The following is a 405,502-nucleotide window of genomic DNA, read 5'->3' on the forward strand; positions in this document are numbered from 1 at the left end:
ATAGATGAACAGCCGCTAATACTTGCCAACAACAACCCGCAGAACATTATTTTGGTCATAAACCTTTTGCCCCTTATTATCGATTAAGTTCCGCCCTTCGCCTTCTGTACCACCATTTAATTCAAATGTGCCATCGGCTCTCATAATGGTGCCGGTTTTACCCTCAACGTAATTTGATGATCGAAGCTCGCCAATTTTTGCCAGTGTTATTTGTCCATACTGGATAAACGCATCACTAATGAATACCTGCCCATTAATTACCGCAAACGGTGAATATTGAGCATCATCAGCGCCGCTCATCAGAACAAACTGGTTCGCATTGAATCCGATACGGGTGACAACCGGCTTACCGTTTTCAGCCAGTACCGCTATGCTCATCCCAGCGCTGTAGTACACGCCATTAATCCTGATCCCCGCTTTTAGGGTATGAATAGCGGTCGCACCATCGGCGTCAACGGTCGCCGTCAGCTTATCTTCCAGCGTGGCCGTTACATCTTCGATTTGCGCCTGAACGGTGGTAGACAATTCGGCCATCGCCTTATCAACGTCAGCGATCGTTGTTTTAACGATCAGAATATCCGCCCGGACAGTCCCATACTGCGCCCACTGGTGATCGATGGTGGCATTTACACCCAGAGCGGCCTGTAGAATCCCCTCTATGTTCTGATCAATCTGGCTGTTGAGCGCATCACCGTCTTTTGATGTCAGGAAATCGCCGGCGATATCGCCCAAGTAATCATCGGCGTTATCGTTCGACATGCCGCGCACCCAATCCGTCCAGCCCGATTCATTCCCGGTTTTATCGACCAGCTGCGCGCGATACCAGAATTCCTGCCCCGCCTTTAATCCTAACTGAATGTATTCAGAGGACGGATAAGGCACATCACTCAGTAAGAGCGGATCGGACTGGTCGCTGTTGGCCGTGTACTGAATTTCGGTTTTCAGCGTATCGGCAGTATTCGCCGGGAATCCCCAGTTAAGCTGAATACCCCAGTTGATACCCGTTGCAGCAAATCCCACCGGCTTCGGCGGGTTGCCCACTTTGCCGGTCAGCGTTGCTTCTTGCGAATATCCCCACCCGGAAGAAATTTCCGCCGCATTGATTGCGCGGACGCGGACCAGATAGCGCCCGGCATAAATGGATTCAACCTCAAAACTCGTGGTGGAGCTCCGCGGCACATTCACCCAGTTACCGTCGTTGCGGCGCCACTGCGCCTCATAGGCAATCGCATTGTCGACTGCCGACCAGGTTGCGCGCATGGTTTCCACGCTGAGCCCCTGCTGCACCACGGAATAGCTATCAATGGCGATATCTCCGGGCGCTGACTGATTGCCCGGCGGTATCACACTGACGGGCCGCTGGTCGATGATGGCGCCAGTGTCGATTCTGGCGTATTTATCCGGGTCGTGAGCCGCGCCGGAGATCGTAAACGTGCCGTCGTTATTATCGGCGACACTGACCACCCGGTATTGCTGGGCGTACAACGTATCCGACTCAACCACCCACACACATTCCGGCTCCGGCGTCTCACTGTAAGCCGTTGTAACGGTGATCTTGTTACCGTTTACCGCCTGAATCGTCCTGCTTTGCGCCGCGCCGGATGGCAGGTTAAGTATCAGACGGTCGCCGGCGACTGCATCAGCCACACGGTCCAGCTCGATAACCCGACCATTCACCGACCGAATACGGCCGCCGGTGACCTTCCCGGAAAGCAACTCGTCCGCAACTGCGATGATGTAACCGGGTTGCGGGATATTGCCGTCCAATCCGACAGAGAACGTCACCACCCTGTCTTTGTTATTGGTAAGAATGCCCCAGCGCCCCTTGCGGTTGGCTTCTGATTGCCGGGTACAGCCGATTGCTGTCATTTCCAGCTGGTTGAAACCGTAGCGGGCAACAAGCTGCTGCTCAAACACAGGCTCCATCGCATCAGCGTACGCATTATCCGGATCGGACCACGAAACCAGCGCGGTGGTGTAGCGCGTTTTGGTGGTGCTGCTGGCGTAAGTAAACAGGCCGTCGATGACGTTTGCGCGCGTGTAGGAGAAATCAATGTCGCGCGGCATGTCGGCCAGCGCCACAATCTGATCACCGCCCCAGTAGGTCATCCCCCGGAAGATAGCGGCAAAGTCTCGCAGCACGGTGTAAGCATCGTTCCGGTCCTGCACATACACATTGCAGGTATAGCGTGGCTCTGTCCCGCTGCCGCCTTTTCCATCGGGCACCATCTGGTCGCAATACTGCGCCACTTCATAGAGTGACCATTTATCGATGTTGGCAGCCGTCAGGCGATTACCCAGCCCGAAACGGTCGCTCAGCACCAGATCGTAAAACACCCACGCAGGGTTATCCGTCCAGGCCCATTTAAACGCACCGGCCCAGGTGCCGAGATAGCTCCTGGTTTCCGGGTCGTAATTATCCGGCACGCGGATCACCCGCCCACTAGGCTTACATGAAATCTGCGGAATAGAGCCGTTAAACTGACTCGAATCAAACTCAATATATAGCAGCGCGGTATTTGGATAACGCAATTTGGCGTCGATCACTTCCGTATAGCTCTGCAGCGTCATGGTGTCGCCTATTTTGGCACTGTGCGCATCAGCTGTAGTTTTACGGAGGCGCAAAGTCCATGTGCTGCCAGCCTGCGGTAAATCAATGCGGTGGCTTCGTTCATAGCCTGTGGTTGTTTTGCCCGATACCCGAGTATCGAGAACGGTTCTCCATGAGCCGCCGTCGGTCTGCAGATCGATGGCGTAATTGATGGTGTATCCCACCAAATCACCATCATCCTCTTGCTTGTAAATTGAGGGCCACTTAATGCGCAGGCGCACAGCAGAAAGCAGCGTATTAGTGAAAGTACGCGTCCAGGCGGTAGCACTGGATATCTCAACCCCCATGCTGATTTCGTTCTCTGAGCCTGGAATCCCCTGGATGTATTGTTGAGCCTGATTCCCCGGGCGAAAGTCCCAGACCACACCGCCAAAGTTTGTCGAACCGTCGGCGTTCTCCAGTGGGGTCCCGTCGAGGTAGATATCTTTTCCGGTCAAACCACCAGCAAACTCACCTTCACCCAGCGCCACCAACAATTTCGCCTTTGCGACAGACTGGAGATCATCCGGTTGCTCCGTCGGCGTTCGGCTTTTAGAACCACCACCTTTTTGCCCTGTGATTTTTTTCGGTGCCATATTTCACCCATAAAAAAACCACCCGAAGGTGGTTATTAGAAATGATGTTTGCTACTGCTTATCTTCGACGTAAATGCCCGCAGAAATGATTGCGCCACCTATAAGCCGTCGGCCATACAGAAGAGGAACAGGATTGCCCTGGGCTGCGGTGTTCGTCACACCACCAAAGGCGTAGGAAGCCTGGTTATCGGCATCCTGCTTACTGGCGAGCCCGGCAGGTTGAGGGGATAGCATCTGCACAATACCGCCCAGCATCATAGCCGCGCCTATTTTCATGGCTGCAGGCCCCCAAGCGGCCCCGCCCCATGCCTGTCCTAGTGTTGCACCCAGCGCCCCAGCAACAACAAGAACGGCCCCCAGAATTGTTTGCAGTAAACCTGCTTTTTTACTTCCGATCACCACCGGAACAATTCGAATCACCTCTCCAGTAACGGGGAAACCTAAATCATCCATCCCAAGGTTTTTTTTACCTTTAAATACCGCATACGTTAACCCGCGCATTTTACTTGTATTAAGGTATTTTTCAAAACCGGGAATTGTTTTTGATAAGGCATTTATTGATTCGGCAGTAGTTCTAATTAGCCGGTTATGTATTTTCCCAAATGATTTGCCTAGCTCTCCACCTAATTCAATTCTTGTCATGACTTCTTGCATATAAACCCCAATAAAAAAAGCCACATAAAGTGGCTTTAGCGATTAGAAATTTGCTTTAGAGGCAAGAGCGAGCAGCTTTACTCCATGGATCGCCAATGCCCCTACTGGCTGCATACACTTTCACATCAGAGCCGCCTTTGTCGTCTCCTTGTATAATCGCCATTGATAAAACCCCGAATAAATCATCGGCAGCCGATATCCTATACCCAGCTTCCGTTTCTATGCTTGTTGCTTGCGGGTGTAAGTCCTGCCATTTAGGTGACAAGCATTTATTAAATTGCGCTGCACTCTTTGAAGAATGGCCAGTATAAATCGGTTCTCCTTCCTGCAAAGAAGAAGCGCTGCACCCGAACAACCCCAACAACGAAACAAATAATATGGCCTTTTTCATTTCCCTATCACCTTTGATCAATTTGCCAAAAGAGTAGCAGGGATCGGGGTAACGAAGAAACCCGCAGTTAAGCGGGTTGGGATAGCATAAACATTTTAACTGCTTTGGAATTTATGCCACATCAGCACCATGAATCAGGTGGCGCAAAGCATCAATCCCGTTAGTGTTGTACCGGAATGCTTCAACCTGTTTGCTTGAGTAGGCCGACTTGTCCAGAAAGAACTTGCCGTGCGCATCTGTCTTCAGCTTGTGTGCGTTAGCAACGCGCCCAATTTTCTGAGCAGAAACCCCCAGCATCTCCCCCACTTCACCCGCCGTGTGGTAATGCTCCTCGATCACAGGCAACGGGATAGCGTCATAACCAATAAGAGGATTAATCAACGATGCCGTGAGCACCTGATGCGCCATCGGATCCAGTCGAGGAAGCAGACTAATGATCTCCCGCGCGCTCGCGATATTCTTCTCCAATGCCTGGGCTTTCAACTGTTCTGCCTTAGCCAATCGGTACTCAGTGATACCCGTGTTGCTTTTTGGCATCGCTGGTAATACCTGCATATCTTCCAGCTTATCGACAAGAGAACGGCGCACGGCTTTCGATTCTCGAGCAGCTACGCGGAGCGCCTGTTTAATCGACATTTCGATGACCTCAACCGGACGTCCACCATTAGTGCCGGAGGGTTTTACACTTTTTGTGTAAAACTCACCGTCAAGTTCATCCTCTACTTTTTCAATGAACTTGTTATTGCGAACGCCAGGTTCACCGCACTGGTTACGCGCTTGGTTTACCATTTTCAACAGGGACTGGCTGTCAATGGTTTTCTCGGTGACAACGCTACCCTTTGATGCTAAATTTAATGAAGTCATTAAGTGGTCCTTATGACGGTTTCATGGATAGCCGATAGCTCGAACTATCGGCTTTTCTATTTGCGGCCTCGCAAATTCAATAAATTCTCGGTCTTTCTCCTTCCTGAAGTTGAAGCTCAGCATGCGTCTTGATCATGTTCATAAACGCAGCGCCGTCGTTAAAATGATCATGCAAGCGACCAGCAAGCGGAGACTCTATTGCTCTTAACGCTGGCTCTATCTGGTTAAACCATGCTTCACACATGACTTCGAAATAACCAAACATCGCATTTGCATTATGCGCATGAATTTCTCGATCGCTTATCCTGGCCTTCATCGCGGTGTTTATCACTATCTCACGATCTAAAATATCTAAAACCCAGCGACGGAATTCTTTAGCTACTGGCGTCCTTGCGAACATAGCAAGCATATGAGCGCCTCGCAGAGAGAACACTCGTGTTTCCTGCTTTCCACTAGGGGTGGTCAACTTGACCACCATTGACATTTTTTCTGTGAATTCATCAGCGTGACGAGTAAAAATTCGCTGAACAGCCTTATCGTCTGCATATTGAAGTGCATAACCAATCTGATTGGCGGTGAGCCAGATGCCATCAATGTCAGAAGCCGGCTGTAGAGAAATGCCATGGAAGTTAAGCCCTTCTTTCGTTACACTATTCATGTCGATATTTCCTGCCAAGGATTTCTTCGATAAGAAGCCCAGGGTGTTCGCGCACTTCTGGGCTTCACTGTTTTTATGCTTGTTCACTCTTCTCCCCTTCTAATCCGTACGCTTTCCTCAACTGATAGATAAGCTCAGTATTGAACTGACGGCACTCATCTTCCCCATTTCTCTCTATCGCCAACCGAACATCCTCAGGAAATCGAACCTTTCGCTGGTACATATCTTTTGCTTTTTCCATAACCCCTCCAATTATGCCCCACCGTGGGACATTAAAAGTGTCACACCGTGCGTCATTGCTGTCAACCCCACCGTGGGGCATAATTTACATAATGTGAACTTTTTGAGTGAGGCCACCAAATGAGCAGAGAAGATCCTCAACTAAGAATAAGATTACCGATTGAATTAAAAGACAAAATTGAAGATGCAGCAAAATCCAATAACCGCTCTATGAATGCTGAAATAGTTCAACGTCTCGACAATAGTTTCCTTAACGAATTACGTGAAGATGAAGTAATTTCTGCTCAAGATGCAATTCAACTTGTTGAAAAAGCGAGGGATGAACTCTCTGAAATAATATTCAAAAGGACTTTTTCAGAGATCAACAAAAAGGTACGGATTGGTCATTCTACATTCCATATTCTTCTCAGCGATCTTGAGTTGGACGGACTTAGTGACGATGATTTCAACACTGTTTTCGAAAAAACTTTTAGTCACCTAAAAGAGTTAGGTTACGAAGTCTGGGAAAAAACTTGGGATGTAAATGGTTTTGGAGTGGAAATTCCAAGTAAACAGCCCACCTGAGTGGGCTATAACAGCGTTTTATATCTGACGATCTTCATCGTTCGTTCCTGCCAATAGCCGCCATACGGAACGCGCTGGCTCAAATGCCCATACAGATGATGCAATAGCATATTGTTTTCCAGCAGGATCCCGGCATGGTTCCACTTATTGGCCTGCACCTGCATTATCACCATGTCACCAGCGCGCGGCGGCCCGCTAAACTCGCGGAATCCGCATTCATGCCAGCAATCACGGTAAAAGTTCTCCGGATACTGGTCCTCCCACCAGGGATAATCCACGCGGTAATCGGTCAGCTCAATGCCATGCGTCTGCCTGAAATAGCTCATCACCAGCCCCCAGCAATCGAAATGCCCGAGCACAAACGGGCGCTCCAGCAGCGGTAACTCGCCGCGCGGCTGAATGGTGCGGATATCCCCTTCCGGCCAGCTGGCGATATGCCAGGGCAGCAGTGTAGCGTCACACTGTGCCTTATCCAGTTCGCTCGGCTGCGTTGTGGCGTCCGGATGACTGTGAACGATGGCGACAACCGTCCCCAGATCTTCGGCAGCGGCATAATCCTCCGGTGACAGGTGGAAATGTTCGATCGGGTCCGTTGCCAGATTACGGCAGGGGATGTAACGCTGCACCCGGCTTTTCTGCACCACCACGCCACAGCACTCCCGCGGGTATTCTGCGGCGGCATGCGTCATGATGGCGTCGATAATCTTCTGTCGCATATCAGCTCCTGAGAAGGGAAGTACCCGGAAAACCGCCAAACGGCAGCTCGTTACTTTCGCCGTGACGCAGTTTGCACGCCGTCAGCGTGCCGGGGCATTCATCCTGCGAAGGGTCATCAACCGGGTTGTTGTGCTTATCGAAATAGCGGGTCCCTGCATAGTCGCAACCATCACCCGATCGATACTTGTTACGGATGCACCAGGTACAAAGTGAATGCAGCTGGCGGGTGGGGATCATTAGCCCCTGCAGATCCATCGGGCTGGAGAGTTTAAACGCCACCACTTCATGCGTTTCGCTGTCCTTTGCATCGATATAAAACACCTTCAGCTTTTCCTGCTGCGGATCCGCCGCCGGGTTTCCCTCCGGATAATTGACCGCATCCAGATACTGCGCCAGCGTGTCATGGATAGTGACTTTCGCCTGCAGCAGGTCATCGTAAGCAAGACACAGCGCGGTAATGGAACTATCAAGGTTAGCGACCGACAGCGTCGGCTGTGCGCTGGTTCCGTCGGTAGCCGTCTCTATCCCTTCTATCTCGCAGGGCCAGGCTTTATATTCCAGCCCCTGCCACCAGATAGATTTTGCAGGTAGCTTGTCCTCATCCCCGCCGGCGGCGGCGATTTCCTCCGGCGTATGCGCAATATTATGTGCATGAAAACGGAGGACATCACTGACGCCAAAACCGGTGCCATCGACATCAAAAAGCCGGACGACATTGCCCGGCTCGAGTTTCTGATAATCACTGTTTAAGCTCATGGTGCAAACGCCTGTTCAAACGTGGCCGAAACGGTTTCCACCGCTTTACTTTTGGTGACGCGCTGCAGGCTGTCTGGTTCGACACGCCACAACGTGAGCTCACCGCCGGGAGGGGTAAACGAAAACGATTTTGTTTTGTGGCGCCGCAGGAAAGCATGAATTTCCCGGACCGTTTCCGGCTGCCCGGTGAATGAATACTCATAGCTGAGGGTTTCATCATTGAGCCCGGCGCCTGTCACCTGTTTATAACCATCGCCAAACTGCGCCGTGCGGACGCTATCCTTGCTCTTCAGCGTTGGCTGGCTGGATGCTTTGATCCGCCATCCAAAATGTTCAATCGCCATCGCTTACCTCTGTTTATTGGCATTCCAGATCATGCCGCCCGGCTGTATAGCTTTCGCAATCCCCGCGCGGACGGAGCTATCAATGACCTGCTGATAGGCTTTTCCGACTGCATCGCCGCTCCCTTTCTGCTGACCAGATTCCCCCTGTCCCGTGGTGACAGAAACAGGTGCATAGACGCTGACACCAAAAGGAGAAGCAACTCCGCCACCATCCCCACCAACCAGACCTCCCGTCGCGTAACCGCGCATCATGCGGTACAGATTGCCAACGCCGATCCGGTTTGTGGCCTCCTGGGTAAAGACAAACTCCCCGCGGTGAACCACACCCGCCGGCTCATACTTACCGCCAGAGCCGGTGTATCCCCCTGTGGCATAGCCGAGCCAGGAGGTTGCCGAATCAACAAGCCCAACCATGGCCTGTTTCATCAGGATTTGCGTCAGCATCGACAGCGTCGAACGGGTAAAATCAGCCCAGTTCCCTTTGCCGGTTGTCAGCATATCGGCCATGTTCTGACTGATGCCGTCGAACGTAGCGGCAGCGGCAGACTTCATTGAACCATACGCGTCATTGGCAGAATCGGCATAGTCAGCCCAGGCTGATTTTGCCCCCGCTTTCCAGTCGTCCCGCAGCTCATCCTGCGCGGCGTAGTATTCCTTGAGCGCGCCCAGCTCATTCTGATAGCCCTGATCCGCATCCGTGCCACCGGCATTCATCCAGCCCTGCCGAAGCTGAGCCTCTTCATTCTGCCGCTGCGCACCGCGGCTGCTCAAGCTGCCGCCCGCCACCAGCGCTTTGGTTTTCTCACCAATCTGGGTAACGTATTTCTGCGAACTATCCTGCAGGCGGTTCAACCGTTCCTGGGCAACAATCTGATCGCCAAGCCGGGCATTCACCTCCGCCCGCGCCAGCACCTCATCTTTGTTCGCCAGCACCGATTTTTCATCAGCGGTCAGTGCGCGCTTTTTAGCGGCCTCTTCCAGTACAGAAAAGCGGGATTGCTGTTTCCACAGCTCCTGCCGCTGCTGGCTGATGGTGTCCGTGATGCTCTTATGCTCTTCCAGCGTGCGTAGCTGCGCTTCCAGTTCCAGTGTCTGCGCGCTGGCTGTATCGATACTTTTCACGCCTGCCGGCGTTTTCACTGCTGACGGCTTTTTAGGCTTCTTCAGTGAGTCGTCGTATTCTTTTTTGGCGGCTTCAAGGTTGATGTTGTAGTCCGCCTGGAGGATCCGCCCATCCTTCAGCGCCTTATTCAGTTCGTTCTGGCGAGCGGTGTATTTCTCCAGCGCACTTTGCGTCTTCGCATAGTTTGACTGGGCCTGCGCGGCATACTTCTGGCGATCGGATTCCACCACCGCCTCTCTCGCGGCGTTGTCCTCGGTCGCTTTCGCCACATTGGCTTGCTGCTGGGCCATTTCCAGCGCCAGCCGCGCCGACTCGCGATCGTTCCAGTAACTGGCTCGCGCATCATCATTCACATAGCGGTCGCCTTTGCGGAGATTCCAGACTTCATCCGCGCGCTTAAACGCTGCCTCGGCTTTAGAGACGATTTCCTGCGCCGTGTCCGGCCGCCCGATATCCAGCGCTGCATCCCACATGGATTTAAACGCACGCTTCAGGCTATCCGCTGCCGACTCAATCGAGCCCATGTTGTCACGCAGACTCTTTGTCTGATCGCGAAAACCATTCGTTGCCGCATCGTTAGCCGCCTGCAGCGCTGCCGCTTCATCCCCGGATCGTTGCAGCTGCGCCACATAGGCAATCTGTTCAGCGGTGACGTTGTGAAATTGCTGCGCCATGGCAATCAGGCCAGATGTCGGGTCATTCGTCAGTTTCCCGAACGCGGCCGCCACCTTATCGACAGGCACACCCGACGCCTCTGTGAACTTAGCCACCGCCTGGCTCATATCATCGAACCGGGCACCGGCGCGCACGCCAGCGTTAACCAGCTCAGTGAGTGCGCTGCTGGTCTGGTTAAACGTCAGCCCCGCCTGCTCGCCTGACCTCGCCAGCACCAGCATACGGTTTGAGGTCAGCCCGGCACTGTTACCGGAAAGGACCAGCGTTTTATTGAAGTCGGACAACGTGGCCGAGCCCTGATACCAGGCATAAACCATTGCCCCGGTAGCGGTTGCCAGCGCACCAACACCCACCATGACCGGCGATATTGAGCCCAGCAGCGCGCGGAAGGTCGGAATAATACCGCCGAACGAGTCTTTCACCTGACCGCCCTGCTGCAGCAGAATCAGCCAGGGGCTCTGGCCACCGGCCAGCTGCGTGGCAATATCCGTAAACTGCGCGGGCAACATACGCATCGCGGCGTTGTACTGCCCCACCGAAATACCGGCCTTTTTCGCCGCGCTCTCCTGGCGGGTAAACGACTGCTGCACCTTCAGCGCGGAATCATTCGCCGCATCGCCGGTCTGCTTAAACTGCCGTTTAACGTATTCCATCTGTTCGTTGAACTTCGACGAGTTAACGTCAAGGTTAACGACCAGGTCACCCACTGCCGTCTGGGCCATAGCGAACGCCTCCTGAAATGCCCTCGGCCTTTGCCATCAGCACATCATCACCGGGTTCATCGTCGGTAATATCCTCCGCTGAAGGTGACAGCAGGCTGAAGCTGGCAGGGGTTGATGTGGTTTTGGGGTCAAGTGCGGTGATGACGATATGCATCAGCGAGGAAAAATGCGCATCCATCTGCACATCATTAAAAAAGTTGTCCTGGTAGAACGTTCGCCAGTCGGCGTATTCCGTTGACGACATACCAGCAAGCATGGCGCGCCAGTCCGGCCGGCGAAATTCACGCGCCAGTTTCAGGACGAAGGTCAGCTCACTGGCGAGGACTTTTCCAGACTGACCGGCTCGGTCACTGCATCATCCTGTGACGGTTTCGCTTCCGGTGGCGGCACCATGCCGGACAGCAGTTTCACGCGGTATTCCGCGTCGGCAATAATCTCCAGCGGCCAGGTCATCATCACCTCCTTCTGGATCTGCTCAACATCTTCTTTTGGTGTGTTGCGCGTTCCTTTCAGGGGATGCGCATGCCATAACGACATGGCCACCAGCAGCGCGCCGGAGGTAATCGTCATATTCAGCGCCGCCTGCATGTCTGCATCGGTGACTGTTTCCAGCGTTTTCAGGTGTTCAAGATGCTCAATACGCTGCAACGCCGACAGTTCATAGAGCGTGACGGTCACGCCGTTGCGCTCGAACGGTTCTGTTTTTAAAAACATGGGATACTCCAGGTGGCGGGGCCGAAGCCCCGATTATCAGGAAACGGTGACGCTGCAGGTCGCAACAAATAGCCCGTCGTTGGTCATCACAATAATGTCAGCCGAACCGGCTGCAATGCCGGTGACCGTCAGCACCGCATCGGCCACAGATACCGTCACGATCCCGGCATCCGTGGTGGTGGCCCGGAACGATTTATCGCTGGCGCTGGCTGGCGCCACGGTGACATTCAGCGTAGTGGTGGCAGCAACGGCAACGGTGGCGGTCGATTTATCCAGGGTTACGCCAGTGACATTAATCACCGCCGCGGCGCTTTCTTCAGCGAGTCCCGGCTTACCGTTGTTGCTGATTTTGACCGAGCGGGTGATGGTGTCTTTTGCCGTGACGGTTTTACCAAGGCTGCTTACCCAGCCACGGAACACATCGACAGCGCCATTCGGGTATTTGATTTTGTATGCCAGCACGGTACCGTCGTCGAACCAGCGAACCAGATCCTGCTGACCGCTTTCCGCCGGTTTCCAGGCCAGCGTAAAACTGGCCTCACCCGCCGATTTCTGGCCCTGAGCGGTCGCCGTCCAGTCTGCATCTTCATCGTCCAGGTAGGTATCGTCATTTGATTCGGCGGTCAGTTCGCCAGGCTGCAGGTCTTTAATCTTCGCCAGGCGCGTCCAGTCGGTATCCGATACCGGGTTGGCAAACGGGTTACCCGTTCCGGAATAAATCCAGAGCGTGGTGGTGGCGCCCTTTACCGGCGCCAGTGGGTTTGGTGTAGTCATTACGTCCTCACATTTCGTAAGTAATGGAATATTTCAAATCAGCCGAACTCCACAGCCCAAGATCGTCATCGCGCTGGTAGTCATAACCCTGCTGCACGATGTTGGTGATAAGCCCGGCAAGCCCTGGCACATCGCTCATCACCGGATAAATTCGGGACTCCATCCAGTTATCCAGATCTGAATCCGGCACCTGCGCCGGTAAAAAGATTTCGATATGCAGCGTGGCCTGCCAGGTATCCGTATCTAGCTCTTCACCGGTGTATTCGGCATCCGTCAGATAGATCGCGATAGCGGGAAAGTCGCCCTCCTCGAGTACCGCCGGACGCCCATCAAAATAGAGAGCCTCTTCACCAATCTGGATTTCCAGCGCGTTAATGATGGCCCTTCGGATATCACTGTGTTTCATCGTTTCAGAATCAGCCTGAGTTGGTTTTTAAGGGATGCCCGCAGTTCTTTGGGCATATCCGATTCCATGAGCTTCGGCAGCGCATCTCTAAACGCATTCGTCAGCGGTGTAGCCAGGGGAATGCTGACCACTTCAATCGGGTAGCGGGGTTTGGAAGTTCGTCGCATGACATGCCAGCGACCGTTCTTTAACTGCTGAATAAAACCACCCGGGAAACGAAAAGGGCCAATTCGCAATTCGCTATTGGCCCCTTTTTTATCCCGTTTTCGGCGTGATAATCGCACGCTGGCGGTCCCTAGTTTTATCGCCGGCAGATTGCCCCGGTTAACCCGGATGAGCGCTCTAGGCTTTTTCGTCGTGGCACGCCTTATCCTGGCGCGTTGCTTCACCAGCTTTCTGGGAACACGGGTATCTTTCGACACCACCGCAACGCTTCGGCTAACAGCCCGGGTGGCCACACGGTTGACCGCCTGCGCCGAAGCGCGAGGAACTGCCGTGCTACTGATGCTGTTCAGGTTCGCCATAGCCTGTTCAAGCCCTTTTATCGACATCACATCTCCTTAACGGCGACGGGTTGATGCGGGAGGAGAACCCGTCCCTAGCCAGATATGACAGGAGCCGCAATCATCCGGGCCAATACGTTCAACCCAGAAAGACTTTCCGTTAATATCCAGCGTGTCCAGCCGCGCCAGCTGCTCTATCGCTGCTGATTTCACAAACAGCGACGGGCTGGTCCCCTCGACACGGACGCCGGGGGTGGCGTAACCGATATTTTCCGGATCATCGAAAACACCACTCAACGTAGCGCCAGAAATCGCGCCGGACGTTACCGTTGCCGAAGTCCCCATAACCTGCCGAATAGTGTCATCGGCCTGTGTTATTGCAGCATCAAAAAGGTTATCGAAATCAGCCACACCGCCCCCTGTTAGTGTTCGCGGACCAGTCCGAGCGCAACCAGGCTATCCGCATCCGTTGCTGTCACGCGGATCACCGTTCCCGCCTCCACAATAGAGACCGGTTCATCGCGGGTCGCGTGCAGCGCCTCAATGTGCAGCGTGACCAGCGTTTCGACAGCCACCAGCGCGTCATCAGTCCTGCCGGTTAACACCGTATTCGCTGGCGCCACAGGTTCTTCGGTGCCGGGTGATGTCGCTCCGTCACTCACGCCACCATTTTCAACGCCATCGGTATCCGTGCCGCCATCCAGTTCTTCCTCCAGCTCCGCAATGCGCATTGAGAGCTCCTGAATGGTGCCACCGGTATTCACTTCCCGACCGAGCTGCACGCCAAGCTCATTAAGGCGTGCGATCAACTTTTCTTTTTCTGTCATGAGAACAGCTCCGAAACAGGGCCCCGAAGGGCCACAGAATGGAAATCAGGCGAGTTTGACTGACACAAACGCATCCGGATCAGCCAGCAGCATCAGCGGTGCGGACTGGATCATGGTGAACTCACGCGCCGGGTCACCGGTTTGCACCCAGTTTTTCGGGTAACGCGCGGAGGCGTTAATACCTTCACGCTGGGCATCCACATCCTGAATGCAGCCGTAAGTACGCAGCCCGCGCGCCTGGGTATTACCCAGTACCATGCTCAAATCCGGCAGGTAGTTCTTTTTGGTGTCGTCTTCAATGTACTGCCCGGAGTAAACGACAATGGCCACGTCGCCATACATCCCCTTATAGGAGACGGCTTCGCCCAGATCCTTCAGCGCCGTTTCCAGTTCAGAGTTAGAGCCACGACGGGTGTCGAGCTTCTCTTTTACCGCCTTGAACGAACGGAACAATGCCCAGCCTTTGGGATCAAAGACGATGATATTGACCACACCGCTGGCGTTCAGCGCGTAGGCTTCGATATCGTCTGTAGGGTCATAGGTTTCTTTGTCGCGACCGCTCCAGGCCGCGGCGCCAGCCTGAATAATGTTGTTTCCGGTACTGCGCCCCATATCCACCTCAACCGGTTCAAACGCTTCGCCGGTCATGGTGTATTTACCGTTAAGGACGGCAGCAACGGCCTGCTTCTCCTCAACCTGGGCAATTGCCAGTTCTTCATCCTTCATGTTCTGCAGGATAATGCGACGGCGACGGTAGGCCGGGTCAGCCAGGTTTTGCGGATCTTCATCTGGCAGGCGACGCAGCGTCATCTGCGGGTTTACTTCATGCTTCGGCTTGACGTAACCCGGCGTAAACTCAGACGTTGCACCGCCGCGGGAACGGATGACCTTGCCGGAAACAACAGGCGAAACGTACAGCGCCATGTTGACCATGCCCGGGATCTGCGACAGATAGACCTTCTCAGTGCTGAAGGGGTAGCTTTCACGGAAGAAGATGCGCAGGAAAAGCGGGTCAAACTTGAATTTCTTCTCATTGACCGCCAGAAGTTGGGCTGTAGTGTAAATTGACATAGATTTTTCCCGTAAAAAAAGCCGCGATAGCGGCTTCTATGGATGATGGTTGCAGTTCAGAAAAGGGTCAGACGATGCTGATGGCTGTACCCGCAAATGCGTTGCGCTTGATGTTTTCATCCGTCACAGCATCCGGCCAGAGCACATCTTCAATGCGGAATGAGCCGGACTTATAGAATGCCAGCTCGGTGTTGCTCTGATCGGCAGTCACCGCCAGCACGCCGCAGGCGGCCCCCGCATGCTGACCATCCCAGACCGTCAGTTTGCCGGAAGTGGCATCCAGCATCAGTGGCGTCATCGCCGGTGTTGCCGCCGTCAGTTCGCCAGGGGCATAACCGGTATGCGCCGGATCACTGTTCCCGAGGGGCTGGCTGTGTGTAAATTGTTCAGTGTTAGACATGTTGACCTCTTAAACAGGCGTATTTAACAAATCGTCACCCGCATCAGCAGAGTAACTCCCTGCCGCTACGGTGCCGGGTGCGGTTTCCATCAGACGATCCAGCGCGGTATCCGTGCGGGCCTGAGCACTCTGAGGCGCGGCGGCAAGAATGCGCTGCGCACTTTCCACCGTCATGCCCGGAGTTTCAGCCAGTGCGCGCGCCTGTGATTCGCGCCCTTTTGCCTCATCACAGTTCAGGATCCCCATAATGCGACCATTTTCAGCAGCGACCGCCGCCGCGACCTGGCTGCTCACATCAACAGATGCGGTGGTTGCAGGGTCAACGACCACAGCGGATGTGTCAGTGGTGGCCACGGGCTGGTTAGCAGCAGCGGTTGCTGCTGGTTGAGTGGTATCTGCGGATGCAGTAGTACCTTTCATGCTTCCTCCTCGGGAAATCATCGTTCGTTTGTTAATTGCATCGCGCATAACGTTCAGCGCATCCATGTTGTTGACCAGCTGCTCCGCCAGCCCGTTGTCTACTGATTCCTGGCCTGAAAACACAGCCGCTTCAGTATCCAGAACGGCCTGGACCGACATGCCGGTATAACCCGCCACCTTTTCAGCGAACATCTGCCGGGTAGCGTCAATGCGCGCCTGAAAATCTGCGCGAACCTCTTTGGGTAATTTCTCGTAGGGGTTCCCGTCCACCTTATGTTCGCCGCTGTAAATCAGCGTGACCTCGACACCGCTGGTTTTCAGGGCAGCGCCGTAATTGCTATGGGCCATCATGACCCCGATGGATCCCGTTCTGGCCGTCTGTGTAACAAGCCGGCGCGAGGCCGCACTGGCAATCAGCTGGCCTGCGCTGCAGTTCATATCGTTGGCCAGCGCCCAGATGGGTTTGATATCACGCATACGGGCAATAATGTCCGCACAGTCAAAAGCCCCCGCCACCATTCCGCCGGGGGTGTCCATATCCAGAAGGATGCCGTCAACACCCGGATCACTGATGGCCTGCTGAAGACGGGCGATAATGCCGTTGTAACCCGTCATCCCCGAATATGGCTGGAGAGAGCGGGTTTTACTGACCAGAGTCCCGGATACCGGCAGCACCGCGATCCCGTTAGTGACCTGATAGCTTCGTGCCGGTTTTGGCCCCATGTCTTCATCATCACCAAAGAGTGCCAGCGGTTCAGCCATCTGCTCTGCACCAAGCGTCACGCCAGACACGGTGTCGGTCAGGCGGGTAATACCCAGCTGGCCAGCAAGCGCGCAAAAGAAAACCCGCGCATAGGCGGGTTCAAGTAATAGCGGCTCATTGAAAGCCATACTGGCGATGTGCGGGAGATTACGCAGCTCGGGCGTCATCGTTCGCCTCCTCATTTGATTTCTTCAGTCCAGACTCAAAGGCAGAAGCCGCCCAGGCTGGAGGTTTTAGACCAGCAGCGCGACGTTCCATCGTTTCACGTACCTGCTGCGAAAATATTTCCTGATAGTCGTCTCCGCGCCTGGCACACTCCTTCTCATAAGTGCTCAGGCCGGCCTCAATGAGCATGACGGCCTCCTGCACTTCCTTCAGCCCATCGATCGCCATACGGCCTGAGCCTATCCAGTTGGCATTGCCCCAGGCTGTTCTCGCCTCCTGAAAACTGAATCGTGCTCTGGATGGCAACGTCACCACCCGGCGGACAATGGCCTCCTCCAGCCAGCACACAAACATCTGACAGGCCTGTCGGGCTGCCACGAACTTGCGGCGGCCCATAAAGAACGCCCAGGACTCGTTAGCGCTGGCGCGTGCAGTGGAGTAGCTCATCTGCGAATAGTTGCGCGAAAGCTGCTCATAAGACACACCCAGTCCAGCAGAGATATAACGCAGCAGTGATTGCTCGAACGTCGAAAAACCGTTGTCCGTATCCTGCGCTGACTGAAGATTCAGGGAATCACCAGGCATGAGGTGAGGAACCTTCGCACCACCAAGGCGAACCGGCGCCGCGGTATAATACGAGGCCATTTCACCCAGCCAGCCCGTCATCTTGCTCTGCTGATCTTTGCTGTCAGAGCCGAGAATAAAGTCCATCGCGGTTTGCGTATCCAGCTCACTTTCAATCGTCGCCGCGTACATCGCCTTAACGATAGCGCTCTGGAGCTGCGTATTTTGTAGCGTATCGAGCATTTTCATTTGCTCCATGACGCTGTAAAACGCGTTGGCTCCGCGCGTCTGTCCATCTTCCAGCGGTTCAAATACATGGATAAAGGACGGACGGCCGCCGGGCAGCTCGCGCGGAATATAGGACCATTTCTGCGCCATCCATCCCGGATATCCGTCCTCGCTGACGTAATAGCCCAATGCGGCGCCACCGTCGTTGGTTCTGACACCAGCCCGACAGTTTCGCGTGTCTCCGGCATTATTGGGGTTGCTGATGCGTTTCGGGCTGACCATCTTGAACTGTGTCCGGAAGAGCCGCGTTGAATCACTGTCCCAGGTGGGCTGGACACACAGCTCGCCGTTAAATGCATGAGTCGCGACACCTTCGCGGATCATCATCGTAAACGTCCGCTTGCGCTCAGCATCGATCCCGCAAAAATCATCTTCAGCATACTCATACCAGGCGGCCTCCACCTCCCTGGCAAATGCGCGGCTTTCTTCTTCTTTGATACCGAGATAACGCCAGCTCGGGCAGTAACTCAGTCGGAAGAAGGAACCGACAATGTGATCCTGATGAAGCTGCACGGCGTTTGCCGCATAACCATTATTTCGAACCAGATCGTCTGCTCGCGCATTACCACGGGATAAATTAGGCAATAACGCAGCATCCGCGCTTTCGCTCGGTGGGTTCCAGGCGCGTAACTGACCGCCAAAGCCACCAGCACCACCGTGATACCCGGCGTAGTCCCGCAATGCGGTTTTACCGTCCGGCCCTAACAAAGCAGGTGTTTTCATGCGTAAAATCCTGCCGGTCCCCGGCGTCGTTGAGTAATGCCAATCTGTGATTCAAGTTCGGCAATGTATTTTTTCAGGTCGGTTACGGAGGTGGCGGTGAACTCAACCCGCCGGCCGTCCTTTTGCACCGTTGCCACCCGCTTTCCCATCATGAGGTCATGCAACGCAGCGCGGGCGGCATCCAGATCGGTCTGTGTCGCCATTATTCGTCTCCAGATAATGCCCGGGCATAATCCGCCAGGGTCTTGTTGTGGGTTCGCCCCCCTTCTTCCTCCAGCAAACTAGCCAGAAGAGAATCGAGATTTAACTGCCAGCGCGAAATACTGATCCGAAGCGCAGCCAGCGCATAAACGAAGCAGTCCAGCGCCTCGTTTCGCCGCTTTTTGCTGTCCCAGAGGATCTTCTTCTTACCGTCCACCCATTTTTCAACCTGCTCCTCAGCGGTCAGCTGCTGTGCTTCAGCCAGGTCGTAAACGTCGGGGTTGTTTGGGAAATGCACAGCACCGGCGAGGGGTTCATCACCTTCGGGCTGCAGGGTAAAGCGGTTGTAGATCTGCTCTTTCGCTGTGTCCGTCCCGACTTCCGTCAGATACACACCGTTCTTGTTCCGTTTGCGCGGCATGCTGGCCACCGGCTTGCCATAAACAGAGGCTCCTTTGATGGGGATAAGACGAAACAGGCCGTGCTTTTTCGAGCGGTTGTATACGATGGTTGGATCGATACCGCCGATATCCCAGCAAATACGGGATATCGACATTTCAACGCCATTTTTCCGGGTGTATGCCCTGTTTATGGCCTCATCCACCCTGATGAGGGTGGCTTCATCATCATGTCGTCCCATGATGATCTGCCGGTCAATCAGCCAGCTTTCTTCACCCGGCCCCCATCCCCAGACGCGCATCTCATAGCGGTCAAGCTGTGAGTCAATGCCAGCGGTCAGGTAGGCTACCCGGTCAGGTACTGAGGCAGAAAAGTGTTCTTTCCTTTCCGCCATCACGTCCGCATCCGGGCGTTCGCCAATTTTCGGCTCCCATGTCTCACCCAGCGTGGTATTCACGAAGGTTTTACGCTTACCGGTATCCCCCTTCGTCTTGATCCAGTCTTTTACTATCTGCACCCAGGTGGTAAACGGGCTGTATGCCGTCCAGATGTGGAAAGTGACGCTGTCTGGCGGTTCAATGTCGGTACCAGAGGATGCAAACCAGTTCAGGCCATCGCGTGTCCAGATCCCCGTCTCATCGCAGATGTAGCGCGCCTGCGAGAAATCCAGCTCCTGCTGCTTAATGACGCAGGCGTTATGCTCGCAGAGGTAAAAAACGCTGGCCGGTTCGCCAGGCATCCACTTAAACCCGAATGGTGTTTCCTTATCGCCAAACTTCAGATATTGCTCTTCCCCACAATGAGGGCAGGCAACGTGAAAACGCATAAAATGCCCTGACTCACTCGCGGCACGCTCAATCTGGCAGGTTCCCTTTAGCTTTGGCGTGGAGCCACGGATTGACTTAGGCCAGACAGAGCCCTCAATACGTTTATCACCGAGGAAGGTGGGCGAGCCCTCTTTCTCAATATCTTCATCAAATGCTGCCAGCTCATCGTAGCCGGCGACATCGACCGATTTCTCACGGTAGTTTTTCGCCGCCTTACCGCCCAGACACCAGAAGCCGCGACCGTTGGAAAAGCGCTTCATACTGAGCGTATTGTCGCGGTTCTTTTTGCCGTACCACGGCGCGAGCGACAAAAGCGAGGGGATATCACGGATTGTAGGCTCGACATGAGACTTCATGAAGTTCTCAGCATCGCCATCGGTTGGCAGCCAGATCAGCGAATTGCGCTGCTTGTGTTCGATGAAGTACGCATACACACCGAGCAGCATTTTCGAGTAGCCAACGCGGGCTGATTTAACGACATTCACCTCTCGGATATAGTCGTTGCCCATCGCATTCATAATCGCTACCTGGAAAGGAAGCGTGACCCAGCGCCCTTCCTGATACGCTGACTCTTTAGGGAGATAATAATGTGCATCTGCCCATTCAACAGCGGTCAGCGGTTCTGGCCGGTACAGCGTTCGAAGCCCCGATCGAGTAGAGCACCGAACCCCTTTAATCTGACTGTTCGATATATTCACTCAGCAACTCCGGTATTATTTCATCCAGCGCAGCTGCCTTGTTCATGGCTTTAATGATGTCCTTTTTCAGGAAATCAATGTGCCGGTTTTCCAGTTCGGGGAAACGCCGCTGAACTGATAGAGGAACGCCATCGAGGATACTGGCTATTTCTCCGGCCACCCGCGATAACACGAACGTGCAGAATGCGGTTTCCACCACCTCAGCGGTGTCTTTTGCATTTTTCAATTCCTGCGTGTCGGCCTGCGCCCTGATGAGTCGGTGGCGCTCATAATCTATCGTGCCGGGTTGAAGATCCGACTCCGAAGCGATTCGCAGATCTTCGACTTCTTTCCGCAATTTCTCATTTTCAATTGCGGCATCACGGGCGGAATACCACTCAATAACCGCCGCGGAATCATAGAGCACCTCATTACCTTTTCCGCCACCACGGGCAACTGGCATCCCCTGATCCTGCCAGTTCTGAATGGTGCGAACACTGACGCCAAAAATCTCAGAGAGGCGTTTTTTGTTTACCTCCATGGCTCACTCCATGCGCAAAACAGAGAAAGGAAACGACATCGAGTAATTTGCCTGTTATCGGACTCTGCCGCTTCCTTTCTTTTCAGGGGGTGTTTTCAGTAAAAACAGGCAATTAGCTAGAAGAAGAACGGAAACGACTAAAACCGAAAAAATCTCATAAATAGCGAGAATCTGCGCGGACGCCGCCCCGTAGCGCACCGATATGCCGGAAAGGACCCTCAAACGATAATGATTATCAATTAACGGCAATTACTAATGGCTGTCGAATTTCTGAGCAGGCTGCTGGACTGGACGGCTTTTCGAATGGCTTTACAGCCGACTTCGGATAAACCCATTACAGAATGCTATTGAATTAAAAAAATAATTATTTCCAAATAGAAATCTGTAATTCGACTTTTCTTATCGCTATATCAATTACATGTCCATACGGCGTGTGTTTTGAATGATGTTCAGTTTGCAACATGTTCAACAACTCAGAGAATCCTTCCGATGGGTGACAATCTCCAACAAAACAGAAAGCCTCAGTTGCCCCCCGAATAGCGCTACTGATTTCTTCTCCGGCTATATGAAGGTTTTTCCCTCTTTCTGTTTCTTTTGCTATTTGTTGTATCCGCTTTAGATACCTATCTACGAGCTGTGTGGTCGTCATCGTCTGGCCTCATTGGGAAAGTTCATATAGATAACCACACATCACAAAAACATTCAACACGCTGTTTTTAAAGGGATTTTGACGAGCCCGTCAACTTTCAACAGTCATGCAGTGAATGCACGCTGTTATAGGTATCTTACAAACTCAACAAATCAGGCTGAGTGACCTGCATGATGTGCTCATGCTCTACTGCCAGAACGCGCTTCTCTTTCTTTCGCTCGTTCATCAGTCGGCTTCCGATCGTCCCTTTCAGCTTTGACCTAGTTTCTTTGATGGCGTAGCGGTGCTGCATTTCTTCACCCATTGCCAGGCGACGACTTAGCTGCTCAGCCATCCAGTTGAATGCATTGATATAGCATTCTTTTACCGCGGCTGCTGTCTTGCCTGTAAACCCCATAACCAGCATCATGCAGCCATCACGGGTTATGTTATACATCGGCTGGATATCACCGTTTTTATCAATGAAATCAATGGGCGCATAATTGCGCCGGGTGAAATCTTCCGAGCATTTTAGATTTCGGATGGCTCGCAAAACATCTTTATGCCGCTTCCCAAAATAGTCAGCCACCTTCAGTGAAGTGGTGATCACCTTGTTATCAATGGTTATCACCATATTTCGGAAGTCGAAGGCCGGAATAATTGACGGATTATTCATAACGTTTTCCTACTCTTTGAGATGAACCTTTGCCGCATAGGAAATCAGCCCGTCGAGGCTCGCCAGCACTAACTGACTCCTCAAAGGCTCATTCCAAAGGGTTTGGTTCGACGTGGTTATAGTGCGCTGCGGTGCGCAGTGAAATGCGGATACAAAAAAGCCCCGGCATTAAACCGAGGCCTATAATTATTTCTCTTTTTCAGAGAGTGCAGATTAAAGAACGTATTGCATTGCTGGTTTCTTCACAGCCTGCCTGCGTTTTACATCTTTCAATTCGCGTTTTCAATTTATTTTTTTTGTTTTTCTACAGTTTGCCTCCCATGTCTTGTTATGCGTCAGGACATCTCGCTTCGTTTGCTTATCCATAACAGCAATATCCTGTTCAGTTAGGTAGATGGGCTTCACCCAATCACAGGCGGTATCAACGACTGCCGGGGCGCTTCCACGACTCCCGCAACTCGCGATCAACATCGTCATCAGGCAACTGGCTAACAGTCTGCTGTACATTACTGGCCTCTTTCGTTACTTCCACTCGTCGCTCGGCAACCGCTTCGGTAGCTGCTGCATGCTCTTCAGTGCGCTGCTGATCAGCTTTTGCTTCCGCTTTACTGGTGCCACGGATGTGACCAAAACCGAAAGCACCAGCGATAGCGGCTATGACAGCAACCACCAAACCAATTATTGATTCGATACCCATAGCTTCCTCACGCGATAGCTGCTCTAGCTTGCTCAAAGCGAGCACGGCGATCAGTGATGCCGTTCTGCCCGCCGTTAATAATCTGCGTTACTCGCACCAAATCACCGGTGTAGTTAAGGCAACCATTCGTGGCAAAGAACCACGCAGCTGAGCGAGCAGCATTAACATCTTCTTCCAGTTGCACCGGGCTGCCGACCAAATCAAGTTTCAGTGCAGTGCCGCATTTAGCGTAATTTTCACGCCCGGTAATCTGAATCAATCCACGCCCACGGAACGCCCAACCATCACCAGGTTCTTTGTTACCCATGCGACCGCCATAGACCAGATTGGCAATCTGTGGCTGGTGGGCCACCTGCTGACCATCAACACGCCCCAACATCTCGCATTGGTAGGCTGATAGTCGTTTGCCAAACGTCACTTTTAGCGCCGCAACGGAGTAATTGAAGCTCTCAAGTACACGGGTAAAACCTGCCGATTCATGCCCTGTTTGAGCAATAAACATCGCCTGATCTTCTGGCTTAGTGATACCGAACTCTTTCATTGCAGCATCAATATGCGGAAACCAGCGCGCAGCTAACCCGGCGCCAATACCAGCCGCCTTTTGAAATTGTGATTGGTTCATTAGTTCCTCAGATGATCGACCAGACGCGCAACGTTGCCTCTGACGGCAGCCAGCACGGAAAGAAACAGAATGTTAGCCCCGATGGTGGCCCACGATGAATGTGGATAGATACCGCACAGGTAAGCCAACGGGACAGCGCTGTAGAGGACTGTGATAAGCCATGCCAGCCGCGAAACCCAGGGACGATGGCGCGAATCACCGCGACGGTAAAACATCAGGGTAATTACAACCCCGGCGCAAAGCAGCGCGTTTAATGTTGCTGTTGGGTCATTTAGTACCACCAGAACCTCCCCGGCGCGTTATCAGCGCCACCAGCGAGCCGAAATCCTGATTATTCAGGAAGGTCAGGATTTTGACGGCTAATGCGGAAATGATTACGGCACCAATGGCATCCAGAGGTTTATCGCTGTAGCCGGTCACGGCAGCCAGTTTTGAACCCACCAGCCCAGAACAAAGGATCCCGGCTATATACGAAACGACAAAATACGCCAGACGGCGGGTTGCGCTCAGATCTGATGCTGTGGCTATGTAGAAAACAGCACCAGCAAATGCACCAAACACCACGCCGTAATCAGTTCCGGTCAGTAGTCCATAAACACTGGCCCCCGTCAGGACTCCACCAGCTAACCCAGTGCCGGAAATCGGATCGGACATTTAGCCCCCTCTTAATGCTGTGAATCCTCTCAGAAAAAGAAATGAGGGGAATAGGGATCAGGCTCGCGGGCTGTTATGTCAAAGGGTAAGTTATGAGTGATTCCCGGAGCCTGAATTCGATGGCCACCACAGCAACGAGGCCATGGTGTCCGTTATGGTTTACTGAGATTTTCTATTTCACTGACCGTTTGCATGAAGCGATCAGCTTCGAGCTCAACGCCGATACCGCAGCGGCCTAACTCCATTGCAGCTTTCACAGTGGAACCAGACCCCATAAAGAAATCGGCAACAATATCGCCCGGCCTGCTGCTGGCGCTGATGATTTGCTTCAGCATGTCGGCTGGCTTTTCGCATGGATGTTTACCCGGATAGAACTGAACGGGCTTATGTGTCCATACGTCGGTATACGGAACGGCAGCAGATACAGAGAAGCAACGCCGGAGCGTTTTGTACTCTTCCAGCAATTCCGAGTATTTGCGATTCAATGACTGGTAGGTAGCCACCAGCTGGTGGTGAGGATGTTCCAGCTTTTGCTGCAGGTGTTTCTCGATGGCGATCCGGGTAAACAATTCCTGCAGTTTCCGGTAATCCACCTCGTTCGGCAACGACCACTGACTCACCCCAAACCAGTGGGAAGCCATGTTTTTCTTACATGTTGCCTCGGCTATCTCTTTCGTACTCACACCCAATGACTCTCGGGCGTTGCGGAAATAGCCGATAAGCGGCGTCATGATATGCTGCTTTAGCTCTGCGCTTTTGCTCTCGTAGGCATCTTCTTTCCCTGTATACGGCCCCAGATAATGTTCAGCGAACAGGATCCGTTCCGTTGCCGGGAAGTAAGCGCGCAGGCTTTCTTTGTTGCATCCATTCCAGCGGCCCGACGGTTTAGCCCAGATGATATGGTTCAGGACGTTGAACCGTTCCCGCATCATGATCTCAATATCTGAGGCCAGCCGGTGACCACAAAACAGATAAATGCTGCCGGCAGGTTTTAGGACTCGGGCATACTCAGCTAAACAGCTATCAAGCCAGCGTAAGTAGTCCTCATCCCCTTTCCACTGATTATCCCAGCCGTTCGGCTTCACTTTGAAGTAAGGCGGGTCTGTAACAATCAGGTCAATGGAGTTATCCGGGAGGGTGGCAATGTAATGCAGACTATCAGCGTTGATTAACTCAACACTGTGTATTTTTACAGTATTTTTCATAGATCAGTAAGCGTAACTCTGATAACCTCACTTTGCTTTTGCGCTAAAGCAGTGGGCCTTGGTTAGCTTGTGACCTGAAAGCATGAGCTGATGGCTGGCCGGGTGCTACAACACCCACCAGCCGCCCATTTCCACAGCAAATTCCTCCAAATTGAAGGAGTGTAGGTATAAAAAAAACCCGACGATGAGGCCAGGTTTTTTATAAGAAGAACTAAATTTTAAGGATTCCTAGGAGGGACGTGCCAAACTCTACGACCATCCTCATGGTTCTCAATAATCTTAGCCGCAGTACTGCCACCAAAGGTATGCATAAAACTATGGTGTATCGTCAAAACAATATCTTGTAATGCCTGGTCATCTTCCATAGGTGTAATTTTCAAACCGATTTGGCTAGCTTTATCACTGTGAATATGACGAGCATGAGCAAAAGTTGAGCTATGGTTATTCAAGCTCGAACAAATCGCACTGGCTTTTTGTTGGGCATCAACCTCTCCTTCGAACATACCAGTTATCAACCAATCGCTCACAATTGTTGAAGCCCACTGGATGGCCTTTTCACATTCACCAATGAATGTAGGATTGAGTTTTGACATTGTGAATTGCCAATACGCGGCAGTCGCAGGGTTCTGGACTATGTCTTGCATAGCCTTCTGCGCTTCTTCGATCACACCATGTGCTGGAACGCCACCGACTTGTGGATCAAAGGGACCAATATTTGATTGTTTCCCCATGACTATTTCTTTTGCACAACAGGCCAGCATAGTACCTGCAGACATCGATATCATAGGTACGAAAGCTCGAATATCGTTACCGAACTTAGCTCTCAGGTAATAGCCTATCGATTCTAAAGCGGCAATATCCCCACCAGGAGTATGCAAAATGAGATCAAGTCCTTTCGATGCATCTAGCCCATGTATCGCTGTCATAAATCCATTTTTATCGTCATCTGACATAGCGCACAAATGAGAGCTATTCTGCAGAAAACCTGAATAATACGCGATGACATTACGCCCAGTCATCGTGGACATCTCTTTGATATACTTACTTCTTACTGTGTCCAGAGGGCTTTTTTGGGCGAGAACAGCCATCTCGCCCATAACATGATTCCAATTAGGCATTGTTCATCTTATTGTTAGTATGAATACAGTTGGTATGATGCACTTCCTTGTTGATTTATATCAACATTTTCCAGCTGGGAACCTGTTGAATAAATTACACCTTCTTGGCCTGAACCAACTGATGATGTACTCATGACTCTTCGACCAAACTCAGCTACTGTTTCGTTCGGCATAAATTGTGCGGGAGTGATTCCAAAATCTTCATAAAGTTGATTTATGTTCATGGCTGCGCCTCTCCAATAACTACATGTAGTGGGAAAATAAAAACGAAATACCACATGTAGGATTTACTAGCGTATAGATACGAAAAAACCTCCATTTAGGAGGTCATGATTGCTTTAGTTATGTGCTAAATATGTGCTGAACAAAGCGATTATGCAACCATTTTTGCACAGATTATTGGCATTTATCGGAGATTTCTTGGCTATTGAGATCATATCAAGGTCTTACAATCCCTATTACGGATCTTTTTAAAAGCATAAACATTAAGGCGCAACGTTACAGATTGGATTAACTTTACCATTGTCAAAAAACCCGCTCAAAGGCGGGTTTATAAAACTTTGGCAACATATCAAATATGCTTCAAATATGGCTTGTTTTGTTGCATTTTGCAAGCGAGATTGACGGAGATAGTGAAATTTACTTCACATTTCTACCACTTTAAGCACTTCTTCATCTTCAAAGTGATCTAGCGCCAGGCTCAGGGCGTGCTCATCCAGATCCGCAAAGGCCGCTTTCAACGCTGCCCAATGGCCCGAATACACACGCAGCCAGGTCGAACGGTCAACGCTAACCATCCGCGCCAGCGCTGCACCAGCATAGTCTTTATAGGTTTCATTACTTCTCATGGCGGCGACTTCCTGCCCTGCCAGCCATACCAGGCCGATCAGCTTTTTAATGACGCGGGATTGTAACGGGTTATCCACCTGGCATTTCTGATAGTTATTCCAGACGTGCTCGCACATCATCACCTGATGCTTATAGCTGAGGTCGAATCCGTAGCAATATCGCAGCCAGGCCTGCTGGTATTCATTCAGGGAATTAACAGCGCGGCGCCACGGTGCTGATTCAAACTCCATATCTTTAATTGGCGGCATTGGTCGGCGGCGGCTGCGAGTCTCCAGCACATACAAGGGTGCACTCAGCGAGTTAACAAAGCGGGTCCCCGACTCGCCCTCCAGCTCAACGAGGTTAACACAACGGCGCGGCGTGGCATTCTTATCCGCTAGTGGATTCTCACTAAATGCCTCGAGCTGCCCTTTAGTCCCGCCGGACAGGTCCAGCAGTGCCCGGCGAAGTTCATTCCTAACGTAATTCAGATTCTGTTCATTCATGCGGTTTAGCGCTCCATACACTTAAGCTTTCGCAATAACGCCGATCGCCAGCGCCCGATCCAGAAAACGCAGCAGCAACTCCAGCTGCGTGCCGTGCTTCTGTTCGAATGCCGATACACCGGCGTGTAGTTCGTCGTGACACTCTCTGCACAGAGGGATCACGAACAGGTCGTGGGCTTTTGTTGCTGTACCGCCCATACCGTGCCCAACGATATGATGCGGGTCATCTGCTGGCCGCCGGCAACCTTCGCAGGGCTGTGTTTTAACCCACCGGGTATATTGATCATTCACCCAACGGCGGCGCTTAGGCCGCAACAAGAAGGATTCTGGCGACTCCGGGTCAATTGATAACGTCAGAACGGGCTTCATGGCCTCAGCCGGTTGCGTGGCTTGCTTTTGCAAAATGCTGGTGGCCGATACCGCCGGAACAATCTCGCTCTCCCGCATTACTGACTGATGTTTTTCTTCTGGAAGCCTTAGCGCTCTCCTGGCGACTTCCTCGGGGATAACATCAACCAGCCCTTTGGTCACAAGCCACCAGCAGAACTCTGGTACAGTCAAAACATGCTCAGGCGGGAAAAGTAAATCCCTGCCAGCAGCAACTAAAATCCAGGATACCAGGTTCCCGCGAGCAATGCCTGCAAGACGCTCTGTTGACTGCTGACGCAGGAAGTTATCGCAATGCCAGCACAACCGGATAACGCCCGGCGTATGCCGCAAAGTGGTGAAATTTTTACTGTGGTATGAGCTGTGCGGCCACTGACAGACATAATCCTTTTCCAGCCAACTCTCTAGCGCCGCTAACCCACCGGCAGCGCTCAACACCCGCTCGTTATCAAAGACAGCCTGCATTTCCGTCGCGGTAGCCAGAGGCTGTGAAACCGCTGGCAATTCCCCGGTCGCAAAGTGCGAATACATTTCTGTCTCAGATTCCAGTAGAACCCGCCCCTGCTTAAACAGTGCCATAAGCTCCGGGCCGGGCCTGAAAAGTACGATCCCCATCTTCGGGGCAATTTCAGGCGTTAATAGAGCTCTCACGCAGCATTCCCCGTTGCAATGTGTTCTGCCCAAAGTCCCCCAACCCAGCGGATCCCTTTCGGTGTGAATCGCGCCTGGCTGAAAGCGTGGTTATTAGTGACCGAGGTACCCGTTTTAACTTCAAACCGCCCAGCAGCAATATGTGGAGCCATAGGTGTAAGCGCTCCGCCGAGGCGATAAAGGATGTTGTGTTCGATAAGGAAAAGACGGAACTCCGTCTCCTTGGCGTTAAGCAGCTTAGCAACCTGACGGAATGACATTGAGCCCTTCGCCGAACAATAGCGATCGACAAATTCAACCTTTGGCGCCGCGGCAGCCAGTTGGATCGTTAATTGCTCTTTCTGCTCGGCTAAATCAGCGGCCAGGCGCAACGCTTCCGGCAATGAACGTGGAACGTTAACCCCTTGCCCTTCCTCCAGCTCCTGCCAGCGGTCAACGACTGCTGCGGTAAATTCCGGCGATAAACGGGCCACCACCACCAGCGAATCACGCTTGTTGAACCGATATTCCTGATAAACGTTCCCGTTATGCTCAAAATCAAACTGCGCCAATGGCGCGGTTAAAATACCAGCGGCAACAAGTCGCTCGGCTGAACGTTTTACATCACCATGTTTGCTATGGACCAGATCCGCAATTTCGCGGCTGGACATTGTTACTGCACCACTCACAATTAACTGATTCATGCTTTTCTCCATATCAGGCGGCTGCACCCGCCGGTTCATACTTACGAATCGTTATTTCTACTCGCCCTTTCGGCACTATTGGCCCCCACTCCACCAGCATGCGTTTCACCTGGCTGTCGTCCTCCCAAACGCCTGCATGCGTCAGCGCGTCAAACAGCGCTTTGTTGTAGTTGTCCAGATCACGGCGGCGCGCGTCCGGCGGGTAAAGGATGATTTCTACTGCAGCCTGCTCCGTTGACGGCTTAGGCAGTCGGCGAAGCTGCTCAATGATTGCCGCACAGGCCGCACTCTGGAATTTGCGACCGTCAGCGCTAATTAGGTGGCGACCGGCCAGCGGCCCCTTGTTAGGGGCGCGCCAGTAGGTGTTAACGCTCGGCGGGAATGGAAGGACAAGCGTCATACCCTCCGCGCCGGTATTCTTAGGCTTCAGTTGGGTAATGGAGATCCCGCGGGAGACACCGCGGGTGATACTGATAGCCCCTTTTTTCTCAAGCGCACGCAGGTGATCCGCTGCCGCATTTGGTGAGCTGCAACCCAGCAGCCCGGCCAGTTCAAAGTTGGTAGGCGGGAAACCATGTTCACGCTGGTAAGCGATCAGGAGATCCAGAACGTGCTGCTGACGTGTTGTTAAAGTCGTCATGCGGCGCTTACCTCCATCATGCTGCGCGCGACAGCAATAATTTCAGGTGTGGGCATACGCTCCAGCCAGAGCTGGTTGATGTGGGCTTTTAGTTTGTTCTGCTGCGACATATCCAGTACGTCAGCGCCATCTACCTGGTTAAACACAATGCCTACCTCAAGTGGCCAGATGCGTGATTCTGTTCCCGGTAATACATGCGGCACCGCGGCTTGTTCTTCCTTCTGAACTGGCTGCACGGCTGGTGGCTGAACTCTACCGGCGGCAAAGGTGGCCAGCGCCATAGACGCACGTCCTTTTTCTTCCAGCTCGCCGCGGCTGATGTAGCTGAAACGCTCTCCACGCCATGACTTATCGAATACCGCAATCGCAGCACTAAACCCTGCTGACGATTCGGACGGCTGCCCTTCCTCTGGTCGGTACCACACAGGCAGATCGAAACTGATACGCCCACGGATAAACGCGATATGATCTGCTTCTTCCGGCCACCAGACTTCACCCGTTGCCGCTTTGATTAAAAAGACGTAGCGCCCGCCCTGTTCTCTCATTGCCAATGTGTGTGAAATGATGTGGCGCATGCCGGTGATTGCCTGTTTTTCGTGATACTGCGACCGGCTGTATGGCGGGTTGCCATAACCAGCGCCGCCGAGCTCCAGCAAACGGGATGACCAGTCCTGCGTTAAAGCGTTATCTTCAGCGGTGTACCATGCTGGGCACTTCGCGTTATCGTCATCAGCAAACAGGTCGAGAACCAACGGGCCAAACATCGCATTGATGCCCCAGAAAAGCAGATCAGGAGTACGCCACTGATCGCCGACTTCCTTCAACTTGTGCGAGCTTTTGCTGCGCATTTCCGCCAGCGCCTGGCAGTATTGATTTTTAATCATCCTCTGAACCCCGCTGGAATAGTGTCGTTAGGTTGACTGATGGCGTTTATGTCGCGTTCGCGGGTTTTATCCCAGGTATCACGAGTGGGACGGCCTTTTTTATCCCAGCGGGCAGCGCTGGACAGGTAACCTTCAAACTTCTTTGGCCCGAACAACGTTTCCGGTCGCATGTACTGGTACTGTTCGTCGTTCCCGTTCCAGTGCTCATGCTTCAGGTCAACCACCAGCTGCAGGTCGGCAACGCTGTAACCCTCACGCAAACGGGCACGGATGTTTTCCAGCGAGGTTTTTGATTTCTGGTACCGGGATCCGCTGACCTGGTTCAGGTGAGTTAAAACAACAATCGCCTGGTCAGTAATCACAATTTCAGGGTCTGGTTGCGCCGCAACCGGACAAGGGGTTTTAGTAGTTACTTGTGGTTCTGGTTTTGAATTTACTGACGGATCCCCGCCAGATTCTGACGGGTCAAAACCGCCGTTTTTGCCGGATTTCGACGGGTCAGATTTTGATGCGTCAGATTTTGATGTGTCAGATTCTGGCAGTTGAGAAAATGCCGCCGTTCGCAGTTTTGCTACATTCAGGCGGTACACGTTCGAGGCATTACGGTTGCCGTTACGGCGCTGGGTACGGGTAAGCCAGCCCTCTTTTTCAAGCTTCGCGATTGCCGTTCTGATTGTGCTCGGTCCAGCGCCGAGCTGGCGAGCGATAGTCTCAATCGACGGCCAGCACACGCCCTCGTCACTGCTGAAATCTGCCAGGCGAGCCATAATCGCAACACTCGACAACTTCATGCCCGACGCCGCGCAGCCATCCCATACGTAGCCGGTTAATTTAGTGCTCATGATCGTCCGTTATCTCCCTGAACTTTTTACGAAACAGTTCGAGTGGGCTGAAACACTCGTGTGGGTAGCTGTCGCGCAAGTAGATAACGCGCTGTGTTTCTGGCTCCCAACGGATAACACGGACTGGCACGCCGCGGTGGTCCCGGTACCGCCGGTTAAGTTCGCCCATAAGCGTTTTGCCCTCCGGTAGTAGACCCCCACAATTAAGACGGCCCGACTGTGGTTACATGGCACCCAGCGGTTTGATATTCTGCGTTCATACCGAAACAACGGAGAACCCGGCACCGGGATCATCCTGAGTTGCGGTAAACGGTTAAAAGCCGTTAAACTGGTCATGCGGATTTTTTCTCCATACACGTAGAGTTATTCGCCAGGACGCCCGGAGCTGCACACTCGCGGGCGTCACCTTCCCCAAATAACATTTCTGTCACTACCATGATTTCTGCCACCAGCGACTGCACCCGGTAGCCTTTTGCCTTCATCTTTTTGTTTTCCTCGTTGTCCAACACACCGTCCGCTGTTGACTCATTGTGGAATTGAGCAAAACGCCCCAACGCCGCCAGCAGCTCATTGAATTTCGTCAGCAGTTCCTCGTTTCCCATCTGCTCAATGTCCGGGAGCTTTACGAATACACCGTTGGTGTGGTGCGCAACGGCATCAGCAATGTGGCTTGAACCACCAGCACGCTGTAACACCATCGCCCAGCCAAGCGGGAAAATTTGATCGCCTTCGGTACGCAGGCGGTTAAACAACGAGTTTTCGGTCGTTCCTAACCATTCCGCTGCTTCAACATATCCACCAGGCAGATCGGTAATCGTCTTTTTAAGTGCGGCCACCAGCCAGGCTGGCTGACGTTCGACTTTCCACATAGGTTCGTTACCCACGGCTTACCTCTTATCTCTGTGGTTACGTTTACGCAGCCGAAGGGCTACGCTTTTCATAAAGGGATTGGTCAACTTTCAAATCACCTTTAGTTAGTGCCTGAATTTCGAATGCTCGGCCCTTGGGAATAACCTCATCCCACCCGGACACGGATGCATGAGAAATATTCAGAGCTTTAGCGGTTTTCCCCACGCCGCCGAAGTAAGAGATAACGTCATTTTTTTTCATTTTTTCCTCTGGAGTTAGATAATGCAGTGCGTAGATAGTAGGATATCTTACATTAAATGGTCAAGCACTCCTACATCATAAAATGGTAGGATTGCCTACATGAAAATGAATGATCGAATCCGTAGCAGACGCAAAGAGCTGAAGATGACGCAATCTGTCCTGGCAAAGCTTGTCGGGGTTAACCGCGTCACCATCACCGGCTGGGAATCTGGTGACTATAAACCTGGTGGTGAAAACCTTCAGGCGCTGGCGGCTGCTCTAGAGAAAACGCCGCAGTGGCTGTTGGAAGGTAAAGATGATGGAAGCCAACAACCACCGACTATGAACCCGGAACAAAGATTCGGGATCAGGTCCGTACCAGTGTTGACCTGGGTACAGGCTGGAGAATGGACTGCAAACAGCGGAGCCATTACGGAAAGAGATATTCAAGACTGGGTTTACACCTCAGCGGCCGTTTCTGAGAGTGCGTTTGCTCTTATAGTTCGCGGTGATTCGATGACGAACCCTACCGGAGCGCCGAGCATCCCAGAAGGTTCTATCGTCGTTGTTGAGCCTGATTTTGGTGACGCAAGCCAGGCTAATGGCAAGATTGTTATTGCTCAGCTGATGGGTAGTGATGAAGCCACTATTAAGAAGTTCGTCATTGATGGACCGCTTAAATACCTAGTACCACTTAACCCCAATTACCGAATGCTTGAGGTAAACGGAAACTGTCGCTTGGTTGGGTTGGTAAGACAGGTAATAATGGATTTATAGGAAAACCGGGTTATCCCGGTTTTTTTTTCGCCCCCGCATGTAAGTTATCCAACATTTCCACTTGACCTCTCATTGTAAGTTATCCTACATTAATCACACCAGCAGCACGCTACCGGAAGCAACGGTGAAAGGCACCAGTGTTGTTGGGAATAAATGCCTTGCGTCTACATTCTGGCGGCCCGTGTTTTCCCTTATGTCCACGGTCACCGCCAGCTTTTTCAAGGCGCACAACATGAAAGCGCACTCCTTCTCTACCAGTTGTGGATGACAGGTGTGAAACATAAACCGGAGTGCGCTTCCAGTTGTGGTAATTGCGGCTATGCGCACGTGACGAGGCCACCAGCTTATTCAACTTTAAAAATGAATATGTGTCTTGATTAGTGTACGTCGCCAGTCCTGGCCGGGCTGGCAGGTGGAGGCACCACCGCCACAACTACATGTATGGATGAAACCTTGTGCAGAGGAATGAAAATTGAAAACTCCGTTTTTTAAAAATCTGTTGGTATATCGCCTAAGCCGCGATGTCACCATCAATACTGAAGAGCTTGAGAAGCAACTTGAGGCGCAACGCTTTACGCCATGCGGTAGCCAGGACATGGCAAAAACAGGCTGGGCACCACCAATGGGCGCGTTATCCGAGTCTTTGCATTACGTTGGCAATAATCAGATCTTGCTCGTCATTCGTCGGGAAGAAAAAATACTGCCTAGCTCCGTTGTTTCTGAAGAGCTGAATAAACGTATCGTGAGGTTAGAAGCTGACCAAGCTCGTCGCCTCAAAAAAACCGAGAGAGACTCTTTACGAGATGAGGTACTACATTCCCTCTTACCACGAGCTTTCACAAGAAACTCTATTGTCCACCTGTGGATAAATGAGCCTGACGGCCTGATCATTGTAGATGCCGCCAGCGCACGCCGCGCCGAGGATTCACTGGCGTTATTACGAAAAACTATCGGCTCCCTCCCCGTTGTGCCACTCACAATGGAAACCCCTATCGAGTTAACCATGACTGAATGGGTTAGATCTGGAAATGCTCCCGCTGGCCTTGCGCTCGGTGATGAGGCTGATTTGAAAGCCCTGCTGGAAGATGGCGGGATCGGGCGATTCAAAAAACAAGATCTGGTCAGTGATGAGATCCAAAACCACCTTGAAGCCGGAAAAATAGTTACGAAATTATCTCTCGACTGGCAGAACCGCATTCAATTTATTCTTTGTGACGATGGCAGCATCAAACGCCTTAAGTTTTCTGATGAGCTTATTGAGCAAAATAATGATATTGACCGCGAAGATATGGCCCAGCGCTTTGATGCCGATTTTATTCTGATGACCGGTGAACTTAATTCCCTCATTACTGGGCTAACAACCTCTCTCGGCGGCGAAGCTAAGCGATAAATACCACGCAGTAATAACCCATGAGAATGGGTTGGGTTGCTGCACGCTAAATTCAGCAATTCATTAATTTAATGGCGCGGTGCAGCGCGCCAAATGGAGAAAAAAATGAGCCGTCTGAAAGTAAAAGAATTAATCGCGAAAGCGCATGCCTGCGTTGGTGATCTACCACCAGCGCAGCGCCAAATAATGACTGAGGTCATTACCCGGCTGGATACCGTATACGTCGCCCTTACTGAATCCATCGAGCTTCGGGCGGCGGTGGTAGCGGAAAACGCACAAATGTTGCGCCTGTTGACAGACATTAGCGAAAACCACGAAGAGTACGTGAACGCAGACGAATACCTGTATGCCGGTGTTCCGATGGATTACGTTTCTGAAATCAACGCATATATATCTCGCGATGTTGAAGCTGAGAATCCATTCAAGGCAACAGACACGTATCTGGCTGACGTCCGAGCGAAAGGAGCCGAGCAGGCTGGCGAATACCTTAAACAATACGCCCAAGGGTTGCATGAAGATGCGCGCTTGGTCTTGCAGGAGCCGGTGAGCTCTGCAATGGATTCGCCTCACAGCTACGCCAAGGAGTCGCTCATGAGTAACCGCACCGATAAAAACGAAATCATTGTCGCACCAATTGATGATCCTCGGTTAAAGCCCGGAATGAATCGCATGCGAAATGGTAGCACCCAGGAATTTGGTGATGACTGGCATCATCCTGAAATTAAACTCACGCCCCCAGAGAAACACCTGTATGCGCTTGAGGTAAATGGCGTTTGGATGTGGATAAACGGCTGTGCCCATTGCAATAAGAACGGCGACAAAATGCCATACGTTGTCTGCGAAGAGCACGATCGTTGCCAGTGTTGTGGGCTCACCCGCAAAGAAGCCACGCCAATACCTCCGCGCAATGAGCATGACAACGGCGGCGGCATGTGGGGTTCTTGTGATGAAAATGGCGTGTGGGGGTGGACTTGTCATCCATGCAGGGAAGCCGAAGAAGCAAAAATCCGCTCTGATGCATTAGCCAGGATTGAAGAAAATGCAGATTACAACGAGTGGGATTATTTCAATGAAGATCAGGCTAAATGCCCTTGGTGCAACGCTAACGTCAGCACCGAGGAAAGTTATGAGGCCGACGAGGACGAAATGACCTGCAGTGAATGCGGGCACTCATTCACCCTGACGGCTGAACACAGCGTGTCGTGGACGACTAGACGCAAGGAATCTGCACAATGAGCAAATCACTTAATGCACGCTGCATCCGTCGTTGGACTGTCGAATTTAAAGGCCGCTGTGACTCGAAATACAGTCCGTACTGGCATAAGCGCGACTTGCGCGGCTACATCCGTGAGTGTGCCTTAACGACCGCTCATTGCATGGTTGAGCGTATGGCAGAGGATAACGCCAGATTTGACTATGACGGCACAACGATTGGTTGGTCGCCAGAGTTTTCAGCTTGGTACAACGAACGTCGGGAAAAGTATCTCAAAGAGGCGCGCGACTATCTCAACGAAGACGCCACCAACGACGAAATCGACGAAGAGATCCAGAACGAACTGGAGGCGTGGAATGACTGATATCACCGCACTGGCGCAGACTGAAATTAATGATGCGCTGGCTCAGTTGAAACAACTCAGCGAATACCCAACTCCGTCCACTCAATACGCCCGAGTGCTGCGTAAATACATCACCTCCCTGGAAGAGGCGCGGGGAGCCAGGGATAAGCAGATTGCGTTTCTGAAAGAGCAGCTAGCGCAACTGGCAAACTTCAATCCCGATTGGGATAGGCTCGAAGCAGCGACAGACAGCCTTCGCGAGCATATGGCTGAGCTTAATTTCGCGCGGGCACGCATTGCAGAACTGGAGCGTATGGAATCGGCACTTCGCCCGGTGGGCGTGATGAGCCAGGCAGCGTATCACCGACTTGAAAATAGAGAATCACGATTTATTGCATTATGGCCCCGCCCTGAGATCTATTTACCGCGCAAGCGTCCTGATGATGGCGTAATTGTCTATGCGCGTACGGCTGGCATCCAGGTTATCGAAGGAGAGCAGAAGAATGGCTAAATCAACAGACGTACATGACCTGTTAACTGCTTACCAGCAACAGGCTCGAAAAATACCAGCGAAGGGTGTTTACGCTTCAAGACACCGCCAGGTTGAGGTTAATGCGGCTCACGTTCGCAAGATAATGCGCAAGCGTCGGCGCTCAGCAGGCAAGTCAAATAAGCTCGGCTATCGATTTACTGCGGAAATGCGAGTCGCACTGATTTGCGATATGAACTTTTGGGCGCTGGTATGTCGCTCTAACCGCCAGAACTCCAATTTGACTAATGGAATCGTCGTCGCTGCGGGAATTCCGGTTATCGAAGGAGAAGGACAATGAGCGAGGCATCAATTCTGGACATGTGCTGTGGCTCCCGCATGTTCTGGTTCGATAAGCAGGACGAGCGCGCCGTTTTCACTGATATCCGTGCTGAAGAGCATGAACTGTGTGACGGTCGCCGCCTGGTCATAAGCCCTGACCTGATAGCAGACTTCCGGGCGCTGCCGTTCGCCGATGCCTCGTTCCCGGTGGTGGTGTTTGATCCACCGCATCTGGAACGAGTTGGTGAAAATGCCTGGATAGGCAAAAAGTATGGGCGCCTGAACAAAGATACATGGCGTGACGACTTGCGTGCCGGGTTCAAAGAGGCTTTTCGCGTGCTGTGGCCACAGGGCGTTTTGATTTTCAAATGGAACGAAACGCAGATACCGGTTAGCCAGATTTTAGCTCTCACCGACGTAAAGCCAATTATCGGGCAGCGTACCGGTAAGAGCGATAAAACTCACTGGATTATTTTTGTTAAAGGCGGTGTGGCATGACAATCAACTTAACAGACCCAGCTAACCACCCGTCAAACGGACCACTGACAGATGAGCGGCTTATCCGAGTCCGTGACGCGCTACAGCGCACGCTCACGTACAAAAACGGCAGCACCCAGGACTATGTCACTGCTGACGCAATAAAAGCGTTAGACGAGCTCCTAGAGCGGCGGAAGGATGCAACCGAACCGGTGGCTGACGTAGTGGCGTGGTCATCACCTAATGAAGTGCGCACCTGTGATATCCGCTGGCGTCGATTTGATGTTGCTCCTGGACCACTATTCAGAGCACCGCCGGATCCAGAAGTTCTGGACTCAACAACCACCAGCAAACACTAAATATTTCACCGGGTGCAGCCGGTTTATTTGGAGAAAAAATCATGACTAATGTTATCCAACTCGCCCCGAATGAGTGGGTTTGCGAAAGCGTTCTTATCGCTGTCACCGGGCTCAAGCCTGGAACTATCCTCCGGGCCAGAAAAGAATGCTGGCTCGTTGGCCGGGAATATATCCACATGTCGCCTGACGGCAGCCCGAAGCCGTCCAGCGAATGCATGTACAACAGACACGCAGTTGATTCATGGGTCGCGTCACTGAGAAACAAGCAACCAGGGTGATTTAACACCATGAAAAAGGTAAGCTCACATCGCTCTTGGGCGTCTGGAGGAATCAATGGATAAAGTCTCATATCCAACAGGCGTCGAAAACCACGGTGGCACATTACGCATCTGGTTTAGATACAAAGGTAAGCGTGTCAGGGAGAGCCTCGGTGTCCCTGACACCGCTAAGAACAGGAAGATCGCCGGGGAACTACGTACATCGGTATGCTTTGCCGTCCGCACCGGAAACTTTGACTATGCAGCGCAGTTTCCTGACTCACCTAACCTTAAAGTTTTTGGGGTGGGTTCGAAAGAAATCACAGTGAAAGAGCTTGAAAAAAAGTGGCTGGATCTGAAGGAAATGGAAATCAGCGCTAACGCGCACAAACGGTACGAGTCGGTCGTGGCAGTTGTTGTGCCGTTGATCGGAGCCAAACGGCTGGTGACGGCAATTGAGAAAGAAGAGTTGCTGTACATCCGGAAAGAGCTTCTGACGGGTTATCAGTGCACTGTGAAGGGCAGGCCTCCCGTTAAGGGGCGTAGCGCGGTCACCGTCAACTACTACATGACGACTATAGCCGGAATGTTCCAGTTCGCTGCCGATAATGGGTACATAAAGGCAAATCCCTTTGCAGGGATAAAGCCATTAAAAAGAGCCAGGGTAGAGCCAGACCCGCTCAGCCGTGATGAATTCATCCGTCTGATAGATGCATGCCGGCATCAGCAGACAAAAAACATGTGGTCACTGGCAGTGTACACAGGTGTTCGTCACGGGGAGCTGGTTTCCCTGGCATGGGAAGATATAGACCTTGAAGCGGGTACAATAACAATTCGCCGTAATTATACAAAGCTGAGTGAGTTCACACTACCGAAAACTGACGCCAGTACGGATAGAGTGATTCACCTCATCCAGCCAGCCATCGATGTTTTGAGGAACCAGATGGAAATGACTAGGCTCGGGCAACAGCATCACATCAGCGTGCAATTGCGTGAGTATGGACGAACGGCGCAACACAACTGTACATTTGTCTTTAACCCTAAGCTGGTAAGACGAAGTAAGGATGTGGGGATTATCTATAAAGTGGATTCATTTGGTGACTCGTGGGACGCGGGGTTAAAAAAGGCGGGGATCACGCATCGAAAAGCTTACCAGTCACGCCACACTTACGCGTGCTGGTCACTGTCCGCGGGAGCCAACCCAAGCTTTATAGCCAGCCAGATGGGTCATGCTAGCGCGCAAATGGTTTTCAACGTGTACGGCGCGTGGATGGCGGACAATAACGCAGAGCAGATCGCTATGCTAAATCAGAAGCTGGCCGATTTTGCCCCATTGATGCCCCATAGCCCACAAACCAGCAGTAGAGGACTATTAAAATCAGTCAGTTAAGCTACCATGCCCGACATGTTAACTGCGTGGAGGGCAATACCACGTTGTATGCGCTGCCGAAAGCAGAAATCGTCTCCCGCTGGCTGGCGCAGACCGATGATCGCTTTCGCTTCTGTTTTAAATTTCCAGCGACCATCTCGCATCAGGCCGCGCTGCGCCAGTGCGACGCGCTGACGCTGGAGTTTTTCCAGCGCATGTCGCCGCTTGATGAGCGAATCGGACAATATTGGCTACAGCTTCCAGCGACCTTTGGCCCGCGCGATCTCCCGGCGCTCTGGGCGTTTCTCGATGGCTTGCCGAAGGCGTTTCATTACGGCGTTGAAGTGCGTCATCCGCAGTTTTTTGCCAAAGGTGATGATGAACGTCAGCTTAATCGAGGCCTGCATGAGCGCGGCGTTAACCGCGTGATTCTGGATAGCCGCCCGGTTCACGCGGCCATTGCGCGCAATGACCCGGTGATTGACGCCCAGCGTAAAAAACCGAAAGTACCGGTGCACGCCGTCGTCACCGCAGGACAGCCAATGGTGCGGTTTATCGGTAGCGACGAGATGGCGCAAAATCAGGCGATGTTCGCCCCCTGGCTCGAGAAACTGGCAAAGTGGCAGCAGACCACCACCCCCTACCTGTTTTTGCATACCCCGGATATCGCGCAGGCACCAGAGCTGGTGCATTCGCTGTGGCAAGCGCTGCAAACCGCCCTTCCCGGACTAGGCGCCGCACCTTCTATTCCACAACAATCTTCTCTTTTCTGACATTCATACCTATGATAATGGGTGCCATCTGCCAACGGAAAGGGAGTTTGTATGGTTAGCGCGCTGTATGCCGTGCTGGCGGCATTGTTGCTGATAAAGTTTTCTTTTGATGTGGTCCGTTTACGTATGCTCTACCGCGTGGCCTACGGCGACGGCGGGTTTAGCGAGCTACAAAGCGCTATCCGTATTCATGGGAATGCGGTCGAGTACATTCCTATTGGCGTTGTCCTGCTGCTGTTTATGGAGATGAACGGAGCAGAAACCTGGATGGTCCATCTTTGCGGCCTGCTGCTGCTTGCTGGGCGCCTGATGCACTATTACGGTTTTCATCACCGTCTGTTCCGCTGGCGGCGCTCTGGCATGAGCGCAACCTACATTTCATTGTTGCTGATGGTGCTCGCCAATCTGTGGTATATGCCGTGGGAGTTGGTTTTCTCGCTGCGTTAGCGCACAATACGCCGTTTTTATTTTTCCGGATTCCCCTTATGTCTGACCGCGACACGCTATTTTCTGCCCCTATCGCCCGCCTCGGCGACTGGACCTTCGACGAACGGGTAGCTGAAGTTTTCCCGGATATGATCCAGCGCTCCGTGCCCGGCTACTCAAATATTATCTCCATGATTGGCATGCTGGCCGAGCGTTTCGTCCAGCCCGCGACGCAGGTTTACGACCTCGGTTGTTCACTGGGCGCAGCCACGCTGTCGATCCGCCGCAATATCGCCCACAGCGACTGCCGCATCATTGCCGTTGATAACTCTCCGGCCATGATCGAGCGCTGCCGCCGCCATATCGATGCCTATAAAGCGCCGACGCCGGTTGACGTCATCGAAGGGGATATTCGCGAAATCGAGATCGAAAACGCCTCCATGGTAGTACTGAACTTTACGGTTCAGTTCCTCGAACCTGCAGAACGTCAGGCATTGTTGAATAAAATCTATAAAGGATTAAATCCAGGCGGCGCACTGGTGCTGTCAGAAAAATTCAGCTTTGAAGATGCCACCGTCGGCGAACTGCTATTTAACATGCACCACGATTTCAAGCGTGCTAACGGCTACAGCGAACTGGAAATCAGCCAGAAGCGCAGCATGTTGGAAAACGTGATGCTGACCGACTCCGTTGAAGTGCATAAGGCTCGTCTGCATGAAGCAGGCTTTGAACACAGTGAACTATGGTTCCAGTGCTTTAACTTCGGCTCCCTGGTGGCGCTCAAGGAAGGGATCCCGGCATGATCGAGTTCGGCAATTTTTATCAGCAAATCGCGAAAAGCCCTCTCTCTCACTGGCTGGAAACGCTACCGGCGCAAATTGCCACGTGGCAGCGTGACCAACACGGCCTGTTCAAGCAGTGGTCAAATGCGGTCGAATTCCTGCCGGAAATCCAGCCGTGGAAGCTGGATCTTCTGCATAGCGTCACCGCTGAAAGCGAAGAGCCGCTGAGCGACGGTCAGGTGAAACGCATTGATACGCTGATGCGTCATCTGATGCCGTGGCGCAAAGGACCATTTTCGCTGTACGGCGTGAATATCGACACCGAATGGCGCTCCGACTGGAAATGGGATCGCGTTCTGCCGCACCTGTCTGACCTCACCGGGCGTACGATCCTTGATGTCGGCTGCGGCAGCGGGTATCACATGTGGCGCATGATTGGCGCGGGTGCGCATCTGGCGGTGGGCATTGACCCAACCCAGCTATTCCTGTGCCAGTTTGAAGCGGTCCGTAAGCTTTTGGGTAACGACCAGCGCGCGCATCTGCTGCCGCTTGGCATAGAACAGCTTCCGGCGCTGAAAGCCTTTGATACCGTGTTTTCCATGGGCGTGTTATACCACCGCCGCTCGCCGCTGGAGCATCTGTGGCAGTTGAAAGATCAGCTGGTGAATGACGGTGAGCTGGTGTTGGAAACGCTGGTCGTGGAAGGTGACGAAAATACGGTGCTGGTGCCGGGCGATCGCTACGCGCAAATGCGCAACGTCTACTTTATTCCCTCCGCGCCAGCGCTGAAAAACTGGCTGGAGAAATGCGGTTTTGTGGATGTGCGTATCGTCGATATGAACGTCACATCAACCGAAGAGCAGCGTCGCACCGAGTGGATGGTCACCGAGTCGCTGGCTGACTTCCTCGACCCGAACGACCCGACCAAAACCATTGAAGGGTATCCGGCTCCGCTGCGCGCAGTACTGATTGCGCGTAAGCCGTAACACCTCTTCCGGCAGCGTACGCCGCCGTGCCGGTTGAAAATATGACGGATAAAAAAAGGCCCCTGTTTAATGGGCAGGGGCCTGGTACAAGCAAGCATCATATTGGGCGAATATGACACGCGGTAAAAACTTTTAGCTACACATGACGCTCAATGATTTCTCTCATCGCGGCAACCGCCTCACCATCGACAGCATAACGCGAATACTCATCAGCTTCAGGATCCGTTGACATTGACAGTCCGGGATTGCGGTATCGCATATCGGAGGGCAACCATTGCCCGGCTGAACTGTGCACTTCTTTGACACCGGCGTTCAGGAACAGCGAAAGGTTACTCGCTCTCACCCCCGCACCCGCCATAATGGTTGGAGTATCACCCCGGTCAATAAGTTCCCGAATTAATAAAATACCTTTTTCGGCTGACGGCTGTTGACCTGAGGTTAGCACCCTTGCCACGCCTAACTCTGCAAGCTGTTCAATGGCTTGCCGCGGATCGGCGCACATATCAAACGCGCGGTGGAATGTCACCGCCAGTGGCCCTGCGGCGACCATAATCTGCCGCATTCTCGCCATATCGACCTGCCCATCGGGATCCAGTACGCCAATGACTAAACCGGGATAGCCCAGCGAGCGAACCTGACGCACATCTTCCAGCATGGCGGCAAATTCACCGTCGGTATAACAAAAGTCACCGCCGCGCGGGCGGATAATCGGATGTACGGGAATGGATACCCGTTGACGTGTTGCTTTGAGCACGCCATATGATGGCGTCAGCCCTCCCTCCAGCGGCGCGGCGCATAATTCAATGCGGTCGGCCCCGTTCTGCTGCGCGATAACCGCGCACTCCGTGCTGTAACAGCAGATTTCAAGCAATGCCATTTTTCTCTCCGTTTCAATCCAGCGACAAATCATGCCACTGATCCCGTACGTAGACTTCGCGTGACTTCACATTGTTACACTGCCTGTTCGCTGGCAACAATTTCTTCAATGGTCCACGGGTGGAACTTCACGGTGACTTTACCGTCCGTCACTGCCATCGTTGGGTTTGGCAACCGCTCGCGCTCCCCTTTCGGTGAGCTGGTTTTGACCGAAATCCCCGGTTGACTCAGGCCGTCGTCAGACAACAGCGCCAGCGCGCGCGCGTTCAGCGTTTCCGGCGCCCCCGGTAGTACAATCTCGATGTGTTCCCAGCCCTCGTGCGGGTAGCGCTTTTCACCCGGCCACGGCAGTTCAATCACCGTAAAGCGCCAGTGGGCAACGCACACCGGGTCTTCAAGCTTGAACAGACAGATGGGGCGGCCATTAATGATATTTTCCGAAAGCAGCGTGCCGCACTGCTCGAACCCACGGCGCCAGCGTTGTGCGGTCGTGTTCTGGTGACAGCGTAGGGAAATGTGGTCGGCATTCAGCGGGGTGATATCCAACCCCAGACGCTGGGAAAGCGCCGCCAATGCGTCAGTGAAGCGCGGAAGATCCGCAGCAATATCCTGCAATTCTTCGATAGTCTGCCAGTTTGCCATTTCAGCCCTACTCTTATTACATGAAAAGGCTAATCTACCTTGTTGTCCGCTGCGAACCAACCTTAGCGGTTGTCGAGCGATTAATCCCTGCTCAGGCAGCGTTTTTCGCCCATGATGAGGCGGGGCCGATGCTGACGGCATCAGGCAAATGCAGTATACTCCCGCCTTAATTTATCCACACCCGGCGCTGGACCATAACGGTGACAGCGTCTAAAACGTAAGGTATTCCGGTGAATATTCAGGCTCTTCTCTCAGAAAAAGTCAGTCAGGCCATGATTGCGGCAGGCGCGCCTGTCGATTGCGAACCGCAGGTTCGTCAGTCAGCAAAAGTACAGTTCGGTGACTATCAGGCCAACGGCATGATGGCAGTCGCCAAAAAACTGGGCATGGCGCCGCGACAACTGGCAGAGCAGGTCCTGTCTCATCTCGACCTTAACGGCATCGCCAACAAAGTTGAAATCGCCGGCCCGGGCTTTATAAATATTTTCCTCGACCCTGCGTTTTTGGCCGAGCACGTGTCTCAAGCGCTGAAAAGCGAACGTCTGGGTATTGCACAGCCGCAGCCGCAAACCGTGGTGGTGGATTACTCTGCACCAAACGTCGCCAAAGAGATGCACGTCGGTCACCTGCGTTCCACCATTATCGGTGATGCGGCGGTACGTACGCTGGAACTGATGGGCCATAAAGTTATCCGTGCGAACCATGTCGGTGACTGGGGTACCCAGTTTGGTATGCTGATTGCCTGGCTGGAAAAACAGCAGCAGGACAACGCCGGTGAAATGGCGCTGGCCGATCTCGAAGGTTTCTACCGCGATGCGAAAAAGCACTATGACGAAGATGAAATCTTTGCCGAGCGCGCGCGCAGCTACGTGGTCAAACTACAGGGCGGCGATGAGTATTTCCGTAAAATGTGGCGTCAGTTAGTCGACATCACCATGTCGCAGAACCAACTGACCTATGACCGCCTGAACGTCACCCTGACCCGCGACGACGTCATGGGTGAAAGCCTGTACAACCCAATGCTGCCAGGCATCGTGGCAGACCTGAAAGAAAAAGGTCTGGCGGTAGAAAGCGAAGGCGCGACCGTGGTATTCCTCGACGAATACAAGAATAAAGAAGGTGAGCCTATGGGCGTCATCATCCAGAAAAAGGATGGCGGCTACCTGTACACCACCACCGATATTGCCTGTGCGAAATATCGTTATGAAACGCTGCACGCTGACCGCGTGCTGTACTACATCGACTCCCGTCAGCACCAGCACCTGATGCAGGCGTGGACCATCGTGCGTAAAGCGGGCTATGTGCCTGATTCCGTACCGCTGGAACACCACATGTTTGGTATGATGCTGGGTAAAGACGGCAAGCCGTTCAAAACCCGCGCCGGTGGCACCGTGAAGCTGGCAGACCTGCTGGATGAAGCGCTGGAACGCGCACGTCGTCTGGTGGCGGAGAAGAACCCGGATATGTCAGCAGACGAGCTGGAAAAACTGGCAAACGTCGTGGGGATTGGCGCGGTGAAATATGCCGACCTGTCCAAAAACCGTACCACCGACTACGTTTTCGATTGGGATAATATGCTGGCCTTCGAGGGCAACACCGCACCGTATATGCAATATGCCTATACCCGCGTACTGTCCGTATTCCGTAAAGCGGAGCTGGAAGAAAGTGCCATCATCAATGCGGCCGTCACCCTTACCGAAGACCGTGAAGCCCAGTTGGCCGCGCGTCTGCTGCAGTTTGAAGAGACGCTGAACGTGGTTGCCCGTGACGGCACGCCGCACGTGATGTGTTCTTATCTGTATGATCTGGCGGGTCTGTTCTCTGGTTTCTACGAACACTGCCCGATTCTGTCTGCCGACAGCGAAGCGGTACGCAACAGCCGCCTGAAGCTGGCGCTGCTGACGGCGAAAACCCTGAAAATGGGTCTCGATACCCTGGGTATCGAGACCGTAGAACGTATGTAATTAGCGATTTGTCGCTTAAAGCCCGCGCTCTGTCGCGGGCTTTTTTTCGCAATCCCTTTCCCTCACCCAACAGCTATCTCATTGATTTGTTACAAATCACAAGGAATGACACATTTCCCTAAGAGATGGTACATTTTTTGTCTGTCATGCCCGTGACCGCTCCATATGATTAGGCGGCTTAAACACTGGGTGCCTTAATGACTTTTAGAGATTATGAAGCGGAGAGAAAACTCTTCGTCCGTCGCGTGCTGGTGGCCTTCGGCCTGGTCATCGCCTGCTTTGGCGTTTTGACCCTCAACCTCTATCACTTGCAGGTCGAGGAACACAGCTACTACACGACGCGTTCCGATGCCAACGATATCAAAATGCTGCCCGTCGCCCCTACGCGCGGTATCATTTACGATCGCAACGGTATCCCCCTGGTTAAAAACGTCACCTGGTACGATATCACCGTGACCCCGTATAAAATCAGCGATATGAACGCTCTGCTGCGTCAGCTTACGCCGCTGGTTGACCTGACGCCGGATGATATCGACCAGTTCCACAAGGCCCTGAAATCAACCAGCCGCTACCGCCCAGTAGTGCTGAAGAACGCCCTTTCCGATGTGGAGATCGCCCGCTTTTCTGTCAATCAATTCCGTTTTAGCGGTGTCACCATCGACAGCTATGAAGATCGCCAATATCCCTACGGAGCAGAGCTGGCGCACGTGCTCGGCTATGTGTCGAAAATTAACGACAGCGATCTGAAAGCCCTCGATAAGAATGGATTATTAGAAAACTACGCCGCCGACCATAACATTGGTAAACAGGGGATTGAGCGCTACTACGAAAACGATTTGCACGGTAAAACCGGTTACCAGGAAGTCGAGGTCGACAACCATGGGCGTATCGTGCGCCTGCTAAAAGATGTGCCACCGGTCGCCGGCAAAGATATTCATTTGACGCTGGATCTGCACCTTCAGGAGTATATCGAGAGCCTGTTGGTTGGCCAACGCGCGGCGGTACTGGTTGAAGATCCGCACGACGGTTCGGTGCTGGCGATGGTATCGAACCCTAGCTACGACCCAAACCCGTTTGTGAAAGGCATTAGCTACCAGGACTACAAAACCTTATTGCAGGACAAAGATCTGCCGCTGATTAACCGCGTCACCCAAGGCCTCTATCCCACCGCCTCCACGGTCAAACCCTATATGGCGATGTCGGCCCTGTTAAACGGCGTGATCACCCCGCAGACCAGTTTCTTTGGCGCGCCGACGTGGACGCTGCCCGGTACTCAGCGCCACTATCGCGACTGGAAAAAAAGCGGCCACGGTATGCTGAACGTTACCAAGGCCATTGAAGAGTCGGCGGACACCTTCTTTTATCAAGTCGCCTATATGATGGGTATTGACCGTATTCACACCATGCTGAGCCAGTTCGGCTACGGAAAGCCCTCCGGGATCGATCTCGATGAAGAGTACAATGGCCTGCTGCCAAGCCGCGACTGGAAGCAACGAGTGCATAAAAAAGGCTGGTATCAGGGGGATACGATATCCGTGGGTATTGGTCAGGGTTACTGGATTGCGACGCCGATTCAAATGGTCAAAGCGATGGTGGCGTTGCTCAATAACGGGCGAGTCATTCCTCCCCACCTGCTGAAAGATGAAGAGTCCGGCAAAACGCTGATCCCGTATCGCCAGCCCGCGCACGAGACACAAATTGCTGACGCCGCGTCGCCATACTGGGCGCTGGTGCGTCAGGCGATGTTTGGCATGGCAAACGCCGAAAACGGTACTGGCTACAAGTTCTTCCACACCGCCGCATATGGTATTGCCGCGAAGAGCGGCACCTCGCAAGTGTTTAGTCTTAAAGAAAACCAGACCTATAACGCGAAAATGATCCCGACGCGTCTGCGCGACCACATCTTCTATACCGCGTTTGCACCGTATAAAAATCCGAAGGTTGCGGTGGCGTTGGTGCTGGAGAATGGAGGAAGCGATGGCGTGGTCGCCGCGCCAGTTATGCGCAAAATCCTCGACCACCTCTTTGCCCCTGAGGACAACCAGCTACCGCTGCCGCCTCAGGGACAGTGAAGGGATTCCACGGGTGCTTAGCGCCCGGCGGATACCGCTTCAACAACAGCCGGCGTTTGCTCATTTTTGAACAGCGGGCTATTACCCCAGCACTCTTCATAACGGTGACCGACCAGATCTTCCACCACTACGCGGACTTCCGGAGCGATATCTTCCAGCTTGCCGCCGGCTTTGATACGCGCCACTTCCTGCAGGACAATTAAGTGGGTTTTGCGATCGAGCTTCATCTGTTTACTGAAGACGATAGCCGCCAGCGCCAGCAGCGCAACCCCGGCACAGAACACCACCGCAATAGCATTGACTGCGCTTTCCGGCTGAACGTGGGCTTTTGACTGGAATCCGTAATAGCTCAGTACCGCCCCCATCACGAACACAATAATGGAGCGCAGGATCTTACCGGAGAAGGTCATCGCACCGGCGTAAATGCCTTCGCGACGACGACCGGTGTAGATTTCATCCACATCGGCGAGGAAGGTATAAACCGTCCACGGAATGTAGTACACACCGCCGGTCCCCAAACCAAACAGCACCGTAATACCAAACATCAGGATGGTCGCCAGATGCGCCGGCAGGTGGAAGAACCACAGCGAGGTGTAAAGGAATACGGCGAAAATCACCACGCTCAGCGCCATGATATACGGCTTGCTAAAGCCTTTTTTCACGCACAGACCGATGAACAGCGCGGTGGAAACCAGCTGTAAAATGGAGTTCAGGCTGTTTAAGCCCGCCACCATCGCCGGATCGTGCTGCAGAACGAAAATCACAAAGTAGGTAAAGATTGAGGCAAACAGCCACTCGGCGCCGAAGCCGCACAGGTACATGCCGAGATGCTTACGGAATACGCGCAGATAAAAAGTCGAGCGCATATCTTTCGCCAGTGAGATTAGCGTATTCAGCAGGCTACTTTTGCTCTGTACCTCAGGTTCTTCTTCCCGCGGACGCTCCCAGCTGTTGTACCACAGGCAGGCCACGGCGCAGATGAGAATAGCGCCGTAGGTCAGGCCGGTCAGGAAGAACGGCGTGGCCGACTCTTTGCCGTACAGGAGGATAAACTGTCCCGGAATAAAAGCGGCGAGGAAGTTGGCGAGTTTGCCGAAGATGGCTTTATAACCGGTCAGTTTTGAACGCAGCGCAAAATCATCGGTCATTTCTGTCGCCAGCGTTTCGTATGGCACCATCACCGAGGTATAGATAATTTCAAACACCACATAGGTGCAGAGGTAGTACCAGAAACTTAGCCCTTCGACCCACAGCAGCGGATAGAACATCATCAGTGGGATGCCGATCAGCAGGAAGAAGCGGCGACGGCCAAAGCGTTTACCGAGGCGAGTTTTGCCGAAGTTATCGGTCAGGTAACCCATTAATGGATTACTGATGGCGTCAATGACGCTAGCAACGGAGAAAATAAATGCGGCCTCGATCAGCGTCAGCCCGCAGAATGTGGTATAGAAGTAAAGTAGCCATGCACCGCTGATCGCCAGCGCGCCGCTTCCCAAGAGGTTTCCCCCTCCGTATGCCAGTTGATGGCGCAGATTGACAGGTCTTCCCTGCAGCCCGTTAGGGGCTGAAGCCGCATTTCTTGCCATAAAAATAAACCTCATGTTTTATAATTTTGAAACAGTGTTTTTATATTCTTATGGGCACGATTGAAATGTGAGCTAAATCACTATTGTTGCTACGGCTATTAGTAATACGCAGGAATGCGATCGAGTTAAAAATTTTTTATAACCAAAATTAAAAAATTAAACTTTTTTTGATTGAAATGGCAATAAAAAACCCGACTGTCACGACAGCCGGGTTTTCAAACAGGCAATATTTAGAAGAACTTACGCAAATACTCGGTCAAACACAAAATCGCCATCGCCTGGCCATATGGCATGGAGGTCAGCGGGATTTCGCGATAGAAATCGAGGTTTGATCCCATCCCGGTGCCAAACGAGGTCTGCATCAACTCCCCTTCCGGAGAAACGTGTTTGACGATCCCCTTTATCGCCTTCTCTGCCACTTCCGCATACTCTGCGCCCACGTAGCGTTTACGTACCGCTTTCAGAATACCGTAGGCAAAACCGGCGGTCGCTGAGGCTTCCAGGTAGGAGTTCGGATCGTCTAGCAGAGTATGCCACAGACCGCTCTCATCCTGGCATTTTGCCAGCGCTGCAATTTGCGCATTCAGCACCTGCACCAGATAACGACGCACCGCGTTGTTCTCCGGCAGGTCCACCAGCTCGAGGAAATCAGGGATCACGATGGTCAGCCAACTGTTGCCGCGCGCCCAGCGGGCGTTGGCAAAGTTATGGTTGCCTTCGTAGCTCCAGCCGTGGAACCACAGACCGGTTTCCCGGTCCATCAGATTCTGCACGTGCAGCATGAACTGATACACCGCTTTTTCTACATACTCCGGACGGTTAAGCAGCTTGCCAATTTTCGCCAGCGGTAGCACGGTCATCATCAGCGTGTCATCCCACATCTGCTGATGGTTCTCTTCCGCCAGAGTAATGTGCTGCATGCCGCCATACTCGGTGCGCGGCATGTCATGCATCGCCCACTCCGCCCAGCTATCGAGCCACGGCAGGTACGCCGGATTGCCCGTCTCTTCGTAGCGATAGGCCAACGTCAGGAACGGCGCCATGGTATTGACGTTCTTGGTGGTAGCGCCTTCCGCGAAGCGGTCGGCAAACCAATTATCAATAATATCGCGCATCGCGACATCGCCGGTCTGCTGATAGTACTGGTAAATCCCGTACAGACCGACGCCGTGGGTCCACTCCCAGCCGGCCCACCCTTTGGTGTCAATCACGCGGCCATCGTCGAGACGCAGCAGAAATTGGCCTGTCTCATCCTTGATATTCACCAGATTGTTCGTCACCGTCTGAATCAAGGCTTTCAGCTCTTCCCGGGAGATAAAATGCTCCGGTTGACGTAATAATGGGCTATGTTTGACGGGCCAAACTTTCATATCTTTAACCTCTGTTGTAAGTCGAATTCAATGTTGCAGCCTGCTTCAGCGAAGGTGCAGCAGGTTTATTACGATTCAGATAGCCGATGTTGTTATTACCCCACAGGCATTCGTAAGGCATCCCCGCCAGCATTTCGACGGTGGCACGCGCCTGCGGTGTGACGGACTCAGGCATCACATGACCGGATGTACGCATTTTGGCAGTCTCTTCGCGCAGCACGCTGTGCGTTTTCAGGTTCAGCTTAAAGCGCAGGGAGACCAGGAAGCCGCAGGCCAAAACCGCAATGGTGCCCATGCTGAGGATCATCAGGATGGTATGGCTCACTTCCGGTGGCTGCACTTTCTGGCCTGAAACGAAGCCAGACATCTGCATGATGATACCCACCAGCATCACGGCACCCGCCTGAGACGCTTTACGGGTCAGGGTCATAATCCCTGCGAAGATCCCTTCACGGCGCTGACCGGTAATGACTTCATCAACATCAGCAATATAGGTATAGGTGTTCCATGGAACATAGTTGATCCCCCCGCGGCCCAGACCGGCAATGGCGGAGATCAGCAGCAGCAGCGCGTAGATATCGCTCATGCCCGCATAGTACAGCGCGGCGTAGGAGAAAGAGCCCAGACCGAACAGCACCACCACCATGCGGTACGACGGAGCCGGCCCGAAACGGATACACAGCGGGATCATGGCGATAACGGCGATGAACTGGAAGATAGCCATGGTACCGAGCAGGTTGGAGGCCATTGAGGCTTCCTGCATCAGGACAAACACCACGTAGTAGGTGAAAACAGCATTGAACACGTCCTGCGCGATATAGCCCCCCAGGTACATCCCCAGGTGCTGGCGGAAAATCTTAATCCGCAGCGTGGAGCTCAGCTCGGTGAACAGACGGCTCATACTCTGCGCGAAGGTCAGGTGTTTCTTCTCTTCTTCCGCTTTCAGCGCTGCTTCCGTCCACTCATCGCGCGGACGTTCCCAGGTGAAGAACCAGACAAGAGTCAACATGATGGCGCACAGCACGGAGAATACCAGGCTTGCGTAGAAGAAAGAGACGGCGTTGTCTTTGCCAAAGTAACTTAACAAGATACCCGGCAGGAAGGAGGCCAGAATTGCCGACATCTGCGCCATACCGATACGCGCGCCGGAGAATTTGGTTTTCTGTTTGAAATCGTCGGTCATTTCCGGCACCAGCGTTTCATATGGCACCAGGATCATGGTGTAAACCACGTCAAAAATCAGATAGGTGACGAGGTAATACCAGAAACCCATGTCCCCTACCCACATAAAGGAGTAGCTGAACACGCAAGGAATACCTAACAGAATAAAGAATTTACGCCGACCAAAGCGTTTACCAAACCAGGTCGATCCAAAGTTATCGGTTAAAAAGCCCATCAGCGGACTTACCACCGCATCCAGAACCCTGGCGGTGGCAAAGATAAAGGTCGCTTCGATAGGGGATAAACCACAAAAGGTCGTGTAGAAATAGAGAAGCCATGCTGCGGTTAGCGCGGTCGTTCCTGCACCGAGGAAATCGCCCGAACCGTAGGCGAGGTAGTTCGCCAATCCAATTTTTCGCGTTCTATTCATTAGCCGTCAATCCTGTGTCTTTTATTATGAAACTCCTCCAGCCGATTAAGGCTTCACCCAAAGGAGTACTGACACGGCTACAGTAGAAGTATGTGTAAAGGGATACCTTCCTATTTCTGCCAGTACAGACGCGTGGCTGGCAAAAATGCAAAGAGTCGTGGCACAAGTGTCACTGATTTATAAAACAACGTTTCTTTACTTTCAAAAGCGAGGGTCAAAAATGCGAAGTCGCCACCGAAATCCGATGGCGATTGGTGAAAAGTGCGGCAACTAGCGGTAATTAACGATGATTTGAATGCTTTTCACCCTAAGTGCAGGGATTAATCTCCCGCCACCGGGAACTTCCCAGATAAAGCGGAACGGTTCTGCCGGCGAAACCTGACTAAACGCCATGGTACTGCCGCTGAGTCCATCCAGTTCGATGCAGCGAGTCAACGAGCACAACCGGGTAGAAAGCCCAGCGGGAATCGGACCGTTAAGCTGGATATTCCAGGCTACCCGCGTGGTTGCTCCCTGAACCGGCTGTGAGGAAACCAGCGGCGCGGAAGAGGCCGCCTCGCCGCGATGGTTAAGCGTGATCCCCATCGCGCTGGCCTGCCACGCGCCCTCACCTGCCGCCTGCGCCACCAGTGGCAGGCATAGCAACAACAGCAATTTGCGCATTACTTGCCTCCAATGGTCGCCGTCATGCGGATATTGCGATTGTCGGACAGCTCCAGATTTGACAACACCACCAACTGCGGCAGGCTGCGGCGCAAGAAGCGCGACAACAGCGGACGCAGCGCGTGGTTAACCAACAGCACCGGCGGTGCACCAAGCATTTCCTGACGCGCCAGCGCCTCCTGCGACTGGGCGAGCAAACGGTCGGCCAGTCCCGGCTCCAGACCACCGCCGCCCTGCAGCGCCTGCAGCAACAAACGCTCCAGCGGCGTATCCAGGCCGATAACCTGCACCTCATCATTCCCTGGGAACCAGCGCTGGGTAATCGCCCGCCCCAGCGCCACGCGCACCACTGACGTCAGCTCGCCCGGATCGGTCTGAATCGGCGCGTGCTCCGCCAACGTCTCCAGAATGGTACGCATATCGCGAATCGGCACTTTTTCATCCAGCAGATTTTGCAGCACCTTATGCAGCGTGGTCAGCGTCACCACGCCCGGCACCAGATCCTCGGTCAGCTTCGGCATGTCCTGAGTCACGCGGTCCAGAAGCTGCTGCGCTTCCTGGCGGCCGAACAGTTCCGATGAATGCTGACTAATCAGATGATTGAGATGGGTCGCCACCACAGTACTGGCTTCCACCACCGTAAAGCCCTGGATCTGCGCCTGCTCTTTCAGGGCACTTTCAATCCAGATAGCGGCCAAACCAAACGCCGGATCGGTGGTGACTTCACCCGGCAAGGTCCCTGCCGCTGTCCCCGGGTTAATCGCTAACCAGCGTCCCGGATAGGCTTCACCGCTGCCAATTTCCACCCCTTTGAGCAGAATGCGATAGCGGGCCGGCGGGAGATCCATATTGTCGCGAATATGCACCACCGGCGGCAGGAAGCCCATCTCCTGGGCAAACTTCTTCCGGATACTGCGAATACGGCCTAATAGCTCGCCGTCCTGCTGGAAGTCCACCATCGGAATTAATCGATAGCCTACCTCCATGCCCAGCGTATCCTCGAGTTGAACATCGCTCCAGGTGGCTTCGACGGCCTGGGTGTTACTTTCCGGAGCTTTTACCGGCTGCGGCTGGTCCGGGGCCTTCATTTCACGGCCGCGGATCCACCATGCCAAACCGAGCAGCGCAGCGGTGAAGAGTAAGAACACCAGGTTTGGCATGCCTGGCACCATCCCCAGCAGCCCGAGAACCCCGGCGCTCAGCATCATGACGCGCGGGTTACTGAACAACTGGCCGACCATCTGCTCACCAACGTCCTGATCGGTGCTCACGCGGGTCACGATAACACCCGCGGCGGTAGAGATAACCAGGGCGGGGATCTGGGCGACCAGACCATCGCCGATAGTCAGCAGCGTATACGATTCCGCCGCTTTGCCCAGCTCCAGCCCGTGCTGCAATACGCCTACCAGCAGACCGCCGATGACGTTAATGACCATGATGAGGATCCCGGCGATGGCGTCACCGCGAACAAATTTACTGGCACCGTCCATCGAGCCATAAAAATCGGCTTCCTGGGTCACTTCAGCACGACGTTTTTTCGCTTCATCCTCGCCGATAATCCCGGCGTTAAGGTCAGCATCGATCGCCATCTGTTTACCCGGCATCCCGTCCAGCACAAAGCGCGCACCGACTTCGGCGATACGCCCCGCACCTTTGGTGATAACCATAAAGTTGATGATGACCAGAATAATAAACACCACAATACCGATGGCAAAGTTACCGCCGACCAGGAAGTGGCCAAAAGCTTCAACCACCTTTCCCGCAGCCGCAGCACCAGTATGACCGTCCATCAAAATAATACGCGTGGAGGCCACGTTCAGCGCCAGGCGCAGCAGCGTGGTAAACAGCAAAATGGTTGGGAAGGCGGCAAATTCAAGCGTGCGCTGGGTAAACATCGCCACCAGCAGCACCATAATAGAAAGCGCAATATTAAAGGTGAACAACAGATCGAGGACGAACGCTGGAAGCGGCAGCACCATCATCGACAGAATCAGCAGGATCAGCACCGGGCCGGCAAGCACCTGCCACTGGGTTGATTTCAGGTTGCTGGGAAGACGCAACATTGCGACAAGATTAGCCATCAGAGTCCTTCTCGTTCAAAAAATCCAGTGCCTCAGGCACCGGTATGTTATCCGGTTGTTTCGGCTGCACGCCGCCCGCCAGTTTCCAGCGTTTCAGTTGCCACACCCAGGCCAATACTTCCGCAACGGCGGCGTACAGCGAGCCGGGGATCTGCTGGCCAATATCGGCATGGCGGTACAGTGCACGCGCCAGCGGTGGAGCTTCCAGCATTGGAATCCGATTCTCTTCACCAATTTCACGAATGCGCAGTGCCACAAGCCCCGCCCCTTTGGCAACGACTTTCGGGGCACTCATTTTGTTTTCGTCATACTGAAGCGCTACGGAATAGTGCGTTGGGTTGTTGACGATTACGTCAGCCTTTGGAACATCTGCCATCATCCGTCGCCGCGCCGCCGAACGCTGCATCTGGCGAATACGGCCCTTAACGTGCGGATCGCCTTCACTTTGTTTGAATTCATCACGAATGTCCTGGCGCGACATGCGGAGTTTTTTCAGATGGCTATGGATTTGCCAGAAAACGTCAAACCCCACCATCGGAATGATCCCCAGCGCCACCAGCAGCGCGCACAGCCCCACCATATTGAGGGCATTCCCCATTGCTGAAAGTGGTGATTCACTCACCAGGCGCATCATTTGCGGCCAGTGGAACCACATAAAAAAGCCCGCCACGCTGCCCATCAGCACGGCTTTCATAATCGCTTTGGTTAACTCCGCCGCCGTTTGCGCGGAGAACATCCGTTTGATACCGGGTAACGGGTTAAGCTTATCGAACTTAAACGCTATCGATTTTCCGCTGAAAACCAGGCCACCAAGCATCATTGGCGCCACCAGCGCCACCACCATCACGCCAACAATCAGCGGCATCAGCGCCAGCATGGCTTCTTTTAACAGCAGAATAATTTGCCCGAGGATAAGATTGGGATCGCTAACAATGCTGTGATCAAAGCGCAGGCCTCCTGACAGCAAATTGGCCAGACGACGGGCAAGGGACTCCCCGCCCAACCAAAGCACGCAAACGCCCACCAGCAGCATCAGCACCGATGTGAGCTCGCGGGAACGCGGGATCTGCCCCTCCTCGCGAGCCTTTTCAAGTCGCTGGGGTGTGGGGTCTTCCGTTTTGTCTTCGTTGTCGCTTTCGTCCGCCACGGCCTACATCTGCGATGATTGATGATAAGGCTCATTTTGCCTTCTCACGCGCGGGGCAATGGGGGGAACAAGGGGGTGATTCCCCTCTTTTTGGGCGCTTTAGTGCGGTTAAATGTAATTTCAGAATTTATTCAGGCTGTTTTTGGCGCTCACCTTTCCTCTGCATTTCATTAACCCCAGCGCTAGAATGCCCCTCTAAAATAGACAATATTAATAGTCCATACAGAGATGCAACGTCATATGCCATATTCCGCAATCAATTAAATAACAATCAACTCAATGGTTCAATATTATATCAACTCAATAAATTCACTTGGCAAATGTAATAATTAAATCAAGCGCCATACAATAAAGCATTATCTAAGACAATAAATACCTGAAGTTTTTCAAACGTAAATAAAGCGATAGCATATCGATACGCACAGTATCTTCAGAATATTGAGGTGGCTAATCCATTCATCGAATCAGCTTGCTTCGATTGACGTTCTGATAGGCGTTTGGATGTGGGTTTAACTGTCAAGAAATCGCTAATTATCATGGAGACTACGATGTACTGGAAAACAACATTATTAGCGTTATCACTATTTACTCTTGGTTCATCACCCTCCTGGGCTGATGAAACTAACGCAGGTGAAATTCACTTCACAGGTGAAATCATCTCCCCAAGTTGTGAAATATCCGGAGATTCAGGGAAAAATATCAATGTTTACCTGGGCTCTCCAGCGCCTAGCTATTTTACTGAAAATAGCGGCAAATCGGATGATGTCGCTGTTCCGATTGCGCTGACCAAGTGTCCTGTGGCGACGGCTGGATTATCACAGGTTCAGCTCACGTTTACCGGTACGCCGGTCTCAGGAAAAACGGATATGCTCGAGCTGGATCCGGGCGGTGCTGAAGGGGTAGGCATTACGCTTAGCAGCGAAGAGGACCGTAGCACCTACCTCGATATCACCGGTGCCGAGCATCAAATCTATGTTCCATTACCGTCAACCGCAGATGGCGTTGTCATGACAACGCTCGAAGCTCGCTATGTCTCCCTTAGTGGCACCAGCGAAGGCGTAACCCCAGGCGCGGCAAACGCCAAAGTCACCATCGGTATTCTGTATCGCTAATTGAAGAAGTTTTTATTGAACCACCATAACCTGCTCTGTTGCAGGTTATGGTTTCTGCCTGAAGGATAAAAATGAAAACTCCGCGATTAATCACGCTTTTCACCTTAGCCCTGATTGCTTCTTCTACTGCAGCAAACGCAGAGGGTATTCAACTCGGACGAACGCGAGTGATTTATGATGCCAATAAGAAAGAGGCATCACTTCCCTTGATTAACTCGGAGAAAGAGCTCCCCTGGCTTATTCAGTCATGGGTGATGAATGCCGATAATAAAACCCGCGCACCGTTTATTATCACGCCGCCGTTGTTTCGTCTGGACCCAAAATCTGAGCAAACGCTGAGAATTATGAAAAGTGAAAATATCACCCAGACTAACGTTGAATCACTTTATTATCTTATTGTTCGGATGATTCCAGCCAGCGATCGACAGAATCAGCAAAGCAACGTTCTCAATATCATCTACAAAACGCAGATAAAACTCTTTTACCGGCCCAAAGGATTAGAAGGAAGCGCAGACGATGCCTGTAAAAATCTGCATTTCAGCCAATCAGGCAAACAACTGACAATAGAGAATACCAGCCATTTTTATACTGTCTTCTCGAACCTCACCCTAGGAAGCAGCAAAGTGCAGGCCGATATGGTTGCCCCGCAAAGCAGCGTCACGCTGCCACTCAACGCGCCCATCGCAACCTCATCCGCGTCATGGCACTGCATCAATGATTATGGCGGCGAAACGGTCGCTTATACCGCAGCCCTGTCTTCGTGAAACTCGCCATGATGCAGAAACAACGCTTTCATCCGCTGAATACCCTGCACGCGCTATATGGTGTCGGTGGGCTGCTTCTGCTTAGCGCCCATACGCTGTATGCGCGCGACTTCTATTTTCAACCACAATCGCTTGAAGGCGGCGAAAACGCGCCGCAAGCGGCGGACCTGACCGTTTTTGACAATCCAAAAGCGCAGCTTGCCGGCAGCTATCCGTCTCATATTCTGATCAATAACCAGAAAATTGAGGATCGCACGCTCCGCTATGTCAACGCTGAAGACGGTGCCCTGGTACCGTTATTGACCCCAACCCTACTGCGCAACTGGGGTGTCAAAGTTGACGATTACCCGGATCTGCTTGCCGAGCCCGCAGATAGCACGCTAAAGCAGGAATTGGGGCACTATATCCCTTTGGCCAGCGCTCAGTTTGATTTCCGCAAGCAGAACTTAACGCTCAGCATCCCGCAGGCAGCGCTCGTCCATACGGGAAATGGCTATATCGCCCCTTCTCGCTGGGATGCCGGTGTCCCGGTTGCCTTTGCCGACTACTCATTTAGCGGGCAACAAAATGAAACCTCAGGGAAAAATCACCAGAACAGCCAATACCTTAATTTGCGCAGCGGCGCCAATCTCGGTGGCTGGAGGCTAAGAAATTACGGGACCTGGTCCGGTAGCGATGGCGGTGAAGGGTGGCAAAATATTGCCACCTGGGTACAGCACGACATCCAGGCACTCAAAGCCCAGTTTCTAGCCGGCGAATCCAGCACGCGGGGAGAGGTCTTCGACAGCATCCAATTCAGCGGTGTTAACGTTGCCTCTGATGACGATATGCTCCCCGGCAGCGAACGCGGATTCGCCCCGGTGGTTCGCGGCACCGCCTATACCAATGCCGTGGTTACCGTCAAACAAAATGGCTACACCCTGTATCAGCAAAACGTGGCGCCGGGAGCATTTGAAATTGATGACCTGACGGTATCCACCAACAGCGACGATCTGGAAGTCAGCGTGCAGGAAGCGGATGGCACCGTCCACACCACGACCCAAGCCTTTTCCAGCATCGCTTTGATGCAGCGCCCTTCCCACTTGCGTTTTGAAGCTACGGCTGGCCGCTACCGCGCCGCAACCGGTAGCGGCGATAGAGAACCTGAATTTGCTCAGGGCAGCGCTATCTACGGCATTAATAACCAGCTGACGGCCTTCGGCGGTTTGACGGTGGCGGAAAACTACAGCGCCATCGTCTCTGGTATTGGCATCGGTCTCGGTGCCTGGGGGGCTATTTCCACGGATGTGACCTTCGCAAACAGCGAACTCGATTCGGGTGAACACGATATGGGGCAATCCTGGCGAGTGCTTTACTCCACCGATATCCCGCTAACGAATACCCATATGTCACTTTCTGGATATCGCTATTCCAGTAAAGGCTTCTATAGCTTTGCAGAAGCCAACCAGCGCATTACCGATGACGACGACGAGGATCGCACGGACCACAAACGTGACAGGCTTCAGCTAAACCTCAGTCAGCAATTTGGTGATGGCAACCTCTATCTGAACGGCTACCAACAAAACTACTGGGACAACGATCGCCACGACAGTTCCCTGTCGGCAGGTATGAACTACAGCATGCTGGGGATCAGCTATAACTTCTCGCTCACGTGGAGCGATACCCGTAGCGGAGATGACGATCGTTCAATCTACGTCGGCGTCACTATTCCGTTAAGCCGCTGGCTGCCCAGTAGTTGGGCAAGCTATAGCCTCAATAACAGCCAGCACGGCGCCACCACTCAAAACGTCGGCCTCAATGGCTCATTGCTGGCGGACAACAGCCTGAGCTACTCGCTCCAGCAAAGTCATAGCACCCAGGCCCCCAAAAACAGCAGCAGCCTCTACGGTACCTGGTATGCCCAATACGGCAGACTGAATGCGGGTTATTACAGCGCAACCGACGGCACCCGGCAGATAAGCTATGGTGCGACAGGTGCGGTAGTCGCCCATCCTCATGGCGTGACGCTGTCTCAGCCATTGGGTAATCAGTTCGCCATTGTAGATGCTGACGGCGCGCCGGGCATCGGCTTTGAGAATCAGCGCGGGATCCGCACCGACTGGTTTGGCAACGCGATTATTCCTTCGCTTTCCGCCTACCGTGAAAACCGCATCGGCGTCGTGACTGACCAGCTTCCGGATGATGTCGACAGCGACAATACGGCCACCACGGTGGTGCCAACGCGTAACGCCGCCGTCGTCGCGCATTTCAATGCGCATCGCGGCTATAGAGCATTGATAACCTTAACCCAGCCGAGCGGGAAATCCGTACCTTTTGGCGCTATCGTCACCTCATCTGATGGGCTAAACAGCGGTATCGTCGATGACCAGAGTACCGTCTATCTTGCCGGACTTGGCGAGTCGGTGACGCTTCGCGTCAAATGGGGAAACCGACCGCAACAGAGATGCACTGCAGCTGTTGTCGCCGAGGGTGACAATAACCTTAAAGACGATGCCGCAGGGATTAAACGCATCCGCACCGTGTGCAACCAGGGAGGATAATCACGTGTCGCACAACCCTATCTTTCGCTTTACGGTTAAACGCCGTTTTAAAATCATTCTGCTACTGGCAACGCTGGCTTTCACCCTACACGTCAATGCCGCAGCAACCTTCTTAACCGGCTGCTTCCCGGTTAAGGGGGACGTTAAAGTGACGCTGAATGATGAACTCAGCTCAGCGATGAACTATGCCGGTAATACCATTTCGCCGCTGAATAATTACATGATCCCGGCAGAGCCGCTGCCGGCCCAATGCAGCAGTTGCCCAGGCTTAAGGAGCACGGACAAGGAGAACATGTACTCCTACCGCGCGACGCCGCTCATGGCAGGCTCAACCCCGGGCTACGGTAAACTCACCGACAAGCTGGATATCCAGTTAACCCTATTTACCGACACCGTGGCCGGAGGAGGAACGCTGACTAAGCTGACGACTTACCCCATAACCGCGCCGCCGACGAGCACCTTCGAAGGCACGAATGATGAATCTACGCAGAGTCTATGCGCCAAAAGCCCTGCCGCAGGCGTTCCCCAGCGAACATTCAACTGGAATAAGCTGACCGCCTCGATCCATATTGTCCAACCCATTTTTGGTACGGAACTCATCCCAACTCAAACGCTGGCGGAAACCAGCCTGTGTATATTTTACGGCACCGGTTCCTGTTCTTTTGCCAACGCACAGTTAGCCTCCCGAATGACTATTTCAGGATCTTTAAGTGCCCCTTTGAGTTGTACTATCAACGCCGGTAGCATCATTAACGTCGACTTCAACTCTGTCGCCAGCTCTAACTTTGTCGCTCAAGGCCAGCCACCGGTTGGCTTCGCTCTACGCGATGTGGATATCAATTTCCACTGTGATAACCCAGCGTCGGACAACACAGACAAAATCAAACTGACGCTCACCTCTGATCAAGGGGTTAGCGATACGGGAACGGGTTATATTGCCAAAATGATGGGACGGGATGATATTGGCGTACGCATGTACGACAGCAACAATCTTAACGTCGCACTTGATGGCAGCATGGAATTCCCGATCAAGCTCGACGGCAACGGGGATGGCCATATTCTGATGTCTGCGGCCCCGGTAGCCACCACCAGCGCGCAGCCGGCTCCCGGTAAGTTTGAAGGCAATGTAACGGTAAGAATGGATATAAAGTAACCTATCCGGAAAGCAAAATGGCCCGCTAGCGGGCCATTTGACTATCAGAATCCCAGGCTATCGAGCAGATCGTCCACCTGGTCCTGGCTTGCCACCACGCCCGCTTTTGAAGTATCCACCTGCGGGCCATTGAGCAGACTGTCATTTTCACGCTTCTGGCGTGCGCCCTGCTCAGGCATATTTTCCAGCAGCACCATTAACAACTGGCGCTCAATTTCCTGGATAACATCCATCATGCGCTTAATCACCTGACCGGTCAGGTCCTGGAAATCCTGCGCCATCATAATTTCAAGCAGTTGGGCGTTAGTGAAGCTGGTGTGCCCCGGCACCTCACCAAGGTATTTCCGCGTATCGCTCACCAGTTCGCGGGCATCGGCCAGCTCAATCGGGTTTTCAAACCACGCATCCCAGCGCGTGCTGAGGGCTTTCGCCCCTTTTTCCATTTCGTCCTGGTGTGGCTGAGACGCTTCCACGCTGTTGAGCGCACGCTCAGCAGCCTGCGCGGTCATCTGCACCACATAATCCAACCTGTCGCGCGCATCCGGGATCGCTTCTGCCGCCTCGGCAATGGCCTGATCCAACCCTAACTCACGCAGGCTGTCGCGCAGCATACGGGTCAGATTGCCAATACGGCTAATGATATCCGCGGCCGAATGTTCTTCGCCGGGCTTAATGAAAGATTGCATCATGGTCGTCACCTTACATGCCCAGTTTCTCGAAGATTTTGTTCAGTTTTTCTTCCAGAGTCGCCGCGGTAAACGGCTTAACCACATATCCGCTGGCCCCCGCTTGCGCAGCGGCGATAATGTTTTCTTTCTTCGCTTCCGCCGTGACCATCAGCACCGGCATGGCCGCCATCGCGCCGTTGGCACGAATGGTTTTCAGCAGCTCCAGTCCGTCCATATTTGGCATGTTCCAGTCGGAGATGACAAAACCAAACCCGCCCGCATTCAGTTTGTTCAACGCATCAACGCCGTCCTCGGCTTCTTCCACGTTGTTGAACCCCAGCTCTTTCAGCAGGTTACGCACGATGCGACGCATGGTGGAAAAGTCATCCACAACCAAAAACTTAAGCTCTTTATCCGCCATAAAATAATTCTCCTGATTCAAATACGTATTGCCTGTCCGGCACTGATTTTCGCCAGCATTTGCTGGCTTACCTGGCTAAGATCGACCACTTCGCTGACACCACCGGAATTGATGGCTTCACGCGGCATGCCGAACACCACACAACTGGCTTCATTCTGCGCAATGGTCCAGGCGCCGGCCTGATGCATCGCCAACATTCCGGCCGCGCCGTCGTTGCCCATGCCCGTCAGGATCACCCCTACCGCATTGCGCCCGGCATTTTTCGCCACCGAATGAAACAGCACATCCACCGACGGGCGATGCCGGTTAACCGGCGGCCCATCATGAATTTTGATTTGATAGTTCGCCCCACTGCGCGCCAGCTCCATATGTTTGTCGCCCGGCGCAATATAAGCGTGTCCCGGCAACACGCGTTCACCATCCTCGGCCTCTTTCACCGTTATCTGGCACAGCTTGTTCAACCGCTCCGCAAATGACCGCGTAAAGCCCGGCGGCATGTGCTGTGTGATAAGAATCGCTGGGCTGGTCAACGGCAGCGGCTGCAAGACGTGGCGAATGGCTTCCGTTCCGCCCGTGGACGCGCCAATCACCAGCAATTTTTCCGAGCTCAGCATCGGACCGGCCTTTAGCGCCTTCGGCGCGCCCAGAGATTTGTGCGCGCTAATCTGCGCCCGCGCTGCCGCCCGGACTTTATCGGCAATCATTTCGCTGTACGCCAGCATTCCCTCGCGAATGCCGATCTGCGGTTTGGTGACGAAATCTATTGCGCCCAACTCCAGCGCGCGTAGTGTCACTTCCGATCCTTTCCCCGTGAGCGAAGAAACCATCACCACCGGCATGGGGCGCAGGCGCATCAGTTTTTCCAGAAAATCGAGACCGTCCATGCGCGGCATTTCGACATCCAGCGTCAGCACATCCGGATTGTATTTCTTGATAAGATCGCGGGCGACCAACGGATCGGGAGCCGTCGCCACCATCTCCATGTCGTCATGTTCATTGATAATCTCAGTCATGATTTGCCGCATCAGCGCCGAATCATCGACCGACAAGACCCTGATTTTACTCATGCTCTTCCCTTACTTAGCGCATAGACCGTTTGTCCGCGCAGGCTGAATTCACGCGCGATATGGCTGAAGTTCTCCGAATGTCCGGCAAACAGCAGTCCATCCGGTTTTAGCAGCGGCACGAAACGTTTTAAAATCTCCTGCTGGGTCGCCTTATCGAAGTAGATCATGACGTTTCGACAGAAGATCGCATCGAACGGCCCCGAAATCGCGTAATGAGAGCTCAGCAAGTTCAACGCGCTGAAATCCACGTAGTTCGCCAGCTCTGAACGTACGCGCACCAGACCATCGTGTGGACCGGTGCCGCGCATGAAATAGCGCTGAAGCTGTTGCTGGGAGAGCGTCTTTAACTCTTCCAGGCGATAAATTCCGCTCTGCGCTTTTTCAAGTACTTCGGTGTCGATATCACTGGCTACCACCCGCCAGCGCCCCGGCGCCGTTCCCAGCGTGTCGGCAAGCGTAATGGCAATGGAATAAGGCTCCTCGCCGGTTGATGCCGCCGCGCTCCACACCCGATACTCACCCTGCCGCCGCGCGGCATGTTCAGCCAGCGTCGGGAAATGATGCGCCTCGCGGAAGAACGCCGTCAGATTGGTGGTCAGCGAATTAATAAACGCCTGCCACTCCGCGCTGTCGCTATTGGCTTCCAGCAGGCTGAGATAATGACCAAAATCCTCCAGATTCAGCGTCCGCAGACGCCGAACGAGGCGGTTGTAAACCATGTCACGTTTATGATCCGCCAGCACGATGCCCGCGCGCTGGTAGATCAATTGACAGATCCGACGAAACTGCGCGTCGGTGAGCGTCAGGCGCTGCGTCAGCTGGCTCAGTAGTTGCGATTGCCCATTTGGCAGAGATACAGTCATAGCGCCTTCTTACATCACATCACTTCATGAAACTGCGGGTATCGCAGACAGCACAACGCTTTCGCGCGGCGCTTCTGCCTTCACTTCGTCAAGCTCAAATACAGAAACAACGGTGGTTAAATGATCGGCCTGGCTTGCCAACTGTTCCGTCGCAGCGGCGCCCTGTTCAACCAACGCGGCGTTTTGCTGCGTCACCTGATCCATCTGGCTTACCGCCTGCGCAACCTGCTCAATTCCGCGACGCTGCTCGTCGGACGCCGAGGCGATTTCGCCCATAATGTCGTTGACCCGGGTCACCGACTGGACGATTTCCGTCATCGTATTCGCCGAGGTTTCCACCAGCGCCGAACCTTCCTGCACGCGAGCCACCGACTCTTCGATCAGACCTTTAATCTCTTTGGCTGCCTGAGCGCTGCGGCTGGCGAGGTTACGCACTTCTCCGGCAACCACCGCGAAGCCGCGGCCCTGCTCTCCGGCGCGCGCGGCTTCCACCGCCGCGTTGAGGGCCAGAATATTGGTCTGGAAGGCGATACCATCGATAACGCTGATAATGTCGCTGATTTTCTTCGAACTGGTGGCGATGTTGTGCATTGTCTGCGCAACGTGGCTGGCCTGTTCGCCGCCGCGCTTGGCGGTATCAGCAGCCCCATGGGCCAGATTCGATGCCTGACGAGCGTTGTCGGCGTTTTGGCTGACCGTGGCGGTCAGTTGTTCCATGCTGGCCGCGGTTTCGGCCAGCGAAGCCGCCTGCTGTTCGGTACGTGCAGAAAGATCGTTATTGCCGGCGGCAATTTCCGAAATGCCGGTATGCATGGCATTGCTGCCCTCACGCACGTGCCCTACGGTTTCACGCAGGGAATGCTGCATGGTTTTCAGACCGGCAAAGATAGCGCTGATTTCATTTTTACCGTACACCGATACCGGGCGCGCCAGGTTGCCTTTGGCAATCCCCTCAAAGTGGCTGCTAATGATGGCGAGTGGTTTAACAATCATATGCCGCACCCACCACAGCGCGCCGACGGTCAGCAGTACGGAAATAAGCACCATGGCGACAAAGGTAATCGTCGAACGGTGGTAGTCGCTCTGGCTTTCTCGCTCGGCGGCCGCCACGTAGTTCTCGATATTTTTACGCCAGCTCTCATAGTCATTGTCGAACTGGTCCTGGGTTTTTTGCACCGGCGCCGCGACAAATTCCGCCAGCTGGTTGTTCTCAAGCCAGGCGGTCTGATGCGCCAACATTTCATGCCACGCGGTGAAGGTTTTTTCCGTCTGACTTTGCAACGCTTTGTCGTGGGCGCTCATCAACGGCAGAGCCATAAATCCTTTAAACAAAGCATCTGCCTCGGAAAGCTCCTGCTTAACGTCATCGATCATGCTGCGCACTTCCGTTGGCGGATAGCTCAGCGCCGTCAGGGTGCCGGCTTTGTTCAACATTGTGCTCGCCTGCAGCATCGCCGCACGAGACTCGGTTAAGGTATTTAGCTGCTGGCTGCTCTGGTCAACCTGGTAAATGTTGTTTTGCCCATCGCGAAAAGCCCAAAAGGAGAGTCCATTACTGCCAATCTGCAAAATCCCGCAGATAATCAAAATCAGAAATAACGTGGTAGAGATTCGAATACGATAAAGCATCACCACACTCCTAAAAGCGGCAAGTGCCGCGGGTAAAATTAAAAGGTTTCCCAGTTGTTATCCGTTCGGCTGCCGGCGCTCGCCGCAAGCCGCACGGGTGCCGCCTGCGCAGATACCGCAGTTTGTGTATTCCGGTTCACCGCCGTGGCGTTAAGGCGAAATGCCGCAACGGCCTGATTCAAACGCTCAGCCTGATCTTCAAGTGCCGCCGCCGCAGAAGCCGACTCTTCCACCAGCGAGGCGTTTTGCTGCGTCACGCTGTCCATCTCCGCCACCGCAATAGCCACCTGGTCGATACCCCGACTCTGTTCATCGGAGGCCGAGGCAATTTCACCCATGATGTCGGTTACGCGGGTCACCGCATTGACGATATCAGTCATGGTTTCACCGGCGCTTTCGACCAGCACCGATCCGGTATCGACACGAGAGACAGAATCTTCAATTAATGCTTTGATCTCTTTTGCCGCCTGCGCACTGCGGCTGGCAAGATTACGCACTTCGCCAGCCACCACCGCAAAGCCGCGCCCTTGTTCCCCAGCGCGAGCCGCTTCGACGGCGGCATTAAGCGCCAGAATATTAGTCTGGAAGGCAATGCCGTCGATAACCCCGGTAATATCGGATATTTTCTGTGAACTGGCAGCGATCTCATGCATGGTGTTCACCACGCCGTTGACCACGTTGCCACCGCGCTGGGCAGTTTCGGACGCGCTTAATGCAAGATGAGAAGCCTGACGGGCATTTTCGGCGTTCTGTTTCACCGTTGCCGTGAGCTGTTCCATGCTGGCGGCGGTCTCCTCCAGCGACGCAGACTGTTGTTCCGTCCGCGCAGACAGATCGTTATTACCGGCGGCGATCTCACTGGTTCCATGATAGATAGCTTCCGCCCCTTCGCGGACGTGCGTCACGGTATCGATCAGCGAATTCTGCATATGGGTGACGGTATCACCCAGCTCGGTAATTTCATTTCGGCCGCGCAGCGTCAGACTCTGAGTCAGATCACCCGCCGCAATATGGCGAATGTGCCCCATGACCGCCGCCAGCGGTTTCAGCAAGATGGCGCGAATACCGAACCATGCCCCGACCATGACCAATACCAGCACCACGGCCAGCACTGCCAGTTGCCAACGCGCAATCTGATAATCACGGCTGCTGGTGGTAAAGGCGCGTTGATAGAGTTGCTCACTTTGCGTGGAATACTGGTTCATGGCTTCGCCGAGCGCGTTCTGCATTCCTTGCGTGGGCTGGGCAAAGTAGGCGTCCATATTGCCGCTCTCAAGGAAACCCACCAGCTCCTGTAGCGCAGCAAAATAGCTGTTATAGGTTTTCGTCACCTGCGCACTGATTTCGTTCATCGCAGGCTGGGGAGGAAGTTGGCTAAAGCGTTCGAAGTGGCCAGCCGCCTGAGTCAGCGTGGTTCTGGCATTTTTCAGCAGTTCGTTTTTGGCACTGCTCTGCTGGTTATTGGTGTCCATCATCATCCGCGCCGACGAGCGGCTGAGGTTGATACGGGTTTGCAGCATCAGACCCCACGCCTTGGTGAGTTCCGTTTGTTGCGTGCGCAGCGAATTGGAGAGCGCAAAGCTCTGTTGGTTTTGGTGCAACGAGGAAAAAAGAAAGCTCCCCGAAAGTAACTGCAGAAGTGCGAAGACGACCAGCACCAACATCAGCAGTGTGACAACGCGGATACGGTTTAACATACAACACCTTCTCTATATTCAGTTACCGCTGTTATCGGCATCCTAAATAGAAACTTTACGAGCGCTCAGAGTAAAAATCGCAGGCAGGAGAAGGGGTCAGACCAGGGGGAGACGCGAGTCACTGAATCACAACGCTTTTTATAAAATATAAAAAAAAGTTGTAAATGCCCCCACTTTCATACAATTTATGTAATGAATGAATTGATGGCATTACATAATAAAAAAACATTTCTTCATCGCGGGGCAATTTCGTAATCTGACGGGGTATTTTTTGTGGCAAACGCAAACAAACTCACGATTTTTATCGTGATTTTCATGCTGGCGGGGATTCTCACCGGCGCAATGATCCATTCCTATGCATCAGCAACCACCATCGAAGTCTGGTCTGGCAACATCACGCTGTTCACCGACATCTTCCTGCGTCTAATCAAAATGGTCATTGCGCCATTAGTGTTTAGTACGTTGACCGTGGGCATTATGAAGCTCGGCGAAACCTCCACCATTGGTCGCGTGGGTGGGAAAGCGATGGTCTGGTTTATCAGCTCTTCGGTGCTGTCTATTCTGGTCGGCCTGTTTATCGTGACGCTGCAACAACCCGGTAGCGGCCTGAACTTAGCGATTCCTAAAGACACGGTCGATACCGGTCTGGCGGTGAGCGGGATGAGCCTGAAAGGCTTCCTGTCACACACTATTCCGACCAGCATCGTCGGCGCGATGGCCGATAACGAAATTCTGCAGATTGTGGTCTTCTCGATGTTCTTTGGCATCGGCGGCGCCTCGCTCGGCCAGAAGTTCAACGCACCGCTGGTTGCCGCGCTGGACGTGGTTTCGCACATTATGCTCAAGGTCACAGGCTACGTGATGTACGTTGCGCCGCTGGCGATTTTTGCCGCCATTTCGTCGGTCATTGCCACCGAAGGGCTGGGCATTTTGCTCAACTACGCCTCGTTTATCGGCGGCTATTATGTCGCGATTGTACTGACCTGCTGCGTGCTGGTCGCTATCGGGTATATGGTGCTGAAAAAGGATGTTTTCCGTCTGCTCAGCATGCTTAAGGATCCGGTACTGGTAGCGTTCACCACCAGCAGCTCCGAAGCGGCTTATCCAAAAACCCTGGAACAGCTGACCAAATTTGGCTGTTCGCGCAATATCGTCTCCTTCGTGCTACCGATTGGCTATTCCTTTAACCTCGTCGGTTCGATGGTGTATTGCTCTTTCGCCTCGATGTTTATTGCCCAGGCCTACAACATTCATCTGAGCTTCTCTGAGATTGCCGTGCTGATGCTGACGCTGATGCTGGCTTCCAAAGGGATTGCCGGGGTGCCGCGCTCTGCGCTGGTGGTGCTGGCAGCAACCATCCCAAGCTTCAATATTCCAGTCGCCGGGATTTTACTGCTGATGGGCATTGACCACTTCCTCGATATGGGTCGTTCAGCGATCAACGTGTTGGGTAACGGCGTGGCCACGGCGATGCTGTCGCAAAACGAAGGCCAACTGGCGCAAGAAGAGCCGGAAATGGCGCAGCAGAATATGTAAGCCTGCTGTTTTCTTCCCGGGTGATCATGTCACCATACCGCCGGGAAGAATGATCTCACCGTAGCCAGACCGCCCGGTCTGGCTAAATCAATGGTCCTACTTCTCCTGCCGACATCTCCTGACAACGCCCCTACTCTACCGCCGCGGCATTCTCGCCAAAGCCGATGCAGATCCGTTTTATGGCAAAGAACACGATGTTGGAGATCAGCGACAAAGCGTTGCGATCGGCAGCCAGGGCGGAGGGTGAGAAAGAGGAGTGCGCCGTTGTTGGAACAAGGGTTCATCGTTGTGCGACGATGAACCCTTTCGTTATCAGGCGGCGTGGCTGGCGGCGCTGTCGAGCAGAGCCATCTCTTCGCTATTGAGCAGTTTCTCAATATTAACCAGAATCAGCATCCGGTCGCCCAGTGCACCAAGACCGGTCAGATACTCGGTCGACAGCGTCACCGCAAATTCCGGTGCCGGACGAATTTGTTCTGACGCCAGCGACAGCACGTCGGATACGCCATCAACCACAATACCGACCACGCGCTGGCCAAGATTAAGCACAATCACCACGGTATTATCGTTGTACTCGACGTCTTCCTGGCTGAATTTCACCCGCAGATCGACAATCGGCACAATCACACCGCGCAGGTTGGTGACGCCTTTAATAAACGCCGGCGTGTTGGCAATGCGCGTCACCTGATCGTAGCCGCGGATCTCCTGTACCTTCAGGATATCAATGCCGTACTCTTCATTGCCCAGCGTAAATACCAAAAATTCTTGCCCTGTCGGTTCACCCGCCAGCTTTGTTACATTCGTCATACCGGTCATGTTTTTACCTTTTCTCTGCGTTTCAGGCGGCTGTGTTCGCCAGACGTTTTTCACGATTCAATCCCTGCAGGGCGGAGACATCGACAATCAGCGCGACGCTGCCGTCGCCAAGGATGGTTGCCGCCGAAATACCCGGCACCTTGCGGTAGTTGCTCTCCAGGTTCTTCACCACGACCTGATGCTGACCAATCAGTTGATCGACCAGCAGCGCATAGCGGCGGCCGGCGCTTTGCAGGATCACGACAATCCCCTGCGTCGCCTCGGTTTTCGCCCCCTGCACGTCGAATGCTTTCCACAGTTCGACCAGCGGCAGGTATTCTCCGCGCACTTCCAGAACGCGCTCGCCGCCCGCCAGAGGATGTAAATCCTCTTCACGCGGCTGAAGGGATTCCATCACCGCATTCAGCGGCAGGATAAAGACCTCTTCGCTCACCTTCACCGACATACCATCCAGAATGGCCAGCGTCAGCGGCAGCAGAATGCGGATGGTCGTACCCGCCCCCTGTTTGGATTTGATTTCAACGTGGCCGCCCATCTCCTGGATATTACGCTTCACCACATCCATGCCCACGCCGCGTCCGGAGACATCGGTCACCTGTTCGGCGGTGGAGAATCCCGGAGCGAAAATCAGCATCCCGACCTCTTCATCGGTCATACTTTCACTCACCGACATTCCCTGCGACATCGCCTTCGCCAGAATGCGTTCACGGTTAAGCCCGGCGCCGTCATCGGTGACTTCAATACAGATATTGCCGCCCTGATGTTCAGCGGAAAGGATCAAATTCCCCACCGCCGATTTGCCCGCCGCCAGACGCGCTTCCGGTGATTCAATACCGTGATCGAGACTGTTACGCACCAGGTGCGTTAACGGGTCGATAATGCGTTCGATGAGGCTCTTGTCGAGTTCCGTTGAGCTACCAATTTGCGTCAACTCAACCTGTTTACCCAACTTGCTGGCCAGATCGCGGACCAGACGAGGGAAGCGACTGAAGACGTATTCCATCGGCATCATCCGGATGGACATCACCGACTCCTGAAGGTCACGGGCATTGCGCTGAAGCTGGCCCATGCTGGTTATCAGGTCGCCGTGGGAAACCGGGTCGAGCGCATTTGAGCGCTGCGCCAGCATCGACTGGGTGATCACCAGTTCGCCTACCAGGTTAATCAACTGATCTACCTTCTCAACCGCGACGCGAATACTGGTGGATTCGTTGCTGCGCGCCGCCGGTTTTTCGCGCTCAACGCGCGGCGATGGTGCCGGGCCATTGACCGCAATCGGCAGGTCGATAGGCGCTGCAATCACTTCCTCTTCCACGATCGGCTCAGCTTGGGCCACTGCCGTAACGGTGGAGAACTCAATCTGGTCGGCCTCAATGACAAAACACAGCACGGCAACGATGTCGTCCTGGTTTACGTCACCCTCGAGGATCGCCGTCAGAGAATCGGCCGTTTTACTGACCTGGCTTAAGGTCGCCAGGTTCCCCAGCTCCTCTTCCAGCATTTCGGGTTCACCGGATTTCAGACGAGACAGCGTAATCTGCGTTTTACCGCCCTCCGCCGTGGCCTGCACCTCATCCGCGTCATCCTGCGGGCTATTCGCCACCACGCTCAGTCGGGCGTTGCCAGCGACAGAGGGGACGCTTTCGCCTTTTGCCTCGAGCGCCAGTTGGCGTAGGGCATTGCAGATATATTCGAAGCTGGCAGCATCCGGTTCGCTGGAGCTTTTATAGGCGTCGAGCTGTTCCTGCATAATATCTTTGGTTTCCAAAAACAGGTTGATAATATCGGTGTTGAGCTGCATTTCACCACGCCGGGCTTCATCCAGCAGGTTCTCCATCAGGTGAGTGGTTTCCTGCAAAATCGTGAAGCCAAACGTGCCAGCCCCGCCCTTAATCGAGTGCGCCGCGCGGAAAATCGCGTTCAGCTGTTCAGCGTCAGGGTCATCCACCACCAGGTTCAGCAGATGCTGTTCCATATCGGCCAGCAGTTCGTCGGCCTCATCAAAAAATGTCTGATAAAAATCGCTGATATCCATGCTCACGCTATCACCTCGAGTCGGGTTGGGGCGGCGTAGTACCTGCCGCTGCTGGTGAGGCATTCGGCGACTGTAGTACGCTTAAAGGTTCATTCTGGCTCTCGGCATTCTCGTGGAGAATGGCCTGTTCAGCCTGGTTATTCAGCACCAGCAGGCTGATACGACGGTTGATCGCATCGCCGCCACCGCGTGCTGATAGGCGCATTGAGTTTGACATCCCAATGACGCGTAAAACTTTGCCATCGTCCAGCCCACCCGCCACCAGCTCGCGGCGCGAAGCATTGGCGCGATCCGCCGACAGCTCCCAGTTGCTGTAACCGCGTTCCCCGGTCGCATAGGGGTAATCATCAGTATGGCCGGAAAGACTAATTTTGTTCGGGATCTCGTTAAGCACTGGGGCAATACCGCGCAGAATATCGCGCATATACGGCTCTACCTCGGCGCTACCGGTTTTAAACATCGGCCGATTCTGGCTATCGATAATCTGGATACGCAGGCCTTCCTGCACCAAATCGATTTTCAGGTGCGGGCGCAGCGCACGGAGTTTGGGATCGGCTTCAATAAGCTGGTCGAGCTCGCCACGAATACGCTTCAGGCGGTTCACTTCCATCCTTTTTTTCAGCTCATCAATATTCGGCTGCTTATTCACTTCACCCTGCTGCTGGGTCACATCATCGCCGCCGCCGGGAATGGGACTGTCGCTGTTCGCCATCCGCGGACCACCGGTAATTGCGGTAGCCAGCGGGGTACGAAAGTATTCCGCAATCTGGATAAGCTCTTTCGGGCTGGAGATCGAGATAAGCCACATCACCAGAAAGAAGGCCATCATGGCGGTCATAAAATCGGCATAGGCGATTTTCCACGACCCATGCGCGCTGCCGTGTGATTTATGCTTACGCCGTTTGACGACGACGATGGGATGCGATTGGTTTTTCATGCGTCCTCGGTGGTCGTTTGCTGCTGGCCTGCCGGGTTACGTACCGCGCGAACGTGTTCTTCCAGTTCGATGAACGAAGGACGTTCACTGCTGTAGAGAGTTTTACGCCCAAATTCAACGGCAATCGGCGGCGCGTAGCCATTGAGGTTGGATAACAGCGTAATCTTGACGCACTGCATCATCTTGGTGGTTTCGGCACTTTTCTGGCGCAGCACGCTCGCCAGCGGCGATACGAAACCGTATGCCAGCAGAATGCCGAGGAAGGTCCCCACCATGGCATGAGCAATCAGCGCCCCCAGCTCCGCCGCCGGACGATCCGCCGACCCCAGCGCGTGCACCACCCCCATAACCGCAGCAACGATACCGAATGCCGGCAGCGAATCGCCGACCAGCGCAAGGCTGTTAGCCGGTACTTCACTTTCGCTTTCATGGGTTTCGATCTCTTCATCCATCAGCGCTTCAATTTCGAAGGTGTTCATGTTGCCGCTGATAATCAGGCGCAGGTAATCGACGATAAATTCGAGCATGACCGCATCCGCCAGAATGCGCGGATAGCTGGCAAAAATTTCGCTCTCCTTCGGGTTTTCGATATCCCGCTCCAGCGAAAACATCCCTTGCTGACGGGATTTGGCCATCAGGCGATAGAGCAGCGCCAGCAGGTCCATGTACATACTTTTGGTGTATTTCGAGCGACGGAACAGTAAAGGCAGCGCCTTCATCGTCCCCTTGATGGCCTTACCGTTGTTACCCACGATAAATGCGCCGACCCCCGCCCCGCCGATAATGATCAGCTCAGCCGGTTGATACAGTGCTCCAAGGTGTCCGCCGGTCATCATGTAACCGCCGAAAACTGTCCCCAAAACAACCAGGTAACCTATTAAGATAAGCACGCTATCATCCTTCCACTGTTGACTAAGAGAGGAGACAGATGAGTCATTTCACCCCGCATGGGGTAAAAAAAAGCAGCGGCCCGAAGACCGCTGCTGGAGTGTTTAATCCACGTGACGTGGGGTTAAACAGCTTGCCCTATCTGTTCATCCAGCAGTTGTGGATTACTATCGGCAAGATCGCTGGAAAGTTTACGTCTTTTTACTGCGCGTGATGGAGGCTGGCACAGGCTACAGACAAAGCTTCCCGCAGGCTGGTGTGCGTGAGTCACAAAATTGCCGCCGCAAGAATGGCAGCTCGAAAGTTCAAGTAATCCGCTTTCAACGAAACGGACTAAAGTCCATGCGCGAGTCAGGGCTAACAGCGGCCCTTCATCCTGCTGTGGACACTGTTCAAGATAGAGACGGTAGGCTTTGATCACGGCATCAACGCCAGAGCATTGACCGCTTTTGAGTAAGAACTGCCAGGCATTGCAGAACATGGATGAGTGGATATTCTGTTCCCATGTCATAAACCAGTCCGTTGAAAACGGCAGCATTCCCTTCGGCGGCGGGCTACCCCGCAGCTCTTTGTAGAGCTTAATCAGCCGACCACGGCTGAGCTGAGTTTCACTTTCCAGCATCTGCAAACGAGCACCCAGCGTGATCAGCTCCATCGCAAGCTGAATATCGCGGGCTTCCTGAACAATGCTTTTTTCGCTCATCTTCAAGCCCTTTTCTTACGGGCAGGTTCGCCTGAGTGACTGGCTTCATTCAGCAATCTGGTGGAGAGCAGAATACCGGTGTGAATCTGCTGAAGGTCGTCAACGCGAGACTCTTGCGTCAGACGGGTTATGGTTTGGGCGTTATCAAAGCGGAACTGACAAACCAATTGGTTAGTTTCCGCTAATTTCACCATCTGCGGGAGCGTCAGTTCCCCGAGGACTTTTGCCATATCCTCGTTGATACCGAGGCGGAACATAGCAGAAGCCTTATCCTGACCAATCAAACGCTGTGCAAGAAGCAGATAAGACAAATTAATGTCGTAAATGTGCTTTAGCAACTCGGATGTATGCATTTTCCCCATCCCGAATAACCAATTAGTACTTTATGCGGTCAAACCGCATACCCCGTGATGTCGTCGGGCAAGGCCCGATAAAAAAATGAATCGGTCGAAATGCATGGCCAATCAGGCAAATCTTTCTGTGTCATTATCGGGCAACGATTTCACTTATGACCCGACAAATCTAAACATTTCTTACAATTTACTAAGATTTTTCCTAATTCGACGCAACTTTACTCGCCAGATGTGACACATACAATGTTACTTCGCTGTTAATTTGAAATTTATGTGATCTTCGTCACAAAATCAAATCGTATTTCTGACGTCGATCTATCAGTCACCTTTGTATTTTGACCAATAAACGAGCAGCTAAAGCGGCGTTTTATTCCACCCTAACGGATATTCATTCACTGAAATTATTAAACGGCGATTCAGAATGTGCGACTTTACGTGAGCCATTTACGAAAAATTTATCACAGATCATGCTTTCATCTAATAAACAAAATTCATCGTAAATTCAATAAATTGAAACATTAGAACATTGATCACAAATTGATTCGCAAGTTATTTACTTTTGGTTAACATCAATTCATCAAAAATTAAATGTTCATAAGACATGTTTATTACATCATATATTCAGTCATGCTTATGCAAGTTGGCTTAATTTCGCACAACTATTCGCATAAAATTTGCTTATGTATTAGGTTAAGTTATAAGCAGCGATATTCCGTCTAATGCTTGCGGGCGTGACGGAAAAAGAGTAAGAGATGGGTGATAGAGTGCGTATTATTCAAGCAAGGAGGTCTGATGCCTTACTCACATCTTTTAGTGGCCGTCGCGCCGACGCCGGAAAGCCATGCATTGCTGAAAAAAGCCGTCGCCATTGCGCGGCCGGAAAATGCGCGCCTCAGCCTGATTACCCTCTCTACCGATCCCGAAATGTATAACCAACTTGCTGCGCCAATGATGGAGAGCCTGCGGGAATTGATGCAGGAAGAGACGCGGCAGTTTCTGCAAAGCCTGGCCGACGCCGCCGACTACCCTATCTGGAAAAGCCAAATTGCCTCCGGTGAACTGTGCGATCACGTGAAAGCCTTTTGCCAAAACCATCAGGTTGACCTGGTTATCTGCGGCAACCATAACCAAAGCTTCTTTTCACGAGCGACCTGCTCGGCAAAAAATATTGTCGGGAATAGCGGTGTGGATGTGTTATTAGTGACACTGTAACAAAGCAGAAAGTCTTATGATTCCAGGGCGCCAGCGCCTCACTTCGCTGGCGTTTTCATCTGTCATGAACGTGCTTCGGAAACTCACCACCGAAATCATCGCTTGCGGCGATAAGCCGGACAAAACCGACACCGTCACTCGCCGGCGTCGGTTAACGACTTTATGCGCTTTGTTTGGCTTTCTGTTTGTAGCGGTCAAAAATCACCGCTGCCAGCAGAATCAAGCCTCGCACCACATACTGGGAGAATGGCGAAATATTTAGCAGGTTCATCGCATTTTCTACCGTGCCGAGGATTAAGATCCCGGCCACCACGTAGGAAATTTTGCCAATACCGCCTTTCAACGACACGCCGCCAAGTACGCAGGCTGAGATGACAATAAGCTCATAGCCAATTGACGTCATCGGCTGTCCGCTGGTCATACGCGAGGCCAGAATAATCCCTGCTGCAGCAGAGACCAGCCCCGAGAGAACAAAGATAATGATCTTCGTCCGCACCACCGGAACCCCGGCCAGTCGCGCCGCTTCTTCATTGCCGCCAATGGCCAGAGTGTTGCGGCCAAAAGTGGTTTTGTTCAGCAGTAGCCCAAAGATAATCAGGCATCCCACCGTCAGCCAGATTGGCGCCGGCAGACCTAGCCAGTTGGCGTAACCGAGCGTAAAGAAACGCTCGTCTTCAATCCCAACCGCTTTACCATCGGAGATGATGTAGGCAAGGCCGCGCACGATCTGCATCGTGGCAAGCGTGGTGATCAGCGCATTAATTTTGAGTCTGGCAATCACGAATCCATTGATAAATCCACTCACTGCCCCCAGCAGTAAACCGGCAAAGACGCCAATCCACAGGCTTTCGGTGGCATTAATCACCACCGCCGTGGTGACCCCCGCGCAGGCGATAACCGAGGCGACCGACAGATCGAAATCGCCTGATGCGAGGCAAAACAGCATCCCGCAGGCGACCATCCCTGACATCGAAATCGCCAGGCCCAGGCCTTTCATATTAATAAATGACGCAAAGTTCGGCACAAACAGGGCGCAGCAGATAAACAGAACGGCAAACACGACCAGCATGCCGTACTGATCCCAGATACGGCTAAAGCTCAGTGATGAGCCGCGAGCGCCAGGTGTAGTAACAGATGACATCATAATCTCCTTACTCAGGCGACGGCCTGACTGACTTTTGGCATGGCGAGGCTTAGGGCCTGCTGTTCATTGGCGCTTTCGTGCTGCAGCTCACCAGATATTTCCCCCTCACGCATCACTACGATGCGATCTGCAACGCCCAGGACTTCAGGCAGATCGCTTGAGGCAAACAGCACCGCAACCCCGGAGGCTGCCAGCGCATATATCACGTTATAGATCTCGTGCTTCGCCCCTACGTCGATCCCACGCGTCGGCTCATCGAGTAAAATGACTTTCATCTCTTCCGACAGCCAGCGCCCCAAAATCGCCTTCTGCTGATTTCCGCCAGACAGGTTCATAATCAGCTGCTGCGCGCCCGGCGTTTTGATGTTTAGGGATTGGATGTGATGGTCAGCGTTACTGGCTTCCCAAGCGTTATTGATAAGGCACCCGGCGTGAATATGCTTACGTCGGGCGCTGATATTGATGTTGTCGCGTACCGAATGTACCGGGATAATTCCTTCGGCCTTGCGGTCTTCCGGGCAGAGCATCATTCCCGCACGGATCGCCTGCGCTGGCTTATCAATGGTCACCCGCTGACCGTCGATAAAGATTTCGCCGCCGGTTATCTTTGTGCCACCAAAAATTCCTTTCATCAGTTCGCTTCGCCCGGCGCCCACCAGCCCAAACAGGCCAACGATTTCACCGCTGCGCACCGACAACGAAATGGGCGTCCTCACGCCCAGCGCTTTTACCTCCGCCAGACGAAGACGCTCCTCGCCGTATTCTCGGGGCTGCCAGCCGTAGATATCACCGATATTACGCCCCACCATCGCCTGAACCAGACGGTCATGGCTCACCTCATTCATATCATCAAAGGTGCAGACGTAGCGGCCGTCTTTGAATACCGTAATGGCATCGCTAATCGCAAAGATCTCTTCCATACGGTGGGAAACATAGATGATCACCCGCCCCTCTTTTCTCAGTTCGCGGATCACGCGAAAAAGGTTATCGATCTCGCGGGCAGAGAGTGAGCTGGTGGGTTCATCAAAGGCAATCACCTTGGCGTTACGCGCTAGCGCTTTGGCAATCTCCACCATCTGCCATTGGCCGATGGAGAGGTATTTCAGCGGCGTATCGGGATCGATATCCAGACCCAGATGTTCAAGCTGAAGACGCGCTTCATAGTTCAGTAATGACCGGTTGACGATCCCGCCGCGGCTGGGTAATTGCCCAAGATAGATATTTTCAGCGACTGTCATCTCCGGGATGAGATGCAGTTCCTGGTAAATAATGGCGACACCGGCGTTTAACGCCGCGGTGGTGTCAGCAAACGAAATCTCTTCTCCACGCAGAGCCAGCGTGCCCGCAGTGGGTGAATAATTACCGCTGAGTATTTTCAACAGCGTCGACTTACCGGCACCGTTTTCCCCCATCAACGCATGTACCTGGCCGCTATAGCAATCGAAGCTAATATCGGACAGTGCTTTGACGCCGGGAAACGTTTTGCAAATACCATGGAAAGAGAGATAAGGGGCAGACTGTTGCATGGCAACCTCCACAATCAGCTATCCTTCTCCCCCCGCAAGCGGGAGGAGAACCATCAGGAATCAGAGGCCTTTTTTCGCCAGCTCTTCTTTGAAGTTGTCACGGGTGATCAGTACGACGTCAGTCACCGCGGTGAATTTCGGGGGTTCGACACCCTTCTCTACCCAGTTGTAGAGCAGTTCGCTGGTTTTATAACCGTGAATATCCGGGCTTGGCAGCAGTGAACCGAAGAAGCCGGTCGCCTGCGCTTTTGACAGCTCATTAACCGCGTCCACACCGTTAATACCGATACCAATGACGTTTGCCGCTTTAAAGCCCTGACCTTCCGTTGCACGAACGCCGCCCAGCACGGTGTTATCGTTCATGCCAATAATCAGCCATTGCTTCACTTCCGGGTGTTGAACCAGCAGTGAGTTACCGGCGTCGAATGCGCCAGGGATATCGTTTGATTTGGTTGGGATCTGGTAAATCTGTTTTTCCGGGAAGCCCGCGGCTTTTATCGCATCCATCGAACCCGTTGTGCGGCGGCGCGCGGTATCCAGTTCATTGGCGGTAATCGCCATTACGCCGGTGGTTTTCACATCCCAGCCGCGCTTTTGCATCTCTTTATACAGTTCCTGCCCCTGGCGCGCGCCAATTTCACTGGCGGCCATCATCACCAGCGGCACGGTATCCATCGGTTTGCCTTTCGCATTCACGAACTGGTCGTCGACGGTAATAACCTTCATGTCATAGCTGCGCGCTTTCGCCACAATGGCTGGCCCCAGTTTTGGGTCCGGCGTACAAATAACAAAGCCTTTTGCGCCGCTGGCCGCCAGACTATCAATAGCATTTAGCGTTTTTTCACCATCGGGAACGGCTATTTTAATCACATCAAAGCCGAGATCTTTTCCCGCCTTATCAGCAAATTTCCATTCGGTCTGGAACCAGGGTTCTTCTGGCTGTTTAACTAAAAAGCCGAGTTTCAAATTTTCAGCCATAGCCGATTGTGACATAACCGCTGCCAGCCCGATGGCGGCCAACGCTTGCGTAAATTTGTGCATGGTTAACTCCAGCCTTAATGTTCTTTTATGTAGGGAAAAATCAGAGAGCCGATTTAAATTAGACATAAAACAAAGTATTAGCTGTTCTACTTACAGCGTTAACGTTGTTGAAACATTAATAGCCCGGAATTCGTTTTGTATAAGAGAGCAGCATCACACCGCAGAATTACAGTAAAGTGATGCATAGATTCAGCAGATAATTACATATTAAGACGCGCGAATTGTCGGACAATTCGCGCAAAATCAGCCATAACGGCGCAGGGGGAATGAACTACCAGCGGTAATAGATATGATCGGCGTGGTCGCGTACCGGCGCTTCATCTCCTAACAGACGGGCAGCAACGGTGAAAGCAAAATCAAACACGTGACCAAACCCTTTTCCGCTGATCAAATTACCGTCTTCCACTACCGGTGCATCAACGTATTCGCCATTTTTAACATCCTGCCATAAATCACCGGAGCACACGTAACGACGCCCTTTAAGCAAGTCATTACCGGCCAACACGCGGGCGGCGGCAGAACAAATAGGGCAAATCAGTTTATTCGCTGCGTCATGGGCGGCCACAAATTTGATGACGTCGGGATCGGCGGCCAGATTGACGCTTCCCTGCGGCCCACCCGGCAATACCACCGCGTCGTACAGGGTATCCAGACGTTCTGCCAGCGTCGCATCCGCCACCATCGGAATATCGTGATAGCTCACCACCGCACGGGATTCAGCGCACGACACCAGTTCAACACCGATATGCAGACGGCGCAAAATATCGATAGTGACAATCGCTTCCCCTTCTTCAAATCCAGGGGCCAGCAGTACTGCAACCTGTTTCATTTTAACTCCTGTAAATTCATATCAAAATTGTCCTCCCTGACGATAAAAAGGGGTGGACTCTGCACACGCTAAAATACTGTGAACATAATCCACTTGCCTGCTGCTATCAAATTTGATCTAAAACAAAATTAATGCCGTTGAGATATTTATCAACGCCGCAGGAAAGTCGTATATATAAGTATGAATGATAATAGCGTGCGCTTATTCATAACAAATAATGCTGATAACGACTACCAGACATCAATAGATGATGAATATATTAGATGTAGGTCACGTTTTTAATGTACGCAATGAAACAGATTTCCCATATGTTAACAAACTCTTATAAGGATGTACTTAAAGTCACAATCACTATTAATCATGTCATTACGAAAATTTAATTTTGGATATTAAGTTGATTCTAATATGTGTTGTAACGAAACGTAAAAAGCGGCTTATAAGAGTTTTCTTGTATCGATTCTAAGAGTATTCTTTTTTACGACCGGAGAAGTATTATATTTCAGGTCATGCATGAGGACTACAAATAATATGTAGTCGAATTCAACGTGTAAATAGCGCATGGTTAGCGGCTATTATGAACTATGCGGTGTAACGCGTATCGTTCCTACCCAGCAATAAGGATATTCGTATGGCAGTATCGGGAATGGTTCAAAAGCTTAATGCTCAGATGAATCTTGAATTTTATGCATCTAATCATTATTTGCGTTTGAGCGAGTGGTGCTCAGAACATCGTCTGAATGGCACCGCGACGTTTCTACGTTCGCAGGCACAGTCCAGCGTAACGCAAATGATGCGGGTGTTCGATTTCATGAAGAAAGCGGGTGCATATCCGGTCGTCAAGGCCTTTGAGGCCGATGAAGATAAATGCGCAACGCTCGAAGATCTTTTCGTCAAAACGATTAAAGACCACGAACAGCGGACGTCAACGCTGTCTGAACTGACCCTGGAAGCAAAAGTGCTTCAAGACGATAACACCCTTAATTTCCTGAACACACTGGAAGAAGAGCAGGAACAGGATGGTATCTTGCTGAAGACGATTCTGGATGAAGTGCGCAGTGCGCGTAAAGCTGGCCTGTGCATTCAACAAACCGACCAGCATCTGCTGAATATCATGGCCCACCAACAGCATTAATTTTATCGGCAAGGGCGGCCAACGCCCTTGCCTTTCAGGCTTCAGAGATGACAACCCCGTTGTCTGAGTACCGATTAATGCGCGGTTTCTTGCGGCGTAAACTTCAGCTCAATTAAGGCAATAGCCTTTTGAATGGCCCGCTGCGTGACCGGATCGGCACCCGCCGGATGCGTGGTAAAATCAATAGATTTAAGCTGGGAAGCCATCTTGTCACGCACTTCAACCGGAGCGATAACGTCAATAACATCGAGGATCTGTTTGATAACGAGCTGACAGGCAACCACATCGGAAACCAGTTCATCGTCAGGGGTAAGCTTCTGAGACATTTTTTTGCTCCTATTTTGCGGAGCGTAATAGTAACCTACTTTTGCAGAAGACAAAAAAAACCTGCCGCGGCAGGTTTTTTTTATCAGAACATAGCGCCTGGCGGTACGTCTTTGAAGGTCTTGCAGTAGTTTTCAAACATGCTTTTGAGGATTTTACGCATACGCTGTTTCATGGTGATGTTCCCGTTTTTTTGTTATGCAGGTGTTATTGTCTACGGGCTTATAATATGACTCACGTCACAAAAATCAACCATTCTGCGATGCAAATCACACCACTTTCATTCTTTGCGTTAAATTTATAAAAATTTTGTTATAGAAATCTACCACTTACAACATCTACAAAATTTGTAAATATTACGAGATCTTTTGATAGGGTAAAAAAAGATGAGTGAGCCTCTCCAGGCCCAGGCGACGCGTGGGGTATCCCCTGCTGCGCTGCTTGTGGCCGGTGCATTCTTTATGGAGTTCCTTGATGGGACGGTGATTGCCACCGCCTTGCCAGATATGGCGAAAACCTTCGGCGTTGAAGCGGTCGATTTGAATATCGGCATCAGCGCTTACCTGATAACCCTCGCCGTACTGATTCCAGCCAGCGGCTGGATAGCAGACCGCTTTGGCGCCCGCACCATCTTCAGTATCGCACTGGCTATCTTTACCGTCTCCTCGGTCTTCTGCGGTCTTGCGACCAGTGCCCATAGCTTTGTGGCTATGCGCATCCTACAGGGCGTGGGCGGCGCGCTAATGGTTCCGGTTGGTCGGCTCGCCGTGCTGCGAACCACACCTAAACATCTGCTCATTACCGCGATTGCTACGCTGACCTGGCCGGCGCTCATCGCCCCGATAATTGGGCCACCTCTGGGCGGATTCATTACCAGCGTTGCGGACTGGCGCTGGATCTTCTTTATTAATGTCCCGCTCGGCATTATTGCCATCATTCTAGCGCTGCGGATCATCCCGAATATTCGCGATGATGAACGCCGCCCTTTCGATCTGCCCGGTTTTCTGGCGACCTCAATTTCGATGGTCAGTTTGGTTTATGCCATGGAGTTACTGGGCGCTGAGAAAATGCAGGGCGGGCTGGTTGCCGCACTGCTATTGCTTGGCGGCGTGACGTTTTATTATGCGCTACGGCACTTCCGCCGCAGCCCGGCACCAATGATCCGTATGGATGCGCTACAGGTTCCCACTTTCCGGGTCACCATGTACGGCGGCTCACTCTTCCGCGCGTCGATAAGCGCCGTCCCGTTTCTGCTGCCGCTGCTTTTTCAGGTCGGTTTCGGTATGGATCCCTTCCACTCGGGGCTCTTAGTTCTGGCGGTCTTCGTGGGTAACCTGACCATTAAGCCGGCCACCACGCCGCTGATACGCTGGCTTGGCTTCCGTCGTCTGCTTTTGCTTAACGGCGCGCTCAACGTGCTGGCGCTGGTTGCCTGTGCCTTCCTGACGCCACAAACGCCGGTTTGGGTCATTATGCTGATCTTGTATCTGGGAGGCGTGTTCCGCTCTATTCAGTTTACCGGCGTCAGTACCCTGGCCTTCGCCGACGTTCCCTCTGCACAAATGAGCTACGCTAACACCTTGTTTAGCACCGCCAGCCAGTTGGCTATTGGGTTGGGGATTACGCTCGGGGCCATTGGCATTCGTATTGGCGAGAAGCTCAGCGCACTGCTGGATTTAACTGCCATGCCGGGCATCAGCTTCCGTCTGGCTTTTCTCTTTATCGCGCTGATATGTCTTGTTGGCATGATTGACACTCTGCATCTGACTCGCGATGCGGGCAGTTCCGTGTCGAAGAAAGTAAAAGCCTAGCCCTGAAAAACAAAAACCCACGCAGTGCGTGGGTTTTTTATTGCGCTGTTGGCGGTCGGGCTTATGCCAGGATCTCGCGAACAAAAGCTTCGATTTCTTTGTTCTGGCAGTTTTCGAAGAAGCACTGCTGGAAACGCTGACCAGAAACGGCGGTTTTCACCAGTTCAGGATCAATCGCGCGCAGGGTATCCAGATAGTTTTCTTTTACCACTGCCGCTTTCACCTGATTCAGAATACCCGCGTTACGCACCTGAGGTTCTTTACGCTCTGGTGGGTAACCCTCGCCATTACGGCCGGTGAAGGCTTTTTCAAACATGTAGCGTACGTTCAGCTCAGCGCCCCAGCCGTAGCCTTTCGCAAAGGCCAGAGACAGTGCATTACCGTTGTTGATCTGTGCAAACAGGAAGGCATCCGCTGGATCCAGGCAGTAACCGCAGACGACGCCTGGGTGAATGTTCAGAGACATCAGTGCGCCCTGACCGGTACCGCAGCCGGTCACCACGAAATCTACCGCCTTCGAGTTCAGCAGGATGCTGGCCATGATGCCCAGGTGGATGTAGGTCAGGTGATGATCGTTTTCATCAGACATGCCCACGTTATAAACCGGGAAGCCTTTTTCATCGGCCACGGCTTTTAACTCATGATGAATAGTCGCGTTTTTGCTGGCCTGGCTATTTTCCATCATCAGTGCAATTTTCATTCTTTCCTCTCCTGAAAGCTACGCGGGCTCGCCCGCAGTCGGTCGATTACATTAGGGTAACCTTACTACCAGACAAACACACTTTCAAATTTTATGAAAAAACGTTTTGATTTTTACCAATGCGGTCACACTTTTGTTCTTTAGCCGATTGATAAAACCTTACATAAACCGTTAATTATTTACTGTGTACTGGCGTAAGGCTCGACTAGACTAAGTTAGGGACAGAAAGTCCCTGCTTTTTATACGCTTTTAAATGGATTTAAATAGTCACTGCAAAGGAACTGACTTGTGACACAGCACTGCCGATTTTTTCGACACGGACTGGGTCTCCTTGTTCTACTGACCCTGTTTTTCGTTTGCATTCCCCGCGTGTATGCGGTTCCCCCGCAGAAAGTAAAGCCTGCTGCACCTGTCCCCGTGTGGGTGCTGGATGCTGACAGCTTTGAATTCTGGCGCGACAGCCACGGGGAATATCACGGCTTTTACGCCGAGCTTCTTCACGCCATTAATTCGCGCTACGGGTATAACCTAACGCTACGTCCTATCGATAGCACCACCTTCGAACAGCGTTTTCATCACCATGACTACGGGCTGTATGCCAGCGTGCTGCAAACTAAAGCGCATCTGCACAACAACATTTTGTCAGCGCGCCTGTTTGAAAACACGATTGTCGCCGCCAGTATTACGCGCCAGGCAAAATCGATCGGTGATCTACAAAACACCCGCGTTATCTTCCGCCGCCGCGATCACACGCAGCAGTTGGTGAAGGAAGCATTTCCGGGATTAAGGTTTCAGCAAATTATCGAAGTCGACAGCAGCAAAGAGGCGCTGCAGATCCTCCGCAGTGGCGGCGCCGACTTCTACATTAATGAAGACCGTGAGATAGGTAGCCCACAGTATTACTACACTATTTCACGGCCGTTCAATTCGCTGCGCATCACCGCTTCTTTTGGTCTCAGCCCAGAGTTGATTTATATGCGCAGCAATATCGATCAGCTGATCAATGAGTGGCAGCAAAGCGGTAAACTCCAGGCGCTGGAGGAACAAAGCCAGCTTGAATATCTCCGTCACCATTTGACGATAACCGACGATGAGCGCACCTGGCTCCAGGAAAACCGTCTCACGCTTTGGCTGCCGAAAAACGAAAGTTTTGCTCCTATTATCTGGAAGGACGATCGGGGCTATCGCGGCAGCGCCATCAGCATGGTCAACGATCTTCGCGATCTGTTGAATATCAACGTTGACGTGCTGTTCGTCGATAACTACATGATTCGAATGCAGAATGAGAACTGGCCGGTTCATCTTGCCGACATTATTGATGTGCGCAACGGTGCACAAATGGAAGGGTTGGTCGGGCCGCTGTCGAATTGGTATAACGCGTACTACAACAAAATCGGGCAGCCTTTTATTGTTGATGAAGAGCAGGTTCGCCACCAGCGAATTGGGGTGATCCGCGGCTCATTTGCCGCCTATTATCTGCGCCAACGCTTTGGCACCGATGTGACGCTAATCGCCCGAGCATCCATTGATGAACTTCTGGATGCTATTGATAACAACTACATTGATTATATCCTTGGCGATTTATCCTCCCTTGAGCAGGCGCTACGCGGCAGCGACCTTTTCCGAGGCTCGCTAAAAGTGGCCGGGCTGACCCATTCCAGCTACCAGATCGGTACCTGGGTCAACGTCGATCATCCGCTGCACGCACTTTTGGCTCAGGTACACCTCATTTCCAGCTATCGTCATCAGCTCATGACTCCGCTCCCCCCCAACACGCCATTTTCGCTGAGTAAAAACGCCTGGCAGATAATCAGTCTTGGGCTTTTGGTTTTGCTGGTCTTTATTCTCAGCATGATGCTGATGATGTGGCGGCATATGAATAAAAACCGCGCCATCAACCGCAGCATTGTTGAAGCCATGGAGACCATAAACCACGTTCACGATGATGAAACCGGCTGCCACATTCGCCGGGTTGCGGCCTACTGCGGCCTGCTGGCACGCAATCTCAAGTTGCCGCCCAAAACCGTTCGCGCGATTGAAACCTATGCCTCGCTTCACGATATTGGCAAGATAGCCGTACCTGAACATATTCTGCGCAAAAAAGGCCGACTCACTGAAGATGAGTTTAAGCAAATTCAGAAGCATACGGTTAAAGGCTGGCGTATTGTTCAGGGGTTGGCGTTGGGTTCCGTGGCTGAAAATCTGATTCATTATCACCATGAAAAATGGGATGGTTCGGGCTATCCGCAGGGGCTTGCTGGCGAGAACATTCCGCTGGAAGCTCGCATTCTGGCAATTGCCGACGTTTACGATGCCTTACGCCAAAAGCGGGTCTATAAACCCAGCTTCTCCCACGAGGGTGCCTGTGAAATTATCATTAGCAATGCGGGCACCCATTTCGACCCGCAGCTGATAAAGCTCTTCTCCCAGCTGCATCTGCAGTTTCAGGCGGTTTATGATTCACAGATGGATTAGCCTACGGATATAGCGACTATTCAAGGGATTGCCAACAGTAAGTGGAACTACAATGAGGTTACGACAGATTGCGCAGAGCGAATTGATGAAAAGCCTCATTCTTATCCCCTTCCTGCTGGCCCTTTCCGCCTGCTCGGTTCCCCGTGCGGCAAGCGTGAGTGAAGTTGATGCCAATAGCGGTATCGTGCGCCTGACCTACGGCCAGGCCATTTTGCAAAATGCCAGAACCGACGATTACATCGCCCGCTCCGAGGCCAATAAGGCTTGCCAGCAGATGGGTTATGCCACCGCATTTGCCTATGGTCAGCCAATTACCACTTGTACAACCACCAGCGGTTCACTGTGCCTCAACCAACATGTGACACTGCAGTATCAATGCCGGGGGATTGCTAACGTACCGGTTTCCACCGCCTATTATTAATATTCCGCCGGTTAATTCCGGCGTTATTTATTTCACCCCTTAATTTATCGCTATATTTATGCCAATGAGTTTTATTCCCATTCGTATTATTAACTAAATAATTTTTAATTTACCTTTTGCAAATAAATTAATAACAAATTATAGTTTCGCGGTAATTAACTTGTAACCTATTTTTCAGGAGCGAAACCATGCTTAAAGCGCCCATGATCGAGAAATTAAACGAACAGATGAATCTCGAACTTTATTCTTCGCTGCTGTATCAACAGATGAGCGCCTGGTGCAGCTTCAACAGCTTTGAAGGCGCAGCGGCCTTTTTACGTCGCCATGCGCAGGAAGAAATGACGCACATGCAGCGCCTGTTCGATTATCTGACCGATACCGGCAGCCTGCCACGCATCAACACCGTACAGAGCCCGGTTGCTGAATACGCATCGCTGGATGAATTATTCCGCGTCACCTATGAACACGAACAGTTGATCACCAGTAAAATCAATGAACTGGCTCATGCTGCGATGACCAACCAGGACTATCCGACCTTTAACTTCCTGCAATGGTATGTGGCTGAACAGCATGAAGAAGAGAAACTGTTTAAATCCGTCATTGATAAGCTGACGTTGGCGGGTAAAAGCGGTGAAGGTCTGTACTTTATCGATAAAGAACTGGCGACTCTCGACACACAGAATTAATCATTGGGCAGCGGCGTACAACGCCGCTGCCAATTAATGACGGCAAATTTTATTTTCAGCGGTATTAAAACCAGATTCCTGCGCAATAAACTTACCTTTCTTTTGCAGAAATGCAATCAGCTCACCAGCGCTCATATTCTCTGCCGAACAGGTATGAAAACGCGCCTGCTCGCCAAATCGCGCGTGAATGTCCGCTTCCAGACTTTCAATACTGTATCGCTCACCTGACGCCAGCATCATGTTCAGCACTTCATGGCCGTGAATAGAGTCCATTGTTCCTCCTGTCATAAAAGACCAACATAACCTGCATTTGTTTTATATGTTTTGCGCTAGCGCAGTTTTCCCATCACCGAGATGAAATGTAAACTAATCAATACACTCGCTGTAATTCAGATTTGACGAAAACACCACTTTCACATACTCTGCGCGACATCTTTCGTTGTGATGACGTTCTGAAGTAGAGGAAAGCGTGAGAAATCGTACCCTGGGGAGTATTTTAATCGTCGCCGGCACCACTATCGGCGCAGGAATGCTGGCGATGCCGCTAGCTTCTGCGGGCGTTGGCTTTGGTGTAACGCTGGTGCTGTTAGTCGGGCTGTGGGCTTTAATGTGTTATACCGCCCTGCTGCTGCTGGAAGTTTATCAACACGTTCCGGCCGACACCGGCCTCGGTTCACTGGCGCTGCGCTACCTGGGGCGCTACGGACAGTGGGTCACCGGCTTTAGTATGATGTTCCTGATGTACGCGCTGACCGCCGCCTATATCAGCGGCGCGGGTGAACTGCTAGCTTCAAGCCTCAGCCAATGGCTGAGCATCGATATGCCACCAGCCCTCGGCGTTCTGCTGTTCACCGCCGTAGGTGGCCTGGTTATCTGTATTGGCACTTCGCTGGTCGATCTCTTCAACCGCTTCCTGTTCAGCGCCAAAATTATCTTTCTCATTGTGATGCTGGTACTGCTGCTGCCGCACATTCACAAAATTAACCTGCTGACGCTTCCGCTGGAGCAAGGGCTTGCGCTCTCCGCTATCCCGGTTATTTTTACCTCCTTTGGTTTCCACGGCAGCGTACCGAGTATCGTCAGCTACATGAACGGCGACGTGCGCAAACTGCGCCGGGTCTTTGTCATCGGTAGCGCCATTCCGTTGGTTGCCTATCTGTTCTGGCAACTGGCAACGCTGGGCAGCATCGATGCCCCGGTGTTCGGCGCGCTGATGGCGCAGCACACCGGCTTAAACGGCCTACTGATGGCGATCCGCGAAGTCGTCGCCTCACCGCACGTGGAGCTGGCTGTACACCTGTTTGCCGATCTGGCGCTGGCGACCTCATTCCTTGGCGTTGCGCTGGGGCTGTTTGATTACCTGGCCGATCTGTTCCAGCGTAAAAATAGCGTTCGCGGTCGACTGCAAACTGGCGCAATTACCTTCCTGCCGCCGTTAGCCTTCGCGCTATTTTACCCGCGCGGTTTCGTCATGGCGCTGGGCTATGCCGGCGTAGCGCTGGCGGTGCTAGCACTGATTATCCCGTCGCTGCTGACCCTACAAAGTCGTAAGCACCACCCAGAAGGCGGCTACCGCGTGGCCGGTGGCAAACCAATGCTGTGGCTGGTGTTTGCCTGCGGTATCGCGGTCATTATTATTCAGGCGGGGATCGCCACCGGGCTGCTGCCATCCGTTGGCTAGTGCCGCCCACTGAAGGGTAAAATCGCCCAGAAACATCATCTCCTGGCGTTGATAATGTTTCTGGGTTGTTTCTCATTTTTTGAGGTGCATCATAATTACGGAAAATTAACGCATTAGGTTTTTATTCACCTTTGATGCATACGCCAAATAACGGTTACATGCCGTTATTTTATTGCCATCTCTGGATCCTGATTCTGTATTCATTTTTGCCTCTCCCTTTGCCGCGTTTTGCCTGCCCCTGATGACTAAACAAGGCGCTACGTCTGTGCCTGCACACTCACGCCCCAGCACTTCGCCATTAACTTCAGCGTTAGCTCAGCAAATGAATGCTCTCCATACGTTACCGCACATCGCTTTCATTATTATAATTTCCGGTTGGGCGTGATTTTTCGCTACAAAAAGCCGCGTCTTTTGCGTATCAATCGCCCCTCTGCCGAGGCCATCGAGTTTGACTCATCGCCGCTTCGCAATCCGGAGCGCCGGGGCCACTCTCGCTTCGCAGTAGATAATTATTCATTGCCGCACAAAAAACGCTGTCCCCCTCTTGCCTCTTTTAGTGCAATCCGGATGCTAAATTTTAAATAAATGTTAAATTTAAGCCATGCAGTCAGTAACTCTGCATACCACGGCTAACTAAGAACATATTACTTACAAGATTAAGGTTTATCATGGATAAGTTATCTTATGCTTCCGATAGCAAGACATCTGCCTGGAACACCTACCTGCAACAAATCGAACGTGTCGCGCCTTATCTCGGTGAGTTATCCCGCTGGATCGATACCCTGCGCCATCCCAAACGCGCGCTGATTGTCGATATTCCCGTACAGATGGACGATGGCTCGATCCGCCATTTTGAAGGCTACCGCGTGCAGCACAACCTTTCCCGTGGACCAGGCAAAGGCGGTGTGCGCTATCACCCTGACGTCGATCTTAATGAAGTCATGGCGCTGTCTGCGTGGATGACCATCAAGTGCGCCGCCCTGAACCTGCCGTATGGCGGTGCGAAAGGCGGCGTCCGCGTGAACCCATTCGAACTGTCCGAAGGTGAGCTTGAACGCCTGACGCGTCGCTACACCAGCGAAATTGGCATTATTATTGGGCCACAGAAAGATATCCCAGCGCCGGACGTTGGTACCAACGGGAAAGTGATGGCATGGATGATGGATACCTACTCCATGAACCACGGCACCACCATTACCGGCGTGGTCACCGGCAAACCTATCCACCTTGGCGGCTCCCTGGGACGTGAGAAAGCCACCGGTCGCGGCGTATATATCAGCGGGCGTGAAGTGGCTCGGCGCGCCAATATCGAAGTAGAAGGCGCTCGCGTCGCAGTGCAAGGCTTCGGTAACGTCGGGAGCGAGGCCGCTCGCCTCTTTGCCGCCGCCGGCGCGCGCGTGGTGGCGATTCAGGACCACACCGCCACGCTGTTTAATGCTACCGGTATTGATATGGATGCGTTGACGAGCTGGCAGGTTGAGCACAAGCAGATCGCCGGTTTCCCTGGCGCCGACACCATTGCCAGCGAAGCGTTCTGGGACGTTGACATGGATATTCTGATCCCGGCCGCGCTGGAAGGCCAGATCACCCGCCAACGCGCCGAAATTCTGAAGTGCAAACTGGTGCTGGAAGGCGCAAACGGCCCGACTTACCCGGATGCCGATGATGTACTGGCTAGCCGCGGCATCGTCGTCGTTCCAGACGTTGTCTGTAACGCCGGTGGGGTTACGGTCAGCTACTTCGAGTGGGTTCAGGATATGGCGAGCTTCTTCTGGAGTGAGGAAGAGATCAACGCCCGCATGGACAGAATTATGACCGACGCCATGGTACACGTCTGGGAGAAAGCCGCAGAGAAAACCTGTTCTCTGCGTACCGCGGCCTACATCGTGGCCTGCGAGCGCATTCTGCTCGCTCGTAAAGATCGTGGGATCTATCCAGGCTAATACCTGAATACGGTGAGCGGCTTCGGCGGCTCACCGCCTTTCTTCAGCCAATTCGCCCGCACTGAGCTATGCTGTAAGCCGTTAATGACTGCCAAAGGAGTCAGGCATGGCTGACTGGAATCCCTCGTTGTATTTGCAATTTGCCTCCGAACGAACCCGCCCGGCCGCAGAGTTGCTGGCCCGTATTGCTAAACCAACCGCGAAACACATAGCCGATCTCGGCTGTGGGCCGGGCAACAGTACCGAACTGCTGCACGATGTCTGGCCGGATGCGGTCATTACTGGCGTGGACAATTCGCCAGCGATGCTGGAAAAGGCTCAGCAAGCGCTGCCTGACTGTCAGTTTGTCAATGCCAATATCAGCGAGTGGCAGCCGGAACAGCCGCTGGATGTGCTCTATGCTAACGCATCGCTACAATGGGTGGCCGATCATCAGATACTGTTCCCCCGCCTTGCCTCACTGCTGGCAGCGGACGGCGTGCTGGCGGTGCAGATGCCGGACAACTGGCAGGAACCTTCGCACGCATCAATGCGTCAGGTCGCCCATGAATTGGGCCACCCACCGCGGGCGAGAACGCCATTACCGAGCGTACAGATTTATTATGATTTACTGACCCAATGCGGCTGTGATGTGGATATCTGGCGAACCACCTATTTCCATCCGCTGGCGTCACATCAAGCCATTATTGAGTGGTTAAGTGCAACCGGGCTGCGCCCGTATTTGCAGGATCTGGATAGCATCAATCAGCAGGCCTTCCTGCGTCGCTACCTGCAGTTATTGGAAGAGCATTACCCGCGGCAGAAAAATGGCCAGGTTCTGTTGGCGTTTCCGCGTTTGTTTATTGTCGCCCGACGGGCGAATCAGAGATAGCCATGACGGCTGAAGAAAGTCGTGTTTGTCAGTTCAGGGCGATGTTCCGTTCACTTTATGTCTGCAGAAAATGAAACAACAGCATCAGTGAAGGGGTAAAGGGGCGGCGGTGATTAGCCGCCCCTTGTGCACACCCGGCGCCATTCTGGTTATGTGGCATGATATGAACAAGGTGCGCAATCGGCTGGGAAACTGAACGTCATACCGCATGACTAATCAGTATTAAGCCTGACACCAGCGACAGTGTTGCTTATTTCGCTAAGCAGCACTGCTTATATTTTTTACCACTGCCGCACGGGCAAGGATCGTTACGCCCAACTTTCTGCGCATTGACAATCGGCTGCTTAACCGGCGCTTCCTTCGGGTTATCCATCCAATAGTCATACAGCGCCAGCGCCGCTGGACGAATTTGGTCGATACTGTCGACGTACGCTTCGGCGGTAAATTTACCCAACTCAGCGGTTTTCTCTTCGTCGCCGTGCAGAGCAATATTATCCAGTGCCGTCTGCAGCGCTTCCGGCAGGCCGGACCAATCGCTCATGCCCACACCACGCAGATAGCCGTAACACCACTCTTCAACGATGGTCAGCTCCTGATCTTCTTCTTCGCGGGTGCCATACAGCGGTTCAAACTGATCGGGGTAATCATTCAGACGATCGGCGATGTCGCTCATGTGTTGCAGCGTCAGATTCACAAAACGATCGCGCTCGCGGTCAGTCGCCCAGTGCGGCACGTGCTCGGCCCCACCCCATACGGCGAACATCCACTCGGCGGGTTCAATTTCCAGCGGCGATGAAAGCACGGCGGTCAGCATACCATCCAGTTCGGAGACGTCGATAATTGACGCATCGGTGGCATATTTGGCAATCGTCTCGTCCAGCCATTCCAGTTCGCTTTCGGTTAATGGTCCCGTTTTCATACTTATCTCTACCGTTGTTGATGACGTGTATCTCTTATTCAGGCGGCAATGATGCAGGAGTTTGCCACCGAACTCCAGCATCATTGCCCCATCACGCTATACGCCGCCCAGATAGGCCTTACGAACATCCTCGTTGCCCAGCAGTTCCTCACCGCTCCCGCTTAGACGAATTTGCCCGTTGACCATCACATAGCCACGATCCGAGAGCTTAAGCGCATGATGGGCGTTCTGCTCCACCAGAAATATAGTCATGCCGTTGCTGGCCAACTCACGAAGCGTCTGGAAGATCTGTTTTACCACGATAGGCGCCAGCCCCAGACTCGGTTCATCCAGCAGCAACAGCTTAGGGCGGCTCATCAGTGCGCGAGCTATCGCCAGCATCTGCTGTTCACCACCGGACATCGTCATCGCCCGCTGTTTGCGTCGCTCCTTTAACCGAGGGAACAGATCAAACATGCTTTGCAGATCCTCAGCCGCATACTTATTGCCAATAGGGATGGTCCCCATCAGCAAGTTTTCTTCGACGGTCATATCAGGAAAGATACGCCGCCCCTCCGGCGCCTGCGCTATCCCCGCCGAGGCGACGAAATGGGTCGATTTATGACTGATATCCTCACCGCCAAACAGGATCTGCCCGCTTCGCACCCGCGGCTGGCCAAAAATGGACATCAGCAGCGTCGACTTTCCTGCGCCGTTAGCGCCAATCAGCGATACGGTTTCGCCCTTATTCACCTGCAATGACACCTGTTTAAGCGCCTGGATCACGCCATAGAACACATCCACTTCACGAAACTCCAGCATCGGTTCGCTCATAGATGAACCTCATCTTCGCTGGCACCCAGATAGGCAGCAATGACCTTTTCATCATGCTGGATTTGCTCCGCTTTGCCCCGCGCAATGACATCGCCGTGATCGAGCACGATAATATCGTCCGAAATCTCCATCACCATTCCCATATCATGTTCAATCAATAAGACGGTTATCGCGTGGTGTTCCCGCAGGAAGCGGATGATTTTGCTTAACGCCAGCGTTTCCACCGGGTTGAGGCCGGCAGCCGGCTCGTCAAGACAGAGGATTTCCGGCCCGGTACACATCGCACGCGCAATCTCCAGCCGCCGCTGCTGGCCGTAGGACATCTCACCGGCCAGCCGGTTAGCGCAATCGACAAGATCCACCACCTCCAGCCAATAAAACGCACGATCCAACGCCTCGCTTTCCGCCCGGCGGTAGGCTGGCGTATTCAATACGCCAGCGATCAGATTACGGTTAACCTGCATGTGCTGCGCAACCAACAGGTTTTCCACCACCGACATTTCGCGAAACAAACGGATATTCTGAAACGTGCGCGCCAGCCCCGCCCGATTAACCAGGTGCGTGCCGCCAAACATTTTGTAGAAGACTCGCGAACCAAGTTGCGCCGGATTCAGCCAATCGCCCGGCTGGAATTTTTGCCCGAGGATCTGAATGACGTTGGTGGTTTTGCCCCGCGCATTAAACAAAATATGGCCGCCGGAGGCTTTGTAGAAACCGGTCAAACAGTTAAATACCGTGGTTTTTCCCGCACCGTTTGGCCCGATAAGCGCCGTAATCGACCCGCGTTCTACTTCGAGGTTCACGTCGTTTAGCGCTTTAATCCCACCGAAATGCATCATCAGATGCTCAACGCTTAAAATCACATCGCGGCTCATGGTGCGACTCCTTTACGCACGGCATAGCCGCTGCGATTAATACGAATCAGGCCGCGCGGCCGCCAGATCATCATCACCACCATCAGCACGCCGAACAACAGCACACGGTATTCTGCAAAGCTGCGGAGTAATTCCGGAGTGACGGTCAGCACAAAGGCCGCCAGCACCACGCCCACGGTCGACCCCATCCCTCCTAACACCACGATGGCGAGGATCAACGCCGATTCAAAAAAGGTAAATGAAGTCGGGTTCACAAAGCCTTGATAGGTCGCGAAGAACACCCCGGCAATCCCCGCCGTTGAGGCGCCGAGGGTAAAGGCTGAAAGTTTTACCAGCACATGGTTCAGGCCCATCGAGCGGCAGGCTATTTCATCTTCCCTCAGCGCTTCCCACGCGCGGCCAATGGGCATTCGCGTCAGGCGATGCTTGATATACAGCACCAGCAGCACGACCAGCACCAGGACGGCGTAGATAAAAATAAACTTCATGTTGGGGTTGTAGCTCAAATGGAAAAACTCGTGGAACGGCACGCCCCCCTCTTTGGCCCGCCGGCCAAACTCAAGCCCAAAGAAGGTCGGCGGCGGTGCGGAGATCCCATTTGGGCCGCCGGTGAAGCTCAACCAGTTATTGAGGATCAGGCGGATAATCTCGCCGAACCCCAGGGTGACAATCGCCAGATAATCGCCGTGCATACGCAATACCGGGAAACCGAGCAGCGCCCCAGCCGCGGCGGCCATCAGTGCGGCGATAGGCAGCATTGACCAGAAACCCAGCCCCAAATACTGATAGCCCAGCGCGAGGCCATAGGCGCCAATGGCGTAGAAGGCCACGTACCCCAGATCCAACAGTCCGGCCAAACCGACGACAATGTTCAGCCCTAAACCCAACAGAACATAAATCAGACCGAGGATCGCCACGGTCAGCACATATTTAGTGGCGACAAACGGGAAGCAAATCGCCAGTGCCAGCACCAGCGGGATTATCCAGCGCATCCGGCTTTTATAACCCGCTGGGCGCACGTAAACCCCAGCGCTATCGCCTTCAAAGCGTGCCGCAAAGCGGCGGCCCGTTTGGGTCATCAGAAACGCACTGAGCAGAAATCGTCCCGCCATCACTGCCGCGATGATCCACACCAGCCGCTGCCCTTCAAAGTTAAAGCTATAGCCGTCCAGCACGACGCCAACAATGGGGCCAAAAAGAATCAACGCCACCAGTCCTGAGAAAATGGTGTCCAGCACGCAGCGTTTGAATGAAAAGCCATTCTGAGAAGCCGTTAAGGTTGTCATGTTCCGCTCCTACACTTTGGCCACAATCGGGCGACCGAGCAGGCCCTGCGGACGGAAAATAAGGATCACCACCAGCAGACCAAACGAGAACACGTCTTTGTAATCCGAGTTCACCATCCCGGAGAACTGCGCCTCTGCCACCCCCAGCAGCAGCCCACCGAGCATGGCCCCCGGCAGCGAGCCGATTCCGCCCAGCACCGCGGCGGTGAACGCTTTGATGCCGATAATAAATCCGGCATAGAAATCAAAGGTGCCATAGTTCATGGTAATCAGTACCCCGGCAAGTCCCGCCATCGCCGCGCCAATCATAAACACCAACGAGATAACCCGATCGGTATTAATACCCAGAATGGACGCCATTTTGCGATCCTGCTGTACCGCACGACACATCCGCCCTAAGCGAGTGTGGCCGATAATCCAGGTCAGCAGCAGCATCCCGGCAAACGAGGCCACCAGAATAAAGATTTTGGTATAGGTGATTTGTACAAACCCTTCACCGAGGTGCAGACGCAGCACGCCGTCGAGCATCGTCGGCACGCCCTGCTGGCGCGGCCCCTGGCTGATTTGGGCGTAGTTTTGCAGAATCAATGACATCCCAATGGCGGAGATCAACGGTGCTAAACGCGTTGAGTTACGCAGCGGCTTATAGGCGATGCGCTCAATCGTCCAGCCATACACGCCGGTCACCACGATGGTAAACACCAGCGTACCGAGAATAAGCAAGGGGAAAGAATGCAGACCGAAGAAGGAAAGCAGCGCCAGACCGATGGCGCAGAGGTAAGCCGAGATCATATACACTTCGCCGTGGGCGAAGTTAATCATGCCAATAATGCCGTACACCATGGTGTAACCAATGGCTATCAATCCGTAAACTGAACCGAGCGTCAAGCCATTGACTAACTGCTGCAGAAAGAATGTCTCCATCATCGTGCGCTCTTGTTATAGGCCTATTATTGAGCGCCGGCATGTCGCCACGCCGGCGCTGAGCGTTACTCGACTTCTTTATATTTGCCTTTGTCATCCCACTGGTAAACGACGTAGTCCGAGACTTTCAGGTCCCCCTTGTTGTCCCAGGCTTTTTTGCCCATCACCGTTTCCACCGGGTTAGCTTTCAGCCAGGCGCTGGCTTTGGTTGAATCAGTACCGCCGGTTGCCTTAAACGCCGCGGCAATGGCCTGGATGGAGGCATAGGAGTAGAGGGTGTAGCCTTCTGGTTCAAACTTGTTGGCGCGGAATTTCTCAATAACCGCTTTGCCGTCTGGGATCAAACGCGGATCTTTGCCGAAGGTCATATAGATGCCTTTGGTATATTGCGGACCGCCGGCGGCAGTCACCATCTCTTCGTTGACAATACAGTCGCCGGAGAAGAATGCCGCCTGAACGCCCTGCTCACGCATCTGGCGCACCAGCGGGCCCGCTTCCGGGTGACAGCCGCCGAAGAACACCACATCCGGTTTCTGGGCACCAATTTTGGTCACCAGCGCGTTAAAGTCTTTTTCACCGCGCGACAGCCCTTCATACATCACGTCCTTCACGCCGCGCTTGGCCAGCGCCGCGCGGGTGGCATCCGCCAGCCCCTGCCCATAGGTATCTTTGTCATGAATAATCACTACCCGCTTGGCTTTCAGCTTATCGATAATGAAATCGCTGGCGACGCCACCTTGTTGGTCATCACGACCGCACATGCGGAACATGTCATTCATGCCACGCTCGGTGATCTGCGGGTTGGTGGATCCTGGCGTGATCGCGATAATCCCGGCATCGCTGTAAACTTCAGATGCCGGCATAGTAGAAGAAGAGCAGAAATGGCCAACGACGGCCTGGACCTTATCCTGATCGACCAGTCGGTTCGCTACCGACACGGCCTGTTTGGGTTCGCAGGCATCATCGCCCTGCACCAGCTTAATTTTTTCGCCGTTGATCCCCCCAGCGGCGTTAATGTCCTCTGCGGCCTGAGTCGCACCGTGCCAGTACTGATCGCCGTAAGTCGCGTTCGGCCCGGTAAACGGCCCTGCAACGCCAATCACGATATCAGCCTGGGCGGAAAACGCCGTCACCAGACAACCTGCCAACACAATAGAAAGCGGACTTCTAATCAATTTCAGCGACATTATTATCTACCTTAGCAAAGAGGTTTATGCATAGCGGTGTGAAGCCGAACGACTGGCACGTTCACCAAACAAACGACATCCTGACAATATCCTGCTGATAACGGCGAGGTTTCCTTACGCTTTTCAGGCCAAATCATTAAGCAAAATGGCTGCCAACTTTGCGCGCCATTGCCTGGAATTCGACAATTTTGAGTATAGAGCGCCGTTTTGGGGCTTCCGGCGGATTGAGATGAAATTACGGTAGTGATCACATCTGGTTAACAATAAAGTACATAAATAATGCAATAGTCACGCTTTGCGCATTTTTGCTGCAAAATGTACGGGTTATGTTAGCTGATGGTGCAAACGGGAGGATTTTTCGGTGCAACGAACGAGCGGCCTGAGACAACAACAAAAAAAACCATATTCTGAATAACTGGCCTGAAGAGACCACGGTACCTGCAGTCCTGTCGGCCAAAATGTAACAAACAGTGCGTTTGAAGAGCGCCAGATGTGGTACATTTTCCGCGCGCCGATGACCACCACACACAACAGGTATGCAGAACATTACTACCCGATTCCACTGGATGCTGTTTGTTATCCCGTTATTCAGCGGCTGCGGCACGCTCTCACAAATGTCCTCCCCGGCAGGTACTCAGGAACTCCTCACTCATCAATCGCTGGATGGCGACGTTGATAGCGTGGTACGCCGCTATATGAGGCAAAAAAAAGTCTCCGGGATGAGCGTCGCGGTGATCCACAATTACGGCGAGCCGCAATTTTATAGCTGGGGCGTGACCGATGCGGCCCATCGCTATCCCGTCAGGTCAGATACCCTGTTTGCCCTCGGCTCCCTCAGCAAAGGGGTAACGGCAGAAGTGGTGGCATACCTGGTGAATGAAGGACAACTCAGTTGGGATGATAAGCTCGCGACACTGTTACCGTCAGGTACACCGCTCAGCGCAGATGCGCAAAACATTACTTTGCTCGAGCTGGTCACTCACACCTCCGGACTGCCGCGCCAGAATATGGATTTTCGAATGCTGAAAAAATTCATCGGCTATTTAGGTAGTGGTGAAAATTTTTATGGCGAGCTGGATAGCGATAATGTGCTGCATTATTTAGCCGACTGGCGTGCGCCACAAAGTAAAACGCCGGAATACTCCAATCTCGGCTATGCACTTATCGGTTACATCCTGAAATATAAAACGGGCAAAGATATACAGGCTTTAGCGTCGCACTTTATTTTTCGACCATTAAAAATGGTTCACAGTAGCTTCATTCCCCAGGAGTTAAAAGGATTCCCACAGCGTGCGCTTGGTCACGCAGGCGATCAGCCGAAATTCATCCCACGTGGGCAGTTAACCCCCGATTGGCATTTCACCAATAATATGGTGGCGGCGGCGAGTTTATACAGTAACGCCGAAGATTTGATCGCCTATGCCCGCTATCACGTATCAAAAACCGACGACAACGTGCTCGATGTGGTTTTTTCCGAGGTCAGTCATGCCTATTTTCAACGCTCCGATGGTTCACAGGACCTTGCCTGGGTAACCGACTTTATCGGTCGGGAGAAAATTACTTATCAAGTAGGCTATATTGGCGGCTACTCCAGCTTTATCGGTTTTGATAAAGAAAAGGGCAATGCGGTCGTGGTGCTGCAAAATGCCTTTAACTGGAGCAACTATATTGGCATGACGCTTTTGATAGATATGGCGAAAAACGATCGCCCTATCTCTGGCAACCGTTTCGAGAAAAATTAGACTGATTGACCACCTACTCCCGTGCACTGGTTACCAGGAGATAGATACCGTGATTATTTCATGTATGCGTATTTACCTGAACCGCGACGGGGTAAACCTATCCTCTCGCTGATGGTTCTGCAGAAACAGCAGTGCCAGACCTTTGCCCTGATGGCGAAAGCGAATCACGAGCTAAAGGGACAAAAACAAAAAAACCACCCGTAGGTGGTTTCACGACACTGCTTATTGCTTTGATTATTCTTTGCTTTCCCATGGTACCCGGAGTGGGACTTGAACCCACACAGCGCGAACGCCGAGGGATTTTAAATCCCTTGTGTCTACCGATTCCACCATCCGGGCTCGGGAAGAAAGTGGAGGCGCGTTCCGGAGTCGAACCGGACTAGACGGATTTGCAATCCGCTACATAACCGCTTTGCTAACGCGCCTTTGAAGCTTTACTCACACCCGCAACTGCCGATGCGTTTAATTTGGAGCGGGAAACGAGACTCGAACTCGCGACCCCGACCTTGGCAAGGTCGTGCTCTACCAACTGAGCTATTCCCGCATTATCAAGTTGATTTGCTAACCACTTGATTTTGCTATCGTCTGGCAATCAGTGCTGCCGTTCGATGCGTTGCATTCTACTTATCTGACGCGATGAGTCAACGGTATTTTTCGCAACTTTGTGTCGTTTGCTGAAAATAACGGCGAAACGATCACTCTTGAAGCAAATCACCGCGCGCAGCGTTCAAATATTGCAGCATTGACCACAGTGTCAGTACCGCAGCAACCAGGAATAATGCGATACCGGCCCATTCAACCCAGATATTTGGACGCCACAGCATCCAAACCAGCGCAGTCATCTGCGCGGTGGTTTTTACTTTACCCACCCAGGAAACGGCAACGCTGCTGCGTTTACCCAGTTCAGCCATCCATTCGCGCAGCGCAGAGATAATGATCTCACGAGCAATCATGGTGGCGGCTGGCAGCGTTACCCACCAGGTGTGGTAGTGTTCAGCCACCAGCACCATTGCAATCGCCACCATCACTTTATCCGCAACCGGATCAAGGAAGGCGCCGAAGCGGGTGCTTTGGTTCCAGCGACGGGCAAGATAGCCATCAAACCAGTCGGTTATCGCTGCGATAAAGAAGATCAGCGCGCAGGCAAACGGCGCCCAGACAACGGGAAGGTAGAACGCCAGCACGAAAAACGGAATCAGGATGACGCGGAACAACGTAAGCAATGTAGGGATATTATATTGCATGGCGTGGTAACTATCTGTTGTTAGTAAATATTAGCCCTATGTTGCTACAGAGCCCCTAATGTTTCAACGAGTAGAAGATCTTTTCTGCTAACCCAAGCGATATTCCGGGTACTTTCGCGATGTCATCGATGGTTGCCTGCTGCAAACCCTGCAAACCGCCCATATATTTGAGCAGCATCTGGCGCCGTTTTGGCCCCACGCCTTCAATCGTCTCCAGCGTGCTGGTACTCTTCACCTTCGCCCGTTTCTTACGATGGCCAGAAATAGCGTGGTCGTGTGATTCATCGCGAATGTGCTGGATCACGTGCAGCGCAGGTGAATCCGGCGGTAGACTAAATCCCTCACCTTCCGGTTCGAAAAATAGGGTCTCCAGCCCGGCTTTACGGTCGCTGCCTTTGGCAACACCAAGCAGCAAAGGATGGTGCTTATCCCACGGCACATCCAGCTCGGCAAAAACCGTCTTCGCCTGTCCCAACTGCCCTTTCCCGCCGTCGATCAAAATCACATCGGGAATTTTACTCTCATCAATCGCTTTACCGTAGCGACGGCGTAAAACCTGATTCATTGCGGCGTAGTCATCGCCCGGGGTAATGCCGGTAATATTATAGCGGCGATACTCCGCCCGCAGCGGCCCATTAGCATCAAATACCACGCAGGAAGCGACGGTCTGTTCGCCCATGGTGTGGCTGATATCAAAGCACTCCATCCGCTTAATCGCCGGTAGCTTAAGCTCCACGGCCAGCGCCTGCAGGCGTTGATGAACAGTAGACTGCTGCGACAGCTTGGTTGACAGCGCCGTGACCGCATTGGTGCGCGCCAGTTTTAAATAGCGTGCCCGATCGCCACGCGGCTTGGTCTGCACCTGGATGCGCCTACCGGCCATCTCGGATAAAGAATCCGCCAGCAGCGTTTTGTCTTTCAACATGAAATCGAGCAGGATCTCGCCGGGCAGCGTGCGCACCTGGCTCCCCTGGAAATAGAACTGGCCGACAAAAGTCTCCACCACTTCTCCCAGCTCGGTATCGTTCGGCACTTTCGGGAAGTAGCTGCGGCTACCCAGAACTTTGCCCTGACGAATAAACAGGACGTGCACGCAGGCCATGCCGGCTTCAAATGCCACGCCGATAACATCAAGATCGTCACCGTTATTCGAGACAAACTGCTTCTCAGTCACCCGACGCACGGCTTGAATCTGATCGCGAATACGCGCCGCTTCTTCAAAAGCCAACGTCTCGCTGGCTTTTTCCATCCGCTCAATAAGCTGCGTAAGCACCTGATCGTCTTTACCCGAAAGGAATAGCCGCACGTACTCTACCTGCTGCGCATACTCCTCTTCGCTCACCAGCCCCTTCACGCAGGGGCCAAGACAGCGACCGATTTGGTACTGCAGACAGGGGCGCGACCGGTTACGGTAGACGCTGTTTTCGCATTGACGAATCGGGAAAACCTTTTGCAACAGCGCCAGCGTTTCACGTACCGCGTAGCCATTGGGGAATGGCCCAAAATACTCACCCTTCGCATGCTTTGCGCCGCGATGGGTCGCCAGGCGTGGGTGAGTATCGGCACTCAGAAAGATGAAAGGATAAGATTTGTCATCCCGCAGCAGAACGTTGTAGCGCGGCTGATACAGCTTGATGTAATTATGCTCAAGCAGCAGCGCTTCCGTCTCAGTGTGGGTAACGGTGACATCAATCTGGGCGATTTGGGCGACCAGCGCTTCCGTTTTGCGGGAAGCTACGTTGGTACGAAAATAGCTGGCAAGGCGCTTTTTGAGATCTTTGGCTTTGCCAACATAAATAACCGTGCCGCCGGCGTCATACATACGATAAACGCCGGGCTGGCTGGTCACGGTTTTCAGAAAGGCTTTTGAATCAAAAACATCACTCACTGACTTGCTAACGACTCCGCATTGCACAGGCCATGGCGAATTGCCAGGTGGGTCAGTTCAACGTCACCGTGAATATTCAGCTTACTGAACATACGATAGCGATAACTGTTTACCGTTTTAGGACTCAGACTAAGCTGCTCCGAGATCTCATTCACCTTCTGACCTTTAGTGATCATCAGCATAATCTGCAATTCACGTTCAGACAAACTGGCAAACGGGGATTCCGTTTTTTCAGGTTCAATCTGACTCAATGCCATTTGCTGAGCAATATCCGAGGCTATATAACGCTGCCCGGAGAACACAGAGCGAATTGCATTGACCACCTCTTGCGGGGCGGCACCTTTACTGAGGTATCCCGCAGCACCGGCCTGCATGACTTTCGCCGGCAGTGGGTTTTCCGTGTGAACGGTTAACATAATGACTTTGGTATCGACCGCGGAACGCGCAATTTTACGCGTTGCCTCAAGGCCGCCAATCCCCGGCATGTTCATATCCATAAGCACAACATCAACCGGATTAGCACGGCACCACTTCACCGCATCTTCCCCACAGTTGGCTTCGCCAGTGACTCTAATACCTTTTATATCTTCGAGAATGCGTCGTATCCCTGCGCGCACCAGTTCGTGGTCATCAACAAGAAGGACGTTGATCAAAGGAATAATCTCCAGAATAGGGATAACGCTACTACTGCTTAATTCCCCCATAGTACCGGGTTTTATATCAACTGTGAAAGTCTAAAAATGCCAGAGCATCGATTTCGATCTCGTTTTTGGAAATAATCATGTACATCTTCTGGAAAGTTCTAAAAAACAACAAGATGCCGGCATTGACGCTAAGTACATTTACGGGCATAAGCCGCGGAAACAGATGCTTTGTCGTATATTTGATAAATACGCCTTATAATATGTAACAATAATTAACGGCGCATGAACCATAATTAAACAATTCAATGCTAACTTGCTGTCTATGCTCTGTTAAATAATAATTAATATCAGATCTGAGCAGCGCGCAAAAAACAGTCACTCCTGTTTTTCTGCAGGCTTGTGGTATACTGCGCCGCTTTCATAATCCGCATCGCGCATATTGCGCAGAAATTGTACGAGGCAATAAATGAGCACACCTGATTTTTCCACCGCTGAAAATAATCAAAATCTGGCGCAGGAAGTTTCCTGCCTGAAGTCGTTGCTGACCCTGATGTTACAGGCTATGGGCCAGGCAGACGCAGGCCGCGTGATTATTAAGATGGAAAAGCAAATTGCGCAGTTAGAAGATGACGCTCAGGCTGCCGTATTTTCCAGCACTGTTAAGCAAATTAAACAAGCTTACCGTCAGTAATAATAAACCGGCTGTCAGCATCATTGCTCACAGCCGGTTTGCGGTCTGGCACGCAGAACCCCGACACAGCTCAGATCACGCCAATCGCCGCAGCATAGCAGGCAATCTGCGTTTTATTCGGCGCATTAAATTTCTTCTGCATGTTCTTCTGGTGAAAATTCACCGTATTTTCCGAAATAGCCAGAATCATCGAGATTTCGGCCGACGTTTTACCTTCCGCCGTCCATTTCAGAATTTCTAATTCACGCTTACTGAATTTCATTTCCCGCGGCATCACCATCTCATCTTCCAGACGTAATAATGCCAGCAGACTCAATTCCAGCAGAATCTGTAAATGCAGCGCGATTTCATCATCCGCATGCGTATTACGCGAGGTTCGGGTTCTCGATACCGATAAGAAACCATGCGCATGGTTTGGCAACATCAAACACTGGGTGGCGCCGGTCAGCAGGCCATGATCGCGCGCGGCGTCCCACAGCTCCTGAGCATCACAGAACAACTCGTCATTCCAGCGCAGATGGCCCATTGAAAAGTTGCCGGGTTTGAGTACCGGATCGATAGCCATGTAGTTTGCCGACTTATACTGCGACATCCAGGCATCGGGATAAGTGCTATACGCCGAAATTTTTGGTCGCGTGAATGGCACGGGATGCCGAACGCACAGGGCAAAGAAATCGTACTCCAGAAGTTCCGTTTGCTGCTGGAGCAGCTGGTAGATCTGGTCGCTTGCCGAAGCTGCCTGGAAAAGATGCAGCATTTCCCGCCGCCAACTGAAAAAATCATCGTCTCTCATCACTAACGAGAAACCCCCTGATTAGGAATCATTATTATGAATACAGAAAACTAACACATAAATCTTATTTATATGTATAAAATATCATGCATCAACAAAATAAACCGAATTCCCCCTATTTTTGTAACTCACTGCGCGATATTCCCGCAATCAGACGCTTTTACCGATCCTCAGACGACATAATAACTACCTATTGATTAGGCATACTTAAGTAAAATTTTTAATGAAAAGTACGATGTCAGCGCTAACCCATCATTTGCGATGGAAAATAAGTCATTAACTCGCGCCCCGGCTCATCGCGCAGGGCGCGAAACGGCGCTACTGCATGAGGAATTTCTCAAGGAACTGGCGGGTACGCGCCTGCTGTGGATGGGCAAACAACGCTTTGGCCTCACCTTGTTCCACAATTCGCCCCTGATCCATAAAGATAGCTCTGTCAGCCACATCGCGGGCAAAGCTCATTTCATGAGTCACAATCACCATTGTGCGTTTTTCCTGCGCCAGCGCGCGGATAGCGTTAAGCACTTCCCCCACCAACTCAGGATCCAACGCAGAGGTCGGCTCATCAAACAAAATGACGTCCGGACGCATGGCCAGCGCACGAGCGATCGCAACGCGCTGCTGCTGTCCACCGGACAAACGGCGTGGATAGCTCTCCTCTTTCCCCACCAGCCCGACTTTGGCCAGCAGTTCGCGGGCTCGGGCAATCGCTCCCGGCTTATCTTCACCTTTGACGATCACCGGTCCTTCAATAATATTCTCCAGCACCGTACGATGCGGGAACAAATTGAAGCTCTGGAACACAAAACCCACATGCTGACGTAAGCGGCGAATCAGCCCTTTCTGCTGGCTGATAGGTTTCGCCGTATCGATGGTGATCTCTCCCACGCGGATGGTGCCGCTCTCCGGCTGTTCGAGTAGGTTAATACTGCGCAGCAGCGTGGTTTTACCGGAACCGCTCGGCCCAATAATGGCCACCACTTCCCCCTCTTCCACCTCGAGGTTGATTCCGTGAAGCACCGTTTGCCCATGGAATTTCTTCACCAGGTTTTTGACTTCTATTGCACTCATTTCGGGTCTCGCTCCTGGCGGTTAAGCTGATTTTCAAAGTAGTTCTGCAGCGCCGACAGCACCGTTGCCATTACCCAGTAAATCAACGAGGCGGCAAGATACATAGTGAACACTTCCAGCGTACGTGAGGTGATCAACTGCGCCTGACGGAACAATTCAGGCACCTGAATAGTCGCGGCCAGCGAAGTATCCTTCACGAGGCTAATAAAGCTGTTGGACAGCGGCGGCAGCGCCACCCGCGCGGCCTGTGGCAAAATGGCCCGGCGCAGCGTTTGCCACGGCGTCATGCCGATACTGGCGGCGGCTTCCCACTGCCCTTTATCAATTGACGAAATCGCCGCACGCAGCGTTTCGGCGGCGTAGGCCGCGGTGTTGAGCGACAGGCCAATCATCGCCGACGGGATAGGATCCAGCTCAATACCAAACTGCGGCAGGCCGTAGTAGATCATAAACAGCTGCGCGATAAGCGGGGTGCCACGAAAAATCGAAATATAGCAGCGCGCCAGCCAGCGCACCGGTGCAATGGACGACATGCGCATTAGCGCGAGAATAAACCCCAGCAGCAGGCCGAAGAACATTCCGCCAATACTGAGCTGCAGCGTGAAAACGGCGCCTTTAAGCAAATACGGCGCGGAATCGATAATTAATTGAATACTTTCTTGCATGGGCGCGTTCTATTTAAATGTGAGGATGATAAGCGAACAGCGCAGGCGCGCCGCCGGTATGAACAAACAGAATAGACCCTTCATCCTTAAAGCGTTTCTGACTGATGCCGTCGATAAGACCCGCCATGGCTTTGCCGGTATATACCGGATCAAGCAAAATACCTTCCAGACGAGCCAACAGCTTGACGGCTTCCATACCTTCATCATTAGGAATGCCATAGGCCGGGGCAAAATAGTCATCCCACAGGGTGATACCGGCATGTGCCGTCAGCTCAAGGCTGCGGGCAATCTCCTGCTGTAAGGTCACCACTTTCGGTAGCTGGTCGGCAACTTTACGCGAAACGGTCACGCCAATCAGCTCTGCGTCAGGCATCACCTGCTCAAGCCCCACCGCCAGGCCCGCATGGGTTCCCGCACTGCCAGAAGCTACCACCACGGACGAGATCGATACCGCGCCTTCGCACTGCTGCGCAATTTCCAGCGCGCTTTCCACATAGCCCAGCGCCCCCAGCGCATTCGAGCCGCCAACCGGAATCACATACGGGCGAAAACCCTGCGCTTCAATGCGCGTCGCCAGTTCGGCTAGCTGGGCATTCGGATCGGTCAACGCATCGCACATTTCCACCTGGGTGTTAAAAAGATCGAGCAGCAGACGGTTGCCGTTGCTGAGGTAGTTCTCTGCGTTGGTCCCCATCGGGTTTTCCAGCAGCGCCACGCAATGAAGCCCAAGCTTTGCCGCCACGGCGGCCGTCTGGCGCACGTGGTTAGACTGAATTGCCCCAGCGGTAACCAGCGTATCGGCCCCTTCTCGGAGCGCGTCGGCGGCTAAAAATTCCAGCTTACGCAGCTTATTGCCGCCCATCGCCAGCGGCGTGACGTCATCGCGCTTAATGAAAATATCGCGGCCGATATAGTCAGAAAAACGCGGCAGGTATTCCAGCGGCGTGGGTGCGCCAATAAATTCCAGACGCGGAAAACGGGTTAAATTTTGCAGTGACATACAATCTCCTTGGTCTCGTTTTTATTATGCGCTTAAATAAAAAAAGGCGCTCTATCAGCGCCTTTTTTAAATCAGTACGGTTACTGCGTAACGTCAGCACCAAACCATTTTTCAGACAGCGCCTTCAGGCTACCGTCTTTGTGCATAGCGTCAATGGCACCGTCTACCGCTTTCAGCAGGTCTTCGTTACCTTTACGCAGCGCGACGCCGGATTCCTGACGAGAGAACGCATCACCGGCTACGGCCAGCGTATTGTTGGTTTTCTTCACCAGATCCAGCGCTGCCAGACGATCCACCAGAATGGCGTTGATACGGCCTACGCGCAGATCCTGGTATTTGGTCGGGTCATCATCGTAGGTGCGGATATCGACACCCTGCACGTTCTTACGCAGCCACTCTTCGTAGTTGGTACCCAAACCGACGCCGACTTTTTTCCCTTTCAGGTCAGCCGCCGTTTTGATGGTATCTTCACTGCCTTTTTTCACCAGCGCCTGAATACCGGAAATGGTATACGGAGTGGAGAAGTCATATTTCTTCTGGCGTTCCGGCGAAATGGTGACCTGGTTGATGACCACGTCGATACGCTTGGAATCCAGCGAAGCCAACATCCCGTCCCATTTGGTCGGTTTCAGATCGGCCTTCACGCCGAGGTGTTCTGCCAGCTCATTGGCGAACTCGACTTCAAAACCGGTCAACTTGCCATCTTCGCCCTGGAAACTGAACGGAGGATAGGTGCCTTCCAGCCCAACGCGCAGCGTACCGCGCTCTTTCACCTGGTTTAATAAATTCTCAGCAGCAAACGCTTGAACGCTTGCTCCCGCTACCAGCGCAGCGGCCATTACGCCCATCAGCGCCTGACGACCTAGAAACTTCAGCTTCATTATGCCCCCGAAAAGCTTCACTTTTTTGCTAGTGTAAACCGTTCGCCATCAATGACAAACACCCATGAGATACATCTTATTCCAATTTAATATATATCAGAGGTTTCACAGTCCGCGAAGTTTTGCTCGTCGCTCGGCGCTATCTGGCGATGAAAACGCAGGTATTTACGCAGCGCAATACGATAATTATTGGTGCTAACCGTCGGAAGCCACTGCTCAAGCTGTTCTTCAGCGTGGCGCTCGCGCAGCAACGTACGCGGAACCTGATGCTCATTGAGATGGTTTCCCAACCGCCGCAGCCGCACCACATATTCACGCACCGTACCGGCGCTCATGTCCGTCTGTTCGAGGAGATATTGTTTAAAGCCGATGATATTGAAGTATGCGCTTTGTTCTTTACAGTGCAGGTCACCGCAGAAACGGCACAAGGCGGACCATGCGCTACGTTCCTGCTGCCACGCGATTTCATCCATGAGGGTATCCAGGCGAGAGATAGCGATTTTATTGACTATCTCCCCCTCACGGACCAGCGTGATGCGATCCAGCAGCTTATGACAATGTGCGCAATGCGTTTGGCTGTGTTTGAAGTCTTTCAGATAGCGGCTTAATGGCCGTCTTTTTACCTGCATCATTATGATAACTCCGGGTTTTCATTTCATAATGCGGCATTTTTGGTCCAACGTGATGTTATTCCAAACTACAACTTACCCAGCTTGATGCGCAGACGCTTGATCGCCTGGCTATGCAGCTGACTGACGCGCGACTCCCCCACTTCCAGTACGGCGCCAATCTCTTTGAGATTGAGCTCTTCCTGATAGTAGAGGGTGAGCACCAACTTTTCGCGCTCCGGCAAGGCTTCAATCGCCTCCATGACGCGCTGGCGTAAGGAACCTTCCAGCAGTTGATGCAATGGGTTTTCGTGTTGATTCTCTTCCGTCACCAGCTCGATACTGTCGCCGTACTCTTCTCGCCACTCATCGTAGGAGAACAGTTGGCTATTATTCGTATCCAGCAGCACCTGACGGTACTCTTCAATCGCGATCCCCAATCGCTGCGCGACTTCGGTTTCCGTCGCGTTTCGTCCCAGCTCTTGTTCAAGTTGACCCAGCGTTTGCGCAACTTCACGCGCGTTCCGCCGGACGCTACGCGGCACCCAATCGCGGCTGCGTAGTTCGTCCAGCATCGCCCCACGGATGCGTTGCACTGCGTAAGTGGTAAATGCCGTTCCTTGCAGAGCGTCATAGCGTTCAACAGCATTCAATAAGCCGATACCGCCCGCCTGGAGCAGATCGTCCAGTTCCACGCTCGCCGGCAAACGCACCTGAAGGCGCAGCGCTTCGTGACGCACCAGCGGCACATAGCGTTGCCATAGCGAGTGTTTATCCATTACACCTTCAGCGGTATACATTGAATTCACGATAAACAGCCCTGCATTAATATGAGTTATCGGCACGATTATCCGTTTCTACAGGCGTTTTAATCGATGGAACAGTGGGGAAAAGAGGGGTTTATTTGCGGAGTAAGTGAAATTCCATTAACAAAAAAAACCCCGCCGAAGCGGGGTTGGATTATCAGGTTGCGGGAGATTAACCCTGCAGCAGAGACAGAACCTGCTGTGGAACCTGGTTCGCTTTGGACAGCACGGAGTTACCGGCCTGCTGAATGATCTGCGCTTTAGACATGTTCGACACTTCGGTCGCATAGTCGGCGTCCTGAATACGGGACTGCGCTTCAGACAGGTTGGTGGTGGTGTTGTTCAGGTTGGTTACGGCGGAATCCAGACGGTTCTGGACGGCCCCTAGGGAAGAACGGAATTTATCTACTTTGGCAATAGCATCATCCAATAAAGCCAGAGGATTGTTAGTGGCTGTGCCTGTAATTGTTTTAGTTGCTGCAGTATTGACCGTACCATCAGCATTAAGTTTATCGCTGATCTGTAGAGTAACTTTGTTGGTTGTTGCGGCTGTTGTCTGATCAGCAGCAACGGAGCTTCCTGAATCTGTTAAGGACGCGGCTTTTGCTGCATAATTTTTGCCTTGGAAAGTGACAAATGCAGTAGCTGCACCAGCGCTATCTGCCGATACTTTTACAAATTGCGCAGCTTGAGTTGCAGCGGTGCCAAGACCATTCGCAGGGTCTGTATATTCAACATCAGCTTTATTAAGAACAACCTTCCCATTCGCACGATCAATGGATGCTGCGTAGTAATCATTTCCTGATTTCACTACGTAGTTGGCTGTGGCTTTCCCATCTTTGTCAAGAACATTACTCAGGGTTAGCGATTTTGCATCAACACCTAAATCAGTCGCGACACCGCTAAGATCAACATCAACAGGCTTGCTACCAGCTGCGCCATTAACTTGTGTAACCGGCTCACTAACATTCAATGAGTTTTTAGAAACGGATAAGCTATTGAGCCCCAAAGTTGAGGAATCAATTTTCTGCAAATCGATAGAAATTGTCTGTCCATCATTCGCGCCAACCTGAATTTTCATGGTGCCGTCTTTTGCCAGCACATTCACGCCGTTGAACTGAGTCTGGCCGGATACTCGGTCAATTTCATCCAGACGGGATTTAATTTCGTCCTGGATAGAAGACAGGTCAGAATCGGAGTTAGTCCCGGTAGTCGCCTGAACGGTCAGTTCACGTACACGCTGCAAGTTGTTGTTGATTTCGGACAGCGCGCCTTCGGTGGTCTGCGCCAGGGAGATACCGTCGTTGGCGTTACGAGCTGCCTGAGTCAGGCCTTTAATGTTGGAAGTGAAACGGTTAGCAATCGCTTGACCCGCTGCGTCATCCTTCGCGCTGTTGATACGCAAGCCAGAAGACAGACGCTCGATAGAACTGGACAGAGCAGACTGGTTCTTGTTGATGTTGTTCTGAGTGATCAGCGAGAGGCTGTTGGTATTAATGACTTGTGCCATGATTCGTTATCCTATATTTCAAGTCGTTGATTACGTATTGGGTTTTCACCTGTCGGCTCAATCGCCGTCAAACTTGTTATCGTCTGCCGCAAAACAACCTTTAGAATTTTTTTTCGAATTCCCGATTTTTTTAGCCGCCGAATTACTCTTTTCTCTGCCCTTTATTCCTGCCATTAAAAAAAAAGGATTAAGGGTAAACTTTGTCGTATTCAGGCCGATAACCCAATTATTCATTTTACGTGTCGACATATTAAGGATTAAAAATGGCAAGCATTTCTTCATTGGGGATCGGATCGGGCCTGAAGCTTGGCGACATTCTGGATAGCCTGACCGCAGCAGAAAAAGCTACACTGACCCCCATTACAAAGCAGCAGTCATCCTATACCTCAAAACTCAGCGCTTACGGCACCATGAAGAGTGCACTGGAAGCATTCCAGACGGCCAATACCGCGCTGGGAAAAGCCGACCTGTTTACGGCCACCACCACCACCAGCAGCAGCACCGCGTTTAGCGCCACTACTACCGGTAATGCCATTGCTGGTAAATACACCATTAAAATTACTCAGTTGGCGCAGGCGCAAACCCTGACGTCGACATCAACGCAAAAAGACAGTAAAGCAGCCATCGCCACCAGCGACAGCGTACTGACCATTCAACAAGGTGGTGGCAAGAAGCCGGTCACCATTGATATCAGCGCCGCAAACTCTTCGTTAAACGGCATCCGTGATGCAATCAACAACGCCAAAGCGGGCGTCAGCGCCAGCGTAATTAACGTTGGCAACGGTGAGTATCGTCTGTCCATTACCTCCAATGACACTGGTAAAGACAACGGTATGACCCTGAGCGTCAGCGGCGACAGCGCCCTGCAAACCTTTATGGGCTTCGACGGTACAAGTGGCGGCATGAAAGAGAGCGTCACCGCACAAAACGCCGAACTCACCGTCAACAACGTGGCGATTGAAAACAGCAGCAACACCATCAGCGATGCGCTGGAAGATATCACCCTGAACCTGAATGATGTCACTACCGGCAACCAAACGCTGACCATCACCCAGGACAACACCAAAGCGCAGACCGCCATCAAAGACTGGGTGACCGCCTATAACGCGCTGCAGGACACCTTCAGCAGCCTGACCAAATACACTGCCGTTGACCCAGGCTCTGATGCGCAGAGTACAAGCAATGGCGCGCTGATCGGCGACTCTACCCTGCGCACTATCCAGACCCAGCTGAAGAGTGCGTTGAGCAACACCGCGAGCGCTTCCGCCTTTAAAACGCTGGCGCAGATTGGTATCACCTCCGATCCAAGTACCGGCCAGCTTAAAATCGATGACACCAAACTGACCGCGGCGCTGAAAAAAGATTCCGCCGACGTCGGCCAGCTTATCGTCGGCGACGGTAAAAAGACCGGTATTACCACCAATATTGGCAGCAACCTGACCAGTTGGCTTTCCAGCACCGGGATCATTCAGGCCGCCAAAGACGGCGTCAGCAAAACGCTGAATAAATTAACCAAAGACTACAACACCGCCAGCGATCTTATCGATCAGAAAGTGGCGCGTTATAAAGAACAGTTTACCCAGTTGGACGTATTAATGAGCTCTTTAAATAACACCAGCAGCTATTTAACCCAGCAGTTCGAATCCACCAGCAGCTCTAAATAATCATCACTATCAGGAGAGACGTCATGTACGGGGCAAAAGGTACGCAGGCCTACGCACAGATTGGAGTAGAAAGCGCGGTTATGAGCGCCAGCCAGCAGCAGCTTGTCACCATGCTGTTCGATGGCGCGCTCAGCGCGCTAATTCGTGCCCGCCTGTTTATGCAGGATGGCAATCTCGAGGGGAAAGGTCTTTCCCTGTCGAAAGCCATTAATATCATCGAGAACGGTTTAAAGATTGGCCTTGAGGAAGAGAGCAAAGATGAGCTAACGCAGAATATGTTGGCGCTCTACGCCTACATGGTTCGCCGTCTGCTGCAGGCCAATTTACGCAATGATAGCGGCGCGGTTGAAGAGGTCGAAGGCCTTATGCGCAATATCGCTGATGCCTGGAAGGAATCCTTACTTACGCCTAATTTAATTCAGGACGCCGTCTAATGAGCCACGCACCGCAGCTTTATCTCTCGTACCAGCAGTTGGTTGAAAAAAGCAACAGGATGCTGCGACTTGCCACGGAAGGACTGTGGGATGAACTGATTGCCAGTGAAATGGAATACGTTAATGCGGTGCAGAAAATTGCTCAATTAACCGAGGACAGTCAGCCCAACGATCCGCTTCAGGAACAGCTTCGTCCGCTTCTGCGCACCGTGCTGGATAATGAAAGCACCGTGAAGCGTTTGCTGCAGGCGCGAATGGACGAACTCTCCAGGCTGGTCGGCCAATCATCGATACAAAAAACGGTGATGAATACCTATGGCAACCAGGGCGGCTTCGTGCTGGTCCCGCAGGATAATGTCGATCTGAACCATTAATTGGGTTCGCTCCGGCTATCGCGACGCCGGAGCGACATCGGCCTTAAGGCAGTGCCGAAGCCAACGGCGTTTTGGCTAATGCTGCCGCACACTCTACCGTTGGGCGTTCGACGCGATGCAGCGTCATGCCATCATATGTCAGCGTACTGCCTTCACGTTCCACCGCGTAAACATCAAGCTTATTGGTAACGTTATACACCTCGTTATCGCGCAGGGTCAGCTTGCCCGGTAGCGCAATCACTCGCTGCCACTGGCGACAATCCAGCGTATCACCCGCCCGCGTAATCACCAGGCTGCCCATTGCCTCTGGGCTGACCAGCGCGCGCTGTGGCCCCGTGGTCTGCCAGTAACCTGCCAGCCCTTCCGGCGCCGGTGTTTTGACAACCGTGGAGTAATCCTCGATCTGCGCACAGCCCACCAGCGTCAGCAGCGCCGCTACAATGGCTAATTTTTTCATTATCCGTCCTGTTTCGGGAGAAAAATACAGCAACATTATAGCGTTAAACCCCCAGCCGTTTCACGGTAATTGACGATATGAGCGTGGCTTATGATGATGAGAAAGCAATGAGGAGGATAATTGATTTGAACAACATGAAGACCGTCCGACTAAGACGGGCGAACACATGGGACGAGGGAACTCGCACCTGAACATAGCGGTGGCGACCATCTCGCCACCCACGCCGATTTTACACCTGCATGCCCATCACTTCCTGATACGCGCTCACCAGCTTATTGCGCACCTGAATGCCCATCTGCAATGACACCGATGCTTTTTGCAGGTCGGTCATCACATCGTTCAACGCAATGCCAGGCTCACCCAGCGAGAACTTCTCTGCCTGCGTTCTGGCACTGGTTTGGATCTCGCTCACGCGATCCAATGCCGCATGCAGTTGGCCGGCAAAGCTAATGGTTGGCTGCGTATCCACGCTTTGATTACGCGCCATCGATGCCGTCGCCTGCATCTGCGACAGAACGCCCTCAATACCCTGAATCGCCATCTTGACTCCCAGATTGATTTTAACCTGTGAACGAGCTTAGCAGTTTGTCAATAAGATAAAGGCGCTAAATAGCGCTATAAAAACGGGTTATTTGGGCCATCGAAATTCACAAAGCGTCAAATAATGGCATAGCTGTCTTTATGTGTTCTGACCTGGGAGTCTGCTTTGTTTTCGTTCACGTTTAACGCCATTGATCAGGATCGACGAGGTGCGCAATGAGCGCGAGTGCTACGGCCACACAAAATAAAACCCTTGAATGGGTCAACCGCCTGCGCGCCAACCCAAAAATTCCACTGATGGTAGCGAGCGCTGCCGCGGTGGCCATCCTCGTGGCGATGGTGCTTTGGGCTAAATCCCCGGACTATCGTACGCTGTTTAGTAACCTGTCCGACCAGGACGGCGGTGCTATTGTTACCCAGCTCACCCAGATGAACGTCCCCTACCGTTTCGCGGATAACGGCGGCGCGCTGGAAGTTCCTGCGGATAAAGTCCATGAACTGCGCCTGCGCCTGGCGCAACTGGGCTTACCAAAAGGCGGTACCGTTGGGTTTGAGCTGCTGGATCAGGAAAAATTCGGCATCAGCCAGTTTAGCGAACAGGTGAACTATCAGCGCGCGCTGGAAGGTGAACTGTCCCGCACTATCGAAACCCTCGGCCCGGTAAAAAGCGCGCGCGTGCATTTAGCGATGCCAAAACCGTCGCTGTTCGTGCGCGAGCAAAAAGCGCCGTCGGCCTCAATCACCGTAAACCTCGAACCGGGCCGCGCGCTTGATGAAGGGCAAATTTCTGCCGTTGTGCATTTGGTTTCCAGCGCTGTCGCAGGCTTGCCGCCGGGCAACGTCACGCTGGTCGATCAGGGCGGGCACCTGCTGACCCAATCCAATACCAGCGCTCGTGATCTTAATGACGCGCAATTGAAATATACCGCTGACGTTGAAGCTCGCGTACAGCGCCGCATCGAAGCCATTCTTGGGCCTATCGTCGGGAACGGCAACGTTCATGCGCAGGTCACCGCACAGGTTAACTTCGATAATAAAGAGCAGACCGACGAGCAGTATCGTCCCAACGGTGACGCGAGCCAGGCCGCTATCCGTTCCCGCCAGGTAAGCGAGAGCGATCAAAGCGGTAGCCCGTATCCGGGCGGCGTACCGGGAGCACTGTCCAATACGCCGGCACCGGCACCGTCAGCACCGATTGCCACGCAGCCGGCCAACCAAAATGCCAACCAGGCCGCCAATGGCCAGAATAACGCCACGCGTAACGCGGCCACCACCGGCCCGCGAAACAGTCAGCGGAGCGAAACCAGCAACTACGAAGTTGACCGCACCATCATGCACACCAAAAAGAACGTCGGCGATGTCCAGCGTCTTTCGGTGGCCGTGGTGGTCAACTATCGCAATTTGCCGGACGGTAAACCGCTGCCGTTGACCAGCGATCAGATGAAACAGATTGAAGATCTGACCCGCGAAGCGATGGGCTTCTCCACCACTCGTGGTGACACCCTTAACGTGGTCAACTCACCGTTCAACGATAGCGATGAAAGCGGCGGCGAGCTGCCGTTCTGGAAACAGCAAGCGTTTATCGATCAGCTGATGTCTGCTGGCCGTTGGCTGCTGATCCTCATCGTTGCGTGGCTGCTGTGGCGTAAAGCGATTAAACCGCAGCTAGTGCGCCGCGAACAGCTGGCGCAGGCCGCCGTCGAGCAGAACAAAGCCCAACAAGAAATTCAGGAATCCGTTGAGGTACGCCTGAGTAAAGATGAACAGACACAGCAACGCCGTGCCAACCAGCGTCTGGGCGCTGAAGTCATGAGCCAGCGTATTCGTGAGATGTCTGATAACGATCCGCGCGTCGTGGCGCTGGTCATTCGCCAATGGATGAATAACGATCATGAGTAATCTTTCCGGAATCGACAAAAGCGTCATTTTGCTGATGACGATTGGCGAAGATCGTGCGGCGGAGGTGTTCAAGCACCTCAGCACTCGCGAAGTGCAGCAGCTCAGTACCGCGATGGCCAACGTCAAGCAGATCTCCAATAAACAACTGACCGACGTGCTGGCTGAGTTTGAGCAGGAAGCGGAACAGTTCGCGGCACTCAGCGTCAACGCCAACGAATACCTGCGTTCGGTGCTGGTGAAAGCACTGGGCGAAGAGCGTGCCTCCAGCCTGCTGGAAGATATTCTCGAAACCCGCGAGACCACCAGCGGCATCGAAACGCTCAACTTTATGGAGCCGCAGAGCGCGGCCGATATTATCCGCGACGAGCATCCGCAGATTATCGCCACCATTCTTGTGCATCTTAAACGCGGCCAGGCCGCCGATATTCTGGCGCTGTTCGATGAACGCCTGCGCCACGATGTGATGCTGCGTATTGCCACCTTCGGCGGCGTACAGCCTGCCGCGCTGGCAGAGCTGACAGAAGTGCTGAACAACCTGCTCGACGGCCAAAACCTCAAGCGCAGCAAAATGGGCGGCGTGAGAACGGCGGCGGAAATCATCAACCTGATGAAAACGCAGCAGGAAGAAGCGGTTATCTCCGCCGTGCGCGAGTTCGACGGCGATCTGGCGCAGAAAATTATCGACGAAATGTTCCTGTTCGAGAACCTGGTGGAGGTCGACGATCGCAGTATCCAGCGCCTGCTGCAGGAAGTGGATTCCGAATCGCTGCTTATCGCCCTCAAAGGCTCCGAGCCGCCGCTGCGCGAGAAATTCCTGCGCAATATGTCCCAGCGTGCTGCCGACATTCTGCGCGACGACCTGGCCAACCGCGGCCCGGTTCGCCTGTCTCAGGTGGAGAACGAACAGAAGGCGATTCTGCTTATCGTCCGTCGACTGGCGGAAACCGGCGAGATGGTGATTGGCAGCGGAGACGACACCTATGTCTGATACCACGCCATGGAAAGTCTGGCAGCCTGACGATCTCGCGCCACCATCGGTGGCCGAGTTTACCCCGCTCTCTGTCGATGAACCCGACGGCGAGCCGCAGGAGGAGATTTCAGCCGAACAACTGCAGCAGCAGCAGTTGGCCCAGCTACAAATTCAGGCCCATGAACAGGGTTATCAGGCCGGGCTGCGTGAAGGCCATGCCGCCGGGCAGCAGCAAGGCTATCAGGAAGGGCTGGCACAGGGGCGCGAGCAAGGCCTGGAACAAGCAAAACAGGAACAGGCACCTATTCACGCGCGGATGCAGCAGTTGGCCAGCGAGTTTCAGCACACGCTGGATACATTGGACAGTGTCATTGCTTCACGCCTGATGCAAATGGCGCTCGAAGCGGCGCGGCAAATCGTCGGCCAGGTGCCGGTGGTGGATAACACGGCGCTGATTAAACAGATTCAGTCTCTGCTGCAACAAGAGCCACTGTTCACCGGTAAACCGCAGCTTCGCGTGAGCCCGGAGGATTTACCGCGCGTCGAGGAGATGCTCGGGGCGACCCTGGATCTGCACGGCTGGCGGCTGCGCGGCGACCCGACCCTGCATCCCGGCGGCTGTAAAGTCTCTGCCGATGAAGGCGATCTCGACGCCAGCGTAGCCACTCGCTGGCAGGAACTGTGCCGCTTAGCGGCACCGGGAGCCTGCTGATGACCGTGCGCCTGACCCGCTGGCTCACAACGCTGGACAACTTTGAGGCGCGCATCGCGCAGCTTCCCGCCGTACGCCGCTACGGACGGTTGGTCCGCGCCACAGGCCTGGTGCTGGAAGCCACCGGTCTACAGTTGCCGCTGGGGGCGACCTGCATTATCGAACGCCAACAGGGTGTCGAGACCCAGGAAGTCGAGAGCGAAGTGGTGGGTTTCAATGGCCAACGCCTGTTTTTAATGCCGCTGGAAGAGGTCGAAGGGATCTTGCCCGGCGCTCGCGTTTACGCCCGCAACATCGCGGGTGAAGGCTTACAAAGCGGCAAACAGCTACCGCTCGGCCCGGCTCTGCTTGGGCGCGTACTGGACGGCAGCGGCAAACCGCTGGACGGACTCCCAGCGCCGGACACCACCGAAACCGGCGCGCTGATCACTCAGCCGTTTAACCCGTTGCAACGAACGCCGATCGAACACGTCCTGGATACCGGCGTACGACCGATCAACGCCCTACTCACCGTTGGCCGCGGCCAGCGTATGGGGCTGTTTGCCGGCTCCGGCGTCGGTAAGAGCGTGCTGCTGGGGATGATGGCGCGCTATACCCGCGCCGACGTGATTGTTGTCGGGCTCATCGGCGAACGCGGACGCGAAGTCAAAGATTTTATCGAGAACATCCTCGGCACCGAGGGACGAGCCCGTTCGGTGGTGATCGCCGCACCTGCTGATGTCTCGCCATTGCTGCGTATGCAGGGCGCAGCTTACGCCACCCGCGTCGCAGAAGATTTCCGCGACCGCGGCCAGCACGTGCTGCTGATCATGGACTCCCTCACCCGCTACGCGATGGCGCAGCGTGAAATCGCCCTGGCTATCGGTGAGCCGCCGGCAACCAAGGGCTATCCGCCATCGGTCTTTGCCAAGCTGCCGGCATTGGTTGAACGCGCCGGTAACGGTATCAGCGGCGGTGGCTCCATCACCGCGTTCTATACGGTGCTGACCGAAGGTGATGACCAGCAGGACCCGATTGCCGACTCCGCGCGCGCCATTCTTGACGGCCATATTGTACTGTCGCGGCGGCTGGCGGAAGCCGGCCACTATCCGGCGATTGATATTGAAGCGTCGATTAGCCGCGCCATGACCGCGTTAATTAGCGAAGAGCACTACGCGCGGGTACGGCACTTTAAACAGCTGCTTTCCAGCTTCCAGCGTAACCGCGATTTGATAAGCGTCGGCGCCTATGCCAAAGGCAGCGACCCGATGCTGGATAAAGCTATTACGCTCTGGCCGCAGCTCGAGGCATTTTTACAGCAAGGCATTCTTGAAAAAGCAGACTGGGAATCGTCAATTCTGAACCTGGAAATGATTTTCCCAACGTCATAGTGAAGCAAGAGGATCACAAACATGGCGCAGCATGGTGCATTAGCAACGCTTAAAGAACTGGCAGAGACCGATGTCGACAACGCCGCCCTGGTATTGGGCGAAATGCGACGCGGCTGCCAGCAGGCGGAAGAACAACTGAAAATGTTGATGGACTACCAGCTTGAATACCAGAACAACCTGAACAACGACATGAGTCAGGGGATAGCCAGCCTTCGCTGGCAAAACTATCAGCAGTTTATACAGACGCTTGAGAAAGCCATTGACCAACACCGCCAGCAGTTAATCCAGTGGAATAACAAGGTGGAACAGGCGTTGACTTTCTGGCGAGAGAAAAAACAGCGTTTGCAGGCATGGCAAACGCTACAAGATAGGCAGGCCTCCGCAGAGCTGTTGGCGGAAAACCGCCTTGACCAGAAGAAGATGGATGAGTTTGCCCAACGCGCTACCTTGAGGAAACCTGAATGATCACTCTGCCTAACCTTGCCGTCAGCGATGCCAACCTGACTGGCGCTGAAACTGCGGCAAAAACCACAGGGAGCCCTGAGGATTTTCTGGCGCTGCTGGCGGGCGCGCTCACCCAGCTTCCCGGTACGGGCGGTGAGAAAATCGCGCAGCTAGCGAATGAAGAGGTCGATACCACCCACTCTCTCAAAACGCCTGCCCAGTCACTCACCCAGTGGTTGATGCAGCAGGATGCCGCCAGCACCACCAGCGATGTGGATCTGACGACGGCCGGGGATGCGCAAACGCTACTCAGCTCATTGGCTGCCCATTTAAAAGGCGAACTGAAGGCCGGCAAAGAGAGTGCAAAAGCCAGCGACAGCGATGACAAAACGGCGGAGAGTAAACTCAGTGATGACGAGCTGAAAAGCCTCAACGCCTTAATGGCTATGCTGCCAGTGACGCCGCAAATTCAACCGGCCACCAGCACGGCCGTACCAACGCAGGCCAGTGACGCGCTCAATACGTTGACCGCATCGCTGGGCCGCAGCGGTGGTAAGGCAGAAGGCTTTGTCGATGTGAAAGGGACACCGGCCTCGCAGGTGCAGACTGATGCCCGCGCCCTGCCCGCAGATTCCGCGTTTGTGATCCCAGCGCAAAAGGCAGAAGCCGAAAGCGCGCCCAGTCCGGCCGCGCCAACCTCTACGCTGACTCCGGTGACCGCACAAACCGTCACCCCTGCCGCCGCCTCAGCGGCAGCCGCCACGGCGAATATTCATGCGCAGTTGGGAACGCCAGACTGGCAGCAAAACGTCAGCCAGCACATCACCCTGTTCACCCGTCAGGGCCAGCAGACCGCCGAACTGCGTCTGCATCCTGAGTCACTGGGCCAGGTGCATATCACGCTCAAGGTGGAAGATAACCTTGCGCAAATTCAGATGGCCTCACCACACAGCCACGTGCGGGCCGCGCTGGAAGCCGCATTGCCGGTGTTACGCAGCCAGCTTGAGGATAACGGTATTCAGCTGGGGCAAAGCAACATCAGCAGCGATGGTTTTGCCGGACAGCAGCAGCAATCCTCATCGCAGCACGCTTTCGCCTCACGGGGGGAGTCGGGGGCGGCTGACGGCCAGGATGAAGGCGATGTTTTAGCCGTTCCTGCCGCTCTGCAATCGGCGGCTCGCGGCGACAACGCAGTAGACATCTTTGCTTAAACGCCCGAGGTAACATGATTATTCCCGTCTTTTCCACGCTTTGACCCGCGCGGGAGGCGGGATAATCATCTGATAAGCAGTACTAAAAGGAAGACCGTTTCAGATGACTGACACCACTATCACCAAAAAGAGCAAACGCTCTATCTGGATACCGCTACTGGTGCTGGTAACGCTCGCAGCCTGCGCCACCGCAGGCTACAGCTACTGGCGCTTTGAGAATAAGACCGCGGAAGCCGCGCCGAAAGAAGCACCACCGCCTGCCGCACCGGTCTTTTTCCCGCTGGATACCTTTACGGTTAACCTGGGCGATGCCGATCGCGTGCTGTATGTGGGTGTGACGCTGCGAATGAAGGGTGAAGCTGACCGTGCGCGCTTGAACGACTATCTGCCGGAAGTGCGTAGCCGCATGCTTCTGCTGCTGTCGCGTCAGGATGCCACCAAACTCGCCACCGATGAGGGTAAAAAACAGCTCGCCGCCGATATCAAAGCGACCCTGAGCGCGCCGCTTATCGCCGGACAGCCTAAACAGGATATTACCGACGTCCTGTACACCGCTTTTATTCTGCGATAGCGCTATGGGCGACAGTATTCTTTCTCAGGCCGAAATTGATGCGCTGCTCAATGGAGACAGCGACAATGCCAGCGAGCCTCTGGCGCGTGCAGCGGGCGAAGATGATATTCGCCCCTACGACCCCAATACCCAGCGTCGCGTCGTTCGTGAGCGTTTGCAGGCGCTGGAGATCATTAACGAGCGTTTTGCGCGCCACTTCCGTATGGGGCTGTTTAACCTGCTGCGCCGTAGCCCGGACATTACCGTAGGGGCGATTCGCATTCAGCCGTACCACGAGTTTGCCCGTAACCTGCCGGTGCCGACCAACCTCAACCTGATTCATTTAAAACCGCTGCGCGGGACCGGTCTGGTAGTCTTTTCACCCAGTCTGGTGTTTATCGCCGTCGATAACCTGTTCGGCGGTGATGGTCGTTTCCCAACGAAAGTGGAAGGCCGCGAATTCACCCACACCGAACAGCGCGTCATCAACCGTATGCTGAAGCTGGCGCTGGAAGGCTATAGCGACGCATGGAAAGCGATTAACCCGCTGGAAGTGGAGTACGTGCGTTCAGAGATGCAGGTGAAATTCACCAATATCACCACCTCGCCGAATGACATCGTGGTCAACACACCGTTCCACGTGGAAATCGGCAACCTGACCGGCGAGTTCAATATCTGCCTGCCGTTCAGCATGATTGAACCGCTGCGTGAGCTTCTGGTGAATCCACCGTTGGAAAACTCGCGTCATGAAGATCAGAACTGGCGCGAAAACCTGGTCCGTCAGGTCCAGCACTCTGAGCTGGAACTGGTGGCGAACTTCGCCGATATCTCTTTACGGTTATCACAAATACTCAAACTAAAACCCGGCGACGTCCTGCCGATTGACAAGCCCGATCGCATTATTGCCCACGTTGACGGCGTGCCCGTACTCACCAGCCAGTACGGTACCGTTAACGGTCAGTATGCGCTGCGCGTAGAACATTTGATCAACCCGATTTTGAATTCGCTGAACGAGGAACAGCCCAAATGAGTGATATGAATACTCCACCCGATGACAACAGCGGATCCGTGGACGATCTGTGGGCTGAAGCGCTAAACGAGCAACAATCTACCAGCGGGAAAAGCGCCGCCGACGCGGTGTTCCAGCAGCTTGGCGGTGGCGATGTCAGCGGTACGCTACAGGATATCGATCTGATTATGGATATCCCGGTCAAGCTGACCGTGGAGCTGGGCCGCACCCGAATGACCATCAAAGAGCTGCTGCGCCTGACCCAGGGTTCAGTTGTGGCGCTGGACGGTCTGGCGGGTGAACCGCTGGATATTCTGATTAACGGTTATTTGATTGCCCAGGGTGAAGTGGTGGTGGTCGCCGATAAATACGGCGTGCGTATCACCGATATCATTACCCCATCAGAACGTATGCGCCGTCTGAGCCGTTAATATGAAATCCCAGCCCGGCACGACTCATCCAATAAGCAGCACGGCAACCGCGCACACCAGTGAATCGGTGGCCGTGACGCATGCCAACGAACCCATGACGTCGCCGTTAATTCAGGTTAGCGGTGCGCTGCTGGGCATTATTGTGCTGATCCTTGCCGCCGCATGGGTGGTTAAACGCGTGATGCCGGGCGCGGTAAAAGGCCGCACCGTGAACGGCCTTTCGGTTAGCGCCAGCGCCTCGCTGGGGAATCGTGAACGGGTGGTGATTGTTAACGTCGAAGATGCGCGGCTGGTGCTCGGCGTTACCGCTCAGCAGGTCACCCTGTTACATACCCTTCCGCCGGCTCCGGTGGATCCACAGCCGCCAGCGGCGGCAGTGCCAGAATTTGCTTCACTGATGAAAACTATGCTTAAGCGTCCTGGGAGATCCTGATGCGTCGTTTATTTTCCCTTACGCTGGGTGGGCTGCTGCTGCTCTCCCCTTCGGCCTTCGCTGAGCTGCCGGGCCTAATTAGCCAGCCGCTGGCCAACGGCGGCCAAAGCTGGTCGTTGCCGATTCAGACGCTGGTGTTTATCACCTCGTTGACGTTTATCCCGGCTATTTTGCTGATGATGACCAGTTTTACCCGCATCATCATCGTTTTTGGTCTGTTGCGCAGCGCGTTGGGTACCCCATCCGCTCCGCCAAACCAGGTTTTACTCGGGCTGGCGCTGTTTTTAACCTTTTTTATCATGTCGCCGGTTATCGATAAAATCTACACCGAGGCCTACCAGCCGTTTAGTGAAGACAAAATCTCCATGCAGGAAGCGCTCGATAAAGGTGCCCAACCGCTGAGAGAGTTCATGCTGCGCCAGACGCGCGAGGCCGATCTTGCCTTGTTTGCAAGGCTTGCCAACAGTGCGCCGATTCAGGGACCGGAAGCCGTGCCCATGCGTATTCTGCTGCCGGCGTACGTCACCAGCGAGCTGAAAACGGCCTTCCAGATTGGCTTCACGATATTTATTCCCTTCCTGATTATCGATCTGGTGATCGCCAGCGTGCTGATGGCCCTCGGGATGATGATGGTTCCGCCCGCCACTATCGCGCTACCGTTCAAGCTGATGCTGTTTGTTCTGGTCGATGGTTGGCAACTGCTGGTTGGGTCGCTGGCGCAAAGTTTTTACAGTTAAGGAGTAACCATGACCCCTGAATCCGTCATGATGATGGGCACCGAAGCGATGAAAGTGGCGCTGGCCCTGGCTGCCCCGCTGCTGCTGGTATCGCTGGTGACCGGTCTGATTATCAGTATCCTGCAGGCGGCAACGCAGATTAACGAAATGACGCTGTCGTTTATTCCCAAAATTATTGCCGTTTTTATCGCTATCATTGTCGCCGGGCCATGGATGCTCAACCTGCTTTTAGACTATGTGCGCACGTTATTTAACAACCTCCCCTACATCATCGGTTAAGCCCCATGATGCACGTCACCAGCGACCAGTGGATTTCCTGGATAAGCCTCTACTTTTGGCCGCTTCTGCGCGTGCTGGCGCTGGTCTCAACCGCGCCGATTTTAAGCGAAAAGTCAGTGCCCAAGCGGGTGAAACTCGGCCTCGGCTTCCTTATCACCATCGTGATTGCGCCGTCACTGCCGGTGGTCGAGGTACCGTTGTTTTCCGCTCAGGCGCTATGGCTGGCGTTACAGCAAATTCTTATCGGTATTGCGCTGGGGTTTACCATGCAGTTTGCTTTTGCCGCGATAAGGACGAGCGGTGAGATTATCGGCCTGCAAATGGGGCTCTCTTTCGCCACCTTTGTCGACCCCGGCAGCAACCTCAACATGCCGGTTCTGGCGCGTATTATGGATATGCTGGCACTGCTGCTATTTCTCGTATTTAACGGGCATTTATGGTTAATTTCGCTGCTAGTCGATACATTTCACACTCTTCCCATCGGCGGCGAACCGATCAACAGCAATGCATTTTTGGCACTCACCCGCGCCGGTGGTATGATCTTCCTCAACGGGCTAATGTTGGCACTGCCGATTATCACCCTACTTCTCACGGTTAACCTCGCGTTGGGTATGCTTAACCGTATGACCCCACAGCTGTCCATATTCGTGATTGGTTTTCCTATCACTCTGACCATCGGCATTTTACTGATGGCAGCATTAATGCCATTGATCGCGCCATTCTGTGAACACTTATTTGGTGAAATATTCGATCTATTAGCAGATATTATCAGTGAGTTACCACGCATAAATTCTCCATAATGCCACCCGGTTATTATAAGGAAATTCCTAAAATAAAAACGATAAAACATCTACCAGCATATCGCTGGCGCGGGTTATTTGTTTTTAGATTATTCACATAACATAACATTTACTTTACTTTGGGAAGATTCCTGGCAAATTATACGTAACTTTACGGGATAGTTGATGCCGCCTGATCGTCTTCATTCTCATTTTTTATTTTTTAACAGGTTCGTTAGGACGATGAAGTTCGAGGGGTAATGGGTTAATTATCGTTACGCATTGAGTGAGGGTATGCCATGTCAACGATTATTATGGATATATGCAGTTACACGCGGCTAGGGTTAACCGGCTACCTGGCCAGTCGTGGAGTGAAAAAAAGAGATATTGACAATGTAGACAGCGTAGACGGGCTTGCGGAAATCTGTTCTGCCCGACAACCCTCTGTCGTGTTCATTAATGAGGACTGTTTTATTCACGATGTGCAAAGCAGTCTGCATATCAAGCAGATCATTAATCAACACCCCAGAACTTTGTTCATTGTTTTTATGGCAATTGCCAATATTCATTTTGACGAATATTTGATGGTTCGGAGTAATCTGCTAATTAGCTCCAAATCGATAAAGCCTGAAACGCTAGATATTATTCTGGGGAATTATCTGAAAAAAGAAACAGCGGACGTAAAGCAAACTAGCGTATCGACATTGTCATTAAGTCGTACGGAATCCAGCATGCTTAAAATGTGGATGTCAGGACAAGGGACGATACAAATTTCCGATCAGATGAATATTAAAGCCAAAACGGTATCGTCACATAAGGGTAATATTAAAAGAAAAATTAAAACGCACAATAAACAGGTGATCTACCACGTGGTACGCCTGGCAGAGAACGTCACTTCAGGCATCTTTGTGAATATGCGCTAGGACTCGCGGGACAGGGAAACTGGCGGTATGTCTACCGCCAGGTGTCAAAAGCCTATTCGGCCCCTTCCACGAAGATGCCATCAGGATGCCCGACTTCATTGAAGAACCAGATCCCGAGCGGATAATCCTCCAGCGCCACCAGATACATCGTCCCTTCATTGAACTGCTCGATGGCCAAAACAACACCGGAGCGACGTGGCCCCCCATCGGTCTTGACCGTCACACGATCGTTAACTTGCATAAACGTCATCTCCTGATTGGTTTAGCCCAGTGTAGAACAAATTTGACGTTCTGGCAGCGCATTGCTGCATAACCGTCTACTAATCCGTCACTTACCATTAATAGCTCAAAAAATGAGCAGTTTTATGCGACCGATGTATACTTATACAGGGAGTGAAAAAAAAGGTACCGGTGATGAAAGCGAATATTGACCCTCGGGGGGTAAACGTTGATGCGCTGCTGGCAGCCATCAATGAAATTAGCGAAAGTGAAATCCACCGTACGGCTGACGATCCGCATCATGTCAGCGTAGACGGTCGTGAATATCATACCTGGCATGAGCTGGCGGAAGCGTTTGAGCTGGATATACATGATTTCAGCGTCACGGAAGTCACGCGCTAGACGGGTAAAAAAATCCCGACACCTACGCGTCGGGATCAACCTTGCCGAGGCAAGAAGCATTGAAATATTCGTTACATCAGGAAATCTGACGTGGATGAAACATTATCTTCGTTTATTTCGAATGACAAGAATTATTCACCTAATAAATAAGTATCACTTAACACCCTTCTCGCCATCCACTTTCGGCAAAGACTTTAAAAATCAATAAGTTGTTAATTCCTCGTCCGAAAACTCGCCCTCCGGGCTTTGAGATTATTCTTAACCATTTATTTACCCATAAGTAAAATTTATGTGCTATGTCACCAAATACGCATGCCGCGCTTAATCTTCGGTACAAACCCGGTTCCGCCCGCTCTTTTTCGCCTGATACAGACGGCTATCGGCGATCGATTGCAGGTGCTCAAAGTCATAACGCAGAAGCTCTTCGCTACAGCACACGCCCAGCGACGCACTGACCCGGATGGTCTGTTTTTTACCAATCAGAATTTCGCGGCTGTTGATACTCTCTCGAATACGCTCGGCGACGATGCGCGCCTCCTCCAGGCTGGTATCCGGCAGGACAATACAGAACTCTTCCCCGCCAACGCGGCCAGCAATATCGTGCTTACGCAGTTTATTCATCAGTACCCGGCCGATATAGACCAGCACCCTATCGCCCGCCTGATGACCATACTTGTCGTTGATTCCTTTAAAATGATCGAGATCGAGCTGGATCACCGCCATTGGCTGGTCATTGTGCTGGCACTTCTCCAGCGCTTTGCCTGCTCGTTCAAACAGCGCTGCACGGTTGTAGAGGCGCGTCAGCATGTCATGCCAGGCCCGCCATTCCAGTGAATCCTGGAGCGACGACATATTGCGTACCATACGGCGGATCACCGCCCACGAAATCAGCAGCATTGAGCTAAACAGCAGCCATAACAGCGTTAAGGCAATACTGATGCTGCCAAATTCGCCGCGGATACCATCATCAAGGCTATGAATGCGCAACAGCACGCCATCAAAGTTTCGCAACTTTTCCCAGCTGATGAAACGCGATACCTGGCGGACGCTACCTTCATTATCGTTCTCATAGGCATGCGCAAGCTGCGCCTGAATTTCCTGCGATAGCTGGGTGCGCCGTGACGGTAGTTGCTCTGAAGAAGCAATCAGATTCATACGTCGATCGTAGAGCTGATATTCACCGTCATCCTCGCCTTCGACTGACTGAATAAGGAATTGTGTCACTTCGTTGACCGACAGTTGAATCGCCAGCACGCCAAACCAGTATTGTTGAAAATCCAACGGCACAGCGGCAATCACCATTTCTGCCGCCGGCGGTTTTTCCGTGTTGAAGGTGGTCAGCCATTTCACGCCGCGATCCGGGTTACTACGCTGCGATTGCGCGGTAAACCATGGGCTTGTCGCCAGCTTGTAGAAGTACTCGGTAATACTTCCACGCTCTTCGTGCTCGGTGCTGAGGTAAAAACCAGCGCGAGAGACGTAAATCATATGCGTTTCGAAACGGGACAGGTGCTGGCGAGTTAACGATGACAAACGCAGCAAATAGCCAAGCTCGATGCTGGCCATAAATTCGTTACTCAGCAGCGGGTTATCACGCGACAGCAGGTGCGTGTGTTCGACAAATGCGTCTGAAACACCGTTGAGCGGCAGAGTACGGTTGTTATTCAGGGAAATATGCCAGTCCGGCAGCGTGCGCTGACGCTCGAACTCTTGTTCCGCGGTGCGCAGAATTTCGAAAGCCAGCGGGATCTGTAGCGCCGATTGCATACCGTTACGGAAAAAAAGCAGCCTATCAGTATTGAACTGAAGCTGCGCATCCATGTCATTGGCAACGTTTTTCAGGTTATTACGTTGACTGGAGATGTAGGCCTCTTCCAGCACAATGATTTCACGCCAGGTCAACAGTGTTGAAAATAACACCACCACCAGAAAGCAGATGTTCACCACTCGTTCTGGTCGAATGCGCCGTGTCAGCCTCGCCCACATTCCAGGTGGTGAGGCGGTGGTCTTTACCGTCAAGGGATGCACTTTGGCCCCCTGTATCTTTCGCTAACTGCCACAACGCTCAGGTTTTTCAAACTTGTCTGCTGCTGATAATCCATGATGCTCCACTACTTCACGCGACGACAAAGACTTAAAAATATTCAGTTATCTACTCAAAATAACTCGCATTGCCGGGAGGTGCTTAGTGGATGAACCCGATGAACCGACTCAAAGACGTGATTCGGGTGATGAATGCCACCAACGCACAGGCAACCTTGCAGTATGACGAGTATAAAGCGCCCGGCATACGCCGGGCGTAGACGCGGTCATTACGCCTTTTCTTGTTTATGTATATCGCCGGGTATCAGCTCATCTTCACGGAATGCTTCCCGTTTGACGCCGAATCCATCATACCAGCGGCACTCAACCATCCCGCTGGCATAACCCGTTACGACCATACGCGGCCCGCCATTTTTGGGCCGGACTTCATCACTGACCAAAAAGACCATTATTGCCTCCGGTATCAGGGTGAAACTGTTTCACCTTAGCCGATTCCTGACCGATTTGCGTACCGGGGCAGCATTTTTTATCCGTGGCGTTGACGAAGACGTGCAACCCCGTTAACCACGGCTAGCACAACGGCACCGAGGATAAAGCCCAGCACCAGATTTGCCAGCGTAGGAAGCAGCATCGCTATCCACGACGCCTGCTGAACGGCAAAGCCTTCAATGGCATGATGCAGCGGCCCAACTCCGTGAACCACGATGCCGCCGCCGACTAAAAACATGGCCAACGTACCGACCACCGAGAGGATCTTCATCAGCCACGGCGCCACCACCAGCAGGCCTTTGCCCACCGCCTGCGCCAGCGCACTGCTTTTTTCGACCAGCCAGTAGCCCATATCATCCAGCTTCACAATCACGCCAACGAGGCCGTAGACCCCAACCGTCACCAGTACCGCAATACCGGATAAAATCAGCACCTGATTGAGTAATGGCGCATCGGCGACAATCCCCAGCGTAATCGCAACGATTTCCGCCGATAGGATAAAGTCCGTGCGGATAGCGCCCTTCACTTTGTCCCGCTCGTAGCTGCCGGGATCCTGCTGCGCTATCGCCTCCAGCCGCTGCTGGCGAGCCGTATCATCGCCCTTATGCTTACGCTCATGCAGCGTATGCACCACTTTTTCGACGCCTTCGAAACAGAGATAGGCACCACCAATCATCAGCAATGGCGTCACGGCCCAGGGGATAAAGGCGCTAATCAGCAGCGCCAGCGGCACGAGGATGACCTTATTGAGCATCGACCCTTTTGCTACGCTCCATACCACCGGCAGCTCGCGATTAGCCCGCACGCCCGAGACTTGCTGCGCATTCAACGATAAATCATCGCCCAGTACGCCTGCGGTTTTCTTTGCCGCCAGCTTGCCCATCATCGAGATATCATCCAACAAGGTGGCGATATCATCTAACAAGGTTAATAAGCTACTTCCTGCCACAAGTGACATCCTTCATTTTTGTATTGATAACAAAGTATGAAGCAAAAAAGCGTCAGGAGTAAGTGATACATATTTATAACATAAACACAACATTCAACCCCTGAATTAAAGCACTCGCCAGAGAGGTAGTTTTGGCGTTTACTATCTGCCTGCTTGCTATTTTGCCGTGAGGAAGTATGCGTTTTAAACATCTGTTACCGCTGGTGGGTGCGCTTTTCGCGCTGTACATCATCTGGGGCTCAACTTATTTTGCCATCAGCATTGGCGTCGCCAGCTGGCCACCGTTAATGATGGCGGGCGTGCGTTTTCTCTCGGCCGGTATCGTCCTGATGATTTTCCTGCTGGCAACGGGCCACCGTTTACCTGCACCCAAACCGCTGCTCAACGCGGCGCTGATTGGCGTTTTGCTGCTGGCGGTAGGTAACGGCATGGTTACCGTCGCTGAGCATCAGCACGTGCCTTCTGGTATTGCCGCAGTGATGGTGGCTACCGTGCCATTATTTACGCTGTGCTTTAGCCGCTTTTTTGGTATCGCGACGCGTAAGCTTGAGTGGATGGGTATTGCTATTGGTCTTGCCGGCATTGTACTGCTCAATAGCGGCGGTAACCTTAGCGGAAATCCGTGGGGCGCGTTGATGATTTTAATTGGTTCCCTGAGTTGGGCATTTGGTTCCGTATACGGTTCGCGAATCACGCTGCCGACCGGCATGATGGCCGGTGCCGTTGAGATGCTGGCCGCCGGCATTGTCCTGATGATCGCGTCACTGCTCAGCGGCGAACGCCTGACGACCATGCCAGATTTACGCGGCTTCCTCGCCGTGGGTTATCTGGCGGTATTTGGTTCTATCATCGCGATTAACGCATACATGTATCTTATTCGCAACGTCACCCCTGCCGTAGCGACCAGCTATGCCTACGTCAACCCGGTGGTCGCCGTCCTATTAGGCACCGGCTTTAACGGGGAAAGTTTATCGGCAATTGAGTGGCTGGCGCTGGCGATTATTATTGCGGCAGTTGTGCTGGTTACGCTGGGGAAATATCTGTTTCCAGCGAAAAGCACGCCTATTGCCTGCGAGGTGCAGAAGTAAGGTCCAGGCAAGAAATGCCCTGCGTGTCGATCTGCGCGCTGCCATCGCCGCCGCAGATCCACTCTTCCAGCCGTTCAGACAGTTCGGCGTCGCTGAGCTTTTTACGCCCCCGGAGCGCGCATTCCCACACCACCAGCACACGCCAGCCCTGCTCGCTTAATCGCATCATATCGCGGGCGTCGCGCTGAACATTGCCGTGAATCTTGTGCAACCAGAACTCGGTTCGGGTCGCGGGAACGTTGAATAGATAACAATCGTGATGATGCCAGAAACAGCCGTGGGTGAAGATGGCGCAGCGATACTCGCTCAACGTGAAGTCGGGACGCCCCGGCAGGCTGCTGTCCTGCGCCTGCCAGCGCAGCTCCAGTGAATCAAGCAAGAATGCCATTCTTTTTTCAATCGCCGTATTCTGCGCGCCGATGGCGCGCATATTTTTACGGCGAGTGGCTTTATTGTGGACGTCGACCATTTTTCGTTTCCGCATCCCGCCGCGCCACGGCCTGCAAAATGCGCGGTTCCAGCAGTCGCGCCACGGCGGCGAATACCGGCACAATGACTGAATTACCAAACTGCCGGTAGGCCTGGGTGTCGGATACCGGAATGCGAAAACGGTATCCTTGCGGTGATTCAAATCCCATCAGACGCGCGCATTCGCGCGGTGTCAGACGGCGCGGGCGATGCAGCTGATTATGCGCATCGTCAAAGTCTTTTTCACCCAAGGCCCGATCCCATCCCCTGTCAATGAGGATCTCGGCACCGTCCTTGTAGTATCGCGCCGAAAGCGTGCGCGCTACGCTGCTTGCGCGAGTCGGATCGACCAAACCAAAACCAAAACCGTTGCCCTTCTCCTGATGCTTTTGCGCATAACGGTAGAGATATTTCCACAGCACCGGCGTCAGTATAAATTTCGGATTGACCGTGGGCTCAAGCAGTTCACCAAAGGTGGGGCGTCGTTCGGGGTAAAGTGCGGGTATATCGCGTAACGTAAAGCCGTTATGCAGCCCTAAATCCCGGCGAAATCCTACCAGCACAATACGTTCACGGTGCTGAGGCAGAAAGTGTTGGCCGTCGATAATCTTGGGGTCATCAGCCCCCATCGCCGCCGCATCTGCCACTTCATAACCCAATTCATCAAGGGTCTGCATGATGATGCGAAAGGTTTTACCGTTATCGTGGCTCTTGAGATTTTTGACATTTTCCAACACGAAAATAGGCGGACGACGGGTATCAATAATGCGTACCACGTCGAAAAATAATGTCCCTTGCGTATCGCAGGCGAAACCGTGCGCCCGTCCCATGGCATTTTTTTTCGACACCCCCGCCAGCGAGAACGGCTGACAGGGAAAGCCCGCCAGCAGAACATCATGCTGGGGGATAGCATTGAGGATGTGGGCTCTCGCCTCGCTGTCGCTGATTTCCGGGCGATGGCTCAGCGTCACATCGCGAATATCGGCATTAAACTGATGCTCCTGCGGATCGCAATACCAATTGGCTTTATAGGTACGTACCGCGTGCTTATTCCACTCGCTGGTAAAAACGCACTGACCACCAATCGCTTCAAACCCACTGCGGATCCCACCAATTCCAGCAAAGAGATCCACAAAACGGAACGCATAATGCGGATGATGCGCCGGCGGCTTTGGCAGCATCGCCGCCAGGTGGGCACACTCATTTTCACTTAAGCGCGTGTTGGCGCGGGATAAGGCCACAACGCGCTTCACAATTGCCGGGCTCCAGTGCTGTTCCCCCACAGCAGCCAGCTCGGCGACAACGGTCTTAAGATCGTAAATCTCCAGAATATGCTGGAGCAGCGCTTGAGCATCCGGCTCAGAATTTGCTGCTACCTCGTTTGATAAGACTCGCTGTTGCATAAAATTGACCAGATACAGAAAAAGGAAAATAACCCTGAGATTATCATAATTTGCACAGGTCTTGCGCCGCGAATCGTCTGAGTACCTCGGCATCTAGCGCGTTGGGGTCACCGGATAGCTCCGCGCTCAGCTTGGCCATAAAGTGTACGAGGAAATCAGCATTGTGCTGCGCCATCTCGCGTCCTTTTGCCGTTTGCATGGTCTCCGGCAGGCGCAGCAATTTGGTTTGGAAATGATCGAGGGCATAAGCTTTATCATCTAATGCACGATGTTCGGCAAAGGGGTCGTCAGCATCAAAGAGTGCGGCATTCATCGCGCCGGAAACGGCAAATACGCGAGCCAGTCCAATAGCGCCCAGCGCTTCCAGGCGATCGGCATCCTGCACAATCTTTGCCTCCAGCGTTTGCGGCGCGATTCGGGCGCTGAAGCTATGGGCCTCGATGGCGTGAGCAACGGCAGCGTGCCGTTCTGAAGGAAATAACGGAAAATCGCGGGCTAAAATTTGCCGTGTACGCTCAGCGGATAACACAGAGGAACGCGCGCGGTCAGGATGATTTTTCGGCAGGCTGACCAGATCGTGAAAATAGCTGGCGAAGAGAACAACGGACAGATCAACTGATTGGCCGCTGGCTATCTGTTGGGCGGAATGCCATACCCGGCGGAAATGAGCAACATCATGCGAAGCATCTCCGCCGTTGTAATGCTTATCGAACCACAATTCAATTTGCTGCTGCCACGTCGTGAGATCCATTCCATTGATACCTGAATGTATTAACCGACCCTCAGCATAGCAATATTATGACCGCTCTTCATTCTCAGGCGGACGAGGACGAGTATACCAGGCGATTCCCCCGAGTAGCGCCCCCACAATACTCAGCAACAGGAAACCCAGGATTGCCCCTAACCATTTACCGCTGGTGGAACCAATCTCACCGTCAATTGTTGCGCCAGGAATGGTCTCCACCGCGCTGATGACCCATACATAGCGCACCATCGCCCAGACAAAGTAACCACAAAACGCGTAGAAAACCCATAACGCCAGTCTTCCGCCTGGGCCACGATTCATCCTTTCTTCCATAGAAACTCTCATCACACTAATCATACCAACAGCGATACCACCACAACAAAATGTGACGATAATCACATTATAACGATTTAAGTGCCGCAAGGTAGTCTCTGATCTCCCCACGACGCAACGAAGTGCCACTCCCTTGATCTTCGGCAATTTTGCCCTGACAACCTCGCGAGTCGTCGGAAAAGGCCCGTAATGGTCTTGGTAAGCTTAAAATGACCTGAATTATTTACTTCGTAGGCAAATCTTGTGGTGTGAAATATAACGGTGATTGTTTTTAATTTATCACCCATTCTTAATGTCAATAAATAATATCTATCAATGATAGTCACACTGCTTCAATAAATAAACATTAAGCCGCACATTTAGTTATTACTAAAACCCATGCCCTGTCTCCCCTGAACATCATATCGATGAAATCATATATCCACCTTATATTTATTCATACATAATGAAATAAAATCAATCTTCGCAACCACATAATAAAAACCTTATAAAACAGCATTTTATATATAACATAATGATTGATATCGGTTTCACATATTTAATTGATTATAAATAAAACATTTTGAAATATTTTATATATTTTAATTACATTTATATCGTAAAACAAAATGAACCTCCAATATAGTATGCAGGTCAGTAACGCCGGATGACGTTACCTTATTCACATGCGTAATAATGCAAAGGAAAATATAATGAAAATTAAAGCACTGGCACTGTTGGTTCCTGCTCTTCTGATGGCCGGAGCCGTAAATGCTGCGGAGATATATAATAAAGACGGCAATAAACTTGATCTTTACGGCAATCTTGATGCCCGTCACACCTTCTCTGATAACGCAGGCGATGATGGCGACGAAACCTACGTGCAGCTTGGTTTTAAAGGCGAAACGCAAATCAACAGCGAGCTGACTGGCTATGCTCAGTGGGAGTACAAAACCTACGCTAACGACACCGAGAATGCAGGCGATAACTCCTTCAACCGCCTTGCCTTTGCGGGGCTGAAGTATGCTAACTACGGTTCCTTCGATTACGGTCGTAACTACGGTACGATCTACGACATTGAAAGCTGGACCGATATGCTGCCAGTGTTTGGTGGCGATTCCTACACCTGGTCCGATAACTTTATGGTGGGTCGTACCAACGGCGTTGCTACCTACCGTAACACCGACTTCTTTGGCGAAGTCGAAGGCTGGAACTTCGCGCTGCAGTACCAGGGCAATAACGAAGATGGCTCAAATCATCAGGAAGGGACTAAAAACGGTCACAATGACGTTCGTTTCCAGAACGGCGATGGCTACAGTATGTCTACCACCTATGAATTCGGCGAAGCCTTCCCTGTGCTGCAGGGCCTGAGCGTCGGTGCAGCATACGGTGCTTCTGACCGTACCAACGACCAGGTTAATTCCCGCGGGACATACAATAACTACGGTAATGGCAAAAATGGCAGCGTTCGCGCTGGCGGCGATACGGCTGAAGTTTGGACTCTGGGCGCGAAATACGATATCAACAACATCTATTTGGCGATGATGTATGCTGAAACCCGTAACATGACACCGTTTGGTGACGATGGTATCGCTAACAAAACGCAAAACTTTGAAGTCACCGCACAGTACCAATTCGACTTTGGCCTGCGCCCATCTCTGGCCTGGGTCTATTCCCGCGGTTATGATGTCGGTGTCCACCACAATGACAGCGGTTCCTATCTGACCGACCAGGATCTGGTAAACTACGTTGATGTTGCTGCGTCCTACTACTTCAACAAAAACATGTCCACTTATGTTGATTTCAAGGTTAACCTGCTGGATAGCTCATCCAACTTCTACCATGCTAACGGTATCTCTACCGATAACGTCCTCGGCATGGGTCTGAACTACCAGTTCTAACCCGGCGATGAAAAAAGCCCGCATTATGCGGGCTTTTTTTATATTATCCTTCCTGCTATGGCGCTTCTTGTAACGCGACACGTACAAACCCGTTATTTTGCGCCAGCAGCTCATGTGCTTTCCATGCGTCCATTCCGGTTAACACCATCAAGATAGCTGTCTTACAGTGGTGATCGCAGCTTTCCAGCGCCGCTTTTGCCGCCGCGCGGGAGCAGTTCCCCGCCGCCATGACGATAGCAATCTGGCGTTCTACCATATGCAGAGTCGTACCGCGGATATCAACGCGCATATTGCTGTAAACCCGCCCGCTGCGAATGGCCAGCGCAGTCGTCAGCATCGACAGTACCATTTTCTGCGCCGCAATCGCCTTCGGATTTCCGTAGCCAGCCACCGCTTCAGGCCCAGTTTGCGCAGCGATAACGATATCCGCCAGTTCTGTCGCTTCACTTTGGGCAAAACGGGTGATCACCGCGCGCGGTGCCCCCAGCGACCAGGCATGACGCAGCGCGCCCCACAGCCAAGGGGTTTTGCCCCCCACCGTCAGCGCCACCAGCATATCTTTTTGTGTGAACCCGATGGCCTGCAGATCGAGAATACCGCGATCATAATCCTGCGCGGCCTCCTCCATGCTGTGCAGCATTGCCAGCGCCCCGCCGGCAATCAATCCAATCAGCGGATGCTTTTCATCCGGTGCATATTCATTAGCCGTAATAATCGCATTTCGGCCCGAGGCACCGGCGCCAGCCAGTACTACACGGCCGCCATGACTTAGCGTCGCCACCGCAGTATCAACCAACCGCGTGATTTCATCAAGACAAGGGGTAATGGCGTCGGCGATATATTTATCCTCTTGATTTATAACGCCTAACATATCGCGGGTTGATAATCTATCAATTTCAGCCGTCGTCGAGCTACGTCGTTCCATGACTGAACCTGCAAGCTTAGTGCTCATAAACGGTCTCCTTATTATGGGTTCTGCAGCAATACTAAAGTGTTTTGTATGAATAGCTCTGCGAGTACGGTCACAAAGAGGCGTGAGTTTTTGTAAGGACGTGACCACTTTATGTATTGAGTAACATCGGCGATAATGCGTTTTTGCTATTGATAAATGAAGGTTTTAATGCGCAGCAAGCAGCAGCCTCAGCCCCACCCGAAGCGCCCTATGAAGCTAAGCACGCTGGTCACGCTGATGGTTTGTAGCGTCATTTTCTCCGTCTTACTGGTGGTTTACGCCTTCTATTTTATTCAAATCACCAAAGCCACCCGTGCCGGCGTGGAAGATACGGCCTTTGCGATTGCACGAACGCTGGCAGATTCTCCTGAAATCAAGCGTGGCTTAAGCTTCCCGCCGGAACAGAATATTATTGAACCCATTGCCACCGCCGTACAGCAGCGCAACGGCCTGCTTTATGCCGTCGTCACCAACATGGATGCCGTCCGTTATTCTCATCCGAATACCCAGCTTATCGGCCAGCATTTCATTGGGGCCGATCTGCAGCCGGCATTGAAAGGACAGGAAAATCTGTCGATTAACCACGGCGTTCTCGCCGAGGCTCTGCGCGTCTTTACGCCGATCTATAACGACAGCAAACAACAAATTGGCGTGGTTATTGTCGGTATTTCGCTCCAAAAGGTCGACGAACAGCTGAGCCGAGCGCGCTGGAATGCCATCTGGTTTGTCCTTTTTAGCGCCATCGTGGGTACGCTCGGCATCTGGGGGCTAGTGCGGGTATTGAAAAATATTCTTTTCGGCCTCGAGCCCCATGAAATTTCCAGCCTGTTTGAACAACGCCAGGCCATGCTGCAATCGCTGCGTGAAGGGGTGATTGCGGTGGATAATAAAGGGCGAGTAACGCTGATTAATCAGGCTGCGCGTGAGTTTCTCTTTTCCGCCAACAGCACTGCACTTGGCGAAGCTCAGCACGCCCCGCTGCTGGCCAACCTGAAGGACGTCCTCGCCAGTGGTAATGCTATTGAAGATCGAGAGATTGGCTGTAACGGTCGTTTGCTGCTGTGCAATACCGTACCGGTACTGAACAATAAACGCGTCATTGGTGCCATCAGCACCTTCCGTGATAAAACCGAAATCAGTCAGTTGATGCAGCGCATGGACGGCCTGGTGAATTACGTTGATGCCCTGCGCAGCCATTCTCACGAGTTTATGAATAAACTTCATGTGATCCTTGGGTTACTGCACATGAAGCGCTACGACAAGCTCGAAGAGTACATTCTGCAAACCGCCCAAAACTACCAGACGGATATTGGCACGCTACAGCATAAAATTAAGTCACCGATTATCGCCGGTTTCCTGCTGGGCAAAATCAACCGAGCGGGCGATCTCGGCATTACCCTGACGCTGGCCGAGGAAAGTCTTATTCCCGATAACCCAAACGAAGTGCAGGTTGCGGTTCTGGTCACGGTGCTCGGCAACTTGATTGAGAATGCGTTGGACGCCATGGCTGCTCAGGGAGAAGGTGAAATCGGACTGTTGCTGCACTACCAGAACGGCTGGTTAAGCGGCGAGGTCAGCGATGATGGCCCGGGTATCGAGGCGGAGAAAATAGACGCTATCTTTAATAAAGGTTTTTCAACGAAAGGCGAAAATCGTGGCGTAGGCCTGTTCCTGGCCCGCCAGCAAACGGAAAATCTTGGCGGTACCCTTTCCGTCGAGTCAGAGCCTGGCGTATTCACACAATTTTTTGTCCATATTCCCTGGGATTCGAGAGGAACGACGCGTGATTAATGTTTTGATTGTCGATGATGATGCCATGGTGGCCGACCTGAACCGTTGCTACATCGAGCGGGTTGACGGCTTCGTCTGCATCGGGATCGCCTCAACGCTACAACAGGCTAAAGACAAAGTTCTCGATCGCGCCCAGCCTATCGACCTGATCCTGTTGGATGTGTATATGCAGCAGGATAGCGGTCTGGACCTGCTCCCCGAGGTACGCAACTCGGGCCGCGCCATCGACGTTATCATGATCTCTTCCGCCTCTGATGCCGCCACCGTGCAAACCTCCATGCGCTACGGCGTCGTCGATTATCTGATAAAGCCGTTCCAATTTCCGCGATTTGAAGAAGCGCTGTTGAGCTGGCGGGAGAAAAAACAGCTGATGGGTAGCCACGCTTATTACGAGCAGGCCGACGTTGATCGACTGCTGCACGGCGGTACCCCTGAGTTGGCCGACACGAAACGCCTGCCGAAGGGCTTAACGCCGCAGACGCTACGTACGCTGTGCCAATGGATAGATGCGCACCCAGAGACGGAATTCTCCACCGATGACCTCGCGCAGGCGGTGAATATTTCCCGCGTCTCATGCCGCAAGTATCTGATTTGGCTGGCGCAGGTCAATATTCTGTTCACCAGCATTCACTATGGCGCCACCGGCCGACCGGTTTATCGCTACCGCTTGCAGCCGGAACAAAACGCGCTGCTTAAACAGTACTGCCAGTAAGGCGATAATCGTTATCCAACAACGTAAAGCGATAGTGGTGGCTAGACGACAGCACCACTTCTTTCGCTTTGGTGACAAAAATCGCCTCAATATCCGGCCGCGCGCGCAGCGCGGCGCAGCCCTTTTCAACGCCCATGCCGTACATCAGCGTGGTCCAGATATCACCATCAATGGAATTTTCGCTGACGATCGTCACGCTATCCAACTCGTTATTCAGCGGGTAGCCGGTACGCGGGTCGAGGATATGGTGGTAAATCTGCCCGTTGTGCTCAAAAAAACGCTCATAAACCCCGGACGTAACCACCGATTTATGCGCAATTTCCAGCGTGCCGATCATTGAGCCAGAGGTAGAAAACGGTTTCTTCAGGCCGATTGACCATCCCCCTTCTGGCGTTCCGAGTGTCTGCACGTTACCGCCGAGATTAATCAGCCCCTGAACAACCCCTTCTTTGCGCAGGTAATCACGCACGCGATCGGCAATATAACCTTTGGCGATCGCCCCGAGATCGATCTCCATTCCGGCTTGCGTGAGATAAACGCTCTGCTCGTCATCGTTCAGCACGACCTGTTTCGGATCGGTCAGTGCCAGTAAACGGACAATATCTTCAGCCGGCGGGACGGTGTCGCCACGAAAGCCAATACGCCAGCGCTTCACCAGTGGGCCAATCGCGAGATTGAAGGCACTGTCCGGCAGCATGCTCGCCGCTTTGGCACATTTGATGAGACTGTAAACCGGGCTGCTGACCGTCACGGCGCGTTTGCCGGCAGCATGGTTGATATCCATCACCTGCGACTGCGCGCGGTTGACGGTGAGTAGATCTTCATACTGTTTGATAAGGCGGAATACGCGGGAAGCGAGCGCTTCGTCGTGGGCAAAAAGCTTAAGCAGGATGGGAGAGCCCATCAGGACGGCGGAATAACTGTAAACCCTTGTGGTGTCTGACATTCATTTCCCCCTTTGCTGGATGATAATAGCCCGGCATCACGAATGAAACCGGGCTACGGGGCTTAATTACGCTGATTCAAGCATCGCCCACGGTACCTGCTGTGCACGCATTGCAGCCTGATGGCCGGCAAGCGTACCAAAGATAATAATATCCGCCACGGCATTCCCGCCAATACGGTTGCCACCGTGAATCCCACCAACCACTTCCCCGGCGGCATAGGCCCCTGGGATCGCCTGTTTTTGTGCATTCAGCACATTGGTGTCGGTATTGATCGTTACGCCCCCCATCGTGTGGTGAACGCCCGGCGCAATCTGAATGGCGTGGTACGGCCCTTCGTTAAGCGGTGCACGCAGCGCCGTTTTACGACCAAACTCCTCGTCATCCTGTTTTTCCACCGCCGCATTATAGCGGTCAAGCGTCGCCAGGAACGCGGATTCATCCAGGCCCAGTTTCGCTGCCAGTTCGCTCGGCGTGCTGGCGCTGGTCACCAGACCTTTGGCGATGTATTCATCCGCCGCTTTGTTTTTCGACCGAACATGTTCATCAAACACGATGTAAGCATAGTGTTCTGGCAGAGCAATGATGGCCGCCGAGACTTTATCGCGAGTATCCATTTCATTGAAGAAACGGTTACCGCTCTGGTTCACCAGGATAGCGCCGCCGCCGCGGATAGATTCGGAAACCAGATAAGAGGTTTTCTGTTCAACCGTTGGGTGAATCTGAATTTCGCCCATATCGACCGTTCCCGCACCAATACGTTCCAGCAGAGCGATACCGCCGCCAGTCGCGCCTTTGTGGTTAGTGGTAACAAAGCCTGCGAGATCCGGACGGTATTTCACCACCATCTCGCTGTTAGCGCTAAAGCCGCCGGTAGCCACAATGATGCTGCGCGTCTGAATGGTCAGGTTCTCTTTCTCATCGGTCAGCAGGCGCACTGCGGAAACTTCGCCGCCTTCCATCACAATATCGACCACAGAAGTGTCGAGCATGACGTCAATCTGACGTTTTGTGACGTTGCGCACAAGGCCGCTAATCAGATATCCGCCGACGGCGGAACCATCTTTTGGACGGTGCGTACGGTCAATGCTCATCCCACCGGTGGTGGTGATATCGTTAAGCATGATGCCGCGATCCGCCAGCCATTCGATAGCCTGCGGTGCGGTTTCAACGAAGCGACGCAGCAGCGCGGGGTTATTTTTGTTGTGACCCCCTTTGAGCGTTTCGGCATAAAACAGCTCTTTGCTGTCCTGAATACCTTTAACCCGCTGGAAGCGCGTTTCGGCCGCATTCATCCCGGCAGACGCTTTAATGGTGTTACCGCCAATCGTTGGCATTTTTTCAACAATCAGTACTCGGGCACCGTCGTCATGCGCCTGAATTGCTGCCGCCAGACCGGCACCGCCGCTGCCAACCACAACCACGTCATAAGCCTGTGGCGTGGATGCTTCGCCCCCCTCTTCCGCCTGCAGCGCTTTGCTGGATTTCACCATCGCTTTCGACACGGCTTTTTTAACCGCTTCACTCTGGCTGGTCGCGCCGGAAATCGCATCAACGTGCGGCGTATTGGCATCGAGGATACGCGAGCGAATCTCTTCAAAGCTGGTGACAAACTCGACGTCCTGATCGACGCCGCCGGTCAGTTCAATATCCGCAATACGGTCGGTTTCGAGGCTGACGTTGATAACCAACTCACCGGCCTCATCCTGGACCTTCTCAATAAACACGCCCGGCTTAAATTTCGAGACGGTCATGCTCATATCGCGGATCATCGCTTCCACCAGCGAGAAGCGCCACAGCGGCTCTGGGATGTTCAGCGCTTCGCGCTGGGTGCTGTCAATATACAGATCCAGCATCTGCGCATCGGCGATGCGGTCCGCCCAATCAGGGTAAGCAATACAGGCGCGGCCTACGGCAACCAGATCATAGCCGTGCGCCATCGCGCTATCCACATCGCTTTCATTGACTACGCCGCCCACGCCCATCACCGGCACCTGCGCCAATGTCTCTGAACGCATGGCCACATATTTTTCAATCAGTGGTGTGGGATCGGTGGTGTCAACAATAGACGGACGCAGAGTGGCGCCAACGGAGAAGTGCAGGTAGTCCAGACCGCGAGCTGCCAGCTTTTCCATCAGGTATAGCGTGTCGTCAAAGCGGATACCCGGGACTTCCATCTCTTCAGGTGAGAAACGATAGCCGATAATAAACGCATCGTCGGCGTACTGACGCACCATTTTATGGGTGATATCCAGCACCGCTAATGGGAACTTCGCACGGTTGTCGCGGCTGCCGCCCCATTCGTCGTCGCGCTGGTTTGAGTTCGGCGAGTAGAACTGCTGGATCAGGTAGGTGTTTGCGCCGTGGATTTCCACGCCGTCAAAGCCCGCTTGAATTGCGCGACGAACGGCATCGCCAAACTTGCCTACCATTCCTTCCACTTCTTCGGTAGTCAGCGCGACAGGCGTTGCTGCTCCATCACGCGGTGCGGCAACTGCGCTTGGTCCCACCGGAGTCCGGCCGCCGATAAGCTTAGGATCCACCATCCGGCCGCCGTGATAAATCTGCAGCAGCGCTTTTGAACCTTTGGATTTAATGGCATCGGCGATTTTGGCAAGACCGGCGATTTTTTCGTCGCTGTCGATACCTAACGCCCCTGGGAAGGCGAGGCCTAAATCGTCAACAAAACAACATTCCACGATGATGGTACCGATGCTCCCGGCGCGCGCACGGTAGTACTCCACCAGTTCGCTGCTAACGGAACCGTCGTAATAGCCCGCGCATGTAGTCATCGGTGCCATAAACAAACGGTTTTTAAGCTCAGTGCCATTGGGTAATGTGAAGGAGCTGAATACGCGATGATCACTTTTCATAATAGATACTCCAAACTTTAAAAATTAAATTCAAGAATTCGGGATCGGACTGTATTTGAGTTATTTGTTTTGCCGATATCATGCTATTAATATAGCGATAATTTTAGTTACTAAAGTCATTACGTTAGTTAAAAAACTATTTAATCCCATTAATAACACCAATACCTCTATAGCGTTATTTATTATCTTATTTTTATTCACAAATATTTAATAAATAGCAATCTATTTGTAACCGTATCTCAAGTGGTAAAACCAGTTCACGATGAAAGATAAAAACCACATAATCAATAAGTTAAATATATGAATCGCAGCGAAAAACGCCGTTAAATAAGATGATTAATAGATTCTGTGATTATAATAACCCCATAATCACATAGGGTTAATCAATCGCGTTTAAAAATAACACCACTTCTGAGTTTTTTTGATCGCGATCAATTGCAATAGCATCCAAAAGCGCATTATATGAATATAAGATTTTTTTAAATTAGCGCTAAATAAAATAGCGCCAACAGCTTTTACAAAAAATTGCCAGTCGCGCTTTTGAAACCTAATAAAAGTAAAATAACTAAAAAAAGCACAGCGGCGATTTTAGCAAACCTTATTATTAACTACTTATAGAAGCGTAATATGAACGAGAAATCTGCGACATCGCACTCACCGGCTCCGGTGAGCAAACCGAAGGACGGTAAGAAAAACCGCCTTCTAATGATGGCTCTGCCTATTATCGTGGCCGTGCTGCTCCTTTTTGTCCCAGTACCTGATGGGCTCCCTCCTTACGCATGGCACTACTTCGCCATCTTTGTTGGCGTGATAGTCGGCCTGATCTTCGAGCCTCTGCCGGGTGCCGTTATTGGCCTAACCGGGGTGGTCGCCATCGCCCTGTGCAGCCAATGGGTGCTGTTCAGTCCGGAGCAACTGGCGGACGAGAAATTCAAACTGGCCGGCGCCTCCTTTAAGTGGGCGGTAAGCGGTTTTGGCAACTCTACCGTTTGGCTCATCTTCGGCGCCTTCATGTTCGCCGCTGGGTATGACAAAACTCGCTTCGGCCGTCGCCTGGCGCTGATTCTGGTGAAATATCTGGGGCGTCGCAGCCTGACGCTGGGTTACGCCATTACCCTGGCTGATCTGCTGTTGGCTCCCTTTACACCATCCAACACCGCGCGAAGCGGTGGGACTATCTACCCAATCATTGCCAACCTGCCACCGCTGTACGGGTCAAAACCTAACGATCCTAGCGCGCGTAAAATCGGCTCTTATCTGATGTGGGTTGCAATCACCGCCGCCTGTATTACCAGCTCCATGTTCCTTTCTGCCCTCGCCCCTAACCTGTTGGCGCTGGCATTGGTTAAAAGCATCGTTGGTATCAACATTTCCTGGGGCACCTGGTTTATCGCCTTCCTGCCGCTGGGCGTGCTGCTGATCCTCACCATGCCGCTGCTGGCCTACTGGTTCTACCCGCCGGAAGTAAAAGTGAACGATGAGGTGCCGCTGTGGGCCAAACGTGAACTGGAAAAACTGGGCAAACTGTCACGTAACGAAATTCTGCTGCTGGTCTTCGTCTGCTGCGCCCTGATGATGTGGATCTTTGCCGCCGCGTGGATAGAGCCGGCAATGGCCGCGCTGCTGATCATCGGCCTGATGCTGTGGACCGGCGTGCTGGAGTGGAACGACATCACCGGCAACAAAGCGGCATGGAACACTTTCGTGTGGTTCGCCACGCTGGTTGCGCTGGCCGATGGCCTCTCTTCTACCGGCTTTATCGGCTGGCTGGGGAAAGAAGGCGGCATGCTGATGAGCGGTATCTCTCCGGGCGTAGCAACCATCGTATTGCTGCTGGCGTTCTACCTGCTGCACTACCTGTTTGCCAGCACCACCGCGCACACCACCGCGCTGCTGCCAGCGATGCTGACCATCGCTTCAACCATCCCGGGCATGAACATGAACGTCTTCGTGCTGCTGATGGTGACCTCGCTGGGTATCATGGGGATCATCACCCCCTACGGCACCGGCCCAAGCCCGATTTACTACGGCAGTGGCTATCTGCCAACCAAAGACTACTGGCGCCTCGGTACTATCTTTGGCGGCATCTTCCTGGCGGCCCTGCTACTCATCGGCTACCCGTGGATGTCCATGATGTTCTGATTCATAACCGTCGGAGGGTAACTTCCGGCGGTTTTATTTTTATGGAGTGAAGAGCTATGTCGAACAAACCGTTTTTCTACCAGAATCCCTTCCCACTGGCCCATGACGATACCGAATATTATCTGCTGAGCCGCGAGCACGTTAGCGTCGCCCAGTTTGATGGCCAGGATGTGTTAAAAGTCGAGCCAGAAGCCTTAACCCTGCTTGCTCAGCAGGCGTTCCATGATGCGGCCTTTATGCTGCGCCCTTCCCATCAAAAGCAGGTTGCCGCAATCCTCACCGACCCGGACGCCAGCGAAAATGATAAATACGTTGCGCTGCAGTTCCTGCGTAACTCAGAAATCGCTGCTAAGGGCATTCTGCCAACCTGTCAGGATACCGGCACCGCGATTATTATGGGTAAAAAAGGCCAGCGCGTCTGGACCGGCGGCGGCGATGAAGCTGCTCTGTCTCAAGGGGTCTACAACACCTATATTTCCGACAACCTGCGCTATTCACAAAACGCCGCGCTGGATATGTACAAAGAGGTCAACACCGGCACCAACCTGCCAGCACAGATCGATCTGTATAGCGTTGACGGCGATGAGTACAAATTCCTGTGCATCGCGAAAGGCGGCGGTTCCGCAAATAAAACCTATCTGTATCAGGAAACCAAAGCGCTGATCACGCCAGCGAAGCTGAAAAACTACCTGGTCGAGAAAATGCGCACCCTCGGCACCGCAGCCTGCCCGCCTTACCACATCGCCTTTGTTATCGGTGGTACCTCTGCGGAAGTGACGCTGAAAACGGTGAAACTGGCCTCTACCCGTTACTACGACGGCCTGCCAACCGAAGGTAACGAGCACGGCCAGGCGTTCCGTGACGTTCAGTTGGAACAGGAACTGATGACCGAGGCGCAAAATCTTGGTCTTGGCGCACAGTTTGGCGGTAAGTATTTTGCTCACGATATCCGCGTAATTCGCCTGCCGCGCCACGGCGCATCCTGCCCAATCGGTATGGGCGTCTCCTGCTCTGCTGACCGTAATATCAAAGCCAAAATTAACCGTGACGGGATTTGGATTGAGAAGCTGGAGCATAATCCGGCGCAGTACATTCCAGAAGAGCTGCGCCAGCAGGGCGAAGGCAACGCGGTCAGCATTAACCTGAATCAGCCAATGAGTGAAATTTTAGCGCAGCTTTCCGCTCACCCGGTATCTACGCGCCTTTCCCTGAACGGGACCATTATCGTGGCGCGCGATATCGCTCACGCTAAGCTCAAAGAGCTCATTGATAACGGTGAAGCGCTGCCGCAGTACGTGAAAGATCATCCGATCTACTACGCCGGTCCGGCCAAAACCCCGGAAGGCTACGCGTCAGGCTCCTTAGGCCCAACCACCGCAGGCCGTATGGATTCCTATGTCGATCTGCTCCAGTCGCACGGCGCCAGCATGGTAATGCTGGCCAAAGGCAACCGCAGCCAGCAGGTTACCGATGCCTGCCATAAACACGGCGGATTCTACCTCGGCAGCATTGGCGGCCCGGCAGCGGTGCTGGCGCAAACCAGTATTAAGAGCCTCGAATGCGTGGCCTATCCGGAACTGGGTATGGAAGCTATCTGGAAAATTGAAGTCGAAAACTTCCCTGCATTCGTGCTGGTAGACGATAAAGGTAACGATTTTTTCCAGCAGATCCAGAACACACAGTGCGCGGGATGTACTAAACGCTAAACCACGCATCGCCGGTAACCTGGCGACGCGTTTCTTTATTAGCCAGCATTGACGCAATGCTGGCTTTTTTTATCCTGAAAATCCCCCGTCTTCATCCCACATTAAAACAATTTAAGCGTTCACTCTTAGCGTCAAATTCCGTAATCGAATTATCCAAAAAGCACAATTCATAAGATTATTCTTAGCTAAAATCTGTCGCTTAACAATATTCACTCATCTCTCCCATAAATTCAGGTAGTTCATCGCATATGACAAGCTCGATATACTTGCTGGCGCAGTTCTCTGGTCGCAACAACTCTAACAATATGATTTAAAAGGTTATTAAAAGTGAAAAAACTCTCTCTGGCAGTTTTGGTTATTTCAGGATTAACGAGTGGAATGGCGTTTGCAGATAACCAAAGCGTTTCGATTGGTTATGCCCAAAGTGATGTTCAGGATTTTAAAAATATCCGTGGTGTGAACCTGCAATATCGCTATGAATTTGACTCCCCGTTTAGCGTTGTCGGTTCATTTACTTATATGAGCGGTAGTGAAGACCGTCATTATTATGTTGATTCTGATGCGGTCAATACCAATATTGATGTGAAATACTATTCATTGCTGGTCGGCCCTGCGTACCGTATTAACGATTATGTTTCGCTGTATGCTCTGGGCGGTGCCGCCCGCACCAAAGCCGACGCCGACGTGAAATGGCTGAACGCCGGCAGTAACGATATCATGCGCGCAAGTGAGTCCTACAAATCAACCTCATTCGCATACGGCGCAGGGGTCATCATTAACCCCATCGAGAACCTCACCGTCAACGTCGGTTATGAAGGAACTACCGCCGACCTGGATGACAACTACAGCATAAACGGCTTTAACATTGGTATCGGCTACCGCTTCTAGTCCCTTCCTTTAACGGTTTCTCGCGCATGTGCAGAAACCGTTATTCATTTACTAAACATATCCCACCGTTATTAAACCGATAAATCAGCATTTATTGAGTCTTTACTCACATAAATCGATTTATTCAATTTTGTCTAGTAAACAAAATCCCTAGACTGCCTTCCATCATGAAACCGTAAGCCGGGAGGCAATCATGCAATTAGGGCTTGATATTGGCGGTACTAAAATAGAAGCCGTCGTACTCGATGAGAATGGTGAAACTGTTTATCGCCAGCGCTATACCACGCCAAAGCAGCGCTATGATCTTTTCTTTCAAGCCGTTATCAATGCAATTACCGACGCACGTAACGCAACGCGCGCCGATCTCACCATTGGCCTTGGCATTCCGGGGGCCGCTGGCCGCGATGGCCTGATCAAAAATTCAAATATTCTGGTGCTCAATCATCAGCCCTTCGTCCAACAGCTTGAGCAACATTTTGCTATGCCCATTGCAGTAACCAATGATGGCAACTGCTTTGCCCTCTCGGAGGCTATCGATGGAGCAGGTAAAGGTTATGGCGTGGTGTTTGGCGTTATTCTCGGCACCGGGTGTGGTGGCGGCCTATGCGTCGACAAGCGTCTGATTACGGGACCCAACGCTTGCGCCGGCGAGTGGGGACACAATGCGCTCCCTCATTACCGCATGGATAAAGACGGTGAATCCGCAGAGTGTTACTGCGGGCAGCTAAACTGTAATGAGAGCTTTATTTCCGGCAGCGGGATGGAACGGCAGTATTTTCAGAAATTTAGTAAAAATGTTAGGGTACCGGACATTATGGCTCGGCTAAATGCCGGTGAACAACACGCCGCCCTGATCTGGGATCTTTATCGGGATCAGCTGGCGCGTGCGCTAGCGGGCGTGGTGAACATGCTTGACCCCGATGTCATCGTATTAGGTGGAGGCGTATCAAACATTGCGCAGCTGTACCCTGGCTTGCAGGAACGTATCGCGCAGTATGTGTTTGGTAAGAAGTGCTTCACCCCTGTCGTACAGGCACGCCACGGCGATAGCAGCGGCGTGCGCGGTGCGGCCTGGTTGGGCGCCCAGCGCAAACTATAGATATGAGAAATCAATGGCAAAAGCAGTAAGAATCCGGGATATCGCCGCTGCCTGCGGCGTATCCCCCGGCGCAGTGTCTCGCGCCCTTAAGGGCCAGCCGGGGCTACGGGAAGAAACCCGTCTACGTATCATTGCCGCCGCCGAGCAGCAAGGATATGACTTCGGCCGTTTGCGCAGCGACAAAATTAAACGAGTGCTCTTCTTACTTCATCGCCAGCATAATATCCGCCGCGCGATGCCATTCTACTCGCCGCTGTTCTTAGGCATCGAATCCTCATGCCGTGATCGGGGTATCGCACTGAGTTTTTTATCCATAGGGCCCGGTGATGCCGTCGCCGACCAGGTGATGTTACATCAGCCAGATGCCCTGATCTGTGCCGGCTTCTTTGAACCCGAGCTGCTGGCGTTGCTGGAGCAGCTTAAGCTCCCCATGGTGCTGACTGACCTTTTGGCCCCCGCTTTGCCATGCGTTAACCCGGACAATTTGCAGGGCGGCTATCTGGCCACGCGCCATTTAATCGAACAGGGACGTTCACGTATTGCTTTTCTTGCCAGCACGCTTGCCCATTACAGCATTCATCAGCGCGAAAAAGGCTATCGGAAAGCGCTTTATGAGGCCAAATTGCTTATGCCCCCGGAGTATGAGGCAATCGCCCTGCCTCAACTCGACACGGAGCATTCGCTACTGCAGGCGCTTAACGAATTATTCACGCTGCCGGAGCCCCCGGATGCCATATTTGCTTATAACGATGCCACTGCTTTGCTGGTGCTTCAGTGCTGTGCCCAGCGAGGGCTTCGGGTTCCAGAGGATGTTGCGGTTGTCGGTTTTGACGATATTGAGACCGCGGCCTGGTCACAGCCGCCGTTAACCACCGTGGCGGTGGACAAAGAGAGACTGGGATGCGAGGCGTTAAATCTGCTGCTGAGCAATGAGCCACCGTCGATGCGCTTGCTGCCGGTAGAGCTGGTGATTCGCGAGAGTTCGGCCTGTCGCTAATGATCCTTTTTCCGGCACTTTAGGCCATTCATCAAGTGCCGGCGGTGGGTGATGCCGGCATTTTCTACAATATCGGTCTGCGGTTATGCCATTCACCGAGTTCAAAACCCATCGTTTATTTTTAAATTAATTAATGCTCGCTGAGCCTGTGCCCAACGGGATAATAATCATCGTCGTTATTATCTTCATCAGGGAATTTCATGCACAAGCTACTTTTTGCGGCACTGGTTATATCCATGCTCACCGCCTGCAGCTCATCACCACCAGAAGAGCTGGTTAAAATAAACGCATTACACATTCCTGTGGTGCAGAATACAAAATCCCCTGCCGCGCCGGAAGAACTGGCTACGTTGCATCAGGAAAATAAGCAGATTATCGACAACCTGACGTTAGGTTTAAAAACCGACTATTTGTTAGACGTTAAAACGGCCGATATCTTTGACGATCATAGCCAGGTACATCAGGTTTATCTTTCGCTTTCACGGCTTGATCAAATAAGAATGATGAACAACTATTACTTCAAAGAACAGAATTTCCATGGTCTCCAGCAGGTAAATACCTCACTCGCACCGCTGCTCCGTGGATAACAAAAAACCCCGCATTACCATGCGGGGGTTGCGATCAATGGCGGAGTTATTGCCCAAATCGATAGCTGATGCCGGCCATCACCGAACTGATATCGCTGCTGGCACCAATTTGATTTTCATTCCCTACATTGCTGACCCACTGATATTCCAGACGACCCGCCCAGTTGCGATTAAAGGCATATTCGGTACCGACCGCCAGCACCGGACGAATACCAGTATCGAAGTTGTTATGCCCTTTAATATCAGACTCTGCGCGGTAGCCCATCACTCCCGCACGGCCATATAAATCCCAATCACTATTCAGGCCGTAGCTGGCTTTCAAGGAGGCCTGAAGGCCCTGGCTTTTCATTTGCGAACCGGAGACACCATGATGCCCATTAACGCCCATGTTACCTAAATAATCGTAACCTCCTTCTACCGCCAGCCAGGTGTTAATTTGGTAACCGGCGAAAATACCGCCACCGACATTATCACTATCGAAGTCGACATCATGCGAAGAATTCGTGTCGTTATAATGTGACCAACCAAATTTTGAACCGGCATACCAGTTCCCGGCATCGGCTGCGGCAAATGCGCTTGTTGCCGTCAAGGCATTCGCGATAATGAGCGTAATCAGTGTCTTCTTCATAATAGTCCTATTGTCAAGCCGTGCTCTGTACGTGAAAATGATACAAATAAAGTGGCTTTACAATAAGATAGAAAAGCGTAACTGATAATCGCTTTATTATTTAATTCTGGACAAGCGCCGAGCGCTAAAAACGCTCGGGAAGTTTATTTAAATTAACCAGATAGCCGCCGCGCTTAAATTCAATATAATTACCATTTTTTAACGCTGACAGTACATTTAATACGCTACTGCGTGATAAATGGGTACGTTCCTGAATATAGTCAAGGATTGAGATGCGCATTCGGGTCTCTTCCGGTAGCTGGCTCATTTCCTGTAGATGATCGCGAATCACCGAATAGGTTTTTTGTTGCACCAATAAGGCATCACGATAGAAAAGATAGGCCGTATGGTAGGACAGTAATGCGACAGCATCTTCCCACACACCGTGCTGACGAAAAATATCCATCGCCGTTTTGGCATCAACGCGCAGGATGGTCGACTCCGTCTCCGCACGTAGCATATGCCCTCGCACCGGCTGGATCATTTCGGCAATACCAAACAAATGCGGGTCATAAACCGTCACAATCAGCAGACCATCCGAGGCGCGGAGGATAGAAAGTTCCCCCTCTAAAAAGAGATACAGCTGCGGCTGGTTTTTATGCGTCCACGTCATACGCTTGCGCGGTATGACTTTGACTCTCTCGGCAATCGGCTCAAGCAGCGCCGTTAAACGCTGGATACTCTGCTCTGGTCGGATGGGGGGTGAAATATGCATAACTGCACCTGGTCATTAGCAATCAACACAATTATAGAGGGCAACGTGGCCTGCGCAAAAAATACGCAAACCAGTATTTACGCATACCATCCAAACTTAAAAAATCGCAATCTCGTTTAAAAATAAACAAAATATCGACACGGACGTGCTGATTTGCAGCCCCCATTTAGCCTACCTGTGGACGAGTGGGACAAGGGGAACGAAGAAGCATGCGCATGAACGGGGCCGGGGGGTCGAGATAACATTGTTCGCAAAACAGCCGCAGCGTCATCTTTTCTTCTCAGACAGGCGAATGATTACGCTGGCGCAACACGACTTAGCTCACAAAATGAATGACATAGTTGCAAAGCGCTATCGGCTCTGGTTGGCTAAGTGATAGTTTGTCGAAAGAAAGGAAGTTCAACGGAAACCGAACTGTTCTAAAATAAGCCAAAGATAAATGACACTCCGGTTGGCATGCTGAAAAATAAGAATACAATTTAAATTTTTATGATTCAGGGGGATAGGTGATTTGATTGGCGGAGAGAGGGGGATTTGAACCCCCGGTAGAGTTGCCCCTACTCTAGTTTTCGAGACTAGTCCGTTCAGCCGCTCCGGCATCTCTCCGTTTTGATGGTTGCCATCATGCCAGGTTATTTGGCATTTTAACAGACCCAGTCTCTTCAATTGCGTTCAAGTGACGAGTTTGCGAGCAAAATGATGATTAAATGGCCCTGGAAAGCAAGCGATACCGCCGATAAAACAGATTTGCCCTGGGAACAAGCCCTGGCAATACCGCTGTTAGCCACGTTGTCCCACGACGAACAGGCTAAGCTGGTTCAGCTTGCTGAACGTTTTTTACAACATAAGCGGTTGGTATTCTTGCAGGGATTGGTCGCAGAACCCGTCACCGAAGCGCGCATTGCGCTGCTCTTTTGCCTGCCCGTATTGGAGCTCGGTCTCGAATGGCTTGACGGATTCCATGAAATATTGATCTACCCTGCTCCTTTTGTCGTCGACGATGAGTGGGAAGACGATATTGGTCTCGTTCACAATCAGCGCGTGGTACAGTCCGGACAAAGCTGGCAGCAGGGCCCTATCGTACTGAACTGGCTGGATATTCAGGACTCATTCGATGCATCCGGCTTTAACCTGATCGTCCACGAAGTGGCGCATAAACTGGATACCCGCAACGGCGATCGTGCCAGCGGCGTGCCGTTTATTCCGCTACGCGACGTCGCAGGATGGGAGCACGACCTGCACGCTGCGATGAACAATATTCAGGATGAGATTGATTTAGTTGGCGAAAATGCGGCCAGCATCGATGCGTATGCCGCAACCGATCCGGCAGAATGTTTTGCGGTGCTCTCTGAGTATTTTTTCAGCGCCCCCGAACTATTCGCTCCGCGCTTCCCGGCTCTTTGGCAACGTTTCTGCGGCTTCTATCGCCAGGATCCACTCCAGAGGTTGCGTGATAATAGCCAACAGGATGAAAATTCATCGACAGTACACTAAAATAACATCCTGAGTTAAATTCAGCCAATTGAATCAGCAAGTTAATTTTAGTGTTGACACAAATATCGAGGAACAGTAGTATGCGCCTCGTTCACACGATTCCTCTGTAGTTCAGTCGGTAGAACGGCGGACTGTTAATCCGTATGTCACTGGTTCGAGTCCAGTCAGAGGAGCCAAATTTGAAAAGCCTGCTTTTAAGCAGGCTTTTTGCTTTTTATCTTCCGTACTGCTCAAACTCAATCACTTCACGCACCGTTAATAGCGCATCCCTCAACGCAGTCATCGAAACCGACCCCAGCGCAATGCGTATCGCCTGTGGCACAGTAGCCGAAACGCAAAATGGTTCTGCCGTTGAGACCGAAATCTGCTTCGCCATTAACATGCTCGCCACCCGGTCGGCCCGGGATTCATCGGCCAGCGGCAGCCAAACAAAGTAGGACTCAGGATGCCCGATATACGGTAGCCCGCGCAGGCATTCGCGCGCCAAAGCCTGGCGCAGATGCGCATCTTGTCGTTTCAGCTTTTCAAAGCGCGAAATTGTACCGTCTGTAATCCAACCGCATACCAGCGCGCTGACCAATGAAGGGGTATTCCAGGTTGTCACCCTGATGGCCCTCTCAACGGCCGCTCTCAGCGCATCAGGACACACCACTACGCCAACTCGTAGCCCGGTTGCCACATTTTTTGAAAAGCCCGTGATATAGACCGTCCTTTCCGGCGCAGATTCCGCCAGCGGAGGTGGCGACGGGCGAACCAGATAGGCATAAGCCGCATCTTCAATAATCAACAGGTCGTGCTGGCGGGCAATAGCAACCAACCGCTGACGCTGCGCGGAGCTTAACACCCAGCCTAACGGATTATGCAACGTCGGCATGCTGTATACCGCGCGCACATCACGCTGCGCACAAAGCGTGGCAAAAGCATCCAGGTCGGGGCCGTCCTGTCGACAGGGAATAGCAATGAGCTCAAGGCGATACATTTCTGCCAACGCTTTAAAGCCCGAATAGGTTAGCGCATCGACGGCGACGACATCCCCCGGCCTGAGTAGCCCCATCACCGTCACCGCCAGGCCATGCTGCGCGCCGTTCACGAGCAGCACATCTTCGGCTCTGGGCGAAAGCCCCGCACCGGACAGATACTCCGCCATAATTTCGCGCTCGCTAAACCTTCCGGCGTGAGGCTGATAACGCAGATGTGATTCAATATCCCCCACGGCGGAAAGCGTTCGTAGCGCTTCGCGCAGTGCATCCCCCTGCCCGGCAAGCGTCGGATAATTAAAATTAAGATCGCAAACGTCGGCAGCGACCGCCTGCTGATCCACCCCGTGTCCGGCGGGCAGCGCGGTTTCTCTGACAAATGTCCCACGCCCGGTTTCACCGCTCACAAGCCCCATCGCCTCCAGCTCCGCATAGACGCGGGTCGCCGTCGCCAGAGAGAGATGCTCATCCGCCGCTAAACGCCGATGCGTAGGCAATCGATGTCCAGCCGGAAGCCCCCCGCTTCGAATGGCGCGGGCAAAACTATCGACGATTGTTTTATAACGAGTCTTCACCACATGTATCCATGACAATTTTTTGATTGTACTAGTCATCTCAACTTAGCATCGCTTGAATAATGGCTCAACGATGAGGTTAACGTGGTGAATTCAGCAGTAGATAAGACAGGCTCCGCCGCCTACCGTGGATGGTTCAACGGCCTGCTGGGCGTGGTGATTTTTAGCGGTTCCCTGCCGGCTACCCGCCTTGCGGTGTTGGAGATGAGCCCTTTTTTCCTCACCTTTCTGCGCGCCGCGATTGCCGGTATTCTGGCCCTCTTGCTGCTGGCCAGTTTTCGCCAACCGCGTCCTCACCCCGCGCAGTACCGTTCGTTAATCGTGGTATCGCTGGGTGTGGTTATCGGTTTTCCGCTGCTGACCGCCATGGCCTTACAGCACGTCACCTCGGCTCACTCGATTGTGTTCCTTGGCCTGCTGCCGCTTTCGACGGCAATTTTTGGCGTTCTCCGACACGGCGAGCGTCCGCGGCCTGCGTTCTGGGTATTTTCCGTACTCGGTAGTCTTCTGGTCGCGGGCTTTGCCCTGACGCAGAATGCCTCCGCCTCGCTGATGGGTGATTTACTGATGCTTGCCGCCGTCATACTCTGCGGCTTAGGTTATGCCGAAGGGGCCAGCCTAACGCGCACGCTTGGCGGTTGGCAGGTGATCAGTTGGGCGCTGATACTTTCACTTCCCCTGATGCTGGTCGCCGCTTTCGTCGCGCGGCCGCCAACCTTAAGCACCCTCTCCACTTCGGCCTGGCTGGCGGTAGGTTACGTTTCGCTGTTCAGTATGCTGATTGGCTTTATTTTTTGGTATAAGGGGCTTGCCGCCGGCGGCATTGCGGCCGTCGGTCAACTGCAACTGCTACAGCCATTTTTCGGTTTAGCGCTATCCGCTACGCTGCTGCACGAAAGCGTGAGCCCGATGATGCTGGTGGTCACTTTAGGCGTAATTCTTTGCGTCGCGGGATCGCGAAAATTCAGCCGCAGGGCATAATGGTTTGGCTTTTCATGTGCAGAACCCAGCGCTCGTGGTGCTGGGTTCATTGACGTACATCGTTGGTCGCCACTGAAACGCGGCGGCGCGAACTAAATCTGGTAATCCAACACGTTCTCTTCCAGTTCCATCGCCTGGCGTTTAATCTCCTCCAGAGAAAGCCCGGCGTTACACAGTTCAATAAAGCGCCATACGTAATTTCGCTGGAGCTGCCCGCGCTTTAACCCCAGCCAGACGGTATTTGCGTCAAACAGGTGATGGGTATCCAGCCGCACGAGGCTTCCGGACTCCTGCGCATCGCTTGATTGCTCTGCCACCAGACCAATTCCTAACCCCAGCTCAACGTAGGTTTTGATAACATCAGAATCCTGTGCGCTCAGCACAATATCTGGCGTTAACCCCTTACGGTTAAAGGCTTCATCAATACGTGAACGGCCGGTTATCCCCTGACGATAGGTGATAAGCGGCCAGCGAGCGATGGCCTCAAGCGTGAGCGGCGTGGTCTGCGTGAGGGGATGATCTTTGGGTACCAGCAGGCTGTGGTGCCAGCGGAACCATGGGAAAGCCACCAGCGTGGCGTCGTTACTTAGACGCTCACTGGCGATCCCGATATCTGCGCCCCCGCTGTGTAGCAGCGCATCAATCTCCTGCGGCGTCCCCTGAATCAGCTCCAGGCGGACATCCTCAAATATCTCGCGGAACGCCTTAATCACCGGCGGCAGGCTATAGCGCGCCTGAGTGTGCGTGGTGGCGATGGTCAGTACGCCCGACGCATCATTGGTAAACAGATCGGCCAGACGGCGCACGTTGCTGGCCTCATTGAGAATACGCTCGGCAATGACCAGCAGCGCTTTACCCGGTTCGGTCATCCCTAATAAGCGCTTTCCGCGTCGAATGAAGATCTCAATCCCCAGCTCTTCTTCGAGTTCACGGATATGCCGGCTCACGCCGGACTGCGATGTGTAAAGCATATTGGCTACTTCGGTCAGGTTGTAATCCTGCCGCACCGCTTCACGAATTATTTTCAGTTGCTGGAAGTTCACGCTTCCCTCCGGGTCAATCAGACATTGCACTATTGTTAAAGTCTGTTGCCTTCGCGAACAAATAATAAAAACCAGCAACTTATATCTGAATGGAATATAAGCTTAGCTAACCAACAGTAATTCCCGGTTATCAAGCATTGGCCGGCTCACCAGCGACATCAGGATTTCCTTTACCGCCTGCGCCTGTGGCGTCAGCTTGCCGTGCGCTGAAACGTTGAGTGACAGTGGCAAACTCATTGACGGCGTCGTGATTCGCGCCATCCAGCCGTTGGCGGCATGACACAAAGAGCGTGCTGCCGATTCTGGCAGAACCGTCACGCCCATACCGCTGGCAATGGCGGCGGTTAAAGTCGAGATCGACTCAATTTCACCGATAATTTTCGCCGTCAGGCGACGCAGTGAAAAAGCTTCATCCACACGAGCGCGCACGGCGCTGTAGTCGCGCGGTAAAAAGAGGTTCATTTCGGCCACCGCGGTAAGGTCAACGCTCTGCCCCGGACAATTGCTGGTGCCCACCAGATAGAGATCTTCTTTCAGCAGCGGTTGGCTGACAATGCCGGACTGCGGCGCACGGTCATACAACACCGCCATATCCAACTGGTTATTGAGCAGTTTATCGTTCAGCACGGTGCCGCTATTTTCGTGCAGATAGACCAGCACGTCCGGCAGTTCGTTACGGACGGCCTGTAGCAGCGGCATAGTAATCGAAGAGGCCGCCGTCCCCGGCGCAAGGCCGATAGACACGCTACCGCTCAGCGTTTGCCCAACGTTGTTCACCGCCAGCTGCGCCTGTTCACACTGACGCAAAATCGTACGCGCGTGGGTATACAGCACCTTACCCGCTTCCGTCGGCGTGACCCCACGCTTGGTACGGATCAACAGCTGCTGATCGAGTTCCCCTTCCAGAGTCGCCACCTGCTGGCTCAGCGCAGGCTGCGCGATATGCAATACTTCTGCGGCTTGGGTCAGGCTGCCGATATCGACGATTTTCACAAAGTATTTCAGGCGTCTGAAGTTCATTTTTGCCTCCGATTGGGATTCTTCGCCACGCTGGCGTTAAGTAATCGGAGGAGTTGCAAGATGCTTGCCAGTTTTCGAAATAGCGCTAAAACCGCGTAAACCTATCGCTAAAGCGCTTTTCTGACCCAGTCAGAAGATTGCGATCTGCCCCATAAGGGGTAAATCTGCACTTTCACGGTGCAAATAAGCCAAAAAATCGGCAACCGGCGGGAAATTGCTGAAATTATCAGCAAACGAACTTATTAGCGCTTTTCACCCTTTGACAAGCCAGGGTGACATCGTTAATATGCGCCTCGTTCACACGATTCCTCTGTAGTTCAGTCGGTAGAACGGCGGACTGTTAATCCGTATGTCACTGGTTCGAGTCCAGTCAGAGGAGCCAAATTTGAAAAGCCTGCTTTTTTAAGCAGGCTTTTTGCTTTTCTGCATTCGACTCTTTTTCTACCGGGCCATCGAGGCCGAAAGAAATACGGCAACGGTATGCGTTGCCTAAATGAGTTATCATCCCTCTTCCTTCGTCTGCCAGGCCGCCTGATGTCTACGATTATCGATACTTTTATTGCCCCGCCGTGCCATGACCAAATCGAAATCCTCTATCAGGACGAACACCTGCTGCTGGTCAATAAACCCAGCGGGCTACTGAGCCTCTCGGGTAAAAACCCGCAGAATCTCGACTCGGTACATTATCGGCTGGTACAGCAATTTCCCGGCTGCACGCTGGTGCATCGTCTCGATTTCGGCACCTCCGGGTTATTGGTGATTGCCCGCAATAAAGCGATAAATGCCGCACTGTGTCAGCAGTTCAGCCAGCGAACGGTCACAAAAGTCTATAGCGCACTGCTTTGCGGACATCTGGAAAAGGATGAAGGGATCATTGACGCAGCGATTGCCAAAGATCCGGCGTTATTCCCACGGATGGCGATCTGCGCCGTCAGCGGCAAACCCGCTCGCTCTCGTTATCAGGTAACTGAACGCTTTTATCAACCGCGTGAAGACGGCAATGCATTACCGTTAACACGCGTTCAGTTAGCCCCCGAAACCGGACGCACGCACCAGCTCCGCATCCACTGCCAGCATTTGGGGCATCCGATCCTGGGCTGCGATCTCTACGGCGGCCTCTTGCCGCCGGGCACCGAGCAAACGCCACGGCTCATGCTGCATGCCAGTGAACTAAACTTCAGGCATCCTGTAAGCGGTGAACCCATCGCTGCCCGCAGCGCCAGCCCGTTTTGAGAGCAGACGGCCTGCACGCGGGCAGGCTCTTTGCATTTTGCTTTTACATCATCACAGCGCGGCGCGAATCATATCCAACACCTGCATATTGCGAACGGTCTCATCCAGCGGAATGATTTTTGACGGCTGGTTCAGAATCGCGCTAGAGAAATGGCGGATCTCCGCCTGGTAGCGATCGGACTCACTAACCGGCAGTTCGCGGATCCCTTCTGGCGTATGCAGATACAGCGTTCCTGCATCATCAAGAAACGGCTTATCAATGCACAACATGCCCTTCGTGCCAATAATCTCCGCATAGTTGCGGCCAAAGGCATTAAAGCCACAGTGAATATTGGCAATCAGGCCATCATCATATTGCAGCAGGGCCGAAAGGTTGGTATCGACGCCATCCTGCGTTTCGCACAGCGCTTTACATTGTACCGGCAGACGCCCGGTGACCAGGCCGACAAAGTTGACCGGATAACAGCCAACGTCATACAGCGCCCCGCCGCCCAGCGCAGGCTGCATTTTAATGGTGTTCGGCCGGTCGAGCAGAAAACGGAACGAAACGTTGATATGCCGAATAGCGCCCAGATCGCCGCTATCGATGACCTCTTTTATCACCCGCACACGGTCGGTGTACTGGTACATAAAGGCTTCCATCAGTAAACGGTCGTGCCGGGCGGCAACCTTCTGCATTTCCCGGGCTTCGGCAGCCGTTAAGCCAATTGGCTTCTCGCACAGCACGTGTTTACCCGCTTCCAGTGCACGAATCACCCACTCTTTATGCAATGAGTTAGGCAACGGGATATAGACCGCCTGAATAGCATCATCGGCCAGCAGCGCCGCGTAATCGTCATAACTTTGCGGCCATTCCCCTGCTGGCAGCTCCGCTTTGTTCCGCGAAGCCACGCCGTACACCCGCGCATTGTCGGCGCGGTCGATGGCTGGAATAATCGAGTTTTTCGCGATACGCGCGTACCCCAGAATCCCCCAGTTCACCACTTCACTCATCTCACTCTCCTTTATCACAACTGCAGCACTGACGCTCAGACGTTCGCCATAACAAAAAGCCCGCATCAGGCGGGCTTTTTACTGCGTACTGTCACAAGCTTACAAGGCGTTATGCGACGTGCTGATATTGACCGGCATACCGGAGCGTCGCTCCAGCGTAGCGTTAGCACGATTCACATCGACCCCTGCCCCTTGGGTAAAACTACGCAGTGCGGGAGTAATAGGCAATGGAACTTTGTTATCAGATTCATATTCTGCGCGGTTGCGCGACAACGGTTCATGTACCTCAACCCAGCGGCTACCGTCGGGTTCCGTGGTGTACTTCACCGACTGGTCAATAATCTGCACTCGTGTACCGACCGGAACATTATCAAACAGATACTTGATATCGTCATTGCGCAGACGAATACAGCCCTGGCTGACGCGCAGCCCGATACCAAAGTTGGCATTCGTCCCATGAATAGCATACAGACGCCCAATGTAGATAGCGTAAAGCCCCATCGGGTTATCAGGCCCCGCTGGAACAAAGGCTGGCAGGCTTTCACCGCGTTTGGCGTACTCGCGTCGCGTGTTCGCGGTTGGCGTCCAGCTTGGCGCCTCTTGCTTGCGCTCCACGGTGGTCACCCAGTTACGTGGCGTTTCGCGTCCGGCCTGGCCGATACCAATTGGCAGCACCTCCACGGTACCGCTTCCCGGCGGATAGTAATAAAGCCGCATTTCCGCCACGTTCACCACAATCCCCTGGCGGACCGTATTCGGCAGAATCAGCTGCTGTGGGATCACCAGCGTCGAGCCCGACTTCGGCAGAAAGACATCCACGCCAGGGTTCGCCTCCAGCATATTGCTCAACCCCTGCCCATACTGGGCCGCAAAGGCCTCCAGCGGCAGATGGTTATCTTTCGGCACCGTGATATTTAGCGTGCTGCCCACCAAACGACTTCCCTCTGGGGGAAGTGGATACGTCACGGCCAGCGCACTCTGGCAGCCCAACGCCACAGCGAGCGCACACAATAGTTTTACACGAGGTCCCATGTCCCTTTCCTCATTCACGGCAGATATCGGTTAATTATAGCTTTTTTCACCTGCAATGCTGCTTTTACCTGCATTATTAATAAGACGGTTAAAGGTTAATCAGTTGTTATACGGGAACCGGCTAACGCTTTTGTTTCATCATCCGCTGGCATACTATCGGGAAAAGCTGCAGTTCTGACACAAGGAGCGAACGATGAGTAATACGGGCGTGAGTTTGACCCCAGAGCAGGCACTGGACCAACTCCAGGCGCTATACGATCAATCGGTACGTGCATTACGCGATGCTATTCGCCTGTTTATTGACGATCGTTCCCTGCCCAGCGCCGAGGCGCGGGCCGGCGGATTGTTTGTCTATCCCCAGCTTTCCGTCTCCTGGAGCGGTAGCGCCCATAAAGCCCAAAAGACGCGGGCGTTTGGCCGTTTTACGCATTCCGGTTGCTACACCACGACGATCACTCAGCCGGGGCTGTTTCGCAGTTATCTGCTGGAACAGCTCACGCTGCTGCATGAAGACTATGACGCGCATATTGAAGTTGGCGCTTCACAACATGAAATCCCGTTTCCGTATGTCATTGACGGCCTGAATCTGGATCGCTCCATGAGCGCCGATCTCACCCGTTTTTTCCCCACCACCGAGCTGTCGCAAATTGGCGATGAAACGGCGGACGGTCTGACTCATCCAACGGAATTTTATCCGCTATCGCATTTTGACGCTCGCCGCGTTGATTTTTCGCTGGCGCGTTTACGCCACTACACCGGCACCCCGGTAGAACACTTCCAGCCGTTCGTATTGTTCACCAACTACACCCGCTACGTGGATGAGTTTGTACGTTGGGGCTGCAGCCAGATTCTCGACCCGGATAGCCCGTATGTCTCTCTCTCCTGCGCGGGCGGGATTTGGATCACGGCCGACACCGAAGCTCCGGAAGAAGCCATTTCCGACCTGGCATGGAAAAAGCACCAGATGCCGGCCTGGCACCTGATTACCAAAGACGGCCAGGGGATTACGCTTATCAATATTGGCGTTGGCCCATCGAATGCCAAAAATATCTGCGACCACCTGGCGGTATTGCGCCCGGATGTTTGGCTGATGATTGGCCACTGCGGCGGACTACGTGAGAGCCAGTCGATCGGCGATTACGTGCTGGCGCACGCCTACCTGCGCGATGACCACGTGCTTAATGCCGTACTGCCGCCAGATATTCCCATTCCAAGCATCGCGGAAGTCCAGCGTGCGCTGTATGACGCGACAAAACAGGTCAGCGGGATGCCGGGAGAGGAAGTGAAACAGCGACTGCGCACCGGGACGGTGGTAACGACCGACGATCGTAACTGGGAATTGCGCTACTCCGCCTCATCACTGCGCTTTAACTTAAGCCGCGCGGTGGCCATTGACATGGAAAGCGCCACTATCGCCGCACAGGGTTATCGCTTCCGCGTCCCGTACGGCACGCTGCTTTGCGTGTCGGATAAACCGCTGCACGGTGAGATAAAGCTGCCAGGACAAGCGAACCGTTTCTATGAAGGCGCGATTTCCGAGCACTTACAGATAGGCATCCGCGCGATTGACCTGCTGCGTGCCGAAGGCGACCGCCTGCATTCGCGTAAGCTGCGTACCTTCAACGAACCACCGTTCCGCTAACGAGATAAGATCCAGCCGGGCAAGTTCCCGGCTTTTTTATATAGGCCCTGTCAGGCCGCGTACTCAAACGCAGAAAAGCAAAAAGCCTGCTCTAAACGGGGAAAAAACAGCTGATGGTAACGGGCCATTGTCATGGCGTTCTTAAATACCGACTAAGAGAAAAGCATCAGTACGAGCAGAGTCCCGGATACAACAATAATCAGAGAAACAGTGTTATGCCGACCTTTAGTGACGCCACAAAACATCATCAGCGCCCCGCCCAGCAAAAGCATCCCAGCCGATATGTACAGTACATTACCAGTATGACTCCAGCCCCGAAGACACAGTAAACCCGGCGCAAGCATAGACCAACCGGTTCTGCACCAGGATAGATGTGTACGCTCCGGTTGTAGGCCCGGATCTCTATTCATTATGATCTTCCCTGCCACAGTAACGTTCCCAGCAATATTGCGAGTAAAATCATGAGCGCAGCCAGAATGACCAGAGCGCAGGTGTAGGGTAAATTGCTATCAAGACGCATGGCATATTCATTCTGCCGCCAGCGTCGCCATGCCATAAACCCCATGACCGATGCCGCTAGCAGGAGTAGCGTTGAGATACCCGTACGCAGTTCGGCAGAGGATAACTGGGGGGAAAACTGCTCGATACCAACAGCACCCGCCATCAATGCCAGAGCAGTGCGGATCCAGGCCAGAAATGTGCGCTCATTGGCGAGCGTAAAACGGTAATCCGGGGTTTTCCCCGCAAGCCACCACTTTCCCCTTGGGTGTGTTGACTGAGTGTTATCCTGTAGATTCACGTTTAATCCTTTCTTTTATCAGCAATTCTTTAATCGAAAGTCCAGTCGATGAGCTGTCGCGCAGGTTGTGGCGGGTGATTTCCGTGCATAAAAACTCGATCATAAACAGCTGTGACATACGGGTGGCGATTGAGTCGCCCTGGTAGGGGCCCGCACAGCCGCTGGTCAGCAGCCAGGTGTCTGCCAGCTCGGTCAGCGGTGACTGTGGACTGTGAGTAATGGCCAGACAATGCGCGTCCGCTTTTTTGGCCATGCGGAAGGCATTGACCACTTCCGGTGTTTCACCGGAGTGTGAAAATGCCACCACCAGATCTTTGGGCTTAAGGTTAGCGAGTTTCAACGTCATGGTGAAACGGTCGGTGTAGGCTTCAGAGTCGATGCCCTGACGATTCATCTTGTCACGAGCTTCCATTGCCGAAAGACCAGAAGCGCCAAACCCGACAAACAGGACGCGGTTGGCCGTCAAAAACCTCTCGACCACCGGATTGACCACTTTCATGTCCAGCAGGCCGATAGTCTCATTCAGGGTAGTTTCCACCGTCATGGCAATCTTCTGCGCCACATCATTGCGGGTATCATCCAGGAAGATATCCGGTGACGTTGGCAGCAGTTGTTCGCGCTCGTCCAACAGTTCACGTTTAAGGGCCGCTTTCAGCTCAAGCAGTCCGGTATAACCAATTTTTTTGCAAAAGCGTACAATCGTCGCTTCGCTGACTGACATCGCTTCCGCCAGTTTACGTACCGGCGTCTGCGCAACTGTCGCAGGTTGCTCCAGAATAAATCGGGCAATATGCTGGTCAGTTTCTCCGAGCCCACCCAGTACATTACTGATATATATCCGCACATTCTCGCGATTCACGCTCATTGCTGCACCTGACCCTTTTGCATGAAAAATAACGGGTATTCTGTCAATCCCCCGCTCATGCGTCTACCGCAAAGCGTAGTCTTACGTTGAATCCCTGACTCTGGCCCGGAGCAAGCTGGTGTATTCCGCGTTTATTCTCTGCATGACCATCAAAATCAGGCGCATCGGTCGTCCCGGCAAGCGGCTCGATACAGAGCAGGTCAACGCCTGGAATACTCCAGAGCGCCAGCCAATCATGTTCAACCATTTCAAGCGTCATGACGGTTTTTCCAATAGGTGAGCAGACTCTGATTTGTTGCTGCCGGCAGTTACCGAAGTAAATGGCACCATCCCGGAATGATGCATCTGTCAGTGGAAAAAAAGTCGTTGTCTTAGTCTGACCTTCCGTAACCAGCGTTCGGTTATGGGTTGGAAATGGCCCTTTGACGGCATTATTACCAAACCGTAAATGCCAGCCTGACTCGCAGGCAACAGGCAATGCAAACCCGGGATGCCAACCGATGGAATACCAGAATGGCTGGCGGTCATCATTGAAGACACGCTGTGACACACTGAGCCCGTCTTCATGCAGCATGAGCCGTAGCTGAACCCGCCAGCACCATGGCCACACACTCAGGGTGTCAGGTTTAGCTCGCGCCTCCAGCAGCAACAGGCTTTCTCCCTGCTCAATACAATCAAATGTCTGTTGGCGTAGGAAGCCGTGTGCCGGTAGCGGCAGGAACTGACCGTCCACACAAATCCCTTGATGAACAAGCACGCCGACGACAGGAAACAATTGGGTGGCTGAGTTGTTCCAGATACCAGGAACGGGTTGCCACAGCCATTCACGACCACTGAGTTTATCCCGAATTCTGGATAATTCACCGCCAACTGCTTTCACCGTGACCCGATAGCGATCGTTTTCAAGTTGCCAATCGTTCATGGTTACTCTGTCCTCAGCAACAACCGGGTCTGATAAACCAGCGCTTTATGCTTGTCTCCGTTAAAGCAGGCGTCAATCAGTGTGAAGATATCCATTGCTGTCAGTAAATGGCTAGCAGGAAAATGCTTCAGGAGTTCGTCCTGAGATAAACCCAGCTCCTTAGCTGCACTGATGACAAAACGTAACGCTTCATTCACACCATGATGCTCGCAGCGATACTCTTTCCCGCCGCACATCGCCTGTCTGGTCCATCGCTCTGCGAAGTCCAACTCCCGCTCGGGTGACAGGGGATCCAATTCGAAGCGGGCATACAGTTCCGGTGGTGCATCATGCAACTGCATCATTCCGATTATCGCCTGAGCATACTGAAACGCCCGCTCGCTGTCGTGAAGTGGACGCATCTGTTGCGGATCGGTTTTGAGGTCGAAGAGTTTATCCCCGAACCGCCATGGATTCAGGTAGCTGAAGGTGACGGGGATTTGCATGATCTGAGCGCCCTGAGTGAAATCAAAGCCAGGATGGATACTTATGTTCTGCAGCTCACTCACTTTGAACATGCTGTCAATTCGAGTCGGCATCAGAGTGTATTCATACAGATTTTCCTTCCCTTCCTGCCGCGGACAACGCATATAGACATAGCTGCCGTCGGTGATATTGATATGGCCGCCAAAGTAACCAAACATTGCATAGTCCCGTACCGAGGTATTATTTTCTACCGCCGGGCGTAGCGGTTTACCGGTCATGGAGGGCGGGAGTGGCACATTGAAATACTCCAGCAACGTCGCCGGAATATCGACTGTCTGTGCCAGCGCACTACGGCGAACGCCTTCGGCTTTACAACGTGGATCGCGGATAAAGAACGGCGTATTCGCGATTTCGTTGTACACCGGCATGATGTTCTTGCCCCACCACTGGTGCTCACCGAGCAGGAAACCATGGTCGGTACAGACGATGAATAACGTGTCTTCCCACAGACACAGCGCTTTCAGCTTGTCCATTACCTGACCAAGGTAGTCATCGCACATGGTAATCAACGCCTGGTAGAATTTGCGGACTTTTTCATCATCACTGCCACCAGGGGCACCGCAGTAATATGGTACCCATCCGTCAAATTCATCAGGCATGCAGCCATACTGCGCAAGGTACTTCTCAGGAACAAAGAATGGCTCATGGGGATCGAAACATTCGATCTGTAGGAACCAGTTATCCTGATCTTTGTTGGTTTCCAGAAAGTCGAGACCGGCACTGATGGTACGGTGAGTAAAGTGCTCTTCCTGAGTCGGCATCGCTGCCCGGTTGATCAGATCTTGGGTCATACGCCCGTTGCGACGACGGAGGGTTTCTTCATCTTCCATGCCCTGCCATTTGATCGCAGGTTTCTCAACCTGACCTTTCCAGCAATCACCTTCCTGACCGCGGATAAACTCAAAAGTAGAGTAACGGGTATGATAGGTTGCACCACCATCACGCCAGTAGTGTTTATGGTCAGTCACCATGTGAGCGTGAATACCAGCCTGATTCAGTGCCTGGAACGTGGAGAAATCGAACGGCTCCATTGGCCCCCAGCTGCGGTGCAGAAAATTGTAACGACCGGTATGCAGTTCACGCCGGGCCGGCATACAGGGCATGCTGCCGACATAGAAGTTATCAAACTGTGCAGACTCGCGGGCCAGCCGGGTAAAGTTCGGGGTGATAGCATCGCCCCCATAAGGGGCGAGATGGTTACGCGTCAGCGTATCAAACATCAGCATTACAGCTTTCATAAGACGTCTCTTCTTTATGAACCGATAAATTCTTCGACTTCGTTTTTAATCAGAGTCACGTGCGGCCCATAGACCACTTGAACCCCCTCTCCACGGACAAATGCCCCACGGCTGCCGAGTTGTTTAAAGGCCTCCACGACTACATTTTGCGGGTTTTTAACTGTGATACGAAGGCGGGTAGCACAGCAATCCACATCCACAATATTTTCCCGTCCGCCCAGCGCCTGCACGATCCCCGCAGCACGTTCATTACCACTGATAGATACAACCGGAGTTTCATCGTCAACTTCATCTTCACGGCCCGGTGTTTTCAGCTGACGCCATTTGATAAGGAAGCGGAAGGAGAAGTAGTACAGGCAAAACATCACAGCACCGAGTGGCAGCATCAGCAGCCAGTTGGTTTTGGCATTGCCCTGAAGAACACCAAACAGCAGGAAGTCGATAAGCCCGCCGGAGAAAGTTTGTCCGACTGTGATTTGCAGGATGTGGGTGAACATAAATGCCACCCCGGTCAGTACAATGTGCACGCCATACAGCAACGGTGCACAGAACATGAAGGCAAATTCCAGCGGTTCCGTGATACCGGTGACAAACGCAGTCAACGCAGCAGAAAGCATCAGGCTGGCTACTTTTTTCTTGTTCTCAAGACGGGCTGAATGGTAGATGGCCAATGCAGCCCCCGGCAGACCAAACATGAAGTCTGCGAAGCGTCCGGCCATGAAGCGGGATACCCCAATGTAGTACTGAGTCACGGAGGGATCGGCTAGTTGAGCAAAGAAGATCTTCTGCGTGCCCTGTACCAGATGTCCATCAACCATTTGTTCACCGCCGACGCTGGTCAGCCAGAAAGGTAAATAAAACAGATGATGGAGGCCAAGAGGAATAAGGCATTTGAGGATCATGCCGTAGAACAGAGTTCCGATATAACCGGTCTTCTCAACCAGACCACCCAGATGGGTAATGCCAGTCTGGATAGGAGGCCAAACCCAGAACAACGCCACACCAAGGAAGATAGCAAAGAAGGAACTGACGATAGGCACAAAACGGGAGCCGCTAAAAAATGCCAACAGGTTTGGCAACTCCGTTTTACCGAACCTTTTCTGGACCCAAAAGGCCAGAAGGCCGCTCATTATCCCACCCATTACACCCGTTTGAAGGGTGGTTACCCCCATCACACTCGCCTGCCCGACTGCGGCCAGATTATCTGTTGCCAGCGTTCCGGACAACAGAAGTGACGCATTAATGGCTTTGTTCATCACGATATAGCACAGAACTGCCGCAAGACCTGCCGTACCTTTATCACTACGGGCCATACCAACGGCAATACCTACAGCAAACAGCAGTGAAAGGTTATCAAAGACCACGCTACCGCACAGCTTCATGACGGTAAAAATAGCCTGAATTACTTCACTGTTGAGGGCTGGATAGGTCGAGAGAGTAACCGGATTGGTGAACACGCCACCGAATCCCAGTAGCAGGCCTGCCGCAGGTAGGACAGCTATCGGCAACATAAAGGACTTACCTAGGTTTTGTGCTCCGGCAAACAGGTTGCTCATAAAGACCTCTGATGTTTATTTTGCGAAATTTATATTTCATAGTATTATTGTTTTAATGAAATCTATATTTCGATCATTCAACGCCAATGTCAAAACGCATTGATAAAAGAGTGAGCAATGTCACTAAACATCATGTGTGATTAATTCAGGAGCAACCATGAGCAAACCTTTCCATTTAATGGCCAAGCCCGTCAGTTATCAGTGCAATATTGCCTGTGACTACTGTTTCTATCTGGAAAAAGAACAGGGGACGTTGAAACCTCGTAAGCCCGCTCGTCATATGGATGATGTCACCCTTGAAGCCTATGTTCGGCAGTACATTGAAGCCAACCCCGGTCTGGAAGTGGAATTCACCTGGCAAGGAGGCGAACCCACGCTTGCTGGTATTGCGTTTTATGAAAAAGCGCTACAGCTGCAGAGCAAATATGCAGGGAAAAAACGTATCACTAACAGCATACAGACCAACGGTGTACTGATTGATGAAGCATGGGCTGAATTTCTGGCGAAGAATAAGTTTCTAGTCGGGCTCTCTATTGATGGGCCAGCCTGGCTGCATAACCGCTACAGGAAAACCCGAAGTGGGCAGTCTGTTTTCAACAAAGTACTGCGAGCCATGAATTTGCTGAAGAAACACTATGTTGATGTGAATATTCTGACCGTAGTCAACAATGTCACCGCTGAACACCCACAGGAAATTTACGAGTATCTGACCCATGAGCTGAAGGCTGAATTTGTTCAGTTTATCCCAGCGGTCGAACAGCGTCCGGTTAACGAGAAATACGGCGAATTGCTCTATCCGCAGACACTTGTCGGCTCCGTCACAGAGTGGTCAGTCTCCGGGGAACAGTGGGGACGATTTATGACAGGAGTTTTTGACCAGTGGGTGCAAAGAGATGTGGGTCGGGTGTATGTGCAGATGTTTGACAGCGCGCTGGCGGCCTGGTTGGGTGAAAAACCATCGCTGTGTGTAATGCAGCCTTCCTGTGGTTTTGGCCTGGTGGTAGAGCAGGACGGTGACGTCTACAGCTGCGACCATTACGTCTATCCTGAACACCGCCTGGGAAATCTGCGGCGTGAAAGCCTGGCAAAAATGGCTGCCAGCAAACAGCAACGTAAATTTGGGCTTGCCAAAACAGAGGTGAGCGCAGAGTGCAAGCGTTGTGAGTGGCGGTTCACTTGCCATGGGGGATGCCCCAAGCACCGGATACACAGAATGGGTGAGCGCTGGCATAACCACCTGTGTACAGGTTATAAAGCGATATTCAGTCATCTCAACCCATACATGAGTTATATGGCCGAACAAATAAAAAATCAGCGCCCACCGGCTAACGTTATGCAGGTAGCAGCGTCTATTGCAGCCCGGAACAATCCTGCTCCGGGCTCAGTGGCATGTAATCAACCATAAATGGCTGACGGATACATCGTGGCTCTGATGGCCTTGAAGTTATAGAAAATGAAGTACGGGTAATCCTGCCAGGAGAATTCCATGGCCCAGATGACTTCGCGTGTTTCCTTCAGCACTTCATAGACGCAGACCGTCGGATTGATGGTGGCAACCGTGCCATCATTGTCCGGATCTCCCCAATGCGTTCCCACATTGATGCCAGCATCATCCAGACAGATTCCTCCGTGATTGACGAGATAAGTTGTGTCGTAATCACGAACGCTCCCGACATAAGAGCCATAACGCAGGCTTCCCATCTCATGACCAAATGTCCATGTACGTTGAATCGTCATTGCATTGGTATCAATGCGATAGCGCGAACATTCTGAGTAGTTTTCTGCAGCCGGTACCTGTAGAGCCGCAGCATAACTACGATAGTTACCATTATTAAAAATGATAATATCCGTCAGACCTGCTTCGGCAGGTTGATCAACTGGCAGTGTGACTGAGTGCTGACCCCAGTTCCAGAAATCAAGGTTTGCAGCCTTATCGCTGATGATGGATCCCTCGCTATCAAGCGGTGTCAGCAACTTCGACTGGTAAGTGTCTGCCCAGTTATCATGTGGCCCCATGATCCAGTTAATATCATCAATTGCCAATTTATGATCAAGGGCACCAGCGCTAGAGACGACTGAGAGAATGGTATCTTGGTGGCGGCCAGAAATAATCACGCTGTCCGTTGACGGATCGTAAATCGATCGATTGTTATGGAACCAGTCCTTTTCGTCAGTTGCTCCCTGAGCATTAACGTTAGGAACAGCCAGACGCGACACATCGAGAACTTCACGGAGGCGAAACTCACTGACATTTTCGGCTGATTCAGGATAGTTGATTACTGCGGTGACATCCATCACATAGTTATTCGGATGTTCGGGATCTTCTGTCGTGATCAATAACTGGCCATTATCAAGCTCGTACCAATCATGGTGCATTCTGGAATTCAACATAGTTTGTCGTACACAGCAACCTAGAATATCAACTTCACGTAATTCGAAGAAACCAAAGCTGAGCAGAAAATTACCATTTGATAGACGTTCAATATCTGACCATTCTGTATTGACATAATCTCCGGTTAGCAACCAGCGAATATTGCTCGATGAATCAATCCCCACAGGATAAGCCGATTGTGGGGCAATAAAAGTAAATCCGTCAGCCATTGCTGAGATATTTTTTTGATAATTGAACTGATTCGGCTCATGTAGAGTAGGAAGAAGAACAGAAGAAACAGGAAGTGGTGATGTTGTAACAGTATACTCTAGCGTCTGAGTTGTCTGGTCAGAAAAATTAAATGTAACTGTGACTATATTATCCATATCCGCATGTAATCCTGCTACAGGAATAAAGAGATTCTGTGCAAAACCATCCTTCGGATACATGAAACTGATATCACTTATGCCATCGGACCCAGCTATATCAACCTTAACTTGAGCCGCAACCTCGGTACGAATACATATCAACGCAGCAAGCGGATTACAGCGATAAGGATCAAGAATGATGAGCGGATTAGAGGCGTCAGGTAGTGTGTTGTTAAAATTATCCTGAATAGTCTGAGTTGTTACGTCGTGTTCAATTTTCAAATTACGAATAAGAATACCGGGTGCAGTTGCACTAACCATAATACACTCCTTGTTTACATTATCTGAAATATACACTCACACCAGAACGCCATCGTTCGGTATGATTTAATAACTCAACTTAACTTTTGCTGTATCAGGCCTGATAGGAACACCGTAGTTCAACCCAGGATTATAAATTTAACAATTAGTGCCTAGCGCATAGATGTTCTAATAAAAACAAATAACACTACTTCAATGGGGGGGGGTTAATAACTTCAGATTATACTTTGAATATATTTCATAGATATTAAACCATCCAACACCATATTCTATCGTTTATGATTATACATTCATTCGGTGATGTGAATAGCTACTGCCTCTGCTAGTAACCAACTATAACACTACCCCCCTAGTAGCCACTCACCAAAAATTGAATGGCACCACAAAAAAACTGAAAGATGGCTAGGGATATTGTGTTTTTAACGTAACAATAAATAAATTCACAATGGTTGTAGTGGAAAAATTCAGTTTTCGATGTAGCTAAAGATATGGACAACTTGATCAACTGATATTGCCTTATGCCAACCGCCTAAGGAACTCCCCAGGCAGCAGGCTGTTCACCGAACGGTCTGGTCTAGTGCCGCGTAGTGATTGTTCACATCTCGCAAATGAGGAACGCAGAAAAGCAAAAAGCCTGCTTAAAAGCAGGCTTTTTAAATTTGGCTCCTCTGACTGGACTCGAACCAGTGACATACGGATTAACAGTCCGCCGTTCTACCGACTGAACTACAGAGGAATCGTGTGAACGGGGCGAATATTAGCGAGGGGCACCCCACTTGTCAAAGCCTGTTTCGCACAAAATAATTCGTTTGTTGGTTTATTCTGCAATTCGCCTAAAAACCGTCTTCCGCTGCCGATTTTTACCACAATCAGGCCGTTATCCCTCATCCGTTTTTTTGGCCGGGGCGTACTTCCACGCCCAGCGGCCGGTAATCAAGCGGCGGTAGAACATCACTGCGCGGGTCGCCCAGTCGAGGAACATCCCCATCCAGACGCCCACGACGCCCCACCCTAAAACGATACCCAGTACGTAACCGACCACCACGCGACAGCCCCACATGCTCAGCATCGACACCCACATGGCGAAGCGCACATCGCGTGCACCTTTAAAGCCTGCCGGCAGCACCCAGGAGGCAGCCCAAATCGGCATAAAGGCGGCGTTCATCCACAGCAGTATTTTCACCACCTCTTTGACGTCCTGTTCCTGGGTATAAAATGAGGCGAACAGCCCGGCAAATGGCGCCGTGCCCCAGGCGATAAGAGTCAGAACGATGGTCGACATCCAGAAAACGTGTCGCAGCTGTCGTTCCGCTTGGGCCAGTTGGCCTGTCCCCAACCGCTTACCGGTAATAATGGTCGATGCGGCGCCGAGGGCGTTACCCGGCAGGTTAATTAGCGCGGCAACCGAGAAGGCGATAAAGTTGCCGGCAATCACATCGGTCCCCATCCCGGCAACGAACATCTGCGTTAACAGCTTGCCGCCGTTAAACAGCACCGATTCGATACTGGCCGGAATGCCAATGCCCATCACTTCCCAGATAATGGCGAAGTTCAGCGGTTTGAAGTAGCTTTTCAGCGGGATCCGCAGCGCTGGATTAAAGCCCACCATCAGCACAATAATGGTCACCACAGCGCCAATGTAGCGAGAGATGGTTAAGCCAAGACCGGCGCCCGCAAAACCCATCCCGTCCCACGAGAAAATCCCGTAAATCAAAATGCTGCTGATAATGATATTGAGGATGTTCATCCCGCCGTTGATCATCAGCGGGATCTTGGTATTCCCTGCCCCACGCAGCGCACCGCTACCGATAAGCGCAATCGCCGCGGCCGGGTAGCTCAGTACCGTGAGCTCGAGATAGGTCAACGCCAGCGCTTTGACCTCAGGACTGGCATCACCGGCGACAATATTGATGATCTCGGTACCGAAATAGTGGATCACCGCCGCCAGCACCACGGCGAACAGGGTCATGATCACCAGAGACTGACGAGCTGCCGCCCGCGCCTTGCGCCTGTCACGCTTGCCGAGGCTGAAGGCGACCACTACCGTGGTCCCCAGATCGATGGCCGCGAAAAAGGCCATCACCACCATGTTAAAGCTATCGGCCAGGCCAACGCCCGCCATTGCCTCTTTGCCCAACCAGCTCACCAGGAAGGTGCTGAGGACGCCCATCAACAGAACGCAGGTGTTTTCCAGAAAAATAGGTATCGCGAGGGGGGTAATTTCACGCCAGAAGAGCACTCGGTAGCTTTTGCGTTTTTTATACCAGGGCGTGCGTGAGACGGCCTGTCGTAGGGCGGCGGTGACGTTCAAAATGGGCCTTAGATCAGAAAGTTGAAACCACATTTCAAATGATGATGGAGAAATGCTGATCCTGCAAAACATTTTTCCTTAATTTTTGTTGGGATTCGCGACAAATTGTTGATGGATTAGGCAAATACATCACATGAGGGCAATTGATGTTTGACAAAAATTTTTTCGCCGCTAAGATACGACTCCACACCGATTCCTCTGTAGTTCAGTCGGTAGAACGGCGGACTGTTAATCCGTATGTCACTGGTTCGAGTCCAGTCAGAGGAGCCAAATTTGAAAAGCCTGCTTTTAAGCAGGCTTTTTGCTTTCTAGCGTTCCTCATTTTCCGCGATACCAACAATCAGCACGCCGAGCAGCGCCAGATCGATTGGCAAAGCCAGCGCGAAGCAAAACCGTTCGATACCCGACGCGGAAAATAAAGTAATCAGCGATATCGTCGCCAGCGTCAACGCACTTGCCACGGCGACAAGCGCCCACTCCCGGGTCGTCAACGTTTTTACCAGGCTGCCTCGCGTCATGCCCGAGCCCAAGCCACTAAGGAGAATGCCGGGCCACAGGTGAACGTCCCCCTGCCCACTCAGCAACGCTAACAGCATCAGCAGCCCACCGAAAGCCGATAGCCATAAGCCATAGCGCATGGTGGACAGGCGGCCTCTCATGGCGTGCAGTGGCCAGCGTAACAGCGCTACGCCTACGGCAAATGCGCAAAGCATCATCAGCAATAGACCGCCACCTACGCCAGGCCCCGCAAAGGCAACCGCAACGGCAGCCATCGCAATCATCATACTCAGCGTGATAACGCGCACTCTGTTGCCCACAGAATGTCCCGTTTTCGCCACAGCGGGCTCGATACATAAACTCATCGTTAACACCTCAAATAGTGAGAAATGATGAGATAATTTCATTTCTCTGTTTACATGCCGACAGCCTATCTCTTGTATAATCGATGACTCAAACTCATAGTTTTCAGCAATAGATGAAATAAACTCAGCCATGAAAAAAATACGTCTACCGCCGCTTGGCGCACTGCGCGCCTTTCACGCCGTCGCCGGCTGCCGCAGTTTTAAGCAGGCCGCAGAAACGTTGGGGGTCAGCGCCACGGCGGTGAGTCATCAGATAAAATTGCTGGAATCGGTGCTGGACTGTCGGGTCTGCGAGCGCAGCGCTCAGGGCGTAACGTTGACGGAAAGCGGAGAAATTCTGTATGCCGGAACCCAGCGGGCATTTGCAGCATTGGAAGAGGCCACTTTGCAAGTCGCTCGTCAGCAACAACCGCCTGCGCTAACGATAACCACCACTTCCAACTTCCTGACCCACTGGCTGGTGCCAAGGCTGGCTGATTTCAAAACCCAATTTCCGACAATCGACCTGCGATTGCACACCAGCGTTGAGCGTGTTGATTTGACCCAGCGCAGCGTAGACGTCGCCATCCGCTATCGCGAGACCCCGGAAGCTGAATTGCACTGCACGCTACTGCATGAGGACCGCTTTATTGTGGTCGCCAGCCCGACGCTAGCGCTATCGCGGATTGAAGATCTACGCAACGTGACGCTGTTTCACGTCGAAAACCGCCATGTCCCTGCTGCGGAGCCAAACTGGGAGCACTGGCAAAAGCGCTATGGACCAGAGGGGTTGAACGTTAACGCGGGACTGACTTTTAGCGATGAAACGCACGCGCTACAGGCTGCCGTGGCAGGACAAGGAGTGGTGATTGCCAGCGAACTGCTGGCGCGGGATCTGTTAAAACGCGGGGTGCTAACGGCACCGTTTACGGCATCATTGCCCGGGGCCAACTATTATCTGGTCAGTACATTCGATAACGCGCAGCGCGAAGATATTGCAGCGCTGAAAGAATGGCTGTTACGGCAGATGGCCGGAGGCTAGCTCCGGCACATCCCATTGATCAAACAGGTAGCACAATATTGCTGCCCGCCAGCGTTCCCATACGGTTATGCATCGCGCAGGCTGACTCAACAATGTGCATCGCCATCGCCGCACCGCTGCCTTCACCCAGACGCATCTCCATGTTCAGGTACGGCACCAGATCCAAATGCTCCAGCGCAATCCGCGCCCCTTTCTCCGCCGAATAGTGGGAAGGAATGAGGTAAGGTTTCACGCCTGGCGCAATCCGGCAGGCCGCCAGCGCCGATGCATAGGAAAGGAATCCATCAAGCACCACCGGCAGGCCGCAGGAGGCGGCGCCGAGCATCACGCCGGTCATCCCAAGCAGATCAAAGCCCCCTACTTTCGCCAGCACATCAAGACCGTCATTGGCATCAGGCTGGTTTAGCGCAATAGCACGGCGGACAACATCCACTTTATGATGCAGCCGATCGTGCGGCAGATTGGCGCCAATACCGACGACGGCTTCCGGGTCGGTGCCGGTCAGTACGCTTACCACGGCGGCGGCCGGCGTGGTGTTGGCCATCCCCAGTTCACCCACGCCGAAGAGCGTCACGCCCTGCTGCGCCAGGCTGCGGGTATAGTTCATGGTCGCCAAAAGCAGAGACTGCGCCTGTTCAGCGCTCATTGCTGCCGTTTTGGCAATATTACCGCTGCCGCGCGCCACTTTCATGTCGATAAGGCCCGGAATCGGATCGGCATCGATGCCCACGTCAATCACATGAACCTGCGCCCCCGCCTGCGCCGCCAGCACGCAAACGCCGGTGTTGTGGCGGGTCATATTGGCGGCCTGAATGGCGGTTACCACCTGCGGCGACACCGCTACGCCCTCATGCCAAACGCCGTGGTCGGCGCACATCACCAGAATGGCTTTGTTATCCACCTGCGGCACGCCATGTAGCCCCGGCATTCCCGCCAGTTGAACCGCCAGCGACTCCAGACGCCCAAGGCTACCGGTAGGTTTCAGTAATCCATCAATATGCTGCTGCGCGCGCGCCATCGCGACGCTGTCTACGTCGGGAATTGCCGCCAGTAATGAAGCCAGTGTTTGCATTATTCTTATCCGTTTTGTTTAACGCTGGCTTACAAAAGCGCCAGCAAGAAGATCACTTCACCCAATTCGATCCCGGCACCCAGCGTGTCGCCGGTTTGTCCGCCCAACGTCCGTTTCAGCAGTTGGCCAATAATGAAGACACCAACAAACGCCACCAGCAGCGCGCGCAGACCGTGCACTCCCAGCAGGGCAGTCACCAGCGCGCCGCCAATGACCAACGTCAGCCAGGTCTGGCGGAAGGTGATTTTGCCGATGAATAGGTTCCCCAGCCCCTCTTCGCGGGCATAGCGGTGGCGATACATCAGCAGTACCGAAGCCGAACGCCCGGCGATACAGGTCGCGGCAATCGCCGCCAGCATTGGCGTGTCGCGCAGCGCCAGTTCGCTCATTGCCAGCACTTTAGCCAGCAGGACAAAAATCAGCGCCAGCCCGCCGTGGGTACCAAGCCGACTGTCTCGCATAATTTCCAGCATCTTCTCACGCCGACGCGCCGAGAAAATACCATCGCAGGTGTCTGCCAGGCCATCAAGATGGAAGCCCCCGGTCAGCAGCGCCAGCGCCAGGACAGCGAAGAATGCGGCCAGCGGAATACCGCACCACGCCTGAACGATCATAAAGACCAGCCCGCTTATCGCCCCCAGCAGCAGGCCAATGACCGGAAAGGTGATCACGCCGCTGACGTAGCGGTCCAGATCCAACCCCTGCGACCAGCGCTGCGGCACCGGTAGACGACTCATAAAGGAAAGCGTGGCAAAGAACAGTCGACTCATTTTATTTTGACTCCAATCCCTGATACCACCAGCCAGACGTCATCTGCCGCCTGCGCCAGCTTTTGGTTCACTCGCCCGGCAATATCGCGGAAATGCCGGGCCAGACGATTCTCGGGCACAATGCCCATTCCCACTTCATTGGTCACTAGCACAACCGGCGACGGACACTGCCGACAGGCCGCAATTAGCGCATCGATTTCCCGGTTGACCATGCTTTCCAGCGCGGCGAAATCCCAGCGTTCAATCTCCTCTTCATTGCCTGAGGCGAACAGGATATTGGTGATAAGCGTGGTAATACACTCCAGCAAAATCGCTTCCTGGGGATCGTTTTGTGGGGTGATGATGTCGGCAAGATGTTGCCAGCGTTCTTCGGTGTGCCAGTGGGCAGGACGGCTGTCCCGGTGGTGCTGGATGCGTTCGGCCATTTCGGCATCAAAAATTTGCGAAGTGGCGATATAACGGACCCGGGGAAAATGGCTGATTAAGGATTCTGCGTGACGGCTTTTTCCACTTCTCGCGCCGCCGGTCACCAGTATCATAATTGCGTGTCCTGATGTTGCTGCATGGTTCGCAATGTCACTTGAAGGTGGAGGATTCTGAATAGATATCGGTAAGTTCGGGCGGTGACGGCGTCACCACCCGCTCATGACGGTTACTCGCCTTTCTGCTCGCCCATCACTTTCAGTTTTTTAGAGATGTCGCGACGTTCTTTCGACAGCTCAGCATTTTTGATGATGTAGTCATCAACGCGATCTTCATAGTCGCCCTTCATGCTAGCGATAATGCCCTGAATCGCTTCTACGCTCATGCCTGGCTTGATGTAGTCGCTGAGGTTGTCCAGCAGCAGAACGCGTTTCTGGTTGTCACGGATCTTTTTCTCAACGTCCTGAATTTCACGTTGCAGCTTGTTCTTACGACGGAACAAACGTACGAACTCTAGTACGTCCTGAAACGACGGTTTCGTGGTTTCCATTTTTATACCCCTGATAGTTGATACTCGGATTCGTTAAAACAACGGCTACACGTTAAGGTACACATTACTGATCTACCCTTCAACCTGTATGAATTGGCGTAGCAGCGTTGTAGCAAACAATCATTTTTGCTTTGGCTTCATCATAACCCTAAACACAGCTGAATCGAAACAACCCGGCGTAAAAGTGCGTGTATCTGCCGTTTATTTACGCAATGCACGGCACATCAGACTCGACAACAACTCCAGCTGGCGCGCCAGCTCCATGCTTAACCAAACGTAGCCGTGGATCGGCGTTTCCGACAGATTTTCGCCTTTGTATTCATTCACCAGTTGGCGCAGCTCGGCGGCAATATCGTTAAGTTTTTCACTGTTGGCTTTAATTGGCTGCGGGTTTCCCTCGTACAGCGCGTGGGCGATAGCCAGCAGCGTTTGCTGCGTCATCATTTGGGTTTCACGCAGCGTATGCGCGTTAAGCATCAGCAGATGACTCGGGCGCGTGGCCCAGTGGGCGTTGATCTGCAGCTCCAGCATACAAACCAGATTACGGCTGACCGTTTGGATGGCTTCGAAAATGCCTTTATGGATATGCGTCTCTTTGCTAGCCGGGGTAATCAGGCCGCGCATTTTTACCACGTCGTTGAGCACCTTTTGCAGATGCTTCTCCAGCCGCGGGCGCTCAATCAGGTTAGGTGAAAGCCCTGCCTGGTAGATGCGGTTAAACTGGGTGACGAAGGTCGCCATTTGTATACGCCAGTGGATAAACGCCCGCTGCGGCCAGATACCGGTAAACAGCATCGCCAGCAGACAGCCGAAGATGACGTCACCGCTTCGCCACAACGCGGTGGTCATATCGCCCGGTGGCGCACCGACAACCACGCCTAAGGTGATGCCAATCAGCAGCGCCTGATACGGTTTTTTACCCAGCGCCAGCCAGCCGCAGAGGAACATCGCCCCGGCGCACCAGATGAGCATCAACGGCAGCGAAATCAGCTCCAGCTTCAGCGCCACCAGCCCCAGCGCGGAGCCGAGGACGGTACCACCAATACGCTGGAACGCTCGCGGTACCACATTGCCCCAAAAAGAGATCGGCCCCATCACCACCACCAGCGTAATCAGTGGCCAGGAACCTTCCGGAATGTGTAGCAGACGGACGATCAGAAAAGTCAGAACGAAGGCTAACGCAATCCGCGCACCGTGAACGGTACGGTAATTGCGATACAAGCGAATTTCAAAAGGGCTGAGTGACTTATCCGGGCGCACACCCATTCTCCGACAAAACGAAAGCGTGAATTGTACCTGCTCGCACAGGCGACCACCACCGCAATAAAACGTCCCCTTGAGGGTAACACCGTGAGTTTAAGATTGAGATACCCGGGGCGACCGCCGGGAACCAAATCCCGGCGTTTCCCCTAATCACTTTGCTTAAGTGAACGGTGTGACCCTGGATGGGGTCTTAATAATTATGCTTTATGATGCAAATAATCGCTCAGACGGGAGAACATACCGCCTTTGCCAACGCTTTCCAGCGTCACCAGCGGCCACTGGGCCACCACTTTATTACCATCAAGAAGTTGGATTTCACCCACGCGCTGATGCGCGGCAATCGGTGCATCGAGCTCTTTCTTATCCAGCACGTATTTGGCTTTGATATTAGGTACTTCGGCTTTTGGCAGCGCCAACCAGAAATCCTGATCGGTGCCGAGATCAATGTGCTCTTTATCGCCGTACCAAATACGCTCGGTGCCTACCTTCTTGCCGTTTTTAAGGATCTGCACGGTATCGAAGTTTTGCTGGCCCCAGTGCAATAATTTGCGTGCCTGCTCTTCGCGGCCTTTCGCGCTGTCCGCGCCCATCACCACCGCAATCAAGCGACGCTGACCATCGACGGCAGAGGCGATCAGGTTAAAGCCGGCCCCCGAGGTGTGGCCGGTTTTCAGGCCATCGATATTCATGGTTTTATCCCACAGCAGGCCGTTACGGTTCTGCTGGGTGATGCCATTCCACGTCAGGCTCTTTTCGCTATACATGTGGTAGAACTCAGGCTCGCCGTGAATGATGGCGCGGGAAAGTACCGCCAGATCGTAGGCGGAGCTATGCTGCCCCGGCGCATCCAGACCGTGTACCGTCTCAAAATGGGTATCGCGCAGATTCAGTGTTTCTACATAGTGATTCATCATTTTGACGAACTGCGGTTGGCCGCCCGCAACATAATCCGCCAGCGCCACGCAGGCATCGTTACCGGAGTCGACAATCAGGCCGCGGCTAAGATCGCGAACCGTCAGGCGGTCGCCGGCTTTGAGGAACATCAACGATGAACCATTAAACACGGGGTTGCCTGCGGCCCATGCGTCGCGCCCCACGGTGACCATGTCATCCGGCGTGATATGGTGGCTATCAATAGCGCGGTCAACGACGTAGCCGGTCATGAGCTTGGTCAGACTGGCGGGGTTACGCTGTTGATGTTCATTACCTGCGGTTAAAATCTGCCCGGTGGTGTAATCCATTAATACCCATGAACCGGCCTGAATGGCTGGCGGGGTGACGGAAGGGATCGTGGATTCATCAGCAAATGCACACGAAACGCTCGAAGCGAGCAAAGAGACTGCAATAAGAAAACGGGCTTTCAACGGTAAATCCTCAACATTCACAAATTCGTCGTCCTTTTTACGGAAGTTCGTGCTTTCTGGCAGGCTTAAATTGCAAGAAAATATGACATGCATCTAATTACACACGAAAAAACGCTCTGCGCGATCGCTTCCAGATCCCATGACTGCCCTTCTGATGCTGGGCTAAATCGTTTACCATGGGCATCAAACGCCATACACGGACACAGTTAACGCCATGCAAGAGACTTCCAGCGCGCCGGGATTCCTGTTTCACGACTATGAAACTTTCGGAACCAGCCCGTCCCTCGACCGACCCGCGCAGTTCGCTGCCATTCGAACCGACAATGACTTCAACATCATCGGCGAGCCTGAGGTCTTTTACTGCAAACCCGCCGATGATTATCTGCCCCAACCGGAAGCGGTGTTGATAACCGGTATCACGCCGCAGGAAGCTCGCGCGAAAGGCGACAATGAAGCGGCCTTTGCCAAACGCATCCACGATATTTTTACCGTGCCCGAAACCTGCGTGGTGGGCTATAACAACGTCCGCTTCGATGATGAAGTGACGCGTAATATCTTCTATCGTAATTTTTACGATCCGTATGCCTGGAGCTGGCAAAACCGTAATTCGCGCTGGGATCTGCTGGACGTGATGCGTGCCTGCTATGCGCTGCGCCCGGAAGGGATCAACTGGCCGGAAAACGAAGACGGCCTGCCGAGCTTCCGTCTGGAGCATTTAACTCGCGCCAACGGCATTGAACACAGTAATGCTCACGATGCGATGGCCGACGTCTATGCCACCATTGCCATGGCTAAGTTGGTAAAAGCTCAGCAGCCCAAGCTGTTCGATTATCTTTATGCCTATCGCGGCAAAAATAAATTGATGACGCTGATTGATGTGCCGCAGATGAAGCCGTTGGTTCACGTCTCCGGTATGTTTGGCGCCTGGCGCGGTAATACCAGCTGGGTCGCCCCGCTGGCCTGGCACCCGGATAATCGCAATGCGGTGATCATGGTCGACCTGGCCGGGGACGTTGCGCCGCTCCTCGAGCTGGATGCCGACGCACTCCGTGAACGGCTGTACACCCCAAAAGCCGAGCTTGGCGATAACTCACCGGTGCCTATCAAACTGGTGCATCTTAATAAGTGTCCGGTGCTGGCGCAGGCCAACACGCTGCGTCCGGAAGATGCTGACCGGCTGGGCATTAACCGCCAGCAGTGCCTGGATAATTTAAAACTGCTGCGTGAAAACCCGGTGGTGCGCGAGAAAGTGGTGGCAATTTTCGCCGAAGCCGAGCCGTTTGTGCCATCTGATAACGTCGATGCTCAGCTGTATAACGGCTTCTTTAGCGATGCTGACCGCACGGCAATGAAGATTGTGCTGGAGACCGAGCCGCGCAACCTGCCGGCGCTGGATATCACTTTTGCCGATAACCGCATCGAGAAACTGCTGTTTAACTATCGGGCGCGTAATTACCCGGGTACGCTCGACGAAAATGAGCAACAGCGTTGGCTGGAGCATCGTCGGCAGATCTTTACGCCAGAGTTTTTGCAGGCCTACGCTCAGGAACTGGAGATGCTTTACGGGCAGTACGAAGGGGATAACGAGAAGCTGTCACTGCTGAAGGCGCTGTATCAGTACGCGCAGGAGATCGTCTAAAACCACAAAGCCTCGCACATCGGTGCGAGGCTTTTCATCACTATTTTTGTACGGTGATGGTCCAGGCCGCATCGCCGGACTGCTGATAGTCCGTTACGGTGAAGCCCTCTTCCGCTGCCCACTGGGGAATCGCTTCCGTCGCCTGGGTGCAGTCAAATTCAATCACCAGTTGATCACCGCTGGCCAGTTCCGCCATTGCTGATTTCGCTTCGATTAATGGAAACGGGCAAACCTGCGTCACCACATCCAGTTTTTTTACAACCATGTTTAGCTCCTTAAGCCGTGGCGGATTTCAGTTTGGCTTTCCGCTGCGGGCGAACATACAACATCCACGAGGCGCTCCACACGCCGAGGATCATAAAGACGAGGCCAATCCAGCCCTGCCAGGTCATCATCGCCGTCATCACCAGGCCGTTGCCGATAGAGCAACCGCCTGCGATGCTGGCGCCAAAGCCCATCAGGACACCGCCACCGGCACTACGCAGGGTGGTGCTAGCGTCAGCTGCGCGCACGCGGAATTCACGGCTCGCCTTCGCGGCAATGAATGAACCAATGAAAATGCCCAGCACCAGGAAGACGCCCCAGTTGAGGTATTTACTGTCACCACCCACCAGGAACTGCAGGATGTTGGCGGTTGGCGAAGTAATGCCGAGACCAAACATACGGCCGGTGGCTTCACTCAGCGGCCACGCCAGCAGTGCGATAAGCCCAATCAGCACGGCAGTCACAAACGGATGCCAGCGCTTCTCAAACAGCAGATGCGCAAGCCCACTTCGACGCGGTGGCAGCGTTGCCACTTTCAGCTTCGGCTTGCTCAGCTCTTTGCGTACCAGCCACAGCGTCGCCACGATCAACAGGGCAATAATCGGCCAGACGGAGATATTCAGCGTTTCGGCGATACCGTTATGCGCGGTCGTGTGCTCGCCGAGGAATTTATTCAGCCCAGCGGCGTGCGGTGAGCGCATTACGGCGCTCATCACCATGTAAGTCACCAGCGCAATCCAGCTACCGATTAGGCCTTCACCGGCGCGATACCAGGTGCCTGTGGCGCAGCCGCCGGCGTAGACGATACCGATGCCAAACACAAAGCCCCCCACCACGGTGCCCAGCCACGGAAATGCGCCCGCGTCATACTGCACTACGCCGAACTGAATCAGGGCGAAAACACCCACGCTTTGAATACAAATCGCAATCAGTAGCGCATAAAACATGCGGTTGTTTTTGGTAATGTACATATCGCGGAAGCCACCCGTCAGGCAGAAGCGACCGCGCTGCATAACAAATCCCAGCAAGGCTCCGCAGATGATCCCGCTTATTATCATGTGCAACATAAAATCAATTAACCCAATATTATCAGTCTTAAAATTATTCCTGACCGCGACTGTCGGCTCCAATAACCAAAAGCTCTATATTATTCCCGATGGTTATTACTGCTTGTTTTTTAATTGCTCACGATATTAACGGCGAAAAAAAACCGGAGGCCTTAGCCTCCGGTTTTCAATCAATATCAAACGATATTTAGGCGATGTCTTCGTACTGTGGAACCGGGTTGCGGAAACGCTTGGTCACGCATGCCAGGTATACCAGGCCGATGGTTCCCCAAATCAGGCCGAGAACCATGGAGCTCTGCTCCAGGTTGACCCACAGTGCGCCAACCGTCAGCGCGCCACAGCTTGGCAGCACCAGATAGTTAATGTGGTCTTTCAGCGTCTTGTTGCGCTTCTCACGGATCCAGAACTGCGAGATCACGGAGAGGTTAACGAAGGTAAACGCAACCAGCGCACCAAAGTTAATCAGCGCAGTCGCGGTGACCAGGTCGAATTTAATCGCCAGCAGCGCAATCGCCCCCACCAGCAGTACGTTGAACGCTGGGGTACGCCACTTCGGATGAATGTAGCCGAAGAAGCTGGTTGGGAACACGCCATCACGCCCCATCACGTACATCAGACGAGATACGCCCGCATGTGCCGCCATACCGGATGCCAGTACGGTGACGCTGGAGAAGATCAGCACGCCCCACTGGAAGGTTTTGCCCGCTACGTACAGCATGATTTCAGGCTGAGACGCGTCCGGATCTTTAAAGCGGGTGATATCCGGGAAGTACAGCTGCAGGAAGTAAGATGCCCCAATGAACACCATACCGCCGATCAGCGCGGTCAGGAAAATCGCACGCGGGATCACGCGCTCTGCGTCTTTGGTCTCTTCAGACAAAGAAGAGATACCGTCGAAGCCGAGGAACGAGAAGCACAGAATCGTCGCACCGGTAATCATTGGCACGACGTGCGCGCCGTCAGACCAGAATGGACGGGTGCTTGCCAGCGTACCGGCGCCTTCACCGTGCATAATGCCATAAATGATCAGGCCAACGATGACCGCCACAATACCCATCTGCAGAACCACGATCAGGGTATTGAAGTTGGCGACCGCCTTGATGCTGCGCAGGTTAGACACGGTCATAAAGCCGACCAGTGCAACCACGAAGATCCATGACGGAACGGAAGGCATCAGCGCTTCAAAGTAAATTTTCGCCAGCAGAATGTTGATCATCGGCATGAACAGGTAGTCCAGCAGAGATGACCAGCCCACCATAAAGCCAACGACCGGGCTAATGGATTTCTGAGCGTAGGTATACGCAGAGCCAGCAGACGGGAAACGGCGAACCAGTTTACCGTAGCTCAGCGCTGTAAAGAGAATCGCGATCAGCGCGAAGGCATAAGCCGTTGCGACGTGACCGTCAGTGAGGCCTGATACGATACCGAACGTATCGAACAGCGTCATTGGCTGCATATAGGCTAAGCCCATCATGACAACCGGAATCAGCGTAAGCGTTTTACGCAATTCCACGCGAGAGGTGTTTGGAGTAACGTTATTTGACACGGTCAGTCTCCATTACGGCGATGGCCGGCGCAAAAAAGAAAAATTGCCCCATTTTTTTTCTGTTTCCTCAGCGACAACAACTGTCGTTTTTTAAGTAAATATCTATCCGGTACGAAGCCCGGCCTCTTTTATTGGATGGTTGTTTTGATGTAAAAAAAATAACCGACGCGGCAAGCACGTCGGTTAATCTCAATTTTTTACATTCGACATATTTTGCACCAAACGGAAGCAAAAACACAAGCGAATGCGAACATAATCGGAGCCATTACTCATCTAAATGGCTGATAAACAGGCAATCGCCAAATCGTAAACTTCAGCAATAGCACTATTTGCTAAAGCAGATGGCGTTTACTCCATCGGCATACGCAGCGGATCGGGATATTGATACTCAAATCCCAGCTCATGACAGATGCGATTACCGTCGATGATTTTGCCCTGCCCTTTGCCGCTATCGCTAAACAGCGGTACCGCCAAACCAAGCTCCCGCGCCATTTGCGGGTAAAAAATACGCCGCGCCGGATGCTCTGGCGCGCAGATGTTATAGATGTGTCCACCCTTCGGCGCCTGAAGCAACAGCGTAATAGCAGAAATCACATCTTCAAGATGGACCAGATTGACGCCGTGCTGACCATCCGGCGCCGACTTGCCGGCAAAGAAACGCCCTGGATGACGCCCAGGCCCCACAAGCCCAGCCAGACGCAGAATATCCACCGACGTGCCCGGAAGCTGATGCAACCAATCTTCCAACTCTTTAAGCACCATTCCGCTAGCCGTCACCGGCACCCGCGGCGTGCTCTCTTTCACCGTCCCTTCTTCTTTACCGTAGACAGACGTGGAGCTGGTAAAGATGATGCGCGGAATATGGTGTGCCAGCGCGGAATCAACAATTTCCTGTACGGCCTGATGATAAAAATCCTCACCCTCGCCGCTGCGGCGCGCCGGAAGCGTTATCACCAGCGCATCAACATTCATTAAGGCATCAAGATCGTCCGCCTCGCACACCAGCTGCGGATCCAAACGAAGCGGATAGCTTTCAATACCGCACATTCGCGCGGCTTCTACGCCATCTTCCGTCGTTTTACTGCCGGTAACATGCCAGCCACGCGCCATCAATGACAGCGCCAGCGGCATACCCAGCCACCCTAAACCGACAATTGCCACTTTCTTCATTGCGCTATCTCCTGATTCTTGCCGCACTCCTCTTACTAAGGCTACGCCACCGCGCCAAAACTGACAATTTATAGTCGCAACATGAATAGATTTAATGAATGAAAAAAGCGCTTGCCTTCAACGACAAAAGTGGTTTAGGTTAAAAGACATCAAGTGAATAGTCATTCAACGAGAATTTTATGAGCCGCGTTCAATTTAAACACCACCATCATCACCATCACCCTGACTAGTCTTTCAGGCGATGTGTGCTGGGAGACATTCAGATCTTCCAGTGGTGCAAGAACGCAAGAGAGCCCCCGGAAGATCATCTTCCGGGGGCTTTTTTTTGAACCAAATTCAGCAGGGTAATAAGGAAAACAGAATGTTAGATAACAGCCGTTTACGCATAGCTATTCAGAAATCAGGTCGCCTTAGCGATGATTCACGCGAATTACTCGCCCGTTGTGGTATTAAAATCAATCTCCACACCCAGCGTCTGATTGCGATGGCGGAGAACATGCCTATCGATATCCTGCGCGTTCGCGATGACGATATCCCAGGCCTGATTATGGACGGCGTGGTTGATCTCGGCATCATTGGTGAAAACGTTCTCGAAGAAGAGCTGCTGAGCCGCCGCGCTCAGGGCGAAGATCCGCGCTACTTCACGCTGCGTCGTCTGGACTTTGGCGGCTGCCGCCTGTCATTAGCCACCCCGGCCGATGAAGCGTGGGATGGCCCCGCCGCGCTCGACGGCAAACGTATCGCCACCTCTTATCCGCACCTGCTCAAACGTTATCTCGACCAAAAAGGCATCTCCTTTAAATCCTGCCTGCTGAATGGTTCGGTTGAAGTTGCCCCACGTGCCGGTCTGGCGGACGCCATCTGCGATCTGGTCTCTACCGGCGCAACCCTCGAAGCAAACGGCCTGCGTGAAGTCGAAGTCATGTTCCGTTCTAAAGCTTGCCTGATTCAGCGTGACGGCGAAATGAGCGATGCGAAACAGCAGCTGGTCGATCGCCTGCTGACCCGTATTCAGGGTGTGATTCAGGCTCGCGAGTCAAAATACATCATGATGCACGCGCCGACCGAACGTCTGGATGAAGTGATTGCCCTGCTGCCAGGCGCTGAACGCCCAACCATCCTGCCGCTGGCTGGCGATCAGCAGCGCGTAGCCATGCACATGGTGAGCAGCGAAACCCTGTTCTGGGAAACCATGGAAAAACTCAAAGCCCTGGGTGCCAGCTCTATTCTGGTGCTGCCAATTGAGAAGATGATGGAGTAAGTGCCATGAGCTTCAATACCCTGATTGACTGGAACCGCTGTAGCCCCGAAGAGCAGCAGGCGCTGTTAATGCGCCCGGCGATCTCCGCTTCCGACAGCATCACTCGCACGGTCGCTGAGATCCTCGACAACGTTAAAAACAATGGCGATAAAGCCCTGCGCGAGTACAGCGCCAAATTTGATAAGACCGAAGTCGGCGCTTTACAGGTCACTGCCGAAGAGATCCAGCAGGCCAGCGATCGTTTGAGCGATGAGCTTAAACAGGCGATGCAGGCGGCGGTACGTAATATCGATACCTTCCACAAGGCGCAGATCCTGCCGCCGGTGGATATCGAAACTCAGCCGGGTGTGCGCTGCCAGCAGGTGACTCGCCCGATTGCTTCCGTTGGCCTCTATATTCCTGGCGGTTCGGCGCCGCTGTTCTCGACGGTATTGATGCTCGCCACTCCAGCCCGGATTGCCGGCTGTAAAAAAGTGGTGCTCTGTTCACCGCCGCCAATTGCCGATGAAATTCTCTATGCCGCACAGCTGTGCGGCGTGAAAGAGGTGTTTAACGTCGGTGGCGCGCAGGCGATTGCCGCGCTGGCACTCGGCACCGAATCCATTCCTAAGGTCGATAAAATCTTTGGGCCTGGCAACGCGTATGTTACCGAAGCCAAACGCCAGGTCAGCCAGCGCCTCGACGGTGCGGCAATTGATATGCCTGCGGGCCCATCAGAAGTGCTGGTTATTGCCGACAGCGGAGCAACGCCGGACTTTATCGCCTCCGACCTGCTGTCGCAGGCCGAACATGGCCCAGACTCACAGGTTATTCTGCTGACCCCGGACGCACAGATTGCCGCCGGCGTTGCTGAAGCCGTTGAACGTCAGCTCGCCGAGCTGTCACGCGCCGACACCGCGCGCCAAGCGCTCTCCGCCAGCCGTTTAATCGTGGCCAACGATCTGGCGCAATGTATTGAAATCTCCAATGCCTACGGCCCGGAACACCTGATCATTCAGACCCGCAACGCGCGCGAACTGGTCGACGATATTACCAGCGCCGGTTCTGTGTTCCTCGGCGATTGGTCGCCAGAATCGGCGGGGGACTATGCCTCGGGCACCAACCACGTTCTGCCGACCTATGGCTACACGGCAACCTGTTCCAGCCTCGGGCTGGCGGACTTCCAGAAACGGATGACCGTTCAGGAATTATCCCGCGAAGGCTTCTCCGCCCTTGCCGCCACTATTGAAACGCTGGCCGCGGCCGAGCTGCTGACCGCCCACAAAAATGCCGTTACCCTGCGCGTTAACGCCCTGAAGGAGCAAGCATGAGCATTGAACAGTTAGCCCGCGATAACGTTCGCGCCCTGACCCCTTATCAGTCTGCACGCCGTCTGGGAGGTAAAGGTGACGTCTGGCTGAATGCCAATGAATACCCAACCGCGGTACCGTTTGAGTTAAGCCAGCAGACGCTGAACCGCTATCCGGAATGTCAGCCAAAAGCGGTGATTGAAAACTACGCCGCCTACGCGGGCGTGAAGCCAGAGCAGGTGCTGGTCAGCCGCGGTGCAGATGAAGGGATCGAGCTGCTGGTTCGCGCCTTCTGCGAGCCGGGGCGCGATGCGGTGCTGTTCTGTCCGCCGACCTACGGCATGTACAGCGTCAGCGCTGAAACCATCGGCGTTGAGTGCCGCACTGTACCCGCCAAAGCCGACTGGCAGTTGGATTTGCCGGCCATTGCAGACAGCCTCACCGACGTTAAAGTGGTGTACGTGTGCAGCCCAAACAACCCGACCGGGCAGATTATTAATCCACAGGACTTCCGCACTCTGCTGGAGATGACCCGCGATAAAGCGCTGGTTGTGGCCGACGAGGCCTATATTGAATTTTGCCCGCAGGCGACGCTTGCCGGCTGGCTGGCCGAATACCCTAATCTGGTGATTCTGCGTACGCTGTCTAAAGCCTTTGCTCTGGCAGGGCTGCGCTGCGGCTTTACCCTGGCGAACGAAGAGGTGATCGCGCTATTAATGAAGGTGATTGCTCCTTACCCGCTCTCGACGCCGGTTGCCGATATCGCCGCCCAGGCGCTTAGCGCGCAGGGAATTGCCGCCATGCGCCAACGCGTTAGCCAAATTCTTGATGAACGTCAGTACCTGGTGGAGGCGCTGCGCACTATCGACTGCGTCGAACAGGTATTTGATTCCGAGACCAACTACGTACTGGCTCGTATCAAAGCCTCCAGCAGCGTATTTAAATCTTTATGGGATCAAGGCATTATCTTACGTGACCAGAATAAACAACCATCTTTAAGCGGCTGTTTGCGCATCACTATCGGCACTCGTGAAGAGAGCCAGCGCGTGATTGACGCTTTGAAAGCGGAGACCGTATGACCCAGAAGTTTCTCTTTATCGATCGTGATGGCACCCTGATTTCCGAGCCTCCGAGTGACTATCAGGTAGACCGTTTTGACAAGCTGGCCTTCGAGCCGGACGCCATTCCGGTGCTGCTGAAGCTGCAAAAAGCCGGTTACAAACTGGTGATGATCACCAATCAGGATGGCTTGGGCACCGCGAGTTTCCCGCAGGCCGATTTCGATGGCCCGCACAACCTGATGATGCAGATCTTCACCTCCCAGGGCGTTGCCTTTGATGATGTGCTGATTTGCCCGCACCTGCCGGCGGACAACTGCGCATGCCGTAAACCGAAAACGCAGTTGGTCACCGCCTGGCTGGCTAATGAAGTGATGGATACCGCCAACAGCTATGTGATTGGCGATCGTCTCACCGATGTCGAGCTGGCGGCCAACATGGGCATCACCGGCCTGCAGTACCATCGCGAGACCCTGAACTGGGCGGCGATTGGCGAGCAGCTCACCCGCCGCGATCGCTATGCGCGCATCGAACGGAATACGCGCGAAACGCAGATTGACGTCGAAGTGTGGCTCGACCGCGAAGGCGGCAGCAAAATCAACACCGGCGTCGGTTTCTTCGATCATATGCTCGACCAGATTGCCACCCACGGCGGCTTCCGCATGAACATTACCGTGAAGGGCGATCTCTATATTGACGATCACCACACGGTAGAAGATACCGGTCTGGCGCTGGGCGAGGCGCTAAAAGTGGCGCTGGGTGACAAACGCGGTATCAACCGTTTTGGCTTCGTCCTGCCAATGGACGAGTGCCTGGCCCGCTGCGCGCTGGATATTTCCGGCCGCCCGCACCTGGAATATAAAGCCGAGTTTACCTATCAGCGCGTCGGCGATCTGAGCACCGAGATGATTGAGCACTTCTTCCGCTCACTCTCTTACACCATGGGCGTGACGCTGCACCTGAAAACCAAAGGCAAAAACGATCACCACCGCGTGGAAAGCCTGTTTAAAGTCTTTGGCCGCACGCTGCGCCAGGCGATTCGCGTGGACGGCGATACCCTTCCCTCCTCAAAAGGAGTGCTGTGATGAACGTGGTTGTCCTCGATACCGGCTGCGCCAACCTCAACTCGGTAAAGTCGGCGATTGCCCGCCACGGCTACGAGCCGGTGGTCAGCCGCGAGCCGGAAGTGGTGCTGCGCGCCGACAAACTGTTTTTACCCGGCGTGGGGACCGCACAAGCCGCCATGGATCAGCTGCGCGAACGTGAGCTGGTTGAGCTGATTAAAGCCTGCACTCAGCCGGTACTGGGCATTTGCCTCGGTATGCAGTTGCTCGGCCGCCGCAGCGAAGAGACGCATGGCGTTGACCTGCTGGGGATCATCGACCAGGACGTACCGAAGATGGCCGATTTCGGCCTACCGCTACCGCACATGGGCTGGAACCGCGTCTACCCGAAGGCCGGCGATCGTCTGTTCCGCGGCATTGAGGACGGCGCCTACTTCTACTTCGTCCACAGCTACGCGATGCCGGTTAACGAGTACACCATCGCCCAATGCCACTACGGCGAACCGTTCACCGCCGCCGTGCAGAAAGATAACTTTTACGGCGTGCAGTTCCACCCGGAGCGCTCAGGCGCGGCGGGTGCGCAACTGCTGAAAAACTTCCTGGAGATGTAATGATCATTCCTGCTTTAGATTTGATTAACGGCACCGTGGTGCGTCTCCATCAGGGAGATTACGGCCAGCAGCGCGACTACGGAACCGATCCGCTACCGCGCCTGCAGGATTACGCGGCGCAGGGTGCTGAAGTACTGCACCTGGTGGATTTAACCGGTGCCAAAGATCCGGCCCAACGCCAGATCCCTTTGCTGAAAACGCTGGTCGCCGGCGTGAACGTCCCGGTACAGGTTGGCGGCGGCGTCCGTACGGAAGAAGACGTGGCAGCATTGCTGGAGGCTGGCGTGGCGCGAGTGGTCGTCGGTTCAACGGCGGTGAAATCACCGGACGTAGTCAAAGGCTGGTTTAAGCGCTTTGGTGCAGAACACCTGGTGCTGGCGCTGGATGTGCGCATTGATGACAACGGCACCAAACAGGTGGCGGTGAGTGGCTGGCAGGAAAACTCCGGCGTCACCCTGGAAGAACTGGTTGAAACCTATCTGCCAGTTGGGCTCCAGCACGTACTGTGCACCGATATCTCCCGTGACGGGACGCTGGCCGGTTCCAACGTGTCGCTGTACGAAGAGGTCTGCGCACGCTACCCGCAGGTGGCGTTCCAGTCCTCCGGTGGCATTGGCGACCTTAACGACATTGCCGCCCTACGCGGTACCGGGGTACGCGGCGTGATTGTCGGACGCGCGCTGCTGGAAGGTAAATTCAACGTAACGGAGGCCATCCAATGCTGGCAAAACGGATAATTCCTTGTCTCGATGTGCGTGATGGTCAGGTCGTTAAAGGGGTGCAGTTCCGCAACCACGAAATTATTGGCGATATCGTGCCGCTGGCCAAACGCTACGCCGATGAAGGCGCAGATGAGCTGGTGTTCTACGATATCACCGCCTCCAGCGACGGCCGCGTGGTCGATAAAAGCTGGGTTTCTCGCGTGGCCGAAGTTATTGATATCCCGTTCTGCGTTGCCGGTGGTATCAAATCCATCGATGATGCAGCGCGTATTCTCTCATTCGGCGCCGATAAAATTTCGATCAACTCCCCGGCGCTGGCCGACCCAGAGCTGATCACCCGCCTGGCGGATCGTTTTGGCGTGCAGTGCATTGTGGTGGGGATTGATACCTGGTTTGATGCCGATACGGGCAAGTATCACGTCAACCAATACACCGGCGATGAAAGCCGCACCCGCGTGACTCAGTGGGAAACCCTCGACTGGGTACAGGAAGTGCAGAAGCGCGGCGCGGGCGAAATCGTCCTCAACATGATGAACCAGGACGGCGTGCGTAACGGCTACGACCTTGAGCAATTAAAGAAAGTGCGCGACGTTTGCCGCGTGCCGCTTATCGCCTCTGGCGGTGCGGGAACGATGGAACACTTCCTCGAAGCCTTCCGCGACGCCAACGTCGACGGCGCGCTGGCGGCTTCGGTATTCCACAAGCAAATTATTAATATTGGCGAACTAAAAGCGTACCTGGCAGCACAGGGCGTGGAGATACGGGTATGTTAACTGAACAACTGGACTGGGAAAAAACCGACGGACTGATGCCCGCCATTATCCAACATGCGGTTTCCGGCGAAGTGTTAATGCTGGGTTATATGAATCAGGACGCGCTGGCTAAAACCCAGGAGTCCGGCAAAGTCACCTTTTACTCACGCACTAAACAGCGTCTGTGGACCAAAGGTGAAACCTCTGGCAACTTCTTAAACGTGGTTAGCATCGCGCCGGACTGCGACAACGATACTCTGCTGGTGCTGGTTAACCCCATTGGCCCAACCTGCCACAAAGGCACCTCCAGCTGCTTTGGCGATACCAGCCACCAATGGCTGTTCCTCTATCAGCTAGAGCAACTGCTCGCCGAGCGCAAAACCGCCGACCCGGCAAGTTCCTATACCGCCAAACTGTACGCCAGCGGCACCAAGCGCATTGCGCAGAAAGTGGGTGAAGAAGGCGTGGAAACCGCGCTGGCGGCAACGGTACACGATAAGTTTGAACTGAAAAACGAAGCCTCGGATCTGATGTATCACCTGCTGGTGCTGCTCCAGGACCAGGAGCTGGATTTAACGACGGTCATCGAAAACCTGCGCGAACGTCACCAGTAATCCCCCAGTAAACCCGGCCAGCAAGCCGGGTTTTTCGCTTTATGCCCTTCCCCGATTAGCTTAATGACCGATTACGATTATATTTTTTTGCGCACAGACGGTATCATCGCGCCTAAAAGCGATAATCGCATCAGAATTGGGTTTGAGGAATGCTATGAAATATTTGGTCACCGGCGCCGCGGGCTTTATTGGTTTTCACGTCAGCCAGCGCCTGCTCGCTGCCGGGCATCAGGTTGTCGGGATTGACAACCTGAATGATTACTATGACATCAGCCTGAAACAGGCGCGCCTCGACCAGCTGTCATCAGCGGATTTCCATTTTGTGAAAATGGATTTGGCGGACACGTCGGCCATGGCGGCTTTATTTGCTGAGCACAAGTTTGATCGCGTCATCCACCTCGCCGCTCAGGCCGGTGTGCGCTATTCACTGGAAAACCCTCACGCTTACGCCCAGGCCAACCTCGTCGGTCATCTCAACGTACTGGAAGGCTGCCGCCATAATAAAGTCCAACACCTGCTGTACGCATCCTCCAGCTCGGTCTACGGCCTAAACCGTAAAATGCCGTTCTCCACCGACGACAGCGTGGATCATCCGGTTTCACTGTACGCGGCCACCAAGAAAGCCAATGAGCTGATGTCGCATACCTACTCGCATCTGTATGGCCTGCCGACCACCGGCCTGCGTTTCTTCACCGTGTATGGCCCTTGGGGCCGCCCGGATATGGCACTGTTCAAATTTACCAAGGCGATACTCGACGGCAAAAGCATCGACGTCTACAACTACGGCAAGATGAAGCGCGACTTCACCTACATTGATGATATCGTCGAAGCCATTATCCGCCTGCAGGATGTTATCCCTGATCCAAACAGCGACTGGACGGTTGAAACCGGCTCTCCGGCAACCAGCTCCGCCCCGTATCGCGTTTACAACATTGGCAACAGTTCTCCGGTTGAGCTGATGGACTACATTACCGCGCTGGAAGAAGCGATTGGCGTGAAAGCTGAGAAAAACATGATGCCAATGCAGCCAGGCGACGTACTGGAAACCAGCGCTGAAACCCAGCCACTGTATGACTTAGTTGGTTTCAGACCGCAAACCTCGGTGAAGGATGGTGTGAAAAACTTCGTCGACTGGTATCGGGCGTTTTATACTAAATGACGTCACAAATCTAAATCCGACCAGTTAGCAACTGGTCGGCATTTTTCAATATTGATCTTTATGAAACATAAAAATCAGATTTTACGAACCAGACGTGAATTTAGTAAAAGTAAATCGAACAAATACAATTGCAGCACCCAGGATCCCGCCAAGGAGCACGGCAAACATAATAAATAAAATGCGCCCCTGGGCATCTCGTTGTGAAGGAAGAGTAGGTTTTAGCACATAACGGAAAGTCTGAAATTTAGCATTACCAGTCTCTAATCCAGTAACAGTAATCAGTTTTTGTAGCGTTTGATAGTACCCATCTGATAGCACTATGGGGCGTGTTGCTTCGTTTTTGACCATTGCTGACAGCGCATCGCTGCCGAGCAAAAACATTGTATCCTGTGAAACAGTACCGGTCAGGATATGCTCAGGTCGTTTTATATCTGACTCTATAGCAATAGTTAGCGCTTGCTTGATTTGGGCAATATGTTGAGTTTTCTGCTTAGCTCAATCAGCTCCTGCGAAGCAAGTATATGCTGTAATTCAGTTTTCTTCGCCACAATACTTTTATGCAAGTCAATAATCAAACCTTGAGAAATTTCCCCATCAATTTGATCTATGTAATTTGTTAATTTTTTTTGGGCCTGGTACGCAGTTTCAGCCGTATAGGTTAATTTTAACGGTAGTGCCATCCTAGCTAATTCAGCCGTCTGTGCGGTATAAGCAACTTTTAAAGGCATTGTTTTACCTTTGACAAAGCTATCAATCGTCATATTCTCAGGAGTAGTTTGACCGCTCCTCCCATCCGATAGTGCAGCAAATGACGAATTAAAACGCTCTATCAACGACTGCTGAATATCTGAAATATCAGGTACATTATTATTTAAATTTTCACTGACAGTAATAGGCTCATTCGGTATACCCTTGCCGTAAAGGGCTTTAAGGACACCATAGTATGGTGCAATTTGTCCAGCTTCGGGTTGAGTAACAATGGCTATTGAGGTCCATTTTGGTTTTTCAAAGAAAACATGAACTAATGCCAGAACAAGAGTAATAAAAATACACAAAGCGATAGTTATTTTTCCGCGCCACAATTGCAACATCAATTCAATAAGATCAATCTGATCCAAAGCCTTACGGCGATGAGAACAAATATTATTTTTTTCTTGTGTCATACAAACCTTAACAATCTATAAAAACAAATTATAAAGTACATGTAGTTTACCTATAAAAATAGAAAATCCCATAAGGTACACGAGAAATTGTAGGCAACACATCAGAGAGGTTAACGTGCAAGTGTCCCTTGCCACACACCATGCCCCAACATCACAGCAACAAAAAATCAACATCGTGTGCGCTGTGTATCAAACAACAAATCCAAGTTTTAGTTAAGTTCTCTATGGCGATTAAATATTCTCATTCAGCAACTAATCCAGATGGCCCTAATGATCAGGCCATCATATTTAATCATTACCAAACAGATCGCGGGTATAGACCTTGTCTTCAACATCCGCCAGCTCTTCGGCCATACGGTTGGAGATAATCACGTCCGCTTCCTGTTTAAAGACATCGAGATCGCGCACCACGCGTGAATTGAAGAATTCATCTTCCTTCATCACAGGTTCATAGATGATCACCGGAATACCTTTGGCCTTAATGCGCTTCATAATCCCCTGAATGGAGGAGGCGCGGAAGTTATCGGAGCCGGACTTCATGATCAGCCGGTAAACGCCCACCACCTTCGGCTTGCGCGCGAGGATAGAGTCAGCGATAAAATCTTTACGCGTACGGTTGGCATCAACGATAGCACCAATGATGTTGTTCGGGACCGACTCATAGTTCGCCAGTAACTGCTTGGTGTCTTTCGGCAGGCAGTAGCCGCCATAGCCAAACGATGGGTTGTTATAGTGATTGCCGATGCGCGGATCCAGACATACACCCTCGATAATCTGACGCGAGTTCAGCCCCAGGCTTTCCGCATAGCTGTCCAGCTCGTTAAAGTAGGCCACACGCAGCGCCAGATAGGTGTTAGCAAACAGCTTGATCGCTTCCGCTTCTGTCGAATCAGTAAACAGCGTCGGAATGTCTTGTTTGACCGCCCCTTCCTGCAGCAGTGCGGCAAAACGTTCGGCACGCTCTGAACGTTCGCCAATCACAATGCGCGACGGATGCAGGTTGTCGTAAAGTGCGCGACCTTCACGCAGGAACTCCGGTGAGAAGAAGATATTGTCGATGCCCAGTTCTTCTTTAATCGATTTGGTAAAACCTACCGGAATGGTGGATTTGATAATCATCACCGCCTGCGGGTTGATTTCAATGACGTCACGGATCACCGACTCAACGCTTGAGGTGTTGAAATAGTTGGTTTTCGGATCGTAGTCCGTTGGCGTAGCGATGATGACGTAGTCTGCATCGCGGTAAGCGTCATGCTTATCGGTCGTCGCCCGGAAATTCAGCGGTTTGGTCGCCAGATACTCTTCGATCTCTTTATCAACGATCGGCGATTTTTTCTGATTCAGCATGTCGACTTTGGACTGAATGATATCCAGCGCAACGACTTCGTGATGCTGGGCTATCAAAATGCCGTTCGACAGGCCAACGTAACCTGTTCCTGAAATAGTTATCTTCATCGGTTATGTAACTTCTTCCGGTTAAACATTTGAAGGTGAACACGTCACCACCGTGGAACCCAACGTTGTGCTATCGGGTAAGCGTGGGGTCAGTATATCGCGATTTACTGCAACGGCGGCTATCAGACCTGACTGAATGCGGTTTTCTGGACATAAAAAAGCCCGGAGGAGCGCTCCGGGCCTGCATTTACGGTTGGCTTAAATCAGATTAATCCAGCCATTCGGTGTGGAACACACCTTCTTTATCAGTGCGTTTATAGGTATGCGCACCGAAGTAGTCACGCTGAGCCTGAATCAGGTTAGCTGGCAGTACCGCTGCGCGGTAGCTGTCGTAGTAAGCGACTGCTGCAGAGAAGGTTGGTACCGGGATACCGTTCTGTACCGCGTAAGCAACAACGTCACGCAGCGCCTGCTGGTAGTCGTCAGCGATGTTTTTGAAGTACGGTGCCAGCAGCAGGTTCGCGATACCCGCATTTTCAGCGTAGGCGTCGGTGATTTTCTGCAGGAACTGCGCACGAATGATGCAGCCCGCGCGGAAGATCTTCGCGATTTCGCCGTAGTTCAGATCCCAGTTGTATTCGTCAGAAGCGGCACGCAGCTGAGAGAAGCCCTGTGCGTAGGAGACGATTTTGCCCAGGTACAGTGCACGACGGACTTTCTCGATAAACTCAGCTTTATCACCAGCCAGTTTAGCCTGCGGGCCAGTCAGCACTTTAGATGCTGCAACACGCTGCTCTTTCAGGGAGGAGATGTAACGAGCGAATACGGATTCGGTGATCAGAGACAGCGGCTCGCCCAGATCCAGAGAGCTCTGGCTGGTCCATTTACCGGTGCCTTTGTTGGCCGCTTCATCCAGGATCACATCAACCAGGTATTTACCTTCTTCGTCTTTCTTAGTGAAGATATCTTTGGTGATGTCGATCAGGTAGCTGCTCAGCTCGCCTTCGTTCCATTCGGTGAAGGTGGTGGCCAGCTCGTCGTTAGACAGGTTCAGACCGCCTTTCAGCAGAGAATAAGCTTCAGCAATCAGCTGCATGTCGCCGTATTCAATACCGTTGTGAACCATTTTCACGTAGTGGCCTGCACCATCAGCACCGATATAAGTCACACACGGTTCGCCGTCTTCGGCAACCGCAGCAATCTTAGTCAGGATCGGAGCAACCAGCTCGTACGCTTCTTTCTGACCGCCAGGCATGATGGATGGGCCTTTCAGAGCACCCTCTTCACCGCCGGAAACGCCGGTACCGATGAAGTTGAAGCCTTCCGCAGACAGTTCACGGTTACGACGAATAGTATCCTGGAAGAAGGTATTACCACCATCAATGATGATGTCGCCTTTATCGAGGTACGGCTTCAGGGAATCGATGGCAGCATCGGTGCCTGCGCCCGCTTTCACCATTAACAGGATACGACGTGGGGTTTCAAGAGACTCGACGAACTCCTTCACCGTATAGTGCGGAACCAGTTTCTTACCCGGGTTCTCGGCAACGACTTCTTCGGTTTTTTCACGGGAGCGGTTGAAGATGGAGACGGTATAACCACGGCTTTCGATGTTGAGCGCCAGGTTGCGCCCCATCACTGCCATACCGACAACGCCGATCTGTTGCTTGGACATTACATACTCCTGTCAGGGGATGGTCACCGCGCGAGTGGTGCACGGTTTTAAATGTGCGATAGATGTTAGCTCAGGAAGCATTAAAATGAATAGCTTTTGTTGAGATAAGTCACACGTATTGAATAAACTTGCGAAAGCCAGATCCGTTTCTGGTCATTCTCCCAGCAGCTGAAGGATCTCTGACGTCTTTTCTTTCATCAAAGAGATATTTGCGCGAGATTCCACATTCAGGCGCACCACCGGTTCGGTATTTGAGGAACGCAGGTTGAAACGCCAATCGGCAAACGCCAGGCTGATGCCGTCGGTGCGGTCGATCTCAAGCGCGCTACCAGCAAAATGTGTCTCCACGCGAGCAATCGCCTCGGCAGGTTTCAGCAGCTTACGGTTAATTTCCCCGCTTGCCGGGAAGGCCGCCATTCGGTCGCGCACCAGTTCGCCCAGCGTTTTGCCCTTCAGGCTCAACAGTTCGCTGACCAACAACCACGGGATCATGCCGCTGTCACAGTAGGCAAAGTCGCGGAAGTAGTGGTGGGCACTCATCTCACCGCCGTACACCGCATCGTCCTGGCGCATCCGTTCCTTAATAAAGGCATGGCCGGTTTTTGACATCACCGGCGTGCCGCCCGCTGCCGTCACCACATCGACGGTGTTCCAGGACAGGCGCGGGTCGTGAATGATGCGCGCGCCGGGGTTCTTCTCGAGGAAGGCTTCCGCCAGCAGGCCAACAATGTAGTAGCCCTCGATAAACAGCCCTTTCTCGTCGAACAGGAAGCAGCGGTCAAAATCACCGTCGAAGGCGATACCCATATCGGCGCCGTATTTGATCACCGCATCACGGGTGTCATCGCGACACTCCGGCAGCAGCGGGTTGGGAATACCGTGAGGGAAAGTACCGTCCGGGGTGTTATGGACTTTAATCAGATTGACCGGCACGTTCAGCGCCTTAAAGCGGGCTTCCAGCGCATCAATCACCGGACCTGCCGCGCCGTTGCCGGAGTTCACCACCAGCTTCAGCGGCGTCAGGTTTTTGACGTCGATATAACCCAGCAGATGGTCGATGTAGGCATCCTGCAGGTTAATTTTCTGGTAGCTGCCGCGCTGGTTTTCATCCACCGGCGGGAAGTCATTGGCCTCGGCCAGACGCTGCACATCGCGCAGGCCGGTGTCGCCGCTGATCGGGCGCGCGCCTTCGCGCACCAGCTTCATGCCGTTGTAGTCCATCGGGTTATGGCTGGCGGTGACTTCAATGCCGCCGTCGACGCCGAGATGGAAAGTGGCAAAGTAAATTTCTTCGGTACCGGAAAGGCCGATGTCCAGCACATCTACGCCCGCATCGCGCAGGCCGCGTGCTAAGGCCATCTTCAGCGCTTCGCTGGTCAGACGCACATCGCCGCCCAGCACGATGGTTTTCGGCTTCAGGTATTCACCGTAGGCGCGGCCAATGCGCCAGGCGATATCTTCGTTGAGCTCTTCGCCCAGCTTGCCACGAATGTCGTAGGCTTTAAAACAGTTAAGCGTCTTCATGGGGACCTTAGATCAAGTTCTGCCATATCTATCAGAGAATCGAATGATATCATCCTCCCCTAGATAAGATCCCGAATGTATCTCAATGATTTCCAAAGGGATTTTACCTGGGTTTTCAAGGCAATGTTTAACACCAACAGGGATATACGCTGACTCATTTTCAGATAATAATTTTTCGCATCCATTTATCGTTACCAACGCAACCCCAGCAACAACAACCCAGTGTTCAGCACGATGATGATGCAACTGTAAGGATAAACCCTCACCTGGCTTTACTGTGATACGCTTGACTTGATAACGTACCCCCTCATCAATTGAATCGTATTTCCCCCATGGGCGGAAAAATTCCTGATGAACACGGTGTTCATGACGCCCTGAGTCTTTTATCTCAGTAACAATATCCTTTATTTCCTGAACTCTATTGCGATCAGCAACGAGTAACGCATCTTTGGTTTGAATTATGACTAAGTTGCTTACCCCTAGCGTCGTAACCAAAGATGACTCCGAATGAATATAACTATCATGAGTATCAACACTGACAACATCACCAACATTTACATTGCCTGATTCGTCTTTCAGCTTCAAATCCCAAAGAGAAGACCAAGATCCTATATCGCTCCAACCGATATCCATGGGGATAACAACTGCGTTATTAGTCTTTTCCATGATGGCATAATCGATCGATTCATCAGGACACTGAGAAAATTTTTCAGCATCAATGCGAATAAAATCCAAATCAATATTTTCCGACTGCACAGCCTCTTGACAAGAGGCTAAAATATCCGGGCGGTATTTTTTTAATTCTTCAATGTAACAACTTGCCTTCATCATAAATATTCCGCTATTCCAAGAGTACTCTCCTGACGAAAAATACTCTTCGGCCGTTATAATATCAGGCTTCTCAACAAAGGCTTGAACTGCATTAGCTGAAAATAAGGGGCTTGAATATACAACCCCACCACTGTGGATATAACCATACCCCGTTTCAGGATGTGTAGGCTTGATACCGTAAATAACTAGCTTCCCCTGTTCAGCAAGCACTACCGAACTAGCAATTACATCACAAAAGTTTTCTGTATCTTGTATTGCATGATCTGCTGCTAAAACAAGCAACAGAGGCTCAGCATCAGTATGCTTCATTAAAGAAATCAATGCTGCAAGACAAATGGCCGGTGCTGTATTCTTACCAACAGGCTCGAGGATAATATTGCTATCTAACTGCCCTATTTCCCTTAACTGTTCAGCAACAACAAATCTGTGTAATTCATTCGCAATAACGAGTGGCTTATGACAATTTAGAGCATTCAGCCTTAAAACTGTTTCCTGCAACAGACTCAATGAACCCATTAGTTTTAGAAACTGCTTAGGATATTCCTCTCGGGAGAGAGGCCATAACCTCGAACCATTACCTCCGCTTAGAATAACAGGAATCAATAAAGAACTCATAAAATCCCCCTAATTATCTTTTTATAAATAAAGCCGCGGATATTTGCAGGCAATATTCTAACCGTAGAGCGAAGAAAAACATTTCGTAGAAAGTCACAAAAGGTAATGTAATTATTATTATAAAAATGATACTGAGCCTTTATTTCAGATATTGCATATTTCCAACCACCACGTCTTTTTGTGGTTTCTATCGAGAAACGCATATCAACCAACACATCCTGAATGTTATCCCCAATATATCCTTTGGAAAGTAGTTTCAACCACAGGGCATAATCTTCATATAAATATTCATTGCCATAGCCACCGACATGATATATCTTCTCCTTACGAAAAGCTACTGCTGGATGATTGAATGGCGAACGTGTCCTTGAATATTTAATAATATCTGACTTGGAGGGAACCTTTTTTACCAAACCCGAGTCACCTGGAATATATTGAAATTCTTCAATCCATGAACTTACGATGTCAACGTCTGGATTTTTAGCCATAAAATCCATTATAACTGAAAATCGATTATATCTATTAACATCATCGGAATCCGCGCGAATAACAATATCATAATGACAAAAGGTCAACCCATAATTAAGCGCAACCCCAAGCCCCATATTTTCCTCAAGAGACACGTAAATAATTGGAAGAAGCGATTCCCACTTTTCAATTACCAGTCCTATTTCATTTGTTACAGGACCATCGCGAACAATAATAACCTCCGTTGGAGGAGTATCATTCTGATATATAGATAAGAGTGACTGTTCAAGAAAATCCGGTGAATCCCTGTAATACACTGCCATTAAGACAGAGAATTTTTCATTTATATATGACATATTAGAAACACCTTTCAAACAGCTCACTTAATACATGAACTTGTTTCGCCTTTGAAAACCGTTTTAATTCTTGTTCAAAAGCATCAAACTCAATTTTTGTTTTATTTGCTACAGACATTGCATGAGCAACTGATTCAGAGTCAGATTTCACAACAAATCCTACCTTACCCACAATTTCAGGTAGCGCACCGGTATTTGCAACAATAGAGGGTTTATATAAACTCATAGCTTCCAGCACTGGTATGCCAAATCCTTCATTTTTCCCCAGTAATATTAGTGCCGTACAGCCAGCATAATAGGACCATTTGTCGTCTTCTGATATATATCCCAGCAGGTGAACTCTTTCCGTCAGCCCTAATTTTTTAATAAGTTCTGACAACTCATCTTTTGCACCTTGATCACCCCCAGCTATAACTAAATGACATTCTGTTTGGTTATTACTAATATAATCATTGAAAGCGTTAATCATCAAGTCGAATTGCTTATCCTTTTGCAACGCACCAACACTGAAAAAATATTCATCAGCAATTTTATCATGTGTATTAATAATTTTCATTTTCTGCTGAGAAAGGACATTGTAAGTGACTTTTATTTTATCTTTATCCACATTTAAGGTTCTGGTGATGTCATCCTTTGAGTAATGTGAAACTGTGACAATTTTTTTAGCCGAGCGAGAGCATAAAGCTGTAAACAATCGCAGATAAATTCGCTGAATCAAACCAAAACGATTTTCTTTTTTAAAAGGGAGCAAGTCATGGATGGTAATAATTGAATTACACGCATGCGGAAGAAGGACTGGATTAATATTATTGGGGGAGTAAATAACATTAAAACCACGGAGCATGAATGGTAATTTCACCTGTTCAAATATAACCCGGCGAACTCGGCTATACAACCCACCAATGGGTAGGTATTTGATATTATCCCTTTCAGGAATTGGGAACATTTTTCCAATTGAAATATGTTCGAGATGAATTATGGTTATTTCACAATCATCACACATAAATATTTCATTCATATTACTAGCAATAACATCTCTAAAATAGACCCCAACTCCATAATATTTCTCTTCGGAGAATGAAAGTAAATTAATCATTATTTTTTTCATAAAATAAATCTCTTAAATTTTCCTATTGCAATATGTATTAAGATGTAAATGAATAGAGACAAAATAACCGAAGAAAATTGAAATATCCAACCAGGGAATAAAAAAACAAGCCAGAATAACCAACGCATGTTCTGCGTATATTCATCATTTGAAATTGCCTTCGATAGCATCGTAAACACCAAGCAAAGAAATATAACCCATAAGACTGGAAGTAAATAATAATCGTTTTGAATAATAATCCACCCTACTAAAGAAGGGTTGACATTCCACGAGGTATCATAATCAGTTGCTATGTATTTTGCCAAAAGGTCTGATGTATTCAACGCATCATTTTTTAGGTTTATTTTATTTAAAAAAACTGACGATATATTTTCCTGATAAAAATCAGTAGAGACCCTGCTATTTTTTAATTTTTGCAAATTAACTTCATTATCGAGAATGAAAGCAACATGAGAAACAGTCTGTACCCGGTCAATTACCTTTTTAAGTTGTTGACCAATGGATTCTGAGTATGACACCGGAAGTTCATTTCCGCCTGTATTTCTAATGTCGTTTTTCAAATTTTGAACATACGGCAAAATCAAAACAAATAACACGGTTACAATACCAATCTTCCAATTATTTTTATTTTTAACCCTACGCCCAACATAAGTTATTAATATCAAGAGAAATAAATATGAAATCCAGCCCCTCTGAATAAATGATAAAACCCAGAGGGCTGTAATCAAACCTTTATATTTAGAATCCTTACAATGAGTAATAAATATAAGTACAAGAACATCAATATTAATCAGAACAAAAAAAGCTGAAATAAGCGTCCCAGCCCTTGCATTATTTCCAGCAACAAAAAAACCAGTAAACTGAACATATATAATAAATGATAATTCCAATGTAATTAAAATCAATGGAAAAATATCACTATCCTTAATACTTAATAAGGGTTTTATTTTTTCAAGCATGTCAAATAGCAAAGCCATACCAATGAGACTTATTGCTATCAAAAATAAAGAATATATAACAGAATGTTGCGTTGTACTGATACCTACCAAATCACCAATAAGATTGTTTTGGTCTGAAAAGATAATGTAAGCAGCACATACATTTAATATTAAAATAAATGCTGTAATTGGCAGCGTATAATATTTATAAGTCATATCCGTGAAAAGACTCTTGCCATTTTAGCCCACTGTTCATTAAGAAAATGTAATAATCGCCCCTTCCAAGTTGGTATGATTGATAGCAATACACCACTGGCACCTACCTTACCGGAAATATAGTGCTCCATAAACACGCATTTAGCTTTAGTATCTAAGCGGAAATTATTATCTTTATACAATCTAGCCTGATACCAGACGGTGTCAGTTTCAGTATCAAGAAGATGGCTTCTAATAAATTCTTTTAACTTAGGTTCAATTCCGTTCCCCCAATCTTTATCCTTAATGTTAATAGTATTGTTATTAAAGTTGTCCGGAAGTTTAGAATAACAATCTAAAATTTTCATTCCAGCTTCTTGATTCACTAGCATACAGAATGAAGAAATATAACCTGGATAATTACTCCATGGACTAGAGAAACAAATATTATTATAAGGATCAAATCGACCAGCCATCGCACAAACTGAAATTCTGGATATAGCATTATAATAAGCTATGGTTTTTGTCAGAATAAATTTTGTATTATGCTTAGTAAATAACGTATCATTTATGATTAGTATAGGTGCTGATAACTCATTACGATGAATAGTTAATAAACTTTGAATACCTTGGTCATATGCAGAGAACTCAAAAAGACTATTATCCCCTCTTATTATCAGAAAGTCTTTATGTTCAAATTCAAATCCATGGCTATTGTTAATAACAATCACCCCCGAAAGCGAAAATTCACTTAGATATTTTTCCAACTGGTTAATGATTTTCTTGGGCGTTACTGAATACGAGCAAGCCACAACGAATAATTTATTCTTTTCCACTGATTACAGAACTCCAATCTATTGCGGGGGCCAATAAACTTGCCATACTATGCGTAGAAAGAGAAGGTATTGGGGAAATTAATTTTCTCCTCAATATTTTAGTTAATATGAAAAATAATTTATAATCATAAATACCCATGCTTAATATCGTCTTTAGTTTATCAAACATATCAGCTCTCATAATATACGTTGCGCAGGTGCTTGGAGCCAATTTCCAGTGATGTGTTCCCGTGAAGTATACACAAGATTTCGGATTTTTATTTTTTCCCGCATCGATATGCTCACAATATTCATGATATTTATCAGGATGGTCATATAGACTAATAACATCCCAATTAATCAGTGAATTATTTAAAGAATTCAATTCATCAAGCCAATTATGTAAATGCACATAGTCATTTTCTAACAAATAGATTAGATCCGAGCTTTCCATATTACGGATATCAGATGAAACTATGTCAATACAAGCACGCCATGCTTTTCTCTGATCTCCGCCGTTTATGACATGTATTTTTTTATTACACAATAATGAATTTTTAAATAGTTTATATAATGGTTCAGAATCCAAAATATCAGGGTTACCGTCAAAGATAAAATTAAAAATGACGTTACTATTGAACTTTGAACGCTCAATTGTGGATATTAAATTTCTGAAACAAGCTTCATGACTGAACCAATCAGGCCGTCCATTTATGGTTGCCCGGCTAATGTCAGTATGTCTGAAATAAATATTTACTTTCAACTATCACCCCTCAAATATTTCTGAATGAACTGCTCTTCAACTTTTAATAAATCACGGCTTCGTTCTTTTTTTGCCTTTGCCGGAACACCTGTATAAACCGTAAATTCCTTACACGTATCCTTAATTAAGGTAAGAGCACCAACAACAGCCCCTTCATTAATCACAACATTAGGAAGAACAACGCTCCCTGATCCTATTATCACATGCTTACCAATAAATACCGAACCACTGCTAACGTTTATAAACTCTATTGGCACAAGAGGATTTGTCATGTAGTGACCGGAATAATCATCATTACTTGAGTAAATTGACACCCGGGAGGATAGATTCGCATAATTAGAAATCGAAACTTTTCCCGCACCGATAATTGAACAGAAGACTGCAATGTGAATATAACTACCTATATAAACCCCACCCTCGCCAGCAGAAATAACGCAAAAGTCATCGATGCGTACATTATCACCAATCTCTATTTTTCCGCAGTTGTAAAAAGATGCTTTGTTAGAAATAAGCACATTACAACCGACTTTACCGAATCCTAAATCATGTATTTCATCTTGGCTCAAATATGCCATTGGCTTATTTACCTTTTGATGCAATTTATAATCTTAAATAAATCTTCAATCGTAAGATCTTTATAAATTGGCAAACATAATACTTTGCTTGAAACTGCGTTTGCAATCGGCAGCATAGATGCTTTTGATGACTCAATACCCCGATACATTGGCATATTACTAATAAGAGGGTAAAAATACTTCCGCGCAAGAATATTGTTTGCTTTTAAAAGATCATATAACTCATCACGACTTAATCTGAAACTAGACTCTACCAAAATAGGAAAATATGAATAATTATTATTTGCTAAATTATGCTCAGGATAGATAGTAATTCCATTCACTTGTGCTAATTCTTTTCGATAGATTTTATTTATCTGCTTACGTTTCTCAATAGCATTTTTAATATGCTTAAGTTGTACTAGTCCGAAAGCAGCATTAATCTCACTCATTTTCCCATTAATTCCGGGTGCAGTTACAGTCAATTCATCTGCGATACCGAAATTTTTCAAACGGTCAATTCTCAGTTTTGTTTTTGCATCTGGACTGATAATTGCACCACCTTCAAACGTATTGAACACCTTCGTAGCATGGAAACTGAGTATTGATAAATCTCCGTATTTCAGGATGCTTTGACCTTTATAATTAACTCCAAAGGCATGAGCAGCATCATAAATTACTTTTAAACCATAATTATCTGCAATTTTCTGAATCCCCTCAACATCACAAGGAGTTGAATAGCAATGAACTGGTAATATTGCAGATGTTTTAGGTGTAATTGCTTCCTCTATCTTTTTATAATCAATGTTGAAACCATCTTTCTCTATATCAACAAACACTGGTGTAAGACCATTCCATAAAATAGAATGTGATGTGGCGACAAATGAATATGGAGTGGTGATTACTTCACCAGTAATTCTTAGCGCCTGTAATGCAGTGATTAATGCAATTGTTGCATTATTAAATAGCGATATATGCTCGACACCAAGATGTTCACAAAGTTCAGCTTCTAACTGTTGATGGAATGGACCATTATTCGTAAGCCATTTATTTTCCCAAATTTGTTCAAGATAAGGAATAAACTCTGATAGTTCTGGTAATGAAGGTTGTGTCACTGGTATAAGATCATTATTCATTTTTTACTCGATCAATTAATCATTGATAGGATTTTGTTAAATAACTTTTTATCAATAAGTCTAATAATTAATATATATAGAATGATATTAATTATGATCATACATAAAACTTTATATATATTAGAAAATTGCATGAAATCACTAATTTCATATGCTATAAATGCACTTATCATGCAACCAATCCACGTTGACGTGAGTGATGAAATCTGCTTCCCTACAGTAATAGTAGTTACTTTTTGTGTGAAATATGCATTAAATATAAAACAAATATATGAGTGAATAATAAGACCAACTAGCATAGCCTGGATACTTATATTCATCGTGAACAATAGAATAAATGCCAATAGGCCTTTTTTAATGACTTCCAACTTCAATATAAGGTCACTTCTACCATTTACTTGCAGAATGTTGAGGTTAATTGCATGGACAGGATAAAGCATATAGCCGAAGCAGAGAAATAAGAGCATTTCTGATGCAGAACGCCATTCATCTCCGAGTAAAAATAACAAAAAAGGTTTAGCAATAATTCCTATTCCAACTAATATAGGAAAAACAACTGCACTGGAAATTTTTATCGTATCAATAAATGCTGCATCCACCGATTTTTTATCATGCATCATATTGCAAAATACAGGATAAGTTACTCGCTGAATAATATTTGTTAATGTCATTGCGGGTACACTAGATAGTTGATTTGCCTGTGTATATTGACCAACCAATTGTGGAGTAAAACTTTTACCTATCACCAATTGATAGATATTATTAGCAATTGAATCTAAAATTCCCGACACCAGCAATTTGCTACTAAATGAGAATAACGACCTGAAAGACATTATATTGAAACTGTACTTTGGATACCAAAACTTTGCATAATTGATTAAAATACAGTTTATAAGACTATATATTAATGTCTGTGTTATTAATGCCCAAACCCCAAACCCCATCCTGGCAACAATCACAGCTGAAGTACCACTTATAATTACAGATAATAAAGATACTTTTGCCTGTGTTTTAAAATCAACCTCAACTGTTAATAATACTCTAGGTATAATTGTCAATGCATTAATAATGATTGATATTGCAAGCACATCTAGCAAAGATTCTAGCTTTGGCAAACCATAAAATCCCGCAATATATTTAGATGTCAAAAAAAGGGTAAGGTACAAAACGACTGATAGTGTTATATTAAAAATGAAGACAGTAGAAAGATCTTTTTCCGTCCTATCATTTTTTCTTATAAGTGCAGCACTAAAGCCACTATCAATAAAAACTTGAGCTAGCGAAATAAAAAATGCCAGCATTCCAATGTATCCGAATGCCACTGGCCCGAGAATTCGCCCAAGATACAGCATTATAATAAGTTGAACTCCTTGAGTTCCAATTCTCTCGATTGCACTCCATATTAGACCATGTTTAGTCTTATTATTCTTCATCACTGTTATTCACAAATGAAAATGGCTAAATGAAGGTTGTTTATTATCTTTATCGGAGATAATTAGTTCCCCATTAACCTTCCAGTCTATATTTAGTAGTTTATCATTCCACTGTAAACCACGTTCAAACTCTGGGTAATAGTAATCTGTTGTTTTATATAAAAAATGAGCCTCATCGCTTACAACATAAAAACCGTGTGCGAAACCCTCAGGTATCCATAGTTGACGGTTATTTTTACCTGATAGGGATACACCAACCCACTGACCAAATGTTTCTGAATTCTTTCGGATATCAACTGCCACATCAAATACTTCGCCTGCGATACACCGAACTAATTTCCCTTGAGCATGAGGTGATAGTTGGTAGTGAAGCCCTCGTAACACACCCTTACAAGATTTTGAGTGATTATCCTGAACAAAATTTACAGGATGACCAACAATTTCACTGAATACGTGCTGATTAAAACTTTCATAGAAAAAGCCTCGTTCATCACCAAATACTTTAGGCTCAAGGATTAAAACGTCAGGAATGCTAGTATTAATTACCTTCATAACAATTAATCCTTAATCAGTCCTAAAAGATATTGGCCATAGTTATTTTTCTTTAGTGGCTCTGCTAGTTTCTTGATCTGTTCCGCATCAATAAATCCTTTACGGTACGCAATTTCTTCCGGACAGGACACCTTAAGCCCTTGGCGTTCTTCAATTGTTGAAATAAAGTTACTTGCTTCTATTAAACTCTGATGAGTCCCTGTATCTAACCATGCGTAACCGCGCCCCATCATTGCAACGGACAAGTGCCCCTGCTCTAGGTAAATACGATTTATATCAGTTATTTCTAACTCTCCACGTAATGATGGCTTAAGGCTTTTTGCTATCTCGATAACGCTATTATCATAAAAGTACAAGCCGGTTACCGCATAATTACTTTTAGGGTGCAGGGGTTTTTCCTCTAGACTGATCGCAATTCCCTGTTTATCAAATTCTACAACCCCGTAGCGTTCAGGATCGTTGACATGATAGGCAAAGACTGTTGCACCTCTTTCTTTGTTGACTGCTGTTGCCATCAAATTAGGCAGATCATGACCATAAAAAATATTGTCACCAAGAACCAATGCACAATCATCGCTTCCGATAAATTCTTCGCCAAGAATAAATGCCTGTGCTAAACCGTCTGGACTCGACTGTACTTTGTACTGCAAATTAAGTCCCCATTGACTACCATCACCTAGCAACTGCTCAAACCTGGGAGTATCTTGCTCTGTACTTATGATTAAAATATTTCTAATTCCAGCTAACATAAGCGTTGAAAGTGGATAGTAGATCATCGGTTTATCATATATTGGTAATAACTGTTTACTCACGGCCATTGTTACTGGATATAGCCGAGTTCCGGTACCACCGGCAAGAATGATGCCTTTGCGCTTACTCATTTCTTTTTCTCTTAACATACTAAATACCTGTTTCCAGCATTAAATTTATTTTTAAATGTATGTAGTTGCTCGTATTTCAGACAACATTCTCTTTACGCCGTAATCCCAGTGAGGTAGGACTAAATTAAAATCTCTCTGGAATTTACTCGCGTCCAAACGTGAGTTTCTTGGTCGACATGCAGGCGTGATATAAGAACTAGTAGGAATAGAATTTACTTTTTTTATCTTAAGCTCAATCCCTAATCGACGCGCCTCATCAAATATAAGATTTGCATAGTCGTACCATGTCGTTGTACCACTAGCAACCAAATGATAAAGCCCTGCAAGTGATGCCCTATTCTCTATTGTCCGAATAGCATGTGCTGTACAGTCGGCTAGCAACTCTGCACTGGTTGGTGCACCATACTGATCATTGATTACAGATAATTCTTCACGATTTTTAGCTAAACGCAACATGGTTTTGGCAAAATTATTTCCACGACTTGAATATACCCAGCTAGTACGGAATATCAAGTATTTAGAACAAGATCGTTGTAATAATTTTTCACCAGCCAATTTCGTTTCGCCATAAATATTCAATGGTTCCGGTCGGTCAGTTTCTTTCCATGGTAATTCTCCCGTTCCTGGAAAAACATAATCTGTCGAGTAGTGCACAACCCATGAACCTAACTCCTCAGCAACATTTGCAATAGCTTCTACACTATCCGCATTTATTAACTGAGCGTATTTTTTTTCTGTTTCTGCTTTATCAACAGCTGTATACGCCGCAGCATTTACAATAACGTCTGGTCGGAGGGTACGCACGGTTTCCGAAATACTATGTGGTTTATTGAAATCACCGCAATATTTTTTATCCTGAGCATCAAGCGCAATAACTTCACCTAATGGCATCAGTGCCCGTTGCAGCTCCCATCCTACCTGACCCGATTTACCAAACAGTAAGATCTTCACTATTGTCTCCATCCATAATTCTGATCAATCTAGGTTTTATACGTACCATTTTTGACGCCATCGACCCAGTAGGGGTTATTCAGATACCAAAGTACTATTTACTAACACCCCTCTTAAAGTTTTCCAGCGGTTACCAGTGAAGCTCATGACTAAATTTCGTGCATCAACCCCATAGCGTCGATCGTGGTCTAGTCGACCCGCATATGGATAGTTTGTTCTCGATATGAGGTATTTTGAGGTATAAATTTAGCCAGAAGATCACATATAGTACGTACAACTTCTATAGTTTCTTCTCATTGTGACCACCAATATTGTAACTCTCACTAGGTTCTGATTGCTTAGACACCAAGTATAATGCGCTGGCATGGTCGTCAACTATAGCCAATAACGTAGCTGCTCACCGTTACCATAGTTAGTAATGGCTTACCTTCCAATGCATTAGGAAAGACTGAAAGAATCCTTTTCCATGGAAGAAAAAAGACCATAGTTGTTTGAACAGTTAGTTACCTGAGTCGGTAAACCTTAAGTACGTTGCCATGTGCGAACTAGATGATCACTTGATGCTTATGACGCTGAATAGTGGCTACTTGAACTATATGCTGTTTCATCTGTAAAGAACGGCAGATACTTGTTCTTGACAACATCATCACAATGAAACGATCCCCCTTAGACCCAACAGTAGAAATATGATGAATACAGAAGGCCGTTTTTATTCTCTCAGCCCAGCATTTTCGAACCACCTTCTGCTGTGTATAATTTCCAACTATATTAGGCCAATAAACGTAGCAGGTCCAAAATAGAACGATCGACGTGGCTTTCAACCGTCAAATACATTACTGTGTCCAGTCGATGTTTAGAAAATATTTCTACCATCGCACATTACTATCACATATATCTGCATGTTCAAAATGACAGCATTTTCTATCATCAACTGTAGCCAATGATTCAATATTTCCTACATATGTTAGCTTAGCTACAATGATAGCAGAGCCTTGTGTAATTAATAATATAGAGAATTACAGCAGAACCAATACCCCTTGTTATAATAAAAATAGGCACGCTACCGCCCTTGGCTTAACAGCTACCAGCGTACTGCATGCAATCCACTATGTATAAAAATAATGCCTACAACCAACATTTAGGCCCAACATTTGAGTCTCAATAAGGTATCAGCATAAAAAACACCATCCAAAGCATGTTGAATCTACTTGCCTTTGCCTCTAACCAGCTGTTTTATTCAACAAAAAAACAGCTTCGACTATGTCCCTCACAATCAGAAGTCCATAATCTCCACTGTTTTATTCAGTGCTTTTATACTAGATTGAGAATCATCTTAAATACCCTACTCCGTCAGCAGTCTCTCAATCCCTTTCCTGAACTTCGCCCCTTCCTTCAGGTTGCGAAGCCCATACTGCACGAACGCCTGCATATAGCCCATCTTCTTACCGCAGTCGTAACTTTCGCCGGTCATTAGCATGGCATCAACTGATTGTTTTTTCGCCAGCTCTGCAATCGCATCAGTCAACTGAATACGTCCCCATGCGCCAGGCACGGTTTTCGCCAATTCCGGCCAGATATCTGCGGAAAGTACATAGCGACCAACGGCCATCAGATCTGAGTCTAGCTCCTGCGGCTGATCTGGTTTCTCGATAAAATCAACGATACGGCTCACTTTACCTTCGACATCCAGCGGATCTTTAGTCTTGATCACAGAATATTCTGAAAGGTCACCCGGCATACGTTTTGCCAGCACCTGGCTACGGCCCGTCTCATTGAAACGTGCAACCATCGCTGCCAGGTTATAGCGCAGCGGGTCGGCGCTGGCATTGTCCAGCACGATATCCGGCAGGACAACTACAAACGGGTTATCGCCGACAATCGGATGCGCGCAGAGAATGGAGTGACCCAAGCCTAGAGGCTGAGCCTGACGAACGTTCATGATTGTCACACCAGGAGGACAGATAGCCTGAACTTCTGCCAGCAGTTGGCGTTTTACGCGCAGCTCAAGCAGTGCTTCAAGTTCGTACGAGGTGTCGAAGTGGTTTTCCACCGAGTTTTTCGATGCGTGTGTGACCAGAACGATTTCTTTGATCCCTGCAGCAACGACTTCATCAATGATGTATTGAATCATTGGTTTGTCGACGATCGGCAGCATCTCTTTAGGAATTGCCTTCGTGGCGGGTAACATATTCATACCCAAGCCTGCTACCGGAATGACTGCTTTCAAATTAACCATTATCTTGTCCACCTATATTCGGTTGATGAATTATAGCGATTAAACATGTTTAATCCACTCTGTTTTGTCATAGTACTGATTCAAGTAGGTGAGATCCCTGAGTGTAGTCCTAGAATAGAGTGGTTTATCGCGCTCAGCGTCGCGGTAGCGTGAAATTCAACCTTTCAACATTCACCACCCGCTGATCGACATGGTCGATATCCACCGACGACTGCCCTTTCTCATTCACCGCTGTGACGTTTGCCATCGACAGCAGCGTGTCGTTACGCGCCATAAACTTGCCGCGCACGTCCTGGCGTAAATCGAAGTTGATCTGCAGCGCCGCGCCGCGCGTAGACTCCTGCATTACGTTGATATTTCTTAAGAAAAAATGTTGGGGTTTGTTATGGATTTCCAGCGACGCGCGCGTCATGGTGAGGTTGGTGATGGAAACAAATGAGGGATTATTGCCGGAGGAGATCTGGATGCCGCGGACGTTATAGGCCAGTTGGCTATTATCCAGCTGTATATTATTCAGGCGTAAATTTTGCGGGATAGACAGATAGTTACCTTTGATAACACCATAGCCAATTAGCATACCTGCGCTATTAACCATATCTACACCATCGATAACGAAATTATCACATCCATATATCGCTACCGTCGCGTTATCTATTCCCGCCTTTTTACTAAAATCCGGCGTGATATTGCTGGCTTTCACGTTACGAATAATAAAGTGTTTGCCATTTTCGACGTGTACCAGCTGTCGGCAGTTGCTGCCGGTGATGTTGGCGACGACGAAATTTTTGACCGCCTGCTCTTCCGGATAGCCATTATCGTAGGTGCTGCCCGCAAGACCAATGCCGATACCCCAGTTCACTTTACCGTTGGTGCAGTCGATATGGTCAATAACGTGGTCGGAGATGAGAATATTGCGATCGTTAATCGCCACGTTCCATTCAATGGCATCGCCCTGCAGATAGCTAAAGTGGCAATGAGTGATGTTGACGTCGATCCACTGGTTATGGAAGCCCTGTCGCAGAATGCCGTAGTTGGCTTTGGTGATAGTCAGGCGGGTAATGGTCAAATTGCGCATCTGATTTTTATCTTTGCCACCGATAAAGATCTGCGCCACCGGGCCATAGCCACTCATGGTCAGCCCGGCGATGGTGCAGTCGCCACCGCGCACATCCAGGGTGATGTTATACAGGCTCCCGCTACCGCTGCCGATGATCTGGCAGCCTTTTTGTAAGATAAACCGGCCGCGGCCGTTACCTTTCAGCCCCCCGGCGACATGCAGCGTTTTCCCCGGTGGGATGGTGATCGCCGCATTGATGTTATCGCAGGTTACCTCTGCCGGTACGATAATGCTGTCCGTTTGGCGAAAACCCTCATTGAACGCACGGATCCAGTCACCGTTTTGCAGGTATTCTCGAATATCTACGCTCGTGTTCTTCCCCGCCGCACGCGCCGCGGCGACCGGGAGAACGGGCAGAGCGGCGGCAAGCGTCGCCCCTGCGGTAAGAAAATAGCGTCGGGTTAAGGTATGCATTAAGCCTCCTTAGCAAAGCGTATGCAGCAGGCCAGCAAGCTGCCGGTTGATCAGCTGCTGATTAAAATCGGTTTCCACTTTCGCGCGCGCGCGCGCCAGTACCGGCTGCAGGCTCTGTTGATCCATATGGCCTAAGGCTCGCAGCTTGTCGGCCAGCGCCTTAGGATCGTTCTCGGCCACCAGCCAGCCGGAATGGCCGGAATCGATCAGTTCAGGGATGCCGCTGTGCACCGTCGACAGCACCGGGATCCCAACCGCCATTGCTTCCATCAGCGCAACAGGGATCCCTTCCATATCGCCATCTGCACCGGTGACCGATGGCAGCAGGAACACATCCGCATCATCCAGCATCGCCTTCACTTCATGGCTCGGCTTAAAGCCGGGCATCTCTACCCGATCTTCCAGTTGATACTGTTCAATTAACGTGCGCAGGCGCCGTTCCCACGGGCCAATTCCCAGAATGCGGTAGCGAAAGTTAACGCCCTGCTCCTTGAGCTGCCGACAGGCTTCGATCGCCACATGCAGCCCTTTCTTCTCGGTTAAACGCGCCACCGAGATAATCTGCAGACACGCGCCGGGGGCTTTTAAAGGGCGCTGTGCAAAGCGCTCCATGTTGACGCCCATCCGTGAGACGGTGATTTTATCCGTCGGGCAGCCCATCGCCTGCAGGCGGTCGGCCCACAGCTGGCTTATCGGCAGCATCATGTCGCCGCGGCGGAAAAGTTGCTGATACTCACCGGTGTAGTGATTGAGCACTTCACGACTGGAGATATCGATCCCGTGAAACACGGTGGCAATTTTGCCGCGAATCACTTCCAGCTCACGTAGCTTCGCCGCCGTGACGCCCGCAGGGCCAAAGTGTGCGATAAACACGTCAGCCTCAATGGGCGACGGTGTACGGCTGCATATAGATGAAAGAATGAGGTTACGCGCCTCCTGGCCGTAGCGCTTCATATTGAGCGCCCGCCACACGGCAGAACGATGCAGCCCGCACAGGGTGCTGAATCCGCGGTAGCGCAGCTTCGCCAGCGCCGTCGGCGGTTCATCCTGCAGCCAGCGCACCTTCTCCGCCAGCCGGTATTTGGTATAGGCCGCGTGGGTGTTGGTTAAATCGCCCTTTTGCAGGGCGATAATCTCCACGTCGTGTCCCATCTCAATAAACGCCACGATCTGGTTTAAGACAAACGTTTCGGACGCTAACGGGAATTTCAGCAAGAAGAAACTGACTTTCATCGGCCCTCCCGGATACGATTTAACACTGATTCAATCATGGTAAAGCCTTTCTGCCGCTCACCTTCTACCGCCACCGCCACGCGCTCACCAATCGCTGACAGTTGATTCAGCATGTCGGCCACCACGCCCTGCATGGAACCATCCAGCAGATGACGAATATCGATAGCCATCTCCGGCATCCCCAACTGCTGCATAATGCCGGCGGATTTGTGCTCATAGTTAATGGCGATAGCCGGCGTGCCGAAGTTCATCGAGATAATGGCGGAGTGCAGGCGAGTACCGATGGTCAGTGAACACGAGGCGAGAATTTTGCCGATCTCCACGTCATTTAGTTCATCCATCGCGATATGGAAGTGCTCGCGATTTTCGACATACTGCGACATACGCAGCGCCACCATGCGGTCATCACGGTTGTAGCGGTCGATGCTGGTACAGGTCGACAGCGCCAGCACCTGGTAGCCGTCGGCAATCATGCGGTTTACCACCTCGGCAAAGGCTTTCTCATAGGCCTGCTGGGTCGTGCCCAGGCGTTTATCAAACGGCTCCAGCTCGCGCAGCGTAATGGCGACGGTTTTACGCTGCGCCGTCAGGTTCAGCCAGTGCTGCACCGCGTAGCTCGGTTCAAAGCTGTCGTTGCGATGTTCCACCAGCCAGGCGGTATCAACACCCTGCTCCACTTTGCGGGTATCAATCTGCGCTTTCACCATCAGCTCGCGGCTGACGGTTTCACGCAAAATTAACGCATTCGTGCGGCCAAAGGCGTAGTTCGCCAGTTGGTTAAAGTCTGGGTTCTGGAACGGCCCCACGCTGTGGCCAATCATGTAAATAGGTTTATTGGCCATAAAGGCGCACAGCGGATACTCAAAGTGGGTTAAACCGTAAAGATCGACATAGTTAGACCCGCCAACCTGGATTATCGCGTCATAATTACCGAGGAAGCGCACAAACTCATGAAACTCTGGCGCAATCTCAAAATTGCGCAGCTTGCCTTCGCCGGTGACTTTGGCCAGCAAAATTTTGTGCTGGAAGCGACGGCGCAGCACTTTCTTCACGCGCCCGCTCATGCCGGGCGCCGCCTGCTGTTTCTGACTGAGCTGATACAGCGGATCGGCGATAATCTCACGCCCCTGCAACCAGGAGGAACTTGTCGGGAAACGACTCATCACATCCATCTCAACGTCTGGCTGCTGGCGGAGTATCGCATCGAGCAGACCACGCATAATGGCGCTATCGCCGCGGTTGCCGCAGGTGTGGTTTCCCAAAATTAATAATTTCATCATGGCCTCATCAAAGGGGTTTCAAGCAAATCAATTAGGAACACGTAATAACGTCTTCATTTTTTCGCTCCGACAGAGCGTTGTTTTAAGTTCAATCAGCAGTGCATTGCGAGATAACAGAATCACCAGCGCGAAGCTCACTACGCCTGCCAGGACCTGCAGCGCCAACAGCAGCGGCAGAGACACGCTGCCCTCCAGCAACCGGCCAACGGCGTAGCTGGTGACAAGCGTCGGCAGAGACAACCGCAGTGGTAGCCACAGGCTGCTCAGGTAGTCACGGTAGCTTGGTCCCAGCACCGGTTTAATCATCACGAAGTAGCTCAGAATGGTGTTGATGATTTGCACCAGCAGGAAGCCTAAGGTGACGCCAATCGCGCCGCCGAGCTGCCCGCCGATAATCACCGCAGGAATAAATAGGAACGTTTTAAAGACGTTGAATTTAAAGCTGATATCAACCCGTGCTTTTGCCATCAGTAGCGAACCAATCGGATTACCGACCGATCGCAGCAGCCCGACGACGCACAGCAGCTGCAGGATAGGCACGATATGCAGCCACTTTTCGCCAAACACCAGCGGCACGAAGTTATTGCTGACCACCATCAATCCCAGCAGCGCCGGGAAATTAATAATCCCCACCACCGACAGCAGCTTGTAGAAGTTGATCCGCAGCTTCTGGTTATCGTCCTGAATTTTGGCAAAGGCCGGAAACAGCACGCGAGTGATTATCGGATTAAGCTTCATTGGCGGCACTACCGCCACGTTGTAGGCCAGATTGTAGCCGCCGGCGACGCTGGCGCCGAGGATGCGCGCCAGCGTCAGCGTCGACAGGTTGGTATTGACGTAGTTAATGATGCTATCGGCGGTCAGCCATGCGCCAAAGCGCAGGTTTGGCGCCACGGTCGCCAGCGAAAAATGCAGTCCTGGACGGTAGATTTTGCGACCAAAATAGCCGAACAGCAGGGTACGCACCGCGCTGTTGACCAGATAACCGAGAATAGCCGTCATGGCCAGCGGCCAATAGCAGGCGCTAATTACCGTGAAGGTAAACCCGGACAGCACCGCCGCGGTCTCAATCGAACCAATCTTGTTAAATTCCAGTTCTTTTTGCATTAACGCGCGGAACTGCTGGCCGTGGGGGATCACCACAAACGCCAGCGACAGCATTTTAATCAGCGGCGCCAGATCCGGGTTGTGCAACACGTGGGCGATGGTGCCGCTCAGCAGATAAACCGCCGCACACACCACCAGCCCCAGCCCCACGTTCAGCCAGTAGAGCGTGGTCAGCTCCAGATGGCTAATCTCTTTACGCTGGATAATCGAGTTGGCAATGCCAAAATCCGACAGCGTGTCCGCCAGCGCAATGATCACCAGTGACACCGTCAACAGGCCAAACTGGTGGCCATCAAACAGCCGCGCCAGCACGGTCATCTGTGCCAACCCCAGGCCAATAATGACGACCGTGGCCATCGCTGACCATTTCGCGCCGCTGATGGTTTTTTCTCTCAGGCCCATGTCACTTCCTCAATACGCCGCTTTGTTGACAAAGCCTTTGAATACCGTCAGAAAAACAATTCTGATATCGAGCCACAGGCTCCATTCGCGGATGTACTCCAGATCGAACTCCACCCGTTTTTCCATTTTTTCGAGCGTATCGGTTTCCCCGCGCCAGCCGTTGATTTGCGCCCAACCGGTAATCCCGGGTTTCACTTTATGGCGCAGCATGTAGCCTTCGATCAGCTGACGATACTGTTCGTTGTGCGCTACCGCATGCGGACGCGGGCCAACGATGGACATGCCGCCGGTAAGCACATTAATAAACTGCGGCAGCTCATCAAGCGAGGTGCGGCGCAGGAAGTTACCAACGCGGGTCACGCGCGGATCGTTCTGCGTCGCCTGGGTGACGATCGTGTCATTCTCCATCACCTTCATAGAGCGGAATTTCCACACTTTGATAGGCTTACCGTCCATGCCGTAGCGGGTCTGGCGGAAAATAATCGGCCCTGGTGATGTCAGCTTCACCGCCAGCGCGATGCAGCACAGCGCCGGTGAAATGAGCAGCAGAATGCACAGCGCCAGCACAATATCCTCGAGGCGTTTGATGATGCGGTTAACCCCGGACAGCGGCGTGTCGTACAGCGGTACCAGCGGAATACCGTTAACCACTTCCACGCGGGAGTGAAGAATATTGAAGGTGAACACATCCGGGATCAGCAGCACCGAGCAGGTGGTGTCCGCCAGATCGCGCACCAGATTTTTGATATCGCTCTCTTCCTGCATCGTCATCGAGATATAGACGTTATGAATTTTTCCGCTGCGGGCGTCTTCGCGCAGTTGCTCCAGGTTGCCCATCCAGTCGGCATTCACGCCGCCGGGTTTGGCGTCGTAATAGCTGCCGACCACCTCATAGCCGAGCCACGGCTGATTACGGAAACTCTCCAGCAGTTCCTGGCCTTCCGGCATATCGCCGGCCACCGCCACGTAGCGCGTGTTGTAGCCACGGTGACGCAGCACGCCTGCGCCATAGCGAATGAACGCGCGGCTCGCCAGCATGCCGACGGTACTCAGCAGATACCACGCCAGCCACATGCCGAAGTTGGTATTAAAATCGTCGTTGAACGCCAGCAGGCCTGCGGCAAACACCAGGCTCAGCGTCCAGTTTTGCAACAGCAGCAGCAGTTCCGTCGTAATGCGAACGCCGCGCCAGGAGCGATAAAAATCGGTGATGCCACCAATCATCTGGAACACCACCAGCGTGACCAGCGCCATCAGCAAATGCAGGTACAAAAACGGCAGCGCGACGGCCTGACATACCAGCCACAGTCCACCCAACATGATGGTGATGTCTGAAAAACGCTGCACCATTGAGATTAACGATGCATTCGTTTTGGCTCGTTCGCGCTTTATTAGAGTCGTCATCGTTGGTCCTATTTCGTCTGTTAATCCCCTTCCCCAGCCTCCTCCCGGATTAACGAGGGAGAAAACCGCACCACTCATCTCCTCAACCTGCACAGGATCACCGCGAGTGGCTTCTCTCCCCATGGGGAGAGATTGAGGGAAAAGGGGCTCCAATTACTGATTTAGCAACGCCAGAATGTCCTGCGTTCGCGCCTGCATCAGGGGTGAGTTACCGCGCGACTCGACGTTCAATCGCACCACCGGTTCGGTGTTGGAAGAACGCAGGTTGAAGCGCCAGTCGGCAAACGCCAGGCTAATGCCGTCGGTGCGGTCAATCTCCAGCGCACTGCCGGCAAAATGGGCTTCAACGCGGGCAATCGCCGCACCTGGTTCCGCCAGCTTACTGTTGATTTCACCGCTGGCCGGGAATGCGGCCATTCGGTCACGCACCAGTTCGCCCAGCGTTTTGCCCTTCAGGCACAGCAGTTCGCTCACCAGCAGCCACGGGATCATGCCGCTGTCGCAGTAGGCGAAATCACGGAAGTAGTGATGGGCGCTCATCTCGCCGCCGTATACTGCATCGTCCTGGCGCATCCGCTCTTTGATAAACGCATGGCCGGTTTTTGACATCACCGGCGTGCCGCCCGCCGCCGTCACCACATCGACCGTGTTCCACGACAGGCGCGGGTCGTGAATAATGCGCGCACCGGGGTTCTTCTCGAGGAACGCTTCCGCCAACAGGCCAACAATGTAGTAGCCCTCGATAAACTGCCCTTTTTCGTCGAACAGGAAACAGCGGTCAAAATCACCGTCAAAAGCGATGCCCATATCGGCACCGTATTTGATCACCGCATCGCGGGTATCATCGCGACACTCCGGCAGCAGCGGGTTAGGAATACCGTGAGGGAAAGTGCCGTCCGGGGTGTTATGGACTTTAATCAGGCTCACCGGCACGTTCAGCGCCTTAAAGCGGGCTTCCAGCGCATCAATCACCGGGCCCGCCGCGCCGTTACCGGAGTTCACCACCAGCTTCAGCGGCGTCAGGTTTTTGACATCGATATAGCCCAGCAGGTGATCGATATAGGCGTCCTGAAGATTGATGTTCTGGTAGCTGCCGCGCTGGTTTTCATCCACCGGCGGGAAGTCATTGGCCTCGGCCAGACGCTGCACATCGCGCAGGCCGGTATCGCCGCTGATCGGGCGCGCGCCTTCACGCACCAGCTTCATGCCGTTGTAGTCCATCGGATTGTGGCTGGCGGTGACTTCAATGCCACCGTCTACGCCAAGATGGAAAGTGGCAAAATAAATTTCTTCCGTCCCGGAAAGGCCGATGTCCAGAACATCGACGCCCGCGTCGCGCAGACCGCGCGCCAGCGCCATCTTTAACGCCTCGCTGGTCAGTCGTACATCGCCGCCCAGCACGATGGTTTTCGGCTTCAGGTATTCGCCGTAGGCGCGGCCAATGCGCCACGCGATATCTTCGTTGAGCTCTTCGCCCAGCTTGCCGCGGATGTCGTAGGCTTTAAAACAGGTTAATTTTTTCATGTTTTTACCTTTCTTCAGGCAACAGTTGGCCCTAACCACAAGGGTCACACTTTTTACGATTCATGATTTGCCGGATAACGCGACGCGTCCCGGCACGGTCAGCGCGTTAAACTCGCCCGTAGCGGTCCTGGAAACGCACCACATCGTCCTCTTCCAGATAGGCGCCGGAGCGCACTTCAATCAGGTCGAGCGGGATTTTCCCCGGGTTTTCCAGGCAGTGGGTGACGCCGAGCGGAATGTAGATTGATTCGTTTTCGCCCAGCAGCTTGATCTCATCATTAAGGGTGACTTTGGCGGTCCCGGCCACGACGATCCAGTGTTCTGCCCGGTGATGATGCATTTGCAGCGACAGCCCTTCGCCCGGCTTCACGGTAATGCGCTTCACCTGATAGCGGTCGCCAGAATCGATGGAGTCATATTTTCCCCACGGGCGATACACCTCGCGGTGAATATGGTGTTCGTGACGGCCATCGGCTTTAATCCTCTCGACCACCTTTTTCACGTCCTGCACGGCGTTGCGATCGGCGATAAGCACCGCGTCTTTGGTTTGCACCACCACCAAATCCTTTACCCCGATGGTCGTCACCAGCCCCGACTCGGCGTATATGTAGCTGTTTTCGGTTTTATGGCTGATCACGTCGCCGTGGTGGACGTTGCCTTCCGCCGAGTGGTTGCTGATTTCCCACAGCGATGACCACGAACCCACGTCGCTCCAACCGGCATCCATCGGTACCACAACCGCATCGGCCGTGCGCTCCATCACCGCATAGTCGATTGACTCGTCCGGGCAGCTCAGGAAGGCTTCTTCATCGACGCGGATAAAATCAAGATCCGGGTCGGTAATATCCATCGCCTTCTCGCAGGCGCTGAGAATATCCGGGCGATATTTACCCAGTTCCTCCAGGTAACGACCGGCGCGGAACAAGAACATGCCGCTATTCCAGTAGTATTCGCCGCAGGCCACGTAGGCCTGAGCCGTTTCAAGATTCGGTTTTTCGACAAACTGCGCGACTTCAAAAGCCAGCGTATCGTCAACGCCTAGACTGACCTCGCCGCGACGAATATAGCCATAGCCGGTTTCCGGCAGCGACGGCACGATACCGAAGGTCACCAGCTTGCCGCTTTCGGCATACGGCGTGGCTTCACGCACTGCGGCGCGAAACGCATCTTCATTCTGAATTACATGGTCCGCCGCCAGGACCAGCATCAGCGGGTCGTTTTCCGGTTCACGGCGTTTTGCCGCCAGCGCCGCCAGCGCAATCGCCGGCGCGGTATTTCTCCCCGCGGGTTCCAGAATGATATTCTCGGTCAGCTTATTCAGCTGATGTAGCTGCTCGGCCACAATAAATCGGTGCTGCTCATTGCAGATCACCACCGGGCTCGCGCACTTCACGCCTTCCAGACGATTCACCGTCGCTTGCAGCATGGTCATATCGCCTTTCAGGCACAGGAACTGCTTAGGATAAAGCACTCGGGACAACGGCCACAGGCGGCTGCCCGAGCCACCGGCCATCACGACCGGGAAAAGCGTAGAATGACTCATCGTTTAACCCCGAATATCAGCAATAAATTGGTTAAGAACGTGCTCTTTATCGAGCGCGCGTTCTGCCCAGTCTCGGGCGACAGCATTTTGTTTTGGCATCATCAGCGCCTGTTCAATCCCTTCCACTAACGCCGGAACCGATTCAGGCGTGACGCATACGGCAATGCCCGGATTGTCTTGACACAGTTGGCCAAGCTCGGTGTCGGCTTCGGCGGTGATGACTGCATTCCCGCCTACCGCCAGAATATTGGTCAGCTTGGAGGGCAACACGGCATCGGCCGCGCCGCGCTTTTGAATCACCAGATGGCAATCACCTATTGCCAGCAGCGCCGGTAAATCTTCATATGATTGCAGCGGCAAAAACTTGACGTTCTCCAGCCCGCGTTCAGCCGCCAGTTTTTCCAGTCTCGCCTTGCCGCCGCCCTGGCCGACAATCACAAACAGCCACGGTTGTTCGCGGAGCTGGTCGGCGGCGTCAATCACGCTCTCCAGCCCCTGTTTTTCCCCGATATTGCCGGAGTAGAGAATGATTTTTCGCGCGTCGTCTAAACCCAAACGCTGGCGTAAAGCGATAACCAACGTTTCCGGGACGTCGCGGAAACGGGCGACTTCGGACCAGTTAGGGAAGAAAATCACCTTCTCTGCCGGCACCCCTTTTTCACAGGCCTTATTCATCATGGAGCGTGAGATCGTCGACACGTTATCGACGTTATGCAGGCCGCTGCGTTCAAACGCGCTGGCGAGCTTCGCTACCTTGCCAGACTTACCTTTACCCGCCATTCCCAGCCCGAGCATGGCGTCCACTTCATAATCCTGAATATGCAGCAGCGTGCGCGCACCGGAGAGTTTCGCTAACAGGCGCATCCCCGGCGTGCAGAACAGGGTCGGCACTACGCCGATAATGCGATCCGGCTTCCAGCGACGCTGGGCCATCAGCGGGAAGAAGCTGCTCAGCGCAAAGCTGCCCAGATGCATTAACCGCTTGAGGGTCGACGGCTGTTTCGGTACGTACAGCGGACAGCGCCACACGGTGGCATCGCCCTCTTCCCGGCGGTAGCGCCAGCTTGAATAGTTCACGCCAACCTGCCATTCCGGATAGTACGGCGGCGCGGTAATCACCCGCACCTCGTGGCCCTGACGCGCCATCCACTCCACCATTTCGCCGGTGTACTTACCGATACCGGTCAATTCAGGCGAGTAATTAATGCCATACACCAGAATTTTCATAGACCCGGTACCTCAGCCATTTTGTCGACGCGGAAATAGGCGCGGCTGTTGTCATGAACGTTGTCCGCCTCCAGCAGCGCCTGCGGGGTAAGCCAACGGTATTCGTTATGCTGAGCCGCCGGCAGCGTGAGGGTGTCGGCATCCACCTGCACACGGAATCCCAGCACAATGTAGTGCGTGGAAAAATCCGTGCCGGAGAAGTTGTCATCATAGAAATGCTGCCAGACGCCGTAGAAGCGGCCCGCCGTCATTGGCAGGCTCAGCCCCAGTTCAGCTTCAGTCAGACGAGCAAACGCCTCGGCCAGCGGTTCATCCTTTTGTACACGACCGCCAGGCACAAACCAAAAACCCTGCGCCGGACGGTTGGTACGTTTGCCCAGCAGAATCTCGCCCTGCGCGTTCTCGACGATCAAATCGATAGAGATAAGCGGCGTAGACTGCACGACGGTGGCAAAAGCTTGCTGGCTAAGAAACATCGGTTACCCCCGAAAGCGCTGCTGGTTTTCTAAAAACCACTGGTAGGTGCTGGCAAGGCCCGCTTCCAGCGAGATTTCGTGATACCAGCCCAACTGGTGAAGTCGCGAAACGTCCAGCAATTTGCGCGGCGTGCCATCTGGTTTGGTGGCGTCAAACACCACGCGCCCCTTAAAGCCCACCACTTTCGCCAGCGTCTGCGCCAGCTCACGGATGGTGCAGTCCACGCCGGTGCCGACGTTAATGTGTGACAGCATCGGCTGGGTGTTTTCCAGCCATACGCTGCGATCCAACTCCATCACATGGATGCTCGCCGCCGCCATGTCGTCCACGTGCAGGAACTCACGCATCGGCGTACCGCTGCCCCACACCACCACGTCGCTGGCATTTTGTTGTACCGCCTCATGGAAGCGGCGCAGCAGCGCCGGGATCACGTGCGAATTGCTTGGATGGAAGTTGTCGTTCGGCCCGTAAAGATTGGTAGGCATCACCGAGCGATAGTCACGATTGTGCTGACGGTTGTAGGACTCACACAGTTTAATACCGGCGATTTTGGCAATCGCGTACGGCTCATTGGTGGCCTCTAGCGTCCCCTGCAACAGTTCGCTTTCGTGCATCGGCTGGTTCGCCATCTTCGGATAGATGCACGATGAACCGAGGAACAACAGCTTATTCACGTTGTGGCTATGCGCCGCGTGAATAATGTTGCTTTCGATCATCATGTTCTCGTAGATGAAATCCGCCGGGAAAGTGTTGTTGGCCACAATGCCGCCCACCTTCGCCGCCGCCAGATACACCTGGTCAATGTTTTCGCGGGCGAAGAAATCATTCACCTCGCGGCTGTCCAGCAGATTAAGCTCATCGCGGCTGCGCAGAACCAGATCCACGTTACCGCGCTGCTCAAGCTGTCGAACGATGGCCGAGCCCACCATTCCCCGGTGGCCCGCCACAAAAATACGTTGTCGGGTCATACTCAGGACTCCAGCGCAATCGCCACTTCGTAGCCATGGGATTTCAGCAAGGAATGTTTCTTCGCTGCTTCGAGGTCGTTGGCCACCATTTCAGAAACCATTTCCTTCAGGGTGATTTCTGGTTTCCAGCCCAGCTTCTCGTGCGCTTTGGTTGGGTCGCCGAGCAGGGTTTCCACTTCCGCCGGACGGAAGTAGCGCGGATCAACGGCCACCATCACATCCCCCGGCTTCACGCCAGGTGCATCGTGACCGGTGACGGAAACCACGATCCCCTTCTCTTCGACGCCGGTACCTTCAAAGCGCAGTTTAATGCCCAATTGAGCGGCGGCCATTTCCACGAACTGGCGAACTGAATACTGCACGCCGGTGGCAATCACGAAATCTTCCGGTTGATCCTGTTGCAGCATCATCCACTGCATTTTCACGTAGTCCTTGGCATGGCCCCAATCGCGCAGGGAATCCATGTTGCCGAGATACAGGCACTTCTCTAGCCCTTGGGCGATGTTGGCGATAGCGCGGGTAATTTTACGCGTTACGAAAGTCTCACCACGACGCGGGGATTCATGGTTGAACAGAATGCCGTTACAGGCGTACATCCCATAGGATTCGCGGTAGTTAACGGTGATCCAATAGGCGTAAAGCTTGGCAACCGCATACGGCGAGCGCGGGTAAAACGGTGTGGTTTCTTTCTGTGGAATTTCCTGCACCAGGCCGTAAAGCTCGGAGGTGGATGCCTGATAGAAACGGGTTTTCTTCTCCAGCCCTAAGAAGCGAATCGCCTCCAGCAGGCGCAGCGTCCCCATCGCATCGACATCAGCGGTATATTCCGGCGATTCAAACGACACGGCAACGTGGCTCATGGCTCCCAGGTTATACACTTCATCCGGCTGCACTTCCTTGAGAATACGCGTCAGGTTTGAGCTGTCGGTCAAATCGCCATAGTGCAGGTGAAATTTCGGGTTGCTGCTGTGTGGATCCTGGTAGATGTGATCGACACGTTCGGTGTTGAAGGAGGAAGCACGACGTTTGATCCCGTGAACTTCATATCCTTTTTCCAGCAGCAGTTCCGCCAGATAAGAACCATCCTGCCCGGTTACGCCGGTAATAAGTGCGACTTTCGACATTATATTTTTCCTCAATATAGTCCCGTTTAGGGAGTAACTTTCTCTACGCGTTCGCGCGTGACCACTGCGGGATTGCCACGACAAATCATATTTGCCGGTAGCGATTTAAAAACGCTGCTGCGGGCACCCACTATCGTGCCGTCGCCTATCGTTATACCGGGAGCAACAAACACATCCGTTGCCAGCCAGCATTTCTCACCGACCACAATCGGAGCGGCATTAATATCAAAATGCGCACTCTGATAATCATGGCTGCCGGTGCATAAATAACACTTCTGCGAGACCACTGAATTAGCACCAAGGGTAATATTCCCGAGGGTATACAGCACCGCGTCATCCCCCACCCAAGCATCATCACCAATCGTTAACTTCCATGGATAAGTAATTTTTACCGACGGGCGAATAACTACGTTTTTTCCTATTTTTGCGCCAAACAGGCGTAATAAAAATGCTCGCCAGCGGTAGAGTATTTGCGGTGACCAGGCAAATAGTGTGGCCTGAACCGCCCACCAGATTTGAACTTTAATGCCGCTAGCACCGCGAAATCCGTTGGGAACTTTAAATCCTGACAACTCCTGCATCTTATTTCCTTAGGCCTTGTTATACAGCGCCTTGGTTTTACCGGTGGTGCGCAGGCGTAATAAATAAGATAACTCTGTCAACAATGCTGGCATGCACAATATTTCACGCTGAACTTTTTTTGCATCCTGACACAGTTGAACATTATTTGTGGTTGATACGCCGCCCATTGAAAATTCAGACACCAGCCCTTTTATGCGTTTAAAACGATAGCCCGATTTATACATTCTGGCCGTCAACGCATAATCCGATGACACGCGATACTGAACGTCATAGGGATAATCTTGCAGGCCGCGCAGCGGAAAGAAAATCGCCTGATGGCTGGCCGGCAGGCTGTGATAAATATACCAGCCGCGTTTGGCACTGCGGCGCACCTGATGGCCATCACCAAAGTCCAGCATCGCATCGCCGAGGAACATGGCATCGTCATTCTGACCACGCAGTTGGCGAACAAACTGCGCCACCTCCGGATGGAAGCTGTCACCGGAATTCAGGAACAGCACAAACTTGCCGTTAGCCATGCGAATGCCTTTATTCATCGCATCATACAGGCCCTTATCTGGCTCACTGACGTAACGTAACTGGTACTGGCCATTACGTTTTTCGAGAAATTCTGCCGTACCGTCATTCGACCCGCCGTCGACCACAATCCACTCAAAGGTCAGACTCGGATCCCCCGCCAAATGAGCCAGCGAGCGCCAGGTTTTCACCACCCCTTCGTAGTTGCGAAAGGCTACGGTAACCACACTTAACAACATGTTTCACCTCATCTGCTATCAGCAATATTCAGCGCTTTACGCAGAATAAAAGGACAAACAATTAAAAACGCATATTCCGGGCTAAATATCGAACCGGTAAAAAATAACGATATCGGCGTGAAAAGATACAGCTGCACGGCGAAATTGCGATTATTCCCAAAAGCATTAATGAACAATTTAAAAACGTAATACAGATAGCCAGCAGTTAATATCACCGCAAACCATGAAAAATAAATCATTAACAGATACAGACCATTGTCTATGGTTTTCCCGACGTCCGCACCGTTAAATATTCCGAATGATGCAACATATTCGTAAAGAGAACCAAAACGGATTACGCCATCAATACTTGTCAATGAGTAACCGACCATCACCAGCGGACCAATAATACGGTAATAGGATGATGAGCCTTCCGTCCCCAGATCCCCCAGGCGTGTTGCGATATACGGGAAGGCAAATACCAGCCCGACTAAAAATACGCCCAGAGAGATAATCGCCAACGGCAGTTTTTTCTTAATCGCTTCTTTGTTCAGATACTGGAATGCCCACTCCAGCAGGTAGAACAGGATAAATGTCATTACCCCAGAGAACGATCCAGAAAGAATTATCCCTGCCAGAATCATAGCATCAGACTTCGGCGTTTTGATACCAAACTGTTTGATGCAAAGCCAAATTGAGATTAGTGCCAGAGCGAAGAAGGCGGGTTCAAAATAAAGAGCGGTTGTTCGCTTACCACCGAATTTGATGAAATTCAGTACGTAGCTATTACTGTATATAAGATATTTCGAAATTATCTCAATCAGACTACTGCCGCCAAACAGAATAATCTGAGCCATTTCGAGCGCCGCCAACAGCACAATAATGGTAACCACCACATAGAAAAAGCGCAGTATTTTACGATGGTTATGCGGCGAAATGGTTTTGAAGCGAATACTCCAGACCATACCGATAATAATCACGATATAGACGAACAGCATTGTCGAGGTGACATATTTGCTCGGATCCAGCGATTGACCAAACACGTAGTTAAACAGCGTCAGTCCCCCCCCCAGCCCGAGCGCAATCATCAATTTTTTGAGATTGATGCGTTCGACAAACAGCAGCAGCAGCGCAGGCAGAAAGGTTACGATGGTAATCGGGAAGCTCTCGCCCAACTGTGCCAGTTTGACGTTAACCAGCAGATAGATGAGCGGCAGCAGCAGATAGCTACAGACTCTGATAGAACGAGACATATTCCTCCAGCATCTGTTGCCCACTGTAGGCCTGACGGCTGCGCGCGCTAAAGCGCTCAAGCGTGGTGCCAAATATCGCCTGCGCAATCTGCGCTTTTGGCTGCTGCACCAGCGTTAACACCTCACGTTCATCAACCGTGTGGCCACCGGATTTTTCCAACACCTCTTTGGCGGCGTCGCTGTGGGTGGCAATCACCGGCACGCCAATGGAAAGCGCTTCGCAGAGGATCAGCGGATAGTTATCCACCCGGGAGCTAAACAGCAGCGCATCAAGCGGATTCAGTTCGCTCATCAGCTGGCGCTTATCGGTCAGAAAGCCGTGATTCACCACGTTGTCACCCGTAAAGGGCGAGAATTTACCGAAGGTATGGATTTCGACCTTGTCGCCGAGAGCGATGATATCGCGCACCAACTGCTGATTGGTTTTACCGTCATAGCGCAGGTCGTGCGCCACGACGGCAATTTTTGGCCGCGTAGCGCTGGCTTTGATCGGCGTTAATTCGGCCAGAATGGCTTCCGTCGCGACGTCAATACCGTTATTGATAATCTGACAGCGCCCTGCCCCATAGAGGCTATTAAACGCATCGGCGACGTGTTGGCTTGGCGAGATAAAGCGGCAGCCAAGCGCCAGCATTTGGCGGAACAAGTGCCGTTTTTCATCCACCAGCTGGTGTGCGCGGTCAACCTTCACCGGTGGGTAGTTGTTCAGCGTCGGACACTTCTGGCAACCGCTTTTCCAGCCTTCGCAGCCGTCGAGGAATGCGCAGCGCCCGGTCACGCTCCAATGGTCATGCAGCGTCCAGATAAAGGTCACATCGTTTTTATGCCCTTTCACGCGCTCGCAAAAATTCACCACGTCGGCCAAATTCAGCCAGTAGCTGTGCATCACATGAAAATGCAGCACCACTGGGCCATCCAGACGCGTGACCTGCCGATAGAGGTTGTTTAGGTTGCCAAACAGATCGCGGTTAAACAGGCGAAAAAGCGCCAGATTGGCGACCGATGTCAGCCGCGCGGTCTGCTTCACCACCTGCGGATAGCGATCGTGGCTAACGCTTTTTTTACCGCCTTTGCCGTAACCGTAGACAAACGTTGAGCTTAACCCCTGGCGCAGCGCGCGCTGATGTAAGTCGAGCGCGACGCCTGCCGCCCCGCCTTCGGCCAGGCGAACATTGAATTGCAGAATATTCATTTGATTACCTTCACTCGCGCCTTTTCACCCACCACCAGCGCATTATCGGGAACGTCGTCGAGCACCACGCTGCCCGCGCCTACCGTCACGTTGTTGCCGATGCGGATACCGCCGATGATCACCACGTTGGCGCCAAGTTCAACGCCGTTGCCCAGGGTCGGACAATCCAGGCTGTTGGGGCCTCGATTACCCAGGGTGACGCCGTGGCGGATGGTGAAATCGTCCCCTGCCACCACGTTTTTATTAATCACCACCGCATAGCCGTGATGGATAGTGAAGCGTCGGCCAATGGTCGCCGCGGCCTGAATTTCATAACCGAAAAAGCATTCGGTGATGATGCGATACAGCACCAGTACCGGCGCAGCCCACAAATTGTTAAGCACGTTTTTTTTGCGCCACACCGAGCAGAAGTGAGCAATGCGATAGGCGGTCACCATACAGCAGGGGCGCAGGCTCCAGCTGTTTGCGCGTAAGTCTTCCAGCAGCATTATTTACTCCGTAGCCCATCGACCCAGCGTTTACCGTTACGCACCGACAGCAGCGTAATAAACGTCTTCCACGTCATGCGTTTATTGCGGATCTGGTAGAGCGTGAACAGCTGATACTTCTTACTCGCCCGGTCAAACTTAGCTTTGTGCTTGCGGTAAAAGCTGAAGTAGCCGGAAAATTTTTTCGGCGATGAGGTGATCTGCATTTCGCCGTGGTTGATATGCAGAATTTGCGTTGCCGCTTCAATTTTCCACGGCTCACCGTAGGCCACCACCATGCGCAGGAAGATGTCATAGTCCTGGGCCGCCTTCAGTTCGGTATCAAACAGGCTCTCTTTAAAGCGCCATGCCCAGCTAAAAACCTGGTTACCGATAATGTTGCGCTTATAAAACAGCGGACGGGAGAATGGCGATTTCGGATACAGCGGCAGGCTGGCAGGCTGCGAATAGACCTCCCCTTCGCAGACATAATCGTTGGCGTATAAAAACGCATGCCCCATTAACTCGTGCTTATGTTCAAGGAAGATCGAGAGGCGGTTCGGCGTCCACTCATCGTCATCGTCAATACCGGTAATAAACTGGCCTCTGGCCTGCAGGATGGCCTGGTTACGTACCGCGCAAGCGCCGGAGTTAAAATCGTTGCGGGTGTACTGCACGCGAGCATCATTCAGTTCGGCCACAAACTGCTGGAGCTGCTCATACTGGCTTGAGCAGTCATCCACAATAATCATCTCCCAATGGGGATAGTCCTGGCGCAGGATCGATTTGATCGCGCGAATCGCCAACTGCTGTCGATTCCAGGTTGGCATATAGATGGAGATCAATGGGTTATCTGTTGTCATTGGGTATCCCCGAATAAGCGGTTGAGCGGTATTTCCCCTCACCCTTTCCTCTCAGGGGAAAGGGTATCGTTCAGGTCTTTCCTGAAGAAAAGAGTCTGCGATTCTCGGCCTCTCCCCAAGGAGAGGCTGGGTGGGGAAGAAAGGTTATTTCGAATCCGACTGGTACTCGTACTCGTAGTAACCGTAATCCTGATAGCCGGTCGCACGGCGGAATATGGAGTTAAGGATCACCCCTTTCACCGTGATGCCGTTTTGCTCAAAGCGGTTCAGACTGGTTTCGACCTCTTTCAGAGTGTTGACCGCGTAGCGCGTCACCATCAGCGTGGTGCCGGCATGGCGCCCGACGATGGCGGCATCGGTGACGGCCAGAATCGGCGGTGTATCAATCAGCACCAGGTCATAGTTCGCCGAGCCCCACTTCAGCAATTCACTAAAGCGTTCACTCATCAGCAGTTCTGATGGATTTGGTGGCACCTGGCCACGTGGGATAAGGTCTAGATTGGCGATTGCGGTGCGTTTCGCGCTGCTTTCAATGGTTGATTTACCTACCAGCACATCCGACAGACCGTTGTCGTTAGTGGTCCCCAGCAGTTCGTGGGAATAGCCTTTACGCATATCACAGTCGATCATCAGTACGCGTTTATGAGTTTGGCTAATCACCGCCGCGAGGTTGGCGCAGACGAAGGTTTTACCGATAGACGGACTGACCCCCGTCATCATCAGCACGTTGTTCTCCGCCTGCATCATGGCGAAGTGCAGGCTGGTACGCAGGCTGCGAATAGCTTCAATCGCCAGGTCCGTTGGGTTCCCCACCGCCAGCAGTTGACTCTGCTTGTAGCGCTTCACGCCGTTAACGCTTTTGACGCTGTCGTGGGATTTTTGCCACTCCGAAAGCGGGATGCTGGCATACACGTTGATGCCATGTTCTTCCAGCGCCTGCGGGCTTTCGATACCACGGTTGAACAGCGAGCGCAGCAGAACCCCAACAATAGAGAGCATTAGGCCAAGAATAATGCTGCCCAGAATAATCAGCGCTTTCTTCGGCTTCACCACCCCCGGCTGGGTAATGGCTGGGTCAACGATACGCACATCGCCCACGGTGCTGGCTTTGGTGATTTTCAGTTCCTGCTGTTTATTCAGCAGCTGCATATAAACCTGCTGGCCGGATTCCACATCGCGGGTCAGACGCACAATTTCCTGCTGGGTTTTCGGCATCGCCGTGACGCGCTGGCTCAGCTTCGCTTTCTCTTCTTCCAGCGCCCGCCGTTTTTCCAGCAGCGTGCGGTACGCCGGGTGAATACGGGTGTAGAGTTTGGAAATTTCGGCTTCGCGGAAGGTCAGCTCGTTAAGCTGGGCATCAATGTTGACCATGGAATCAAGCACCGATTTTGCTTCCAGCGGCAGATCCACAGAGTCCTTTTGCTGGCGATAGGCATTGAGCTTATTCTCAGCGACATCCAGCTGACTGCGCACCTGCGGGAGCTGAACTTCGAGGAATTCAAGACTCTTCGCCGCCTCTTCCGACTTACGCGCGACGTTTTGCGCCACGTAGTTGCGAGCGATGCTGTTAAGAATATCGCGGATCTGATCTTTATCTTCACCGACCATGTTCAGCGTCAGCACGCCGGAGTCCTTACCATCTTCCGTCACGCCCAGGCTGTTTTGCAGGGTATTGATCATGCCCAGGGTCGAGTATTTAGTCAGCGTAAAGCTGGCGCCATCGTGGGCCGCTATTCCGGCTACCATCAGCGACACGCCGCCTTTGTTAACCACCTCACCCACTTTACCTTCAACGCTAAAACCATCGTCATTGCTCAGGCGATAGCTCGTTGGGCTCAGAACCTCCAGCGTAAAGGTGCTATCCGCCATCGCCGCTGGGCGATTAAAGGTGGTCACCTTTACCGTCTCGTTCTGGCGACCCATCAGTCGTTCCCAGCCGGCGCCCAGAATAGGGAACGTGTTCTTACTGACCGCAATATCCAGATCCAGATCGTCGACGGTTTTCCCCAGCACCAGACGCGACGTGATCATCTGGATCTCCGCCTCGGAGGCCGGCGGCTTACTGGTTAACGCATTGCTGATATCTTGCACCAGCGCGCTGCCCTGATTTTGCTCAATACGAACCAGCGCATCTGCACTATAGATAGGCGTCGCGAACAGAGTGTAGATAATCGCGGCGGCGGCAAAGACGGCGGTAATGCCAAGAACCCACCATTTTGCTTCAATGACCGTGCCAACAAGGCGGCCAATATCAATCTCATCACCGCCCGAGACCGGCGGGCTTATCTGTTTTACTTTATCTGTCATGGTTATCCCTGCTGTGCTTTCAACGCCTGCGCCCACTGGGCCGCCGACCTGTCGAGTAACTGGTACACCGCTTCAAATGCCTCGCGGCTTTTGCGATACGGATCGGGAATATCGCGTTCGTTATCCCAATGACCGAAAAGCATGACTTTGCCGCGCATCTCCGGCGCCATTTCATGCAGGGTGGCGATATGCCGTTTTTCCATCGCCAGAATCAGATCGTACTCCCGGCACATCCGCCCGGAGAGCTGGCGCGCACAGTGACCATCGAGGGAAAGATCGTGCGTCGCGGCCACGCTGGCGGCGCGTTCATCCGCCGCTTTCCCCACCAGCGCCCCCAGCCCTGCCGACTCTACGGTCATCTGCGGCAGATGGCTTCTCAGCAGCCGTTCAGCCGTGGGGGAACGACAGATGTTCCCCACGCAAACCACAAGAATTTTGTTAAACATGTCGGTTACCAGGTATGAATGTCTTTCGCCGAGTCGGTCATGTAGCGAACGCCACTGATGGTCGGCAACAGTTGGTTGATCAGACGGTTCCAGCGGGCAACCGGTGCGGTCGTGACGTACACCACGTCATACGGCTGGAGGATAAAGTTGGTAGCCATCACCAGCGAGGTTGCATCAGACATATCCAACTGATAGATGTTGGCCATCTTGCCGCTGTTGCCCTCTTTGGTTGGGCGAATCACGAAGATACCGCTGGCGTCGGAAGTGGTCAGATCGATACCTTCTGCCTGGCCCAGCGCTTCGGTCAGCGTCATGCCGCTGAAGTCCATTTTGAGGGTGCTCTGTTTTTTCACTTCACCCATCACGAAGACTTTCAGATCATCGTTGCGCGGCACGAACAGGATGTCGCCGGGATACAGCAGACGGTTCTGACTCAGATCGCCATTTTGCATCAGCGCCTGTACGGAAATTCGCTGTTCACGGCCGTCGTGGGTCAGCACCACGTTGCGCCAGTCAGCAAGCTCGCCAAGACCGCCGGCGGCGTTGAGCGCGTCCAGTACGGTCAGCGGAACGTTAGTAATGGCCTGCTGGCCTGATTTATTCACCTGCCCGGACACATACACTTTTTGCGAACGGAAGGCCGCCACGTTCACATCGACCTGTGGGTCGGTGATATAGGCAGCGAGGCGTTGGGTGATAGTCTGGCGAATTTCCGCGAGCGTGCGGCCTTTCACCTGAACTTTGCCGATATAAGGATAGAAAATGGTGCCGTCAGGCTGAACCCAGTTGCCGGTATCGCTAGAGCTACGATACTGCCCGGCAGGGGTAGTCAGCTCCGGGTGATCCCAAACGGTGACGTTCAGGACATCGCCTGAGCCCACGCGATACTGGTAATTGCTTAACTCCTGATCCAGCGACATGTTAGGTTGCGCGACGTTAGGACGTGGGCGTAATTGTTCAATCAGTCGCGGGGTCAGCGGATAAACATTCACCATTCGGCCAATGTCATAATCAGCATCCTGCTGCTTAATCACATCTTTTCCGTAAGTAGACATATTGCTGCCTGGAAGTATGGTGCAACCACTCATCAAGCTTAACGACACCAATAATGGCATCAATTTTAGTTTGGATTTCATCATTGATTATTTATCACTTTGGCAGAAAAATTATCCTGTGCGAATTAAATTAATCCGTACCATTTGATTACCCGAGCATTCACCATGCATTTAATTCCAGGTGAATATAACTGGCATATATCCGAAAAAAGATTGGATTCATCCGCAGGCTATTGACAGAATAATCGAGACTTCGCCTCACGCCTTCAGGCACGCTACCGCCCTTGGCTTTCAGCTACCAATTCACCTTAAAATCATGTTGTTATGTAGAATGGAATCAAGCCATAAATGAATATGGAATATTCCTGGATATATATGAACAAATGAGTTTCGTCATATGCATATTTTATGACTGCCACCAATGGCTATTTCATTCAGTACCGGGAGAATTGTTGCAGCTAAGTGAATAGCAGGCAAGGTAAGGCTCGCTGAAAAAATACTTTTAAGAATAATATTAAGACTAATGACCGCGGAGGTTTTAGGAATTTCTTTATATTGACAAATTATATTAATCCCCTATTCCACAATTTATTATCTAAAATATATCACAGACTCTTTATGGTTATTATTCATAAAATTCCCCTGATTTTTATCAGGAGAAATCAGCGGCAAACATTGCATTTTGCCTCGCGTTTATCCATGATCAATTTGTCTTGTAACATAAGGTTTTAACTAACGTATGGAATGGATTGCCGATCCGTCTATTTGGGCGGGACTCGTGACGCTGGTCGTCATCGAGCTGGTTCTCGGAATTGATAATTTGGTGTTTATTGCCATCCTGGCCGAAAAGCTGCCGCCAGCCCAACGCGACCGCGCGCGCGTCACCGGGTTGATCCTGGCGATGCTGATGCGCCTGCTGCTGCTAGCCTCTATCTCATGGCTGGTCACGCTGACAAAACCCTTGTTTAGCATCCGCGACTTCACTTTTAGCGCCCGCGATCTGATTATGCTGGTCGGCGGCTTCTTCCTGCTGTTTAAGGCCACGGTAGAGCTTAACGAGCGGCTGGAGGGCAAAGACAGCGATGGCCCGACGCAGCGGCGCGGTGCACGCTTCTGGCCCGTCGTCACGCAAATCGTGGTTCTGGATGCGGTCTTTTCCTTAGACTCAGTGATCACCGCTGTGGGGATGGTAGACCATCTGGCGGTCATGATGGCAGCGGTTATTATCGCCATCAGCCTGATGCTGCTCGCCAGTAAAGCGCTCACCCGCTTTGTGAACAGCCACCCGACCATCGTTATTTTGTGCCTTAGCTTCCTGCTCATGATCGGTTTCAGCCTGGTCGCGGAAGGGTTCGGCGTCATTATTCCGAAAGGCTATCTGTACGCGGCCATCGGCTTCTCAGTGATGATTGAGTTTCTCAACCAACTGGCCATCTTCAATCGCCGTCGTTTCCTGTCGGCCAATCAATCGCTGCGTAGCCGCACCACCGATGCGGTCATGCGTCTGTTGAGCGGGAATAAAGAAGATGCGGAACTGGATGCCAGCACTGCCTCGATGCTGGTCGATCAGGATAACCAGCAGATTTTCGACCCGCAGGAGCGACGAATGATTGAGCGCGTGCTCAATCTCAACCAGCGTACGGTCAGCAGTATTATGACCTCGCGCCACGATATTGAGCATATCGATCTCAGCGCGCCGGAAAGCGAAGTGCGGGCGCTGCTGGAGAAAAACCAGCATACCCGTCTGGTGGTCACCGGCGGCGAGGATGAAGAAGACCTGCTCGGCGTGGTGCACGTCATTGATCTGCTGCAGCAATCGCTGCGTGGAGAGCCGCTGAATTTACGCGTGCTCATCCGTCAGCCGCTGGTCTTCCCGGAAGCACTGCCGCTGCTGTCAGCGTTGGAGCAGTTCCGTAATGCGCGCACCCACTTCGCTTTTGTGGTGGATGAGTTTGGCTCTGTTGAAGGGGTCGTGACGTTAAGTGACGTAACGGAAACCATCGCCGGCAACCTGCCTAACGAGGCGGAAGAAATCGATGCTCGCCATGATATTGCTCGCAATGCGGACGGTAGCTGGACGGCGAACGGTCATATGCCGCTGGAAGATCTGGTGCAATATATCCCGCTGCCGCTGGACGAAAAGCGCGAGTACCACACCATCGCCGGGCTGTTGATGGAGCATCTGCAGCGCGTGCCGAAGGCCGGAGAAGAGGTGCAGATTGGCCCGTGGACGCTGAAAACCTTACAGGTTGAAAGCCACCGCGTGCAAAAGGTGCAGATTATCCCGCCACCGCAGGACGAGCTGGATTACGAAGTGTAGTGACAATGAAAAGCCCGGCAGTGCCAGCCTGACCGGAAGATAATAAAAAACCGGCAGCGTGAGATGCGCTGCCGGTTTTTTTATTGTTTATCGAGCAGTTGCTTCACATCTTTGCCCGATTGGGTGTTCTTATTGCGTTCTGCCCAGTCGTTGAGCCGGCGCTTGGCCTCACTTTGTAGATGACGACGCAACACCTGGTCAACCTGCAAACTGTAATTCAGCTCGTTCCATTTGCCGTAAACCCGCAGCGGAATCGCCGTCGTATTCAGGATATCCACCAGCTTACTCTGGCCTTGCCAGCCGCCGGTTACCTGAATGGCAAACTGCAAATCGCCCTCTTCTTTGACCAGATCCAGCGTGCCTTTACCGGTCAACGCCATCAGCGCAGAGAGCCCGGCCATATTGCTGAAGGTCATGGTACCGCTATCGAGATCGATATCCGCCGTAAACTGGTCGAGACGCGTGGCGCTGTCGTAGTTATCCTGGCCGCGAATATCGGAGCTACGCTCAACCGCCTGCTGCACCAGTTGCTGGAAGTTTAGCCCTTCGGTGCGAGTGTCCTTCATGTCGATATGCGCCTGCCCCTGCCAGTCACGGCGGAAATGCTCAGCGTCAATCATCGAGCCTGAGAAATCGCCGGCCAGCGACATCAACCCAGTCATGTTAATGGGGTAATTAAAGGCCTTCAGCAGACTGGCAATCTGGATATTGTCGAGTTTAGGCTGGAACTGTGCCACCGGCGTGCCGCTGCGGACATCGAGCGTCCCCGGAAGCGATAGCTGCCCGCCATCGAGCATGCCACTCAGTTGGGTGATCTGTAGCCAACCCCGCTGGTTTTCAGCCTGTACGCTGACGTTCGCAAACGGCATGCCGCGCCAGATCACCGTTTTTGCCGCCATCGCCAGGGTGCCGTTAAAGCCGGTCAGCCCGCTATAAGGCATAGCGCTCACGCTGCTGGCTATCACCGGACGCGGGCGCGAAGGCGCAGACTGCGCTTTTTGCGCTCCGCCGTCGCTGCTGGCGATAGCCGAGTGCAGCAGCAGGTTATCAAGATTCAGCTTATCGGACTGCAGATTAAGCGCCCACACGGGAATATCGCCCAGCGTCACGCTCCCCTCGCCCGTCAGCGTACTATCGTTGGCCGTCAGGTTAAGGGTATCAAAGCTGATTTTTTTCCCGCTTTCCTGCCAGCTGGCGTTAAGGCTGCCGCTGCCGGAGATCCCTTGAGCGGGGAGATCGGCGCCTTGCAGCTGCCAGCTAAGCTGAGATAGCTGCGCATCCAGGCGGTGAGGATAGTCCCCGGCCTGCACCTGAGCGGAGAAATTGAGGGTTAAATCGCGCTGGTCGCGGTTAATGCGACCGGAGAAGTCAACGGACGCCTGATGACGGTCATCCTGCTCCATTTGCAGATGAATATCGCGTATCGTGAGCTGTTCATCATCGTCATGCTGGAATACCAGGACGCTATCGACTACCTGCAGCCCGGCGATATCGAAAGACCACCCGCGGTCGCCCGGCTCCTGCGGCAGCGAAGTGCCTTTTGGCGCAACGGGCGCATTTTCAGCGCGCGAGGCTTCAGTTTGCGGCGTCAATTGCACCACCGCACCTTTCAGCATGACCTGCTTCACCTGCAGTTGGTGCGAAAGCAGCGGTAGCAGTGAAACATCAAGACGCATGTTATCCGCACGGATAACCGGTGCGCTGGCCCCCGGTGCGGTTAACGTCATACGGCCGGACAGAATGCTCAGCCGCGGCCAGACGTGCCAACGCAGGGAACCATCAAGCTGAAGTTGATATCCGCTACGGCTTTCAACCTGCTTCACCATATAGCTACGGAAATCGTTCGGATTCACCAGCAGCACCAACGATGACAGGCCGGCAATCAGCACTACCAGCAGGATCATCAGCGTCGTCAATATTCGTCTCATGGCACCCTCATCAGGTTAGCGACGGATGGTCAGTCTTTATCAATACGACTGGCTACCGCGCCCTGCTGATCGCGATATTTCGCGTCTTCACGACGGTTATAGGGGCGCGCAGCCGGGCCGGAAAGCGGCTCAAAGCTTAAGGCGCCAATCAGCATCCCCGGGCGCAGCGCCAGCGGCAGCTTACCGGAGTTATAGAACTCCAGCACGATGCAGCCAGACCAGCCGGGATCGATACGGTGAGCGGTGACGTGGACCATGAGCCCCAGACGCGCCAAAGAGGAACGTCCATCGAGCCAACCGACCAGATCCGCTGGCAGCGTGACCGATTCCAGCGTGACCGCCAGCGCCAGTTCGCCCGGATGAAGATAAAACGCATCGCCCTCTGCCAGCACGATTTCATCGCTCATCACCCGATCCAGCGCCGCGCTGACTTCAGCCTTCGGTCCGCTTAAATCGATATAGGCCGCCGTATGACCGCTAAAAGTGCGAAATTTATTACCTAAACGCACGTCAACCGTTGCGCCATTGATACGCTCAATTGGCGGGCGCGGATTGATCGACAGTCGCCCTTCGTCCAGCCAGGCTTCTATATCTCGGTCACACAGACGCATATCACTCTCCTGTTTTACTACCTGCCCTCTTCCGGCATGGTTAAGGGCCTTTACAGCACGTTACACAATTCACGTGACTTATTCAAAAAACTGGCTAATTTTCGCTTTCAGAATATCAATGGCGATGCGGTTTTTGCCCCCACGCGGCACGATAATGTCAGCGTACTGCTTGGACGGTTCAATAAATTGCAGGAACATCGGGCGTACCGTTTTCTGGTACTGCGCCATCACCGAGTCCATCGAGCGGCCGCGTTCGTTAACATCACGCTTGATACGGCGCATCAGGCAAATATCCAGCGGCGTATCAACGAAAATAGAAAAATTCATCTCATCGCGCAGACGCGCATCGGTCAGCAGCAGAATACCTTCGAGAATAATGACTTTTTTCGGTTCGATATGAATCGTTTCCTGCTTACGGGTATGTTCAACATAGCTATAAACCGGAAGTTCGATAGGATTGCCGCGCTTGAGGGTCTGCAGATGCTGGAACAACAGGCTGTGATCCATCGCATTAGGATGGTCATAGTTGGTTTTAACCCGATCTTCCATGGACAGGTGACTTTGGTCTTTATAATAACTATCTTCAGGAATAACACCGATGTGCTCATCACCTACCTGCTCGCGCAATTCGCGATACAGCGTACTAGCAATGAGACTTTTACCTGAAGCCGATGCGCCGGCGATACCTACAATGACGCACTGATGAGACTTATCAGTCATAAATTTTGCGACCCGATTAACCTGGATGAAAGGAAGGACGGCGCGAATAAACATGCTTATTCAACAGGGGTGTGTTAGGAATAATCCCGCGTATTAGCGCCAAACGCGGCAATTATAGGGATTTCAAGGCTACGATACCAGTCGTATACGCCAATCTGCGGCGACAAAAGATCAATCCCGGTCAGGACGCTTTCGACGATTACCCCCGCAGCATCAATGAGATATTACGGATGGCACTAATCGACGATTATTGTCAATTAGTGTCATAGATCCGATAAACGCGGCCGCAGTTGATGCATAATCAGGGTTACTCTCGGTTTGGCCGGGGATAATATCCCCGGAATTTGTGGTAATGAAGAACGACATCCAACGCAGTTCCCTTGTCCCAACCTTATCCTTCCACCCAATGCAGATCCTCTGCGGTTTGGGAATCGTGACCTGCCTGTTCACGCTATTTTCCTTTACCCTGGTCCACAAACCCAGCGATCTCTCCCCGGTTTGGTTCCCCACGGCGATAATGATGGCGGCCTTTTATCGCTTCAATGTGAAGCTATGGCCGGGAATCGCCCTCGCTGGCATTCTGGGGATTATTGCCGCGACCTGTATCTATTCGCCGTCGGCTATCACGCTGTTCTATCCGCTGGTGAATACGCTGGAAGCCCTGACGGGCGCACTGCTACTGCGCCGCTGGTTGCCGCTCGATAATCCGCTGCGTAACCTGCACGACTGGACGCGAATGGCCATTGCCTGTGCGCTGATCCCGCCGCTGCTGGGCAGCGTGCTGATTGGTACGTTTGCCCCCGGTACCAATGCGTTACAGACATTCTTCGTTTGGATGATTGCCGAAGCCACCGGCGCACTGGCGCTGGTGCCATTAGGCATATTGCTTAATGCCTCGTTCCTCAAACGCATGCGCCACACGCAAGCCTTGCTCAACGTGATACTGACCACGATTATCACCCTCGTGCTGAGTATTCTGTCTATCTTCTACATGCCATGGCCGTTTACCTTCATCATGGTCCTACTCATGTGGAGCGCCGTGCGCCAGCCCCGCGTCGAGACGTTTTTGATTTCCCTGGTGACCATCATGGCGGTGCTGACATTAACCGCCCAGCATCCGATGGTACAGGAGATGATTGAGTCGACCCTCAACATCTATAAGCTGGCCAATATGCCAGGCCTGCCGTTCATGCTGGTGCTGCTACCGACCGGCGTGATGAGCATCACGATGTACGCTATTGATAGCGAAAGAAGGCATATCACCGAAAGCGAGACCCGTTTTCGTAATGCCATGGAGTACTCGGCCATCGGCATGGCGGTTGTCGATACCCACGGGCAGTGGCTGCAGGTGAACAAATCGCTGAGTACGTTCCTTGGCTATAGCCAGCAGGAGCTTCAGCGAATGACCTTCCAGCAGGTGACATGGCATGAAGATCTCGAAGGCGATCTGGCCCAACTTGATCGGCTGATAAGTGGTGAAGTGGACAGCTATTCGCTGGAAAAACGCTACTGCACCCGAGGTGGTGAAATCGTCTGGGCGCTGCTCGCCGTCTCGCTGGTTCGCCATGAGGACGGGACGCCGCTCTATTTCATTAAGCAGATTGAAGACATTAACGACTTGAAAAAAAGCCGTGAAGCCAACCGACAGCTGATGGCAAAAATCACTCAGGCCAACGACGCGCTGTTCCAGGAAAAAGAGCGGCTGCATATTACGCTGGACTCGATTAGCGAAGCGGTGATCAGCACCGATAATGAGCAAAACATTATCTTTATGAATCCGGTCGCCGAGAAAATGAGCGGCTGGAAGCAGGCTGAGGCTGAGGCTCAGGGGAAACCCCTTTTGGACATCCTGCGAATCACCTATGGCAGCGACGGTTTCACCCTGAATCAGCTCAATAGCGAAGAGAAATCAAACGGCGAGGCTGAGCACGATAAAATCCTACAAAACCGCTACGGCGGCAACTTCGATATCCATTACACCATGACGCCATTGAAAACTCAGGAAGGCGAGCGAATTGGTTTTGTACTGGTCATTCAGGATGTCACCGAGTCACGCAAACTGCTTCGTCAGCTAAGCTACAGCGCCACGCACGACGCGCTAACCGATTTACCTAACCGCTCAAGCTTTGAAAGCCAGCTTAAAGGATTACTGAAACTGCTGCCGGGAAGTCATCAGTCGCACGCGCTGGTGATGCTCGACCTCGATTTCTTTAAAGCGGTCAACGACAGCGCCGGACACGCCGCGGGAGACGCCCTACTGCACGAAATTGCCACGCTAATGCGCTCCATGCTGCGGCCCAGCGATATTCTGGCGCGGCTGGGGGGCGATGAATTTGGCTTTATCATTCGCCACTGTTCAACCGAACAGGCGCTGAGCGCCTGTGAGCGGGTAGTCGATGCCATCAACCATTACGAATTCACCTGGGGTGGCCGCCGACACCAGATTGGCGCCAGCGCAGGCTTAACGCTGATCCACGAACACAACGCCAGTCTCGCCGAGGCGCTGGTACAGGCCGATACGGCCTGCTATACCTCAAAAAATAACGGTCGCGGTATTGTCACGGTTTATACCCCGACGCTTCATTCCGGCGACCAGCTCTCCGAATACCAGATATGCAATAACGCGTAAGAGCGCCAGGGCTGCCAGCGCTCGGCATAGCGGCGGATCTGCGCAGGCGTCATGCCCGGGAAACGTTGTTTAATCAGGTAATCATCGGGCAGGAAAATATCCTTCGCCTGCCAGCCGCGCAGGGCGAAGTAATTCGCCGTCCAGCGGCCAATTCCCGGATAGCACTGTAGTGCTTTAAGCGCCTGCTCGACGTTTTCGGGCAGCGCCTGAGGCAGCTCATCGTTCGCCACTGCGTGGGCAAAATGAATTAACGACTCCGCACGCTTTAGCGGCATACCCAACGCTTTCAGTTCTGCCGGGTCCGCCATCGCCAGCTGTCCCGCGGTGGGAAACAGAAAAAAGCCCTCACCGTCTTCGAACGGCTGTCCGTAACGCGCCACGACTTTTCCCGTCAAGCGCGCAGCCATCGCGACGCTCACCAGTTGCCCGAGGATCGCGCGCACGCCCTGTTCAAATACATCCAGCGAACCGGGCAACCGTAGCCCCGGTCTGGACGTGGCCAGCGTGCCCAATGCCCGTTGAATCGGCTGTGGGTCGCAGGCCAAATCCAACAGTTTTATCACCCCTTCCCGCACCTGCTGCTGTCGCGGTATTAATCCCGGCGTGAGCGTAACGTGCAGCACCTGTCGCGCCTCATCAGGCGTCATGGTTATCAACCCACAGTGCGGCCCACAGCGCCAGCTACGGGTGTAGCTACCGCCTTGAAAACGTTCAATACCGGTCACCGCACGCGCCTGTAAAAAAGTGAACATCCAGTGCCAGTCATACGGCGCAAGCCACGGCAGTTCAAACATCATGCTTCCTTATGCAGGGAATTCACCAAAGGGTTACAGCATAGCGGCTAATCGCGGTGAAGACCTTGCTTTCATATTCCAGTTGCCGCCACTGCCACATTCAGCTAAAGTCGCCCCCCTTTCTTCACTGGCATGGGGATGATTGACGTGTTTATTGGTTTTGACTATGGGACAGCGAACTGCTCTATCGCCGTCATGCAGGATGGCGCACCGCGCATGCTGATGATGGAAAACGGCAGCACTCTGCTGCCTTCGATGCTGTCCGCACCGACGCGCGAATCGGTAAGCGAGTGGCTGTACCGCCACCACCAGGTACCGGCGTCAGGCGATGAGACCCAGGCGCTACTGCGCCGGGCAATGAATTACAACCGCGATGAAGATATCGATGTGTTGAGTAACAGCGTGCAGTTTGGCCTCGCGTCGCTCAAGCAATACATCACGGACCCGGAAGAAGTCTACTTCGTGAAATCGCCGAAATCTTTCCTCGGCGCCAGCGGGCTTAAGCCGCAGCAGGTTGCAGTCTTCGAAGATTTGGTCTGCTCTATGATGCTGCATATTCGCCAGCAGGCGCAGACGCAGCTACAGGGCAATCTGGATCAGGCGGTAATTGGTCGCCCAATTAACTTCCAGGGGCTCGGCGGCGATGAAGCCAACGCCCAGGCTGTCGGCATCCTCGAACGCGCGGCGAAACGCGCCGGTTTCCGCGAAGTGGTCTTCCAGTACGAACCGGTTGCCGCCGGTCTGGATTTTGAGGCCACCCTCCGCGACGAAAAACGCGTACTGGTGGTGGATATCGGCGGCGGGACCACCGACTGCTCGGTTCTGCTGATGGGGCCGCAGTGGCGCACCCGCCACGACCGTGAACAAAGCCTGCTTGGCCACAGCGGCTGCCGCGTCGGCGGGAACGATCTCGACATCGCCCTAGCCTTCAAAAGCCTAATGCCGCTGCTGGGCATGGGGGGCGAGACCGAAAAAGGTATCGCTCTGCCGATTCTCCCATGGTGGAACGCGGTCGCAATCAACGATGTCCCTGCACAAACCGATTTCTACAGCGCCGCCAACGGTCGCCTGCTGCGCGATCTGGCGCGCGACGCCCGCGATGCGGAAAAAGTGTTTCTGCTGTATAAAGTCTGGCAGCAGCGTTTAAGCTATCGCCTGGTACGCTGTGCGGAAGAGAGCAAAATCGCGCTGTCCGAGAACACGCAAATTGATACCGCGCTGCCGTTCATTAGCGACACGTTAGCCACCGCCATCAGCCAGGACGGGCTGGAAGCGGCGCTGAATCAGCCGCTGACGCGCATTCTTGAGCAGGTACAGTTGGCGCTGGAAAACAGCAGCGAAAAACCCGACGTTATCTACTTAACCGGTGGTAGCGCTCGCTCCCCGCTGATTAAGAAAGCGCTGGCCGAACAGCTACCAGGCATTCCTATCGCCGGTGGCGATGATTTTGGCTCGGTCACCGCCGGTCTTGCACGCTGGGCGCAGGTGGTTTTCGCCTGATCGGACCGTTGACTTCGCTGCTTTTTCAACCTACCGTAAAGGAGTTAGGGTAAGGGAGGATTGCTCTTCCCCCTGGTGTCTTAGTAAGCCGGTAAGCTAATGACTAAGAGTATCACCAGTATGATGACCCTGTTCATCATCACCCTTTCCATATATAAGGCCCCTTCATCAGGAGGGGCTTTCCTGTGTTTTATACCCGTCATACTTCAAGTTGCCTGTGCGTTGGCTACGCTCGTTCACCCCAGTCACGTACTCCTGTACGCTCCTGGGGATTCACTCCCTTGCCGCCTTTCTGCAACTCGAATTATTTTGGCTATAGCACCTCGCTAAACGCCGCTGACGGTACCACCAACGGTCGTTTTGCGCCGTTTCATTCCCTCGCCTTGCGAGCCTACTCGTAAAGCCGTTCGTGTTTCGGACGATTCTCGCCGTCTTTCATATTTCCTCCATTTTTTCTGAGCGTTCCGTAACTAAACTAGTATCATTTCGTGGAATGATTCAGGACGAGACACGTATAACAATGAAAGGCAGTCATAACACACGCTGGCGAATTGCGCTGGCCGTGCTGGTGGTTATCGCGGGGGCGGTCGGCATCTGGCACTTCAGCAGTAATTCCAATACTTCGGCATCTGGCGCCGCGAAACCTGCGGGTGCACCTGCGGGCGGCGGACGTCATGGTGGCCGTTTCGGCGGCACCCTTGCGCCAGTACAGGCCGCCACCGCCACCAGCGAAGCCGTACCCCGTTACTTAAGCGGGTTAGGCACCATTACCGCTGCTAACACAGTCACCGTCAGAAGCCGCGTGGACGGCCAGCTCATGGCGATTCATTTCCAGGAAGGGCAGCAGGTTAAAGCCGGCGATCTGCTGGCAGAAATCGATCCGAGTCAATTCAAAGTCGCGCTGGCGCAGGCCCAGGGACAGCTGGCGAAAGATAAAGCTACGCTCGCCAACGCCCGCCGCGATTTGGCGCGTTACCAGCAGTTAGTGAAAACCAATCTTGTTTCTCGTCAGGAACTCGACACCCAGCAGTCGCTGGTCAGCGAGACCGAAGGCACCATTAAAGCCGATGAAGCGTCGGTGGCCAGCGCTCAGCTCCAGCTCACCTGGAGCCGGATTACGGCACCTATCGATGGCCGCGTCGGTTTAAAACAGGTCGATATCGGTAACCAAATTTCCAGCGGTGATACCACCGGGATTGTGGTGCTGACGCAAACGCACCCGATAGACCTCGTCTTTACGCTGCCAGAAAATGACATCGCCACCGTCGTTGCGGCGCAGAAAGCAGGTAAATCGCTGGCCGTTGAAGCCTGGGATCGAACCAATAAAACCAAGCTCAGCGACGGCGCGCTGCTGAGCCTCGACAACCAAATTGATGCCACAACCGGGACCATCAAACTCAAAGCCCGTTTTAATAATCAGGACGATGCGCTGTTCCCTAACCAATTCGTCAACGCCCGTATGCTGGTGGATACCCAACAAAACGCCGTGGTGATCCCAACGGCCGCACTGCAGATGGGCAACGATGGTCACTTCGTCTGGGTCCTCAATAGCGATAACAAGGTCAGTAAACACACGGTCGTACCGGGTATTCAGGATAGCCAGAAAGTGGTTATTGACGCCGGACTCTCCGCGGGAGACCGCGTCGTGACGGATGGGATTGATCGCCTGACCGAGGGTGCGAAGGTAGAAGTGGTCACCGCCCATGACGCCACCGCCGCCAGCAGCGAAAAACCGGCGGCGGCAGAAGACCACTCCGCCGGTCATAAAGGAGCGCGCGGCTGATGCAAGTTTTACCGCCGAGCAGCACAGGCGGCCCATCCCGCCTGTTTATTATGCGCCCTGTCGCCACCACCCTATTGATGGTGGCGATTTTGCTGGCCGGGATTATCGGCTACCGTTTTCTACCCGTCTCTGCGCTCCCCGAGGTAGATTACCCAACGATTCAGGTCGTCACGCTCTACCCTGGCGCCAGCCCGGATGTCATGACCTCCGCCGTTACGGCACCGCTGGAACGCCAGTTTGGCCAAATGTCCGGCTTAAAACAAATGTCATCGCAAAGCTCAGGCGGTGCTTCGGTGGTGACGCTGCAATTCCAGCTTACCCTGCCGCTGGACGTTGCTGAGCAGGAAGTGCAGGCGGCCATTAACGCCGCCACCAACCTGCTGCCAAATGATCTGCCCAACCCTCCGGTCTACAGTAAGGTGAACCCGGCGGATCCGCCAATCATGACGCTTGCCGTCACCTCCACCGCCACGCCGATGACCGAAGTGGAAGATATGGTGGAAACGCGCGTCGCGCAGAAAATCTCCCAGGTCTCCGGCGTCGGTCTGGTGACGCTGGCGGGCGGCCAGCGCCCCGCTGTCCGCGTGAAGCTTAACGCCCAGGCGATTGCCGCCCTGGGGCTGACCAGTGAAGATATTCGCACCGCGATCACCAGCGCCAACGTCAACTCCGCTAAAGGCAGTCTGGACGGTCCGTCGCGGGCGGTTACGCTCTCGGCCAACGACCAGATGCAGTCGGCGCAGGAATACCGCCAACTGATTATTGCCTACAAAAACGGCGCGCCTATTCGCTTAGGCGATGTGGCGACCATTGAACAAGGGGCGGAAAATACCTGGCTTGGCGCATGGGCCAATAAAAAACAGGCTATCGTGATGAACGTGCAGCGCCAGCCGGGTGCCAATATCATTTCGACCGCCGATAGCATTCGTCAAATGCTGCCGCAGCTGACCGAAAGCCTGCCGAAGTCGGTCAAGGTAGAGGTGCTGTCTGACCGTACCACCAATATTCGTGCCTCCGTCTCCGACACCCAGTTTGAGCTGATGCTGGCGATTGCGCTGGTAGTCATGATCATCTATCTGTTTCTGCGCAACGTGCCGGCAACCATCATTCCCGGCGTGGCCGTACCGCTGTCGTTAGTCGGTACATTTGCGGTCATGGTGTTCCTCGACTTTTCCATCAACAACCTGACGCTGATGGCGTTGACCATTGCCACCGGGTTTGTGGTCGATGACGCTATCGTGGTGATTGAAAACATTTCGCGCTACATCGAAAAAGGCGAGAAACCGATGGCGGCGGCGCTAAAAGGCGCGGGCGAAATTGGCTTTACCATCATCTCCCTGACCCTGTCGCTGATTGCGGTGCTGATCCCGCTGCTGTTTATGGGCGATATCATCGGCCGTCTGTTCCGTGAGTTTGCTATCACCCTCGCAGTGGCCATTCTGATCTCGGCCATCGTTTCACTGACCCTGACGCCTATGATGTGCGCGCGCATGCTGAGTCATGAATCGCTGCGTAAACAAAACCGCTTCTCCCGCGCTAGCGAGCGTTTCTTCGAGCGAGTGATTGCCGTTTACGGCCATTGGCTGGCCCGCGTATTAAACCATCCTTGGTTAACCCTGAGCGTAGCGCTGGGCACGCTGGCGCTGTCGATTATTCTGTGGGTTACCATCCCGAAAGGCTTCTTCCCGATTCAGGATAACGGCATTATTCAAGGCACGCTCCAGGCGCCGCAGTCGGTCTCATTCACCAGCATGGCGCAGCGTCAGCAGACGGTAGCCGACGCGATCCTAAAAGATCCGGCGGTTGCCAGTTTAACCTCCTTTGTTGGCGTTGACGGTACCAACCCGGCGCTCAACAGCGCGCGTCTGCAAATTAACCTAAAACCGCTAAGCGACCGTGATGACCGGGTACAAACCGTCATTAACCGTCTGCAACAGTCGGTGGCACGTATTCCGGGCGTTGAACTGTATCTGCAACCGACGCAGGATCTCACCATCGATACCACCGTTAGCCGCACGCAATATCAGTTTACGTTGCAGGCCAACTCGCTGGATGCGCTCAGCCAATGGGTGCCGCAGCTGATGACCCAGCTACAGGCACAGCCGCAGCTCTCCGACGTCAGCAGCGACTGGCAGGATCAGGGACTGGTGGCCTTTGTGAACGTCGATCGCGACAGCGCCAGCCGTCTGGGTATTTCCATGGCCGACATCGACAACGCGCTGTATAACGCCTTTGGCCAGCGCCTGATTTCCACCATCTACACCCAGGCTAACCAATATCGCGTCGTGCTGGAGCACGATACCCGAGCCACGCCGGGATTAGCGGCGCTGGATAATATTCGCCTGACCAGTAGCGACGGCGGCATTGTCCCACTGACCGCGATTGCCAAAATCGAGCAGCGCTTTGCGCCGCTGTCGATTAACCATCTCGACCAGTTCCCGGTAACCACCATTTCCTTCAACGTACCGAATGGCTATTCGCTGGGCGATGCGGTGCAGTCTATTCAGGATGCGGAAAAATCACTGAACTTCCCGACGGACATTCGTACCGAATTCCAGGGCAGCACCCTCGCCTTCCAGTCGGCGCTGAGCAGCACCATCTGGCTGGTCGTGGCGGCCATCGTCGCGATGTATATCGTGCTCGGCGTGCTGTATGAAAGCTTTATCCACCCGATCACCATTCTGTCGACGCTGCCAACGGCGGGCGTCGGCGCGCTGCTGGCGCTAATGATTTCGGGCAGCGAGCTGGACGTCATTGCCATCATCGGCATCATCTTGCTTATCGGTATCGTGAAGAAGAACGCCATCATGATGATCGACTTTGCGCTAGCGGCTGAACGCGAGCAGGGCATGGAACCGCGCGAGGCTATTTACCAGGCCTGTCTGCTGCGTTTCCGCCCAATCCTGATGACCACGTTGGCGGCGCTGCTGGGCGCCCTGCCGCTGATGCTAAGCACCGGGGTAGGCGCAGAGCTGCGGCGTCCGCTGGGGATCGGCATGGTCGGAGGCCTGCTGGTGAGCCAGGTGCTGACGCTGTTCACCACGCCGGTCATCTATCTGCTGTTCGACAGACTGTCGCTATACCTGAAAAGCCGCTTCCCACATCGTGAAGAGGAAGCGTAAGTGAAATTTTTTGCGCTCTTCATCTACCGTCCGGTGGCGACGATCCTGATTTCGCTCGCCATCACCCTGTGCGGCATTCTGGGCTTTCGGCTGCTGCCGGTGGCTCCGCTGCCGCAGGTAGACTTCCCGGTTATCATGGTCAGCGCCTCGCTGCCCGGGGCCTCGCCGGAAACCATGGCATCGTCGGTTGCCACCCCGCTTGAACGTTCGCTTGGGCGCATTGCCGGCGTCAACGAAATGACCTCCAGCAGCTCGCTGGGCAGTACGCGCATCATTCTTGAGTTTAACTTCGATCGCGATATCAACGGTGCAGCGCGCGATGTGCAGGCGGCCATCAACGCCGCGCAGAATCTGCTGCCCAGCGGTATGCCGAGCCGTCCAACCTACCGCAAGGCCAATCCGTCCGATGCGCCAATCATGATCCTGACGCTCACCTCGGACACTTACTCCCAGGGCGAGTTGTACGATTTTGCCTCCACCCAGCTGGCGCAGAACATCGCGCAGATTGACGGCGTTGGTGACGTGGACGTGGGCGGCAGTTCCCTGCCTGCGGTGCGTGTTGATCTCAATCCGCAGGCGCTGTTTAACCAGGGCGTGTCGCTGGATGCGGTGCGTACGGCTATCAGCAATGCCAACGTGCGTAAGCCGCAGGGGGCGATTGAAGATACCGCGCACCGCTGGCAGGTACAGACTAACGATGAGCTAAAAAAAGCGGCGGAGTATAAGCCGCTGATTATTCACTACAACAACGGGGCTGCGGTGCGCCTGAGCGACGTGGCAAACATCACCGATTCGGTGCAGGATGTGCGTAACGCGGGGATGACCAACGCCAAACCGGCGATTTTGTTGATGATCCGCAAACTGCCGGAAGCCAACATCATCCAGACCGTTGATAGCATTCGTGCCGAACTGCCGGCGCTGCAGGAAACCATTCCCGCCGCTATCGATCTGCAAATTGCCCAGGATCGCTCGCCGACCATCCGCGCATCGTTGGAAGAAGTGGAGCAGACGCTGGTTATTTCGGTGGCGCTGGTTATCCTCGTGGTGTTCCTGTTCCTGCGTTCGGGGCGCGCAACGCTGATCCCAGCGGTGGCGGTTCCGGTTTCGTTAATCGGCACCTTTGCCGCCATGTATCTGTGCGGATTTAGCCTCAACAACCTGTCGCTGATGGCGCTGACCATCGCCACCGGTTTTGTGGTCGATGACGCCATCGTGGTATTGGAAAATATCTCTCGTCATCTGGAAGCCGGGATAAAGCCACTACAGGCGGCGCTGCAGGGTAGCCGTGAGGTTGGCTTTACCGTCCTGTCGATGAGCGTTTCGCTGGTAGCCGTGTTCCTGCCACTGCTGCTGATGGGCGGCCTGCCCGGTAGGCTGCTGCGCGAATTCGCCGTCACGCTGTCGGTGGCTATCGGTATTTCGCTAGCGGTGTCGTTAACGCTGACGCCGATGATGTGCGGCTGGATGCTGAAATCCAGCCGTCCGCATACGCCAACCCGCACCAAAGGTCTGGGGCGTTTACTGGTCGCCATGCAGCAGGGTTATGGCAAATCCTTGCGCTGGGTCCTCAATCACGCACGGTTGGTCGGCGTGGTGTTCCTCGCGACCATCGCCCTGAACGTCTGGCTCTATATTTCGATTCCGAAAACCTTCTTCCCGGAGCAGGACACCGGGGTGCTGATGGGCGGAATCCAGGCCGATCAGAGCATCTCCTTCCAGGCGATGCGCGGCAAACTGCAGGACTTTATGAAGATCATTCGTGAAGATCCGGCGGTTGATAATGTCACCGGCTTTACCGGCGGCTCGCGCGTCAACAGCGGGATGATGTTTATCACTCTCAAATCTCGCGACCAGCGTCACGAATCCGCGCAGCAGATCATCGACCGGTTGCGTAAGAAGCTCGCTAAAGAACCCGGCGCCAACCTGTTCTTAATGGCGGTCCAGGACATTCGCGTCGGCGGACGGCAGGCCAACGCCAGCTATCAGTACACCCTGCTCTCCGATGATTTAAGCGCCCTTCGCGAATGGGAGCCGAAGATCCGCAAAGCGCTGGCCGCACTGCCAGAGCTGGCCGACGTCAACTCGGATCAGCAGGACAACGGGGCCGAGATGGATCTGATCTATGATCGGGAAACCATGTCGCGTCTGGGTATTAGCGTCGAAGAGGCCAACAGCCTGCTCAACAACGCCTTCGGCCAACGACAGATCTCCACCATCTATCAGCCGCTTAATCAGTACAAAGTGGTGATGCAGGTTGACCCTGTTTACACCCAGGACGTCAGTGCGCTGGATAAAATGTTCGTGATTAATAACGACGGCAAAGCCATTCCGCTGTCTTATTTCGCCAAATGGCAGCCGGCCAACGCGCCGCTGTCGGTGAACCATCAGGGGCTATCAGCTGCCTCTACGGTTTCCTTTAACCTGCCGACCGGCAAATCGCTCTCGGAAGCCAGCGACGCCATCACCCGTACCATGACACAGTTGGGCGTCCCGCCAACGGTGCGCGGATCTTTCGCCGGCACGGCGCAGGTATTCCAGGATACGATGAACTCGCAGGTTATTCTGATTATCGCCGCTATCGCCACGGTCTATATCGTGCTGGGGATTTTGTATGAGAGCTACGTCCACCCGCTGACCATTCTCTCTACTCTGCCGTCCGCAGGCGTTGGCGCGCTGCTGGCGCTGGAGCTTTTCGGTGCCCCGTTTAGCCTAATCGCCCTCATTGGGATCATGCTATTAATTGGCATTGTGAAGAAAAATGCCATCATGATGGTCGACTTTGCCCTTGAGGCGCAGCGTAACGGCAACCTATCGCCGGAAGAGGCGATTTTCCAGGCCTGTCTGCTGCGTTTTCGCCCGATAATGATGACCACGCTGGCGGCGCTGTTCGGTGCGCTGCCGCTGGTTATCTCCGGTGGCGATGGGTCGGAACTGCGTCAACCGCTGGGGATTACGATTGTAGGGGGGCTGGTCATGAGCCAGTTGCTGACCCTTTACACCACACCGGTGATTTATCTGTTCTTCGAGAGTCTACGTCTGCGTTTTTCGCGTCAAACCCGACAATCGGTAACGGAATAACCATGACTGAACTTCCAGCCAACGTTCGCTGGCAACTGTGGATCGTGGCGTTCGGCTTTTTCATGCAATCGCTGGACACCACGATAGTCAACACCGCCCTCCCCTCCATGGCGCTAAGCCTGGGGGAGAGCCCGCTGCACATGCATATGGTGGTGGTCTCCTATGTGCTGACCGTCGCAGTGATGCTGCCCGCCAGCGGCTGGCTGGCCGACAGGGTCGGCGTGCGGAACATCTTTTTTATCGCCATTATTCTCTTCACGCTCGGCTCGCTGTTTTGCTCACTTTCCAGCACGCTTAACGAACTGGTGATGGCCCGCGTATTGCAAGGGATCGGCGGCGCGATGATGGTTCCTGTCGGCAGGCTAACGGTGATGAAAATCGTGCCTCGCGAACAATACATGGCCGCGATGACCTTCGTCACCCTGCCAGGCCAGGTTGGCCCGCTGCTGGGCCCGGCGCTGGGGGGGATTCTGGTTGAATATGCCTCATGGCACTGGATTTTCCTGATCAATATTCCCGTTGGCATCATCGGCTGTATCGCCACGTTGGTACTGATGCCCAACTACACGGTACAAACCCGGCGTTTTGATATTTCAGGATTTATCGTGCTGGCGCTGGGCATGGCGACGCTGACGCTGGCGCTTGATGGGCAAAAAGGCCTGGGCATTTCGCCGATGATGATGGGCGCACTGGTGGCTATCGGCGCCGTCTCCATCCTGATGTACCTGTGGCATGCCTACGGCAACGACGGTGCGCTGTTTAGCCTCAAGCTGTTCAATACGCCAACCTTCTCGCTGGGGCTGGCCGGTAGCTTTGCCGGGCGTATCGGCAGCGGCATGCTGCCGTTTATGACGCCGGTGTTTATGCAGATTGGTCTCGGTTTCACCCCATTTCATGCCGGTCTGATGATGATCCCGATGGTACTCGGCAGCATGGGCATGAAGCGCATCGTGGTGCAGGTGGTTAACCGCTTTGGTTACCGTCACGTGCTGGTGTTCAGCACTCTTAGCCTGGCGCTCATCAGCCTGCTCTTTATGTTCACCGCGCTGGCCGGTTGGTACTACGCGCTGCCGGTCGTGTTGTTTATCCAGGGTATGGTCAACTCCAGCCGTTTCTCGTCGATGAACACCCTAACGCTAAAAGACCTGCCGGACGAACATGCCAGCAGCGGCAATAGCCTGCTGTCGATGATTATGCAGCTATCGATGAGTATCGGTGTCACCATCGCGGGGATCCTGCTGGGGATGTTTGGCCAGCAGCATATTGCGGTAGGCAGCGACACCACTCACCACGTATTTATGTACACCTATTTATGTATGGCCGTGATTATTGCGCTTCCAGCCCTCGTGTTCGCGCGAGTGCCGGACGATATCAGCAAAAACGTGGTTATCGCCCGACGCAAATTGAAGGAGTAAATCGTGAAATTATGGCGCCCGGGGATCTCCGGCAAACTGTTTCTCGCCATTTTAGCCACCTGTATTGTGCTGCTGATTAGCATGCATTGGGCGGTGCGCATCAGCTTTGAGCGCGGTTTTATTGACTACATCAAGCGCGGTAACGAACAGCGGCTACAGCTGCTGAGCGATGCGCTGGCGGAGCAGTATGCCCAGCACGGTAACTGGCGCTTTTTACGCAACAACGATCGTTTTATCTTCCAGATCCTACGCTCATTCGAACACGATAATAATGAGGACAAAATGCCGCCAGGCCCTCCCGGCCCCGGTATGGGTCCCGAACGCGGAGGCATGCCGCCGCACGGCTGGCGAACCCAGTTTTGGGTGGTGGATCAAAACGCCCGCGTGTTGGTTGGTCCGCGTGAAGCGGTGCCGCACGATGGCACCCGGCGCGGTATTATCGTTAACGGTATGGAGGTCGGCGCCGTCATTGCTTCACCGGTCGAACGGTTGACCCGGAACACCGATATCAATTTCGACAGGCAACAGCGGCGCACCAGTTGGCTTATCGTCGGGCTGGCTACTCTGCTCGCCGCACTGGCCACCTTCCCGCTGGCGCGCGGGCTTATCGCGCCGGTAAGGCGGCTGGTAGAAGGCACCCACAAGCTGGCGGCCGGTGACTTTTCAACCCGCGTGCCGGTCACCAGCGGCGATGAGCTGGGCAAGCTGGCGCAGGATTTTAACCAGCTTGCCAGCACGCTGGAGAAAAACCAGCAGATGCGCCGCGATTTAATGGCCGACATTTCCCATGAGCTGCGTACTCCGCTGGCGGTGCTGCGTGGGGAACTGGAAGCCATTCAGGACGGTGTCCGCAAATTTACCCCGGAATCGGTGACCTCGTTGCAGGCGGAAGTTGCCACGCTCACCAAGCTGGTCAACGATTTGCATCAGCTGTCCATGTCCGATGAAGGGGCGTTGGCCTACCAGAAATCACCGGTAGATATCATTTCGCTGCTGGAGATCGCCGCCGATGCCTTCCGTGAACGTCTTGCCAGCCGGGGATTGACGCTGAATCTGGCGCTGGCGGAAAATGCCACGGTCTTCGGCGATCCGGACCGTTTGATGCAGCTATTCAACAATCTGCTGGAAAACAGCCTGCGCTACACCGATAGCGGCGGCCAGGTGCTGATTCGTACCCACCTCAATCCTCAGCACATCGTGATGGAGTTTGCTGACAGCGGCCCGGGCGTCACCGATGAACAGCTGAGCAAACTGTGCGAACGCTTTTACCGCACCGAAGGTTCACGCAACCGCGCTAGCGGCGGATCCGGCCTTGGACTGGCGATCTGCGCCAATATCGTTGCCGCTCACGGCGGCCGTCTTGAGGTCGGGCATTCGCCTTTTGGCGGGGTTAGCATTAAAGTAGAGTTACCGCTGGAACGCGCAATACCGAGAGAGATATGACCGAGTTACCAATTGATGAGAACGCCCCACGCATTTTGATTGTGGAAGATGAACCCAAACTGGGACAACTGCTCATCGACTATCTACTGGCAGCGCACTATGCACCGACGTTAATTAGCCACGGCGATAAAGTGCTGCCGTATGTCCATCAGTCGCCCCCAAATCTGATCCTGCTGGATTTAATGCTGCCGGGCACCGACGGCCTAACGCTGTGCCGCGAAATTCGCCGCTTCTCTGACGTTCCTATCGTGATGGTGACGGCTAAAATTGAAGAGATTGACCGTCTGCTGGGGCTGGAAATTGGCGCAGACGACTATATCTGTAAGCCGTACAGCCCGCGAGAAGTGGTCGCGCGCGTGAAAACCATTTTACGCCGCTGTAAGCCACGCCAGGAGCTACAGGCGCTGGACGAGCAAAGTCCGCTTATCGTCGACGAAAACCGCTTTCAGGCCTCGTGGCGTGACCGCCTGCTGGATCTCACCCCGGCTGAATTTCGCCTGCTAAAAACCCTGTCGCAGGAGCCCGGCAAAGTGTTTTCCCGCGAACAGTTGCTTAACCATCTGTATGACGACTATCGCGTGGTGACCGACCGTACCATCGACAGCCACATTAAAAATCTGCGCCGCAAGCTGGAGTCGCTTGACGCCGAGCAGTCGTTTATCCGCGCCGTCTACGGCGTGGGCTACCGCTGGGAAGCCGATGCCTGCCGGATGGCCTAACCCCATCGCGAGCGGTTTCACCACCGCTCGCTATTCTCTCCCGCCGTATTATTAGCATCTGTGCAAATTTCTCCCATACTCATACAGTCAGCCAATACTTCTAACCACTTCAATTTCATCAAGGAGTCACCATGGCGGGTTGGTTTGAGTTAAGTAAAAGCAGTAACGACCAGTTTCGTTTTGTCCTGAAAGCAGGCAATGGCGAAGTCATTCTTACCAGCGAGCTGTACACCACCAGAGCGTCGGCGGAAAACGGCATCGCCTCCGTGCGTACCAACAGTCCGCTGGACGAGCGCTACGAGAAAAAAACGGCGACCAACGGTAAATTCTATTTCAATCTCAAAGCCGGTAATCACCAGGTGATTGGCAGCAGCCAGCAGTACGCCAGCGAAGCCTCGCGCGATAAAGGCATCGCTTCGGTGAAAACCAACGGTGCCAGCGAGACCGTAAAAGATAACACCTGATAGGTAGATACCCCTCCGGGTGGCCGCTGACAGCCACCCGGCGCTTTACCTCACCTCTGCACAGCGCTACAATGCCCGCCCTTAAAGTGGGGACACTCCCCAACTCGCCGCATCAGGTGTGGCGAATCTGACCTGTCATCAGAACGAGAAAATCATGTTTAAACCGGAACTCCTCTCCCCGGCGGGAACGCTGAAAAATATGCGTTACGCTTTCGCTTACGGTGCCGATGCAGTTTATGCCGGCCAACCGCGCTACTCGCTGCGCGTGCGTAACAACGAATTCAATCACGAAAATCTGCAGCTCGGCATCAATGAGGCCCACGAACTGGGTAAAAAATTCTATGTGGTGGTCAACATTGCCCCGCATAACGCCAAGCTGAAAACCTTTATTCGTGATTTGAAGCCGGTGGTGGATATGGGGCCGGATGCGCTGATTATGTCCGATCCAGGGCTGATTATGCTGGTACGTGAAAACTTCCCTGACATGGATATTCACCTGTCCGTGCAGGCGAACGCCGTCAACTGGGCTACGGTAAAATTCTGGAAACAGATGGGCCTGACCCGCGTGATCCTCTCCCGCGAGCTGTCGCTGGAAGAAATTGAAGAGATCCGCAGCCAGGTGCCGGATATGGAGATTGAAATCTTCGTCCACGGCGCGCTGTGCATGGCCTACTCCGGCCGCTGCCTGCTGTCTGGCTACATCAACAAGCGTGACCCGAACCAGGGCACCTGCACCAACGCCTGCCGCTGGGAATACAACGTACAGGAAGGCAAAGAAGACGATATCGGCAATATCGTTCACAAATACGAACCGATCCCGGTACAGAACGTGGAGCCAACCCTCGGCGTTGGCGCACCGACCGATCAGGTGTTTATGCTGGAAGAGGCCAAACGTCCGGGCGAGTACATGACCGCCTTTGAAGACGAACACGGCACCTACATCATGAACTCAAAAGATCTGCGCGCCGTGGCTCACGTTGAGCGTCTGACCCAAATGGGCGTGCACTCGCTGAAAATCGAAGGCCGCACCAAATCGCACTACTACTGCGCCCGCACCGCGCAGGTCTATCGTAAAGCGATTGATGATGCCGCTGCCGGTAAACCATTCGATACCAACCTGCTGGAAACGCTGGAAAACCTCGCCCACCGTGGTTACACCGAAGGTTTCCTGCGTCGCCACACGCATGACGATTATCAGAACTACGAATACGGTTTTTCGGTCTCCGAGCGCCAGCAGTTTGTCGGCGAATTTACCGGCCAGCGCAAAGGCGTGATGGCCGAAGTGGCGGTGAAAAACAAATTTGCCCTTGGCGATAATCTGGAACTGATGACCCCGCAGGGCAACGTCAACTTCAGCCTCGAGCAGATGGAAGATGCCAAAGGCGTCGCGAAACCGGTCGCACCGGGCGACGGTCACACCGTATGGATTCCCGTGCCGGAAGATATCGAACTGGAGTATGGTCTGCTGATGCGCAATTTCACGGGAGAATCCACTCGGAATCCGCATAACAGCTAGTACATATATATTGTTTTTCAATAGCAAAGATTCTTAGAAATGGATCACAGACGGAATTATCAATAGTCGATACTATTCCCTCCGCTGAAAAACATAATCCATAAATGCTAGCTGTACCCAAGAACCACCTCCTTAGCCTGTGTAATCTCCCTTACACGGGCTTATTTTTTTGTCCCAGCCTGAGTGCCCTTCTTCCGCGTTGCCGTCACCCTTTCCAGCGCAGCCTGGGCTAAAAAACCAGACCGACTCTTGAACTCCGGATTACTAGCCACGCAGCGATCAATTCTATCAATCAATGATTTCGGCAGCGTCACGTTGATTTTTTCCGAGCCACCGAGCAGCCGGGTCATATCAATCTCAACAAGCGCCCAGGTATAGTCCGAATATTGTGGGTCTTTGGCCAACTCAGCCACGGTGGATACCGTGGGAATATCCTGTTCGAGTTCAACCAGCAGCTCAATGTGGCCAGTTATCGCCTCTTTAGCACTGTAGATGGCATCATCCAGCGTATCCCCTGCTGAAAAGCAGCCAGGAAGATCGGGAACGATAACTCCGTAAGCATGCTTTTCGTCCCCCGCCTCAATTGCTATTGGGTAGAACATAATTTGCCTCTTTGTCTGAGCAGGGTTATATCCCGGCCTGTTTTCTTATGCTTTTCACCGTACCTATCGGTAACTCTTTTTTAGGATGCGGTATCGTGACCAACCCAGGTTTTGTGGGATGAGTAAAGTGATGATGGCTGCCATTCACCCTTATAAGTCTCCAACCATCAGCCTTAATTTCTGCAATTAACGTTCGGCTATCCATACCCACCCTCCCTTCCAATAAAAAAATTATAACTCCACTAACTCCACAATACAAACTCACGGAGTTAGTGGAGTTATAATTTGGTAGCAAGCACATCTGACCGTCCTTTGTTACACTCTTTGCATACCCCATAAAGAGGTACCACGATGTCAGATTTTCCAGCCAGTTTATTGATCCTTAACGGCAAAGGTGCCAACCACCCGCAGCTGCGTGAAGCGGTTGAACTGCTGCGCGACGAAGGCGTAGAGATTTATGTCCGCGTAACGTGGGAGAAAGGCGACGCGGTTCGCTATGTGGAAGAGGCGATCGCCCTCAAGGTCGCAACGGTGATTGCCGGCGGCGGCGACGGCACCATCAACGAAATTGCGACTGCGCTTATCCAGTGCGAGGGGAACCCGGTTCCGGCACTCGGCATTTTGCCGCTTGGCACCGCCAACGACTTCGCGACCAGCGTCAATATCCCGGCCGATATGGCCAATGCCTTAAAGCTGGCGATTGCCGGGCGCGACGTGCCGGTTGATATCGCCCAAGTGAATGGCAAAACCTGTTTTATCAATATGGCTACCGGCGGTTTTGGTACGCGTATCACCACCGAAACGCCGGAGAAATTGAAAGCCGCGCTCGGCGGCGTGTCGTATCTGATCCACGGGCTGATGCGCATGGACACCTTAAAACCCGACCGCTGCAAAATACAGGGCGAGAACTTTAGCTGGCAAGGCGATGCGCTGGTGATTGGCATCGGCAATGGACGTCAGGCCGGGGGCGGGCAACAGCTTTGCCCGGACGCGCTGATTGACGACGGCCTGCTGCATCTGCGTATTTTTACCGGCGAAGAGCTTCTGCCGGCGCTGTTTAATACGCTGGCCAGCAGCGATGGCACGGAGAATCTGGTGGACAGCGTGTCACCGTGGTTTGAAGTAACGGCGCCACATGAGATGACCTTTAACCTCGACGGCGAGCCGTTGAGCGGGAAAACCTTCCGCATGGAGATTTTGCCGGCGGCACTGCGCTGTCGCCTGCCGCCGGACTGCCCGTTGCTGCGTTAACGCATCGCGCGCTTTAAGATCCGTTCTGATTGACGTTTGAAATCCGTTGCCGCTTCGGCGACGGTTTTCTTACCGTAGTCAATCGACTGCAGTGCGCTATCAAACTCCTGTACCAACTGTGGGTCTTCAAGATATGGCGATACCGAAAGCTGCTTCGGCAGCGCCAGCGCCTGTTTAATCCCGGCAACCGAAGGATCCTTGTCGTTAATCACCCCGGCCGCCGTCAACGTCGCCACCGCACTTTTGCTCAGCGGTACGCCACGCTCCAGCCCCAGTAGCGTCACCCCCTCTTTGCTGTTAAGCAGGAAGTTAATCAGCTTCGCCGCCGCCTGCGGATTTTTACTGGTTTTACCAATCGACAACATCATTGAGGGCTTCATAAACAGCCCCGCATCGGTCGCCCCCGGCAGCATCGGATAATCACCGAGCACCAGTTTAGCCGGTGGCTTGAGGTTATCGGAGTATTTGGTGACCGCGGTGTTCCACATGTACACCCCGCCCCACTCGCCCTCAATCCACGGCTTCATTTCATACATGTTGCCCTTGCCGAAAGAGGCGTAATACTTCATATCCGGGATAACATGATTGCTCACCAGATCTTTATACAGCTGGAAAAACTCCACCCATTGCGCGTCGCTGTAGGAAAACTTTTTCGCCTTCTCGTCGATGGCCGGAAGATTGTATTTCTGCACCATGTACGAATTGAGCAGCGCCAGCACGCCAAGGCTTTCCGGCGCGACAGGATAATACTGTTTACCCAGTTTGCTCTCGAAAGTTTTGCCGGCAGTCATCAGTTCATCCCAGTTTTTCGGGAAGCTTAGCCCGGCCTTTTCCCAGGTCTGGTCGTTGAAATAAAAAATACGTGCAGTCATCGCTACCGGAATGCCGTTGAGCTTGCCCTTCACCGTCACCGGTTGGAGATCCGAAGCCGTGAAATTCTCGAGCCCAATCTCCGTTTTCACCTGGTTCAGGTCGTAAAAGCCGCTGCCGTCCTTGGAGAACAGCGTCAGCCAGTTCCAGTTGGTCTGCATGACATCAGGTTCAGTGCCGCCCGCCAACTGCGTGGTCAGACGCGAAGTGTGACCATCCCAGCCGGTATATTCGGCTTTGACGTTAATGTCCGGATATTGCTGATGAAAGGCTTCCAGCGCTTTGAGCGTCACCTGATGGCGGCCATTACCGCCCCACCAGGACATGCGTAGATCGACGGTTTCCGCCGCCAGGGCAGAGGCAGTACAGGCGCTTAGCACCAGCGGTAGAGCTATTCGGAAAGATTTATTATGCATTTTTTATTGTTTCCCAGAGGTCGTTGGTCGGATAGCACGTACGCGCTATCCGACTTTCTGTGTCGAGCGGCCCGCTGGCACTGCGCCAATCGGGCCGACAGCGACGGTATCGATCAATACGCGGCAACCTCCCGCGCCATTTCTCGCGTGTACTGACGGCTGGCGTTAACCAGCATCTGCGTATACGGCGTTTGCGCCTCACCGCTCACCAACGCATCTACGGTCAGCGTTTCCAGAATTTTGCCGTACTGCATCACCGCCACCTTCTGGCAGAGATGGGCAATAACCCCCAGATCGTGGGTCACCATCAGATAGGTGAGATTCGACTCCGCCTGCAGCTCCGCCAGCAGATTGAGAATTTCTGCCTGTACCGACACATCCAGCGCCGAGGTCGGTTCATCGAGCAGCAGCACCTGCGGTTCGAGGATCAGCGCGCGAGCGATTGCCACGCGCTGTCGCTGCCCGCCGGAGAGCTGGTGTGGATAGCGATGACGGAACGCGCGATTTAGCCCCACGCGATCGAGCAGATGATTGATCCGCCGATCGCGGTCGTTAATGCCGTGGATTTGCAGCGGCTCTTCAAGAATGTCGCCAATGGTATGGCGCGGGTGCAGCGAACCGTAAGGATCCTGAAATACCATCTGCACCTTGCGGCAGCGCTCGCGGCTTAAGGTGTTCCCCAGCCGCTGGCCGCCAATCGCCAGCTCACCCTGCCAGTGGTTAAACAACCCAGCCAGGCACTTCAGCACCGTGGTTTTCCCGGAGCCGGACTCCCCCACCAGGCCGTAAATCTCGCCCGGCTGAACGTGGAAATTCACGTCATACAGCACCTGGTTACGCTTGTCGCCCTCGCCGAAAACCAGATTCAGGTTTTTTACTTCAATCATCGTGCGCTCCTTAGTCCGTCAGCCAACTGGCCTGACGTTGCAGCACCGGCAGTACCGGGCGGCGATGTTGCATATCCGGCAGAGCGCTAATCAGCCCCTGCGTATACGGATGCTGCGCATGATCAAGATCGCAGGCGGCGATGGACTCCACCACTCGCCCGGCGTACATCACCAGCACGCGATCGCAGAAGCTGCGCACCAGGTTGATGTCGTGGCTGATAAAAATCAGCCCCAGACCGCGGGATTTGACCAAATCATCAAGCAGCCCCAGCACCTGCAAACGAACCGAAACGTCCAGCGCTGAGGTCGGCTCATCGGCAATCACCAGCTCCGGGTCGGTAATCAGCATCATGGCAATCATGATGCGCTGCCCCTGACCACCGGAGATTTCATGCGGATAGAGCTGATAAACCCGCTCGGGGTCGCGAATACGCACCACGTCCAGCATCTCCAGCGCTTTGGCTTTCGCTTCCGATTTATGCCCCGGATGATGCGTCAGCCAGGCTTCCGCAATCTGGTCACCCACGCGTACCACCGGGTTCAGCGAGTATTTGGGATCCTGCATAATCATTGAAATCCGTTTGCCGCGAATAGCGCGCATCTGCGCCTCGCTGGCATTCAGCAAGTCAATGTCACCAAACTGCATCAGACTGGCGCCGATACGCGCCTTTTTTGGGTGCAGGTGCAGCAGCGCCCGTCCGACGGTGGATTTCCCGGAGCCGGATTCGCCGACAATCGCCAGCTTTTCCCGCCCCAGTTGGAAGGAGACGCCGCGGACCGCATGGGTCACCGCGTCCCCGTTGACGAAGTCGACGCTTAGATCGCGTATGTCAAGCAGCGGTACAGCGTTATTCGCTGCGAGGATCGAGGATGTCACGTAGGCCATCTCCTAAAAAGTTGAACGCTAAGCTGTTGATAAGAATCGCCAGCCCCGGAATTGTCACCACCCACCAGCACTCCATCATGTAGGTACGGCCACTGGAGATCATCGCGCCCCACTCCGGCTCCGGCGGCTGCGCGCCAAGGCCGAGGAAGCCCAGACCGGCAGCGGTCAGAATGATCCCCGCCATGTTCATGGTGATACGGATGATCACCGAGGGCAGGCACAGCGGAACAATATGCCGCCACAGCACGCGCGCCGGTGAGGCTCCTTGCAGACGGACGGCTGAGATAAAGTCGGCCTGTCGCAGCGAAAGCGTTTCGGCACGCGCCAGACGGGCAATCGGCGGCCAGGCGGTCAGGGTAATGGCGATAACCACGTGCTCAAGTCCCGGGCCTAAGGCGGCGACAAACGCCAACGCCAGCACCAGGCTTGGGAAGGAGATAAAGATATCGGTGACGCGCATCAGCACCATATCGACCTTGCCGCCAAAGTAGCCGGCGCAAACGCCAAGCAGCAGCCCGAGCGGCCCCACGGTAACCGACACCAGCAGCACGATGTACAGCGTAATCCGCGAGCCGTAAACCAACCGGCTGAAGATATCGCGGCCAAACTCATCGGTGCCGAACCAGTGCTGAGCATTCGGCGCGGTCAGCGCGTTATTCAGGTCCTGTACCAGCGGTTTGTACGGGGCAATCCACGGCGCAAAAATCGCCACAATCACCAGCAGGAAGATGATCCCGCCGCCGATAGCGGTCAGGGGATTCCGCGCCATTTTGCCGATAAAACCCCCGGCACGGGTGAAACTGCGCAGCAGGCGCTGGCGGCCTTCACCGCCCCCGCTGGCCAGCGATGTATCCAGAGAAACCGTCATGATTTTGTCCTCGGATCGAAGAATTGATACAGCATGTCGGAGAGCAGATTGAGCATCACGAAGATCACGCCAACCAACAGCACGCAGCCCATCACCGCATTCATATCCCCCAGCAGCAGGCTACCGGTGAGATACGAGCCAAAGCCGGGCCACGAGAAGACGGTTTCAATCAGGACCGCCCCTTCCAGCAGGGAGCCGTAGGCCAGCGCCACCACCGTCAGCAGTTGCACCAGAATGTTACGGAAGGCGTGATTCCAGATAACCTGGCGTTCGGTGAGCCCTTTCACTCGCGCCGTGATAATGAACTCCTGCGACAGCTGCGCCAGCATAAAGCTGCGGGTCATACGGCTGATGTAGGCCAGCGAGTGGAAGCCCAGCAGCGCGGCGGGTAGAACCAGGTGATTAATGGCGTTCCAGAACACCTCACTGTTACCGGCCAGCAGCGCATCGACGGTCATCAACCCGGTGCGGCGCGGCACAATACCGTCCAGCCCCAGATCCACGCGCCCGGCGCCGCCTACCCAGCCTAGCCAGGCGTAGAACACCAATAGCCCCATCATCCCGACCCAGAAAATCGGCGTCGAATAACCGGCGAGGCTGATAATGCGCACCACGTAATCGGAGAAACTGTTACGACGTGCCGCCGCCAGCACCCCTAGCGGAATACCGAGGCCTGCACCGACAATAATCGCCATCGTCGCCAGCTCCATGGTGGCTGGGAAAACGCGAATAATATCGTCAAGCACCGGTTTCCCGGTCAGTAGCGCATTGCCCAAATCACCGTGCAAAAGGTTGACAAAATAAATGCCAAACTGCTGCATCAGCGACTGATCAAAGCCCAACTGGTGGTACACCTGCTGGTAGGTGCTCTGGTCAGCGTCCGGCCCAACAATCGCCAGCACCGGGTCAATGGGCATCACGCGGCCAATAAAGAAGGTCAGCAGCAGCAGGCCAAACAGCGTTATCGCTACCTGGATCAATCGTTTTGAGAAGCGCCGGGTACGAGAGCCGGGCGCGAGAATTGCCGTACTCATCCTTTATCTCCTTCGCTAACTTTGTAGACTTCACGCAGGAACGTCGACGCCGACGGGTGCGGTTTGTAATCTTTCACTTCATTACGCACCACCACCGAATCCACCATCTGCGACACGGGGATCATCGCCGGGATCAGTTGGTCAAATCGCGTCTGCACCGCCTGGTATTCCGCGACCTGTTTTTGCGGGTCGCGCTGCAGCAGCGCATGGTCGATCATCTCGTTGAGCTGTTTATCGTAGAAACCGGTGCGCCAGCCCTGGAAGTTGGTCAATCGCGCTTCATCGCTGTTGTCCGGGTTATAGACCAGCGCGCGCAGGCTGGAATGTGGATGGGGCTCCATACCGCTACCGCCGCGCCCAACCAGCATGTCGAACTTACGTTCGCGCATCGCGCCGTAGATCTGGTTACCGGTGCCGGTAATGATTTTGGCGTTGATCCCCGCCTGCATCAGCGTGGACTGCACGGCAATGGCAATATTGAGGAACGGCTGATCGGATAGCACCCGCAGGGTGGTATCAAAGCCGTCAGGGTATCCGGCCTCCGCCAGCAGCTTCTTCGCCCTCGCCAGATCGAAGGTGTAGCCCGGATCTGGCAGCGTCGATGGCATCCCCGCTTTAATTGGCCGCTGGTGCAGCACACCGTAACCCGGCATTAGGGCTTTGTTGATTCCCTGATAATCAATCAGATAGCGCACCGCTTCGCGGACTTTTGGAGTGGCGAAGTGCGGCTCCTTCATGCTCATTGAGACGTAGTACATGGTGCCGCGCTGCACAGCGTCGACGGTCAGCGCCGGGTCTTTACGCAGGGCGTTGATATCGGAAACCGCCATATTGTTCGCGATGTCCAGGTCACCCTTCTCAATCATCAGGCGCAGAGTTTGTGACTCCTGGAAATGACGCAGCACCACGCGGCTCATCTTCGGCTCACCGCGCCAGTACTCCGGATTGCGCTTCATGCGCAGCACATCTTTTGCCTGCCAGGTTTCCAGCATAAACGGCCCGGAACCGGCTTCGTGAGTGGTCAGCCAGCGATTTCCCCAGTCGTTGTCTTGTTCGTGGCTCTGCACCGTTTTGCTGTCGAGCACCCCAAGGTTGCCCAGCGCACCCAGCGAGTAAATGACCAACTGCGGGTCGTTGTCTTTTGGCAGGACAATCTGCACGGTGTAGTCGTCAAGCGCGGTCACCTGCTTATCGACGTTCTTTTTACTAAAGCCGTACGACTTCCACACCGACGCCTGCGCCAGGTTGAGGTGCAGAATGCGCCGCATGGACCACACCACATCGGCGGCGGTCAGCGGATTGCCGGAGTGAAACTTGACGTTGTCCTGCAGATGGAAGGTCAGCGTTTTGCCGTCCGGGCTGATATCCCAGGACTTGGCCAGCGCGGGTTTCACGTGGGTGAGCTGCTCAGGATCGAGCTCCACCAGCGAGTCGTAGAGGTTAACCACAATCCCGACCACTTCGTTACCGGTCATCGCTGCCGGGTCAAGAGTCAGGAGGTTATTCATATTCATGCCGATGATAAGCTGATCGGGCGGCGTTTTGGCCATCGCCGCCCCGCTCCCCATCGTCATGGCGAGCGCGAGCAAACACGCTCCCAGTAAGGAGGATTTTTTCATCTATCTGTCGCCTGTAGGGTACGACAGGCGACGAATCCATTCGTGCCCGTCTTTTATTTGTTATGTGTCAGTCGTGGCTGACGGTGTTGGCTTCGATATAGTCAAAATTGATGTCTTCGCCCAATCCCGGACGTTGTGACAAATGCACAAACCCGTCGGCATCCATCGGATCGATGATGCTGTTCAGGTAGGCAGCAGGCTGGTCGTAGTCGAGGAATGGATGCAGTAGCCCGCGCTCGTACCAGCGGCAGTTGCGAATCGCCCCTACCGCTGCCAGGCTTGCCGCGCCGTTGCCGTGGACTTCGCAATCCATACCGAACGACTCCGCCAGCGCCGCCACTTTCATGGTTGGCCCAATGCCGCCCACGCCGTTGGCACCCGCACGCAGAATGTCGCAGGCCCCCGCTTTCACCCAATCCGCGCGGCTGTGGTGTTTGCCACCGAAGCTTTCCGGACCAATGATCGGAATCGACAGATTTTCAGCCAACCATGCATAGGACGACATGCTGTCCTCTTCCATCGGCTCTTCAAACCAGGCGAAGTTGAGTTTTTCCAGCTCTTTACCGATCCACAGCGCTTCGGTACGGCTGTACCAGTGATAGCCGTCAATCATCAGGTCGATATCCGGACCGACCGCTTCGCGCACCGCAGCGCAGGCTTTGATATCCATTTTCGGGTTTGGCGCGAAAGAGACCGGCGGCATCCAGGTGTGCAGCTTGATAGCTTTATAGCCGCGCGCCACCAGCGTCTCACTGAATGCGGCGTACTCTTCCGGCGTGGACAGGCCGCCGGGTAAGTCATCGCCGCACATGGTGCTGCCGTAGGCTGGAACCTTATCGCGGTAGCCACCCAGCAGCTTGTAGACCGGCATATTAAGCTTGCGTCCGGCCAGGTCCCACAGCGCTTGCTCGACAAAAGAGAGTGCGCGCTCGGTGAGCTGATGCGCGCTGCCGCGCTGCCAATGCACCAGATCCTGCCAGATACGCTCGCGGTTAAACGGATCCTGGCCCACCAGCACTTTGCGGAAGAAGGTATTGACCACAAACGGGCGCACAATTTCCGGCGGCGCAAAGGAGTAACCTTTGCTGCCATCGTCCGCGGTAATGGTCAGCATCGCCATTTTTGCCATGCTTTCAGGCCCCGGATGAGAGTGCCCGGCGCTGTCGGAAACGCGGCGCGTGGGATGCTGGAAGACGGTGACATTTACAGATTCAATTTTCATTATGTGTCCTTAGTACAACATTCGAAATGGCGCGTTCCGCACCACAATCCTGTGTCCAACACTGATCCGATAAATCGGTTTTAGGGAATTGAAAAGGCGTTTCATCACTAATCTAAGCACAAAATAGCAGCGCTTCCACGGACAAATTCCGCTAACGCCGGGCTGTTTTTTGGGCAATCGCACAACAGTACGTGATGTTTTTCACAAAAGAGAGAGGGAATGTGAGAGGGATCAACCGCGATAAATCACCGGATGATGCAGCCGTCAAACGGTGCGACATCCGGCAGGCCCGGTCAGCATTGCGCCGCCGGGCAGAGAGCGATCAGGCAATGGTGACCTTGGTATCGAGGTAAACATCCTGAACGGCATTGATCAGCTGAACGCCGTCAGCCATCGATTTTTTGAATGCTTTACGGCCGAGGATAAGCCCCATACCGCCCGCGCGTTTGTTGATAACCGCGGTCCGTACCGCATCTGCCAGGTCAGTTTCCCCGCCGGCCGCACCGCCGGAGTTAATCAGCCCCGCGCGCCCCATGTAGCAATTGGCCAACTGGTAGCGCACCAGATCGATTGGGTTATCGGTGGTCAGCTTGCTGTAGACGCGATCGTCGGTATAGCCGAAGTTCACCGCTTTATAGCCGCCGTTGTTTTCCGCCATTTTCTGCTTCACGATATCGGCACCAATCGTGGCAGCCAGATGGTTCGCCTGGCCGGTCAGATCGGCCGATACGTGGTAATCGACGCCGTCTTTTTTAAACGCCGGATTACGCAAATAAGCCCACAATACGGTGACCAGCCCCAGTTCGTGCGCGCGCTCAAAGGCGGCAGAAATCTCTTCAATCTGGCGGCGCGACTCTTCGGAGCCAAAGTAGATGGTCGCCCCAACCGCCACCGCGCCCATATTGAACGCCTGCTCGACGCTGGCATACAGCGTTTGGTCAAAGGTATTGGGGTAGCTCAGGGTTTCGTTGTGATTGAGCTTCACGAGGAACGGGATGCGGTGCGCATAGCGCCGCGATACCGAAGCCAGCACGCCGTAGGTAGAGGCCACGCAGTTACAGCCGGCTTCAATCGCCAGCTCGACGATATTTTTAGGATCAAAATAGAGCGGATTGGCGGCAAATGATGCCCCGGCGGAGTGCTCAACGCCTTGATCCACGGGCAGAATAGACAAGTAGCCAGTACCGGCCAAACGCCCGTGATTGTAGAGCGTTTGCATATTTCGCAATACGGCAGGTGGACGGTTGTTATCCACCATCACCCGATCAACATAGTCATGTCCGGGTAAATAAAGCTGGTCGGCTGGAATGGTCATACAACGATGCTGTAAAAGGCTGTCGGCGTCTTTGCCAAGCAATTGCGTAATATCAGTCATAGCGATGCTCCCGTAAGTGCCGACGTTGCGTCGGTCTGAATGTCCCGCCCGAATTTTAGGGCAGCAATAAGTCTGGTCGCGTCTGCACGTTTTTTCCATGATGAAGTCACTTTTAAGTGCAATCTGCTGGCACGATTCATGGACAGTAAAGTGTTAAGGCGGTCAAAGTTTCGCCCCAAAGGTATTTTAAAGGTATTACGTAATGGTATTGTCGTGGCGTACCTTACCTGTCATGAAGGATTTAAAGATGAAAACTACAGTGAAGCTGTCGTTCATGATGTTCATAGAATGGTTTATCTGGGGCGCTTGGTTTGTGCCATTGTGGCTGTGGCTCAGTAAAAGCGGCTTTACCGCCGGCGAAATTGGCTGGTCGTATGCCTGCACCGCGATTGCCGCGATCCTGTCGCCGATTCTGGTCGGCTCGTTAACCGACCGCTTTTTCTCGGCACAAAAAGTGCTGGCGGTACTGATGTTTGCTGGCGCTGTTTTGATCTATTTTGCCGCCCAGCAAACCACCTTCAGCGGTTTCTTCCCGCTGCTGTTGGCCTACTCGCTCACCTATATGCCGACCATCGCGCTAACTAACAGTATCGCTTTTGCCAACGTTCGGGATGTCGAGCGGGAATTCCCTCGCATTCGCGTGATGGGCACCATTGGCTGGATTGCCTCTGGCCTGGTCTGCGGTTTCCTACCTCAGATGATGGGATATAGCGATATTTCTCCGACGAACATACCGTTACTGATCACCGCCGGTAGCTCCCTGCTGCTGGGTATCTTTGCCTTCCTGCTGCCGGATACGCCGCCGAAAAGCACCGGTAAGATGGACTTCAAAGTCATGCTGGGACTGGATGCGCTGGTGCTGCTGCGAGACAAGAATTTCCTTGTCTTTTTCATCTGCTCCTTCCTCTTTGCGATGCCGCTGGCCTTCTATTACATCTTCGCCAACGGTTATCTCAGCGAAGTAGGTATGCATAATGCGACCGGCTGGATGACGCTTGGCCAGTTCTCTGAAATCTTCTTTATGCTGGCGCTGCCGTTCTTCACTAAACGTTTTGGTATTAAAAAGGTATTATTACTTGGTCTTGTCACTGCGGCGATCCGCTACGGCTTTTTTGTCTACGGCGGCGCGGAACAATACTTCACCTATGCGCTCCTGTTCCTGGGGATTTTGCTTCACGGCGTAAGCTACGATTTTTATTACGTTACCGCCTATATCTACGTTGATAAAAAGACTCCGGTGCATATGCGTACCGCCGCTCAGGGGCTCATCACCCTCTGCTGTCAGGGCTTTGGCAGCCTGCTGGGCTACCGCATTGGCGGGGTGATGATGGAAAAAATGTTTGCTTATAAAGAGCCGGTGAATGGCTTGACCTTCAACTGGGCGGGAATGTGGGGCTTTGGCGCCATTATGATCGCCGTCATCGCCGTGCTGTTTATGATTTTCTTTCGCGAATCGGATAAAGAGATTACCGCCATTCAGGTGCAAAACGATCCTCGCGATACTGCACTGACACAAGGGGAATTGAAATGAAAGCAGAACGTATTCTCGGCGCGCTTTACGGCCAGGCATTAGGGGATGCGATGGGCATGCCATCAGAACTGTGGCCGCGTAGCCGCGTTAAAGCGCATTTTGGCTGGATTGATCAATTTCTGCCGGGCCCTGCGGAAAACAACGCCGCCTGCTACTTTAACCGCGCGGAATTTACTGATGATACCTCAATGGCGCTATGTCTTGCCGACGCCATTCTGGAGTGCCATGGACAGATTGATCCGGATGTTATCGGCCGCAATATTCTGGCCTGGGCAGAAGAGTTCGACGCCTTCAACAAAAACGTGCTGGGGCCAACGTCCAAAATAGCGCTCAACGCCATCCGCGAGGGCAAACCGGTGGCTGAACTTGAGAATAACGGCGTCACTAATGGCGCCGCCATGCGCGTCTCACCTTTAGGCTGTTTGTTACCCGCGAGCAATCTCGATAGCTTTATTGATGATGTCGCCCTCGCCTCCAGCCCAACGCACAAATCGGATCTTGCGATCGCCGGGGCCGTCGTGATTGCGTGGGCGATTTCACGCGCTGTCGAAGGCCATAGCTGGGCAAGCATTGTTGATTCACTGCCGGCGGTGGCGCGCCAGGCGCAGGAGAAACGCATTACCACCTTTAGCGCGTCGTTGGCAGCACGGCTTGAGCTGGCGCTTAATGTAGTACGCCAGGCTCAGGGAGTCGAATCCGCCAGCGAACAGCTTTACCAACTGATCGGCGCGGGGACCAGCACCATTGAATCGGTATCCTGTGCCATTGCCATGGTGGAACTGTCCCAGGGCGACCCAAACCGCTGCGCGGTGTTGTGCGCCAACCTCGGCGGCGACACCGATACCATTGGCGCAATGGCGACGGCCATTTGCGGCGCATTGGGCGGTATTTCCGCCATCGACCCGGCCTTGAAACAGCAGCTTGATGAGGTTAACCACCTTGATTTTAACCGCTACGCCATCGCTCTTGCCCAGTACCGAGAGCAACGGGAGACATCATGAGCCAGCTTGCGCGACTATCAACGCTAAGTAACCAGCGCCAGATTACCGTCGTCGGCGCGGCGGTGATCGACGTCATCGCGGATGCCTACGCCCTGCCATGGCGCGGTTGCGATATTGAGCTGCAGCAGCAGAGCGTCAATATCGGCGGATGCGCACTGAATATTGCCGTCGCGCTCAAACGGCTGGGGATATCAGCGCAAAATGCACTGCCCATGGGTCAGGGCGTGTGGGCGGATATCATTCGCAACACGCTTGCCAAAGAGGGATTAACCAGCGAAATAGATGGTATAACCGGGGATAACGGCTGGTGCCTGGCGCTGGTTGAACCGGATGGCGAACGCACATTTATGTCCTTCAGCGGCGTAGAAAACCAGTGGAATGCCGACTGGCTGGCGCGGCTTTCCATCGCGCCGAACAGCCTGGTGTCACTCTCCGGCTATCAACTCTCTTCGCCCTGCGGCGAACGGTTGGTGGAGTGGCTGGAAGGGTTGCCGGATGTCACCCCGTTTATCGATTTTGGCCCGCGCATTGCCGATATTCCCACGCCGCTGATGGCGCGGATTATGGCCTGTCGGCCGATCATTTCGCTTAACCGCCAGGAGGCCGACATCGCCGCGGAGCGCTTCGCCCTGCCGGCGCAGACGCAGGCATTTGGCCACGCCTGGCTGGAGACATTCAACGCACCGCTGATTGTGCGCCACGATAAAGATGGGGCGTGGTATTTCAGCCAGCAAGAAGAGGGGCTGGCGGCACCGTTTCCCACGATGGTTGTCGATACCATTGGGGCCGGAGACAGCCATGCCGGCGGCACGCTGGCCGGGCTCGCCTCGGGCTGGACGCTGGGTGATGCGGTGCGGCTGGGGAATGCCGTCGCATCATGGGTTGTCGGTCATCGCGGCGGCGACTGCAGCCCAACCCGCGAAGAATTACTCCTCACACACAAAAACATATAAATCGCTGCGGCAGTGGCTGATGCTGTACTCAATCGGCCGCTGCTGCTGATCAAGCGCCACCTGTTTAATCACCAGCACCGGGATCTTTTCATCCATCTTAATATGCGACTGGAACTCCGCATCCGGCATGCGGGCGCTGACGCGGGAACGCGTCCGCTGAGGGAAAATATGCCGACTGCGGAAGTAGTCATAGAGAGACACCCCGATCGCATCAGCATCGTCAATTAAGTGCGCGGGTACCCAGGACTCTTCGATGGACACCGCTTCATCATCCACGTAGCGAATGCGTTTAAGCAAAAAGACCTCACTGCGCGGCTCAACCACCAACTGCGTGGCCACATCATCCGGGCACGGAACGACGCGTTTGTTCACCCAGAGCGTATTTGGCTTCTTGCCGCGTAGCACCACTTGCTGTGAGAACCCGCGCGCCTCTTTCAATGAATATTCAAAGATATTATTGATTTGCGTTCCATAGCCGCGGGCACGGGTGACCACACCGTCATCTTCCAGCGTCTGCATCGCTTTACGCACGGTAATACGTGACACGCCTGTCAACTGACTCAGATCGCGTTCGCCGGGCAGGATATTGCCATGCTCAAGCCAGCCGCTGCGTACCGCGTTTTTCACCGTTTCGGCAAATTTCAAATACAGCGGCGTGTTATCCGCCGCGGCGATACGTTCATTAAGCTGCGCGATTAGCCGGGTATGCGCTTGTTCCATTTATCATTTCCTGGCAGTAAGTCCTGAGCCAGTATAGGTGGCGAATGGCGCGAAAACTACCACCACTCGTGAAAGTGGTGTACCGGACCAATGCCCTCACCCACTTCCAGCGAATCCGCCTGCGCCAGCGCCTGCGACAGCCAGGCTTTAGCCACCGGCACCGTCTCTTGCCAACTGTGGTGTCGTGGTCTTAAGGCAGCCAGCGCCGCCGACAGCGTACAACCGGTGCCGTGAGTATTTTTCGTCGCCACCCGCGGCGCGGTGAAGCGCATCTCGCCCTCGGCGGTAAACAGCCAGTCCGGGCTTTGTGCGTCATCAAGATGACCGCCTTTCATCAGTACCGCCTCGCAGCCCATCGCCCGCAGCGCGCGCCCCTGCTCAAGCATTTCCCGCTCGGTGCGCGCATGGGGCGCATCCAGTAGCGCCGCGGCTTCCGGCAGATTCGGCGTAATCAACGACACCTGCGGCAACAGACGCTGGCGTAGCGTTTCTACCGCCGAGGTGGAGAGCAGCGGATCACCGCTTTTTGCCAGCATCACCGTGTCCAGCACCACGTTCTGGATGCGATAACGCGCAAGCCGTTCGGCCACGGCCTCAACGATGTCGGTCTCCGCCAGCATGCCGATTTTAGTGGTGTCGATACGCACATCGCTAAATACCGAATCGAGCTGGGCGGCGACAAAATCGGGTTCAATGCGATAAACAGACTGTACGCCGCGCGTATTTTGCGCCACCAGCGCGGTCACCACCGTGCAGCCGTAGGCGCCCAGCGCAGAGAACGTTTTTAAATCCGCCTGAATACCCGCGCCGCCGCTGGGATCGGTACCGGCAATCGTCAATGCATTAATCCGTTTCATACTGCTTTCCCCTCATTCATGACATACAGCGCATCGAGAAACGCGGGGATAAAGCTCCCCGGCCCGCGGCCATGGGCCGCCTGCTGCCCGGCGTATTTCATCAGCGCACAGGCGCCAGCGATGTTTTCCAGCCGATCGCCCGGCAGCGCACAGCAGGCGGCAACCACCGCCGATAGCGCGCATCCCGTCCCCACCACCCTCGTCATCAAAGGGTCGCCGCCTTGTGCCATCAGCGTGCGCTGACCATCGGTGATGTAATCGACTTCGCCGGTCACGGCCACAATTGCCCCGCTTTCACGTGCAAGCCTCTGCGCTGCCGGAAGTGCCGCGGCGGCGGTATCGGTGGTATCAACACCGCGGCCGCCCGCGCTCTGCCCCTCCAGGGCCATAATCTCCGAAGCGTTACCGCGAATGGCGGTAGGACGCAAAAGCAGCAGATCGCGACAAAAATCGCTGCGCAGGCTCAATGCGCCGACGGCAACCGGGTCAAGCGTCCAGGGGGTATTGTTGTGATTGGCACTCTCAACCGCGGCCCGCATAGCCTGCGCGCGCGGCTGGGTTAAGGTCCCGACATTAATCAGCAGTGAGCTGGCGATGGCAGAAAACTGCGCGGCTTCACCGGCATCAATGACCATTGCCGGCGAGGCACCTAGCGCTAAAAGAACGTTCGCGGTAAAGGTTTGCACGACGTCATTAGTCATACAGTGAACAAGGGGGGTGTGCTGATGAAGAAGCTGGGCAACGCGGGTGCGCTGCGCGGGACTAAGCAGGTCGGCTTGCATGGTTTGCTCCTGCCTAACGCTAAGAAGCAATGACCAGGCGGTCTCTGACTTCCCTACGCTGGCATTATCCAGATCAGGTGGTACGGGTATTTCTCAGCCCATCATTGATGGGGCACCCCGAGTCATTCAAATCAAAATCAATTCGTTGCGATTAACCCTGGCTAACCGCAGTCAGGATAATGCCAGCAGGAAGCGCGGCAAACAAGCCCTAAAGTCTCCCGGTATCTGCCGAATGGGGATGTAGCCCGAAAATCAGTACCACTGGCCTAGCGCTTGCTGTTTTTTGCGAAATACATGGCGTTATCAGCGTATTCCAGCAGCTGATGTTCGTCGTTACCGTGTTCCGGATAAAGAGCAATCCCAATACTGGGCACGATAGTCACGCGGTGGCCGACAAGGGTAAAAGGGAAGCGGAATGCCTCGGAAATTTTTGTCGCCATCCGAGCGGCATATTCTGGCAACGGTGCCTCTTGAATCAAAATAACAAACTCGTCGCCACCGATACGGGCGACGGTATCCGATTCACTCACGCACGCCTTCAGCCGCGCGGCGGCTTCTTGCAGCAGCAAGTCGCCAATGCCATGGCCCAGCGAATCGTTCACCTGTTTAAATTTGTCGAGGTCAATGTACAACAGCGACAGTTGCCCCTGCTCCCGACGGGCGCTTAACAGCGCCGCTTTCAGGCGATCGTACAGTAAACTGCGATTCGGCAAATCGGTGAGCTGATCGTACTGCGCCAAATGCAGCAGCCGGGCCTGCATCTGCTGGCGTTCAATCACCGTCGCAATTTGCGTTGACACAAACTGCAGTAATTCCTGGTCCTGTTCGTTGTAGCACACGCCGCCAGGGTAGCTTTTCACCATCAGCACACCTATCGTGCCTTTGTGGGTTTTTAGCGGTACCCCCAGCCAGCAGAATGGATTAATCCCAAAAGAGATTCGCAGCTCTTCCTGGCGGCTGGCTATCGTCTCAGGGGTGAGCAGCAGCGGTTGACCGGTGTGGATGACCTCAGCGTAGAAAGTGCCGGGGATAAGGGTGAAAGGCGCTGGCGTCTGCTGAAACTCATCGACATGATAAGGAAAGCTCATCTGCGCGGTTTCAACGTCGTACAGGGTAACCGAGAAGTTATCGACCGGCAGCAGCGTGCCGACAATCTCATGAATACGCTGGAACAGCTTAAGCAAGTCTTCGGCGGTATGGGCCGCTTCGGATATGGAATAGAGAGCGGACTGTAGCGATTCGGAGCGCTTACGCTCCGTCACATCGCGGGCAACGCCGATTCGCAGCCGATCGGCCTCTGACCAGCGCGCCGACCACATGATATTTACCACGTGTCCTTTTTTGTGAACGTAGCGATTTTCAAAATGAAACTGAGGATTGCCTGACATGACTTCGACTACCGAGTTTCGGGTTATTTCCCGATCTTCCGGCAGCATCAAGTCAAACATGTTTTTGCCAATCATTTCTTTCGGCGTATAGCCAAAAATACGCTCACAGGATGCACTCGCAAAAACGATATTGGCATGAGCATCAACGGCAAAAACAGCGTCCAACATGAGATCGATAAAACTGCTCAACGGCGCGTGAGAATTCGATTCCATAGACAAATTAAAGGCCCGAATATAAGAGTGAGTACGACTACGTTTACGAAAGAATATCCGTCGCCCAGTAGCGCTACATCGCATGCACTGCACTAGCGGTTAAAGATAGTACAGGTTCAGACCACTATACAATGAAAAAGAGTGACATAAGGGAAACGGGAAATGGCGCGGTAGAGCAAACGCGGACTCATAAAGTACCGACCGTTCGTCTTCGTCGAAAACCTGGCGCCACTCAAGCCACCACGATTAGGCGCGAAGCTTTAGCCACTATGGGTGATATAAAGCTAACCGCGCAACGCTTGCTTATCTTTCACCGCTAAATATTCTCGGCCTTCAATAATCAGGCCCCAGGATAAGGCCTGATACTGACAGGAGTAATAAAGCGCATTATTGCGGCGGATAAACCTGTTTACCGGCAAACATCGTCCACACGACGTTCGCGTCCCGCAGTTTTTCAATACTGACTTTTTCCAGATTACGATCGAACAGCACCAGATCTGCGCTTTTACCGGGTTCAATTGAACCAATCTCTTTATCCCGGCCAATCACTTTGGCCGCATTCAGGGTGTAGGCCTGTAACATCGCTTCACGATGCATTTTCTCACTGGCTGGCGGCAGTTCGCCCATCTCCCCCATTCGCGTCACCGCCGTATAAATCGCCAGCAGCGGGTTGGGGCTCGAAACCGGCCAATCGCTGGCCCCGGCAATCAGCGCATGATGGCGATAAAGATCGCCCGCCGGATACAGGTTTTTCAACAACGGTGCAGGCACTTTACCGTCAATCAAAGCGGTCGAAGCGGCATCCTTCCCGGCCCATAGCAATTGCATCGATGCCGCGACATTTAGCTGCGGGAAACGAGGCAGACTCTGTGGGCTCACCACTTCCAGATGCGTGATGCTGTGCAGAATCCCACTGTCGCCATTTTGCTGGCGCGCGCAGGCGATGCCATCCAGCGCCTCCGTTACGGCGCGGTCGCCAATGGCATGGAAATGTGCAATCAGATGCTCTGCGTCCACTTTGGCAATAAGCTGACAAAACTGCTTTTTATCCAGCGTGTCATCACCGCTATAACCCGGCCGATTCAGATAGGCCTCGCTTAATTTTGCCGTTTGAGCGGGATATTCAATCACCCCATCCTGGAAAATTTTGATGCCGCTGAGCCGGACATCCGGGGTATGGGAAAATTTTTCCCGTAGTGCAACCACATCGTCAATGACCGCAGGCGTAGAGTGAATATTCACCAGCGCTAACCCGGTCACGTGAGCATTAAGTTTTCCCGCCTGGGCAAGCGCGGTGTAGGCCGGTAACAATCCTTCATCTTCGCGACCAGGATGCGCGTTAAACACCGGCGCCAACGGCCGCACGTTGCTGATTGGATCCATCCACGCGGTGATGCCAAAGCGGTTCATCTCTTGCGTTCCAGCGAGAATACCCTGGGCAATTTTACCGTCGTCAACCGGAGGGATCGCCTTAAGTACATAATCCCAGGCACCTTCGGCGACAAAACCATTAATTTTACCGTCTGCCGTCAAGCCGGTTCCTGACTTAATACCGGGTTCAGTGTTATCTAACACCTCATCCGTTAAATTCGCCTTTCGGAGCATCGCCTGATTGGCCCAACCGGTATGAGCATCCGACCCGGCTAATACCACTGGGGTATTTTTATATTCAGGTGCGTTAAATACGGCAGAGAGCAATGGGATATTATTCCAGTAATCAAGATTGAGGTTACTGTAAAATTGCACGCCATTGAGATCTCGCTGGGGATTATTTTTATTATCCGCGACAAATTTTTCAATCGCGGCAGCATCTTTCATACCGTCCGGAAATGAAACCGTGACCGTCTGAAACCCGGCGTAGGCCACGTGAGCATGGCTATCGATGAGTCCCGGAAGCAGATACCCGCCTTTGAGATCCAAGCGCGCAGCATCCGGCCCCGCCTGCTGCAGCACATCCTGATAGCTTCCCACGGCAATAATTTTACCCCCCTGAATGGCCACAGCCTGCGGATGGGGATTTTTTGGATCGGCGCTATAAATATCGCCCCCGTAAATAAATGTTTTGGTTTCCTGTTGCGCCAACGCAGACAAAGAGGTGGCCGCCAGTGCGCACACCAGAAATAGCTTTGAAAATTTCATTATTAACTCCGTTGTATTGCGAATAAACTCATTTATTATTGTGCTTCAGCGTTATTCTTCCGGTGTTGTTTGCAAAGGAATACAGATATCAAAGACATAATAATTCTGGGAAACATCAGTTTCATTATAATAATATTCATAACACGGCTTATCACTTTTAATAAACCCTCGGGCGGCGATCCAGGCCAATGCCCACTCCCATGCAGGATCCAATTGTTCTTCAAATACCGCGAATTTACACACACCGTAGATCCCTCCCGACAGTGTCTGTACCGCAATCCCCCTCCCCGCTTTTTCGCTACTGCCTATTTCGACTCCGACGTCCGTTCGGCAGCGTGCAGCAGAGGTTATCTCCGGCGCATCCCAATACACGCAGAGAGTCCCCGCGGGCTGCGATGGCGTGCGTGCAGGCAACGAGGCCAGCAGATCCTGATGCGTTTGTTGGCAGGTCTCTTTGCCATAGGGACCAAATCTGCGCATATAGGCCACCCGACGGGCAGGAAGCCGACTGATATGCGCCGCCAGCAGACCAATGCTGGGGGCCGTAAAGTGAGAATAGGGACTTTTTTCCACCACCACGTTTCCTGGCTTGCTCTTTGTTGCCAGAATGTGACGACGGCGAAATTCTCCCGGTGAGACGGCAAAGTGGGCGCGAAATGCTTTCGCAAAATTCTGAGAGCTGGAGAAGCCGATACGTAGCGCCAGCCCGGTAATCTCTTCCTGCGGGAACGCCAGCAGCCATGCCGCCGCCCTTTCCATTCGCAGGCGTCGAGTAAAGGCTGCCACGGTTTCACCAACCTGAGCGCGGAATAGGCGATGAAAGTGGAAGCTTGAAAGTGCAACAGCATTCGCGATCTCTTCAAGCGTCGGGTTCAGATGGAGATTCTGGCTGATGTAATCCATCGCCTTAAAGATTGGCCTGCGGTTGCTCTGCTGCATCGTCAGTTCTCTTTCACGTATTATTCTCACCGCGGTGGGCAATCAGTATGCCGGAAGCCGGTAAAAAGTGAACAATTGATGTTCGTCCGACAAAAGTCGAAAGGCACGAACGATTGCGCCATCCATTTCTTCCGCCGTCAGTATCGTTATTATATTTAAGCTATCCGCTATTAATATTGGCGCTGGACTCACCAAATTAGCAAACCATTATTTAATTTTTACTTAACAACAATAAATTAAGATAATTCTGTGCATTTTGTTATTCCTTTCATACGAAAGGGATAATAACTCACCAAATAGCGATCAAATAACGTCCAGTGAAAATAAAAGTCGAATAAAATCATTGAGCTTCCTCAAAAGCTATCCGCCACGCCCGCGTTATTTTGGGTGCTACCTCGGTTCACCAAACCGGCAAGAAAAAACCATAACTAACTGTTTAAAAAAGAAAATAACAAATTAATCCATTTTTGAAATACACTTCTGCGCTTTCGATTTTATGTATGATCTAAATCAATATTCGTATAGTCAACTTGCTTGATAGTTGCTTCGCGTTATAAAAGCAAACAGGCTAAGTTTGCCGCGCAGAAAGATGATTAATACTCAAGTTTATTATTGCCCAGGCTATTTTAATCGCGCTGGTCGTAAGCAGTGTGCTTAGCTATACCAGTACGGCTATATCAGCATTTGGATTGCGGAAGCGGAAAGTTATTCCATTATTCCGCAAAACAGCATTGGACTTGAATAAATAAGATTGTGGATACGTTCTGTAATAAGCAAGGTTAATGATGAAAGCAAAATTGATGGTGTTAGCGGGGCTGATGAGCGCCGTATTTCTTGCTGGCTGCTCTTCCCCAGCACAGCGGATGGCAGCATGTGAAGCACAAGGTGTTTCTAAAGACACATGCTATTTATCTGAGCAAAACCGCCAGCAGGGTATAAACAACGCAGCGCTTACCGCAGCCTACGCCAACGCGGCCAATGCCACCGCTGAGCAGCACGCCCAGGCAGCGCACGTCGCGGATCCCATGCGTGAGGCAACCCTCTCCTCCAACGTACTGAAAGCCACGCTTTCTAACGGTTTTTTCAGCGCAACAATCAATGGTAAAAAGGCAACCGTCAAACGGGTTAACGCCAATTTCTATGAAATTCGCGGCGCGGGCTACGTTATCTCTGTCAGCATGAATGCCGAAGGTATCGACAGTGCATCATGGAATAAAACCCATGGCCGCGATAACGGTATCCTGACCGTCACGCAGAAATAATCTGATTTATAAAGGGGGCATTGTGCCCCCTTTTGAAGGGCCGGCCAATGTAGTGCCCTTCCGATCTCCCAGGCAACCGTTCACACCGTCTCTTCCCTATTTGCTTTCTCTCGACACCAGGAACAAAATTCATAGAGCCCTTCAAAAAATGCCGAGGTAGCCCATGCCCGTCTATCATCATGCGCTTGTCCTGATCAACAGCAGCCTTGACGGCGTGCCGCTGCTCCAGCATGCGGCCAGAATGGCGCAAGAAACACCGATGCAGATCACCATTGCCCACATCAGCACCGACTATCGGGCGTTGAACTACGTTTCCGATAGCTTAATGAACGATGATGTTTCACAGGAAGTCATTCAGGCAAAAGCGCTGTTAAGCGAGCTGGCGGCGACGGTGTCACTGCCCGTTGAGACGCTGGCGCTGGTTACCACCCGGCGTTTTGAAGACGTGGAGGAGTGCGTAACACAGCGCAAAATCGACCTGATTATCGCCGGGCACCACAACCGTCTGCTGGGGGTCATGGCCTCGCACTCGCTCGAATATATCAACCATTTAACGGTGGACGTGCTAATTAAACATCTGCCTTAATCCCGCCAGCGCCGGAATAATTTACGCCACGTCTCCTTCGCGCAGCTGCTTTTGCAGCAGCGAAAAACACGCTTCAATCATCGGTGGTAATGACTGCGGCCCGCGCATTAACGCCACGGTACGGGTCAACGCTGGCTGCTGTAGCTGGGCAACCCGCAGCGCCGGATCCTGCAGATGAGTGGTGTAAAGCTGTGGCAAAATGCCCACTGCCAGCTTTGAGCGCACCAGCCCATACAGCGTTTCAATATAATCCACCTGATAGCGCGTATTGAGCGTTAACCGCTGGCTTTCCACCAGCGCACCGACCAGACGCTGGATATTGCCTTTGGAGAACATGGCGATATCACGCCCTGCCAGCAGCTTCCACGGCAGATGCGGCTGTCCACCCAACGGATCGTCGACGTGCAGTACCGCCACCAGCGGGTCTTCGCGCAGCGGAAAAAGCTGTAAGTCTTCCGGCAGTGAGCTGTCAATGGCTCCCACGCCAAAATCAATCTGCCCACTTTGCAGATCGCGGGCTAGCGTATCATTAGTCCGGTCGTGAAATTCAACACGCAGCCGTGGAAAAGCCTGCGCCAAAGCCTCAGGCAGCAGCGGAAACAGCAGTGAGCTTACCGACGGAATCAGCCCAATACGCACCGTGCCGTCCCCCCCCGCTTCCACTATCTGCTCGATATCCTGAAACGCCATCTGCGCCACGCTCAGCACGCGTTGGGCGTGCGGTAAAATCGCGGCCCCCAGCTCCGTCAGGGTCACCGCCGAGGCGGTACGGTTGACCAGCTTGCCGCCGATCACCGTTTCAATTTGCCGCAGCGCGCTGCTGAGCGCCGGCTGGCTAATGGCCAGACGGCTAGCGGTATCTGTAAAGTGACGCAGCTGCGCCAGCGTGACAAAATACTGCAACTGTTTTAGCGAGAGCGCGGGCAGCCGCTGCCAGGGTTCGGTCATGTTGAGCTTCACTCGAGACGATCACCCAGAATAAGCCGAAGTTATCAGGTGATAAGTTTTTTCATCTGGGCAACCGTTTGCTCTGCCCCTAAAGTAGCGCTCATTATCCCTGCGCCGGAGTTGTTATGTCCAGCAATGCTGAAAACCGCCGCCGCGCCGTACAGGCTGCCCGCGGTGAAGTTCCGTTCGATCTTCTGCTTACTGATGCCCACATCGTCGATATGGCCACCGGTGAAATTCGTGACGCTGACGTCGGTATCGTCGGCGATATGATTGCCAGCGTGCACCCGCGCGGCAGCCGGGACGATGCGCTTGAGCACCACTCTCTGCCGGGCGTATTCCTCTCGCCGGGTTTGATGGACACCCACGTCCACCTCGAAAGCTCACACCTGCCGCCGGAGCGCTACGCGGAAATCGTGCTGGCGCAGGGCACCACCGCCGTCTTCTGGGATCCACATGAACTCGCTAACGTGCTCGGCGTCGCCGGCGTGCGCTACGCCGTCGAAGCCAGCCGCCATCTGCCTTTGCAGGTGATGGTCGCCGCGCCATCCAGCGTGCCGTCCACGCCGGGGCTGGAGATGTCGGGTGCCGATTTCGCCGGTGCGGAAATGGAAACCATGCTCGGCTGGCCGGAAGTCCGCGGCGTTGCGGAAGTGATGGACATGCACGGCGTACTGCACGGAAGCTGTCGGATGCAGGAGATTGTGCAGGCCGGCCTTAATAGCGGCAAACTGATTGAGGGTCACGCACGCGGCCTGAGCGGTGCAGACCTGCAGGCCTACCTCGCAGCGGGCGTCACCTCCGATCACGAATTGACATCCGCCGACGATGCGCTGGAAAAACTGCGCGCCGGTTTAACCTTAGAGATCCGCGGCTCGCACCCTTACCTATTGCCGGATATCGTCAAGGCGCTGCAAACGTTGCCTCACCTCTCTTCACAGATCACCGTCTGCACCGACGATGTCCCACCGGATATGCTGCTGGAAAAAGGCGGCATTATCGCCCTGCTCAATCTATTGATTGAACACGGTCTTTCCGCCACCGACGCGCTACGCTTTGCCACGCTTAACGCCGCTATCCGCCTGCAGCGTAACGACCTGGGGCTGATTGCCGCCGGGCGCCGCGCCGACCTTGTGGTCTTTGACTCGCTGGATAAGCTTGAGGCGCGTGCCGTCTATGTGGCCGGTAAGCAAATTGCCCGCGACGGCAAATTGCTGGCGCCGATTGCGGCCGCCGACGGCGTAACGCCACCGCGCGATACCCTGCGCTTAGCGCCACTCAGCGCCGAGGATTTTGCGCTGCGGATTGGCGATATTGACCACGGCGTCGCCCGCCTACGCCACATTCGCGGCGCGCGCTTTACCCAATGGGGCGAAGTGGATGTCGAGATCCGCGACGGCCAAGTACAAATCCCTGCGGGCTTTAGCCTGATTTGGGTGAAGCACCGCCATGGCCGACATGATGCCAAACCGCAGATTGCGCTCTTAGAAGGCTGGGGTGAACTGCGCGGCGCCATTGCCACCAGCTATTCGCACGACTCGCACAACCTGGTCGTCCTCGGACGTAACGCCGATGACATGGCGCTGGCGGCAAACCAGCTGATCGCCTCCGGCGGCGGCATGGCGCTGGCGCAAAATCAGCAGATCCTGGCCCACGTCGCGATGCCAATTGCCGGTATGCTTTCCGACCAGCCGGCCGCAGAGCTGGCAGCCGCATTCCGCAAGCTGCGCGATTTAAGCGCCGAAGTGGCCGATTGGGAACCGCCGTACCGCGTGTTCAAAGCGATCGAAGGCACCTGCCTTGCCTGTAACGCGGGGCCGCATTTAACTGATTTAGGGCTGACCGACGGCACCACGCGACAGATTGTCGATCCGGTCATTTCGTCACAACACACCACACAACAATAATCATGGGAGCGCCACGCAATGGCCGATAACACCCTTCAATCAACAACCTCCGGGAGCTGGCTGGAACGCCGTTTTGCGCTCTCTTCGCGCGGCAGTTCGCTGCGTACCGAATGTCTGGCGGGCGTCACCGGCTTTCTCGCCGCCGCCTATCTATTAGTTGTTATTCCGGGCCTGCTGGCCGTGGGCGGAATGGATAAAGGCGCCGCCACCACCGGCACCATTCTGGTGTTCGTCGGCGGAACGCTGTTGATGGCGTTTTATGCCAACCTGCCGTTTATTGTCGGCCCGGGGATTGGCGGTTCGGTACTGGTCGGCGTGACGCTAGCGGGCAGCGAACACATCGGCTGGCCTATCGGCCTCGGCATCGCCTGCTGGTCGGGTATTTTGTTCTTCCTGCTGACCAAATTTGGCCTGCGCGAAGTGGTGACTCGCTCCGTTCCCCAGTCGATTAAGCTCGGTCTCACGGCCTCCATCGGTCTGTTCGTGGCGGTCCTCGGTTTTCGTAACGCCGGTCTGGTACTGGCGAACGCCAAAACCAACTCGCTGATGCTGGGCGACTTTCTTGCGCCCGGCGCGCTGGTGGCGCTCTGCGGCCTGTTCCTCGCCATTGCGCTACAGGCTCGCCGCATTCCGGGGGCAATCTTGTGGGCCATTTTGTTCGCCACCCTCGTTGGCATCCCGGCGGGCGTAACGCGCCTACCAAGCCACTTTATCGACGTACCGCATTCGTTAACGCCGGTGCTGGGGCAAATTGATATGTTGGGTGCCCTGAATATCGCCTTCCTGCCGTTCCTGTTTGTCTTCTTCGCTTCCGAGTTTTTCTCCACCATGGGCACCACCCTGGCGGTAGGCGGCGAAGCGGGTTTGCTGGATGAAGAAGGCAATATGCCGCACATCAACCGCCCGTTTATGGTGGACTCGATTGCCGCAGCAGTCGGTCCATGGCTAGGTATCCCGGCGGCCACCGCGCTGATTGAATCCTCTGCGGCGGCGGAAGCAGGCGGCAAAACGGGCCTGACGGCGCTGGCGGCGGCGGTGATGTTCCTGTTGATGCTGTTGTTCACCCCGGTGGCGTTGATGATCCCCAAAGAGGCCACTGCGCCAGCGTTAATTCTGATTGGCCTGAACATGTTCAGCGGGCTGCGTAAGGTTGACTTGGCCAACTTCACCGACGGCTTGCCGGTGCTAATGATGGTGATGATCACCCTGATTGCCAACAGCTTTGGTACTGGTATCGCTGGTGGCCTGCTGTTCTATATCGTGATTAAAACCATTGCCGGGAAGTGGCGTGAAATCCCCATTGGCCTGTGGATCCTGGCGATTCCGCTGGTCTATTACTTCGCTACGCTGGTAAGACACTAAGCCACGCTGGGCGAAGCGTTGCGATAAATAAAGAGCCTCACTCCTCCTGACACAATACGGTTAGGGAGGGAGTGAGGTTTTTTGCCCATTACGCCGCAGCATAAACATTTATTACAACCTACCGAGTCAGCAGTTTCCCTCAATCATCTCAACAATAGATTGTAATTATTTTAAAATCCTGATGATTTCCCCCACAAAGGGCTAATATATTTCCAGCGTTGAAATCATCATGAGAAATAACATGCCAGAACAATCCGAAGTGAAATTAAGACCCCTTGAGCGCGAAGATTTACGTTTTGTACACCAGCTTGATAATAATGCCAGCGTGATGCGTTATTGGTTTGAAGAACCCTATGAGGCCTTCGTTGAGCTGAGCGATCTTTACGACAAACATATCCACGATCAGAGCGAGCGTCGTTTTGTTGTGACCTTTAATGGCAACAATGCGGGGTTGGTGGAACTGGTCGAAATAAACCATATCCATCGCCGCGCCGAGTTTCAGATTATCATCTCGCCGGAATTCCAGGGCAAAGGCCTGGCAAGCCGCGCAGCGAAGATGGCAATGGATTACGGCTTTACGGTGCTGAATCTCTATAAGCTCTATCTTATCGTTGATAAAGAGAACGCCAAGGCGGTTCATATTTATCGTAAGCTTGGCTTTATTCAGGAAGGCGAATTAATCCATGAGTTTTTCGTTAACGGCGAATACCGTAATACGATCAGAATGTGTATTTTCCAGCATCAATATCTGGAACATAACAAAACCACGGGCGGGATATTGAAACCGACCGCACAGTAATGTTGTGTCCTCACTCGTTCGCTTCAACGCCTGAGGTGGACGGGGATAATCACCCGCACCCGGCGTTGCCCAAACGATATTGCCCAGTCGATTGATCCCGACCGGGCAAGGCGGCACCGTGGTTATTCGCTCACGCAGCGCGCCTTTACCTCTTCATACAGCAGCCGTACCGCCGCCGAGAGCTGTTTACGGTGCGGGCAAATCATATTCAGCGGCACGCTATCTCCCCGGTAGTTCGGCAGCAGCACCTGTAACCGCCCTTCCCGCAGATCGTCACTGACATCAAGCGCCGACTTAAAGGCAATGCCCTCCCCGGCAATCGCCAGCCGGCGAATCACCTCCGCGTCATCGCTGGTAATACTCCCGGCAACCTGTACCTGGTGCTCCACGCCGTCAAGGCTTAGCGACCAGCGGTCAAACACGCTGCCGCGCAGCACGTAGGTCAGCGCGTTGCATTTTTCGAGGTCGGCCAGCGTTTGAGGTTCACCGTGGCGGGCTATCCACGCCGGAGAAGCCACTAATACGCGGCGGTTATCCGGGGCAACGGGCAGCGAAACAAACGATGCATCGTCGTTGTCACCGTAGCGAAATGCCACATCCACCGGATCTTTAAAGACATCGGTGCGGTGATCGGAGAACAAAATACGCAGCCGTAGCGCCGGGTGGCGTTCGCGAAAGCGGCGAAAAACATCAAGCAGCAGATTACGCCCCAGATCCGACGGCACGGCAATTTGCAGCGTGCCGCGCACTTCGTCATCCGGGGCATGGATCTGTTGCAGGCCGTTTTGCAGCGTATCGAGCATTTGCACCGCAAACGGCAGCCAGGTCTCCCCTTCAGCCGTCAGACGCAGGCTGCGGGTTGAACGGGCAAACAGGCGGATATTCAGCGCCGTCTCCAGCCTTTTAATCGCCGAGCTCACCTGCGCCGGTGGAATACTGGCCTCGCGGGCCGCCTCACTAAAGCTGCTAAGGGCGGCGGCGCGGACGAACAGGGTTAAATCTTCCAGCCTGAACATGGGGGTTCCTCAAAGACGGGGGCAGAATAATCCTCAAAATGGAGGCTACCGCCGTTTGCTTACATTTTTTAAGAAAGCAGCGCTTGCCATCGAGCCTGCCCATCAGGAATCATACGGGGCGATAATTTTATATCCAGGACAAAATGGGGATAGTATGCGTAAAACAAAAATGATGCTTCTGGGCGTACTGTTGGCAACGGCGAGTGCTGCCTGGGCAGCGCCAGCAACCGGAATTGCGAAATATGAGCTTAAAGAGTTTATTGCCGATTTCACGCAATTCAAGATTGGCGATAACGCCCCGGCGATGTACCTGACACCGGAGTACAACATCAAACAGTGGCAGTTGCGTAATTTGCCAGCGCCGGATGCCGGTACGCACTGGACGTACATGGGTGGCAACTATGTACTGATTGGTGATACCGACGGCAAAATCAGCAAAATCTACGACGGCGAAATTTTCTACCATCGTTAACGAACAAAGGCCCGCAGGACACAGCGTCCTGCGGGCCTCTTCTTTTTCCGCCGTTATACCGCGCGGAAAGCAATCTCGCTCGGAATGACTTCACCCTGCCAGTACAGCTGGGCCGCTACGCGACCCGCCAGTTGGCGATACATCTCGGTAAACTCACTGTCAGGACGCGCCACTACCGTCGGTGTGCCGTTATCCAGGTCTTCACGCAGATTGATGTGCAGCGGCATTTGGCCCAACAGTTGGGTGTGATATTTCTCCGCCAGCTTCTCTGCGCCACCGGTGCCAAAGATGGGCTCATGGTGACCACAGTTGCTGCAAATGTGCATGCTCATGTTTTCCACAATGCCCAGCACCGGCACTTCCACTTTTTCGAACATCACGATGCCTTTTTTGGCGTCGATCAGCGCAATGTCCTGCGGCGTGGTCACGACCACCGCCCCGGTGACCGGGATGTTCTGCGCCAGCGTCAGCTGAATGTCGCCGGTGCCCGGCGGCATATCCAGCACGAGGTAATCGAGATCCGGCCACAGCGTTTCTTGCAGCATCTGCATCAGCGCCTTGCTGGCCATCGGGCCACGCCAGACCATGGCGTTATCGTCGGTCACCAGGTAGCCGATGGAGTTAGTCGCTACGCCGTGGGCCATAATTGGCGCCATGTGGGTGCCATCCGGCGACGTTGGACGCTGGTTTTCAGCGCCCAGCATATTCGGGATTGACGGGCCATAGATATCGGCATCGAGGATGCCCACTTTGGCGCCTTCCGCAGCCAGCGCCAGCGCCAGGTTTACGGCGGTAGACGATTTGCCCACCCCACCTTTACCGGAGCTCACTGCGATAATGTTTTTAACGCCGTTGATGCCCGGCTGATTTTTCACGCGCTTAAGCGTGGCGATGCTGTGCGACAGTTTCCAGTCGATAGCTTTCGCCCCGGTCACCCGCAGCAGTTCCGCGCTGGTTTGCTCTTTTAATTCTTCAAAGGCGCTGTGCCAGACAAACGGCATCTGCAATTCGATGTGCACGGTGTCGTCAAGCCAGGCGACGTGGTGCAGCGCTTTCAGCGCGGTGAGGTTATGCTTCAGGGTTGGGTGCTGGAAATTCGCCAGCGTGCCGGCCACCATCGCACGTAAACGCTCAGGGGATTTGGCCTGGGATTCTGAGTTCATCCCGACTCCTTTGTTGTTTGACACTCTAAGGATTTCAAGTTGCAGGAAGGCGGCCATTGCGTGAATGCAGCCAACGTACCAACAAATTGAAAGACGACGAGTATATTTGCTTTCAGTACGCCTAAGTCTACCACAGCTAACGGGCATCCATATATGGCGCACCCACTACCCTTTTGGTAATATCAAAAGCCCTTTTTGCAACAGAAGAAGTAATACCCACTATGACTCAAGTCGCGAAGAAAATTCTGGTAACGTGCGCACTGCCGTACGCAAACGGCTCCATCCACCTCGGCCATATGCTGGAGCACATCCAGGCTGATGTCTGGGTCCGTTACCAGCGAATGCGCGGCCACCAGGTCAACTTCATCTGCGCGGACGACGCCCACGGCACCCCTATCATGCTGAAAGCACAGCAGTTAGGCATCACGCCGGAGCAGATGATCGCCGAAATGAGTCAGGAGCATCAGACTGATTTTTCGGGCTTTAACATCAGCTACGACAACTACCACTCGACGCACAGCGACGAGAACCGCGAGCTGTCTGAGCTTATCTATGGTCGCCTGAAAGAGAACGGTTTCATCAAAAATCGCACCATCTCTCAGCTGTACGATCCGGAAAAAGGCATGTTCCTGCCGGACCGTTTCGTGAAAGGCACCTGCCCGAAATGTAAATCACCGGATCAGTACGGCGATAACTGCGAAGTGTGCGGCGCCACCTATAGCCCAACCGAGCTTATCGAGCCGAAATCCGTGGTTTCCGGCGCGACGCCGGTGATGCGTGAATCTGAGCACTTCTTCTTTGACCTGCCATCCTTTAGCGAAATGCTGCAGGCGTGGACCCGCAGCGGCGCGCTGCAGGAGCAGGTGGCGAACAAAATGCAGGAATGGTTTGAATCCGGCCTGCAGCAGTGGGATATCTCCCGCGATGCGCCATACTTCGGTTTCGAAATCCCGAACGCACCGGGCAAATATTTCTACGTCTGGCTGGACGCGCCAATCGGCTACATGGGCTCGTTCAAAAACCTGTGCGACAAGCGCGGCGACACTACCAGCTTTGATGAATACTGGAAAAAAGACTCCACCGCCGAGCTGTATCACTTTATCGGTAAAGATATCGTCTACTTCCACAGCCTGTTCTGGCCGGCAATGCTGGAAGGCAGCAACTTCCGTAAACCAACCAACCTCTTCGTTCACGGCTATGTAACGGTGAACGGGGCGAAGATGTCCAAGTCTCGCGGTACCTTCATTAAAGCCAGCACCTGGCTGAAGCACTTCGATTCCGACAGCCTGCGCTACTACTACACCGCCAAGCTCTCTTCACGTATCGACGATATCGACCTGAATCTGGAAGATTTCGTGCAGCGCGTGAATGCTGACATCGTCAACAAAGTGGTGAACCTCGCTTCCCGAAACGCCGGCTTTATCGCCAAGCGCTTTGACGGTGTGCTCTCTGCTGAGCTGGCCGATCCGGCGCTGTACAAAACCTTCACCGACGCGGCAGCGAGCATTGGCGAAGCGTGGGATAGCCGTGAATTTGGTAAAGCTATTCGTGAAATCATGGCGCTGGCCGACGTGGCAAACCGCTACGTTGATGAGCAGGCTCCATGGGTGGTGGCGAAACAGGAAGGCCGCGATGCCGACCTGCAGGCTATCTGCACCATGGGTCTGAACATGTTCCGCGTGCTGATGACATGGCTGAAGCCGGTACTGCCAGAGCTGGCAGCGCGTACCGAAGCGTTCCTCAACACCGAGCTGAGCTGGGATGCTATCAACCAGCCGCTGGTTGGCCACAAAATCAACACCTTCAAAGCGCTGTATAACCGCATCGATATGAAGCAAGTTGAAGCGCTGGTGGAAGCGTCGAAGGAAGAAGTGAAAGCGTTGAACAGCACTCCGGTAACCGGCCCGCTGGCGGACGATCCGATTCAGGAAACCATCACGTTTGACGATTTCGCTAAAATCGATCTGCGCGTGGCGCTGATTGAAAACGCAGAATTCGTGGAAGGCTCCGACAAGCTGCTGCGTCTGACGCTGGATCTGGGCGGTGAGAAACGTAACGTCTTCTCCGGCATCCGCTCCGCTTACCCGGATCCGCAGCCGCTGATTGGCCGTCTGACCGTGATGGTTGCCAACCTGGCACCGCGTAAAATGCGCTTTGGCATCTCGGAAGGGATGGTGATGGCCGCAGGCCCTGGCGGTAAGGATATCTTCCTGCTTAGCCCTGACGACGGCGCACAGCCGGGTCAGCAGGTGAAATAATCTGCATAAAAAAACGCTGCTTCGGCAGCGTTTTTTATTGGGTGAAACCGGGGCAAATGCCTGGCGTTCACTCGCAACACATCAGGAATTTACTTCGCCGCGTGCTCACGTACCGCCAGGCCGCGCAGGAAGTAGCGCAGGAACTGGTCGCCGCACTCGCGGAAGTTCTTATGCTCCGGTGCGCGCATCATGGCGGTGATTTCCGGCATTGAGATACGGAACTGCTGCTGGGTCATGATCGCCAGAATATCATCGGTTTTCAGCGCAAACGCGATACGCAGTTTTTTCAGCATGATGTTGTTGTTGATGCGGCGATCGACAGCCAGCGCCGGCGCAGATTCATCGCGACCGCGTTTTTCATAAATCAGGCCGTTTAAGAAGCACGACAGCAGAATATCCGGGCAGCGAACAAAGCCCTCTTCATCCTCTTTGCGCAGCCATGGAACCAGCTGCTCCGCCGTCACTTCGGCTTCGCCCAGCGCGAAAATGCGCACCAGATCGTTGTTGTTGATTTTCAGGATGTAGCGGACGCTGCGTAAAATATCGTTACTGACCATAGTGCCTTCGGTGGTGATGAAAAATGCGGTGGGTAAATTCATACTCTAAGCGATTTGAGTTGCAGCCAACGCTGCTGCAACCTGAAGCGCGAGGAGTATACACGAATTACAGCCCCAGCGCCTCCTTCAGGGTCTTTAAATAGCGGCGGCTCACCGGCACGGTTTGCCCATTGCGTAACAGCAGTTCGGCCTGGCCGTTATCCTCAAGACGAATCTCTTTCAGGTGCGCCATGTTCACCAGATGCTGACGATGGCAGCGAATCAGCGGCGTTCGGCTTTCCAGAGTGCGCAGCGTCAGTTCGGTAAAGCCCTCTTTACCTTCACCGCTGGTGACGTACACCCCACTTAAGCGGCTGCTGACAAAGGCCACATCATCCATCTGCAGCAGATAAATTCGGCTGTGCCCAGTACAGGGAATGAACTTCAGCGCCTGCTGGTTTTCCCCCAGCACCGACACATCCTGCACCGCCCGCTCCTGACGTAGGCGGATCAACGTTTTATCTAAACGCTTCTCTTCAATGGGCTTAAGCAGGTAGTCAAAGGCGTGCTCTTCGAACGCTTTTACCGCGTACTCATCGAAAGCGGTCAGGAACACAATATAGGGACGATGCTCCGGATCGAGCATGCCAACCATCTCCAGCCCGCTGATGCGCGGCATCTGAATGTCGAGGAACAGCACGTCCGGACGCAGCTTATGTACCGCGCCGATGGCTTCCACCGCATTCGCACACTCCCCGACAATTTCAATATCGTCCTGGGTCTGCAACAGTACGCGCAGGTTCTCCCGCGCCAGGGGTTCATCATCGACAATCAGCACTTTTATCATGCGTTCTCCTCCAGAGGTAACCGCAGGGTGACACGAGTGAATCGGTCCGGTTCGCAGGCAACGGCAATCCCGCATTCGTCGCCAAAGCGCATTTTCAAACGCTTATCGACCAGACTCATCCCCAGGCCGCTGGCCTGGGCGTTGGGCTGATACAGCCCGGCGTTATCTTCAATATCCAGCACCAGATGCTGCCCCTGACGGCTGGCGCGTAGGGTTATCTCCCCGACTTCCAAAAGCTGCGACGTACCGTGCTTAATGGCGTTCTCGACGATCGGCTGCAGCGTAAAGGCCGGTAGCTGTTGGCCGGAAAGCTCTTCGGGAATATCCAGATGCACCGAAAGACGTGACTGAAAGCGCGCTTTCTCGATTTGCAGGTAGGCATTCACATGCTCAATTTCATCCGCCAGCGTCACGATCTCCGACGGCCGCTTGAGGTTCTTGCGAAAGAACGTCGACAAATACTGCACCAGTTGGCTCGCCTGCTCGCTGTCGCGGCGGATCACCGCCTTTAGCGTATTGAGCGCATTAAACAGAAAATGTGGATTCACCTGGGCGTGCAGCAGCTTGATTTCCGACTGGGTCAGCAGCGCTTTTTGCCGTTCGTATTGTCCGGCCAGAATTTGCGCCGACAGGAGCTGCGCAATCCCTTCGCCCAGCGTGCGGTTGATGGAGCTGAACAGCCGATTCTTGGCTTCATACAGCTTGATGGTACCAATCACTTTTTGGTTCTCACCGCGCAGCGGGATCACCAGCGTCGACCCCAGCTTACAGTTAGGGTGAATCGAGCAGCGATAAGGCACTTCATTACCGTCGGCATACACCACTTCACCGGTTTCAATGGTTTTTTGCGTATAGCGCGAAGAGATAGGCTTGCCGGGCAAATGGTGATCCTCACCAATGCCGGTAAAAGCGAGCAGCTTTTCCCGGTCGGTTATTGCCACCGCACCGATATCCAGCTCCTGAATCAGCACCTGCGCCACCTTCATGCTGTTCTCTTCGTTAAATCCTTTACGCAAGATCCCTTCGGTCGAAGCAGCCACTTTCAGCGCCGTGGCCGAGAATGCCGAGGTGTATTTTTCAAACATCGCCCGCTTATCCAGCAGGATACGCATAAACAGCGCCGCGCCAACGGTATTGGTGACCATCATCGGCGCTGCGATACTTTGCACCAGATGCAGCGCGTCTTCGAACGGGCGGGCAATCAGCAAGATAATCAGCATCTGCACCAGCTCGGCAACCAAGGTTATCGCCCCCGCCGTCCACGGGCTAAAGACTTTATCCGGACGCCCGCGACGAATCAGAATACTGTGCACCAGCCCGCCGAGCAGCCCTTCCACCATGGTGGAAATCATGCAGCTCAGCGCAGTCATTCCCCCCATCGAGTAGCGGTGCAGGCCACCGGTAAATCCCACTAAACCGCCAACCACCGGGCCGCCCAGCAGCCCCCCCATCACGGCGCCAATCGCCCGGGTGTTGGCGATCGAGTCTTCAATGTGCAGGCCGAAATAGGTGCCGAGAATACAGAAAATCGAGAAGGTGACGTAGCACAGCAGCTTGTGCGGCAGGCGCACGGTGACCTGCATCAGCGGAATAAACAGCCGCGTTTTGCTCATTAGCCAGGCGATAACCAGGAACACGCACATCTGCTGAAGCAGCAGCAACACCAGATTAAACTCGTACATACCCGATCACCACAGGAGAAATAAAACTGCGTAACATACACATAGTTGGCATAACTTTCTTTGAAACCTGGCAAAAAAAGTGCAAAAAATGCTACCGATCACATTTTATCTAATCGTCAGGGAAATGGAATGGATAAAAAATCGCCACAGCAGGCCAGCGCAGCAAACCCGGTCTAAAGTTAAATGGGGGAACGCATGCCGGAGGAACGATGGCGCTTTATACGATTGGTGAAGTGGCACAGCTTTGTGATATCAACCCGGTCACGCTTCGCGCCTGGCAACGACGGTACGCGCTGCTGAAACCGCAGCGCACCGACGGCGGCCACCGGTTATTTAACGATGCCGATATCGACCGCATTCGTGAGATCCAGCGCTGGATTGAAACTGGCGTACAGGTCAGCAAAGTGAAAAATCTGCTCTGCGAGCAGCCGGACGGCTGGCGGGAACAGCAGGAAATCGCGCTACGTGATTTACGCAACGGTAACCTCAATCATCTTCGCCAGTGGGTCAAGGAGCTGCACCGTACCGACAGCGCGAGAACGCTGGTCGATAACCTCTTTACGCCGCTGCGTCTGCGTCTGCAAAGCGCGCAGCTACCGCTGCACACGCTGTTAGGTCTGCTCGATGGCGTATTGATTAACGATATTGCCCTGAGCCTTTCCGCCGCTCGCCGTAAATCAGGGCCGCAGGCGCTGGTGGTCGGCTGGAACGTCACTGACCTCACCCGATTATGGCTGGAAGGCTGGGTTGCCTGCGAACAGGGCTGGCGGGTAGATGTACTCGCCCATTCCTTAAGCCACATTCAGCCCGAGCTGTTCCCCGGCCAGACGCTGCTGGTGTGGTGCGGCTCCGCGCCCAATGCCATGCAACAACAGCAATTGGCGCGCTGGCAAGAGGACGGTGCCGCCTTCGCCCTACCGGCAAATTAATCGTTCATTAACAGCCATGCTTCGCGGTATAATCTTTTGGTTAACAAAAGGAGTACACCATGAAGTCAGCTAAACTTGCAGCGATTGTGCTTTTCGCCTTTATGGCTATTAGCGGCATCGGTGGCGTGATGCTCGCAGGCTATTCATTTATTGTCCGCGGCGGTGTCGGCTGAGCCGCAGGCTAAGCCGCTCAAAGGCGCGGTCGACGATAATCGCCGCCAGCGCCACTAACATTGCCCCCTGCACCACATAAGCCGTATTAAACCCGCTCAGGCCGATGATAATTGGCGTGCCCAGCGTGTTTGCCCCGACCGTTGAAGCAATGGTCGCAGTTCCGATATTGACAATCACCGATGTCCGTACGCCGGCCACGATAACCGGTGCCGCCAGCGGCAACTCTACTTTGCAGAGCCTTTGCCAACCGGTCATTCCCATGCCTTCCGCCACGCTGAGTGCCGCCGCAGGTACCGCCGCTAACCCGGCAAGCGTCCCCTGAAGTACGGGCAGAATGCCATACAGAATCAGCGCGATAATCGCCGGCTTTTCACCAAAGCCCATCACCGGGACCGCCATCGCCAGCACGGCTACCGGCGGAAAGGTCTGCCCCATCGCCGCCAGCGTTTCCACCAGCGGGCGAAATTCGCGTCCGGCCGGGCGCGTAACCATCACGCCGGCGCTCATCCCAATCACAATTGCCAACAGGCTGGAGATCCCCACCAGCCGGGCATGCGCCAGGGTGAGGGAGAAAAAACTGGCCTGCTGGTAGAGCGGACGCGGCTGTTCGGGAAACAGCGCATGAAACAACGGCTCGCTGTGCGGCAGGCCAATCAGCAGCGCGGCGAACAGCACCAGCAGCCACAATAGCGGATCACGTAGCAGAGGCATCGCTCGGCTCCTCGCGCAGCAGATCGGCGAAATGCAGCGTGCCAATAACGCTTCCAGCGCTGTTCGCCACCGGCAGAATGGTTCGCCGCTGGGTCATAAACCCGGATAGTGCGTCGCGCAGCGATAGCGTCGCCGCCAGCGGTTCACCCTCGGCAGAGTCACCGGGCCGAGCGTAGTCAGCCACCTGACGGAGTGACAACAAACGTACACCGAGTTCGCTGCGGCCAAAGAAGGTGCGCGCAAACTCGCTGCCCGGCGCGCTAAGCATCTCCAGCGGCGTCCCCTGCTGCACCACTTCCCCGCCGTCCATCAGGATCAAATTATCCGCCAGCCGCAGCGCCTCATCGATATCATGCGTCACCAATACGATAGTGCGCCCCAACAGCTGGTGGATCCGGCGCATCTCCTGCTGGAGCGCCCCGCGGGTGACCGGATCCAAGGCGCCAAAAGGTTCATCCATTAACAGGACTTCCGGATCGCCCGCCAGCGCACGCGCCACGCCGACGCGCTGCTGCTGGCCGCCGGAAAGCTGGTGCGGATAACGCGCACGCAGCGAAGGGTCTAAATCCAGCAGCGCCATCAGCTCATCAACTCGCGCATTGACCTTCGCCTTCGGCCACTTCAACAGCTGCGGCACGGTGGCGATGTTTTGTGCCACCGTCCAGTGGGGAAACAAACCAATCGATTGAATGGCATAGCCCATCCGCCGACGCAGCGCCAGCAGCGGCTGCTCGCGAATATCCTGGCCGGCAAAGCGGATCTGGCCGCTGTCCGGCTCGACCAGCCGGTTAATCATTTTGAGCGTGGTGGATTTTCCGGAACCAGAGGTGCCAATCAGCACTGAAAAGGCCCCCTCCTCCAGCCGTAGCGAGAGGTTTTTCACCGCCGGATGGGCGGCGAACGATTTATTCACCTGCATGAATTCAATCACCGGCATCTCCTTTTAGTAAGGCAATGACAAGGCTGAACAGCGCATCCGCCACCACCGCCAGGGCAATCACCGGGATCACGCCCAGCAGCACCAGATCCAGCGCGCTGCTTAAAAGCCCCTGGAAGACCAGTGCGCCAAACCCCCCAGCGCCAATTAAGGCGGCGACCACCGCCATACCGACCGTCTGCACCACCACCACCCGCAGGCTACGCAGCAGTACCGGCAAGGCTAGCGGTAACTGCACGCGGAAAAAGGTCTGTCCACGCCCCATGCCCATCGCCGCTGCGCTTTCCAGCACCTGAGGTGACACCTGCTGCATGCCGGCCACCACGCCGCGTACCAGCGGTAACAGCGCGTATAGCACTAGCGCAATCAGCGCTGGCGTCAGGCCGGTACCCGCAACGCCGAAACCGGCCAGCCACGGGAAATGCTGTACCAGCCCAGCAAGCGGTGCAATCAACACGCCAAATAACGCCACCGACGGAATGGTTTGAATAATATTGAGCACCGTGAACACGCTCGACTGCCGCCCCGGATGCCGCCAGCACCAAAGCCCCAGCGGAATACCGAGCATCAGCCCCGGCAGCAACGTGCCCCATAGGAGCGTCAGATGTTGATGCAACGCATCATCAAACGTCTCCTGGCGGTTGGCGTACTCTTTCAGCAGTGACAGCCCGTCAAGTGCCCCGCTCCACAGCAGCCAGCAGGGTATCAGCCACAGTTGAACATTCAGCAGCCAACGCCAGAGAGCGTGGGAGGCAAGACGCCGAATCGCGTCGCTACAGATGAGCAGCATCAGCAGTAGCGACAGCCACAGCCCGCCGCCGGGCGAAGTGCGCGCCAGCGGGGTGCTGGTTTCCGCCAGCCGATGCGCCGCCTCGCCGCCAAGCCACAGCAGCAGGGTGAAGCCAGACTGTGCCAGTAGCAGGATAAGCAGACTTACGGCTCGACCGGGTAAATAGCAAAGCGCGATAAACAGCACGGGGATTGGCAGCAGCGCCAGCGGCGGGAAGGACCAGACCTGCCACAGCCACAGGCCGTCGCCCGAGACCAGACGGTTCGGGGCAAAATTGACGAACGGCAGCGCGGCGGCGGCCAGCAAAATCAGTGCCAGCAGCACCACCACGCGGTTATGACAATAAGGCATGCGATTAACCGATTACTTCGACCACCCTTTCTGCTTCAGATAGCCTGCGGCGACGCTTTTGGCGTCCAGCCCTTCGACCGCAATCTTCGCGTTCAGGGTTTGCAGGGTCTTCTCATCAAGGCTGGCAAAGACCGGTTTCAGCCACTGGTCGAGGTCCGGGTAAGCTTTCAGTACCGCTTCACGCACTACCGGGGTTGGCGCATAAATGGGCTGTACGCCTTTCGGATCGCTCAGGGTTTGCAGACCGAGCGCCGCCACCGGGCCGTCGGTACCGTAGGCCATCGCCGCGTTTACCCCAGACGTTTGCTGAGCGGCCGCTTTGATGGTCACCGCCGTATCACCGCCCGCCAGCGACAGCAGTTGATCCTGATTCAGTTTAAAATCATAAGCTTTTTCAAAAGCGGGCAGCGCGTCGGCGCGTTCGATAAATTCAGCCGAAGCGGCCAGCTTAAAGGTGCCGCCGTCTTTCAGGTAACGGCTCAGATCGGCAAGCGAGGTCAGCTTATCCTTTTCCGCCACGTCCTTACGGACGGCGATGGTCCAGGTATTGTTGGCGGGTGCCGGCGTCAGCCATACCAGATGATTTTTCTCCGCATCCAGCTTTTTCACCTTCTCGTAGCCGGCCTGCGCGTTTTTCCACGCCGGGTCGTTTTCATCTTTGAAGAAAAACGCGCCGTTGCCGGTGTATTCCGGGTAGATATCCAGTTCACCGGAGGTAATTGCACCGCGCACCACCGGCGTGGTGCCCAACTGCACTTTATTGACGGTTTTAACCCCGTGGCTTTCCAGCACCTGCAAAATGATATTACCGAGCAGCGCGCCCTCGGTATCAATTTTCGACCCCACCTTCACCGGCTCAGCGGCCTGCAACGGCAGGCTGACCGCCGCCAGCAGCACCAGCGGGCCGCTCCATCCCCGTAAAATCGTCATACGCTTTCCTCTTATTGGCGCTCAATAAAACGGCGCTTGAGAAAAAAGCGTAGACGATTTTTCGCCAATTAGCTGTTTTCTGGCATTTTTAACGGCAGCGTCAGCAGGCTGGCGGCAAAATAAAGCAGTGCAATCACCCACAGCGTCCCCTCCACGCCCAGCGGATTCACGCACAGCGTGACGATAAGCGGGCCGACAAAGTTGCTTAACCCGGAGCCTAAATTCAGGCAGGAGATCGCCGCTCCTTTGTTTTCCGGCAGCAGCGAAGGGATCAGCGCGCTCAGTGGGCCAAACGCCCCAAGGCCAATGGCATAAATCGCCAGCGCGATAATCAGCGCCGTGCTGCTATGGCCAAACAGTACCGGCGCATAGCACACCGCCAGCGCGGAAATACCGCACAGCGTGCCAGCAAACCATGCCACCGTATTACGCCAACCGATGGTGTCGCCAAGCCAGCCGAATAAGTAGTTGGCGAAGATATTCACCACGTTGACCAGCCCCCAAATGGTTAGCCACTCTTCAATGCTAAAACCAAAACGCGGGAGATACACCGGCATCAGGATAACCAGCGAGAACTTACCGATATCATTGATGGTTTTCACCACCACCGCGAGGCGCATTTTCGGCTCGCGCAGCAGCACGATAATGCCCTCCGCTAGCGCCGGGCCTATCGCCACATCGCGCTGCCAGTGAGGTTTGTCACGATTGAGCACCAGCGCACAGCCGCAGCCTGCCAGCACGAAGAGAAAACCAGAAAGCAGCGTGGTCGTTTCACCCACCCGCGGTATCATAAATCCCGAGAACCACGGCCCGACGATGGTCATCCCGACGCCAAAGGCAATCCAGAACCAGGAGACGGCGCGCCCTAAAATGCGCGCTTCGCAGCGCTGGTTAATCCACACCAAAAACGAGTAGGCAAACAGGGGATAGGCCATCCCGCGGACAGCGTAACTCACCATCATCATCGGGTAGTTGCCTTCCGGCAAGGCGACAAAAATAAACGGCACTGAGCCGATAAAATAGAGCACGGTCGCCAGCCACATTAGCCGACGCACGCCCAGTACGCCCGCACCAATGCCGGAGAACCAGGAGATGGCGGCGACGCACAGGCCGAACACCGATGACAGCAGGCTAATATGCACGGCGTCGAGACCGCGCTGTTGAAGGAGCGACGCCAGCCAGCTTTGCTCAATGGTCGCCCCAGTGATAAACAGGAATACCCCGATGAAGCCCCACGCCAGCTCCCGCGGCAGGCCTAAGCGCGCCCAAATCCCCTGTTGAATATATAAAGTCCTGTCGGTCATGTCCGTTATCCAAAAAAAGTCCCGGGGTCGCATGGCTTGCCCGGGAGAACACTGTGTTATTCATCTGCCCGACAGCGCGACGCGATGCCGGGTAAAACCTAGGCGTTATGTAGCGGAACCTGATGCTGTTTGGCTTTCAGCAAACTGCGGTTAACATGGCCGACGGTGTTGTCACCCCAGCACTGCTCATAAGGCAAGCCGGTCAGACTTTCGATGATCTCTTTGGTTTGCGCCGTGACGGTGGCTTTGCTCCCGCCCTGCTTCAGGCGCGCCACTTCCTCGTTCAGTACCGCATGCGTGCGACTGTTTACTTTGAACTGGAAGGCAGACCAGATCCCCCACAAGGTCAGCGCCACCGGCAGAATGATCATGATCGCGAGGATCATGTTGATAGCCGATTCAGGCTGGCTGGTATGGCCGGTGACAAAACCGGACATTTGCAGCGCGACGCCGACGAGGAAGATAGACAGCGCCTGGGACGCTTTACGCAACAGGCTCATAAACCCGGCGAAAATCCCTTCACGACGGCTGCAGGTGAGGATTTCGTCCACATCGGCCACGAAGGTGTAGTTGTTCCACGGAATAGAGTAGATACCACCGCGCGCCAGACCAGCGACGCCCGCCGCAAGGTACAGCATGGACATGCTGGTTGAACCGTAGAGGTAGGTCACCGCAAACAGCGCAAACGCTACCAGCGCCATCAGCGCCTGGGTCGCAAACGCGCGGGACGGCGAGTAGCGCAGAGTCAGCCATGTCGCTACGCCCACACCAAAGAACTGCAGGCCGTTGATCACGCTCAGCAGGTTACTGGCGACGACTGACGATGTTGCCAGCGCGAACACCACAAAATAGGTAAAGACAGAGTTGAAAATATCCTGCGCCACCGAGCCCCCTAAGTACATCCCAAGGTGCGAGCGAAAGGTTTTGATTTTCAGCGTTGACACAAAGTCGTAGTAAATATCGAACAGGCGTTTGCCCAGCGGCTGCTTCTCGGCGCGCACAATGCTGCGCTCGCTGAGCTCAATCTCTTCAAGTGAACGTTCCCAGGTGCCGAAATAGACAAAGAGCAGCACAATCATGAAAGCGACGGTGAAAATCGCCCCGGCGTAGAAGAATGAGATGGCGGAGTCGGCGCCAAAGTAGGCCAGCAGACGCCCCGGCAAAAAGGCAGCAGTAAAACCGGCAAACTGGGCAATGTACATACGCGCGCTGGTGAGCTTCGAGCGTTTGGTGAAATCAGAAGTCATCTCCGCCGACAGGGTGTCGTACGGGATCATGATCATCGAGTAAACGATTTCGAACAGAATATAGGCCAGCAGATAGGTCCAGTAGCCAAAACCCTGCACCCACAGCAGGCTGTAGACTGCCACCAGCGGGATGCTCAACAGCAGGAAGAAACGGCGGCGCCCAAAGCGACGGCCAAGACGCGTTTTATGGAAGTTATCGGAAATGTAGCCCATCAGCGGGCACATGATCACATCGACGATACGCGCTACGGCAAACAGCGACCCGGCTTCAATAGGCGTCAGGCCGCAGAAGGTGGTCAGGAAGAACAGCAGCCAGGCGCTCACCAGAGTAAACGCGCCAGAGCCAATGACATCGGCCAGACCAAAGCAGATGTAGTTGTGGAGTTTTATTTCCCGCACTTTTTTTATCATTTTCCATCCCCTTGAACAGTACAGAACGACGCGGTGTTTCGCCGCGCCAGCATCAAATAGCTTCAGGCGTCGGCGTTTTCCTGCACGATGGCGCTCGCACTCCAGCCCGGCGGCAGCGGCTGTGGGCGACGAATGCGCACATCGTTAAGCGTCAGCCCCCATACACCGTTGGCATACAGCGCAGGCAGCCCACCTGGATACGCCTCCACCCCCCAGGCGCGACCGGTTTGCGGATTGACCCGATAAGCGTTATCCAGCCCCATTCCGGTTGGGCTTGCCGGGTTACACGGTGGGCGAATGTCGTAGCAGCCCTGCTCGTCCGATGGGCCAGCCAGTTGCTGTAATGAGAGCGAGTTGAAGGTCACGTAGCGAATATCACCCGGCGTTTCGCTATGCAGGTTGATAGCCCCTTCACCCACGCCGGAAAGCTGGCTGAAGGTAATGTCCTCGACTCGGCCCGGCTGAATTTGCGGATCGCGATGGCGCACCGAGATAAACACCGGGTCGGCTTTGCCCCAATGGCACGGGTGGCCGTGGCGGCAGTCGAACAGAATGTTGCTGAAAATCATCTGGCTGAACTGGCCGCCGTCGCGGGAGACCAGGCCAATGCCGCGGTTGGACTCAAAAATCGAGCAGTTTTGCACCGCGATATGGCTGATATCGGCGAAGGTTTCCGTTCCGACCTTAATGGCGCAGCTTTTAGAACGAATCAGGCAGTTGTTGACCACTACGTGGCGGGTGGCCTGCTGCAAACCTTCCGGCTTACGCGTGGTTTTAATGCAGATGCCGTCGTCGGCAGCGCTGAAATAGCTGTCGCTGATATGCACGTGCTGACAGCTATCGATATCCAGCGCGTCGGTATTGGACAGCGCCAGATCGTTATCTATGGTGAGATTCTGGATAAACACCTGGTTGCAGCTCACCAGATGCGCCGTCCACATCGGCGAATCACTGATGGTGATATCGCGAATACGCACCTGCTGGCAGCCTTCCAGCACCAGCATGCGCGGACGCAGGGTTTTCGGCTGGCGATAGCCTTGCGCATCGGCACTGGCGGAAAACCAGGCGCTCGCACCGCCGACCAGGCTGCCTTCACCGCTCAGGGTGATGTGCTGGGCATCGCGCGCATAGATGAGCGCCATCCGCGAGAGTTCGGCGACGGTTTGCGTCAATGTCTGCGGGTAATCTTCTGCATTCGGGCTGGCCAACAGGCGCGCTCCCGCTTCCAGATGGAGGGTGAAATTCGATGGCAGTATCAGCGTGCCGGTCATCCAGTCACCCGACGGCACCACCAGCGTGCCGCCGCCCGCGCGGTCAATTTCATCAATCAACTGTTGTAACTGAGCGGTCAGCGGCGTTTTGCCGCTACGGTCGAGTGAAGTGTTATGCAGTGAAATTTTCATATCGCTACCTGCTGATGTTGAGATAGCTGCATTTAACGCGGGTTTTCGTCTTCTCTCGCCGGACAGATGTCGGCTTTTTTACGTATTAGTGAATGGCATCACGCCTGTTCTTACGCTGCGGGGCCGCATTTGAACTGGCGCACAAAACGATGACAAGTGCGAGGCGTGAGTCGTGAGATTAATCACGTTACGTACGGTTTTGCGGATAAAAAATAGGCTATTTAACGCAGATCCTGCGTCACAGAGAGATAAATCGCGATGGGGTTCACAAAGTGGAGTGAAGAGCGGGATTGGGGGGTATCAACACAATGTAGAAGCGGTTCCTTTACAGAGATGCCCTGCCTTGTGCGAGTTCATTTTTCCACTATTCATGTACCATCGAGCCGAGCTTTCAGCTGCTCGTCAATACGCAAGTTGCTGCTACCCATATCCTTCACCCCATGCCAGCATGCTAAAAATGCTTTTGGCAAATCACGACAGAAGTTAGAAAACGAATCGTAAGAATTTGGCCACCGTCCTCTTTGTGCCAAAAGCGATCGTCAAAATGTATGTTCAGCTAGCGTAAGTTGAGCGTTTCATAATGATATCTCTCTGCGGGTCTGACCCAACCTGACAAATATGCCCTCCAACCTCGGTAAACCCAAGCTTACGATAAAAAGTGACTGCCCTTGGGTTATGTTCTCAGACACCTAACCAGACAGGATCCGATCCCTTTGCCTCAAATTCAGCAAAGCACTTTTGCATCAGTGCTTGTGCAAATCCTTTACCATGGTAGGGCTCATCGACATACAGGCACAGAATTTCTCTGGCATGGATGCTATTGACACAGGGACAAAACTCTTCCCACCTTAGTTGAGCGTAAATTTGTAGAGAAAACTCATGAGTTAGAAATTCAATCAATTATATGAAGGAAAAGTAGAGGAGGGGGGCTCTCTTTAGGAGAGCCATGAGTGGAAATGGATATTAGCAAAAGGAGTTATTTCCACATTAAGAATTAAGTTCATACCCATCAACCACACCATTTTTTATTCTGTAAATAACATTAGCTGAAATTGACTCAAAGTAAACATACCCAACTGCTTGGATTATATTTATTAGCATGCAGGAAAGTGAAACCATAAATAATGGTAGCGAGGATGTGTTGTAGTTTATCAGGTAAATGATTTCGCCATAATACAATGGCCCACACATTGCGAGTGCTAATGATATAAATAAAAAGCCTTTTATTATTTTTATTAAAAATATAGAGGCGTTTATTTGTTTTCTTATCTTTTCATCGCCTAAGAGATAAAGGTTGAAATCTTGAGATTTTGTTGTGTCCACTGAGAAGATATTAAAAATATGTGGGTATATCAATGATATGTCCTTTATTTTCATAAGATTCATCATCTCTATTCTCCGCGTGACGAACAGTGAGCCCAACCAAAAAACCATGAATACAGGCATAGCATAACTAGCAATTTTGGCTATGCTTATCAATGACACACTAGATGCCATGTCACCTATTTTAAATGGGATGATTAAGGTTGATTCTATGTTGACTATCTCTATTTTTGAATTACTCTCATCTCTTATTCTTCCATCCAACCAGTTCATTGCATCATGATAGTTTGCGATTTTATTTTTTTCAGGGAGGGCCGATTTTATTTTATCCATTACAATATAGCCCAAACTTGATTTTTCAATCTCTTTTTTCAACACATCGTACATAAAGTAATTTAACTCGTTAATTGAACTCACCTCATCAAGGTCTATTTCAATCAAACTCTTATTTATTGAGTTTTTTCTAATGGAAAAAAATTCATTTTCGATTTCTGATTTATAGCTTGCAATGTCCACCTCTGAACCATTAATTCTTTTTCGAAAGTCTAGAACATCCGATACGTTTTCATTAACAGCTGAAATTTGTTTTTCGATATATTCTATCTTTATTTTTTTTGTTTCGATTTGTTGTTTTATATCTTTGTATGAGGTTATTAAAGCAAATAGATTCTGGCTGCTTAATGTGATTAATAAAGAGCAGGTGAGGAAACTAAAAATAACAACAACAATACTCATGTATAATAATCTATCAAATCTTTTTCCTAGTTCGTACAACCTATCCACTATTTTTCTCACTTTCAAAGGCGATATAGATAGGTTATATCATGCATTCATCTTTTGAACTAAACAATCTATATCAGATAACAGTTCTCTTCGCAGTTGTGTCCCTACTCTTTGGTGGCCCGTAGGCTCCTGAGCTGGACATCGTGCGGGACTACCTCACAGTCAATTGTAAGCAGTAAAGAGGAACGAGAACCATTCATAGAGCCTAACACAGTAAATGCCGCATTGAATCCCACGACTCGGCACGATCAACGTAAGATAATCGGAGTTTGCTGCATGGTGACAAATGGAAAATGTGAAGGTAAAGAAAACGACATTACTAACTGACGTTTGTATCTAACACTGGGGACAGGTCACCTTGAATCGATGGAAGTCTCATTATTCATAAGCCGTGCTTCTCAGGGTTCTCCTGCAGTGGATAGTTTGTACGATTTGCTCCTCCGGAAACTACGGGTCAGAAAAGTTGAAAATTGAGAGTATGTACTAGGTACCTCAACGTCCGCTCATCGCTCACAGCGGACCTTCAACTCAGTTTGCTTGCCCGCTTCGTGCCGAAAGCGGGCATTGCTAACATCCATCTCCATCAATCTGTGGAAACAGTTCACTGTAATGTCACGTTGAATCCTGTTTCTAAAAGCAGATAGTCCGGTTTGCCGGGAAATTTACAAAAGGACGGCGTCTCTTGTTAGAGATTCTCCCTGCTTCACACTGCTGATTCTTCATGAATTTTAGTATAATTAGTGAAAAAAATATTTTGCTTGTTATCATATACATGAGGACTTTTTCAGAAGAACTGAGAAAAGTTCGGGTTTCACTGAACACCATAACAATTAAGAAGATTAACTGTCTGGTAAGTGATTATTTTATTCATAAAAAAACAAATATCATGATAATTGATTTTATAAAAAGCAAGGAAGCCTTGCTAATATTGACAATAACTGTTCTGTCTTATATGTCTGCAATTTCATTTGAATATGGCTATGCATATCATTTTGATTATCCTATGGAGTTTATAACGTTAGATTCTAAATTTTTATTTGTGGGTATGTCATATTTATTTTTCAATATAATTTGTGTTATGTTGATGTTTTTTACTCCATGGCCTGAAAGTAAAGTAAAAGCAGTTCAGGTTACTGCAGTTACAGTTTTTATTATGGTTGTTTTTATTGTTCAGTCTTATAGACATGATTCAGAATATGGTGGCTTTTTCGTTTTAAGTTCATCAATAGCAACAGTTACTTATATTATATACAGAATTGTTAAAAATCATAAACGTAATCCAAGTTATTTAATTTGGTCGGCGACCCTTCCCCTTATTGCCATAATGACATTTAGCTTCTTAATTGGTTTACAACAAGCATCATTAAAAAAAGAATTCAGTTACTTTCATGATCAAGTTAAAGACTATGTGATTATTAGGTTGTATGACGGTAACCTTGTCGCTAAAGAAGTGAATATAAAAGAGCGTAAGCTAGGGAGTGAGATATTATACATACCTAGCTATAACCCAGCCCCTATAACGTTGAATAAAATTAAAATAGAAAAATAGGTTCATATAGTGACCTTATGAAAAACAGGTCACTATCGTTGATATTTTATATTATTTTTTAACGACTTTGGTAGTAAAATTATCGTAAATCCCCTACATAACAAGACCATTCACTATTAGATCTGTTTTACTCTCAATAAAGTCAACTTCCGCTCCTCGCTCAGTGCGGACCTCCAGCTAAGTTCGCCGTGTCATAACAGGAAAGCCCATTATACACATGTATAATGGGCTTTCTTGTGCTGATTCGTTGGTTCGCTTCCCTTCATTATTAAGTGATGCCACCATTGAGAACCTGTTCCATAGGGAAGCATGACTGCTCTTCGCTCAACGTGGACATCATTAACCTCGTTTAACTTCTCCTGTCATAAGGGGAAAAAGTCTTTACAAAATAATTTGAACGCTTGGTGATTTCCAAACAATACTTTCGGGTATAAACTCGGCGGATATGATTAGCTGAAAATGGAGTAATCGATGTTTACCCTTGGCGCACACCTTTCATCCAAACGTACCGGATATACTCATCATGGTATTTACATTGGGAGTGGTAAAGTTATCCATTATTCAGGTCTGGCAAGTGGGTTAAGCAAAGGTAAAATCTGTGAGACTTCGTTTGAAGACTTCAATCAGAACCAGAGCGAAGTTGCCATTATCGAACATCTGGATGCTAAATGTGTTTACTCCAATGTAGATATTGTGAAAAGGGCTAAATCCAGACTGGGTGAGGATGGATATAATATATTCAACAACAACTGTGAGCATTTTGCGACATGGTGTGTGACTGGCGTTAGTGAAAGCGCTCAGGTCAAAACAGTGAAGACTATGGCAGTATCTGTAGGGCAGGCGGGGGTCAATGCTTACAGCTATTATAAAATAACTCAAACAGCCCCCACGGTATTAAGAACTGCGGCGTCCATGGCAAGCCGTCAGGTTGCTACGCGAGCTATAGCATCAGGGGCAATGACATCCGGTACTTCAGCATTGACCGGTATATCGTCTGTTGCTAGTGGTGCAGGGTTAACTACAGCAGCTTTCTCTGGTGGAGCGAGTACTATTGTTGGCTTAACTGGAGCTTCAGCAGCTACAGTAGCTGCGGCCCCCGTTGTGCTTGCCGCGGGAGGCGTAGCTTTAGTTGGGTATGGTGTATATAAAGTATGGTCATGGCTTAGCGACTAATTCTCAAATAAGCATTTAAACGCCGTGGTCGTAGTGTCGATGAGTTCTCCGAGGTGATCGGAATCGACGTTGCGGATGCAACGCTGGAGGGCTATGTAAAATACGGTGATCTGCTCCCTGTCGGTTAACACACGGGAAGGTGAGTAGAGCATAATCAATGGCGATGATAGTTGTGAACGTCTGCTCCTCGCTCACAGCAGACTATATTTGGGGAGTTGCCGGGCCCTCTCCTCAAAGGGAGAACCCGGCAAAGCGTCGTAGGGGGCAAACTTACTGCAGCTCGAATTCACCCTGCTTCACGCGTGCGGAATCCACGCCGATAAAGACGTTGAATTTGCCCGGCTCGGCGGCGTACTTCATCTGCTGGTTCCAGAACTTCAGCTGGCTTTCATCAATCGGGAAGCTGACAGTCTGGGTTTCGCCCGGTTTCAGCGTCACTTTCTCAAAACCTTTCAACTGTTTCACCGGACGACTCATCGACGCAGTCACGTCCTGCAAGTACATCTGAATAACCGTCGCCCCTTCACGTTTACCGCTGTTGGTCACCTGTACGCTGGCGGTGACGCTGCCGTTAGCCTTCATGCTCGGCGCGGACATTTTGACATCGGACACGGTGAAGGTGGTGTAGCTCAGGCCATAACCGAACGGATACAGCGGGCCATTGGCCTCGTCAAAGTAGCGCGAGGTATATTTGTTCGGCTTGTCAGCGTTGTATGGACGGCCGGTGTTGAGGTGGCTGTAGTACTGCGGGATCTGCCCCACGGAGCGTGGGAAGGACATCGGCAGTTTACCGGACGGGTTGTAGTCGCCAAACAGCACGTCCGCGATGGCGTTGCCGCCTTCGGTACCGGCAAACCACGTTTCCAGAATGGCGTCAGCCTGCTGATCTTCTTTCACCAGCGTCAGCGGACGACCGTTCATCAGCACCAGCACCAGCGGTTTACCGGTGGCTTTCAGCGCGGCAATCAGATCCTGTTGGCTTTTAGGAATGGAGAGTTCAGTACGGCTGGAGGCTTCGTGAGCCATGCCCTGCGCTTCGCCAACCACCGCCACCACCACGTCTGATTGCTTGGCGGCGTTGACCGCTTCATCAATCATCGTCTGCGGCGAGCGCGGATCAATTTTTACCGCTTCTTCGTACAGGTTCAGGAAGTCAACGATGCCTTTATCATTAGTGGCGTTCGCGCCTTTGGCGTAAATCACTTTCCCCTGCCCGGCCATCACGTTTTTAATGCCGCTCAATACGGTGACCGACTGCCCGGCAACGCCCGCCGCCGACCAACTGCCCATCACATCGCGCTGGCTATCCGCCAGTGGACCGACAACGGCAACAGTGGCGTCTTTCTTAAGCGGCAAGGTTTCCAGACGGTTTTTCAGCAGCACCAGGCTTTGACGCGCCACTTCACGGGCCTCTGCGCGGTGCAGACGGCTCTCGGCATTGGTGTCCTGCGGATCAGAATCTTTCGGCCCTAAGTGGCTGTACGGATCGTTAAACAGCCCCATATCGTACTTCACGTTCAGCACGTGACGCGTCGCATCGTCCAGCTCCGCCATGGTTATCTTGCCGGACTTCACCAGCCCCGGCAGGTATTTGCTGTAGTACTCATCGCTCATACTCATATCAATACCGGCCTTCAGCGCCACGCGTACCGCATCTTCCGGATCGGCCGCCACGCCGTGTTTGATAAGCTCTTTAATCGCCCCGTGATCGGAAACGGTGATGCCTTTAAAGCCCCACTGGTTACGCAGCACATCTTTCAGCAGCCATGCGTCAGAGGTCGCCGGCGTGCCATTTAGCGAGTTCAGGCCGATCATCACCGCGCCGCTGCCCGCGTCCAGCCCGGCTTTATACGGCGGCATATAGTCGTTGAACAGGCGCTGCGGACTCATGTCGACGGTGTTGTATTCTTTACCACCTTCTACTGCGCCGTAGGCGGCGAAGTGCTTGACGCTGGTCATCACCGAGTAGCGATCCGCCGGGCTTGTACCCTGCATCGCTTTCACCATGGTCTCCCCCATGATGGCGGTTAAATAGGTATCTTCACCAAACCCTTCCGAGGCACGGCCCCAGCGCGGATCGCGCGAGACATCCACCATCGGCGCCCAGGTCATATTTAAACCATCGTCCGCTGCTTCATAAGCCGATACACGGCCAACGGTTTTCACCGCATCAAGATTAAATGTTGAAGCTAAGCCCAGGCTTATCGGGAAAACGGTACGCTGACCGTGAACCACATCGTAGGCGAAGAACAGCGGGATTTTCAGGCGGCTCAGCGACATCACCTGATCCTGCATCGCGCGGATATCCTGACGAGTGACGGTGTTAAAAATGGCCCCCACCTGGCCGTCTTTGATCATCTCGCGGATGGCTTCTTTCGGGTTATCTGGGCCGACGCTAATCAGTCGCAGCTGGCCGATTTTTTCATCGACGGTCATCTTTTTCAGCAGTTCGGTCACAAACGCATCCCGCGCCTGCGGCGTCAGCGGATGATTGCCGAACAAATCCTCAGCCAGAGCGGGTTGCAGCGCCAGGCTCACCGCGACGCTTACAGATAATAGCCATTTCATATTCTTGTAGTCTCTTTGAGTACGTGCCGATTAGACCGACGAGGGTCGATGAAAAACCGCAGTTTGCCATAAACTTAAATGACCACGTTACAGAAAGCTAAAGTTTATTCTCTGATTTTTAGAAACATTCACTCACCAAATGGTCATACAAAGCGCTATTCTTAGAAACGAAAATTTGTCCCACCACAAGGAGTGGAGAATGTCTTCTCAATCTACAATCGATAATAACGCGTTGATAAACGAACTCTCCCGCCTGGTTGGTCACGCTCACCTGCTGACTGACCCCGCTAAAACCGCCCGCTATCGCAAAGGCTTTCGTTCTGGTCACGGTGATGCTCTCGCCGTGGTCTTCCCCGGCACGCTGCTGGAACTGTGGCGCGTCCTCAGTGCCTGCGTGGCGGCGGACAAAATTATCCTGATGCAGGCCGCCAACACCGGTTTGACCGAAGGCTCCACGCCAAGCGGCAACGACTATGATCGTGAAATCGTCATCATTAGCACTCTGCGCCTGGATAAACTGCACCTGTTGGACAAAGGTGAACAGGTGCTGGCCTGGCCGGGCACTACCCTCTATTCCCTGGAGAAAGCGCTGAAGCCTTACGGCCGCGAACCGCACTCGGTGATCGGTTCTTCCTGCATTGGTGCGTCGGTTATCGGCGGTATCTGCAACAACTCCGGCGGCTCGTTGGTCCAACGCGGCCCGGCCTATACCGAAATGTCGCTGTTTGCCCGTATTGATGAGCAGGGCAAGCTGAAGCTGGTTAACCATTTAGGGATCGATTTGGGCGAAACGCCGGAGCAGATCCTAAGCAAGCTCGACGATGAACGCGTAAAAGATAGCGACGTGCAGCACGACGGCCGTCACGCCCATGACCACGACTACGTGAACCGCGTGCGCGATGTGAACGCCGACACCCCGGCGCGCTACAACGCCGACCCGGACCGCCTGTTTGAGTCTTCCGGCTGTGCGGGCAAGCTCGCGGTATTTGCCGTGCGCCTCGATACCTTTCCGGCAGAGAAACGCCAGCAGGTATTCTACATTGGTACCAATCAGCCGGACGTGCTGACCGAGATTCGCCGCCACATTCTGGCGGAATTCAACAATCTGCCGGTCGCCGGCGAATATATGCACCGCGATATCTACGATATTGCTGAGCAATATGGCAAAGATACCTTCCTGATGATCGACAAGCTCGGCACCGACAAAATGCCGTTCTTCTTCACTCTGAAAGGGCGTACCGATGCGGTGCTGGAAAAAGTGTCACTATTTAAACCGCACTTCACCGACCGTTTTATGCAAAAACTGGGGCACGCCTTCCCGGCGCACCTGCCGGAGCGGATGAAAACCTGGCGCGATAAGTATGAACACCACCTGCTGTTGAAAATGTCCGGCGATGGCATTGACGAAGCACAAAACTGGCTGACCGAATACTTCAAACAGGCCGAAGGCGACTTCTTCGCCTGTACGCCGGAAGAAGGCAGCAAAGCGTTCCTGCACCGCTTCGCAGCGGCCGGCGCGGCGATTCGTTATCAGGCGGTTCACGCGGATGAAGTAGAAGATATTCTGGCGCTGGACATTGCGCTGCGCCGTAACGATACCGAATGGTTTGAGCATCTGCCGGCAGAAATCGACAGCAAGCTGGTGCATAAACTCTACTACGGCCACTTTATGTGCCACGTTTTCCACCAGGATTACATTGTCAAAAAAGGCGTCGACCCGCACGAACTGAAAGAACAAATGCTGGAGCTGCTGCGCGCACGCGGTGCGCAATACCCGGCGGAACATAACGTCGGTCATCTGTATGAAGCCGATGAAAATCTCCAGCGCCACTATCGTGAAAACGATCCGACCAACAGTATGAATCCGGGTATCGGTAAAACCAGTAAACTGAAATACTGGGGTGAGAAAACCGACGCATAATGTCGTCAATCAGGCTTATCGGGGGCGCGTTTTGCGTTCCGGATAAGCCTTCGCACGCGTTTGTCACAACAAGGAATTCGATAATGTCCACGCTTGATGTCGCCAGCAACGCCGATATTGAAATCCGCGATGCCAGAGCCGACGATGTTCAGGCCATTGCGGCGCTGTACGCCTGGCATGTCCTCAATGGGCGCGCCTCGTTTGAAGAAGTTCCCCCTTCAATTGATGAAATGGGCCAGCGGATGAGCAACATCCAGCAGCAAGGGCTACCCTGGCTGGTGGCGCTGTATCGCGGTGAGATTGTCGGCTATTGCTATGCCAGCCCCTATCGCCCTCGCCCGGCTTATCGCTATACCCTTGAAGAATCTATCTATGTCGATACCGACATGACCGCGCACGGTATCGGTAGTCACCTGCTCGCCGCGCTGATTTCCCTATGCGAAAAAGGGCCATGGCGGCAGATGCTGGCGGTCATTGGCGACGGCAATAACAATACCGGCTCGTTACGCCTGCATAAGAAACACGGGTTTGAAGTGGTGGGACAACTGCGCAGCGTGGGCTACAAGCTGGGAGACTGGCGGGATACGGTGATAATGCAGCGTCCACTCAACGACGGTGACTGGACGCTGCCGGAATAACATGGCGTATACCGAGGACTAATCTTCCTGGGTGGTCTGCCCGGTACGCTGGGCTTTGGCGATATCGCCTTCCACCTGGGCTTCTTTTTGCTTTTTATAGCTAAGCGCCGCTGCCGGAACCGGCATCACTTTCCCGGTTTCCACCCATGTGCGCAGACGGCTGGCGTCGGCGAAGTGGGTATATTTGCCAAACGCATCCATCACCACCATCGCCACCGGGCGATTGTTCATCACGGTACGCATCACCAGGCAGTGACCCGCGGCGTTAGTAAAGCCGGTTTTGGTCAGCTGAATGCTCCAGTTATCGCGATACACCAGATGGTTGGTATTGCGGAATGGCAGCGTGTAGGCCGGATGGGCAAAGGTCGCGGTATCTTCTTTGGTCGTGCTCAACTGGCCAATCAGCGGATACTGTTTGGTGGCAATCAGCAGGCGAGACAGATCACGCGCGGTGGATACGTTGTGAATCGACAGCCCCGTCGGCTCAACGTAACGGGTGCGGCTCATGCCCAGCGCCTTGGCTTTCGCATTCATGGCACGAATAAACGCATCATAGCCACCCGGATAGTGGTGCGCCAGGCTGGCGGCCGCACGGTTTTCGGAAGACATCAGCGCCAGCAGCAGCATATTTTTACGGCTAATCTGGCTATTCAAACGCACGCGAGAGTAAATCCCCTTCATCTCCGGCGTGTGGCTGATATCGACCGTCAGCATCTCATCCAGCGGTAAATGTGCATCCAGCACCACCATCGCCGTCATCAGCTTGGTTATCGAGGCCATTGGGCGCACAAGATCCGGCTGGTTTGAATAAATGACTTTATTAGTATTCAGATCGACAATCATTGCGCTGCCGGACGCAATTTCCGGCTGCGAGGAGACGGCAGAGACGGCCGTTTTAGCACTCGCCTGAGGCGCAAAAGGCACAGCCAGCACTAAAGCAAGGCTGAGCAGGGAAATACGAAATTTCTGCATGGTGAGTATTCTGGCGGTTATTTATGCACATGATGATAGACAACCGCTTCGTACCAAACGGTGACGAAGCGGAATGGCTCATCATAGCGCGGAGTGCGCGGAATCTACCAGTAAAGAATAGTGAATAAATGCTGCATTGCTGGCGTGTTTAAATTCACGCCAGCAATGAGTTAGAGCATCAGAACAGACGGTAGCCGTAGCCCCACAGCACGACGGTCAGCGCCAGCAGCACTTCCAGTACCAGCACGCCAATCGCCAGCGTCGAACTGGCAAAGCTCAGCCCTTCTTCCCGGTCGATATTCAGAAAGGTTGGAATGCCGACATACAGTAGATAGCCGGTGTAAAACAGCGCCACCGTCCCCACCAGCGCGCACAGCCAGACCAGTGGGTAGAGCGCGACAATACCGCTCAGGAAGATAGGCGTTGCGACATATCCCGCAAACACCATACAGCGCTTGAGCGACGGCCTGTTCGAATAGTGACGCGCCATCCACCAGATAACACGCCCCATCACCGCGACGCCCGCCAGCATCAGCGCATAGAACAGTACCGCCATCCCTAGCCCAGTCATGACTGATAGCCTGACGACATTGCCATCGCCAAAGTTCCAGCCAAGCTGGGTGGTACCAATGAAAGCACAGATGACCGGAATGGCCGCCATGATCAGTACGTGATGCACATAGTGGTGAGAAACGGTTTCGTTCTCGCTACGGATAATATGCATTTCTTTGTCAGGGTGGGAGAAAAGTCCCCATACATGGTTCATAACGCCTCCTCTGCACGGCTTCGTACCACGTTGCTGTAAGTATAATTCACGCTTATGGATTATTTTATGTACAACGCGAAAAATAGACGCAGCTGCAGCCTGCTCATCAGGGTGTATCATTAAGGGAATGACGTTGTAAGGAGTACGTGTTTGCATGGATATCAATAACCTGATTTCCCACTATGGCTACGCCGCGCTGATTATCGGCAGCATGGCAGAAGGCGAAACAATTACGCTGCTTGGCGGCGTGGCGGCACATCAGGGCCTATTGAAATTTCCGCTGGTGGTGATTTCGGTGGCGCTAGGTGGGATGATTGGCGATCAGCTCCTTTATCTGCTGGGGCGACGGTTTGGTGGTCGGTTACTTAAGCGCTTCTCACGCCATCAGGCGCGAATTCGTAAAGCGCAGCGCTTAATTAAGAGTCATCCCTATCTGTTCGTTATCGGTACGCGGTTTATGTATGGCTTTCGCGTGATAGGCCCACTGCTGATTGGCGCCAGCGGCCTACCGCCGAAAATTTTCCTGCCGCTGAATATTGTCGGGGCGATTATCTGGGCGCTGCTGTTTACCACCCTTGGCTATCTTGGCGGTGAAGCAATTGGCCCGTGGCTACATCATTTAGATAAACATCTTAAACACTTGATTTGGCTGGCGCTGGCTATCGTTCTGGTGCTCGCACTGCGCTGGTGGTTAAAGCGGCGGGAAGCGAGAAAACCGCAGGAATAACCGATATCAGCGGCGGCGGGGATTTGAAGGGATACGCCCTGTTGATGCTGAAATGTCCTCCCGTCGGGCAATACGGGAGGACGTCATTCACCGGCGTTTTTATTTATCGGTGATATGGTAGCCGCCACCCAGCGCAGAGGTCAGCTGAATGCTGGCGTCAATCCACTGGCCGTGCAGGCGGATTGCGCTCATCCGCTCCTGCAGCGCCGGTAATTTTGCCACGCTGACTTTCGCGCCAGAGATAATCCCGGCATTCTTGCGCTGCTGCGCCAGATTGACCACCCGCTGCACATCTTTCTCAACCTGCGCCTGCTGCTGGTTTTTCGCCATCAAGGTTTCGACCTGGCTTGCCGTTTTCGCCACCTGGTTCACTGCGTCGACCACCGCTTTGTTGTATTTGGCAACGGAAAGGTTGTTCTGCGCACTGGCGATATCCAGATTGGCATTCAAACGGCCGCTGTCAAAGATTGGCAGCGTCAACCCTGCGGTCACCCCCATCTGCTGGGCAGAATGACGGAAGAGATCGCTTAAGTGCAGCGCATCCTGTTGCAGGAAGGCCATCAGGTTGATGTCCGGATAAAATGCTGCTTTCGCCGCATCAACTTCACTTAGCGAGGCTTCAATATACCAATGTGCTTCCTGCAAATCAGGGCGACGCGCCAGCAGCTCGTAACCTAAGGTGGTCGGCATTTTGCTGGCGACAGCAGGCAGCGCCACCTTACGCAAATTCAACGACCGGCTCTGACTGTTGGTCAGCGCCATCAGCCGGGCTTCGATCTCTTTCATATTACCTGCGACATCCGCCAGCTGTTCATCGGTTTTGCTGACGTTAATATCGTTTTCAGCCCCTTCGGCGGAGTTGGTGATACCATGTTCGAGCAGCGCGGTATCAACGGTCACGATATTATTCTGTTCGCTTTTGATCTGCTGCAGCACATCCTGGATGGCCGCTTCGGTCTGCCACTGCCAGTAAAGGCGCGCCACGCTGCTGGAAAGCAGTTCGCGGGTTTGCGCGCGTTCAGCCAGCTGCGCTTTGACTTCACCAATGCGCGCCTGCACCAGAGCGCGGTTTTTGCCCCACAGGTCAAGATCCCAGCCGGCCGTTAAACCGAACGTTCCGTTGGTGTACCACGGGCCGGTGTTACCGTCGCTATCGGTAGCAAAAGGGCCCATCAGGCCCTCTGCGGACATTTTTTGCCGCTCAACGTCGGCGCCAAAATCGAGTTCAGGGCCGAGATCCGCCTGCGACATTCGCGCCTGCGCTTCTGCCAGCTTGATACGCTGATCGGCAATTTGCATATCCGGTGCATTGGCCAGCGCGCGGCTCATTAAGCTATTGAGCTGCGCATCATGGTAATCTTGCCACCAGTTGCTCTGCGGCCAGCCGTGTTGAACCGCCGCAGGAAGTTCCATAGAGACATTCGAGGCCGGAACCTGCTGTTTGGCCGGGGCACCAATATCATGCGACGGCGCGCAGCCGGCCAGCGCGATGAGCAGGGGCAAACCGGACAGCACGCTTTTTTTAAGAGTGAGATTCATTTGAGTGGTCAGGTTACAAAATCAGGGCGTGATCATAATTTAGATGAAGGAAATCTCTTTAGTAAAGCGTGTGGGAACATAAACAGACATACTTAAATACAGCTAATAATAGATAGAATTCATGGAGTGAAAATGAGCCAAAACATCTATGACGATGCCAATTTCTTCGCCGGATACGCCACGCTCGACCGCTCGGTTAAAGGGCTGGACGGTGCGCCAGAATGGCCTGCCATTCAGCAAATACTGCCGACAATGCGCGATCTACGTGCGGTCGACCTGGGCTGCGGTTACGGCTGGTTTTGCCGCTGGGCGCGCGACCAGGGTGCCGCGCAGATAACCGGGCTCGACCTGTCCCAGCGTATGCTGGAGCGCGCGCGTGAGATGACCGACGGCGACGGCATCGAGTACCACCGCGAAGATTTACAGGCCCTCAACCTACCCGCCAATAGCTGCGATCTGGTCTACAGCTCACTGACGCTGCACTATTTACCAGATATTGCCCCGCTGCTGGCCAACATCTACCAGGCATTAACGCCGGGTGGGACGCTGGTATTCACCGCCGAACATCCGATCTACACCGCCCCTCTCAAGCAGGGCTGGCAGGTGGAAGAACACGGGCAGAAAAGCTGGCCGGTGAGTCATTATCAGCAGGAAGGCGAGCGCATCAGCAACTGGTTTGCCGACGGCGTCAAAAAACAGCACCGTACGCTGGGCACCTGGATTAACGCCCTGATTGGCGCCGGATTTGTGATTGAACATCTCAACGAATGGGGGCCCACAGCGGAGCAAATTGCCGCTAACCCGGCGCTGGACGAAGAAAAAGAGCGGCCGATGATTTTCATTCTGCGCGCGCGAAAGGCGGGCTAAAACACCGCGCGTTATTCGACCATCAGGCCGGATAACGCGCGGTTCTCTTCAGGTTTACTCTTTCAAGCTTGCGCCGTGAGTCGCAATCACCTCTTTATACCAGCCAAAGCTCTTCTTCTTACTGCGCGCCAGCGTGCCGCTGCCATCATCGTTGCGGTCAACGTAGATAAAACCGTAGCGTTTGGACAGCTCGGCTTTCGAGGCGCTGACCAGGTCAATTGGCCCCCAGCTGGTAAAGCCCATCAGCTCCACGCCGTCTTCAATCGCTTCACGCGCCTGTACCAGGTGATCGTTGAGGTAGCTGATCCGGTAGTCATCATTGATGCTGCCGTCGGCTTCCACTTTATCCTTCGCCCCCAGACCGTTTTCCACGATAAACAGCGGTTTTTGATAACGATCCCACAGCACGTTAAGCAGCGTGCGCAGCCCCAGTGGATCAATCTGCCAGCCCCACTCCGAGCTCTCCAGATGCGGGTTCGGCACCATATTAAGAATATTGCCGCGCGCTTTGTTATTCAGCGCCTCATCGGCGGTGACGCAGCCGGTCATGTAGTAGCTAAAGGAGATAAAATCGACGGTAGACTTCAGCGCGTCACGGTCGGCGTCAGTGATGTTCAGTTCGAAGCCGTTTTCGCGGAAATAGCGCAGCATATAGCCCGGATACGCGCCGCGGCACTGTACATCGCCAAAGAACTGCCAGCTGCGATTTTCCTGCAAGGTCTTAAACACATCTTCCGGCTTGCAGCTTAACGGATACATCAGGCCGCCGAGCAGCATATTGCCAATTTTCCCCTCTGGGACGATTTCATGGCAGGCTTTCACCGCCAGCGCGCTCGCCACCAGCTGATGGTGAATGGCCTGATAAACCTCGGCTTTGCTGCTGTCGGCAGGCAGGCCAACGCCAGTCATCGGCGCGTGCAGCGACATGTTGATTTCATTAAAGGTCAGCCACAGTTTTACTTTGCCTTTGAAGCGTTCAAACACCGTGCGGGCGTAGCGTTCAAAGAAGCCAATCACCTTGCGGTTGCCCCAACCGCCGTAGTTTTTCACCAGCGCCCACGGCATCTCGTAGTGGGACAGCGTCACCAACGGGGTGATGTTGTGCTGCGCCATCTCATCGAACAGCTTGTCGTAAAATGCTAGCCCGGCTTCATTGGGTTCAGCATCGTCGCCGTTGGGGTAAATCCGCGTCCACGCAATAGAAACACGCAGACAGTTGAAGCCCATCTCGGCAAACAGTGCAATATCTTCCGGATAGCGGTGATAGAAATCGATCGCCACATCTTTAATGCCGGAATCACCCGGTACACGCTCGACAACTTCGCCAAAAACGCCGTGCGGCTGTACGTCGGAGGTCGACAGTCCTTTACCATCTTCCAGATAAGCGCCTTCGACCTGATTTGCCGCGGTCGCGCCGCCCCAAAGAAACGTATGCGGGAATGTTTTCATCTCTCTCTCCTGTGATTAATGCTGTACGGACAACAGCGGCTGACCAGCGGTGACCGCGCTGGCGGCGCTGATTTCCAGCCCTGGATAGTCGTCGCTGTTGCTGATAATAATTGGCGTTGCCAGGTCGTAACCGGCATCGATAATCGCCTGACGATCGAAGGTCAGCAGCAGATCGCCGGCCTTCACTTTGTCACCCTCTTTCACGTGGGCGGTAAATGGCGCACCCTCGAGCTTGACGGTATCAATGCCAACGTGGATCAGCAGTTCTATACCGCTGTCGCTGAGCAAACCGATAGCGTGCTTGGTCTGAAAAATTGAGGCCACTTCGCCGTCAAACGGCGCAATCACTTGCCCCACGCTGGGAATAATCGCCACCCCTTTGCCCAATAGCCCGCTCGCGAACGTGGTGTCCGGCACCTGATCGAGGGCCAGCACGGTGCCCGTCATCGGGGCCAGCACATCATTTTCTGACGCTTTTGCCACCGTAATTGGTTCTGCAGATTTATGCGGCAGACCGGCAATCATCGTCATCACCAGTGCCAGAATAAAGGCAACGATCGCACCGGTGAGACCACCCCAGAAACTGGCATCCACACCACTAGGCGGAATCATCTGCGCCAGCGTGAAGATGTTGGCCAGACCAAATGAAAAGGTATAGCTGTGGCTAAATGCGGTGATAGCACCACCAATCGCACCGGCCACGCAGCCGAAAATAAACGGACGGCGCAGCGGCAGCGTCAAACCATAGATAGCCGGTTCGGTAATACCGAAAAGGCCAGCGGAAAACGCAGAGCCCGCCAGTACTTTCTGACGTGCATCACGAGTGGCAAGGAAAATCCCCAGCACCGCCCCTACCTGAGCAACGACCGCAGGCACAATGATCGGCATCATGGAGTCGTATCCCAGCACGGCCATGTTGTTTATCATCAGCGGCACTAGCCCCCAGTGCAGACCGAAGATCACGCACACCTGCCACAGCCCGCCAAGCGCAGCCCCCGCCAGCCAAGGCGCGACGACATACACCGCCTGATAGCCGTTGGCCAATAGATGGCTAAGCCAGGTCGCCACCGGACCAATAATCAGGAACGTCAGCGGTACCACGATGGCAAGACAGATTGCTGGGGTGAAAAAGTTCTTCATCGCCGACGGCAGCCAGGCGTTGCTGCGCCGTTCAATCCAGCAGCTCACCCACGCGGCGAGAATAATCGGGATAACCGATGAGCTGTAGTTGATAAAGGTGACCGGGATACCGAGAAAATAGTCCGCCGTCGCCCCCGGTGCCTGTGCTGCTTCGAAAGCCTGAATCATCAGCGGGTGCGTGAGCGCGCCGCCGATGACCATGGTGATAAACGGGTTACCGCCAAACTTTTTCCCAGCGGTATAGCCGAGGAATAGCGGGAAGAAGAAGAACAGCGCATCGCTGGCCGCGAACCAGATTTTATAGGTCGCCTGCTCGGTGTTGAGCCAACCGCAGACCACCGCCAGCGCCAGCAGCCCTTTCAGTAAACCGGTGGCCGCCATCACGCCGATAAACGGCGCAAAAATACCGGAGACAATATCAATCACCTGGCCGAGGGCGGACGTTTTTTCCCCCTTCACGACGACCGGTTCGCTGTCATCGTTAATCCCGGCTTCATAGCGCACTGCTTGCCACACGTCGTGGACGTGGTTGCCAATAACCACCTGAAACTGACCGCCGCTTTCAACGACCATAATGACGCCGGGGTTCTTTTTGAGCGCCTCGGCATCGGCTTTGCCGCTCTCTTTAAGCTTAAAACGCAGTCGGGTCGCGCAGTGAACCAGACTCACGATATTCTCTTTGCCGCCAACGTGGCTGAGAATATCCTGCGCGAGTGCTTTGTATTCCATACTGTAATTCCTTGACCGAGTATAAAAACAAAAAAACCCGAGAACGTCGTCCGAAGACGCCGCGCTCAGGTTTTGCCTGCAAAATGCAGTAACAATCCAATGATAAAGGGATTAACGCCCCTCTTTTCTCACCCGCTCAATATGAATGGCGAGAAACATAATTTCTTCCGTCGTTAGCGACCGCTGATAGCTGTTTTGCAGATGCAGCGCTACGGTTTCCGCGCATTTCCACGCTTTAGCGTAGTTGTCTTTCACCGCGCTATGCAGCGATGCGTCATCATCTGCCACCACCGTTCGCGTCAGCATTCGCTGGGCGAAAAACTTCAGGTGAGTGACAAAACGCTGGTAGCTTAACGACTCTTCGTCGTACTCCAGGTGCAACTGATACTTCACCAGCTGCAAGATTTCCTGCATGACGCGGGTGACGTGCATCACTTCCGGCATTTCGCTGTTAAGCTGGCCCGTTACCAGATGCAAAGCAATAAACCCCGCTTCATCTTCCGCCAGCTCCACGCCGAGCCGACTGGCAATCAGCGCCCGCGCCTCCTGCCCCAGTGCAAACTCTTTCGGATAGAGCCGTTTGGTTTCCCACAGCAGAACATTTCGCAGCGCCACACCTTTTTTCTGCCGCTCTATAGCAAAATGACAGTGGTCGGTGAGCGTGATGTAAATGCTCTCCTGCAGCGGCCCTAGCCGCTCGCGGGCCCGTTCTATTATCCGGTCGCAGGTGGTCATCACCTCGAGCGGAATCTGACTGAGTAATTCGCCCAACCGCCCTACCAGCTCATCGCTCTGTAAGGCGAAAATTTTCTCGATTTTTGTCTCATCCAATGAGTCGCCGACGCGTTTCTGAAAGGCTAGTCCTCGCCCCATCACAACCTGCTCACGCCGGTGTTCATCCAGAACAACCACCACATTATTATTAAGCACTTTGGCGATTTGCATTTATGAACCCCAGAAACAAAAAAACCTGACTCCTGACAAGCGTCAGATAATCAGGTTTTGCCTGCCGAAGCAGTAACAATCGTTATGAGTATTTCATTTTCCCTATCAATACCTCAATGGCACAAAGGGAAATTTGTGATGTGGATCGGAACTTTATCCGCGCCAGTCGTTAATCACCTGGGCGATAAGCTTCGATTCCTGCAGCGCGCGGACGGCGGTAAACAGCGTGGTGGCCTCAGCGTACTCTTTGCGCAGATAGCCTAGCCACTGCTTGATGCGCGCCACGTGATACAGCCCGGTATCGCCCTGTTTTTCCAGGCGGGTATATTTTTGCAGCAGCTCAACCACCTGCGGCCACGGTAATCGCGGTTCATTGTATTTGATGACCCGGCTCAGGTTTGGCACGTTCAGCGCCCCGCGGCCGATCATCACCGCATCGCAGCCGGTCACCGCCATACACGCCTGCGCGCTTTGATAGTCCCAGATTTCGCCGTTGGCGATAACCGGAATGGTCAGCCGCTGACGAATGTCGGCAATCGCCTGCCAATTAATGCGTTCGGCCTTGTAACCATCTTCTTTGGTGCGCCCGTGCACCGCCAGCTCCGTCGCACCGGCCTGCTGCACCGCATCGGCGATTTCAAACTGCCGCGCTCCGCTGTCCCAGCCCAGACGCACTTTCACCGTGACCGGCAGATGCGCAGGCACCGCTTCGCGCATCGCTTTCGCGCCCTGGTAAATCAGTTCAGGATCTTTTAGCAGCGTGGCGCCGCCGCCGCTGCCGTTCACCGTCTTTGATGGACAACCGCAGTTGAGATCCACGCCCCACGAGCCCAGCTCAACCGCGCGGGCGGCATTTTCCGCCAGCCACTGCGGGTATTGCCCTAGCAGCTGGATGCGCACGCGCGTACCGGAAGGAGTACGGCTGTGGTTATGTAATTCCGGGCAAAGCTTTTGGAACGATTTTACCGGCAGCAGTTGATCCACCACGCGCAAAAATTCGGTGATGCACAGATCGTAATCATTCACTTCGGTCAGCAGCTCGCGCACCAGCGAATCGAGCACGCCTTCCATTGGCGCCAGTAAAACACGCATATTGTTATCCGGAAAAAAAAGAGGCGCTATGGTAACGTCTTCACATGCAGCTTTCCACTGCCAGGAGCGCGACGCGCAATCGCGATTATCGACACACCAGGAGGTGAATCATGAATTCGAAAGTTATCCAGCTACAGACGGCGCCAGCCCCGCAGCAGTTTCGCGATGTGCCGCCGGTTTTATTAACCGATGCTACCCTGCTGGCGCGTAAAAATAAGCTGCTGGAACGTATGCGCGAAGAACGCTTCGACGCCCTGGTGATTTACGCCGATAAAGAGCATGGTGGCAACTTTGAATACCTCACCGGGTTTATACCGCGCTTTGAAGAAGGGCTGCTGGTGCTGGATAAATCCGGCCACGCCACCTCCATTCTGGGCAATGAAAACCTGAAGATGGCGCAGTATTCGCGTCTGCCGGTTACCCTCAAACACTGTCCGCTGTTTTCCCTGCCCAACCAGCCGATGGATAACGAAAAGCCGCTGGCCCAGTTGTTCAACGAGACCGGGCTCAGCACAATGTCGAAAATTGGTCTGGTCGGCTGGAAGATGTTTACCGCCGCGCATACCGATAACGCCAAACTCTTTGACCTACCGTGGTTTATCGTGGAAGCCGTCAAGAACAGCACCCACGCGGATCTGGTGAACGCCGCGCATCTGTTTATTCGCAGTGATAAAGGGGTGAGAACGGTCAACAATGCCAATGAAATCGCCCATTATGAATACGGTGCCAACCTCGCTTCAAACTGCATGCTTACTGCGCTGGACGCCGTCACGCCGGGGATTCGTGAAACCGAACTGGGCGCACTGCTGGCCGCTGAAGGACAGTATCAAACGGTAGTCACCATTGCCGCCGCTGGGCCGCGCTTTGCAAAAGCCAATCTTTATCCAACCTATAAACCGGTTGAGCACGGCCAGCCGCTGTCGATGACCACCGGCTTTAAGGGAGGGCTCTCTAGCCGCACCGGGTTTGTGATTGCCGATGAAAGCGAGCTGCCGGAAAATCAGCAGGATTATTTAGCGCGCGTAGCGAAGCCGTACTTTGGCGCGGTCGCGAGCTGGCTGGAGAATGTTCAGATAGGCATGGCGGGGGGTGAACTGTACAGCCTTATCGACAGCGTGCTGCCAAAGGAAACCTACGGTTGGCATCTGAATCCGGGTCACCTGAGCGCCGACGAAGAGTGGATGTCGTCACCGGTCTATCCAGCGTCAAACGAGGCGTTAAAAAGCGGGATGATTTTACAGATCGATATTATCCCTTCGGTGCCGGGTTATACCGGGGTGAGTGCCGAAGAGAGCGTAGCGCTGGCGGATGCGGCGCTACAGCAAGCGATCGCCGCGGATTATCCGGATCTGTGGGCGCGTATTGAAGCACGTCGCAGCTATATTCGCGACGTACTGAAGATTGCCATCAGCGATGATGTGATCCCGCTATCCAACAGCGTGGGGTATTTGCGACCGTTTATGCTGGCCAAAGATAAAGCGTTGGTTTGTTCGGTTGAGTGATATTTCAGGGGTTGGTGTATATGTCGGGTGGCGGCTACGCCTTACCCGACATATACAGGTCTTTCTGTAGGCTTGATAAGCGTAGCGCCACCAGGCGGCGCACGGTGGCTATTTGCCTTATCTTATAGAAACAGCAGAGTTATCCGGTCAGATGCCTGATGTTCCGCTTATCTATATCAGGTATGCTCAGAATTCATGGTGTGATCGGTAGCACACTTTAGGGTTTAATTGTATGATGAATGCATTCCACGAAAGGTGAATCCCATGCTCAAATCACTGAATATCATCTGGCAATACCTGCGTGCATTCGTCCTGATTTACGCCTGTCTTTACGCCGGTATTTTTATTGCGTCGCTGCTGCCGATTACCATTCCCGGCAGCATTATCGGGATGCTGATCCTCTTCATTCTGCTAGGGCTGCAAATTCTGCCCGCCAAATGGGTTAACCCCGGCTGCTACGTGCTGATTCGCTATATGGCGCTGCTGTTTGTGCCGATTGGCGTCGGCGTGATGCAGTACTTCTCGCTATTAAGCGCCCAGTTTGGCCCGGTTGTAGTGTCCTGTACCATCAGTACTCTCGTGGTGTTGGTGGTGGTGAGCTGGAGTTCACATCTGGTTCACGGTGAACGTAAAGTTGTTGGCCAGGAAGAGGCGAAAAAATAATGCTGCATTATATATGGTGGTCGCTACCGCTGACCTTAGCTGTCTTTTTTGCCGCCCGTAAGCTGGGCGCACGTTTTAAAATGCCGCTGCTCAACCCGCTGCTGGTGTCGATGGTGGTGATCATTCCCTTCCTGATGCTGACCGGGATCCCCTACGATCACTACTTTAAAGGCAGCGAAGTGTTAAACGACCTGCTGCAACCGGCGGTGGTCGCCCTCGCCTATCCGCTGTATGAACAGCTGCACCAGATTCGCGCGCGTTGGAAATCCATCATCACCATCTGCTTTATCGGTAGCGCGGTAGCAATGATCACCGGCACATCCGTCGCACTGATGATGGGGGCATCACCGCAAATCGCCGCCTCTATTCTACCGAAATCGGTTACCACGCCGATTGCCATGGCGGTGAGCGGCAGTATTGGCGGGATCCCTGCCATCAGCGCCGTGTGCGTTATTTATGTTGGTATTCTTGGCGCGGTCTTTGGCCATACGCTGCTCAACCTGATGCGTATTACCACCAAAGCCTCGCGTGGGCTGTCGATGGGGACCGCTTCGCACGCTCTGGGTACCGCCCGCTGCGCCGAGCTGGATTACCAGGAAGGCGCGTTTAGTTCGCTGGCATTGGTCATCTGCGGCATCATTACTTCGCTGATTGCCCCGTTCCTGTTCCCGGTTATTCTGGCGGTGATGGGATAAAACGAGACAAATCACACATTTTTATATGATGTTACATGCGTTGCATTAACAATGAGATATTGATCACTAATTAAGACGAGCGCGCCCCGTACACTACGATCCCATTACATTGTTATGAGGCACAACGCCATGCATCCACGTTTTCAATCTGCTTTTACGCAACTGGCGGCAGATCTGCAGACCGCTATCGCCCCGCTGCTAGCCGATCCGCATTTCCCTGCCGAGCTAAGCGCCGAGCAGGTCTCATCGCTGCAAAAAGCGACGGGGCTGGACGAAGACGCGCTCGCTTTTGCGCTTCTACCGCTGGCCGCCGCCTGCGCCCGCGCGGATCTGTCCAAGTTTAACGTCGGCGCAATTGCGCGTGGCGTCAGCGGCACCTGGTACTTCGGCGGCAATATGGAATTTCTCGGCGCAACCATGCAGCAAACCGTTCATGCTGAACAGAGCGCCATTAGCCACGCCTGGCTGCGCGGTGAAAAAGCGCTGCAGGCGATCACCGTCAACTACACCCCATGCGGCCACTGCCGTCAGTTTATGAATGAACTGAACAGCGGTCTGTCGCTGCGCATCAATTTGCCGGGTCGCCAACCGCATACCCTACAGGATTACCTGCCGGATGCCTTTGGGCCAAAAGATCTGGATATCAAAACGCTGCTGATGGATGAACAGGATCACGGCTATCCGCTTGAGGGCGACGCGCTGGCACAGGCGGCAATTAAAGCCGCCAACAAAAGCCACACGCCGTACAGCAAATCCCCCTCCGGCGTGGCGCTGGAACTGCGCGACGGTTCGATTTTCAGCGGTAGCTACGCGGAAAACGCCGCCTTTAACCCGACGCTGCCACCGCTGCAGGGTGCGTTGAACCTGCTGAGTCTCAACGGCTATGACTATCCGGATATTCAGCGTGCCATTCTGGCCGAACGCGCCGATGCACCGCTTATCCAATGGGACGCCACCACCGCGACGCTCAAAGCGCTGGGCTGCAACAATATCGATCGCGTGTTGTTAGGCTGATAACCCTCTACGAACCCCGGATGACGCATGCAAACGCTGACTCCGGGATCTCTTTGCTGTACGACGCTGGCTCAGACGGCGTAATTGTCGAATTTCCCCGCAATTAAACGATGGTTTCTTGCGCTTGCAAGGCGGGTACAGTAGCCTGATGTCTTCCTCGTCCACTATTGAGTCAAGTTCATGTTAAAGCGTGTGTTATACAGCCTGTTAGTCCTGTGCGGCCTGCTGCTGATAACTGTGCTTGGTCTTGACCGCTGGATGAGCTGGAAAACCGCTCCCTATATCTACGATGAGCTGCAGGACCTGCCCTACCGCCAGGTCGGCGTTGTGCTCGGCACCGCCAAATATTATCGTACCGGTGTTATCAATCAGTATTATCGCTATCGTATGCAGGGCGCGCTAAACGCCTATAACAGTGGCAAGGTCAACTACCTGCTGCTGAGCGGCGACAACGCGCTGCAAAGCTACAACGAACCAATGACCATGCGCCGCGACCTGATAAAAGCTGGCGTAGCGCCGGAAGATATCGTGCTCGATTACGCCGGTTTCAGGACGCTCGACTCCATCGTGCGTACCCGCAAGGTATTCGACACCAACGATTTCATCATCATCACCCAGCGATTCCACTGCGAGCGGGCGTTGTTTATCGCTCTGCATATGGGCATTCAGGCGCAGTGCTACGCCGTCCCGTCACCGAAAGATATGTGGAGCGTACGCCTGCGCGAGTTCGGCGCTCGCTTCGGCGCGCTGGCTGACCTCTATCTCTTCAAACGTGAGCCGCGATTCCTGGGCCCGCTGATCCCGATTCCGGCCCAGCAGTCGCTGCCGGAAGATGCTCAGGGTTATCCGGCGGTCACGCCAGAGCAGCTGCTGGAATTGCAGAAAAAGAAGTCATAATCACCGTGCGATGAGCGCTTCCCTCACCTCAAGTGAGATTCATTGAGTTAATCGTTCCTGTTCGCAAATAAGGTATTCTTGCGATTAGCTAATACCCACACCAAATCAACGGTTATTTGTGAACATTTTCACAAATCCATCCCCCGCTTACGCTTAGCCTTTATCGAGTTGTTTCACTTCATTTGCCTTAATTAAACTAATCATTAAGGATCCTCTATGTCGCAACACGATTATCTGGATGAGCTTATTCCCGCCTTCACGCCGCTGCTGGCAATAAAAGAAGCCTCACGCTGCCTGCTGTGCCACGATGCGCCTTGCAGCCAATCCTGCCCAGCCGAAACCAATCCAGGCAAATTTATACGTTCAGTCTACTTTCGAAATCTGAAAGGCGCTGCCGAAACCATTCGAGAAAATAATGCGCTAGGTGCAGTTTGCGCCCGAGTTTGCCCAACGGAAAAATTATGCCAGCACGGCTGTTCACGTTCGGGCATTGACACGCCAATTGATATCGCCCGATTGCAGCGTTTTGTCACTGATTTTGAACAGCAAACGAAAATGAAGGTGTACCAGCCCGGCCGCAAAGATAAGGGCAAAATCGCAATTGTGGGCGCAGGCCCGGCAGGATTACAAGCCAGCGTCACGCTGAGCAATCTCGGCTACGACGTCACCCTGTTTGAAAAAGAGTCACAGCCCGGCGGCTGGCTGCGCCACGGCATTCCGGAATTCCGGCTGCCGCAGTCGGTGCTCGACGGTGAAATCAGCCGCATCGTTGAAATGGGGGTCACCCTTCGCTGTGGATGCGAGGTAGGAAAAACGATGACGCTGGCGCAGCTTAAAGACGACTATCGTGCGGTTCTGCTGACCGTTGGCCTGTCTAAAGGTGCCACGCTGCCGCTGTTTAACGACGCGAGCCCAGTTGAAATCGCCGTCGACTTCTTACACCGCGCCCGCGCTCACAGCGGCAACATCACCGTGCCGCAAAGCGCGCTGATTATCGGCGGCGGCGACGTGGCTATGGACGTTGCCAGCACGCTAAAAGTGCTGGGCTGTGAGTCGGTGACCTGCGTCGCGCGCGAGGAGTTAGCCGAATTCCCGGCCAGCGTCAAAGAGTTCACCACCACTCAGGCCTTAGGGGTGTCGATTATTGATGGCTTTACGCCAACCGCTGCGGTGGGCAACAAAGTAACCTTCAAACATGTTCGCTTGCCAGGTGAACTCACGCTAACCGCCGAGCAGATTATTCTCGCCGTCGGCCAGCATGCTGAACTGGAAGCCTTTGCCGGTATTCAGGTCCAGCGCAATACCGTGGAGACGCAGCATTACCAGACCGCTGACCCCGCCGTGTTCGCCGCGGGTGATATCGTTCAGGGAGATAAAACCGTGGTTTACGCCGTGAAAACCGGGAAAGAAGCCGCTCAGGCTATTCATCACTATTTAGAGGAGGCGTAATCATGTTGACCAAAGATCTCTCTATTACCTTCTGTGGCGTGAAATTCCCCAACCCGTTCTGCCTCTCCTCTTCCCCGGTTGGCAACTGCTATGAAATGTGCGCCAAAGCCTACGATAGCGGTTGGGGTGGCATCGTATTTAAAACTATCGGTTTCTTTATCGCTAACGAGGTTTCACCGCGCTTTGATCACCTGACCAAAGAGGATACCGGTTTCATTGGCTTTAAAAATATGGAGCAGATAGCCGAGCACCCGCTGGTGGAAAATCTGGCCGCTATCCGCCGACTCAAACACGATTACCCCGACAAAGTGCTGATCGCTTCGATCATGGGTGAAAATGAGCAGCAGTGGCAGGACCTGGCAAAACGGGTGGAAGACGCCGGCGCCGATATGATTGAATGCAACTTCTCTTGCCCGCAGATGACCTCTCACGCCATGGGCAGCGACGTTGGGCAAAGTCCTGAACTGGTAGAAAAATATTGCAGGGCGGTGAAACGAGGCACTTCTTTGCCGATGCTTGCCAAAATGACGCCGAATATTGGCGATATGTGCGAGGTTGCGCTGGCCGCTAAACGCGGCGGTGCGGATGGCATCGCTACCATCAACACCGTTAAGTCGATTACCAATATCGACCTGAATCGTAAAATTGGGATGCCGATAGTAAACGGTAAGTCCAGTGTATCAGGCTATTCAGGTAAAGCCGTGAAACCTATTGCCCTGCGTTTTATTCAACAGCTAAGAACGCATCCTGGATTGCACGATTTCCCCATCAGCGGCATAGGTGGAATTGAAACCTGGGAAGACGCTGCCGAATTTTTACTACTGGGTGCCGCCACGCTGCAGGTTACGACCGGCATCATGCAGTACGGCTACCGCATCGTCGAAGATATGATTAGCGGCCTATCCCACTACCTGGCGGACCAGGGCTTTGCATCGCTTGACGAAATGGTCGGGCTGGCAAACCACAATATCGTCCCCGCCGAAGAGCTCGACCGCAGCTACATTGTTTATCCGCATATCAATCAGGATAAATGCGTGGGTTGCGGCCGTTGCTATATCTCCTGCTATGACGGCGGACACCAGGCAATGGAGTGGGATGAGGAAAGCCGTACACCGCATTGCAATACGGAAAAATGCGTCGGTTGCCTGTTATGCGGTCATGTCTGCCCGGTGGCCTGTATTGACCTTGGGAACGTGGTATTTAAACCTGGTGAAAAAGAGCACGCGGTTGCGCTTTAACACCCTGACTTTCGGCCTGCTTTGCGGGCCGGATGGAAAATGCTATGAGTCCACTTGTTGCCATTGCGCTAACGACGGGAGTTTTATCCGGTATTTGGGGTTGGATTGCTGTCAGTTGGGGCTTACTGAACTGGGCTGGATTTCTGGGCTGTACCGCATACTTTGCCTGCCCGCAGGGCGGAATTAGAGGGTTGGGAATATCGTTTTGCACACTGCTGAGCGGCATATTCTGGGCAGAGGTCATTATCTATGGCAGCGCGCTATCACCCGCATTTTCAGTGGTAAGTTATGTATTAACCGGGATTGTGGCTTTTGCCATGTGTTTTCAGGCCAAAAATGGCTTACTTTCGTTCGTACCCGGAACATTTATCGGTGCCTGTACGACTTTCGCCTGTGACGGTAACTGGCGTGCGGCGCTCCCCGCACTGCTGATCGGGTTGTTGTTTGGCTATGCAATGAAAAATAGTGGGCTGTATATTGCCGCTCACAGCAGCAGATAGCTGCAAACGACAAGACGTAAAAAAGCCCAGCATCTGCTGGCTTTTTTGTCTGCGTGAATTACTCTTACGCGCGTATTTCAGTGAATCCAGCGCCACCGCAAAGATAATGATCGCGCCTTTGATAATGTACTGCCAGTACGGGTTCACGCCGATATAAGTCAGACCGTAGTTGATAACGGTGAAGATGATAACACCGGTCACCACGCCCACAACGGTACCGACGCCGCCGCTGAACGACACGCCGCCCACCACGCAGGCTGCAATCGCATCCAGCTCATACATAAAGCCTAAGTTGTTGGTTGCCGAGCCGATACGGCCCGCTTCCAGCAGACCGCCGAAGGCATAGAACACGCCGGACAGCGCATAAATCACCAGCAGGTTCAGCGCTACGTTAACGCCAGAGACTTTTGCCGCTTCCGGGTTACCGCCGATGGCGAAGATGTTTTTACCAAAGCGGGTTTTATTCCACAGCACCCAGACGAAGGCAACGGCGATCAGCGCATAGAAGGTGATGTAAGACAGACGGAAACTGCCCAGCGCAATAAACCCTTGCGCGAAGGTTGAGAAGCCGCTGTCAAAGCCGGAAATTGGCGATGCGCCCACGAAGTCGTAGTACAGTGAGTTGATCCCGTAAACGATAATCATGGTGCCCAGGGTGGTGATAAACGGCGTCACGTTAAGGTAAGCAATGATAATGCCGTTAATCAGGCCGATAACGGCACCAATTGCGCAGACAATCAGTACCACTACGAAAATCGGCATCGTCGCCATCTCAGGGAAGACCTTATTGGCATTCTCCATGGATTGCAGCAGCGTCGCCGCAATAACCGCCGCAAGGCCAACCTGACGGCCGGCAGAGAGGTCGGTCCCTTGGGTGACGATAAGGCCAGCCACACCCAGCGCAATGATAATACGGACGGAAGACTGGGTCAGGATGTTACTGAGGTTCAACAGACTTAAGAAAGTCGGGTCCTGGATAATAATAATGGCCAACAGAACCAAAAGAACGACGTAGATGCCGCCATCTTTCAGATAACTCAGAAAGCTTTTTTTATTTAACGTACTCATCTCGAGCCCCTGCGATTAAAGATGCAATGACGCAAGACGGAGAATTTCGTTTTGCGTTGTTGTTTTCGTTTCGACAATCCCGGCGACCATGCCATTACTCATGACAAGGATGCGGTCAGTAATTCCCAGCAGCTCAGGCATTTCTGAAGAAATAATCATAATTCCTTTATCTTTCTTCGCCAGCTCAGCGATTAATTGATAAATTTCAAATTTCGCCCCAACATCAATGCCGCGGGTTGGTTCATCAAGCATTAAAATTTCAGGTTGGGTTAACAACCAGCGACCAATAATAACCTTTTGCTGGTTACCGCCAGACAATGAACCAATTTGCGTATGGTGCCCTGGTGTTTTAACACGCATGGAGTCAATAACCCATTGGGTATCACTCTTCATGCGAGAATTATCCAGCAGACCCACTTTATTTTTATAATTCTTAATATTGGAAATTAATGAGTTAAATCCAATATCAAGATAGGCGTAAATACCGGTAGAGCGACGCTCTTCGGTCACCAGCGCAAAACCGTTATTAATGGCTTCGTTAGCGCTGTGGTTATTAATTTTCTTACCGTGCAGCGTAATGGTACCGCCCGACTTTTCGCGCACGCCAAACAGCGTCTCGACGATATCGGTACGTTTTGCCCCTACCAGACCAGCAATACCGAGGATTTCACCTTTGCGTAGCTGGAACGACACATCGCGAATCGACGGCTGGCGTAGTGAGGTCAGGTGCTGAACATCGAGAATCACCTCACCCGGCGTGTTCTGGCGGTCCGGGAAGCGCTGGTTCAGCGAACGACCAACCATCATGGCGATGATCTTGTCCATATCCAGACCTTCCAGCGGTTGGGTAGCAATCCACTGCCCATCGCGCAGAACGGTAATTTCATCACACAGCTGGAAGATCTCTTCCATCTTGTGCGAGATATAGACAATGCCGCAGCCGCGATCTTTAAGCTTACGGATGATGGAGAACAGATGGTTCACCTCTTTTTCCGTCAGCGATGACGTCGGCTCATCCATAATCACGATTTTCGCGTTATAGGAGAAGGCCTTGGCGATTTCAATCATCTGCATCTGCGAAACGGATAAGGTCCCTACGCGAGCGCGCGGATCGATATCAATATCCAACTCGTCAAAGATGGCTTTGGTATCACGATACATTTTATCCTGATCGACAAACATGCCTTTGGTGGGATAGCGCCCCAACCACATGTTGTCCATCACCGAACGTTGTAATACCAGATTAAGTTCCTGGTGGACCATCGAAATCCCATTTTCTAGCGCTTCTTTCGCCGAATGGAAATCAATTTCTTTGCCCTGAAATAAAATACTGCCGGAATCTTTTTGGTAGATTCCAAATAGACATTTTAATAACGTTGATTTGCCCGCGCCGTTCTCACCCATTAATGCATGGATAGAATGGGGACGAACTTTCAGGTTAACATTATCGAGTGCTTTTACGCCCGGAAATGACTTGTTGATCTGGCTCATTTCCAACAAGAATTCACCAGACGGCTCTCTATTATTGTTGTCCATAATTGTACCTGGCTGCGATATTTCTGCGTCAGTATTTATATGGCGCACGAATGTGCGCCATATATAATTAAAGATTACTTACCGGTGAATTCGCTAAGGTTGTCTTTATCTACGCCAACGTAAGGTACGCGGACGATTTTGTTCTCAATTTTCCAGTTAGTGCCGTCGGCTGCACCTTTACCATCGGCGAGGTTTTTCGCCAGATCAAAGGTCGCTTTCGCCTGGTTGTTAGCATCGTTCAGCACGGTACCGGCCATCGCACCAGATTTCACCAGCGCCAGGGCTTCAGGCAGGGCATCAACACCGAAGACTGGGATAGAGGATTTGTTGTGTGCTTTCAGCGCTTCAACCGCACCCATTGCCATCGCATCGTTGTTCGCGATCACGACTTCAATTTTGTTGGCGTTCGGGCCGGACAGCCATGCATCCATCTTATCTTTAGCCTGAGCGGTATCCCACATCGCGGTATCCAGCGCCAGCTGCTGAGTTTTCAGACCCTTATCATTCAGCTCTTTGATAACGTAGGTGGTACGTGCTTCAGCATCCGGGTGGCCAGGTTCGCCTTTCAGCAGAACGAACTGTACCTGACCGTCTTTGTTCAGATCCCAGTTCGGGTTTGCCGCCCAGTGTTTAGCAATCAGATCGCCCTGGATGATGCCGGACTCTTTGGAGTCAGTCCCAACATAGAAAGCTTTGTCGTAGCTATCCAGCGCTTTACGAGAAGGTTCTTTGTTGAAGAAGACGATTGGCACGTTCTGGCCGCGCGCTTTTTCAATCACCGTACCCGCCGCAGCAGGGTCAACGAGGTTAATCGCCAGCGCTTTCACGCCTTTTGCCAACAGCACGTCAATCTGATCGTTCTGTTTGGACTGGTCGTTCTGCGAGTCGTTCATCAGCAGCTGTACGTCAGGTGCTGCTTTCGCGTCTTTCTCGATAGCTTTGCGCACAACGGACATAAAGTTATCGTCGTATTTATAGATCGTCACACCAATACGGGTATCGGCTGCGTGCGCTGCGGCACCGAAAAACATGCTGGCCATCAGGGCAGACAGGGTTAACACCTTCTTATTCATGGTATCTCCGGTTTTATTATGCAGGGTAGTTCAGATGATAATAGTCGGCAGGTAGCGTTAATAAGATGTTACTGCTCGACGAAATTCACTGATAAATATTTGTTCTTCCGTGTTGAGTAACGATCCAGGTTACGCTTTAATCTTCGTTTGCGGTCGAAATACGCTATAAAAAGTGATTAATCACCGTTACATCATGTTTCAATCGACTAAACGCTGCCATCATAGCCATCGCAATGTTAACAATCTGTGAATTTACTCACAGATTGAAAACGGTTACATCGGCTGAACATGTTAGTTCGTGATGGGATGCACAAATTGCCGTTGAGCCACCGAATGGCGGCGAACCAGCGTCGGCATAAAACAGTGTGTTGCCTCACCATCCAGCTTTCCTGCCGCCCCGAGCAGCGCCAGTTCAGTCGCCTGTTTCGCCATAGAAACAATCGGGTAGCGGATGGTTGTAAGCTGAGGATCGGTATAGCGGGCAATGGGAATATCATCAAAACCAATAACTGAAACCTGCTGCGGCACGGCAATACCGTTGTCTTTCAATGCGCTAAGTGCTCCGGCGGCCATATTATCGTTGTAGGCAAATACGGCGGTTAATCCGGCATTGCGCCCTAACAGCTCAACCATCGCCGCTTCGCCACCGGGCATGTCAGGCGTCCCGGTTCCGACCCAGCTATCCGGCGCCACAATACCCTGCTCCTGCAGCGCGCGCGCCCACCCTTCCCGGCGCATATCGTCATCTTCAATATGATGACTGGAAGCGAGATAGCCAATGCGCTGATGCCCGTGATTGAGCAGCATGCGCGTGCCCATCAGCGCACCGCTGATGTTATCGAGGCTAACGCAGCGGTGGGCATAGCCTGGTACGACGCGGTTAATTAATACCATGCCCGGCATATGTGCCATGAACTCACCAAGCTCACGATCGCTTAACGCTTTTGAATGCACGATAAGCGCGCTGCATCGCTGACGTATCAGGACCTCAATGGCGTGGCGTTCTTTTTCCGCTTCGTGATAGCTATTGCCGATAAGCACATACTTTTGATGCTGCTGGGCGACCATGTCCACGGCTTTCACCAGTGCGCCAAAGAAGGCGTCGGACACGTCCATCACTACCACACCGATAGTGTCGCTGACCTGGGTGGCCAGCGCCTGGGCATTCGCGTTGGGCCGGTAGCCGAGAGAAGAAACCGCTTTCATCACCGCATCGCGAGTATCCTGGCTCACCAGAGTGCTGTTGTTCAGCACGCGGGATACCGTGGCAACGGAAACGCCGGCCTGGCGGGCGACATCACGAATGGTGATCATACTCACCGTCCGGTAATAAGTTGCTGCAATTCACGTTACACCCCCTATGTCCAGCAAGAGCGCTATTCTGGCAGTGTCTATGCAGCAACTACGTGAGAGAGGTCACAGGGCTGGAAACGGTTACATCCGTTTTGTTAATGGTTGTGATCTAGATCGTTATCTAAATGTGCTGCGGAATGATATCCCTGACGCCCGCGCGGTTAATTGTCGCCACAGCCATTCTACCGGCCCCTGGCGGAAATAACGTAGCCATAGCCATGAGAAGATAAGGTTGACCAGCCACACCGGCAGCACAAACGCCAGCAGCGTCAGGCGGTCAAAGGCCATGAACAGGCCGAAATGGTAGAACAGCGTCGTGCAGATAAGGGTTTGCAGCAGATAGTTGGTCAGCGCCATGCGCCCCACCCGCGCCACGGCTGCGGACAACCGGAATCGGCCGATCTGCGGCCAATAGCCGTAGGCCAGCGCCGCATAGCCCAGGGTTTGAATTGGCGCGCCGATCTCACGCGGTGCCTGCAGCAGGAACGCGCACCAGCGGTAATCCCAGTTAAGATGCCATTGGGCAATAATAGCCGGCAGGTTGATAAGCATCCCTAGCGGAATACACACTGCCGCACAGCGCCGATAATGACGCAGACTGAACTGCCCTTTTAGCCAACCGCAGCGCATCAATGACGCACCGATGAGCATCATCCCGGCCAACTGCCAGCCGTACTGTGCTCCCAGCGCCAGCAGGTTTGCCGATAGCATATCGGTGCGATTGCTGATGGCTTCCATACCGCCATTAAGCTTCCAGTAGCGTTCATACAGCAGGCTCGAGGCATCGGGGACCCAGGAACGGCTTTGTCCGTTATCAGCAATCAGCCCCAGCAGTATTAACACCGCCACGCCGACCCCGTAGAGCAGCACGCCGGTGTTAAAGAGCGATTTAACATCGCGCGCCTCGCGCACCAGCCGCCAGCACACCAACCCCACCAGCGCATAGGCGAGAAGAATATCGCCATCCCAGAACAGTAGCCCGTGAATAAATCCCAGCAACGCCAGCAGGGTCAGACGGCTTTGGATCCAGCGCGTCCCGCGCGCAAGCAATAGCTGTAATCCGGCACCGAACAGCAGCGCAAACAGCGTGAGGAATTTAACCTGAGCAAAGAGATCGAGAATCGCCCACGTCCAGGCATCGCGCGAGGTGATCTCGCCGTACCAGGCCGGGTTGAGGTAGGCCGCCTTCGGCAGGCCGAAGGCGCTAATGTTCAGCAGCAGGATACCGAGTATGGCAACGCCGCGAATAAAATCCAGCGTGACGTTCCGCTCCATGTATCCTGCCCCGTTAAACAATTAGTTGTGGTGACGCACCGCGCGCAAGAATTCCTGACGCGTATTCTGGCTGGATTTGAACAGGCCACCCAGCGAGGTCGTCGTGGTGGCACTGGTCGCATCACGAATACCGCGTGCTTTAACGCAGTAATGCACCGCATCAATCGAAACCGCCACGTTGTTAGTGCCCAGCAGCGTTTGCAGCGCCGTCAGAATCTGCTGCGTTAAGCGTTCCTGAACCTGCGGACGCTGTGCAAAGAACTGCACGATACGGTTAATTTTTGACAGACCAATCACCGAATCTTTCGGGATATAGGCCACCGTTGCTTTACCGTCAATGGTCACAAAGTGGTGTTCACAGGTACTGGTTAAGGTGATATCACGCACCGTCACCATTTCATCCACTTTCATCTTATTTTCAATCACGGTGATTTTCGGGAAATTGGCGTAGTCCAGACCGGAGAAAATCTCGTCCACGTACATCTTGGCGATGCGACGCGGCGTTTCCATCAGGCTGTCATCACTCAAATCGAGATTTAGCAGTTGCATAATCTCTGTCATATGGCCGGAAATCAGATTCTTACGGGTTTCATTATCCATTTCGCGCACCGGCGGGCGCAGCGGCGTTTCCAGGCCACGGGCGACCAGCGCTTCATGTACCAATACCGCTTCTTTACTTAGTGATGACATCGTTTCTTCTCCTGCAGGTGTGGCGCTTTGCTTCATAGGGGGGCAAAGTTTGTACTCATTGTGCGTGAGGCGACGCACAGAATCCAGTATTCGTAGTGATAATTATTGCAATCGTTATTATCTGTCAGCCTGAGGGCTCCGCGCCATCGTTCCAGCAATTAGCAGCAACGCCTACGGCGTGTTGAACTACCGGCATTAGCACTACAGATGTGAATGTAAAGTTATCTTTATGATGCAGCATGTGGTGGGTATGCGGAAGTGAAAGTTACTCACCACCAATGAATTATCTGTATGATGGAACGATTAATTCTGACAAAAAACGCGAGGAGCCCGCATGCAAATGCTCGAAGAGCACCGCTGTTATGGCGGCTGGCAGCAGCGCTGGCAGCACCAATCTGCCACGCTAAATTGCCCGATGACTTTTAGCCTGTTTTTGCCACCCGAAGGAAAAAAAACGCCGCCGCCGGTGCTGTACTGGCTTTCTGGCCTGACCTGCAATGATGAAAACTTCACCACCAAAGCCGGCGCACAGCGGGTTGCTGCCGAGCTTGGCATCGTTCTGGTGATGCCGGATACCAGTCCTCGCGGTGAAGACGTTGCCAATGACGCCGGTTATGACCTTGGTCAGGGTGCAGGCTTCTATCTGAATGCCACTCAGGCTCCGTGGGCCGCACATTTTCGCATGTATGACTACCTGCGCCACGAGCTGCCGACGCTTATCGAGGCGCAGTTTAACGTCAGTTCCCGCCGGGCAATCAGCGGTCACTCAATGGGCGGCCACGGCGCGCTGATGCTGGCGCTGAAAAACCCAGGATACTATTGCAGCGCCTCCGCGTTTGCCCCAATCGTTAACCCCAGCCGGGTACCGTGGGGACAGAAAGCCTTTAACGCCTATCTGGGTAACGAGAATGCCCGCTGGGCGGAATGGGACAGCACCGAGCTGTTGCTGGCAAGCCGCAGTGCAGATGCTATCCCGATGCTTATCGATCAGGGCGATAACGACCAGTTCCTCGCCGACCAACTGCAGCCGGCGGTGTTTGCCGAAGCCGCGCGCCAGAAAGACTGGCCGCTGACGCTGCGTATTCAGCCGGGTTACGACCATAGCTATTACTTTATTGCGTCGTTTATTGAAGATCACCTGCGCTTCCACGCCGACTATCTGCTGAAATAATCCGCACTGGCCTGATAAACGTGGTGTTATCAGGCCTCTCTTACTCGTCCGGTAAGGTGTAGGGATAGGCTTTGCGATACTGTAACGGCGTCTTGCCCATATTTTTACGAAAGCAGGTAATAAACCACGCGTACTCGGTAAACCCAACCCGTTGCGCGATCTCCCGTACCGAATGCTTCGAATGCAGCAGCAGCTCGCAGGCTTGGCGGATCCGTCGCATCATCAAATATTCCTGAATCGTCCCACCGGTCTCATCGTGAAATCGCCGCGACGTATGTCCACGCGAGCAGCCCATCATCGCCGCAATCTCTTCCAACGAACAGCGTTGGTGGTAGTGGGTTTCCAGCCAGCGGATAATGGTCGAGGAGAATGTGTTATGCCCTGTTGCCTGTTCTTGCTGCGGTAACAGACTGATCAACTGCATAATCAAAAAGGCACTGTCGCTGGTACTCCAGCTCGCTTCGCGGGTGAGTTCTTCAAAACGCTGCAATAGCGTCTCAATCACCGGCTGCAGGTCACCGACATCAAACACCCGTGCCTTTTCTCCACGGCCGCACAGCTGACGTAACAGCATGTGCTGACGGGGAAAATCGCGCAGCCACGGTTCCAACAGAACGGGGTTAAAGTGCAGCGTGGTTCGGTGGTACACGTTGCGCTCATCCTGTTCAACGAACACCTTATGTAGCTTCCCCGGTGGGAAGATAAATAATCGTCCGGGTTTCACCGTATATTGCTGGTGTTCCATCAACGCAATCCCCACCCCACGCGACACCGACAGAATTTCCGCACACTGATGCCAATGATAGTAATTGGCCGGCATGTTTTGCATCCGGTTGAAATAAATCGACTTATCGTTGAGATGGATCTGCTCAAGATAGGTGGTGTCTTCCGTACGCCCGGAGGGTGTCATGGCGTGATGCCTCGCATGTTAACAAACTTATATTTTCATCATTGGAATAAAACTTTCGGCCTAAATTACGCCATAAAATTATTTTTAATTACCTACGATGCGTAAAAGTAAGAGCACAATCACATTTGTTGACTGCCGCAACTTCCTATTATTCGTCCGCCATCAACGGTCTGAAACGGGATTTCATAATGCGGACGAAACAACATTACAGTGCGTTAGTACAGCAATGGATAGCGGCGGCTCTCCCCCGCCTCTCTGCCGATTGCACGCGGCTTTATGCCGGCGATACCGCCGCGCAGTATCCGGACGACGTGGCCGGTATGGAGGGGTTTATTCGTCTACTGTGGGGCCTGTTTCCGCTGATGAGCGGCGGTACCACTCCCGCATGGCAGGAGACGTTTCTGACCGGCCTGCGAAATGGCTGTAACCCGCAGCATCCGGGTTATTGGGGCGAGGTTGGTGATAACGATCAGCGCTGCGTGGAAATGGCCGCATTCGGCCTCGGTCTGGCGCTGCAAACGCCGCTGTGGTCGCAGCTAACAAAGACTGAACAGAATAATCTCGTGCGCTGGCTTTCTCAGAGCGCGGACGTGGCGGTGCCGAATAATAACTGGCACTTTTATCCCAGCATTGATTCAGGTTGGCCTGAAGTGCGTCGGGCGTGAATATGATATGGCGGTGATTAATCGCCACCTCGACGCGGTTGAACCCTTCTGGTTGGGAAACGGTTGGTATAGTGACGGCGAAGGCAAGCCGCGCGACTATTATATCTCCAGCGGTTTTCACTTCTACAGCCTGCTCTATAGCCATTTTATGCAGGATGTCGATCCCGAGCGCTGTCTGCGATACCGCCAGCGCGCGCAGCAGTTTGCGAAAGACTATGTTTACTATTTTACCGCTGATGGCGAGGGCATTCCGTTTGGCCGCAGCCTGACCTACCGGTTTGTGCAGGTCGCTTACTGGAGCGCGGTGGCCTTTACCGGCCTGGATGTCTTCACGCCAGGGATAGTGAAAGGGTTGATTTTACGTCACCTCGACGGCTGGCTGGCACAGCCGTTTATCGGCGCTGACGGGCTGTTTAGCATTGGCTACAGCTATCCCAACCTGATTATGGCCGAAGACTACAACAGTCCCGGATCACCCTACTGGGCGCTCAAGGCGATGCTGATTCTGGCGCTACCGGAAGAGAGCGCATTCTGGCAGGCCCAATGCGAGCCGCTGCCGGAGCTTGACGCACGACATCCAGTACCAGAGGCAGGACAAATCATCGTCCACAGCGCGGAAAACCGCCACGCCTGGATGGTGATGTCGGGCCAATTCGATAAGAATAACTTCGTCAATTTTGAGCAGAAGTATGGCAAGTTCGCCTACTCCAGCCAATTCGGTTTCACCCTTGAACGCGGACGCTACGGCCTAAACCATGCAGCCGTTGACTCAATGCTGCTATTTAGCAACGGGGATGATTACTACCGCGGGCGCCGCGAGTGCGACAGCGTGTCGGTCAGCCATGAATGGGTACGCAGCGAGTGGCGACCATGGCATGACGTCGCCGTGACCAGTTGGCTTATCCCGGTGAAAAATGGGCATATCCGTATCCACCGCGTCACCACGCCGCGTCCGCTGTCCTGCGTCGAAGGAGGCTTTGCGGCCAATCATCATCAGCAAACGCGCCTGACGCTTACCCCTGATGCCGTCACCGTCGAAACAACGCGTGACTATAGCCAGATCGTTAACCTCAGTGGCGATCGGCAGGCGCTGCTCGTCACAACACCGCCCAACAGCAATCTGCTGTACGCCGCACCGGCTGATATTCCTTGCTTATCCACGCAGCTTTGCGCCGGAACGCACTGGCTGGCCTGCTACGTCAGCGCCGATCCCGGTGCGCCCCAACGGCTACCGGAACGGCTTTGTTTTACACACGCTACCCAGCAACTCACCGTGAACGGAACCTCGCTCACTCTCGTATAACCCTGACCTCTGATTGACGGCGGAGACCGCAATGACAACAACAATTCAGTCGACACGCTCGGCATATATAAAGTTAAGTCTCTTTGTTTTTCTGTTTACCTTTACCTGGGCGGCCAGCTTCGGCCTTTACGCCATCTGGCTTGGTGATAAAGCGGGGCTCGACGCCGTGGACATCGGCACCGTATTTGCCGTGAACGGCGTTTTCGCGGTAGTGATCAAGCCGGTTTACGGCTACATCATGGACAAAATTGGCATGAAGAAGCACCTGCTCTATTTTGTCTGCATCGTTTCCGCGCTGATGGCACCGTTCTATATCTGGATCTATCTCCCGCTGCTGCAAACTCATTTCATCAGCGGCATGATCGTCGGCGCGCTGTTCTTTAGCCTCGGCTGGTATGCCGGCGTGGCGGCGGAAGAGTCGTACGTCGATCGCTTTAGTCGCCTCTACAACATGGAATTTGGCCGCATCCGCATGTGGGCGGCTCTCGGCTGGGCCACGGCATCATCGTTCTCCGGATTCTTGTATAACATTTCGCCCAAGATTAACTTTGCCATCAGCAGCATCTCGGCGCTGTGTATGTTCGCCGTACTGCTGACCTTGAAAGTCGACCACTTCGGCAAAGAGGACAACAACGTCCTGTCGAAAGAGAAGATCGTCATTACCGACGTCCTGCATCTGCTGGCTAATCGTAAATTCTGGATGTTCTCGCTGTATATCGCCGGTGTGGCGTGGATGATGTTTATTGCTGAGCAGCAATTTTCACGCTATTTCGTCACCTTCTTTGCCACCAAAGAAGAAGGCAATGCCATGTTTGGCTACATGAGCACCGCGCAGTCTGCCGCCGAATTCTTCGGCATGATGCTGGTTCCCACCATTATTAATCGCATCGGTGCCAAACAGGGGATGCTGCTCACCGGTCTGGTCATCAGCCTCCGCTTGATTATCTCCGGCCTGACCAGCGACCCGCTGATTATCTGCCTGGTGAAACCACTCTACGGCATTGAGATAGCGCTCATTCTGGTCTCGGTCTTCAAATATATCGCCGAGCATTTCGACAAACGCGTCAACGCCACAATGTATCTGCTGGGCTATCAGGCAATGATTTACGTCGGATCTATCGTCGTCGCGCCACCGGCGGGCTACGCCTATCAAACCATCGGCTTTGAACACACCTATCTGATCATGGGGATCGTTGCGCTCATCTTTACCGGCGTATCGGCCCTCACCTTATCGACCTGCTACAGCCATCGTAAAACTGCGCTGGAGCCGGAAATCAAACAGCAAGCGCTTAATTAAGAAAGGAAAGAGCATCGCATGACGTCTGAGACTATCAACAAAGAACCCCTGGCTTTGCATACCCTGCAGCCGGGAGAGCGGGAAGAGATTGGCCACAAAATCCGCGGGATAATGCCCTCATTACTGAAAGCCATCGACGCTAACGCCGACTATTTCGGTCAGCGTTTCCCGGATGCCGCCTGTAAAAACGGTTTCTATCCGGTCATTGATAACATTGAATGGACCACCAGCTTCTGGACCGGACAACTGTGGCTGGCCTACGAATGGACCGGCGAGGCGCGGCATCGCGCGCTGGCTGAACAGCATATCCATTCTTTCGGTCAGCGGATCATCAACCGCGATCATACCAACCATCACGACCTGGGTTTTCTCTACAGCCTGTCCTGCGTGGCGGGTGAGCGTCTGACCGGTAACCGCGAAGCGGGCTACATTGCTCTGCTCGCTGCCGAAGCGCTGATGGAGCGCTATAACGAGAAAGCGGGAATTATTCAGGCGTGGGGAGAGCTGAATAATCCGGAGCAGCAAGGCCGGATGATAATCGATTGCAACATGAACCTGCCGCTGCTGTACCAGGCGAGTCAGGCCAGCGGCGACCCGCGCTATGCGGCCGCGGCGAAACGGCATATTGAGCAAGCCCGCCGCTATATCGTGCGCGAAGATGGATCCACATTCCATACCTGGTATATGGACGTAGAAACCGGCGCGCCGCGCTTTGGCAATACGCACCAGGGCTTTTCCGATGACTCCTGCTGGGCGCGTGGCCAGGCGTGGGGGGTTTACGGCTTCCTGTTGAACTATCTGCATACCGGCGACAATCGGCTGCTGGAGCTCAGCCAAACGCTGGCAAACTATTATCTTAACCGTCTGCCGGACGATCTGATTTGCTATTGGGATCTGGCGCTCACCTCCTCTGCCAGTGAGCGCGATAGCTCGGCGGCGGCCATCGTCGCCTGCGCGCTGCTGGAACTGGTGAAACATCTTCCGGTAACCCACCCGGATAGAGAAAGCTACGAAACCTTAGCGCTGCGGATGATTGGCAATATGATCGACGGCTACGTCAACCGCGAACATGCGCCTGGGCAGGGGCTACTGGAACACTCGGTTTACTACTTTAAAGGTGATGTCGGCGTTAACGAGTGCTGTAGCTGGGGGGATTACTTCCTGATGGAGGCGATAACCCGCGCCACTCAGAACTGGCGTAGCTACTGGTAATAAAAAGCCCGATAGCGTTGCGCTTATCGGGCTGATTCACTGTGCCGTCATTCCCGGGAGCATTTCGCTTACCCGGGATAGCTTCTGACAGTACGGTTTAGAAGCGGTAATCCACGGCCATAAAGTAGCGGCGACCATCTTCGTTATAGCTATAGTCATCACGCTTGAGATCTTTATCCCCGAGGTTCAGCACACCAGCGCGCAGCTTGACGTTTTTCGTCGCCTGCCATGCTCCGCCAAGATCCCAGGTGGTATAACCGCCAGGCGTTTTGGCCGTTGCGCTGGTCGCACGCTGCTGGCCGGTATAGCTTGCGGCCAGATAGAACGACCAGTCCTGTACCGGCGTCCAGTCGAGACGACCATTACCGGTATGGAACGGCAGCTCCTGCAGCGGCTTGTTGTCCCCGTTGCTCAAATCACGGCCATCGTTATAAGTGTAGTTCAGCGTCACTTTCCATTCATCGCCAAACGGCACTTTCAGCTCGGATTCAACGCCGCGAATACGCGCTTTGTTGACGTTATAGTAGGCGAATACCGGCACACCGTTTTCAAAACCGACAAAGTTCGGATAGCCCGGCGCCGCGTTCTTATCACGGGTACGGTTGATATTGATCATATCGTCAATATCATTCTGGAAGGTGGTCACGCTTGCCTGAACACCGTCCAGCCAGCCCTCTTCTCCCTGATAGTAGAGACCTACTTCGAAGCTTTCACTGGTTTCCGGTTTCAGATCCGGGCTACCAACGATGCGGCAGCCGCCGCGGCAGGAGTTAGTCGTCCAATCAGGGCTCAGTTGCAGCAGCGATGGCGCTTTAAATGCCGTCGCCCAGCCGCCTTTTACCGTCACCGTGTCAGTGGCGTTATAGACGAGGTAAGCACGCGGGCTCCAGTGATCACCGTAGGTTTCGTGATCATCCATACGGATACCGGTGGTCAGTGCCAGCGGTTCGAAGATCCGCCACTCGTCTTCAACAAACAGCGCATACTGACTGGCGGACGTTTTGCTGCTGGAGCCGCCGGTCAGGTTTACCGGATCCTTAAGCTCATCGTGGCGCCATTCGCCGCCAAAGGTTACCAGCTGGTTAATCACGCCCAGCGGCAGCACGTACTTACCGTCAATGGTATTACTTTCGGAGGTGATTTCGCTGGCGTTGCCTGGGTTCTTGTTAGCCACTTTCTCGCCATAGTACTTCAGCTCGCTGGTGCCAAGATCCCAACGCCCGTTATGGCTTAACGAGTAGTTCTGGCGCTCGAGACGGTTGCGGTCGAGCGAGTCGGATTCGCGGTCCTGGCGGTCAAAGCCATAACCGGCAGTGATGTCGTTGTTCTCATTTGGCGTCCAGGCGAGCTCAACGTTGCCGTCACGGCTGGTGAAGCCTTCGATACGCGGCGTGTCGCCGGTGGCCGTGGTGTTGGAGGTCTGCGGATCGTCCTTTTCGCGTTTCGACAAACTACCAAACGCTTTCATCCCCAGCAGGCCATCAATCAGCGGGCCGGAGGTAAAGAACTGGCCGTTCCAGGTATCGCCGCGATCGCGATGCTCCTGAATAGTGCTATCCGCGGTGATGGTCCCAGTCCACTTCGCGCCAATTTTTTTGGTGATGATGTTCACCACGCCACCCAGCGCATCAGAGCCGTACAGCGAGGACATCGGGCCACGCACCACTTCGATACGTTCGATGGCGTCAACCGGGATCCAGTTCAGGTCGAAGTCATTGTGGCGGAAAACGGCGTTGCGGGAATTGACGCGCTTGCCGTCGATAAGAATCAGGGTATAGCTGCTATCGAGGCCACGGATACTGACCCCTTTTCGGTTATCCCCTTCATTGGTGAGCTGTACGCCCGGGACCTCCTTCAGCACGTCTTTCAGATTTTGCACCGGTTTACGCTGCAGATCTTCCTGAGTGATAACGCTAATGCTGGCAGGCGCATCCTTCACGCTTTGCTCGGTGGCAGCCGCCGTAACGACCATAACTTCATTATCATCTGCCGCGCCGACAGGCAGCGCCAGGGACATTACGGACGCGCACAGCCCGCCCCGAACCAAGGGGTTTAACCTAAACATTCCATATCTCCATGAGGTGAATACTGAATTAAAACAAAGAGGTCTTACTCACACGTGCTACTGCATAGCCGCTGACCGGCAGCCTATTTTTTTGCAGATGTGGCTAGTCCCCTCAGCCTGTTATCCAGTCAGGAGAGGAAGTGGCTTCATCCTTTTGTATGGAGCGTGATGATAAACGTAATGATAACAATTATCAATTAAGGTTATTTAAAGTTATGTCAAGACGTAATCATTCGTGACCAAACCATAAACAGCAGGCATAAAAAAACCTCTCCGCAGAGAGGTTTTGATCGGAATCAGCGCGCCGAATTACTTCTTAAAGCGCTCCGGGAAATGCATTTCGCTATAGCGTACGAAGTGCGTCCCGCGGGTAAACTTGTAGCCAAACCAAATAATCAGGAACAGCGGGATACCGATGTAGGTTGCCGCTACGCCGCCCCAGTCAATGGTGTCAGCCAGGAATGCTTCATAGTTCTGGCCCAACGTAATAATCAGGCACAGGACGAAGGCAAAAATCGGCCCCAGCGGGAAGAACCCTGAACGGTATGGCAGGTTATTAATGTCGTGCCCCTGCATCACATAGCCGCGACGGAAACGATAGTGGCTAATGGCAATCCCCAGCCAGGCAATAAAACCGGTCATCCCGGAGGTGTTCAGCAGCCACAGATAGACCGTCTGGTTTCCAAACATTGACGTCAGGAAGCACAGGCCGGCAATCACGGTCGTCGCGTACAGCGCATTACGTGGCACACCGCCGCGAGACAGTTTGGAGAAGATGCGCGGCGCTTTGCCATCGCAGGCCAGGGTGTAAAGCATGCGGGTAGACGCGTACATCCCGGAGTTACCCGCCGACAGTACCGCCGTCAGAATAACGGCGTTCATCACTGCCGCCGCGGACAGCAGGCCAGCATGCTGGAACACCAGCGTGAACGGGCTTACCGAAATATCTTTCACATCATTGCGCAGCAGACTCGGATCGGTATACGGGATGATCAGGCTGATAATCAGGATAGCGAACACATAGAACAGCAGAATTCGCCAGAATACCTGACGCACCGCGCGCGGAATGTTCTTCTCCGGATCTTCAGATTCACCGGCAGCAATACCAATCAGCTCGGTCCCCTGGAAGGAGAAGCCAACAATCATCGCCACGCCAATCATCGCCGATAACCCGCCGGCAAACGGTGCATCACCGGTCGTCCAGTTGCTCCAGCCAACCGGCTGCGCCCCTTTGAAGATACCGACGATCATCATAATGCCAACGATGATAAAGATAATCACGGTGGCGACTTTAATCAGTGAGAACCAATATTCCGCTTCACCAAAGCCTTTCACGGAGATGTAGTTCAGCAGGAAGATGACGCACAGGAACAGCGCACTCCAGATCCAGCCCGGCGTATCCGGGAACCACCAGTTCATCACCAGCTGTGCCGCCACCAGGTCAACGGCGATGGTCACCGCCCAGTTGTACCAGTAGTTCCAGCCCAGCGCGAAGCCAAAGCCTTCTTCGACGTAGTTCTGACCGTAGGTCGCAAAAGAGCCAGATACCGGCATGTACGCCGCCAGCTCGCCCAGACTGGTCATCAGGAAGTACACCATCAGGCCAATCAGGATATAGGAAAACAGCGCGCCGCCTGGGCCCGCCTGAGAAATCGTTGCACCGGAGGCAACAAACAGACCTGTACCGATGGAACCGCCAATGGCGATCATCGTCAGATGGCGCGCCTTGAGTTCGCGACGTAACGCGGGCGCTTGTGTGGTTTTTGTTTCGGAACCCATGTGAAAATGCTATCCATCCAAAAAATGAGGCGAGATTGTAGCAGACGATTCCGGCATCTCACGGCAGAAATGCGCAGTTATAAGAGAGCTTCATGATCGCTCCCTTATTATAAGTAAAGCATCCATATGTCGTTTCAGGTATTGCAGTAATGCAGGAAACGGCTTAACGCGTTGGAAAGATGTTTTTGACGATGATGGATCCGCCACAGGGTGCGGCTTAAAGTCGGCAGCGGTATTTTTACTTCAACCAGTGAACCTGCCTCCAGCTGTTCGGCAATCACCCGCCGGGACAAACAGCTGATGCCGAGGTCATGGCGCACCGCATGTTTGATTGCTTCAGAGTTGCCAAGCTCCATCCCCATCTGGAACTGCGGCAGGTGTGAAAGCAGCAGATAGTCAACGATTTCCCGGGTACCCGAGCCTTTTTCACGCAGGATCCACGGCGCCTTCGCCAGCGCATCCAGCGTTACCTCGCCTTGCAGCCAGGCACTGTTTGGCGCGGAGAAGACAACCAGTTCATCCTCAAGCCAGGGTTCAGCAATGATGTCAGCAGAGTGACACGGCCCTTCAATAAGCCCGATATCCACCCGGAAATCCGCCACCGCATTAATCACATCCTGGCTGTTGCCAACGCTCAACTCCAGCGGCAGCGTGGGAAAGTCTTTACGGTAGCGGGCAATCACGCCTGGCAGAATATAGTTGCCGATTGTGCTACTGGCATAAACGCGGATGGCGCCATTATCTTCGCGAAACAGCTGTTCTATCTCACCGGCCTGTTCCAGCAGCGCCAGTGCGCGCGGGTACAGCAACCGCCCGTGCTCATTGACCACCAGCCGCTTTCCGACGCGATCAAACAACTGCACCCCTAGCTGCCCTTCAAGATCTGTTAACGCCGCGCTGACCGCCGATTGCGACAGTGCGAGCATCTGCGATGCCTGGGTGGTCGAGCCGCTTTTCAGCACCTCTGCAAAAACTTCCAACTGCCGCAGCGTGATATGCATAGTTCTTCGGCCCGCCGGAGCCGACCTTACCAGTTATTACGATTGATTATAAATATATAATCAATTTTATCTTTAAGCCAGCCAGGCGTAACCTTTTAGCCAGACAAAGGAGAAGGTTATGACACAAGTCACCTTACAGACGCATCATCATCGTAGCATCAAACACTTTATTCCTGGGCTTGCGCTCACCGCAGTTATTACCGGCGCGGCGGTATGGGCTGGCAGCATTCCAGCCATTGCCGGGGCGGGGATGAGCGCGCTGACGCTGGCTATTCTGTTCGGGATGGTCATCGGTAACACGGTATACCCAAAACTATGGCAGTCCTGCGACGGTGGGGTCATCTTCGCCAAGCAGCATCTGCTGCGGTTAGGGATCATTCTGTACGGTTTTCGCCTGACGTTCTCGCAAATTGCTGACGTCGGCGTCAGCGGTATCGTGATTGACGTGCTGACGCTTTCCAGCACCTTCCTGATGGCCTGCTGGCTTGGACAGAAGGTCTTTGGTCTGGACAAGCACACCAGTTGGCTGATTGGTGCCGGTAGCAGTATCTGCGGCGCGGCGGCGATACTGGCAACCGAGCCGGTAGTCAAAGCCGAGGCCAGTAAAGTAACGGTCGCCGTGGCGACGGTGGTTATCTTCGGTACGCTGGCGATATTCCTCTATCCAGCCATGTACCCGCTGGTCGCACACTGGTTTAGCCCGGAAACCTACGGTATCTATATCGGTTCCACCATGCATGAAGTCGCACAGGTGGTGGCGGCAGGCCATGCCATTAGTCCGGAAGCCGAGAATGCGGCGGTCATTGCTAAAATGCTGCGCGTAATGATGCTGGCTCCGTTTTTGCTGATTCTGGCAGCCCGAGTGAAACAGCTAGCCCCGGCTAACGCCGAGCAGAAAAGCAAAATCACCATTCCATGGTTCGCGATTTTATTTATCGTGGTGGCTATCTTCAACTCGTTCCACCTGCTGCCGCAAAGCGTGGTGCAGATGTTGATTACGCTGGATACCATTTTACTGGCCATGGCCATGGCGGCCCTTGGGGTGACAACCCATATCAGCGCGCTGAAAAAAGCCGGTGCGAAACCACTCTTGATGGCGCTGGTGCTGTTCATCTGGCTGATTGTGGGCGGCGGTGCGATTAACTTCGCTATCCAGACCGTGATGGCATAAACGAGCACGACTCCCCCTCCCTAACCCGCTATACTCTCCCTTTTTGAGTATGGCGGGTTTAACGATATGAAATACATTGGAGCGCACGTAAGCGCCGCAGGCGGTCTGGCTAACGCCGCTATTCGAGCCGCAGAAATCGAAGCGACCGCATTCGCCCTGTTCACCAAAAACCAGCGCCAGTGGCGCGCAGCACCGCTGACCAGCGAAATCATCGACGATTTCAAAGCCGCATGTGAAAAATATCACTACACCTCCGCGCAAATCCTGCCGCACGACAGCTATCTGATTAACCTCGGTCATCCAGTCGAAGAAGCGCTGGAAAAATCCCGCGAAGCCTTTATCGACGAGCTGACACGCTGTCAGCAGCTTGGGCTGACGCTGCTAAACTTCCATCCAGGCAGCCACCTGTTGCAGATTGATGAGGATAAATGCCTGGCGCGAATTGCCGAATCCATCAACATCGCGCTGGCGCAAACCGAAGGGGTAACGGCGGTTATTGAGAATACCGCCGGGCAAGGTAGTAACCTCGGTTTTAAATTCGAGCATCTGGCGGCGATTATCGACGGCGTTGAAGATAAATCCCGCGTCGGCGTGTGCATCGACACCTGCCACGCGTTTGCCGCAGGCTACGATCTGCGCACCACGGAAACCTGCGCTGAGACCTTTGCTGATTTTGAACGTATCGTTGGCTTCCAGTATCTGCGTGGGATGCATTTGAATGACGCGAAAAGCGCATTCGGTAGCCGCGTTGACCGTCACCACAGCTTGGGTGAAGGCAATATTGGCCATGACGCCTTCCGTTGGATCATGCAGGACAGCCGCTTTGACGGTATTCCACTGATTCTGGAAACCATTAACCCGGATATCTGGGCAGAAGAGATTGCGTGGCTGAAGGCACAGCAGACTGAATCTGCCGCCGCCTGAGTTAATGTGTTCTATTGTCGGGCGACAATTGCTGGACGTAAAAAAAGGGCCGAATCATCGGCCCTTTTTATCGTCTTAGCAAACTTATGCTTTGGCGACCACTTCACCTTCCGGGCGTTTCAGCACCGCGTAGGAGAGGCCCGCCACCAGCGTACCGACAACAATCGCCACCAGGTAACCCAGAACTGGGGTGATAGCACCTGGGATCAGTAGCACGAACAAGCCACCGTGCGGTGCCATCAGCTTCGCGCCAACCGCCATCGAGATAGCCCCGGTGACCGCGCCGCCTACGATACAGCATGGCAGGACGCGCATTGGGTCACGAGCCGCGAACGGAATCGCCCCTTCAGAGATGAAGCACAGACCCAGTACCAGCGCCGCTTTCCCGCCTTCACGTTGACCTTTGTCGAACTTGCTACGGGCAACCAGTGTGGCAATCCCCATCGCCAGCGGTGGCACCATACCGGCCGCCATAATTGCCGCCATCGGCGCATAGGTTTGGGTACTCAGCAGACCCACACCAAAGGCGTAAGCCGCTTTGTTCACCGGGCCGCCCATGTCGGTACACATCATCGCACCGAGGATTGCGCCCAGCAGTACCGCGTTCGCGGTGCCCATGGTTTGCAGCCAGTGAGTCAGCCAGTTCAGCAGTGCCGCAACCGGGGTACCAATCAGGTAAATCATCGCCAGGCCGACAATCAGGCTGGAGACCAGCGGGATAATCAGGATAGGCTTCAGCGCTTCCATGCTTGGCGGCAGCTTCAGCTTGGTGCTGATAAGCTTCGCGACATAACCGGCAAGGAAGCCGGCGATGATACCGCCGATAAAGCCGGAACCGCCGCTCACCGCCAGCATACCGCCGATAAGACCTGGGGTCAGACCCGGACGGTCAGCGATGGAGAAGGCAATAAAGCCTGCCAGCACCGGAACCATCAGCGCAAAGGCCGAGCCACCGCCGATCTGCATCAGCGCCGCAGCCAGAGTGCCTTTCACTTCAAAGGCTTTAATACCAAAAGCAAATGACAGTGCGATACACAGACCGCCCGCTACCACCATCGGCAGCATGTAAGAAACACCGGTCAGCAGATGACGATACGCCCCGCCGCCGCTCTCTTTTTTCGCCGCATCGGTAGCCGCTTTGCTCTGACCTGATGGCTGATACGGTTTCGCCTCGACGATCGCCTTATCAAGCTCCTGCGCCGTTTTCTTCAGCGCCAGCCCGGTGGTAGTGCGGTACATCGGCTTACCGGCAAACTTCGCCAGATCCACCTCGATATCCGCCGCCACGATAACCAGGTCAGCTTCAGCCACTTCTTCTGGCGTAATCGCATTGCCCGCGCCCACGGAACCGCGAGTTTCGACTTTCACCCACAGGCCGCGTTTTTTGGCTTCGGTTTCAATGGCTTCTGCCGCCATAAAGGTGTGCGCAACGCCGGTTGGGCAAGCGGTCACCGCCACAATACGCTTCACCGCACCGGTCGCCGTTGGCTCAGCCTGAGCAGGGGCTTCATACGGTTTCGCCTGCGCTTTCGCTTCGCTCAGGAACAGCTCCGGATGTGAAACCGCGCGGTTGATGTCACCTAAATAAACCTGTTTTCCTACCAGCGCGGTATCGGCTGGTAAAGTAGATCCCAAAACGATCGCCAGATCGGCATCGTTCGGGTTATCAATCAACTCCAGGTGCGCTTTCTGCGCAGCTGTACCCAGCAGGGTCTTCGCCATATAAGCACGAGCCTGTCCGAGTTTAGCATCGATAATCAGCAGCGTTTTCATACGCCTCTCCCGCTGTTAGTTAAAGGGTTTCAGGTCGACACGCGCCATCATTGCGGCCAACTGGGTACGGTCGGTGATGCCGACGTTGCTCTGGCTCACCGCCAGTGCCGCGACTGCCGTTGCAAGACGGAGGGTGTGCTCGCTGGACTCACGCATCAGCAGGCCATAAATCAGGCCACCAACCATGGAATCACCCGCACCGACCGTGCTAACAACCTCAACTGAAGGCGGCTTGGCGAGCCACTCGCCGGACGCATTAACCCACAGCGCGCCTTCAGCGCCGAGTGAGATAACCACGTGAGCGATTCCTTGCTCACGCAGGGCGTGTGCAGCATCGATCACGTCTTTCATTTCAGGCAGCTTGCGGCCTGCCCAGATTTCCAGCTCGCGACGGTTTGGCTTCACTAACCATGGCGCGGCTTTCAGGCCCGCCACCAGCGCTTCACGGCTGCTGTCGAAAATGATGCACGGACATTGGCTGCGCAGGCGCGTCATCCAGTCGGTGAACGCTTCCGGACTCACGCCCGCAGGCAAACTACCGCTGACGCAGACCATATCGAACTGACCCAACCAGCTCAGGGAATCGTTAACAAAACGCTCCCAGTCCGCCGGCGTGACTTCAAAGCCTGAGAAGTTAAAATCGGTGACTTCACCGTCTTTTTCCGTCAGCTTGACGTTAATACGGGTACGTCCCTGCACCACCTGGAAACGGTTGGCGATGCCCAGCTCGCTGAACAGCTGCTGAAAACCGTCCTGGTTATCTTTGCCGAGGAAGCCGCCCACGGTCACATCGATGCCTAAGTCCTTCAGCACTTTGGCGACGTTGATACCCTTACCCGCGGCATGCAGCCCGGTAGTGCGCACCAGGTTAACTTCCCCGCGCTCAACTTCTGGTGTAAACCCTACCAAATCATAGGCCGGGTTTAAGGTAATTGTGGCTACTCTTCTGCTCATTTATGCGCCCTCCCCAAGGCCTGAAGCAATTGCTTCGCCAATGGCGTCCAGCGCCTGACGAGCATCATCACCCTGGGCGGTAAAGCGCAGACGATGACCTTTCTTAACCCCCAGCGCGACCACCTTCATCAGGCTGCGGCCGTTGGCAGGTTTACCGCTACCGTCAAGATTGGTGACGGTAATATCACTACTAAACTGTTTGATGGTATTCACCAGCATGGTGCCAGGACGGGCGTGCAGGCCGTGTTCGTTACGGATAACGAACTCTTCGCTCAGCACATCGTCAGCCGCCGCGTCATCTCTGGTCAGCAGCGCCAACAGCGTTGCGGAATCCGCTTTCAGCAGGCGTTCAGCTTTATTGTCCAGCAGCAGATTAACCAGGCGATTTAGCACCGCGGTCGGCTGCGCATCGGCCATCGCGACGGTGATAAGCACCGCGGCAGAGGCCTCGCCAACGTTGAATGGCGTCGCCGCACGGCTTACCGCAATGGCGCTGCGCAGGTTGCCTTCCGCGCTGTCGCTCAGCCAGATACCCTGTCCCAGATTCAGCGGTTGTTCGTTAATCACGCGCGCCACAAAGTTGGCATCTACCGCGTCAGCTTCTTTCAAGCGAGCGGCATTCAGCGCCTGTAAGGTCACCAGATCGCTGGCAGCAACATCCAGCGACAGCATGTCGTTATCGAGCTTCAGCGCTTCGCTAAGCTTCTCGCCCATCAGCAGCGCACGCAGCTCTTCTGCGGTGGTGGCGGTTTTCAGTTGTTCAGCCACGGCATCATCGCTCAGCACGTGGGTAAGCTGACGCAGCAGGCCAAGGTGTTCGTCGGAGCTCGCGGCAATACCAATCGCGACGTACGCCGTTTGCCCTTCGCCCCAGGTAACGCCCTGCGGGAACTGGTAAACCTGCACGCCGGTCTTCAGAACCTGATCGCGGGTATCGGTGGTGCCGTGCGGAATGGCAATGCCATTACCGAGGAAAGTGGAGGTTTGTTGCTCACGCGCCAGCATACCGGCAACGTAACCTTCAGCAACATTGCCTGCGCTAACCAACGCCGCTGCAACCTGCCGAATAGCCTCTTCTTTATTCGCGGCCTGCTGGCCGGGATGAATATCCTGAACAGTTAACTGGAACATGGTTCCCCTCGCTTTTCGAATTGAATCGATTCAGCTTTAGTGAGAAAAAATTGCCGTACTTAGCGTGATAAGTGCTGAAGACGACGCTGAAACGTTTCAATAATTTTGTGCCTTTCTTAATCAGCCTGCAAGTTATGCAGCAAACTTGATCGCAAAAATCAGATCTACTGCACATTTCATTAGCATTATCGCCACATCTGCTGAAGCGCACGGCGGCGCATCCTAACGGCGTCAGCAAGACGTAAGCTAGTTTTTTGAAATGGTCTTTTATTTTTTAGTGCCGAATTTGATTTAGGTTACTGTTCATTTTCTGAGTCCCGGCGTAAACTCCCCGCCTCTCCTAAAGTGACCGATAAAACAACATGCAAAACAGTACCGCCGCCGCCCCACGGCGATCGTTTGATTTCACCTCGTCATCGTTTCTGATTGTCGCGTTTTTGACCGGTATTGCGGGCGCTCTGCAAACGCCGACGCTGAGCCTGTTCCTCAGTAATGAAGTGCATGTTCGTCCGGCCATGGTAGGTTTCTTTTTTACCGGTAGCGCCATCATCGGCATCTTCGTCAGCCAGTTTCTGGCCAGCTACTCGGATAAACACGGCGATCGTAAAAACCTCATCGTGTTCTGCTGCCTGCTTGGCGTCATGGCCTGCGTGCTGTTCGCCTGGAACCGTAACTACTTTATCCTGCTATTTATCGGCGTGTTCCTCAGCAGCTTTGGTTCAACCGCTAACCCGCAAATGTTCGCCCTTGCCCGTGAACACGCGGATAAAACCGGCCGTGAAGCAGTCATGTTCAGCTCAATCATGCGCGCACAGGTTTCGCTGGCGTGGGTGATTGGCCCGCCGCTGGCCTACGCGCTGGCCATGGGATTTGGGTTTACCACCATGTATTTGTCGGCAGCCATGGCCTTTGTGGTCTGCGGTGCGATGGTCTGGTTTTTCCTGCCCACCATGCGCAAAGAGAAGGCCAGTATCAGCGGCAGCATTCAGGCCCCGCGCTCTAATCGTAGAGACACCCTGCTGCTGTTTGTGATTTGTACTCTGATGTGGGGCACCAACAGCCTGTATATCATCAACATGCCGCTGTACATCATCAACGAACTGCATCTGCCTGAGAAGCTGGCCGGGGTAATGATGGGGACCGCCGCCGGGCTGGAAATTCCGACCATGTTGATTGCTGGCTACTTTGCTAAACGTCTCGGGAAACGTTTCCTGATGCGCATTGCCGCAGTTGCTGGTCTCTTCTTCTATATAGGTATGCTGACCTTTAACAGCCCGATGCTGCTGCTGGCAATGCAGCTGTTGAACGCCATTTATATTGGGATTCTCGGCGGGATTGGCATGCTCTATTTCCAGGACCTGATGCCCGGACAGGCGGGTTCAGCAACTACGCTGTACGCGAATACTTCGCGCGTCGGCTGGATTATTGCGGGGTCACTGGCGGGGGTCGTGGCGGAAATCTGGAACTATCACACCGTGTTCTGGATTGCGCTGGCGCTGTGCATCAGCACCCTCGCATGCCTTGTACGAATTAAAGATGTTTAGGGCGCGGTCAGCGCTTCCAGATGCAGTAGCCAGGTCATTGCCTCAGTGCGGGTAGCGCCACACATATCACGCGCGGGCTGTAACCCAGCGCACACCTTAGGGCGCAGAGGCGATGCAAAGATTTTACAGCGCTGACGTTCGTCGAGCTGTATGCAGGGCGTATTGGCCGGTTTGCCGTCAGGCATGCCGGGAATAGGGCTGGATATAGAAGGTGCTGTGCAGCAGGCGCCGCAGTCGGGACGACATTCCATCGCGGGCTCTCTGTTCTGCCAGGGTCTGTTGAAGCGCACAGTACCACCTTTTAGTCAGAGATAGCAAAAGCCTTTATTTCCTCTTGCCTGAAACGCCCGGCACGAGTACTTTTACGCGATATTTTCGACACCCTTTTTCACAGGATAATTGCAATGCCAAGAGCGAACGAAATCAAAAAAGGTATGGTGCTGAATTACAACGGCAAACTGCTGATTGTCAAAAACATTGATATTCAGTCTCCGAGCGCCCGCGGCGCAGCAACGCTGTACAAAATGCGTTTTTCCGACGTCAGCACCGGTCTGAAAGTTGAAGAACGTTTTAAAGGCGATGACATGGTTGATACCGTGACGCTGAACCGCCGTTTCGTTGATTTCTCTTACATCGACGGCAACGAATACGTGTTCATGGATAAAGAAGACTACACCCCGTATATCTTCGCTCACGACCAGATCGCTGACGAACTGCAGTTTATCCCGGAAGGCGGTATGCCGGACATGCAGGTTCTGCTGTGGGATGGCCAGGTTCTGGCGCTGGAACTGCCGCAGACCGTAGACCTGGAAATCGTTGAAACCGCACCGGGCATCAAAGGCGCATCCGCCAGCTCCCGTACCAAACCAGCCACCCTGACCACCGGTCTGGTTGTCCAGGTCCCTGAGTACCTGACCACCGGCGAAAAAATCCGCGTTCATATCGAAGAAAAACGCTATATGTGCCGCGCAGACTAAGCTCTGGTTACGTAAAAGAAAAGGACAGCCAATGGCTGTCCTTTTTGTTTTCTTGCTGCCACGTTCCCGTGAAAGGGAGTCGCGAAATTACAGCAGATCGCGGAACTTGGTGGTTTTCAACGCCAGCTCAACGCCGCGGACTTCCGCCAGACCTTTCAGGCGACCAATCGCCGAGTAACCCGGGTTGGTTTTCTTCTTCAGATCGTCCAGCATCTGGTGACCGTGGTCAGGACGCATTGGGATTGGACGCAGATCGCCCGCTTTCTTACGGCGCTGCTCTTCGGTCAGGATAGCATCAACCACCGCAACCATATTCACGTCGCCCTGCAGATGCGCAGCTTCATGGAAGGTTTTCGGGTTCTCTTCACGGCAGGTAGAACGCAGGTGCGTGAAGTGAATGCGATCGCCGAAGGTTTCAATCATTTTCACCAGATCGTTATCCGCGCGCACGCCGTAAGAACCGGTACACATGGTGAAACCGTTATTAATGCTGTCGACGGTCTCTTTCAGCCACTGCATATCTTCGATAGTCGAAACGATACGCGGCAGGCCGAGGATCGGACGCGGTGGATCATCTGGGTGTACGGCCAAACGCACGCCGACTTCTTCAGCCACCGGAACAATCGCGCGCAGGAACACAGCCATGTTTTCACGCAGCTGTTCTTTACTGATGTGATCGTATTCGGCAAGACGCGCACGGAACTGGTCAAGGGTATAGCCCTCTTCCGCACCCGGCAGGCCAGCAATGATATTGCGGGTTAGCTTGGTTACTTCCGCTTCGCTCATTGCGGTGAAGTAAGCCTGAGCCTGGCGCTGCTCCTCTTCAGAATAATCATTCTCTGCGCCTTCGCGCTTCAGGATATGCAGCTCGAAAGCGGCAAACGCGATCTGGTCAAAACGCAGCGCTTTTGAGCCGTCTTCCAGCGTGTACTCCAGATCGGTACGCGTCCAGTCAAGGATTGGCATAAAGTTGTAGCACACGGTATCGATGCCACATTCAGCCAGGTTGCGGATGCTCTGCTGATAGTTAGCAATCCAGGTTTTATATTCACCGGAGTGAGTTTTGATATCTTCGTGCACCGGAATACTTTCAACAACGGACCAGGTCAGCCCCTTCTCAGCCAGAATCGCCTGGCGCTGTTTGATTTCTTCAACCGGCCATACCAGGCCATTCGCAATGTGGTGTAATGCCGTGACAACGCCCGTCGCGCCAGCCTGACGCACATCATCAAGAGATACCGGATCGTTCGGGCCGTACCAACGCCAGGTTTGTTCCATTGCCTAACCCTCTAAAGTTGTTATACCAATAAAATCACTGTCAATGACGACTACCATACAGGCTTATTCGCAACGGTCAATAAATCCGCCTGGATTGATTGATCCAGCTCACACTAACGCGATAAATACGGCACACCAATTCAATTTGCTGTCATATAACTTTACACTGACGGCGTTAATTAATCGTTAATCGGATGTGTACACAATGAATACAATAGCCTCTGTCGCCCTCCCCGCCAGCGTGCAGTTACCGCAATATGATAGACAACAGCTGCGCTCGCGGATTGTGCATTTCGGTTTTGGCGCCTTCCACCGTGCGCATCAGGCGTTATTAACCAACCGGGTGCTGAACCAGCATGGCGGTGACTGGGGCATTTGTGAAATCAGCCTGTTTAGCGGCGATGTGCTGATGAGCCAGCTGCGTCAGCAGGACCATCTGTTTACCGTGATGGAAAAAAGCGCAGCCGGTAATCAACCGATTATCATTGGTGCAGTAAATGAATGCCTGAATGCGAAACTCGATTCGCTGGCGGCCATCATTGAGAAATTTTGTGAACCACAGGTCGCCATTGTCTCGCTAACCATCACCGAGAAAGGCTACTGCATCGACCCGGCAACCGGGCACCTCGACATCACGCAGCCGCGGATCGTCCACGATCTGGCCTCGCCTGGCGAACCCCATTCCGCACCCGGCATTCTGGTTGAAGCGCTATATCGCCGCCGCGAACGCGGGCTGCCGGCCTTTACCGTGCTCTCCTGCGATAATATTCCGGATAATGGCCACGTGGTAAAAAATGCGGTGCTGGATATGGCGGCACGACGCTCTACCGAATTGGCTAAGTGGATTGCCGAACACGTCAGCTTCCCTGGCACCATGGTGGATCGCATCGTGCCAGCGGCGACTGAAGCCTCACTGGCAGAAATCACCCGCGAACTGGGCGTGGAAGACCCTTGCGCCATTAGCTGCGAGCCGTTTATTCAATGGGTCATTGAAGATAACTTTGTTGCCGGACGCCCGGATTGGGGCAGCGCAGGCGCACAGCTGGTCGATGACGTTCTGCCGTGGGAAGAGATGAAGCTGCGCATGCTTAACGGCAGCCATTCATTCCTTGCCTATCTGGGTTATCTGGCCGGCTATGCGCATATTAGCGACTGTATGCAGGATGAGTCCTACCGGCGCGCTGCGCGTCACCTGATGATGGCCGAGCAGGCACCGACTCTGGGCATTACCGGCGTTGACCTTAGCGCTTACGCCGACAGCCTGATCGAACGTTTTAGCAACCCGGCGCTTCAGCACCGTACATGGCAAATCGCTATGGACGGCAGCCAGAAGCTCCCACAACGCCTGCTCGACGGGATCCGTATTCATCTGCGTGATGGCCGCCGCTGGCCGCTGCTGGCGCTGGGCGTTGCCGCCTGGATGCGCTACGTCAGCGGCGTGGATGATGCCGGTAACGCCATAGATATCCGCGATCCGCTGGCGGAAAAAATTCAGGCGCTGGTTAAAAACAGCAATGACGATAATCGTGTCGCAACGCTATTAACGCTCCAGGAAATCTTCGGCAACGACCTGCCGGCTAACCCACAGTTCGTCCAGGCTGTCAGCCTGGCCTGGCAAAATCTGGCCCAGCAAGGCGCGCGCCAGGCGCTGCTGACGGCGCTCAACAGCTAAGGTTTCCTCCTCAGGTGGGCGGGTTACCGCCGGCCCACCGCAAAGCTTCGCTTTTCGTCGTCTTTTCCCCAGGATAAAGTGATCGCGTTAACACTTTTCCTTTGTGGAGTTTTCGTGACTAAAACCAATCTGATCACCGGTTTTCTCGGCAGTGGGAAAACGACCTCTATTTTGCACCTTCTCGCCAACAAACCTGCCGACGAAAAGTGGGCCGTGCTGGTGAATGAATTTGGCGAAGTGGGCATCGATGGCGCGCTGCTCGCCGACAGCGGCGCACTGTTAAAAGAGATCCCCGGGGGCTGCATGTGCTGCGTCAACGGCTTGCCGATGCAGGTGGGTCTCAACACCCTACTGCGTCAGGGGAAGCCCGACCGCCTGCTGATCGAGCCCACCGGTCTTGGTCATCCTAAACAGATCCTCGATCTGTTAACCGCCCCGGTTTACGAGCCATGGATCGATCTGCGCGCCACGTTATGCATCATGGATCCACGCCAGTTGCTGGACGAGAAGATCGTTAACAACGAAAACTTCCGCGATCAGCTTGCCGCCGCAGACATAATTGTCAGCAATAAGTCCGACCGCGCTACGTCGGAAAGTCGCCAGGCCATGACTGAATGGTGGCAAAAGCATGGCGGTGAACGCCAGCACCTGGAAACGACACAGGGCAATATTGATGTCGCACTGCTCGAGACTCCGCGCAGCAACCTGACCGAACTTGCGGCAAGCGCAGCCCATGCGCACTCGCATCCCTCGAATAAAGGTTTGGGGGCATTAAGTTTGCCGGAACATCAGCGCTGGCGTCGCAGCGTCAATCAAGGACAGGGCTATCACGCCTGCGGATGGATTTTTGATGCCGAGACGCAGTTTGACACCATTGGCCTGCTAGAATGGGCGCGATTGGCGCCGGTTGCGCGGCTTAAAGCGGTGATGCGCATTGCCGAAGGGCTGGTACGTATTAATCGCCAAGGCGCTGATCTGCATATTGAGACTCAGAATGTCGCACCGCCAGATAGCCGCATTGAGCTGATTAATGATGCTGAAACCGACTGGAATGCGCTCCAATCTGCACTGTTGAAACTTCGTTTAGGGTAATGCCGCTAAGGTTGCCAGCGAGATTAATTGCTGTGAAGACGATAATGCGTACACGCTTTCCCTTAATTTTTATGCTTAACGCCGCTGGTGTGGCGTTATTCCTGTCCTGGTACCTGCCCATCAACCACGGGTTGTGGTCAACAATCGATGTGGCAATTTTCCGTTTCTTTAATCAGGGACTGAATGCCGGTAACCTGACCTACGCGTGGTTTTTAGCCATTATTAATAACCGCGCCTTTGACGGCTGTTCACTGCTGGCCATGGGTTGCCTGATGCTGAGCTTCTTGCTCAAAGAAGACACGCATGGCCGCCGGCGGATCGTCATTATTGGCCTGGTCATGCTGCTGGCCGCGGTGATTATCAATCAGCTAGCCCAGCATTTAATACCGGTGACCCGCAGTAGCCCATCGCTATCAGTCCCTGGCGCGCATCGGGTAAGCGACTACGTGGCCTTTAATACTAAAGATGGCTCCCGTGATAGTTTCCCGGGCGACCATGGCATGATGCTGCTGATATTCGCCTGTTTTATGTGGCGCTATTTCGGCGTAAAAGCATTCCTTATTTCGCTGGTTATTTTCGTGATCTTTGCGTTTCCTCGCGTAATGATCGGCGCGCATTGGTTCACCGATATCGCCGTCGGGTCGTTAACTTCTGTGTTGATTGGCGTGCCATGGGTTCTGTTGACGTCGTTAAGCGATAAAGCCATTAAGTTATTCGAGTGCAACTTACCCAAATTGGGCAAAATAAAAGCGACCAATAAATAACCATTGCTTCTGACAGCGCAGGCGAAAGGTGAGCATCTTTCGTCTGTTTTTTTATCTCTCCTATTTCCGTCATCATCCTGTCATAACATTCATGTTTACAATGAACAGGTTGCCCGTTTTTCATACTCTACCGACGCAATTTTAGCCATTCACATTTGCTAACTTTCTATATCAGTATTTCTTATAAAAAATCAGGCAAAAGCACTCGCAATGCCCCTTTTGTTAAGGTACTCTCATTTGCGTTTGTCGTTTCAAAGAGCAATTATTCTGGCCATTAATTAAAGTTTTGTGCGCTGTACCACAAAACTGAATTCAAAGAATTGTCTCATTGATTGCGTGTATTTAGTCTCAGACGCGTTTGGCATTTTTTATAACGACTCTGTCGTTAAGGACTTCAAGGGAAAACAACGAAAATGGTCAAATCTCAGCCGATTTTGAGATATATCTTGCGAGCGATTCCAGCAGTAGCAGTCGCGGTTCTGCTTTCTGCATGTAGTACAACCAGTAATACCGCTAAGAACATGCATTCTGAGACGCATGGTGTGGGTAGCGAAGACACTTCTTCACTGCAAGCCTCTCAGGATGAATTTGAAACCATGGTGCGTAACCTCGACGTGAAATCCCGTCTGATGGATCAATACGCAGGATGGAAAGGTGTTCGTTACCGTCTGGGCGGCGACACCAAACGAGGCGTTGACTGTTCCAGCTTTGTGCAGCGCACATTCCGTGAACAGTTTGGCTTAGAGCTGCCGCGTTCCACATGGGAACAGCAGGAAACAGGTAAATCTGTTTCACGCAGCCAGCTTCGCACCGGTGATTTAGTTCTGTTCCGTGCGGGCTCTACCGGTCGCCACGTTGGCATTTATATTGGCAACAACCAGTTCGTTCATGCATCCACCAGCAGCGGTGTGACGATTTCCAGCATGAATGAGCCATACTGGAATAAACGTTACAACGAAGCTCGTCGCGTCCTGAGCCGTTCGTAATGCCGTTTACCGTCAGTTTCCCTTGGCTGGCGGTAAGCATAAAAAAAGCACTGCCCTGGCAGTGCTTTTTTTATGCTTCATCAGTATTCTTTTCTTTAGAGTTCCGTAGCATAGAGAAGTAGTATGTTTACTCGTCAAAGGTCAATTAACCGCCGGACCATTCTCGCCAGCATTGCGACTGGCCTGCTCGTTGCCCTTGTCTGCGGGGCGGTTCAGTATTCTATTTTCCATCACCGCCGTTCCGTTCAGTTTGACGTCACCATTTCCAGCCTGCAAAACTATCTGGATAACTACTTCAGCCAGATTCTGGTTACCATGGACTCTCTGCAGCCGCTCACCTTAAATCACTGCGAAGAAGTATCCTCAGAATTAACCGCTCGCGCGGCATTCAGCATGAACGTACGGGCATTTTTGCTGGTCAAAGATCAGGTGGCGTACTGCTCTTCAGCAACCGGTCCGATGGAGCTGCCGCTAAAGGATCTGGTGCCGGATCTCGATCTCAACAAAAATCACGTCATGGGCATTTTACCCGGCACGCCAATGATGCCGACAACCCCCGCCTTCGTGCTGTGGGTGAAAAGCCCACTGCTGGAAAATCGCGGCATATTTGCCTCGATTAACGCCAACCTGATGCCCTGGGTGCTCTACTCCGCGAAGCAGAGCCCGTACAATGGCGTGGCGCTGGTGGTCAATGGTAAAACGGCCATTTCGACATTCAGCAACAAACCCCTTCCCCTCAGCGCCATCACCGATACCGCGGTCAGGCACGTGAAGGTCAAAGGCGTACCGCTGGAAATTTATCTCTACAGCAATGTTGCCGGGACCGATAACTCTCTGTACTCCATTTTGCTGGGACTCACCTGTGGTTTACTCGGCGGGCTTCTGTGCTTCTATATCCTTACCATGCACTCCCGTCCGGGCAAAGAGATCCTCTCCGCCATTAAGCATCGCCAATTCTACGTGGTCTACCAACCGGTGGTGGATGCAAAACACCAACAGATTGCCGGTGTTGAAGCCCTGATGCGCTGGTCACATCCTTCGGCGGGAAATATTCCTCCTGACGCGTTCATCAGCTTTGCTGAAGCCCAAAATCTCATCGTGCCGCTGACGCACCATCTCTTTGAGCTGATTGCTCGCGATGCGCCACTGTTGAAAGATGTTCTGCCGCCGGGCGCTAAACTCGGCATCAACATTGCACCTGGCCATTTGCTTGCCGACAGCTTCCAGCAGGATATTCGCCGTCTTAATGCGAGTCTGCCGGAAAACTATTTCCAGTTGGTGCTCGAAATTACCGAACGCGACATGCTGAATCAGGAAAAGGCGATGAGCCTGTTTACCTGGCTACGCGGTGAAGGAATTGAAGTGGCAATTGATGATTTTGGCACCGGCCATAGCGCGCTTATCTATCTTGAGCGCTTCACCCTCGATTACCTGAAAATTGACCGTGGTTTTGTCAATGCGATTGGCCGTGAAACCATCACCTCTCCTGTCCTTGATGCCGTATTAACCCTTACCCACCGCCTGAATCTGGTGACAGTGGCAGAAGGCGTCGAAACGGAAGAACAGGCGGCCTGGCTGCGTGAACACGGTGTCGATTTCTTACAAGGCTACCTGATAAGCCGCCCATTGACCTTGCAACAGCTGATTGATGAACATCGTAAGCCAGCAAAGTATTTCACAAGTGTATGAACCTCATTTAAGATTCACCGACAAAAGCCTGTTCAATCAATGCGTTTAATACGGGGGGTAGCCAAGTCGTGATCATAGCGCGTATCTGTTTTGCCCTGCTGATAATGTGTAGCCTGCCTCTTCAGGCGCAGATGATTAAAGAAAGCTATGCATTCGCCGTGATCGGCACCCCGAAATATGCCGTCAGCTTTGATCACTTTGATTACGTGAACCCTGCAGCCCCTAAGGGCGGAAACATTACGCTCGCGGCGCTGGGCACCTTTGATAACTTCAACCGCTATGCGCTCCGCGGTAACGCTGCCGTTCGCACGGACTCCCTGTATGATGCCCTGTTTACCACCTCAGACGACGAAGCCGGAAGCTACTATCCACTCGTCGCCGAGCACGCTCGCTACGCCGATGACTATTCGTGGGTTGAGCTGATGATTAATCCTCACGCGCGTTTCCACGACGGCAGCCCTATTCTCGCCAGCGACGTGGCATTCACCTTCAACAAATTTATGACCGAAGGCGTGCCGCAGTTTCGCCTGATCTACAAAGGCACCACCGTCAAAGCCATTGCGCCGTTAACCGTGCGCATCGAACTGGCTAAGCCGGGCAAAGAAGATATGCTGGGGCTGTTTACCCTGCCGATCCTGCCGGAAAAGTTCTGGAAGGATCATAAGCTCAGTGATCCGCTCAGCTCCCCACCGCTAGCCAGCGGCCCGTATCGCATTAGCGATTGGAAAATGGGGCAGTATATTGTCTACTCGCGAGTCAAAGACTACTGGGCGGCAGAGCTGCCGGTTAACCGCGGACGTTGGAATTTCGACTCCCTACGCTATGACTACTATCTCGATGATAACGTGGCCTTTGAAGCCTTCAAGGCAGGTGCATTCGACGTTCGCACTGAGAGCAGCGCCAAAAACTGGGCCACGCGCTACATCGGTAAAAACTTTGCTAACGGTTATATCGTTAAGGATGAGCAGAAAAATAATGCCGCACAGGACACCCGCTGGCTGGCGTTTAATATTCAGCGTCCCGTCTTCAACGACCGCCGGGTGCGGCAAGCCGTCAGTATGGCATTTGATTTCGAATGGATGAACAAGGCGCTGTTTTACAATGCCTATAGCCGCGCCAGCAGCTATTTCCAGAACACCGAATACGCTGCGCGCGATTACCCCAAAGCGGACGAGTTAACGCTGCTGGCGCCGTTAAAAGCGGAAATACCGCCAGAAGTGTTCACCTCAATCTACCAACCGCCTACCTCCAACGGCGACGGCTTCGACCGCGAGAATCTGTTGGAAGCAGGTCGCCTGCTGACCGAGGCAGGATGGGTGCTAAAAGGCCAACAGCGCGTCAACACGCAAACCGGTCAGCCTCTGCGCTTTGAGCTGCTACTGCCATCCGGCGGCAACGACCAATGGGTGATGCCGTTCCAGCACAATTTACAGCGCCTTGGCATCACCATGGATGTGCGCCAGGTGGATATCTCACAGATAACTAACCGCCTGCGTAAACGCGACTACGACATGATGCCAAGCCTGTGGCGTGCAGCCCCCTGGCCCAGCGCCGATTTGCAGATCTCCTGGTCGTCGGAATACATAAACTCCACCTATAACGCCCCCGGCGTCGCCAGCCCGGCAATCGACAGTCTGATCAACCAGATCATCCGTTGGCAGGGCAACCAGCAAAAACTCATTCCTTTAGGACGCGCGCTGGATCGCGTCCTGACCTGGAACTATTACATGATGCCGATGTGGTTTATGTCCGGCAGCCGAATCGCCCATTGGGATAAATTTTCATACCCGGGTATACACCCACTCTACAGTTCTGGCCCCGATGCTCCCGGCTTTGACACCTGGTGGTATGACGTTAACAAGGCGGCAAGGCTGCCCGCGTCCCGACGCTAAGGAGAATTTATGGGTGCATACCTGATCCGCCGCCTGCTGCTCATCATCCCTACCCTGTGGGCCATCATCACCCTCAACTTTTTTATCGTGCAGATAGCCCCCGGCGGCCCGGTGGACCAGGCCATTGCGGCCGTGGAGTTTGGCCATCAGGGCACCTTACCCGGCGGCGGTGGCGGCATGGGCGGCGGTCAATCGCGAGTTGGCGTCAGCAACATCGCCGAGAGCCAATATCGTGGCGGGCGCGGTCTTGATCCGGAAGTCATCGCTGAGATCACCCAGCGCTACGGTTTCGACAAACCGCTGCACGAGCGCTATTTCAAAATGCTCGGTGACTATTTACGCTTCGATTTCGGCAACAGTCTGTTTCGTAACGCGTCAGTGATGCAACTTATGAAAGAGAGCCTGCCGGTATCGGTCTCGCTTGGCGTATGGAGTACGTTAATCATTTACCTGGTGTCGATTCCACTCGGTATCCGTAAAGCGGTGTACAACGGCAGTCGTTTTGATATCTGGACCAGCACCGGCATTATTATCGGCTACGCCATTCCGGCATTTTTATTCGCGATAGTGCTGATCGTCTTTTTCGCCGGCGGCAGCTATTACGATATCTTCCCGCTGCGTGGGCTCGTCTCGGCTAACTTCGCCACCCTGCCGTGGTATTCAAAAATCACCGACTATCTCTGGCACATCACCCTGCCGGTGCTGGCGACGGTAATTGGCGGCTTTGCCGCACTCACCATGCTGACCAAAAACTCGTTTCTCGATGAGATTCGCAAACAGTACGTGGTAACCGCCCGGGCAAAAGGGGTAAGTGAGCGCCAGATTCTGTGGAAACATATCTTTCGCAACGCCATGCTGCTGGTGATTGCCGGCTTCCCCGCCACCTTCATCAGCATGTTTTTTACCGGCTCGCTGCTGATTGAAGTGATGTTCTCACTCAATGGACTGGGGCTGCTCGGCTACGAGGCCACCGTCTCGCGCGATTACCCGGTGATGTTTGGTACGCTTTATATCTTCACGCTCATCGGCCTGCTGATGAATATCGTCAGCGACATCAGCTACACGCTGGTGGATCCGCGCATTGATTTTGAGGGCCGCTAATATGACATTAAGTGCCGTCAACCAGGCGCGCTGGGCGCGCTTTCGCCACAACCGCCGCGGCTACTGGTCTTTATGGATTTTCGCCTTGCTGTTTATCTGCAGCCTCTGTGCTGAACTGATCGCTAACGATCGTCCACTGCTGGTGAGCTATCAGGGCAACCTGTATACCCCTGTCTTGAAAAACTACAGTGAAAAAACCTTTGGCGGCGAGTTCGCTACCGCGGCTGATTACCAGGATCCCTGGCTGCAGCAGCGGCTGGAGAACAACGGCTGGGTGATATGGGCACCGATTCGTTTTGGAGCCAGCAGCATTAACTACAGCACCGTGACTCCCTTCCCTTCACCACCGTCCAGACAAAACTGGCTCGGTACCGATGCCAACGGCCGGGACGTAATGGCCAGGATCCTCTACGGCACCCGTATTTCGCTGCTGTTTGGTCTGATTTTTACCCTCTTTGCCAGCGTGATGGGCGTGGTGGTAGGCGCAATCCAGGGGTATTACGGCGGTCGTATCGACCTGTGGGGCCAGCGGTTTATTGAAGTGTGGTCAGGAATGCCGACGCTATTTTTGATTATTTTGCTCTCAAGCGTGGTGCAGCCAAACTTCTGGTGGCTGCTGGCGATTACCGTGCTGTTTGGCTGGATGTCGCTGGTTAGCGTGGTGCGGGCTGAATTTCTACGGACGCGTAACTTTGACTATATTCGAGCGGCGCAAGCGCTGGGCGTCGGCGACCGCAGCATTATTCTGCGCCATATGCTGCCCAATGCGATGGTTGCGACGCTCACCTTTATTCCGTTTATCTTGTGCAGCTCAATCACGACCCTGACCTCGCTGGATTTCCTCGGCTTTGGCCTGCCGCTCGGTTCCCCCTCATTGGGTGAGCTGCTGCTACAGGGTAAAAATAATCTCCAGGCCCCATGGCTTGGGATCGCCGGCTTTTTCTGCGTCGCCACCCTGCTGTCGCTGCTGATTTTCATTGGCGAAGCGGTGCGCGACGCTTTCGATCCTTCTAAGGCGGTATAAGATGCAACAGCCACTTCTGGAAATCGATAACCTCAGCATAGCCTTCCAGCAGCAGGGCCAGCTCACAACCGTGGTGAAAGAGCTGTCGCTGTCGGTCAACGCCGGGGAAACGCTGGCGCTGGTCGGTGAATCCGGTTCTGGAAAGAGCGTATCGGCGCTGTCCATCCTGCGTCTACTGCCGGAACCCCCGGCCTGCTATCCAACCGGCGACATCCGTTTTCACGGCGAGTCTTTACTGCATGCCAGCGAACGGTCCCTGCGTGGCGTTCGCGGTAACCGCATTGCGATGATTTTCCAGGAACCGATGGTGTCGCTTAATCCGCTACACAACCTGGAAAAACAGCTTTATGAAGTACTTTCCCTGCACCGTGGAATGCGCAAAGAGGCCGCGCGCGGAGAGATCCTCGATTGCCTTGACCGGGTAGGCATTCGCAATGCGGCAAAACGACTCACAGACTTCCCCCACCAACTTTCCGGCGGCGAACGCCAGCGTGTGATGATTGCCATGGCCCTGCTCACGCGCCCGGAGTTGCTGATTGCCGATGAACCCACCACCGCGCTGGATGTTTCGGTGCAGGCGCAAATCCTCCAGCTTTTACGCGAACTGCGCGTAGAGCTGAACATGGGAATGCTGTTTATCACCCACAACCTCAGCATCGTGCGCAAGCTTGCCGATCGCGTTGCGGTCATGCAGCATGGCCGCTGCGTCGAACGCAACGAGGCGGCGGCGCTCTTTGCGAAGCCCGAGCATCCGTACACCCGTAAATTACTCGACAGTGAACCGACGGGGGAGCCGATTCCCCTCGCGTCTGATGCCGCACCGCTGCTGGAAGTCAACCAGCTCAGCGTCGCGTTCCCTATCCGTAAAGGCATTCTGCGCCGGGTCGTGGATGAGAATCAGGTGGTCAAAGAGGTGAGCTTTACGCTGCGGGCGGGTGAAACGCTGGGATTGGTCGGTGAGTCAGGTTCTGGCAAAAGTACCACCGGGCTGGCGCTTTTACGGCTGATTACCTCGCAGGGCGATATTGTTTTCGATGGCGAGGCGCTTCAAGGCCGCACGCGCAAACAGATGCTGCCACTGCGCCACCGGATCCAGGTAGTATTTCAGGATCCCAACTCATCGTTAAACCCACGCCTGACGGCGCTACAAATTATCGAAGAAGGCCTGCGCGTGCATCACCCCACGCTCTCCGCAGCCGAGCGCGAACAGCAGGTGATTCAGGTCATGCAGGAAGTGGGATTAGACCCTGATACCCGCCAGCGGTATCCTGCGGCGTTCTCCGGAGGGCAGCGCCAGCGTATTGCGATTGCCCGCGCGCTGATTCTGAAACCGCAGCTAATCGTACTGGATGAGCCTACGTCATCGCTCGATCGCACGGTGCAGGCGCAGATTCTGGCATTGCTCAAGGCGCTACAGGAGAAGCATCGGCTGGCCTATATCTTTATCAGCCACGATTTGCAGGTCATTCGTTCGCTGTGCCACCAGGTCATCGTTCTGCGGCAGGGAGAGGTCGTCGAGCAAGGTGAGTGTCGGCGCATTTTTGCAGCACCGCAGCAGGAATATACGCGTCAGCTCATTGCGCTGAGCTGACGGTTAAAACGGATTGTTGCCGGAAAAAGGTTCGGCAATCGCCACGCCGAAATTTTTCAGACGGCAGGTTGCAGCAAACTCATCCTGGCGTTTAACAAACAGGCACGGCTCCCCTTCGCACTCGAGTACCGAGCAGTCGACGGAGATATCGCTTAACGCCTGGCTTAATGAGTGCATGACTGGCCACGCTTTATCGCCGTCCGGGCTTAATAATTTAAGCGCCACCAGCGTGTTGTCATTTGACGTGCCGTTTTGCGGAATCGGTTCAACTTTCGAACCTGCAAAACCCGCAGACCAACGATAGTCCTGCGGCAGTCGATGTACGATTGAGAGCTGAAATGTCATTACGTTCTTTCCCCGGAAGCAAAGTGCTTCACAATTATTTCACATCCATATTAACACATTGTTGACAAATCGTCCTGCATCCAGAAAAAAAACGCCAGCATTCAACATTCTTCCTACGACATAGTTCGATGCACTGATGCGTTTTCGCGCTATATGTACCCGTTTCTGTGATCTAACACAACCTTTTTATCTACAACAATGTGACTTTTTACATAAGTGGATTTTACATAAAAGAAACATTACACCCTATCAGAAATACAATTTCTGTTGATGTTTATCAAAAAAGGGGCGCATTTGGCCCCTGGAATGAAAGATTACTGCGCGGTTTTTCGAGGACGGCTGGCGTAGCGGTAGAAGAGAATGGAGCAGGTAGCACAAAGGGCGATGGAAATCAGCATCGGCCAGGCGGTGGTAAAGGTTGCCATGGACAGCAGCGCACCAACAATCGCGCCGATACCAAAGCGGAACGTGCCCGCCAGCGATGACGCCGTTCCGGCCATATGCGGAAACTCATCGAGGATCACGGCCATCGCGTTTGAGGAGACCATCGACACGCAGCCGATAAATACCGCAATCCCCAGCACCAGTGACCAGAATCCAACGTCCAACAGCGCACACGCCACCATCCACAGCGCCATCACAAACTGGATTGTCAGCCCGGCGCGGAACATCCACAGCGCGCCCATTCGGCGAACGAAACGGCTATTGATGGTGGTCATGACAAACAAGAAGACGATATTCAGCGCGAAGTAGTAGCCAAAATGCTGCGGCGACACGTGGTTTAGCTCGATATAAACAAACGGCCCCGCGCTTAAAAACGAGAACATGGCCGCAAAGCTAAAGCCGCTGGCGAGCATATAGGAAAGCACGCGCTTGTGGCGGAACAACGAGGCAAAGTTGCCAAGCGTGGTGCGTAAATGAAACGGCTGACGCTTTTCAACGGCCAGGGTTTCATCAATAAAGAAGTAGACCATGGCCGACGCCAGCAGCGCTGCTACCGCCAGGATCCAGAAGATGGCGTGCCAGCTAAACCACACCAGCACGGCCCCCCCCACGATAGGAGCCACCAGCGGGGCGATGGTCGTCACCAGCATCACGAACGACATCATGCGCGAAAACTCTTCTTTCGGGTAAATATCGCGCATCAACGCATTGATCACCACGCTTGCCGCCGCAGCCGCCAGGCCGTGGAAGAAGCGGGTAACAATCAGATAGTCGATCGTCGGCGCCAGCGCACAGGCCGCCGCCGCGGTCGCAAAGATCAGCGTACCGCCGAGGATCACCGGCTTACGCCCAAGACTATCCGCCATTGGGCCATACAATAGCTGCCCCACCGCAAACCCAAGAATATAGGTGCTGAGGGTCATCTGTGCACTGCCCGCCGGCACGCCGAACTGCGCCGAAATGACCGGTAGCGCCGGAAGGTACATATCGATCGACAGCGGCATGAGCATGGCCAAAAGGCCAAGAATAAACACAATACTTAACGACGAGCGCGGCCTGGACGTCACAATCTACCTCGATGGTTTGTTAGCGCTCTGGCGCGCCAACGCTGGCAATTTCTGCTTCGGTGAGCGGGCGGTATTCACCCGGCTCCATATCAGGATCAAGCGCAATTGCGCCAATGCGTTCGCGATGCAGACCAATGACGCGGTTGCCCACGGCGGCAAACATACGTTTCACCTGGTGGTAGCGCCCTTCGGTAATGGTCAGACGCACTTCGGTCGGGGTGATCACTTCCAGCACCGCGGGCTTGGTCAGTTCTTTCTCGTTGTGCAGCTGAACGCCTTTCGTAAACTGCTCGGCGGTATCATCGCTGACCGGATTTTCCAGCGTCACCAGATAGGTTTTTTCACAATGATGGCGCGGAGAGGTGATACGGTGCGACCACTGACCATCGTCGGTCATCAGAACCAGACCGGTGGTATCGATATCTAAACGTCCGGCGGCATGCAGCTTGTACGCCACTGGCTCATCGAGGAAATAAAGCACCGTCGGGTGATCGGGATCGTCGGTTGAGCAGACGTAGCCCTGAGGTTTGTTCAGCATAAAGTAGCGCGGGCCGTTTTGCTGGGTCAGCGAGTTGCCTTCGTAGGCAACCTCGTGTTCAGGCAGCAGTTTAAATGCCGAATCGCGCACCACTTCGCCATCGATAGTCACGTGGTTGCCGCGGATCTGACGCCCGGCAATAGCACGGCTGACGCCGAGTTGCTGAGCGATAAACTTATCAAGTCGCATGAAGTATTTTTAGCCTGTAATAGTGCCGGGTGTCGGACTCAGCGTCCGAAAAATGGGGTAGTAACAATCGGTAAGTATAACGGGCTTGTCATGTCACTCAAGTGAAAAGATTCATGGCATACTATTTGGCAGTTAAGGACAATCATCACGCTAATGACTTTTACACTACGCCCCTATCAACAAGAAGCGGTCGACGCGACCCTAACCTATTTTCGCCGCCATACGCAGCCTGCGGTTATCGTGTTACCGACCGGAGCAGGAAAGAGCCTGGTTATCGCCGAACTGGCGCGGCTGGCGCGTGGCCGCGTACTGGTGCTGGCCCACGTCAAAGAGCTGGTTGCGCAAAACCATGCGAAATACCGCGCGTTGGGGCTCGAGGCCGATATCTACGCGGCCGGCCTGAAGCGCAAAGAGAGCCACGGTAAAGTGGTGTTTGGTAGCGTGCAGTCCGTGGCCCGTAATCTGGACCATTTTCAGGGTGAGTTCTCACTGCTGATTGTCGATGAGTGCCATCGGATCAGCGACGACGATGACAGCCAGTATCAGCAAATCCTCACTCACCTCGGCAAAGTGAATCCTCACATTCGCCTGCTTGGCCTGACGGCCACGCCGTTCCGCCTGGGTAAAGGATGGATTTATCAGTTTCACTATCACGGCATGGTGCGCGGAGATGAAAAAGCGCTTTTCCGCGACTGTATTTACGAACTGCCGCTGCGCTACATGATCAAGCATGGTTACCTGACGCCGCCGGAGCGGCTGGATATGCCGGTCGTTCAGTACGACTTCAGCCGCCTGCAGGCCAACAGCAACGGTCTTTTTAGCGAAGCCGATCTTAATCGCGAACTAAAACAGCAGCAGCGCATTACGCCGCACATTATCAGCCAGATTATTGAGTTCGCCCAAACGCGCAAAGGGGTGATGATTTTTGCTGCCACCGTCGAACACGCCCGGGAGATCACCGGCCTGCTGCCCGCCGACGATGCAGCGCTGATTACCGGTGAAACCCCAGGCCCGCAGCGCGATGAACTGATCGAAGCCTTCAAACAGCAACAGTTTCGCTATCTGGTTAACGTTTCCGTCCTGACCACCGGTTTTGATGCGCCGCACGTTGACCTGATTGCCATTCTGCGTCCGACCGAATCCATCAGCTTATATCAACAGATTGTCGGCCGCGGCCTGCGTCTGGCGCCAGGGAAAACCGACTGCTTAATTCTCGACTACGCCGGTAACCCGCACGATCTCTACACGCCGGAAGTCGGCTCGCCCAAAGGCAAAAGCGATAATGTTCCGGTACAGGTTTTTTGCCCAGGCTGCGGTTTTGCGAACACGTTTTGGGGCAAAACGACCGCCGACGGTACCCTCATCGAACATTTTGGTCGCCGCTGTCAGGGCTGGCTGGAGGATGACGAAGGCCATCGCGAGCAGTGCGACTACCGTTTTCGTTTTAAAAACTGCCCGCAGTGCAACGCCGAAAACGATATTGCCGCCCGCCGCTGCCGCGAGTGCGATACGGTGTTGGTTGACCCGGACGATATGCTGAAAGCGGCGCTGAAGCTGAAAGATGCGCTGGTGCTACGCTGTAGCGGCATGACGTTGCAGGATGGAATGGATGATAAAGGCGGCTGGCTGAAAATCACCTATTACGATGAAGACGGTGCCGACGTCAGTGAGCGCTTCCGTTTGCATACGCCGGCGCAGAGAACGGCCTTCGAGCAGCTATTTATCCGCCCTCATACCCGCACGCCGGGCGTGCCGCTGCGCTGGATAACGCCGGCCGATATCATCGCCCAGCAGGCGTTATTGCGCGCCCCCGACTTTGTCGTTGCCCGCCAAAAAGACAGGTACTGGCAGGTACGCGAAAAAGTATTCGACTATCAGGGACGCTTTCGTCGCGCCGGCGAGCTACGCTAGCCGCCGGGCTGTTTTACCCACAGCAGGCTGTCTGTGGCGAAACCGAGGCCACGGGCGATATTCAGGTAATTCTGCCGCACCTGTGGCGGCAACGTTGGCGTACGCGACAGGATCCATAAATAGTCGCGATTCGGGCCGCTGACCAGCGCGTACTGGTAGTCATCGTCCAGCGCAATCACGTTGTAACCGCCGTAAAATGGCCCGAAGAAGGAGACTTTGAGCGCGGCGGTGGTTGGCGCGCCGGTGAAGTAAGCCTTCCCTTCGCTCTCTTTCCAGACGCCTTTTTGTGGGTCAAAACCGCGATTTAATACCGAAATACCGCCATCCTGCCGTTTACCGTAGGTGGCGGTCACCTGCTCTAGCCCCCGTTCGAAGCGGTTTTCCAGGCGAGCAACTTCGTACCACTTGCCTAAATAGCGGCTGGCGTCGAAATGGTTAATCGGCGTCACGCCGCTTGGCGGCGTCGGTGAACGACAGGCCACCAGCGCCAGTGAGACCGCGACACCGGTCAAAACGGGCCATAGTTTCATGCAACCTCCTTTGCGAACAATGAGTTCGTTAAGTGTAGAGGATAAAAAAACTGACGCGGCCAGAAACGGAAGAATCTATGCTTTAGTGATAACGCACGGTTAAGGAGATGAAATGATGATCAGTAAACCGACACTGGGGATTAGCGGTTGCCTGACCGGCGCGGCGGTACGTTTTGATGGCGGACACAAACGGATGGGCTTTGTGATGGATGAACTCGCCGAGTGGGTGACCTTCAAACCCGTCTGCCCGGAGATGGCGATTGGCCTCCCCACACCTCGCCCGGCGCTGCGACTCGTCAACACGACCGCCGGGGATACCCGATTACGCTTTAGCCTCGATCTGGATAAAGACGTTACCGAGAAAATGCAGCATTTTACTGACGGCTATCTGCCTAATGCTGCCGAATATGCCGGCTTTATTGTCTGTGCCAAATCGCCAAGCTGCGGTATGGAACGGGTGCGACTATATGATGAACAAGGGAATCGCGGAGCCAAAGAAGGCGTTGGCTTATTTACCGCGGCCCTTCGCCAGCGCTACCCATGGCTGCCTATAGAGGAGGACGGGCGACTGCACGACCCGATTTTGCGTGAGAATTTCGTCGCCCGCGTATTTGCGCTGCATGAACTCAATGCCCTGCGCCAGGATGGGCTTAGCCGCGGTGCTCTGCTGGCGTTTCACAGCCGCTATAAACTGCATCTGTTGGCACACAGCCAGCCGGGATATCGAAAAATCGGCCCGTTTATCGCCCGTATTCATGAGTGGGATGACCTGGAGGCCTTTTTTATTGCCTATCGGGAAAAGCTGATGGCCATTTTGCAGCAGCCCGCGTCGCGTAAAAACCACACCAACGTGCTGATGCATATCCAGGGGTATTTCCGCGAGCAGCTCAATGTGCGTCAGCGGGCCGAACTGCGCGATGTGATTGTTAACTATCACGCTGGACGTCTGCCCATTCTCGCCCCGCTGACGCTGCTACAGCATTATCTGGCTGAGCACCCGGATGATTATCTGCTGACGCAAAAGTATTTCTCCCCCTACCCGGACAGCCTGCGCCTGCGCTTAACCGCCAACTGATTCGCCCTTCGCAAGCCATATCGCCACCCAGCCTTGATCGGGTGGCTCCGCCTCTCGGCCAATTCGATGTTTTCATTGCCCAATGGGGAATTGGGGGCTATAATGCCGCCCGCTTTCACATCCGTGAAGCAGATCAATTGCCTGCTGCTGGGTCGCCTGTAGCAGGATTTATATAGAGAGCTATCAATGTTTACTTTCAATGCAGAAGCACGTAAAGAGCAGGGTAAGGGTGCGAGCCGCCGCCTGCGCGCAGCTAACAAGTTCCCAGCTATCATTTATGGTGGCGAAGCAGCTCCGGTTGCTATCGAACTGGATCACGACAAGCTGTGGAACCTCCAGAACAACGCTGAATTCTACAGCGAAGTTCTGACCATCGTTGTTGATGGTAAAGAAGAAAAAGTTAAAGCTCAGGCTGTACAGCGTCACCCGTTCAAGCCAAAGCTGGCTCACATCGACTTCGTTCGCGCTTAATCGCAAACCAGTCAACGTGACCGAAGAACGGCTCCTTACGGAGCCGTTTTTTTTACTTTGTCGCCGCCTCCCGTACAACCGCCTCCTTCCCTGTTGCCGAAATCACCTCGTTATTCACGCTATCTGCAAGCGTAATACCGCTAACCTGGGCAAAACTCCAGGCTTTGTCGGTATTGCCAAAGCTAACCTGATCGAACTGGCTGTCACGCAGAAAGGTGATTTTACTCGCCTGAACGTTGCGGAACTTCACATGGCTGAATGTCAGATTCTGATGATAGGCATCGCGCGGATAGGTAATACCGTACGCAGTCATCATCTCCAGCACCGTCATCCCATCAACCACAATGCTTTTTTTCGCTGCCGTACCGTCAACCGTGACATTCTGCACAGTAACGTCGCGGAACTGCGCCGGCTCAACGGCGGGCGTCGTGTCGTTAACATCGGCACTGTATTTGATGGTGAAGATAAACGGCTCTTTCGCCAGGTCTTTCATTGCGTTATTGCGGAACACCACATCGCGAGCGCCGCCGCCATAATAAGGCCGGCTTTTCATTCGCAGACCAATGTCGGTGAGATACATGACGTTATCTTCGGCAACGATCTTCTCAATCCATGCGCCGGTATGGCTACCGGTCACCACCGCACCGTGCCCTTTACGGAAGTAGTTATTGAAGATCCACGCGCCGCTTTGTGCTTTTTGCGCGAAGGTTTCCACGCCTTTGCCATAGCCAGCAGCAAAGTTCATACCGTCGTCACCGGTATCAAAGAAGTTATTGAATATCAGCCCATTCTGGCTATTTCCGAGTTCAATACCGTCGGCGTTATTGCCATCGAAAGTTTTATGCACCAGCCCATTCATGGTGATGTTCTCCGATTCCAATACCATCACCCCATGGAAGGCTGGGTTGAGGATCGTCAGCCCCTCAAGATAGAGATTACTGACGCCACGCAGCGTCATCAGGCTGGAACGGCGATTTTTATAGGCGCTATCGCGATCCATGCCGTCAGCAACCGCCTGTTCGGTCTGGTTTTTAGCCAAAATGCCGTCATCACCCACTTTTTTGGCGTTGCTGGCGCGATACTGCGGCAGTGAATTACCGATCTCATCGACAATAGACTCAGGTCCCCCCTGCTTCACGCCTCGCGTCCAGCCGTTGCCATCGACAGTGCCCTTCCCCACAATCCGAATATTGCGGAAGGTCCCCGCATGTGAACTGCCTTTATCATCGTCAGCCAGGGCATTAATAAGCGATGGCGGGCGTTTTGGTAACGGATTATCGGTGTATGGATAAAGGTAATAGCCCTTATTCAGCGGGTACTGCGCGGGATCTTCCGAACCGAGCAGCGTTGCCCCTTCGGCGATCTCCAGCGTCATATCGCTATGCAAGAACAGCGCGCCGGTTTTGAATACGCCGCCCTGCACCAGGACTTTACATCCTTGCGGATAGCGGGCCACCGTGCAGCTATCTATCGCCTGCTGTAGCGCAGCGGTATCCAACGTTTTCCCATCGCCCACCGCGCCGTGAGTTTTCACCTCCACCACGTGCGGCGTTTTGCGGGTATGCAGCGTCACCGGGGCGCTGTCGACCGACTCGTTGCCATCCGAATAGACCGCCCGCACGGTAAACTGGTATTCGCTATCGGCTTTCAAACCCTCGGCGGTAAAGCTACGCAGATCGACCTTGTGCTGCCAGCTATCGCTATCCAAAGACTGGTAAAAGTTATCGATATAGGGCTTGGCGGGGGAGAAACTATCCTGATTATCCCGCGCGCTCCCCAATAGCTCGCCACCACGATAGACGTGGTAGTCCACCACCTTATCGGCCTTCGTCAGTGGTTTTTCCCACACCAGTACCGCACGACTGTCGTCGGTGGAGAGAACCGGTGACTGAAGGTTTTGCGGCGCGGCCGATGCTTCACGCTGAGCGGCAGCGCTATCGTCGCAACCAACGGCGGCTCCGACGAACATCACTGCCGTCGCCAGCATGAACCGGGATGGCCTGAAAGCATTATGCATATTCTATTTTTCCTCTCTGTTATCCGCGGTTGCCTGCAAAACCGCGTCCATGAGCCTCACCCACCGGGAGTCAGCTCTCCCCTTTTAAAAATCAAAATAATCATTCACTTTAAATGAAACGTATTTTTATTTATTTTCTTGAGAAATAACTGAGAGTAAGGTCAAGATTTGACCGGCGCAAAAAATAGACAGGATCAGAATTGAGAGTGATATCACTCAAAACAGACGGTTACGCGAAGAGACAAAGCCCGCACGGCGCTGTGCGGGCTTGAGAGGAAGGTCTTAGCTTTTGCCAGAAGTGCGACGCTGTAGCTGGTCGCGCAGATTTGGCGGCGTGCCTTTAATGGTTAGAGTATCGGTTGCCGGATCCCAGTAAATACGCTCACCCAGCAGCATGGCATCGAAGTTAATCGTCAGCCCGCCGCCGCTACCGGCAAACTTGGTTAGCTGGCGCAGCGTACTGCGGTCCGCCGGGAAGCTCTCTTCCAGCTCGTAGCCTTTTTCAGCGGTAAACTCGCTGAAGCTCACTTCACTGACGCCAGAAAGCTCTTTTGACAGCGATTCCAGCTCAATTTCTTCCCCCGCCTGCAGCTGCTCGTTGCAATAGGCATACACCTGCTGGCGCACGTTTTGGCGTTCGTTTTTATCGAGCTGCGCTTCGGCAGCAAAATCGTCAACGGCTTGCAGCAGCCCACGGTTTTGCACCTTGGCGTTCAGCCCTTCGCTCGCGCCAAGGAAATCCATGAAGAAATCGGCCACTTTGCGCCCGACCCGACCTTTGAGGAAGGTCAGATAACGCGTTGACTCAGGATTGGTTTCCCACTCGGTCAGATCAATACGCGCCACGATATCCGCATGGTTGATATCCAGATAGTGGGTCGCACTGATATCCAGCTGTTCGTTGACGCGCATGCTGTTCAGGTTATTCAGCACCGCAACCAACAAATACTCTACCGCCAGATAGCGGTAGTGGCAAAACAGCACGATACCGCCGTCAGCAAACGGGTATTTCGCCAGCTCATCGCGCAGACGACCGGTGGCGGCACGGCTGAATGCGAGGAAATCCTCTTCGCCCTGACGCTGCAGTTTTAGCGCCTGCGCCAGTTCGCTCTCTTCGGTAAACAGGCCGTAAGCTTTGTTTTTCGCACTATACACCCGATGCAGCTCAGCCATCATCTCTTCAACCGGTGCGGTGGGCTCCAGCAGCGAATCGCGCAGCACAACGTCCAGGTTTTGCTCGTCGCGTTTGACGAGCTGATGCAAAGCAATCTGGTCGATATCCAGACTCATGTTAAACTCTCCTTTAAGATCGGGTGTATTCAACCACCCCCGATGCAACAGTGCAACACGCACATTACCGCAGTGGTGGCAGTATAATGGCGAAAGGATAACGCGTTACGCTGAAAAAAAGCGGAAAAAATACTGCTGCTACGGTAATATACTGCCCTTTAATGAACGGACCGATTTCGATTTATGCCACAACAATCCCGCTACAGTGATGAACACGTCGAACAGCTGCTGAGTGAGCTCGCCAACGTACTGGAAGAACATAAGACCCCAACCGACCTGTCTTTGATGGTGCTGGGTAATATGGTCACCAATCTGATTAACAGCAGCGTCGCTCCGGCTCAACGCCAGGCTATCGCGCGTTCTTTCGCCCAGGCGCTGCAGTCTTCTATTAACAGCGATCCTGCGCACTAAGGGTACAAGCAACAGTTTATGGTGACTCATCGTCAGCCTTACCGAGAAAAAGTCTCCCAGATGGTTAGCTGGGGACACTGGTTCGCCCTGTTCAACATGCTGTTGGCCATGGTGCTCGGTAGTCGCTATCTTTTTGTCGCCGACTGGCCGACGACGCTGGCAGGACGCATTTACTCCTACATCAGCCTTGTCGGGCATTTCAGCTTTTTGGTGTTTTCCGCCTATCTGCTGATCTTGTTCCCCCTGACCTTTATCGTCATGTCCCAGCGCTTAATGCGCTTCCTGTCCGCCATCCTGGCGACGGCTGGCATGACGATGCTGCTTATCGACAGCGAGGTCTTTACCCGCTTCCACCTGCACCTCAATCCGGTGGTGTGGGAACTGGTCATAAACCCCGACCAAAATGAAATGGCGCGCGACTGGCAGCTGATGTTTATCAGCGTGCCGGTGATTTTGCTGGTCGAGATGCTCTTTGCCACCTGGAGTTGGCAAAAACTGCGTAGCCTAACGCGCCGCCGCCACTACGCGCGCCCTGTTGCCTGGTTCTTCTTCGCCTCCTTCATCGCTTCACACGTGATGTATATCTGGGCTGATGCCAATTTCTATCGTCCGGTGACCATGCAGCGCGCCAACCTGCCGCTCTCTTATCCGATGACGGCGCGCCGTTTCCTGGAAAAACACGGTCTGCTGGACGCCCAGGATTATCAGCGTCGCCTGATTGAACAAGGCGATCCTGAAGCGGTTTCCGTTCAATACCCGCTGAGCGACTTGCGCTATCGGGATATGGGCGCTGGCAAAAATGTGCTGCTGATTACCGTCGACGGCCTGAACTACTCGCGCTACGAGCAGCAGATGCCATCGCTGGCAAACTTTGCGAACAGCAACGTTAACTTCACCCAACATATGAGTGCTGGCAACACCGCGGACAACGGTATCTTCGGCCTGTTCTACGGTATTTCACCGGCCTATATGGACGGCGTGCTCGCGGCGCGTATGCCTGCAGCGCTGATTAGCGCGCTCAACCAGCAGGGCTATCAGCTTGGGCTGTTCTCCTCTGATGGCTTTACCAGCCCAATTTATCGCCAGGCGCTGCTGTCTGACTTCTCCCTGCCGCCGAGTAAGTCACAAAATGACATGCAAACGGCCAGCCAGTGGATAAACTGGCTACAAAATAACGCGCAGGATGAAAACCGCTGGTTCTCGTGGGTTTCGTTCAACGGCACGACCGTCAACACGACTGAACTGAGCGATCGCCAATATAGCCGCGCAGCCGCTGACGTTGACACGCAGGTAGGTCGAGTACTGGATGCGCTCCGCGAGTCCGGCAAACTTGATGATACGGTCGTCATTATTACCGCAGGACACGGCATTGCGCTCAATAACCAGACGAGCAACTCCGATTGGTCACGCGCGCGACTTCAGGTTCCGTTAGTTATCCACTGGCCGGGGACACCGGCACAGCGTATTGATATGCTAACCGATCATAAAGATATTATGACTACCCTCATGCAGCGCCTGCTGCACGTCAGCACGCCAGCGAATGAATACTCGCAGGGGCAGGATCTGTTCAGTGCGACCCGTCGCCACAATTGGGTTACCGCTGCGGATAACAGCACGCTGGCGATTACCACACCGACCATTACGGTGGTGCTCGACCATAACGGCCACTATAAAACGTGGACCGCCTCCGGCGAGAAAGAGCACGATCCGAAACCGCAGCTCAGTTTGCTGCTACAGGTGCTGACCGAGGAAAAACGCTTCATCGCTAACTGATTGATTAATTGTGAATCAGTCGGCGGTTGCCCTCTTGCAATCAGCGATAAAAGCGGTAGTATTTTACCCATGCATCGGCACGTAGCGCAGCCTGGTAGCGCATCGTCATGGGGTGGCGAGGGTCGAGAGTTCAAATCTCTCCGTGCCGACCAACCGTTAAGTGGCAATCATGAGCTTAGGCTCCTGAAAAAGTCGTTATCGTACCCGCGGTGTAACACCGCGGGTATTAACTAACTTTATCTGCCCTATCTTCTGCTTCTTCCGCAAAACCCAATCAACTGATCGCCTATGTATCAATGAGAAGGCGTCGCCACTATGATTGACCCATGGTAAGACCCAAACGGTCGCTAACGCCCATATGCAACACGGGCAATGCGATACGCTCGATGACTAAGGATTGTTGATTCTATCGATTGACGGACACAAGCGATTGAAGGATTTATCGAAGAGGCTATCAAAGCCCCCTCTTATTTTTACTACAGCCTCTCATTAATAGTGATATCCACCGCCGGAACGACCACCACCAATGTGATCGCCCCCGCCTAATCCATGAGCGCTATTGCTATTAGCAGCATTATTAGAACCATTACCAGTACCACTGTGGTCATGACTACCGCTATTGGTTCCACGTCCGTTACTCCATGACTCACCTGCAAAAGGTGGATGTTTAGAAACTACATAACCTGGTACGGTAACCCCCGTTGCAGGACGAATAGAAGTACCAGAATAAACAGGTGCTTGTGGGTTTTTATTTGGATTAACTTGAGAGACTAAACCGGGATTATTCTTAGTACCGTAGTTATTTACCTGTGGATTTAGGTTCGGGTTTCCTTTAGTACCATAGTTAGCAACTGACTGAACTGCAGCATTAGCAGCCGCTTGCTCTGCACTGTTTAAATCAGCACTAGCTTGAGCACGTTCTGAATCGATACCCTTAACCGTATCGATCATTGCGTCAGCATCACGTCCCTGAGAATGTTTAGCTTCTTCATAACCATTATTAACAGCATCACCGTAACGATCCATATGGGCAGCGTGTTCTTGAGCCTGAGATAAATCAACAGCACTCGCAGCAAAAGAAGAAACAGATAATACAATTAAAGCAACAATAGAAAGTTTCATATGAAACATCATCACCATGAGTTAAATATTTGTATAAGAATAAAAAGAATCAAAGGACTACTAACAGGGGAAATTAATCTATTACTCTTTACACAGAATTACAATATTCAAAATAAAGAATGTTCAATTCAGGCGGTGAGGTAATACCAGTTATCCCTGATCATAATTATTAAAATGATTATTTTAGATTTATTTTTTAAATATTTGTATAACATTTGTACTTAAATAACAGACAATCGGTGAAGGATAAAGTTTGAACAGCAAACTAGTACACTGAAAGAAAAAAGAATCATTATTAAATAGATAAACTGACCTTATCGCAGGCCAGCGGTGCTATACTGACTAATAATCTCTATCTGGTATGGGATAAACGCGAGTGACAGCTACATCAGAGACTCTATTCTGACCATGCCCCCTTGAAACATAAGCAGTCAAAGCTAGTTGCGGCTCTTTTTTAGCTCCCCTACCGCTTTTTCAAGGCCCACAATATCATGGCTGGAGAGCAATGGCTGTAATGAGAGGATGTCATCTTCACTCATCGCATAGAGGTTTAACGCCTCTATGCGTTTGATATCTGATTCAACAAAGCGATACTTAATAAACTTTGCCGGATTACCGCCATATACCGCATAGGGTGGGACATCTTTAGTGACAACCGCACCAGCGGCAATAACTGCCCCCTCGCCTATCGTAACGCCCGGCATTATCATGGCGCGCATACCAATCCAGCACCCGTCTTTTATCACGGTGTTACCGCGCTCCTGGTAACATTCTTCTATTGATTCAGCAAAGGGGTAAAGACTGATCCAATCCATCCGATGGGTATGATTACCTCCCATCAGGATAACGGCCTCAGCAGCAATGCAGACAAAATTACCGATAAACAATTGGTCTACCGGCCCTAATGGCGGCCACGACTGGCTCGCCGCACTGCCGTGTAGATACCGGACGACTGAGCGCTCAAAACCATTATCCCAGCAGTCGCTGTAGTAACTGCGAGTCCCTTTTATAATAATGTTGGGGTTGGTCACCGTTTGGTGCAAATACTCAACTTCGGTCCAGTGTTTATCATTCATCTGCATGCACCATGTTGATTCATTGAAGTTAATGGTTATAGGCGTAGAGAGTAGATCAACCTTCACTTTTCTATCAAGTAGTTAGCATCGTAATAGCCTAACAAATTTTCAGGAAGCATCACTCCTGAGATAATCATTAGCGTGCTCAGCATCATCTCATTACCAACATTATTAACTTTAATTCATTTAACAAACGAGATACCAATAATTAAACAACACTTCATGTCAGTTTACTCACCGATAAGACATGCAACTTAATAATTGAAAATTCACTCATGTTCAGAACTATTATCAACGCATGATTAATAGCCACTTCTGCCGGGCCATTTTTAAATAGCGACAATGACTATTATCGGTAATGTATTTAATTATTTGTATAATATTTGTTTTGCTGTTACGGGTAACCCGTAACGAATATAAAATTAATCATCTGACATAAAATAGATGAGCACGCTAACGTACTTCGGGTGCTAAGAAAGGTCGCGGAATGCCCGCAAAAGGAAATCAGCCCCCTCATCTCTCTTTCTACCTGACGAATTCGGCTCAGAGCAGACGCTCTGAATAACACTCCCCGAAAAGAGAATACGCAGGAGCCCTACGTTTATTTCGCTATTTGCCAACGGCTATCAAAATGCGCCTGAAACTGGCTTATTACCGCAGGTTCATCCCGGATGACCAATACATTCTCCGAATTGGCCACCTCCGCGGATTGAGCAAAATTAAACGATCCCGTTTCCAGCATGTTGCCGTCAACAATCATCAGTTTGTCATGCTGGAGGTGATAATGATCGTCAAAGCGTAGCGCGATGCCATTTGCCTGTGCCAACGCAATAGCCTTTTGGCTTACCGCCCCCGCATTCCGATGCTTATCAATCACCGCCCTCACCTTCACCCCACGTTTTTCAGCGTGCACTAAGGCGCTAACAATATCTTTGGCCTGGAATGAGTACGCCATCATATCAATCGATACTTTCGCGTGATTGATCGATGCCAGTACCAGCGCACGCGCCGACCCTTCCGGTGAAAACCCAGCCTGCACAGAGGCATTGGCGACAGGGATAGCGCACAATATTGTGACTATAATGAGAAATCGCTTGATCATCATTCACTCGCAGAATGTCAGGACAGCACCGTTAGCAATGAAAGTGATAATCGCTACAATTATTCATAAACTCAATATATAGAACTATTCCTAATGCAAAATTCAGTAAAATACGATTACCATTGATGTCAGGAATGATATTCTCCTCTTGTTGCATACTGATAAAAAGGATGAACAGTGAAAAACACACACAAACTTGCCGCTTCATTACTCGCCATCGTCTGTGCTTCCAGCACCGCCTGGGCCGCAGAACAGCCGCTGGAAAAGGTTGCGCCCTACCCGCAGGCGCAGAAAGGCATGAAGCGTCAGGTTATTCAGTTGCCGGAACAAAAAGATGAATCTGCCTTTAAGGTAGAATTATTGGTTGGCCAGAATCTGGAAGTCGACTGCAACCACCACCGTCTGGGCGCGAAGCTGGAAAGCAAAACGCTGGAAGGCTGGGGTTACGACTACTACGTGGTTGAGAAAGTCAGTGGCCCGATGTCCACCATGATGGCGTGCCCTGACAAAAAGAAAACCAAACAGTTTGTTACCGCTTCACTGGGTGACGACGGCATGCTGCGCTACAACAGCAAACTGCCGATCGTGGTCTATACCCCAGAAAACGTCGATGTGAAATACCGCGTTTGGGAAGCCCAGGAAACCGTACAGAACGCCGTTGTGCGTTAATCACTCAATCCCGGGCCGCTTATCCGGGTTTGAGAAACGAAAAAACCGGCCAACTGGCCGGTTTTTTTATACCTGACACTTACAGTGCGATATCCGCGATTTCCTTCACTTCGAGCGGCTTCGACGGTGTCTGAACCGCGGGAACCGGATCGGCTTCGCGCGCAACTTCGTGACGCAGCCCCAGCACTTCGCTGGTATAGGCGAGCGTCTGGTCGATTAAATGTGGATTCTCAGTCAGCGTCGAACCGTACGTGGGTACCACGGCGCGGATTTTTTGCTGCCACTCGGCGGTCTGCATTTTCTCTTTGAACACTTTCTCCAGCAGATCCAGCATGATCGGGGCCGCCGTTGATGCGCCCGGTGATGCCCCCAGCAGCGCGGCCACGGTGCCTTCGTCATCACTCACCACTTCGGTGCCCAGGCGCAAAACGCCGCCGATACGCGCGTCGCGTTTAATAATCTGCACCCGCTGACCCGCCTGCCATAAGCGCCAGTCCTGCTTTTTGGCCATCGGATAGTAGGCGCGCAGCGCCGCATGGCGGTCTTTATCTTTTTGCAGCACCTGCCCCACCAGATATTTGACCAGGTCAAAGTTATCCAGCCCAACGTTCAGCATCGGCAAAATGTTCGATTTGTTGGTGGACGCCAGCAGATCCCACAGTGAGCCGTTTTTCAAAAAACGCGTCGAGAAGGTCGCAAACGGCCCAAACAGCACCACTCGTTTACCATCAATAATGCGAGTGTCAATGTGCGGGACCGACATGGGTGGCGCACCGACCGAAGCCTGACCGTAGACTTTCGCCAGATGGTGATTGACCACTTCAGGGTTGTCACACACCAGGAATTGGCCCCCCACCGGGAAGCCCGCGTACTCTTTCGCCTGCGGAATTTTGGTCTGCTGCATCAATTTCAGCGCCGCACCGCCGGCACCGATAAAGATAAACTTGGCTTTAATGGTACGTTTAGCATGGCTGTTGTTGGCATCAGACACCGTGACGTTCCAGCTGTTGTCCGCATTGCGGTGGAAGCGGCGAACCACGGTGTTGAGCTGCAGCGTGAAGCGGTCGTGTTTTTTCAGTGCGTTAATCATCTGACGGGTGATCTCGCCATAGTTAACGTCAGTGCCCGCTTCAGTGCGCGTAGCGGCAATTTTCTGCTGCGGGTCACGCCCTTCCATCACCAACGGTGCCCACTGTTTAATTTGTTCGTGGTCTTCAGAGTAGCGCATGCCGTTAAACAGCGGGCTCTTTTGCAGCGCGCGGTAGCGTGCACGCAGGAAGTTTACGTTGTCATCGCCCCACACAAAGCTCATGTGCGGCACGGTATTGATAAAGCTTTTCGGCTGCGTCAGCACGCCGCGCGTCACCTGGTGTGCCCAGAACTGACGAGAAATCTGGAAGGCTTCGTTAATATCAATGGCTTTTTCGATGCTGACGGAGCCGTCAGCTTTTTGCGGAGTATAGTTGAGTTCCATCAGCGCCGAGTGCCCGGTACCGGCGTTGTTCCAGCCGTTTGAGCTCTCTTCCGCCACGCTTTCCATCTGCTCAACCATGGTAATCGACCAGTCTGGCTCAAGCTCCTGCAGCCATGTACCCAGCGTAGCGCTCATGATTCCGCCACCGATCAGCAATACGTCTGTCTCGTGCACCACACGAGCCTTCGCCTTAGTCGCCACAGAAACCTTCTCGGTACCCGATTTCTGTGCGTTGGGTACAGCTTTGTTCTTTTTCATCGTAGGGGGCCTTACTTGACTTGCGATTTGTTACATGCAGGTAAAAACATCCGTACGGTTAAGTTACCACCAGGCGGGGTGAATTTAAATATTGTTTAAAATTTAAGTTGAGTTTTGAGATCTGTTATTAAAATGTTTAATAAATGTGTACAGAAAATGAGATTTGGTACTGGTAGAGTGTGACGGGAAGCGGTATTATTCTCCCCTTTGTGATGGTACGCACGGAAGCTGTGGCTTATGGAAAACCGGCCATCGATAACCTGCGAACAACCTATGCCAAACACCCCCTCTTCTTCATCTCTATTGACCACTTTGCAATCCCCCGCGCTATTAACGCGTGAAGTACTGGCGGGCGTGATTACCGCGCTGGCGCTCATCCCGGAAGTCATTTCATTTTCCGTCATTGCCGGCGTCGATCCTAAAGTTAGCCTGATCGCTTCCGTGGTTTTGTGTCTGTCGATGTCGTTTCTCGGTGGCCGTCCAGCGATGGTCACTGCGGCGGCCGGTTCCGTCGCGCTGGTGATCGGCCCGATGGTACACCAGCATGGGGTCGCATACATCCTGCCAGCGGTAGTAATGGCAGGTATTATCCAGATACTGTTTGCCGTATGCGGCATGGCAAAGCTGATGCGCTTCATCCCAGCTTCGGTCATGAGCGGTTTTGTTAACGCTCTGGGTATCCTGATTTTCTTTGCTCAGGTCCCCCACTTTTGGAGCCGTAGCCCGCTCATCGTCGCCCTGTTTGCCGCGACCATTTTGATTGTTCTGTGGCTCCCCAAAGTCGTTAAAAGCGTTCCGTCACCCTTGGTCGCGGTCGTTTTACTCACGCTGTACACCGCAACCAGCGGACAGACTCTGCCCACGGTGGGCGATGAGGGGTCGATGGCGGGTGGGCTTCCGGGGCTCACCCAGTGGCTGGTTCCGTTTAATCTCAATACGCTACAAATTATCTGGCCCTGCGCACTGAGTATCGCTTTTGTCGGACTGATGGAGTCACTGCTCACCGCCAAATTGGTGGATGATTTAACGCTGACGCCATCAAACAAAACCCGCGAGAGCGCGGGTCTGGGCATCGCCAATATCCTGGCCGGCTGCTATGGCGGTATCGCGGGCTGCGCGATGATCGGTCAAACGATTGTTAACGTGGAGATGGGCAAAGGACGCAGCCGCGTTTCTACCGTCGCTGCTGCGCTGGTCCTGCTGCTATTGGTCACCGCATTAAGCGAAGTCATGGCGTTGATCCCGATGTCGGTACTGGCGGGCATCATGGTGATTGTGGCGTTTAAAACCTTTAGCTGGCAGAGCCTCCAGCCGGCAACGCTTAAACTCACGCCGTGGCCGGAAACCCTGGTGATGTTGATGACCGTCGCCGCGACGGTCACTACCGGAAACCTGGCCATTGGCGTACTGGCCGGCATTATTATGCTGCTGCTGGTTCCCGCACGGCTGAAACAGCGGGCAAAACTTAAAGCAGAAACAGCGTCGCCAGCCCAAGAAAAATAAAGAAGCCCCCGGTGTCGGTGATCGCGGTGATCATCACGCTTGAACCGACCGCCGGGTCGCGACCCAACTTGACCATGATCATCGGGATCAGCACGCCCATGACCGAGGCCACCAGCAGGTTGAGGATCATCGCCAGCGACATCACTGCTCCCAAATGCATATCGTCATACAAGAACCAGGTGACGCCGCCCATAATTCCGCCCCAGACGATACCGTTAATCAGCGCCACGCCCATTTCACGTAGGATCAGGAACGAAAAGTTACCCGGCTGAATATGCTGTAATGCCAGCGCGCGCACAATCATGGTGATCGTCTGGTTACCGGTGTTGCCGCCAATACCGGCCACAATAGGCATAAGCGACGCCAGCGCCACCAGCTGTGAAATCGTATGTTCAAAACCGTCAATTACCCGCGAGGCTATAAACGCGGTGCAAAGGTTAATCGCCAGCCATGCCCAACGGGTTTTCACCGCTTTCATCACCGGCGCATAAACGTCTTCATCGCTACTCAAGCCCCCCATACGGCGTAAATCGCTGTCGGTCTCTTCGTAGACCACATCAACGATCTCATCGATGGTTAAACGCCCCATCAGTTTGCCCTGGGAATCAATCACCGCGGCGCTGATCAGGTTGTCACGTTCGAAGGTACGCGCGACGATTTCTGATTTCTCTTCCGGATGGAAAGCCACCGGTTCGGCCTCCATCACCTCATGAACAAGGCGATCGGCGGGGTTGAGCAATATCGTTTTCAGTTCCAGTTCGCCAATCAGCGTTTGGTCGCGCTGAATGACAAACAGCTTATCGGTATTCTCCGGCATTTTTCCCAGTCGCCGCAGAAAGCGTTGGACCGAGGCGAGCGTCACATCCGGCCGGATAGTGATCACCTCGAACTCCATGATCGAACCGACGCAGTCGTGGGCATAGTTCATCACCTGTCGTACGCGCGCGCGTTCTTCAGGCGTCATGGAGGCCAGCAGACGTCCAGTCAGATCGCGAGGCAGGTGCTGAACGAGGTAAATCTGTTCGTCAATATCCAGCGTTTGCAGTGCATCGAGCAACGCCCGGTCGCTCATGTCTTCGATGAGGTCGTCCCAGACGTTCTCCGATGCTTCCAGCAACACTTTCCCGCGGCGATCGTCTTCGATCATGTTCCACAGCGCGTGACGCTCTTCTGACGGCAAGGCTTCCAGGGTATCGGCCAGATCCGCCGGCTGCAGATGTGCCACCAGCGCGCCGACCTCCGCCAGGTCGTCAACCAGCGTACTTTCATCATACTGTTCGGCGAGCGTCAGTTTGCCCAGCAGCGCAGAGGTAATGGCCTTATCGGTGGTCAACAACCAGATAAGGCGCATACGCTCTTCGTCGCGCAGCCGAGCGCTGTTCTTCTTCAACAGAGACATGAATAATCCTTATTCGTCAAGGTTCGCCCAGTCGGATGAGTGGGCGCTCTAAGCATAGCGCGGGGTATGTAAAAAAGGCTAAACGGGCCGCTCAAGCGTTGAAAAAAACGCCAAAGCGGCCAAAAAATCAGGCAGTTCGGGCTACGGCGTCTCGCGAGGCGCGTTCGCGCTCTTCGCCTACCAGCTCACTAAGCTGACCGTTACGCATCTCCAGTAGACGATCGGCATGCACGAAATAGTGATCGTCATGGCTGATGGCGAAAATCGTTTTACCCATTTGCTGCATCAGCGGCAGCAGCACCTGATAAAATTCGCGGCGGAAATGCGGATCCTGATCGGCGGCCCATTCATCCAGCATAATGATATCGCGCTCTTCCGCCAGGGCCAGCAGCAGCGCCACGCGCTTCTTCTGCCCCTTGGACAATTTCAGATCCAGAATACGACCATTATCGAGTTTGACCTTATGGGTCATTTGCAGCTGCGTCAGCCATTTATCGACCAGTTGCGGATCCGCCTGTTGGCCATCCGGCCCCAGTAAGTGTTCGAACAGCCAGACATCGGTGAACACCGCCGAGAACAGTTTGCGGTAATCTTCCGGCTTTTCTGCCGCCAGCGGTTGTCCGTCGAGAAGAATCTGTCCGGAAACCGGTTGATACAGCCCGGTCAGCAGCATCGCCAGCGTGGATTTACCGCTACCGTTGCCGCCAATCAGGAACACCAGTTCACCGCGTTTTAGCGTCAGATTCAGCGGGCCAACGGCAAATGTGTTGTCTTCATAGTGGAAGCTCACATCGCGCAACTCAAGCGTTTGCCAGTTCGAGTGCGCCACAGGCTGCGGGAACGCTTCCTGATATGGCGCGAGGGAAAACGTCTTGAGCTTGTTGAATGCCACCTGTGCGCTTAACAACGTTGGCAGCGCACCTACCGCCGACAGCAGCGGCGTACGCAGGAACAGCAGCGTCAACGAATAGGTGGCGGCCACATTGGTATCAGCCCAGCCCAGACCGTTAGCCATCCAGAACACCAGGCCAATTGCGCCCAGCATCATAATATTCGACCAGTTCACCGCGCTCAGGTGGAAGGTATCCGCCCGGACAATATGATGGCGATAGGCTTTGGCATCCGGCGTGAACTGCTGTTCAAAAACGTATTCCGCACGTTCGCGATTGAGCGTCAGCTCTTTGCGTCCTTCCAGCACCGTTTGATAGTCGTTATACAGCCGGTCTTCCGTTTCGCGCAGCGTCGCCATGTGCTTATAGACGCGTGCAACCAATAAGAAACCACCCCAGATGGTCAACGCCACCCACAGCGCGGTGATCAGCAGCATTTTGGTTGACAGCACCGCCAGATAGGCGGCAGAACCAAAGGTCAGAATAATTCCCTGCACCAGTTCAGGCAGACGCACGAAGGCAATGGTGATGGCGCGGATATCGCTGGTCAGCCCCGCCAACAGCGACGCACTGCCGAGCTTCTCCACCCGTTCAACCTGGGTGTCGAGAATACGTTTGATAAATTCACGACGCAGGCGGTAGACAAAGTGGTGCCCTAACGTGGTGAGTGCCAACTGGGATCCCAGCGTGACCGCCATCAGCAGCAGCAGCAGGCCTAGAAATTCCGGCAGTACGGCAAAAGTGGTATCGACCGTCTCAATCAGACGGACGTTGATAAAGGCGATGAGACCGATACCCAGCACCGCGCTGAGCAAGCTCAACGCCATTACGCCAATAAAAGGCCAGCGATATTGACGCCAGACAAGTAACAGAAGTTCCATAGCAGCAACCAGCAAGAAAAAACAGCCAGCAGTGTAAACTGCTCAGAGGTTACATCAAGAATAATTCTTATTTTTATTCATCATTCCGTGGCGCGACGGAAGGTCAGATTATAGCGCCATGGGCCAACCTGAGGATGGCTGCCCGCTTTGAGCGGTAAAATAGCATGATAAAAGAGCCGTGACTCACCGCCCCATACCACGATATCACCGTGTTCCAGCCACACGCGCTGAAGCGGATCGGTACGTTTCAGGCCACCAAACTGAAAGGTCGCAGGCAAACCGAGCGAGACGGAGACAATTGGGGCGTCCAGCCGCGCCTCATCTTTGTCCTGATGCAGCGACAGCTTTGCCCCGGGCTGGTAGCGGTTAATCAGGCAGGCATCAGGGTCAAACGCCGGATAGCCCGCGTGGCTCGCCGCGGCTTGGGCGAGCGTGCGAAAACAGTCTGGCATTGCGGGCCACGGTTTTCCGGTCAGCGGATCGACGGCGGCATAGCAGTAACCGTGCCGGTCTGTACTCCAGCCATACGGGCCGCAATTGGTCATCGCCACCGACATGGTATAACCGCCTGGAGTCACCATCTGGCGAAAAGGGGAAATGGCAGCCACCTGTGCAATGGTAGCAAACAGTACCGCACTCTGCTCGCGCGCCTGGCGGCGAAGAATCACCGCACCGGGCGCCAGCGGTTCTGACCAAGGCATTTCATCAGCAAACAGATCCAGCATCAGCGCTCCTTTTCTCGTTGTAGAAGTGCCGCTTTACGCGCCACGCCCCAGCGATAGCCAGAAAGAGAACCATCGCCACGCACAACCCGGTGGCATGGCACCAGAATAGCCAGCCGATTTGCTGCACAGGCGCTGGCCACCGCCCGCACTGCCTGTGGATTCCCCATGCTTTGAGCGACCTGCTGATAGCTGCGCGTCTCTCCCGCCGGTATAGCGCGCAAAGCCTGCCATACCTGCTGTTGGAATGCGGTGCCGCGAATGTCTAAGGGTAATGATAATGATGCCACCGGTTGATTGAGGCTGGTGATAACCTCGGCGATTTGCAGGCTGAAGGCCGCATCAGCCGGTAGGCAGCGCGCCGCAGGTAAGCTGCGCTGTAGTTCATCCACCAGCGCTGAATCATCATCCCCCAGCAGCACGGCGCAAATCCCACGTTCGCTTATTGCCACCAGACAGCGCCCCAGTGAGCACTCACCTGTCGCATAGTGTATCTCTGCCGCTTTGCCGCCCTGTCGATAGCTTTTCGCCGTCATGCCGAGCATGTCATCAGCATGCCGATAATAGCTGCTACTGGTTGGAAATCCGGCCGCCAGCACCGCGTGCGTGACGGTTTCGCCCTCAGTTAACGTTTCGCGTAAGCGCCGCGCACGCCACGCCTGCTGCCAGCCTTTCGGCGTCATACCGGTGATTGATTTGAACATGCGATGGAAATGATATGGACTGACCGCAACAGCCTGAGCAAGCGCGTCCAGCGTCAGCGGAGTTTCCTGCTCCAGCAATCGGCAGGCATAGGCAACCTTATCAATTTTCTGCTGTTCAGGCGTGAGCGCTGTAGGCTGACAGCGTTTACAGGGGCGAAATCCGGCGGCCAATGCCGCATCGGCATTGGGATAGAAACGCACGTTGCGCCGTAGCGCATGACGGGCGCGACAGGACGGACGGCAAAAAATACCGGTCGTTTGCACCGCAAAGACGAATTGACCATCCGCATCGTCGCGGCGGTCGAGGACCGCTTGCCAGCGATCTTCGTCGGTATGTAGCGTGTGAGATGTCATAACAGGCTCCTCCCTTTAGTGTAACCATCACTGTGCCCAAAGGGAGGAATTAAAAAACCCACAATCTTGCTTTTTAATTTTTCCCGCCGACGAGGAATGTCTTGAACTGCGGCGACATCCAGGTGGTGAAACCATCGCCATCTTTCATAATCATGTATACCGCCAACCCGTACTCACGAACAACCTGCTGGGCTTTTTGCGGGCCAAGCACCATTAAACCGGTATCCCAGCCATCGGCTTCCAGGGCGGTTGGCGCAATGACCGTCACCGAGACCAGCTTATGGGTAATTGGCCGCCCGGTTTGCGGGTCGATAACGTGTGAGATCCGCTGGCCGTCGAGCTCGTAGTAGTTACGATAGCTGCCGGATGTACTAATCCCGTGGCCGTTAATATCAACGATGGCCTGCACCGCGTTTTCCCGGTCCGTGGGCTTTTGTATCGCCACTCGCCAAGGCTGTCCCTCGGCGTTCATACCACGGCTCACCAACGCGCCGCCAACCGAAACCAGATAACGAGAGATCCCTTCTTCGGTCATCAATCGTGCCAGATGATCGGCCGCATAGCCTTCACCAACGGTGGAGAGATCGACATACAGATCGGGGATCGATTTTTGCAAATACTGCCGGCCTGAACGGTTAATCACCGAGAGAAACGCGAGCCCGGTACGCGCTTTAGCGGCATCAATTTGCGCCTGGGTCGGGGTTTTGACCGGCTGTTTATCCGGGCCAAAGCCCCACAGATTAACCAGCGGGCCGACGGTGATATCCATGGCCCCCTGCGTTTTATAGCCGATACGCAGCGACTCAGTGACAATATCCGCCATGGCTTCATTAACTGGCCACGGGGTCATGCTGTTGGAATGGTTAAAGCGCATCAGGGCGGAGTCATTTTTCCACGTTGATAGCAACTGATCGTCAGCGTCGAGCTGTTGTTGCACTTTTTGTCGGAGATCTTCCGCCCGCGCGTTATCCATTCCCACTACGCTAACGCGCCAGAATGTGCCCATGGTTTTGCCTTCAAGCACGGTCGCCACCGCTTTTGGCGCCGGGGGAGCGCTGGCGTTATCGCAGCCAGCCAGCAGTAAAACGACGCTTACCAGCGCCACACGTAACAATGTCATTTCCATCCGTTATTACCCTCCTGCAATCGGCGCAAGAGTACACTAATTCACTAAATTCCGGCATAAAAAAAGGGGCCAAATGGCCCCTTTTCGCGGTGTTAACAGTATTAGAACTGGTAAACTATACCCAGTGCAACGATGTTATCGGTAGAGATACCGGCTGCAGTGGTGAAGTCGTTTTTGTCCAGCAGGTTGATTTTGTAGTCAACGTAGGTAGACATGTTTTTGTTGAAGTAGTAAGTCGCACCTACATCAACATATTTCAGCAGATCCTGGTCGCCGTAGTTGCCGCCAGCAACACCGTTGTCGATGTTTTTGCCTTTAGACTGCAGGTAAGCGATGGATGGACGCAGACCGAAGTCGAACTGGTACTGTGCAACCACTTCGAAGTTCTGAGCTTTGTCAGCATAACCGTAAACGCCAGCGTTCGGGGAACCACCGAAACGAGTTGCGTTGTAAGTCTGGGTGTACTGCGCTGCCAGATAGATGTTGTTAGCGTCGTATTTCACGCCACCAGAATAGGTTTCAGCACGATCGCCGCTACCGTAGATTTCGCTGGTGCCAGTCTGAACGCCTGCATCATTTTTGATTGCGAAGGAGCTGTTGTTCTGATCGGTGGTACGTTTGGAGGAGGAGATTGCACCACCAACGCTGAAGCCTGCACCGATGTCATAAGTGATGGAACCGCCGAAGCCGTCACCGTTCTGTTTCAGAGCCTGACGACCGTTAGCCGTTGCGCCTTCACCAGAAACGCTGCCGTTTTTACCCTGATACTGCAGAGCAAAGTTCAGACCATCAACCAGACCGAAGAAGTCGGTGTTACGGTAGGTCGCAACGCCGTTAGCACGGGATTGCATGAAGTTGTCGGAACCGTAGGTGTCGCCGCCGAATTCTGGCAGAACGTCAGTCCAGGAAGTAACGTCGTAAACAACGCCGTAGTTACGACCGTAGTCGAAAGAACCAGCGTCAGCAACGCGGATACCAGCGAAGCCCACACGAGTCCACGCCTGATCAGAAGAACCTTCGGTGTTGTTCGCCTGAACGTTGTATTCCCACTGGCCGTAACCGGTCAGCTGATCGTTAACCTGAGTTTCACCTTTGAAGCCCAGACGAACGTAAGACTGGTCGCCGTCGTTACCGTTGTCGCTAGAGAAATAGTGCAGGCCGTCGACTTTACCGTACAGATCTAATTTGTTGCCATCTTTGTTATAAATTTCAGCCGCATTTGCTGCGCCCGCTACCAGCAGAGCTGGTACCAGGAGGGACAGTACTTTAA

380 protein-coding genes, 9 tRNA genes, 5 pseudogenes, 1 riboswitch and 1 other annotated feature are annotated in these 405,502 nt (G+C 53.1%); of the genes and pseudogenes, 146 read left to right on the top strand and 248 right to left on the bottom strand.

The window, feature by feature from the left end:
• Positions 1-15: 15 nt before the first annotated feature.
• The 6 genes from KCR01S_RS00005 to KCR01S_RS23680 all read right to left on the bottom strand — a co-directional run bounded on the left by KCR01S_RS00005 (position 16) and on the right by KCR01S_RS23680 (position 5,994).
• On the bottom strand, positions 16-3,186 hold the full coding sequence (locus KCR01S_RS00005) for a TipJ family phage tail tip protein (protein ID WP_061279006.1): 3,171 nt from the start codon (positions 3,184-3,186) through the stop codon (positions 16-18).
• A gap of 51 nt (positions 3,187-3,237) precedes the next feature.
• Positions 3,238-3,840 (bottom strand): tail assembly protein, encoded by a 603-nt coding sequence (locus tag KCR01S_RS00010; RefSeq protein ID WP_061279008.1) that lies wholly within the window; start codon positions 3,838-3,840, stop codon positions 3,238-3,240.
• Positions 3,841-3,895: 55 nt separating this feature from the next.
• The gene (locus KCR01S_RS00015; protein ID WP_061279011.1) at positions 3,896-4,231 is read right to left on the bottom strand and encodes a hypothetical protein; all 336 of its coding nucleotides are present in this window, start codon (positions 4,229-4,231) and stop codon (positions 3,896-3,898) included.
• Between the two features lie 111 nt (positions 4,232-4,342).
• Positions 4,343-5,095: a hypothetical protein gene (locus tag KCR01S_RS00020; RefSeq protein WP_061279012.1), complete on the bottom strand. Its 753-nt coding sequence runs from the start codon at positions 5,093-5,095 to the stop codon at positions 4,343-4,345.
• Positions 5,096-5,171: 76 nt separating this feature from the next.
• Positions 5,172-5,840, bottom strand: a complete 669-nt coding sequence (locus KCR01S_RS00025) for a BRO family protein (RefSeq protein WP_061279015.1) — start codon at positions 5,838-5,840, stop codon at positions 5,172-5,174.
• A complete protein-coding gene (locus tag KCR01S_RS23680) occupies positions 5,827-5,994 on the bottom strand; it encodes an Arc family DNA binding domain-containing protein (protein ID WP_072277041.1) in 168 nt (55 codons plus the stop codon). The genes KCR01S_RS00025 and KCR01S_RS23680 overlap by 14 nt, the downstream gene beginning before the upstream one ends.
• A 119-nt stretch (positions 5,995-6,113) precedes the next feature.
• On the opposite strand from KCR01S_RS23680, the gene KCR01S_RS00030 reads away from it, so the two are divergent.
• On the top strand, positions 6,114-6,557 hold the full coding sequence (locus KCR01S_RS00030) for an Arc family DNA-binding protein (RefSeq protein ID WP_061279017.1): 444 nt from the start codon (positions 6,114-6,116) through the stop codon (positions 6,555-6,557).
• Between the two features lie 5 nt (positions 6,558-6,562).
• Here KCR01S_RS00030 and KCR01S_RS00035 read toward each other — a convergent pair whose 3' ends face one another.
• The 38 genes and pseudogenes from KCR01S_RS00035 to KCR01S_RS00205 all read right to left on the bottom strand — a co-directional run bounded on the left by KCR01S_RS00035 (position 6,563) and on the right by KCR01S_RS00205 (position 33,288).
• Positions 6,563-7,273 carry a C40 family peptidase gene (locus KCR01S_RS00035; protein ID WP_061279019.1) on the bottom strand — a complete coding sequence of 237 codons (711 nt, stop codon included), beginning with the start codon at positions 7,271-7,273 and terminating at the stop codon, positions 6,563-6,565.
• Between the two features lies 1 nt (position 7,274).
• The gene (locus tag KCR01S_RS00040) at positions 7,275-8,030 is read right to left on the bottom strand and encodes a phage minor tail protein L (RefSeq protein WP_061279021.1); all 756 of its coding nucleotides are present in this window, start codon (positions 8,028-8,030) and stop codon (positions 7,275-7,277) included.
• Positions 8,027-8,374, bottom strand: a complete 348-nt coding sequence (locus KCR01S_RS00045) for a phage tail protein (protein WP_061279023.1) — start codon at positions 8,372-8,374, stop codon at positions 8,027-8,029. Before KCR01S_RS00045 ends, KCR01S_RS00040 begins: the two co-directional genes overlap by 4 nt.
• Before the next feature lie 3 nt (positions 8,375-8,377).
• Positions 8,378-10,894, bottom strand: a complete 2,517-nt coding sequence (locus tag KCR01S_RS00050; protein ID WP_061279025.1) for a phage tail tape measure protein — start codon at positions 10,892-10,894, stop codon at positions 8,378-8,380.
• Positions 10,872-11,150: a phage tail assembly protein T gene (locus KCR01S_RS00055; RefSeq protein WP_061279028.1), complete on the bottom strand. Its 279-nt coding sequence runs from the start codon at positions 11,148-11,150 to the stop codon at positions 10,872-10,874. Before KCR01S_RS00055 ends, KCR01S_RS00050 begins: the two co-directional genes overlap by 23 nt.
• A gap of 50 nt (positions 11,151-11,200) precedes the next feature.
• Positions 11,201-11,608 (bottom strand): phage tail assembly chaperone G, encoded by a 408-nt coding sequence (gene gpG / locus KCR01S_RS00060; protein ID WP_061279030.1) that lies wholly within the window; start codon positions 11,606-11,608, stop codon positions 11,201-11,203.
• Positions 11,609-11,644: 36 nt separating this feature from the next.
• Positions 11,645-12,382, bottom strand: coding sequence for a phage tail tube protein (locus KCR01S_RS00065; RefSeq protein ID WP_061279032.1), 738 nt, complete (start codon positions 12,380-12,382; stop codon positions 11,645-11,647).
• Positions 12,383-12,389: 7 nt separating this feature from the next.
• The gene (locus tag KCR01S_RS00070) at positions 12,390-12,788 is read right to left on the bottom strand and encodes a phage minor tail U family protein (RefSeq protein WP_061279034.1); all 399 of its coding nucleotides are present in this window, start codon (positions 12,786-12,788) and stop codon (positions 12,390-12,392) included.
• Positions 12,785-13,339, bottom strand: a complete 555-nt coding sequence (locus tag KCR01S_RS00075) for a phage tail protein (RefSeq protein ID WP_061279036.1) — start codon at positions 13,337-13,339, stop codon at positions 12,785-12,787. Before KCR01S_RS00075 ends, KCR01S_RS00070 begins: the two co-directional genes overlap by 4 nt.
• A gap of 9 nt (positions 13,340-13,348) precedes the next feature.
• Positions 13,349-13,702 (bottom strand): head-tail joining protein, encoded by a 354-nt coding sequence (locus KCR01S_RS00080; protein WP_061279038.1) that lies wholly within the window; start codon positions 13,700-13,702, stop codon positions 13,349-13,351.
• An 11-nt stretch (positions 13,703-13,713) separates the two neighbouring features.
• On the bottom strand, positions 13,714-14,118 hold the full coding sequence (gpFI, locus tag KCR01S_RS00085; protein WP_061279041.1) for a DNA-packaging protein FI: 405 nt from the start codon (positions 14,116-14,118) through the stop codon (positions 13,714-13,716).
• Positions 14,119-14,163: 45 nt separating this feature from the next.
• Positions 14,164-15,189: a major capsid protein gene (locus KCR01S_RS00090; RefSeq protein WP_061279043.1), complete on the bottom strand. Its 1,026-nt coding sequence runs from the start codon at positions 15,187-15,189 to the stop codon at positions 14,164-14,166.
• A gap of 67 nt (positions 15,190-15,256) precedes the next feature.
• The gene (locus KCR01S_RS00095; protein ID WP_061279045.1) at positions 15,257-15,589 is read right to left on the bottom strand and encodes a head decoration protein; all 333 of its coding nucleotides are present in this window, start codon (positions 15,587-15,589) and stop codon (positions 15,257-15,259) included.
• Positions 15,590-15,598: 9 nt separating this feature from the next.
• Positions 15,599-16,939 carry a S49 family peptidase gene (locus KCR01S_RS00100; protein WP_061279047.1) on the bottom strand — a complete coding sequence of 447 codons (1,341 nt, stop codon included), beginning with the start codon at positions 16,937-16,939 and terminating at the stop codon, positions 15,599-15,601.
• Complete coding sequence (locus KCR01S_RS00105; RefSeq protein ID WP_061279049.1) at positions 16,920-18,512, bottom strand: phage portal protein; 1,593 nt, start codon at positions 18,510-18,512, stop codon at positions 16,920-16,922. The genes KCR01S_RS00100 and KCR01S_RS00105 overlap by 20 nt, the downstream gene beginning before the upstream one ends.
• Complete coding sequence (locus tag KCR01S_RS00110) at positions 18,509-18,715, bottom strand: phage head-tail joining protein (RefSeq protein WP_061279052.1); 207 nt, start codon at positions 18,713-18,715, stop codon at positions 18,509-18,511. Before KCR01S_RS00110 ends, KCR01S_RS00105 begins: the two co-directional genes overlap by 4 nt.
• On the bottom strand, positions 18,715-20,637 hold the full coding sequence (locus KCR01S_RS00115; RefSeq protein ID WP_061279054.1) for a phage terminase large subunit family protein: 1,923 nt from the start codon (positions 20,635-20,637) through the stop codon (positions 18,715-18,717). Before KCR01S_RS00115 ends, KCR01S_RS00110 begins: the two co-directional genes overlap by 1 nt.
• Complete coding sequence (locus KCR01S_RS00120) at positions 20,612-21,157, bottom strand: terminase small subunit (RefSeq protein ID WP_061279056.1); 546 nt, start codon at positions 21,155-21,157, stop codon at positions 20,612-20,614. Before KCR01S_RS00120 ends, KCR01S_RS00115 begins: the two co-directional genes overlap by 26 nt.
• Positions 21,158-21,521: 364 nt before the next feature.
• Complete coding sequence (locus KCR01S_RS00125) at positions 21,522-21,806, bottom strand: hypothetical protein (RefSeq protein WP_061279058.1); 285 nt, start codon at positions 21,804-21,806, stop codon at positions 21,522-21,524.
• 136 nt (positions 21,807-21,942) lie between these two features.
• Positions 21,943-22,461: a Rha family transcriptional regulator gene (locus tag KCR01S_RS00130; protein ID WP_061279060.1), complete on the bottom strand. Its 519-nt coding sequence runs from the start codon at positions 22,459-22,461 to the stop codon at positions 21,943-21,945.
• 282 nt (positions 22,462-22,743) lie between these two features.
• On the bottom strand, positions 22,744-22,932 hold the full coding sequence (locus KCR01S_RS25540; protein WP_072277043.1) for a hypothetical protein: 189 nt from the start codon (positions 22,930-22,932) through the stop codon (positions 22,744-22,746).
• The gene (locus tag KCR01S_RS23690) at positions 22,883-23,158 is read right to left on the bottom strand and encodes a hypothetical protein (protein ID WP_072277044.1); all 276 of its coding nucleotides are present in this window, start codon (positions 23,156-23,158) and stop codon (positions 22,883-22,885) included. The genes KCR01S_RS25540 and KCR01S_RS23690 overlap by 50 nt, the downstream gene beginning before the upstream one ends.
• Before the next feature lie 7 nt (positions 23,159-23,165).
• Positions 23,166-23,780: a glycoside hydrolase family 19 protein gene (locus KCR01S_RS00140; protein WP_061279064.1), complete on the bottom strand. Its 615-nt coding sequence runs from the start codon at positions 23,778-23,780 to the stop codon at positions 23,166-23,168.
• The gene (locus KCR01S_RS00145) at positions 23,780-24,061 is read right to left on the bottom strand and encodes a phage holin family protein (RefSeq protein ID WP_072277045.1); all 282 of its coding nucleotides are present in this window, start codon (positions 24,059-24,061) and stop codon (positions 23,780-23,782) included. The genes KCR01S_RS00140 and KCR01S_RS00145 overlap by 1 nt, the downstream gene beginning before the upstream one ends.
• On the bottom strand, positions 24,048-24,434 hold the full coding sequence (locus tag KCR01S_RS00150) for a phage holin family protein (RefSeq protein WP_061279068.1): 387 nt from the start codon (positions 24,432-24,434) through the stop codon (positions 24,048-24,050). Before KCR01S_RS00150 ends, KCR01S_RS00145 begins: the two co-directional genes overlap by 14 nt.
• A 152-nt stretch (positions 24,435-24,586) precedes the next feature.
• A complete protein-coding gene (locus KCR01S_RS00155) occupies positions 24,587-25,639 on the bottom strand; it encodes a DNA-methyltransferase (RefSeq protein WP_061279069.1) in 1,053 nt (350 codons plus the stop codon).
• A gap of 218 nt (positions 25,640-25,857) precedes the next feature.
• Positions 25,858-26,736, bottom strand: coding sequence for an SDH family Clp fold serine proteinase (locus KCR01S_RS00160; protein WP_082767908.1), 879 nt, complete (start codon positions 26,734-26,736; stop codon positions 25,858-25,860).
• Positions 26,737-26,771: 35 nt separating this feature from the next.
• Complete coding sequence (locus KCR01S_RS25010) at positions 26,772-26,981, bottom strand: hypothetical protein (protein ID WP_156478725.1); 210 nt, start codon at positions 26,979-26,981, stop codon at positions 26,772-26,774.
• Positions 26,982-27,401: 420 nt separating this feature from the next.
• Positions 27,402-28,091, bottom strand: coding sequence for a bacteriophage antitermination protein Q (locus tag KCR01S_RS00165; RefSeq protein ID WP_061279073.1), 690 nt, complete (start codon positions 28,089-28,091; stop codon positions 27,402-27,404).
• A gap of 21 nt (positions 28,092-28,112) precedes the next feature.
• Positions 28,113-29,129, bottom strand: a complete 1,017-nt coding sequence (locus KCR01S_RS00170; RefSeq protein ID WP_061279075.1) for a DUF968 domain-containing protein — start codon at positions 29,127-29,129, stop codon at positions 28,113-28,115.
• Complete coding sequence (locus KCR01S_RS00175; protein ID WP_061279078.1) at positions 29,126-29,812, bottom strand: phage antirepressor KilAC domain-containing protein; 687 nt, start codon at positions 29,810-29,812, stop codon at positions 29,126-29,128. The genes KCR01S_RS00170 and KCR01S_RS00175 overlap by 4 nt, the downstream gene beginning before the upstream one ends.
• A gap of 13 nt (positions 29,813-29,825) precedes the next feature.
• On the bottom strand, positions 29,826-30,212 hold the full coding sequence (locus KCR01S_RS25545) for a RusA family crossover junction endodeoxyribonuclease (protein WP_061279449.1): 387 nt from the start codon (positions 30,210-30,212) through the stop codon (positions 29,826-29,828).
• A gap of 105 nt (positions 30,213-30,317) precedes the next feature.
• A pseudogene (locus KCR01S_RS25550) lies at positions 30,318-30,452 on the bottom strand (LexA family protein); the annotation flags it as partial.
• Positions 30,449-31,336 carry a phage N-6-adenine-methyltransferase gene (locus tag KCR01S_RS00185; protein WP_061279081.1) on the bottom strand — a complete coding sequence of 296 codons (888 nt, stop codon included), beginning with the start codon at positions 31,334-31,336 and terminating at the stop codon, positions 30,449-30,451. The pseudogene KCR01S_RS25550 and the gene KCR01S_RS00185, both read right to left, overlap by 4 nt.
• Positions 31,333-32,178, bottom strand: coding sequence for a conserved phage C-terminal domain-containing protein (locus KCR01S_RS00190; RefSeq protein WP_061279083.1), 846 nt, complete (start codon positions 32,176-32,178; stop codon positions 31,333-31,335). The genes KCR01S_RS00185 and KCR01S_RS00190 overlap by 4 nt, the downstream gene beginning before the upstream one ends.
• Positions 32,168-32,347, bottom strand: coding sequence for a DUF4222 domain-containing protein (locus tag KCR01S_RS23700; protein WP_072277046.1), 180 nt, complete (start codon positions 32,345-32,347; stop codon positions 32,168-32,170). Before KCR01S_RS23700 ends, KCR01S_RS00190 begins: the two co-directional genes overlap by 11 nt.
• Before the next feature lie 163 nt (positions 32,348-32,510).
• A complete protein-coding gene (locus KCR01S_RS00200; protein ID WP_061279085.1) occupies positions 32,511-33,062 on the bottom strand; it encodes a YmfL family putative regulatory protein in 552 nt (183 codons plus the stop codon).
• A 28-nt stretch (positions 33,063-33,090) separates the two neighbouring features.
• Positions 33,091-33,288, bottom strand: a complete 198-nt coding sequence (locus KCR01S_RS00205) for a Cro/CI family transcriptional regulator (protein ID WP_061279087.1) — start codon at positions 33,286-33,288, stop codon at positions 33,091-33,093.
• Positions 33,289-33,387: 99 nt separating this feature from the next.
• On the opposite strand from KCR01S_RS00205, the gene KCR01S_RS00210 reads away from it, so the two are divergent.
• From KCR01S_RS00210 to cmoB, 14 genes are all read left to right on the top strand, one after another.
• On the top strand, positions 33,388-34,044 hold the full coding sequence (locus KCR01S_RS00210; protein WP_061279088.1) for a LexA family protein: 657 nt from the start codon (positions 33,388-33,390) through the stop codon (positions 34,042-34,044).
• 472 nt (positions 34,045-34,516) lie between these two features.
• Positions 34,517-35,434, top strand: a complete 918-nt coding sequence (rdgC, locus tag KCR01S_RS00215) for a recombination-associated protein RdgC (RefSeq protein WP_061279089.1) — start codon at positions 34,517-34,519, stop codon at positions 35,432-35,434.
• A gap of 105 nt (positions 35,435-35,539) precedes the next feature.
• Entirely contained in the window at positions 35,540-36,670 is a 1,131-nt protein-coding gene (locus KCR01S_RS24820; RefSeq protein ID WP_061279090.1) for a Trm112 family protein, read from the top strand.
• Positions 36,667-37,011: a hypothetical protein gene (locus KCR01S_RS00225; RefSeq protein ID WP_061279092.1), complete on the top strand. Its 345-nt coding sequence runs from the start codon at positions 36,667-36,669 to the stop codon at positions 37,009-37,011. The genes KCR01S_RS24820 and KCR01S_RS00225 overlap by 4 nt, the downstream gene beginning before the upstream one ends.
• The gene (locus KCR01S_RS00230; protein WP_244886178.1) at positions 37,004-37,501 is read left to right on the top strand and encodes a hypothetical protein; all 498 of its coding nucleotides are present in this window, start codon (positions 37,004-37,006) and stop codon (positions 37,499-37,501) included. Before KCR01S_RS00225 ends, KCR01S_RS00230 begins: the two co-directional genes overlap by 8 nt.
• Positions 37,494-37,820, top strand: a complete 327-nt coding sequence (locus KCR01S_RS00235) for a hypothetical protein (protein ID WP_061279094.1) — start codon at positions 37,494-37,496, stop codon at positions 37,818-37,820. The genes KCR01S_RS00230 and KCR01S_RS00235 overlap by 8 nt, the downstream gene beginning before the upstream one ends.
• Entirely contained in the window at positions 37,817-38,299 is a 483-nt protein-coding gene (locus KCR01S_RS00240; RefSeq protein ID WP_061279096.1) for a class I SAM-dependent methyltransferase, read from the top strand. Before KCR01S_RS00235 ends, KCR01S_RS00240 begins: the two co-directional genes overlap by 4 nt.
• The gene (locus tag KCR01S_RS00245) at positions 38,296-38,637 is read left to right on the top strand and encodes a hypothetical protein (RefSeq protein ID WP_061279098.1); all 342 of its coding nucleotides are present in this window, start codon (positions 38,296-38,298) and stop codon (positions 38,635-38,637) included. Before KCR01S_RS00240 ends, KCR01S_RS00245 begins: the two co-directional genes overlap by 4 nt.
• Positions 38,638-38,678: 41 nt before the next feature.
• On the top strand, positions 38,679-38,915 hold the full coding sequence (locus KCR01S_RS23710; protein WP_072277047.1) for an excisionase family protein: 237 nt from the start codon (positions 38,679-38,681) through the stop codon (positions 38,913-38,915).
• Positions 38,916-38,970: 55 nt separating this feature from the next.
• Positions 38,971-40,284 (top strand): tyrosine-type recombinase/integrase, encoded by a 1,314-nt coding sequence (locus KCR01S_RS00250; RefSeq protein WP_061279100.1) that lies wholly within the window; start codon positions 38,971-38,973, stop codon positions 40,282-40,284.
• Positions 40,266-41,036, top strand: a complete 771-nt coding sequence (locus KCR01S_RS00255; RefSeq protein WP_061279101.1) for a DUF72 domain-containing protein — start codon at positions 40,266-40,268, stop codon at positions 41,034-41,036. The genes KCR01S_RS00250 and KCR01S_RS00255 overlap by 19 nt, the downstream gene beginning before the upstream one ends.
• A gap of 51 nt (positions 41,037-41,087) precedes the next feature.
• Complete coding sequence (locus tag KCR01S_RS00260) at positions 41,088-41,483, top strand: MAPEG family protein (RefSeq protein WP_061279103.1); 396 nt, start codon at positions 41,088-41,090, stop codon at positions 41,481-41,483.
• A gap of 38 nt (positions 41,484-41,521) precedes the next feature.
• Complete coding sequence (gene cmoA / locus KCR01S_RS00265) at positions 41,522-42,265, top strand: carboxy-S-adenosyl-L-methionine synthase CmoA (protein ID WP_061279105.1); 744 nt, start codon at positions 41,522-41,524, stop codon at positions 42,263-42,265.
• Entirely contained in the window at positions 42,262-43,230 is a 969-nt protein-coding gene (gene cmoB / locus KCR01S_RS00270; RefSeq protein ID WP_061279108.1) for a tRNA 5-methoxyuridine(34)/uridine 5-oxyacetic acid(34) synthase CmoB, read from the top strand. Before cmoA ends, cmoB begins: the two co-directional genes overlap by 4 nt.
• Before the next feature lie 136 nt (positions 43,231-43,366).
• Here cmoB and cutC read toward each other — a convergent pair whose 3' ends face one another.
• Both cutC and KCR01S_RS00280 read right to left on the bottom strand, forming a co-directional pair.
• Entirely contained in the window at positions 43,367-44,107 is a 741-nt protein-coding gene (gene cutC, locus KCR01S_RS00275; protein WP_061279110.1) for a copper homeostasis protein CutC, read from the bottom strand.
• 74 nt (positions 44,108-44,181) lie between these two features.
• Entirely contained in the window at positions 44,182-44,748 is a 567-nt protein-coding gene (locus KCR01S_RS00280) for a VOC family protein (protein WP_061279112.1), read from the bottom strand.
• Positions 44,749-44,978: 230 nt separating this feature from the next.
• On the opposite strand from KCR01S_RS00280, the gene argS reads away from it, so the two are divergent.
• Positions 44,979-46,712, top strand: coding sequence for an arginine--tRNA ligase (gene argS / locus KCR01S_RS00285; RefSeq protein WP_061279114.1), 1,734 nt, complete (start codon positions 44,979-44,981; stop codon positions 46,710-46,712).
• A 197-nt stretch (positions 46,713-46,909) separates the two neighbouring features.
• Positions 46,910-48,784, top strand: a complete 1,875-nt coding sequence (gene mrdA, locus KCR01S_RS00290; RefSeq protein WP_061279116.1) for a penicillin-binding protein 2 — start codon at positions 46,910-46,912, stop codon at positions 48,782-48,784.
• 17 nt (positions 48,785-48,801) lie between these two features.
• Here the strand turns inward: mrdA and KCR01S_RS00295 are convergent, their stop codons facing one another.
• From KCR01S_RS00295 to flhB, 6 genes are all read right to left on the bottom strand, one after another.
• Entirely contained in the window at positions 48,802-50,370 is a 1,569-nt protein-coding gene (locus KCR01S_RS00295) for an MFS transporter (RefSeq protein ID WP_061279118.1), read from the bottom strand.
• Positions 50,371-50,600: 230 nt separating this feature from the next.
• The gene (gene bglB / locus KCR01S_RS00300; RefSeq protein ID WP_061279120.1) at positions 50,601-51,740 is read right to left on the bottom strand and encodes a beta-galactosidase BglB; all 1,140 of its coding nucleotides are present in this window, start codon (positions 51,738-51,740) and stop codon (positions 50,601-50,603) included.
• Positions 51,741-51,744: 4 nt separating this feature from the next.
• Positions 51,745-53,331 (bottom strand): MFS transporter, encoded by a 1,587-nt coding sequence (locus KCR01S_RS00305; protein WP_061279122.1) that lies wholly within the window; start codon positions 53,329-53,331, stop codon positions 51,745-51,747.
• Between the two features lie 270 nt (positions 53,332-53,601).
• Complete coding sequence (gene flhE, locus KCR01S_RS00310; protein WP_061279124.1) at positions 53,602-53,994, bottom strand: flagellar protein FlhE; 393 nt, start codon at positions 53,992-53,994, stop codon at positions 53,602-53,604.
• A complete protein-coding gene (flhA, locus tag KCR01S_RS00315; RefSeq protein WP_061279126.1) occupies positions 53,994-56,075 on the bottom strand; it encodes a flagellar biosynthesis protein FlhA in 2,082 nt (693 codons plus the stop codon). Before flhA ends, flhE begins: the two co-directional genes overlap by 1 nt.
• Positions 56,068-57,222 carry a flagellar biosynthesis protein FlhB gene (flhB, locus tag KCR01S_RS00320; RefSeq protein ID WP_061279129.1) on the bottom strand — a complete coding sequence of 385 codons (1,155 nt, stop codon included), beginning with the start codon at positions 57,220-57,222 and terminating at the stop codon, positions 56,068-56,070. The genes flhA and flhB overlap by 8 nt, the downstream gene beginning before the upstream one ends.
• Positions 57,223-57,770: 548 nt before the next feature.
• Here flhB and KCR01S_RS00325 point away from each other — a divergent pair.
• From KCR01S_RS00325 to KCR01S_RS00340, 4 genes are all read left to right on the top strand, one after another.
• A complete protein-coding gene (locus tag KCR01S_RS00325) occupies positions 57,771-58,334 on the top strand; it encodes a fimbrial protein (RefSeq protein WP_061279131.1) in 564 nt (187 codons plus the stop codon).
• 71 nt (positions 58,335-58,405) lie between these two features.
• Positions 58,406-59,098 (top strand): fimbrial biogenesis chaperone, encoded by a 693-nt coding sequence (locus tag KCR01S_RS00330; RefSeq protein WP_061279133.1) that lies wholly within the window; start codon positions 58,406-58,408, stop codon positions 59,096-59,098.
• Positions 59,099-59,106: 8 nt separating this feature from the next.
• Positions 59,107-61,638: a fimbria/pilus outer membrane usher protein gene (locus KCR01S_RS00335; protein ID WP_156478726.1), complete on the top strand. Its 2,532-nt coding sequence runs from the start codon at positions 59,107-59,109 to the stop codon at positions 61,636-61,638.
• Positions 61,639-61,642: 4 nt separating this feature from the next.
• Positions 61,643-62,791, top strand: a complete 1,149-nt coding sequence (locus KCR01S_RS00340) for a fimbrial protein (RefSeq protein ID WP_061279135.1) — start codon at positions 61,643-61,645, stop codon at positions 62,789-62,791.
• Between the two features lie 44 nt (positions 62,792-62,835).
• Here KCR01S_RS00340 and cheZ read toward each other — a convergent pair whose 3' ends face one another.
• From cheZ to tar, 6 genes are read right to left on the bottom strand one after another with little or no spacing between them, the layout of a single operon-like run.
• Positions 62,836-63,480, bottom strand: a complete 645-nt coding sequence (cheZ, locus tag KCR01S_RS00345; RefSeq protein WP_061279137.1) for a protein phosphatase CheZ — start codon at positions 63,478-63,480, stop codon at positions 62,836-62,838.
• 10 nt (positions 63,481-63,490) lie between these two features.
• Positions 63,491-63,880, bottom strand: a complete 390-nt coding sequence (cheY, locus tag KCR01S_RS00350) for a chemotaxis response regulator CheY (RefSeq protein ID WP_052283477.1) — start codon at positions 63,878-63,880, stop codon at positions 63,491-63,493.
• A gap of 17 nt (positions 63,881-63,897) precedes the next feature.
• On the bottom strand, positions 63,898-64,947 hold the full coding sequence (locus KCR01S_RS00355; protein ID WP_061279139.1) for a protein-glutamate methylesterase/protein-glutamine glutaminase: 1,050 nt from the start codon (positions 64,945-64,947) through the stop codon (positions 63,898-63,900).
• Positions 64,944-65,810 (bottom strand): protein-glutamate O-methyltransferase CheR, encoded by an 867-nt coding sequence (cheR, locus tag KCR01S_RS00360; protein WP_061279141.1) that lies wholly within the window; start codon positions 65,808-65,810, stop codon positions 64,944-64,946. Before cheR ends, KCR01S_RS00355 begins: the two co-directional genes overlap by 4 nt.
• A 24-nt stretch (positions 65,811-65,834) precedes the next feature.
• Positions 65,835-67,439: a methyl-accepting chemotaxis protein gene (locus tag KCR01S_RS00365; protein WP_061279143.1), complete on the bottom strand. Its 1,605-nt coding sequence runs from the start codon at positions 67,437-67,439 to the stop codon at positions 65,835-65,837.
• A 38-nt stretch (positions 67,440-67,477) separates the two neighbouring features.
• Entirely contained in the window at positions 67,478-69,136 is a 1,659-nt protein-coding gene (gene tar, locus KCR01S_RS00370; RefSeq protein ID WP_061279145.1) for a methyl-accepting chemotaxis protein II, read from the bottom strand.
• Positions 69,137-69,409: 273 nt separating this feature from the next.
• On the opposite strand from tar, the gene KCR01S_RS00375 reads away from it, so the two are divergent.
• Positions 69,410-70,672, top strand: a complete 1,263-nt coding sequence (locus KCR01S_RS00375; RefSeq protein ID WP_061279147.1) for a dicarboxylate/amino acid:cation symporter — start codon at positions 69,410-69,412, stop codon at positions 70,670-70,672.
• A 312-nt stretch (positions 70,673-70,984) separates the two neighbouring features.
• Here the strand turns inward: KCR01S_RS00375 and cheW are convergent, their stop codons facing one another.
• The 6 genes from cheW to flhD form a co-directional block, all read right to left on the bottom strand.
• Positions 70,985-71,488 (bottom strand): chemotaxis protein CheW, encoded by a 504-nt coding sequence (gene cheW, locus KCR01S_RS00380; protein ID WP_052283483.1) that lies wholly within the window; start codon positions 71,486-71,488, stop codon positions 70,985-70,987.
• A 22-nt stretch (positions 71,489-71,510) separates the two neighbouring features.
• Complete coding sequence (gene cheA, locus KCR01S_RS00385; protein ID WP_061279149.1) at positions 71,511-73,529, bottom strand: chemotaxis protein CheA; 2,019 nt, start codon at positions 73,527-73,529, stop codon at positions 71,511-71,513.
• A gap of 4 nt (positions 73,530-73,533) precedes the next feature.
• Entirely contained in the window at positions 73,534-74,460 is a 927-nt protein-coding gene (gene motB, locus KCR01S_RS00390; RefSeq protein WP_061279151.1) for a flagellar motor protein MotB, read from the bottom strand.
• On the bottom strand, positions 74,457-75,350 hold the full coding sequence (gene motA, locus KCR01S_RS00395) for a flagellar motor stator protein MotA (protein WP_052283486.1): 894 nt from the start codon (positions 75,348-75,350) through the stop codon (positions 74,457-74,459). Before motA ends, motB begins: the two co-directional genes overlap by 4 nt.
• A 122-nt stretch (positions 75,351-75,472) precedes the next feature.
• Complete coding sequence (flhC, locus tag KCR01S_RS00400) at positions 75,473-76,051, bottom strand: flagellar transcriptional regulator FlhC (RefSeq protein ID WP_061279153.1); 579 nt, start codon at positions 76,049-76,051, stop codon at positions 75,473-75,475.
• A 2-nt stretch (positions 76,052-76,053) separates the two neighbouring features.
• Positions 76,054-76,404, bottom strand: a complete 351-nt coding sequence (gene flhD / locus KCR01S_RS00405; RefSeq protein ID WP_061279155.1) for a flagellar transcriptional regulator FlhD — start codon at positions 76,402-76,404, stop codon at positions 76,054-76,056.
• Positions 76,405-77,196: 792 nt separating this feature from the next.
• On the opposite strand from flhD, the gene uspC reads away from it, so the two are divergent.
• Complete coding sequence (gene uspC / locus KCR01S_RS00410) at positions 77,197-77,616, top strand: universal stress protein UspC (RefSeq protein ID WP_061279157.1); 420 nt, start codon at positions 77,197-77,199, stop codon at positions 77,614-77,616.
• 160 nt (positions 77,617-77,776) lie between these two features.
• On the opposite strand, the gene araH is transcribed toward uspC, so the two are convergent.
• The 4 genes from araH to KCR01S_RS00430 form a co-directional block, all read right to left on the bottom strand.
• Positions 77,777-78,757, bottom strand: a complete 981-nt coding sequence (gene araH / locus KCR01S_RS00415; protein WP_061279159.1) for an L-arabinose ABC transporter permease AraH — start codon at positions 78,755-78,757, stop codon at positions 77,777-77,779.
• Positions 78,758-78,771: 14 nt separating this feature from the next.
• Positions 78,772-80,286, bottom strand: a complete 1,515-nt coding sequence (gene araG / locus KCR01S_RS00420) for an L-arabinose ABC transporter ATP-binding protein AraG (protein WP_061279162.1) — start codon at positions 80,284-80,286, stop codon at positions 78,772-78,774.
• A gap of 60 nt (positions 80,287-80,346) precedes the next feature.
• The gene (locus KCR01S_RS00425; protein WP_061279164.1) at positions 80,347-81,327 is read right to left on the bottom strand and encodes an arabinose ABC transporter substrate-binding protein; all 981 of its coding nucleotides are present in this window, start codon (positions 81,325-81,327) and stop codon (positions 80,347-80,349) included.
• A 271-nt stretch (positions 81,328-81,598) separates the two neighbouring features.
• Complete coding sequence (locus KCR01S_RS00430) at positions 81,599-82,156, bottom strand: DJ-1/PfpI family protein (RefSeq protein WP_061279166.1); 558 nt, start codon at positions 82,154-82,156, stop codon at positions 81,599-81,601.
• A gap of 628 nt (positions 82,157-82,784) precedes the next feature.
• On the opposite strand from KCR01S_RS00430, the gene KCR01S_RS00435 reads away from it, so the two are divergent.
• Positions 82,785-83,288 carry a non-heme ferritin-like protein gene (locus tag KCR01S_RS00435; RefSeq protein ID WP_061279168.1) on the top strand — a complete coding sequence of 168 codons (504 nt, stop codon included), beginning with the start codon at positions 82,785-82,787 and terminating at the stop codon, positions 83,286-83,288.
• A gap of 74 nt (positions 83,289-83,362) precedes the next feature.
• Here KCR01S_RS00435 and KCR01S_RS00440 read toward each other — a convergent pair whose 3' ends face one another.
• The gene (locus KCR01S_RS00440) at positions 83,363-83,614 is read right to left on the bottom strand and encodes a DUF2766 family protein (protein WP_061279170.1); all 252 of its coding nucleotides are present in this window, start codon (positions 83,612-83,614) and stop codon (positions 83,363-83,365) included.
• An 83-nt stretch (positions 83,615-83,697) separates the two neighbouring features.
• On the bottom strand, positions 83,698-83,787 hold the full coding sequence (gene azuC / locus KCR01S_RS25015) for a stress response protein AzuC (protein WP_015963980.1): 90 nt from the start codon (positions 83,785-83,787) through the stop codon (positions 83,698-83,700).
• A 211-nt stretch (positions 83,788-83,998) separates the two neighbouring features.
• Between azuC and KCR01S_RS00445 the strand changes: the two genes are divergently transcribed.
• Positions 83,999-85,423 (top strand): MFS transporter, encoded by a 1,425-nt coding sequence (locus KCR01S_RS00445; RefSeq protein WP_061279172.1) that lies wholly within the window; start codon positions 83,999-84,001, stop codon positions 85,421-85,423.
• A 61-nt stretch (positions 85,424-85,484) separates the two neighbouring features.
• On the opposite strand, the gene KCR01S_RS00450 is transcribed toward KCR01S_RS00445, so the two are convergent.
• Complete coding sequence (locus KCR01S_RS00450; RefSeq protein ID WP_061279174.1) at positions 85,485-86,123, bottom strand: RpiB/LacA/LacB family sugar-phosphate isomerase; 639 nt, start codon at positions 86,121-86,123, stop codon at positions 85,485-85,487.
• Between the two features lie 288 nt (positions 86,124-86,411).
• Between KCR01S_RS00450 and KCR01S_RS00455 the strand changes: the two genes are divergently transcribed.
• The 3 genes from KCR01S_RS00455 to ftnA all read left to right on the top strand — a co-directional run bounded on the left by KCR01S_RS00455 (position 86,412) and on the right by ftnA (position 89,705).
• A complete protein-coding gene (locus tag KCR01S_RS00455) occupies positions 86,412-88,598 on the top strand; it encodes an HD domain-containing phosphohydrolase (RefSeq protein WP_244886179.1) in 2,187 nt (728 codons plus the stop codon).
• Between the two features lie 85 nt (positions 88,599-88,683).
• Positions 88,684-89,019, top strand: coding sequence for a YecR family lipoprotein (gene yecR / locus KCR01S_RS00460; protein WP_061279454.1), 336 nt, complete (start codon positions 88,684-88,686; stop codon positions 89,017-89,019).
• A gap of 188 nt (positions 89,020-89,207) precedes the next feature.
• Positions 89,208-89,705: a non-heme ferritin gene (gene ftnA, locus KCR01S_RS00465; protein ID WP_061279177.1), complete on the top strand. Its 498-nt coding sequence runs from the start codon at positions 89,208-89,210 to the stop codon at positions 89,703-89,705.
• A 33-nt stretch (positions 89,706-89,738) separates the two neighbouring features.
• On the opposite strand, the gene KCR01S_RS00470 is transcribed toward ftnA, so the two are convergent.
• Positions 89,739-89,978, bottom strand: a complete 240-nt coding sequence (locus KCR01S_RS00470) for a YecH family metal-binding protein (protein ID WP_061279178.1) — start codon at positions 89,976-89,978, stop codon at positions 89,739-89,741.
• Between the two features lie 196 nt (positions 89,979-90,174).
• Here KCR01S_RS00470 and tyrP point away from each other — a divergent pair, with 196 nt between their 5' ends.
• From tyrP to tam, 3 genes are all read left to right on the top strand, one after another.
• The gene (gene tyrP, locus KCR01S_RS00475; protein WP_061279180.1) at positions 90,175-91,386 is read left to right on the top strand and encodes a tyrosine transporter TyrP; all 1,212 of its coding nucleotides are present in this window, start codon (positions 90,175-90,177) and stop codon (positions 91,384-91,386) included.
• Between the two features lie 668 nt (positions 91,387-92,054).
• On the top strand, positions 92,055-93,329 hold the full coding sequence (locus KCR01S_RS00480; protein WP_061279183.1) for a Glu/Leu/Phe/Val family dehydrogenase: 1,275 nt from the start codon (positions 92,055-92,057) through the stop codon (positions 93,327-93,329).
• A 106-nt stretch (positions 93,330-93,435) separates the two neighbouring features.
• Positions 93,436-94,200 (top strand): trans-aconitate 2-methyltransferase, encoded by a 765-nt coding sequence (gene tam / locus KCR01S_RS00485; RefSeq protein WP_061279185.1) that lies wholly within the window; start codon positions 93,436-93,438, stop codon positions 94,198-94,200.
• A 250-nt stretch (positions 94,201-94,450) separates the two neighbouring features.
• On the opposite strand, the gene KCR01S_RS00490 is transcribed toward tam, so the two are convergent.
• The 6 genes from KCR01S_RS00490 to KCR01S_RS00515 form a co-directional block, all read right to left on the bottom strand.
• Positions 94,451-95,119: a YecA/YgfB family protein gene (locus KCR01S_RS00490; protein ID WP_061279187.1), complete on the bottom strand. Its 669-nt coding sequence runs from the start codon at positions 95,117-95,119 to the stop codon at positions 94,451-94,453.
• Between the two features lie 96 nt (positions 95,120-95,215).
• Complete coding sequence (locus KCR01S_RS00495) at positions 95,216-95,932, bottom strand: ABC transporter ATP-binding protein (protein WP_052283505.1); 717 nt, start codon at positions 95,930-95,932, stop codon at positions 95,216-95,218.
• On the bottom strand, positions 95,929-96,807 hold the full coding sequence (locus KCR01S_RS00500; protein ID WP_061279189.1) for an ATP-binding cassette domain-containing protein: 879 nt from the start codon (positions 96,805-96,807) through the stop codon (positions 95,929-95,931). Before KCR01S_RS00500 ends, KCR01S_RS00495 begins: the two co-directional genes overlap by 4 nt.
• A complete protein-coding gene (gene livM, locus KCR01S_RS00505; protein WP_061279190.1) occupies positions 96,804-98,093 on the bottom strand; it encodes a high-affinity branched-chain amino acid ABC transporter permease LivM in 1,290 nt (429 codons plus the stop codon). The genes KCR01S_RS00500 and livM overlap by 4 nt, the downstream gene beginning before the upstream one ends.
• A gap of 9 nt (positions 98,094-98,102) precedes the next feature.
• Positions 98,103-99,017, bottom strand: a complete 915-nt coding sequence (locus tag KCR01S_RS00510) for an ABC transporter permease subunit (protein ID WP_061279455.1) — start codon at positions 99,015-99,017, stop codon at positions 98,103-98,105.
• Positions 99,018-99,082: 65 nt separating this feature from the next.
• The gene (locus KCR01S_RS00515; RefSeq protein ID WP_061279192.1) at positions 99,083-100,204 is read right to left on the bottom strand and encodes a branched-chain amino acid ABC transporter substrate-binding protein; all 1,122 of its coding nucleotides are present in this window, start codon (positions 100,202-100,204) and stop codon (positions 99,083-99,085) included.
• Between the two features lie 536 nt (positions 100,205-100,740).
• Here KCR01S_RS00515 and KCR01S_RS00520 point away from each other — a divergent pair.
• Positions 100,741-101,946, top strand: coding sequence for a serine hydrolase domain-containing protein (locus tag KCR01S_RS00520; protein WP_061279194.1), 1,206 nt, complete (start codon positions 100,741-100,743; stop codon positions 101,944-101,946).
• Positions 101,947-102,198: 252 nt separating this feature from the next.
• On the opposite strand, the gene KCR01S_RS00525 is transcribed toward KCR01S_RS00520, so the two are convergent.
• From KCR01S_RS00525 to uvrY, 6 genes are all read right to left on the bottom strand, one after another.
• Positions 102,199-102,285, bottom strand: a tRNA-Leu gene (locus KCR01S_RS00525).
• Positions 102,286-102,297: 12 nt separating this feature from the next.
• A tRNA-Cys gene (locus KCR01S_RS00530) sits at positions 102,298-102,371 on the bottom strand.
• 43 nt (positions 102,372-102,414) lie between these two features.
• A tRNA-Gly gene (locus tag KCR01S_RS00535) sits at positions 102,415-102,490 on the bottom strand.
• A gap of 151 nt (positions 102,491-102,641) precedes the next feature.
• Positions 102,642-103,190 (bottom strand): CDP-diacylglycerol--glycerol-3-phosphate 3-phosphatidyltransferase, encoded by a 549-nt coding sequence (gene pgsA, locus KCR01S_RS00540; RefSeq protein WP_061279195.1) that lies wholly within the window; start codon positions 103,188-103,190, stop codon positions 102,642-102,644.
• Positions 103,191-103,245: 55 nt separating this feature from the next.
• Positions 103,246-105,078, bottom strand: a complete 1,833-nt coding sequence (gene uvrC, locus KCR01S_RS00545; protein WP_061279197.1) for an excinuclease ABC subunit UvrC — start codon at positions 105,076-105,078, stop codon at positions 103,246-103,248.
• Positions 105,075-105,731, bottom strand: a complete 657-nt coding sequence (gene uvrY / locus KCR01S_RS00550; protein ID WP_035894107.1) for a UvrY/SirA/GacA family response regulator transcription factor — start codon at positions 105,729-105,731, stop codon at positions 105,075-105,077. The genes uvrC and uvrY overlap by 4 nt, the downstream gene beginning before the upstream one ends.
• 457 nt (positions 105,732-106,188) lie before the next feature.
• On the opposite strand from uvrY, the gene KCR01S_RS00555 reads away from it, so the two are divergent.
• The gene (locus tag KCR01S_RS00555; protein WP_052283513.1) at positions 106,189-106,413 is read left to right on the top strand and encodes a DUF2594 family protein; all 225 of its coding nucleotides are present in this window, start codon (positions 106,189-106,191) and stop codon (positions 106,411-106,413) included.
• Between the two features lie 70 nt (positions 106,414-106,483).
• Here KCR01S_RS00555 and sdiA read toward each other — a convergent pair whose 3' ends face one another.
• From sdiA to KCR01S_RS00595, 8 genes are all read right to left on the bottom strand, one after another.
• On the bottom strand, positions 106,484-107,206 hold the full coding sequence (gene sdiA / locus KCR01S_RS00560; protein WP_061279199.1) for a quorum-sensing transcriptional regulator SdiA: 723 nt from the start codon (positions 107,204-107,206) through the stop codon (positions 106,484-106,486).
• Between the two features lie 318 nt (positions 107,207-107,524).
• Positions 107,525-108,277 carry an L-cystine ABC transporter ATP-binding protein TcyN gene (gene tcyN / locus KCR01S_RS00565; protein ID WP_061279201.1) on the bottom strand — a complete coding sequence of 251 codons (753 nt, stop codon included), beginning with the start codon at positions 108,275-108,277 and terminating at the stop codon, positions 107,525-107,527.
• Positions 108,274-108,942 (bottom strand): cystine ABC transporter permease, encoded by a 669-nt coding sequence (gene tcyL / locus KCR01S_RS00570; protein ID WP_052283516.1) that lies wholly within the window; start codon positions 108,940-108,942, stop codon positions 108,274-108,276. Before tcyL ends, tcyN begins: the two co-directional genes overlap by 4 nt.
• Before the next feature lie 13 nt (positions 108,943-108,955).
• Positions 108,956-109,942 carry a D-cysteine desulfhydrase gene (gene dcyD, locus KCR01S_RS00575; protein WP_061279203.1) on the bottom strand — a complete coding sequence of 329 codons (987 nt, stop codon included), beginning with the start codon at positions 109,940-109,942 and terminating at the stop codon, positions 108,956-108,958.
• Positions 109,943-110,022: 80 nt separating this feature from the next.
• Complete coding sequence (tcyJ, locus tag KCR01S_RS00580; protein WP_061279205.1) at positions 110,023-110,823, bottom strand: cystine ABC transporter substrate-binding protein; 801 nt, start codon at positions 110,821-110,823, stop codon at positions 110,023-110,025.
• Between the two features lie 86 nt (positions 110,824-110,909).
• Positions 110,910-111,461: a flagella biosynthesis regulatory protein FliZ gene (fliZ, locus tag KCR01S_RS00585; RefSeq protein ID WP_233269630.1), complete on the bottom strand. Its 552-nt coding sequence runs from the start codon at positions 111,459-111,461 to the stop codon at positions 110,910-110,912.
• A 59-nt stretch (positions 111,462-111,520) separates the two neighbouring features.
• Positions 111,521-112,240 (bottom strand): RNA polymerase sigma factor FliA, encoded by a 720-nt coding sequence (locus KCR01S_RS00590; RefSeq protein ID WP_061279456.1) that lies wholly within the window; start codon positions 112,238-112,240, stop codon positions 111,521-111,523.
• Between the two features lie 169 nt (positions 112,241-112,409).
• Positions 112,410-113,747, bottom strand: coding sequence for a flagellin N-terminal helical domain-containing protein (locus tag KCR01S_RS00595; RefSeq protein ID WP_061279208.1), 1,338 nt, complete (start codon positions 113,745-113,747; stop codon positions 112,410-112,412).
• A 263-nt stretch (positions 113,748-114,010) separates the two neighbouring features.
• Here KCR01S_RS00595 and fliD point away from each other — a divergent pair, with 263 nt between their 5' ends.
• The 3 genes from fliD to fliT are packed head-to-tail and all read left to right on the top strand — an operon-like array spanning position 114,011 to position 116,219.
• On the top strand, positions 114,011-115,411 hold the full coding sequence (gene fliD, locus KCR01S_RS00605) for a flagellar filament capping protein FliD (protein WP_061279210.1): 1,401 nt from the start codon (positions 114,011-114,013) through the stop codon (positions 115,409-115,411).
• Between the two features lie 23 nt (positions 115,412-115,434).
• The gene (gene fliS / locus KCR01S_RS00610) at positions 115,435-115,845 is read left to right on the top strand and encodes a flagellar export chaperone FliS (RefSeq protein WP_052283522.1); all 411 of its coding nucleotides are present in this window, start codon (positions 115,435-115,437) and stop codon (positions 115,843-115,845) included.
• Positions 115,845-116,219, top strand: coding sequence for a flagella biosynthesis regulatory protein FliT (gene fliT / locus KCR01S_RS00615; protein ID WP_052283523.1), 375 nt, complete (start codon positions 115,845-115,847; stop codon positions 116,217-116,219). The genes fliS and fliT overlap by 1 nt, the downstream gene beginning before the upstream one ends.
• A gap of 43 nt (positions 116,220-116,262) precedes the next feature.
• Here the strand turns inward: fliT and yedD are convergent, their stop codons facing one another.
• Together yedD and fliE are read right to left on the bottom strand one after the other, a co-directional pair.
• Positions 116,263-116,676, bottom strand: coding sequence for a lipoprotein YedD (gene yedD / locus KCR01S_RS00620; protein WP_061279212.1), 414 nt, complete (start codon positions 116,674-116,676; stop codon positions 116,263-116,265).
• Positions 116,677-116,905: 229 nt separating this feature from the next.
• Positions 116,906-117,217: a flagellar hook-basal body complex protein FliE gene (gene fliE, locus KCR01S_RS00625; RefSeq protein WP_061279214.1), complete on the bottom strand. Its 312-nt coding sequence runs from the start codon at positions 117,215-117,217 to the stop codon at positions 116,906-116,908.
• 215 nt (positions 117,218-117,432) lie between these two features.
• Here fliE and fliF point away from each other — a divergent pair, with 215 nt between their 5' ends.
• From fliF to rcsA, 14 genes are all read left to right on the top strand, one after another.
• Positions 117,433-119,115, top strand: coding sequence for a flagellar basal-body MS-ring/collar protein FliF (fliF, locus tag KCR01S_RS00630; protein ID WP_061279216.1), 1,683 nt, complete (start codon positions 117,433-117,435; stop codon positions 119,113-119,115).
• Positions 119,108-120,103, top strand: coding sequence for a flagellar motor switch protein FliG (gene fliG / locus KCR01S_RS00635; protein WP_061279218.1), 996 nt, complete (start codon positions 119,108-119,110; stop codon positions 120,101-120,103). The genes fliF and fliG overlap by 8 nt, the downstream gene beginning before the upstream one ends.
• Positions 120,096-120,797 carry a flagellar assembly protein FliH gene (gene fliH, locus KCR01S_RS00640; protein WP_061279220.1) on the top strand — a complete coding sequence of 234 codons (702 nt, stop codon included), beginning with the start codon at positions 120,096-120,098 and terminating at the stop codon, positions 120,795-120,797. Before fliG ends, fliH begins: the two co-directional genes overlap by 8 nt.
• On the top strand, positions 120,797-122,167 hold the full coding sequence (gene fliI, locus KCR01S_RS00645; protein ID WP_061279457.1) for a flagellar protein export ATPase FliI: 1,371 nt from the start codon (positions 120,797-120,799) through the stop codon (positions 122,165-122,167). Before fliH ends, fliI begins: the two co-directional genes overlap by 1 nt.
• Before the next feature lie 21 nt (positions 122,168-122,188).
• A complete protein-coding gene (fliJ, locus tag KCR01S_RS00650; protein ID WP_052283531.1) occupies positions 122,189-122,632 on the top strand; it encodes a flagellar export protein FliJ in 444 nt (147 codons plus the stop codon).
• A complete protein-coding gene (locus KCR01S_RS00655; RefSeq protein ID WP_061279222.1) occupies positions 122,629-123,822 on the top strand; it encodes a flagellar hook-length control protein FliK in 1,194 nt (397 codons plus the stop codon). Before fliJ ends, KCR01S_RS00655 begins: the two co-directional genes overlap by 4 nt.
• 103 nt (positions 123,823-123,925) lie before the next feature.
• Positions 123,926-124,393 (top strand): flagellar basal body-associated protein FliL, encoded by a 468-nt coding sequence (fliL, locus tag KCR01S_RS00660; protein ID WP_061279224.1) that lies wholly within the window; start codon positions 123,926-123,928, stop codon positions 124,391-124,393.
• Between the two features lie 4 nt (positions 124,394-124,397).
• Positions 124,398-125,402 carry a flagellar motor switch protein FliM gene (gene fliM, locus KCR01S_RS00665; protein WP_061279226.1) on the top strand — a complete coding sequence of 335 codons (1,005 nt, stop codon included), beginning with the start codon at positions 124,398-124,400 and terminating at the stop codon, positions 125,400-125,402.
• Entirely contained in the window at positions 125,399-125,812 is a 414-nt protein-coding gene (gene fliN, locus KCR01S_RS00670) for a flagellar motor switch protein FliN (RefSeq protein WP_061279228.1), read from the top strand. Before fliM ends, fliN begins: the two co-directional genes overlap by 4 nt.
• A 94-nt stretch (positions 125,813-125,906) precedes the next feature.
• Entirely contained in the window at positions 125,907-126,245 is a 339-nt protein-coding gene (gene fliO / locus KCR01S_RS00675) for a flagellar biosynthetic protein FliO (protein ID WP_061279458.1), read from the top strand.
• Entirely contained in the window at positions 126,245-126,982 is a 738-nt protein-coding gene (fliP, locus tag KCR01S_RS00680) for a flagellar type III secretion system pore protein FliP (protein WP_061279231.1), read from the top strand. The genes fliO and fliP overlap by 1 nt, the downstream gene beginning before the upstream one ends.
• 9 nt (positions 126,983-126,991) lie before the next feature.
• Positions 126,992-127,261, top strand: coding sequence for a flagellar biosynthesis protein FliQ (fliQ, locus tag KCR01S_RS00685; RefSeq protein WP_035896987.1), 270 nt, complete (start codon positions 126,992-126,994; stop codon positions 127,259-127,261).
• 5 nt (positions 127,262-127,266) lie between these two features.
• Complete coding sequence (fliR, locus tag KCR01S_RS00690) at positions 127,267-128,061, top strand: flagellar biosynthetic protein FliR (protein WP_061279233.1); 795 nt, start codon at positions 127,267-127,269, stop codon at positions 128,059-128,061.
• A gap of 278 nt (positions 128,062-128,339) precedes the next feature.
• Positions 128,340-128,963 (top strand): transcriptional regulator RcsA, encoded by a 624-nt coding sequence (gene rcsA, locus KCR01S_RS00695; protein ID WP_061279235.1) that lies wholly within the window; start codon positions 128,340-128,342, stop codon positions 128,961-128,963.
• Positions 128,964-129,015: 52 nt separating this feature from the next.
• On the opposite strand, the gene dsrB is transcribed toward rcsA, so the two are convergent.
• Positions 129,016-129,204: a protein DsrB gene (gene dsrB / locus KCR01S_RS00700; protein ID WP_061279236.1), complete on the bottom strand. Its 189-nt coding sequence runs from the start codon at positions 129,202-129,204 to the stop codon at positions 129,016-129,018.
• A gap of 173 nt (positions 129,205-129,377) precedes the next feature.
• Between dsrB and KCR01S_RS00705 the strand changes: the two genes are divergently transcribed.
• Entirely contained in the window at positions 129,378-129,584 is a 207-nt protein-coding gene (locus KCR01S_RS00705) for a YodD family protein (protein WP_061279238.1), read from the top strand.
• 321 nt (positions 129,585-129,905) lie between these two features.
• Here KCR01S_RS00705 and dgcQ read toward each other — a convergent pair whose 3' ends face one another.
• The 3 genes from dgcQ to KCR01S_RS00720 form a co-directional block, all read right to left on the bottom strand.
• Positions 129,906-131,570 carry a cellulose biosynthesis regulator diguanylate cyclase DgcQ gene (gene dgcQ / locus KCR01S_RS00710; protein WP_061279240.1) on the bottom strand — a complete coding sequence of 555 codons (1,665 nt, stop codon included), beginning with the start codon at positions 131,568-131,570 and terminating at the stop codon, positions 129,906-129,908.
• A 326-nt stretch (positions 131,571-131,896) separates the two neighbouring features.
• Entirely contained in the window at positions 131,897-132,076 is a 180-nt protein-coding gene (locus tag KCR01S_RS00715) for a YodC family protein (RefSeq protein ID WP_061279242.1), read from the bottom strand.
• Positions 132,077-132,153: 77 nt separating this feature from the next.
• Positions 132,154-133,074, bottom strand: a complete 921-nt coding sequence (locus tag KCR01S_RS00720; protein ID WP_174522452.1) for a DUF808 family protein — start codon at positions 133,072-133,074, stop codon at positions 132,154-132,156.
• 167 nt (positions 133,075-133,241) lie between these two features.
• On the opposite strand from KCR01S_RS00720, the gene yedA reads away from it, so the two are divergent.
• Complete coding sequence (gene yedA, locus KCR01S_RS00725; protein ID WP_061279246.1) at positions 133,242-134,153, top strand: drug/metabolite exporter YedA; 912 nt, start codon at positions 133,242-133,244, stop codon at positions 134,151-134,153.
• On the opposite strand, the gene KCR01S_RS00730 is transcribed toward yedA, so the two are convergent.
• Genes KCR01S_RS00730 through drpB form a run of 4 tightly spaced genes read right to left on the bottom strand, consistent with a single transcriptional unit; the run spans position 134,128 to position 137,102 of the window.
• The gene (locus KCR01S_RS00730) at positions 134,128-134,622 is read right to left on the bottom strand and encodes a very short patch repair endonuclease (protein ID WP_061279248.1); all 495 of its coding nucleotides are present in this window, start codon (positions 134,620-134,622) and stop codon (positions 134,128-134,130) included. The two genes, yedA and KCR01S_RS00730, sit on opposite strands and share 26 nt — an antisense overlap.
• A complete protein-coding gene (locus tag KCR01S_RS00735; RefSeq protein WP_061279250.1) occupies positions 134,603-136,024 on the bottom strand; it encodes a DNA cytosine methyltransferase in 1,422 nt (473 codons plus the stop codon). Before KCR01S_RS00735 ends, KCR01S_RS00730 begins: the two co-directional genes overlap by 20 nt.
• 43 nt (positions 136,025-136,067) lie before the next feature.
• Positions 136,068-136,775: a phosphohydrolase gene (locus tag KCR01S_RS00740; protein ID WP_061279252.1), complete on the bottom strand. Its 708-nt coding sequence runs from the start codon at positions 136,773-136,775 to the stop codon at positions 136,068-136,070.
• Positions 136,776-136,820: 45 nt separating this feature from the next.
• A complete protein-coding gene (gene drpB, locus KCR01S_RS00745) occupies positions 136,821-137,102 on the bottom strand; it encodes a cell division protein DrpB (RefSeq protein WP_061279254.1) in 282 nt (93 codons plus the stop codon).
• Positions 137,103-137,794: 692 nt separating this feature from the next.
• Between drpB and ompC the strand changes: the two genes are divergently transcribed.
• Positions 137,795-138,982 carry a porin OmpC gene (gene ompC / locus KCR01S_RS00750; RefSeq protein WP_061279256.1) on the top strand — a complete coding sequence of 396 codons (1,188 nt, stop codon included), beginning with the start codon at positions 137,795-137,797 and terminating at the stop codon, positions 138,980-138,982.
• Between the two features lie 55 nt (positions 138,983-139,037).
• Here the strand turns inward: ompC and KCR01S_RS00755 are convergent, their stop codons facing one another.
• Positions 139,038-139,934, bottom strand: coding sequence for an N-acetylmuramic acid 6-phosphate etherase (locus tag KCR01S_RS00755; RefSeq protein WP_061279257.1), 897 nt, complete (start codon positions 139,932-139,934; stop codon positions 139,038-139,040).
• 168 nt (positions 139,935-140,102) lie between these two features.
• Here KCR01S_RS00755 and KCR01S_RS00760 point away from each other — a divergent pair, with 168 nt between their 5' ends.
• The gene (locus KCR01S_RS00760; protein WP_061279259.1) at positions 140,103-141,725 is read left to right on the top strand and encodes a sensor histidine kinase; all 1,623 of its coding nucleotides are present in this window, start codon (positions 140,103-140,105) and stop codon (positions 141,723-141,725) included.
• Positions 141,718-142,437: a two-component system response regulator DcuR gene (gene dcuR / locus KCR01S_RS00765; protein ID WP_061279260.1), complete on the top strand. Its 720-nt coding sequence runs from the start codon at positions 141,718-141,720 to the stop codon at positions 142,435-142,437. Before KCR01S_RS00760 ends, dcuR begins: the two co-directional genes overlap by 8 nt.
• On the opposite strand, the gene KCR01S_RS00770 is transcribed toward dcuR, so the two are convergent.
• The gene (locus tag KCR01S_RS00770) at positions 142,418-143,383 is read right to left on the bottom strand and encodes an FAD:protein FMN transferase (RefSeq protein ID WP_061279261.1); all 966 of its coding nucleotides are present in this window, start codon (positions 143,381-143,383) and stop codon (positions 142,418-142,420) included. The genes dcuR and KCR01S_RS00770 overlap by 20 nt on opposite strands.
• Positions 143,384-143,449: 66 nt before the next feature.
• Complete coding sequence (locus tag KCR01S_RS00775) at positions 143,450-146,254, bottom strand: flavocytochrome c (RefSeq protein ID WP_061279262.1); 2,805 nt, start codon at positions 146,252-146,254, stop codon at positions 143,450-143,452.
• Positions 146,255-146,881: 627 nt separating this feature from the next.
• Between KCR01S_RS00775 and KCR01S_RS00780 the strand changes: the two genes are divergently transcribed.
• The 6 genes from KCR01S_RS00780 to KCR01S_RS00805 all read left to right on the top strand — a co-directional run bounded on the left by KCR01S_RS00780 (position 146,882) and on the right by KCR01S_RS00805 (position 153,673).
• On the top strand, positions 146,882-148,396 hold the full coding sequence (locus KCR01S_RS00780) for an anion permease (RefSeq protein ID WP_202212791.1): 1,515 nt from the start codon (positions 146,882-146,884) through the stop codon (positions 148,394-148,396).
• Positions 148,397-148,452: 56 nt separating this feature from the next.
• Positions 148,453-150,102, top strand: coding sequence for a class I fumarate hydratase FumA (gene fumA, locus KCR01S_RS00785; RefSeq protein WP_061279264.1), 1,650 nt, complete (start codon positions 148,453-148,455; stop codon positions 150,100-150,102).
• A 327-nt stretch (positions 150,103-150,429) separates the two neighbouring features.
• Positions 150,430-150,990 (top strand): Ail/Lom family outer membrane beta-barrel protein, encoded by a 561-nt coding sequence (locus tag KCR01S_RS00790; protein WP_072277049.1) that lies wholly within the window; start codon positions 150,430-150,432, stop codon positions 150,988-150,990.
• A gap of 193 nt (positions 150,991-151,183) precedes the next feature.
• Entirely contained in the window at positions 151,184-152,089 is a 906-nt protein-coding gene (locus KCR01S_RS00795) for an ROK family protein (RefSeq protein ID WP_061279266.1), read from the top strand.
• A gap of 13 nt (positions 152,090-152,102) precedes the next feature.
• Entirely contained in the window at positions 152,103-153,086 is a 984-nt protein-coding gene (locus tag KCR01S_RS00800) for a LacI family DNA-binding transcriptional regulator (RefSeq protein ID WP_061279267.1), read from the top strand.
• Between the two features lie 200 nt (positions 153,087-153,286).
• Complete coding sequence (locus KCR01S_RS00805; RefSeq protein ID WP_061279268.1) at positions 153,287-153,673, top strand: hypothetical protein; 387 nt, start codon at positions 153,287-153,289, stop codon at positions 153,671-153,673.
• A gap of 46 nt (positions 153,674-153,719) precedes the next feature.
• On the opposite strand, the gene KCR01S_RS00810 is transcribed toward KCR01S_RS00805, so the two are convergent.
• The 3 genes from KCR01S_RS00810 to KCR01S_RS00820 form a co-directional block, all read right to left on the bottom strand.
• On the bottom strand, positions 153,720-154,301 hold the full coding sequence (locus KCR01S_RS00810; protein ID WP_061279269.1) for an outer membrane beta-barrel protein: 582 nt from the start codon (positions 154,299-154,301) through the stop codon (positions 153,720-153,722).
• 124 nt (positions 154,302-154,425) lie between these two features.
• On the bottom strand, positions 154,426-155,055 hold the full coding sequence (locus KCR01S_RS00815; protein ID WP_061279270.1) for a helix-turn-helix domain-containing protein: 630 nt from the start codon (positions 155,053-155,055) through the stop codon (positions 154,426-154,428).
• 516 nt (positions 155,056-155,571) lie between these two features.
• A tRNA-Ser gene (locus tag KCR01S_RS00820) sits at positions 155,572-155,661 on the bottom strand.
• Positions 155,662-155,751: 90 nt separating this feature from the next.
• Here KCR01S_RS00820 and mtfA point away from each other — a divergent pair.
• Positions 155,752-156,549 carry a DgsA anti-repressor MtfA gene (gene mtfA / locus KCR01S_RS00825; RefSeq protein ID WP_072277060.1) on the top strand — a complete coding sequence of 266 codons (798 nt, stop codon included), beginning with the start codon at positions 155,752-155,754 and terminating at the stop codon, positions 156,547-156,549.
• Between the two features lie 100 nt (positions 156,550-156,649).
• Positions 156,650-156,725 (top strand) — tRNA-Asn (locus tag KCR01S_RS00830).
• A 38-nt stretch (positions 156,726-156,763) separates the two neighbouring features.
• Here the strand turns inward: KCR01S_RS00830 and KCR01S_RS00835 are convergent.
• Positions 156,764-158,101: an aminotransferase-like domain-containing protein gene (locus tag KCR01S_RS00835; RefSeq protein WP_061279272.1), complete on the bottom strand. Its 1,338-nt coding sequence runs from the start codon at positions 158,099-158,101 to the stop codon at positions 156,764-156,766.
• A gap of 84 nt (positions 158,102-158,185) precedes the next feature.
• On the opposite strand from KCR01S_RS00835, the gene KCR01S_RS00840 reads away from it, so the two are divergent.
• Positions 158,186-159,082, top strand: a complete 897-nt coding sequence (locus tag KCR01S_RS00840; RefSeq protein ID WP_061279273.1) for a DMT family transporter — start codon at positions 158,186-158,188, stop codon at positions 159,080-159,082.
• 92 nt (positions 159,083-159,174) lie between these two features.
• Here the strand turns inward: KCR01S_RS00840 and cbl are convergent, their stop codons facing one another.
• Together cbl and nac are read right to left on the bottom strand one after the other, a co-directional pair.
• Positions 159,175-160,125 (bottom strand): HTH-type transcriptional regulator Cbl, encoded by a 951-nt coding sequence (cbl, locus tag KCR01S_RS00845; RefSeq protein ID WP_061279274.1) that lies wholly within the window; start codon positions 160,123-160,125, stop codon positions 159,175-159,177.
• A 102-nt stretch (positions 160,126-160,227) separates the two neighbouring features.
• Positions 160,228-161,145: a nitrogen assimilation transcriptional regulator NAC gene (gene nac, locus KCR01S_RS00850; protein WP_061279275.1), complete on the bottom strand. Its 918-nt coding sequence runs from the start codon at positions 161,143-161,145 to the stop codon at positions 160,228-160,230.
• Between the two features lie 306 nt (positions 161,146-161,451).
• Here nac and KCR01S_RS00855 point away from each other — a divergent pair.
• Both KCR01S_RS00855 and KCR01S_RS00860 read left to right on the top strand, forming a co-directional pair.
• Positions 161,452-161,527 (top strand) — tRNA-Asn (locus KCR01S_RS00855).
• Positions 161,528-161,679: 152 nt separating this feature from the next.
• Positions 161,680-162,378, top strand: coding sequence for an RluA family pseudouridine synthase (locus KCR01S_RS00860; protein ID WP_061279276.1), 699 nt, complete (start codon positions 161,680-161,682; stop codon positions 162,376-162,378).
• A 51-nt stretch (positions 162,379-162,429) separates the two neighbouring features.
• On the opposite strand, the gene KCR01S_RS00865 is transcribed toward KCR01S_RS00860, so the two are convergent.
• Positions 162,430-163,371, bottom strand: coding sequence for a Gfo/Idh/MocA family protein (locus tag KCR01S_RS00865; RefSeq protein ID WP_061279277.1), 942 nt, complete (start codon positions 163,369-163,371; stop codon positions 162,430-162,432).
• A gap of 99 nt (positions 163,372-163,470) precedes the next feature.
• On the bottom strand, positions 163,471-164,403 hold the full coding sequence (ldtA, locus tag KCR01S_RS00870) for a L,D-transpeptidase (RefSeq protein WP_061279278.1): 933 nt from the start codon (positions 164,401-164,403) through the stop codon (positions 163,471-163,473).
• Between the two features lie 193 nt (positions 164,404-164,596).
• Here ldtA and KCR01S_RS00875 point away from each other — a divergent pair, with 193 nt between their 5' ends.
• Positions 164,597-166,045 carry an AMP nucleosidase gene (locus KCR01S_RS00875; RefSeq protein WP_061279279.1) on the top strand — a complete coding sequence of 483 codons (1,449 nt, stop codon included), beginning with the start codon at positions 164,597-164,599 and terminating at the stop codon, positions 166,043-166,045.
• Between the two features lie 152 nt (positions 166,046-166,197).
• On the opposite strand, the gene KCR01S_RS25810 is transcribed toward KCR01S_RS00875, so the two are convergent.
• Genes KCR01S_RS25810 through KCR01S_RS00900 form a run of 6 tightly spaced genes read right to left on the bottom strand, consistent with a single transcriptional unit; the run spans position 166,198 to position 171,950 of the window.
• Positions 166,198-166,455 (bottom strand): DUF202 domain-containing protein, encoded by a 258-nt coding sequence (locus KCR01S_RS25810; RefSeq protein ID WP_072277050.1) that lies wholly within the window; start codon positions 166,453-166,455, stop codon positions 166,198-166,200.
• Positions 166,455-166,844, bottom strand: coding sequence for a YidH family protein (locus KCR01S_RS00880; RefSeq protein WP_061279280.1), 390 nt, complete (start codon positions 166,842-166,844; stop codon positions 166,455-166,457). Before KCR01S_RS00880 ends, KCR01S_RS25810 begins: the two co-directional genes overlap by 1 nt.
• Positions 166,828-167,709 (bottom strand): MurR/RpiR family transcriptional regulator, encoded by an 882-nt coding sequence (locus KCR01S_RS00885; protein WP_061279281.1) that lies wholly within the window; start codon positions 167,707-167,709, stop codon positions 166,828-166,830. The genes KCR01S_RS00880 and KCR01S_RS00885 overlap by 17 nt, the downstream gene beginning before the upstream one ends.
• A 55-nt stretch (positions 167,710-167,764) precedes the next feature.
• Positions 167,765-168,631, bottom strand: a complete 867-nt coding sequence (locus KCR01S_RS00890; protein ID WP_061279282.1) for an aldose epimerase family protein — start codon at positions 168,629-168,631, stop codon at positions 167,765-167,767.
• Between the two features lie 2 nt (positions 168,632-168,633).
• Positions 168,634-170,394, bottom strand: coding sequence for a sulfatase (locus tag KCR01S_RS00895; protein WP_061279283.1), 1,761 nt, complete (start codon positions 170,392-170,394; stop codon positions 168,634-168,636).
• Between the two features lie 14 nt (positions 170,395-170,408).
• Entirely contained in the window at positions 170,409-171,950 is a 1,542-nt protein-coding gene (locus KCR01S_RS00900) for a PTS transporter subunit EIIC (protein ID WP_061279284.1), read from the bottom strand.
• Positions 171,951-172,107: 157 nt separating this feature from the next.
• Between KCR01S_RS00900 and KCR01S_RS00905 the strand changes: the two genes are divergently transcribed.
• Positions 172,108-173,355: an anaerobic sulfatase maturase gene (locus KCR01S_RS00905; RefSeq protein WP_061279285.1), complete on the top strand. Its 1,248-nt coding sequence runs from the start codon at positions 172,108-172,110 to the stop codon at positions 173,353-173,355.
• Here KCR01S_RS00905 and KCR01S_RS23720 read toward each other — a convergent pair.
• The 4 genes from KCR01S_RS23720 to KCR01S_RS25865 all read right to left on the bottom strand — a co-directional run bounded on the left by KCR01S_RS23720 (position 173,346) and on the right by KCR01S_RS25865 (position 177,509).
• Complete coding sequence (locus KCR01S_RS23720) at positions 173,346-175,010, bottom strand: aryl-sulfate sulfotransferase (RefSeq protein WP_072277051.1); 1,665 nt, start codon at positions 175,008-175,010, stop codon at positions 173,346-173,348. The two genes, KCR01S_RS00905 and KCR01S_RS23720, sit on opposite strands and share 10 nt — an antisense overlap.
• A gap of 660 nt (positions 175,011-175,670) precedes the next feature.
• Positions 175,671-175,746: transfer RNA gene (locus KCR01S_RS00915), tRNA-Asn, on the bottom strand.
• 141 nt (positions 175,747-175,887) lie between these two features.
• Positions 175,888-177,354 carry an EmmdR/YeeO family multidrug/toxin efflux MATE transporter gene (locus KCR01S_RS00920; protein ID WP_061279287.1) on the bottom strand — a complete coding sequence of 489 codons (1,467 nt, stop codon included), beginning with the start codon at positions 177,352-177,354 and terminating at the stop codon, positions 175,888-175,890.
• An 83-nt stretch (positions 177,355-177,437) separates the two neighbouring features.
• Positions 177,438-177,509 (bottom strand): DUF5951 family protein, encoded by a 72-nt coding sequence (locus KCR01S_RS25865; RefSeq protein WP_373880260.1) that lies wholly within the window; start codon positions 177,507-177,509, stop codon positions 177,438-177,440.
• Between the two features lie 6 nt (positions 177,510-177,515).
• Here KCR01S_RS25865 and KCR01S_RS00925 point away from each other — a divergent pair.
• Positions 177,516-177,591: transfer RNA gene (locus KCR01S_RS00925), tRNA-Asn, on the top strand.
• A 38-nt stretch (positions 177,592-177,629) separates the two neighbouring features.
• Here KCR01S_RS00925 and KCR01S_RS00930 read toward each other — a convergent pair.
• The gene (locus tag KCR01S_RS00930; protein ID WP_146751544.1) at positions 177,630-178,139 is read right to left on the bottom strand and encodes a hypothetical protein; all 510 of its coding nucleotides are present in this window, start codon (positions 178,137-178,139) and stop codon (positions 177,630-177,632) included.
• Positions 178,140-178,314: 175 nt separating this feature from the next.
• Between KCR01S_RS00930 and KCR01S_RS00935 the strand changes: the two genes are divergently transcribed.
• A complete protein-coding gene (locus KCR01S_RS00935) occupies positions 178,315-179,205 on the top strand; it encodes a LysR substrate-binding domain-containing protein (protein WP_061279289.1) in 891 nt (296 codons plus the stop codon).
• A gap of 19 nt (positions 179,206-179,224) precedes the next feature.
• Here the strand turns inward: KCR01S_RS00935 and cobT are convergent, their stop codons facing one another.
• The 6 genes from cobT to dacD all read right to left on the bottom strand — a co-directional run bounded on the left by cobT (position 179,225) and on the right by dacD (position 184,647).
• Entirely contained in the window at positions 179,225-180,277 is a 1,053-nt protein-coding gene (gene cobT / locus KCR01S_RS00940; RefSeq protein ID WP_061279290.1) for a nicotinate-nucleotide--dimethylbenzimidazole phosphoribosyltransferase, read from the bottom strand.
• Between the two features lie 29 nt (positions 180,278-180,306).
• Complete coding sequence (gene cobS / locus KCR01S_RS00945) at positions 180,307-181,047, bottom strand: adenosylcobinamide-GDP ribazoletransferase (RefSeq protein WP_061279291.1); 741 nt, start codon at positions 181,045-181,047, stop codon at positions 180,307-180,309.
• Complete coding sequence (cobU, locus tag KCR01S_RS00950; protein ID WP_061279292.1) at positions 181,044-181,589, bottom strand: bifunctional adenosylcobinamide kinase/adenosylcobinamide-phosphate guanylyltransferase; 546 nt, start codon at positions 181,587-181,589, stop codon at positions 181,044-181,046. Before cobU ends, cobS begins: the two co-directional genes overlap by 4 nt.
• Before the next feature lie 110 nt (positions 181,590-181,699).
• Positions 181,700-182,020, bottom strand: a complete 321-nt coding sequence (locus KCR01S_RS00955; RefSeq protein WP_035894853.1) for a DUF496 family protein — start codon at positions 182,018-182,020, stop codon at positions 181,700-181,702.
• A gap of 201 nt (positions 182,021-182,221) precedes the next feature.
• Positions 182,222-183,280, bottom strand: coding sequence for an FUSC family protein (locus tag KCR01S_RS00960; protein ID WP_061279459.1), 1,059 nt, complete (start codon positions 183,278-183,280; stop codon positions 182,222-182,224).
• A gap of 200 nt (positions 183,281-183,480) precedes the next feature.
• Positions 183,481-184,647, bottom strand: a complete 1,167-nt coding sequence (dacD, locus tag KCR01S_RS00965; protein ID WP_061279460.1) for a serine-type D-Ala-D-Ala carboxypeptidase DacD — start codon at positions 184,645-184,647, stop codon at positions 183,481-183,483.
• A gap of 214 nt (positions 184,648-184,861) precedes the next feature.
• Between dacD and sbcB the strand changes: the two genes are divergently transcribed.
• The gene (sbcB, locus tag KCR01S_RS00970) at positions 184,862-186,286 is read left to right on the top strand and encodes an exodeoxyribonuclease I (protein ID WP_061279293.1); all 1,425 of its coding nucleotides are present in this window, start codon (positions 184,862-184,864) and stop codon (positions 186,284-186,286) included.
• A gap of 40 nt (positions 186,287-186,326) precedes the next feature.
• On the opposite strand, the gene tsuB is transcribed toward sbcB, so the two are convergent.
• From tsuB to KCR01S_RS00990, 4 genes are all read right to left on the bottom strand, one after another.
• On the bottom strand, positions 186,327-186,551 hold the full coding sequence (gene tsuB / locus KCR01S_RS00975) for a thiosulfate utilization sulfurtransferase TsuB/YeeD (protein ID WP_061279294.1): 225 nt from the start codon (positions 186,549-186,551) through the stop codon (positions 186,327-186,329).
• A 10-nt stretch (positions 186,552-186,561) separates the two neighbouring features.
• Positions 186,562-187,617 (bottom strand): thiosulfate utilization transporter TsuA/YeeE, encoded by a 1,056-nt coding sequence (gene tsuA / locus KCR01S_RS00980; protein WP_061279295.1) that lies wholly within the window; start codon positions 187,615-187,617, stop codon positions 186,562-186,564.
• A gap of 187 nt (positions 187,618-187,804) precedes the next feature.
• Positions 187,805-189,163: an APC family permease gene (locus tag KCR01S_RS00985; protein ID WP_052285277.1), complete on the bottom strand. Its 1,359-nt coding sequence runs from the start codon at positions 189,161-189,163 to the stop codon at positions 187,805-187,807.
• 348 nt (positions 189,164-189,511) lie between these two features.
• Positions 189,512-190,333, bottom strand: coding sequence for an SDR family oxidoreductase (locus tag KCR01S_RS00990; protein WP_061279296.1), 822 nt, complete (start codon positions 190,331-190,333; stop codon positions 189,512-189,514).
• 179 nt (positions 190,334-190,512) lie between these two features.
• Between KCR01S_RS00990 and hisL the strand changes: the two genes are divergently transcribed.
• From hisL to KCR01S_RS01035, 10 genes are all read left to right on the top strand, one after another.
• The gene (hisL, locus tag KCR01S_RS25020) at positions 190,513-190,563 is read left to right on the top strand and encodes a his operon leader peptide (RefSeq protein WP_071594744.1); all 51 of its coding nucleotides are present in this window, start codon (positions 190,513-190,515) and stop codon (positions 190,561-190,563) included.
• Positions 190,539-190,660: a sequence feature (His leader region), on the top strand. Its footprint overlaps the gene before it by 25 nt.
• 34 nt (positions 190,661-190,694) lie before the next feature.
• A complete protein-coding gene (hisG, locus tag KCR01S_RS00995; RefSeq protein ID WP_061279297.1) occupies positions 190,695-191,594 on the top strand; it encodes an ATP phosphoribosyltransferase in 900 nt (299 codons plus the stop codon).
• Positions 191,595-191,599: 5 nt separating this feature from the next.
• On the top strand, positions 191,600-192,904 hold the full coding sequence (gene hisD / locus KCR01S_RS01000) for a histidinol dehydrogenase (protein WP_061279298.1): 1,305 nt from the start codon (positions 191,600-191,602) through the stop codon (positions 192,902-192,904).
• Positions 192,901-193,962 carry a histidinol-phosphate transaminase gene (gene hisC, locus KCR01S_RS01005; RefSeq protein ID WP_061279299.1) on the top strand — a complete coding sequence of 354 codons (1,062 nt, stop codon included), beginning with the start codon at positions 192,901-192,903 and terminating at the stop codon, positions 193,960-193,962. The genes hisD and hisC overlap by 4 nt, the downstream gene beginning before the upstream one ends.
• Complete coding sequence (gene hisB / locus KCR01S_RS01010) at positions 193,959-195,026, top strand: bifunctional histidinol-phosphatase/imidazoleglycerol-phosphate dehydratase HisB (RefSeq protein WP_061279300.1); 1,068 nt, start codon at positions 193,959-193,961, stop codon at positions 195,024-195,026. Before hisC ends, hisB begins: the two co-directional genes overlap by 4 nt.
• A complete protein-coding gene (hisH, locus tag KCR01S_RS01015) occupies positions 195,026-195,616 on the top strand; it encodes an imidazole glycerol phosphate synthase subunit HisH (protein ID WP_061279301.1) in 591 nt (196 codons plus the stop codon). Before hisB ends, hisH begins: the two co-directional genes overlap by 1 nt.
• Positions 195,616-196,353, top strand: coding sequence for a 1-(5-phosphoribosyl)-5-[(5-phosphoribosylamino)methylideneamino]imidazole-4-carboxamide isomerase (hisA, locus tag KCR01S_RS01020; RefSeq protein ID WP_061279302.1), 738 nt, complete (start codon positions 195,616-195,618; stop codon positions 196,351-196,353). The genes hisH and hisA overlap by 1 nt, the downstream gene beginning before the upstream one ends.
• On the top strand, positions 196,335-197,111 hold the full coding sequence (gene hisF, locus KCR01S_RS01025) for an imidazole glycerol phosphate synthase subunit HisF (protein ID WP_052285269.1): 777 nt from the start codon (positions 196,335-196,337) through the stop codon (positions 197,109-197,111). The genes hisA and hisF overlap by 19 nt, the downstream gene beginning before the upstream one ends.
• The gene (gene hisIE, locus KCR01S_RS01030) at positions 197,105-197,704 is read left to right on the top strand and encodes a bifunctional phosphoribosyl-AMP cyclohydrolase/phosphoribosyl-ATP diphosphatase HisIE (protein ID WP_052285268.1); all 600 of its coding nucleotides are present in this window, start codon (positions 197,105-197,107) and stop codon (positions 197,702-197,704) included. The genes hisF and hisIE overlap by 7 nt, the downstream gene beginning before the upstream one ends.
• Before the next feature lie 154 nt (positions 197,705-197,858).
• The gene (locus KCR01S_RS01035; RefSeq protein ID WP_061279303.1) at positions 197,859-198,863 is read left to right on the top strand and encodes an NAD-dependent epimerase; all 1,005 of its coding nucleotides are present in this window, start codon (positions 197,859-197,861) and stop codon (positions 198,861-198,863) included.
• Positions 198,864-198,944: 81 nt separating this feature from the next.
• Here the strand turns inward: KCR01S_RS01035 and KCR01S_RS24825 are convergent, their stop codons facing one another.
• The 39 genes and pseudogenes from KCR01S_RS24825 to KCR01S_RS01220 form a co-directional block, all read right to left on the bottom strand.
• Positions 198,945-199,244 (bottom strand): hypothetical protein, encoded by a 300-nt coding sequence (locus tag KCR01S_RS24825; RefSeq protein WP_061279304.1) that lies wholly within the window; start codon positions 199,242-199,244, stop codon positions 198,945-198,947.
• A 68-nt stretch (positions 199,245-199,312) separates the two neighbouring features.
• Positions 199,313-200,026, bottom strand: a complete 714-nt coding sequence (locus tag KCR01S_RS01045; protein WP_061279305.1) for a Wzz/FepE/Etk N-terminal domain-containing protein — start codon at positions 200,024-200,026, stop codon at positions 199,313-199,315.
• A gap of 288 nt (positions 200,027-200,314) precedes the next feature.
• A complete protein-coding gene (gene ugd, locus KCR01S_RS01050; RefSeq protein WP_061279306.1) occupies positions 200,315-201,481 on the bottom strand; it encodes a UDP-glucose 6-dehydrogenase in 1,167 nt (388 codons plus the stop codon).
• 208 nt (positions 201,482-201,689) lie between these two features.
• On the bottom strand, positions 201,690-203,096 hold the full coding sequence (gene gndA / locus KCR01S_RS01055) for an NADP-dependent phosphogluconate dehydrogenase (protein WP_052285265.1): 1,407 nt from the start codon (positions 203,094-203,096) through the stop codon (positions 201,690-201,692).
• Positions 203,097-203,249: 153 nt separating this feature from the next.
• Complete coding sequence (gene cpsG, locus KCR01S_RS01060) at positions 203,250-204,620, bottom strand: colanic acid biosynthesis phosphomannomutase CpsG (protein ID WP_061279307.1); 1,371 nt, start codon at positions 204,618-204,620, stop codon at positions 203,250-203,252.
• 12 nt (positions 204,621-204,632) lie between these two features.
• On the bottom strand, positions 204,633-206,066 hold the full coding sequence (locus KCR01S_RS01065; RefSeq protein ID WP_061279308.1) for a mannose-1-phosphate guanylyltransferase/mannose-6-phosphate isomerase: 1,434 nt from the start codon (positions 206,064-206,066) through the stop codon (positions 204,633-204,635).
• Positions 206,063-206,890 carry a glycosyltransferase gene (locus tag KCR01S_RS01070; RefSeq protein ID WP_061279309.1) on the bottom strand — a complete coding sequence of 276 codons (828 nt, stop codon included), beginning with the start codon at positions 206,888-206,890 and terminating at the stop codon, positions 206,063-206,065. Before KCR01S_RS01070 ends, KCR01S_RS01065 begins: the two co-directional genes overlap by 4 nt.
• Position 206,891: 1 nt before the next feature.
• Positions 206,892-207,998 carry a glycosyltransferase family 4 protein gene (locus tag KCR01S_RS01075; RefSeq protein WP_061279310.1) on the bottom strand — a complete coding sequence of 369 codons (1,107 nt, stop codon included), beginning with the start codon at positions 207,996-207,998 and terminating at the stop codon, positions 206,892-206,894.
• Positions 207,995-209,152 carry an oligosaccharide repeat unit polymerase gene (gene wzy / locus KCR01S_RS01080; RefSeq protein WP_061279311.1) on the bottom strand — a complete coding sequence of 386 codons (1,158 nt, stop codon included), beginning with the start codon at positions 209,150-209,152 and terminating at the stop codon, positions 207,995-207,997. The genes KCR01S_RS01075 and wzy overlap by 4 nt, the downstream gene beginning before the upstream one ends.
• Positions 209,149-209,967, bottom strand: a complete 819-nt coding sequence (locus tag KCR01S_RS01085; RefSeq protein WP_061279312.1) for a hypothetical protein — start codon at positions 209,965-209,967, stop codon at positions 209,149-209,151. The genes wzy and KCR01S_RS01085 overlap by 4 nt, the downstream gene beginning before the upstream one ends.
• Positions 209,954-210,709 (bottom strand): glycosyl transferase, encoded by a 756-nt coding sequence (locus KCR01S_RS23730; protein ID WP_072277052.1) that lies wholly within the window; start codon positions 210,707-210,709, stop codon positions 209,954-209,956. The genes KCR01S_RS01085 and KCR01S_RS23730 overlap by 14 nt, the downstream gene beginning before the upstream one ends.
• On the bottom strand, positions 210,706-211,284 hold the full coding sequence (locus KCR01S_RS01090; protein WP_061279313.1) for an acyltransferase: 579 nt from the start codon (positions 211,282-211,284) through the stop codon (positions 210,706-210,708). Before KCR01S_RS01090 ends, KCR01S_RS23730 begins: the two co-directional genes overlap by 4 nt.
• A gap of 8 nt (positions 211,285-211,292) precedes the next feature.
• Positions 211,293-212,399, bottom strand: a complete 1,107-nt coding sequence (vioA, locus tag KCR01S_RS01095; protein WP_061279314.1) for a dTDP-4-amino-4,6-dideoxy-D-glucose aminotransferase VioA — start codon at positions 212,397-212,399, stop codon at positions 211,293-211,295.
• Between the two features lie 11 nt (positions 212,400-212,410).
• On the bottom strand, positions 212,411-213,832 hold the full coding sequence (locus tag KCR01S_RS01100) for a lipopolysaccharide biosynthesis protein (protein WP_061279315.1): 1,422 nt from the start codon (positions 213,830-213,832) through the stop codon (positions 212,411-212,413).
• A 9-nt stretch (positions 213,833-213,841) separates the two neighbouring features.
• A complete protein-coding gene (gene rfbC, locus KCR01S_RS01105) occupies positions 213,842-214,384 on the bottom strand; it encodes a dTDP-4-dehydrorhamnose 3,5-epimerase (protein WP_061279316.1) in 543 nt (180 codons plus the stop codon).
• 5 nt (positions 214,385-214,389) lie between these two features.
• A complete protein-coding gene (gene rfbA / locus KCR01S_RS01110; protein ID WP_061279461.1) occupies positions 214,390-215,265 on the bottom strand; it encodes a glucose-1-phosphate thymidylyltransferase RfbA in 876 nt (291 codons plus the stop codon).
• 51 nt (positions 215,266-215,316) lie between these two features.
• Entirely contained in the window at positions 215,317-216,216 is a 900-nt protein-coding gene (gene rfbD, locus KCR01S_RS01115) for a dTDP-4-dehydrorhamnose reductase (protein WP_061279462.1), read from the bottom strand.
• A 29-nt stretch (positions 216,217-216,245) separates the two neighbouring features.
• Positions 216,246-217,275, bottom strand: a pseudogene (locus KCR01S_RS25555) (GDP-mannose 4,6-dehydratase).
• Between the two features lie 283 nt (positions 217,276-217,558).
• Complete coding sequence (galF, locus tag KCR01S_RS01120) at positions 217,559-218,452, bottom strand: UTP--glucose-1-phosphate uridylyltransferase GalF (RefSeq protein ID WP_061279317.1); 894 nt, start codon at positions 218,450-218,452, stop codon at positions 217,559-217,561.
• Between the two features lie 133 nt (positions 218,453-218,585).
• Positions 218,586-219,983 carry a colanic acid biosynthesis protein WcaM gene (wcaM, locus tag KCR01S_RS01125; protein WP_061279318.1) on the bottom strand — a complete coding sequence of 466 codons (1,398 nt, stop codon included), beginning with the start codon at positions 219,981-219,983 and terminating at the stop codon, positions 218,586-218,588.
• Positions 219,984-219,992: 9 nt separating this feature from the next.
• Positions 219,993-221,216, bottom strand: coding sequence for a colanic acid biosynthesis glycosyltransferase WcaL (gene wcaL, locus KCR01S_RS01130; protein WP_061279319.1), 1,224 nt, complete (start codon positions 221,214-221,216; stop codon positions 219,993-219,995).
• Complete coding sequence (gene wcaK, locus KCR01S_RS01135) at positions 221,213-222,493, bottom strand: colanic acid biosynthesis pyruvyl transferase WcaK (RefSeq protein WP_061279320.1); 1,281 nt, start codon at positions 222,491-222,493, stop codon at positions 221,213-221,215. Before wcaK ends, wcaL begins: the two co-directional genes overlap by 4 nt.
• A gap of 30 nt (positions 222,494-222,523) precedes the next feature.
• On the bottom strand, positions 222,524-224,005 hold the full coding sequence (locus KCR01S_RS01140) for an MOP flippase family protein (protein ID WP_061279321.1): 1,482 nt from the start codon (positions 224,003-224,005) through the stop codon (positions 222,524-222,526).
• 9 nt (positions 224,006-224,014) lie between these two features.
• Entirely contained in the window at positions 224,015-225,409 is a 1,395-nt protein-coding gene (wcaJ, locus tag KCR01S_RS01145) for an undecaprenyl-phosphate glucose phosphotransferase (RefSeq protein ID WP_061279322.1), read from the bottom strand.
• A 153-nt stretch (positions 225,410-225,562) separates the two neighbouring features.
• The gene (gene cpsG, locus KCR01S_RS01150; protein ID WP_061279323.1) at positions 225,563-226,933 is read right to left on the bottom strand and encodes a colanic acid biosynthesis phosphomannomutase CpsG; all 1,371 of its coding nucleotides are present in this window, start codon (positions 226,931-226,933) and stop codon (positions 225,563-225,565) included.
• Positions 226,934-227,039: 106 nt separating this feature from the next.
• Positions 227,040-228,476: a mannose-1-phosphate guanyltransferase gene (gene cpsB, locus KCR01S_RS01155; protein WP_061279324.1), complete on the bottom strand. Its 1,437-nt coding sequence runs from the start codon at positions 228,474-228,476 to the stop codon at positions 227,040-227,042.
• 3 nt (positions 228,477-228,479) lie between these two features.
• Entirely contained in the window at positions 228,480-229,703 is a 1,224-nt protein-coding gene (wcaI, locus tag KCR01S_RS01160) for a colanic acid biosynthesis fucosyltransferase WcaI (protein WP_061279325.1), read from the bottom strand.
• Positions 229,700-230,179 carry a GDP-mannose mannosyl hydrolase gene (locus KCR01S_RS01165; RefSeq protein ID WP_061279326.1) on the bottom strand — a complete coding sequence of 160 codons (480 nt, stop codon included), beginning with the start codon at positions 230,177-230,179 and terminating at the stop codon, positions 229,700-229,702. Before KCR01S_RS01165 ends, wcaI begins: the two co-directional genes overlap by 4 nt.
• 3 nt (positions 230,180-230,182) lie before the next feature.
• Entirely contained in the window at positions 230,183-231,148 is a 966-nt protein-coding gene (fcl, locus tag KCR01S_RS01170) for a GDP-L-fucose synthase (RefSeq protein ID WP_061279327.1), read from the bottom strand.
• Positions 231,149-231,150: 2 nt separating this feature from the next.
• Positions 231,151-232,272, bottom strand: coding sequence for a GDP-mannose 4,6-dehydratase (gmd, locus tag KCR01S_RS01175; protein ID WP_061279328.1), 1,122 nt, complete (start codon positions 232,270-232,272; stop codon positions 231,151-231,153).
• Positions 232,273-232,298: 26 nt separating this feature from the next.
• The gene (gene wcaF, locus KCR01S_RS01180) at positions 232,299-232,853 is read right to left on the bottom strand and encodes a colanic acid biosynthesis acetyltransferase WcaF (RefSeq protein ID WP_061279329.1); all 555 of its coding nucleotides are present in this window, start codon (positions 232,851-232,853) and stop codon (positions 232,299-232,301) included.
• A 9-nt stretch (positions 232,854-232,862) separates the two neighbouring features.
• A complete protein-coding gene (gene wcaE, locus KCR01S_RS01185) occupies positions 232,863-233,609 on the bottom strand; it encodes a colanic acid biosynthesis glycosyltransferase WcaE (RefSeq protein ID WP_061279330.1) in 747 nt (248 codons plus the stop codon).
• 8 nt (positions 233,610-233,617) lie between these two features.
• The gene (wcaD, locus tag KCR01S_RS01190) at positions 233,618-234,841 is read right to left on the bottom strand and encodes a colanic acid polymerase WcaD (RefSeq protein ID WP_061279331.1); all 1,224 of its coding nucleotides are present in this window, start codon (positions 234,839-234,841) and stop codon (positions 233,618-233,620) included.
• Positions 234,816-236,033 carry a colanic acid biosynthesis glycosyltransferase WcaC gene (gene wcaC, locus KCR01S_RS01195; RefSeq protein ID WP_061279332.1) on the bottom strand — a complete coding sequence of 406 codons (1,218 nt, stop codon included), beginning with the start codon at positions 236,031-236,033 and terminating at the stop codon, positions 234,816-234,818. Before wcaC ends, wcaD begins: the two co-directional genes overlap by 26 nt.
• Positions 236,030-236,518, bottom strand: coding sequence for a colanic acid biosynthesis acetyltransferase WcaB (gene wcaB, locus KCR01S_RS01200; protein ID WP_112202736.1), 489 nt, complete (start codon positions 236,516-236,518; stop codon positions 236,030-236,032). The genes wcaC and wcaB overlap by 4 nt, the downstream gene beginning before the upstream one ends.
• 2 nt (positions 236,519-236,520) lie before the next feature.
• The gene (wcaA, locus tag KCR01S_RS01205) at positions 236,521-237,363 is read right to left on the bottom strand and encodes a colanic acid biosynthesis glycosyltransferase WcaA (protein ID WP_061279334.1); all 843 of its coding nucleotides are present in this window, start codon (positions 237,361-237,363) and stop codon (positions 236,521-236,523) included.
• 144 nt (positions 237,364-237,507) lie between these two features.
• Positions 237,508-239,670: a tyrosine-protein kinase Wzc gene (wzc, locus tag KCR01S_RS01210; RefSeq protein WP_061279335.1), complete on the bottom strand. Its 2,163-nt coding sequence runs from the start codon at positions 239,668-239,670 to the stop codon at positions 237,508-237,510.
• Positions 239,671-239,672: 2 nt separating this feature from the next.
• A complete protein-coding gene (gene wzb / locus KCR01S_RS01215; protein WP_061279336.1) occupies positions 239,673-240,116 on the bottom strand; it encodes a low molecular weight protein-tyrosine-phosphatase Wzb in 444 nt (147 codons plus the stop codon).
• Positions 240,117-240,121: 5 nt separating this feature from the next.
• Positions 240,122-241,255 (bottom strand): polysaccharide export protein, encoded by a 1,134-nt coding sequence (locus KCR01S_RS01220; RefSeq protein ID WP_061279337.1) that lies wholly within the window; start codon positions 241,253-241,255, stop codon positions 240,122-240,124.
• 655 nt (positions 241,256-241,910) lie between these two features.
• Between KCR01S_RS01220 and KCR01S_RS01225 the strand changes: the two genes are divergently transcribed.
• Positions 241,911-243,491, top strand: coding sequence for a TerC family protein (locus KCR01S_RS01225; RefSeq protein ID WP_061279338.1), 1,581 nt, complete (start codon positions 241,911-241,913; stop codon positions 243,489-243,491).
• 80 nt (positions 243,492-243,571) lie between these two features.
• On the opposite strand, the gene asmA is transcribed toward KCR01S_RS01225, so the two are convergent.
• From asmA to udk, 3 genes are all read right to left on the bottom strand, one after another.
• Positions 243,572-245,419: an outer membrane assembly protein AsmA gene (gene asmA, locus KCR01S_RS01230; protein ID WP_061279339.1), complete on the bottom strand. Its 1,848-nt coding sequence runs from the start codon at positions 245,417-245,419 to the stop codon at positions 243,572-243,574.
• 29 nt (positions 245,420-245,448) lie between these two features.
• Positions 245,449-246,030: a dCTP deaminase gene (gene dcd, locus KCR01S_RS01235; protein WP_061279340.1), complete on the bottom strand. Its 582-nt coding sequence runs from the start codon at positions 246,028-246,030 to the stop codon at positions 245,449-245,451.
• Between the two features lie 78 nt (positions 246,031-246,108).
• Positions 246,109-246,750 (bottom strand): uridine kinase, encoded by a 642-nt coding sequence (gene udk / locus KCR01S_RS01240; RefSeq protein WP_052285230.1) that lies wholly within the window; start codon positions 246,748-246,750, stop codon positions 246,109-246,111.
• A 352-nt stretch (positions 246,751-247,102) separates the two neighbouring features.
• Here udk and KCR01S_RS01250 point away from each other — a divergent pair, with 352 nt between their 5' ends.
• The gene (locus KCR01S_RS01250; protein ID WP_072277053.1) at positions 247,103-249,379 is read left to right on the top strand and encodes a diguanylate cyclase domain-containing protein; all 2,277 of its coding nucleotides are present in this window, start codon (positions 247,103-247,105) and stop codon (positions 249,377-249,379) included.
• Here KCR01S_RS01250 and alkA read toward each other — a convergent pair.
• Entirely contained in the window at positions 249,331-250,173 is an 843-nt protein-coding gene (gene alkA / locus KCR01S_RS01255; protein ID WP_061279343.1) for a DNA-3-methyladenine glycosylase 2, read from the bottom strand. The two genes, KCR01S_RS01250 and alkA, sit on opposite strands and share 49 nt — an antisense overlap.
• Before the next feature lie 147 nt (positions 250,174-250,320).
• On the opposite strand from alkA, the gene yegD reads away from it, so the two are divergent.
• Positions 250,321-251,673: a molecular chaperone gene (gene yegD / locus KCR01S_RS01260; RefSeq protein WP_061279463.1), complete on the top strand. Its 1,353-nt coding sequence runs from the start codon at positions 250,321-250,323 to the stop codon at positions 251,671-251,673.
• 80 nt (positions 251,674-251,753) lie between these two features.
• On the opposite strand, the gene KCR01S_RS25820 is transcribed toward yegD, so the two are convergent.
• Positions 251,754-251,876, bottom strand: coding sequence for a type I toxin-antitoxin system Ibs family toxin (locus KCR01S_RS25820; protein ID WP_112202682.1), 123 nt, complete (start codon positions 251,874-251,876; stop codon positions 251,754-251,756).
• Positions 251,877-252,193: 317 nt separating this feature from the next.
• Here KCR01S_RS25820 and KCR01S_RS01265 point away from each other — a divergent pair, with 317 nt between their 5' ends.
• The 8 genes from KCR01S_RS01265 to trhP all read left to right on the top strand — a co-directional run bounded on the left by KCR01S_RS01265 (position 252,194) and on the right by trhP (position 265,213).
• Positions 252,194-253,456, top strand: a complete 1,263-nt coding sequence (locus KCR01S_RS01265) for an MdtA/MuxA family multidrug efflux RND transporter periplasmic adaptor subunit (protein ID WP_061279344.1) — start codon at positions 252,194-252,196, stop codon at positions 253,454-253,456.
• Positions 253,456-256,578, top strand: a complete 3,123-nt coding sequence (locus tag KCR01S_RS01270; RefSeq protein ID WP_061279345.1) for an MdtB/MuxB family multidrug efflux RND transporter permease subunit — start codon at positions 253,456-253,458, stop codon at positions 256,576-256,578. Before KCR01S_RS01265 ends, KCR01S_RS01270 begins: the two co-directional genes overlap by 1 nt.
• On the top strand, positions 256,579-259,656 hold the full coding sequence (mdtC, locus tag KCR01S_RS01275; protein ID WP_061279346.1) for a multidrug efflux RND transporter permease subunit MdtC: 3,078 nt from the start codon (positions 256,579-256,581) through the stop codon (positions 259,654-259,656).
• Positions 259,657-259,658: 2 nt separating this feature from the next.
• Entirely contained in the window at positions 259,659-261,071 is a 1,413-nt protein-coding gene (mdtD, locus tag KCR01S_RS01280) for an MFS transporter (RefSeq protein WP_061279347.1), read from the top strand.
• Between the two features lie 3 nt (positions 261,072-261,074).
• A complete protein-coding gene (baeS, locus tag KCR01S_RS01285; protein ID WP_061279348.1) occupies positions 261,075-262,514 on the top strand; it encodes an envelope stress sensor histidine kinase BaeS in 1,440 nt (479 codons plus the stop codon).
• A complete protein-coding gene (gene baeR, locus KCR01S_RS01290) occupies positions 262,511-263,233 on the top strand; it encodes an envelope stress response regulator BaeR (RefSeq protein ID WP_061279349.1) in 723 nt (240 codons plus the stop codon). Before baeS ends, baeR begins: the two co-directional genes overlap by 4 nt.
• Positions 263,234-263,364: 131 nt before the next feature.
• A complete protein-coding gene (locus KCR01S_RS01295; RefSeq protein WP_061279350.1) occupies positions 263,365-263,697 on the top strand; it encodes a YegP family protein in 333 nt (110 codons plus the stop codon).
• A gap of 154 nt (positions 263,698-263,851) precedes the next feature.
• A complete protein-coding gene (trhP, locus tag KCR01S_RS01300; RefSeq protein ID WP_061279464.1) occupies positions 263,852-265,213 on the top strand; it encodes a prephenate-dependent tRNA uridine(34) hydroxylase TrhP in 1,362 nt (453 codons plus the stop codon).
• 161 nt (positions 265,214-265,374) lie between these two features.
• Here trhP and KCR01S_RS01305 read toward each other — a convergent pair whose 3' ends face one another.
• Positions 265,375-265,815, bottom strand: coding sequence for a type II toxin-antitoxin system HicB family antitoxin (locus tag KCR01S_RS01305; RefSeq protein ID WP_061279351.1), 441 nt, complete (start codon positions 265,813-265,815; stop codon positions 265,375-265,377).
• Positions 265,816-265,840: 25 nt separating this feature from the next.
• The gene (locus tag KCR01S_RS23740) at positions 265,841-266,020 is read right to left on the bottom strand and encodes a type II toxin-antitoxin system HicA family toxin (RefSeq protein WP_072277061.1); all 180 of its coding nucleotides are present in this window, start codon (positions 266,018-266,020) and stop codon (positions 265,841-265,843) included.
• A gap of 146 nt (positions 266,021-266,166) precedes the next feature.
• Between KCR01S_RS23740 and yegS the strand changes: the two genes are divergently transcribed.
• Positions 266,167-267,066 carry a lipid kinase YegS gene (gene yegS, locus KCR01S_RS01310; protein WP_061279352.1) on the top strand — a complete coding sequence of 300 codons (900 nt, stop codon included), beginning with the start codon at positions 266,167-266,169 and terminating at the stop codon, positions 267,064-267,066.
• Here yegS and KCR01S_RS01315 read toward each other — a convergent pair.
• From KCR01S_RS01315 to fbaB, 8 genes are all read right to left on the bottom strand, one after another.
• Positions 267,063-268,352 carry an ABC transporter substrate-binding protein gene (locus KCR01S_RS01315; protein ID WP_061279353.1) on the bottom strand — a complete coding sequence of 430 codons (1,290 nt, stop codon included), beginning with the start codon at positions 268,350-268,352 and terminating at the stop codon, positions 267,063-267,065. The genes yegS and KCR01S_RS01315 overlap by 4 nt on opposite strands.
• 113 nt (positions 268,353-268,465) lie before the next feature.
• Positions 268,466-269,239: an ABC transporter ATP-binding protein gene (locus KCR01S_RS01320; protein ID WP_061279354.1), complete on the bottom strand. Its 774-nt coding sequence runs from the start codon at positions 269,237-269,239 to the stop codon at positions 268,466-268,468.
• A gap of 10 nt (positions 269,240-269,249) precedes the next feature.
• Complete coding sequence (locus KCR01S_RS01325) at positions 269,250-270,116, bottom strand: ABC transporter ATP-binding protein (protein WP_061279465.1); 867 nt, start codon at positions 270,114-270,116, stop codon at positions 269,250-269,252.
• On the bottom strand, positions 270,088-270,993 hold the full coding sequence (locus KCR01S_RS01330) for an ABC transporter permease (protein ID WP_061279355.1): 906 nt from the start codon (positions 270,991-270,993) through the stop codon (positions 270,088-270,090). The genes KCR01S_RS01325 and KCR01S_RS01330 overlap by 29 nt, the downstream gene beginning before the upstream one ends.
• Positions 270,990-272,027: an ABC transporter permease gene (locus KCR01S_RS01335; protein ID WP_061279356.1), complete on the bottom strand. Its 1,038-nt coding sequence runs from the start codon at positions 272,025-272,027 to the stop codon at positions 270,990-270,992. The genes KCR01S_RS01330 and KCR01S_RS01335 overlap by 4 nt, the downstream gene beginning before the upstream one ends.
• A complete protein-coding gene (locus KCR01S_RS01340; protein ID WP_061279357.1) occupies positions 272,024-273,646 on the bottom strand; it encodes an ABC transporter substrate-binding protein in 1,623 nt (540 codons plus the stop codon). The genes KCR01S_RS01335 and KCR01S_RS01340 overlap by 4 nt, the downstream gene beginning before the upstream one ends.
• Positions 273,647-273,713: 67 nt before the next feature.
• Complete coding sequence (locus KCR01S_RS01345; protein ID WP_052285211.1) at positions 273,714-274,868, bottom strand: mandelate racemase family protein; 1,155 nt, start codon at positions 274,866-274,868, stop codon at positions 273,714-273,716.
• Between the two features lie 322 nt (positions 274,869-275,190).
• Complete coding sequence (gene fbaB / locus KCR01S_RS01350) at positions 275,191-276,243, bottom strand: class I fructose-bisphosphate aldolase (RefSeq protein ID WP_052285210.1); 1,053 nt, start codon at positions 276,241-276,243, stop codon at positions 275,191-275,193.
• A gap of 247 nt (positions 276,244-276,490) precedes the next feature.
• Between fbaB and KCR01S_RS01355 the strand changes: the two genes are divergently transcribed.
• From KCR01S_RS01355 to KCR01S_RS01365, 3 genes are read left to right on the top strand one after another with little or no spacing between them, the layout of a single operon-like run.
• The gene (locus KCR01S_RS01355) at positions 276,491-277,774 is read left to right on the top strand and encodes a nucleoside permease (protein WP_061279358.1); all 1,284 of its coding nucleotides are present in this window, start codon (positions 276,491-276,493) and stop codon (positions 277,772-277,774) included.
• On the top strand, positions 277,771-278,775 hold the full coding sequence (locus KCR01S_RS01360) for an ADP-ribosylglycohydrolase family protein (RefSeq protein WP_061279359.1): 1,005 nt from the start codon (positions 277,771-277,773) through the stop codon (positions 278,773-278,775). Before KCR01S_RS01355 ends, KCR01S_RS01360 begins: the two co-directional genes overlap by 4 nt.
• Entirely contained in the window at positions 278,772-279,728 is a 957-nt protein-coding gene (locus tag KCR01S_RS01365) for a PfkB family carbohydrate kinase (protein WP_061279360.1), read from the top strand. Before KCR01S_RS01360 ends, KCR01S_RS01365 begins: the two co-directional genes overlap by 4 nt.
• On the opposite strand, the gene KCR01S_RS01370 is transcribed toward KCR01S_RS01365, so the two are convergent.
• From KCR01S_RS01370 to KCR01S_RS01395, 6 genes are all read right to left on the bottom strand, one after another.
• Entirely contained in the window at positions 279,702-280,448 is a 747-nt protein-coding gene (locus KCR01S_RS01370) for a GntR family transcriptional regulator (protein ID WP_061279361.1), read from the bottom strand. The genes KCR01S_RS01365 and KCR01S_RS01370 overlap by 27 nt on opposite strands.
• A gap of 56 nt (positions 280,449-280,504) precedes the next feature.
• On the bottom strand, positions 280,505-281,305 hold the full coding sequence (gene thiD, locus KCR01S_RS01375) for a bifunctional hydroxymethylpyrimidine kinase/phosphomethylpyrimidine kinase (RefSeq protein ID WP_061279362.1): 801 nt from the start codon (positions 281,303-281,305) through the stop codon (positions 280,505-280,507).
• On the bottom strand, positions 281,302-282,087 hold the full coding sequence (gene thiM / locus KCR01S_RS01380) for a hydroxyethylthiazole kinase (protein WP_061279363.1): 786 nt from the start codon (positions 282,085-282,087) through the stop codon (positions 281,302-281,304). The genes thiD and thiM overlap by 4 nt, the downstream gene beginning before the upstream one ends.
• A gap of 33 nt (positions 282,088-282,120) precedes the next feature.
• Positions 282,121-282,217: riboswitch (TPP riboswitch) on the bottom strand.
• Between the two features lie 136 nt (positions 282,218-282,353).
• Positions 282,354-283,688 carry a sensor domain-containing protein gene (locus tag KCR01S_RS01385; protein ID WP_061279364.1) on the bottom strand — a complete coding sequence of 445 codons (1,335 nt, stop codon included), beginning with the start codon at positions 283,686-283,688 and terminating at the stop codon, positions 282,354-282,356.
• 387 nt (positions 283,689-284,075) lie between these two features.
• Positions 284,076-285,827 (bottom strand): amidohydrolase, encoded by a 1,752-nt coding sequence (locus KCR01S_RS01390; RefSeq protein ID WP_061279365.1) that lies wholly within the window; start codon positions 285,825-285,827, stop codon positions 284,076-284,078.
• A 51-nt stretch (positions 285,828-285,878) separates the two neighbouring features.
• Positions 285,879-286,766, bottom strand: coding sequence for an AraC family transcriptional regulator (locus KCR01S_RS01395; RefSeq protein ID WP_061279366.1), 888 nt, complete (start codon positions 286,764-286,766; stop codon positions 285,879-285,881).
• 785 nt (positions 286,767-287,551) lie between these two features.
• Between KCR01S_RS01395 and KCR01S_RS01400 the strand changes: the two genes are divergently transcribed.
• Entirely contained in the window at positions 287,552-288,028 is a 477-nt protein-coding gene (locus tag KCR01S_RS01400) for a hypothetical protein (protein WP_061279466.1), read from the top strand.
• Positions 288,029-288,191: 163 nt separating this feature from the next.
• Positions 288,192-288,614, top strand: a complete 423-nt coding sequence (locus tag KCR01S_RS01405) for a universal stress protein (protein WP_061279367.1) — start codon at positions 288,192-288,194, stop codon at positions 288,612-288,614.
• 21 nt (positions 288,615-288,635) lie between these two features.
• Here the strand turns inward: KCR01S_RS01405 and KCR01S_RS01410 are convergent, their stop codons facing one another.
• Positions 288,636-289,562 carry a LysR family transcriptional regulator gene (locus KCR01S_RS01410; RefSeq protein WP_061279368.1) on the bottom strand — a complete coding sequence of 309 codons (927 nt, stop codon included), beginning with the start codon at positions 289,560-289,562 and terminating at the stop codon, positions 288,636-288,638.
• Between the two features lie 125 nt (positions 289,563-289,687).
• Here KCR01S_RS01410 and KCR01S_RS01415 point away from each other — a divergent pair, with 125 nt between their 5' ends.
• From KCR01S_RS01415 to speG, 3 genes are all read left to right on the top strand, one after another.
• A complete protein-coding gene (locus tag KCR01S_RS01415; RefSeq protein ID WP_061279369.1) occupies positions 289,688-291,469 on the top strand; it encodes an adenine deaminase in 1,782 nt (593 codons plus the stop codon).
• 18 nt (positions 291,470-291,487) lie between these two features.
• Complete coding sequence (locus tag KCR01S_RS01420) at positions 291,488-292,831, top strand: NCS2 family permease (protein ID WP_061279370.1); 1,344 nt, start codon at positions 291,488-291,490, stop codon at positions 292,829-292,831.
• Positions 292,832-293,072: 241 nt separating this feature from the next.
• The gene (gene speG / locus KCR01S_RS01425) at positions 293,073-293,630 is read left to right on the top strand and encodes a spermidine N1-acetyltransferase (protein ID WP_061279371.1); all 558 of its coding nucleotides are present in this window, start codon (positions 293,073-293,075) and stop codon (positions 293,628-293,630) included.
• A 122-nt stretch (positions 293,631-293,752) separates the two neighbouring features.
• Here speG and KCR01S_RS01430 read toward each other — a convergent pair whose 3' ends face one another.
• A complete protein-coding gene (locus KCR01S_RS01430; RefSeq protein ID WP_061279372.1) occupies positions 293,753-294,646 on the bottom strand; it encodes a LysR family transcriptional regulator in 894 nt (297 codons plus the stop codon).
• 154 nt (positions 294,647-294,800) lie between these two features.
• On the opposite strand from KCR01S_RS01430, the gene KCR01S_RS01435 reads away from it, so the two are divergent.
• Complete coding sequence (locus KCR01S_RS01435) at positions 294,801-295,118, top strand: RcnB family protein (RefSeq protein WP_052285194.1); 318 nt, start codon at positions 294,801-294,803, stop codon at positions 295,116-295,118.
• A gap of 53 nt (positions 295,119-295,171) precedes the next feature.
• On the opposite strand, the gene apbC is transcribed toward KCR01S_RS01435, so the two are convergent.
• A complete protein-coding gene (gene apbC / locus KCR01S_RS01440; RefSeq protein WP_052285193.1) occupies positions 295,172-296,281 on the bottom strand; it encodes an iron-sulfur cluster carrier protein ApbC in 1,110 nt (369 codons plus the stop codon).
• Between the two features lie 221 nt (positions 296,282-296,502).
• On the opposite strand from apbC, the gene metG reads away from it, so the two are divergent.
• On the top strand, positions 296,503-298,539 hold the full coding sequence (metG, locus tag KCR01S_RS01445; RefSeq protein WP_061279373.1) for a methionine--tRNA ligase: 2,037 nt from the start codon (positions 296,503-296,505) through the stop codon (positions 298,537-298,539).
• An 89-nt stretch (positions 298,540-298,628) separates the two neighbouring features.
• Here the strand turns inward: metG and KCR01S_RS01450 are convergent, their stop codons facing one another.
• The 3 genes from KCR01S_RS01450 to KCR01S_RS01460 all read right to left on the bottom strand — a co-directional run bounded on the left by KCR01S_RS01450 (position 298,629) and on the right by KCR01S_RS01460 (position 301,604).
• Positions 298,629-299,096 (bottom strand): YehS family protein, encoded by a 468-nt coding sequence (locus KCR01S_RS01450; RefSeq protein ID WP_061279467.1) that lies wholly within the window; start codon positions 299,094-299,096, stop codon positions 298,629-298,631.
• Positions 299,097-299,202: 106 nt separating this feature from the next.
• On the bottom strand, positions 299,203-299,922 hold the full coding sequence (gene btsR, locus KCR01S_RS01455; protein ID WP_061279374.1) for a two-component system response regulator BtsR: 720 nt from the start codon (positions 299,920-299,922) through the stop codon (positions 299,203-299,205).
• Positions 299,919-301,604 carry a sensor histidine kinase gene (locus tag KCR01S_RS01460; RefSeq protein ID WP_061279375.1) on the bottom strand — a complete coding sequence of 562 codons (1,686 nt, stop codon included), beginning with the start codon at positions 301,602-301,604 and terminating at the stop codon, positions 299,919-299,921. Before KCR01S_RS01460 ends, btsR begins: the two co-directional genes overlap by 4 nt.
• A gap of 209 nt (positions 301,605-301,813) precedes the next feature.
• Between KCR01S_RS01460 and KCR01S_RS01465 the strand changes: the two genes are divergently transcribed.
• Together KCR01S_RS01465 and KCR01S_RS23750 are read left to right on the top strand one after the other, a co-directional pair.
• Positions 301,814-302,533, top strand: coding sequence for a MerR family transcriptional regulator (locus KCR01S_RS01465; RefSeq protein ID WP_061279376.1), 720 nt, complete (start codon positions 301,814-301,816; stop codon positions 302,531-302,533).
• Positions 302,534-302,592: 59 nt separating this feature from the next.
• Entirely contained in the window at positions 302,593-302,706 is a 114-nt protein-coding gene (locus tag KCR01S_RS23750; protein WP_072129168.1) for a protein YohO, read from the top strand.
• On the opposite strand, the gene KCR01S_RS01470 is transcribed toward KCR01S_RS23750, so the two are convergent.
• The 9 genes from KCR01S_RS01470 to KCR01S_RS01505 form a co-directional block, all read right to left on the bottom strand.
• Positions 302,681-303,418, bottom strand: a complete 738-nt coding sequence (locus KCR01S_RS01470; protein ID WP_061279377.1) for an ABC transporter permease — start codon at positions 303,416-303,418, stop codon at positions 302,681-302,683. The two genes, KCR01S_RS23750 and KCR01S_RS01470, sit on opposite strands and share 26 nt — an antisense overlap.
• On the bottom strand, positions 303,402-304,349 hold the full coding sequence (locus KCR01S_RS01475) for an ABC transporter ATP-binding protein (RefSeq protein ID WP_061279468.1): 948 nt from the start codon (positions 304,347-304,349) through the stop codon (positions 303,402-303,404). The genes KCR01S_RS01470 and KCR01S_RS01475 overlap by 17 nt, the downstream gene beginning before the upstream one ends.
• Positions 304,342-305,496: an ABC transporter permease gene (locus tag KCR01S_RS01480; RefSeq protein ID WP_061279378.1), complete on the bottom strand. Its 1,155-nt coding sequence runs from the start codon at positions 305,494-305,496 to the stop codon at positions 304,342-304,344. Before KCR01S_RS01480 ends, KCR01S_RS01475 begins: the two co-directional genes overlap by 8 nt.
• A 12-nt stretch (positions 305,497-305,508) precedes the next feature.
• Positions 305,509-306,426 (bottom strand): glycine betaine ABC transporter substrate-binding protein OsmF, encoded by a 918-nt coding sequence (osmF, locus tag KCR01S_RS01485; RefSeq protein ID WP_061279379.1) that lies wholly within the window; start codon positions 306,424-306,426, stop codon positions 305,509-305,511.
• 68 nt (positions 306,427-306,494) lie between these two features.
• A complete protein-coding gene (locus KCR01S_RS01490; protein WP_061279380.1) occupies positions 306,495-307,730 on the bottom strand; it encodes an MFS transporter in 1,236 nt (411 codons plus the stop codon).
• 98 nt (positions 307,731-307,828) lie between these two features.
• On the bottom strand, positions 307,829-309,388 hold the full coding sequence (locus tag KCR01S_RS01495; protein WP_061279381.1) for an MFS transporter: 1,560 nt from the start codon (positions 309,386-309,388) through the stop codon (positions 307,829-307,831).
• 62 nt (positions 309,389-309,450) lie between these two features.
• Positions 309,451-310,791, bottom strand: a complete 1,341-nt coding sequence (locus KCR01S_RS01500; protein WP_061279382.1) for a glycoside hydrolase family 28 protein — start codon at positions 310,789-310,791, stop codon at positions 309,451-309,453.
• 681 nt (positions 310,792-311,472) lie between these two features.
• Positions 311,473-311,691 (bottom strand): GNAT family N-acetyltransferase, encoded by a 219-nt coding sequence (locus KCR01S_RS25560; protein WP_244886181.1) that lies wholly within the window; start codon positions 311,689-311,691, stop codon positions 311,473-311,475.
• Between the two features lie 87 nt (positions 311,692-311,778).
• Complete coding sequence (locus tag KCR01S_RS01505) at positions 311,779-312,849, bottom strand: hypothetical protein (protein WP_061279383.1); 1,071 nt, start codon at positions 312,847-312,849, stop codon at positions 311,779-311,781.
• A 769-nt stretch (positions 312,850-313,618) separates the two neighbouring features.
• Between KCR01S_RS01505 and KCR01S_RS01510 the strand changes: the two genes are divergently transcribed.
• The 3 genes and pseudogenes from KCR01S_RS01510 to KCR01S_RS25930 form a co-directional block, all read left to right on the top strand.
• The gene (locus tag KCR01S_RS01510; protein WP_061279384.1) at positions 313,619-314,446 is read left to right on the top strand and encodes a hypothetical protein; all 828 of its coding nucleotides are present in this window, start codon (positions 313,619-313,621) and stop codon (positions 314,444-314,446) included.
• 471 nt (positions 314,447-314,917) lie between these two features.
• Positions 314,918-315,619 (top strand): lecithin retinol acyltransferase family protein, encoded by a 702-nt coding sequence (locus KCR01S_RS01515; RefSeq protein WP_047057990.1) that lies wholly within the window; start codon positions 314,918-314,920, stop codon positions 315,617-315,619.
• An 11-nt stretch (positions 315,620-315,630) separates the two neighbouring features.
• Positions 315,631-315,726 (top strand): annotated as a pseudogene (locus KCR01S_RS25930) (major capsid protein); the annotation flags it as partial.
• Positions 315,727-315,889: 163 nt separating this feature from the next.
• Here the strand turns inward: KCR01S_RS25930 and bglX are convergent.
• Positions 315,890-318,187: a beta-glucosidase BglX gene (gene bglX / locus KCR01S_RS01520; protein ID WP_061279385.1), complete on the bottom strand. Its 2,298-nt coding sequence runs from the start codon at positions 318,185-318,187 to the stop codon at positions 315,890-315,892.
• A 199-nt stretch (positions 318,188-318,386) separates the two neighbouring features.
• Here bglX and dld point away from each other — a divergent pair, with 199 nt between their 5' ends.
• On the top strand, positions 318,387-320,108 hold the full coding sequence (gene dld / locus KCR01S_RS01525) for a D-lactate dehydrogenase (RefSeq protein ID WP_061279386.1): 1,722 nt from the start codon (positions 318,387-318,389) through the stop codon (positions 320,106-320,108).
• Between the two features lie 83 nt (positions 320,109-320,191).
• On the top strand, positions 320,192-320,746 hold the full coding sequence (locus KCR01S_RS01530; RefSeq protein WP_061279387.1) for a GNAT family N-acetyltransferase: 555 nt from the start codon (positions 320,192-320,194) through the stop codon (positions 320,744-320,746).
• An 18-nt stretch (positions 320,747-320,764) separates the two neighbouring features.
• On the opposite strand, the gene pbpG is transcribed toward KCR01S_RS01530, so the two are convergent.
• The gene (gene pbpG, locus KCR01S_RS01535) at positions 320,765-321,718 is read right to left on the bottom strand and encodes a D-alanyl-D-alanine endopeptidase (RefSeq protein WP_061279388.1); all 954 of its coding nucleotides are present in this window, start codon (positions 321,716-321,718) and stop codon (positions 320,765-320,767) included.
• 178 nt (positions 321,719-321,896) lie between these two features.
• Entirely contained in the window at positions 321,897-322,484 is a 588-nt protein-coding gene (locus tag KCR01S_RS01540; protein WP_061279389.1) for a Yip1 family protein, read from the bottom strand.
• A gap of 154 nt (positions 322,485-322,638) precedes the next feature.
• Between KCR01S_RS01540 and KCR01S_RS01545 the strand changes: the two genes are divergently transcribed.
• Positions 322,639-323,211, top strand: coding sequence for a DedA family protein (locus KCR01S_RS01545; protein WP_061279390.1), 573 nt, complete (start codon positions 322,639-322,641; stop codon positions 323,209-323,211).
• 99 nt (positions 323,212-323,310) lie between these two features.
• Here the strand turns inward: KCR01S_RS01545 and mdtQ are convergent, their stop codons facing one another.
• Positions 323,311-324,750, bottom strand: coding sequence for a multidrug resistance outer membrane protein MdtQ (mdtQ, locus tag KCR01S_RS01550; protein ID WP_061279391.1), 1,440 nt, complete (start codon positions 324,748-324,750; stop codon positions 323,311-323,313).
• A gap of 132 nt (positions 324,751-324,882) precedes the next feature.
• Here mdtQ and KCR01S_RS01555 point away from each other — a divergent pair, with 132 nt between their 5' ends.
• Positions 324,883-325,617: a class I SAM-dependent methyltransferase gene (locus KCR01S_RS01555; protein WP_061279392.1), complete on the top strand. Its 735-nt coding sequence runs from the start codon at positions 324,883-324,885 to the stop codon at positions 325,615-325,617.
• A gap of 54 nt (positions 325,618-325,671) precedes the next feature.
• Here KCR01S_RS01555 and KCR01S_RS01560 read toward each other — a convergent pair whose 3' ends face one another.
• The 4 genes and pseudogenes from KCR01S_RS01560 to dusC form a co-directional block, all read right to left on the bottom strand.
• Positions 325,672-327,066 (bottom strand): glycoside hydrolase family 1 protein, encoded by a 1,395-nt coding sequence (locus KCR01S_RS01560; protein ID WP_061279393.1) that lies wholly within the window; start codon positions 327,064-327,066, stop codon positions 325,672-325,674.
• Positions 327,067-327,081: 15 nt separating this feature from the next.
• Positions 327,082-329,020 (bottom strand): annotated as a pseudogene (gene bglF / locus KCR01S_RS01565) (PTS beta-glucoside transporter subunit IIABC).
• Positions 329,021-329,046: 26 nt separating this feature from the next.
• The gene (gene bglG / locus KCR01S_RS01570; RefSeq protein ID WP_061279395.1) at positions 329,047-329,880 is read right to left on the bottom strand and encodes a transcriptional antiterminator BglG; all 834 of its coding nucleotides are present in this window, start codon (positions 329,878-329,880) and stop codon (positions 329,047-329,049) included.
• 153 nt (positions 329,881-330,033) lie between these two features.
• Positions 330,034-330,972 (bottom strand): tRNA dihydrouridine(16) synthase DusC, encoded by a 939-nt coding sequence (dusC, locus tag KCR01S_RS01575; RefSeq protein ID WP_061279396.1) that lies wholly within the window; start codon positions 330,970-330,972, stop codon positions 330,034-330,036.
• 110 nt (positions 330,973-331,082) lie between these two features.
• On the opposite strand from dusC, the gene KCR01S_RS01580 reads away from it, so the two are divergent.
• From KCR01S_RS01580 to KCR01S_RS23760, 8 genes are all read left to right on the top strand, one after another.
• Entirely contained in the window at positions 331,083-332,474 is a 1,392-nt protein-coding gene (locus KCR01S_RS01580; protein WP_156478729.1) for a M24 family metallopeptidase, read from the top strand.
• Positions 332,475-332,738: 264 nt separating this feature from the next.
• The gene (locus KCR01S_RS01585; protein WP_061279398.1) at positions 332,739-333,137 is read left to right on the top strand and encodes a CidA/LrgA family protein; all 399 of its coding nucleotides are present in this window, start codon (positions 332,739-332,741) and stop codon (positions 333,135-333,137) included.
• Entirely contained in the window at positions 333,137-333,832 is a 696-nt protein-coding gene (locus tag KCR01S_RS01590; protein WP_061279399.1) for a CidB/LrgB family autolysis modulator, read from the top strand. The genes KCR01S_RS01585 and KCR01S_RS01590 overlap by 1 nt, the downstream gene beginning before the upstream one ends.
• A gap of 129 nt (positions 333,833-333,961) precedes the next feature.
• Positions 333,962-334,846: a cytidine deaminase gene (gene cdd, locus KCR01S_RS01595; protein ID WP_061279400.1), complete on the top strand. Its 885-nt coding sequence runs from the start codon at positions 333,962-333,964 to the stop codon at positions 334,844-334,846.
• Positions 334,847-335,026: 180 nt separating this feature from the next.
• Entirely contained in the window at positions 335,027-335,743 is a 717-nt protein-coding gene (gene sanA, locus KCR01S_RS01600; RefSeq protein ID WP_061279401.1) for an outer membrane permeability protein SanA, read from the top strand.
• A gap of 216 nt (positions 335,744-335,959) precedes the next feature.
• A complete protein-coding gene (locus tag KCR01S_RS01605) occupies positions 335,960-337,192 on the top strand; it encodes an FAD-dependent oxidoreductase (protein WP_061279402.1) in 1,233 nt (410 codons plus the stop codon).
• 2 nt (positions 337,193-337,194) lie between these two features.
• The gene (gene preA, locus KCR01S_RS01610; RefSeq protein WP_061279403.1) at positions 337,195-338,430 is read left to right on the top strand and encodes an NAD-dependent dihydropyrimidine dehydrogenase subunit PreA; all 1,236 of its coding nucleotides are present in this window, start codon (positions 337,195-337,197) and stop codon (positions 338,428-338,430) included.
• Between the two features lie 44 nt (positions 338,431-338,474).
• Positions 338,475-338,930 carry a DUF1097 domain-containing protein gene (locus KCR01S_RS23760; RefSeq protein ID WP_072277055.1) on the top strand — a complete coding sequence of 152 codons (456 nt, stop codon included), beginning with the start codon at positions 338,475-338,477 and terminating at the stop codon, positions 338,928-338,930.
• A 63-nt stretch (positions 338,931-338,993) separates the two neighbouring features.
• Here the strand turns inward: KCR01S_RS23760 and mglC are convergent.
• The 6 genes and pseudogenes from mglC to folE form a co-directional block, all read right to left on the bottom strand.
• Positions 338,994-339,998: pseudogene (mglC, locus tag KCR01S_RS01615) on the bottom strand (galactose/methyl galactoside ABC transporter permease MglC); the annotation flags it as partial.
• A gap of 15 nt (positions 339,999-340,013) precedes the next feature.
• Positions 340,014-341,534 carry a galactose/methyl galactoside ABC transporter ATP-binding protein MglA gene (mglA, locus tag KCR01S_RS01620; RefSeq protein ID WP_061279404.1) on the bottom strand — a complete coding sequence of 507 codons (1,521 nt, stop codon included), beginning with the start codon at positions 341,532-341,534 and terminating at the stop codon, positions 340,014-340,016.
• Positions 341,535-341,608: 74 nt separating this feature from the next.
• Positions 341,609-342,607 carry a galactose/glucose ABC transporter substrate-binding protein MglB gene (mglB, locus tag KCR01S_RS01625; protein ID WP_061279405.1) on the bottom strand — a complete coding sequence of 333 codons (999 nt, stop codon included), beginning with the start codon at positions 342,605-342,607 and terminating at the stop codon, positions 341,609-341,611.
• Positions 342,608-342,898: 291 nt separating this feature from the next.
• Positions 342,899-343,921, bottom strand: a complete 1,023-nt coding sequence (gene galS / locus KCR01S_RS01630) for an HTH-type transcriptional regulator GalS (protein ID WP_061279406.1) — start codon at positions 343,919-343,921, stop codon at positions 342,899-342,901.
• Between the two features lie 156 nt (positions 343,922-344,077).
• Entirely contained in the window at positions 344,078-345,235 is a 1,158-nt protein-coding gene (gene yeiB, locus KCR01S_RS01635) for a DUF418 domain-containing protein YeiB (RefSeq protein ID WP_061279407.1), read from the bottom strand.
• A gap of 21 nt (positions 345,236-345,256) precedes the next feature.
• A complete protein-coding gene (gene folE, locus KCR01S_RS01640; RefSeq protein WP_061279408.1) occupies positions 345,257-345,925 on the bottom strand; it encodes a GTP cyclohydrolase I FolE in 669 nt (222 codons plus the stop codon).
• A 334-nt stretch (positions 345,926-346,259) separates the two neighbouring features.
• Between folE and fghA the strand changes: the two genes are divergently transcribed.
• The gene (gene fghA, locus KCR01S_RS01645) at positions 346,260-347,096 is read left to right on the top strand and encodes an S-formylglutathione hydrolase (protein WP_061279409.1); all 837 of its coding nucleotides are present in this window, start codon (positions 346,260-346,262) and stop codon (positions 347,094-347,096) included.
• 40 nt (positions 347,097-347,136) lie between these two features.
• Here the strand turns inward: fghA and KCR01S_RS01650 are convergent, their stop codons facing one another.
• The gene (locus KCR01S_RS01650; RefSeq protein ID WP_061279410.1) at positions 347,137-348,006 is read right to left on the bottom strand and encodes an AraC family transcriptional regulator; all 870 of its coding nucleotides are present in this window, start codon (positions 348,004-348,006) and stop codon (positions 347,137-347,139) included.
• 188 nt (positions 348,007-348,194) lie between these two features.
• Between KCR01S_RS01650 and KCR01S_RS25760 the strand changes: the two genes are divergently transcribed.
• The 4 genes from KCR01S_RS25760 to KCR01S_RS01665 are packed head-to-tail and all read left to right on the top strand — an operon-like array spanning position 348,195 to position 352,483.
• The gene (locus KCR01S_RS25760) at positions 348,195-348,671 is read left to right on the top strand and encodes a DUF2264 domain-containing protein (protein WP_280513228.1); all 477 of its coding nucleotides are present in this window, start codon (positions 348,195-348,197) and stop codon (positions 348,669-348,671) included.
• 7 nt (positions 348,672-348,678) lie between these two features.
• Positions 348,679-349,974 (top strand): DUF2264 domain-containing protein, encoded by a 1,296-nt coding sequence (locus KCR01S_RS01655; RefSeq protein ID WP_280513229.1) that lies wholly within the window; start codon positions 348,679-348,681, stop codon positions 349,972-349,974.
• Between the two features lie 31 nt (positions 349,975-350,005).
• On the top strand, positions 350,006-351,271 hold the full coding sequence (locus KCR01S_RS01660; RefSeq protein ID WP_061279411.1) for an oligosaccharide MFS transporter: 1,266 nt from the start codon (positions 350,006-350,008) through the stop codon (positions 351,269-351,271).
• Between the two features lie 18 nt (positions 351,272-351,289).
• A complete protein-coding gene (locus KCR01S_RS01665) occupies positions 351,290-352,483 on the top strand; it encodes a glycoside hydrolase family 88 protein (protein ID WP_061279412.1) in 1,194 nt (397 codons plus the stop codon).
• A 97-nt stretch (positions 352,484-352,580) separates the two neighbouring features.
• Here KCR01S_RS01665 and cirA read toward each other — a convergent pair whose 3' ends face one another.
• The 3 genes from cirA to yieE form a co-directional block, all read right to left on the bottom strand.
• A complete protein-coding gene (gene cirA / locus KCR01S_RS01670) occupies positions 352,581-354,548 on the bottom strand; it encodes a catecholate siderophore receptor CirA (RefSeq protein ID WP_061279413.1) in 1,968 nt (655 codons plus the stop codon).
• Between the two features lie 309 nt (positions 354,549-354,857).
• Positions 354,858-356,327, bottom strand: a complete 1,470-nt coding sequence (locus KCR01S_RS01675; RefSeq protein WP_061279414.1) for an amino acid permease — start codon at positions 356,325-356,327, stop codon at positions 354,858-354,860.
• Positions 356,328-356,461: 134 nt separating this feature from the next.
• The gene (gene yieE, locus KCR01S_RS01680) at positions 356,462-357,328 is read right to left on the bottom strand and encodes a DNA-binding transcriptional regulator YeiE (protein ID WP_061279415.1); all 867 of its coding nucleotides are present in this window, start codon (positions 357,326-357,328) and stop codon (positions 356,462-356,464) included.
• A gap of 118 nt (positions 357,329-357,446) precedes the next feature.
• On the opposite strand from yieE, the gene KCR01S_RS01685 reads away from it, so the two are divergent.
• Both KCR01S_RS01685 and nfo read left to right on the top strand, forming a co-directional pair.
• Positions 357,447-358,499 carry a YeiH family protein gene (locus KCR01S_RS01685; RefSeq protein WP_061279416.1) on the top strand — a complete coding sequence of 351 codons (1,053 nt, stop codon included), beginning with the start codon at positions 357,447-357,449 and terminating at the stop codon, positions 358,497-358,499.
• Between the two features lie 66 nt (positions 358,500-358,565).
• Positions 358,566-359,423 (top strand): deoxyribonuclease IV, encoded by an 858-nt coding sequence (gene nfo / locus KCR01S_RS01690; RefSeq protein ID WP_061279417.1) that lies wholly within the window; start codon positions 358,566-358,568, stop codon positions 359,421-359,423.
• Positions 359,424-359,507: 84 nt separating this feature from the next.
• Here nfo and fruA read toward each other — a convergent pair whose 3' ends face one another.
• The 3 genes from fruA to fruB are packed head-to-tail and all read right to left on the bottom strand — an operon-like array spanning position 359,508 to position 363,281.
• Positions 359,508-361,196 (bottom strand): PTS fructose transporter subunit IIBC, encoded by a 1,689-nt coding sequence (fruA, locus tag KCR01S_RS01695; protein ID WP_061279418.1) that lies wholly within the window; start codon positions 361,194-361,196, stop codon positions 359,508-359,510.
• 15 nt (positions 361,197-361,211) lie between these two features.
• On the bottom strand, positions 361,212-362,150 hold the full coding sequence (fruK, locus tag KCR01S_RS01700; RefSeq protein ID WP_061279419.1) for a 1-phosphofructokinase: 939 nt from the start codon (positions 362,148-362,150) through the stop codon (positions 361,212-361,214).
• Positions 362,151-363,281 (bottom strand): fused PTS fructose transporter subunit IIA/HPr protein, encoded by a 1,131-nt coding sequence (gene fruB / locus KCR01S_RS01705; protein ID WP_061279420.1) that lies wholly within the window; start codon positions 363,279-363,281, stop codon positions 362,151-362,153. It lies immediately after the preceding gene.
• A gap of 362 nt (positions 363,282-363,643) precedes the next feature.
• Between fruB and setB the strand changes: the two genes are divergently transcribed.
• The gene (setB, locus tag KCR01S_RS01710; protein WP_061279421.1) at positions 363,644-364,825 is read left to right on the top strand and encodes a sugar efflux transporter SetB; all 1,182 of its coding nucleotides are present in this window, start codon (positions 363,644-363,646) and stop codon (positions 364,823-364,825) included.
• Here the strand turns inward: setB and KCR01S_RS01715 are convergent.
• Entirely contained in the window at positions 364,822-365,076 is a 255-nt protein-coding gene (locus KCR01S_RS01715; RefSeq protein ID WP_061279422.1) for a YkgJ family cysteine cluster protein, read from the bottom strand. The genes setB and KCR01S_RS01715 overlap by 4 nt on opposite strands.
• Before the next feature lie 153 nt (positions 365,077-365,229).
• Here KCR01S_RS01715 and yeiP point away from each other — a divergent pair, with 153 nt between their 5' ends.
• Positions 365,230-365,802: an elongation factor P-like protein YeiP gene (yeiP, locus tag KCR01S_RS01720; RefSeq protein ID WP_061279423.1), complete on the top strand. Its 573-nt coding sequence runs from the start codon at positions 365,230-365,232 to the stop codon at positions 365,800-365,802.
• Between the two features lie 87 nt (positions 365,803-365,889).
• On the opposite strand, the gene uxuA is transcribed toward yeiP, so the two are convergent.
• Positions 365,890-367,080, bottom strand: coding sequence for a mannonate dehydratase (gene uxuA / locus KCR01S_RS01725; protein WP_052285139.1), 1,191 nt, complete (start codon positions 367,078-367,080; stop codon positions 365,890-365,892).
• A gap of 205 nt (positions 367,081-367,285) precedes the next feature.
• On the opposite strand from uxuA, the gene KCR01S_RS01730 reads away from it, so the two are divergent.
• From KCR01S_RS01730 to yejF, 9 genes are all read left to right on the top strand, one after another.
• Complete coding sequence (locus KCR01S_RS01730) at positions 367,286-368,752, top strand: mannitol dehydrogenase family protein (protein WP_061279424.1); 1,467 nt, start codon at positions 367,286-367,288, stop codon at positions 368,750-368,752.
• Positions 368,753-368,866: 114 nt separating this feature from the next.
• Positions 368,867-369,844, top strand: a complete 978-nt coding sequence (locus KCR01S_RS01735; protein ID WP_061279425.1) for a CobW family GTP-binding protein — start codon at positions 368,867-368,869, stop codon at positions 369,842-369,844.
• 44 nt (positions 369,845-369,888) lie between these two features.
• A complete protein-coding gene (locus KCR01S_RS01740; protein WP_061279426.1) occupies positions 369,889-370,608 on the top strand; it encodes a phosphatase PAP2 family protein in 720 nt (239 codons plus the stop codon).
• Between the two features lie 413 nt (positions 370,609-371,021).
• Positions 371,022-371,594: a bifunctional murein DD-endopeptidase/murein LD-carboxypeptidase gene (gene mepS / locus KCR01S_RS01745; protein WP_052285135.1), complete on the top strand. Its 573-nt coding sequence runs from the start codon at positions 371,022-371,024 to the stop codon at positions 371,592-371,594.
• Between the two features lie 123 nt (positions 371,595-371,717).
• Positions 371,718-373,283, top strand: coding sequence for a cyclic di-GMP phosphodiesterase (locus KCR01S_RS01750; RefSeq protein ID WP_061279427.1), 1,566 nt, complete (start codon positions 371,718-371,720; stop codon positions 373,281-373,283).
• A 104-nt stretch (positions 373,284-373,387) separates the two neighbouring features.
• On the top strand, positions 373,388-375,175 hold the full coding sequence (locus KCR01S_RS01755; protein ID WP_061279469.1) for an extracellular solute-binding protein: 1,788 nt from the start codon (positions 373,388-373,390) through the stop codon (positions 375,173-375,175).
• A gap of 9 nt (positions 375,176-375,184) precedes the next feature.
• A complete protein-coding gene (locus KCR01S_RS01760; RefSeq protein ID WP_061279428.1) occupies positions 375,185-376,276 on the top strand; it encodes a microcin C ABC transporter permease YejB in 1,092 nt (363 codons plus the stop codon).
• Between the two features lies 1 nt (position 376,277).
• A complete protein-coding gene (locus KCR01S_RS01765) occupies positions 376,278-377,300 on the top strand; it encodes a microcin C ABC transporter permease (RefSeq protein WP_061279429.1) in 1,023 nt (340 codons plus the stop codon).
• Position 377,301: 1 nt separating this feature from the next.
• On the top strand, positions 377,302-378,891 hold the full coding sequence (gene yejF, locus KCR01S_RS01770) for a microcin C ABC transporter ATP-binding protein YejF (RefSeq protein WP_061279430.1): 1,590 nt from the start codon (positions 377,302-377,304) through the stop codon (positions 378,889-378,891).
• 3 nt (positions 378,892-378,894) lie between these two features.
• Here yejF and KCR01S_RS01775 read toward each other — a convergent pair whose 3' ends face one another.
• From KCR01S_RS01775 to rsuA, 3 genes are all read right to left on the bottom strand, one after another.
• A complete protein-coding gene (locus tag KCR01S_RS01775; RefSeq protein ID WP_061279431.1) occupies positions 378,895-379,236 on the bottom strand; it encodes a YejG family protein in 342 nt (113 codons plus the stop codon).
• Positions 379,237-379,550: 314 nt separating this feature from the next.
• The gene (locus tag KCR01S_RS01780) at positions 379,551-380,747 is read right to left on the bottom strand and encodes a Bcr/CflA family multidrug efflux MFS transporter (protein ID WP_061279432.1); all 1,197 of its coding nucleotides are present in this window, start codon (positions 380,745-380,747) and stop codon (positions 379,551-379,553) included.
• Between the two features lie 19 nt (positions 380,748-380,766).
• The gene (rsuA, locus tag KCR01S_RS01785; protein ID WP_061279433.1) at positions 380,767-381,474 is read right to left on the bottom strand and encodes a 16S rRNA pseudouridine(516) synthase RsuA; all 708 of its coding nucleotides are present in this window, start codon (positions 381,472-381,474) and stop codon (positions 380,767-380,769) included.
• Between the two features lie 153 nt (positions 381,475-381,627).
• Here rsuA and radD point away from each other — a divergent pair, with 153 nt between their 5' ends.
• Positions 381,628-383,385, top strand: a complete 1,758-nt coding sequence (gene radD, locus KCR01S_RS01790; protein ID WP_061279434.1) for a DNA repair helicase RadD — start codon at positions 381,628-381,630, stop codon at positions 383,383-383,385.
• On the opposite strand, the gene KCR01S_RS01795 is transcribed toward radD, so the two are convergent.
• The gene (locus tag KCR01S_RS01795) at positions 383,382-383,915 is read right to left on the bottom strand and encodes a lipocalin family protein (RefSeq protein ID WP_061279435.1); all 534 of its coding nucleotides are present in this window, start codon (positions 383,913-383,915) and stop codon (positions 383,382-383,384) included. The two genes, radD and KCR01S_RS01795, sit on opposite strands and share 4 nt — an antisense overlap.
• Before the next feature lie 115 nt (positions 383,916-384,030).
• On the opposite strand from KCR01S_RS01795, the gene KCR01S_RS01800 reads away from it, so the two are divergent.
• Both KCR01S_RS01800 and rplY read left to right on the top strand, forming a co-directional pair.
• Entirely contained in the window at positions 384,031-384,990 is a 960-nt protein-coding gene (locus KCR01S_RS01800) for a YbgA family protein (protein ID WP_061279470.1), read from the top strand.
• Positions 384,991-385,176: 186 nt separating this feature from the next.
• The gene (gene rplY, locus KCR01S_RS01805) at positions 385,177-385,461 is read left to right on the top strand and encodes a 50S ribosomal protein L25 (protein WP_061279436.1); all 285 of its coding nucleotides are present in this window, start codon (positions 385,177-385,179) and stop codon (positions 385,459-385,461) included.
• A 52-nt stretch (positions 385,462-385,513) separates the two neighbouring features.
• Here rplY and KCR01S_RS01810 read toward each other — a convergent pair whose 3' ends face one another.
• Both KCR01S_RS01810 and yejK read right to left on the bottom strand, forming a co-directional pair.
• Positions 385,514-387,478 (bottom strand): glycosyl hydrolase family 28 protein, encoded by a 1,965-nt coding sequence (locus KCR01S_RS01810; protein ID WP_061279437.1) that lies wholly within the window; start codon positions 387,476-387,478, stop codon positions 385,514-385,516.
• Positions 387,479-387,760: 282 nt separating this feature from the next.
• Entirely contained in the window at positions 387,761-388,768 is a 1,008-nt protein-coding gene (gene yejK, locus KCR01S_RS01815) for a nucleoid-associated protein YejK (RefSeq protein ID WP_061279438.1), read from the bottom strand.
• 183 nt (positions 388,769-388,951) lie between these two features.
• On the opposite strand from yejK, the gene KCR01S_RS01820 reads away from it, so the two are divergent.
• The 3 genes from KCR01S_RS01820 (at position 388,952) to KCR01S_RS01830 (ending at position 391,104) form a co-directional block, all read left to right on the top strand.
• Positions 388,952-389,179, top strand: coding sequence for a YejL family protein (locus tag KCR01S_RS01820; protein ID WP_061279439.1), 228 nt, complete (start codon positions 388,952-388,954; stop codon positions 389,177-389,179).
• An 18-nt stretch (positions 389,180-389,197) separates the two neighbouring features.
• Entirely contained in the window at positions 389,198-390,952 is a 1,755-nt protein-coding gene (gene yejM / locus KCR01S_RS01825) for an LPS biosynthesis-modulating metalloenzyme YejM (RefSeq protein ID WP_061279440.1), read from the top strand.
• A 75-nt stretch (positions 390,953-391,027) separates the two neighbouring features.
• A tRNA-Pro gene (locus KCR01S_RS01830) sits at positions 391,028-391,104 on the top strand.
• Positions 391,105-391,441: 337 nt separating this feature from the next.
• Here the strand turns inward: KCR01S_RS01830 and KCR01S_RS23775 are convergent.
• From KCR01S_RS23775 to KCR01S_RS01840, 3 genes are all read right to left on the bottom strand, one after another.
• Positions 391,442-392,074, bottom strand: a complete 633-nt coding sequence (locus KCR01S_RS23775) for a hypothetical protein (protein ID WP_072277056.1) — start codon at positions 392,072-392,074, stop codon at positions 391,442-391,444.
• Between the two features lie 437 nt (positions 392,075-392,511).
• On the bottom strand, positions 392,512-393,150 hold the full coding sequence (locus tag KCR01S_RS01835) for a CatB-related O-acetyltransferase (RefSeq protein WP_061279471.1): 639 nt from the start codon (positions 393,148-393,150) through the stop codon (positions 392,512-392,514).
• Between the two features lie 601 nt (positions 393,151-393,751).
• The gene (locus KCR01S_RS01840) at positions 393,752-394,255 is read right to left on the bottom strand and encodes a phospholipase D family nuclease (RefSeq protein ID WP_156478730.1); all 504 of its coding nucleotides are present in this window, start codon (positions 394,253-394,255) and stop codon (positions 393,752-393,754) included.
• Between the two features lie 174 nt (positions 394,256-394,429).
• Between KCR01S_RS01840 and eco the strand changes: the two genes are divergently transcribed.
• On the top strand, positions 394,430-394,921 hold the full coding sequence (gene eco, locus KCR01S_RS01845) for a serine protease inhibitor ecotin (protein ID WP_061279441.1): 492 nt from the start codon (positions 394,430-394,432) through the stop codon (positions 394,919-394,921).
• Positions 394,922-395,000: 79 nt separating this feature from the next.
• On the opposite strand, the gene mqo is transcribed toward eco, so the two are convergent.
• A complete protein-coding gene (mqo, locus tag KCR01S_RS01850) occupies positions 395,001-396,653 on the bottom strand; it encodes a malate dehydrogenase (quinone) (RefSeq protein WP_061279442.1) in 1,653 nt (550 codons plus the stop codon).
• 273 nt (positions 396,654-396,926) lie between these two features.
• Between mqo and KCR01S_RS01855 the strand changes: the two genes are divergently transcribed.
• Complete coding sequence (locus tag KCR01S_RS01855; RefSeq protein ID WP_061279443.1) at positions 396,927-398,156, top strand: SulP family inorganic anion transporter; 1,230 nt, start codon at positions 396,927-396,929, stop codon at positions 398,154-398,156.
• Here the strand turns inward: KCR01S_RS01855 and mgtE are convergent.
• From mgtE to KCR01S_RS01885, 6 genes are all read right to left on the bottom strand, one after another.
• Entirely contained in the window at positions 398,119-399,555 is a 1,437-nt protein-coding gene (gene mgtE / locus KCR01S_RS01860; protein ID WP_061279444.1) for a magnesium transporter, read from the bottom strand. The genes KCR01S_RS01855 and mgtE overlap by 38 nt on opposite strands.
• 127 nt (positions 399,556-399,682) lie before the next feature.
• Positions 399,683-401,326, bottom strand: a complete 1,644-nt coding sequence (locus KCR01S_RS01865; protein ID WP_061279445.1) for a multidrug ABC transporter permease/ATP-binding protein — start codon at positions 401,324-401,326, stop codon at positions 399,683-399,685.
• Between the two features lie 80 nt (positions 401,327-401,406).
• On the bottom strand, positions 401,407-402,051 hold the full coding sequence (gene alkB, locus KCR01S_RS01870; protein WP_061279446.1) for a DNA oxidative demethylase AlkB: 645 nt from the start codon (positions 402,049-402,051) through the stop codon (positions 401,407-401,409).
• Entirely contained in the window at positions 402,051-403,106 is a 1,056-nt protein-coding gene (ada, locus tag KCR01S_RS01875) for a bifunctional DNA-binding transcriptional regulator/O6-methylguanine-DNA methyltransferase Ada (protein WP_061279447.1), read from the bottom strand. The genes alkB and ada overlap by 1 nt, the downstream gene beginning before the upstream one ends.
• A gap of 73 nt (positions 403,107-403,179) precedes the next feature.
• Complete coding sequence (apbE, locus tag KCR01S_RS01880; protein WP_061279448.1) at positions 403,180-404,232, bottom strand: FAD:protein FMN transferase ApbE; 1,053 nt, start codon at positions 404,230-404,232, stop codon at positions 403,180-403,182.
• A gap of 101 nt (positions 404,233-404,333) precedes the next feature.
• A partial coding sequence (locus KCR01S_RS01885; protein WP_072277057.1) for a porin OmpC occupies positions 404,334-405,502 on the bottom strand: 1,169 nt, incomplete at its 5' end.

It is taken from the genome of Kluyvera cryocrescens NBRC 102467 (assembly GCF_001571285.1).
Classification (GTDB): domain Bacteria; phylum Pseudomonadota; class Gammaproteobacteria; order Enterobacterales; family Enterobacteriaceae; genus Kluyvera; species Kluyvera cryocrescens.

Coding starts and splice junctions, on each gene's coding strand:
- rcsA (WP_061279235.1), top strand. CDS start 128,340: ATGTCAACGATTATTATGGATATATGCAGTTACACGCGGCTAGGGTTA.
- yeiP (WP_061279423.1), top strand. CDS start 365,230: ATGCCAAGAGCGAACGAAATCAAAAAAGGTATGGTGCTGAATTACAAC.
- KCR01S_RS23710 (WP_072277047.1), top strand. CDS start 38,679: ATGACTAATGTTATCCAACTCGCCCCGAATGAGTGGGTTTGCGAAAGC.
- preA (WP_061279403.1), top strand. CDS start 337,195: ATGTTGACCAAAGATCTCTCTATTACCTTCTGTGGCGTGAAATTCCCC.
- KCR01S_RS01070 (WP_061279309.1), bottom strand. CDS start 206,890: ATGTCATATATAAATGAAAAATTCTCTGTCTTAATGGCAGTGTATTAC.
- cirA (WP_061279413.1), bottom strand. CDS start 354,548: ATGTTTAGGTTAAACCCCTTGGTTCGGGGCGGGCTGTGCGCGTCCGTA.
- drpB (WP_061279254.1), bottom strand. CDS start 137,102: ATGGAAGAAAGGATGAATCGTGGCCCAGGCGGAAGACTGGCGTTATGG.
- fumA (WP_061279264.1), top strand. CDS start 148,453: ATGTCGAACAAACCGTTTTTCTACCAGAATCCCTTCCCACTGGCCCAT.
- KCR01S_RS01510 (WP_061279384.1), top strand. CDS start 313,619: ATGAATTTTAGTATAATTAGTGAAAAAAATATTTTGCTTGTTATCATA.
- KCR01S_RS01035 (WP_061279303.1), top strand. CDS start 197,859: ATGAAATATTTGGTCACCGGCGCCGCGGGCTTTATTGGTTTTCACGTC.
- yejM (WP_061279440.1), top strand. CDS start 389,198: ATGGTGACTCATCGTCAGCCTTACCGAGAAAAAGTCTCCCAGATGGTT.
- KCR01S_RS00020 (WP_061279012.1), bottom strand. CDS start 5,095: ATGACTTCATTAAATTTAGCATCAAAGGGTAGCGTTGTCACCGAGAAA.
- KCR01S_RS00140 (WP_061279064.1), bottom strand. CDS start 23,780: ATGAACCAATCACAATTTCAAAAGGCGGCTGGTATTGGCGCCGGGTTA.
- KCR01S_RS00225 (WP_061279092.1), top strand. CDS start 36,667: ATGAGCAAATCACTTAATGCACGCTGCATCCGTCGTTGGACTGTCGAA.
- KCR01S_RS01250 (WP_072277053.1), top strand. CDS start 247,103: ATGAAGAACGACATCCAACGCAGTTCCCTTGTCCCAACCTTATCCTTC.
- KCR01S_RS01490 (WP_061279380.1), bottom strand. CDS start 307,730: ATGACCGACAGGACTTTATATATTCAACAGGGGATTTGGGCGCGCTTA.
- KCR01S_RS01505 (WP_061279383.1), bottom strand. CDS start 312,849: ATGAGTATTGTTGTTGTTATTTTTAGTTTCCTCACCTGCTCTTTATTA.
- KCR01S_RS00235 (WP_061279094.1), top strand. CDS start 37,494: ATGGCTAAATCAACAGACGTACATGACCTGTTAACTGCTTACCAGCAA.
- KCR01S_RS00365 (WP_061279143.1), bottom strand. CDS start 67,439: ATGCTTTATCGTATTCGAATCTCTACCACGTTATTTCTGATTTTGATT.
- cmoA (WP_061279105.1), top strand. CDS start 41,522: ATGTCTGACCGCGACACGCTATTTTCTGCCCCTATCGCCCGCCTCGGC.
- KCR01S_RS01045 (WP_061279305.1), bottom strand. CDS start 200,026: ATGACACAAGAAAAAAATAATATTTGTTCTCATCGCCGTAAGGCTTTG.
- rfbC (WP_061279316.1), bottom strand. CDS start 214,384: ATGAAGGTAATTAATACTAGCATTCCTGACGTTTTAATCCTTGAGCCT.
- fruK (WP_061279419.1), bottom strand. CDS start 362,150: ATGAGCAGAAGAGTAGCCACAATTACCTTAAACCCGGCCTATGATTTG.
- flhA (WP_061279126.1), bottom strand. CDS start 56,075: ATGGCTAATCTTGTCGCAATGTTGCGTCTTCCCAGCAACCTGAAATCA.
- KCR01S_RS00810 (WP_061279269.1), bottom strand. CDS start 154,301: ATGAAGAAGACACTGATTACGCTCATTATCGCGAATGCCTTGACGGCA.
- KCR01S_RS00120 (WP_061279056.1), bottom strand. CDS start 21,157: ATGGAGGTAAACAAAAAACGCCTCTCTGAGATTTTTGGCGTCAGTGTT.
- KCR01S_RS01650 (WP_061279410.1), bottom strand. CDS start 348,006: ATGACACCCTCCGGGCGTACGGAAGACACCACCTATCTTGAGCAGATC.
- KCR01S_RS01590 (WP_061279399.1), top strand. CDS start 333,137: ATGCTGCATTATATATGGTGGTCGCTACCGCTGACCTTAGCTGTCTTT.
- yieE (WP_061279415.1), bottom strand. CDS start 357,328: ATGCATATCACGCTGCGGCAGTTGGAAGTTTTTGCAGAGGTGCTGAAA.
- cdd (WP_061279400.1), top strand. CDS start 333,962: ATGCATCCACGTTTTCAATCTGCTTTTACGCAACTGGCGGCAGATCTG.
- KCR01S_RS00755 (WP_061279257.1), bottom strand. CDS start 139,934: ATGAGCACTAAGCTTGCAGGTTCAGTCATGGAACGACGTAGCTCGACG.
- mglA (WP_061279404.1), bottom strand. CDS start 341,534: ATGGACAACAATAATAGAGAGCCGTCTGGTGAATTCTTGTTGGAAATG.
- KCR01S_RS00355 (WP_061279139.1), bottom strand. CDS start 64,947: ATGAGTAAAATCAGGGTCTTGTCGGTCGATGATTCGGCGCTGATGCGG.
- KCR01S_RS01065 (WP_061279308.1), bottom strand. CDS start 206,066: ATGAGTTCTTTATTGATTCCTGTTATTCTAAGCGGAGGTAATGGTTCG.
- udk (WP_052285230.1), bottom strand. CDS start 246,750: ATGACTGATAAGTCTCATCAGTGCGTCATTGTAGGTATCGCCGGCGCA.
- KCR01S_RS01685 (WP_061279416.1), top strand. CDS start 357,447: ATGACACAAGTCACCTTACAGACGCATCATCATCGTAGCATCAAACAC.
- KCR01S_RS00795 (WP_061279266.1), top strand. CDS start 151,184: ATGCAATTAGGGCTTGATATTGGCGGTACTAAAATAGAAGCCGTCGTA.
- KCR01S_RS01740 (WP_061279426.1), top strand. CDS start 369,889: ATGCGTACACGCTTTCCCTTAATTTTTATGCTTAACGCCGCTGGTGTG.
- KCR01S_RS00230 (WP_244886178.1), top strand. CDS start 37,004: ATGACTGATATCACCGCACTGGCGCAGACTGAAATTAATGATGCGCTG.
- fcl (WP_061279327.1), bottom strand. CDS start 231,148: ATGACCCGACAACGTATTTTTGTGGCGGGCCACCGGGGAATGGTGGGC.
- rsuA (WP_061279433.1), bottom strand. CDS start 381,474: ATGCGACTTGATAAGTTTATCGCTCAGCAACTCGGCGTCAGCCGTGCT.
- fliN (WP_061279228.1), top strand. CDS start 125,399: ATGAGTGATATGAATACTCCACCCGATGACAACAGCGGATCCGTGGAC.
- KCR01S_RS00900 (WP_061279284.1), bottom strand. CDS start 171,950: ATGAGCAACCTGTTTGCCGGAGCACAAAACCTAGGTAAGTCCTTTATG.
- KCR01S_RS01360 (WP_061279359.1), top strand. CDS start 277,771: ATGAAAGCAGAACGTATTCTCGGCGCGCTTTACGGCCAGGCATTAGGG.
- KCR01S_RS01865 (WP_061279445.1), bottom strand. CDS start 401,326: ATGGAACTTCTGTTACTTGTCTGGCGTCAATATCGCTGGCCTTTTATT.
- wzy (WP_061279311.1), bottom strand. CDS start 209,152: ATGACTTATAAATATTATACGCTGCCAATTACAGCATTTATTTTAATA.
- KCR01S_RS01760 (WP_061279428.1), top strand. CDS start 375,185: ATGGGTGCATACCTGATCCGCCGCCTGCTGCTCATCATCCCTACCCTG.
- KCR01S_RS01295 (WP_061279350.1), top strand. CDS start 263,365: ATGGCGGGTTGGTTTGAGTTAAGTAAAAGCAGTAACGACCAGTTTCGT.
- mdtD (WP_061279347.1), top strand. CDS start 259,659: ATGACTGAACTTCCAGCCAACGTTCGCTGGCAACTGTGGATCGTGGCG.
- KCR01S_RS00430 (WP_061279166.1), bottom strand. CDS start 82,156: ATGAAACAGGTTGCAGTACTGCTGGCCCCTGGATTTGAAGAAGGGGAA.
- KCR01S_RS24820 (WP_061279090.1), top strand. CDS start 35,540: ATGAGCCGTCTGAAAGTAAAAGAATTAATCGCGAAAGCGCATGCCTGC.
- KCR01S_RS00730 (WP_061279248.1), bottom strand. CDS start 134,622: ATGGTCGACGTCCACAATAAAGCCACTCGCCGTAAAAATATGCGCGCC.
- dcyD (WP_061279203.1), bottom strand. CDS start 109,942: ATGTCACTGCAAAATTTAACCCGTTTTCCGCGTCTGGAATTTATTGGC.
- KCR01S_RS25820 (WP_112202682.1), bottom strand. CDS start 251,876: ATGACGGGTATAAAACACAGGAAAGCCCCTCCTGATGAAGGGGCCTTA.
- cobT (WP_061279290.1), bottom strand. CDS start 180,277: ATGCAAACACTGGCTTCATTACTGGCGGCAATTCCCGACGTAGACAGC.
- dusC (WP_061279396.1), bottom strand. CDS start 330,972: ATGCGTGTTTTACTGGCGCCAATGGAAGGCGTGCTCGATTCGCTGGTG.
- araH (WP_061279159.1), bottom strand. CDS start 78,757: ATGTCATCTGTTACTACACCTGGCGCTCGCGGCTCATCACTGAGCTTT.
- KCR01S_RS01365 (WP_061279360.1), top strand. CDS start 278,772: ATGAGCCAGCTTGCGCGACTATCAACGCTAAGTAACCAGCGCCAGATT.
- yejK (WP_061279438.1), bottom strand. CDS start 388,768: ATGAGTCTGGATATCGACCAGATTGCTTTGCATCAGCTCGTCAAACGC.
- KCR01S_RS00070 (WP_061279034.1), bottom strand. CDS start 12,788: ATGAAACACAGTGATATCCGAAGGGCCATCATTAACGCGCTGGAAATC.
- KCR01S_RS00335 (WP_156478726.1), top strand. CDS start 59,107: ATGATGCAGAAACAACGCTTTCATCCGCTGAATACCCTGCACGCGCTA.
- KCR01S_RS00595 (WP_061279208.1), bottom strand. CDS start 113,747: ATGGCACAAGTCATTAATACCAACAGCCTCTCGCTGATCACTCAGAAC.
- KCR01S_RS00010 (WP_061279008.1), bottom strand. CDS start 3,840: ATGCAAGAAGTCATGACAAGAATTGAATTAGGTGGAGAGCTAGGCAAA.
- dsrB (WP_061279236.1), bottom strand. CDS start 129,204: ATGCAAGTTAACGATCGTGTGACGGTCAAGACCGATGGGGGGCCACGT.
- cpsB (WP_061279324.1), bottom strand. CDS start 228,476: ATGAGTCATTCTACGCTTTTCCCGGTCGTGATGGCCGGTGGCTCGGGC.
- KCR01S_RS00990 (WP_061279296.1), bottom strand. CDS start 190,333: ATGAAGAAAGTGGCAATTGTCGGTTTAGGGTGGCTGGGTATGCCGCTG.
- mqo (WP_061279442.1), bottom strand. CDS start 396,653: ATGAAAAAGAACAAAGCTGTACCCAACGCACAGAAATCGGGTACCGAG.
- KCR01S_RS00520 (WP_061279194.1), top strand. CDS start 100,741: ATGCAGAACATTACTACCCGATTCCACTGGATGCTGTTTGTTATCCCG.
- tsuB (WP_061279294.1), bottom strand. CDS start 186,551: ATGGTTGTAAAAAAACTGGATGTGGTGACGCAGGTTTGCCCGTTTCCA.
- KCR01S_RS01810 (WP_061279437.1), bottom strand. CDS start 387,478: ATGCATAATGCTTTCAGGCCATCCCGGTTCATGCTGGCGACGGCAGTG.
- KCR01S_RS01415 (WP_061279369.1), top strand. CDS start 289,688: ATGTCCAGCAATGCTGAAAACCGCCGCCGCGCCGTACAGGCTGCCCGC.
- dgcQ (WP_061279240.1), bottom strand. CDS start 131,570: ATGTGGGCGAGGCTGACACGGCGCATTCGACCAGAACGAGTGGTGAAC.
- KCR01S_RS01560 (WP_061279393.1), bottom strand. CDS start 327,066: ATGAAAACATTCCCGCATACGTTTCTTTGGGGCGGCGCGACCGCGGCA.
- KCR01S_RS23740 (WP_072277061.1), bottom strand. CDS start 266,020: ATGGATAGCCGAACGTTAATTGCAGAAATTAAGGCTGATGGTTGGAGA.
- araG (WP_061279162.1), bottom strand. CDS start 80,286: ATGCAACAGTCTGCCCCTTATCTCTCTTTCCATGGTATTTGCAAAACG.
- KCR01S_RS23760 (WP_072277055.1), top strand. CDS start 338,475: ATGAGTCCACTTGTTGCCATTGCGCTAACGACGGGAGTTTTATCCGGT.
- KCR01S_RS01755 (WP_061279469.1), top strand. CDS start 373,388: ATGTGTAGCCTGCCTCTTCAGGCGCAGATGATTAAAGAAAGCTATGCA.
- hisD (WP_061279298.1), top strand. CDS start 191,600: ATGAGCTTCAATACCCTGATTGACTGGAACCGCTGTAGCCCCGAAGAG.
- thiM (WP_061279363.1), bottom strand. CDS start 282,087: ATGCAAGCCGACCTGCTTAGTCCCGCGCAGCGCACCCGCGTTGCCCAG.
- folE (WP_061279408.1), bottom strand. CDS start 345,925: ATGTCATCACTAAGTAAAGAAGCGGTATTGGTACATGAAGCGCTGGTC.
- KCR01S_RS00720 (WP_174522452.1), bottom strand. CDS start 133,074: ATGTCACTTGTGGCAGGAAGTAGCTTATTAACCTTGTTAGATGATATC.
- KCR01S_RS25760 (WP_280513228.1), top strand. CDS start 348,195: ATGCGGACGAAACAACATTACAGTGCGTTAGTACAGCAATGGATAGCG.
- KCR01S_RS23690 (WP_072277044.1), bottom strand. CDS start 23,158: ATGGGTATCGAATCAATAATTGGTTTGGTGGTTGCTGTCATAGCCGCT.
- dld (WP_061279386.1), top strand. CDS start 318,387: ATGTCTTCTCAATCTACAATCGATAATAACGCGTTGATAAACGAACTC.
- wcaC (WP_061279332.1), bottom strand. CDS start 236,033: ATGAATATTCTGCAATTCAATGTTCGCCTGGCCGAAGGCGGGGCGGCA.
- yedD (WP_061279212.1), bottom strand. CDS start 116,676: ATGAAAAAATTAGCCATTGTAGCGGCGCTGCTGACGCTGGTGGGCTGT.
- KCR01S_RS23750 (WP_072129168.1), top strand. CDS start 302,593: ATGAAGTCAGCTAAACTTGCAGCGATTGTGCTTTTCGCCTTTATGGCT.
- fliM (WP_061279226.1), top strand. CDS start 124,398: ATGGGCGACAGTATTCTTTCTCAGGCCGAAATTGATGCGCTGCTCAAT.
- vioA (WP_061279314.1), bottom strand. CDS start 212,399: ATGAATAATGATCTTATACCAGTGACACAACCTTCATTACCAGAACTA.
- flhD (WP_061279155.1), bottom strand. CDS start 76,404: ATGCATACATCCGAGTTGCTAAAGCACATTTACGACATTAATTTGTCT.
- KCR01S_RS25540 (WP_072277043.1), bottom strand. CDS start 22,932: ATGTTGATCGCGAGTTGCGGGAGTCGTGGAAGCGCCCCGGCAGTCGTT.
- KCR01S_RS00100 (WP_061279047.1), bottom strand. CDS start 16,939: ATGACGCCCGAGCTGCGTAATCTCCCGCACATCGCCAGTATGGCTTTC.
- fliJ (WP_052283531.1), top strand. CDS start 122,189: ATGGCGCAGCATGGTGCATTAGCAACGCTTAAAGAACTGGCAGAGACC.
- apbE (WP_061279448.1), bottom strand. CDS start 404,232: ATGGAAATGACATTGTTACGTGTGGCGCTGGTAAGCGTCGTTTTACTG.
- KCR01S_RS25810 (WP_072277050.1), bottom strand. CDS start 166,455: ATGAATAGAGATCCGGGCCTACAACCGGAGCGTACACATCTATCCTGG.
- tcyN (WP_061279201.1), bottom strand. CDS start 108,277: ATGAGTGCAATAGAAGTCAAAAACCTGGTGAAGAAATTCCATGGGCAA.
- KCR01S_RS01335 (WP_061279356.1), bottom strand. CDS start 272,027: ATGAGTACGGCAATTCTCGCGCCCGGCTCTCGTACCCGGCGCTTCTCA.
- KCR01S_RS01390 (WP_061279365.1), bottom strand. CDS start 285,827: ATGAAATTTTCAAAGCTATTTCTGGTGTGCGCACTGGCGGCCACCTCT.
- gpG (WP_061279030.1), bottom strand. CDS start 11,608: ATGTTTTTAAAAACAGAACCGTTCGAGCGCAACGGCGTGACCGTCACG.
- KCR01S_RS00740 (WP_061279252.1), bottom strand. CDS start 136,775: ATGGATCTCACGACGTGGCAGCAGCAAATTGAATTGTGGTTCGATAAG.
- KCR01S_RS01075 (WP_061279310.1), bottom strand. CDS start 207,998: ATGAAAAAAATAATGATTAATTTACTTTCATTCTCCGAAGAGAAATAT.
- KCR01S_RS01305 (WP_061279351.1), bottom strand. CDS start 265,815: ATGTTCTACCCAATAGCAATTGAGGCGGGGGACGAAAAGCATGCTTAC.
- KCR01S_RS00445 (WP_061279172.1), top strand. CDS start 83,999: ATGAGTGAGCCTCTCCAGGCCCAGGCGACGCGTGGGGTATCCCCTGCT.
- KCR01S_RS00105 (WP_061279049.1), bottom strand. CDS start 18,512: ATGAAAACACCTGCTTTGTTAGGGCCGGACGGTAAAACCGCATTGCGG.
- baeR (WP_061279349.1), top strand. CDS start 262,511: ATGACCGAGTTACCAATTGATGAGAACGCCCCACGCATTTTGATTGTG.
- KCR01S_RS00935 (WP_061279289.1), top strand. CDS start 178,315: ATGAAAAAAATACGTCTACCGCCGCTTGGCGCACTGCGCGCCTTTCAC.
- fliS (WP_052283522.1), top strand. CDS start 115,435: ATGTACGGGGCAAAAGGTACGCAGGCCTACGCACAGATTGGAGTAGAA.
- KCR01S_RS00130 (WP_061279060.1), bottom strand. CDS start 22,461: ATGAATAATCCGTCAATTATTCCGGCCTTCGACTTCCGAAATATGGTG.
- setB (WP_061279421.1), top strand. CDS start 363,644: ATGCAAAACAGTACCGCCGCCGCCCCACGGCGATCGTTTGATTTCACC.
- wcaD (WP_061279331.1), bottom strand. CDS start 234,841: ATGTCTCGTTCTATCAGAGTCTGTAGCTATCTGCTGCTGCCGCTCATC.
- KCR01S_RS00260 (WP_061279103.1), top strand. CDS start 41,088: ATGGTTAGCGCGCTGTATGCCGTGCTGGCGGCATTGTTGCTGATAAAG.
- KCR01S_RS01540 (WP_061279389.1), bottom strand. CDS start 322,484: ATGAACCATGTATGGGGACTTTTCTCCCACCCTGACAAAGAAATGCAT.
- KCR01S_RS00815 (WP_061279270.1), bottom strand. CDS start 155,055: ATGCATATTTCACCCCCCATCCGACCAGAGCAGAGTATCCAGCGTTTA.
- KCR01S_RS01370 (WP_061279361.1), bottom strand. CDS start 280,448: ATGGAACAAGCGCATACCCGGCTAATCGCGCAGCTTAATGAACGTATC.
- KCR01S_RS00735 (WP_061279250.1), bottom strand. CDS start 136,024: ATGCAACAGCGAGTCTTATCAAACGAGGTAGCAGCAAATTCTGAGCCG.
- KCR01S_RS01460 (WP_061279375.1), bottom strand. CDS start 301,604: ATGTACGAGTTTAATCTGGTGTTGCTGCTGCTTCAGCAGATGTGCGTG.
- KCR01S_RS01340 (WP_061279357.1), bottom strand. CDS start 273,646: ATGAAAAAATCCTCCTTACTGGGAGCGTGTTTGCTCGCGCTCGCCATG.
- KCR01S_RS01330 (WP_061279355.1), bottom strand. CDS start 270,993: ATGACGGTTTCTCTGGATACATCGCTGGCCAGCGGGGGCGGTGAAGGC.
- KCR01S_RS25545 (WP_061279449.1), bottom strand. CDS start 30,212: ATGACGCTTGTCCTTCCATTCCCGCCGAGCGTTAACACCTACTGGCGC.
- mepS (WP_052285135.1), top strand. CDS start 371,022: ATGGTCAAATCTCAGCCGATTTTGAGATATATCTTGCGAGCGATTCCA.
- KCR01S_RS00860 (WP_061279276.1), top strand. CDS start 161,680: ATGTCTACGATTATCGATACTTTTATTGCCCCGCCGTGCCATGACCAA.
- KCR01S_RS00040 (WP_061279021.1), bottom strand. CDS start 8,030: ATGAGCTTAAACAGTGATTATCAGAAACTCGAGCCGGGCAATGTCGTC.
- KCR01S_RS01835 (WP_061279471.1), bottom strand. CDS start 393,150: ATGAATGATAAACACTGGACCGAAGTTGAGTATTTGCACCAAACGGTG.
- KCR01S_RS00075 (WP_061279036.1), bottom strand. CDS start 13,339: ATGTCGATAAAAGGGCTTGAACAGGCTATGGCGAACCTGAACAGCATC.
- KCR01S_RS00885 (WP_061279281.1), bottom strand. CDS start 167,709: ATGAGCGTGAATCGCGAGAATGTGCGGATATATATCAGTAATGTACTG.
- KCR01S_RS01435 (WP_052285194.1), top strand. CDS start 294,801: ATGCGTAAAACAAAAATGATGCTTCTGGGCGTACTGTTGGCAACGGCG.
- fliH (WP_061279220.1), top strand. CDS start 120,096: ATGTCTGATACCACGCCATGGAAAGTCTGGCAGCCTGACGATCTCGCG.
- KCR01S_RS01480 (WP_061279378.1), bottom strand. CDS start 305,496: ATGCCTTATTGTCATAACCGCGTGGTGGTGCTGCTGGCACTGATTTTG.
- ldtA (WP_061279278.1), bottom strand. CDS start 164,403: ATGGGACCTCGTGTAAAACTATTGTGTGCGCTCGCTGTGGCGTTGGGC.
- KCR01S_RS00715 (WP_061279242.1), bottom strand. CDS start 132,076: ATGGTCTTTTTGGTCAGTGATGAAGTCCGGCCCAAAAATGGCGGGCCG.
- KCR01S_RS01225 (WP_061279338.1), top strand. CDS start 241,911: ATGGAATGGATTGCCGATCCGTCTATTTGGGCGGGACTCGTGACGCTG.
- KCR01S_RS00185 (WP_061279081.1), bottom strand. CDS start 31,336: ATGATTAAAAATCAATACTGCCAGGCGCTGGCGGAAATGCGCAGCAAA.
- KCR01S_RS01420 (WP_061279370.1), top strand. CDS start 291,488: ATGGCCGATAACACCCTTCAATCAACAACCTCCGGGAGCTGGCTGGAA.
- KCR01S_RS01655 (WP_280513229.1), top strand. CDS start 348,679: ATGGCGGTGATTAATCGCCACCTCGACGCGGTTGAACCCTTCTGGTTG.
- KCR01S_RS01430 (WP_061279372.1), bottom strand. CDS start 294,646: ATGTTCAGGCTGGAAGATTTAACCCTGTTCGTCCGCGCCGCCGCCCTT.
- KCR01S_RS00205 (WP_061279087.1), bottom strand. CDS start 33,288: ATGAAAAAAAATGACGTTATCTCTTACTTCGGCGGCGTGGGGAAAACC.
- rfbA (WP_061279461.1), bottom strand. CDS start 215,265: ATGAGTAAGCGCAAAGGCATCATTCTTGCCGGTGGTACCGGAACTCGG.
- yecR (WP_061279454.1), top strand. CDS start 88,684: ATGAAAAGCCTCATTCTTATCCCCTTCCTGCTGGCCCTTTCCGCCTGC.
- mglB (WP_061279405.1), bottom strand. CDS start 342,607: ATGAATAAGAAGGTGTTAACCCTGTCTGCCCTGATGGCCAGCATGTTT.
- mrdA (WP_061279116.1), top strand. CDS start 46,910: ATGACTTTTAGAGATTATGAAGCGGAGAGAAAACTCTTCGTCCGTCGC.
- wcaK (WP_061279320.1), bottom strand. CDS start 222,493: ATGAAATTATTAATTTTGGGAAACCACACCTGCGGCAACCGCGGCGAT.
- KCR01S_RS00050 (WP_061279025.1), bottom strand. CDS start 10,894: ATGGCCCAGACGGCAGTGGGTGACCTGGTCGTTAACCTTGACGTTAAC.
- sanA (WP_061279401.1), top strand. CDS start 335,027: ATGTTAAAGCGTGTGTTATACAGCCTGTTAGTCCTGTGCGGCCTGCTG.
- KCR01S_RS00055 (WP_061279028.1), bottom strand. CDS start 11,150: ATGCTTGCTGGTATGTCGTCAACGGAATACGCCGACTGGCGAACGTTC.
- wcaE (WP_061279330.1), bottom strand. CDS start 233,609: ATGTTGTTAAGTGTGGTTACCGTAGCCTTTCGCAACTACGAAGGGGTG.
- radD (WP_061279434.1), top strand. CDS start 381,628: ATGACTTTTACACTACGCCCCTATCAACAAGAAGCGGTCGACGCGACC.
- pgsA (WP_061279195.1), bottom strand. CDS start 103,190: ATGCAATATAATATCCCTACATTGCTTACGTTGTTCCGCGTCATCCTG.
- KCR01S_RS00015 (WP_061279011.1), bottom strand. CDS start 4,231: ATGAAAAAGGCCATATTATTTGTTTCGTTGTTGGGGTTGTTCGGGTGC.
- galS (WP_061279406.1), bottom strand. CDS start 343,921: ATGATCACCATTCGTGATGTCGCCCGCCAGGCCGGCGTTTCCGTTGCC.
- fliP (WP_061279231.1), top strand. CDS start 126,245: ATGCGTCGTTTATTTTCCCTTACGCTGGGTGGGCTGCTGCTGCTCTCC.
- KCR01S_RS00045 (WP_061279023.1), bottom strand. CDS start 8,374: ATGGCGATTGAACATTTTGGATGGCGGATCAAAGCATCCAGCCAGCCA.
- metG (WP_061279373.1), top strand. CDS start 296,503: ATGACTCAAGTCGCGAAGAAAATTCTGGTAACGTGCGCACTGCCGTAC.
- KCR01S_RS23720 (WP_072277051.1), bottom strand. CDS start 175,010: ATGGTTAGTGCAACTGCACCCGGTATTCTTATTCGTAATTTGAAAATT.
- bglG (WP_061279395.1), bottom strand. CDS start 329,880: ATGCAAATCGCCAAAGTGCTTAATAATAATGTGGTGGTTGTTCTGGAT.
- KCR01S_RS23775 (WP_072277056.1), bottom strand. CDS start 392,074: ATGAAACTTTCTATTGTTGCTTTAATTGTATTATCTGTTTCTTCTTTT.
- mtfA (WP_072277060.1), top strand. CDS start 155,752: ATGATGATTAAATGGCCCTGGAAAGCAAGCGATACCGCCGATAAAACA.
- fruB (WP_061279420.1), bottom strand. CDS start 363,281: ATGTTCCAGTTAACTGTTCAGGATATTCATCCCGGCCAGCAGGCCGCG.
- KCR01S_RS00905 (WP_061279285.1), top strand. CDS start 172,108: ATGAGCAAACCTTTCCATTTAATGGCCAAGCCCGTCAGTTATCAGTGC.
- fliT (WP_052283523.1), top strand. CDS start 115,845: ATGAGCCACGCACCGCAGCTTTATCTCTCGTACCAGCAGTTGGTTGAA.
- KCR01S_RS01775 (WP_061279431.1), bottom strand. CDS start 379,236: ATGACATTTCAGCTCTCAATCGTACATCGACTGCCGCAGGACTATCGT.
- alkB (WP_061279446.1), bottom strand. CDS start 402,051: ATGCTGGATCTGTTTGCTGATGAAATGCCTTGGTCAGAACCGCTGGCG.
- KCR01S_RS01795 (WP_061279435.1), bottom strand. CDS start 383,915: ATGAAACTATGGCCCGTTTTGACCGGTGTCGCGGTCTCACTGGCGCTG.
- ugd (WP_061279306.1), bottom strand. CDS start 201,481: ATGAAGATAACTATTTCAGGAACAGGTTACGTTGGCCTGTCGAACGGC.
- azuC (WP_015963980.1), bottom strand. CDS start 83,787: ATGAAACAGCGTATGCGTAAAATCCTCAAAAGCATGTTTGAAAACTAC.
- KCR01S_RS00425 (WP_061279164.1), bottom strand. CDS start 81,327: ATGCACAAATTTACGCAAGCGTTGGCCGCCATCGGGCTGGCAGCGGTT.
- cheR (WP_061279141.1), bottom strand. CDS start 65,810: ATGACTGTATCTCTGCCAAATGGGCAATCGCAACTACTGAGCCAGCTG.
- ftnA (WP_061279177.1), top strand. CDS start 89,208: ATGCTTAAAGCGCCCATGATCGAGAAATTAAACGAACAGATGAATCTC.
- fliF (WP_061279216.1), top strand. CDS start 117,433: ATGAGCGCGAGTGCTACGGCCACACAAAATAAAACCCTTGAATGGGTC.
- cutC (WP_061279110.1), bottom strand. CDS start 44,107: ATGGCATTGCTTGAAATCTGCTGTTACAGCACGGAGTGCGCGGTTATC.
- KCR01S_RS01665 (WP_061279412.1), top strand. CDS start 351,290: ATGACGTCTGAGACTATCAACAAAGAACCCCTGGCTTTGCATACCCTG.
- KCR01S_RS00480 (WP_061279183.1), top strand. CDS start 92,055: ATGGATAAGTTATCTTATGCTTCCGATAGCAAGACATCTGCCTGGAAC.
- hisH (WP_061279301.1), top strand. CDS start 195,026: ATGAACGTGGTTGTCCTCGATACCGGCTGCGCCAACCTCAACTCGGTA.
- KCR01S_RS00890 (WP_061279282.1), bottom strand. CDS start 168,631: ATGAACGATTGGCAACTTGAAAACGATCGCTATCGGGTCACGGTGAAA.
- flhE (WP_061279124.1), bottom strand. CDS start 53,994: ATGCGCAAATTGCTGTTGTTGCTATGCCTGCCACTGGTGGCGCAGGCG.
- cmoB (WP_061279108.1), top strand. CDS start 42,262: ATGATCGAGTTCGGCAATTTTTATCAGCAAATCGCGAAAAGCCCTCTC.
- wcaF (WP_061279329.1), bottom strand. CDS start 232,853: ATGCAGGAGTTGTCAGGATTTAAAGTTCCCAACGGATTTCGCGGTGCT.
- KCR01S_RS01500 (WP_061279382.1), bottom strand. CDS start 310,791: ATGAAAATTTCACTGCATAACACTTCACTCGACCGTAGCGGCAAAACG.
- KCR01S_RS00705 (WP_061279238.1), top strand. CDS start 129,378: ATGAAAGCGAATATTGACCCTCGGGGGGTAAACGTTGATGCGCTGCTG.
- speG (WP_061279371.1), top strand. CDS start 293,073: ATGCCAGAACAATCCGAAGTGAAATTAAGACCCCTTGAGCGCGAAGAT.
- KCR01S_RS01410 (WP_061279368.1), bottom strand. CDS start 289,562: ATGACCGAACCCTGGCAGCGGCTGCCCGCGCTCTCGCTAAAACAGTTG.
- gndA (WP_052285265.1), bottom strand. CDS start 203,096: ATGTCCAAGCAACAGATCGGCGTTGTCGGTATGGCAGTGATGGGGCGC.
- KCR01S_RS00065 (WP_061279032.1), bottom strand. CDS start 12,382: ATGACTACACCAAACCCACTGGCGCCGGTAAAGGGCGCCACCACCACG.
- KCR01S_RS01470 (WP_061279377.1), bottom strand. CDS start 303,418: ATGCCTCTGCTACGTGATCCGCTATTGTGGCTGCTGGTGCTGTTCGCC.
- fbaB (WP_052285210.1), bottom strand. CDS start 276,243: ATGACTGATATTACGCAATTGCTTGGCAAAGACGCCGACAGCCTTTTA.
- KCR01S_RS01395 (WP_061279366.1), bottom strand. CDS start 286,766: ATGCAGCAGAGCAACCGCAGGCCAATCTTTAAGGCGATGGATTACATC.
- gmd (WP_061279328.1), bottom strand. CDS start 232,272: ATGTCGAAAGTCGCACTTATTACCGGCGTAACCGGGCAGGATGGTTCT.
- KCR01S_RS01545 (WP_061279390.1), top strand. CDS start 322,639: ATGGATATCAATAACCTGATTTCCCACTATGGCTACGCCGCGCTGATT.
- KCR01S_RS00165 (WP_061279073.1), bottom strand. CDS start 28,091: ATGAATGAACAGAATCTGAATTACGTTAGGAATGAACTTCGCCGGGCA.
- KCR01S_RS00865 (WP_061279277.1), bottom strand. CDS start 163,371: ATGAGTGAAGTGGTGAACTGGGGGATTCTGGGGTACGCGCGTATCGCG.
- motB (WP_061279151.1), bottom strand. CDS start 74,460: ATGAAAAACCAATCGCATCCCATCGTCGTCGTCAAACGGCGTAAGCAT.
- KCR01S_RS23680 (WP_072277041.1), bottom strand. CDS start 5,994: ATGGAAAAAGCAAAAGATATGTACCAGCGAAAGGTTCGATTTCCTGAG.
- KCR01S_RS01750 (WP_061279427.1), top strand. CDS start 371,718: ATGTTTACTCGTCAAAGGTCAATTAACCGCCGGACCATTCTCGCCAGC.
- KCR01S_RS00035 (WP_061279019.1), bottom strand. CDS start 7,273: ATGCGACAGAAGATTATCGACGCCATCATGACGCATGCCGCCGCAGAA.
- tsuA (WP_061279295.1), bottom strand. CDS start 187,617: ATGTTGCACATGATAATAAGCGGGATCATCTGCGGAGCCTTGCTGGGA.
- KCR01S_RS00240 (WP_061279096.1), top strand. CDS start 37,817: ATGAGCGAGGCATCAATTCTGGACATGTGCTGTGGCTCCCGCATGTTC.
- KCR01S_RS00780 (WP_202212791.1), top strand. CDS start 146,882: ATGAACGAGAAATCTGCGACATCGCACTCACCGGCTCCGGTGAGCAAA.
- KCR01S_RS00895 (WP_061279283.1), bottom strand. CDS start 170,394: ATGAAAGCTGTAATGCTGATGTTTGATACGCTGACGCGTAACCATCTC.
- KCR01S_RS00470 (WP_061279178.1), bottom strand. CDS start 89,978: ATGGACTCTATTCACGGCCATGAAGTGCTGAACATGATGCTGGCGTCA.
- KCR01S_RS00495 (WP_052283505.1), bottom strand. CDS start 95,932: ATGAGCGAACCGATGCTGGAGTTTCGTGAAGTGGATGTGTTCTATGGC.
- mdtQ (WP_061279391.1), bottom strand. CDS start 324,750: ATGAATCTCACTCTTAAAAAAAGCGTGCTGTCCGGTTTGCCCCTGCTC.
- alkA (WP_061279343.1), bottom strand. CDS start 250,173: ATGTTTGAACTGCCGTGGCTTGCGCCGTATGACTGGCACTGGATGTTC.
- thiD (WP_061279362.1), bottom strand. CDS start 281,305: ATGAAACGGATTAATGCATTGACGATTGCCGGTACCGATCCCAGCGGC.
- gpFI (WP_061279041.1), bottom strand. CDS start 14,118: ATGACAGAAAAAGAAAAGTTGATCGCACGCCTTAATGAGCTTGGCGTG.
- asmA (WP_061279339.1), bottom strand. CDS start 245,419: ATGAGACGAATATTGACGACGCTGATGATCCTGCTGGTAGTGCTGATT.
- KCR01S_RS00435 (WP_061279168.1), top strand. CDS start 82,785: ATGGCAGTATCGGGAATGGTTCAAAAGCTTAATGCTCAGATGAATCTT.
- cobS (WP_061279291.1), bottom strand. CDS start 181,047: ATGAGTCGACTGTTCTTTGCCACGCTTTCCTTTATGAGTCGTCTACCG.
- cpsG (WP_061279307.1), bottom strand. CDS start 204,620: ATGAAGACGCTTAACTGTTTTAAAGCCTACGACATTCGTGGCAAGCTG.
- fliQ (WP_035896987.1), top strand. CDS start 126,992: ATGACCCCTGAATCCGTCATGATGATGGGCACCGAAGCGATGAAAGTG.
- uspC (WP_061279157.1), top strand. CDS start 77,197: ATGCCTTACTCACATCTTTTAGTGGCCGTCGCGCCGACGCCGGAAAGC.
- KCR01S_RS01605 (WP_061279402.1), top strand. CDS start 335,960: ATGTCGCAACACGATTATCTGGATGAGCTTATTCCCGCCTTCACGCCG.
- wzc (WP_061279335.1), bottom strand. CDS start 239,670: ATGACAGATAAAGTAAAACAGATAAGCCCGCCGGTCTCGGGCGGTGAT.
- ada (WP_061279447.1), bottom strand. CDS start 403,106: ATGACATCTCACACGCTACATACCGACGAAGATCGCTGGCAAGCGGTC.
- KCR01S_RS01400 (WP_061279466.1), top strand. CDS start 287,552: ATGAAAGCAAAATTGATGGTGTTAGCGGGGCTGATGAGCGCCGTATTT.
- KCR01S_RS00190 (WP_061279083.1), bottom strand. CDS start 32,178: ATGAGCACTAAATTAACCGGCTACGTATGGGATGGCTGCGCGGCGTCG.
- KCR01S_RS01220 (WP_061279337.1), bottom strand. CDS start 241,255: ATGATGAAATCCAAACTAAAATTGATGCCATTATTGGTGTCGTTAAGC.
- KCR01S_RS00125 (WP_061279058.1), bottom strand. CDS start 21,806: ATGACGACCACACAGCTCGTAGATAGGTATCTAAAGCGGATACAACAA.
- livM (WP_061279190.1), bottom strand. CDS start 98,093: ATGACAACCTTAACGGCTTCTCAGAATGGCTTTTCATTCAAACGCTGC.
- KCR01S_RS00515 (WP_061279192.1), bottom strand. CDS start 100,204: ATGTCGCTGAAATTGATTAGAAGTCCGCTTTCTATTGTGTTGGCAGGT.
- KCR01S_RS00450 (WP_061279174.1), bottom strand. CDS start 86,123: ATGAAAATTGCACTGATGATGGAAAATAGCCAGGCCAGCAAAAACGCG.
- KCR01S_RS01765 (WP_061279429.1), top strand. CDS start 376,278: ATGACATTAAGTGCCGTCAACCAGGCGCGCTGGGCGCGCTTTCGCCAC.
- pbpG (WP_061279388.1), bottom strand. CDS start 321,718: ATGCAGAAATTTCGTATTTCCCTGCTCAGCCTTGCTTTAGTGCTGGCT.
- KCR01S_RS01715 (WP_061279422.1), bottom strand. CDS start 365,076: ATGGAATGTCGTCCCGACTGCGGCGCCTGCTGCACAGCACCTTCTATA.
- KCR01S_RS01660 (WP_061279411.1), top strand. CDS start 350,006: ATGACAACAACAATTCAGTCGACACGCTCGGCATATATAAAGTTAAGT.
- KCR01S_RS01515 (WP_047057990.1), top strand. CDS start 314,918: ATGTTTACCCTTGGCGCACACCTTTCATCCAAACGTACCGGATATACT.
- KCR01S_RS00280 (WP_061279112.1), bottom strand. CDS start 44,748: ATGGCAAACTGGCAGACTATCGAAGAATTGCAGGATATTGCTGCGGAT.
- fliI (WP_061279457.1), top strand. CDS start 120,797: ATGACCGTGCGCCTGACCCGCTGGCTCACAACGCTGGACAACTTTGAG.
- dcd (WP_061279340.1), bottom strand. CDS start 246,030: ATGCGTCTGTGTGACCGAGATATAGAAGCCTGGCTGGACGAAGGGCGA.
- KCR01S_RS00030 (WP_061279017.1), top strand. CDS start 6,114: ATGAGCAGAGAAGATCCTCAACTAAGAATAAGATTACCGATTGAATTA.
- fliE (WP_061279214.1), bottom strand. CDS start 117,217: ATGGCGATTCAGGGTATTGAGGGCGTTCTGTCGCAGATGCAGGCGACG.
- bglB (WP_061279120.1), bottom strand. CDS start 51,740: ATGAAAGTTTGGCCCGTCAAACATAGCCCATTATTACGTCAACCGGAG.
- KCR01S_RS00210 (WP_061279088.1), top strand. CDS start 33,388: ATGAAAATGAATGATCGAATCCGTAGCAGACGCAAAGAGCTGAAGATG.
- KCR01S_RS00555 (WP_052283513.1), top strand. CDS start 106,189: ATGAGCACACCTGATTTTTCCACCGCTGAAAATAATCAAAATCTGGCG.
- KCR01S_RS01675 (WP_061279414.1), bottom strand. CDS start 356,327: ATGGGTTCCGAAACAAAAACCACACAAGCGCCCGCGTTACGTCGCGAA.
- wzb (WP_061279336.1), bottom strand. CDS start 240,116: ATGTTTAACAAAATTCTTGTGGTTTGCGTGGGGAACATCTGTCGTTCC.
- tam (WP_061279185.1), top strand. CDS start 93,436: ATGGCTGACTGGAATCCCTCGTTGTATTTGCAATTTGCCTCCGAACGA.
- wcaI (WP_061279325.1), bottom strand. CDS start 229,703: ATGAAAATTCTGGTGTATGGCATTAATTACTCGCCTGAATTGACCGGT.
- bglX (WP_061279385.1), bottom strand. CDS start 318,187: ATGAAATGGCTATTATCTGTAAGCGTCGCGGTGAGCCTGGCGCTGCAA.
- hisA (WP_061279302.1), top strand. CDS start 195,616: ATGATCATTCCTGCTTTAGATTTGATTAACGGCACCGTGGTGCGTCTC.
- tar (WP_061279145.1), bottom strand. CDS start 69,136: ATGTTAAACCGTATCCGCGTTGTCACACTGCTGATGTTGGTGCTGGTC.
- fliO (WP_061279458.1), top strand. CDS start 125,907: ATGACGTCGCCGTTAATTCAGGTTAGCGGTGCGCTGCTGGGCATTATT.
- KCR01S_RS01090 (WP_061279313.1), bottom strand. CDS start 211,284: ATGGCATATTTGAGCCAAGATGAAATACATGATTTAGGATTCGGTAAA.
- cpsG (WP_061279323.1), bottom strand. CDS start 226,933: ATGAAAAAATTAACCTGTTTTAAAGCCTACGACATCCGCGGCAAGCTG.
- KCR01S_RS00775 (WP_061279262.1), bottom strand. CDS start 146,254: ATGAAAAGTGATCATCGCGTATTCAGCTCCTTCACATTACCCAATGGC.
- fliR (WP_061279233.1), top strand. CDS start 127,267: ATGATGCACGTCACCAGCGACCAGTGGATTTCCTGGATAAGCCTCTAC.
- KCR01S_RS00440 (WP_061279170.1), bottom strand. CDS start 83,614: ATGTCTCAGAAGCTTACCCCTGACGATGAACTGGTTTCCGATGTGGTT.
- KCR01S_RS01820 (WP_061279439.1), top strand. CDS start 388,952: ATGCCACAACAATCCCGCTACAGTGATGAACACGTCGAACAGCTGCTG.
- KCR01S_RS01730 (WP_061279424.1), top strand. CDS start 367,286: ATGAATACAATAGCCTCTGTCGCCCTCCCCGCCAGCGTGCAGTTACCG.
- KCR01S_RS00250 (WP_061279100.1), top strand. CDS start 38,971: ATGGATAAAGTCTCATATCCAACAGGCGTCGAAAACCACGGTGGCACA.
- KCR01S_RS01405 (WP_061279367.1), top strand. CDS start 288,192: ATGCCCGTCTATCATCATGCGCTTGTCCTGATCAACAGCAGCCTTGAC.
- KCR01S_RS00875 (WP_061279279.1), top strand. CDS start 164,597: ATGAGTAATACGGGCGTGAGTTTGACCCCAGAGCAGGCACTGGACCAA.
- btsR (WP_061279374.1), bottom strand. CDS start 299,922: ATGATAAAAGTGCTGATTGTCGATGATGAACCCCTGGCGCGGGAGAAC.
- KCR01S_RS00805 (WP_061279268.1), top strand. CDS start 153,287: ATGCACAAGCTACTTTTTGCGGCACTGGTTATATCCATGCTCACCGCC.
- KCR01S_RS01355 (WP_061279358.1), top strand. CDS start 276,491: ATGAAAACTACAGTGAAGCTGTCGTTCATGATGTTCATAGAATGGTTT.
- KCR01S_RS01530 (WP_061279387.1), top strand. CDS start 320,192: ATGTCCACGCTTGATGTCGCCAGCAACGCCGATATTGAAATCCGCGAT.
- trhP (WP_061279464.1), top strand. CDS start 263,852: ATGTTTAAACCGGAACTCCTCTCCCCGGCGGGAACGCTGAAAAATATG.
- KCR01S_RS01585 (WP_061279398.1), top strand. CDS start 332,739: ATGCTCAAATCACTGAATATCATCTGGCAATACCTGCGTGCATTCGTC.
- fruA (WP_061279418.1), bottom strand. CDS start 361,196: ATGAAAACGCTGCTGATTATCGATGCTAAACTCGGACAGGCTCGTGCT.
- fghA (WP_061279409.1), top strand. CDS start 346,260: ATGCAAATGCTCGAAGAGCACCGCTGTTATGGCGGCTGGCAGCAGCGC.
- KCR01S_RS00920 (WP_061279287.1), bottom strand. CDS start 177,354: ATGTGGTTTCAACTTTCTGATCTAAGGCCCATTTTGAACGTCACCGCC.
- sdiA (WP_061279199.1), bottom strand. CDS start 107,206: ATGAGAGACGATGATTTTTTCAGTTGGCGGCGGGAAATGCTGCATCTT.
- KCR01S_RS00175 (WP_061279078.1), bottom strand. CDS start 29,812: ATGAATCAGTTAATTGTGAGTGGTGCAGTAACAATGTCCAGCCGCGAA.
- KCR01S_RS01580 (WP_156478729.1), top strand. CDS start 331,083: ATGAATTCGAAAGTTATCCAGCTACAGACGGCGCCAGCCCCGCAGCAG.
- KCR01S_RS00245 (WP_061279098.1), top strand. CDS start 38,296: ATGACAATCAACTTAACAGACCCAGCTAACCACCCGTCAAACGGACCA.
- KCR01S_RS01320 (WP_061279354.1), bottom strand. CDS start 269,239: ATGATTGAAGTAAAAAACCTGAATCTGGTTTTCGGCGAGGGCGACAAG.
- KCR01S_RS01495 (WP_061279381.1), bottom strand. CDS start 309,388: ATGATAAAAAAAGTGCGGGAAATAAAACTCCACAACTACATCTGCTTT.
- KCR01S_RS01385 (WP_061279364.1), bottom strand. CDS start 283,688: ATGGAATCGAATTCTCACGCGCCGTTGAGCAGTTTTATCGATCTCATG.
- wcaL (WP_061279319.1), bottom strand. CDS start 221,216: ATGAAAGTCAGTTTCTTCTTGCTGAAATTCCCGTTAGCGTCCGAAACG.
- yegS (WP_061279352.1), top strand. CDS start 266,167: ATGTCAGATTTTCCAGCCAGTTTATTGATCCTTAACGGCAAAGGTGCC.
- cheW (WP_052283483.1), bottom strand. CDS start 71,488: ATGACCGGTATGACGAATGTAACAAAGCTGGCGGGTGAACCGACAGGG.
- ompC (WP_061279256.1), top strand. CDS start 137,795: ATGAAAATTAAAGCACTGGCACTGTTGGTTCCTGCTCTTCTGATGGCC.
- KCR01S_RS00150 (WP_061279068.1), bottom strand. CDS start 24,434: ATGTCCGATCCGATTTCCGGCACTGGGTTAGCTGGTGGAGTCCTGACG.
- tcyJ (WP_061279205.1), bottom strand. CDS start 110,823: ATGAAGCTGAAGTTTCTAGGTCGTCAGGCGCTGATGGGCGTAATGGCC.
- hisB (WP_061279300.1), top strand. CDS start 193,959: ATGACCCAGAAGTTTCTCTTTATCGATCGTGATGGCACCCTGATTTCC.
- hisF (WP_052285269.1), top strand. CDS start 196,335: ATGCTGGCAAAACGGATAATTCCTTGTCTCGATGTGCGTGATGGTCAG.
- KCR01S_RS00330 (WP_061279133.1), top strand. CDS start 58,406: ATGAAAACTCCGCGATTAATCACGCTTTTCACCTTAGCCCTGATTGCT.
- KCR01S_RS01265 (WP_061279344.1), top strand. CDS start 252,194: ATGAAAGGCAGTCATAACACACGCTGGCGAATTGCGCTGGCCGTGCTG.
- KCR01S_RS01315 (WP_061279353.1), bottom strand. CDS start 268,352: ATGCATAATAAATCTTTCCGAATAGCTCTACCGCTGGTGCTAAGCGCC.
- KCR01S_RS00955 (WP_035894853.1), bottom strand. CDS start 182,020: ATGGAAACCACGAAACCGTCGTTTCAGGACGTACTAGAGTTCGTACGT.
- yejF (WP_061279430.1), top strand. CDS start 377,302: ATGCAACAGCCACTTCTGGAAATCGATAACCTCAGCATAGCCTTCCAG.
- fliG (WP_061279218.1), top strand. CDS start 119,108: ATGAGTAATCTTTCCGGAATCGACAAAAGCGTCATTTTGCTGATGACG.
- KCR01S_RS00655 (WP_061279222.1), top strand. CDS start 122,629: ATGATCACTCTGCCTAACCTTGCCGTCAGCGATGCCAACCTGACTGGC.
- yeiB (WP_061279407.1), bottom strand. CDS start 345,235: ATGGAGCGGAACGTCACGCTGGATTTTATTCGCGGCGTTGCCATACTC.
- flhC (WP_061279153.1), bottom strand. CDS start 76,051: ATGAGCGAAAAAAGCATTGTTCAGGAAGCCCGCGATATTCAGCTTGCG.
- KCR01S_RS01465 (WP_061279376.1), top strand. CDS start 301,814: ATGGCGCTTTATACGATTGGTGAAGTGGCACAGCTTTGTGATATCAAC.
- KCR01S_RS00760 (WP_061279259.1), top strand. CDS start 140,103: ATGCGCAGCAAGCAGCAGCCTCAGCCCCACCCGAAGCGCCCTATGAAG.
- KCR01S_RS01855 (WP_061279443.1), top strand. CDS start 396,927: ATGCCAAACACCCCCTCTTCTTCATCTCTATTGACCACTTTGCAATCC.
- KCR01S_RS00090 (WP_061279043.1), bottom strand. CDS start 15,189: ATGTCAATTTACACTACAGCCCAACTTCTGGCGGTCAATGAGAAGAAA.
- rplY (WP_061279436.1), top strand. CDS start 385,177: ATGTTTACTTTCAATGCAGAAGCACGTAAAGAGCAGGGTAAGGGTGCG.
- wcaM (WP_061279318.1), bottom strand. CDS start 219,983: ATGCATACCTTAACCCGACGCTATTTTCTTACCGCAGGGGCGACGCTT.
- uxuA (WP_052285139.1), bottom strand. CDS start 367,080: ATGGAACAAACCTGGCGTTGGTACGGCCCGAACGATCCGGTATCTCTT.
- nac (WP_061279275.1), bottom strand. CDS start 161,145: ATGAACTTCAGACGCCTGAAATACTTTGTGAAAATCGTCGATATCGGC.
- KCR01S_RS01100 (WP_061279315.1), bottom strand. CDS start 213,832: ATGAAGAATAATAAGACTAAACATGGTCTAATATGGAGTGCAATCGAG.
- KCR01S_RS00155 (WP_061279069.1), bottom strand. CDS start 25,639: ATGAAAAATACTGTAAAAATACACAGTGTTGAGTTAATCAACGCTGAT.
- KCR01S_RS01840 (WP_156478730.1), bottom strand. CDS start 394,255: ATGATGATCAAGCGATTTCTCATTATAGTCACAATATTGTGCGCTATC.
- KCR01S_RS01800 (WP_061279470.1), top strand. CDS start 384,031: ATGATCAGTAAACCGACACTGGGGATTAGCGGTTGCCTGACCGGCGCG.
- KCR01S_RS00305 (WP_061279122.1), bottom strand. CDS start 53,331: ATGAATAGAACGCGAAAAATTGGATTGGCGAACTACCTCGCCTACGGT.
- KCR01S_RS00490 (WP_061279187.1), bottom strand. CDS start 95,119: ATGAAAACGGGACCATTAACCGAAAGCGAACTGGAATGGCTGGACGAG.
- KCR01S_RS01165 (WP_061279326.1), bottom strand. CDS start 230,179: ATGTTTCTTAGCCAGCAAGCTTTTGCCACCGTCGTGCAGTCTACGCCG.
- tcyL (WP_052283516.1), bottom strand. CDS start 108,942: ATGCAAGAAAGTATTCAATTAATTATCGATTCCGCGCCGTATTTGCTT.
- KCR01S_RS01555 (WP_061279392.1), top strand. CDS start 324,883: ATGAGCCAAAACATCTATGACGATGCCAATTTCTTCGCCGGATACGCC.
- KCR01S_RS00160 (WP_082767908.1), bottom strand. CDS start 26,736: ATGGGCGAGATGGCTGTTCTCGCCCAAAAAAGCCCTCTGGACACAGTA.
- hisG (WP_061279297.1), top strand. CDS start 190,695: ATGTTAGATAACAGCCGTTTACGCATAGCTATTCAGAAATCAGGTCGC.
- KCR01S_RS01270 (WP_061279345.1), top strand. CDS start 253,456: ATGCAAGTTTTACCGCCGAGCAGCACAGGCGGCCCATCCCGCCTGTTT.
- sbcB (WP_061279293.1), top strand. CDS start 184,862: ATGCAAGAGACTTCCAGCGCGCCGGGATTCCTGTTTCACGACTATGAA.
- KCR01S_RS00500 (WP_061279189.1), bottom strand. CDS start 96,807: ATGAGCCGCGATGTGATTTTAAGCGTTGAGCATCTGATGATGCATTTC.
- KCR01S_RS01345 (WP_052285211.1), bottom strand. CDS start 274,868: ATGAAAATTGAATCTGTAAATGTCACCGTCTTCCAGCATCCCACGCGC.
- yedA (WP_061279246.1), top strand. CDS start 133,242: ATGCGTTTTAAACATCTGTTACCGCTGGTGGGTGCGCTTTTCGCGCTG.
- wcaJ (WP_061279322.1), bottom strand. CDS start 225,409: ATGACGACTCTAATAAAGCGCGAACGAGCCAAAACGAATGCATCGTTA.
- cheY (WP_052283477.1), bottom strand. CDS start 63,880: ATGGCGGATAAAGAGCTTAAGTTTTTGGTTGTGGATGACTTTTCCACC.
- nfo (WP_061279417.1), top strand. CDS start 358,566: ATGAAATACATTGGAGCGCACGTAAGCGCCGCAGGCGGTCTGGCTAAC.
- KCR01S_RS01140 (WP_061279321.1), bottom strand. CDS start 224,005: ATGGGCCTGAGAGAAAAAACCATCAGCGGCGCGAAATGGTCAGCGATG.
- KCR01S_RS25010 (WP_156478725.1), bottom strand. CDS start 26,981: ATGAACATAAATCAACTTTATGAAGATTTTGGAATCACTCCCGCACAA.
- KCR01S_RS00325 (WP_061279131.1), top strand. CDS start 57,771: ATGTACTGGAAAACAACATTATTAGCGTTATCACTATTTACTCTTGGT.
- KCR01S_RS00800 (WP_061279267.1), top strand. CDS start 152,103: ATGGCAAAAGCAGTAAGAATCCGGGATATCGCCGCTGCCTGCGGCGTA.
- KCR01S_RS00510 (WP_061279455.1), bottom strand. CDS start 99,017: ATGGAGACATTCTTTCTGCAGCAGTTAGTCAATGGCTTGACGCTCGGT.
- osmF (WP_061279379.1), bottom strand. CDS start 306,426: ATGACGATTTTACGGGGATGGAGCGGCCCGCTGGTGCTGCTGGCGGCG.
- apbC (WP_052285193.1), bottom strand. CDS start 296,281: ATGAACTCAGAATCCCAGGCCAAATCCCCTGAGCGTTTACGTGCGATG.
- mgtE (WP_061279444.1), bottom strand. CDS start 399,555: ATGTCTCTGTTGAAGAAGAACAGCGCTCGGCTGCGCGACGAAGAGCGT.
- hisC (WP_061279299.1), top strand. CDS start 192,901: ATGAGCATTGAACAGTTAGCCCGCGATAACGTTCGCGCCCTGACCCCT.
- wcaA (WP_061279334.1), bottom strand. CDS start 237,363: ATGACAACAGATAACCCATTGATCTCCATCTATATGCCAACCTGGAAT.
- fliD (WP_061279210.1), top strand. CDS start 114,011: ATGGCAAGCATTTCTTCATTGGGGATCGGATCGGGCCTGAAGCTTGGC.
- KCR01S_RS23700 (WP_072277046.1), bottom strand. CDS start 32,347: ATGGGCGAACTTAACCGGCGGTACCGGGACCACCGCGGCGTGCCAGTC.
- galF (WP_061279317.1), bottom strand. CDS start 218,452: ATGGTTAATTTGAAAGCAGTCATTCCGGTAGCAGGCTTGGGTATGAAT.
- KCR01S_RS24825 (WP_061279304.1), bottom strand. CDS start 199,244: ATGTTTTTGCTCGGCAGCGATGCGCTGTCAGCAATGGTCAAAAACGAA.
- KCR01S_RS00770 (WP_061279261.1), bottom strand. CDS start 143,383: ATGTCAGACACCACAAGGGTTTACAGTTATTCCGCCGTCCTGATGGGC.
- KCR01S_RS00110 (WP_061279052.1), bottom strand. CDS start 18,715: ATGGCGACACAGACCGATCTGGATGCCGCCCGCGCTGCGTTGCATGAC.
- KCR01S_RS00295 (WP_061279118.1), bottom strand. CDS start 50,370: ATGGCAAGAAATGCGGCTTCAGCCCCTAACGGGCTGCAGGGAAGACCT.
- KCR01S_RS00095 (WP_061279045.1), bottom strand. CDS start 15,589: ATGTCTAACACTGAACAATTTACACACAGCCAGCCCCTCGGGAACAGT.
- fliL (WP_061279224.1), top strand. CDS start 123,926: ATGACTGACACCACTATCACCAAAAAGAGCAAACGCTCTATCTGGATA.
- cheZ (WP_061279137.1), bottom strand. CDS start 63,480: ATGATGCAATCTTTCATTAAGCCCGGCGAAGAACATTCGGCCGCGGAT.
- hisIE (WP_052285268.1), top strand. CDS start 197,105: ATGTTAACTGAACAACTGGACTGGGAAAAAACCGACGGACTGATGCCC.
- KCR01S_RS00005 (WP_061279006.1), bottom strand. CDS start 3,186: ATGGCACCGAAAAAAATCACAGGGCAAAAAGGTGGTGGTTCTAAAAGC.
- KCR01S_RS01450 (WP_061279467.1), bottom strand. CDS start 299,096: ATGGTCAGTAACGATATTTTACGCAGCGTCCGCTACATCCTGAAAATC.